Genomic DNA, 460,298 nt, shown 5'->3' with positions numbered 1-460,298 from the left:
CGCCGACCAGCAGCACGGCCGCGAGCCGGTCCGGGGCCTGGCCGCAGCGTTCGAGCAGTTCCCGGCAGCGGGTGACGGTCCGGGCGACCAGCGGCGCGGCGAGTTCGGCCAGCCGGTCCCGGCCGAGGGCGGTGGGCAGCCCGGCGGAGCGCAGGTAGTCGTCGACCTCGGCCTCGACGCTCAGCCGGTGCTTGAACCGGTGGGCGAGGTCGGCGAGTTCGACCTCGCGGCGGAGCCGGTCGGTGGCGCCGTCGGACTCCTTCGGCGCGCCGCCCGGGCGCAGCCACGCCGTGAGCCGGTCGCCGCCGAGCCGGACCAGTTCCTCGGCGACCAGCACGTCGATGTCGTGGCCGCCGCAGTCGTCCAGCGCCGTGTGTCCCAGGACCTCCACCGCCTCGGCCGAGGCGTCCGGCGGCGGCATCCGGACCAGTGCGGCGTCGAAGGTGCCGCCGCCGAAGTCGTGGACCAGGACCAGGTCGCCGGGTTGCAGGGCGGGCCCGGCGATCGGGGCGAGCGCGGCGGCCACCGGTTCGGCGAGCAGGTCGACGACGGTGAGACCGGCCGCCTCGCCCGCCCCGACCAGCAGCCGCCGGCGCGGGTCGCCGGGCCCGTAGGAGGCGGGGTAGGTCAGCACGGCCCGGGTGACGGCCTGGCCGTGCAGCCGTTCTGCCTCGCCGCGCACGGCCGCCAGCAGTGCGGCCACCAGCTCCTCGGCCCGGTAGGAGGCGTCGCCGAGCAGCAGCGGGGCGCGCTCGCCGAGGTCGCGTTTGAACTCGCCGCGGAAGGAGGCGGGGTGGACGGCCCGGCGGTGCTCGGCGGGGGTGCCGACGAGCAGCCGGGCGCCGTCCCAGGAGACGGTGGAGGGCCAGGCCCAGGAGTCGCCGGACGGTTCCTTGATCAGGCGCACCCGGCCGTCGGCGACCAGTGCGGCGGCGGAGGTGGAGGTGCCGAAGTCGACGGCGAGGACGGGTTCACGGGTCACCGGTGGTCCTTCGGTTCGGGACGGCGGGGCGGGTCGCGCGGGTCGGGCGGGTCGGGCGGGTCGGGCGGGCCGGGCGGGCCGGTCCGGTCGGGCGGCTCGGTCCGGCTGTCGGTGCCGAGCCGGCCGAGGGCGGTGGCGACCAGCCGTCGCCACGTCCCGTCGTCGACCTCCGGCAGCGGTACGGCGGTGAGCAGGGCATGCAGTCGGGCCACTGTCCCGGGCGCGAGCACCGGGTCCGGCGCCGACCGTTCCCTGCCGGGGAGCTCCCGGCGCGGGTGCTCGTGGCGGGGGTGCTCGTGGCGGGGGTGCTCGTGGTTCAACGGGCCCTCCTGGCTGAACGGGGACGCCTCCACCGGGGACTCCTCCCACTGGGGCCTGTTGTCCGGGTCCCCCTCAGTCCGGTCCGAGCACGCGCACCAGCTCCTGACGGGCCCGCGCCAGACGGCTCTTGACGGTGCCGACGGGGATCGCCAGCACCTCCGCCATCTCCTCGTAGCTGCACCCGCACAGGTGCCGCAGCACCACCACCGCCCGGAAGTCCACCTCCAGTGCGGCCAGGGCCTGTTGGACCCGCACCACGTCGGTGACACTGCCGTCCACCGGCCGTACCGCCTCGACCGGCAGCGCCTCGTCCAGCACCGGGTACGGCCGTCGCTTGCGCTGGGCCAGTTCGGCCCTGGCGGCGTTGACCGCGATCGTCCGCAGCCAGGTGGTGAACCGGGCCTCGGCCCGGAACGAGCCGATCGCGCCGGCCACCCGGATCAGCGCGTTCTGGCAGGCGTCCAGCGCGTCCTCGCGGTTGCCGGTGATGCCCGCGCAGACGGTCAGCACCGTGGTCCGGTGCCGGCGCAGGAGTTCTTCGAGTGCGCACCGGTCGCCGGCGACCGCGCGCGGGACGAGTTCCTCGTCGCCCAGACCCGTCAGGTCCGGCGACCTCGTGTACCGCAACACCGACCCCCCACAGGCGCGCCCCCGACGGCCGGGTGCGACGGGTGGCGGGCGCCTGACGGTTCATAGACCCCGGTGCGGAGCGGAAAGTTCCCGCCGCCACACCGTGACTTTTCCGTCACCCGCGAGTGCCAGTGCGGAGCTGTCGGGGGACCAGGCCAGGGTATGCAAACCACCGCTGGAGTGCGGGAGTTCGGCGATGACGGTGAGGCTTTCGCTGTCCGCCACGAGCACCCAGCCGCTGTCGAGGCCGAGCGCCAGGTGCTTGCCGTCGGGGGCGAACTCCAGGACGCTCACGGGTTTCGTTCCGAGTGTCCTGTCGCCCAGCCGCACCGTGCAGAGATCGGCGGACACCTCCGCCGGAGGGTGCCCGGTGTGCATGGCGTTCCGCTGCGGCCGCTTTGACGTGGACCAGGCGACGGACCGGACGGGAGGCTTGTTGCCCTGCCAGGGGAATATCCGGGTGTTCGTCCGGTCGACGCTCCATGCCAGCGAGTCGGATCCCGTGCAGAGGCCGAGGTCGGGCCCGGTCGGCTGGATACCCTGGTCGGTGAGGAGCTGCGGGGTGAGGCCGTCGCCGACGCTCCAGATCTCGTACGACGAATACCTCCCCGAGCTCCTGGCGACGGCCACCAGCAGGCGGTCCGGCCCGACCGGGAGCGCGCGCCACAGGCTGTCGGTCCGAGCGGGATTGCCCGGCAGGAGTTGGACCACAGCGGGGTTCCCGTCGACCGGCCCGTCGCCGTCCAAGGGGTGCAGTGCGGCGGTCCTCCGGTCGTCCTGGAGCTGGAACAGCGTCTCGGCACGGGGAGAGAAGTACAGCTCCGCCTGGGAGGGCGGGAACGTGGCGAGCCGGCGGACCTCGGTGCCGCCGGTCCACTCGTGGGCGGACGTCGCGGTGGCGATCCGCAGCGCTCCCTTGGGTGTCCACCCGATGGTTCTGAGGTCGGCGAACGGGTGCCGCCACACGGGGAGGAAGGCGTCCGGTCCGGCCCCGACGGTGGTGGCCAGCCAGTCGCCCGAGCGGAACCGTCCGCCCGGATCGGTGTGCCAGCGCACCAGTTCGCCGGGGTACCGGGCCCGTAGCCGGTGCACGGTGCCCGTCGACGACCGCACGTCGGCCAGCACCGCGCCCGCCGAGTACCGGGTGCCCTCGGCGACGTGCGGTCCGAGGAAGACGGCCGAGCCGCCCGGCACGTCCCAGGCCAGCGGTTCGGTGCCCGGCTCGCGGACCACCGGGCGCAGGTCGCGGGCGGCGGTGAGCGCGGCCCAGGCGGCGGCGCCGCGCACCACGGCCAGTTGCGGGTCCTCGGGCTGGCGGACCGGGGCTCCGAACGCCTCCCCGATCAGCTCGCGGACCACGGGGCTGCGACTGGTCCCGCCGGTCACCAGGACGGCGTCCACCCGTGCGGTACCCCCACCCGGGTCGGTGTTCTCGGAGGCGGCCGCGACGCGCAGCAGGGCGCGGCAGCTCTCGACAGTGGGTTCCAGTAGCTCCGCCGCCACGGCGCGCAGGGTGTCCCGGTCGAGGGCGACGACGGTGCCGTCGGGAGCGAGGTCCTCGACCCGCTCGGCCATCGCCAGCCCGTGCTTCAGCTCGCGCACGAAGGTGTCCAGGTCGAGCGCCGCCCGCCGGGCGGCGGCCTCGTCGGTGTCCGGCGGAGCCGCACGCAGCTCGGGGCCGCTCCCTCTCAGGTGGGCCAGCAGCGCGACGTCGAGATCCCGCCCGCCGCAGTCGTCGAGGGAGCCGTGCCCGAGCAACTCCGGTCCGGCGTCGCCGATCCGCACCAGGGCCGCGTCGAAGGTGCCGCCGCCCAGGTCGTGCACCAGCACGGTCGAGCCCACGGGGAAGGGCGCGCCGACCGGTGGCGCCCAGGCCGCCGCCAGTGGTTCGGCGAGCAGGCCGACCCGGCTCAGCCCGGCCGCCTCGGCGGCCGCCAGCATCGCCTGCCGCCGGGCGTCGTGCGTCCCGGCCCCGGCCGGGACGGTGAGCACGGTCCGTTCGGGGGCGCGGCCCAGCACCCGGTGCGCCTCGGCGGCGACGGCGCGCAGCACGGCCGCCACCAGCTCGGTCGCGGAGTGGCTCGCGCCGTCGAGCAGCAGCGGCACCCGGCTGCCCAGGTCGCGCTTGATCTCCGCCCGGTAGCGCAGCGGGTGGAGCCGCTTGCCGCGCTCGGCCGGGGCGCCGACGAGGACGCCGCCGGAGCCGTCGGCGAGCACGGCCGAGGGCCAGGACGCGGCGCCGGTGGCCGGCTCGTGCAGCATCCGGACGGTGCCGCCCTCGACGACGGCGGCCTGGGTGGTGCTCGTGCCGAAGTCGACGACCAGTACCGGCCCGACCGGTGCGGGCTCCTCCGCCGGTTCCGCCGTTGCCGCCGTTGCCGCCGGTTCTGCGGGTGCTGCCGGTTCTGCGGGTGCTGCCGGTTCCACCGCCGCGGTCCGCTTGGACTTCTTGCTCACCTGGACGGCTCCGATCGCGAGAGGTCGTGGTGGATCGCCTCGTAGGCGTCCCGGACGGTCAGTTGGGCCTGCCGGGCCGGACCGCCGACGGTGGGAGCGGCGAGCAGCCGGTGCCAGTGGTCGAGCCGGGCGCGGGCGGCGGCCAGCAGCACCGCGCGGTCCGTGCCCGGCGGCAGGCCCAGCCGGTCCGCCGCGGTGCTGCCGTGCTCACCGGTGACCCGCAGCAACTCGGCCACCTGGTCGGCGGGCAGGTCGAGCCGGCCCTCGAAGTGGTCGCGCAGCGAGCGCAGTTCGGCGTACGCCTGGGCGTGCCGGAGTTCGACGGCGGTGAACGCGCCGGCCACGGCGGCCACGGCGCGGGCCGGCTCGCCGGTCAGCCCGGCCGCCGTCAGCCCGGCGAGCCGGGGCACGGTGCGGAACGCCCGGGCGGCCTTGATGAGGTCGGCGCGTCCGCCGAAATGGTCGCGGAGCAGGGCGCGCAGCGTGTCGATGCCGGAGATCCGGAGCAGTTCGGCGCGCAGCGGCCCGGCCTCGGTGGCGCCGTCGCGGACCAGCCGCTGCGCGGTCGCCACGCCCCAGCCGCCGAAGCGCCGGTAGAGGCGGGACCGGGCGGCGGCCGGCAGCGGCAGTACGCCGTCCGCCGCGGTGAACCGGTCGGCCTCCGCGGCGAGTTCGGCCAGCCGGTGCGGCTCGCAACCGGTGGCGAGCGCGGTCAGGTCGGCGAGGTCGGCGGCGTCCAGGTCGGCTGCGCCCGAGGCGAGCAGGCCCGCCACCGGCACCGCCGTGTACAGCAGCCGGGATGCCCCGGCGGCGCGCAGCAGTTGGTCCGCGACCCGCCGGGCGGGCAGGAACGGGTCCGGGGTGTCGACCGGGTCCCAGAACAGTTCGGTCTTGGTCAGCGCGCCGACGGTGTTGAGCGGACCGAGCCCGGGCACATGGGCCAGGAAGTCGGAGGTGAGGCGCAGTTCCTCCCGGTGGACCCCTCGGGCGGTGAAGGTCAGCACCAGCGCGTCGGCCCTCGCGCCCTCGGTCACCGTCGACCCGGTGACGCCGCTCGCGGTGCGGCCCAGCAGTCGCAGGGTGGCGGCCGACTCGGGGCCGGTGGCGGAGTCCAGCCCCGGGGTGTCGACGATCTCCGTGCCGGCCAGCGCGGGGTGCGGGAAGGCGGTCTCCAGATGGTCGATCCGGTGCGGCGGTCCGTGCCGCCGGGGGGCGTCGGCGGTGCGGACGGTGAGGGCCTCCAGGGCGGACAGGTCCGGGTGGTGGACCACGGTGCCGTCCTCGAAGTGCACCGCCAGCGCGGCCGGGGCGCCGTAGCGGAACCGGTTGACCGTCATGGTCAGCTCGGTCACCCCCGTCGGGGCGAGCCTGGTCCCGAGCAGGGCGTTGACCAGGGTGGACTTGCCGCTGCTGACCCGGCCGACCAGGGCGACGGCGAACGGCGCGGCGAGCCGTCCGGCCTGCTCGGCCAGCGTCCGCCGGAACTCCCCGGGCAGGTGCTCGGCCCCGGCCGCGTCGGTGAGGACGGCCAGCGCGGCCCGCCGGAGGTCGGCGGCGGTCACCGCCCCACCGCCCCGGGGCCGGGTGCGGCCCCGGGACCGTCCTCGGGCGCGGGGCGGGGCGCGGCCCCGGGACCTTCGTCGGGCGCGCCCGCGGGGCCGGACCGGGGCGCGCCCGCGGGGCCCGTCCCGGCCGGGGGCTCGTCGACGACCGCCGCGACCAGGGCCGCCAGCCGGGCCACCTCGCGTCCGGCCGCGATCAGTGCGCCGTGCTCCTCGGTCAGCACCTTGTGCCGGGCCCCGGCCTCGGCGCGGGTGGTCTCCGCCGCCGCCCGGAGCCGCGACACGGTCTCCTGCGCGCTCTCGTCCTGCTGGCGCAGCAGACTGTCCAGCTCCCGCTCGGCCTGCTCCGCCGCGGTGTCGAGCAGGCTCCGCAGGCCCTCGGTGATCACCCGCTGCTGGCGCGAGCGCACCAGGGCGAGCTGGTCGCGCAGATTGCGCCGGCGGGCCTGGACCTCCTGGTCGCGGACGGCTCCGAGCCCGCGCAGCAGGCCCGCGACCAGGCCGATCGCGCCGCCGACGGCAGCGCCCGCCGGTCCGAACAGCATCCCGCCGACGGCGGCGCCCATCGAGGCCCCGAACGAGCCGTCCCGGCTCACCGGCATCATCGGCCCGGGCGCTCGGCCGGAGCCCAGGTCCGGGTCCAGCCGCACCGCTCCGGGCGCGGCGATCCGTCCCGCCCCGACCGGCCCGATCCCGAGCCGGTGCTGCCGGGCGAAGGCGGCCACCACGGCACGGAGTTCGGTCTCGGCCCGGTGCGCGGTCGCGCCCGCCACCGCCGCGTAGGCGGAGGCCACCTCGGCGGCCAGCCGGTCCGCGTCGTCCTGGAGGGACTCGTCGTGCAGCAGGTCGTTGCAGATCCGTTCCCACACCGCGTCCAGGTCGTCGTGCAGGGAGCCGGTCAGCGCGTTGCGCAGCTTCCGCAGCTCGGCGCGGAGTTCGGTGCGCCACTCGGCGCCGGACCGGCGGGCTCCGGCGGCCTCGCGCTGCCCGGCCTCGGCCGAGGCCCGCAGCCGGGCCAGCGTCTCGTCGGTCTCCCGGGCGAGTGCCTCCCGTTCCGCCTCCAGCGGTCGCAGCAGGGCCGTGACGGCGGCGTCCGCCTCGGCCAGCGGCCGGGCCAGCAGCAGGCTCGCCCGGCGGCGGCGCAGCAGGCCCCGGAGTGCGGACTCGAATTCGGGGTAGCCGCTGTCGGGGTCGGCGGCCCCGTCCGCGGAGGCGGGCGCGTCCGGCCGGGCCCCGGCGGCGGCCAGGTGGCGCAGCCGGGCGCGGGTCGACACCGCCAGCACGGCGGGGCCGCCGTCCCTGTCGCCGGTCAGTGCGGCGAGCTTGGCGCGGGTGTTGTCGAGCATGGCCCGCCGGTCCTCGGCGTCCGCCTGGTCGGCGCGGGTGAGGACGACCAGCAGGCCGCCCGGATCTGCGGCCGGCTTGTCCGGACCGGTGCTGCCGGCGGCCGGCCGGTCCGGCCCCGCGCTGTCGGCGTCCGGTGCGTCCGGTCCCGTGCTGCCGGCGGCCGCGGCGGTCAGGGCGTGGCGGAGGAAGCGCAGTTCGGCGGCGGAGAGCGGCGAGGTCGTGTCGGCGACGAAGACCACCGCGTCGGCGGAGGCGAGGAAGCCGGCGGTCACCGCCGTGTGCTCGGGGAACACCCCGCCGATGCCCGGGGTGTCGACCAGGACGGTGCCCCCCGTCAGCGCCTCGGACGGCAGTCGCAGGTCGAGCAGTTCGGCCCGCAGCCGGTTGCCGGGGTTGGCGCTCTCCGCCACGTAGTCGGCCAGTTCGGTGAACGGGACCTCCCGCTGCCGCGTGCCGCCGTTCTGCTCGCGAAGGTGCACGGTCGCCGTGTCCCGGGTGCCCCAGGCCAGCGTGGTGACCACGCTGGTGGTCTGGAGCACGTCCACCGGCAGCAGCCCCGGTCGCCGCACCAGCGCGTTGACCAGGCTGGACTTGCCCCGGTTGAACTCGCCGCAGACCACGACCACGATCCGTCCGTCCGCGAGCCGCCGCACCGCCTCGTCCAGCCGTTCGGCGGTCCCGGCCAGCCCGCGCGCCCGCGCCGCCGCACCGAGCCGTTCCAGGGCGGCCGTGGTGTCGGCCGCGACCGTGCCCGTGTCGATCCCCGTCATGCCCGCCCGGCTCCCCTCGCCCCGGCGCCGGCGCCCGCGCGTCGGCCTCCCGGACTCTGATTCGCCGAACGGCCGGAATGTTCCGCGGGGGCCGTCCGGACCCGCAGCCGGGGCTGCGGGACCACGGGCTGCGGTGCGCGGAAGGCGGGGTGCGGAAGACGGGGTGCGCGAGGTGTGAAGACGGCGCAGAGAAGCAGGAGGGGCGCGCGGAAAATTTTGTGCGCCCATCGCCGGCCGGTCCGGGCCGTACCGCTTGACCTGCGCTTTCCGTAGTGGAAGGCGTCATTTCGTTCGAGGCAACAGGATGTTAACCGGATCGGCACACTCTGCGCCCAGAACTCGCTTTTGCTTGCCCCATACCCATGTTTTACTCCTTCTTGACGCAACGTCAGGTGACCAGAGGCGCACCTGACGTCACCGAAGGAGGCAGTCACCCTCATGGAACCGCTCATCGACCGGGCCCGGGCCTTCCCGCAGCGGGCCGGGGACACCGGCCGCGAACTCACCGGCCTCGCCGCCGGCCAGAGCCCGCAGGCGCTGTTCATCACCTGTTCCGACTCCCGCGTGGTCCCGGCCCTGATCACCAACGCCGACCCCGGCGACCTCTTCGAGCTCCGCACCGCGGGCAACATCGTCCCCGTCTACCGGGCCGACGACGCCTCCGGCGAGACCGCCACCGTCGAGTACGCCGTCGAGGTGCTGGGCGTGCGCGACATCGTGGTCTGCGGCCACTCGCACTGCGGCGCCGTCGGCGCCGTGGTCCGCGGCGAGGACCTCAGCGTGGTGCCCGCCGTCCGCTCCTGGCTTCGCCACGCGGACCGGGCAGTGCTCCGCGCGGACGAGGCCGAGGTCTTCGACCCGACGGTCGCCGGCCCCGTGCAGCGGCACGTCCTGGCCCAGCTCGACCGGCTGCGCGGCTACCCGGCCGTCGCCCGGCGGCTGGCCGACGGGCGGGTCCGGCTGCGCGGCTGGTTCTACGAGATCCACACCGGCCTGGTGCTCGAACACCGGGCCGACAGCGGTCTGTTCCTGCCGCTGTGAGCCCCGCGCCGCACGGGCCGCCGCACGACCAGCGGCCGCACGCCCCGCCGCCCTCCGGCCCGATATCCCCCGACCACCGTCCGAACCGCCACTCTCCCGAGGACCCGATGACTCGTCGTCCCGCCCTTCGGCTGAGCACTCTGCGCTCCGACCTCCCCGCCTCCCTCGTCGTCTTCCTGGTGGCGCTGCCGCTCTGCGTGGGCGTCGCCGTCGCCTCCGGCGTACCGGCCGAACTCGGCCTGGTCACCGGCATCGTCGGTGGCCTGGTGACCGGCCTGATGCCCGGCAGCAGCCTCCAGGTGTCCGGCCCCGCCGCCGGGCTGACCGTCCTCGTCCTCGCCGCCGTCCAGGAGCACGGCCTCGCCACCCTCGGCGTGATCACCGCCGCGGCCGGCCTGCTCCAGCTCGCCATGGGCGCCGCCCGCCTCGGCCGGCTCTTCCGGGCGATCTCCGTCTCGGTCGTCCAGGGCATGCTGGCGGGCATCGGCCTGATCCTGATCGCCGGTCAGCTCTACGCGCTGGCCGACATCAAGGGCCCCACCGGCGGCCCCGCCAAGCTCGCCGGACTCCCCGGCCTCGCCGCCGACATCGCCGGGGACGGGCGCGCGCTCGCCGCCGTCGCGATCGGCGCAGGGACGATCGCGGTCCTGCTGCTCTGGCCGCGCCTGCCCGCCAAGGTCCGGATCGTGCCCGCGCCGCTGGCCGCCGTGGCCGGTGCGACGGCCGTCACCGCGCTGTTCGACCTGCCCGTCGCCCGGGTCGACGTGGCCGGGCTCGTGGGCGTCGTCGATGTGCCCGGCCTGTCCGACTTCGCGGCGCTCGGCAGCCTCGGCGTGCTCGGCACGGCCTTCGCCTTCGCGCTGATCGCCTCCGCCGAGAGCCTGTTCAGCGCCGCCGCCGTCGACCGCCTGCACCACGGCCCGCGCACCGACTACGACCGCGAACTGCTCGCCCAGGGCGTCGGCAACACCGTCTGCGGCCTGCTGGGCGCCCTGCCCATGACCGCCGTGATCGTCCGCAGCGCGGCCAACGTCCAGGCCGGCGCCAGGACCAAGGCGTCCCGGGTGCTGCACGGGGTCTGGCTGCTGCTCTTCGCCGCGCTGCTCCCCGCCGCCCTCGGTGTCATCCCGCTCGCCGCCCTGGCCGGCGTCCTGGTCCACGCCGGGGCCAAGCTCGTTCCGCTGCGCGCCCTGCGGCCGCTCTGGCGGGCCGACCGGGGCGAGGCCGCGATCCTCGCCGTCACCGCGATCGCCATCGTGCTGACCAACCTGCTCGAAGGCGTCCTGCTCGGCCTCCTGCTCGCCGTGCTCAAGAGCGCCTGGGACACCTCCCACCTCCAGGTCGCCGTCACCGAACTGCCCGACGGCGCGGTCCGGGTGACCCTCCACGGCAGCGCCACCTTCCTCCGGCTGCCCCGCCTCCTGGAGACCCTCGAATCCCTGGAGGGCCTGCCGGCGGACCGCCCGGTCCGCCTCGACCTCGCCGGCGTGCGTCACCTCGACCACGCCTGCCGCAGCGCCCTGGACCAGTGGCAGGAGCGCCACAACCGCAGTGGGTCCGCCGAACTCGTGGGGCTGCCCGCCTGAAACCCGTTGCCGCGCTCCGGGGGCGGGCGGGTCGGGGTGCTGTTCCGACCTGCCGGCCCGCCGGTCCGGGAGCGGGCGTGCGGAGGGGCGACGGCCCGCACCACGTGGTGCGGGCCGTCGCCCCTCCGCCGGCGCTCGCGGGTGAACGCGATGTGCCGGATTCGCAGCCGTTGACGCTCCGGCCGATGCCGTGGAGGCACCCGGTCAGAGGCGGCGCAGAACGTTCTGGAGGCCCTGCGTCCGCCGTGCCACGGCGCCGCCCCGCCGTCCGCCGGGCACGATGGGCACGATGGGCAGGACGGGGTGCGGACGAGGCGGGCGGAGGCGGCATGGAGCGGGCGGCGGGGGAGTCCTGGGTGGTCGGGGTGGACGTCGGCGGCTCCGGCATCCGGGTCGGGGCGGCGCCCGCGGGCCGGCCGGTGGATCCGGCGGGGGTGCGGACGGTCGGGTCGGCCGCCGCCGCGCGGGTGTCCGCCTCGGCCGGAGGGCAGGACGCGCGGGCGCTGCTCGACCGGCTGCTGCCCGCACTCGGCGCCCTGGTCGCCGGCCTGCCCGACGGGGCCGGGATCGGCGCGGTCGCCGTGGGCGCCACCGGGATGGCCCTGCTCGGCCGCGACCTGGCGGCCCGGCTGCCCGGCCCGCTCGCCCGCGCCACCGGCGCCCGGCGGCTGGTGCTCGCGGGGGACGCGGTCACGGCCTACGTGGGCGCGCTGGGCACCGCCGCCGGGGTGGTGGTGGCCGGCGGGACGGGGCTGGTCGCGATCGGCCTCCGCCCGGGCGGGAACTGGTGCCGTGCCGACGGCTGGGGCCAGTTGCTCGGGGACTGCGGCGGCGGCGCCTGGCTCGGCCGGGCCGGGCTGGAAGCGGCGCTGCGGGCGCAGGACGGCCGCAACGGGGGTTCGCCCGCGCTGCTGGCGGCGGCCGAGCGGCACTACGGCCCGGTGGCCGGCCTCCCGGCCGCGCTCCAGCCGCGTCCGGACCGGGCGGCGCTGCTCGCGGAGTTCGCCCCGGCGGTGGTCGCGGCTGCCGGGGGCGGCTGTCCGGTCGCCGCGGACCTGCTCCGCCGTGCGGGCGAGGAGATCGCCGACAGCGCGAGCGCCGCCGCCGCGGCCGCCGGTCGGACCGAGCCCCGGCTCGCCCTGACCGGGGGTCTGTTCCGCTTCGACCCACTGCGCCGGGCGACCCTGGACGCGCTCGCGGTCCGCCTCCCCGCCGCCCGCCCCCGCCCTCCGGACGGCCCGCCGCTGCTCGGAGCCCTCCGGCTGGCCCGGGCCGCCGCGACCGCCGTCACCACCCCCGCTGCCCCGGCATCCGCGCTCGGCAGCGCCACTGTCAGCACCGCCACCGTCAGCAGCGCCACCGTCGGCACCGCCGCACCGGACTTCCCCTGGCCGCTGGACCCGCCCCTGCTCGCCGTCCTCGACCTCCCCGCCGTCCTCGACCTCCCCGCCGCCGACGGCCCGCGGCGGCCGTGAAAAGCGTTTGAGCGGTGCTCCCGGCTCTGGCAGCGTGGTCGGTATGGAGAAGACCCCTGCCCCCGACGACTGGCTGGCGACCAACCGCGCCAACTGGGACGGCCGTGTCCCGGTGCACAAGGCCAGCGATTTCTACGACCTCCCCGGCTTCGTGTCCGGCGACGAGGCACTGCGCGGTTTCGAGCTGGCCGAGGTCGGTGACGTCAGCGGCAAGTCCCTGCTCCACCTCCAGTGCCACATCGGCCTGGACACCCTGTCCTGGGCCCGCCACGGCGCCACCGTGACCGGCCTGGACTTCTCCGCGCCGGCGGTGGAGACCGCCACCGAACTGGCCGGGAAGATCGGCGCGGACACGGCCCGATTCGTCGTCTCCGACGTGTACGAGGCGGTGGCGGCGCTCGACGGGCAGACCTTCGACATCGTCTACACCGGCCTCGGCGCCCTGTGCTGGCTCCCGGACATCGCGCGCTGGGCCCGCACCGCGGCCTCCCTGGTCGCCCCGGGCGGCTTCCTCTACCTGGCGGAGTTCCACCCCTTCGGCGACACCCTGGGCGACGACGGCCGGACGGTGGAGTACGACTACTTCGACCGCGACGCCACGGTCTGGGACGACCCCAGCACCTACACCGACGGCGAGGTGACGTCCCTGGCCTCCAAGACGGTCGAGTGGCAGCACGGGATCGGCGACGTCCTCAGCGCCCTGGTGACCGAGGGCCTGCGGGTGGAGTTCCTGCACGAGCACGACTTCACGCTGTTCCCGCGCTTCCCGGTGCTGGAGCGCGACCGGGGCTTCCGTTTCCCGGCCGGGCAGCCCCGCGTCCCGCTGATGTACTCGCTCCGCGCGAGCAAGCCCGCCTGACGCCCGCTCCGAGGCGCCGGCCGTCCGGTGCGGCCCTCCGCCCCGCCGCGGCCTACGCCCGGGTGAGCAGGGCCGTGCCCAGGTCGGTGGCGGTGTAGTGGACCTCGCGGCGGTAGCGGTGGCCGGTGACCAGCCCGGCGTCGCGCAGGACGGCGAGGTGCTGGGAGACCGCGCCCAGGCTGAGGCCGGTCCGGGCGGCGAGCTGGGTGGTGGTGGACGGGGATCCGGTGCAGGCGAGCAGGCGGGCGCGGCTGCGCCCGAGCAGCCGGGCGAGCGCGTCGTCGGTGTTCTCCCGGCGCTCCCAGAGCAGGCCGAGGGCGCGGGCCGGGTAGACCAGGGCGGGCGGTGTTCCCCGGCGGCCGCCCAGCACCCGGCAGCGGTCGGCGAACGCGCTCGGGGTGAGGGTGAGTCCGGTGCCGCCGAGGCCGTCGCTGTCCGCCGGCAGGTCGGGTGAGCGCAGCCGGTCCCCGTCCCGGCGCAGGGTGGGGTGGAGCGAGGACAGCACCTCGTGGATGCCGTCCTCGGCGAGCAGGCGCGTCCGGTGGGCGATGTCCGCCTCCAGGGCGGCGCGGATCCGCGGCCAGTACGGCCGGACCGCCGCCTCCCACCAGGAGTGCAGGGCCTCGGCGAGCTCGGGCAGGACGCGTTCCGGGTCCTCGGCAGGCTGCCGTCCGGCGCCGGTCGGCGCCGGCCGCGGCACAGCGGCGAGAGCGTCCCGGACCTGTTCGGGCGGGGTGGCCAGCAGGGCGGACAACTCCTCCTCGATCTCGGCCAGCGGGCAGCGCGGAGCCGGCAGCAGTCGCCCCGCCAGCAGGCCGGACCGGGCGGTGAGCGCCGCGGGCGGCGAGGTCCGCCCACCGAGGCCGCCGCCCCGGCCCAGGGACGCGGCCCGGCGGATCCAGGGCAGGTGCACCACGTGCCGACCGGGATCGGTGACGGCGCGTGCGGCCGCCGCGGTCTCCCAGAGCGGGGAGATCGCGAACCTGAGATTGCCCAGGTCGCGCGCCCCGAACCGCAGCTCGCCCATCCCCACCCCCGGTCGACGTTTTCGCCCAGACTAAAACACTGGCCGCGCGGTGATCACGCTCAGGATGCTGGCCGGCATGACTCCTCCACTTCCGGGCCTGCTCCGGCATGCCGACTTCCGACGGTTCTGGGCCGCCGACACCGTCAGTCAGGCGGGTGCGGCCGTCACCCTGGTCGCGCTTCCGCTGGTGGCCGTCGGCACGCTGGGCGCCACACCGTTCGAGGCGGGCCTGCTGGTCGCCTTCGAGTACGCGGCCTTCCTGCTGATCGGACTGCCCGCGGGCGCCTGGGTGGACCAGGTGCGGCGGCGGCCGGTGATGGTCGCCGCGGACGTCGTCCGGGCCGTGCTGCTGTTCTCCGTCCCGGCCGCCTCCTGGCTGGGCGCGCTGACCCTGCCCCAGCTGTACGCGGTGGCGTTCGGGATGTCCGTCTGCACCGCGTTCTTCGACGTGGCGTACGGCAGCTACCTGCCGCACCTGGTGCCGGACGAGCAGCTGGTGGCGGCGAACATCCGGATCGAGGCGGGCCGGAGCACCGTCCAGGTCGGCGGCCCGGGCGTGGGCGGGGCGCTGGTGGGTGCGCTGACCGCGCCGGTCGCGTTGGTGGTGGACGTACTGAGCTTCGGCCTCTCCGCGCTGCTGCTGGGCCGGATCCGGCGGCCCGAGGCCCGGCCGGAGGGTTCCTCGGGCACCCGGTCGGGGGGAGCGCTGCGGACGGAGATCGCCGAGGGGCTGCGCTTCGTCCTCGGCGACCGGCTGCTGCGGGCGGTCACCCTCACCGCCGCCGCCTCCAACCTGTGCGGCACGATCGGCGCCTCGATGCTGATGGTGCTGCTGGTCGGCGAGCTGCGTCTGTCGCCGTTCCTGTGCGGACTCGTGTTCACCGCGGAGGCGGTCGGCGGCCTGATCGGCAGCCTGCTCACGGCGCGGTTCACCGCCCGGCTCGGTCAGGGACCGGCGATGTGCGCGGCGGTGGCGGGCAGCGCCGTGCTCTGGCTGCTGGCGGTGCCGTTCTTCCGGGCCGACGGCCGCTTCGTCCTGGCCGTCCTGCTGCAGGCCGCGGGCTGGGTCCTCTTCATGACCTTCAGGATCACCTCGGTCGCCTTCCGCCAGCGGCTCTGCCCGAAGCCGCTGCTGGGCCGGACGACGGCAACGGTCCGTTTCCTGGTCTGGGGCGTGATGCCGATCGGAGCGCTGGCCGGCGGTGTGCTGGGGCAGGGCCTAGGCGTCCGGCAGGCGCTCTGGGCGGGCGCCCTGGGCGAGCTGCTCGCCGTCCTGCCGGTGCTCTGCTCACCGCTGCGCCGGATGCGCGAACTGCCCTGCGCCCCGGCGGAACCCGCGTCCCGGCCGCTGACCGGCGCGGCCACCGGATGAGGCCACCGGATGAGGCCCGCGGCGGCGGCCGGACGGATCCGGGCCGCCACCGTCGCCGCGCCGTCAGGACTTGCGGGCGACCGCGCCGTACATGCTGACCCGGTCCGCGCCGGGGACGGGGTCGCCCTCCGGACGCCACAGCGGGACGGTGACCACCCCGGGGTCGAGCACGTCCAGGCCGTCCAGGAAGGCGCCCACCTGCTCCCGGCTGCGGCCGACCAGCGGTGCCGTGGCCTTGCTGTAGACGCCGGTGACCCGGTCGCGGACCTCGGCGGGGATGAAGTCGGCGGTGCCGTGGGACAGGATCAGGTGGCTGCCGGGCGCGAGGGTGTCCAGCAGTGTGCGGACGATCTCGTACGGTCCGTTCTCGTCCGGCACGAAGTGCAGCACGGCGGCCAGCACGAGGGCCATCGGCTTCTCGAAGTCGAGCAGCTTCTCGGCCTCGGCGGCGGCGAGCAGGTCGAGCGGCTCGCGCAGGTCGGCCTGGATGACGGTGGTCCGGCCGACGGCGGTGCCGCCCATCAGGGCGCGGGCGTGGGCGAGCACGATCGGGTCGTTGTCGACGTAGACGATCCGGGCGCCCGGATCGACGGCCTGGGCGATCTCGTGGGTGTTGCCCGCGGTCGGGATGCCGGTGCCGATGTCGAGGAACTGGCCGATGCCGAGCCCGGCCACATGGCGCACCGCCCGGGTCAGGAAGCCCCGGTTGGCGCGCGCGGTGGATCTGAACTCCGGGTTGGCCGCCAGCGCCCGCTCGGCCGCCTCGCGGTCGGACGGGAAGTTGTCCTTGCCGCCCAGGTAGTAGTCGTACATCCGCGCGGGGTGCGGGATCTCCGGCCGGAGGTCGGCGGGGACACCGGGCTCGCCCGGCTCCCACATCTCGTTGTAACCCACCACTGTCTGCACGCCTCCGCACCTGGCCGAACTGATGATCCGTCGGCGGACAGCGTAGGTGTTCGAGTACACCCGTGGTGCGGCGAGGTCGGTTCACACCCGCTTGTGCGCAATGGCCGCGTTGCGGCGGGATGGGCCGGAACGGCCCCGTCCCGGCGGGCGGGACGGCCCCGCCCCGCCCCGTCCCGGCGGGCGGGACGGGGCGGACAGGCGCAGGATGGGAGGGTCCGGGGCGCCGCCCGCAAGCGCGGCGTGCCGCCGTGGAGCGGGAGTGGGAGGCAACCATGGCCGTCGCCGAGATCGTTCCGGCCGACATCAGGGAGTGGCGGGGGCAGTCCGTCATGGACGAGAAGGACCACCGGATCGGCACCCTGGAGTCCGTCTACGTCGAGACCGCCAGCGACCAGCCGTACTTCGTGACGGTCACGATCGGACTGGCGATGAAGCGGCGGCTGGTGTTCGTACCGCTCGACGGCGCGGTGCTGGGGCCGGGGTACCTGCGGGTGGCGTTCCCGAAGGCGCTGGTGAAGCAGGCGCCCTCGATCGGGGTGGACGACGTGCTGCCGGCCGAGGACGAGCCCGAGGTGTTCGCGCACTACAAGCTGGAGTACGTCACCGGGGCGGGCGGGGAACGGCGGCTGGCGCGGCGCTGACGGCGGCCGTCGCGACGGCGGTCCCGCAACGGCCGGAGCCGTTGGCCGACGGCACGGGCCGAAGGTCGGCCACCCGGGTCCGGATACCCCACGGGGTACACTGGAGGGCCGGTGGTCGACAGTGGAGGGCGGTCCGGACATGCAGGTGGACGAGGAGGCCGTCGGAGCGGTCCTGAACCGGCTGCGGCGCGCCCAGGGGCAGCTGGCGGGCGTGATCGCGATGATCGAGGCCGGCCGGGACTGCAAGGACGTGGTGACCCAGCTGGCCGCCGTGTCGCGGGCGCTCGACCGGGCCGGGTTCAAGATCGTGGCGAGCGGTATGCGGCAGTGCATGGCGGGTGCCGAGGAGGGCGCGGCGCCGATGACGGAGGCCGAGTTGGAGAAGCTCTTCCTCACCCTCGCCTGACGGCCCGCACGTCCGGCGGTTCGTGTGCCGAATGTCCGCTGTTGCCCGTGCCCGCCGTTCCGGCGGTCCGCCGTTCCGAGGACCCGGCCCCAGGGCCGGGTCCTCCGCCGTTCCGGCGTTCCGGACACCCGCGTTCCGCCCTTCCGGACACCCGCGTTCCGGCACCCCGTCCGTCGGACGGCCCCACAGTTCCCGTTCCGCCCGACAATCCGTCACGTCTCGTTCATGTCCTGGTCGCCGGTCTTCGGATGAATGGGCGCGGCCCTGCAGTTGTACAGCCAACTGTTGACGGGCCGACCCTCCCAAGCCTCCGTCACCAGCCGCGGACGGCCCCGGCCCGGCACCCCCCGACGGCCCGGTGCCCGAGCGGCGGACAGGACATCCGTGGCCACCGGCAGCACCCTGACCAGCACGTCGTCGAGCAGCCCCGTCGAGGGCGACCGCCTCACCTTCCACTGGACCACCGACGCCCCCGACCCCAAGAACTGGGTCGGCATCTACGACGGGGACCGTCAGCCCGGCACGGGCAGCTCCCTGCTCTGGAAGTACACCCCGGCCGGCGAGGGCGACGTCCAGCTCGACACCTCCGCCCTCACCGGCGGCCCGTACACGGCCTACCTGCTCGCCAAGGACGGCTACGGCGTCCTCGCCAAGACCCAGCCGTTCACCTTCCGGCCCAAGCCGGCCGTGGTCCGCCCGCACGCCGTGGTGGACTCCCTCACCGCCACCCCCGTCGCCCCCGGCGCGGCCGTCACCGTCAAGCTCGGCGGCCTCTGGGCCCGCCCCGCCGGCAACCCGGCCGGCAGCGCGGCCTTCCGCAAGATCTCCGGACCGGCCTGGCTCGCGGTCGCCGCCGACGGCACCGTCACCGGCACCGCGCCGGGCGGCGCCGCGCCGCGCACCCCCGAGGTCCTGGTCGTCGGCGTCAAGGACAGCGCCGGAGCCACCGACACCGTCACCGTGCTGCTCCCGGTCGTGGACCCGGCCACCGCGCCCCGGCTCAAGGTCGCGAGCTGGAACCTCGCCAACGCCGGTGCCGCCTTCACCGACGCCCTCGAGAAGCAGCTGCGGGTCGTGCTGGCCCAGGGCCTGGACGTGCTCGCGCTCCAGGAGACGGCCGGCAAGGCCGCCCAGGCGCTGGCCGACGCCCTCGGCTGGTACGCCCACCAGAGCGCCGGCAGCGTCGGCCTGCTCAGCCGCTACCCGCTGACCGCCGTCACCCCGGCCACCGCCGAACTGCCCGCCGCCGGGGCGACCGTGCAGCTGCCCGGCGGCCGCGCCGTCCGGGTCTGGACCGCGCACCTCGATGAGTCCGACTACGGCCCGTACGCCGTCCAGGACGGCCGCACCGCCGCGCAGGTCCTCGACACCGAGAACGCCTCGGCCCGGCTCCGGCAGGCGCGGGCGCTGGCCGCCGCCGTCACCGCCGACGCCGCCGCGGGCGCCCCGGTGGTGCTCGCCGGCGCGCTGTCCTCGCCCTCGCACCTCGACTGGACGGCCGCCACCGCCGCCGCGCACGGCGGAGCCGGGGCGCTCGCCTGGCCGGTCACCACCACCCTCCAGGCGGCCGGACTCACCGACACCTTCCGTGAGGAGAACCGGGACCCGGTGAAGGCCCCCGGCACCACCTGGTCGCCGGTCCGCAAGCAGCGCGCCGCCGGCAAGGCCGAGCCGCAGGACCGGATCGACTACGTGCTGTACCGGGGCAGGCTGCGGCTCGTCGAGGCGCACACGCTGGTCGCCGACTGGCCGGCCACCGCCGCCGACCCGGCCGCCCTCGCCGCCAACCAGTGGCCGTCCGACACCGCCGCCGCGGTCGCCACCTTCCAGCTCTGAAAGGCCAGTTCGCGATGTCCGAGCTCTCCCGCCGCACCTTCGTCGGCGCCACCGCGGCCGCCGGCGCCGCCGCCCTGACCGGCCTCCAGGGCACCCCGGCCCAGGCCGCGCCCACCCAGCCCGCCGCCGCGCCGGCCCGCCTCACCGGCACCATCAAGGACGTCAAGCACGTCGTGGTGCTGATGCAGGAGAACCGCAGCTTCGACCACTACTTCGGCGCTCTCAACGGCGTGCGCGGCTTCGGTGACAAGCAGGGGCTGCAGTTCCCCGACGGCACCGACGTGTTCCGCCAGCCGGACCCGCGCCGCAGCGACGGCAATGTGATGCTGCCGTACCGGATGGACACCTCGAAGTACAACGCGCAGAACGCCGGCGGCCTGCCGCACGACTGGGCCACCGGTCACCAGGCCATCAACAACGGCGCGATGAACAAGTGGATCGCTGCCAAGGGCGAGCGCACCATGGGGTACTTCACCCGTGAGGACATCCCCTACCAGTACGCGCTGGCCGACGCCTTCACCCTGTGCGACGCCTACTTCACCTCGCTGGCCGGGCCGACCGATCCCAACCGGCTCTACCTGTGGACCGGCACCTCCGGCCCCGGCCGGGACGGCACCACCGGCCCGTGGATCGACAACACCCCGGTCACCGACAACCCGGTCGCCGACTGGACCACCTACGCCGAGCGCCTCCAGTCGGCGGGCGTCACCTGGCGGGTCTACCACAACCCCAGCAAGGACGACCGCACCGGCGACTACGACGACAACGCGCTCTCGTACTTCAAGCAGTTCCACAACTTCCCGAAGGACGACCCGCGTTACATCAACGCGATGACCAAGTTCGACCCGGCGGCCTTCGACGCGCACTGCAAGGACGGCACCCTACCGACCATCTCCTGGCTGGTCGCGCCGTACCTCTTCTCCGAGCACCCGGAGGCCGGACCGGCGTACGGCGCGCACTGGGTGAACCAGGCCCTGCAGTCGCTGATGTCCAACCCGGACGTGTGGCGGCACACCGTCTTCCTGGTCATGTACGACGAGAACGACGGCTACTTCGACCACATGGTTCCGCCCACCCCCGAGCCGGGCACCCCGGAGGAGTTCACCCAGGGCCGCGCCATCGGTCTCGGCAACCGCGTCCCGCTCTGGGTCGCCTCGCCCTGGTCGCGCGGCGGCTGGGTCAACTCCCAGGTCTTCGACCACACCTCCGTGCTGCGCTTCATGGAGCAGGTCACCGGTGTGGCCGAGCCCAACATCTCGGCCTGGCGCCGCGCCGTCTGCGGCGACCTCACCAGCTGCTTCGACTTCGCTGCCCCGGACCAGTCGATCCCGCAACTGCCGGACACCAACGCCCTGATGGCGAAGGCCGACGCGGGCACCAAGCTCCCCGGCGTGCAGCTGCCCGCCGTCGGCGCCCAGTCCATGCCGGTGCCCGAGCGGGGCGACCGCCCGCACCGCCACCTGCCCTACCAGCCCTGGGCCGAGGCGGAGGTGGACCGACTCACCGGCCGGGTCACCTGCACGATGAGCAACGACGGCTCGGTGGCCTTCCCGTACACGGTCTACCCGAACATCGTGCAGCCCTTCGCCGGGACGCCGTTCACCGTGGCCCCGGGCGCCTCGGCCACCTACGTCTGGGAGGCCGCGAAGACCAACGGCCGCTACGACTTCACCGTGCACGGCCCGGACGGCTTCGTCCGCCGCTTCGCCGGCACCGTGGTCCGCGACGGCCAGGGCACCGCCGAGCAGCCGTCCGGCCAGAACGACATCGCGGTGCCGATCGTCACCGCCGACCTGTCCGGCTCCAAGCGGCTGACGCTCCAGCTCGTCAACGACGGCATGACCGACGTCTGCTTCACCGCCGTGCCGAACGACTTCGCCGGCACCGCGCAGACCGTCTGGGTCCGGCCGGGCAAGCAGAGCAACCTGGTCTGGCCGCTGGACAAGCAGGGCCGCTACGACGTGGTGGTCACCGCCGCCACCGGCCAGCGCTTCACCCGGCGGTACGCGGGCTGGGTGCACTGAGTCCGGATCCTCGCGCGCCACGCCGCGGCCGGTCCCCCCGGCCGTGGCGTGGCGCGCCCGGGGACGGCCGGGCCCGCGGCTACCGTCGGCCCATGCAGCAGATCACACCCTGTCTCTGGTTCGACGACCAGGCCGAGGAAGCCGTCCGGTACTACACCTCGGTCGTCCCCGACTCCCGGATCACCGCCGTCACCCACTACACCGAGGCCGGTCCGGGCACCCCCGGCACCGTGCTGACGGTCGCCTTCGAACTCGGCGGCCGCCCGTACGTGGCCCTCAACGGCGGGCCGCTCTTCCCGTTCACCGAGGCGGTCTCGCTCCAGGTGCACTGCGACGACCAGGCGGAGGTGGACCGGCTCTGGGCGGCCCTGCTGGAGGGCGGCGGCCAGGAGGGGCCCTGCGGCTGGCTCAAGGACCGCTGGGGCCTGTCCTGGCAGATCACCCCGCAGGTGCTGATCGACCTGGTCTCCGACCCGGACCGGGCCAAGGCCGCCCGGGTCACCACGGCGATGCTGCAGATGCGCCGGATCGACATCCAGCAGCTGCTGGACGCCGCCGAGGGGTGAGGCACAGGTCCGGGCAGCCTGCGGGCTCAGCCCCGGGCACCCGCCGGGGGCTTCGCGCGCCGTCGGCGGACCCGGGCGAGGACGGGGCGCTCGCCGCGGAGCCAGCGGCGCAGCCGGCCCAGCCGGGAGAATCGCTCCCGGCCCGCCACCGAAGCCCGGTCCAGCTCCTCCATCAGCCGCCGCGAGCGGTGCTCCAGGTCCAGTTCGTCGAGGATCCGGTCGACCTCGGTCAGCAGCGATCCGAGCAGGTGCCAGGACTCCGGGTCCGCGCGGACCTGCTCCAGCAGCAGTCGGGCCACGTTCTCCCGGCTCGCCCAGGCGGCGGTCAGCTCAGCGGTGAGCCGTTCCTCGGCCTCCTCGGCGTTCCGGCTGACCTGGGTGGTGACCAGCACGGCGAAGCTCACCAGCGCGCCGCCGACATGGGCGAGCAGTTCCTCCATCGCCACCGCGAGGCCCGGCGCCACCAGTGGCTCGCCGGGCCCGCGCCGTTTGGCGAGGTCGGTGAGCGAGCGCGAGATGACACGGATCACCACCACGCAGATCTCCAGGGTGTCCAGACCGGTGCGCAGCACCAGCCGGGACAGCAGCCCCTCACTGATCCGGGGGTTGAACCGGAGGCTGTCCTCGGCCTGGCGCAGCGCGGCGTCGACGTCGGCGATCGCCTGGTCGAGCCGGCGGGCCTCGTGCAGCCGTTCGGCGGCGTCCGCGACGGCGGTGGGCCGGCCCAGCTGCTCGGCGAGGTCGAGCAGCAGGTGCCGGGCCCGGCGGGCCAGGTCCTCGATCGACTCACCGGCGGTGTCCACCCAGACCGGTGGGGCGAACACCAGGTTGAAGAGCAGGCCGACACTCGCGCCGATCAGGGTCTCCAGCACACGGTCCCAGGCCTGGGAGGCGAGTTTGGTGACCCCCAGGATCAGCATCGCGCTGATCGCGACCTCCTGGACGAACTCGTCCACCCGGACGAACCGGCCGATCACCAGCGAGGCCAGGATGATCAGCCCGAGGCTCCACCAGGAGAGGCCGACCACCGCGCTGAAGCCGATCGCGATCAGTACGCCGACGACCACCGAGTTCACCCGGCGGATGCTGGTGGTGAGGGTCGAGTAGACGGTGACCTGGACCACCAGCAGCGCGGTGAGCGGGGCCGTCAGGGGGGCCGGTTCGCTGCTGAGCCAGGTCGCCACCACGTAGGAGAGGGTGGCGGCGACGGTCGCCCGCGCGGTCTGGACGGCGAAGGGTTCACGGGCGGCGCGGCGCAGCAGGCCGACCACGGGTTCCGGTAGCAGGGCCATGCGCGCCTCCTTCCCCGTCCCCCGCTTCCCACCGGTCCACTTCCGTCCGGTCCGGCGCGGGGGCTACTGCCTGCCGCGCCCCTCGCGCAGCAGCTTCCACGGCGCGAGCGCCGACTCCACCTGCACCCCGAGGCTCATCTTGGACGCGCCCTCGACCCGCTCCTCGAAGCGGATCGGCACCTCCTTGATGGTGAGCCCCCGGCGCACCACCCGGTGGTTCAGCTCGACCTGGAACGAGTACCCGTTGCTGTGCACCGACGCCAGGTCGATGGCCCGCAGGGTCTGCGCCTTCCAGGCCTTGAAGCCGGCGGTGGCGTCGCGCACGCCCAGGCCGAGGATGGTGTTCACGTAGAGGTTGGCCCAGGCCGAGAGCGCCTTGCGGTGCCACGGCCACTCCTCGGCGGTCGATCCGCCGGGCACGTACCGGGAGCCGAGCACCACGGCCGTGTCGTCGGCCAGCAGGGTCTTCACCATGAGCGGCAGGACGGCGGCCGGGTGGGACAGGTCGGCGTCCATCTGGACGACCACGTCCGCGTCGTTCTCCAGGGCCTTGGCCATGCCGGCGACGTAGGCGCGGCCGAGGCCGTCCTTCTCGGTGCGGTGCAGCACCGAGACCCGGCCCCCGGACTCGGCGGCCAGCTTGTCGGCGACCTCGCCGGTCCCGTCGGGGGAGTTGTCGTCGACGACCAGCAGGTGCAGGTTCGGCAGGTCGAGCCCGGCCAACAGGCCGGCGAGGACCGGAAGGTTCTCCCGCTCGTTGTAGGTGGGCACGACCACAACGACCTTCGGGGCGGCCTCGACCATGTTGTGTTCCCTCGCGAGTTCGGCGGCACGGCCGTCGGGCTGCGACGGCCGTGCGAGTCTAGCCGCGCCGCTTCGAACAGGGTCGCGCCGGACCACCCTCCGGACCCGGAGGACCCTTCGCCCGCCGGGGCCGGGGCCGGGGGTTGGGTCCGGGGCCGGGCACGGTCGCGGGCGGTCACCTGGACCGGCGCGAACTCCAGGCGGGAGCGACGATGCCGATCAGGCCGACCGCGAAGGCGAGCTGGAGCAGATGGCGGATCCAGTCGATGCCGGACGTGTGCCGCACGCCGATCCACCCGGCGACCGCATTGCCCAGCCAGGCCCCGGCCGCGCCGAGCAGCATGGTCAGCCACCACGGGATGGCCTGCGGGCCGCGCAGGATCAGCTTGGCGATCACACCGAGCACGAAGCCGATGAGCAGAATCCACAGGAGCTGGAACATCGCATTCCACCTTTCGAGGCACGTTCCCTCATGATCGCCCGAACCGCGCGTCACGGCACGTCCGGAGCCGGCCGCCGAGGTGCGGGCCGTGCGCCCCCGCCTGCCCCGTCCGGGCGGGGGCATTCCCCGGGCCGTTCCGCGGGCCGTTTCCCGGGCCGTTCCCCGGGGGTCCGCCCGGCGGTTACGCTCCGCGACCGCGACCGCGACCGCGGCCGGCGGGTGCGGCCGGCGCCTGGCCGGGCAGTGCGGTCGCCGGGCGGAGGTGGCCCCGGACGGGGCGCCGGCCGGACCCCGAGGTCCGCGGGCGGACGACTCTGGCGGGGGACGGTACCCAGCCGCTACGGTCTGGACCAGCCACCCGTCCGGCCGATCGGCCGCGCCCCGTCCTGGCCACTTCCGGGAGTCGTCATCAGCACCCGATCCACCGTCAGCGCCGTTCCCGCCACCGCCGCTTCGGCACCGACGGCGCCCGACGCGCTCACCCTGACCGACCTGCTCGACGACCGGGCCGCCCGGCACCCCGACCGGCCCGCGCTGATCGTCCCCGGCCGCCCGGTGCTCGACTACCGGACGTGGCGGGAGCGGGCGGTGCGAGCCGCCCACGGGCTCGCCCGGGCAGGTGTGCGGCCGGGAGAGCGGGTGCTGCTGCTCTTCCCCAACCGCTCCTGGGACGCCTACGCGGTGGCCTTCCTGGCCGCGCACTACGCGGGTGCGGCGGCCGTCGTCGTCCGCGAGGACCTGAGCGCCGAGGACACCGCGCGGCTGGCGGGCGACAGCGGGGCGGTCCTCGCGGTCGCGGACTCCGCCGAGGACGGGCGGGCCGCCGCGGCCGCCGTCCGCTGCCTGCCGCTGGCCGGACTGGAGGCCGACGGCGAGCACCGGGGCGCACGCGACGGCGAGCGCCGGGGCGACCGCGACCGCGACGGCGCGCAGGAACCGCCGCACCGCCCCGCCCCCGGCGACCTCGCCCAGGTCATCGGCACCTCCGGCACCACCGGCGCCCCCAAGGGCGTGCACGCCGCCCACGCCAGCCTGACCGCCGGCCAGCGGCTCGACCCGCGCCCGCGCCCGTACGCCCACTCCGCGCACGCCGTGCACGCCTTCCCGATCGGCACCAACGCGGCCCAGGTGGTCCTGGTCAACGCGCTGGTCGCCGCGCCCGCCACGATCTGCCTGCCGCGCTTCGACGCCGAGGAGTTCGGGCGGACCGTCGCCGAACACCGTGCCGGCACCGTCTTCCTGGTGCCCTCGATGGCCGTCGAACTGCTCAACTCCGGTGCGGTCGGACGGCACGACCTGAGCAGCGTCCTGCTGATCAGCTGCTCCGCCGCCGCCCTGCCCGCCCCCGTCGCCGCCGCCCTGCGCGCCGCCCTGCCGACCGCGACCCTGGTCAACACCTACACCTCCGCCGAGGCGTCCCCCGCCCAGATATCCGCCGTCGTCGACGCCCGCCGGCCCGGCTCGGTCGGCCGCCCCGCCAACCCGGCCGACCTGCGACTGCTCGACGAGGACGGGCAGCCGGTCGCGACGGGCGCCGTCGGCGAGGTGTGGCTGCGCCAGCCGGGACCCCCGCGCGGCTACACGGCCGGCGCGCAGGCCACGGCCGCCGTCTTCCGCGACGGCTGGGTGCGGATGGGGGACCTCGGCCGGCTCGACGCCGAGGGCTACCTCCACCTGGTCGACCGCGAGAGCGACATCATCAAGTCCGGCGCCCTCAAGGTCTCCACCCTGCGCATCGAGGACGTCCTGCACGGCCACCCGCGGGTCGCCGACGCGGCCGCGCTCGGCCTCCCGCACCCCGTCATGGGTGCCGTGCCGGTGGCCGTCGTCGTGCCCGCCGCCGACGGTCTGGACCTCGACGAACTGCGGCTGTTCCTCGCCGCCCGGCTCGGCCGGGCCGAACTGCCGGTCCGGATCCTGCTCACCGACCGGCTGCCCCGCAACCCCAGCGGCAAGGTCGTCAAGCACGAACTGCGGGCCCGCTTCGACACCCCCGCCGAGGCGCCCGCCGGCACCCCGCCCACCGGTGACACCGAACTCGCCCTCGCCGCCGTCTGGCGCAAGGTGCTCGGCCGACCGGTCGCGGCCGTCGAGGACGAGTTCTTCGCGCTCGGCGGCGACTCCTTCCGCGCCGTCCAGCTCGCCGCCGCCGTCTCCGCCGAGTTCGGCGTCACCGCGAGCACCGCCCTGGTCTTCGAACGCCCCTCGCTGCGGGCCCAGGCCGCCTGGATCGCCACCGCGCCCAGGACCGCCGAGGCCCCGCCCCCGGCGGACGACGCAGAGCTCTCCCCGTTCCTGCGCGAACTGCGCGCCCAGCCCCACGACATCCCGCTCACCTCCCAACAGGAGAACTTCCTGCGCTGGATGGCCGAGGCCGAGGGCCGCAACGTCGGCTCGGTCGCCGTGATGTTCCGCGTCACCGAGGCACTGGACCCCGGTCTGCTGACCGAGGCCCTGCACGAGGCGGTGCGCCGCCACCCCGCGCTGCGCACCCGGTTCGTGCCCGTGCCCGGCGCCCTGCCCGGCGTCCGGCGCGCGGTCGTCGATCCCGACCCCGAGGTGGAGGCCATCCTGGTCGACGCCCCGGGCGAGAGCGACGACGAGGTGTCCGCCCGGCTGATCGCCGTCCGGGACCGGCTCACCGACGTCGGCGAAGGCCCGATGACCGGCCTCGCCGTGGTCAGCCGGGGTGCCGACGACCACGCGGTGCTGCTCGCCGTCCACCACATCGTCGGCGACGGCTGGTCGGTCGGCGTGCTGCTGCGCGACCTCGGCGTCGTCTACTCCGCGCTGCGCCGCGGCCGCCCGGCGCCCCCGCCCCGGCCGATGCCGACGCTCGGCGAGCTGGTCGCCCGCGCCAACGCCAACTGGCCCGTCTCCCGGGCCCACTTCGCCCGCACCCTGGCCGGAGCGCCGGAGGCGGTGCACCCCTTCCCGGGCCGCGCCGACACCGAGACGGTGCTCAGCGCCGCGCACCGGCTCACCGTCCCCGCCGACCGGGCCGCCGCACTCCGCGACCGGGCAGCCGAGGCCGGGGCGACCCCCTTCCAGGCGCTCGCCACCGTATGGCTCGGCCTGCTCGCCGAGCGCAGCGGCCAGGACGACCTGGTGCTGATGACCCCCGTCCCCGGCCGCACCACACCCGAGGCCGAACAGGCCGTCGGCTGTTTCGTGCAGTCCCTGCTGCTGCGGGTCGACGCCTCCGGGGCACCCGGCTTCGCCGAACTCCTCGCCCGGGTCCGCGACACCGCCACCGCGGCCCTGGACCACCAGCTCTACCCCTTCGCGGAGTTCAGCCCGCTGGCGCCGTTCGCCGCCTGGCTCCGCTACGAGAGCTGGAACGCCCCCGCCCAGCTCCCCGGCCTCGCCTGCACCGCCTGGGAGGTCCCGCGCGCCGCCACCGTCCCCTACCCCCTCCCCGGCGGCGACCGGCACGTCCCCGAACTCGCGGCCACCGAACAGCCCGACGGCTCGCTGGTCTGCTGGCTCCGCTACAACGAGCACGCCTTCACCCCGGCCGCCGTCGAGGCCCTCGGCACCGCCCTGGCGGCCCGCATCACGGAGGCCGCCGGGGGCTGAGCCCGCGTGATTGTCGGTGGCCGGTGCCATGATCCCCACGAACGATCCGAGAAGGAGAACACTGTGGGCACCTGGGACATCGGACACTTCGACAACGACACCGCGGCCGACTTCTGCGCAGGACTGGACGGGGCGGCGGCGGGCGAACGGGAGGGCCTGGTCCGCCGTGCGCTGGCGGCGGCCGCCGGGACGGGGGCCGAGGAGTACCTCGATTTCGACGAGGCGGCCGAAGCGGTGGCCGCCGCGGCCCTCGTCGCGGCCCAGTGCCCCGGCGGCGAGCCGGTCACCACCGCCTACGGTCCCGACGAGTCCCTCCCGGTCTTCCCGGCCGACCTGCGCCCCCTCGCGGCGCAGGCGCTGGAGCGGGTGCTCGCCGAGGAGTCCGAACTCGCCGAGCTCTGGGACGAGACCGAGGACGGACCCGCCTGGCGCCGTGCCGTGCGGGAGCTTCGCGAGGTTCTCGCGCCGGCGTCAGGACCGGCGTCCTGACCGGCGTCCTGACCGGCTCCGGGGGCGCGGGGCGCTGCTCGAGCTGCCCTGATGATCTGTCAGGCTGCCCGCGCGGCGGCCGCGGCGTCGACGGCGTCGGCGGCGTCGAACCGGGCCCGCAGCGCGGCGGCGCCGCCCTCGGCGAGCCAGTCGCCGAGGCTGCGCAGCCCGGGGTGGAGCGCCCGCAGTGCCTCGATGTCGACCCGCCAGCGGTGGCCCTCGGCCCACTGCCGGCGGACCTCGGCGAACCCGGGATGCAGGGCGGCGGCCTGGTCGTGGCCGATCCGCTCGTAGCGCAGCGTCCGCCCGGTCGCGGCGCCGATCACGGCGACGGCCTCGACCGGCGTCGGGGCGTCACCGGCCAGGTCCAGAGTGAGCCCGGCGAACCGCTCCGGCCGCTCGAAGGCCAGGGCGGCGAACTCGGCGATGTCCTCCAGGGCGATCATCTGGAGCGGCTGGTCCGGTGCGAAGAGGTGCCGGTGGACGCCGTCGGTGAACCCGTCGAAGCCGATCCCGGCCACGCCCAGATAGTTGGTCATGAACCGCACCGGCCGCAGCACCGTGACCCGTTCGATCCGCTCGCGCAGGTACTCCTCGGTCCGCCGCTTCCCCGGGGCCGCGAACGCCGTGCCCGTGGTCGGGGCGACGCCGGTGAACACCACCTGGCGGATCCCGGCGTGGGCGGCCGCGTCGGCCAGGGAGCGGCCGCGGCCGAACTCCAGCTCCTCGTCGAGGCCGGTCGACCCGTAGGCCACCGGCGGGACGACGAACAGCGCGCCGGCCCCGGCCAGGGCCGGGCCCAGGCTCGCCGGATGGTCGATGTCCGCGACGGCCAGCTCGGCCCCGGCCTCCGCGAGCGCCACGGCGGCGGGCGCGGCCGGGTCCCGGACCAGGGCGCGCACCGGCCGCCCGGCGGCCAGCAGCCGCCGGGCCGTCGCGCCGCCCTGCTTCCCGGTCGCGCCGGTCACGGCGACGACGCTCCAGGCGGTGTCCTTGCGTTCGGCGTGTTCGGTGGTCATCTCGTCCTCCCTCGCCCCGGCCTGTGCTTCACCCCGGGGATCTGGGATACTCCAACCCGTTTGACTCCGGGGGCACAAGGGGTTTCGTGACATGACGACGGTGATCGGCGCGGGCGACCGGAGCGACGCCCGCCGCAATCGGGCCCGGGTGCTGGCGGCGGCGGCCGAGGCGTTCGCCGAGCGGGGGCTGGACGTCCCGCTCGGGGACATCGCCCGCCGGGCGGGTGTCGGCGCCGGCACCGTGTACCGGCACTTCCCGAGCAAGAACGCCCTCGTCGAGGCGGTGATGACCCGACAGCTGGCCGAACTCGTCGCCTCCGGCGAGCGGCGGACGGCCCGGTCCGCTCCCACCGAAGCCTTCTTCGGCTTCCTGCTGGACGTCATCGGCACCTCCAACAGCAGGGTGACCGTCTGCGACGTCATGTCGGCCGACGCGAGCTGGCCGCGCCCGCTCCTGACCGCCACGGTGGCGCGACTGCACCAGCTGCTGGCGGCGCTGCTCGGCGCCGCGCAGCGGGCCGGTGGTGTCCGGCCGGACCTCGACCCGGACGACGTGGTGGCGATCACCATCGGGTGCGCCGCGATGCTGACGGCCCGGCACGACCGCGCGGCCGGCCTCGCCCTGGTCCGGCTGACCCTGGACGGCCTCCGCCCGTCCGGCACGGCTGTCACGGAAGGCCGCTCGTTCCGTGACAGCCGGGGCCTGCGCGCCGCGGTCCTCCCGGTCTGCGAGGACTGCGGAGCCGCCCTCACCGTCCGCCCCACCGGCCGTCCGGCGCGCTACTGCGGCGCCGCCTGCCGCCAGCGCGCCCGCCGTCGCCGCCTCGCCCCGTGACCTCCTCGGACCCGGTCAGGGGATGTACGTCCGCCAGCAGGTCGGCGAGGGCGAAGCGGGGCCGTCGGTGGCCGTCGGCGACGGGCCGCCCGGCTCGCCGCACGGGTGCGGTGGGTACCCGGGGCCGGAGAAGGACACCCGTCGCACGTCGTAGGCCGCCTGCTCGTACCAGCCGTGGAAGTACACCGTCAGCTCGGTGGTGTCCGGCCCGGTCCGCACCTGCACCGACAGGTTGTTCCAGCCGCTCCCGCTCGACCAGGTCGAGGCGTTCTCGCCGCCCGCCCCCGTGGCGCCGACGAAGGCGAACGGCCCGCGCACCGTGGCGTTCAGCAGATAGCCGGAGTTCGGCAGCACCCGCACCCGCTGCGAGCACCGCGCGTTGTTGTCGGCGCTCGGGGACCCCGTCACGTAGTGGTCGTGCGGGATGCTGCTGCCCCGGACGTCCCCGTCGCACTTCCAGATCCACGGGTAGGAGTCGAAACCCCCGTTGAGGACCAGATCGACATTGGGCAGCGGATCCGCCGCCCCGGCCGCGAAGCCGGCCCCGGAGGCCAGCCCGACCGTCGCGGCCGCCGCCGTAAGCGCACCCACGACGAGCCCGACGAAAAGCCCGCCCCGCCGCCGGAGTCTGTTCTGAACGAGTGCACGCATGCCGTCTCCGGGTGGGGGAGTACCGATGGGGGCAAGCGGTGCAAGGGAGTGGGCCACACCATGCGGGACCCGCCCGACTCCCGTCAAGGGTGCGGGCGCCTCGACCGGCGGGTAGCGTCACGTACGCCGTTCGAAGGGGGCCAGGAAAATGGCAGAACACGCCGTTCCGTCACGCGTGCTGACCGCGGAACTCATGGCTGCGGAGGTGGCGTTCGAGAAGAGCTGCATTCCTCAGGTGGGCCGGTTGCTCGGCCTGGCTGCGGCTTCGAAGCCCGAGGGGGTCATCGCGGAGAGCGGTACCGGGTCGGGAGTCGGAACCGCATGGCTGCACAGCGGCCTCGGCGCCGGTGCGCACCTGGTCACTGTGGAGCGTGACGAGGATCTGGCGCGTCGAGCAGCCGGCGTCTTCGCGGACGACGGGCGGGTGAGCGTCCTCACCGGGGACTGGCGGCTGCTCGAGCCGTACGCGCCCTTCGACGTCTTCTTCTGCGACGGCGGCGGCAAGCGCGACGACCCGCAGCGGGTGGTCGAACTGCTCGCCCCCGGCGGCCTGCTCGTCCTGGACGACTTCACCCCCTCGCCCGACTGGCCGCCCCGCTACGGCGGCGAGGTGGACGAACTCCGGCTCTTCTACCTCACCCATCCCGCTGTTCACGCCACCGAGATACTCACCACGCCCACCAGCTCGGCGATTGTCGCGACGCGCCGCCCCTGACCCGAACGGGCCTGCCAGGATTCGTGAATCAGCCGAGCACGGTCGCGAGTTCGGACTCGAAGAGCAGTACAGCGTCGACCTGCATGCCGGTGAAGTGGCCGGTCGGTTCGAGGAGAGGAGTGAACTCTGGTGGACCGACCCGGCCGACTCCCGTCACGAGCGAGGCGAACCACTGATGGCGGCACGTCAGATCTGAAACAGGGGAGCCACCACCGATTGCCCGGCGAACTCTGCGGCGAGGGCATCCATGACCACCTCGTCACAGACCTCTCCCTGCCAGTACCCCGCCTCTCGCAAGGCGCCGACGGTCCGGAATCCTGCCTTCTCATAAGCGCGGACAGCAGGCCGGTTGGGTGCGAGTACCTTGAGCCAGATCATCCGCAGATTGGTGATGTGGAACGCGTAGTCCAGCGCGAGACGCGTCGCCGCCGTCCCCAATCCTCGCCCTCGCGCCTCGGGCGCCAGCATCACCACGTACTCGGCCGTGCGAACGGCGGCATCCGGTAGCAGCGTGGCGACGCCGACCGGCACGGCGGCGTCGCCCACCAGGTCGTAAATGGTGAACCGGATATTGTCCCCCCGAAGTTGCGCCGCCATCCCCTCCGCGCGAGCTTCCAGTGACTCGGGTTGCTGCCGCCCGTACCCCACGAGCAGCGCCGGATCCTGCTCCCAGCGCCAGTACGTTTCGACAAGGTCGGCGCGGTAGGGACCGAGGCCGCAGGCGGAGTCACGGATCCAGATGATCGGGTCGGTTTCGGTGGTGATGACGGGCTCCGAGGGAGAGGACCGGCGTGTAGGCGAGAGCCGAGCGAGGTTCGCCGACAACTGCGCCGTCCTCAGTTTGCACCCAGGCGTGGGCTCGGGTCCGCTCCGCACGCCGGGATCGGGGCGGGCGAGGCCGAGTCCGTGATCGCCATGACCGGGCGGATCAGCGAGAGCGACGATCGGTCCGGCGGGCGGACCGCGTGGCCGATGACGGCGGTGTTCATGAGCCGATGGCACGGGCCAGGACCGTGGCGGCCGGGCGGGTGGGCTGAATCAGCCGAGCAGGGTGGTGAGTTCGGAGTCGAAGAGGATCTCGGGGTCGAACTGCATGCCGGTGAAGTGGCCGGCGAGTTCCAGTGACAGCACGCCGTGGAGGCGGGTCCAGAACCTCAGGAAGAGCGCGAGGGCCTCGGGCGGGGCGGGGTGGGCGGCGGCCCAGGTGCGGTGGTCGGCGAGGTGGGTGGCGAGGGGTGACCCCGGGGCGTCCCCGGGGAGGGTCGTGGCGCAGGCGTCCAGCAGGGTGACCGCGATCTCCTGGGAGATCGCCCTCGTGTCCTCGGGGGCCTGGTAGCCGGGCACGGGTGTGCCGTAGACCAGCAGGTAGCGCTGGGGGTCGGCGAGGGCCCAGGTGCGCAGGGTGCGGGCGAGGCCGGCCAGGTCGGCGCCGTCGTCGGCGGCCGTGCGGAGGGTGTCGGCGAGGCTGCGGTACGCCTCGCGGACGAGTTCGGTGATCAGCTCGTCCCGGTTGGCGAAGTAGCGGTAGAGGGCGGGGCCGCTCATGCCCATCTGCTTGGCGATCGCGTTCAGCGAGAGGGCGGAGGCGCCGGCGGTGGCGATCTGTTCCCAGGCGCGTTCCATGACCTCGGCGCGGACCTGGGTGCGGTAGCGCTCGCGGGGGGTGGTGGGGTCGCTCTTCGCCATCGTGGGGGTCGCCTCTCGGAATGTGTTGGTTAGAGGGTATCACGGAAGCTATTGACTCTTGGGGCGATGAGGAGTTAGAACTTCTAACAAGCAGAATGAGGGCTAGGGAAGGAAACATCATGTTCGGTATGCGCAAGGCCGGAATCCGGGCCGCCGCGATCACGGTCCCGCTGGTGGCCGCACTGCTCGGCGGTGCCGCGGCGCCCGCCGGCGCGCACAGCGCCAAGGGCCTCACCTGCCGGGGCGCCGGGGTCGACCCCGCCGCGCAGGTCCGCTACCGGACCGAGGCCGTGATCGACGCGCCGCTGGACGTGATCTGGAAGCTGCAGACGGACGTCGACCGCTGGCCGTCCTGGCAGCGGGCGGTCAGCAGTGCCGAGCGGCTGGACCACGGGCGCTTCCGCGCCGGGTCGGCGTTCCACTGGACGACGCCGATCCCGCCCGAGGTCGGGATCCCGGCCAGCGCGCTGGACATCACCTCGACCGTGCGACAGGTCAAGGACCGCTCCTGCATCCGCTGGACCGGCCCGGCCGACGGCGAGGGGCTGCACATCGACGGCGTGCACGTCTGGAACTTCACCAAGGTGCGCGGCGGGGTGCGGGTGAGCACCGAGGAGACCCACACCGGGCCGCAGGTCGACGCGAACGTGCCGCTGGCGATCGGGATCCTGCGGGCGGGGCTGGACGCGTGGCTGACCGACCTGAAGGCGGCCGCCGAGGCGCGGGCGCCCAGGTAGGCACCCGTACCCCGGCGGTGGTCAGCCGTCCGGTCGTCCGCTCCGACGGTCAGCCGTCGAGGCGGTCGGCCGCCTCGTCCTCGCTCAGGGCCTCGATCTCGGCGATGAGCAGCTCCTCGACCCGGGCCGCCAGCGCCGCCGCCGTGGACAGCTCGAAGGCGTCGCGGATCGGGACGTCCAGGCCGACGCCCGCGCGGATCCGGGCGACGACCCGGGTCACCAGCAGGGAGTCGCCGCCGAGTTCGAAGAAGTCGTCCAGCGCTCCCACCCGGGGCACCCCCAGGACCTCCTGCCACAGCTGGGCGACCAGCTGCTCGGCATCGGTCCGCGGCGCCACGTACGGGCGCCCGGTGGCTGCGGCCGGTTCCGGGAGGGCGTCGGTGTCGAGCTTGCCGTTGAGGGTCAGCGGCAGGGTGTCGAGGAGGACGACGGTGTCGGGCACCAGGTAGGCGGGCAGCAGCCCGGTCAGGTGCTCGCGCAGGGCGGCGGCGTCGGGCTCCGCACCCGGGGCCGGGACGGCGTACGCGACCAGGCGGCGGCCGCCGCGCACCACGGCGGCGGCCCGGGCCACCTCCGGGAGCGCGGTCAGGGCGGCCTCGATCTCGGCCGGTTCGATCCGGTAGCCGCGCAGTTTGACCTGCTCGTCGCCGCGGCCGAGGTAGTCGAGCGCGCCGTCGCTGCGCCAGCGCGCCCGGTCGCCGGTGCGGTACATCCGCCCGTCGCCGAACGGATCCCGCGGGAACGCCGGGGCCGTCAGGTCGGGGCGGCCCAGGTAGCCCCGGGCGAGGCCGGTGCCGCCGATGTGCAGCTCGCCCTCGGAGCCGCGCGGCAGCAGCGCGCCGCGCTCGTCCAGCACGTACAGCCGCACCCCGGGCAGCGGGCGGCCCAGGGACGGCCGGCGGGCGGCGTCCGGGGCACCGAGGTCGGTGGCGGTGACGATCACGGTGGCCTCGGTCGGGCCGTAGGTGTTGACCAGCCGGACGGTGTCGCCGTGCCGCTCCCGCCAGCGGGCGACGGCCTCGGCGCGGACCTCGGAGCCGCCGAGCACCACCAGTCGCAGGGCGGCCGGCCACGGGGTGCGGTCGTCGTGCGAGACCAGCTCCTCCCAGTAGGCGGTGGGCAGGTCGAGCACGGTGACGGACGGGCCGTCCGGGCCGCGCAGCAGCTCGGGCAGGGTGCGGCCGCCGCCGGGGAGCAGCACCACGCACGCGCCTGAGGCGAGCGCGGGCCACAGCTCCTCGGCGTGGGTGTCGAAGCCGATCGAGGCGAACTGGACGATCCGGTCCCCGGGCGTCAATCGGTAGCCGTCGGGCCCGGCCATCCAGTCCACCCGGGCGGCGAGGGCGGCGTGGTCGACGGCCACGGCCTTGGGGGTGCCGGTGGAGCCGGAGGTGTAGAGCACGTAGGCGATGCCGGAGAGGTCCTCGGCCGTACCCGGGCCGGCCGGGGTGGGCACCACGCGCAGCCCGGTACCGTCCTCGTCCGTCAGGAGCGCGACGGCGCCCGACTCGCGCAGCATCAGCCGCCGGCGCTCCTCCGGATGGGCCGGGTCGAGCGGCAGGTAGCCCGCACCGGCCTTCCAGATCGCCAGCAGCGCCGTCACCAGCTCGAAGGACGGGCTCAGCCGGACGGCGACCGGCCGCCCGGCCACGGCACCCAGACGACCGGCCAACTCGTCCGAAAGGCGGTCGAGTTCGGCGTAGGAGAGGGTGCGACCCGCGCATTCCAGGGCGGGTGCCTCCGGGGCCGCCGCGACCCGCGCGGCGAAGCGGTCGAGGACCGGGAGGACGCCGGGGCGCGGATCCGGACCGGTGCCGAGGGCGAGCAGTTCGGCCCGCTCGTCCGGCCCGATCAGCCAGTCCCCGTGCAGCGGCACCGTCACGTCGGCCACGGCGGCCGTGAGCAGGGCGTGGCAGCGGGTGCCGAGCGCGGCCACCGTCTCGCTGTGGAGCACCTCCCGGTCGAAGCAGAAGGAGAGCGTCAGCCCTCCGTCCGGTGTGCGCCAACTGTCCAGCAGCAGATCGGTCTTGGCACGTTCGAAGCCGGAGTCCATGGAAGCGGTGCGGACCCCGGCGGGCAGCGGGGTGCCGCCGTCCTCGCCGGCCAGGTCGTACTGGCTCTGGTGCACGAACACCGCCTGGTAGAGCGGCGCCGCGCCGGCCTCGGCGGGCAGGCCCAGATGGGTGGCGAGCCGCTCCAGCGGCACGTCCTGGTGGCTCAGCGCGCCCAGGGTGGCGGTGCGCACGCGGTGCAGGACGGTACGGAAGTCGGGCTCGCCGGTGAGGTCGGCGCGGAGCACCCCGGTGCGGGCGAAGTAGCCGACCAGTTCCTCCTGGGCGGCCTCGGTGCGGCCCGCGAGCGGGGTGCCGACCACGAAGTCGGTGCTGCCGGTCCAGCGGGCCAGCACGCACTGGTAGGCGGCGAGCAGCACCATGAACGGGGTGCAGCGCTCCCGGCGGGCCAGGGCGTCCAGGGCCGAGGTGAGTTCCGGGCCGAGGGCGGTGGTGGCGAAGCCGGCCGGGTGCCGGGCGTCCGCCGGGCGCGGGCGGTCCAGCGGAAGCCGCAGCCGGCCGGTGCCGGCCAGCTTCTCCGCCCAGTAGCGGAACGCGGCCTCGGTGCCGCCCGCCTCCGCGCGCTGCTGCTCGGCGCGGGCGACGTCGCCGTAGCGCAGGGCGAGCGGCGCCAGCCCGGCCGGCGCCTCGCCGAGGGCCTCCCGGTAGAGCGCGAGCAGTTCGCGCCAGAGGATCCGGAACGACCAGCCGTCCGAGACGATGTGGTGGACGACCAGCGCGAGCGCGTGCTCGTGCGGCCCGGCCGAGACCAGGACGGCGCGCAGCGGCGGGCGCCCGCCGAGGTCGAACGGCGCGTTGACGGTGGGGCGGCAGGCCTCGGTGAAGTCCGCCTCGCCGGCGCCCGCGGCCAGCGCGACGAGGTCGAGCGGGACGGGCGCGGCGGGCTCGACGAGTTGCACGGGCGCCTCGCCGTCCAGGGCGAAGCGGGTGCGCAGCGGCTCGTGCCGGGCGGTCAGCCGGTCGAGCGCGGTGCGCAGCGCGGTCACGTCGAGCGGGCCGCTCCAGCGGCGGCACAGGTACATGTTGAAGCCCGCGTCGGCGGGGTGGAGCTGCTGGAGGAACCAGAGCCGGCGCTGCTCCTCGGTGAGCGGGTGGACGGCCTCGACGGGCCGGGCGGGGCCGGCGGTCCGGTCGGTGGTGGTCATCGGGCGGCGGCCTCGGTTCCGGTGCGGGATGCGGGTGCGGAGGGGAGTTCGGTCGAGACGGGGGTGGCGGTCCCGGCGCGGGCCGCGAGGGTGGCCAGGCCGACCAGGTCGTCGGGCTCGGCGTCCGGGACGTCGCGGTCGAAGTGCCGCAGGGCGGGGACGGCGAGGCAGACCAGCACCAGCAGGGCCATGGCGAGCCCGAACAGCAGGTACAGCAGTCCGATGCCGCGGCCCTCGCCGGTGCCGATCAGCCGGCCGACGCTGCCGGCCAGCGGGCCGTCCGCGTCCACCCAGGGCTGGACCAGGCGCGGTCCGAGCGGGGCGACCAGGGCGAAACCGACCGGAAGGGTGGACCAGGCGACCATGGTGTTGACGGCGATCACCCGGCCGTGGAAGCGCAGCGGCACCTTGGTCTGCACGATCGTCGCGTAGACGCCGTTGACCAGGGCCAGCCCGTACGCCATGCCGAAGGCGCCGAGCGCGACCGGCAGGGTGCTCGGCCGCAGGCCGGTCACCAGGCAGGCGGCGGCCAGGCCGAGGGTGGCGAGCAGGACCCCGCGCAGCCGCAGCCGGCGCGGCCCGCCCCACACCAGCAGGGTCAGGCCGCCGAGGACGGCGCCGAGCCCGGCCGCGACCGAGACCCAGCCGGCGGCGGCCAGCGGGGCGAAGGACAGCACCAGCGGGGTGGTGAGCAGGAACAGCGGCGACAGGAAGATGTTGAGCACGGCGAAGAAGAGCAGCATCGCCCGGAAGTTGCGGCTGCCCAGCGCCCGCCGGAAGCCGGCCCGGATCTCCGCGCCGACGCTCTCGCGGCGCCGCGCGGCCATCACGTCGGGGAAGCGCACGGCCAGGGTCACACCGGTGGCGACGACGTAGCTGGCCACGTCCATCGCGAGGATGCCGCCGAGCCCGAGCGCCGACAGCAGGCCGACCGCGAACAGCGGGACCAGGAACTGGGCGAGGCCGAAGGCCATCTGGACGACGCCGTTGGCGCGGCCGAGGAAGCGCTTGGGCACGAGCTGCGGCACGGCCGAGTTCCAGGCCAGCCGTTGGAAGGTCAGCGCCGTCGACAGCACCGCGATCAGGACGTAGGCGTGCCACACCGCGAGCGAGTCGGTCAGGTACAGCAGCAGCATCACCGCCTGGGTGAGGCCCGCCGCGACATCGCCGTACAGCATGATCCGGCGCCGGTCGCCGCGGTCCACCAGTGCGCCGGCCAGCGGGGCGCTGAGGATGCCGGGGACGAGGCCGCAGGCGGCCAGCAGGCCGAACTGCGCGAGCGAGCCGGTGGTGAGGTAGATCCAGACCGGCAGGGCGAACTCGGTCAGCGCCGAGCCGATCATCGAGATCTGCTGCCCGGCGGCGACACCGAGGAAGCGGCGCATGGTGGGCCGTACCGCGGGGGTCGCGGCCGTCGGCGCGGGCTCGGCGGCGTCCCGGGACAGCCCGGCCAGCCACCAGGTCGCGCCCTCGGTGCGCCGGTGCCGCTCCTCCTCGCCGTCGACCACCGAGCGGTGCACGGTGGTGAGGATCTCGGCGAGCTCGGCGGCCCGGTACTTGAGGTAGAAGTGGCCCGCCTCGTCGAGCACCACGACGCCGGTGGTGTCGCTGAGCCGGTGCCACTCCCGGTACCGCTCCTCGTAGAACTCGGTGGCCGGGTCCCGGTCGCCGCAGACCGCGTACACCGGGGCGGCGATCCGGCCGTCCTCGCTCTCGAACAGCCGGGTGAAGTACTGCTCGGCCTCCCGGGTGCCGATCCGCCGGTTGGCGACCATCAGCCGCAGCTGCTCGACGCCGACCTCGTCGGTGTCCAGACCCGCCGCCGCCAGGGCGTTGATCATGCCCTGGTCGCTGCGCAGCCGGTCCGCGGTGCGGGACCACCACTCGCCGACGGCGGCGCCGCGCCCGCGCGGGCGGGCGAACGGGAAGATCCCGCCGAGGTGGACGGCCTCGACCTCGCGGCCGGCCGCCTCCACCCGCCGGGCGATCTCCACGGCCAGCCGGACGCCGACGCCGCAGTGGCCGTACAGCACGATCCGGCCCTCGACGGTGTCCAGGATCTCCTGGGCGCAGCCGGCCGCGACCTCGTCGATGTCCATGGCCTCCTCGCCCAGTTCGTGCCCGGGGACGGCGAGCGAGTGCAGGGCCCAGTCGGCGGGCAGGGCATCGGCGAGCGGCTTGTAGATGAGCGCGCTGCCGCCGCCGTACGGGGTGCAGACCAGGCTGGCGGTGGTCCGGCGGCCGGCCGGCGTGAGCAGGTGCAGCAGGCTGCGCGGGCCCCGGTCGGCGTGCGGGTCGCTGACCAGGGCGGCCAGCCGGCGCACCGTGGGGTACTTGAAGAGGTCCATCACCCCGACCGGGGTGGGGAGTTCGGGGAAGGCGCGGCGCAGCTTGGCGACCACCTGGGTGGCCAGCAGCGAGTGCCCGCCGAGCTCGAAGAAGTCGTCCAGGGCGCCGACCCGGGGCACCCCGAGCAGCTCCGCCCAGAGCGCGGCGAGGAACTCCTCGGCCTCGCCCTCCGGTTCGACGAACTCGCCGCTCGCCGCGGGCTCCTCGGGTTCGGGCAGGTTGCGCCGGTCGACCTTGCCGTGGGCGAGCAGGGGCAGCCGGTCCAGCACCACGAACCGGGCCGGGACCATGTAGTCGGGCAGCGACTCGCCCAGGGTGTCGCGCAGTTCGGCCGGGGTGGGCACGGGTCCGTCGCCGGGGTGCTCCAGGTAGGCGACCAGCGTCTGCCGCAGTCCCTCGCCGCGGGCCAGCACGACGGCCTGGCCGATCCCGGGCAGGGCGGTGAGGGCCGCCTCGATCTCGCCGGGTTCCACCCGGTAGCCGCGCACCTTGATCTGGTCGTCGGCCCGGCCGAGGTAGTCGAGCGTGCCGTCGGTGCGCCAGCGGGCCAGGTCGCCGGTGCGGTAGAGCCGGTCGCCGGGGGCGCCGAAGGGGTCGTCGACGAAGCGCTCGGCGGTCAGCTCCGGGCGGCCCAGGTAGCCGCGGGCGAGCCGGTCGCCGCCGAGGTACAGCTCGCCGGTGACGCCCGGCGGCACCGGCTGCCCGGCCTCGTCCAGGACGTGGCAGCGGGCCCCGGCGAGCGGGGTGCCGATCGGGGTGCTGCCCGGTCCGGCGGCGTCGGCGGTGACCTCGTGCACGGTCACGCCGACGGTGGCCTCGGTGGGGCCGTAGTGGTTGAACACCGCGCACCGGCCGAGGGCGGCCAGTCCGGCGGCCCACGGCCAGGCCGAGGCCTCGCCGCCGAGCACCAGCGACCGGCGTGGCAGCAGCCGTTCCATCGGGGCGTCGGCGCTCAGCGCGGCCAGGTGCGAGGGGGTCATCTTGAGGTGGTCGAGCTCCAACGCCTCGATCCGCTCGGCGAGTTCGGCTCCGGCGATCCGGCGCGGCAGCAGGTGGACCCGGCCGCCGGTGCTCAGCGCGAGGTAGAGCATCGTCATGCTGAAGTCGAAGGCCAGCGACTGCAGCAGCCCGTAGCTCGCCCCGGGCTCGATCCGCAGCCGTTCCCGCACCCCGGCCAGGTAGTTGAGGATCTGCCGGTGCTGGACGGCGACGCCCTTGGGGGTGCCGGTGGAGCCGGAGGTGTAGATGACGTAGGCCAGGTGGTCCGGCCCGGAGAGCTCCGGCAGCGGCTCGGCGTCCCGCGCCGGCGGCTCGGTGTCCAGCAGCAGCACCGCGGTGTCCTGGCCGGGGAGGTGACCGGGGAAGCGCTCGCGCAGGGCGGAATCGGTGAGCAGCGCCCGGGCCCCGGCGTCGGCGACCAGGTGGGCGAGCCGGGCGGGCGGCTGCTCCGGGTCCAGCGGCAGATAGGCGCCGCCGGCCTTCAGCACGCCGAGCAGGGCCACCGCCAGCTCGGGCGACTGCTCCAGGCAGACCGCGACCCGGTCGTCCGGGCCGACGCCGAGCGCGCGCAGCCGGCGGGCGAGGCCGGTGGCGCGCTCGTCCAGCTCGCGATAGGTGACGGTGCGGCCCTCGGACTCCAGGGCGGGCCGGTCGGGGTGGGCGCGGGCGGTGGCGGCCAGCAGGGCGGTCAGGGTGGCCGGGGCGCCGTCCGGGTCGGGCAGCGCGGGCCCGGCGGCCCAGCGCTCCAGGACGTCCCGGCGTTCGGCGGGGGTGGTGAGGGGGAGCCGGGAGAGCGGCCGGTCCGGGTCGGCGACCGCCGCCGTGAGGAGGAGTTCGAAGCGCTCGACCAGCCGGCGCACGGTCCCGGCGTCGAACAGGTCGGTGCGGTAGGTGAGCAGCCCGTAGAGGCCGCCGTCGGACTTCTCCCGCAGGTAGAACGCGAGGTCGGTGCGGGTGGTGGCGGCCTCGTGCCCGAAGCCCTCGGCGGTGGGCGCGCCGGGCGCCTGCGGGCCTGCTCCGGCGCCGCGCTCGCCGTAGTTCTGGTAGGCGAAGCTGACCTGGAACACGGCGGACCGGCTGGCATCGCGCTCGATGTCCAGATCGGCCACCATCTGCTCGAACGGCACCTCCTGGTGGGTGTACGCGTCGAGGGTGGTGCCGCGGACCCGGCCGAGCAGCTCGGCGAAGGTCGGATCGCCGTCCAGTCGGGCCCGGATCGGCAGCATGTTGACGAACAGGCCGACCACGCCCTCGAGTTCGCGGTGCAGCCGGCCGGCCACCGCGGAACCTATCGCGAAGTCCCGCCGCCCGGCGTGCCGGCCGAGCAGGGTCTGCAGCGCCGCCATCAGCACCATGTACCCGGAGGCGCCCGAGGAGCGGGCCAAGTCACTGACACCCCGGCCGAGTTCGCTGCTCCAGTGGAACTCGGTGGCGGCCCCCTCGAAGGTCAGTACCGGCGGCCTGGGCCGGTCGGTCGGCAGTTCCAGGGCCGGGACGTCGCGCAGTTCCTCGCGCCAGTACGCCCGCGAGCCGGCCAGGGCCTCGCCGGCCAGCCGCTCCCGCTGCCAGGCGGCGTAGTCGCCGAACTGCACCGGCAGTCCGGGCAGCCGGTCCTCGGTGCCGTGCGCGTGGCGGGCGTACAGCGCGTCGAGTTCGCGGTGCAGGATGTCGAGCGACCAGCCGTCGCTGACGATGTGGTGCATGACCAGCGCGAGCACGTGCTCGTCCGGCGCGGTGCGCACCAGCAGGGCGCGCAGCAGCGGGCCCTCGGCCAGGTCGAACGGTCGTGCCACCCGCTCGCCGAGCTCACGGGCGGCCCGCCCGGCCGGGTCCGGGTCGCCGCTCGCGTCGACGAACTCGGCGCTGAGCGGGGCGGGTTCGGCGATCCGGACCTCGGCGGTGCCCTCAAGGGCAGCGGGGAAGCTCATCCGCAGCGCCTCGTGCCGGGCGAGCAGCCCGGTGAGGGCGGCGTCGAGCGCGGTGCGGTCCAGCGGGCCGCGCAGCCGGCGGGCCGGGGCCAGCGTCCAGGCGGTGGAGCCGGGCGCGAACTGGTCCATGAACCAGAGGCGTTCCTGCCCGCTGGAGAGCGGGACCGCGCTGCCCGGGGGCCGGACGGGGACGGTGGTGGCGGGGGCCGCCCCGGGAGGAGTGCCGCCGCCGGAGGCGGGCGCGGTGGTGTCCGCCGCCGTGGTGGTGCCGGCGGCCGCACGCAGGCGCTGGGCGAGCAGGGCGCGTTTGGTCGCGGACAGCCCGGTCGCGGGGTCCTGGAGGTCGGTCATGGGTCGTTCCATTCGGCGCACGTCGGGCGGCGGCTGCGGTGCCGTCGGGCGGGATCGCCACGGGGCGGGCCGCCGCGGGGGAGGGGGCGCGGGGCAGGGGGCGCGGGGCAGGGAGGGCGCGGGGAGCGGGTGCGGGGAGGAATGCGGGGCGGCGCGGACCGGGCCGCCCCGCCCCGGGGGTCACCGCAGTTCGCGGACGGCGGCGGCGATGCCGAGCGGGGTCGGCGTGGCGAAGAACACGTCGAAGTCGAGTTCGACCCCCAGCAGGTCACGGATCCTGGCGGTGATCTGAATGATCGTCAGGGAGTGCCCGCCGAGGTCGAAGAGGTCGTCCTCGGGGCCGAGGCCGGGCAGTCGCAGCACCTCGGACCAGATCCCGAGCACGGCGGCGAGCACCTCGTCCTGCGCTTCCGCCTCCGCCTCCGGACCGGCGGCGGGGCCGGCCGGGGCCTCGACCGGCACCGGCGGCACGGGCAGCGCGCGGCGGTCCAGCTTGCCGTTGGGCGTGAGCGGCAGCCGGTCGAGCACCAGGAAGCGCTGCGGGACGGCCGCGCCGGGCAGCGACCGCTTCAGGAAGGCCCGGAGTTCGGCCTGCTCGGGAGCGGTCTGCCCGGCGGCCGGGACGAGGTAGCCCGCGACGAACGGCTCGTCGTCACCGCCGTTCGCCTCGTCCTCGGTGCCGGGCGCACCGGCCTCCTCCCGGTGCACGGCGGCGGCGGCCTCCGCGACCGCCGGATGGGTCAGCAGTGCCGCTTCGACCTCGCCCAGCTCGATCCGGTGGCCGCGGATCTTGACCTGGTCGTCGATCCGGCCGAGGAACTCCAGTTCGCCGTCCGGGCTCCAGGCCACCAGGTCGCCGGTGCGGTAGAGCCGGTCGCCGGGGGCGCCGAAGGGGTCGTCGACGAAGCGCTCGGCGGTGAGCTCCGGCCGGTCCAGGTAGCCCTTGGCGAGCCCGTCGCCGCCCAGGTGGAGTTCGCCGGGCACGCCGATCGGCAGCGGCCGGCGGCGCCGGTCGAGCACCAGGGCGCGGGTGTTGGCGATCGGCCGCCCGATCCGGACCGCCTCCGGGGCGTCCGGCAACTCGGCGCAGGTGGACCAGACGGTGGTCTCGGTGGGCCCGTAGACGTTGAACAGACGGTCGGTGCCGGCCCGCAGCTGCCGGGCCAGCGGCAGCGGCAGGGCCTCCCCGCCGACCAGGCCGGTCAGACCGGAGGGCAGCGGCCCGGCGCCGAGCAGGACCCGCCAGCCCGAGGGGGTCGCCTGGACGTGGGTGACACCCTCGCGTCGGACCAGCGCGCGCAGCCCGGGGCCGTCCACGGCCAGACCGTCCGGGGCCAGCACCAGCCGGCCGCCGGTGGTCAGCGGCAGCAGCAGTTCCAGGGCGGAGATGTCGAAGGAGAGCGAGGTGAGGCCGAGCCAGACGTCCCGGGGGCCGGAGCCGAGCTGCGCGGCGAAGGCCGTGAGCAGGTTGACCAGCGCCCGGTGGCCGATCTCGACGCCCTTGGGACGGCCGGTGGAGCCGGAGGTGTACAGCACGTACGCCAGCCGGCCGGGGTCGGCCCCGGTCCGGGACGCGGTGTCGGTGTCCGCCGGGGCCGAGGTGGCGCCCGGCCGGAGCACCGCCGGTGCGGCGGCCGCCACCTCGGGTGCCGGTTCGCGGTCGGCCAGCAGCAGCGCGGCGCCGGAGTCGGCGAGCACGAAGGCGAGCCGCTCGGCCGGGTAGCCGGGGTCGAGCGGGAGGTAGCCGGCGCCGACCGCGTGCACGGCGAGCAGCGCGGCCGGCAGGTCGGCGGTGCGGGCGAGGTGCAGGCCGACCAGGTCGTCCCGGCCGATCCCGGCCGCGGTGAGCGCCCCGGCCAGCCGGTCGGCGCGGCGCAGCAGCTCCCGGTAGGTCAGCCGTTCCTCCCCGGCCACCACGGCGAGCGCGTCGGGCGTGGCGGAGGCGTGCTCCCGGACCAGGTCGAGCACCGTCCGCCCGGCGGGGTAGGGGTGGGCGGTGTCGTTCCAGGCGGTGGTGACGAGGTGCCGCTCGGCCCCGTCGAGCAGGGGCAGGTCGCCGAGCGGGGTGGTCGGGTCGGCCACGGCGGCGGCGAGCAGGGTCGCGAGGTGCCCGGCGATCCGCCGCGCGGCGGCGGAGGCGAGCACGGCCGGGTCGTACTGGAGCGAGAGGTCGATCCCGTCGGCGCCGTCGACGGCCTGGAGGTGCAGGGTGTTGCGGGCCGCGTGCGGGAAGACGGTCCAGTCGACCAGCGCGGTGCTGCCCGGGAAGACGGGGTCCGCGGTGGTGCGGCGGCGGTAGCCGAAGGAGACCGGCGCCAGCCCGGCCCGGGGGGTGAGGCCGGGGACGGCGCTGCCGAACGGGACGGCGCGGTGCGCGGAGACCAGCCGGGCCTCGGCGCGCACGGCGGCGGCGTAGTGCGCGAACGGCGTGTCCCCGTCCTGGCCGGCCGGGGCGTACACGGGCAGCTCGTTGACGTACAGGCCGATCGCGCCGCGCTGTCGAGGGGCGCGGGTGGAGAAGGGGACGGCGACCGGGACGGCCTCGCCGCCGTAGCGGTGCAGCAGGCCGTGCAGGGCGGCGAGCAGGAACTCGAAGCGGGTGACCCCGGCGCTCCGTGCGGCCTCCGCGAGGGCCGCCGAGGCCGTGCCGTCGAGCCGCCAGGCGACGGACTCGCCGGGGCCGGCGTCGGTGACGGCGCGGGGGCGGCCCGGGAGCACCGGGGCGGTGGCGGCCGCCCAGCGGGGGCCGTGGAAGGCGGCGGCCCGGGCCAGGAGGCCGGCGTCCGGCAGCGGTACGGCACCCCCGTCGGTGTCCGTGTCCGCGCCTCCGTCCCCGTTCGTGTTCGCGCCGTCCGCCTCGGACCGTGCCTCGTCCGCCGCCGAGGACGCGAGCGCGGCGGCGTACCCGGCGGCGAGGTCCGCGACCAGGACGTCCTTGGAGTTCCCGTCGAACACCACGTGGTGCGCCACCACCAGCAGCTCGGCGCCGCCGTCCGCCCGCCGGTCCAGGGTGAACCGGGCGAGCGGCCCCCGGGCCAGGTCGAACGGCAGGGCGAGTTCCTCGGCGAGCCGCTTGGCGCGGGCGTCGGCACACTCGTCGAGCGGCTCGCCGGCCGGGTCCAGGACGGTGAGCGCGGGCGCCCGTCCGGCCGGAACGGGGTGGAGCACGCCGTTCCGTTCCACCAGGGCGGAGGAGAGCGCGGGGTGCCGGGCGACGGTCGCGTCCACGGCGCGGGCCAGTGCGTCGGTGTCGATCCGGTCGAAGCCGATCCGCAGCGCGAGGTGGAACACCTCGGGTACGTGGGTGAGCCTTCCGGTCAGCCAGATTCCGTGCTGGGCGGGGGAGGCGGGCCGTGCGGCGTCCGTCGCTCTCGCGAGGTCCCCGGCGGCGGAGGAGAGGCCGGACCGGTTGGGGGAGTCGGACATGCTGTGCTCGATTCGGGAGTCGGAGACGGAGCAGCGGGGCACCCGTCCGAGCGGTGGCCGTGGCGGCGCGCGGGCGCGGCACGGCGCGGTCGGACGGCGCGGCTGCCGAAGGGTGGCCGGCCCGCCCCGCGGACCGGTCGGCAGGCGCCGAGGCACGGCCGGACCCGACTCCCAGGTGTCCCCCCTGATGCGTCAGGCGAAGCGATCCCCTACCCCCGTACGAAGATCATTGGCCTGGACCTGCCGCGAGGTTTCCACACACCACATGCCTCGTCAAGGGTTGTCCACGACCTGGCCGGAGGCTGCCGACGGTTCGTCAACCACCTTCCGTCGTGGGGCGTCTGGCGTGACCGGCGGGACTGCTGGGACGGCGGCCGGCGGCGGTCGCGGCGGGCGGGCGGCCGCGGACCGCCATCGGCGGCAAGTTGTCTGTACAGCTATGGGTTCACTGTCCGTCATCGACGCGCCATCGAACTCCCCGTTCCCGTCCATCTGGGGCACGTAGACATAACGGGTCTGGACCACAGCGCCAGGCACCCCCGCTTTGTACAAGGAGTCACCCCCGATGAGTCCGCAGCCCGAACTGTCGCGCCGCACCCTGCTCGGCGGCGCGGCCGCCGCCGCCGTGCTGTCCGCCCTCCCCCTCAGCGTGCGCGAGGCGCTCGCCGCGCCGGCCCGCCCCGGCCGCCTGGCGGACATCCAGCACGTTGTGGTGTTCATGCAGGAGAATCGCGCCTTCGACCACTACTTCGGTACCCAGGCCGGTGTCCGCGGCTTCGGCGACCGGACGGCGGTGCGGGGCGTCAACGGCCGCTCGGTCTTCCACCAGCCCGACCCGAGCCGCAAGGAGGGTCACCTCCTGCCGTTCCCGATGAACGCGGCGCACACCAACGCGTACCAGCAGGGCGCCCCCGCGTTCGGCTTCGTCGACTCGATGAAGGCCTGGAACGACGGCCTCGCCGACGGCTCGGTCACCCGCCGCTCCAGCGGCTGGCTCGGCCAGGGCTACTACGAGAGCGCCGACATGCCGTTCTACCACGCGCTCGCCTCGGTGTTCACCACCTGCGACGCCTACTACGCGTCGGTGCAGTGCAACACCAACACCAACCGCGAGCACCTGATGACGGGCACCAGCGGCGGCACCGTCCGGGACACCCCGGTCACCGACAACACCGAGATCCCCGGTGGCTACGAGTGGACCACCTACGCCGAGCGCCTGGAGAAGGCGGGCGTCAGCTGGCGGACCTACCAGGCGCTGGACAACTTCGACGACAACGCGCTCGCCTGGTTCGCCCCGTTCGTCAAGGCCAAGCCCGGCGAGCCGCTGTACGAGCGCGGCATGCGCGCGGTCGGCGACCCGGCCAAGAAGGGCGACCCGTTCGCGATGGGCGACGCCCTGGTCGAGGCGTTCGCCGCCGACGTCCAGGCCGACACCCTCCCGCAGGTGTCCTGGATCGTCGCCCCCGCCGCGCTCTCCGAGCACGCCAACTACGCGCCGCCGAACGGCGAGCACCTCACCGCCCGGCTGCTGGCCGCCCTCGCGGCCAAGCCCGAGGTGTGGGAGAAGACCGTCTTCATCCTCAACTACGACGAGCACGGCGGCTTCTTCGACCACCAGCTGCCGCCCGTCCCGCCGCTGGCCGCCGGACGCGGCAAGTCCACCGTCCCCGTGGACGGCGAGGTCGTCGTCCGGGTGAGCAAGGGCGGCTCCACCTACCACCGCGTGGTGAGCCAGGACGGCAAGTACCGGGTCCGGGCCGCCGACGGCTCCCTCGGCTGGTCCGACACCCTGCCCGCCGGCGAGAGCGTCGTCTCCGGCCCCTACCCCATGGGCCTCGGCGTGCGGGTGCCGATGATCGTCGTCTCCCCCTGGACCCGCGGCGGCGTCGTCGACTCCAGCGTCTACGACCACACCTCGGTGCTGCGCTTCCTGGAGCAGCGCTTCGGCGTCCAGGAGCCCAACATCAGCCCCTGGCGGCGCGCGGTCTGCGGCGACCTCACCAACGTCTTCGACTTCTCCGGCCGCGACCCGCGCTGGCCCGAGCTGCCCGACACCAGTGGCAACCGGCAGAAGGTCGTCGACACCGGCAAGCTGCCCGCGCCCACCGTGCCCAACCCGCAGTCCTTCCCGCGGCAGGAGCGCGGCACCCGGGCCGCCCGCCCGGCGCCCTACGACCTCACCGTCAAGCCGCGCCTCAAGGGCGACCAGCTGACGATCGACTTCATCAACCAGGGCAAGCAGGGCGCGGTCTTCGCGGTCTACCCGGCCCCCGGCGCCCTGCCCCGCCACTACACGGTGGGCGCCAAGTCCCGGACCTCCGACGTCTGGGCGGTCGGCCAGGACGGCTACGACCTGCGGGTGCACGGCCCCAACGGCGCGCTCTGGCACCTGCGCGGCACCGTCGACGCCGCGTACGAGATCTCGCTCTCCGAGGAGCGCAACGGCAAGGTGCTGGAGGTGGACGTGATCAACCGCTCGCGCACCGCCCAGACCTTCCTGGTCGGCGACCTCGCCTACGGCGACGGACTGCGCGAGGTCCGGGTCGCCGCGGGCGACGACAAGACCGTCAACCTCAATGTCGGCCCCGAGGGCTGGTACGACGTCGCGGTGGGCGTGCGCGGCGAACTCGGCTTCCGCCGCCGGATCGCCGGCCGCTTCCCCTGGGACGGCGAGCACCTGCTCACCGACCCGGCGATGGGCCAGGCCGACCCGCTGACCGTGGACGTCGCGCTCAAGGCGGCCTCCACCACCATCGACGAGGCGATCCTGCTGCCCGGCCGCCCGGCCCGGGTCACCGCCCGCTTCAGCACCACCGACGCGCTGACCGTGATCGAGGCCCAGCCGGTCGTGCCGGCCGGCTGGACGGTCGCCGCCGTGACCGCGCCGCCCGCCACGCTGGCCGCCGGGGCGAGCGCCGTCGCCGAGTGGGACGTCACCCCGCCGGCCCAGCTGCCGGACGGCGCCACCCACCGTCTGCTGGTCACCGCCCGCGCGCTGGCCGGCAACCGCTTCGCCGTCGCCGACGGCGAACTCGCCGCCCGCACGGCGCCGGTGATGGCCGGCCACCTGCTCGGCGAGGACTTCGAGTCGCTGGCCGGGGTGCTCCAGCCGGTCGCCGGGGTGGTCGGCTGGACGCCGCAGGCCCCGCAGGGCTGGTCCGTGGTCAACGCGCCGGCCATGCCGCAGGGCACCGTCCGGCTCCAGGGCTGGACCTTCCACACCAAGCGCGAGTGGTCCAGCCCGGCCGGCCAGGACCGGGGCAACTTCACCCGGGGCCTGGGCATCCTGGCGGTCGCCGACCCGGACGACTGGGACGACACCGGCGCGCCGTCCAAGAAGGGCGTGTTCGACTCGACCCTGGTCTCGCCCGTCGTGCCCGTCCCGGCCGGGGCCACCACCCTGTACCTCGGCTTCGACTCGCACTACCGCCAGGAGGCGCCGCAGAAGGCCTCGGTCACCGCGGTCTTCGACAACGGCACCGAGACCCGGCTGGTGTACTACAGCTCGGACGCCACCGGCAACGACAACCGCGGCGCCGACGTCCAGAACGCCTTCGTCACCAAGCAGTTCGCCGTTCCGGCGGGTGCGCGGAGCGTGACGCTGAAGTTCCGGATGTTCGACGCCGGGAACAACTGGTTCTGGGCCGTCGACCACATCCGGCTGGACGTGAAGCCGATCACCGGCTGACGTCCGCGCGGCCCCGCCGCTGCCTTGCCGGCGGCCCGCCCGGCGCGTCGCAGCCCGGCCCGTCGCAGCCCGGCGCAACCTGGCCCGTCGCAGCCCGGCGCAACCTGGCCCGTCGCAGCCCGTCGCAGCCCGTCCCGGCCCCGAACCACGGGGTCGGGACGGGCCGTTCGCGCTGCCGGGAAGTGCGCCGACGGACTGTCAACAGGCGCGAACGCGACGCGCACCCCGGCGCACCGGACCGGAAAGCGCCTGTTCGCGCGCCCCGGCGCGCCGGTAGGAATGGGGCCCGGCGCGGAACGTCCGTGCCGTGAGAGGAGCCGCTCCGTGTCCCGTCTCCGCACCGCCGCCATGGCCGTCGGCTGTACCGCCGCCGCCCTGACCCTGGCCGCGACCACCGCCGGCACCGCCGTCGCCGCCCCGGGCGACATCGTGTCCATCTGCGCCAACCAGTACACCCCCAGCGGCTGGGTCGACATCGCCTGGGCCAACGACTACAGCTGCGGCGGCGGCACCTTCACCCCGAACCGCAAGACGATGGAGCAGGTCGCCGGTCTGCCCATCGGCACCAGCCTCAACGTCTGCGCCTCGGCGTGGCCGCCGGCCGGTTGGACGCAGGTCTCCGAGTTCTACAGCCAGAGCTGCCGCTACTCGGCGGTGCCGAGTCTGAACCACAACTCCTGGCGGATCACCCGCGTCTCCTGACGTACCGTCAAGACCTCTCCGGCCCACCCGTCCTACCGCTTCGGCGGGATGCGGGTGGGCTCCGCGCGCCCGGCCGGACCGGCCGGAAAGGCGCTGTCCGCAACGTCGTTCCGCCGGTACGAATGGGTGTCCGACGCGGAACGCCCGCGCCGTGGAGAGGAGTCACCCGTGTCCCGCTTCCGTGCCGCCGCCCTGGGTCTCGGCTGTGCCGCCGCCGCGCTCACCCTGACCGCCACCACCGCGCACGCCGCCCCCGGCGACACCCAGAACGTCTGCGGCAGCCAGCTCACCCCGAGCGGCTGGGTCGACATCCAGTGGTGGAACGAGTACGCCTGCGGATCCGGCTTCAACCCGAACGCGAAGAAGATCCAGCAGGCGGACGGCCTTCCGATCGGCACCACCCTGACGGTCTGCGCCTCGACGCTCCCGCCGTCCGGCTGGGTGCAGCTCTCGGAGTTCTACAACAGCAGTTGCCGCTACTCGGTCTCGCCGAGCTTCAACAACAACTCCTGGCAGATCAAGCGCGTCGCCTGACGCCCGCGCGGGCGCATATGCCGCGAACACGTGCGTCGGCGCACTGTCAACCGTCGCGAACCCGTCGCGGGCCCCGGCCTCCCGGACCGGAAAGTCACTGTCCGTGCCAATGGTCCCACCGATAGGAATGATTCCTCGGCGCGGAGTGCCCGCGCCGTGGAGAGGAGCCGCACCGTGTCCCGATTTCGCGCCTTCGCCGTGGCCGCCGGCTGTGCCGCCGCCGCGCTCGCCATGACCACCACCAGTGCGCACGCCGCCCCCGGCGACACCCTGAACGTCTGCAGCAGCCAGCTCACCCCGACCGGCTGGGTCGACGTCCAGTGGTGGAACGACCTGAGCTGCAGCTCGACCTTCAACCCCAACAAGAAGCAGATCAAGCAGCTCACCGGCCTGCCGATCGGCACCACGCTCACGGTCTGCGCCTCCACCTACCAGCCGACCGGCTGGGTGCAGCTCTCCGCGTTCTACAACAGCAACTGCCGCTACTCCGCCGTGCCGAGCCTCAACAACAACGCCTGGCAGATCAAGCGCGTTTCCTGACCCGCCCCTGCCGGCTCCCTGCGGGCGTCCCGTCGACGGCCCACCGGTCGCGTACTGGTGGGCCGTCGGCGCGCCCGGGGCCGGGCGGGCCGGTTCTGCCGGTCGGGTTCGTCCAGGTCGGGCCCGTTCGTCCAGGTCGGGCCCGACCGTCCAGGCGGGGCCCGTTGGTCCAGGCCGGCCGGCGCGCCCTCCAGGTGGCCCGACTGCTGGCGCGACCGAGAAACCTCTCCGCCCGTCAAGTCTCTTGAGCATCGAGAGATAGGATCCGGGCTGTCCGCCACCTGCCCCTGCCCGGAGGGCGCCCCGCCATGCCCGCTGACCGTCCGAACGCCGCCGCACCGCCCGCCCCGGTCCCGCCCGTCCCGGTACCCCCGCCCGGCGCGTCCGCCCGTCGTCGCCGCGCCCGGCTGCTCGTCCCGCTGGCCCTGCTGATCGTCTGGCTCGGCCTCGGCGGGGCCTTCGGCTCCTACGCCGGCCGGCTCGGCGAGGTCGCGACCAACGACCGGGCCGCCTTCCTGCCCCGCAGTGCCGAGTCCACCGAGGCCGCCCGGCTCGGCGCCGACTTCCGGACCGACAACGCCGTGCCCGTGATCGTCGTCTGGGAGAGCCGCGGCGGCCCCGTCGACGGGACCGGGCGTGCCGCCGCCGAACAGGCCCTGCGGGCCGCCGCCGCCCTGCCCGGCGCCACCGGACGGGTCTCGCCCGTACTGCCGGCGGCCGACGGCCAGGCACTCCAGGGCGTCGTCCAGCTGCGCGCCGACCTCGGCCGGGAGACCGGCGATACCGTGCGCGCCGTCCGCGAACTCGCCGAGCGGGTCCCCGGCACCACCGTCGGCCTGGCCGGACCCGCCGCGATCGCCGCCGACCTCGGCGGCGCGTTCGCCGGCATCGACGGCCTGCTGCTCGGCGTCGCCCTAGGCGTCGTCCTGCTCATCCTGCTCGCCGTCTACCGCGCCGTCCTGCTGCCACTGCTGGTGATCCTCGGCGCGGTCTTCGCCCTCGGCGTCGCCTGCGCCCTGGTCTACCTGCTCGCCGACCACGGCCTGGTCACCGTGGACGGCCAGGTCCAGGGACTGCTGTCGATTCTCGTCATCGGCGCCGCCACCGACTACGGCCTGCTGCTCTCCGCCCGCTTCCGCGAAGAGCTCCACCTGCACGGCGACCGGTTCGCCGCGATGCGCACCGCCTGGCGGCAGTCCCTCGAACCGATCGCCGCCTCCGGAGCCACCGTCGCCCTCGGTCTGCTCGTCCTGCTGCTCTCCGACCTCACCAACAACCGCGCCCTCGGCCCGGTCGGCGCGATCGGGATCGGCTGCGCCGTGCTCTCCGCGCTCACCTTCCTGCCCGCCGCACTGGTGCTGGCCGGCCGGGCCGCCTACTGGCCGGCCCGGCCCCCGGCCGACGGGCGGGCCCCGGTGCACGCCGTCTGGGCCCGGGTGGCGGAGCTCGTCGCCCGCCGCCCGCGTGCCCTGTGGGCGGGCAGCCTGGTGGTCCTGGCGGCGCTCGCCGCCCTCGCCCCGACCCTGGACGCCGGCGGTGTCCCGCAGAGCGAACTCTTCGTGAAGGCCCAGCCGTCGGCGGCCGGGCAGCGACTGCTCTCCGCGCACTTCCCCGGCGGCAGCGGCAACCCGGCCGTGATCATCGCCGCCGCGGACCGCGCCGCGCCCGTCACCGAGGCGGCCGCCGCCGTGCCGGGGGTCGCCGCCGTCCGGGCCACCACCGCCGGAGCGCCGGGTGCCGCGTCGGCCGCCGCGCCGGGTGCCGCACCGCTGGTCGTGGACGGCCGGGTCCGGCTGGAGGCCACGCTCACCGACCCGGCCGACAGCGATGCGGCCATCGCCACCGTCCACCGGCTGCGGGACGCGGTGCACGCCGTGCCCGACGCGCGGGCACTGGTCGGCGGCTACACCGCCCAGCAGGAGGACACCCGGACCACGGCCGCCCACGACCGGCGCCTGATCACCCCGGTGGTGCTGCTCTGCGTGCTGGCCGTGCTCGTCCTGCTGCTGCGCTCCCTGGTGGCACCGGTACTGCTGGCCGCCACCGTCGCGCTCTCCTACCTCGCGACGCTCGGGGTCAGCGCGGTGGTGTTCCCGCACGTGTTCGGGTTCTCCGCGGTGGACCCCTCGGTGCCGCTGTACGGGTACGTGTTCCTGGTGGCGCTCGGGGTGGACTACAACATCTTCCTGATGACCAGGGTCCGGGAGGAGTCGTTGCGCGTCGGGACCCGTGAGGGGGTGCTGCGCGGGCTCACCGCCACCGGCGGGGTGATCACTTCGGCGGGTGTGGTGCTGGCCGCGACCTTCGCCGCGCTCGGGGTGATCCCGCTCGCGTTCCTCGCCCAGATCGCCTTCATCGTGGCGTTCGGGGTGCTGCTGGACACCCTGCTGGTCCGTTCGCTGCTGGTGCCCGCGCTGGTGCGGGACCTCGGTGACCGGGTCTGGTGGCCCGCGCGGGCCGGCCGCGATGCCCGGCGGGCGGTGCCGGCGTCCGCCTCGGCACCGGCGGAGGCCGGGCCGGGCTCCGGGGGGTGATCCGCGGGGCGGCGGCGCGGCGGCGTGGCGCCGTTAGGCTGAACGGGTTGGATCGACGCCGTACGCGACCGGAGAACACGCCTTGTCCGAGCAGGGGGAGCAGCAGGAGCAGCAGGAGCACGGCCCGGCGCAGGTCCCGCCCGACGGGCCCGCGCTCGGCCGGCTGCTCCAGGACCTCGCCTCCGAGATGCACCTGCTCGGCCACGGCTTCGCCGGCGCCAGCGGCCTGCACACGACGGACGTCCAGGCGCTGCTCGCGATCATGCGCACCGGCCCGGAGCCGGGCCGGTCCGACGGCGGCGGGATCACTCCCGGGCGGCTGGGCGAGGAACTGGGACTCTCCTCGGGAGCCGTCACCGCGGTGCTGGACCGGCTGGAGCGGGCCGGGCACATCCGTCGTGGCCGGGACGCCGCCGACCGGCGCCTGGTCCTGGTGCAGTACCTGCCGGGCGCCGGCCGGATGGCGGCGGAGTGGTTCGCGCCGGTGGCCCGGCGGACCGAGACGGTGCGTGCCGAGTTCACCCCGGCGGAACTCGCCGCGGTGGCGCGCTTCCTCGGCCGGATCACCGGGGAACTGGCCGATCTGCGCCGGGACCGCTGACGGTCGGCCGCCGGTCGCTCAGGGGGCGCCGCGCCCGGGACCTGCTCCGGCACCCGCCCCGTCGTCGCGCGCGGCCTCCTCGGTGATCCGGCGGGCCATCCCGCCGAACACCGCGGCGTGGAAGGGCGCCACCGACCACCAGTAGGCGTGCCCGGCCAGCCCGCGCGGGTGGAACAGCGCCCGCTGCCGGTACCGGGCGCCACCGGCGCCGTCCGGTGCGACGGTCAGCTCCAGCCAGGCCGGCCCGGGCAACCGCATCTCGGCGCGCAGCCGCAGCAGCCGACCGGGTACGAGTTCCTCCACCCGCCAGAAGTCGAGCGAGTCGCCGACCCGCAGCCGCGCCGGGTCCCGCCGCCCGCGCCGCAGGCCGACCCCGCCGAGCAGCCGGTCCACCCACCCGCGCACCGCCCAGCCGAGCGGGAAGGAGTACCAGCCGTTGTCGCCGCCGATCGCCTCCACCACCCGCCACAGCGCGGCCGGGTCGACGTCCACCCGGAGCTCCCTGACGTCCTGGTAGAGGCTGCCGCCGGCCCAGTCCGGGTCGGTGGGCAGCGGGTCGCTGGGGGTGCCGGGCAGCGAGGCGGAGGACCACCGGGTGGCGACCTCCGCGTCCCTGATCCGCCGCAGCGCCAGCCGGACGGCCTCGTCGAAGCCGACGGCGCCGCCCGGCGGCTCGGGCAGCAGGCGGTCGAGGTCGTGCTCGGTGCGGACCACCTCGTACCGCAACGACTCCACCAGCGGCCGGGCGATCGACCCGGGCACCGGCGTGACCAGGCCGACCCAGAGGCTGGAGAGCCGGGGGGTGAGGACCGGTACGGCGAGGATCACCCGGCGCGGCAGTCCGGCCACCGCCGCGTACCGCTCCATCATCCGGCGGTAGGTCAGCACCTCGGGGCCGCCGATGTCGAAGGCGCGGTCGAGCTCCGGCGGCAGCGTCGCGGCCCCGACCAGCAGCCGCAGGACGTCGCGGACGGCGATCGGCTGGATCCGGGTGTCCACCCAGCGCGGGGTCACCATCACCGGGAGCCGTTCGGTGAGGTGGCGCAGCATCTCGAAGGAGGCCGAGCCGGAGCCGATGATCACTGCGGCCCGCAGCTCCGCGGTCGGCACGCCGCTCGCCCGCAGCACCCGGCCGACCTCGACCCGCGAGCGCAGGTGCGGCGAGAGCCGCCCGGCCGGGACTCCGGCGGGGACGAGGCCACCGAGGTAGACGATCCGGCGCACCCCGGCCGAGGCCGCCGCCCGCCCGAAGGCCTCGGCGGCGGCCCGGTCGGTGGCCTCGAAGCCGGGGCCGGTGCCGAGCGAGTGCACCAGGTAGTAGGCGACGTCGACGTCGGTGAAGGCGTCGGGGAGGCTCTCGGGGCGGGTGACGTCCCCGGTGACCACCTCGACCCGGCTCCGCCAGGGGTGGTCCCGCAGCCGGTCGGGCGCGCGGACCAGGCAGCGCACGCTGTGGCCGGCGTCGAGCAGGACCGGTACCAGTCGTCCGCCGATGTAGCCGGTGGCGCCGGTGACCAGGCAGCGCAGCGGTCCGCCGGGGGGACGGTCTCCGTTCCGGGCGTCGTGCCGGTGGTCGTGCCGGTCGTCGTGGGCGTCGGCGTGGGGGTCGGTGTGCTGCGGATCGGCGTGCTGGTGGGCGTCGTGCCGGGCGTCGTTCCCGGCGTCGTGCCGGTCGTCGGAGCTGGAGGGTTCGGTCACGGTGCCTCCCCGGGGGCGGTGGTGGGCGGTCGCCCGTCGGCGGTCCGGCCGGAAGGCGTACCCGCGCCGCCGGGGTCCCGAGCACCCCCGTTCGGCCGGTCCGGCCCGTTCGGCCCACCGGGACGGTCGCGGGCGCCGGGCCGGGCACCGGGCAGTGCGGTGCCGGGGCCGGTAAACGCGGTGTTCGGGGCCAGAGGCCGTTGGTCCCCGCGATTCAGCCCCTTGGCCCCTGGCGGATCGGCCGGTCGGGGGAGATGCTCCTCGTACAGCCGACCGGACGACAGAAGGTCCGGCCGGACGGTGCTCGCGGACGAGGTGAACCGGCGTGCGGCATGCCAGCGTCGAATCAGTGATGACCAGCCCCGTGGTCCGGGTGATGCCCGAGACCGGATTCCGGGAGATCGTCGCGCTACTGGCCGAGTACGACATCACCGGTGTGCCGGTGGTGGACGACGACGGCCGGCCGCTCGGGATCGTCTCGGAGGCGGACCTGCTGCTCACCCTGGCGGCCCAGGAGGACCAGGGCAGTCTGATGCCACCGCCCGGCGCCGCCAGGCCCGGTCCGGACGGCAGTGTCACCGCCGCCGATCTGATGAGCGGACCGGTGGTCTGCATCACCCCGTCGACCAGCGTTGTCGCGGCGGCCCGGTTGATGGGCCGGCACGGTGTGAAGCGGCTGCCGGTGCTGGACGAGGACGGCCGGGTCTTCGCCATGGTCAGCCGGGGCGACCTGCTCCGGGTGTTCCTCCGCGAGGACCGGGTGATCCGCCGGGAGATCGTCGAGGAGGTGCTCGGCCGGGTCGAGGGCGTGAGCCCGGCCCTGGTCGGGGTGGAGGTCGAGCAGGGCCGGGTGGTGCTCAGTGGCACGGTGCCGGAGCCGCACCTGGTGCCGATCGTGCTGAACCTCTGCCGCTCGGTGGACGGCGTGGTGTCGGTGACCGACCGGCTGAGCGCCGACAGCTTCGGCGGCCTGGGCCCGGAGGACGACTCCCCGGGCGGTGCGGACGGGGGCTCGGGCTCGGGCGGGGCAGACGGAGGCTCCGGGGCGGGCGGCGAGGGCCCGGGGGCGGGCACCGGAGGACGCGGGGCGGACGGCCGGGCCGGGGGCGCGCGTGGCGGCAGTGCGCGCGGGAGCGACGCGCCTGCGCCGGTCCGCTGACCCAGTACGCCCGCGCCCGCCGCCCATCGCCACCCCGTTCGATCGGCGGTCGGCTGGATCCGGAGCGTCCGCTTCGAATATTGCGCTGCGTACTGGGCATATCACCCTGCGTGTGCGGCGGTAGCGGGCCGCCGCGCCGCCGGTGACCTGGGGAGGCAGCCGTGGCCGTCGTGTTCGACGCGGACTTCACATCGACCAGCCAGTGGATCGCGGGGCGCAGCAGCGCCTATCCCCGGATGGGGCCGACCAACCGGGGTGACCACAAACTCGACTTCCTCAGCCGTGCCTACTGCCCCGGCGGGGTTTTCACCGCCGTCCGGCGCCACGGCGGCGACCTCTGGACGTGCAATCTGCTGACCACCGAGGGCAGTCCCGAGGGCTTCCAGGTCCGCACCGGGGACGTGCTGAGCGCGCGCGTCACCCTGCCCAGCCAGCTCGGCGCCTGGCCGGCCATCTGGACCTGGCGGGACGGTGGCAACGAGATCGACGTCTTCGAGTACCACCCCGACAACCCGGACCTGCTGGAGATCTCCAACCACGTCGGGGGCGGCTACCGCTACTGGCACGGGGCCGAGGCCGGCATAGCCCCCGGCGCGACCTTCGACCTGCGGACGGTCTTCGGGGCCCACTCGGTGGACTGGTTCGTCGACGGCACCCTGATCCACGCCGACCGGCGCGGTGTGGGCGCCGACTGGCACGCCTACCTGATCGTCAACCTGTCCGTCGCGGACGGTGCCTACCACGACCGGCCGCCGATCTTCGGGACCGACCTGCTCAGCTGGATCTGCCACAGTCTGCGGATCGAACGGGGCGGGCCGGTCGCGAAGGGCGGTGGGTGACCGGTCGGGCGGCCGGAGCGGGTCGGGGCCGCCCCGTGGGCGGCGCGTCGCGGGTCGTGCGCGGGCATCGGGCCCCGGAGCGGCGTTGAGGCGACGGTGACCGCGGCCAGGCCAGGCCGGGCCGGGCCGGGCCGGGCCAGGCCGGGGCGCGGGTCCCGGCCGGTTACGGCGGGAACATCGCCGTCACCAGGCCGCGCGGTCCGGAGCGCTGGAACCAGACCGTGCGGCGGTGCGGGCCGATGTACGCGGGGTGGGTCACGTAGAGGTCGTCGCGCGGCGCGGTCTCGTTCCCGGGTGCGAGGGCCGCGTCCACCGCGTCGGTGGCGATGGCGCGGAGCAGGGCCTGCGCCGTGGCCGCCGCGGCGTCGGGGGAGATGGCCAGTGCGGTGAGCTCGTACCAGAGCGCCGTCGAGACGTAGCCGATGGTGGAGTGGCCCAGTGCCGGGTGCGGGCGGTGGTCCGCGTAGCGGAGCAGCACCCCGGCCGCGACGAGGCGCTCGCGGTCGTCGGCCGGCGGGTGGTGGTTCATGGGGCGAACGCTACCCGGCCGGGTGGGCGGCGGTCCGGGGCCGAGGGCATTCCCGGTCCGGTGGCCTCCCGGAGGCGTATGCTCGGCGGCCCTCCGGCGCTCTCCGGCTTGCGGCCCGCCCGGCGAGGGCCCTCTCCACGCTCTCTTCACGCCGCTCCGACGGACGGGAGCGCACGATGGTGGTGAGGCGCCGAGCGCCCCGGGGCGGGTCGTCGGTCGTGGCGGCCGCTCATGGACCGGGGTGGTGAGGAGGTCGTGATGAGGCACTGGAACGGCCACGACTACGGCCATGGTGTCGGGCCCTGGGGTCTGGGCCTGTTCGCGCTGGGACTGCTGCTGGTCGTGGTGGCGTTGGTGGTCGTCGCGGTGCTGCTGGCCCGGAGGTCGAGGGTCGCCGGTCCACCACCGCCGAAGGGAGTGTGGGGCGGGGCTCCGAATGGCCCGGGTGGCCCGGCGGGCGGAGTTCCGCCGGCCTGGCCGGCGGCCGAGCAGGTTCTGGCGGAGCGATTCGCGCGCGGCGAGATCGACGCGGAGGAGTACCGGCACCGCCTGGACGTCCTGCGGGGTGCGGCTGGGCCGCCGGAGGCCGGTCCAGCGGTCCCGCCGCCGTCCGGTCCACCGCCCCCGGCCCCGCCCCCGTTCCCGCCGTCGTCCGGCCGGTCGACCGGTCCGGCGGTGCCGCCGTCCGGTCCGCCGGATCCGCCCCCGCCGCCGCCCGCCGGATCCGGCTGACGCGACGGAGCCCCGCCGCGCGACGGGGCTCCGTCGGTGGTCGGGGCCGGTGCCGGCTCCGCCGGTGACTACTCGACGACGAGCTCGACCGGGATGTTGCCGCGGGTGGCGCGGGAGTACGGGCACACCTCGTGGGCCTTCTTCACCAGCAGCTGGCCGGTCTCGCCCGCGAGCGCCTCGGGCAGCTCGACCCGCAGCACCACCGCGAGGCCGAAGCCCTCGGCGTCCTTGCCGATGGACACCTCGGCGGTCACCGAGATCTCGCCGGTGTCCACCTTCGCCTGTCGGCCGACGAGGCCCAGGGCGCTGGCGAAGCAGGCGGCGTAGCCGGCGGCGAACAGCTGCTCGGGGTTCGTGCCCTGACCGCTGCCGCCGAGGCCGGGCGGCATCGCCAGCGCGAGGTCCAGCTGACCGTCGGAGCTGACGGTGCGGCCCTCCCGGCCGTTGGCGGTGGCGACTGCGGTGTAGAGCGCGTCCATGGTCCGTTCCCTTCCGTCCTGCGTACGAAGTGGTGGTCCGGCGGCCCGTTCGGACCGCCTCCCGAGAGCAAGTAGAGCACACCATTCAATTGCGCACAACTAAATGGTGTGCATGTCGTCGCTACGATGGACCCATGACCGTGCTGCCCGACCTTCCCGACGATGCCGACCTGCTCCTCCTGGACCGACAGATCTGCTTCTCGCTGAACGCGGCCTCCCGCGCCTTCGGCGGTGTCTACCGGGTGTTGCTCAAGGATCTTGGCCTGACTTATCCGCAGTACCTGGTGATGCTCGTGCTCTGGGAACACGGCGAACTGCCGGTGAAACGGATCGGCGAACACCTCCGACTCGACTCGGGGACCTTGTCCCCGTTGCTCAAGCGGCTGGAGGCGGCCGGACTGGTGCATCGGAAGCGCAGCCCGGAGGACGAGCGCTCGGTCACCGTCAGCCTCACCGGAGAGGGCTCCGCGATGCGCGAGCGGGCCGGACAGGTGCCGCGCCGACTGCTGGTCGCGACCGGGCTCCCGGTCGAACAGCTGGCCACCCTGCGGGTGCTGCTGGACCAGGTGACGGAGGCCCTCGACACCGCCGTTCCGGGCCTCGCCGCCGAGGGCTGACGCCCGCCGCGGCACTCCCTTCCCCGCTCCCCGGCCGGGCACCGCGCAGCGCGGTGCCCGGCCGGAGGCATGTGCTCACCGGGGCCGGACCGGTTCGGACCGGTTCGGGCCGGTTCGGTCGTGTCGGGTCGTGTCGGGTCGGGCCCGGCTCGGTCAGGTGCGGGCGGGCCCTTCGAACCGGGTCAGCCGGCGGTGCGCTGGTGCAGGCAGAGGATGTTTCCCTCGCAGTCCTTGAACCAGGCGGCACGCATGCCCTCGTCCTCGACGACACCGTCGACCGTCTTCAGGCCGGGCATGTCGTAGTCCTCGAACACGACGCCCTTGCCGCGCAGCCCGGCCATCTCCGCGTTCAGGTCGGACACCTCGAAACTGGCCAGGGTGTGGGCGGCCTGGCCGCCGCTGGGTGTCTCGTAGATGCCGAACTCGGTGCCGCCGCACACGAAAGTCAGCTCGCCGTGCGGACCGGCGTCCTTGAGCTCGAGGCCGAGGGTGTCGGTGTAGTAAGCCTTCGCCCGGGCCACGTCGGCGGCGGGAATCATCGCCACCAAGGGTGCGTCTCCAAGCATGCTGATCGCCTCCTCCTCCCTCCAGCGTAGGTACGTGCACCGGGCCCCGGCCAGGCCGGGGCGCGGTCGGGGAGGAGGTACCCCGCAGCGTGCCGGCGGCGTCACCGGGAGTGGGGGATCCGCTCCAGCACACCGCCCGCGAAGACGTCGTACAGCGGCAGCGTCTCCAGGTGCACATAGCCGATGTGGCAGTCGCAGACCGGCAGCGGGCAGGCCCGCGGGCCGAGCCGGGCCCGGTACGAGCCGTCGTAGAGGTTGCCCAGCTCCTCGGGCACGAAGTGACAGCGGCGGACGGTGCCGTCGCCGTCCACCGAGACCACGGACTCACCGGTGCGGCAGGCCCGGCCGGCGCTGGGGTGGGCGTGCCGGCTGTACCCGAAGTGCGGATCGAGGGCGGTCCAGTCGGCCGCCTCGGCGTCGGTGTAGCTCCGGCCCTCGGCGGCGTTGATCCACAGGTAGACCGCCGGGGACAGCTCGGCGCGCAGCCTCCGGGCCGCCGCGAGGTGCTCCGGCTGCCCCACCACGCCGACGCTGTACCGCACGCCGAGGGCGTCCAGCTCGCGGCACTTGGCGAGGAAGCGCCCGTGCTCGACCTGCCCGGGATGGTAGGTGACCCAGAGCGCGAGGGTGTCGAGGTCCGCCTCGGCCAGCCACGCGGTGCGGCAGCTGAGGTTGCTCTGGATCGCGACCCGCCGCACGTGCGGCAGTCGGCTCAGCTCGACCATGGCCCGCCGGTACCAGGAGCGCACCAGCCCCTCGCCCCAGGGGGTGAACAGCACCGAGAGGGTGTCCCCGGACCCGCCGCGTCCGGCCACCCAGCCGGTGAACCGCTCCAACGCGGCCCGGTCGGAGCGGAGTTGTTCGGGTGTGTCGCGGCGCTTGGCGAACGGGCAGTAGGGGCAGTCGTAGTCGCAGGAGGCCAGCGGACCCCGGTAGAGCAGACTGAGGTCGAGCGGGCCGGACGGCGTGGACGGGGTGGGCGCCGGTCCCGCCGGGGCGGGCCCGGGCGTGGGTCCGGGGGCGGGCATGCCGAGGAAGGTCATTTCGCCTCGTACTCCGCCATCAGCGCGCGGACCTCGGGGGAGAACAGCATCGGGCCGACCGCGTCCGAGTGCGCCAGACCTTCCGGGGAGAGCCGGAGCCGCGCGGCGGGACCGGCTGTGCCGCCAGCGGTGGGGGTGTCCTCAGCCAGCCAGCCGCGCGCGGCGAAGGCCGCGAACTCGGCCGGGAAGTCCTCGGCCGGGGTACTGCCGAAGCGGTCCCGGTAGTCGGCGAGCACCAGGCCCTCCGCCTGGAGCAGCGACTGCACGAGATGCCGGCGCCGCGCTTCCTGCGGCGTCATCGCCCGGCCGACCACCGCGCGGTCGAACGCCGGGGTCGCCACGTAGTCGTCGATGATGCGGCGCACCTCCGTCGCGTCCACCGCGTAGTCGAAGGAGTAGTGCAGACGGGACGTGTAGGAGCGGGCGCCGCACCCCAGGCCGACCATGCCGTCCGTCTGGCAGGCGTACTCGCTCACCCCGGCCTGCGGCGCGGCCGCCCGGCGGAACATCCGCATCGACACCTGCTCGTAGCCGTGGGCGAGCAGGTGGTCGCGGCCGGCCCGGTACAGCGCGAGCCGCCGGGTGTCCCACTGGGCGGGGGACTCCGCCTCCCCGCGCCGGGCCAGCCCGGTCAACGGCCGGACGTACAGCGGGTACAGGTACAGCTCCTCGGGCCGCCAGGCGAGCGTGGCGTCCAGCGACCGGAGCCAGCTCGCCTCCGTCTGGCCGTCGATGCCGTAGATGAGGTCGATGTTGAGCACCGGGAACCCGGCGTCGCGGATCCGGCCCAGCGCGGCCTCGACCTCGGCGCGCTTCTGCGGCCGGACGGCCGAGCGGGCCTCGGCGTCGACGAAGGACTGCACCCCCAGGCTCAGCCGTGTGGTGCCGCGCCCGGCCAGGACGGCGAGGCGGTCGGCGGTGGCCGTGGCGGGCGAGGCCTCGACCGAGAGCGGGATCGCTCGCAGGTCGGCCCCCATCCGGTGCTCGGCGATGTCGCAGAGCCGCTCCAGCTCGGCGGCGCTCAGATACGTCGGGGTGCCGCCGCCGAACGCGGCCAGCGCGAACCCGGCCCCCTCGTCCAGTGCCGCGCGGACGGCGCCCGCCTGCCGCTCGAGCGCGTCCAGGTAGGCGGTGGTGAGTCCGTCCGGGCCGCCGATCCGGGTGAACAGGTTGCAGAAGCCGCAGCGCACCTCGCAGAACGGGATGTGCAGGTAGAGCGAGAGCGCGTGCTGCGGCTCGCCCGTCCACAGCTCGCGCAGCGGCGGCCGGTCGGGCAGCTCGCGGTACGCCGTCTTGTGCGGGTAGGCGTACACGTACGACTGGTACGGGGAGGAGCCCGCGGACCCGTCGGGGAGGACGGCCGGCGCGGCGGGGGCGGTGGTCATGCGGGCTCCTCGGCGGTCGGGGCGGGTACGGCCGGTACGGCCGGTGCGATCGGGGTGGCCGTGGACGGGGTGGCCGGCGCGGTCGAGGCGGGCAGGGTGAAGTGCGCGTACGGCACCGTCCAGACCACCTCGTGGCCGATCCGGTGGCCGGTGTAGCCGTCCTCCCCGTAGGCCGTGCCGTGGTCCGAGCAGACGATCGCGAAGCACGGCCGCCGTGCGCTCATCGCCGCGAACAGCCGGCCGATGTGGGCGTCCACGTACTCCAGCGCCGCGGCGTGGCTCTCCCTGCTGTCGCCGTGCTCGCGGGTCGCGCCGGGCAGGTGGAACCAGTTCGGCTGGTGCAGGGCCGGGACATTGACGAACAGGAACAGCGGCTGCCCGTCGGGCTGCTCGGCCACCACCTGCTCGGCCCGGTCCACCTGTGCCTCGAAGGACGTCGGCGAGGGGACGCCCATCTCCGGCGCCCAGTGGCTCTCCTGGAACAGGCCCGGCAGTACCGAGCCCAGCGGGCCCTGCTTGTTGAAGAAGCCGACACCGCCGATGCAGACCGTGCGGTAACCGGTGGCCGCGAGCGCGCCCGGCAGGTCGGGGGCGTCGAACACCCAGGTGCGGGGCGCGGTGCTCTCCGATCCGGCGAACCGGGCGGCGAACAGCCGCGGGTGCGGCCCGCCGGGCGCGGCCGGGGTCGGCAGGAAGCCGGCCAGGATCGCCTGGTGGGCGGCGTAGGTGAAGCTGCCGGGGGAGTGCCGCCGCTCCCAGCGCCCGCCGGGGAGGCGGGCGGCCAGGTTGGGGATCCGCCCGGCGGCGGCCAGCTCCTCGGCGACGTCGAAGCGCAGGGTGTCCAGGGTGACCAGCAACAGGTCGTGGCTGCCGACCACGGCGTTCATGTCGGGATCGGCGGACACCGGGGAGGCGTCCGTGAGCGTGGTCGGGTCGGCGGTGGTGCGGTGGTTCATCAGGGCTGTTCCGTACGTGGGTGGGTCGGGTGCGTCGGGTGCGTCGGGTGTTCCGGGTGGGTCGGGAGCGTCGAGCGCCGGGCCGGGCCCGGCGCACCGGCCGGGGCGGACGCCGCCGCCGGTGCTGCCGTCGCGGTCGGGGCGGCGCCGAGCGCGGCGAGCTGCGCGGCGTAGGTGTCGAGACCCTCGGCCGGCCCGCCCGGCAGGCCGGTGAGCCGGGGCAGCAGGTCCCCGAAGGCGTTGACCTCGCCGACGACGGTGCGTCGCCAGGCGGCGGTCGGCAGGACGTCGACGCCGACCGTCAGCGAGCCCGGGAAGCAGGCGGCCGCCCGCTCGGCCGTCTCCAGGAGGTCCGGCCAGGCCGGTCCGGCGGCCTCCCGGGCCAGCTCCAGACTGCCCCGGGAACCACCGAGATGGAGGTTGGTCATCGGCCGGTCGCTGGTGCGGACCACCGCATGGGTCGCCCGTCCGGCGACGACCACGACCCGGAGGTCCGCCGAGCGGCCCGACTGGGAGGCCTTCGGCACCCACTGCTCGACGTGCAGGCCGTCCGGGGCGAGCCGGTCGACCAGCTCCGCCACCTGCCGTTCCTCCTGGTAGCGGCGGACCCGAAGAGAGTTGTGCATCCGGCCGTCCGCCAGCTCCACCGAGGTGGTGGCCCGCAGCTGGCCGCGCGGCCCGAACTCCAGCGCCACCACGCCCGAGGCCGAGGAGCCGTGCGACGGTTTGACGAAGACCCGGCGCAGCCCGGCCGCGTCCAACCGCGCCTTGAGGTCCTCCCAGCCGGCGACGGCGCCGCCCGCCAGGGCGCGCGGCACCGGGACGCTGGCCGCGGACAGCAGGGCGTGCGTCCGCCGCTTGTCGAACATCACGGCGATCTCCTCCGGATCACCGAGCAGCGTGACCCCCGGGGCCGCGGCCAGCGTGCGCAGTGCGGCCGTCACCCCGGCGTACCAGGCGGCGCCGCCCTCGACCCGGGTCGCCGCGTAGTCCGCGCCCAGCACCGGGCCGCGCAGCAGCGCGTCCACCGCTTCGTCCTCGCCCGGGGACTCGATCCGCAGCACGGCGCCCGGGGGCAGCCGATGGGTGCCGCGGAGCAGATCGATCCAGGGCAGGACGGCGGGCTCGGGCAGCCCGGCGGCCCGGGCGGCCGCGGCGAACAGCGTCACCCGGCGGTGACCGGGGTTGCCGAGCACCGTCAGTCGCCCGTCCGGCGGGAGCCGGTGGTCCGCCCGGGCCGGAGTCGGGCCGGTGGCCCGCGGGGTCGTCAGCATCGGCCCGCGCCTACTCGGAGACCTCGACGTAGCGCCACTCGTCCTCGTCCTCCTCCTCGGCGTCGGAGAGGTCGACGTCCACGCCCGGCAGGGCCGCCCGGACCCGCTCCTGCATGGCCTCGGTGAGGTAGTGGTGGTGCAGGTCGAGGCTCTTGAGGTGGGTGAGCGGCTGGCCGTCCAGCAGCGCGGCGGCGCCCTCGTCGCTCAGCACGCCCATCGACAGGCTCAGCGTGCTGAGCTGCGCCACCACGGGGGCGTGCGCGACGGCGGCGGCGATCTCGTCCTGGAACTCGCTGTTCTGCAGGCCGAGGTGGCGCAGCGCCGGCAGCCGGGTGCCGGTCAGCAGCGGTGCGACGTCGTCGGCCGTCGCGTCCCCGCCGTACTCGTCGACGCCGAGCCACAGCTCCAGGCTCTCCAGGGCCGGCAGCTCGCTCGAGGCGACCGCCCGGACCACCCGGGCCGGCAGGCCGCCGCTCTCCAGCCGCAGATGGGTCAGCCGCTCGTGCCGGAAGGGTTCGAGCCGCAGGCCGTTGCCGCCGCGCACCACGAGGTCGGTCAGCCGGGGGAAGGCCCGCAGGACCGGGGTGACGTCGGACATCTCCAGCCAGGAGATCTCGCAGTCCTCGGACGAGACGTCGCCGACGAACAGGCCCTCCAGGGCGGGGAACCGGCCGGCGTCCGCGACGATCCTGCCGAGCGCCTCGGACACCGGGGTGTAGTCCTGGATCCACCACGGGCCGAGCAGCAGTCCGCGGACGGTGGCCGGGTCCACCGTCTCCAGGAAGGCGGACCACAGGGCGTCGAAACCGCCCTCCGAGCCGTACGCCACCGCGAGCCGCCAGGCGACGGTGCCCGGCTCCGGGAGCTCGATCCGGTCACCCCGGCCGGGTCGGCGGGGCCTGTCGACCGAGAAGTCGACGACCGGCAGGTGGAGGAAGCGGTCGGTGGTGCTGGTGATGATCACAGGTGCCCCCTGGGCGGCGGTGTCGGCGAGTGCGGCGAGTGCGGCGAGTGCGGGAACGGTCGGACGGCGGGCGGACGGTGGGCGGGGCCGCCGCCGGACGGCGTGCCCCGGGCGGGCGGACTACTCGGCCACCGCCACGTACTGCCACCGGTCGTCGGGCTTGCCGGCCTCGGAGAGGTCGAGCTCGACCCCGGCCAGGGCCTCGCGCAGCCGCTGCTGCATGCCCTGGCTGAGGTAGTGGTGGTGCAGGTCGAGGCGCTTGAGGTGGGTGAGCGGCTGGCCGTCCAGCAGCGCCGCCGCACCCTCGTCGGTGAACGCGCCCATCGACAGGTTCAGCGACTCCAACCGGGCCACCACGGGGGCGTGGGCGACGGCGGCGGCGATCTCGTCCTGGAACACGCTGTTCTGCAGGCCGAGGTGGCGCAGCGCGGGGAACCGGCCGCCGTCCAGGAACGGCTCCAGGTCGGCCGTTCGGGTGGTGCCGCCGTAGGCGTCCACACCGAGCCAGAACTCCAGCCGCTCCAGCGCGGGCAGCTCGCTCGCCGCGACCGCCCGCGGCACCCCCCCGGTGAGGCCCCCGGACTCGAAGCGCAACGCCCGCAGGTGCTCGTGCCGCAGCGGCCGGAGCGCCATTCCCTCGCCCTCCGCGTACTCGCCGGAGGCGCCGCGCACCACCAGCTCGGTGAGCAGCGGGAAGGTCGTCAGCACCGGTGTCACGTCGACCATCTGGATCCAGGAGATCTCGTTCTCCTCGTACGTGATGTCGCCGATGAACAGGCCGCGCAGCGCGGGCAGCCGGTCGGCCGCCTCCAGGAGGGCGGCCATCGGTCCGGCGAAGCTCAGCGGTCCGTCGTGCGACCACTCGCCGACCACCACGGCCGTGACCGAGGCGGTGTCCACCCGGTCGAGGAACTGTCCCCACCGGGTGGGCCAGTCCTGCTCGGAGTCGAAGTCGATGCCGATCTTCCAGGCGACCGCTCCCGGCTCCGGCAGCTCGCTGCCCGCGTCGACGGCCGGGACGAAGTCGAAGACCGGCAGGCCGTGGAAGTCCTCGATGTGGTTGTTGACCGTCATGCGCTGCTCCTGGTGCGTCGGTGCGGGCCGAACAACTGTCTACCAGCCGGGACCGACAGTCCCCCGCCCGGGGCGTCTCCGGGCGGACGTCCGACCGCCGTCGGGTCCTTCCCGGACCTCCGTCGGACCGGGGGCGGCCGGTGGGCGGTGCGCGATCGACTGTCACCGCATCTCTCCAGAAGCCTCACAGGCAGGCATGGCACCCCCGTGGTCGGGCTGCCTAGGCTCCGCATGTGCACGACGAACGTGCGCGGCCGGCGGCGAAGGACGGCGCCCGGTGTGAGCCTGCCGTCCGGCGGCACGGGGAAGATCCTATGAACTACTGCGCGCCCTGCCGCCGTCATCTGAACGGCGCTCTGGCCTGCCCCGGCTGCGGGGCGCCCGCGACCGGCCCGGACCACCCGTCACCGCCCGGCCCCCGGGCCGGGGCGGCCGCGGGCCCGCTGCCGGAGCCGGCGGGCGCGGCGGGCCCGGCGGTGCCCGCCGACGGCCCGGCCGCCGCCCGGCCGGGCGAGCGGCGGACGTCGCGGCGGACGCGGCGGGTACGACGGCGACCGGGGCGGATCGTGGTGTCCGTGCTCGGTGCGGCGGTGCTGGGGCTCGGGGCGGCGACGCTGGTGGCGAACGGCTCCGAAGGCGTACCGGCCGAGGCGGCGGCCCCGGTCGGCACCGGGACGCCGGGCGGCGGTTCGGCCCCGGCGCCGACGCTGTCCACGGCGCCGCCGGTGCCGGCTCCGGCCGCGGACCCGTCGGCCACCCGGCCCGCCGCGAGCAGGACGGCGTCCGCGCCCGCCTCCGGCTCGCCGTCGGCGTCCGGCTCCGCCGCCGCGTCGCCCTCGGTGGGCAAGGGCGGTGGGGCCGGCACGTCCGCCGCCGGGGCCGCGCCGGACCAGGGAGCGCCCGATCCTGCACCGCCCGTTCCGGCCGCGCCGAGCAGCGCTCCGCCGACGGCACCGCCCCCGGCTTCGGGCCCGCCCCCGTCGGCCGGCGGCTCGCCCTCGGGCGCGGGTACGGCTACCGCGACCGGCACCGGTACCCCCGCACCGTCCGGCACGCCCTCCCCGCGGCCGACGGCCACCTGCACACCGTTCCTCTTCTGGTGCACCTGAGGCCGCCGGAGCGCTGCCGCGCCGGGCGGGGACGGCGGCATGACGTTGATCCAGTGAGGTGACCACTCGGTGGGAGGGCCGGCCGAGGCCGGGGAAGGCCGAGGTCCACGACCGGCCGGCAGGGTGACGGACACCCCGTGTCGGTGCCTGTGCCGGCCGGCCCGGCGGGCCTTGTGGAACACCCGTCCCCGCAGCCCGGTGTTCACCGGGGTCGCCCGGGCGTCGGCGCCGTTGTCGTACCCCTGTCCTATGGTCCGTGGTGTGGGAATCCGATGCGTCGTCGATTCGGCGAGGGAGAGCTGATGTTCCGTCAGGGTGACGTGCTGCTGGTGCCGGTGGAGAAGGAGGCCGTCCCGGCCCGGGTGGCCTCGCTGGCCGGGCAGCCCAGGGACGCGCGGGGCCGGCTGGTGCTGGCCCTGGGCGAGGTGACCGGGCACGCGCACGCCGTGGTGGGGCCGGGGGAGCTGCGTCGCGAGGCCGGTCCGTTCGGGGCGGCCTGGCTGCACCTGCCGGAGGGCGGCCGGGTGGTGCACGAGGAGCACGCGGCGATACCGCTGCCCAAGGGCTGGTTCCGGGTGGTGCGTCAGCGCGAGTACGCGCCGGGTGCGGTGCGGATCGTCGCCGACTGACGGCGGCCGTGCGCCGGGCGGCGCACGAGGTGGGGAAGCACGACGAGGCGGGGCGGGCGCACGGCGTCCGCGCTACGGCCGGGCGGGGTGTCCGGACGGGAACGGAGAGGGTGATGGGGATGGGGACCGGACAGGCGGCACCGGATGCGACGGCGACCGTGGTGACAGTCGAGGTGACGGCCGAGGTGACGGCCCGTTGGCGGGCGGTCGCCGCAGCCACCGGCCCGGCCGACCGGGCCGGCGTCGAGCGGGCGGTGCGGGCCGCGTACCGGGCCGCGGGCCTGGCCGAACCGGCCGACATCAGGTGGTTCGGCTCGCCGCTGGCGGCGGCGGAGGCGGCCCTGGAGCTGCGCGCTGCCGGAGCCTCGACCGTCCGGGAGGCGGTCCGGACCCTGCCGTGGGACGCGGTACGCCGACAGGCGGTCGAGCGGACCGGCGCGGTCGGCTGGCCCCCGCTCTGGGCGCTGACCGGCGGCGAGCTCGGCCCGGTGACCAACGCGCTCGCGGACCGGATCCGCGCCGCCCTGCTCGACCGGCTCGCGCCCGACCCGGCGGTCGGGGACGTTCCGCCGGGCGATGCCGGGGTGGCCCGCGAGCGCCGCACCGTCGCCAGGCTCGCGCTGCTCGACGCCGTCCGGGGGCAGCACGACGCGCCCTGGTTCGCCGCCTTCGAGGCGGCCGGGGTGCTGGGTGCGGTGCCGGACGGCGCGCCGGGCGCGGTGGGTGCCGCCGGCGAGGGGATCGCCGCGCTGGCCGAGGTGGCGCGGACCACCGGCTGGTGGTGGCCCTACGCGGACACGGTGCTGATCAGCGAGCGCCCGACCGCCCTGCACCGCGACGAGGCCGGCCGGCTGGACCGCGCCGACGGACCGGCCCTCGAGTACTCCGACGGCTTCGCCCTGCACGCCTGGCGGGGCATGCCCGTGCCCGCCGAGTTCCTGGCCGGGCTCGGCACCGTCACCGCCGAGCGGATCCGCACCGAGGAGAACGCCGAGCTGCGCCGAGTGCTGCTGGAGCACTACGGCTACGAGCGCTATCTCGCGGACTCCGGCGCCGAGCCGGTGCACCGGGACGCGACCGGTGTGCTCTGGCGAATCCAACTGCCGGACGACGAGCCGGTGGTGATGGTCGAGGTGGTCAACTCGACCGCCGAGCCGGACGGCACCTTCCGCACCTACTGGCTGCGGGTGCCGCCGGACACCCGTACCGCCCGGGCCGGCGTGGCCTGGACGTTCGGCACGACCGAGGCGGAGTACCACCCGCAGCGGGAGACCTGAGTACGGGAGCCGGGCGCCGTCACCGGCGGGGAGAGGCGTCACCGCAGCGGGGGGACACGGCACCGCCCGCGCCGGGGACTGGCGCGGGCGGTGCGGTTCCGTTGTGGAACCGGGGGACAGAAGAGTCGGGGTCAGTGGACGTCGATGCCGTCGAAGGAGCCGATGACGGCGTCACCGCCGACGTTGGTGATCTCGCCGCCGGCGAGCTGGTTGCCGGTGCCGATCACCGTGATGGTGGTGGTGTGCACGGTCACCTCGTCGTCGGCGAAGGCCTGGGTGGGGACGGAAATGGCGCCGATGGCGGCGATGAGGACGGCGAAGGTACGGACGGTCCGGTACATGATGAAAATCCCTTCGTGGGCTAACAGTGCTTCGAACCCTAGGGAGCGGTCCGGTGCGAAAGGGGGGAATGTCACCTGAACGGGGGGACTTTCGTGTCGCCGGGGCGGTTTCGTCGTGGGGCGCGGCGGCCTTCGCCGGTTCGTGCCTGGGTAGGCTTCGCGCCCTGATCTCTGATCACGAACCGCCGAGACGATCACGGGGAGAGACCGGCGCATGAACACACCACCGGACCCGCACGGGCCGCACGACCCGCGCCGGCCGTACGGGGCGTCGCCCGCCGACGGACCGCCGGTCCTGATCGGCGCCCTCGTGCCGCTGACCCGCCCCGGCTGGGTCGCGGCGGGCCGGCACCTGCTCGCCGGTCTCGATCTGGCCGCGCGCGAGGTCAACGAGGCCGGGGGGATCGCCGGACGGCCCGTCGAGCTCGTGGTCCGCGACACCGCCGCCGATCCCGCCCGGGCCGTCGCGGCCGTCGACGAACTGGCCGGTCTGGGGGTGGTCGCGCTGGCCGGCGAGTACCACAGCGTGGTCGCCCGCGCCGCAGCCGCCCGGGCCGAGGCCCTCGGTCTGCCCTTCCTGTGCTCCTCGGCGGTGCTCGACGCGCTCACCGAGGGGCCGTCGGAACTGGTCGCCCGCATTGCCCCGGCCCAGTCGCACGGGTGGCGCGTCTACGCCGACTTCCTCCTCGGCGCGGGCCACCGCCGGATCGCCGTGGCGGCCGACCCGAGCATCTACTGGGCCTCGGGGACCGGCATCCTCCGGGAGCGGGTCACGGCGCGCGGCGGCACCCTGGTCGAGTTCGACCTGCCCGCCTTCACCCCCGAGGGCCTCTGCGAGGAGCTCGCCGCCGATGGCGCGACCGTGCTCCTGCTCCTGGCCGGCCACCCCGATCCGGTGGTCCCGGTCGTCCGGGCGGTCCGCCGGGACGACCGCCTCGCCGGGGTCCTGATCGGCGCTCCGGCCGGGCAGCCGGAACTCGCCGACTGGGCGACGATGCTGGGCGAGGACGGTGCCGGCGTCCCGTTCCTGCGCTACCTGCCCGACCACCTCGGCCCGCTCGGCGCCCGCGTCGGGGCGGCGTTGCGGGAGCGGCTCGGAGAGGAGCCCTCCTTCGTCGCCTTCGAGGGCTTCGACACCGTCACCGTCCTCGCCGAGGCGCTGCGCCCGCACGGCGCCGAGCCGGCCGGGAGCACCGGGGCATGGCCGTCGGTCGAGGTCGAGGGCACCCGGGGGCCGGTCCGGTTCTCCAGGACGCCGGGCATCGGTGTGTGGCAGTGGGCCTGGGCCCCGGTCCAGGTGGCCGACCGCGACCCGGCGCAACCCGGCCGATTCCGGGTCCTGCACACCGCCTGAGTACACCGGCCGGGCAGGCCGATCGCGCAGGCCGACCGCTCGACCGGCCTGCGCGATCGGCCTGTCCGCCGGCGCTCAGCCCGCGGCGGGCCGGTAGACCGTCAGCGCCCGCGCGGACTTGGCCAGCCGGAGCGGGCCCTCCGCGGGTACCGACTCGCCGTCGACGGCCATCCGGTGGGCGTCGCCCAGCCTCTCCAGGTCGAGCGCCCGGAGCCGGGCCGCGTGGTACACCCGGGAGCGGGCGAGCGTGCCGGAGAGGAAGGCGGCGGCGAGCCTGGTCCTGGCGAACGGTCGCCCGCCGTCGACCACCCGGACGTCCAGCAGGCCGTCGGCGAGTCCGGTCCGGTGGGTCGGGGCGAAGCCCGGCGGGTCGTAGGCGCCGTTCCCCGCGAACAGCAGCCACAGCTGCCGGTCCCGCCCGCCGGCCCGGACGGTGACCGGTTCACCGTTCACCAGCACCTTCGCGGTGGCCACCGCGAGGGCCGGCCACTTGCCCATCCGGCCCTCCAACGACTCACGCAGCTTGACCAGTTCGGGGTAGACGCCGAGGCTGAAGGTGTTGAGGAAGTAGCGCTGCCCGGTACCGTCGGTGGCCAGCCCGAGGTCCACCCCGCACGCACTGCCGGTGGTCACGGCCGTCGCCGCCGCCTCGAAGTCCTCGATGCCGAGATCCACGGCGAAGTGGTTGAGCGTGCCACCGGGGAACACCGCCAGCGGCAGGTTCCGCTCCACTGCGAGCCCGGCGGCCAGATTGACGCTGCCGTCGCCGCCGCAGACCCCGAGCGCCCCGCCCGCGGCCGAGGCCCGGTCGGCGGCCTCGGCGAGGAGGGCGGGCAGATCGTCCTCCGGCCCGCAGAGGCGGACGTCCGCCCGGGGCAGCAGGTCGCGCAGCACGGTGACCGTCTCCTCGGGGCCGTAGGACGCCAACGCGCCGCTGCCGGAACCCGAGTTGACCACCACCGACAGGCCCTCTCCCTCGGGCAGCGCCGGGGCCGGGCGGCGCGCGGGCCCGGCGGCCGGCCGCAGGTCGGACGAACGGGGCCACCAGCGCAGCGTCAGCGCGGCGACGGCCGAGCCCAGCGCGAAGCCGGCCAGCACATCGCTCGGGTGGTGCGCGCCCGTGTACACCCGGGAGGCGCCCACGGCCAGGGCCACCGGTGCCACGAGGGCTGCCGCCGCCGGAGCCTCGATCGCCACCGCCGTCGCGAAGGCCGCCGCCGAGGCCGAATGCCCCGACGGGAAGGAGGTGGTGATCGGCTGCCGCAGCAGCAGCCGGGCGGCCGGAATGTGGTCGAGCGCGGGCCGCGGGCGCCGGGTGAGCTGCTTGGCGGCCACATTGGCCGTGAACGAGGCGAGCGCCAGCGCGCTGACCCCGCGCAGTGCCGCCCGCCTTCCGCTCCGCCCGCCGACGGCCCCGAGCACGGCCGCCGTGCCGAACCACAGTTTCCCGTGGTCGGCGGCATGGCTTGCCCGGCGCAGCAGTTCGCCGACCCGTGATCCGGCCCCGAAGGGGTGCTCGGACACGGCGATCCGATGGAACAGTGCCTGGTCGATGTCGTCCAGTCGCCTCATCCGACCGAGCCTAGACGCTGGCGGCGCCCGGCGCGCGGCGAGCGGTCGGCGCGGCATCGGCGCCGGGCCGGTGCGGCGTTGACGCAGGTTCGGCCCCCGGCTCCGCCCAGCCCTCCCGGTCCTGCTTGAGTACGGGTACTCAGGCGCCGGCCGGCGCACCCGAGCAGACTGGCGCGGACAGCACCCCGCTCCACCGTCACCGAGGACGCACCCCACGCCATGCTGAGCCGTACCGCCGCCCTCCTGCTGCCCGCTCTCGGCCACCTCCGCATCACCGCCGACCCGCTCTCCTCCGCCGCCGACACCGTGCCCGAGGCCCCCGACACCCTCGACGCACCCGACGCGCCCGACGCGCCCGACACCGTCCCCACCGTCGCACCGGGCAGCATCGTCGCGGCCAACCACACCTCGCTCGCCGACCCCGTCGTGGTGCTCGCCGCCCTGCACCGGCTCGGCGCCCGGCCGGTCGTGCTGGCCACCGCCGGCCTGTGGCGGATCCCCCTGCTCGGGACACTGCTGCGCCGCGAGGGGCACATCGCCGTCCACCGGGGCACCGCGCGGGCCGCGGAGTCGCTCGACGCGGCCGCCGAGGCGCTGGCCGCCGGGCGGGTCGTGCTGATCTACGGCGAGGGCGGGCTGCCGCGCCGTCGGGACTCCGGCGAACTGCCGCCCGGCCCCTTCCGCAGCGGTCTGGCCCGCCTCGCGCACGCCACCGGCGCACCCGTGGTCCCGCTCGGCCAGGCGGGCTCCCGCCGGCTCACCTCGGGCGGGACGGCCAAGCAGCTCGCCGGTCTCGCCACGGCCCCGCTCCGCCGCCCCGGCCTGCACGTCCACCTCGGCGCCCCGCTCCACCTGCCCGCCGACACGGCGGAGGCGACCGCCCGCGCCCACCACGCCGTCACCGCCGCCTGGACGGCCGCCAGCCGGCACGCGGCGGCCCGCGCCGCCGGGGGCCGCCGCGCCGCCGCCGGGCACGGTCCGGAAGCGACCCGTCCGTAAACATGTCGACAGCGGTCGCGCGATTGGGAATGCTGTCCCGCGATGACCAGGATCGACGACACGCCTCCCGCCTGGGACGAGCGCACACAGCTGACCACCTTCCTCGACTACGCCCGTGACACGGCCCGCGCCAAGTGCGAGGGCGTCTCGCCGGAGAACGCGCGCAGGGCGCTCCTGCCGGGTTCGCCGCTGATGACCCTGAGCGGGCTGGTGAACCACCTCCGCTGGGTCGAGTACTACTGGTTCCAGGTGGTCTTCCTCGGCGAGGAGGACCAGGGCCCCTGGACGGTGGAGGACCCCGACCGCGAGATGCGGATCGCCGTCGACTTCCCGCTCGAGCAGCTGCTCGACGAGTACGCCGGACAGAGCGCGCGCTACCGCGACCTGGTCGCCGCGAGCGACCTGGCCGACCGGGCGAAGCGGCCGGTCCGCGGCGGCCTGCACGTGGACCTGCGCTGGATCCTCCTCCACCTCACCGAGGAGACCGCCCGCCACAACGGCCACCTCGACATCCTGCGCGAACTGCTCGACGGCACGACCGGCGACTGACCCGCCCGCCCTCGGAGCTTCAGGCGGTTGATGCACCGCTCGACGGTGTTGCGCTCCCCGGACGCCTCACGGTCGAGTCCGGGTGGCCGCCCGCCTCCCCGGCGACGAGATCGAAGCGCGCGGCCCCGCCGGCGAGGCGGCGGGCTGCTTCGGTCCCGATGACCACCTGGTTGCCCAGCACCTTTTCGGGGGCGGGCCTGCTGCGACGGCGTACCGGTGAGCGGTGGGAGAGGATGAGCGGCATGGAGCGAACGTTCGAGGAACTGGTGGCCGAGGCGGCCGGTGCGTCGGTGGACGGCTGGGACTTCTCCTGGCTGGACGGCCGGGCGAGCGAGGAGCGCCCGTCCTGGGGGTACCAGCGGCTGCTCGGCGAGCGGCTGGCGCACGCGTCGGCGGCGCTGGACGTGCAGACCGGCGGCGGCGAGGTACTGGCGGGTGTGGCCGGGAGCTTCCCGCGGACCGTGGTGGCCACCGAGGCGTGGCCGCCGAACATCGCCAGGGCGTCGGCCCTGCTGCACCCGCTCGGCGCGGTCGTGGTGGCCGACCCCGACGAGCCGCCGCTGCCCTTCGCCGACGGGTCCTTCGACCTGGTGAGCAGCCGTCATCCGGTGACCGTGTGGTGGTCCGAGATCGCCCGGGTGCTGCGCCCCGGCGGCCGTTACCTGGCGCAGCACGTCGGGCCGGCCTCGGTGTTCGAACTGGTCGAGTACTTTCTCGGTCCGCAGCCGGAGGCGCGCCGGGCCAGGCGGCCGGAGGACGACGCGGACGCCGCCCGGGCCGCCGGTCTCGAGGTGGTCGACCTGCGCTCGGAGCGGCTGCGGATCGAGTTCCGGGACATCGGCGCGGTGGTGTGGTTCCTGCGCAAGGTGATCTGGATGGTGCCGGGGTTCACCGTCGACGCCCACCGGGAGCGGCTGCGCGAACTGGACGCCCGGATCCGGGCGGAGGGGCCGTTCGTCGCCCACTCCGCCCGGTTCCTGGTCGAGGCCCGCAAGCCCTGAGGCCCGCAGACCTTGCGGGCCCCCGCAGGCCGCGGGCCCTGGGACCCTCAGGCACTCAGGCCCTCAGGCCCGCGAGTCCCGCCCGCGGTGCTCAGCGCCCGCGGGCGGCCCGGCGGTCCGGCCTCACCTCAGGTGCCGGGCGAAGAACTGCGCCGCGGCGTCCCCTGCGAACCGCGGGACACCGGTGTGCCCGCCGAGATTGGCGTTCAGCGTCTTCTCGGCGGAGCCGAACGCGTCGAAGAGGTCCAGGGACGCCTGCCGGTCGTTCCCCTCGTCGTCCCACTGCAGCAGGACGTGCAGCGGGACGGTGACCCGGCGGGCCTCCTCGAACGTGGCGGCGGGCACGAAACTGCCCGCGAACAGGACGGCGGCCGCGATCCGCGGCTCGACGAGCGCCAGCCGGGTGCCGATGGCGATCACGCCGCCCGAGTACCCGACCGGGCCGCCGATCCCGGGCAGTGCGAGCAGGGCGTCCAGAGCGGCCTGCCACTCCGGGACGGCCTGCTCGACCAGGGGCAGGACCAGCCGGTCCACGATCTCGGGGCCGACGGGTTCGCCGGCCGCCATGGCCCGGCGCAGATCGGCGCGGGCCTGCTCGGTGACGGCGGAACGCGGCCGTTCGCCGCTGCCGGGGAGTTCGAGGGTGGCCGCGGCGAAGCCGTCCGCGACGGACTGCCGTGCCCGGTCCAGCAACCGGGGGTACATCCGCTCCAGGCCGCCGGGGTGGCCGATCAGGATCAGCGGCACCGGCGCGGAGGGGGAGACGGACGCGGGCGTCCACAGGATGCCGGGGATGCCGTCGAGGGTGAATTCGCGCTCGAGGACGCCGTCGTCGAGGCGCTGCTCGGAGGTGAATCGCATGGTCGTGCCTTTCGGGAGTGCTACGTGAAGGCGCTCCCGGACGACCTATCGCCCGACCATGACTCCGGAGGGGAGCACCCATGTCGATACAGCGTTCACGGGTACCACCTCCTTGTTCTCTCGCACGGCCAACGGGAATGTAGCAGTGGCCGCCGCTGCCCGCCAACCGGTTTTCCCGGGGTGGCGTGGCGGTGGATCCGCCGGCCCGGCGGACGCGGGGCGCCGCGACATGGCGGCGCGGTGAACGCGTGGCACCGTTCGGGTACACGCGAATTTGCCCGGGGCACCTTCCCCGGGCGGGTGCCTGGATCCGCTTGCCTGGGCATGTTCGCGACATGTTCTATGGGGTCATGGGGCGCAGTGAGCTCGTTCTGATGACCGATCACGGCTCGACCGAGGGCAGCCGGGAGGCGCTGGCCGCCGCGGTGCGGAGGCTGACCGGGCAGGCGCCGTTCCTGCTCGACGCGCGGTACTTCATGACCGGCGGTGCGACGGGCCCCGCCGGTGGCGGACGGGTGCGGGGCACCGGTGACGGGGTCGCCCTCGAAGTCCCCGCCGAGGGCCTCGCGGTGACCGCCGGGACGGTGCTCCTGTACGAGATACCGCCGCACCGCCGTCACGAACTCGTCGACTGCCAGCGGCTGCTGCGCGAGAACCGGGTCCGCTCCCTCGGCACCGCCGCCGACGGCTGGCGGGCGGCCACCGACAAGCGCCTCACCGTCGAGTGCTTCACCCGGGACGGCGTCCGCCAGATGCCGACGGTCGCGCTCTCCCGGCCCACCCGGGCCGAGGCCGCCGAGGTGTTCGAACGGCTCGGCGGCGACGTCTGGGCCCGCCCGGCCCTCGGCATGAGCGGGGAGGACGTCTTCCACGTCACCACCCGCGCCCAGCTCGCCGAGGCGGCCGAGCGCTACGCCGAGGCCGGTGCCGCCTGGCTGCTCGCCGCCGACGCCCGCAACTTCACCGCGGACGGCCGGCGCCACCAGTACCGGGTGACCGTGCTCGCCGGCCGGGCGCTCCGTGCGGTCGAACACGTGCAGGACGACCCGGACCAGCCGTGCAACCTCGCCCGGGGCGCCGTCTCCACCCCGCTGCCGGTCGAAGCGCTGCCCGCCGGGCTGGCGGAGCTGGCGGTCGCGGCGACCCGCTCGGTGGGCCTGCCGTTCGCGGCGGTCGACCTCGCGGGGGAGAGCGGCGGGGCGGTCTTCGAGGTCAACGTCCACCCGGCGTTCGGCTCGCCCGGGGCGCTGGAAGCGGTGGCGGTGCCGTACGTGGCCGCCCACCTCGGACCGGCGGCCTGACCTGCGGCCCGGGGTCGGCGGCCTGACCGGCGGCCCGAGGCAGGCGACCCGAGGCCGGCGACCCGACCGGCGCACGCCGGGTGGCCGGGGCGTGCACCGCCCGTGCGAGCCCTCGACGGGCCCCGCGCACCGACCGTCGCACGCTCCGCGCCGACTCCTGGCCGGACCCCTGGTCGAAGTACGCCTTTCCCGGGTACTAGACTCGGGGAGGTTGTGAAGGCACCTCGTTCGGTGAGGCGTCGCCATGGACACAGGCCACTGACCCCACGACGTCGAGAGACGCCCAGGGTCAGGACAGGTCTCCCCGGCCTAAGGGGTGACCCCAAGTGGCTGCACCCCTCGGGACCATCCCGGGTGCTACGCCGTGGCGTGCCAAAGCTCTGACGAGATCAGGGGTGCCCACCCGACGCTGCGGTGCCCGTGCGCGCCCGCTCGGCGGTGTGGAGCCTCCTGGTGGCCCGGTTACGGCGACCCCGCGCGGGCGCCCCGACGGCGAGGAGGTGAGAGCGATGGAGTGCGGTAGTAGTCCGGGTCGAAGTAGGCCCCTCCCCAGGACGTCCCCCATGTCTCCTGGCACCCGGCGACCCTCCTCCCGTACCGCTCCCGACCCCCGCCGTCGCACCGTCCGCCGCTGATCCGGCGCGGCCGCGCGGCCCGGGCGCCGTGCGCGGTGGAGGACGGCCGGGCGCCTCCCGCCCGCCCCGCACCCCCGACCCGCTGTGTCCGGTGCGGTGGCCCCCGAACCGCGGAGGTACCCCGTCATGTCCGACTGGCGTGTACGCGCAGTGCGTGCGAGCAAGCTCCCCTTCAGCCGTCCCACCAACCCGGCCGGCGGCACCACGCCCGCCCAGCCCGCCCCCGAGCACTCGATGGACCCGCGCCCGGACCAGCCGGTCGAGCACGTGAGCCTGGAGCGCTCCGTCGTCGACGCCGGCGTCTACCGCGACGGCCACCGGCTGGCCTCCGCCACCGACCTCGCCGGCGTCTACCGCGAACTGCCCGGCAAGCCCGGCACGATGGCCTGGATCGGGCTCTACCGCCCGGCCGAGGCCCAGCTGCTGGAGGCCGCCGAGCGGTTCAACCTGCACGAACTGGCCGTCGAGGACGCCATCGTGGCCCACCAGCGCCCCAAGCTGGAGCGCTACGGCGACACCCTCTTCGTGGTGCTGCGCGCCGCCCGCTACCTGGACGACGTGGAGGAGGTCGACTTCGGCGAGATCCACCTCTTCGTCGGCCCCGACTTCGTCCTCACCGTCCGCCACTCCCAGGCCCCCGACCTCTCCACGGTCCGCCGCCGCCTGGAGGCGGACCCGGAGCTCCTGGCCCTCGGCCCCGAAGCGGTGCTCTACGCCGTCCTGGACGCCGTGGTGGACGGCTACGCCCCGGTGATCGCCGGCCTCCAGCACGACATCGACGAGATCGAGACCGAGGTCTTCGGCGGCGACCCGCAGGTCTCCCGGCGCATCTACGAACTCTCCCGCGAGGTCATCGAGTTCCAGCGGGCCACCCGGCCACTGCTGGAGATCATGCAGAGCCTGGAGGCCGGTTTCGAGAAGTACGGCACCGACGAGGAACTCCGCCGCTACCTGCGCGACGTCGCCGACCACGCCACCTACGCGGCCGAACGCGTCGACGGCTTCCGCCAGATGCTCCAGAACATCCTCACCCTCAACGCCACCCTGGTCTCCCAGCGCCAGAACGAGGAGATGAAGCAGCTCGCCGAGGCCAGCCACGTCCAGAACGACGAGATCAAGAAGATCTCCTCCTGGGCGGCCATCCTCTTCGCCCCCACCCTGGTCGGAACCATCTACGGCATGAACTTCACCGACATGCCCGAACTCAAGTGGGCCTTCGGCTACCCCTTCGCGATCGCCCTGATGGCCGTCGTCTGCACGAGCCTCTACCTCGTCTTCAAGCGCCGCAACTGGCTGTAGCGGCCGGGGAGTCGCGACCGTCGAGCGGCGGGAGGACCGGACATCGGGTTCCCCCGCCGCGCCGGCCGACCCGGACCGGGCGTCGGGGTCGGGGACCGACCGGAGGATGAGGAGAAGGGGGCCGGGGACCGTCCGGAGGGGGAGGGCGGATCCGCCCGGCGGGGCATGGGTGGGCGCTCGGTGTGCGTGTTAGCTTCCGGCGCATGGGATCACGCGGGGCACGTGGGGCGGCGGCGCGGCAGGCGATCGAGGAGCTGCGGGAGCTGGCCGGGGCGGGGCTGGGGGCCGAGGGGGTGTTCCGCAGGGCGGACGAGCTGTTGCGGGGTGTCCTGGAGTACGACGCGGTCTGCTGGCACTCGGCGGATCCGGCGACCGGGCTGGTGAACTCGGTGCTGAGCGACGACCTCAGTCTGGAGGGGTTCGAGCACGCGGTGCGCCTGGAGGTGTGGGCGGACGACGTGGCGACGTTCTCGGGGATCCGGCGCAGCGGGGTGCGGGCGGAGACGCTGAGCCGGGCGACCCGGGGGCGGCCGGCGGAGAGCGTGCGGTTCCGGGAGCAGATCCGGCCGGCGGGGTTCGGCGACGAGCTGCGGGCCGTGTTCGACGCGAACGGCGGGATGTGGGGGTGCGCGGTCTTCCTCCGGGTGCCCGGCCGGGGGCCGTACCTGGCGCGGCACCGGGACTTCGCGGACCTCGCCGCGCGGCACCTCGGCCATGCGCTGAGGGCCTGTCATGTGCCCTCGGCGGCCGTGGCGCCGGGCCGGGCGGCGGACGCCGGGCCGGCGGTGGTGGTGCTCGGCCGGGGGAACCGGCCGATCGCCGTCTCCGGTCCGGCGGAGGAACTGCTCGGCCGGCTCTCCGACCCGAGCCGGACCTCGCTGCGGGTGCCCACGGCCGTCGCGATCGCCGCCGAGCAGGCCCGCCGGGTGGCGCACGGCCTGCCCGTGCCGCAGTCGAAGATCCGGGTGCAGGACGGCGAGGGCCGCTGGTACGTGCTGCACGGTTCGGCGATGCAGGGCGCCGCCGAGGACCTGGTGACGGTGGTGGCGGCGCCGGCGGGGCCCGCCGACGCGGTGCCGCTGTACCTCTCGGCGTACGGACTGACGGCGCGGGAGCAGGAGGTGGCGCTGCTGCTGGTGCGGGGGTGCGACACCCGGGACGTGTCGCGGCTGCTCGCGATGAAGCCGTACACGGTGCAGGACCATCTGAAGTCGGTGTTCGCCAAGGCCGGAGTGGCCAGCCGGAGGGAGCTGGTCGCGCGGATCATGCTGGGCGGTGGGGTGTCGTAGCGCCGGGGCCCTGGGTGTACGTTCTGACGGGGCGACGGCGGCGGGAACGGTCGGGGTGCGGCCCCGCCCGGTTGCGGGAACCGTCGATCGTTAGCTGACAACGGGGGGTCCCGCACGGGGGCCCGCCGGGCCGTCCGGAGGGGGCCAGGGATGAGCGTGGAGGAGACCGTCGGTGCGGCGGGCAGCGGTCAGGGCGACGGGGAGACCCCCGAGGTGGCGGCCACGGCCACGGCCACCGGGGGCCGCGCCGCCGACGCAGGCGCGGAGGGGAGGACCGGAGAAGGGGCCGACGGCGGCGCGGACGCGAACGGCAGGGGCGGGCGCGGGAAGGCGAAGAAGAAACGGCCGTTCTGGCAGGAGCTGCCGATCCTGATCGTCATCGCCCTGCTGCTCTCACTGGGCATCAAGACCTTCTTCGTCCAGGCCTTCTCCATCCCCTCGGGCTCGATGCAGCACACGCTGGAGAAGGACGACCGGGTCCTGGTGGACAAGTTCACCCCGTGGTTCGGCGCCGAGCCGGAGCGCGGTGAGGTGGTGGTCTTCAAGGACCCGGGCGGCTGGCTGGACTCGGTGCCGCGGGTCAAGGGCAACGCGTTCGTCGAGGGGATCCGGACCGCGCTCGGCACGGTCGGTCTGCTGCCCTCCGACAACGAGAAGGACCTCATCAAGCGGGTGATCGCGGTCGGCGGCGACACCGTCGAGTGCCGGGAGGGCAGCCCGGTCAAGGTCAACGGGGTGGCGCTGGACGAGCCCTACCTGTACCCGGGGGCGACGCCGTGCGGTGACGCGCCGGTGGGCACGGTGACGGTGCCCAAGGACCAGCTGTGGGTGATGGGGGACCACCGCAACGACTCGCGCGACTCGCGCTTCCACGTCAACGAGCCCGGTGGTGGGTTCGTCCCGGTGAAGAACGTCATCGGCCGGGCCTTCGTGATCGCCTGGCCGCTGTCGCGCTGGGACACCCTGTCGGTGCCGGACACCTTCGACCAGAAGGGTCTCGCGGCAGGGGCCCCGGACGGCCTCGGCGGGCGTGGCGGGGAGGGTCCGGCCGAGCCTTCGGCGCCGGAGGCCGCCCTGGTGGCCGCGGCCGTCCCGTTCGTGCTGCTGCGGCGACGCCGGGTGGAGCGGGCGGAGACGGGGAAGCGGACCCGGCGGGCGGAGCGGACCGAGCGGGCGGGGGACGCCGACCGCTGAGGAGCGAGGCGGGAGCCCGGGTGCCCGTCGGGCCCGCCGTACCTGTCCGCCGCCGTACCTGTCCGCCGCCGTGCTCGCCCCGGTCCTCCGGGGCCGGGCCCGGCGGCGGACCGCTTCGCGAGAGCGGTCGGGACGGTCAGGGCGGTCGGGACGGTCGGGGCGACGGCCGAGGGGAAGGTCGGGGGCCGGTCAGGCGGCCGGGCCGTGCCAGCCGGGGGGACGGCCGTAGCGGGCGAGGAAGAGGTCGACACCGGACCCGATGGTGCGGGCGAGTTCGTCGTCGTCCACCGGAGTGGTGGGGGCGAAGGTGTGCACCAGCTGCGGGATGCCGACGGTACAGGCCACCAGCTGCTGGACGGCGAGCTTCGGGTCCGGCACGTGCAGTTCGCCCTTGGCGGTGAGGTCGGTGAGCATCTCGACCAGCGGGCCGTTGTTCATGTCGTAGGTGACCAGGTACCAGAGCTGGCCGAGCTGCGGGAAGCGGTCGATCTCGCCGATCACCAGACGGCGCAGCAGCATGATCTCGGGGCGCAGCAGGATGCGGGTGAGCTCGGTGGCGTGCCGGACCAGGGCGGTGCGCAGGTCCGGGGCGTCGGCGAGGGCCCGGGCGGGCGGCGTCAGGTCGGCGTAGGTCTTCGGCAGCACACCGCTGACGACGGCCAGGAACAGGCGCTCCTTGCTGCCGAAGTGCTTGTAGATGGTGGCCTTGGAGACGCCGGACCGGGTGGTGATGACGTCCATGGAAGCGGCCGAGTAGCCCTCGGCGAGGAACTCCGCGAGGGCGGCGTCGATGATCGCCTGACGCTTGCGGGCCGCGGTGTCGCCCGGTGCCGGGATGATCGGCATCCCGTACTCGTCGGTGGCGTCCTGGCGCTCGGCTCCCATGCGTCCGTCCTTCGTCCTTCGTCGGGGTGGGAAGGGGGCTTCCCAGGCGTGGCGGGCTTCTGCGACGGGATGGTACCGACCGTTTGGGACGGTAGTGACCGGTCCGGGTGATTGGACCGTTCAGTATAGGAACTGAACCGTTTGGTCCGCAAAGCCCGCGAGCACCGGACCCGCTGCGACGCCGGCCGGGAAGGCCAGATTGAAGAGGCCGAGCGCGCCGCCCTGCCGCTCCGGTGCGAGCCCGCCGACCGCCGAACCCGTGAGCACCCCCTGCCCGCCGGCGGTGACCAGTGAACCGAGCCCCGAGCCGAGCAGGACGACCGGGGGCCACGGCGCGAAGGCCGCCGCGGTCGCGGCCGCCGCCGAACCCGCCGCCAGCAGGACCCGGACCCGTCCCGTCCCCAGGGCCGGGGCGAGCCGGACCAGCTGCCAGGAGAGCAGCGCGCCGGCGAGCGACACGGACGCGACCGCGGCGCCGGTGGGCAGCGGGCCCCAGCCGGTGAGGGCGGCCACCCGGCGCGGGGCGCCGTACACCAGGGCGAAGTTGACGGTGGCGAGCGCGAGCATGAGCAGCGCCGGGCGGCGGAAGCCGGGCCGCCGCAGCAGGCCCAGCGGCAGGGCGTCGCGGAACCGCCCGTCCGGTGCCCCCGGCCGGGCGCGCCGGGCCCGCGCCGCTCGTGCTCCGTGGCCTCCGTGCCCCTGCGGCCGTTGCCGCCTTTCCCGTGCCGCCTGCCCCTCCCGCTCGCCGCGTCCCGCCCGCCCGGCCGGGCGCAGTAGGGCGGGGAGCACCGCGAGGGCGAGCAGCGGCATGACCAGCGCGGCCCGCCAGCCGAGCAGTTGCGCGGCGCCCGCGCCGACGAACAGGCCGAGCGTGCCACCGGCGGCGTTGCCGATCGCGACCAGGCCGGTGGAGCGGCCGGAGCGGTCGCGGCCGGCGATCCGGAAGGCCGCGACGGTCAGTCCCGCGGCCCCGGCGGCCTCCACCGCCCGCCCTGCCACGAGCGGCGGCAGGGCGGAGGGTGCGGTCAGCACGATCGCGGCGCCGAGGGCGACCAGCGCCGCGCCGGCCCGGACCAGGGCGGCGGGGCCGCGCCGCCCGGCGGTGCCCGCCAGCAGCGGAGTGCCGGCCAGCAGGCCGAGGCCGTACGCGGTCATCAGCCAGGCCGCCGAGGCGGTCGGGACGTGCAGGGCGTGGGCGGCGGTGGGCAGGGCCAGGCTCGGCCCGGAGATCCCGCTCGCGGCGGCGGCGATCAGCAGCGCCGCGGCCGTCGTCCCCGGTGCCCGCCCGCCCGGGGCGGTGGTGGCGGGGCGGTGGCCGGCGGCGGGGGCCCGCGAGGCGGCGCGGGTGCGCGGGACGGCGGGGGCCCCGGAGGCGGCGGGCGGGTGCGGGACGGCCGGGACGGGGAACGGGACGGCGCTCATGCCGGCATCCGGCCCATCAGGCCGCGCGAGTGGTCCTGCTGGGCCCGGTGCAGCTCGGCCACCGTGTTCATCACGAACGGCCCGCTGCGGGCGACCGGTTCGCCGATCGGCTCGCCGGCCAGGACGAGCACCTCGGCCGGCCCGTCCACGGCCCGCACGGTGAAGCTCTCGCCGTCGTGGTCGAGGACGGCGAGGTGGCCGTCGGGCAGCGGGACGCCGGCGGTCACGGCGCGGCCGGTCAGGGTGTGGAACGCGGCGGTGTGGTGGGCCGGCGCGGTGAACTTCGCCGAGCCGCCGGCCGCGAGCCGGGCGTGCACCACCAGCAGCGGGGTGCGGGTCTCGAAGGGCGCGGTCGCGCCGTGGGTGGTTCCGGCGAGGACGATCAGTTCGGCGCCCTCGGCGGTGCGGACCACGGGCAGGTCGGCGGCCTCGGCGTTCTGGCTGTGCGGCGGCACTCCCTTGAGCCGCGCGGGCAGGTTCACCCAGATCTGCAGCATGTGCTGGCGGCCGCCGGCGGCGAGGAACTCCGGGGTGGGCAGGGCCTCGTGGACGATGCCCGAGCCGGCGGTGAGCCACTGGACGCCGCCGCCGCGGACCACGGCGCGGTGGCCCCGGGAGTCGGCGTTCGCGATGTCGCCGTCGATGACGTACTGGATCGTCTCGAAGCCCCGGTGCGGGTGCGGGGGAGCACCCTTGGCCTCGCCGGGGGCGAGGTCCACCGGCCCGACCTGGTCGACCATCAGGAAGGGGTCCAGGAGGGGCAGTTCGGCGGTGGGGAAGGGGCGGCGGACGGGGAAGCCCGCGCCCTCGAAGGTGTGGAACGGGGGGACGACGCGGGCGACGGAGCGGCCGGTCGCCGGTGTGGTGCGCACGGGTGTCGTGGTCATGGCTCGACTGAACTACACCACTCAGTTCAGTGTCAAGACTGAACAGTTCAGTTGACAAGGTGAACTGATCCGTCTAGTTTTCTCGGTGTCGACCTCGACAGTCACCACAACACCAGCAGTCACCCCACCACCGAGGAGCACCTCATGACCGCGTCCAGGATCTTCGCCATCTCCGGTTCGCTGCGCGCCGACTCGCACAACACCCGGCTGCTGAAGGCCGCCCAGAAGTTCAACCCGGGCGGCCAGGAGATCGAGATCTACGAGGGCCTGCGCGAGATCCCGCCGTACGACCTGGACCTCGACACCCCCGAGCTGCGCCCGGCCGTCGTCGAGGACCTGCGCCGCCGGGTCGCCGAGGCCGACGGCCTGCTGATCGCCACCCCCGAGTTCAACTACTCCATACCCGGCGTGCTCAAGAACGCCATCGACTGGCTGAGCACCGACTGGACCCGCACCGAGGGACTGCCGCTGCACCGCAAGCCCGCCGCCATCCTCGGCGCCGCGCCGACCAACTTCGGCACCGTCCGCGCCCAGCTGGCGCTCCGCCAGGTCTTCGTCTGGACCGAGACCGACGTGGTGGTGAAGCCCGAGGTCATCGTCTTCCGGGCGCACGAGCGCTTCGACGAGGAGGGCAACCTCACCGACGAGACCACCATCGGTCTGCTCCAGGGACTGCTGTCCGCGCTCCAGGAGAAGATCGACGCCAAGGCGGAGCGCGCCGCCCGCGGCTGACGCCCCGCCCGCGCACCGCACACCGTACGACGGGGGGAACAGAGAGATGTCCGACCACCGCACACCAGCACCGACAGCAGCACGGAACACGCCCACCACCACGCCGACGCCCACCACCCCGGTCACCGTCACCGCCGCCCACCTGGGCACCGCCACCGTCCTGCTGCGGATCGGCGACCTGACCGTCCTCACCGACCCGGCCCTCGACCCCGGCCCGGCCGACTACCCGGCGGCCCGCCCGCTGCGCCGTACCGCCGGCCCGGTGCTCACCGCCGACCGCCTGCCGCCGATCGACCTCGTCCTGCTCTCCCACGACCAGCATGCCGACAACCTCGACCCGACCGGCCGGACCGTGCTGGCCGGCGCCACCACCGTGCTCACCACGCCCGAGGCCGCCGAACGGCTCGGCGGAGCGGCCGAGGGGCTGGCGACCTGGGAGAGCCGCCGGATCACGGCCGGCGCCACGACCGTCACCGTGACGGCCACCCCCGCCCGGCACGGACCGCCCGGCACCGAGGAGGTCACCGGCCCGGTCACCGGCTTCGTCGTCGAGTACGACGGCGGCACCCTCTACCTCTCCGGGGACACCGTCCGCCACGACGAACTGGCGGGCATCGCCGAACGCTTCACCGTGGACACCGCCTTCCTGCACCTGGGTGACGCCCACTTCCCGTCCACCGGCGACCGGGCGTTCTCGATGAGCGCCCGCGAGGGGGCCGAACTCGCCCGGCTCCTGGGCGCCCGCACGGTGGTCCCGGTCCACTACGAGTCCTGGGAGCACCTCGGCGAGGACCCGGACGCCATCACCGGGGCCTTCTCGGCCCCCGACCTGACCGGCCGGCTGCGGCTGCTGACCCCCGGCGTTCCCGAGTCGCTGTGAGCGGCCCCGAACGCCCGGGGGCTGCGACCGCCGACTCCCGCCCGACCGAACGCCAGCACCGGACCCAGCCGAGGAGCACTCCCGTGTCCGCCGCCGCCCGTACCGAAGCCGCAGGCCGCACCACCGTCCGCGCAGGCCGCACCACCACCGGCGCGATCCACACCGCCACCGGCGCAGGCCGCACGACCACCGACGCAGACCACGCCACCACCGACCAGGACTCCACCGCGGGCGGTTCCGCCCCGCACACCGAGGTGCGCCACCGCACGGTCGAGATCGACGGCCTGCCGGTCTTCTACCGCGAGGCGGGGGACCCGGCCCGGCCGACCCTGGTCCTGCTGCACGGCTTCCCCACCAGCTCGGCGATGTTCCGCGGCCTGCTGCGGGACCTCGCCGACTCCTACCACCTCGTCGCCCCCGACCACGTGGGCTTCGGGCAGTCCGCCACCCCGCCCGTCGGTGAGTTCGAGTACAGCTTCGAGAAGCTCACCGAGTACACCCTCGCCCTGCTGGACACGCTCGGCCTCGACCGGTTCGCCCTCTACATCCAGGACTACGGCGCCCCGATCGGACTGCGGATCGCCTCCCGGCACCCGGAACGGGTCACCGCCCTGATCAGCCAGAGCGGCAACGCCTACCCGGAGGGGTTCACCCCGTTCTGGGACGTGCTGTTCGCCCACGCCGTGGACCGCCCCGCCCACGAGCCCGCCGTGCGCGAGCTGCTCACCGCGTCCGCCACCCGCTGGCAGTACACCCACGGGGTGCCCGCCGACCGGCTGGACCGGCTCTCCCCGGACAGCTGGACGCTCGACCAGGCCGGACTGGACCGCCCGGGCAACCGGGAGATCCAGCTCCAGCTGTTCTGGGACTACCAGTTCAACCTGGAGGGCTACCCGGACTTCCAGGAGTACTTCCGGACGCACCGGCCGCCGACCCTGGTCGCCTGGGGCCGCAACGACGAGATCTTCGGCCCCGCGGGGGCCAGGGCCTTCGCCCGCGACCTCCCGGACGCCGAGATCCACCTGCTCGACGCCGGGCACTTCGCCCTGGAGACGCACGGCCCGGAGATCGCCGCACTGGTCCGGGACTTCCTCGGCCGTCACCTCTGACCCCGGGGGCCGGGCGGCGGCCCGGCCCCCGGACACCCCGGGACCTCTCACCCCGGCCCCGGACACCCCGGGACCCGTCCGTCCTTCCGCGACAGGGGTGCGGAAGGACGGACGGCCGACGGGCACCCGACGGGCACGCAGCGGGCACCCGACGGGCACCCGGCGACCGGGAATCCGGGGCCACCGGGACGGGATTGGCCCTGGTCCGGTCGCGGTGGACGCGGACAGGATGGGGGGATGAGCGACTTCCACGACGGGCTGCGGCCCGAGAGCCGGATCGTCCACCCGCCCGTGCAGGAGGTGGTCGGAAGCCGGCCGCTGGGCGTGCCGATCCACCAGGGCCACGTCTTCGCGTTCCCCGACGGCGACGCGCTGGCGGAGGCCTTCGGAGGGCCGGGCCGCGCCTTCCTCTACAACCGGATGGGCAATCCGACGGTCCGTTCGCTGGAGCAGGCGGTGGCCGGGCTGGAGGGCGGCAGCGGTGCGCTGGCCGCCTCCTCCGGGATGGGCGCGATCAACACGGTGCTGCTCGCCCTGCTCCGCTCCGGGGACCACGTGATCGCCCAGGAGAGCCTCTACGGCGGCACCTTCGCGGCCCTGGCCGACCTCGCCGCGCGCTGGGGTGTGACGGTCACCCACGTCCGGGGCGACGATCCGGAGGAGGTCCGCGCCGCGCTGCGGCCCGCCACCCGGCTGCTGTACCTGGAGACGGTCTCCAACCCGACCGCACGGGTCACCGACCTGCCCGCCCTGATCGGCGTCGCCCGCGAGGCCGGAGTGCTGAGCGTGGTGGACAACACCTTCACCACCCCGCTGCTCTGCCGCCCGATCGAGCACGGGGCGGACATCGTGGTCCACTCGGCCACCAAGTACCTGGGCGGTCACTCCGACGTGCTGGCCGGGGTCGCCGTCTTCGCCGACGCCGCGCTGCACCACCGGGTCTGGGAGCACGGCGTCGAACTCGGCGCCTCCCTGGACCCGTTCGCCGCCTGGCTGACCCTGCGGGGGATGCAGACCCTCGGGCTGCGGATGCGCCGGCACAGCGAGTCCGCGCTCGACCTCGCCGGACGGCTGGCCGCCCACCCGGCGGTCACCACCGTGCACCACCCGGGGCTGCCGGGCCACCCGGACCACGAGCTGGCCCGCCGGCTGCTGCCGGAGGGCCAGGGCGGGGTGTTCGCCGTCGACCTGGCCGGCGGGCGGGAGGCCGCGGCCGCGTTCGTCGGCGCGCTCCGCCTCGCCTCGCTCGCGCCCTCGCTCGGCGGGGTGCACACCCTGGTGATGCACCCGGCCAGCACTTCGCACCGCCAGCTCTCGGACGAGGAGCTGGTCGCCGCCGGGATCGGCCCCGGCACCGTGCGGCTCGCCGTCGGCATCGAGCACCCCGAGGACCTCTGGGCCGACCTGGAGCAGGCCCTGGGCAAGCTCTGAGCGGACGCCGCCCCCTCCCCGCCGCCTCCCCGCCGACTCGTCCCCGCGGCCCCGGGCCCGCTATGCCCGGGGCGGCGGCCGGAGCCGGGGCCGGGCAGCCAGCACGGCGACGTCGTCCTCCGCCGGGTGCCCGGGGGCCGGGCCGAGGGCGTGCAGGGCGGCGTCGAGCAGGTCGTCCAGCGGACCGGTGACGGGCAGGCGCAGGGCGGCCAGCCGGGCCAGCGAGACGTCGATGTCCTCGCCGCGCCGTTCGACCAGACCGTCCGTGTACAGCAACAGGGTCTCGCCGGGCAGGAGGGGCCGGGTGGAGAGTTCGTAGCCGCCGACCCCGGTGCCGAGCGGCGGGCCGGTCGGGATCCGCAGCAGTTCGGTGGGCCGCCCGGGCGCGATCAGCGCGGGCGGGAGGTGTCCGGCGCCGGAGAAGGTCCACCGGCCCCGGCCGGGGTCGGCGAGCGCGAGCAGGCAGGTCGCGGGGCGGGCGGACTCGTTGGCGGCGATGACGGTGTCCAGCTGCCGCAGGATCCGGTGCGGAGGAAGGTCCATGCCCGCGACGTCGCGCAGGGTGGAGCGGTAGTTGCTCATGTCGACGGCCGCCTCGACGCCGTGGCCCATCACGTCGCCCATGACCAGCAGGGTCCGCCCGAACGGCAGCCGGACGGTCTCGTACCAGTCGCCGCCGACCACCGAGCTGCTGCCGGACGGCAGGTAGCGGGAGGCGAGTTCGAGGTTCTGGTGCGGGTTGCCCGGTTCGCTGAGCAGGGCGCGCTGGAGGTCGAGGGCGATGCCCTGGGAACGGCTGTAGCGGCGGGCGTTGTCGATGCCGGTCGCCGCCCGGGCGGCGAGGTCGCCGACCAGCACCGCGTCGTCCGGGCCGAAGCCGGGGGAGGCGTCGGTGCGGGCCAGGGTCAGCAGGCCGACCAGCTGACCGCGTGCGGTGAGCGGCAGCACCAGCAGCGAGGTCACCCCGAGGGTGCGGAAGACGGCCTCGGCGTGCGGATCGGGCGCGGCCGCGGCGAGCTCCTCGGCGCCGCGCGGGGCGAGCAGCACGGCGACGCCGGAGGCCAGGGCGCGGGCCGCCACCGACCCCTCCCGGTGGCGCAGCGACTCGCCCGGGCGGGCCAGGGGGCCGAGGTCCGCGCGCAGCGCGGGCGCGGCGGCCAGCCCGGCCCGGTGGAACCGCAGGCCCGGTGTCCCGCCGGGCCTGGCGGCGGTGGCCGGCGGCAGGACGTCGACGGTGGCGAGCTCGGCCAGCCGGGGCACGGCGAACGCGGCGAGTTCGGCGCCGGTGGTGTCGATGTCGAGGGTGGTGCCGATCAGCTCGGCGGCGGCCTCCAGGAGGGCGAGCCTGGTCCGGGCCCGGGTGAGCTCGCGGCGCAGTTCCTGGACCGGGTCGGGATCGTCCAGGACGGCCACGATCACGCCGATGACGCGGCCTCCGGCGGTGAGCGGCCGGTAGCGGATCCGCAGGCCCGCCGGGACGGGGAGGCCCGGGCCGTCCGGGCCGCCGGCGACGCGCTCGCGGTCGCGGCCGTCGTCCAGGACCCGGCGCACGGTGCCGACGGCGTCGGCGAAGGCGGTGTCCGGGGCCGGCCGGCCCAGCAGGTCGGCCCGGGGCAGACCGGTGACGGTGGTGAAGGCGGCGTTCAGGTACGACCAGCGCAGTTCGGGGTCGAGCAGGGCGACCCCGGTCGGCAGGACGTCGAGCAGCTGACGCAGGAGGTCGGGGTCGTCGCTGTCGGTAGTGTCCGGCGCACTCCCGGAGAGCGCCGCGGCCGCCGCCGCGAGCGCGGGGGTGTCCGCGTTCGTGGGGGTGCCGCCGTCTCCTCCGTCGTCGTGCCGGAACCGCATAGGTCCATGATCACGCTCCGCGGCGCGGCTCGCCCAGGGAGTCGCGCATTCTTGACCGCCCGGTGGGATTCCGGTATCGGGGCGGCGGGCCGCGGGGGCGGTTGGCCCGCCGGCGCGCGCGGGTCGGCGGGTCAGGCCCCGGCGGGGCGCTTGAGCTTGGCCCAGACGGCCTCCAGAGCGGCGATGTCGCCGTCGTCGAGGCGGTCGTCGAAGACCTCGGCGAGTGCCGCCCGGCGGGTGGCGTCGGCCTCGGTGAACAGCCGTCGTCCCTCCTCGGTGAGTGCGATCCGCACGGAGCGGGCGTCGGTGGGGGAGGGTGCGCGCTCGACCAGGCCGCGGGCCTGCAGCGCGTCGGTGACCCGGGAGACCTGGCTGCGGCTGAGCAGGGTCTTGGCGCCCAGGTCGGAGGCGGCGACCGGTTCCGCCTGGCCCCGCAGCCAGAGCATCACCTCGAACCAGGAGAGCGGCAGGTCGTGGGCCCGGGCGAGGGCCTGGTCGACCCGGGCGCTCAGGGTCGTGCCCGCCCAGACCAGGCCGTAGAAGGCGTGGTCGCGGGCGGTGAGGTCGCCCAGGGTGAGGTCGGTGCGCTGCGACATACCGGAAGCCTACCTGTTTGCGTGTGCGTGCACACATCCTCTAGGGTGTGTGTGCACGCACACAAGTTGCCGGGTGCGAACCACGGCACGCGAATCACCGCGTGCGGACCACCGCACGCCAGTCCCCGCTCCGGGGCACGGCCGCCCGACGGCCGCGGCTCCGGCAAGGCAAGGAGTCCCCGTGACCACCACCGACCGGATCGTTCTCATCACCGGCACCTCCAGCGGCATCGGCCTGGCCGCCGCGATCGCCGCGGCCGGCGCCGGCTTCCGGGTCGTCGCCACCATGCGCGACACCGGCCGCTCCGGCCCGCTGACCGAGGCCGCGGAGGCGGCCGGCGTCGCGGACCGGATCGAGATCGCCAGGCTCGACGTCACCGACGCCGCTTCCGTGACCGCGTGCCTGGCGGACGTCGCCGCCCGGCACGGCCGGCTGGACGCCGTGGTCAACAACGCGGGGTCCGGCCGGGTCGGCACCGTCGAGCAGGACGGTCTCGCCCCCGTCCGCGAGGTGATGGAGGTCAACTTCTTCGGTGTGGTCGAGGTGACCCGCGCCGCGCTGCCGCACCTGCGCGCGAGCGGCGGCCGGGTCGTCACCGTCACCAGCGTCGGCGGCGTGGTCGGCCAGCCCTTCAACGAGGCCTACTGCGCGGCCAAGTTCGCGGTCGAGGGCTTCATGGAGTCGCTCGCCCCGGTCGCCGCGACCGTCGGCGTCACCGTCACGGTCGTCGAACCGGGCGCCGTGGCGAGCGAGTTCGTCGCCAGTCAGGGCATCGACCTGCCCGCCCTGCTCGCCGCCGCCGGACCCTACGCGCCCGCCCTGGACGCCTACGTGGCCCGTACCAGGACCGCCTTCGACCAGGCGCAGAGCGCGGAGGCGGCCGCGGCGAGCATCGTCGCCGCGCTCACCGCCGAGCGGCCGCCGTTCCGCGTCCAGACCTCGGACCGGGCCCGGGCCTTCGTCGGGGCCAAGCTCGCGGACCTGGACGGGTCCGCCGTCCAGGGGATCACGGCCGGCTGGGTGGCCTGAGCGCGGCCGCGGCGGCCCCGGACGTCCGGCGGCGACGCGGCGGCCCCGGACACCCCGGCGGCGGTGGCACGACGGACGGCCGTCGCCCCGCCGCCGGGGCGCGCCCCGGTCAGGCTCCCGTGAGCACGACCAGCTGCCGGGTCGCCCGGGTCATCGCGACATAGCGGTCCACGGCGCCGCCGACGCCCTCGCCGAAGCCCGCCGGGTCGACCAGGACGACCAGGTCGAACTCCAGCCCCTTGGCCAGCCGCGGCGTGAGCGCCCGGATCCGGCCGCTCGCCCGGAACTCCTCGCGGCAGGTGGCACCGAACTCCGCGGCGAAGGCCGCGTCGCCGATGACGCAGGCGGTGCCCTCGGCGTGCGCCGCCAGCCAGTCGGCCAGCACACCGTCGAGACCGGAGACCGGGCCGTGGGTGACCGGCACCCCGCTGCGGCGCACCGAGGTGGGGACGTTGGCGTCCGGCAGAGCGGCCCGGATCACCGGCTCGGCCTCCGCCATGACCTCCTCCGGCGTGCGGTAGTTGACGCTCAGCGAGGCCACCCGGGCGCGGTCGAGACCGATCCGGGCCAGCCGCTCCGGCCAGGACTCGGTGAAGCCCTCCCGGGCCTGCGCCCGGTCGCCGACGATGGTGAAGCTCCGGGACGGGCAGCGCAGCAGCAGCATCTGCCACTCGGCGTCGGTCAGTTCCTGCGCCTCGTCCACCACGATGTGCGCGAACGGTCCGGCCAGCCGGTCCGGGTCGGCGGCGGGCAGGGAGCTGCCGTCGACCAGGGTGTCCTTGAGGTCCTGGCCGCGCAGCATGGCGACGGCACCCTCGCCGTCGTGGTCGGCCTCGAGGATGTCGCTGATGACCTCGGCCATCCGGTCGCGTTCGGCGGCCAGGGCGACCTGCTCCCGGCGCCTGCGGCGGGCGTCCGCCGGGTCGCCGAGCCGCTGCCGGGCCGCGTCCAGGATCGGCAGGTCCGACAGCGTCCAGGCCTGCGGCTCGGCGCGCTGCAGCCGGCGGACCTCCTCGGGGGCGAGCCAGGGAGCGCACAGCCGCAGGTAGGCGGGCACCGTCCACAGGTCGCCGACCACGTCGGCGGCCTCCAGCAGCGGCCAGGCCCGGTGCAGTGCCTCGACCAGCTCGCCGTCCCGCCGCAGCGAGCGCAGGAACAGCTCGACCGGGACGTCCTCGCCGCCGTCCAGCTTGGCCAGCAGGATCTCCGCCAGCTCCGCCCACACCTGCTCGCGCGCCTCGTTGTGCGGGGTGCCCGGGTCGGGGGCCGCGAAGGCCTCGGCCCAGTCCTCGGGGTCCAGCCGGAGGTCCTCCCAGTCGGTCGAGACGATCATGCCCTCGGTCGGCGGCTCCTCGTAGATCCGCACGGCCTGCTCCACCGCCCGCACCAGGTCCGCCGAGCCCTTCAGCCGGGCCACCTCCGGGTCCGGCTCGGCCGTCGCGCCCGCGCCCTCGGCGACCAGGTCCCGCACGGTGCAGGTGCGCACCCCCTCCTCGCCGAGGCTGGGCAGCACGTCGGCGACGTAGTCCAGGTAGGGCTGGTGCGGGCCGACGAACAGCAGGCCGCCGCGCCGGTGTCCGAGCCGCGGGTCGGAGTAGAGCAGGTAGGCGGAGCGGTGCAGGGCGACGACGGTCTTGCCCGTGCCGGGGCCGCCGTCGACGACCAGCGCGCCGCGCGAGCCGGCCCGGACGACGGCGTCCTGGTCGGCCTGGATGGTGGCCAGCACGTCCCGCATCCGCGCCGAACGGCTGCCGCCCAGGGTGGCGATGAACGCCGACTGGTCGTCCAGGGCGGCGTGCCCGTCGAGGCTCTCGGCGGCGAACACCTCGTCCCAGTAGTCGGTGATCCGCCCGCCGGTCCAGCGGTAGCGGCGGCGGCTGGCCAGGCCGGCCGGGTCGGCGTGGGTCGCGGCGAAGAACGGTTCGGCGGCGGGCGAGCGCCAGTCGACCAGCAGCCGGCGGCCCTCGGCGTCGGTCAGACCGAGGCGCCCGATGTACACCGGCTCGGCGCCGTCCGCCGGGACGATCCGCCCCAGGCACAGGTCCAGCCCGAACCGGCGCAGGGCGCGCAGGCGGCCGGTCAGGCGGTGGACCTCGAGGTCCCGGTCCATCGCGGCCCGGCCGGCGCCGCCGGGTGCGCGGCGAGCGGCGTCGAGGCTGTCGGAGGCCTCGGCGATCGTCCGTTCCAGGCTCTCCGCGACGGCCGCGAAGTGCCGCTCGTCCGGGCCGACCAGGGCCGGGTCCGCCTTGGCGGCGAGACGGTCGGGAAGGTCGAACACGCTGGTGGCGGGGGTGGTCATGGCAGCGGTTCCGATCCGTTGGTCCGACTGGGGCTGGTGCACTGAGCAGGACTCCAAGGGGCTCGTTCGGGTGCGGGACGGGTTCAGGTCGTTGATTGTGCGGCAGGACGGGGGCCTTGCGGCAAGGCCCCCCTTGCGCTATATCTTGAGAGTGGCAAGAGGAGTGTGACGGCCTACCGCTCCCGCCGCGCTTCCCCTCTCGTTCCGCTCTCCTCGGTGCGTCCTCCTCGACGAGGGCCGTTCCCCTTCCCGACGAGGCCGGTTCTCCGCGCCGGCGCGTCCCGCCCCGGCGGCCGGGACCGGAACCCCCCGGTGGGCGCCGTGACAACGAGTCATACTGGCTGGTGCCCAGGGCGTGTCGTGCCCGGGAGAAGACCCCAGACCGGAGGACCTGATGAGCCGCGACCTGCCGACCACCGTTCCGCCGGGCCCCACGCCGGCGCAGCCGTGGAACCGGCAGCGGCTGCGCAGCAACAACGAGTGGCTGCTGCTCGAACGGCTGCGCCTCGGCGGCCCGTCCTCGCGGGCCCAACTCGCCCGTGACACCGGCCTGTCCAAGCCCACCGTGTCCGCCGCGCTGGCTGCCCTCGAACAGGCCGGGCTGGCCCGGGAGGCCGGGCGCTTCGTCCCCGAGCGCGGTCGCACGGCCGTCCTGTACGAGCCCGACCCGCTCGCCGGGCACGTGCTCGGTGTCGACATCGGCCGGGCCCGGCTGAGGGTCGCCGTCGCCGACCTCGCCGGGGACATCGTGGCCCGCCGTGACATCCCGAACAAGGGGCGGACGGCGAACGCGGTGGCCGACGCCGTGGTGGCCGCCGCCCGGGAGACCACCGCCGAGGCCGGGGTCGCCGCGGCCGACATCGTGCACGCCGTGATCGCCACCCCGGGCGTCTGGGACGAGGAGCGGCGGGGCGTGCGGTACGCCACCAACCTGCCGGGCTGGGGCAGACCCGGGCTGTTCGACCGGATCGCGGCCGGGCTGGAGACCACGATCACCGTCGGCAACGACGCCAACCTGGCCGCGCTCGGCGAGTACACCCTGGGCGCCGGGCGGGGGAGCGGCAGCCGGATGTTCGCCTACCTGGTGGCCGGGACGGGCCTCGGTGTCGGCGTGGTCAAGGACGGCGAGCCGCTCCTCGGTGCCCACGGCGCCCTCGGCGAGGTGGGCATGGTGCCGCTCCCGCCGCACCCCGACGGCACCCCGGGCGGGACCGTGGAGCAGGTCGCCGCGGCGGAGGCGGTCGTCCGGACGGCGCTGGAACTCGGCATGACGGGCCCGTTGACGGCCAAGCAGGTCTTCGACCGGGCCCGCGCCGGTGATCCGCTCGCCGCCGCCGCCGTGCACCGTGCGGTCGGCCAGCTCGCCTACGCCCTCGCCGTGGTGTCCGCCGTCCTCGATCCGGACCTGATCGTGCTCGGCGGCGGTATAGGAGGCAGCGCGGACCTGCTGCTCGAACCCCTCGGCCAGGCACTGCACCGCCTCACGCCGATGCGGCCCACGCTGGCCGCCAGCCGCCTCGGCGAGGAGGCGGTCCTGCTCGGCGCGCTCGCCACGGCGCTCGACCTCGCCCGCCCGGAGGTCTTCGAGCGCCGCTCGTCACCGACGGACTGAGCGCGGGCGCGGGGTCCGGCGCTGCGTGATCGGGGCCGGCCGGTTGATCGACGCTGAGTGATGGCCAGGTCTCGATCTGCTTACAAGTGTTTGAAGTATGTACAGACCGTGTGACAGGACTGATTGACTCGCGATCCTCTTTCAAGTGGAACGGAGCGTTCACGTCCATGCCTTCACGGATGCGCGGCGGTCGTCGCGGCCTGGCCGCCGTCGCCGGACTCGTCTTCACGGTCGGTCTCGCCCTGACGGGCTGTGACCCGACGGCGGCCGACACCGCCACCGTCGCGGTCACCACCCCCGCCACCACCCCCGCCGCCCCGGCCGCGGTCACCACCCCGCCCGCGGCCGCCCCGGCCGTCACCGCCCCGGCGGCCGCGCCGGTCCAGACGCCGCCCCCGGCGCCCGCGCCGACCGCCGTCGTACCTGAACCGACCAAGCCGGCCGCCGACCCGGCGCCGGTCGTCCCGGTCGTCCCGACCACCGCCCCGCCCAAGGCCCAGCCGACGCCCAGCAAGGCCGCGCCCCAGCCCAAGGCGACCACCGCCCAGCCGCCCACCGACCCGGTGCCGGCCGAGCCCAAGCCCGTCGAGACCAAGCCGGCGGCCGCCGCCGGTGACTGCGAGATCAAGTCCAACGCGGGCAACTGCTACAAGGCCGGCCAGTTCTGCCGCGACGCCGACCTCGGCCGCACCACCCACGAGGCCGGCGGCCGGGTGATCACCTGCCGGATGGTCAGCGGCAAGCCGCACTGGCAGGCCTGACCCGGCTCAGGGGTGCCGGGTCGGCGTGCGTCAGAACCTCAGGGGTGCTGGGCCAGCGTGCGCCAGAACATCGCCTCGTAGCTCTGCAGCAGTCGGCCGTACTCGCGGGCGGCGGCCGGGTCAGGGCCGGTGAGACCCACCGGACCGAGCGCCTCGGCCGCCGCCCGCTCCAGCGCGGTGGGGGGTTGGGCGAAGAAGTCGAAGAAGGCGCAGGCTTCCTCGCCGAAGCCGTGGAAGCGGCGCAGCGCCCCGGCCAGCGAAGCGCAGTAGCCGCCCCAGGCGGTGAAGTTGGCGACCAGGGCGGCTGCGACGGCGGGCGGGCGGCCGTTCAGGGCGAGCCAGGCGAGGTAGGAGGGGTAGGCCTGGCAGCCGGGCAGGGGTTCCGCCGCGGCTCCGGGCGGTCCGCAGGCGGCCGCGAGGGCGGGCACGGTGCGCAGGGCCGCGCTCTCCCCGTCCGCGAGGCCGGCGAACCAGGCACCCAGGGGTGCGTCCGCGCAACGGGTGGCGAGCAGGAGGAGGCTGCGGCGGTCGGAGGCGATGATCCGTTGCTGCTGTGCGGCGAGGGCGGCGAGGGTGCCGAGCCGCCCGCGTCCGGTCGCGAACTCGGTCACCAGGGCGGGCGGTTCTTCGGCCGGCGGTGCCAACTCATTTCGTAGGCGCTTGAGTTGCTGTTCGATCGACTGGATGTCGGGCATGCGCGTGCTCCGTTTCGCTCCGGGAGCCCATGAGTACCGCGTCCGCCCGCGGTCGGTCCCGGGGGCGCGCCGGGGCGGCCTCAGCTGTCGGTGCGGCGCTCCCCGGCGGGTTCCCCGGCCTCGAACCAGCCGCTCGGCGGCACGCCCAGGGCACGGTGGAACATTGCCGTGAACGCGCTCGGGGTGGCGTAGCCGAGGGCGGAGGCGACGGCCGTGACCGGCGTGTTTCCCGCCAGCAGGGTGACGGCGTGGATCAGCCGGGCCTGCTGGACCCAGTGGGAGAAGGTCGTGCCGGTCGCGGCGGGGAACCTCCGTTGGAGGCTGCGCGGGCTGAGATGGGCGTGGGCGGCGGCGGTGGTGGTCGTCCAGCGGGCGCCCGGGGCGGCGCGGACCGCCGCGCAGAGTGCGTCCAGGGCGGGGTCGGTCGGCACCGGGAGGTGCAGGGCGGGGACGGGTCGCGGTGCGAGTTCGAGCAGCAGCAGGTCGACGAGGCGGCCGTCGCGGCCGTCGACCCGGTAGTCGAGCGGGATGCGGGTGGCGGCGTCGACGAGTTCGCGCAGCAGCGGCGGCACCGCGACGACCGTCGGCGTGTCGGGCAGGCCGGCCGCGGCGCCGGGTTCGAGGTACAGCGTGCGCATCCGCACCGGCCCGGTGCAGGTCATCGCGTGCACGACGCCGGCCGGGACCCAGACGCCCCTGGTGGCCGGAACCACCCACGTCCCCCGGTCGGTGACGACGGTGATCGCTCCGCTGGTTCCGTAGATCAGCTGGGCCCGGCGGTGGTGGTGCGGGGGGATGTGGTGGCCGTCGGGCAGGTCGCGCGCCATCGCCGCCAGCGGGCGCGGCACGTGCTGGTAGTCGTCGCGGTTCTCGCTCTTGCCATGCATTGGCGCACTCTCGACAGGGGACGGCAGATCGGCGAAAGCTTGCCACAGGTGGCTCTCCGTAGCGTTTCGTCCCGTGATCGACAACGACCGTGAGGTCCGTGTGCCGCGACGGACCACCGCGCTGCTCGCGACGACCAGCGCCCTGACCGCCGCCAACATCTACCTCGGACAGCCGCTGCTGGGCAGCGCCGCCGCCGCACTGCACGTCCCGCCGGCGACGTTGGGTGCCGTGCCGACCGCCACCCAGATCGGCTACGCCACGGGTATCGCGCTCATCGTTCCCCTCGGCGACAGCCGGGACCGGCGGCGGCTGATCCTGGGCCTGTGCGCGGCCTCGGCCGTTGCCCTCGCGGCCTCCGCGCTCGCCCCGACGGCGGGTCTGCTGGTCGTCGCGGCCCTCGCACTCGGCCTGCTCTCCCCGGTCCCGCAACTGGTGGCGCCGCTGGCCGTCGCCCTGGCCGGTGGCCGGGACCCCGGCCGGACCGTCGGCACCGTCCAGGCCGGCCTGCTGATCGGGGTGCTGGCCTCCCGGACGTACTCCGGGGCCCTCGCCGAAGCGGCGGGCTGGCGCGCCGTGTACGGGTGCTCCTGCGTGCTCACCGTGCTGCTGACCCTGGTGCTGCGTCGGGCACTGCCGACCGGGCCGCTCACCGCCCCGCCCGCCTGGGCGTTGCCGTACCGCGAGCTGCTGGCCTCGGTGCCCCGGCTCTTCGCCACCAGTCCGCAGGTCCGCCGCATCACCCTCTCCGGCGGCCTGGTCGGCGTCTCCTTCGGCACCTTCTGGACCGCGCTGACCTTCCTGCTCGAGCAGGACTACCACTACGGCTCCACCGTCGTCGGTCTGTTCGGCCTGGTCGCCGTGGCCGGAGCCCTCGCCTCCACGGCCGCCGGGCGCGTGGCGGACCGCTTCGGACGCCGCCGCGTCGTGCTCGCCTCGGTCGCCGTCACCGCCGCCGCCTGGGCGCTGCTGCTGCCCGGCGGGAGCGGGATCGTCTGGCTGACGGCCGGGGTCGTCGTGCTCGATGTCGGCACCTGGGGCAACCAGGTCGTCTGCCAGGGTGTCCTGTTCACCCTCGACCCGGCGCTCCACAGCCGCCTGAACACCTGCTGGTTCACCCTCCGCTTCCTTGGCATCGCCGTGGGCTCGCTCGTGGGTTCGGTCGCCTGGGCGCACGGCGGCTGGCCGGCCGTGGTCGGTGTCGGAGCCGCGGCGAGCGTGGCGGCGCTGCTCGTCGCCGGACTGCCGGAGCGTCGGTCGTAGCGCCGGCCCGCACCGCCCGGTGCGGGCCGACGCCGTGTGCGTGCGGCCGGTCTCAGCGGCGTGCGGTGAAGTCGCCGACGCGGAGGCCGGCGACGAAGGCGAGCCAGGAATCGGCCGGGAACGAGAGCGCGGGCCCGTGGGGGTCCTTGCTGTCGCGGACCGCCACAGACGTATTGAAGCGCCCGAACTCGACGCAGTTCTCGTTCGGGTTGCTTGCGGACGCCTTCCTCCACTCGACAGGCAGGGCGGATGCGACGGAATAGTGGGTCACTTGAGCTGATCTCTCTTCTCTCGGATGATGTTGAGTGACTCGCCGAGGCTGAGGGCGGTCGCCATGATCTCGTCGAAGGCCGCGCGATAGAGATCGACGTGCTCAGGCTTCTCCACCCAGTTGCTGGCGAGCATGTCGCTGAGCAGCACGAGGTCCAGATCCCGCTGCCGGAACTCCAGGAGCGTGAACGGTCCGCTCATACCGGGGTGTGGAGGGGCAAGCGCCGGCATGATCTGAATGCTGACGTTCGGAAGGTCGCTCCACTGGATGAGTTTGTCGAGCTGATCGGCCATGAGGCCGTCTGCGGCTCTCATCGTCAGTGCCGACTCGTGGATGATCGCCCACAGTTTGAGTGGCGCATCGGCGCGCGTGAGAACCGACTGCCGATTGATCCGCACATCGACACGGGCCTCGACGCTGGGAGTTGTGAACACGCCACTGGAGATGATGGCGTGTGCGTACCGTCGCGTCTGGAGAAGTCCAGGGATGTAGGAAGGCTCGTAGGACTTGTTGCCGATGGCGGTCTCTTCGAGTCTGATCAGATCGTGATACAGCGAGTTGAGCTGATCGAATCCAGCAGCCCAGCCCGGCCGGTGCTTGTCTCGCAGGATCTCGACGAGGACTTCCTTGAGGTCCGGCTCGCACTCGTAGAAGTCCAGGAGCGCGCGCACCACGTCGGGCTTCAGCTGGACCCGGGCGTTCTCGTATCTGCTCAGCTTCACCAGGTTGACGCCGTCGACCTGGGCGACGACTTCCTCCGCCGAGAGGTTCCTGAGCTCGCGAAGCCTCCGCAGCTCTGCCGCGATGCGCCGGTAGCGCACGGCCGGTACTGCAACTGCCATCTGTGTAGCCCCTCCTGAGTGGTGCGTAGTCCAGTGTGCACGGCGGTGGCGGTGCTTCGCCACCGCCAACTCGACTCTAGACGTGCCACCTTGTGGGCATCAGTGAAAGTTTTCATATTTGCTCGACATGACTTGCTTGCAGCTCGACCAGTACTCCATGCTGTGCGTAGCGAGCCGATGACGAGCTGTGACTCTCCTGTCGGCCGCCGGACTCTTCTTGCGTTGTGCGGCTGACCGGTGCGCATGCCCATGCCTGCGGCCGCGCCGCCGCCCCGGTTCAACCCCCGTGTTCGGAAGGTGGCTCCCCCATGTCCGGATTCTCCGAAGCGGCCCGCGAGGCCAAGTGCTGGCTGCCGCGCAGCAGGCGATCGCCGGCCGAGGCCCGCCGCCGACTCGAACGTCTTCTCGATGGCGCCGTCGATGGCGAACGTTTCATCGACACCGGCCTGTTGCTCGTCACCGAACTGGTGACCAATGCGGTGCTGCACGCGACCCCGCGCGACAACCGGGTACTGCTCGCACTCTCCGTCGACCCGGTCCGGCTGCGGATCGAGGTGCACGACGCACGGGCCGACGGTGTGCCGGAGGTCCGGGCCGCCGGTCGGGACGACGAGTCGGGGCGGGGCCTGATGCTCGTCAAGTCCCTGTCAGAGAAGTGGGGTTGCTGCCCCAGAGCCGGGGTTGGGAAGATCGTCTGGTGCGAGATCGCCCCGTCGCCCGCCGCTGCGGAGGGTGTCGCGTGAAGGGCGACCGACTCGTCACGGCCGAGATCACCGGTCTCATGGCGCCGACGACGTACCTGCTGCTCCCGAAGGCGCTGGACTCGCTCTGGGCGGCGCTGCGGTTCCGGCCGATGAGCCGGCCGCAGTGGGAGTGGTTCGAGCGCTTCCTCACCGGCCCCTGCGCCGAGCGGACCGTGCGCGAATACCTGGACCGGACGGGCCCGTTGTCGCTTCCGGTGATCCTTCCCGACCGTGTGCACCACCTGTGCGTCCGGTGGACGGCCGGTGGCCGGGCCGGCTGACCGGTGTCGCTGGATCTGAACGCGTCGAACCCGGTCCTGACACTGCCGCGCGCGGCTCACGCCTCGTCGGCCGGGGGCTCCAGCACGTCGTAGCGCAGCCCGCTGGAGCCCGAGCCGGTGCCGCTGACCTTGCGCCGGGCCGACCAGGCGTGGGCGGAGCCGTCGTGCCAGCGGGTGTACTGGCGGCTGCGCTCCACCCGGACGCCGGAGCGCGGGACCTCCTCCTCGAACAGCCACTGCTGCTCCCCGAGCAGGCGGCCGAGCGGGCGCGCCGGGGTGTTCTCGTCGCGGACCAGACCGGCGAGCAGCAGCCGGATCTGCTCCGGGGCGGCCGGGTCGACCGGCTGGGGAGCCAGCGGGTACCAGTGGCCCGGGACCTCGGTGGCGAGCAGGTACCGGTCGGCGGGCGGGTCGCCGGGTTCGGGGGTCGGGCGGGGCGGGAGGGCCGCCACCCAGCGGGCGTAGCGGTCCAGCGGCTCGCCGGCCAGGTCGCCGACGGTCTCCTCGACCGCCCAGGCGAGGTTCGCCGCCTCGTCGCGCAGCAGCAGCACGGACTCGTCGGGCGGGCTCTCCAGGCCGGCGGGCAGCGCGGCGGCCCGGTAGAACCACGGGGAGGGCGGTGGTTCGGTGCCGTCCCCGGCGCCGCCGCCCATGGCCCCGCCGCCGCGGTCCTCGCCGAGGCCGAAGAGGTTCCACTCGGGGTCCTCCCGGGCGGCGTGGGAGAGCACCGTCGCGCCGCCGAAGACATCCGTGACCGAGCAGTGCACGACCCGGCTGAGCGAGCCCACCGGGCTCGGCAGCGGGCAGCAGAACCAGTCGTTCCCGTACACCGTGGTGAAGGCGATCAGCAGCAGGCGTCCGAGGTCGGCGGGGCTGGTGTCCACGGCGCCGAAGTTGATCCTGGCGTCCTCCATCTCCCAGTAGCGGGAGGCGGGCATGCCGCCGAAGATCGCCGGGGTGGGGACGACGGCGCGCTGTTCGCGCGTCACGGCGGCCTCGGTGACCGGGATGTCGGCGGGCAGGGCGTCGACGGCCCACCAGTCCAGGTGGCCGCCCGGGTACTCCTGGGCCCGCAGTTCGAGCTCGGGGACGGTGGAGGAGCGCACCGCGAAGGCGTATTCGAGGCGGTTGGGGTTCCAGGCGGCGGGGGGCGCGGGCGGTGCGGGGGCGGCGCCGTCGGGCGCCCCGTCCGGCGCACGCGGCGCCCACCAGTCCAGCCAGCGCGCCGCCGCGCCGGCCAGGGCCTCCTGGTCGGGGGCGGCCGCGCCGAACTCCTTCGCCGCGGTCTCGTCCCGGTCCACGAGCCTGGCCAGCCACGGCGCCAGCGCGACGGGGTCGGGCAGCCGGCTCCGGACGGCGGCGGCGAGCGGGGCGGGCGCCAGCGGCCCGTCGACGGGGCAGGGGCAGGTGGTGGCGAACGCGGGGAGCAGCGCGGCGAGGCCGGCCGAGGCGAGTTCGCGGCGCCAGCGCAGGCCGGCGGCCAGCGTCAGCCTGGCGTCGGGTCCGGTCGTGGGCTCCTGCTCGACGAGTTCCTCCAGCACCATCCGGCCCGGCCGGTACGGCTGCCAGCCGCCCTCGCCCTCGCCCTCGCCGTCGCCTTCTCCTTCTCCTTCGCCCTCGCCTTCTCCTTCGGTCCCGGAGCTGCCGGGCCGCCAGCCGTCCAGCAGATGGATCTCCTGCGCGAGTGCGACGTCGACCGGCGAGGCGGCGTCGTCGCCGGCGAACTCGCCGAACGCGTACTGGCGGGCGAGCAGATGGGCGGCGTCGCCGATCCGGGCCGCCAGCGCCTCCTCGACGCCGACGTCACGGGGTACCGGCTCGTACCGGAACATCGTCGGCATGGCTCCTCCTGACGGGCTTCCGGGCCGCGGGCCCTCGCGGGCCGGGCGGATCAGACCAGCTGGTGCGGCGGGGTCTTGGTCTGGACGGGCAGCAGCCCGCGCAACTCGGTGAGGTCGTTGAGGTCCAGCCCGCGGATCCGGGCGACGGCGTAGGTCTCCTCGACGACCGCGTGCACGTCCTCCATCCGCCAGCCGCGCAGCGGGTCGGGCGGCACCGCGACCAGCAGGGCCTGCGGGGCGCGGGCGTCGGGCTGGTTGTAGTGGAAGGCCAGCCCGCCCAGTTCCTCGACGGCGGGTTCGGCGTCGCCCTCGGCCGGTGGGGCGTCGGCGGGAGGAGCGGGGGGCGGCTCGGGCACGGACTCGGTCCAGGAGTCGATCAGGAGTCCGGCGACCCGGTCCGGATCGGGCGCGCCGTCGGTGCGCAGCAGCGCGCTGTGGCGGGCCGCGGGCCTGGTCCTGGACGGCACGGGGGTCGGGCCGCGGGCGATCCAGGGCTGTCCGGCGGGGAGTTGGACGACGGTCGTTCCGCTGGGCGGGGTGTCGGCCAGGACCTCTGCGGCGGCGAGCGCGTCGTCGAGGGCGCGGACGGCCGGCCGGACGCGTTCCATCTGCACCAGCCAGGTGCCGGTGCCGTCCTCGTCCGCGCCCTCCGGCGGCCCGGCGGTGAGCGCGTCGCCCGCCGGGGTGCCGCCGAGGCGCAGCTCGGTGAGGACGGGCAGGGTGCCGGCGAGTGCCGAGGAGACGGCGGCGGTGACGGCGGTGACCCAGCCGAGTGCCGCGGTCGGTTCCGCGGGCGGGGGGCCGGGCAGCGGGGCGAGCGGGTCGGCGGCGAAGCGGTTGAGGACGGTGGCGGCCTGGTTCCGCAGCTCCGCGATCCCGGCCTCGTCGGTCGGCGGGCCGAGGCTGTAGGCGGAGGTGATCCCGAGATCGGCGAGGCTGTCCAGGGTGCGGGAGACCGTGTCGGCCAGGCCCGGCAGCACCTTCACCTGTTCGACCAGGTTGGCCAGGGCGCTGGTGGTGGCGCTGTGCCAGGTCTCCACCCGGGCGGCGAGGCCGGTCAGGTCGGCGCCGGCCCGGTCGTCGCCGCTCCCCTGGTCGAGGTGGGAGGTGAGCAGCGGTTCGGCCCCGGCGAGCACGCCCGCCAGCGCGTTGCAGAGCAGCCGCAGTTCGGCGAACCGGGCGGCGCCGGCCGGCGTGACGGGCGGGGTGGTGGCTGCGCCGGCCAGGGCGCTTGCCCGGCGCAGCAGGCGGCGGGCGAGGGCGGTGTCCTGTTGGGCGGGGTCGGTGTCACGGTCGCCCGCCGGCCCGGCGCCCAGGACCGCGTCGAGTGCGCAGATGCCGAGGTCGGCGAGGGTGAGGGTGAGCGGTGCGGCCGGGTCGCCGAAGTCGAACCGCCAGCCGCCGGGGTCGCCGAGCCGGGCCTCGCACCAGCGTTCGACGGCGGGCTCCAGCTGGGCGAGCGGCCGGGTCGCGTCCCAGCCGGGAACGGGGGCCCGGGGCGCGAGCACCGCGACCCGGTGGGTCAGGGCGACGGCGGCGCGCGGGGTGCGGATCACCTCGAAGTCCTGGGGGAGGCGGTCGCCGCGGGTGATGCCGTCGGCCGAGGAAGCGGCCCGCAGCGGGCTGCCGGCTACCAGCTGGTGCACGCTCTCGGCGAGCAGCAGGTCGCCTACCGCGTCGAGGGTGTCGTCGAGTTCCAGCACCAGGGCGGTGGCCGCGTCGAGCAGGGGCAGGTCCTCGGGGGGAAGGTTGCCGAGGACGTCCTGCAGCTGCTGGCCGTGGGCGCGCCAGTCGGCCAGCAGTGCGAGTCCGTCGACGACGTCGCGGGCCGCGATCGCGGTCCTGGCCTCGTCGCTGCCGGGGACGCTCGGGTCGACGAGCCGGGGCGTCGGGAAGGCCTCCCGGACCGGTGCGACGAGGGCGTCGAGCCCGTTGTCGTGCAGGCCGCGTTCGAACCGGTAGCCGAGCAGGGCACCGAGGCTCTGGCCGGAGCGGACGCCGTCGACGACGGCCAGCGCGCGGCGGACCCGGGCGGCCCGGAGGTCGACGGCGAAGGCCTGGCGGTCGGTGTGGCTGAGCCAGCCCGAGCGCAGCACGGCGGCGGTGACGGCGTGGTGCAGGGACGGGGCGAGCAGGTAGCCGTCGTTGGTCTGCGGCTCACCGGAGCCACCGGGTTCACCGGCCTCACCTGCCTCGCCGTCCTCGGGCACCGGCCCCGGTTCGTCACCGGGCAGCGGTTCCTCCGGGGGCAGCGACGCCGCGCTCGGGTGGAGGTCGGCCACCCAGCCGTACGCCCCCAGATGGGTGCCGTCGGGTCGGGTGGCCCTGGTCCTGGCGAGGCGGGCGTGGGCGACCGAGGACATCCACGCGTCGAGCCGGTGGGTCTGGGTGTCCAGCGCCTCGCAGAGCAGCAGTTCCAGGCGCGGAGTGTCGGCGTACGGCAGGTCCGCTCCCTCGGGCGGGGGCGGCTCCGACGGGCCGGGCGGGGGCGGGGTGACGAGCGACAGGTCCTCCGCGGCGGCGAGCTGTTCGAACGCGAGGGAGAGCCAGTCGAGGAACTGCGGCGCGAAGCCGGCGGCGGCGACGAGCTCGCCGTCCTTCAGCCCGACCCCGGGCGCCGGCACCGGCGCACCGGCCCGGAGGAATTCGCCCACGTGGAAGGCGTAGGTGAACATCACGCTGGTGGCGTAGTGGTAGAAGAGCCCCAGCCGGCCGGTGCTGATCGCCTCCGTGGAGGCGGACAGCGCCTGCATCCGGGCGACGAGCTCCGGCGAGGCCCCCTGCCCCGAGGCGAGCCCGGGGAGCACCTGCTGCCAGAAGCCCCACATGAAGCGGAGCGGTCGGGCCCGGGCGAGCTCCACCATCTCGGGGGTCGGCCGCTGGTCGCACAGGAACTCCACCGGGAAGGGGACGAAGTCCGGCGAGGGCGGCAGCGCCCAGGTGAACCGGCTGTCGTGCGGGACGGTCCCGATCGGGGTGTCCGGCGGCGGCTCGAACGGCGCGTCGAGGATGTCCTGCTGCATGTACCGCAGGCGCCGGGAGGCGGGCAGCCGGTGCAGCAGGTCGTTGATCACCTGGTCCGGGTCGCCGCCCGCGCCGACTCCGGGGGAGCGGAAGGCCTGCGACTCGACCAGGGTCCGGAAGCCGGAGATGTGGTTGAGGATCCGCAGGTCCACCTCGCTGCCGTGCCACAGGTCGAGCGAGGTGACGGGCAGCAGGCCGTACGGCTGGTTGCCCACCCGCAGGGTCGGCAGCAGGCCCCGGCCGCGGACGTGGTGGATGTAGTGCGAGACCAGGAAGGTGAGGTCGGGCAGGGTGGTGCCCTCGAGGGTGCGCCAGTTGCTGGAGGCGGCGGAGAAGGCGCCGGCCGCGGTCTGGAGCAGGGTCAGCAGCTCGTGCTCGTCGTCGGCGAGTCCGTCGGTGACCTCGGCGAGGACGCCGGCGGCGCTCCGGCCGAGGGCGGTCGCGGCCCGCGCCGCCGCCTGGGTGCTGTCGGGGGTGAGGGCGGCCTGCTGCTCGTCGACGCGGTCCGGCGGCGCGGGTGGGGTGCGCGGGTGCCAGGCCGAGCGGGTGGCGTCGGTGTTGTTGGTGGGGGTGCCGGTGGGCAGCACGGCCAGGCCGTCGGTGCAGCGGTGGGCCTCCAGCAGGGTGCTGAGCAGCTGTGCGGTGTCGGCGGAGGCGCCGCCGCGCACGCCGGTCACGGTGACCAGGCTGAAGTCGGTGCGCAGCCCGGCCAGCGGCACCCGGACGCCCATGCCGACCCGTACGGCCTCGTCGAAGTCGCCGAGCCAGCGCGGTGGCACCGGTCGGCCCGGGGCCGGGCCGACGTCGAGCTCCGCGTCGATCGCTTCGCCCTCCTGGCGCCAGAGCAGGCCGATCTGGCCGTCACCGGTGGTCTCGTAACCGGAGAACACCAGCCGGTCGGGCAGCACGTAGCTGTGCGCGGCGCGGGTGAACGTGCTGTCGGCGACGGTCGGTTCGGCGGCCCAGGGCTCCGGGGAGGGCGCGATCGCGTCCGGTGGGGTCCGCGTCCCGGGGCGGGGGCCCTGCGGGTGCAGGACGCGGACGGCCCAGCAGGCCCGGCCGGGGCCGACGGTGGCGACGAGGGTGTTCCAGGCGTCCGCGCGGCCCTCCTCGTCCGGCCCGGCGGCCCAGACCTCCTGCCAGTAGGCCTCGGTGGCGGTGCGCTCCTCGGCGGTGAGGCCGGTCTCGTGGGAGTCGACGTGGATGTCGTCGGGGTAGGCCCGGAGCCACAGCTGCGGTTCGGGGCCGCCGAGGCCCCGGTACACGGTCTCCAGCCGTAACGGGAGGAGCACCAGCGGGTCGGAGCCGTCCTGGGCCCAGAGCGGCGGCTCGGCGGTCGCCAGGTCGCGGTAGGCCTCGCGGGCCTGCTGGTGGCGGATCTGGGCGGCGTCGGCCTCCTGGGCGGCGGCCAGGTGCTCGGCCTCGAGACCGGTCTCCTGGGCGAGTACCCGCTTCTCGTAGCCGGCGAGTCCGGTCCTCGACCAGTCCAGGGCGATCCGGGCGTCACTGACGGCGCGGTGCGCGGCGGCGATCTCGCTGGTCACGGGGCTTCTCCCATCAGGCTGCGGGCGGTGCGGAGCAGACGGAACGGCCGTTGCAGGGTGACCCGGGCGACGTCGGCGGAGTTCCAGCTCCGCCCGGCGGTGCGGGGGTTCTCCCGCTCCGACACCGGAGGGTCGTCCGGCAGCCGGCCGAGCGAGGCGAAGCCGCCGACGAGGACCCGGTCCCAGTTGAGGTCGTCCCAGGTCTTCATGCCGGGGCCGGTGCCGGGTGCGGTGTCGTAGCCGAACCGGAGCCGTCGGCCGTTCTCGGCGAGCACGATCCACCAGTCGTGGATGTCCTGGCCGGACGGCAGCTGGAAGGCGTAGGCGCAGGTCCGCTCGTCGACGGGCAGCACCATGACGGGCGCCACCCAGCTGTCCGGGGCGAGCAGGGGGTCCTGGACGGCGGCGGGCGGGACGGCGGCCACGACCATGCCGGGGTAGCGGTGCACCAGCCGGCCGCGGATCAGCAGCACGTCCAGGTCGTTGGCGTCCAGGGCGAGGTGGCTGCCGAGGGCGCCGTCGGGGGCCCAGCCGTGCACCGGCGGGATGTCGGCGAGGCCGTCGGGGCGCGGCCAGAAGTGGGTGAACGGGCTGCCGCGCAGGTCGGTGGGGTACTCGCGCCAGCGCATCTCCCGGTTGAGCTCGTCGTTGGCGCCGACCATGAAGGCGGCGATGAACGGCCCGTTGGCCTTCAGCAGGACGGCCCGGTCGTCCGGGACGGCGGCGATGCCGGGCAGGAACCAGTCGGGTTCGCTCTCCTTGATCGCGAGTGCCATCGCGGCGGGGAAGTCCGGGCAGACCATCACCGGGTCGGTGACCTGTTCCGGCAGGGCGACCAGCGATTCGCCGGTCACGGTGATCCGGTCCGCCAGCCGGGCGGTCAGCAGCGGCGTCGGGTCGAGCGCGCCGACCAGTCGCTGCCGGTAGGCGTCCGGGTCGATCGGCACCCCGTACTGGAGCAGTTGGCTGCCGGGGTCGTCGGTCATCGACTCCTGGCCGGACAGCACGGTGAACGGGGCGGGGAGCGTCATGCCGAAGCCGTCCGGGAGCGCTTCCGTCGTGCCGGTGAGGTCGCCGACGAGCGGCGCGACCGTCCCGGAGTCGAACAGCTGCTCCGACGTCAGCAGGTCGTCGGCGGTCATCGAGTCCGCGGCGAATCCCTCCTGGCCGCCCGCCATCCGCCCGATCGAGGGGGCGAGCAGTGCGGTGATCGCCCCGGCCTGGTCCGTGAAGCCGTTGGCCAGCGCGGCCGGGGCCACCGCGGCCATCGTGCGCAGCATCCCGGTGGTGTGCCGGGTGGCGGCGGAGTGCAGGGCACCGTCGACGCGTTCCGCGAACGCGTCGCCGGCCGCGGCCTCGAAGGCGGGCGAGGTGCCGGGCCGGGTCACCAGCGGCACGGGCAGCGGGGGCAGCAGCGCGCCGGTCATCGTGCGCCGGGCCAGGCTGTCGCCGTCGAGGGAGGCGCGGCGGGCGAGCGGCCCGCGCCGGCGCAGCAGCCGGTGGTAGGCGGCGTCGGCCATCGCGGTCGGGGCCGGGCTGACCGCGACCTCGGTCCGCAGCGGCAGTCCGCTGTCGGTGCGGACCCGGTCGCCGACGGGCGCGGCCACCGCCATCAGCTCGCCGGGGGAGAGGGTCTGCAGGTGGCGCCGGTACAGCGAGTCGGAGACGGCGGTGCAGAAGGCGGTCTCCTGGAGCTTGCGGTTGGCCTCCCGGACGGCGCCCAGCTGGTCCCAGGCCCGGGCCATCAGGAACTCCTGGTTCTCCCGCACCCAGTCGCCGCCGAGGGCGGCCGCGATCCGGCGCTCCGGGTCGAGGTTGAGCTCGGCCAGCCAGCCCGTCGCACCCGGTTCGACGGTCCGGGCGGCGACCGGGTGGCCGCCGTACAGCGGCGGTGCGAGCTCGGTCTCGGTGCCGCGGTCGATGTGTGCCGCGACCCTGGTCCTGAAGTCGTCCAGCGCGGCCCGGGTGACGGTGCCCGGCGGCGGGTCGAACAGGGTGAGGACACCCTGGACGGTGACGGTCTGCCGGCCGGCCGCCGGGTCGCCGGGGGCGAGCGGATCGCCGTGCAGCCAGGGCCGGGTGACGTCGACGGTCCGCCCGCCCAGCAGTCCGGCCTCCTCCGGCCGCAGCGGCACCACGGCGGTCGCCAGCTGCTCGAAGTCGCCCTCCTCGCCGGTGCGGAAGCCCCAGGAGTGGTACACAGGCAGCCGGAAGACGTCCTGGCCGGGGAACGGCCAGGCGTCGCCCGGCTGGTCGATCTCGATGATGCCGCCGGTGAGCCCGGCGGTCACTCCGCCCTGGAAGGACGGCACCAGGCAGGCCAGGTAGTCGGTGTTGCCCTGGAGCCGGCGCGGGCAGAGCAGCCGGGAGATCATCGGCCCCGGCTGTCCGGCCGGCCGTTGGATGTGCGCCCACTGCCAGGCGTCGGCGAGCGGCGGCAGCAGGCCGATCCCGACGTCGACGACGGGCAGCGGGTTGCCCGGTCGGACGGCGTGCCCGGCGGCCTCCACCACGATCAGCTGCAGCCAGGGCCGCAGACGTTCGTGCTCGGCGGCGGCCGGGGTGAACAGCCAGGGCAGCTCGGGCAGGTCGAACTCCACGAAGGGCAGGTAGTTGGGCTCCACGTCGGTGCTGCCGGGCACCGGTTCGACGCGCAGGATGTGCCGGGTGTCCAGGCCCACCACGCCCTCGGGGCCGAGCATCCGCAGCTTCGGGCCCTGGACGGGCAGTTTCCGGGGCCCGGACAGGGTGAAGGTGGGCCGCAGGTCGGGTTCGACGGCGGTGTGGTCGATCGACGCGGCCAGCGGGCTCTGCAGGTACGGCGCGAACTCCAGGTCGTCGCCGCTCATCGGAGTCTCGCCTCCCAGGCCTCCACCACCCGGACCCCGGCGCGGTCGCGCAGCAGGCCGCGCAGTTCGGCGTTCGGTATCCCGGTGCCGCCGCCGGGCGGTGCGGCCGCGACCGTGAGCTGCGTCATCGACCAGCTGGACACCGCCGCGAGCGGCTGTTCCGCCGCCACCCGGAGCGCCGGCCCGGCGGTCCGCCACCAGTGGGCGTCGCGGATCGAGGCGGCGGCGGCCACGTGCTCGGCGGAGACGTGGGCGTGGGAGCGGACCATGCGCAGGAAGTGGGTGCGCATCGGCACCGGGTCCTGGACGATCCTGGTCTCCCAGCCGAGCTCCGCCCCGACGAAGGCCGCGTCGGCGGGTCCCGAGAGGTCGGGGGCGAGCCGGACGCCCGAACGGTACTGGGCGTAGGCGTCGGTGCTCAGCTGCTGGTCCTCGGTCAGGTCCAGGAACTGCCCGGGCGCGAACGAGTCGGAGACCGGGCCCTCGGCGTCCTGTTTGCCGAGCCGAGGGACGGTGATGTCCCACCGCTCCGGCGGGTCGACCGCCGCGTTCCCGAAGCGCGCGATGTCGACCCCGAGCGGCAGCACGTGCTGGCGGGCCGCCAGCCGGCCGTGCGGGTGCACCCGGCTCCCCTCGGCCAGCAGCCGGTTCGCGGACGGGGAGAGCAGTACCGGGCTGCGTTCGGCGGCGGACGGCGGCAGCACGCTCCACGCCGACGGCTGCGCGAACGCCTTGACCAGCTCGCCGCCGAGGTCGACGCGGGCAGTGGGCAGCGGGGGCGGCCCGTCGCCCCAGCTCAGGTCGAAGTTGAACGACACCTTGAACAGGAACAGCTTGATCCGGCCCCGGCCGACCGCGTGCCAGGGGGTGGGGCCCTCCAGGACCAGCTCGAAGGCGATGCCGAGCAGGGTCTCGCCGAACGCCTCGACCGACAGCGCGCCGCGCATCGACGCGGTGAACGCCATCTGGGGCTTGAAGTGGATCAGGACGTCCAGGGCGAACTGCCCGCGCAGGCCGCAGTCCGCGATCTCGGCGACCAGGGACAGCTTCGCCCCGAACTGGACGGTGTTGCTGGTCACCGCGAAGTACGCCTCGCAGCGCAGCTGGAGCCACGGCGCGGGGGAGAGGTCCATCGCCAGCCGGTGCAGCTTCGGCACCCCGCGCGGGACCGGGAACGCCGGGTGGAAGCCGCCCGCGCTGAGCACGAAGAGCGGGTCGGCCCCGCCCCGGCTGAGCACCAGGACGTCACCGTCGAGCGGGATGCCCGCCATCCGCGAACCCGTCAGCGAGGCCATCAGGAAGGCGCTCGGCTCGGCGGTGTCGTACTGGCCCGCGAAGGTCGCCTTCAGCTCGATGACCGGCGCCGCCGGATCGGGCACCATCACCCGCAGGATGCCGAGGACCGACAGCCGCACCGGATCGGGCAGCTCCGCCACCACGGCCGCCGACAGGTCGACCATCCGGCCGCCCCAGGAGATCCGGAACATCGGTCCGACCACGAGCCGCCCCGGAACGGTCGGGAACAGCGACGCCAGGCGCGGGACCACCCGCAGCGCGGCCTCCACCGGGTCGGGCGGGAACAGCAGTTCGCCGGCGGTGCCGTCGGCGATGCAGGCCAGCAGCGTGTCCCGGTCGACCGCCTTGTTGACGCCCACCACCCCGCCGATGCCGCTGACCGCGAAGCCCAGCCCGATCTGCAGCCCGGGCTCGGGGAAGGTCGCGCCCATCAGCACGATGAACGCCGGCGGCCGGCCGAGCGAGATCTGACCGAACGCCGTCACCGTGGTGACCGGCATCGCCGCGCTCAGCACGCCGGACAGCTCCTTGGTGCCCTTGCGGTCCAGCTGCCCGCGCAACCGCACCGGAGGCAGGGGCAGGTCGATCTTCAGCGTGTCCGGGAGAACACCGTCCGCCAGTTTCTCCAGGTCGAGCCCCGGAAGGACGCCCATGGCACACCTCGCTCCTCGTCAGCCGCGCGTCGGCGGCATCCGGCCTCCGGCCGGCAGGACGTCCCAGAAGTCGTGCTCCCCGGCGGGCCGGTAGCGGACCAGGCCGAGGAAGGCCGGCGCCCGGGTGGCCGGTGCGTCGGGCCCGTCCGGCCCCTCGGCCGCGGCGTCGGCGAGCGAGTCGGTCGCGGTGCCGTGCCAGTACCCCTGATCGGCGAGCGGGTCGCCGGTCGGCTCGGCCGGGGGATCGCGGGGCACCAGCCGGACCGGCAGGTACAGTCCGAGCACGCCCTTGTCGGCGCAGGCCCGGTCCAGGCGCAGGCCGGGGAACTCCCGGTCGGAGCCCGGGGCGAACTGCTCCAGCAGCACCCGCAGCGCCGCCGCGCCCACGCAGTGCCAGGCCAGCGGGTAGTCCGCCCGCGCCGGTCCGCCCTCCCCGGCGTTCACCGGCTCGGCGGGGCTCTGCGCCGGCTGCGGTCCCTGCCCGGTGTCGTCGCCGGTCCGCGCGTCCTCGCCGAAGTACCGCCAGCGCCAGCCCTCGGCCAGGCCGTCCGCCCGGCCCGCCGCCGCGCCCAGTTCGAACGCGTCCATGAATTCGGTGCTGCGCACCAGCGGGGTCCGGGGCGGTGCGGACGGCGAACTCACCGCGGCGACGTACCCCTGGTGCCAGCCCTTGGCCGAGGCGGACGGACCGAGTCCGCCCTCGCCGTCGTGGGGGAAGGGATTGAGCTGGGGCATGGCGGACTCCTCGCGGCGAATCCGGGAGAATGGCCGGGAAATATCACGGGCAGTGACAATTCACGGCCCGTGCCACGGATGGTGATCGATGCGGGAACGCCGCGCCGGTGGCACTGCGCCACCGATCGGACCGTGGAATGCCGCACCGCCCCCGAGGGGAATCGGTCGCGCCGATGGGACGAAGCGCTGCCGATCTGATGAAGCGCCGGTTCCGGGCCCGACGGCAATGGTCCGGGACATTCCGGACCCAGCTCCTCAACAGCGGGTCGACCTGCGGGAAAGAACTCCCGGCAGGGAAAGTTGTCGGGTATGTGACCCACTCTATTCCCGAGCCCGCGGGTGCTCCAACACTTTCCGTGAGATTCTTTGCGCCCCTCGGACTTGTCACCGTGAGGAGTGGACCGTGTTCCCGGATCGGAGCGACAATGGTCGCATTCCGTCATTCGTCTCCTTTCGATCCTTTCGACGCTCGATGAGAGCCGACCCGATCAAGTCGACCCAGGAGGCCGTCATGACCGCGACCGCGACAATCCGGGACGTGTGGTGCCTGCACGCCGCGACCGGTACCGATGTGGGGGTCAACGAAGCCATCGCCAACCTCGCCGAGTCCATTCCGCTGGACGAGCTCGGCCTGGGGTCCTTGGAGTCCATCGTGCGCGGCATCCCCTCGGCCGTGCAGATGATCGACACCGCCCGCTCCGACCCCGACGACCTGTACCTCACCACCGACACCGCCGGCGGCCTGGACCGCAGCATCTGGCCCGGCGGCGAGCAGACCACCAGCATCCAGGCCGGCCAGTCCGCCCAGCCGGGCATCGACGTTCCGGTCTCCTTCGCCCAGAACCTCTCGCTCTGGGACTACGACTCCGTGTCCAGCGACGACCTGCTCGGCTCCGTCCAGATCCGCGAGGACGAGCAGGGGAGGGGAAATATCGCCAAACTCGCCAAGTCCGACGTCGAGGGCTCCGTCTACTACGTGACCTACGCCGTGAACTGAGCCCCCGTGGCTCCCGCGCCGGGGGGCCGACCCGCTGTCACCGCCGGTCCGTCGACGGACCGGCGGCCGGCGGGACCGGGCCGGACTCGTGGGCGAGGAGAACGAGGTGGACCCGGTCGCGGACACGGGCGCGGGTGCGGCGACCGGGACCGGGACGTGTGAGTGGGACGCCCGGTCGGGAGCGGGTCCGTGGCGGTCGGTCTTGACGGTCCGTCGGGATGATCGGTGGGGGGTGATCGGTGGGGGGTGATCGGTGGGGGTGATCGGTCGGGGGGTCAGTCGTCCCGGACGGGGAGAGCCCGGTCGCGACCGGGACCGGGAGCCGTACCGGCCCCGGCGGAGGGGCGCCGCCGGCCGCGCCGCAGGGTGCGCAGCGCGCCGAACGCGACCAGCAGCCACACCGTCGCCGCGACCCAGAGCAGTGCCCGGCCCAGCGGGTCCAGCCACTCCACCCGGGCGGCGGCGGAGGTCGACAGCGAGGCCACCGAGGTCATGCCCAACGGGAAGACGGTCGACCAGCGGCGCAGGTCGTAGCGGAAGCGGGGGTGCGTCAGCTCGGCGACGGCCAGCACGGCGTACCAGAGCAGCGCGATCCCCAGCAGGACCAGCGTGACCACCCGCAGCGCCGTGTGCGCGCCGCCGCTCCAGACGCCGGAGGCGAGCAGCTTGGAGCCGGCCAGGGCCGAGATCGCCAGGGCGCCGCCGGCCACCCAGTGGTCACCGGCGCCCTCGGTCACCTGGCGGAGGTCGAAGCGCAGCAGCGCGTCCAGGTAGAGCAGCAGCCCCAGCAGGAACAGCGCCAGGGCCGCCCGGGCGAGCCAGTCGGCGGTGTGCGGGGCGAGGGTGGCGGCCAGGACGGCCAGGCCCTGGGTGGCGACACAGATCAGGAAGGCGCCGCCGGGCAACCGGCGTCCAAGGTGGCGCAGTACGGAGGTCAGCAGCACCGGCCAGGCCGCGGCGGCCAGGGCGAGCAGGGCCTCCGCCGCCGTCGTCCGGCCGAGCTGGTCGAGCCGGACGCCCAGCACGGTGGTCGCGGCCACGGCGGTGAGCGCGGGCGGGGTGTGCGCCCGGGCGGTCCAGTCGCTCCGGTCGCCGACGAGCAGGGCGACGAAGGCGGCGGCGAGCAGCAGCCAGAGCAGTGCGGCGATCCAGAGCGCGGCGGCCGACAGCGCGTCGAAGCCGCTGAGGTGGAAGCCGATCGAGATGATGCCGGTCGCCATCACCGCCGCCCCGGTCGCCGGGGGGAGGGCGGCCCACCGCGGTCCCCCGCGCCGCCCGCCGGGTCCACCGCGGTCCGCGCCGTGCCCGTCCGCTGTTCCCACGGCTCTGTCGTCCATGACCCCATCGCACCGCCCGCGCGGGCGTCCTGCCAGCCGGGCCCGCCGGACCGGGCCGCGGCCGGGCGACAGGTCACCCGACGGGACGTCCCCGGGTGCGGTGCCGCGGCCGCGCGGTTTCGATGGGCACACAGTCCGGCCCGGATCGGGAGGGTGTTCACGTGCGGGAGCCGACCAGCGGCACCGGCGGTATCGGCAGTGATGGTGGCAACGCCGGCACCGGCGCCCCGGCTCCGGGCGAGCCGGGGGCCGCGTTCCTGCGGGCGGGCCGGTTCTTCCGCCCCGGAACCCCGGCGCCCGACCTGCACAGCGTCCGGCTCACCGGCGGGCGGGACTCCGACTCCTTCTACCGGGACCGCTGGAGCCACGACAAGGTCGTGTACTCCACCCACGGCGTCAACTGCACCGGCTCCTGCCGCTGGAAGGTCTTCGTCAAGGACGGCATCATCACCTGGGAGACCCAGGCCACCGACTACCCGTCCGTCGGCCCCGACCGCCCCGAGTACGAGCCGCGCGGCTGCCCGCGCGGCGCCGCCTTCTCCTGGTACACCTACTCGCCCACCCGGGTCCGCCACCCGTACGTGCGCGGGGTGCTGCTGGAGCTGTACCGGGAGGCGCTCGCCCGGCTGGGGGACCCGGTGCTCGCCTGGGCGGACGTCCAGGACGATCCGGAGCGCCGCCGCTCCTACCAGCGGGCCCGGGGCAAGGGCGGCCTGGTGCGGACGAGCTGGGACGAGGCGGTGGAGATCGTCGCCGCCGCGCACGTGCACACCGTGAAGCGGTACGGGCCGGACCGGATCGCCGGGTTCTCGCCGATCCCGGCGATGTCGATGGTCTCGCACGCGGCCGGCGCCCGCTTCCACGCGCTGATCGGCGCGCCGATGCTCTCCTTCTACGACTGGTACGCGGACCTGCCGGTCGCCTCCCCGCAGGTGTTCGGCGACCAGACCGACGTGCCCGAGTCGGGGGACTGGTGGGACGCCGCCTATCTGATGATGTGGGGCTCCAACGTGCCGGTCACCCGGACGCCGGACGCGCACTGGATGGCCGAGGCCCGCTACCGGGGGCAGAAGGTGGTGGCGGTCTCCCCGGACTACGCGGACAACACCAAGTTCGCCGACGAGTGGATGCACCCCCACCCCGGCACCGACGCTGCGTTGGCCCTCGCGATGGGCCATGTGATCCTGCGCGAGTTCTTCGTCGACCGCACGACGCCCTTCTTCGACGACTACGTCCGCCGCTTCACCGACCTGCCGTTCCTGGTCACCCTCACCGAACGGGACGGCGGGTACGTGCCCGCCAAGTTCCTGCGCGCGAGCGACCTCGGGGGCGGTGGCTCGGGCGAGGACGGGGGCGGGGACGGGGGCGACGGCGTCGAGGGCGCCGACTGGAAACTCGTCGTCCTCGACGGGGCGACCGGCCGCCCCGCCGTGCCCAACGGCTCGCTCGGCTTCCGCTGGACCGCCTCCGGCGAGGGCCGCTGGAACCTCGACCTCCAGGACGTGCACCCGCGCCTCACCCTGTACGGCGACGAGGCGGCCACCCCGGTCGAGGTGCTGCTGCCGCGTTTCGACACCGACGGCGGCGAGCACGGCCAGGGCCTGGGCGGGATCGTCCGCCGCGGCGTCCCGGCCCTGCGCCTCGACGGCGGCGCGCTGGTCACCACCGTCCACGACCTGCTGCTCGCCCAGTACGGCGTGGGCCGCCCGGGCCTGCCCGGCCGCTGGCCGGACTCCTACCAGGACGCCGACACCCCCGGCACCCCCGCCTGGCAGGAACGCCACACCTCGGTCCCGGCCGCCCAGGTGGTCCGGGTGGCCCGGGAGTTCGCCCGCACCGCCGAGGAGTCCGGCGGCCGCTGCATGATCCTGATGGGCGCCGGCACCAACCACTGGTTCCACTCCGAGACCATCTACCGGTCCTTCCTCGCCCTGCTCACCCTGACCGGCTGCCAGGGCCGCAACGGCGGCGGCTGGGCGCACTACGTGGGCCAGGAGAAGTGCCGCCCGTTCACCGGCTGGGCCACCCTCGCCGGAGCCACCGACTGGTCCCGCCCGCCCCGGCAGATGATCGGCACCGGCTGGTTCTTCCTGCACACCGACCAGTGGCGCTACGACACCTACCCCGCCGACGTGCTCGCCTCCCCGCTCGGCACCGGCCGGTTCCGCGGCCTGGCCACCGTCGACCTGCTGGCCCGCTCGGCCCGGGTCGGCTGGATGCCCTCCTACCCGACCTTCGACCGCAACCCGCTCGACCTGGCCGACGAGGCCCGCGACCTCGGCCGCGACCCGAAGGAGCACGTGGTCGCGGAACTGCGCGCCGGACGCCTGGGGTTCGCCTGCGAGGACCCGGACGAACCCGCCAACTGGCCCCGGGTGATGACGCTCTGGCGGGCCAACCTGCTCGGCTCCTCCGCCAAGGGCGCCGAGTACTTCAGCAAGCACCTGCTCGGCACCCACTCCTCGCTGCGGGCCCGCGAGGCCGGGCCGGAGCAGCGCCCGCGCGACGTCCGCTGGCACCCGGAGGCACCCGAGGGCAAGCTCGACCTGCTGCTCTCGCTGGACTTCCGGATGACCTCCTCCACCCTGCTGTCCGACGTCGTCCTGCCCGCCGCCACCTGGTACGAGAAGCACGACCTCTCCTCCACCGACATGCACCCCTTCGTGCACTCCTTCGCTCCGGCCGTCGACCCGCCCTGGCAGGCCCGCACCGACTTCGACGCCTTCCACGCGATCGCCGGGCGGTTCTCCGAACTCGCCGCCGAGCACCTCGGGGTGCGGCACGACGTCGTCGCCACGCCGTTCCAGCACGACACCCCCGGCGAGACGGCGCAGCCCGGCGGCACCGACGCCGACTGGCGCGACGGGGACTGCGAGCCCGTCCCCGGCGTCACCCTGCCGAACCTGGCCGTGGTCGAACGCGACTACCCCGCCGTGGCGGCGAAGATGGCCGCGCTGGGTCCGCTGGTCGAGCAACTCGGCCTGCCCGTCAAGGGCGTGGTGCTGCGGCCGGACCAGGAGGTCGAGCAGCTCAAGGCACGCAACGGGACCGCCCGCGGCGGCCCGGCCGACGGCCGCCCGCTGCTGGACACCGCCGTCAAGGCCGCGGACACCGTGCTCGCGCTCTCCGGCACCACCAACGGGCGGCTCGCCACCCAGGGCTTCCGGTACCTGGAGCGCCGCACCGGACGGGAGCTGGCGCACCTCGCGGCGGAGAACGAGGGCCGCCGGGTCACCTACGCCGACACCCAGGCCGCCCCCGCCCCGGTGGTCACCTCGCCCGAGTGGTCCGGCAGCGAGTCCGGCGGGCGCCGCTACAGCCCGTTCACCGTCAACACCGAGCACCTCAAGCCCTGGCACACGCTCAGCGGGCGCCAGCACTTCTTCGTCGACCACGACTGGATGCACGAACTCGGCGAGGCGCTGCCGGTCTACCGGCCGCCGCTCGACCTGCGCCGGCTCTTCGGCGAACCGGCCCTCGGCGCGGACGGGCGCGCCGAAGTGACGGTCCGTTACCTCACCCCGCACAACAAGTGGTCCATCCACTCCGAGTACCAGGACAACCTGTTCATGCTCGCGCTCTCCCGCGGCGGGCAGGTGGTCTGGATGTCGGTCGAGGACGCCGCCGCCATCGGAGTCGCCGACAACGACTGGATCGAGGCCGTCAACCGCAACGGAGTCGTCGTCGCCCGGGCCGTCGTCTCGCACCGGATGCCGCCCGGCACGGTCTACATGCACCACGCGCAGGAACGCACCGTCAACGTGCCCCGGGCCGAGACCGGCGGCAAGCGCGGCGGCATCCACAACTCGCTGACCAGGGTGCTGCTCAAGCCCACCCACCTGATCGGCGGCTACGCCCAGCTCTCCTGGGCGTTCAACTACCTCGGACCGACCGGGAACCAGCGCGACGAGGTGACGGTGATCCGCCGACGGAGCCAGGAGGTGCGGTACTGATGCGCGTGATGGCCCAGCTCGCCATGGTGATGAACCTCGACAAGTGCATCGGCTGCCACACCTGTTCGGTGACCTGCAAACAGACCTGGACCAACCGCGCCGGCACCGAGTACGTCTGGTTCAACAACGTCGAGACCCGCCCCGGGCTCGGCTACCCGCGCCGCTACGAGGACCAGGAGAAGTGGCGCGGCGGCTGGCGGCTGGACCGCCACGGGCGGCTGAAACTCCGCCAGGGCGGGCGGCTGTACAAGCTCGCCACCATCTTCGCCAACCCGGTGCTGCCCACCCTCCAGGACTACTACGAGCCCTGGACGTACGACTACCGCGCCCTCACCGACGCCCCGCTCGGCGAGGACTACCCCGTCGGCCGGCCGCACTCGATGATCACCGGCCGGCCGATGGCCGTCGAATGGTCCCCCAACTGGGACGACGACCTCGGCGGCGCCCCCGAGCACGGACCCGCCGACCCCAATGTCGAGCGGATGCGCGAGGAGGTCGGGCGGCGGATCCGGTTCGAGTACGAGCAGAGCTTCATGTTCTACCTGCCCCGGATCTGCGAGCACTGCCTCAACCCCGCCTGCGTGGCCGCCTGCCCGTCCGGCGCGATCTACAAGCGGGCCGAGGACGGCATCGTCCTGGTCGACCAGGACGGCTGCCGGGGCTGGCGCCAGTGCGTCACCGGCTGCCCCTACAAGAAGATCTACTTCAACCACCGCACCGGCAAGGCCGAGAAGTGCACCTTCTGCTACCCGCGCACCGAGGTCGGCCTGCCCACCGTCTGCTCCGAGACCTGCGTCGGGCGGCTGCGCTACCTCGGCATCGTCCTCTACGACGCCGACCGGGTCACCGAAGCCGCCTCCGTGGCGGACGAGCACCAGCTCTACCGGGCCCAGTTGGGCGTCTTCCTGGACCCGGAGGACCCCGAGGTGCGGCGGGCCGCCGAACGCGACGGCGTGCCCCACGACTGGATCGAGGCCGCCCGCCGCTCGCCCGTGCACGCGCTCATCAGCACCTACCGGGTCGCGCTGCCGCTCCACCCCGAGTACCGCACCCTGCCGATGGTCTGGTACATCCCGCCGCTCTCCCCGGTCGTCGAGGAGGTCGCCGCCAGCGGCCACGACGGCGAGGACGCCGGCAACCTCTTCGGCGCGATCGACGCCCTGCGGATCCCGGTCGACTACCTCGCCCAGCTCTTCACCGCCGGGGACCCGGTGCCGGTGCGCGCCGCCCTCGACCGGCTGGCCGCGATGCGCGCCCACATGCGCGCCGTCAACCTCGGCCGGACCCCCGACCCCGCCGCCGCCGAGGCGGTCGGGCTCGACGCCCGGCAGGTCGAGGACCTCTTCCGGCTGCTCGCGATCGCCAAGTACGAGGACCGCTACGTCATCCCGACCGCCGCCCGCGCCGACGCCGAACGCCTGGAGGAGTCCGCCGTGCCCACCGGCTGCGGCCTCGACCACACGGACGGCGACCCCGGCGGCGCGGACGGGCCGTTCGGCGAGGGATCGGGGCGCCGCTCGTTGCCGCTGATCACGGTCGAGAGCTTCCACGCGCTGCGCCGGCGCCAGACCGGCGACCGGCAGGACCCGCCGGAGGCCGGCCGGTGAGCGGCGACGGGGCGGCGGCGGTGGTGCGCCGGGTCGCCGCCGAATGCCTCTGCTACCCCGACCGGACCACGCCGCCGACGGAGCTGACCGCGCTGCTGGCCCCGGTCCGGCACGCCGCCGCCGCGCCGCTGCGGGCCTTCCTCGGCCGCGCCGCCGGCCTCCCGCCCGGCGAACTCGCCCGCCAGTACGTCGAGGTGTTCGACTTCCGGCAGCGGCACAGCCTCCACCTGAGCTGGTGGACCGACGGCGACACCCGCCGGCGGGGCGCGGCGCTGCTGCGCTTCAAGGCCGCCTACCGGGCGCACGCCCTGGAGTTCACCGGCGAGGACCTGCCCGACTTCCTGCCCGCCGTACTGGAGTTCACCGCCGCCACCGGCGACGACACCCTGCTGCGCGAGCACCGGCCCGCGCTGGAACTGCTGCGGCTCGCCCTCACCGAGCACGGCACGCCGTACGCGGACGTGCTCGCCGCCGTCTGCGCCACCCTGCCCGGCCCCTCGCCGAAGGACCGCGCCGCCGCCCTGGCCCTGGCCCGCAGCGGGCCGCCCCGGGAGGACGTCGGGCTGGACCCGCTCACGCCGTACGGGCACCTCGGGCTGCTGCCGGTGCTGACCGAGCCGTCCTGACGGAGCTGTCCCGACCGAACCCTTCCGAACCCCGACCGGAGACCCGCCGATGGACACCTTCCTCTGGGGCGCGCTGCCGTACATCGCGCTCGCGCTCCTCGTCTCCGGCCTCGTCTGGCGCTACCGCTACGACAGGTTCGGCTGGACCACCCGCTCCTCCGAGATCTACGAGTCCCGGCTGCTGAACCTCGCCTCGCCGGTGTTCCACTACGGCATCCTGTTCGTCCTGGTCGGCCATCTGATGGGCCTGTTCGTGCCCGCCTCCTGGACCGACGCGGTCGGCCTGGACGAGCACGCCTACAACCTGCTCTCGCTGTTCGCCGGCTGCGCGGCCGGACTGCTCGCCGTCACCGGGATCCTGGTGCTGCTCTACCGCCGGCGCACCAACCCGGCCGTGCTGCGCGCCACCACCCGCAACGACAAGCTGATGTACGCGGTGCTGCTCGCGGCGATCGTGCTCGGCCTGGTCGCCAAGCTGACGCACGCCTCGCTCGACGCCGGATACGACTACCGCACCACCATCGCCCCGTGGGTCCGCAGCCTGTTCACCCTGAGCCCGGACGTGTACCGGATGGCGGACGTGCCGGTCGCGTTCAAGGTGCACGCGGTGGTCGGCCTGCTGCTGTTCGCGCTGCTGCCCTTCACACGCCTGGTGCACATGTTCAGCGCACCCGTGCAGTACCTCTTCCGCCCGTACATCGTCTACCGCTCCCGCGACCCGAAGCAGCCCGCCGGCGCGCCGCCCCGGCGCGGCTGGGAGGGGGTCGAGGACTGACCGCCGTCCGGTTGTCGGTGGTCCGTGCCAGGATCGGTGCCGACCCACCCGAATCCGGAACGGAACGGTACGACCGTGAGCACCATCGACGAGGCACCGGCGGCAGAGCTGTCCTGGCAGCGGTTCTGGCAGCTGATCGACCTGATCGGCGGCGAGTCCGCGGTCGCCGTCTGCGCGACCCTCGACGAGGGCTGCGAGCGGCTGGGCGAGGTGCTCGCCGCCGGTCCGGTCGAGGAGATCCTCGGCTACGGCGAACGCCTCGTCGAAGCGCTGTACCGCCTCGACCGGGAGGAGTACGGCACCCAACGGGCCGTGGACCCGGACCTCCCCGGGGTGCCGGTGCCGCTGAGCGACGACGGCTTCCTCTACGCCCGCGCCGCCGTGGTCGCCGCCGGCCGGGCCGCGTACGACCGGGTGCTCGCCGATCCGGAGCTGTTCGCCGCCCACTCCTTCCGCAGCGGCGAAGCCCTGCTGTACGTCCACGAGGAGGCCTTCGAGGCGGCGACGGGCGAGGAGTGGGAGCACGTCACCCGCTACGACTACGAGTCGTGCTCCAACCGCGAGGGATGGCCGAACCTCTGACGGCCGTGGTCCGGCCGTCCCTCACGGGGGAGGTCAGCGAGTGCCGAAGTCGGCGTTCCAGGAGGCCGCGCCGACCTGGGAGAGGCCGACCTCGGTGTAGTTGCCGTCGATCATGATGTTGAAGTGCAGCGAGGACCTCACCCAGCCGTCGAAGGCGGCGTCGATGCCGGTGGGGCCGTAGAAGGCGATCTCGCCCCAGGCCCGCCAGTTGTAGCCGAGGCCCTTGGCGATGGCGCCCGAGTCGCAGAAGTGGCCGGACACGTGACGCTGGTCCATCTGGCCGGCGTTGCACCGGGCGGCCTGGCCGAGGGTCGCGTCGAGCCGCACCGGTGCCTTGCCGTACTGGGCGCGCAGCTCGTTGAGGCGCTGGAGGAAGCGCTGCTCGTTCGAGGACGTCGGGGGCTGGGTGGTGCCGGACCCGGGCACCAGGTCGAACCGCTGGGACATGCTGCCGTCGCAGGACTCGACGGTCACCTCGCGGTCCTGGCCGTGGTAGGTCAGACAGCGGTTGTCCCGGGCGTTGTGCAGGTAGGTGCCGCCCTCCGCGGCGTTCTCCAGGGTCCACTGCTGGTTGTCCCCCGCCCACCAGTGGACGAACTGGGTGGTCCGGCCGTCCCTGGTGTCCATCTCGACGACACGCTCGGTGCCGTTGACGTTGCGGACGAAGTCGACCCGGCCGTTCGGCTTGTTGGATATCCAGAACTGGGTGGAGCTGTCGCGGTAGTTGCGCGCGACGATCCGAGAGCCCTCCCCGTCCGCGCCGGCCAGCGCGTGGTGGTTCTGGTGGTCCTGGATCGTGATCGTCTGCTCGACCACGTCCGTGGCGGCGGCGTTCGCCGGCGCGGCGGACAGCGCGAGGCCGGTGACCGACAGCGCGCACGCGGCGAGCACCGCCCCCGCCGACCGGGCGCGGACACGGGTGGTGCGGGTGGAGGTGTCGTTCACGGGGTTCTCCTACTGCTCGACGGTCCCGCCCCGGTTGCGGGGCGGGCATGAGCAGGACACCAGCGGCGTGTGCACAGGACGTCAGCGATCCGTGGACGCCGTGGCGGCGACGGTCCACCGGTCGTGTACGGCGTGTGTACGCGGGCGGGCCAGAGTCGTTCCCGTTCCGCTCGACCCGGCCGGCCGGATGCCGCCCGGGCAGCGACTCACGGAGAGACGGACATCATGTTTCGCAAGTTCCTCGGAACGGCGCTCGCCGCCGTCACCGCGACCGCCGGCATCGCTCTCGTGGCGCCGACCCAGGCGTCCGCCGACATCAGCATGGGCGTCGAGTGCCGGCAGATCGTCGGCGGGATCAGCACCCCGGTGGTCCGGACCTCGCCCATCACGCCCAGGAGCTCGGCCGGGGGCATCGACCCGGGTGCGCTGATCGGCGGTGTCTTCGCGGGAGCCGACTTCGTGAAGTCGCTGATCGACGAGGCCCGGAAGAGCGCCGAACTGCGGGAGAACCAGGCCGGGTTCCTGGAGAGCCTGTCCAAGAAGCTGCAGTACCTCACCCGGGGCGAGTACAACATCAGCATCTTCCGGTCCGGCAAGGGCTTCCGGGAGAACATCCTGCAGAAGTCGAACTGCTTCGGCACCGTCCAGTACGAGGGCTCCGACGACAAGGCGCTCTACGACGTGTACGTCTTCGACTCCGACGGCCAGGTCTGGAGCAACGACGGCAACTACGGCTACCAGAACTGGCGTCACTACGGGCACACCCATTCCACCGGCACGGCGGGCAGCACCAGCGACAAGTACACCTACTGGTTCCCGACCACCTCGCAGAAGTCCGCGCACGAGGCGGCCGACGCCCGGGCCAGGGGCGAGGGCGGCCGGCCCGCGCACGGGAAGGTGACCACGTTGATCGCCGACAACGGCCTCGCGGTGGACCTCCAGGACGCCAACACCAACGCGGGGGCGTGGATCCAGGGCCAGTACCCGAACGGCAACCAGGCCCAGAAGTGGGCGCTGTGGGACGTGGGCAACGGCAACTGGCAGATCGAGACGGACTACCGCGGCGCCATGCTGGTGGACGTCATCCCCAACGACTGGCGGACGCACCTGGTGAAGGCGCACGGTGGCAGCAACCAGCTGTGGCGGTTCGAGGAGTACGGCAACGGCTGGTACCGGATCCGGGGCGTCTACAACATGCAGAACGGCTACCCGAACGGCGGCTGCCTGACCGCCGGTTCGGCCGGCAGCCCGCTGGCCGCGCTGGACTGCACCAAGGGCCTGGGCGGTGGCCAGCTCTGGAAGCTGGCGGGCTGACGGCCTCCGGGGCTACCGGGCACGAGCCGCTGCGGCTCGTGCCCGGTAGCCCCGGCGGCGGGGAGCCGCGGAAACCCGCTGGAGGCCGGTGGTCCGGCCTCCGTAGAATCCCGTGTCTGTGACCGACACCAGCACCCCTTCCGACGCCTCTCCCGCCGCGCTCCGCCAGGACGCCGAGCTGATCGCGGGCGTCGTGGCCGCCGCCGGGCGCGACATGGTCGACCGGGAGGCGGTCGCCGAGGTGGTGGCGCTCTGCGCCGTCGCCGGGGAGCACCTGCTCGTCGTCGGACCGCCGGGCACCGCCAAGTCGGAGGCCGTGCGCCGGGTGGCCGGGCAGCTCGGCGGCCGCTACTTCGAGTACCTGCTCGGCCGGTTCACCGAGCCCAACGAGCTGTTCGGCCCGGTCGACCTGCGCAGCCTGCGCGAGGGCCGGGTCGAGTTCGAGACCTCCGGCATGCTGCCCGAGGCGGACGTGGCCTTCCTCGACGAGGTGTTCCTCGGCTCCACGGCCGTCCTCAACACCCTGCTGGGCCTGCTCAACGAGGGGGTGTTCCGGCGCGGCGGCACCGTCCTGGCCAGCCCGCTGCGGGTCTGCGTCGGCGCCGCCAACCACCTGCCGGAGGACCCGGCGCTCGCCGCCTTCGCCGACCGCTTCCTCGCCCGGGTGTTCGTCGATCCGGTGGCCGACGCCCGGCTGGAGGAACTCCTGGAGGCCGGGCGCCGGCCGGCCCCGGCCCCGGTCGTGCAGCTCCCCGACGGCCCACGCGGTGGGGCCGGCCCGGACGGCCGGCTCGGCGCGCTGGACCGGCTCGCCGACGCTGCCCGGGGCTGCGGACTCGACGGCGTCACCCCGCTGCTCGCCTCCGCGCTGCGCCGGCTGCGCGCCGCCGGGGTGCCCGTGAGCGACCGGCGGGCCGTCCGCTCCCAGCGCCTGGTCGCGGCCGCCGCCGTCCTCGACGGCCGGACCGTCGCCACCGCGCGCGACCTGTGGGTGCTGCCACTGGTCGCGCCCACCGCGGACACCCAGGCGCTGGCCCGCGACACCCTCGGCGACCTGATCGAGAAGGCCGCCAACCAGAGCCTCGCCCACGCCGCCGAGGAGCTGTCGCGCAGCTCGGCGGCCCGCGCCGAACGACTCGCCCGCACCGGCGCCGCCCTGCTCGCCGGCCACCGCGGCCTGCCCGAGGGCCGGGACTCCCGGCTGCGCCTGGAGGCCGCGCTGCGCGAGATCGACGCCGGCTTCGCCCCGGCCGACCTGCCCGCCGCCCTGGCCGGCATACGCGCCGAGCTCGTCGCGGCGGTCGCGCCCTCGTGACCGCCACCGACGGACCGACCCCGCCACCCGCCGTGGCGCTCACCTGGGAGCGCCGCGAGCCCCCGCTGACCGCCGCCGCCGTGCTCGCGGTCGGCGACGCCGTCCCGGCCCTGGCCGCCGCGACCCGGGACCGCCTCGCCGACGGCGCCCGGCTCGGCGTGCTCGCCGACGACACCACCCTGCTCGTGCTCGGTGCCGAGGACGGGCTCCCGTGGGCGGACGGCGCCCACTACCTCGGCCACGACGAGGAGTTGCTCGTCCCGACCACCGCCCGCCCCCGGCCTGCCGCGACCCTCTGGCGGTCCGCCCTCGGCGCCCGGCCCGGGGACCTCTGCGTGCTCGTCCCCGGCCACGCCCTGGTGGCCGCACCGCCGGCCGCCGCCACCGACCCGGACGCCCTCACGCCCTTGACCCGGCGGGCCGGACGATGAGCGCCACCCGACTGCCCGCCGCACTCGCCCCGTGGGCCGGGACGCTGTCCGCGCTGACCCCCGAACTCGCGGTCGCCCTCGGGCCGTTGCTGCGACGGCTGGACCGACTCGTCGGTGCCCGCGAGCCGGTGGCCGACGGACCGGGGGAGCCGGACGGCACGGGCGGGATCGGCCGCCACGGCCGGCCGGACCAGCTGCTGCCCGCCGAGTGGCTGCTCGCCCAGGAGCACCCCGAGGAGTTCCTGCGCCGCTTCGTCGACCGCGAACTCCTGTACCTGGCACCCGAGTTCCGCAGCACCGCCACGCGCGGCCGGACGGTCGTGCTGGTCGATGCCGGCCCGTCCCAGGCCGGCGCCGGCCGACTGGTCCAACTGGCCGCGCTGCTGGTGCTGCACCGCCGGGCCACCGCCCGCGGCAGCGAACTGCGGGTGGGCGTGCTCGGCGACCCGCCCGGCTGGTGGCTCGCCGGTGAACCGGCCGACCTGCTGCCCTCCTGGCTCGCGGCCCGCCGCCCCACCGAGCCGACCGCCGAGCACGTGCGGCAGGCCGTCGCCGGACTCGACGCCGCGGACCGGGTCTGGCTGCTCACCTCGTCCCGGCTCGCCGACGGGCTCCCGGGGCTGCTCGGTCCGCCGGACGGCTCGCCGTCCGGCCCGCCCCGCGTCCTCTCCACCGACGTGGCCCGCTGGGGCCCGGAGGGCGCCACCCACGTCACCGTCCGCCTCGACCGCACCGAGGCCGAACTGCCGCTGCCCGCGGCCGACATCGCCGTCCGCGCGCTGCGCGGCGCGGAGTTCCGGCGCAACGGTGCGGTGCTCGTCCCGACCCCCGCCGACGCGGCCGGTCCGGCCGGCCTGGCCCTGCCCGTCTTCACCACCGACACGACCGTGCTGCTCACCCGGGGCCAGTACGAGGGGGTCCTGCTCGCCACGGACGTTCGGCAGCCCGAGCACAAGCACGCCGCCGCCACCCGCTCCAAGTCGCACCACCTGAACGGCCGGGTGATCGCCGCCGGCCGGACCGGCCGCCGCCTGTTCGCCCTCCACCTGCACCGGGACCGGGTACTCCGGTACGTCAGCGGGCGACAGGTCGGCGGGAGCGCGGAGTTCGCCGTCGACCCGGCCTTCCTCGGCCTCGACGGGACGGTCCTGGGGGCCCTGGCGAGCCGCCCGGTGCTGCCGCTGCTGCGCTCCGGGGACGACCTGCTCGTCCCGGTCGCCGGCCGCTGGCGCCGGATCGGGCCCGACGGCGCGGTCACCGACGACGGCCCGGTCGGCCGGCGGGCGGAGGGCCCGTTCGGCTTCGAACGATGCCGCGAGCCAAGGCTGTTCGAGCAGACGCTGCCTACCGACGCGCTGCGGGCCAGGCACCTGGTGCACGCGGGCGGCACCGCGGCCTGGTCCGAGGACGGCAGGACCTGGACGGTGCGGACCCGGCTCGGTGACGAACGCCGGCTTTCGTTCCGAGAGAAAGCCCAGGTGGCGGGCCTGGTGCACGACGGGCGCGAGCCGGTGCTGATCACCTGGGCACCCGGGAGCCGGACGGTGCGGGCGATCCGGCACGACGGTGTCCGGACCCTGAACGGATTCTCCGGCGGCACCGCCCCGCCGGCCGTGCACCCCGCCCGACCGCTGATCGCGGCCGAGCGCCCGCCCGGCCGGGTCGTGGTGGGCGACGCCACCACCGGCCGGATCCACCACGTGATCGGGAGCAGCGCGTGAACGCCCCCCTCCGGCGTGCCGCCGGGACCGTCCTCGCCACCGGCTTCGTGCTCGACGTGCCGCTGATCGGTGCGCCGGAGGCCGCCGGGCGCGTCCTCGAACTCTGGCGTGCGGACGCGCGGCTGTGCGAACTGCCCGACGGCCGCTGGCTCCTGCTGCTGCCCGAGCCGGTCCGCACCCGGGTGGACCGGGCGCCCGGGCTCCCGCTGGAGCGCGCCGGGCACGGCGGGCCGTCGGTTGCGGACACTCCTGCCTCCGGCTCCGCCGCGGTCACCGCCGACGGCCGCCTCGTGCTGACGGCGGGCGGATCGACGGTCACCCACCTCGTCGCCGAGCTGCCCGGGTTGGACCCCGCCGACTGGCTCGACCCGACCGGCCTCGCCCTGCACCGGCCGCGCCCGGTCGGTGCGGCCCCGGCACCGGAGGCGCCGCCCGTCGAGGACTCGGTCCCGGACGTCCCCCGGCCGGACCTCAGGGCGGCGGCCGGCATCCGGCCGCCGTCCGGGCGGGCCCGGCGGCTGACCGCCGGGACGCCGCGCGCCCGCGCCCGCCGGGCCCGGCGGCAGTCCGAGCGGCCGACCGACCCGCCGTCCGCCGGGCGCACCGGCGCCGGGGGCGGTGCCGGCCGAGGCGCCGGCCGAGGGCCCGCCTGGTGGCAGACCACCCGGCCGATTACCCTCGCCCCCCACCACGCGGCGGTCGTCGTCGTCCTGCTGATGGTGGTGCCCCTGCTGTTCGTGGTGCTCTTCGGCCTCGGCCTGCTCGAGGACGCCGGCTTCGACCCGGGCGGCGTCGTCTTCGCCTCGATCGTCGGGGGTCTCGCCCACGGGGCCCTCTTCGGCCGACGCGCCGCCCGGGGCGGGGGCGGAGCCACGGCGGGGCCTTCCGGCCCCGCCGCCCCCGGGCCTTCCGGCAGCGCCGCCCCCGCCCCGCGCCGGGGCCGCCGACCCTGGCTCGGCGACCTGCTGGCCCGGTTCACCCTGCGCACCCCCGCCGCCCGCCTCCTCCACCAGCGCCACGCCCGCTACCTGCGCGACCTCACCCGCGCCTTCGAGCAGCAGCGCTGGGAGGACGCCCTGCGCGACGCCCCGCCGCTCGCGGGCCGGGAGCGCGGCGCCGCGACCGAACGCCCCCTGGTCTCCCTCGCCCTGCCCACGCGTTTCACCGGGCAACTGCGCCCCACCCTGCTCCGGATCGGCCCGGCCGCGGCGAACGCGTTCTCCGGCCCGACCGTGCACCAGCACCTCACCGAGCTCTACCGGGCCGCCGCCGAGCGGCTGGAGCAGCAGGGCCGGTACGACGAGGCGGCCTTCGTCCTGGCCGACCTGCTGGAGGCACCCGCCGAGGCCGTCGCCCTGTTCGAACGGCACGACCGCCTCACCCGGGCCGCCGAACTCGCCGAGGGCCGCGAGCTCGCCGCCGACCTGGTGGTCCGCCTGTGGTGGCGGGCCGGCGAACGCGCGCGGGCCGTGCGGACCGCGCACCGCCGGGGCGCCTTCGCCACCGCGGTCGAACGGCTGGCCGCCACCGATCCGCAGGCCGCCCGCGAACTGCGCGCGGCCTGGGCCGGACACTGCCGCGCGGCCGGCGACCGGCTGGGCGCCGTCGAGGCGGTCTGGCCGGACGAGGCGCTGCGGCCGTCGGTCGCCGCCGACCTGCGGGACGCGGTCGCCCTCGGCGGCCCCACCCGGGGCCGGGCCCTGCCCTACCTGCTCGCCCTGCCGGACCTGACGGCCCAGGGCTTCGGCACCGCCACCCGGGCGCTCGCCCGCGCAATCCTCGACGGCGACGGCGACCCGAACGCCACCGGCCGCTCGGCGCTGGCCGCGGCCCTCGCCCGCCTGCCCGCCGCCGACCCGGCCACCGACCGCGAACTCGCCACCGCCGCCGCCCGGGCGGCCGTCCGCGACGGCGGCCTCGGCGGCGGCGTCGCCGAGCACCCCCTGTTCGACCGACTGCTCGGCCGCGCCGACCCGTTGACCGCCGCCGACCTGCCCCGCCCCCGCCCGCGACCGGTGCGCCGGCCCGGCGGATCCGCTCCCGCCCACACGGCGGTCGACCGGCCGGGCACCCTGCCGGTCCTGGACGCGGTACTGCTCGCCTCGGGCTCCCTGCTGGTGGCCTGCGGCCAGGCCGGCGTCCGGCTGCTCGCCCCCGACGGTCGCACCCGGGCCCACTGGGACACCCCCACCGACCGCCTGGTCCTCGCCGACCACGGCGGCGGTGCGCTGCTGGTGACCGAGCACGGTCCCGACCTGCTCGGACTCGCCCGTCTCGATCTCGCCACCCGCACCGTCCGGCCCTGGACCACCCTGCGGGCCCGGCGGCCGGCCCCCACCTACGACGGCCACCGGCTGATCGCCGCGGCGGACGGCGGCATCGTCGTCCTCGACACCACGGCCCCGCGCCCGGTCGCCGTCCGGCGCGAACTCGGCGGCGAGGAAACGCTGCTGGGTGGCATCACCCGAACCGCGAACGGCTGCGCGGCGCTCGTCCGCAGCCCGTCGACCGCCCACTCGCCGCTCACCGAGGTCTGGCGCTGGGACCTGCCCGGCTGGGAACTGCGGGCCCGGCTGCGGGTGGACGACGCCCTGTCGGACCTGCTCTCCCGCACGGACCCGGCGGACGCCCTCGAACCGGTCGCGCTCGCCGCCGGCGGCCTGCTCACCGCCGAGGCGCTGCCCGCCGGGAGCGGTACGGCCTCGGCCGACCGCACCGTGCTGCGCTGGACCTCCGGCCTCCCCGCGGCCGAACTGACCGTCGACGGCTGCGCCCCGCTCGGCCCGGCCGCCGACGGCGACCACTGGGCGCTCACCGTGCCGACCCCGGACGGCACCGGCCTGCGCGCGTACGCCGGTTCCGGCCCGTGCTCCGCGCCCGGCGTCACCGTCCTGGTGCCGAACGCGTCCGGCGACCGGATCGGCGTGCGCCACCACGCCGGCACCGTCACCTACTGGCACCGCTCGGGCCGCGTCCTCGCCACCTCCGCCGACGGCACCGCCCTGCTCGCCAACCTCAGGGTCACCGTCCGCTGACCGGACACCGGGCGGCCCCGGATTCCGCTTTTCCTCGACGCGCCACCCTGCGAACATGCGACGCTACTCACTGCGTCCGTCCGAGGAGGAATCCTGTGTCATCGCCCTGTGACCCCGCCAACGCGCCCGTCGGTGACGTGAGCACCGCGCTCATGGTGATCGACTCGCGGCTCAAGGCCATCTACGACGGCCGGACCGGCACCGACCCCGAACAGCAGCGGATGGTCGACCAGTTCGCCGCCTCCCTGGGCCCCGCGGAGGCGGACGCGCTGCTGGAAGGCGTGTGCACGCTCATCTACATGTACATGGACTGGCTGCGGGTCGTCTGCGAGCGGCACGACAAGGAGGTGGTCGAGCACGTGGTGCCCACCCTGGTGGCCACGATGCGGATGATGCCCAACACCTTCCGCCCCGAGGTCATCCCCACCATGGCGGGCTTGCTCATCGCCGCCGGTACCGGCCTGAGCCCCAACCTGTGGCGGGCGCAGTACGGCGACTGGACCGGCGCCGAGATGAACCCCCTGGAGGCGACCTCCGTCCTGCTCGCCGAGCACATCAACCGGATCGTCGGCGACGACCAGGACTTCGCCACCCGCCTGATCGCCGACGCCCTGGCGGTCACCGACGACCACTGACCGCCCGTCGGGCCGGTTGCCGGTTGCCGGTTGCCGGTTCCGCCCGCCTCGGCCTCCGGCCGGTGGGCCCCGGAGGCGCGGATCTTTAATCGGTGGCGCCGGGTGGCGGGGTGCCGCTAGGTTGATCGAACGCGGGCGGCTCCGCGGCGTGCTTCCTTCTCCTTCACTCCGAAACCTGTAGCGCGCCCCCTCTCCGCCCGCTTCTTCAACCTCTCTGCCACGTTCGTGGGGGTCCTTCCGCATGCCCCGAGCCATCACGGCTCCCTTCGACAGCGATGTCGACCTCGATCTCGGTTCCTTCCTCCTCCGCCGGCGCGGCGCCGTCGCCGTCGCCCCCGGTGACCTCCTCCCCGCAGCCGACCCGTGGAGCACCCGCGGCCTGGTGGCGCTGGACGCCGATCTGGCGCGGCGCGGATACCTGCTCACCAGTGAACTGCGCTCGGCACTGGCCAGGTTGTCGCCCTCCGCACTCGCCGGGACCGGGGACGGGCTGCTCGCCCGGATCGACCACCTGCTCGGCGCGGACCGGGAACACGTACCGCTGTTCCGCCGCTTCCCCGACGCCGTGCCCGACCACGCGCAGCTGTTCTTCACCCGGCAGATCCGGGCGTTCCTGCTCAACCAGCCCCGGCAGCCCTGCGCCCACTGCGGCCGCCGGGGAGCCGAGGCCGGGATCGGCGCGCTCGCGCCGTGCGCGCACCTGCTCTGCGCCGGCTGCCTCGACGGGCTGACGGCCGAGGGCCGGGGCGAGCGCTGCCCGACCTGCGGGACGCCCCTGCACACCGGCACCTACCTGCCCGAGGACCACCGGATCGGCCGGAAGGCCGCCGAGGAGTTCGGCGGCGAGCAGGCGATGCGTCCGCTGCGGCTGATCACGGCCGACCAGGTCACGGCCGCGATGGGCGAGTTGGACCGGCTGCTGGCCCGCCGCACCCCGCTGTCCCCGCAGGACCGCGACGACCTGACCGCGCTGCTCGGCCACGCGCCGGAGGACCTGCCGGAGCGGCTGCCCGCGCAGATCCCGGTCCGGGAGACCAAGGCCACCGTGCTCGCCGCGCTGCTGCGGCGCGGCGGCACGGACGCCCTGCCAGTACTCGCCGAGCGGATCGACACCGCGACCGACGTGCTGCGGCTGCTCTGGGCGTGGTCCGGCGCCGAGCCCGACCTGCTGCCCGCGACCGCCCGGCGGCTGCGGCTCAAGGGCCTGTCCCGGCCGCTGCGCCGGGGCCTGCTCGACCTCCTGGAGGGGCTGCACCCGACCGCCCTGGTCGAGGACCTGCGCCGCCACCGCTCGGCCTGGCTGCGGGCGGGCGAACTGCTGCACCCGTACGAGTTCCGGCGGCGCCTCCCCAACGTCACCGCGGCGTTCGTGGTGCTGCGGCAGACGGACCTGCGCACCCACGAGGTGGGGCGGGAGCACGCCGAACCGCCGGCCGGGCCGCTGCACGTGGTGAGCGCGGGCGAGCGGACCCGGCTGGGGTTCACCGGGTTCGCGGCGCGGGTCGAGGGCCTGCTCGCCGCCGGGGACACGGACGGTGCGCTGCGGGCGCTGGCCGCGCGGCCGGGGGAGCTGGTGCGCAGGCTGCACCACGTCCTGCGGGTGCACGCCACCGTTTCGCCCGGGACGCCGCTGTCCGCGTCCGGGCTGGACACCGTCGCCACCGCGCTGACCCGGGTCGCCCCCGGGCCGTTGCTCGGCGCGTACGGCGCGCTGCGCGGCACCCGGACGGCGGGGGAGCGGCGCCTGTACTTCCCGCGCGGCACGGTGTCGCTGGCCCACGCCCGGGAGGACCACGGCACGGTGGTACCCACCGAAGTTGCCTCTCCGGTAGTGGAGCTGATCGAGGCCGAGCTGCTGCGCCGCAGCGGCGCCGACGGCGAGCGCTACGAGGTGGCGCTGCTCGACGAGGGGCTGACCGAGTTGGTCGCGCCGTTCGCCGAGCGCGCCGCCGCGAAAACGCTGGTGTGCGTGCCGCGCGGCAGCCGCCAGCGGCTGCCGGCGGGGGAGCGGCTGCGGCTGTTCCTGCACTGGATGCAGCCGGAGGAGCTGCGGGTCGACCTGGACCTGTCGGTGGCGCTGTACGACGAGCGGTGGAACTTCACCGGCCTGTGCGACTACACCAACCTGGTGCACGGCGACCGGGCCGCCGTGCACTCCGGCGACTACGTGTCCGCACCGCCGCCGGACGGGGCAACGGAGTTCGTGGACCTGGATCTCGCGCGGCTGGTCGCCGGCGGATCGCGGCACGCGGTGATGATCGTGTTCAGCTACAACGACGTCTCCTTCGAGCAACTGACCGACGCTTTCACCGGGTTCATGGACCTGGGCGGCGCCGCGTCGGCGGGGAGTCCGCACTTCCACCCCCGGGCCGTCCGGCAGCGCCTGGACCTGGTCGGGGACGCCAAGGTGTGCGTGCCGATGATCGTCGACCTGGCCGACCGCCGCTACACCTGGACCGACCTCAACACCGGTGCGGACGGCGGCTTCCACAGCGTCTACCGGCACCAGGCCGAGGTGGGCGCCCTCAGCCGCGACGTCCTCGCCCACTTCTCCCCGGAGAACCGGGCCACCCTCTGGGAGCTCGCCGCCGCCCGCGCGGCGGCGAGCACGGACGAGGTGGTGGTGCGCGGGCTCGACGGCGGGCTGCGGCGCTGGCGGCGCGGGGCGGGGGAGGACGACGGCGGCTTCGCGGAGCGTCTGCGTGCGCTCCGGGACGAGGACGGGGGAGTTGTGCCGGCCCTGCCACAACTCCTCGCCGGGCGACGGTCGTTCGTCGCGCTCGTGGACGGGGACGTCCCGGCGCCGGAGCAGGTGTCCGGCACCCTGTACCGCCTCTACCCGGGGCCGATCGACGCCGCGCCGGAGGCCCTGGAGCGCCTGACGGCAGGGGACCTGGTCGCGGGTCTGGCACCGGGGCCGGTCGGGGTCGCCGCGCGGTGACCCCGACCGGGCGGATTTCATCGTTCTCGAGTCCCGGAACCGTGAACGGCCCCTGATCAAGCGGCTTCGGCCCGGTGCAGTGCGGCGCCGCCGGGTCGCGCGAGCCGGACGAGTCCGGCGGAGAGCCTCTGGGGCCGGGGCTGCGGAAACCGATTGCCCGGACGGTCGCGCCCGCACAGAATCGCCCCCGTGAACGATCCTGCGGCGGACCTCCGGCAGCCTGACCTCTCCGACGAACCCGTGCTCACCGGAGAGCGGGTGCTGCTGCGCCCCTTCGACCTCGCGCAGGACTCGCCGGCGCTTCGCGACCTGCTCACCGACGTCGAGGTGGGGCGGTTCACCGACGGGGATCCGGGGTTGGAGCCGGCCCCGCCGTGGGACGCGGACGCCGAGCGCCGGATGCGGGACTGGTACGGGAGCCGCGCCGCGCAGGCGGACCGCTTGGACCTGGCCGTCGTCGACCGGGCGAGCGGCCGGTGTGTCGGCGAGGTCGTGCTCAACGGGTGGAGCCCGGCCAACCGCAGTTGCGGCTTCCGGATCGCGCTCACCGCCGCCGGCCGCGACCGCGGGCTGGGCACCGAGGCGACCAGGCTGATCGTCGGCCACGGCTTCGAACGGCTCGGGCTGCACCGGATCTCGCTCACCGTCTTCGGCCACAACCCGCGTGCCCGCCAGGCCTACGCCAAGGTCGGCTTCGTCCTGGAGGGCACCCGGCGCGACGCGCTCCGCTACGGCGGAGTCTGGGTGGACGACCACGACATGGCGATCCTCGCCCCCGAGTGGCAGCGCCACCGCGGCCACCCGTAGGACCGGCCGCAGCCCCTCGGGCTGTCACTCGCGGTACGAGGCCGAGAGGTCCGAGGAGTCCGGGGAGCTCGGCGAGGCGGCAGCGCAGCGGCAGGAGATGCGATACGCCCTGGCAGAATCGGCGCCATGACCACCCCCCTGCCCGAGCCGAGCACGCAGCTCTCCGACCCCGGCGCCCTGTTGCTGGACTACCTCGACCACTACCGCTCCGCGATCCGAGCCAAGATCGAGGGACTGTCCGACGAGGAGCTGCGCACCAGCTGCCTCCCCTCCGGCTGGACGATGCTCGAACTCCTCAAGCACCTCGTCCACATGGAGCAGCGCTGGCTGCGATGGGGATTCCGTGCCGAGCCGGTCCCGGACCCCTGGGGCGACCGCGGTCCGGAGGGCCGCTGGCACGTCACCCCGCAGGAGAGTGCTGCCGACCTTCTCGCCGCGCTGCACGCGGGTGGCGAGCACACCCGGGCCGTCGCCTCGGGAGCGCCCCTGTCCGCCGTGGCCGCAGCCGGCGGCCGCTTCCCCGACGACGGCACCGAGCGCCCCACCCTGGGCTGGATCCTGTTCCACGTCCTCCAGGAGTACGCCCGCCACGCGGGCCACCTCGACATCGTCCGCGAACTCACCGACGGCGCCACCGGCTAGTGACACCCGCGCACAGGACGTCGGCCCCGCCGACTTCCTGTGCGATTGCCCTGCCCGGAGCTCTAACCGGGAAGGTGCGCCGGGTTGGTGGGCGCTTGCTCCGTGGGCGGGGAAAGAAGGACGGCTCAGGGGGCGGACGGCTCGATCTCCCCCGCGAAGACGATGATCTGGTCGATGAGGTTCCGTCGCAGATGGACGACGTCTGTACCCGCCAGGCGCGGACCTCCGTCGGGCGTGGTGAAGACCCACCGGTACCGGGCCCATTCGTCGGGCATGTCCACCGCCGAGCAGCGCACCATCGTGCCGGCCCCCGCCGGGTGGCGCCGGATGTCCAGCACGAACCGCTCGACCGCCGCGATTCCTTCGCTGCGACCCAACGGTCCCCAGAAGACCACGTCCGAGGTCAGGGCTTGGGGGAGCAGGGCAGTCACATAGGTGTCGTCCGAGGCGTTGAACGCGGAGATGAAAGTGTCGATCGCGGAGCGTGCCGTCTCTTCCTGCATGCCCCAGTAATACCAGCCGTTGCGGGTGGGCATTCGTCGGCAACGTGGTCGGCTCGAGGGAGGACTTCCGGATACCGAACGTCAAGGCGGGGTTCGTGATGCTGTGGGGGGATCCGCTGTGCCCCGCCGCCCGGTCGGCGGGGCACAGCCTCGTTCCGGCTCAAGCGGCATCGGCCCGGTCCAGTGCGGCGGTACCCGGTCGCGCGAGCCAGACCAGTCTGGCGGAGAGGCCCGGTCGCCCCGCGAACAGGCGGAGGGCCCGCTCGGGCGAGGTGAGTGTCATCCGCGTCCGCCCGTCGACGACGAGGAGCTGTGTCAGACCGTCGCTGTCGGCGAACCCCCAGGCCGCGACCCACCCGTCGGCGCCCTGGCCGCCGACGTCGTACACCTGGACCACCGCGAATTGCCTGGGTGCGGTGTCAAGTACGAGTCCGCACAGCTCCTCGTCGAAGGAGGGGAGGGAGTTTTGCGAGGGTACAGCGGGCATGGAAGTCTCCTGCCTGTGAGGGAGTTGAATGCCGAGCTGCCACCACCAGCGGCAGTCCACAGCCCTGATGCATCATCAAAAGTAGCCAGTCGGTAGTATGTAGTCCACCGTCTTGAGGGAATCCATGGCGCTGTCACTCCAAAGGGTGACCAGGGTTTGGCCGTGGTGCGCGAAGGAAGGGAGCAGCGAATGCCGCCCAGCAAGGTCCCGCCGAGCATTCGGCAGCGGCGACTCGGCGCGGAGCTGCGCCGGTTGCGCGAGCAGGCGGGTCTGTCGGTGACACGCGCCGGGGAACTGCACGGCACCCAGCAGTCCCGCATCAGCAACATCGAATCCGGGGGATACCCGGTGAGCGCGGACCGGGTCCGGGCGCTGGCCCGGCTCTACGGTTGTGCGGACGATGCTCTGGTCGAGGCGCTCACCGGCATGACCGGTGGTCGCACGCGTGGATGGTGGGACGAGTACCGCGAGATCCTTCCGGCCGGGGCGCTCGACCTGGCGGAACTCGAGCACCATGCGGTGTCGATGCGGATCACCTCGGTGGTTCACATGCCAGGGCTTCTTCAAACCGCTGAGCACGCTCGCGCGCTCTTTCGCGACGTGGTCCCACCTCTGTCTCCGCCCGAGGTGGAGCACCTGGTCTCGCATCGCATCAAACGGCAGGCCGTCCTGTTCGGCACGAGTCCGATTCCGTTGTCGGCTGTCGTCCATGAGACAGCCCTGCGCATGGAATTCGGCGGACCGGAGGTTGCGCGGGCTCAGCTGGAATACCTGCTGACCGCGAGCGAGCACCCCCACATCGACCTTCGGGTCATCCCGTTCGGCACTGGGAGCTTCCCGAGCTCCGGTGCGGCGATTGTGTACTTCGGCGCCGAGGTGGCGCGCCTGGACAGCGTTCAGGTCGATGGGGACAGATTCGAGTTCATTGACACCGAACCGCAGCTCATCAAGTATCGAGCTGTGCTGGATCGTTTGGAAGCGAGTGCGCTCGAACCTGGCGCTTCTCGCGACCTCATCCGCCGTGTCGCCCAGAGCATTTGAGACGGGAAGAATCATGACCGCTTACATCTGGCAGAAGTCCTCCTTCAGTGGCGACACCGCCAACTGCCTCTACCTCGCGGCTGCGCCCGAAGGTGCCGTCAAGCTTCGGGAGAGCGACGAGCCCGACACCGTTCTCACCACCACGCCGGGGCGGCTGCGGGCGCTTCTGCTGGGTGTCAAGGCAGGGGAGTTCGACCACCTCGCGGAGTAGCTGCCGCGGCGTCAGGCGCGCGCGATCAGGGCGTAGCGTTCGTCGTTCACCGGCCCGCCCCACAGGTCCGGGTCGGTGGCCAACTGCTCGATCCGCAGCTCGGCGACCAGCGGACGTACGGCGGTGGCCAGGTCATGGGCGCCGACACCACCGGTCCACGGGTGGCGTGCCGCTTCCGGCACGTACGGTCCGGCGGAGCCCCAGCGGCCCTCGACCAGGACCAGCCGGCCGCCGGGGCGCAGTCGGGCCACCCATTCCCGCAGGGCGGCCCGGGGCTCGGGCAGCGTCCAGAGCAGGTGGCGGGCGAGTACGACGTCGAAGGCGGCCCCGCCGGTGGGCGGGGCCGCCGCGTCACCGACCAGGAACCGGCCCGCGAGCCCTGCGTCGAACAGTTTCCGGCGGGCCCGGGCGACCATTTCCGGCGACAGGTCCACCCCGGTGACCCGGTGACCGGCCTCGGCCAGCAGCAGGGACAGCGAGCCGGTGCCGCAGCCGACATCGAGCACGTCGGCCGGGCCCGACGGCATCCAGGCCGTCAACCGTGCGGTCCACGCCGAGCGGACGTGCTCGGCCCGCAGCCCGTGATCGGGTCCGTCGTCGAAGCCCGCCGCCGCCGCGTCCCAGTACGCGGCGACGGCTGCGGAGTCCTCGTTCATGGCGCGCATCCTCGCAGCGGCCGCAGGCCGGTGGCAGGAGAACACGGCGACGCTGTCACATTCCTCTCTCGGCGCGCGTCAGTGCAGTGAACGAGAAACCGGACGGACGGAAAGAGGACAGATCATGACCGACGCGCGGATGGCGAACCCGGCCGTGGTGATTCCCGAGGCGATGCCGGCGATCCTCGGGGTCGTGAAGGCGGCGAAGAAGGGCGGCGTGCCGGAGAGCGTGCTGGAACTGGTGCACCTGCGGGCGAGCCAGATCAACGGCTGCAGCTACTGCGTGGTGGGCGGCGTCGCGAGTGCGAAGAAGAACGGGGAGACCGACGAGCGGCTGCACGCGGTGGCCGCGTGGCGGGAGGCGCCGTTCTTCACCGAGGCCGAGCGGGCCGCGCTGGAGCTGTCGGAGCACGTGACGCGGCTCGCGGACCGGGCCGTGGTGCCGGACGAGGTGTGGAACGCGGCCGCCGAGCACTTCGACGAGAAGCAGCTGGCCTCGCTGGTGCTGTGGATCAGCCTGACCAACTTCTTCAACCGGATCAACGCCACCACCCGCCAGCCCGCCGGGGACACCTGGTAGGCCGGGGGAGCGGCCCGGGTCGGACGGCGGGGACCGTCGGCCCGGGCTGGGCGGCCCGGGGAGAGTCAGACGGCCGGGGAGTCGGCCGGGGTGCCGTGGCGCTCGTCGTCGTGGGCGCCGGAGAGGACGGCGTCGAGCAGGCCGGGGTAACGGGCGTCGAGGTCCTCGCGGCGCAGCCGGAGGAGGTTCTCCCGGCCGGAGGGCAGCTGGTGGATGACGCCGCTGTCGCGCAGCACCCGCCAGTGGTGGGTCATCGTCGACTTGGCGGTGATGCCGATCGCGGTGAGCACGCTCCCGCAGTTGTGCGCGCCGCCGCCGTTCAGGACCCGGACGGCGGAGAGGCGGACGGGGTTGCCGAGGGCCGTCAGGACGTGTTCGATCCGGATCTGCTCGCGGTCGGGGTGGCGGTAGCTCATGGCCCCACCGTAACGCGGGGTGTGCACCGGCCGCCCCGCACCGTCGTCCCAAGTGGACGCGGGGAAAGCCGGGTTGCGAGGATGCGGGGTTACCGTGCCGCGACCCCGGCCGGTGCGCCGGTCCGGCCGGACCGCGAAGGCGGGCCGGCGGCCGCCCCCGGGGACGCGAGGAGTGCGGCCAGGGCGCGCCGGAGCGGGGTGGGGCCGAGCTTGCTGAGGAGGTGGTGGCGAGGGCTCATACCCGTGAACGACCCGCCGGGGCGCCCGCGTGGTTGCACCGTCCCCGCCTCCTTGCCCGATGGGGAACCCGCGGAGCGGGACCGGGACGGCCGGCAGGTATGCTGTAATATATGAATACCGTTAATGACCCTTACGAGGTGCGGGTCGGTGTACCCGACGTGGCGACCTTCCGGCGGCTGCGGACGGCGTCCGGGATGAGCGACCGCCCCGCGGCGGCGGTGGCCGCCGGCCTGCCGAACACCTGGTTCGGGGTGACCGTCGAGCACGGGGGCGCGCCGGTCGGGATGGGGCGGATCGTCGGGGACGGCGGTGTGATCTACCAGATCGTCGATGTGTGCGTGCTGCCCGAGCACCAGGGGCGTGGGCTGGGCAAGCGGATCATGGCGCGGCTCACCGCCGAGCTGGAGCGGCGCGCGGAGAAGGGCGCGTACGTGTCGCTGATCGCCGACGGCGAGGCGCACCGGCTGTACGCCCAGTACGGGTTCGTGGGCACGGCTCCGGCCTCGGTGGGGATGCACCGGCTGGTGTGAGCCGAGGTGTTGCGACCTCGGAGGAGTGCGGTCCGGCCCGGTGGGCCCGCGCGCCCGCCGGACGGGCGGGTCGCGCGGGTCGTGGTGTCAGGAGTGGATGCCCTGGCCCGGGGTGAGGATCCCGGCCGGGTCGAAGCGGTGCTTGGCCGCCACCACGCGCCCCCACCGGTTGCCGTAGTGGCGGCGCCAGTCGGCGTGCGTGACGTCCGGGATCGCGCCGATCAGGTACCGCTTGCCGCCCAGCTGCACCGCCCGGTCGTACAGCCGGCGGTTGCGCCGCAGCGCGGCGGCGTGGTCGGCGCCCGGGAACGGGAAGGACAGCAGGTCGAAGTGGAAGCCGACCGGCTCGTCCGGCATCACCGTCATCGGACGGGTGAACACATCGGTGCGGAACGGGTAGAAGAGCAGCAGGCCGGCGCCCAGGTCCTCCGGCGTCAGCAGGGCGAGGGCCTCGCGGGTGAAGGTCCCGGCGGTCGAGGCGGGCAGGAAGAGGCTCATCCAGGGCTTGGGCTGCGACCAGAGCCCGGCCCCCTTCAGGAACCCGGCGAAGGCGTCGACCCGGTACGCATACTCGCGCGCCGTCTGGTCGGTGAAGGTCGTCTCGGCGGCGACGCAGCGCAGGCCGCGCACCAGCTTCGCCCGGTCCGGCGCGGCGGCGCCGTCGTAGAGGACGACGCCCTCCACCTTGTAGCGCCAGCCGGTCCCGGCCGCGTCGCGCGACACGTCGCCGACCTGGAGGTCGAACCGCCGCTCCAGCATCACCTTCTTCTGGTCCGCGAGGTAGGCGCCCAGGTCGTCGTAGAACAGGTTCAGGACGAGCGCCCGCTCCCGGGCCCGTACCAGGCGCAGGGTGGCGCGGACGATCAGCCCGGCCTGCCCGCCGCCGCCGAGCACGGCCTCGAACAGCTCGCGGTTGGTGCTCGCCGAGGCGGTCACCAGCTCGCCGGTGCCGGTGACGACGTCCACCGACTCGACCGTGTCCACCTGGAATCCGTGGCGCTGCACACCGCCGCCGATGCCGCCGACGCTCAGCGTGCCGCCCACCGACAGGTGCAGGTAGTCCGTCAGGCAGGGCGGCATCCAGCCCTGGGCGAGCGCGGCGTCCGTCAGCTGCGCCCAGGTGACGCCGGCCTCCACGACGGCGCGACCGGGGGTGATCCGGATGATCCGGTCCAGTCCGCGGGAGTCGATCGCCACGCCGCCGCGCACGCCGGCCTGGCCGTAGCTGGAGTGCGACTCCAGCTCCGCCGTCTCGCCGGTGCCGCTCTGGCCGTTCATCGCGACCGGGATGCGGTGACGGCGGGCGAAGCCGACCAGGGTGGCGACGTCGCGCACGGAGCCCGGCCGCAGCACGGCGCGCGGGGCGGCGGTCACCAGGTGTCCGAAGTCCCCGTCGAACCGGGCCAGGGTGGCGGCGTCGGCGACCAGGGTGCCGTCCAGCCGCGGCAGCGCCGCGAGGGTGTCGGTGCCGGAGGCGGCGTCGGCGCCGGCCGCGGTGGCCTCGGCACCGGGGGAGGCGTCCGGGGAGGCGTCCGGGGAGGCGTCCGGGGTGGGAGCCACGGCCCAGGAGCGGCTCACCGTGTTCCAGCCGACGACGGTGGCCGCCGCACCGACGATCACGCTGCGGCGGGGCAGAGCTGACTTGCTCATTCCAGATTTCTCCGATCAATCGTCATATGAGCAGTGTTGTATCGCAGTCGGTACGCCCACGTGCAACAGTCGCGGGCGGAACGGTTCGGTGACGGCCGGTCGGACGGTGCGAGTCGTCCGGAGTGCGGAGAGTGGTCTACACCACATAGGGGGTCAGGGGTAGGGATCCGGACACCCGTCGGACCCGCCCGACGTGCCCGCGACCAGGGCGGACGGCCGTCAGGAGCGGTTCGGGAGCGGGTGTCCGGTGGCCGGAAACCCGGTTGTCCGGCACCGGTGCCCCGGGGGAGAGTGGAGGTGTCGGGATCAAGGAACGGCAGGAACGGCAAGGAACGGATCCCGACGACCGAGGGCGAGCTGGGCCTGGGAGAGCCCAAGGGCCTGTAAAGCCCCCGCTTCGGCTGTGATGGTTCGAATCCATCCTCGCCCACCCTCGGACCGCGGCGGCACCCCTGCCGCAGCCTGTTCGCCCGGGTCCGTCCCACCCGGGCGAACAGGTGCCCGGATAGGCTCGGGCCCATGTTCGTCCTGGAACTCCCGTACACCGTGCCGCTCGACCGGATCGACGCCCGCCTGCCCGACCACGTGGACTGGCTGAACCGCCACTACGCGGACGGGACCTTCCTGGCCTCCGGGCGCAAGGTTCCGCGCGACGGCGGCGTCATCCTCGCCGTGGGCGAGGACCGGGCGGCGATCGAGGCGCTCGTCCGCACCGACCCGTTCGCCGTCGAGGGTCTGGCGACCTACACCGTCACGGAGTTCCTCGCCACCGTCGTCGCCCCCGTCCTGGAACCCCACCGGCAGCAGCTGCCCGGCTGAGGCAGCAGCCCCGGCTCCGCCCGTACGGCGTCGGTCGTCCGTCCGCGCGGCATCGTCCGGGTGTCGGTGCGGCGCCCGCGCGGTGTCGGCGGGGAAACGGCGGGGTGCCTCGCCGCCCCGGTTCGGAGACCGGTCGTGCACTGGCTACGATCGGTGAGCACGGGGCACAGAAGCGCCGGGCCGCGGGCCGGGCGCACGGCGAGACATTCCAGTGGGAGAAGACGATGGCACACGCACGGGCCGGTCAGCCGGCGCAGGCGGGCGACCTGGTGGACGTCGCGAGGCTGGTGACGGCCTACTACACGCTTCACCCGGACCCGGAGGAGCCGGGCCAGCGGGTCGCGTTCGGCACCTCGGGCCACCGCGGCTCCTCCCTGGACGCGGCCTTCAACGAGGACCACATCGCCGCCACCACCCAGGCGATCTGCGAGTACCGGGCGATCGAGGGCATCACCGGTCCGCTGTACCTCGGCGCCGACACCCACGCGCTGTCCGAGCCGGCCGCCGCCACCGCCGTCGAGGTGCTGGCCGCCAACGGCGTGACCGTCCTGCTGGACAGCGCCGACGGCTACACCCCGACCCCCGCCGTCTCGCACGCGATCCTCGCCCACAACCGCCGCAGCCCGCAGTCGCTCGCGGACGGCATCGTCGTCACCCCGTCCCACAACCCGCCCCGCGACGGCGGCTTCAAGTACAACCCGCCCAGCGGCGGCCCGGCCGGCTCCTTGGCCACCGGCTGGATCCAGGACCGCGCCAACGCCCTGATCCGCGAGGGCCTGCGCGGCGTCAAGCGGGTGCCGTACGCGCGCGCCCTGGCCGCGGCGACCACCGGCCGCCACGACTACCTCACCTCCTACACCGAGGACCTCGCCTCCGTCCTCGACCTGGACGCGATCCGCGCGGCCGGCCTGCGGATCGGCGCCGACCCGCTCGGCGGTGCCTCCGTCGCCTACTGGGGCCGGATCGCCGAGACCCACCGCCTCGACCTGACCGTGGTCAACCCGGTCACCGACCCGACCTGGCGCTTCATGACGCTGGACTGGGACGGCAAGATCCGGATGGACTGCTCCTCGCCCGCCGCGATGGCCTCGCTGATCGCCCGCCGCGACGAGTACGACATCGCCACCGGCAACGACGCCGACGCCGACCGGCACGGCATCGTCACCCCGGACGGCGGCCTGATGAACCCGAACCACTACCTCGCGGTCGCCGTCGACTACCTCTACCGCCACCGTGCCGACTGGCCGGCCGACGCCGCCGTGGGCAAGACACTGGTGTCCTCCTCGATGCTCGACCGGGTCGCCGCCGACCTGAAGCGCCAGCTGGTCGAGGTCCCGGTGGGCTTCAAGTGGTTCGTCGAGGGCCTGCTGGAGGGCTCGATCGCCTTCGGCGGCGAGGAGTCGGCCGGCGCGTCCTTCCTGCGGCGCGACGGCGGGGTGTGGACGACGGACAAGGACGGCATCCTGCTCGCCCTGCTGGCCGCCGAGATCACCGCCGTCACCGGCCGCACCCCCAGCCAGTACTACCGCGACCTGACGGACCGCTTCGGCGCCCCCGCCTACGCCCGGGTGGACGCCCCGGCCGACCGCGACCAGAAGGCGCTGCTCTCCCGCCTGTCGGCCGAGCAGGTCAAGGCCGGCGACCTCGCGGGCGAGCCGGTCACCGCCGTGCTCACCGAGGCCCCGGGCAACGGCGCGGCCATCGGCGGCATCAAGGTGTGCACCGAGAACGCGTGGTTCGCCGCCCGCCCGTCCGGGACCGAGGACGTGTACAAGATCTACGCGGAGTCCTTCCAGGGGCCCGAGCACCTCGCCCGGGTCCAGGAGGAGGCGCGCGAGCTGGTCAACGAGGTGCTGGCGGGGTCGGCGTCCGCCTGACGGCCTGAAGGTCTGCCGCCCGGCGCGGGGTCGTGCCGAGTGCCGAGTGCCGAGTCGTGCCGAGGCCCGGTGGGTGCACCCACCGGGCCTCGGCACGCGGTTCAGCCGGCCGGGACGAGCGCGGTCCCGACCGGCTGCCGGACGACGCGCCCGGCGTCCAGCTCCAGGTGCCCGCCGGAGAACCGCTCGCGCAGTCGGCGGTCGTGGCTGACGACCACCACCGTGCCCCGGAACCCCGCCAGTGCCGCCTCCAACTCCTCCACCAGGCCGGGCCGGTGGTGTGCAATCGGCTTTCCGGCCGGGGTGCTTGCCCCGCTTCAGCGGATGTCCGGGGCGGCCACGAACCACAGGGTGATCGGGGAGTCCAGCGGGACCACCGTGCCCGCGGCCGGATCGGTGCGGAGCGCCTGGCCCACGGGGTGGTCGCGGTCGGGGGTGGCGGAGGAGGTGACCTTGGTGAAATCGAGGTCCCGCAGCACCTGTTCGGCGTCGCCGCGGGTGCGGCCGGCGACGGCGGGAACCGGTGCCCGGCCGTCGGAGACCCGCAGGACGACGGTGCCACCCACCGGTACCTCGGTGCCGGCGGACGGTTCGCTGCCGAGGACCTGGCGTGCGGGCACCCGGCCGATGGCGACGACGGTGGTGGTGGAGCGCAGGCCGAGGCCGTTGAGCTCGGCCTCGGCGGTGGTCCGGTCGAGTCCGGCCAGGGCCGGGACCGCGACCGTCCGGGGCGGGGTGGTGACGGACGTGGTGGGGGGAGGGGACGGCCGGGTGGAGGTGGAGGAGGGCTTGGCGGAGGTGCCGGTGGAGGGCTTCACCTTCCCGCCGCCGCCACTGTTGCCGCCGGCGCTACCGCCACCGTTGCCGCCGGTGCCGGGGCGCCCGCCCGCCGGGCTCGTCGGGGCGATCGGTGGCGGGCTGAGCAGCGCGGGTCCGGCACCCGTACCGGGCCCCGCTGTGGCGGTGTCACCGCTCCGGCCGAGACCGAGGACCACGACGACCGCCACCAGTACCGCCACGAGCGCCACCAGTACGGCGATCAGCAGCGGTCCGCAGCCGCCTCCGGTCCGGCCGTCCGGCCGCCCGGGCCGCTGCGGCCGCCCCGGCTGCGGCGGGCGACCTGGTGAGGGCTGCCCGCCGCCGTTCCCCCCGCCCCCACGGCCCCGTCCGTTGCCGCGATCGAGGTCGACGTCGAGCTGCCCGGGCACGTCCACCGCGAACGCCGCGCAGGCCGCGCCCTGGTGAGCCGAGGTCGCGGCGACCCGGAGGGCGACACCGAACCGCGAGGGCAGCGCGCCCTGCACCTGGCCCACCGTGTCGGCCCCCAGCACGCCGAATCGGGAGGCGATGTCGAGGCCCGGTCCGGCCAGGTCCAGGGGCACGGTGTACCGCAGCTCGACCCGGCGGGTCGCCCCGGAGGCGAGCGGCGCCTCGGCCGACCGCCGGTCGAAGTCCAGCCGCCCGCGCACGGGTTCGACCGGTTCCAGGTGGAAGCCGGTGGCCCGGGGCCCGGCGTTGCACACGAGCAGGTCCACCAGCACCGTGCCACCGGCGATGCCGAACCGGCGCTCCGGCTCGCACCAGGCCCGCACCCCGGCGTCCGCGCCGGCCCGCAGATCGGTGCCGCAGTACTCGCCCGGGCAGTAGACGCCGAGCCGTTCGGCCCCGTCCGTCCGAGTACCGCACAGTTCGCAGTACAGCGCCATGGTCCCCCCTCGGTCCCGGCCCGCCCCGGAGGTACCCGGCCCGCCGCGAGGGGAACCTCCGCCGCGCGGACCGGGACCGGCCCGTGACCGGTCGACCGCGCACCCGTCATCGTCCGTTCGAGGGTTCTCGGTGGCCCGGCGCGATGCCCGGTGGCAATAATTGGGAAAGTTTCCTAACCAAATCTCTTGACCGTGCATCCTCACGCCGGGATTCTGTACGTCACCCTCCCCGAGGGTCCGTCCGTCCCAGGAGCCCCACCTCCGCCGCCTTCCCCCTCCGCTGCTCTCCGGCGATCTCCCCCGACCGCGAGGAGTCATGTGAACAGGCCCACCCGTCGCACCGTCCTCGGCGCCGCGCTCTCCGCCGTCACCGCCGCCGGAATCCCCCGAACCGCCGCCGCAGCCGCCGCCCCGGCCGCTGCCCTGAGCGTCTCCAGTTGGCAGCAGCGCTGGGCGCCGTCCGCCGCCGCCGACGGGCTCGCCGCCTTCGAGACGGTCGAGGACGACCGCGCCGGCTCCCACCCCGCCGGCCACCCGCACATCCGGGCGGAGAACGACACCTACCGCTGGACCATGCACACGGTCGACCGGGACTCCGCCACCGACCGGCAGCGGCACGAGGTCACCGGCATGCGAAGCCCGGCCGGCGGGGCCTTCCTGGAGTGGAAGGCCGGCCAGACCTGGCGCACCACCTACTCCCTGTACATCCCGTCCACGCTGAAGGCCACCACCACCTTCACCCACATCATGCAGATGAAGCAGCCCGGCAACGGCACCTCGCCGATCGTGGTCCAGTCGTTGCGCCGGGTCGCCGACGAGCAGACCATCGAACTCCAACTCCCCATCAGCAACGTCCTGGTGGGGCGGACCAGCCTGGATCCGCTGCACGACCGCTGGGTGGACGTGGACTTCCGGATCACGGTCGGCGACGGCTCCTCCGGGGCGGTCCGCTGGATCCTCCGCTCCGCCGGCGCCACCGTCGTCGACGTCGAGCGGACCGGCGTCGACACCTTCCTCGCCGACCGGGTGCGGCCCAAGTGGGGCATCTACCGTTCCCTCGGCGACACCTCCGGCTCGCTCCAGGACTGCTACCTGCTGACCAGGGCGATGCGCGGCTACCAGCTGGTGTCCGGCTCCTCCGGGGTCTACCGGGCCGACGAGGCCCGGGTCCCGCAGGGCACCCTCGACACCGACCACGCCGGTCACAGCGGCGCCGGGTTCGTCAACCTCTCCAACACCCCTGGGAGTTACGCCGAGTGGACGGTCCGGGCGGCGGCCGCCTCGACGGCCTCGCTGGAGCTGCGCTACGCCAACGGCACCACCGCCGACCGCCCGATGGACATCTCCGTCAACGGCACCAGGATCGCCGCCGCGCGGCCGTTCCCCCCGACCGCCGACTGGGACACCTGGACCACCAGCACCCTGCCCGTGTCGCTGAAGTCGGGGGCCAACACCGTCCGGTTCACCTCGACCACCGCCGACGGCGGCCCCAACCTCGACCGGATCACCGTCCGCTGACCCCCAGGAGGAGCACATGCGTCCGACAACCGCCGGCGGCGTGGGTCTCGCCGTCGCCGCACTGATCATCGGGACCCTGGCCGTCCCCCCGGCCCAGGCCCTCACCGCATCCGCCGCCACCGGAACGGGCCCGGCCGCTCCCGCCGCGAGCACCGACTACCAGGCCGAGTCCGCCGTCGTCGTCCAGGGCACCGTGGCCACCAACCACACGGGGTACACCGGCACCGGCTTCGTCGACTACACCAACGTCGCCGGCTCCTACGTCGAGTTCGCCGTCGCGGCCGGCTCGGCCGGCACCGCCTCGCTGGCCTTCCGCTACGCCAACGGCACCGCCACCGACCGGCCGATGGACATCGCCGTCAACGGCACCGTGGTCGCCGCAGGCGTCTCCTTCCCGGCCACCGCGGACTGGAACACCTGGGCCGACCGGACGCTGAACGCGCAGCTCCGGGCCGGGACCAACACCGTGCGCGCCACCGCGACCACCGCCAACGGCGGACCCAACCTGGACCGGCTCACCGTCGCCGCCACCGCCGACACCACCGCACCGAGCCGCCCGGGCCAGCCGTCCTGCACCGCCATCGGTCCCAACGGCCTGACCCTCGGCTGGCCGGCCGCCACCGACAACGTCGGCGTCACCGCGTACGACGTCTACGAGCACGGCAACAAGCTCGCCGAGACGCCCGGCGACACCACCACCAAGGTGCTCACCGGCCTCACTCCCGCCACCACGTACAACCTCAGCGTGATCGCCCGGGACGCGGCCGGCAATGCCTCCCCGGCCAGCGTCGCCGTGGACTGCACCACCACCGCCGGCACCGACCCGGCGCCGAGCGCGCCCGGCGCCCCCACCGTCTCCGGCGTCACCGCCACCTCCGCCGAGCTCGCCTGGGGGGCCGCCACCGACGACAAGGGCGTGGTGGCGTACGAGGTCCGCAGCGGCGCCGCCGTGCTGGCCACCGTCACCGGCAACCCGCCGGCCACCGGCACCACCGTCACCGGCCTGGCCTGCGACGCGCCGTTCACCCTGACCGTGGTCGCCAAGGACGCCGCCGGCGGCGTCTCCCCGGCCTCCGCCCCGGTCTCCTTCACCACCGGTGCCTGTCCGGCCGACGGCGGCGTCCCCGGCTCGCCGACCACCCTCAGCAGCGGCTGGACCGTGCCCTGGGGCGTCTTCTGGATGCCGGACGGCGCCGGCGCGCTGGTCACCGAGCGGGACAGCTTCAAGGTGTTCAAGCAGGCCAAGAGCGGCACCAAGACGGAGATCGGCGCCGTCCCCAACACCGTCACCACCGACGGCGAGGGCGGCCTGCTCGGCGTGGCCGTCGACCCCAACTGGTCCACCAACCACTACGTGTACTTCATGCACACCGCCGCCGAGGGCAACCGGATCGCCCGCATGACGTACAACGGCAGCACCCTATCCGGCTACACCGTCCTGCTCCAGGGCATCAAGAAGAACCGCTACCACAACGGCGGCCGGCTGGCCTTCGGCCCGGACGGCTACCTCTACGCCAGCACCGGCGACGGGCAGACGCCGAACCTCGCCCAGGACAAGAACTCCCTCAACGGGAAGATCCTGCGGATGACCACCGCGGGCAAGCCCGCCCCCGGCAACCCGTTCAACAACTACGTCTACAGCCTCGGCCACCGCAATCCGCAGGGCCTCGCCTTCGACCGCAACGGACGGCTCTGGGAGGCCGAGTTCGGCGACTCCAAGTACGACGAGCTCAACCTGGTCAAGCCCGGTGCCAACTACGGCTGGCCGACCTGCGAGGGCACCTGCTCCACCTCCGGCATGACCAACCCCAAGGCCACCTGGCCGGTCAACGTCGCCTCCCCGAGCGGCATCGCCATCGTGCGCAACGTCGTCTACATGGCGGCCCTGCGCGGCACCCGGATGTACCGCATTCCGATCAACGGCGACAGCGAGTCGGTCGGCACCGCGACCTCCTACTACGTCGGCACCTACGGCCGGCTGCGCACCGTCACCAAGGTCCCCGGCGCCGACCAGCTCTGGCTGACCACCACCAACGCGGACAACAACGGCAACCAGCCGGACGGCTCCGACAAGATCCTCAAGATCACCATCGGCTGACCCGCCCCGACCCGCCCCGACCCGGGCCCGCACCGCTCGGCCGGTGCGGGTCCGGCGGCGCGGTCCACTCCTGGTCCCGTGACCCCTGTGACCGTTCCCGACCACCTTCGGGGCACAAGGACGCTCGCGTACGGTTCTGGGGCGATTAGCCGTCATCGGCTGTTGCCTGGACCGCAATTGTTCATCCACCGGACGGCCGTCGGCCGGTCGGACGCCGAGATCCTCTACGGCATGCGAGTGCTGAGAAGATCGACGATCGCCGTTCTGGTGGCCCTGGCACTGGTCTGCGGACTGGTCCAGGCCGCCGGAGCGGCCGCCGCCGGCGGACGCCGGGCGGCCGTACTACCGGGGCCGGTGGCCACCGACCCCTTGCCACCGGGGCAGGTGTCCGGGCAGGCGAAGGCGGGGCCGGAGAGCGGCCGGACCCAGGAGATGGAACCGGAGTCCGGGCCGCTCCACGAGCAGGCCGAACGGATCCGGGTCGCGCTGGCCGAACGGCAGGCGCCACCGCCCGAGGTACCCGGACCGCCTTCGCCCGACGACACGGCGGGCGCCGCCGGGGTCGTCGGACAGCCGCAGAAGGCCGAGCCGGCGTCGCCGCGGAGCGCCCCGCAGGACGCCACCGCCGCCACGGCGGTCACCGCCGCTTCGGCGCCCGGGTCGGCGCGCACCACCGTCGGTGACGCCGTCCACCGCGGGCCGAGTGCCGAGGGGGCAGCGGCCGAGGGGGATTCGGCCGACGCGTCCGGCGGCGTGGTCCGGGCGGCGGCCACCTACGGCGCCACCTACGACCCGGCACCCTCGTTCGTCGAGAACCCGCGCTACGACAACCCGGGCCGCCAGATGGTGCGGGTCACCAACACCGGGAACACCGCCTGGGCGGCCGGAACGGTGAGCCTCGGCTACCACCTGCGCCGGAGCGACGGCGCGATCTACAACGACAACGGCACCGGCACCGTCATCAACGCGACGGTGCCACCCGGCTACTACGTGGACGTCAACGCGATCTTCCAGACGCTGCCGGCCGGTTCGTTCGTCCTCAACTGGGACCTGCGGACGCTGAACGGCGGCGGCAGCGGCTTCTACTCCGCGCAGGGCGTACCCGCCTCGCGCGCCGTGGGCATCAACGTCCCGCACTACGCGCCCACCGGGTACGTGTACGGCCCGGAGTACAACGCGACGGTCGACAGCCTCGCCCCCAACCTGATCTTCAACGTGGGAGCGGACCGCACCCAGAACAACTACACCGAGTTCCAGGTCTGCCCCGACACCTCACTGTCCGGCTGCTGGAGTTCCGGACAGAACCCCCTTCCCATGAACGGCTTCTCCGCGGCCGCCGTGCTCCAGCCGCCGGCCGGGGTACTGTCCTGGAACCGGACGTACTACTGGCGGGCCCGGGTCACCGACGCGAGCTACCCGAACACGCCGTGGTCGAACCTCTCGCCGTTCACCACCGTGGTCACCGCCGCCCCGGACACCCACCTCGGCCCGGGCCAGGCCGACCCGGCCGGGGTCGACCTCTACCAGGGCAACTTCAGCCACACGGACACCGACTTCACCCTGCCCGTGGACGGTGCCGTGGTCACCGTGGCCAGGACCTACAACAGTGCCAGTACGACGCCCGGTGTCTTCGGCCCCGGCTGGTCCTCGTTGCTGGACGTGCGCCAGGACGTGTCCGCGGACGGCTTCCTGACGGTCACCTACTCCAGCGGCCGCCGGATCCGTTACGGCCGCAACCCCGACGGCACCTACGTACCGGCCTACGGGCAGTCCGACGAGGCCCGCTACGCCAAGCCCGGTGCGGTGGGACTGGCCGACGGCACGGTCTACCTGTTCAACCCGGACGGCACACTGCACAGCATCACCGGTCCCGGCGGCCAGGTGAGCAACCTCAACTACACCGCGGGCCGCCTGAGCCGGATCGACCTGGGCGTCTCCCGTGCCCTCTACGCCACCTGGGACGGCAACGGCCGGCTCGCCGCGCTCTCCACCAACGGCGGAACGCCGCAGCGGCTGCCCGGCGTGCAGACCTGGACGTACGGCTACAACGGCCAGGGTGCGCTGACCTCCGCCTGCAACCCGCGCTGGGACGTGTCCGCGTGCAGCACCTACGCGTACGGCGGGCCGGGGCAGCGGCTGAGCACCATCACCCCGCCGAACGGGGCGGCCGAGACCGTCACGCTCGGCTACGACCCGGTCGACGGCCGGGTGACCACCGTCGCGCTCCCCAACGCCTCCGGCCCCGGCGGCGACACCTGGTCCTACACCAAGCGCGATCCGGTGCAGAGCAACGCGGCGTTCACGGTCCACGTGTCCGCGCCGACCGGGCTCACCACCGACTACCAGTTCGGCCCGCGCGGCGAGCTGTGGAACCGCTGGACCGGCACGCCCACGCCCCAGACCAACAACACCCGCACCTGGACGTACGACCGGGCCGGCCGGGTCGAGTCCCTGACGGACGAGAACGGCAACATCACCGAGTACTACCACGACGGCTGGGGCAATCTGCACACCGTCAACCAGGCGCGCGACGGGCAGAACCTGGTCAGCACCAGCTACCACTACTTCACCGGCGCCGGCACCACGTACGACCTCGACGACCCCCGGACGGGCAGGATCGTCGAGATCGTGGACCCGAACTTCCACCGGACCACGATGGCCTACAACGGTCACGGCGACCTGACCGCCGTCACCGCGCCCCCCACCGCCGCCGCCCCGGGCGGGGCCCGGACGACCTACGAGTACACCTGCGACACCGGCGGGGGCTGGAACCCCAACGCCGCCCCGGTCACCGTCAACGACCCGGCGGGCGGCGGCGGCAGGCAGCCCTGCGGCATGCTCGCCGCGACCACCGACCCCGACGGACGCACCACCCGCTACGGGTACGACTCCTTCGGCGAGCAGACCAGGATCACCACACCCGCCGGCGAGATCACCGATCTGTTCCACGACGGCCTCGGCCACCTCACCCGCAAGACCGTGACGCAGCCCGACGGCTCGCCCGCGGCGGAGACGACCTACGTCTACGACGGCGCCGGCCACCTCGTCACCCAGACCGACCCGGCGGTGAAGAACGAGATCACCGGGGTGGTCCACCAGCGCAGGACCGTCAACACCTACGACGCCAACGGCAACCTCAAGAGCGCCACGGTCTCCGACACCACGCCCTCGGCGAACGGCGGCGACGCCCCCCGCACCACGGCGTACGACTACGACACCCGCGGCCGGCAGACCGCCGTCCGGGTGAACGGCACGGGCACCGGGACCAAGACCTACGACGGCCTCGGCAACGTCGTCCGCAGCACCGACGGCAACGGCAACGTCTACACCTACACCTACCACCAGCGGACCGGCTGGCTGCTGGGCATCGCCATGCCCACCTTCGCCGACGACCCGGCGTCCCCCGGGACCACACGCCAGGTCCAGCTGGTCGCCTACACCTACGACAACGCCGGGCGCGTCGCCACCAGCCAGGACGCGATGGCCGCCCGCGTCGCGTACACCTACTCCCCGGACAACCTCAAGCTCACCGAGACCTTCACGGACTACCGGGACACCCCCGCCTCACCCGCCCGGGACCTCGTCCTGCACAGCTACACCTACGACCTGGCCGGGAACGTCCTGACCGACCTGGCCGGGGGCTCACGCACCACCACCCACACCTACGACGCCGACAACGCGCTGCTCAGCAGCACCCTCGACCCGGCCGGGCTCAAGCGGACCACCACCCACACCTACGACCCGGCCGGACTGCGGCTCACCAGCACGCTGTCCGACGGAGTCCGCACCGAGACCAGCGTCGACCAGTACGACCCGGTCGGCCGCCAGGTCCGTCGCACCGTCCGCAACGACGCCACCGCCGACCTGGTGACCGCCTACACCCGGGACGCCCGCGGCCAGCCGCTCACCGTCACCGACCCGCGCGGCATGCCGACGGCCGGCTCCACCCCGGACCCGGCGTTCACCACCACCCAGCGCTACGACTCCCTCGGCCGCCTGGCCGCGACCACCGGCCCGCAGGTGAAGGCGGAGGACGGCACCGGCGCCGCGCCCACCACCGTCGCACCGACCGACGCGCGCGGCTACAACACCTTCGGGGAACTCACCGACGTCCGCGACGCGCGCGGCCAGGTGACCCGGACCGTGTTCGACAACCGCGGCCGCCGGGTCGAGCTCGTCCACCCCACCTCCACCGAACCCAACGGCAATGTCGTCACCCCCAGAGAGAAATGGGCGTACGACAACAACGACAACGTCGTCGCCCGGACCGACCTGCTCGGGCAGACCACCGACATCACCTACGACGGGCGCAACCGCCCGGTCAAGGTGACCGCGCCGGCGGCCACCGCCGGCGGCACCCGGGGGGTCACCCGCTACGCCTGGAACGACGAGGGCAAACTGCTCTCCGAGATCGGCCCCACCGGCGCGCAGACCCTGCGCACCTACGACGGCATGGGCCGGGTCAGCACCCTCGTCACCGTCGAGCGCTACGTCCAGGGCCCGGGCGGCGCCCAGCAGTTCACCACCACCTACCGCTACAACCCGTTCGGCGACCTGCTGACGGAGTCCTCGAACGGCACCGGCGTCATCCGCAACTACAACGCGGCCGGGGAGATGGTCAACCGGACCGTCATCGGGCGCGCCACCACGGCCTACCACTACGACGTGGCCGGCCGGGTCGACCGGGTCACCGACGAGCTCGGGCGCCGGACCGACGTGACCTACGACCTCGCGGGCCGGGAGATCCGCCGCACGGTCGCCGACGACAACGGCGTCACCCTCTCCACCACCGCCTGGACCAACGACCGGGCCGGTCTGCGGACGGGCGTCACCGACCCGAACGGCAACACCTGGCAGGCCGCCTACGACGCCCTGGGCCGGGCCGAGAAGCTCACCGACCCGGTGCCCACCGACGCCGACGGGAACACCCTGGCCGCGCCGGTCACCACCTTCGGCTACGACGCCGCGGGCAACCGCACCCGGCTGACCGACGGCAACGGCAACGCGACCTACACCACCTACAACGCCTGGAACCTGCCCTCGGTCCGGACCGCGCCCGCCACCACCGCCCACCCGGCGGCGGCCGACCGGACCTGGCGGACCAGCTACAACGCGACCGGCGCGCCGGTGGCCACCACCGCCCCGGGCGGCGTCGCCACGGCCTCCGGCTACGACCTGCTCGGCCGGCTCACCGCCACCACCGGCAGCGGCGCCGAGGCGACCACCCAGGGCCGGCACTTCGGCTACGACCAGGCCGGCCGGCTGACCTCGATCGACGCGATCTACGGCACCGAGAACTTCGTCTACAACGACCGCGGCCTGCTCCTCGCCTACAGCCACCCGAGCTTCGCCGGGGACGGCGACGCCGTCTACGTCAACCAGTACGACGCGCTCGGCCGGACGACCGTCCGGTCCGGCGTCGCCGGCACCACCACCTTCGGCTACGACAACGCGGGCGCGGTGACCACCGCGACCGACTCGCTGACCGGCACCACCCGCAGCTACGGCTACGACCAGGCCGGTCGGATGACCGGCCAGACCGACACCACGGCCACCGGCACCGTCGCCACCCGCTACAGCTTCGGCTACGACGGGCTGGACCGCCCGCTCACCGAGTCGGCCTTCGACGCGGCCGGCAACCAGACCGGCCGGATCACCTACGGCTGGGACGCCAACGGCAACCTGACCAGTACCAGCGGCAGCGGAAAGCTGGTCGGACAGTCGAACCGGAGCTACCGCTACGACGCCGCCAACCGGCTGATCAGCACGACCGAACAGGACACCCGGACCGACTACGGCTGGGACGCCGCGGGCAACCGCACCTCGGCGACCGTCTCCACCCTGGTCGGCGGGGTCCGGACCGACCCCGTCACCACGACCGCCCAGTACGACCAGCGCAACCGCCTGATCCGCACCGACAGCCCGCAGACCGCCGCCTCCTACCAGTGGCAGCCGCGCGGCACCCTCGCCGCGGTGACCACCGAGTCCCTGCCCGAGGGCGACCCGGTCACCGTCCGCACCAAGTCCGACGCCTTCGACCAGCTGGTCGACGACGGCGGCACGGCCAACACCTACGACGCGCTCGGCCGGATGGTCCTCAGCAACGGCAGGAACGTCGAGTACGACGGACTGGGCGCCGAGCCCGTCTCCGACGGGCAGTGGCTCTACGCCCGTGACCTGGCGGAACGCCCGACCGGCGCCAAGTCCCTGGCCGGGCAGACGTCCTCGCTGCTCACCAATGTGCACGGTGACGTGATCGGCGCCGCCGACCCCGGCAACGGCGCCACCCGGGGGACCCGCAGTTACGGGGCGTTCGGCGAGCCGGGCGCCGGCACCGCCGGGCTCAGCCCGCTCGGCTTCCAGGGCGGCTGGACCGCGCCCTCCGGCAAGGTCGGCGCCCGGTCGCGCTGGTACGACCCCACCACCGGCGGCTTCACCGCCCAGGACAGCGCACCGGGCCCGGTCTCCGACGCCGCCTCCGCCAACCTCTACGGCTACGGCGCGGCCAACCCCACCAGCCGGGTCGACCCGGACGGGCACTTCTCGATCGGCGTCATCGGGAGCACCTTCAGCGAGATCGTCGCCGGGCTGGGCGACGTCGCGGCGGCCGGCGCCGAGATCATCGCCGGGGCGGCCCCCGAGGTCGCCGAGGCGATCGGCGCGGGCCTGCTGGAGGCCGGGGTCGACGTCGCGGCCGGGGTGGCCTGTGTGATCGGCTGCCTGGAACTGCTGATCGTCGGCGTGGTCGTGGTGGTCGTCGTCGCCGGCGTCTACTACACGATGCAGGTCAGCGCCGACGGCTCGCTCGACCCGACCTCGACCGGGAGCCCCGAGACGGCCCCGATCGCGGTCGACCCGATCACCTCCGAACCCGTCGGCATCGACGCGCCCGTCGGCGACCCGGTCCGGGCACCCACACCGGAGGCCGGCCCACCGCTCCCGCCGCACGGCCCGCCCACCCCGCCGGAGGTCCGCCGGCCGGTGGCCACGTCGACGACCAGCACCAACAGCTGGTCCGAGACCAGTAGCTGGTACGACGAGACGTACCTCTACAACCGCACCGACAACTACGTCCGGACCACCACCACGTACTACCTCGACGGTGTCCAGACCGGCCAGCCGTCGGTCCGCACCGACCACAGCTGGGTGCTCACCTGGCAACTGCTGATCGACACGTCCAACCCGGTCGTGATCGAGACCCCGGTCCCGGGCGAGGCCCAGAAGCCCGTCGACGGCCAGGGCACCGCCCGCCCCGACGGCACCTGCGGCAGCGGAGGTGCCCCGACGGCCTGCGCCGGCGAGGAATCGGCGCCCAGACCGACCCCGGACGGCAGGGGCGGTGGAAAGGGCCGGAACCCGCGCGGCGACACCTGCACGCCCGAACCCGACGACGCCGGCGACTGGATCGACCCCAATCTGATCAACTTCTCGCAGCGCACGGTGACCAAGAGCGACTACCTGGCGCTGATGCTCCAGGGCCTGTGGAACTGGAACCGGCCCGGAACCGCGTTGCGCGTCATCGACCGGGGCGGACAGCTGGTCTCGTACGACAACCGGCGGCTCAAGGCCGCCCGTCAGATGCGGGCCTTGGACCCGGACTACCGGGTGAAGGTCGAACGGGTCGACCCCAACGCGCCGAACCCCGAGAAGTCCAGCGGCATGTCCTGGGACAAGAGCTTCAAGAAGCGCCAGGGCAGCAAGCGCAACTGGGACGAGAACGGCTGTGGCGTACCGTGGAAGGGTCTCTTCGACCTCCCGGACGACGAGTAGGAGTGAACGTGGCCACTACTGGCCCTCTGATCACCGAGCTGTGGCGGGCGGGCACCGCGCCCACGCTCAACGGCCTCTATCGGGCCGACGGTTCGGCCCGGGGCGCCGAGGTGGGCGGTCCGGACCTGCCAAGGTTCGAGCTGGGCGCTCCGATCGATCTGGAGGTCTTTCTCGCCGACGATCCGGAGAACGACGTCGTCGATGTGGACATCGCGGCGGAGGCCGAACTGCCGGACGGCTCGGGTTCCGTCTGCTGCGGCTACGGTGACCTCGGGGCCGACGGGTTCTTCGCCCGACTGGACGGGGAGCGCAACCTGCGCTGGATCGTCATGCTGCTCAATTCCAATCCGTTCGTCCGGGTGAGCGTCGAAGGGACGGTGGTCACGTTCGTCAACAATCTGGACAACACCGTCACCGTCGACCTCACCGATCCGGACTTCGCCTGACCCGATCCGGACGGTCGCGTCACACCATCGGCCCCCGACACCCGGCAACGACCGGCTGTCGGGGGCTCGGTGCTTCCGGGAGCCAGTACTGTCGGAGCCCGGTGACGCGGAGGAGGGCCGGTATGCGCAAGGTGACGTACTCGATGGGCATCTCGCTCGACGGTTACATCGTCGGGCCCGACGGCGGTTTCGACTGGTCCGGTCCCGACGAGGAGGTGTTCCGGCTCGCGCTCGACGAGATCCGGGGCGTGGACGTGCATCTGATGGGGCGGCGGCTGTACGAGACGATGCTGTACTGGGAGACCGCCGAGCAGGACCAGTCGCTCGACGAGACCGAGCGGGAGTGGACCGCGCTCTGGAACCCGCTGCCGAAGGTGGTGTTCTCCACCACGCTGTCGGAGGTGCGGGGCAACGCCCGGCTGGCCACCGGCACGGTCGCGGAGGAGATCGCCCGGCTGCGGGCCGAGCCGGGGGAGGGGGAGATCGCCATCGGCGGTGCGACCCTCGCGGCGGCGGTGGCCGCGGCGGGCCTGATCGACGAGTACCGGCCCCGGGTGCACCCGGTGCTGCTCGGCGGCGGCATTCCGTACTTCCCCCGGCACGAGCGCCGGGAGGACCTCGAACTCCTGGAGACCCGCACCTTCACCTCCAAGGTCGTCCACCTCCGCTACCGGGTGGTGCGCTAGCCGCGTCGTTCGAGCCGTTCCCCGGCCGTGCGGTGGCCGGTTCGGGCCACTGCCCGCGCGGGGGTGGGCGGCGCACTACGTTCCGGAGCAGGGAGGCCCGCCCGTCCGGGGGCGGGCGGCGGAGCGAGCGGGGAGCACGGCTGATGGCCGATCAGACGGTGGACGACCGGAACCTGTGGCGGTCGGTGTACCGCGAGGACGGTGGCTGGGGGCCGGACTCGCGGTTCCCGGGTCACACGAGCGCGGCCGCACCGGTCCTGGTGGCGCTCGAGGACGAACTGCTCTGCCTGCACCTCGGCGAGCCGTACGGCAAGGGCGAGCACGACGTCCTCGACCTGCGGTGGACCGGGATCGTCCCGGACGGGGCGCGGCGGCGGGCGGCGGAACTGGACGCGCTGAAGGAGCGGACGGCCGGCCAGGCCGGGCGGGCCGAGCCGGACGCCGGGATCGCGGCCGCCGAGGCGGCGGTGGCGGAGGCGGTGACCTGGGCCCCGGACGCCGTCGTCGACACTGCGGTGCACTACGAGGGCGCCACCCGCGTCCGGTACGAGAACGCGGTGAGCACCGGGACCCCGGCGGCGGCCGTGCACAACGGCGCCGCCCACGTCCTGCTGACGGTGCGGGACGCCGAGGAACCGGACTCGCCGGTGCGGCTGGTGGAGCTCACCTACGGCCGGCCGCCGGGGGCCGGAGCGGACGCCGCCCGGGTGTGGCGGGAGGGCCGCGCACTCCCCGTCCCGGGTGCCGAGGGGGCGGCCCTGGTCCCGTTCCGGGGCACGCTGCACGCCTTCGTCCCGGACGTCGAGGGCGGCGTCCACTGCGTCCGTGACGAGGCGTCGGGGCAGTGGCGGCGCCTGGAGGAGCCCGTCGAGGCGCTGGCGGGAGCGTCGTCCCTGGCCGCCGTCGTGCACCGGGACGGCGTCCACGTCCTCGCCGGGGACGGTACCGGCCGCCTGGCGCACGTGGTGTTCGACGGTACGGCCTGGACCGCACCCGTCGAGGTCGCGGTCGCGGTCGCGGTCGGTGCGCACGTCGCGCTGGCCTCGTCGGACGGCGCCCTGCACGCCGTGTTCCCCGGTCGGGGCGGGCCGCGGCTGTTCCACACCGTGTTCGACGGCGGGGGCTGGACGCCGCCGGTCGCGGTCGAGGGGCACGACTCCCGGCACACCCCGGCCCTGCTCGCCCTCACCGACGGGCCCGAGGGGGACCGGCGGAGCGCGCTGCTGATGGTCCACCGGGGTGTGGACGACTTCGTGCCGCCCCCGCGCCCGGCCCCGCCCGCCGCGCCGTCGGTGACCGGTACCGGAGGCTGGGTCGTCGGCGCCACGGTGGAGGGTTACGGCAGCGGCCGCTGGTCGCGGGCCCGCGCCCACGTCGAGGCGGGTCCGGCGGAGTTCGACGACGACGGCCGGGCCACCAGGGGTGTCCTGGCCGAGGCGCTCGTCCGGGCCGAGTACTACTGGGGCTTCTGCTACCAGGCCGACACGGCCGGGATCGCCGGCCGCGCCGCCCTCTACGAGGTCGTCGCCGCACCGGACGGCGGCGAGCGCCTGGAGCACCGGAGCGACCAGGACCGGCACTTCACCGCCACCGCCGGCGCGGTCTCCCGTTCCACCCTGACCTGGACCGACCTGGACCCCGGAACGTACGAGATCCGCTTCACCGGACGGCGCAGCGGCGGCTACTGGTCCGCCACCGGAACCGCGGGCACCGTCGGTGCGGACCTCGGCGACGCGGACCTCGCCGTCTCCACCGTTCGCGTCACCCTCTGACCCGCCGCCGGGGTCCGGGCGGCGCCCGCCCGGACCCCGGCTCTCAGGCCCGCCCCCGCAGGCCGTCCAGGACGGTGTCCGCGAGGCGTTCCGGCAGGTCCGGCTCGATCGGGCGGTGGCCGAGCAGGGCGCGGGTCTGGAGGGGGGAGCAGAGCAGTTCGAGGGCGAGGCCGGTGTCGGTGCCGGTGGGGAGTTCGCCGCGTGCGACGGCCCGGTCGACGATCGCGCCCGCCAGTTCCAGGCGGGACTGCCAGAAGCTCTCCCAGGTTTCGGCGAGGCCGGGGTCGTCGGAGCTCAGCGCGGCCGCCCGGGCGACCGCGCGGCCCGCCGGGGTGGCGAGGTAGCCGGCCAGTGCGCGGGCGAAAGCGGCCAGGTCCGTGCGCACGTCACCGGTGTCGGGGACGGGGATGCCCTCGCTGCTCCCGGCCAGCACGGCGTCCAGCACCAGCTTCTCCCGGGTGCCCCAACGCCGGTACACCGTGGTCTCGTTGACGCCGGCTCGGGCCGCCACCGCCGCGATGCCGAACCGGGCGACACCCTCTTCGGCCAGTACCTCCAGGGCGGCGGCCAGAACGGCCTGCCGGACCCGCGCGGCGCGGCCGCCCGGGCGGCGGCGGATCGGGTCCGCGTCTTCCTCGGTCATGTGTCGATCACCTCGGTCACCACCCTAACGCAAGACCACTTGCGTTAGGTGCTGTCCAGGCGCATAGTCGTTAACGCAAGCGTTCCGGCTTTAAGCGCAATGGGAGGAACCATGTCCTTCACCTGGCCCGTGGACCCGCAGGACCTGTTCGTCGAGCGCCACCCCCAGATGACCCTCGGTCTGCCCGCCGTGGAGGTGGACGCGGTCCGCGCCGCCGTCACCGAGATGTGGCCGGACCGGCCGGGCGGCTGGGTGTACGAATGGTCCGCCCTCGCCGCCCGCCACGCCGCGGCGGGCCGCCACCGCCTGGCCGCGCAGGCCTACGGCTGGGCCAAGTTCCCCGCCCTGGCCGACGGTCCGAAGCGCACCGCGCTCGCGCGCCAGGTCGAGCAGTACGTCCTCGCCGCCCCGGACTTCCCGGTGGAGTTCGAACGCCGCACGGTCGACGTCCCGTACCTCGGCGGTGAGGCCCGTCTGCCGGTCCACCTGATGGCGGCCCCCGGACTGCCCGCCGACGCGCCGGTGGTCCTGGCCAGCGGCGGCGTGGACTCCTGGAAGACCGACCTGCACGGCATGTGGGAGGGGCTCGCGCTCACCCTGCCCGCCCGGCTGCTGCTGTTCGACCTCCCCGGCACCGGGGAGACCGCCCACCTGCCGATGACCCCGGACGGCGGGGCCGAGGTGATCGCCGGGCTGGTCGCCCTCGCCCGCACGATCGGCAACGGCAGGGTGGGCCACTTCGGCATCTCGATGGGCGGTCACTACTCCGCCCGGACGGGACTGACCGGCGCCGTCGACGCCGCCGTGGTGCTCGGCGGCCCGGTCGAGCGGTCCTTCGCCCCCGGGCGAGGCTTCGCCTTCGGCATGGACGGCATCGTCGGCAACGCCCTGGGCTTCGACGCGCTGCCGGGCACGGCCGAGCGGGAGGCGGCCTTCGCCGCCTTCGACCTGCGCGCACTGCTGGACCGGGACACCAACGGGCCGATGCTGGTGGTCAACGGTGCCGAGGACGTCCATGTGCCGGTCGAGGACACCCTGGTGTTCGAGGGGCGCCGGGACACCGGGGTCGTGCTGATCCCGGACACCGGCCACTGCGCCATCTCGCGCTTCGGCGAGGCGATGGCCGTGATCACCCCCTGGCTGGCGGACGCGCTGTCCCGCTGACGCGCGCCGCCTGCTCGCCGCCTGCTCGCGCCTGCGTGCCGCCGGCTCGCCGCCGGGCCGGTGCTCCCGGGAGCGGTTGCGCGCAGGGCGCGGCGACCTGCGGAGGCCGCCACGGCACCGTGGCGGCCTCCTGTGCTCGTTGGCCGGTCCGTCCGACCGGGGTCGGCGCGCCCCGGTCAGCCGATCCGGATCAGCCCGGCGCTCGCGGTGGCGGGCTGGAGGGCCGGGCCGCCGGCGTAGGCGGCGGTGTAGCCCAGGTTGAGCAGGACGGTGAGGACCGGGCAGGGGCCGCTGCAGGCGGCGGTGCCGTTGGCACCGGTGACGGCGGTGCAGACGGTGGTGGAGCCGACGGTGAAGGTGATCGTGGCGCCGGCCACCGGGAGGCCCGTGACGGTGTCGGTGAGGGTGGCCGACAGGTTGAGGTTGACGCTCAACTGGCCGGGGGCGATGGAGAGCAGCAGCGGCGCCGCCGTGAGCCGGGTGGTGTCCCGGGTGTAGGTGTAGCGGTCGGAGGCGGTGGCGGTGCTGGTGCCGGCCGGGGTGGTGACGGTGACGTCGACGGGTCCGGCGGCGCTCGCGGCGGGGGCGGTCGCGGTGATCCGGGTGTCGCTCTCGACGGAGAACGACGTGGCGGCGGTGGCGCCGAACGCGACGGCGGTGGCGCCGGTCAGGTGGGTGCCGGTGATGACGACGGCGGTACCGCCGGCGGCCGGGCCCTGGGCGGGTGCGATGCCGGTGACGGTGGGCGCCGGGTCCTGGTAGGTGTACCGCCCGGCGGGGACGGTGCGGCCGGAGGCGGTGAGCGTCACGTCCACGGCGCCGGCCGGGTGCGGCGGGACGGTGGCGGTGACGGTCGTGCTGTTGACCACCGTGACGCCGGTCGCCGGGGTGCCGCCGAAGTCGACGGCCCGGGTGCCGGCCAGGTGGGACCCGGTGATGGTGACGGTGGTGCCGCCCGCGCTCGGTCCGTGGTCGGGGGCGAGGGCGGTGACGGCCGGTGCGGCCGGGGCCGTCGCCAGCGCGAACGGGGTGTTCCCGACGGGGACGGTCGCGGTCACGGTGTTGGTGGCGGTGTCGATCACCGAGAGGGTGTTGCCGCCGCCGTTGGTGACGTACACGGCGCCGCCGTCCGGGTCGGCCAGCACGGCGGTCGGGATCGAACCGACCGGCACGGTGGCGACGACGGTGACGCTCGCGGTGTCCAGGACCGACACCGTGTTGGCGTTCTCGTTGGCGATGTACGCGAGGTGTCCGTCCGGCGAGACGGTGACGCCCGCCGGGCCGCCGCCGACCGGGACGACCGCGCTGATGGTGTCGGTGGCGGTGTCGATCACGGAGAGGTTGTTGCTGTTGAAGTTGGAGACGTAGACGTGCGCCCCGTCGGGGGCGACCGCCAGCCCGCTCGGGGTCCTGGCATCGGGCCTGGCGACGGTCGCGGTGACGGTGTTGGTGGCGGTGTCGATCACCGACACCGAGCTGCCGACGAAGTTGGCGACGTAGGCGCGCCGGCCGTCCGGGGTGAGGCCGATCGCGAAGGGCTGGTTGCCCACCTGCACGGTGGCGGTGACGGTCCGGGTGGCGGTGTCGATCACGTCCACGCCGCCGATGCCGGGGCTGAGGAACCGGCCGACGTAGGCGTGCGCGCCGTCCGGGGCGAAGCTCACCGGTCCGGGGAGCCGGCCGACCGCGATGGTGCCGGAGACGGTGTTGGTGGCGGTGTCGATGACCGAGACGGAGTCCGAGCCGTTGTTGGCGACGTACGCCTGCGTGCCGTCGGGGGAGACCGTCACGCCCTCGGGGAAGCTGCCGACCGGGACGGTGGTGATGACCGTGCCGCTCGCCGGGTCGTAGGCGGTGACGGAGTTGCCGCGCAGGTTGGCGATGTAGACGGGCCGGACGGCGGATTCCGCGTGCGCCGTCACGGCCGGGAGGACGGCGCCGAGCGTGCCGAGCATCGCGGTGGCGACGGCCGCCGCCGTAGCTCGCCGCAGTCTTCGCCGTCGTCGCGGCCGACCCGTCCTGCTGTCGGGGACCAGTGCCATGTGCTCCACCTCTCCGCGGGATGCGAGCAGCCCGGCCGCGCGACCGGGCACAGACTCATCACGTTATCCGCAGAATTCCTGACCTTTTGTCGGATGAGAGATGGTGGACGGTTCTGCCCGTTCGTCGGTGGAATGCGATCGTTCGGGATCGCCGGTGCTGTGTGTGATCGCCGGTGCTGTACGGGATCTGCTGCACGGGGGCGCCCCCGGCGCTGCGCTCGGGCGTGGGTCCGTGGGTCCGACAGCACGCCCTACGGCCGGACGGCGCCCATGTAGGGCATGACGCCGATCGGGAGGACCTCGATGTTCTTGCCGGTCCGGGGGGCGTGGATCATCTTGCCGTCGCCGATGTAGACGCCCACGTGGTGCAGGTCGTTGTAGAAGAAGACCAGGTCGCCGGGCTGGAGGTCGCCCCGGGCGATCCGGGCGCCGACCTTCCACTGCTCCTGGGAGGTGCGGGGAAGGCTGACGTCGGCCGCGCGGTAGGCGGCGCCGGTGAGGCCGGAGCAGTCGAAGCTGCTGGGACCGGTCTTGCTCCAGCCGTAGGGCTTGCCGAGCTGGGCGTAGGCGAACTGCACGATGGCGGCGGCGCGCCCGCCGGCGGCCGGCGGGGCCGGGGTGTTCGCGGCCGGTGCCGGGGTGTTCGCGGCGGGGGTCTGCGGGGCCGGTGCCGGGGTGTTCGGGGCCGGTGTCTGCGGGGCGGCGGTGGCGCCCTTGCCCGAAGCCTCCTTCGCGGCGGCCTTGGCCCTGTCGGCGGCCTCCTTCTCGGCGGCCTTGGCGCGCTCGGCGGCAGCGGCCTGCTGGGCGGCGGCCCTGGCCCTGTCGGCCGCTTCCTGGGCGTTGATCCTGGCGCGGTCCTCGGCACTGAGCCTGTTGAGCAGCGCCTCGGACTGGGCGAGCTTGCTCTGGATCTGGGTCTTCTGGGCGTTGAGCGAGGCACCGACGGCGTCGAGGTCGGCGAGGGTGGCGGCGGCCTCGGCGCGCTCCTGGTCGAGCTTGCGCTGTTCGTCCTGGGCCCGCCTGAGCAGGTTCGTCCAGGAGTCGGCGACCTGGCCCTGCACCGAGGCGCGTCCCAGGTAGCCGGCCGGGTCGGAGTCGAGCATCAGCTGGATGCCCGGGTCGATGCCGTTGGTGCGGTACTGCTCGGCGCCCACCACACCGAGCTGGGTGCGCAGTTCGTTCATCGCGTCCTGGCCGCGGGCGAGCTTCTCCTGGATCCGGTTGGCCTCGCCCTGGAGCTTCTGCTGCTTCTCCTGGAAGCCGTTGTAGCGCTCGATCGCCTGCTCGGCCTCCTCGTTGAGCCGGTCCACCTGCTCCTTGACGGAGGCGAGGGTGGGAGCGGGCTCGGCACGGGCCGCGCCGGAGGCGAGCACCGTCCCGCCGACCACGGCCGTGGTGAGGACCGCGAGGCGGGCCCGGCTCGGCGGGCTGGGCTTTCGACGCTTTCCCATGGCGGAGGGTGCTCCTTCGGGCGGGCTGAACGGACACTGAAGAAACGTTCCGGGGATCTTCGCGGGTTCAGCCCGGGGCCCGGCGCGGCCCGAAAGGGCAGGTCGAGGGCGTGCCGGAGCCCCTCCCCGCAGCGGTGCGGGGAGGGGCTGGGAGGGGCGGGAGGGGCCGGGGAAGGCTCAGCCGGCGACGAAGTAGCCGGTCAGGTCGGCGATCACGTGGGTGAATCCGTCGGAGTGGTGGTAGATGTCCACGGAGCCCGGGGCACCGCCCAACTGGGCGGTGACGCCGTTGGCCACCGTCTGGCCGGCCGCGAAGTTGAGGTTCGACGTCCCGGGGCGGCCGGCCCCGTCGGCGGCGAAGACCTCCAGGTGTCCGTCGGCCCGAGGTTCGGTGACGGTCACGTTCAGGGTGGCGGCGGTGGCGTCGGCCGGGACCCCGGCGACCCCGGCGACCGGGAACTCCAGCGTGCTGAAGGCCCAGGCGCCGTATCCGGGACGGGTGTCGAGCAGCCGGGTCTGGTCGGTCACCGCGCTGTAGAGGTTGTGGCCGGACGGGCCGTAGAAGCCGACGAGGTCGACCACGAGGTCGGTGGAGCCGGTGTTGAAGAGCTTGACCTTCCCGTCCGCGCCGACCGGGACCACGACCTGGTTGGCGACGGTCCGGCCCGGTCCGTAGCTGACGTTGGAGCCCTGGTTCGGCAGGGTCTCGCCGGAGGCGTACGCGACGACGAAGCCCTCCTTCGACGGGTCGACGGCGGTGACGTTCAGGACCACGGCCTTGGCGCCGGCCGTGCCGAGCTCCTCCCGGGCGACGTCGGCGGTGACGATGCTTCCCCAGCCGAGCCGCCCGCCCTCGACCCGGGTGTCGGCGAGCCTGGTCGGGCGGACCGGGTCGTACTTCTGGGCCGGCCGCTCCGGGGTGCTGGGCACGTAGTAGCCGAGGACGTCGGCCACGACGTCGGTGGTGCCCGCGTTGTTGTAGACGCTGATCTCCGGGGTGTCGTACCGCCCGTTCGGGGCGAGCGCGACGGTGACCGTGTTGGAGACCGTCTCGCCGGCCTTGAAGTTCAGCGTCGACGTGGCGGGAACACCCGGCAGGCCGGCGTCGCGGCGGACGGTGAGGTAGCCGTCCGCGGTGGTGTTGGTGGCGGTCACGTTGACCACCACGGCGGTGGCGTCCGCGGGGACGGCGGCGTAGTACTGCGGGGCGTGGTTCCTCCAGCTCACGATGGGAACGTGGAAGTTCTCGCCGGCGGCCAGCGGGTGCCAGGTCCGCGTCCAGTTCTGGTTGTTGCGGGTGTCGAGCACCCGGGTGATGCGGAGCGGCACGAAGGCGGCCGGGGCGGTGGCCCCGTCGGTGCCCGCGGACACCGCGGCCGGCGCGGTGCCGGGTGCCGGGGCCGGGGCGGCCGAGGCGGTGGTGACGGGCAGGGTGAGGACCAGGGCCGTGAGCGCGGCGACGGCCATGGCGGAACGGGTACGCATGAGTGGATTCCCCCAGGGAGCGGTGTGCGCGGGCTGTTTCCGACAGCCTGCGTATCTGCGGACGACTGAGCCGTCGTTCCGACGACGAATGACTTCGGGAAAGTTCGACGGCGATCCAGGGTGCGCCGAACGACCGTAAGGTGGGTGTGTTTCTTGCGGCAAGGACTTTTTCGGCCCCCCCGCGGCGCGATCGGCGGCGATCCGTCGGGCGTCGCCGGGGAGCAGCGGGGCGGGGCGGCGGGGAGCGGCGGGGCGGGGCGGCGGCCGGGGGAGCGGGCGTCCCGTTGCCCTCCCCGCGCCGCCGTGCGGGGAGGGCAACGGGATGCCGGGTCAGCCCTGGACGAAGTAGCCGGTCAGGTCGGCGATCAACTGGCTCCGGCCGGCGGCGTGGTGGTAGATGTCCACCGAGCCGGGGTCGCCACGGAGACCGGTGGTGACGCCGTTGGCCACCGTCCGGCCGGCGTCGAAGTTGAGGTTCGACGTCCCGGGCCGCTGGAACAGGTCGTCGGACTCGAAGACCTCGAGGTGTCCGTCGGCCTGCGGCTCGGTGACCGTCATGTTCAGGGTGACGGCGGTGGCGTCGGCCGGGACTCCCGAGATCCCGGCCACCGGGAGCCGCCGGGTGCTGAAGGCGAGCTCGCCGGAGCCGTAGCGGGTGTCCACCAGGCGGCTCTGCTCGGTCATCGCGCTGTAGAGGTTGGTGCCCGAGGGGCCGTAGGCACCGACGATGTCGACCACGAGGTCGGTGGAGCCGGTGCTGAAGAACTCGATCGTTCCGTCCGGGCCGACCGGGACCACCACCTGGTTGGCGACGGTCCGCCCCGGTCCGTAGTTCACGTGGGAGCCTTCGAAGGGCAGCGGGCTGCTGGCCTGGTGGGCGACGACGTAGCCCTCCGTCGACGGGTCGACGGCGGTGACGTTCAGGACCACCGCCCTGGCGTCGGTGGTGCCGAGGTCCCGCCGGGCGACGACGGCGCTCACCACGCCGCCCCGGTCCAGGCGCCCGCCCTCGACCCTGGTGTCGGTGAGGCGGGTCGGGCGGATCGGTGCGTACTTCTGGCCCGGCAGCTGCGGGGTGCTGGGTATGTAGTAGCCGAGGATGTCGACCACGACGTCGGTGGTGCCCGCGTTGTTGTAGACGTTGATCTGCGGGCTGGTGCCCGCCCCGCGCGGGTCGACCGCGACGGTGACCGTGTTGGAGACGGTCTCGCCGGCCTCGAAGTTGAGCGTGGACGTGGCCGGCGCCCCCGGCATGTTGCCGTCGCGGCGGACGGTGAGGTAGCCGTCCGCGGTGGGGTTGGTGGCGGTCACGTTGACCACCACGGCGGTGGCGTCCGCCGGGACGACCGGAATCTCGCGCGGGGTGTGGTTCTTCCAGTTGGAGAGCGGGACGTCGAAGCTCTCCCCGGGCTGCAGCTTCCGGGCCTGCGCGGCCGGGGTCTCCTGGTAGCTGCGGGTGTCGAGCGCCCGGGTGATGCCGAGCGGTACGAAGGCGGCCGGGGCGGTGGCCCGGCCGGGGCCGACGGGCGGGCCACCGGGGGTGGCCGGTGCGGCCGAGGCGGTGGTGACGGGCAGGGTGAGGACCAGGGCCGCGAGTGCGGCGACGGCCACGGCGGAACGGGCGCGCATGAGTGAATTCCCCCCAAGGATTGGTGTGTTGCAGGCCATCCCCCTGGCCTGCATTCCTATGGACGGCCGGTCCGGCGCATCGGTTGCGAGGAATTCCGGGGAATTTTCGGCCGCGGATCCGGGGCTCCGCAAACCCGGCAAACCGGGTGGGAATATCCCCTTCGCGGGCGCGGATGCGCTTTTGCTGTCCGAATTATGACGACCTGTCGGAGAAGAGCGGCCGGTGGTCCTGTCCGCAGCGCCGCCGCCCTCCCCGTGCCAGGCGGGAAGGGCGGCGCCGAGTACCCGTCAGCCCTCGACGAAGTAGCCCGTCAGGTCGGCGATCAGCTGGCTCGGGCCGGCGGAGTGGTGGTAGACGTCCACGGCGTGCTGGACGCCGCCCTGGTCGGTGGTGACGCCGTTGGCCACCGTCCGGCCGGCGTTGAAGTTGAGGTTCGACGTGCCGGGCCGGCCGCCCTGGTCGGCCGGGTAGACCTCCAGGTGCCCGTCGGCCTGTGGCTCGGTGACGGTCATGTTCATCGTCACGGAGGTGGCGTTCTCCGGGACCCCGGCGGTACCCGTCACCGGCAGCCGGCGGGTGCTGAAGGCGGGCTGGCCGCCGTCGTAGCGGGTGTCCAGCAGCCGGGTCTGCTCGGTCACCGCGCTGTAGAGGTCGTGCGCCCAGGGGCCGTAGTAGCCGATGACGTCGATGACGAGGTCGGTGGAGCCGGTGTTGAAGAGGTTGATGTTCCCGTCCGGGCCGACCGGGACCACGACCTGGTTGGCGACGGTCCGGCCGGGCCCGTAGTTCAGGTGGGAGCCCTCGATCGGCAGGTCGCTGCCGGAGGGGTAGGCGACCAGGAAGCCCTCGGTCGACGGGTCGACGGCTGTGACGTTCAGGAGCACCGACGTGGCCTCGTAGGTGCCGAGGGAGTCCCGGGCGACGCCCGCGGTCACGACGCTGCCCCAGCGGAGCCGTCCCCCCTCGGTCCGGGTGTCGGTGATCCGGACCGGCCGGACGGTGTCGTACCGGTCGGCCGTCCGGGTCGACGTGCTCGGCGCGTAGTAGCCGAGGACGTCGACCACGACGTCGGTGGTGCCCGCGTTGTTGTAGACGCTGATCTGCGGGCTGGTGCCCGCCCCGCGCGGGTCGACCGCGACGGTGACCGTGTTGGAGACGGTCTCGCCGGCCTTGAAGTTCAGCGTGGAGGTGGCCGGTGCACCCGGCCGGTCGACGTTCCGGCGGACGGTGAGGTAGCCGTCCTCGGTGGGGTTGGTGGCCGTCACGTTGACCACCACGGCGGTGGCGTCCGCCGGGACGGTCGGGATCTCGCGCGGGGGGTGGGACTTCCAGGCGGAGAGCGGGACGGCGAAGTTCTCCCCGGGCTGGAGCTTGCGCGCCGCCCCGGCCGGGTTCTCCCGGTAGCTGCGGGTGTCGAGCAGCCGCCGGATGCCGAGCGACACGAAGCCGGCCGGGGCGGTGGCCCCACCGGTGCCGGTGGACGCGGTGCCGGGTGTCGCTCCGGGGGCCGGGGCCGGGGCCGGGGCCGGGGCGGCCGAGGCAGTGGTGACGGGCAGGGTCAGGACCAGCGCCGTGAGTGCGGCGGTGGTCATGGCGGAGCGGGCTCGCATGGTTGTTCTCCCCAGGAGGGTGGTGTGCCGCAGGCCGTTCCGGTGGCCTGTACTCCTAAGGACGGGCGGGTCCCGCGCAGGTTGCGACCGAGTCCCGGGAATCTTTTCGACGGCGGGCCGAGCGGGCCGGCAGGGCGCGGCGACACCGGACGGCCCGCCCGTCGTCAGCCCGCCGGGCCGGCGGTGGCGGGCTGTTCGGCGTCGCCGAAGCGGGCCAGGGTGAGGGCGCCGAGGACAGCGGCGGCGAAGCCCAGCACGGCGAGCGGGGTGAGGTCGTGGCGGGTGTGGTCACCGAGGAGGAGGACACCGACGACCGCCGGCCCCAGGGTCTCGCCGAGGACCATGGCGGCGGTCGCGGCCGTGACCGACCCGGTCTGCATGGCCGAGGTGAGGGCGGCGAAACCGCCGAGCCCGGCCAGGGCGACCGCGTAGGCGGAGGGTTCGGTGAGCAGGTCCGGCAGCCGGGGGTCGGGCAGGACCCGGACGGCGACGCCGACCACGCCGAACTGGAGACCCGCCACCAGACCCAGCAGCGGCGCCCGGCGGTGGTCGGTGAAGCGGACCACGGCCCAACCCGCACCGATCAGCAGCAGCGAGACGAGCAGCGCACCGAGCCGCAGCCCCGTGCCGCCGTGGCCGGGCCCGTCCCGCCCGGCGCTCACGGCGAGCACGCACAGCCCCGCGCAGACCGCCGCCACCCCGGCCCACTCGCTGCGCCGCAGCCGCACGTGCAGCACCCGGGCGGCGCCGACGGCGGTCACGGCGAGGGCGGAGGCCAGCACCGCCTCGACCTCGTACAGCGGGAGCCGCTCCAGGGCGAGGAGTTCGGCGCCGAAGCCGAGCATGTCCATCCCGACGCCCACCAGGAACGGCCACTGCCGGAACGCCCCGGCGAGCGCCGCCGCCCCGCCGGGCGGCAGCCCGGCCGAGGCACGGCGGGCCCCGACCGCCTGGAGCACGGTGGCGGAGCCGGTGAGCAGGGCGGCGGCCAGGGCCGCGAGCAGGCCGAAGGACATGCGCCGACGGTACGGTCCGCCGCCGCCCCTGCTCCGCTCCGGCGCGCCGGGCGGAGGGCCTACGATTCCGGTGGCCGGTACGTCTCCGTGCGGAGCCGCACGGTGTCGGTCCGTCGTCACCGTCGCCACCGTCGTCGACGGGGCGACGTGGGCGACGTCAGTACCGTCAATACCCTCAAGACCGTCATGCTGTCGTGCTGAAAGGGGCCCCAGAGTGGCCAGTAGTGTCGAGACGCTGGAATTCCAGGCCGAGACCAGGCAGTTGCTCCGGCTGGTGATCCACTCGATCTACTCGAACAAGGACATCTTCCTGCGGGAGCTGATCTCCAACGCCTCCGACGCGTTGGACAAGCTGCGACTGGAGTCGCTGGCCGGCTCCACCGTCGGGGCCGACACCTCGGACCTGCACGTCGCGCTGGAGGTCGACCGCGAGGCCCGCACGCTGACCGTCCGTGACAACGGCATCGGTATGAGCCGGGACGACCTGGTCGACCTGATCGGCACCATCGCCAAGTCCGGCACCGCCGGCCTGCTGGAGAAGATCAAGGAGTCCCAGGACGCCGCCGCCGCGCAGAGCCTGATCGGACAGTTCGGCGTCGGCTTCTACTCGGCGTTCATGGTGGCCGACAAGGTCACCCTGCGCACCCGGCGGGCCGGTACCGACGCCGGTACCCAGTGGGAGTCCGACGGCGAGGGCACCTACGAGCTCCAGGCCGTCGACGGCCTGCCGGTGGGGACCTCGGTCACGCTGCACCTCAAGCCGGTGGACGGCGAGGACGGTCTGGCCGACTACCTGGCCGGGTGGAAGATCCGCCAGATCGTCAAGCAGTACTCGGACTTCATCCGCTGGCCGATCCGGATGGCCGCCGAGGGCACCGCGGCCGCCCAGGCCGGCCAGGCCGCGGAGGACGCCGAGGAGGGCGGGACCGGCGGGGACGCCGCCGCGGAGCCCGTCGTCGAGACCCTCAACTCGATGAAGGCGCTCTGGGCCCGGCCCCGCAGCGAGGTCACCGAGGCCGAGTACACCGAGTTCTACCAGCAGATCAGCCACGACTGGCTCGCCCCCGCCGAGACCATCCACATGCGCGCCGAGGGCACCTTCGAGTACGAGGCGCTGCTCTTCGTCCCCGCGCAGGCACCGTTCGACCTGTTCTCGCGCGAGACCAAGCGCGGCGTGCAGCTGTACGTCAAGCGGGTGTTCATCATGGACGACTGCGAAGCGCTGATGCCGAACTACCTGCGCTTCGTCAAGGGAGTGGTGGACGCCCACGACCTGTCGCTGAACATCTCGCGGGAGATCCTTCAGCACGACCGCCAGATCCAGGCCGTGCGTCGGCGGCTGGTCAAGAAGGTCCTCGGCGCGCTCAAGACCGTGCAGGCGAACGACGCCGAGCGCTACGCCAAGCTCTGGGACCAGTTCGGCCGGGCGCTGAAGGAGGGGCTGGTCGAGGACCCCGACAACTCCCAGGCCCTGCTGGAGCTGCTGTCGCTCCCCTCCACCCACGACGCCGAGCGGCCCACCACCCTGCGTGCCTACGTGGAGCGGATGAAGGAGGGGCAGGAGGCGATCTACTACCTGACCGGCGAGACCCGGACCGCGGTGGAGAACTCCCCGCACATGGAGGCGTTCACCGCCAAGGGTTACGAGGTGCTCGTCCTCAGCGACCCGATCGACGAGATCTGGGCCGACCGGATCCCCGCCTTCGACGGCCACCGCTTCCAGTCCATCGCCAAGGGCCAGGTCGACCTGGACGACGCGGCCGGCGCGGACCAGGAGGCCGAGGCCGAGCGGACGCGGCGCGAGCAGGACTTCGCCGAGCTGCTGCCCTGGCTGACCTCGGCGCTGTCCGAGCAGGTGAAGCAGGTCCGGCTGTCCTCGCGGCTGACCACCTCGGCGGCCTGCATCGTCGGTGACGCCGACGACATCTCCCCGACCCTGGAGAAGATGTTCCGGGCGACCGGGCAGGAGATGCCCCCGGTCCGGCGCACCCTGGAGCTCAACCCCGGCCACCCGCTGATCACCGCCCTGCGCACCTCGCACGCGGCGGACCCGGCGAACCCGGCGCTGACCGAGATCGCCGAGCTGGTGTACGGCGGCGCGCTGCTCGCCGAGGGCGGTGACCTGCCCGACCCGGCCCGCTTCACCCGGCTGCTCACCACCCACCTGACGCGGGGTCTGTAGGGCACCCGGGTGCGGTCCGCCGCCCCCCGGCGGCGGCCCGCACCCGGCCTCCCGGCTCCCGCGGCCGGCCGCCGTCGCCGTCGCCGTCGCCGTCGCCGTCCGTGACCTCCCGTGACCTCCCGCCCGCGCGGCGGCGGGCCGTGGTGGATCATGGGTGGACGGCGACGGAGGTCGTCGTCCGAGGTCGGGGGGCCGGGCGATCGGCGACCCGACACGGCGCAGCGGTGGGGGGTCTCATGGGGTGGTCCAGCGTGTCGGCGGCCGTCGTACCGGCGGCGGACCGGTTCGAGTGGTTCCGGGAGGCCGTCGCCACCGAGGTGATGCCGTTGTCCGTCAGCTCGGACCACGTCGGCGACTTCCACGCCGACATCGCGGGCGTGGAGCTGGGGCCGGTCCGGATGGCGTCGTTCGCCTACTCGCCGATCGTGGCGCGGCGCTCGGCGGCACACGTCCGGCAGGGCGATCCCGAGGACTACCAGCTGACCCTGGTGTCGCGCGGCTGCTTCCGGCTCTCCCACCTGGGCCGGGAGGAGCCGATCGCCGGGGACATGGTGCTGGCGGACACCTCACGGCCGATGGTGACCGAGTGCGTGCGGGCCGACGGACCGGTCCGGGCCCTGGTGCTCCAGGTCCCCCGGTCCGCGGTGCCGCTGCGCCCCGACCGGGTGGACCGGCTGCTCGCCCGGCGCATCCCCGCCCGGCGGGGCAGCGGGGCGATCCTTTCCGGCTTCCTGAACACCCTGGCCGAGCAGGCGCCGTACTGCGCCGAGGACGAGCTGGCCGGTCTCGGACCGGTGCTGGTCGATCTGGTCGGTGCCTGTCTGGCCCACCAGCTGGGAGTCCTGGACGAGGTGCCGGCCGACGCCCGCGCCAGGCTGACCCTGGAACGCGTCCTCGCCTTCATCGAGCACAACCTCGGTGATCCTGACCTCACACCCCGGCTGATAGCCGAGCGTCACCACTTGTCCCTGCGTGCCCTCTACGCGTTGTTCGAGGACCGGCCCGAGAGCGTCTCGGCCACCGTGCGCCGCCGTCGGCTGGAGCGGTCCCACGCCGACCTCGCCCGCCGCGACCTCGGCGAGCGGTCGGTGCGGGCGGTCGCCGCCCGCTGGGGCTTCTCCAGCCACACGGCCTTCAGCCGCGCCTTCCGCGAGCGGTACGGCATCACCCCGCGCGAACACCGGGCCGTGGCCGTGGCGGACGTCGGGGCGGGGGCGGGGGCCGACCGCCCGGCCGGTGCGGACGACAGGCCCGGGGCGGGGGCCGACCGCCCGGCCGGTGCGGACGGTCAGGCGGTGGGAACGGGCCAGGGGACGTCGGTGGCGACCGGAGCGGCGTAGTCGACGCCCGGCACGGCGAACCCGTAGAGGTGCTGGACCTCGGCGCGGAACCAGTCCAGGTCGGCGAGCCCGGCGACGGTGTCCGTGCTGGCGGCCCGCCAGCGTTCGGCCACGGCCGCCTGGACGGCGTCGGCGAGTTCCCAGCCGTCCAGGCGGACCCGGCCCTCCGGGTCGAGGGCGAGCGGGGCGGCGCCGGTGAGCCCGTCCCACAGGGCGGCGAGCTGGTGGACCGGCGGGACCATGCGCTCGCCGAGGACGCCGCGCAGCAGACCGGTGTAGAGGGCGATGCCGGGGACGGCGGTGGAGGACTGGGTGACGGCGGCGCCGTTGACGGAGGTCACGGCGCGGCCGCCGACCGCGGCGCCGAGCCGCTCGTCCAGGGTCCGGGCGGTGGCCTCCAGGTGCATCTTGGCCGCGCCGATGGTGCCCCGACGGTAGATCGCGGACGTCAGTGGCGAGCCGATGTACGACAGTGCGGCGGTGCTGAAGCCCTCGGCGAGCAGGCCCCGGCCGGCCAGGTGGTCGATCCAGCGCTCCCAGTCCGCGCCGCCCATGACGGCCACGGTCTGCTCGACGTCGTCGCCCCCGGCCGGCGCGGTCTCGACCTCGCGGACCTCCGCGGCGCCCTCGTCGTCGAAGACCAGGGTGCTGGTGCGGCTCGCCGCGCCGATCGGCCTGAGCACGGAGGCGTAGGTCGTCCCCGTGTCGGGGTCGGTGCGGCGGGGCGCCGCGACGGAGTACACCAGGTGGTCCAGCCGGCCGCCGAATCGCTCCTGGAGGAGATCGGCGACCTGGTCCTTCACCGGGTCGGAGAAGGCGTCGCCGTTCAGGAACACCAGGTCCCGGCCGGCCGCGCGGGCGAGCTCGGCGGTGGCGGCGGTGCGGTACCAGCCCGCCGTGGCGGTGCGCCGCTCGGTCGGGGCCTTCTCGAAGGAGACCGCGATCCCGCGGACACCGGCCCGCTTGAGCCCGGCGACGGTGGCGGCGAGGCCGTAGCCGGCCGAGGAACCGATGACCAGGGCGACCGGTCCGTCACCGTCGGGCAGCCGGTCCGGCGCGGGGCAGGTTTCCCACATGTCGGTCACCAGCTGCCGGCAGCCCGCCGGGTGGGCGTCGAGGAAGAGGAAGCCCCGGTTGCGGGGAGTGAGAACACGCGGGGTCATGGTGGTCCGTCCTGGGGGCGGCCGGGGTGGGCCGGGAACGAGGTGCGACGTCCGGCGGGGCCGCCGGTGTCCTGCCAGTCTGCGGTGGCGGGGACAGGGAAGCGGGAGGTGTCCGGGGACAACGATCATGAGCGGATCTTGGAGAGCTTGCACCACGGGCCGGCTGCGGCGGTCGGCCGCCGCAGGCCACCGACGGCGGTCTGACGTGCGGTGATGTCCCCGACGGACGGCGGGGGTCGGGTGGCGGGGGCCGAACGGCGGGTGGGATTCCGGCCGCTGGCTCATTGTCATGTGCAAATTGGACCGGAAGTTACTTCTGGGTAATCTTGCAGCGTCCGACGGGTGAACCACGAACCGCCCGCCATGCTCTGAAGGAACATCACGTGTCCCGACCCGGCTCCCGCCGCCCCGGTCGCGCGCTGCGCACCGCCCTCGCCGCCGCCGCGGCCACCACCCTGCTCGCCGTCGTCCCCACCGCGCCCGCCCACGCGGCCTCCGGAGCACCGGCGGCCCCGGGCGGTGCCACCCACCTCGACGCCGTCGAACGCGTCCTGCGGGAGGTGTCCCCCGGACTCGAGGGCACCGTGTGGCAGCGCACCGAGGGCAACAGCCTGCCCGGCGCCGGGAACGCCGCCGACCCGGCCGACTGGCTGCTCCAGACGCCCGGCTGCTGGGGCGACCCCGCCTGCGCCGACCGGCCCGGCACCCGCGCCCTGCTCGCGAGGACGACCGCCGACATCGCCGCCGCGACCCGCACGGTCGACATCTCCACCCTCGCGCCGTTCCCCGAGGGCGGCTTCGAGGACGCGATCGTGGCCGGTCTGAAGGCCGCCGTCGCGGCCGGGAACCGTCCCGTCGTACGGATCCTGGTCGGCGCCGCGCCGGTCTACCACGCCAATGTGCTGCCCTCCCGCTACCGGGACGAACTGGTCGCCAAGCTGGGCCCGGCCGCCTCCTCGGTCAGCCTCAACATCGCCTCGATGACCGCCTCGCGCACCGCCTTCTCCTGGAACCACTCCAAGATCCTGGTGGTCGACGGACGCACCGTCATCTCCGGCGGCATCAACGGCTGGAAGAACGACTACCTCGACACCGCCCACCCCGTGTCGGACGTCGACCTCGCGCTGAACGGCCCGGCCGCGACCTCCGCCGGCCGCTACCTGGACACCCTCTGGGAGTGGACCTGCGGGCGCACCGGTGTGTTCGACAACGCGTGGTTCGCCTCCTCGGACGGCGGCGCGTGCCGCCCGTCGGTCGAGCGCGAGCTCAACCCGCCGGCCGCCGCCACCGGTGGCGTCCCGGTGATCGCCGTCGGCGGCCTCGGCGTCGGCATCAAGGACGTCGACGCCCGGTCCGCGTACCGGCCCGGGCCCGTGGCGGGCGCGGCGGACGCCAGGTGCGGCGTGCTCACCCTGCACGACAACACCAACGCCGACCGCGACTACGAGACGGTCAACCCCGAGGAGAACGCCCTGCGCGCCCTCGTGGGCAGCGCGCGCGAGCACATCGAGATCTCCCAGCAGGACCTCAACGCCACCTGCCCGCCGCTGGCCCGCTACGACGCCCGCCTCTACGACACCCTCGCGGCCAAGCTCGCCGACGGGGTCAAGGTGCGGATCGTGGTCAGCGACCCGGCCAACCGGGGTGCGGTCGGCAGCGGCGGCTACTCGCAGATCAAGTCCCTCGCCGAGATCAGCGACCTGCTCAAGGCCCGGCTGACCGCGCTCACCGGCGACAAGGGGAAGGCCGCCGCCGCGCTGTGCGGCAACCTGCAGCTCGCCACCTTCCGCGCCGCGCCCACCGCCACCTGGGCCGACGGCCACCCGTACGCGCTGCACCACAAGCTGGTCGCGGTGGACGGCTCGGCCTTCTACATCGGGTCGAAGAACCTCTACCCGGCCTGGCTGCAGGACTTCGGCTACATCGTCGAGGACGGCAACGCCGCCGCCCAGCTCGACCGCGAGCTTCTGGCGCCGGAGTGGAAGTACTCGCAGGCCGCGGCCACCGTCGACTGGGCCACCGGGACCTGCCGCGCCTGACGCCGCCCCCGCCCCGGCCGGCCCGGCCCCGTCCGGCCCGGCCGGGGCGGACCGTCCGCCGGGACGACCGCCGGGGCCGCCCGCGCGTCAGTCGTCGAGCGCGGAACCGTTCCGGCGCCGGGTGCGAGCGTGTTCGTCGTCGCGCGCGTGCGGGTGCTTGCGGTCGCGGTCGCGGGCACGGCAGGGGAGGTGGCGGGCGAGCGCGTCGCCGCAGTTGGCCGCGGCCATCCGTCTCACCAGGGCGGCCAGCCGGGTGACGAGCGGGCGCAGCCGCGCCCGCAGGGCCGCGTCGGCGCGGGTGTCGAGGTGCTCGACGGTGCTGCAGAGCCGGGTGACGAGGTGTGCGGTACCGCGAAGTGCGCGGCGGAGGTGGTTCACGCGAGTGCAACCGGCGAGTCACCCGGCCGGTTCCGGTCCGGGGCCGGGTGGCCGATGCCAGTCACCCGTCCGCGCGCCCCGTGCGCCCCGCCTGCGCCCCGTCCGCGCCTGCGCCCCGCCCCCGTCCGCGCCCGGCGCGAACCTCCGGCCGGGTCGTGGTGGGCCGGTGACAATCCGGTGTACGACGGGCGGCGGCCCCGGGAGACTGGCCGCCATGGACGAGGTCGAGATCGTGGTCGCCCATTCCGAGCGCGCGACCCTGCGGGTCGGTGACGTCTTCCTGAAGGTGGACGGAGACCGGGCGCGCGTCGACACCGAGGTCGAGGCGATGGCCCTGGCACCGGTCCCGACCCCGGAGGTGCTCTGGCGGAGGCCGCCCGTACTGGCGCTCGCCGCCCTCCCGGGGACGGCGCTCGGTCGCCTGGGCGCACCGTCGACCGGCTCGCCGGCCGCGTGGGCCGCGGCGGGCGCCGCCGTCCGGAAGCTGCACGACGCGCCCCCGCCGCCCTGGTCCGGCCGGGGCGGCAGCACCTCGGCCGCGGATCTCGACGCCGAGTGCGCGCTGCTCGTGCGCGACGGCGTGCTGCCCGCGGACCTGGTCGGCCGCAACCGCCGGGTCGCCGAGGCCGCGTTCCGGTCGTGGACCCCGGTGTTCACGCACGGGGACCTGCAGATCACCCATGTGTTCGTCGACGGTGACGAGGTCACCGGGATCATCGACTGGTCCGAAGCGGGCCGGGGCGACGCCGTGTTCGACCTCGCCACCCTGACGCTCGGACACGAGGAGCACCTCGGCGACCTCCTCGACGGCTACGGCGCCGACGTCGACCTCGACGTCGTCCGTGCGTGGTGGTCCCTGCGCGGCCTGATGGTGGTCCGCTGGCTGGTCGAGCACGGCTTCGACCCGTTCGCGCCGGGTTGCGAGGTCGACGTGCTGAGGTCCCGGATGTGACACCGCGTCGGCGGGCTCCCGGCCGGACCCGGCGTCGGACCGGCGGGCTCAGCCGGTCGGCGCCGACCACCCCGGGTGCGGGGCCCTCACCGCCGTCCGACCGCGACGGCCCGCACACTCACAGGTGGAAGCCGCCGCCCCCGGTCTGGCGGTAGTTGTCGCCCTCCGGCGAGTACGGCTGGCCCGTGCGCTTCCGGTCGCCCAGGCCCAGGTACCACAGCACGGACGACAGTGCCGAGACGATGCGCTTCATCGGTGTTCCCCCTTGTCCCCGACGCGCCGACGGAACCGGCGTGCCCTGCCCCGGATCGTACGGCAGGTCGGCCGTCGACGAACCGGGTCTGAGCGTTTCTTGAGCCTGGTGCCCTCGCGGGGCCGGCGGGCCCTACCCCCGGCGGTGGCGCAGCAGCGCGGTGGCGATGGCCGCCTGGGTCGGCTCCAGCGCGGTGCGGCCGTCCTCGATGTCCCAGAGGGCGTTCTGCAGCACCCGGGCGAGGGTCCAGCCGGCGGCGCGGGAGCGGTCCAGGCCTAGCGTCTCGGTGAGCAGGTCGAAGCGGCGCAGCACGGTGCGGCCCGCGTCGGCCCCGGCCAGCACGGTGTCCCAGCGCTGGTCGATGGCGGGGAGCAGTTCGAACCCCGGGTCGCCGGACAGTGGTTCGGGGTCGATCACGAGCCAGGGCTCGCGCTCGCCGGCCAGCACGTTGCCGTCGTGCAGGTCCCAGTGCAGCAGCCGGTCGCCGGGCTCGTCGAGCAGTGGGGCGACCGCCGCCGCGCAGTCCCGCAGCAGCCGGCGTTCGTCCGGGTCGCGCAGGGCCGGGGTGGCGCGGGGTGCTTCGTCCAGCATCGCGGTGGCGATCCGGCGGAGCCCGCGCAGGCCCGGTGGGGCGGGGACGGCGGTGAGCCGGGCCATCAGTGCGGCGAGCAGGCGCAGCGCGGTGTCGTCGTCGGCCACCGTGGCGAGCGGGCGGGCCGCGTCCAGGCGTTCGAGCAACTGGGTGCCGCTGTCGGGGTCGTGGTCGAGCAGCAGGACGGTGCCCTGGCCACGCCAGGCCCGGAGTCCGGCCGCCACCCCGGCGGTCTCGGGGCGGACCTGTTGCAGTCGCAGGACGGCGGGCGTGCCGTCGGGCCGTCGGACCGGGAGGACCAGGGAGGCCATGCCGTGGGCGGCGGGACCGTCCGGGAGCAGACTCCAGCGGTCGAGGAACTCGGCCGCAAGGGAAGGGAGTTCGCGGATCCACCGGCGTTCGGCGGCGCCGTGTGCGCGGTAGGGGGCGGCGAAGGCCTCGGGGATGTGGACCGGGCCGGGTGTGTTCATCGGGACCTCCCTCGGCGGGGCCGCGGTGTACCCCGGCTCGTTCGTTCCGACTCTCGCACGGACCGGCCGCGCGGTCGAATCGGCGGAACGGGCGGAACGGGCGGAACGGGCGGAACGGGCGGCTTCGACGGAACCGGTGAAGTCCGTGAAGTCGGCGGAGTCGGGGCCGGATTCGGTCAGCTGACGGTGTCTCGGTCGAACGGTGTGCCGAGACTGGTCGCGGCACCCCGGTCCGGGGGAGCGGGGTGCCACCCGAGCCGGCTTCCGGGTCGGGTGCCACCGGCTGCCGGCGCCCCGGTCCAACCGGCAATGACCATGCCATTGTTACAAGATGTACCGAATTTCTCCACAACTGCCTCCGGGGCCCTAGCATCCTGCGCGGGATCGCCGGAGGATCGCCCTCCGGCCCCCGCCCGTACGCCCTCGTGCGCCGCAACTCCCTTGCGAGGAAACGTGTCTGACTGGTCATTGGCCATCGACTTCGGTACCTGCTTCACCACCGCGGCCGTCCGTGTCGAGCAGCCGGGCAGCGAATCCGGCGCGCGGCCCGGCGTGGAGTCCGGTGCGGGGTCCGGTGGTGCGGGGAGCGGGGCGGCGGCGGTCGAGATCGAGAACAGCCGCTACCTGCCGTCACTGGTCTGCCTGGGTGACGACGGCCGGCTGCTCACCGGCCGGGCCGCCGTGCAACTCGCCTCCCAGCGGCCGGAACGCGCCGAGCACCACCCCAAGCGGGCGCTGCTGCGGCAGTCGGCCGTCCTGCTGGACGACCGGGAGGTGGACACCGTCGACCTGGTCGCCGTCGTGCTGGCCCGGGTGGCCGCCGAGGCGCGGGTGCGGTGCGGCGGGACGGCCCCGGCCCGCACCGTGCTCACACACCCGGCCGACTGGTCGCAGGCCGACCTGGACCGGCTGGTCGAGGCCGCCGGGCGGGCCGGGCTGGACGCGCCGGAGCTGTTGCCCGAGCCGGTCGCGGCGGCCCGCTTCCACGCGGCGACCGCCCAGGCCGGCGAGGCCGGGCCGATCGCCGTCTACGACCTCGGCGGCGGCACCGTGGACACCGCCGTCCTCCGCCGGGAGGGGGACGGCTACCGCGCCGTCGCGGTGGCCGGGAATCCGGACTTCGGCGGCCGCGACCTGGACCAGGCCCTGTTCGAACTGCTCCGGGACCGGGCCCTGGACCTCGACCCGGAGCCCTGGCAACGGCTCCGGAGCGACCGGACCTCCGCCGGCGCCCATCAGCGGTCCCAGCTCGCACGTGAACTGACCCTGGCCAAGGAGTCGTTGTCGAGCACCGGCACGGTGTACCTGGCGGTGCCCGGCTACCCGGACCCGTTCGTCGTGCAGGGCGGTGAGTACCGGGCCGCCGTCACCCCTGCGCTCACCGCCTCGGTGGTACTGCTGGAACGGACCGTCGCCCGCGCCGGTCTGACCCCGGCCGAGCTCGGGGCCGTCGTGCTCTGCGGGGCGGCCAGCCGGACACCGCCGGTGGCCGACCTGATCGCCGCCCGGCTCGGCCGGATCCCCGAGCCGGCGGCCGACCCGAAGGCCGCCGTGGCCCTCGGCGCGCTCACCGATCCGCCCGCCGCACCGCCCCCCGACGGCGCCACGGCCGGGGAGGCCGGATCCGACCCGGCCGGCCAGGACCGCTGGACGGTCGCCCACTACCCGGACGAGGTCGACCCCTGGTTCGACTACGACTGAGCCCTGCCGGGCGGCCGGCGGGGTGGGCGCGGACGCACCGCCGCTCCGCGCTCCGCCCTGCCCGGAAACGGCCCCGACCGGGCTCCGCGCACCTGCGGGCGCACCGCTGCGCCGTACCCCGCGCCGATCCGTCCGGTCTCGCCCCCGCCTCGCCCCGCTCCGATCAGCCCCGCTCCGATCAGTCCCGACCCGCCCCGCCCCGACCCGATCCGAGGAACCGCATGGACATCGTGATGCTCGGCCACAGCGCGGCCGGGAAGACCAGTTACCTCTCCCTGATGTACGCCGCCATGTGCGACGGCGTCGAGGGCATGACCCTGCGCACGGCGGACCGCGACGCCCACCGCTCGCTGCTCGCCGACGCCCGCGCCATCCTGAACGGCCGCTACCCGCGAGCCAGCGACCGGCCCCACTGCTACGAGTTCGTGCTCTGCCACGACGGCGACGAGATCTTCCCGTTCCGCTGGACGGACCACCGCGGCGGAGCGCTGACCGAGCACCGCCGCTCCAGCCCGCAGGCCGCCCGGCTGCACGACGACCTGGTCCGGGCCGACGGGATCGTGCTGTTCGTCGACGCCCTGCGGCTGGACACCGACCCGGAGGCGGCGGAGGACGTCCGCCGGCTCGTCGTCCGCGTCCACCAGGCGGTCGCCGACCGGGAGGAGAACCTCACCCCGCTGGTGATCGCCCTCACCAAGACCGACCTGGTCGACCTCGGCGCCGACGACGCGGAGGAGCGCTTCCTCGTCCCGTTCCTGCCGCTGATCGAGGCGGTGCAGGAGACCCGGCACATCCAGGGCGCGTTCATCCCGCTGGTCTGCGGGCCGGAGCCGGAGGGCGTGGCGCTCCCGGTGCTGTGGACGCTCCGGTTCGGCATCGTCGGCCGGGCCATGGAGCTGTCCGCGTCGATCGAGAGCCTGATGGCCTCGGCCCGCCAGGCCGACCAGCGGGACACCCTGTGGGACCGGATCAGCAGTTGGTGGGAGGACGAGCCCTCCTGGGCCTCGATCCGGGACCGCGACCAGGCCCGCGCGGCCGCCGAACTCTCGCGCCTGGAGCCACTGGTGGCCCCGGCCGACCGGCTGGGCGAACTGCTGGAGGACGTCCTCTCGTTCTGAACCGACCCTCCCGGCTCCGTACCGCCCGACCCGCCCGCACCGCCCGACCCGAACCGACCGACCGACCTGCCCCGCTCAGCGAGAGGACCCCGCACCATGGACGTTCCCGAGCTCACCCTGACCATGCTCGGTGCCAGCGGCTCCGGCAAGACCGCCTACCTGCACGGCATGTACAACCGTCTCTCGATGGGCGTGCAGGGTTACTACCTCTACGCCACCGATCCCGACCTCGACCTCGACCTCGCCGAGCACTGGGCCCAGCTCCGCCGCAACGGCACGATGCCCAGGGCGACTTCGGAGGAGCCGATCGGCTACGAGTTCGTGTTCCGGCGTGGCATGCGCGACCTCATGACCATCGACTGCGTCGACTTCCGCGGCAACGCCGCCCTGGACCGCCGCGGCACCGCCAAGGACGTGGTCATGCTGCAGGAGCGGATCGCGGAGTCCGACAGCATCATCGTGGCGCTCGACTCCGCCCACGTCGCCGAGTGGATCCGGCACGGCACCCCCGGCAACCTGGAGCGTTTCGGCGAGCCGATGGAGATCTCCCGCTTCGGCCGGGCGATCTCCGAGGTCTTCAGCGCCCGGCTGGCCGACGGCGATCCGGTGCCCGGCGTGACCGTCCTGCTCACCAAGGCCGACCTGCTGGCCGAGCGCACCGGCATGCGGGCCTCGGAGGCGCTGCAGACGGTGGTGCGCAACCTCCGCAACCTCCTGCCCTGGCTGGCCGGTGACGAGGCCGAGGGCGTGACGATGGCGCTCTGCGCCGTGCAGCTCGGCAACTTCGGCGCGGCGGCCCAGAGCACCGTGGACGCCAGCCGGATCGCCCCGAAGAACCTGCACCTGCCGATCATCTTCAGCCTCCGCCACTACCTCAGCGAGGGCATCGTGCGGAACCGGCAGCAGATGTCCCAACTCTCCGCCAGCCTGGACGCCTCGCGCGGTGAACTGGCCGCGCTCAGCCAGGGTTTCTTCGGCGGGCTGTTCAAGGGCACCGAGAAGAACAGCGCCCGTGAGCAGATCGACCGACTGGTCGCGAGCAGCTCCGCGACCGCGGCCGACCTCCAGAAGGCGCAGGACCGCTGCCGCGAACTGGACGACGAGCTGCGGGGGATCCCGATCTTCCGTGACGGCCGACTGCTGACGGGTTGAGGGCCGTGGAGCGATGGACCGACGGAGCGACTCATGGACGGGATGACGCGATGACGAACACAGAGCACGGGCCGGAACCCGATCCGGTCGGCGGGCCCTTCCCGCCACCCGGCCCCGCCGCACCGGAGGGCGCCGTCCCGGAGCCCGCCGCACCGGAGCCCGCCGTCCCGGAGGCGTCCGCAGCGGGCCCGTCCCCAGCGGGCCCGGCCGCGCCGGGCGGCTGGTCGGCACTCGTGTACGGCCGCACCCTCCAGGTCGACCAGTGGTGGCGGGCGCTCCCCGCCGGGGTCGACCGGCAGGGCGCGGTGGCGGACGCCGTGCGCGCCGCCGTCGCGGGCGGCAACCGGTTGGAGGCCGGACCGCGCTTCCTGCTCCACCGGGACGCCCGCGGCGTTCTGGTCGGCGCCGCCTGCGAGTTGGGCCTGATCAGCCGGACCATGGTGCACGACCGGTTCGGTCGCCCGCTGTACGGCTTCGTGGGCTGGTACCGGGCGGCGGAGCCGGGCGCGGCCGTCGGGCGGATCCCCGAACTCGCCGAACTGGCGAAGCACTTGGCCGAGTGGGCGGGGCCGGTCTACGCCGAGTGGATCACACCGACCTGGGAGGCGGTCGGCCGGGAGGAGGCCGAGCCCACGACCACCCGGCCGGTCGCCGCCCCGTGGCGCGGGCTGCCGGCGTCGGCGCCCGCGGCGGCGGTCTGGCTGCCCGCGCACTCGGCCGGGACCCACCTGCTGCCCGAGTCGGACGCGGCGGGTCTGTGGGCGGCCGCCGCGGTGAGCCGGGACCGGTGCCTGCTGGCCACCGGCTGGCGGCGGCGCTCCGACGCGGACGCCCACCGGTTCACCCATCTGACCAGTGCGGACTGCCGGGGGTACGAGCTGCTGCGGCCCCCGCCGCCACCCCCGCCGCCCCCGCCGCCGCGACCCGTGCCCGGGCCGGGGCACGGCCCCGCGGGGGGTCCGGCCGGGCACGACGGGGGGTCCGGGGGGTCCGCCGACCCGGAGTCGTTGATCGGGGAGGCGTACCGGGCCGGCCGCCGGGCGCTGAGAAGGGTCGCGCGCGGCCTCCTCCCGGCCGAGCCGGACTCCGCCGGGCCGGCGGGCGCAGCCGGGGCGGCCGGGAGGGCCAGGACACCCGAGCCGCCGGGATCGCCGGCGTCCTCGGAGCCGCCCGCGAGGTCCGGGCCGCCCGGAGGGAAGTCTTCCGGGGCCCGCGGCCGGCGCTACGGCGACGATCCGGTCACCGGCCGCCGCTACTACGGCGACCTGGACGGACCCTCGGCCGGCCCGCCCCAGCCACCCGCACGTCCGGCGCCGCCCGGCGGCGTCCACCCGCCGTCCGCCCGCCCGACGTCCACCGGCCCGGAATCCTCGGGCCCGGGGTCCGCCGATCGGGGGCCCTTCGATCCGGGGCCCTTCGACCGGGACGCCACCGACCGGGGGCCCGGCGGCCGCGCCGCCCCCGGCCACCGGGCACAGCCCCCGTCGTACCGGCAGGCCCGTGCCGTCGATCCCCAGCAGGCCGACCTCTCCGGCATGTTCGGCGAGTTCGACGAACCCGAGACCCCGCCGCCCGCTCCTCCCTCGGAACCGCGGCAGGCCCGCTCCGAGGCCCCCGACCCCCGGCCGACCGACGACTCCGCCACGGGAGAACCCTCATGACCCCGCCCCGCCCCGAAGCCCCCTCCCGGGCCCGCGTGCTGGACTTCGCGGCCCGCACCGCCGACCTCCTCGAACGCGCCGCCCGCACCGCCGTCGCCGAGGCCCCGTCCGACGGCGGGGGAAGCAACGGCAGCAGCAACGGCAACGGCTCCGACCCCGACAACGGCTCCGCCTCCCACCCCGGCGACGGCGTCCGGCGCCTCCGCGACGAGGCCGCCCGGGCCGCCGACGGCGCCGCCACCCTGGTCGTGGTCGGCGAGAAGAAGCGCGGCAAGAGCTCCACCATCAACAGCCTGGTCGGCGTCCCGGACCTGCTCCCGGTCGACGCCGACGTCGCCACCGGAGTCCACATCGCCGTCCGGTACGGCGAGCACCCGCGTGCCGTCGCCCACCTGCGCTCGGACGGCGACGCCCCGGAGGCCCCGCCGCGCGCCGAGCCGGTCCCGCTGGAGCGGATCGCCGAGTACGCCGCCGTCGACCCCCGCACCGGCCGTCCGCGCCGACTCGACGTCCACCACGTCGAGGTCGAGCTGCCCGTCCCGCTGCTGGCCGCGGGACTGGAACTCGTCGACACCCCCGGCGTCGGCGGTCTCGTCGGCGGGCACGCCGAACTCGCCCTGGCCGCACTGGAGAACGCCGACGCGCTGGTGTTCGTGGTCGACGGATCCAGCGAACTCACCCGCTCCGAACTGGAGTTCCTCGGCCGGGCGACCGAGCGCACCGCCGAGACGGTGTTCGTGCTCACCAAGACCGACAGCTACGACGCCTGGCCCGCGGTCGTCGAGCGCAACCGCGAACTGCTCGCCCGGCACGCGCCGCGGCACGCCGAGGCACCCTGGTTCCCGGTCAGCAACCGGGCCCGCCGGGACGCCGTCGCGGCCGCCGACTCGGGCGAACTCCAGGAGGCGGCCGAGCTCCTGGAGGAGAGCGGCTTCGAACCGCTGAAGGCGCTGCTGCGCCGCCGGATCGCCGCCCGCGCCGCCGAGCTGCGGCTCGCCAACGTGGTGCACGTCGCGCTCGCGGCGCTCGCGGTGCCGCTGGCCGAGCAGGAACTCCGGCTCCGGTCGCTCCAGCAGGAACCGGGCCTGGCCGCCGAGGTCGAGCGGGCCGAGGAGGCGCTGCGGCTGCTCCAGCCGGACAGCGCGCAGTGGCGGCGGGCCCTGACGACCGGCTCCCGCGACCTCAAGAACACCCTCCAGCTGGGTTTCCGGCGCAGCCTCAACGACATCCGCAGGGTCGCCGAGGCGAAGATCGCCACCTCCGAACCCGCCGCACTGGCCGAGGAGTTCCCGGCCGAGCTGGAGGCACAGGTGGAGGCGGTCTGGCTGCAGCTGGACAACGCGGCCCGCCGCGGTCTGGCCGTCCTGGAGGAGCGCGTCCGCCGCGAGTGCTCCACCGTGCTCGACACCGGGAACCCCGACGGGCGCGCCGACGGAGGTGCCGGCGGTCCCGGGCCCGGCGCCGAGCTGGCACTCGTCGAGGAGGGCGCCGTCATCCGCGCCGAACGCGGCACCCTGCTCCCGGAGATGGTGCACTCCACCCACCGCGACGGCGGCCCGCTCGGGATGATCGAGAACGTGATCCCGAGCGTCGGCACCGCCGCCACCTTCGGTACCGTGATCGGCCTGCTCACCAGCAGCGTGCTGCTGCCCGCGGTGGCCAGCTACGCGATGCTCGCCGTCCTCACCCGCCGCCGGCGCCAGCGCGCCGAACTCGGCCGGGTCCGCGGCGACGCCACCCGCCACCTCAACCGGGTGCTGACCGAGCTGAGCACCGAGATTCCCGCGCAGATCACCGACCACGTCGACGAACTGGCCGACCGGCTCGGCCTCGCGCTGGACCGGGCGATCGCCGACGAGCGGCTCCGGCTGGAACGCCGACTCGCCGAGCACCGGCGCAACCTGGCCGCCTCCGCCGCCGAACTCGCCGCCGCCCGGGACCGCACCAAGCGCCGGATCGGCGCCCTCACCACCCTGCGCGACGAGGGCCTCGCCCTCGCGCACGGCCTGGCCGCCACCGGCCGCCCCGACCCGGACCGGAGCTGACCGCCATGGACCTCACCCAACTGCGGCTGGTCGCCCTCGGCCACAGCAGCGCGGGCAAGAGCAGTTACCTCGCCGCGATGTACACCCGTCTCGCGGCCGGCCGCAAGGGCTTCCGGCTGGTCACCGCCGACGCCACCCTCGCCCGTCAACTCACCACCACCGGCAAGCTGCTGGGGCGCGGTGTCTATCCGCCGCCGTCCTCCCGGCGGACGGAGCTGTCGGCCGGTCTCGAGTTCGGCCGCCGCGAGGTCCTCGGCTTCGACTGGACGGACTACCGGGGAGGGGCGCTCACCGGTTCGGCCGCCGACGACCCGGAGACCGCCGAACTGCTGGATCGGCTCCGCCACGCGGACGCGGTGGTCGTCTTCGCCGACACCCAGCGCCTGGTCACCGACCCCGAGTCCCAGGACGAGGTGCGCCGCACCGTGGTACTGCTGCACCGGGCCGTCGACGAGCAGCCGGCACCGCTGCCCGTCGTGCTCGTCTACACCAAGGCCGACCTGGTCACCGACCCCGCCGACTGGGCCCGCGCCCGGGCCGCGGCGGCCCCCCTGGAGGAACTGCTCGTCAGTGGCGGCCGGGTGCGCGGGACGGCGGTCGCCGTCTCCTGCGGCACGACGACGCGCGGCGTCGCCGTGCCCGTCCTGTGGTGCCTGTCCACCCTGCTCACCCACCGGGCGGAGGAGGTGGCCGAGAGCCTCGGGTCGACCAAGGCGCTGATCAAGGACCTGCGCAAGGAGGCCAACGGGATCGACAGCATGGTCTCCTGGTTCAAGGGGGTGGAGAGCGCGGCCAAGCGGCTCAAGTACTGGGAGGGCGTCGGTCGGGAGGAGAAGGCCGAGCTGGCCCGGCTCGGCCGCCCGGCGCGCCGCCTGGCCCGGCTGCTGGACAGCGAGCAGCGCGGCACCGTGCCCCCGGCGGACGCACCGGTCTCGGCCGCCGCCCGATGACGGCCGCCCCGCCGCAGAGCGGCCGACTCGCGCCGCTGGTGGCCGATTTCACCGCCGGGCTGGAGGAGCAGCTGCCCCCGGGACCGCCCGCCGCGGCGGTGCGGGCGGCCCGCGAGCGGCTGGCCGGCGGCGCCCTGCGGATCGCCGTCGGCGGCCGGATGAACGCGGGCAAGTCCACCCTGGTGAACGCCCTGCTCGGGCGCCGGCTCGCCGCGTCCGCCGCCACCGAGTGCACCACCGTGGTGGCCTGGTTCCGGCCCGGACCGCTCAACCGGATCCAGGTCCGCCACCGCGACGGGACCGCGCGCTGGCGGGCGGGCGGCCTGCCGCGCGACCCCCGGGACCTCGGCCTGCCCGTCGAGCAGATCGCCGAGGTGGTGGTCGAGGCCGCCGGACTGCGCCCCGTCGGTGACTGCGAACTCGTCGACACCCCCGGCCTGGACTCGCTCAGCGGCCTCGACGGGCCCGCGCTGGACGCCCTCGCCCGCGCGGACGCGATGATCTACGTCATGCCGCACCCCGGCGCCGGCGACGCCGAGGCCCTCGGCGCCCTGCGCGCCCAGGCCGACGGCCGGATGACCGCGCTCAACGCCGTCGGCGTGCTCAGCCGGATCGACCTGCTCGGCGAGGGCCACGGCGACCCCTGGCCGCGCGCCCGGCAGGTCGCCGCGACCAACGCCGGCCGGCTCGCCGGCCTCGTCGACGAGGTCCTGCCGGTGGTCGGGCTGCTCGCCCAGACCGCCCTCGGGGACGACTTCACCGAACCGGACGCCGCGCTCGTCCGCCGGCTCGCCGACGCACCCGCCGGTGAACTGCGCCGGGCCCTCTACTCCGGCCGGCGCTTCCTCGACCAGGACACCGGCACACTCACCCGGGCCGAACGCGAGCGGCTGTTCGGCCTGTTGGGCGTCTACGGCATCGACACCGCCCTCGCGGCCGCCCGCCGGCACCGCGCCGAGGGGCGGCCGATCGGGGCCGCCGCGCTGCTGGCGGAGTTCCGCGCCGCGTCCGGCATCGCGGCCGTGGTCGAGCAGTTGGGCCGCCGCTTCGTCGACACCGCCGACGTGCTGCGCTCGGCCGCGGCCCTCGGCGCCGTCGAGGCGGCCCTGGGCACCGGCGAGGACCTCCCCGCCGACCTGATCCGGCAGGCCCGCGCCCGGATCGGCGAGCTGCGCCGGCACCCGGAGCTCCGCCGCCACGAACTCGCCCGCGCCCTGGCCGCCGTGGCCGGCCGGCGGATCGAACTCGACCAGGACGCGAGCGGGGCCCTGATCGCCCTCGCCACCGGCCGCACCCCGGCCGCCCGGCTCCGGCTGCCCGAGGACACCACCCCCGCCGAACTGCGCCGGGCGGCGGCGCGGGCCGCCCGCGACTGGCGCCGCCTGGAGGACGGCCCGCTGCGCGACGTCGGCCGGTACGCGCGGATCGCCCGAGAACTGTGCGAGGCCATCTACTTCGCCACTCCACCGGAAGGAACCCCATGACGGACCCCGACCGGACCTGGGACGACGGCCGCCTCCACCTCGAGGACGTCATCGAGGCCGCCGACCACACCGCCTACGAGTCCCCGTCCGACTACTACCACGGCGACGACGGCCACGAGCCCGACCCGGCTCCGGACCACGACCGGTCGGCCGAGGACGGCTGGTGAGCCGGGGCCGGGCGTTCTGACCGGCGCTCAGTGGTGCGGGCCGTGCCACCAGTGGCCGGCGCCGGGGTCGTGGTCGGGGTGGTCCGGGGAGGCGAAGGGGTCGTGGTGGTCGCCGTGCTGCCCGTCGTGGCCGCCGTGGTCCTCGCCGTACGGGGTGCCGGTGTCCTCGTGGTGGGGGCCGTGGTGGTGCGGGTCGGTGGACCAGGCGTCGGTGCCCCAGCCGTCGTGGTGCCAGGTGTCCTCGTGGAGCGGCGTCCCGTCCTGGTGGGGGGAGTGCTGCCCGCCGTGCCGCCCGTGCGGCTCGTCCCCGTAGCCGTCGTGGTCACCGCCGTCGTGGTCACCGCCGTCGTGGTCACCGCCGTGCGCGTCGTGGCCGTGCTCCCCGTCGTGGTCGCCGTGCCCGTGCCCGTCCCCGCCGTGCCGGCCGTGGTCCTGGTGCCCGTGGTCGTGGTGCCCGTGGTGCCCGTCGGGGTCCCCGTCGTGGTGCGGCGGCGGGTCGTCGTGGTGGCGGGCCGGCGGGGTCGCGCCGAGGGCGATCCCGGCGGCGGCGTCGCCGAGGCCGCGCAGCAGCGCCGAGCGCCGGTCCCGGCGCGGGGTGCCGGGCGCGGACGGCGGGGGGAGCACCACCAGCGCGCCGTGCCGGGGTGTGCCGAGCCAGGCCTTCGTCTTGAAGCGCTTCGCCGGGACGGCCACCGTGACGCTCGTGAAGTCGTCCACGGGGAGGCCGCCGGCGCCCGCAGCGAAGGCGTCCGCGAACAGGTCGTCGGTGACCACGAGCGCCAGATCGGTGTCCGGCGTGTCCTTGAGCGCGGACCGGGCGTGCTCGCAGTCGAGCAGTCGGCAGGCCGTCTCCACGGCGCGGGCCACGTACCCCAGGGCGGCGCGCTGCACCCCGCCCTGGGCGAGGGCAGCCCGGACCCGGAGCCGTCCCGCCGTCCCGGGTGCCCGGTTGAGGGTGTGCAGGGCGTCGCGCAGGCCGAGGACGAGACCGGGCAGCGCCTTGGCCTCGTCGACGTCGGGCGGCAGCAGGAGCAGCTGCCCGTCGCCCCGGTCCTGGGCCTCGCAGCGCGCCCGGTCGACGCCGGCCCGCCCGCAGGCGTGGTCCAGGGCGCGGTCCAGCCGCTCCTGGACGGCCTGCTGCACCCAGTAGGGCCGGCCGCCGTACGCCTCGATGTCGACGACCAGGACGACCCGGCGCAGCCTGGGGGAGAGGGCGCCGCTCATGCCCGGCCGCCCCGGTCGGCGGGGAGCGCGAGTCCGGCCGCCGCGGCGAGCGGGGCGCGGTCCCGGACGACGAGCCCGCGGTAGCCGGTGCGGACGGCGCCCTGGTCCCGGAGGGTGCGCAGGGAGCGTTCGACGCTGGCGGCGGACAGCCGGGCGAGCGCCGCCAGGTCGGCGTGACTGAGCGGGATGTCGATCCGCGAACCCTGTTCGGTGGGCACGCCGCAGGAGTCGAGCAGGATGAGCAGGGTGCGGGCGAGCCGGGCGAGGCCGGTGCCGTGGCCGACGTCGATCCGGTAGCGGGTGGCCAGGCGGAGTTTGCGGGTGACGGAGCGCTGCAGCGCGAGCGCGGCGGCGGGGCGGTCGGCGAGGAAGTCGAGGAAGGCGGCGGCGCCGATCTCCCTGGTGGTGCTGGTGCGGACGGCGAGCACGCTGGCGGAGCGCGGTTCGCCGTCCAGGACGGCCAGTTCACCGACGAGTTCGCCGGGCTGGCGGATGGCGAGCAGGGCCTCGCCGCCGTCCTCGGTGGCGGCCACGACCTTCACCCAGCCGCTCAGCAGGACGACGACCCGGTCGCCGGGCTCGCCCTCGATCATCAGGGCCTCGTTGTGCGAGTAGACCCGTCTGGTGCCCAGGCCGTGCAGGGTCCGCAGGTCGTCGGTGCCGAGCCCGGTGAACGGGCCGCGTTCGAAGGGAACGACCGGGGCGGTGCCGGGTCTTGCCCGCCCCGCCGCCCCGGTCCGGTCGCGCGAGCTGTCCATGCTGCCTGCCCCCACCCGGTCGGCAACCCGCCCCGACCGGGGCGATTCCGTACGGAACATAGCGCACCGCCCGCCGCGGTGTCAGTCCCGGAGCGCCGTGCGCATCCGGTCCGCCCGGGTCCGGGTTCGGTCGCCGACGAAGCACAACCTCTTTACGTTGTCGGTTGGTTGACGATGCGTCAGGATTTGGGGGAGCGAGGCGCCGGGTTCCGGGCCTCGGACCGGAGGGGGTAGGACGGTGTTCTCAGGAATACGCCCGCGCAGGATCTGCGCGGTGCTCGGCGCGGCCGTCGCGCTGTCGATCGGCGCCGGTGGGGCGCTCCCCGCCTCGGCGGCGGCGCCCGAGGGGATCGTGCAGGGAGAGGGCTCCTCGGAGGCCGTCCCCGGCACCTATCTGGTGGTGCTCGAGCCGGCCGCCGCGCAGCGCAGTCAGCTCGCGGACAGGGCGGCGGCGCTGGCCCGCTCGTACGGCGGCACGGTGCGCCGTAGCTTCGACGCGGCACTGCCCGGCTTCTCGGCCGCGCTGACGCCCCGGCAGGCGCGCCGGCTGGCCGCCGACCCGTCGGTGGCGGTCGTCTCGCAGAACCGCCGGGTGCGGGCGGACGGCGTGCAGACCTCGCCGGGCTCCTGGGGGCTGGACCGGATCGACCAGCGGCGCTTCCCCTACGACGACCGCTACAGCTACCCGGACACCGCAGGCGCAGGGGTGACGGCGTACATCATCGACACCGGGGTGCGGATCACCTCGGAGGAGTTCGAGGGGCGGGCCTCGTACGGCTACGACGCGATCGACGGCGACGACGTCGCGGACGACGGCTACGGCCACGGCACGCACGTCGCGGGCACGGTGGCGAGCAGTTCGTTCGGTGTCGCCAAGGCCGCGAAGATCGTCTCGGTCCGGGTGCTGAACGACGACGGCGAGGGCACCACCGAGCAGGTGGTGGCCGGGATCGACTGGGTGACCAGGCACGCCGTCCGTCCGGCGGTGGTCAACATGAGCCTCGGCAGCGAGCCCGACCCGGCACTGGACGCGGCGGTGGCGGGCTCGATCGCCACGGGCCTGACCTACACCGTCGCGGCCGGCAACCAGAGCGTCGACGCGAACGAGCACTCCCCGGCCCGGGTGCCCAGCGCCATCACCGTCGGCGCGACCGACCGCGACGACACCCAGGCGTACTTCTCCAACTACGGCCCGCTGGTGGACTTCTACGCGCCCGGTGTGGCCATCACCTCGGCCTGGTACGTGAGCGACCTCGGTGGTTTCGGGGTCGAGATGTCGGGCACCTCGATGGCGGCCCCGCACGCGGCGGGGGCCGCCGCGCTGTACCTGTCGTCCCACCCGGCCGCCACGCCCGCCCAGGTGTCCGCGGCCCTGACCTCGGCGGCGACCGTCGGTTCGCTGCGCGAGCTCGGCCAGGGTTCCCCGGACCGGCTGCTGTACACCGGCACGGTGCCGAACCGACCGCGCGGCCCGCTGTTCGCCCAGCCGGCGCCGGTGACCTTCGACGGGAAGGGCACCTTCGTCTCCCCGGTCACCGTCACCGGCGTCGCGGGGAAGGCCCCGCGCGACCTGGACGTGGCCGTGGACATCGACTACTGGTGGCGCGGCGACCTCAAGGTGGAACTGGTCGCCCCGGACGGCGCGGCGTTCCTGCTGCACGACACCGACATCGGCGAGGCCTACTCGAACTTCGTCGGCCTGTTCGGTGTGGACGCCTCCGCGCACACGGCGGCCGGGGTCTGGCGGCTGCGGGTGACCGACGTCGGCGGCTACTTCCCGGGCACGATCAACAGCTGGTCGCTCCGGTTCTGACCGGCGCCCGGCCGGGCGGCCGGCGGTTCCGGCCACCGCCCGGCCGGGCGCTCAGCAGGTCTCCAGGGCGGCCGCCTCCTCCCGGACCAGCTCGCGCAGCGCGGCGAGCCCGGGACGGCGGTCGTCCAGGCGCCACTGGAGCTCCAGCGGGAGCGTGGCCCGGCCCGCCAGCCGCACCGTGACCACGTCCCCGGTGAGGTGGCCGGTCATCGAGGCGGGCACGAGGGAGAAGGCCCGGCTCTGCGACAGCAGGTAGAGCCGGGAGCCGACGATCCGGGCCGGGCCGACCAGGACCGGCGGCTCCACCCCGCGTTCGGCGCACAGCCCCAGGACGTGGTCGTAGTAGCGCGGGCTCTGTTCGCGCGGCCACAGCAGCAGCGGCAGGTCGCCGAGCTCGTCCAGCCGGACGGCGTCCCGCCCCGCCAGCGGATGGTCCCGGCTGAGGGCGACGTGCACCGGCTCGTCGGCGATCCGCTCCCGCCGGTAGCCGGGGACGTCGTCGAGGAAGCGGCCGAGGCCGAGGTCGGCGAGTTCGCCCGCCAGGGTGGCGGACACCCGGCCGGTGTCCACCGAGAGTTCGGCCAGGACGAGTTCGGGCAGCTCGCGCTCGGCCCGGCTCACCACGGCCGGCAGCAGCCGGTTGACCACGGTCGGGGAGGCGACGATCCGCGCCGTGCCGAGCCTGGTCTCCTCGTGCAGCCGCACCCGGGCGAGCAGCGTGCCGGCCTGCTCCAGCAGCCGGGCCGATTCGGCGGCCATCACCTCCCCGGCCGAGGTCAGCCGCACGGACCGGCGGCTGCGGTCGAACAGCTCCACCCCGACCGTCCGCTCCAGCCGGGCGACCTCCTGGCTGACCGTCGGCTGGGAGATGTGCAGGCGTTCGGCCGCCCGGCCGAAGTGCAGGGTGTCGGCCACCGCGAGGAAGACCTCCAGCTGGCGCAGGGTGAGACTCGTAGCCCGACTCATAGTCCGGAGTCTATGAGAAGGGCCGGTATTCATTCTGGATCCCGATGTGATCGCTCCCTAGGCTGAGCCCACCGCTGCCACACCGTGGTGGCAGCCTCACAGGGAGCGAACGCCATGACCGGACTGCCCATCCGCATCTCCCAGGAAGTCGCCGAGGCCGTCGCCGCCGGCGCCCCCGTGGTCGCCCTGGAGTCGACGATCTTCACCCACGGGCTGCCCCGGCCGCGCAATCTGGAGGTCGCGCTGGAGGCGGAGCAGCGGCTGCGCGCCACCGGCGTCGTCCCGGCCACCATCGGCGTCCACGCGGGCGTGCCGACGGTCGGCCTGTCCACGGCGCAGATCGAGGAGCTGTCGGCGGCCGAGGGCCTCGACAAGGCGAGCCTGCGCGACCTCCCGGTGGTGGCGGCGCTCGGCCGGCACGGCGGTACCACCGTCGCCGCGACGGCCTTCCTCGCCCACCGGGCCGGCGTGCGGGTCTTCTCCACCGGCGGCCTCGGCGGCGTCCACTTCGGCGCCTCCGAGAGCTTCGACGAGTCCGCCGACCTGACCACCCTGGCCGCCACCCCGGTGACCGTGATCAGCGCCGGTGTGAAGTCGATCCTCGACATCCGGGCCACCCTGGAGCGCTTCGAGACCCTCAACATCCCCGTCATCGGCTACCGCACCCGCCGCTACCCCGGCTTCTACGTCACCGACTCCGGCCACGAGATCGCCTACCGGGTCGACACCCCGGAGGAGGCGGCGCGGGTGATCGAGGCCCGGGACGGCCTCGACCTGCCGCAGGCCGTGCTGATCGCCAACCCGGTCGACCCGGACAAGCAGCTCCCGCCGCGCGAGCTCGACGCCCTGCTGGCCCGCGCCTGGGCCGAGGCCGACACCCGGGGCATCAAGGGCAACGCCGCCACGCCGTTCCTGCTCGACTTCATCCAGCGCGACACCGAGGGCCGCAGCCTGGACGTGAACATCGAGGTCTACCGGGGCAACGTCCGCCTCGGCGGGGAGATCGCCACCGCGCTGGCCGCCGCCCGGAACGAGGGCTGACCGGTGCTGGGAGTGCTCGGCGACCTCGTGGAGGACGTCGTCGTCTGGGTGGCCGGACCGCTGCGGCACGGCACGGACTCGGCCGCCCGGGTCTTCCGGCAGCGCGGCGGCAGCGCCGCGAACGTCGCGGCCTTCGCCGCCGGGCAGTGCCCGGTCCGCTTCCTCGGCTGCGTCGGCGACGACCCGGCCGGCGGCGGCCTGGCCGCCGAACTGGCCGGCCACGGTGTGGACGTGCGGGTCGCGCACCGGGGCCGCACCGGCAGCATCGTGGTGCTGATCGACGACGCGGGCGAGCGCACCATGCTGCCCGACCGGGGCGCGGCCACCCTGCTGGAGACCGTCCCGGACGCCTGGCTGGACGGCCTGACCCATCTGCACGTGCCCGCCTACTCCTTCGACGGCGAACCGGTCGGCACGACCGCCGTCGACGCGCTGCGCCGGGTCCGCTCGGCCGGTGGGACGACCTCCCTGGACGCCTCCTCCACCGGGATGCTGGAGGGCTTCGGCCGCGAGCGCTTCCTGGCCCTCGCCGAGCAGCTGGCGCCGACCCTGCTGTTCGCCAACCGCTCCGAGTCCGCCTACCTGGGGCTGCTCGTCGACGGGCGGCCCGGTCCGGAGCGGGCCCGGCTGGGGGCCACCACGGTGGTCACCAAGTCGGGGGCGGAGGCGACCACGATCGACGTGCCGGGCTCGGCCCCGGTCACCGTGCCGGTCCCGCCGGTGGGCGAGGTCCGCGACCTCACCGGTGCGGGCGACGCCTTCGCGGCCGGGTTCCTCGCGGCGTTCCTGGACGCGCGGCTGACGGGGGCCGAGCCGGGTGCGCAGGGAGCGCCGGGCCTGCGCGAGGCGGCGGCGCGCGGCCACCGCTGCGCGGCGCGGGTGCTGGCCTCGCCCGGGGCCTCCTGCACGGAGGACTGAACCGGGGCGCCGTCCCCGGCCCGCCAGGTCCGTTCCCGTCGCACCCGCGACCAGGGCGGACCGGGCGGGCGGTCGGGGTGCGGCCGGGGAAGGCAGCGATGCCGGGGCGCCGCGATCTAGGTCATGACCTGACCTACACGGCTCCTATCGTGGTCCACGTCGGACGGAACGGCCCGACGCACCACGGCAACCACGAAGGCGGAGCACCATGAACGGCACCACGACCACCACCACCGTCGCGGCCACCGGCGAGCGCGCCGACCTGCTGGAGCAGTTCACCAAGCAGCGCGAGTTCCTGCGCTTCACCACCCGGGACCTGACGGACGAGCAGGCCGCGCGCCGGACCACCGCCGGCGAACTGTGTCTGGGCGGTCTCGTCAAGCACGTGACGAACTGCGAGCGCACCTGGGTGGACTTCATCCTCGAGGGCCCCTCCGCGATGCCCGACTTCGCGAACATGACCCAGGAGGACCTCGAGCGCCGCACGGACGAGTTCAAGCTGCTGCCCGGCGAGACGCTCGCGGGCGTGCTCGCCGACTACGCCGAGACGGCCCGCCGCACGGACGAGCTGATCGCCGTGCTGCCCGATCTCGACGCCTCGCACCCGCTGCCGAAGGCCCCGTGGTTCGAGGCGGACGCCCGCTGGTCCGCCCGCCGGGTCCTGCTCCACGTGATCGCCGAGACCGCGCAGCACGCGGGTCACGCCGACATCCTGCGGGAGTCGCTGGACGGCGCCAAGACCATGGGCTGAGGCCGCCCCGCCCGCGGTGGGCGTGCCCCGTTGTCCGGGACACGCTCACCAACGGCGCAGGGTCCGACGGCGGGGGCGACGGGTCGGGTACTCAATGGCTCGTCCCATCGCCACCCGAAAGGGGTTCGTCATGACCTTCGCCAAGTCCGCCGCCCGGGCCGTCGGCTCCGTTCTGCTGCTCGCCGCCCCCCTGCTCGCGCTGCCGCTCGCCACCGCGCAGCCGGCCGCCGCCGAGGGCCCGCACAACGCGAAGGAGGCCGCCGTCTGCCGCCAGATGCTGGGGAGTCTGCTCGGTTTCGCGGGTGCGACCACGAGTGCCGTCTGCGCCGTCCAGCCGGAGGACGGTGCGCCCACGACCCGCTGAGGCAGGGCCTGTTGCGGGCCCGTGCGGGGGCGTCGCCCGGGTGGGCCGGATGCAGTCGAAGGTCAAGATCATGTAATGATGTTACTGACGGGTTATCGCGTGATGTCCCGTCAGTGAACCTCGCACGACCGTAAGGAAGCACCATGCGTCGACGCATTCCCGCCCTCGTCCTGACCGCCGTCCTGGCCGGCGGCGGCCTGGCCACCGTGGCCCAGGTCGCCACCGCCCAGCCCGCCGCGGCCGGTTCGATCAAGGTGAACATCAACCAGCTGCGTCAGCAGGTCTCCGACCTGCGCCAGAAGGCCGCCACCCTGGACCACTACGGCGCCCACGCCGAGGCCGCCAAGGCCCGGGCCGAGGCCAACGCCATCCAGCGCCGGATCGACCAGCTGGAGAAGTCCGAGCGCGAGTCGGGTCGCCGTTTCTGACGGTCGCCCACCGACAACCGCACAGCGACGGCGCCGCCCGTCCCGCCCGCACGGGCCGGGGCGGGCGGCGCCGCCGCGTGCGGTCGGTGAACCACCTGCGGCGCGCGCCCCGTTCGCGCGCCCGTGATGCTCCGGGCACGAACCGGCCATTCTCGTGCGAGGTCCGGGACCCTTCGGCGGCCGGGCCCGCGGGCGTGTGTGGCGGGTGTCGGGGGCCTCCGCGTGCGCGTGTCGCCCGTCGCCGGGTGGCCGGATACCCGCTCGACCCCGCGGGGTGCCGATGGTTAGTGTCGGACCGAAACTTACGGTGACCGACCGGACACGCTGGGCATCCGCATCCGTGTGCGTCCGGGCGTCGGCCGTCCCTCCGCTCGAAGGGGAGCACCCCATGCGATCCATCACGACGACGAGGCCGCTCGTCGCCCTCGGCCTGGCCCTCGGCATCGCTGTCGGTGGCCTGGCCGTCGGTGGCGCGGCCACCACCGCCGCCGCCACCACCACCTCCGTCGCGGCCGCGCCGGCCGTGCGCGCCGTCCAGAACTTCGGGCTCAGCTCCGCGCAGGCCGGGAACGTGCAGAACTGGCTGAAGCAGAACTGGGGTTACAACGGCGCCATCGACGGGCAGCTCGGCACCGAGAGCTGGAAGGCGTTCCAGCGCAACCTCAAGCAGTTCTGGGGCTACCCCGGAGCCATCGACGGCATCCCCGGCACCGAGACGGTCAAGGCGCTGCAGCGGCTGCTGAAGGACGGCGGCTGGGGCTACAGCGGTGCGATCGACGGCATCGCCGGTGCCGGTACCCGGGCGGCGTTCAAGAGCTTCGCCGACGGCATCTGACCGCCGGGCCGCCCGGCCGCCGGGCAGTTGGGCAGTTGGGCCCCGAACCCCCGGGACCCCGAACCCCCGGGACCCCGGGACCCCGGGACCCCGGGACCCCGGGACCCCGGGACCCCGGGACCCCGGGCCTCCGGGACCCCGGGACCCCGGGACCCCGGGCCTCCGGGACCCCGGGACCCCGGGCCTCCGGAGCCGGGCGTACCGTCCGCCGCCACCCGTCGGCGGACCGTACGCCCGGCCCGCGCCGGTTGCGGTAGGGTGACGGACGCCGTAGCGGAACACGAAGAACGGGGAGGTGAGAACCCATGACCGCTGTGCCGGATCGGGTGCTCCCCGGCCGTGACCACGGCGCCCCCGCACAGGTGCACGCCCGGCCCTGAAGCCGGCCGTACCGCGTGGGAGCGTCCGCCGTCCGGCGAGATGTGCGCGGAGAGCCCCGGGTCGGACGACGTCCTCCCACCTGTGCTCCTAGGGGTTCCCTTGCCTGTCCACCCGTCCGCCTCCCTCCGCTCCTCCGTGACCGCCAGGCTGCGTGCCGCCGGCTGCGTCTTCGCCGAGGACGAGACACGCATCCTGCTCTCCGCCGCCGACACCCCCGCCCGGCTCGCCGCCATGGTCCGCGACCGCGCCGCCGGCCGTCCGCTCGAACACGTCGTCGGCTGGGCCGAGTTCGCCGGTCTGCGGATCGCCGTCGACCCCGGGGTGTTCGTGCCCCGGCGGCGCAGCGAGTTCCTGGTCCGCACCGCCGCCGCGCTCGCGCGCGAGCACGCGCAGGTCGTCGATCTGTGCTGCGGCAGCGGAGCCCTCGGCGCGGCGCTCGCCGCGACGGCCGGCCACCCCGTCCGGCTGTGCGCGGCCGACGTCGACCCGGCCGCCGTGCGCTGCGCCCGCCGCAACCTGGCCGGGTCCGCGGCCCCCGGTGCCGAGGTGTTCGAGGGCGACCTCTTCGACGCCCTGCCGACCCGCCTGCGCGGCCGGGTGGACGTCCTGCTCGCCAACGTCCCCTACGTGCCCACCGCCGACATCGAGTTCCTTCCGGCCGAGGCCCGGGTGCACGAGGCCCGGCCGGCCCTGGACGGCGGCGCCGACGGCCTCGACGTACTGCGCCGGGTCGCCGCCGAGGCCCCGCACTGGCTGGCCCCGGGCGGTGCGCTGCTGTTCGAGACCAGCGACCAGCAGGCCGGAGCGGCCCTCGGGGTGGTCACGGCGGCCGGGCTCACCGCAGCCCTGGGCCACGACGAGGACCTCGACGCCACGGTGGTGACGGCCGTGCGGCCGCCGCTCGGGACGCCGTAGCCACCCGGGCCGGACCGCGGCGGCCGGCCGCGGTCCGGCCCCACGGCGGAGGTCCGGCCCGGACGCCCCCGCGGTGCCGTAGACGCGCACACATGCGGCTGAGCGCGAGGACCATGTCGGCGCGGTGGCGCGCGGAGTTGACTGATGCCCATGAACGAGAACACGAACAGCAACCAGCAGCCCGCCGCCACCACCACTCCCACCGCCGCCCGGACCGTCCTGGTCACCGGCGGGACCGGCAAGACCGGCCGACGGGTCGCCGAGCGCCTCACCGCCCTCGGCCACACCGCCCGGATCGGCTCGCGCACCGCACCGATCCCGTTCGACTGGGAGGACGACACCACCTGGGACGCCGCTCTGGAGGGCGTCGGCGCCGCCTACCTCGCCTACTACCCCGACCTCGCCTTCCCCGGCGCGGTGGAGACCGTCGGCGCCTTCGCCCGGCGGGCCGCCAAGGCGGGCGTCGGCCGCCTGGTCCTGCTCTCGGGACGCGGCGAGGAGGCGGCGCAGGCGGCCGAGGCGGCGGTCGCCGAGGCCGGTACCGGCTGGACCGTGGTCCGCTGCGCCTGGTTCGACCAGAACTTCTCCGAGAGCTTCTTCCTGGAGCCGGTGCTCGCCGGTGAACTGGCGCTGCCGACCGGGGTCGCCGTCGAGCCGTTCGTCGACGTCGACGACATCGCGGAGGTCGCCGCGGCGGCGCTCACCGAGGACGGCCACGACGGCGAGGTGTACGAGCTGACCGGGCCGCGCCTGCTCTCCTTCGCGGACGTGGCCGCCGAACTGTCGGCGGCCACCGGGCGCGAGATCCGGTTCACGGCCGTCTCCCTGGAGGAGTACCGCGCGTTGCTGGCCACCGTCGGCCTGCCCGGCGAGTTCGCCGACCTCTTCTCGATGGTCCTGGACGGACGCAACGCCCATCTGGCGGACGGCGTCCGGCGCGCGCTCGGCCGCCCGGCGAGGGACTTCGCGGACTACGCGCGGGCCGCCGCGGCGACCGGTGTCTGGAACGTCTGAACCCTCCGGCCCCGCCCGGCCCTGCCCCCCGCCCAGTCCTGCCGCCTCTCCCGGTCCGGGGATCCGTTCACCGCGATCCCCGGACCGCCCGCCGCCACTCCGTGCCCTCGACCGCCCTCCACATCCTCCGGAGCCCGCCATGTCCGCCGCCCTCGGTGCCGCCCCCGTCCGTGACCTCGCCGCCGCGACCACCACCGCCTCCCGCGCCGTCGGACCGGTGCTGGCCGCCGCCACCGCCGCGACCGGCCTGATGGCCGGCCTCTTCTTCGCCTTCGACGTCGCCGTCATGCCCGGCCTCGCCGCCGGCGACGACCGCACCTTCGTGACCGCGATGCAGCACATCAACGCGTCCATCCTCAATCCGGTCTTCGGGGCGGTCTTCGCCGGCGCCCTGGCCCTGCCGGCCGTCGGCACCTGGCTGCTGCACCGCTCCGGGCAGCGCGCCGCCACCCTGTGGACGGCGGTGGCCTCCCTGCTCTACCTCGCCGCGCTCGTCCTCACCTCCGCCGTCAACGTCCCGCTCAACGACCGCCTCGCCGCGGCCGGCGACCCGGCCGCCGTCACCGACCTCGCCGCCGTGCGCGCCGCCTTCGAGCCGACCTGGACCACGGCCAACATCGCCCGCACGGTGCTCTGCACGGCCGCCGCCGTCGCCCTCACCCGCGCGCTGCTGCTGCACCGCCGCCCGGGGTCCCGTTGACGGGGGGCCGTCGGCGGTCGGCCTCCCCACCGTGGGCCCGGCGGCCGTGGGCCTTCCCGCCGCGGGCCTTCCCGCCGCGGGCCCGGCCGCCGAGGGTTGGTCGGCCCCGGGCCGGTGGACCGTCCGCGAGCCGCTGACCGCCCGTCACCTGTGCCCGGTCCGACCGACGTCACCGGCACCCGGACCACCGCCGCGTCTAGGCTGTCCCCTCATGGACACCCTGACCGGGCTGCTCGACGGCCCCAAGGCGCGCGGCGCGTTCCTGCTGCGCTCCGTCCTCAGCGCGCCCTGGGCCCTGCGGATCGAGGACCGCGCACCGCTGTCGCTGATCACCATGCTGGACGGTGAGGCCTGGATCCTCCCGGACGGGGCGGATCCGGTCCTGGTGCGGCCGGGGGACCTCGCCCTGCTGCGCGGGCCGGAGGCCTACACGGTCGCCGACCACCCGCGGAGCGAGCCGGACATCCTGATCGGCCCCGGGCAGATCTGCTCCCGGGACGGCGCCAGTGTGGCCACCTCGATGGCGCTCGGCGTGCGGACCTGGGGAGAGACCCGGCCGGACGACGACCGCCCCTCGGTGATGCTGTCCGGCACCTACCTGGCCGAGCACGAGATCGGCCGCCGGCTGCTGGGCCACCTGCCGACACTGCTGGTGCGGCCCGCCGGGGCGGACACCACCGAGGACACCCTGGTCCGGTTGCTCGCCACCGAGGTCACCCGTGCCGAGCCGGGGCAGGAGGTGGTGCTGGACCGGCTGCTGGACCTGCTGGTGGTCGGGGTGCTGCGGAGCTGGCTCGCCGCCCCGGACGGTTCGGCGCCCGGCTGGCTGCGCGCCCAGGCGGACGAGGTGGTGGGCCCGGCGCTGCGGCTGCTGCACGACGATCCGGCCCGGCCGTGGACGGTGGCTGCGCTCGCCACCGAGGTCGGGGTCTCCCGGGCGGGCCTGGCCCGGCGGTTCACCGCGCTGGTCGGCGAGCCGCCGATGGCGTACCTGGCGAACTGGCGGCTGGCGGTGGCGGCGGACCTGCTGCGCGACCCTGGGCTCACCGTCGCGGCGGTGGCCCGCCGGGTCGGGTACGGCGACGCGTTCGCGCTCAGCACCGCGTTCAAGCGGGTGCGCGGGCTGACCCCGCAGGAGCACCGCCGGCTGGCTGCCTCCGCCGAGGCGGGCGAGGAAGCCGAGGCGGGCGGTGCGGCCGTCGGCCTGCCGGGCGGAGCGGAGGGCGAGGCCGCGGGCGACGCCCCGGCCGGGCCGTCGCCCGCGGCGCGGTCGGCCGCGGTCCCGACCACGGTGGTGCTGGCCGCCGGCTGACCGGTCGGTGGTCGGTGTTGCGGGTGCGGGTGCGGGTGCGGGGCCGTGCCGCGACGCCGTCGGCCCGGTTCTCAGCTCGGCCGCAGGTGGCAGTGCAGGACCAGCGCCCAGCAGAGGAAGCCGAGGGCCGCCGTGGACAGCAGCGCCCGGGCCGCGTTCCACCGCACCCACCTGGCCCGGAACGGCCCGTACATCCGCGCCGCCTGCCCGGTGCGGTCCGGTCGGGCGGTCGGGCCCGACTCCCGGGCCGGACCCAACTCTCCGGCCTGCTCCGCCAGCGCCTGGTTCAGCGGGAGGTTCACCATCCTGGTCACCACCAGGGAGGCGGTGTAGCAGACCAGCGCGCCGACCGCCGCCGGAAGCACCCGACGGCCGTCGCTCGGCAGGTGCAGCACGACGGCCACGCTCGTGAAGACCAGCGCGCCGACGAATCCCACCAGGAACCACCCGTTGAGGATCGCCACGTTGAGCCGCTGCATCACCTGGGCGACCATGAAGTCCCCGGTGCTGCCGAGCCCGGGCGTCACCGAACAGGCGTAGGTGTAGAACAGTCCGGCGGTCAGTCCGGTGGTGACCGTCGCCGCCACCAGTGCGAAGACCCGCATCGCCTCCATGTCGTCCCTGCCCCCGTTCGTTCGCCCGGAACCGCCCGGTCGGAGCGGCCCGCGTGCCGATCATCCGTCATCGAACTGCCGTTTGCCCACCGAATTGGCGGATACACACCCGATGATGACGGATGGTCATGTCAATCGCGGCCGGAACCCGTCGCGGAGGCGGATCCTCCGGTGTGCGGGGCGAGCGCGGCGTACAGGGACTCGACGGTCCAGTGGCCGGCCGCGCCCGGCCGGGTGGTGAGGTAGACGCTCGCCCGGCGTGCGGACCAGCCGTGCGCGTCGGTCAGTCCGGCGGCGATGGCCCGCAGGTAGCGGGCCCGCGGGGCGTTCAGTTCGGCCTCGGCGAGCCTCCACGGGGCGGTGACGGTCAGCACCGGGAGGCCGTCCAGGGTGCCGAGGCAGACCAGGGTCCGGTAGCGGCCGGGCCCCTGCTGGTCGCGGCCGGTCCGCAGTACGGTGCCCAGGTCGAGGTCCGTGCCCGGCCCGCCGCCGGTCTCCTGGGCGGCGATGTCGCTGAACTGCCCCGCCGTCAGCAGATGGGCGCGGGCGGGCGCGGTGCCCGGTCCGTACGGGTCGTAGAACGCCATGCCGCCGCCCCAGACCCGCGACTCCAGGGCGAAGTAGAGACTTCCGGGCAGTCGAACGGGCACCGACCGCCGCGGCGGCCGGCCGTCCCGGCAGCCGGGGTACTCCCGGGCGCCGTCGGCCGGTCGCCCGCCGCCCAGGTAGCAGGCGAGCCGCTCGGTGTGCATGTTCGAACCGTAGGCGGCGTACCAGACCGGACCGTCCTGGCCCGGGGCGTCCGCGGCGTCCGCCGGGTCGACGGGCCATCGGATCGGCAGGATCGGTCGGATCGGTCGGATCGGCAGGGAGTCCTCCACGGCCGGTGACGCTACCCGCCCTCGGGCGCGTTACTCGTGGAGCACACTTTCGAGTGGACCGGGTATGACGGCCCTGGACCGGGGGGTAGGGCGCCGGCATGACGACCCGCGGACCTCAGGACGCGCCCTGGCGCGCGGACGGCCCGCCGTGCCCGGGCGGGAGCTGCTGCCCGGGCGTCCTTCCCGGCGTCGTGGTCGGCGTTGTGGCCGGCTCCGCCTCCGGCGCCGCGCCCGCGTCCGGCGTGTCCGGCGTGTCCGCCGCGATCGCCCCGGCCGGCGCGCCGGGTGCGCGCCGACCGGGGCGTCCGGGCGGGGGTGGGGCGGATCGGGCCGGGTCGGGTGAGGCCGGGGAAGTGCCCCGCGGTCAGCGGCCGCTGGAGACCGAGGCCGCCGGGCGAGCGGCGGTCGCGGTGGCGGCCGGGGCGGGCCCGCCCTCGGTGCCGGGGGTGACGGTGACGAAGGCCGCGCGGCCCTTGCACTGGGCGTTCTTCTCGGCAGTGGTCATCTTGCGGGCGTTCCAGGTGACCACGCCGGCCTCCTGCGGGACCGGTCCGGTGCCGGAGAAGTTCTTGACGTACCAGACGTAGTGGCCCCAGTGCTTCGACTTGTAGTGCAGCTCGTAGGTGCCGCTGGCGGACTGCAGGTGGGTGTTGCGGTCGACCCAGCCGACCTGCCCGGCCGGCACCTGGAGCGTGGTCTCCTCGGCGAAGGTGTCCGCCCAGGCCCACTTGTGGCCGTAGGTGGCCTTGAACGTGACCTCGAACTTCTCCAGGAAGTCGAATCCGGCCGTCACCGAGATCTCGGTCGAGACGGTGTTCTCCCCGCTGGTCTGCTCGGTCCAGGTCATCTTCCTGGTCTGCGGGGTGGAGGAGCAGTTGTAGCCGCGGGCCACCTCGTGCGCGCCGCCGTACGTGTAGCTCGCGTTCCCGGTCGGCCGGAAGTCGCAGCTCTCGGTGGCCTTGCCGCAGTCCTTCAGCAACTGGGCGACGGTGGGCGACTCGCCGTAGGTGAAGTCGATCGAGCTGGCCCGGTCGTTGAGGTCGCCGATCCAGTCCTGGTCGCCGACCTGGTAGCCGGTGTTGGCGCCGGAGAAGTCGGTGTGCTCCCAGTGCCGCACCTGGCAGTTGTTGAAGGTCTTGTAGGAGCTGATCCGGTCGTTCCAGTCGGCGCCCAGGGCCAGCTGCCAGCGGGCGCTGCCGCAGGCGGAGGGGCCGGTGACGCTCAGGCTGGCGCCACCGAAGTTGCCGTGCTCGTACTCGGTGGACAGCACGACGGCGGCAGCGGCCGCCGCCGCTCCGGGCCGTGCGTCCCGCGCCCGGTTGCCGACCGCCTCGCCCGCCCGGTCGATCCGGTCGGCGAACGACGGGTCGGCCATCGCGGTCTCGACGTCCAGCGGAGCGTCGGCGACCAGACCGCCCGTGGCGGCGGCGATGGCCTGCCGGTAGGTGTCGAAGCAGCGCAGGTCGCCGCCCTCGACACTGACCGTGCAGTGCTGGGGAGCTCGGGTGGCGGCGGTCGCGGTGGCGGGGGCGAAGGCGAGCAGGGAGCCGGCGGCGGCGAAGACGCCGACGGACTTGAGGTGGCCGGTGCGCATGGGACGGTGGTCCTCTCCGGAACGGGGAAGCGGGCGGACGGAGCACGGGCGCGCCGGGGAACGCCGGCACGGACGGGTGCCGGGGAGCGTGCCGTCGGCGTTCCGGTGAGTGCGCGGCCGCCTCCGTCGACGGAGACCATAGGGGCGCCCGGTGGCCGCCCGGCGACCCCTTGAGCGAAATCTGAGGATGCGGCGGAGGATGCGTCCCGACGGGCACCGGCCCCGCCGTCGGGCGGCATCGGGACCGCACAGGTGGCGACCCCGAAGTGCTTGTTCCGGAGCGGAGTCGGCGACTGTCCGGACGTGTACGACAGGCCGGTGCCGGGTTGCCCCGGCGTCTGCCCACTCGGGCACACGGCCGTCACCCGTGCCGTTGCCACGGGACCGTCGTGGCCGAGGGGCGGCCGGTTCAGCCGGCCGTCGGCTGCGGGTCGGTGGCCCGAGGGCCGGTGGGCCGCGGCTCGGTCGGTTCCGCGACGGCGGGCCCGGGCCCGGTGCCGGTGACGGTGCGGCCGGAGGTGCGGGCGGCCAGCGCCTGCCGGGCCCGGTCCGCGCGATCGGTACCGGCGGCGGCGTCCAACTCCCCGCCGTCCGGGTGGAACCACGCCCAGTCGGTGATCTCCCCGTCCCGGCAGCCGAGCCGGACGGTCTCGGGGTCGGCCGTGCCGAAGTCGTGGAAGAACTGGACGATCGGGTGGTCCGCGCCCGGCTCGGGGTGCCGCCAGAACACCGCCAGCAGCGGCCCGGCAGGCCGGTCGAGACCGGTCTCCTCGCGCAGCTCGCGGGCCGCCCCGGTCGGCGAGTCCTCGTGGGTGTCGAGCACGCCGCCGGGGAAGTTCCAGGCCGCGGTCCGCGGCCGCCGGTCCGGTTCCCGGACCCGGGGCTTGACCATCAGCAGCCGCCCGTCCGGGGCGGTCACCACGGCAGCCGTGCACAGCCACGAGCGCGGGGTGGTGGCCAGCCACTGGGCGCGCGGCAGATGCGGTCGCGCCGGGCCGTGGGCACGCAGGAACCGCACCGTCGCGGGGGTGACGCCCGGGAGGTTGTCCGTGAAGAACCAGGCATGCGTGCTGTGCCGGGGGAGGGCGAGCCGGTCCAGCGCGCCGGGCGCGTGCGCCGACAGCGCGTACACGTGCCGCAGCGCCGGTTCCGCGGTGTCCTCGAACACCCCGACCGGGCGCTCCGCCACCCCGGCCGTCCCACAGCTCTCGGCCAGCGCCCGGACGGCGCCCCGCGCCGGGTCCTCGCCCGGGCGCACCGCAGCGGACGGCAGCTCCCAGCGGCCGTCCGGGCGGCGCAGCAGCAGGACCCGGCCGAGGGTGTCGGTCACCAGCGCGGCGGCGACGGGGACGGACCCGTCGGGCACTCCGGTGACGGAGGCGCCGACGACGGACGGCTCCGCGCCGGGAGCCCCGGTCGGCGGCAGGGGACTGGGGGAACCGTGCACCTGGAGGTCTCCTTGGGCGAGGGGGATCAACGGGCGGGGAAAGGGGGACCGGGCCGGGTCTCAGGGGGCGCCCGCCTGGCCGCGTCGGGTGTCCCCGGCGGCCCCTACCCGCCCGGATCCGGGGCGGAACGCCCACCGCCGCTCCGCCCCGGAGGCCCGCACGGTGGTGGCGCGGCGCGTCCGGGTCCGTCCGCCTTCCGCGCCCCGTGCGCCGGACCCGGTCCTCGTGCCCGTGCCCGTCCCCGGCCCCAGTCACATTCCCGGCCCCGGCCCCGGTCCCGGCCCCGGTCCCGGCCCCGGACCCGGACCCCGGGGGCCGCTGTCCTCCCGCCGCTCACCGCTCCCCGCCCGGCGGGGGACTCGGGCACACCGCGGCGGGGTGCCCCGGCGGGGCGGGGTGGCCCAGCAGCGACCAGAGCACCCACCCCGTCAGCCCGTTGCGCACCACGACGACCCGGCTCCAGCGCGTCCCGAGCGGCGAGATCCAGGTGTCGACGATCTCCACCCGCTCCCCGCAGTGGGCCAGGCCCAGCACCGCGCCGTCGACCGAGGGCTCGCGCCGGACATTGGCGGCGTTCACCGTGACCACCCAGCCGCGCGGAGCGCTCTGCGGCGGAGGTCCGGCGTGCCGCTCCGGCTGCGGTGGAGGGTGGTCGGTCCCGGCGGCCGTCGCCGGGAGGACGAGGATCAGCAGGGAGAGCGCGGTCCAGCCGACCCTTCCGGGGTGTGCAGGCATACCGGGCACAACGAGCCGATCCGGCGCCGGCCGACCGCGCGCGCCCACGGCCACCCGGAAGGCTGCCCCGGCTCGCTCGGGCGGGTGCAATCACCGCGCCGCCCGTGCCCTCCGGAATCCGCCCGGCCACGGCTCCCACCCCTGTCCCGCCCCTGTCCCGTCACCTGTTCCGTCACCTGTTCCGTGACCCGCCCCGCCACCTGCCCCGCCACCGGAGCCGTCGGACGTCCCGCCGCGCCGGCCTCGGCGGTTGCGGCTCGGGCCGGACCGGACAAGGACCGGGCGTCCACGGAGCGTTCGGCCGCCCCGGCCGGTCGGCCCGTTGACGGCCCGGGCCCCTACGATGGCGGCCATGAACACTGGGGGGCCGGAGACACGGCTCATCGACAACCGCTTCGAACTGCTGGAACGCCTCGGTGGCGGCGGCATGGGCCTGGTCTGGCGCGCCCGGGACACCATGCTGCACCGCGAGGTCGCGCTCAAGGAGGTCCGCCCGCCGGACCCGGCCATGGCCGCGGCCAACCCCGAGGCCGCCCACGAGCTGCGCGAGCGGGTCCTGCGCGAGGCCCGCGCGCTCGCCCGTCTCCAGCACCCGCACGTCGCGGTGATCCACCACATCGTCGACACCCCCGACCACCCCCACCCCTGGCTGGTCATGGAGCTGGTCAGCGGCGGCAGCCTCGCCGACCGGATCGCCCGCGGCCCGCTCACCGTCCCGGAGGCCGCCAGGATCGGCCGCGGCGTGCTGTCCGCGCTGTGCGCTGCCCACGCGGCCGGCATCCAGCACCGCGACGTCAAGCCCGGCAACGTGCTGCTGCGCGCCGACGGCACGCCCGTCCTCACGGACTTCGGCATCGCCGCGATGCAGGACGCCAACACCGCGCTCACCGCCACCGGCGCGCTGATCGGCTCGCCCGAGTACATCGCCCCGGAACGGATACGCGGCGAGGAGGGCAACCCGTCCTCCGACCTCTGGTCGCTCGGCATGCTGCTGTACGTCGCCGTCGAGGGCCACCACCCGCTGCGCCGCGGCACCACCCTGGCCACCCTCGCCGCCGTCCTGGACGAGCCGCTGCCGCCGCCGACCCGCTCGGGTTCACTGGGGCCGGTGCTGGCCGCGGTGCTGGCCCGCAATCCGGCGGTGCGGCCCGACGCCGCGCAACTCGACCGGGCCCTCGCCGCCGCCGAGGCGAGCGCCGGTCCCGGTCCGGCGCAGCCGCAGGGCTCCTGGCAGCCGACCTTCCTGGACACCCCGCGCCCGCCGGCCGGTCCGGACCCGACCGCGGCCTTCGGGGCGCCGAGCCCCGGCTTCGGGACGCCGAACCCGGCCTTCGGCACCCCGAACCCGGCCTTCGGCACCCCGAACCCCGCTTTCGGGACGCCGAACCCGGCGTTCGGCACCGCGCAGACCGAGTACCCCCTCCCGAATCCCGCCCACGGCGGTGAAGCCGCCACCGACGGAGGGCACGTCGGCACCACCGGCGCCCAGTACCTGGGAGCCACCGGACCCACCGTGCCCCCGCCGCCCGCCCGCCGCCGCACCGGCGCCACGGTGACGCTCGCCGTCGCCGGGGTGGCGCTGGCGAGCGTGCTGGCCTGGAACCTCCGGCCGGACAACGACGGTCCGGGCGGTACCACGGGCAGCACCGGCGCGGGCTCCGCCCCCAAGGGGACGAACGCGCCCGCCGACCCCGGCGGCCCCCCGGCATCGACCGGAACCGCCGCGCCCACCGGCCCGGACACCACCGCCTCCGCCGCCCCCACGGCGAAGCCCTCGCCCAGCGCGCCGAAGAGCACCGCACCGGCCAAGGACCTGCTCACCCCGGACGGCATCCGCACCGTCGTCGCCGCGATCACCGCGCAGAGCGGCACCACCAAGGTCAAGCAGCTCTCCGTCTACCCGGAGTACGCGAGCGCCCAGGTCCCCACGGCCGACGGTCGCGGCTACGACTGGTACGACTACCGCAACGGCAACATCGCCAAGCGACCCGGTGGGTCGATGGCCAAGGAGAAGACGGTCGATCTGGCGCAGTACGACTGGGACACCGTCCCGGCGCTGCTGAAGAAGGCCAACGAGACCCTCAACGTGCCGAACCCGACCAGCCGTTACCTGTTGATCGACATGTGGTCCGACGGCTACGCCTGCATCCGGGTCTACCTGTCCAACGAGTACCACAACAGCGGCTACCTGCTGGCTGACTACAAGGGGACCGTGCGGCGCACCCTCCCCGCCGACTGAGTCGGCCGCCGTCCGCCCGGCCTCCTCCTGCGCGGCCGGGTCCGGCCCCGCCGGGCCCGGTAGGCCCACGGACGGTGGCGGGCAGCCCCGGCCCGGACGATGCTGGACTCGTTCCGGGGCGCCCCCGGCGTGGGCCTCCGGCCGCTCCGGTGCCGCCCCGCCCCCGAACGAGGAGCCGTCGCGACCATGAGCGAGAACCACCACGTCCTGCTGCTCGACTTCACCGACGCCGCCGCCTGCCGCGCCGCCTTCGACGAGGCCGAGCACCTGCCCGGCCTGCGGCAGTCCGCGATCGTCGAGCGCGGGGCGGACGGCACCCTGGACTTCCCGGCCAGCCAGGTCCGCGGCGCGGGTGTGACGACGGTCGGCGCGGGGGTGGCCGGCGGCATCGCCGGGCTGCTCGGCGGCCCGATCGGCGTCCTGCTGGGCTTCGTGGCCGGGACCGCGCTCGGCAACGCCGCCGAGACCTGGCGCGACCACGAGGGCGGCGCCGGCCTGATCGTTCTCGGCGAGGAGGTGGAGGACGGGCACTCGATGCTGGTGCTGGACACGGTCGAGTCCTCCCCGGAGCCCGCCGACGAGCTGGCCGCCCGGCACGGCACCACCCTCCGCCGCCTCCCCGCCGACCAGCTGGCCGCCCGGGTGAAGGCGGCCCGCCGCGCCGCGGAGTCGTAGCGGCGGCGGACCGCCCCGGGCCGCCGGCACGCTCGGCCGAGGGCCGTGGCCACACGCTCAGGCGAGGGCCGTGGCCAGCAGGGCGAAGGCGGCGACGATGACGGCGACCCGGGCGTAGTGGTAGCGGTCCCAGCGGTCCTGCTGCTCCTTCCAGTCGGCGGGCCGGTTCTCGGGCGTCCACGTCCTGCTCCGGTTGTTGATCGGGACGAGCAGCAGCACCGACATGAGGACACTCAGGACCAGCAGGGCCGCGGCGACGACGACCAGCCCGGCACCGGGCCGCTGCCACCCGGCCGCGGCCCAGACCGCGCTGAGGACGACCGAGGTGATGTACCAGACCGGCATCAGGGCGCCGAGCATCCGGCCGCCGTGGGCGCGGCCGAGCTGACCGGCGTCCTCGGGCAGGGCGCCGAGGATCGGGTTGACGACGAAGGCGACGCAGAACTCCACCCCCACCATCACGCCGACGACCACGGTGGTGACGACCTCGAGTGCGTTGAGCATGACGGCCCCTCCTGGGATCTAGCGCTGCTAGCTGTCGATGCAACGCTAGACCTGCTGCCGCTCGATTGTCTAGCAGTGCTAGAATTCGCTCATGTCGCTACAGGAACGCAAGCAGCGCGAACGGGCGGACCGCGCGCGGCTCATCGTGGCCACGGCCCGCGAGCTCGCCGAGCAGCAGGGCTGGGACGCGGTCACCACCCGCCGCCTCGCCGAGCGCATCGAGTACAGCCAGCCCGTCCTCTACAGCCACTTCCGCGGCAAGCGCGAGATCATCGGCGCCGTCGCGCTGGAGGGCGCCGGCGAGATGGCCGCGGCGCTGCGGACCGCCACCGCGGCCGCGGACGGCCCCCGGGCCCGGGTCGTCGCCCTGGCCCGGGCCTACCTCGAGTACGCCGAACGCAACCCGGCGGTCTACGACGCCATGTTCCAGCTCGACGGCGGCCTGGCGTTCGCGCGCGAGGACACCCCCGCGCCGCTGAAGGACGCCTTCGCCGCCCTGCTGGAGAGCCTCGGGGAGGTCGCCGGGGAGGGGGTCCACCCGGCGCTGTTCACCGAGACGGTCTGGGCGGCCCTGCACGGGCTCGCCACCCTGACCCGGGCCGGACGACTGCCGCCGGAGCACACCGGGCACCGGGTCGAGCTGCTGGTGGACCGGCTCGCCGTACTCTGACCCGCCGCCCGCCCGGCAGCGGTCCCCGTCGAGCGCGAACCGTTACGCTCCCGCGGCGTGCGGGCGCGCCGGGCGGGGGAGACTGCGGGGCATGCGAAGGGCGGGGGAGTGGGGAGCCGTGCGGGCGGTCGTCCGCTGGGCGGGGCATCCGGGGACGCTGGCCGCGGTGGCGGTGCTGCTGTTCAACGACCACCTGGGCAAACGGCTTTGGCCGGGCGCGGTGACCGGGAAGGTCAGCGACCTGGCGTGGATGCTGGTGTCACCGGTGGTCCTGGCGTTGCTGCTGACCGGGGTGCTGTCGCTGGTACCGGTGCTGCGGCTGCGGCCGGGCGGCGACCGGCCCGCGGTGGCGGGGATCGCGGCGACGGGTGCGATGTTCGCCTTCGCGAAGTCCGGACCGTGGGGCGGCGAGGTCGCCTCGGCGGTCTGGTCGTGGAGCGGGGTGCCGAGCCGGATCCAGGGGGACCGGAGCGACCTGGTGGCGCTGCCGGCGCTGGGGGTCTCCTGGTGGCTGTGGAAACGTTCGCGGGCCGGACGGCGGTCCTGGCGCTGGACGGCGGCCGTCGCCGTGCCGCTGGCCGTGGTGGCGATGGTGGCCACCGCGTCGTCGCCGCGGACGGGCCCGGAGCGGCCTGTGCTGTGGAGCAGGGGCGGGCAGACACTGCTCGACCTCCCGGGGAAGCGATGGATCACCGAGGACGGCGGCACAACCTGGAGACAGGCGAAGCAGAGCCGCTCGGACCCGCCCCGTCCCGACCGCAGCCAGCCGCAGAGCGGGCAGTGCACGGAGTCCCGGCCTCGGTTGTGCTACCGGCTCCGCGACGCGACCTCACCGGTGGAGGTCAGCGCGGACGGCGGCTTCAGCTGGCACATGGTCTACGACCCCGGGACGTTGTGGAAACGGCCTTCGCGTCCGGCCCCCGGCTCGGAGCCGTCCTCGTCCTCCCCGTCCGGCTCCCCCTCCCCGTCCGGGACCGTCTCCCCGTCCGGCACTCCTTCCCCGTCCGTGTCACCGACCGACCTCCTGGAGCCCCACGGCGCCGAGCTGCTCGTCCTCAAGGCGCCCGAGGGCTGGGTGGTGCTGGTCAATTACCCGGGTTCCGGACTGCTGCGCGGGACGCCCGACGGTGCGTGGGCGCAGCAGGAGTATCCCGTTCTCAGCACCTTCGTCGCCCCCGAGCCGCCCCGACACTGGTTCCTGGGACTGCCGGTCGCGGCGGCCGCGGGGTTCGCGGGGGTGCTGGCGGTCGCGTCGGTCTGGCTGCTGCGCACCACCGCCCCGGCCGGGCGCCGCCGGGAACTGTGGTTCCTGCTGCTCCGTCAGGGTCTCTGCTTGTTCTGGGTGTGGCTCGCGGCCTGGCTCTGCGGCGGAGAACTCGTCTGGAGGGTGCCCGGGTTCCTGGTGGCGGGTGTGCTGACGGTGGGACTGCTCCCGATTCTCTGGGCCCTGCGGCACGGCCCGGACCGGGCGAGCAGCCGGTTGCAGCCCCTGGCGACGGGCGGGGCGGCCGTCGTGGCGGTGGCGCTGCTGCCCTACCTGTGGTGGGCGGGGCACCGGTTGTCGGCCTGGTCGCAGGCTTCCGGTCTGGCGCTCGTCTGCGCCCTGACGGCCACGGTGGCGGGTGCGGCGGTCGGTTTCCTCACCCCGCCCCCGGCCCCGCTCCCGGCCCCTCCGATGCAGGTCGAGGCGGAGGAGCGACCGGACGGTGCTCAGGCACCTGTCGACCCATGAACCCGTGCTCCGGGGTCCTGAGCCCCGGACCCGGCCGCGGTCACCAGGACCTGGCCCGCCGCCGTCCGGTGGTAGAGCACCGAGCGGCCCGCCCGACGGCGCAGGGCGAGCCCGGCCTCGCGCAGGATCCGCAGGTGGCGGCCGACCGATCCGAGCGGGAGACCGGTCAGGGCGACCAACTGGCTGGTGGTCTTCGGGGGATCCAGGAGGGTGAGCAGTTCGGCCCGGCCCGCTCCCAGCAGCGCGGTGAGTGCCTTCGGCACCGGACGGCGGCCCTCGTCCACCAGGACGCCCGAGCACGGGTAGACCACCGCGTACCGGCGGCCGGGCCGCGCGCGCCGTCCGTCGACCGGCGGCACGTCCCAGCAGAGCCAGCTCCGACCCGGCGTCACCGGAACGAACAGCAGCTCGGCGGCAATGAGTTCACGCGCCTCGGCGGCGGGTGCGGCCCCGGTCCGCAGGCCGTCGCCGCCGAGCCAGCGCATTCCCGGCCGCAGGTCGTCCAGCGCCGCCGCCCAGCCGCCGGAGCCGAGGGCGGCGGTGCGGGCCAGGACGTCCGCCTCGAGGATCCGCCGACGGCGCGCCCAGTCCGGTTCGACGGTCTCCGTCCACACCCAGGACAGCAGCCCGGCCGCCTGACCGGCCAGGTCCTCGTGCCCCAACAGCGCTGACGGCAGGGCCGATTCGTCGGCCGCGCCCAGGGTCTCGGCCAGGTCGGCCCGGACGACGGCCGGCGGCGTCGCCCGGACCTCCGCCAGCTCGCGGGCGAACAGCGCCGCCGCGTCCGCCGTCGGCCCCGCGGCCCCCGGTGTCGGCGTCAGGAAGGTCGCGTTCCAGCGCGGACCCAGCGCCGTCCGGACCAGCGCGGCGGTGACCGGGTCGGCGGCCAGCCGCTCCCGGTACCGGGGGAGCGCGGTGGCCAACCACCGCTGCTCACCGGGGTGGGAGCCCGCGCCTCCGTGCAGGGTCTTGAGCGCGGCCACCGTCTCCGCCAGCGGAGACACCACGAACCGGCTCCCCGCGAGCGTCTCCGCGTCCACTCGCCATCGGCTCATGCCCGGTCCCCTCCCGCTCGTTCCCTGCGTCCCGGTGTTCGTTCACCCGAAGCCTCAGTCGTCACCGAAAGCGAGCAGGACCACGAAGAGCTCGCCGTTCGTCGCCGCGACGACGACATCGATGCCGTGGTGGGTCACGGGATTCCACTGGCCGCCGGCTCCCCAGAAGCCCTCCCGGTTGGTGAACCAGTCGGCGTCCTCGCCGAGGATCGCGGCAATCCGACCGGCGGCCCGGCGTGCGCTGTCCCGGTTCTGGAGCGGGACGCCGTGCACGAGCTCGGCGGACGCGATGTCGGCCGCCATCTCCGTCGCCTCCCAACGGTTCACCGGGTCCAGCGCCGCGGCGACCTCCGGCACGGAGGCCGGTCCCGCGCCGCGTACGGCTGGCCGGTCGGCCCGGACCCGCTCGGCCAGGTCGAGCACACGCTCGGCGATCGGTATGCCCGCCACTGGACCGCAGGCGGCACGGACGCGCGGACCGACCGCGAGTGAACGGAGCAGGGCCGCGAGTTCGTCCGAGGTCTCCATCCCCGCATTCTCGCACCACCCGCACGGCCGACTCCGGGACAGTCTTCGTACGCCAGCCTCCGTACGCCAGCCTCCGTGCGACAGCCTCCGGGCGTCGGCCTCGCGCGCCGGCTTTCGCACGTCGGCGAAAAGCTGACGCCCCGCCGCCCGGGCCGGAGAGACTCCGCCGCATGCGCACCTACCGGGAGCTGTTCAGCGAGCGCGAGTTCACCGCGCTGTTCCTGTTCTCCGCCGCCCAGACGGCGGCCCAGACCGTCGCCGGACTCGCACTCGGCGTGCTGGTGTTCCGCCGGACGGACTCCCCGCTGCTGGCGGCGCTCGCCATGTTCGGCCCCGCGTTCGCCCAACTGCTCGGCGCGGCCACGGTCCTGTCGGCCGCCGACCGGCTCCCGCCGCGTGCCGCGCTGACCGGTCTCGGCGTGCTGCTCGCCCTCGGTACGGCCGTCCAGGCGGTGCCCGGTCTGCCGGTCCGGGCGCTGGTCCCGGTGCTGCTCGGCCTCGGGGTGGCGGGCGCGGCGGGCGGCGGGGTGCGCTACGGGCTGCTGCACGAACTGCTGAGCCGGGACGGCTACTTGCTGGGCCGCTCCGCGCTGGGCCTGGCGTCCGGTCCGGTCCAGATCGGCGGCTTCGCGATCGGCGGTGCGCTGGTGGCCGCCCTCACGCCGTCGGGAGCGCTGCTCACGGCCGCCGCCCTGCACCTGCTGTCCGCCGGTGCGGCGCGCGCCGGACTGCGTCGGCGCCCGCCCCGGGCCGCCGGGCGGCCGTCCGTCGCCGCGACCCGGCGGGTCAACGCACGACTCTGGTCCTCCGCTCCGCGCCGGCGCGTGTACCTCGCGCTGTGGGTGCCGAACGGGCTGGTCGTGGGTGTCGAGGCGCTCTACGTGCCGTACCGCCCGGATGCGGCGGGCCTGCTGTTCGCGGTCGGGGCGCTGGGCATGCTGGTCGGGGACGTGCTCGTCGGCCGGGTGCTGCCCGCGCACCGGCGGGCGCGGACGGCCGTCCCGCTGTGCGTCCTGCTGGCCGCGCCGTACCTGGGCTTCGCGCTGGAGCCGGGCCTGCCGGTCGCGGTCGCGCTGGTCGCGGTGGCCACCGTCGGGTACGGGGCGGGGCTGCTGCTCCAGGAACGGCTGGTGGCCCTGACACCGCCCGAGCTGAGCGGGCAGGCGCTGGGCCTGCACGGTTCCGGCATGCTGGCGACGCAGGGGGTCGGCGCGGCTGCGGCGGGCGCCTTCGCCGAACTGATGTCGGCCGGTGCCGCCATGGCGGTGACCGCCGCCGCCTCGCTGGCGGCTACCGCGCTGCTCACGCCGGGCCTGCGGCGGGACGGTACCTTCCGTCGCGCCGAGGAGGGGCGAGCCGGCGTCAGCGCTGCCCCGTGCCCGCAGGACTGACGCGCGCTCGCCGAGGCGCACGTACGGCGGACACCTGCGCACCGCCGCATACGCACTGCTAGCATCCGCGCATTCCGAACAACGATCGAACAGGGTGGGCGGGCGCGGTGCAGGACGAGTTGCGTGAGCACGACCGGGCGGGCGGGGACGGCGCTGTGCGGCGGCGACGGATCGCCATCGGTGTGGCGGCGGGTCTGTGTGCCGCCACGCTGGTCGGCGCGGGTGGCTGGGCGATGAGCGGGTCCGACTCCGGCGATCCGGCCCCGACCGGTTCGCCGACCCGGGCCGCCTCCCCGACGGTCGAAGCGACGGCCGAAACAACGGCCGATCCCACCGCGGGTCCGACCCCGTCGGCACCCGTGCCGGGGACCCCGACCGCCGCGGTCGCCCCGGAGCCGACGGCCACCCCGATCGCGCCGTCCACCGCGCCGTCCACCGCGCCCTCCGCCGCCCCGTCCACCGCGCCCTCCACCGCCCCGCCGACCGAGCGACCGGCCACGCGGCCTGCGGCACCGGCCTCGCCACGCCCGGCCGCACCGACGAAGTCCGCGCCCGCCGCCCCGGCCGTTCCCGCGCCCCCGGCGGCACCTGAGCCGCCCGCCGCGCCCGCGCCGGCACCCCCCAAGGCGCCTCCCGCACCTCCCGCACCCCCCAAGCCGCCCGCCGACCCCGGTGACGGCACCGACCCGGGCCAGTGGACGGTGCCGCCCCGCCCGGTCCCGACCCTGCCGCCGCGCCCGGCCTCCTGCCCGCCCGGCCAGGTGGCGTCCTGGGACGGCTGCCACCCGCTGCCCCCGCCGGTCACCCTCTCCTGAGCCGCGCTCGAGCCGCATCCGAGCCGCGCTCGAGCCCTGCCGCGCGTCCGCCCGGGGCGCCGACCGCCGGATTCCCTCCGGCGGTCCTTGATCCACCATTAGTTGAATGATAAATTAACTCCGACGCCAGGGCCCGACCCCCGAGGAGCAAGCCATGACGACGACCGCCGTCGCCGACAACCCCGAGAAGTCCCGTTACGAGATCACCGCCGACGGCGAGCTCGCCGGATTCGCCGAGTACTTCCGCCACGGCGACGACGAGATCGCGTTCATCCACACCGAGATCGACCCGCGCTTCGGCGGCCAGGGCCTCGGCGGCATCCTCGCCCGCGCGGTGCTCGACGACGCCCGCGCCCGTGAGCTCGCCGTCCTGCCGTACTGCCCCTTCATCCGCGGCTGGCTGACCAAGCACCCGGACTACCTCGACCTCGTCCCGGCCGCCCAGCACGAGCGGTTCGGCCTGTGAGCGCCGAGCCCGCCGGCGCGGGTCCGGCCGCCGGACCGGCGGACAGCGAACCCGTCTTCGTCCGCTCCGCCGCCGCCGTCGCGACCAGCACCGACGACGACTACCGCGTCGACATCCGCTCCGGCCGCCACCGGCTCTCCGCCGACGAGCCCGAATCGGCCGGCGGCGCCGACACCGCCACCACCCCGGTCGGCCTGCTGCTCTCCGCCCTCGGCTCCTGCACCGCGATCACCCTGCGGATGTACGCCCAGCGCAAGCAGTGGCCGCTGACCACCGTGCGGGTCCACCTCGGCTACGAGAAGGGCCCCGAGAAGGCCGTCCGCATCACCCGCCGGATCGAGCTGATCGGCGACCTCGACGAGGCCCAGCGCGCCCGTCTGCTCGACATCGCCGACCGGACCCCCGTCACCCGGGCCGTCTCCGCCGGCACCCCCATCGTCCCGGCCGCCCCGCGCACCGCGAACGGAGCCCACCATGCCTGACGCCGACGTCCCCAGCCCCTCCGCCCGCGGCGGCCGCACAGAGACCCCGGGCAGCCCCGTCCACGAACTCCTCGCCCCGCGCGAGGCCGCGCTCGGCGGCAGCACCGTCGTGCGCCGCCTCCTCCCGAACCTCGGCCGCCGCATGGTCGGCGCCTGGGCGTTCGTGGACCACTACGGTCCGGACGACATCGCGGACGAGCCCGGTATGCAGGTGCCCCCGCACCCCCACATGGGCCTCCAGACCGTGAGCTGGCTGCACGCGGGCGAGGTGCTGCACCGCGACAGCCTCGGCAGCCTGCAGACCGTCCGCCCCCGCGAACTGGGCCTGATGACCTCCGGCCGGGCGATCTCCCACTCCGAGGAGTCCCCCCGCCCGCACGCCCCGCTGCTGCACGGCGCCCAGCTGTGGGTCGCCCTCCCCGACGCCCACCGCCACCGCGAACCCGCCTTCGAGCACCACGCCGACCTGCCCACCGTCACCGCCCCCGGCCTGCACGCCACCGTGATCCTCGGCACCCTCGACGGCGCCACCTCCCCCGGCACCACCCACACCCCGATCGTCGGCGCCGACCTCACCCTCGCCCACGGCACCGACCTCCGGCTCCCCCTGGACCCCGACTTCGAGTACGCCGTCCTCACCATGTCCGGCCGCACCACCGTCGACGGTGTCCCCCTCGACCCCGGCGCCATGCTCTACCTCGGCACCGGCCGCCGCACCCTCCCCCTCCACGCGGACACCGACGCCACCCTCCTGCTCCTCGGCGGCGAACCCTTCGAGGAGAAGCTGGTCATGTGGTGGAACTTCATCGGCCGGTCCGGTGCCGAGATCCTCGAGGCCCGCAACGACTGGGAGGCCGGCACCCGCTTCGGCGAGGTCCACGGCTACGACGGCGCCCGCCTGCACGCCCCGGCCCTCCCCGACATCCCCCTGAAGGCGCGCGGCCGAGTGCGCTGACCTGCGGATATATGCTCGCCCGGGCCTGCGGGGGGCTGGTCGTCCCTGGTGCTGCGACGACTTGTCGAGGGGTGCCGTGCGTCAGTGGTCGAGTGGCGTGGAGTGTGGTCTCGGCGCCCCGGGCGGAGGCCTCCGAATTCTCAGGTGTGAGCGTCTGTGAGAGCGTTGGTCGGATCAATGCTGACCAATTGCTGACTTTCCTGACGCCTCGCCACTTCACCGGTCTCAACCATTCCATCGCTGGCCGATCCCTCGGAGGTGGCGCAATCGGAGGCGGGCAGCTCCGAGGGTGCGACCTGAGGGGTAGGCCCCTCTTGTCGAGGCCGGCTGGTGCACGACGGGTCTGCTCGGCGCCGCCGTTCCCGGCCGCCATGACCTCCAGCGGCTGTTTGTGCGGGCGGCGTCGACACGACCCGTGCCTCAAGGCGCGTCACCCCGCCCGTGGGTCCAACGCATCGAGCCGCTGCCATGATCCGGACGGGAGACGCCCTCGTTTCCTCGAACGGGATGTGTGTGAACAGTCGGCCGCCACCCCTGCCACCCGGCCACCGTGATGGACTCGGCCCACGACGTGATGCGCCCGGCCCATCGGCTCCACGACCTGCCCGTCGTCCAGGACGTCGCCGGTCGTCAGGCGGACGACGCGGGTGAGGGGCTGGGCGAACAGCAGGACGAGACTGGCGGCGACCCGGGCCCTCAGCGGCGCGGTTTCGTTGCCGAGGACGCAACGGAGGGCGGTCAACCGCTGGTGCGGCCAGCGGTAGTGGGTTGGCCGTCGCCCGGTAGGGGATGGCCAGGCGCGGCATGCGCTGCGTGTCCATGCACCAGCACAGGAAGGGTTGCGCCGCACGGCGGGTGGCGTAGTTCTCGGTGTGCCAGGCGTCGGGATCGGCTTGGGTTGCCGTTGCCGGCGTGCTGCCTCGGTGGGTGAGCCAGGTGAGGAAGGCGCCGGCCTGGGTGGTCGGCTGGCGGTGCCGACGCTCAGCGGGCCGGTGTCGGCCTTGACGCGCAGCTTGCGGAGCTGGTGCCAGTGGGCGAAGTGTCGCAGCCCTTGGGCCGGTCCATCCCGACGAGCAGGTCGTGCGACGGGAGCAGGCGCGGGCCGGGCATCCCGGAGGACTGAACCCCCGGACGGCCGGACTCGCCGGCTCGCCTCCCGGGAGAGGGCCGGCCCGCGTTCCGTGACGACGGGCGGCCGGTCGGAGCCCGAGCCCGCTTCCGCTCCGCCCGTGCGGGACGCCGGGCACCGCCCCACTCCGGGCGGCAGCGGCGCGAGGTCCTGGGACACCCTTCCGTCCCGGCTGTGATTCACGTCACTGCCGGCGGCCCGGTGCAGCACCCGTCCCCGTTCCGCCGTCATAGGGGCAGTGATCGGGACGGGACGAGGAGAGGAGGTCGGCGGGTGAGGTTTCGCAGGAGCGGTCCGGGCAACGGATTCACGGAGTTCGTCGCACAGCGGTCGGGAGCGTTGTTCCGCACCGCGTATGCGCTGACCGGTGACGTGCACGTGGCCGAGGATCTGGTGCAGGAGGCGCTGGAGCGGGCGTGCCGACAGTGGCGGAAGGTCGCGGTGGCGGACTCGCCGGAGGCGTACGTGCGCAAGGTGCTGGTCAACCTGGCCAACGACCGCTGGCGGCGGCTGTCGCGCCTGGGCGAGCGCCCCGGGCTGTCGGGGGTGCCCGAGACGGCCGACCCCCGGGACCGGTTCGGGCAGGTGGATCTGCGCGCGGAACTGATCGAGGCACTGCTCGGGCTGCCGATGGGCATGCGCAGCGTGGTGGTCCTGTACTACCTGCACGATCTGGACGCCCGGCAGGTCGCCGATGTCCTGGACATCTCTTCGAGTGCGGTGAGGTCCCAGCTCGCCCGCGGCCTGGCCAAGCTGCGCGATTCCGTATCGGGCGCCCGGGCGCCGCACACCCCGTCGGCCGCTTTCGGAGGTACGAAGTGAGGAACACGTCGTCCGGACCCGCCCCGTTCGATCCGGGCCTCGAAGCCGAGCTGCGTGCCGCGGTGGCCTCCTTCGCCGACGGGCCGACGGCGCCGGTCGTCGACGCGGCCGCGATCGAGCGAGTCGTCGGCCGCAGCCGCACCCGCCGGGCGCTCCTCGGCACCGCTGCGGCGTGCTGCGTGCTGGCGTGCGCCACGGTGGGGTTCTTCGCGCTGAAGCCTGTACCGCCCGCGCCCGGCGCCTCCCTGTCCCTGCCCCCATCGGCGAACGGGGCGTGCACCCTGCTCGCCACCGGCACCCCCAAGGGCGGAAGCGCCGATGCGACTCCGACACAGGAGCAGGAGCAGGAGCAGACCGCGGGAGCGGGCGTCGCGCTGCCGGACCTGGCCGGCATGCCGGTCGAACAGGCCGGAAGCCTGCTGCGCGGACTCGGACTGAGCTGCACGATCATGCGGCACACGGACTGGAACGCTCCTGCCGGGCAGGTGATCAGCAGTGCCCCCCGGGGCGGCGCAGGACCGGTGGCACCGGGCTCGTCCGTCCTCCTGCTGGTCTCGACGGGCAAACCCGGCGGAACCTGAGCGACCGGGCCCTTCGGCCCGCGCACCGGCGGACGGCGCCCCGTCCTGCCGGGCAGGGGAGCCACCCGGAGCGGGGGAACGGCGGCTCCGGGTTGTCGGCCCATGTACCGGACGGGCCGGACCGCCCGGGTTCCTCGGCTGCGAGCAGCAGCGCGCCGCCCTTCGTCCGGTGCGGGCTGGGATCACCGGGAGACCTCCTCGCGGTCGGCGGCGGTGAGTTCGGCGCGCTGGGCGACCAGGCGCTCGCGCAGCTGAAGGTCCTCGGCGGTGAGCGGGTCGCCGGGCCGGTGGAGCCGGACGGGTGTGGGCCGCAGGGGCGGGTCGTCGTCGGCCTGGGCCGCGGCGGCTTCCTCGGCCTCGGCCAGTGCCCGGTGGACGGAGGCCACCGAGGGATTCTTCCCGGCGTTCTTGCCGGTCTTGACGACCGGCTTCCCGGCGATGTCCGGCACCGGGACGCCCTTGGCCTTGAGGGCGAGGGCGAAGGTCGGCATGTCGTCGTCGATGGCCTTGGGCCGGCCGCCGTGGTTGCCCTTGGCCGCGGCGGTCTGCTGGCCCTCCAGCGTCTTCTCCCGGATGTAGTTGCGCTCGATCCGGGCGGCGGCGGCCAGCACGGCGAAGAACATCGCGCCCGTCCCGTCCGAGAGATGTTCTGCGAACGGAGATTCGGGCAAACCGGACACGGTCCGGGGGCCTTGCAGAACTCTCGCAACTGACCGTTTTTGAGACCGCGCAGACTCGGTAGGGCTTGGGATCGCAGGCCCGCGAGCGGCCGGTCGATCAGCGGGGCAGGATGCGCATTACTGCCTCGCGTTCGCCGCTGAGCCGCAGGCCTTGCTGTACTGCGGCGCTCAGATCGAGGTCGCCGAGCAGAGTCGCAGCCAGCAGGTGCGGCGGTCCGGTCAGGGACGCGGTGGGGTGGTCGACCCGGCCGGCGTGTGTGTGCACCGAGCCGTCCTTGACCTCGATGACCAGGTCCTCGCTGCCGTCGGCGTGCAGTTGCAGGGCGATTGCCGGCTGGTCGGGGCGGTGGTCGGTCAGTGCCCGGGCGGGCACGTCCAGCCAGTGGGTGCGGAAGGTGTCGTTGCCGCCCGGCTCACGCAACAGCGGCACGCCCCACCGGCTCAGCTCCTGCAGCACCGGCTCCAGCGCGCGGCCACGCTCGGTGAGGGAGAACAGGGTGGTGGCCACCGGCGGCGGCGCGGGCTCGCGGTGGATCAGGCCGGCTTCCTCGAGTTCGCGGAGCCGGTCGACCAGCAGGTTGCTGGCGATCCCGGGCAGCCCGTTGCGCAGGTCGGTGTGCCGGCAAGGACCCAGGGCGAGCAGTTCACGGACGATCAGCAGGGTCCATCGGTCGCCGATGGTGTCCAGTGCTTTCGCGATGCCGCAGTACTGCCCGTAGGTGCGCATGCCACCACCCTACCTCGTGGTGTTGAGATTCAAAACTCTCTTGTTGACTTTCTCAACAACGCCGGTCTAGCGTCACTGCCCATGACCTCCACCCTTTCCGTGCGTCGGCTGTCCTGGGCCGGCGTCGAGATCCGTCTCGGCGACACCCGCCTGCTGATCGACCCGCTCGAGAACGTCGCTCCGCTGGCGCCGGTGATGGGGCCGCCGCACCGGCCGGTCGACCCGGTCGATGCCCCGCCCGGCACCCACGCCCTCATCACCCACCTGCACCCCGACCACTACGACCACGACCTGATCGCCCGGATCGCGGCCACCGGCACGATCGGCTGCCACACCCCGAGCGCGGCGGCGCTGCACGAGGCGGGCATCACCCCCGTCGCCCAGGACCTGGGCCGGTCACGCCGCATCGGAGAGCTGACCGTCACCCCGGTGACCTCGCTGGACTGGCGCGGCAACGACTGTGACCAGGTCGCCTGGGTCGTCGAAGGCGCCGGCCGGCGGGTCATCCACTGCGGCGACACCCAGTGGCACGGCAGCTGGTGGCAGATCGCCCGCGACCACGGCCCGTTCGACGTCGCGTTCGTCCCGGTCAACGGCGTCATCGCCCACTTCGAGGGCTACGCGGCCAACGTCCCGGCGACCATGACCCCCGAGCAGGGCGTCGAGGCCGCCGTCGCACTCGGCGCCGGCACCGTCTGCGCCATGCACTACGGCCTGTTCCACAACCCGCCCTTCTACACCGAACAACCCGACATCGAGCAGCGCTTCCAGCACGCCGCCGACGAGCGCGGCATCACCGCGGCCATCGTCGCCGACGGCCAGTCCGTCCTCTGACCATCAGAAACAAGGAGCAGCACATGAAGATCGTCCTGTTCGGTGCCAGTGGCAACATCGGCCGGCCCACCACCGAGGAACTACTGCGTCGCGGCCACACCGTCACCGCGGTCACCCGAGCCGGCCACATCGACGGACTCGAGCACAAGGCCCTGACCGTGACCACCGGTGACGTCACGGACGCCGCCGCGGTCGCCGGCCTCGCCGCCTCCCAGGACGCCGTACTGTCGGCCGTCGGCCCCCGGATCGGCCAGGAGAACGACCGCGCCACGATCCTCGGTGCCGCCCGTGCGCTGATCGACGGACTCCGCCGAGCCGGCGTCACCCGCCTGGTCACCGTCGGCGGTGCGGGTAGCCTCCGCACGCCGACCGGCGCCCGGGTCATGGACGACCCGGACTTCCCCGCGCTGTGGAAGGCCAACGCCGAGGCCCAGTCCGAAGCGCTCGACCTCTACCGCGCCGTGCACGACCTCGACTGGACGTACGTGTCGCCCGCCGCAGTCATCGGAGCGGGCGAGCGGACCGGGGCCTACCGCAGCGCCGGGGACACCCTGCTCACCGACGACGACGGCAACAGCCGCATCTCGTACGCCGACTACGCGATCGCCTTGGCCGACACGATCGAGAGCGGCACCGCGATCCGCCGCCGCATCACCGTGGCGTACTGAGCCATGAGCAACGACGCCGCCGGCCGGCAGACCCGATTCATCGTCCTGCTCGCAGCGCTCGTGGCCCTGGGACCACTGTCCATCGACGGCTACCTGCCCGGACTGCCGGACCTCGCCGGCGACCTGCGCGCCGGCGCCGCGGCCACCCAGCTCACCATCACCGCCTGCCTGGCCGGGCTGGCCGTCGGGCAGCTGATCGCCGGGCCGCTGAGCGACACCTACGGCCGGCGGCGTCCGTTGCTGGCGGGCCTCGCCCTCTACACGATCGCCAGCGCGCTCTGCGCGGTGGCGCCCGACGTCCGGACCTTCGTCGGCCTGCGCCTGGTCCAGGGCATCGGCGGGGCGTTCGGCATCGTCATCGCCAACGCCATGGTCCGCGACCGCACCTCCGGAACCCGCACCGCACGTGTCTTCTCCGCACTGACCTTGATCACCGGCCTGGCGCCGGTGTTCGCGCCGGTCCTCGGCGGCCAGCTACTGCGCGTCACGGCCTGGCCTGGAATCTTCGTGGCCCTGGCCGTACTCGGCGCCGTGATGCTGGCGGCCTCCGCTGCAGGACTGCCGGAGACCCGGTCCTCCGCGGCACGCCAGCCGCTGCCGGCTGTCGTCGGGCAGCTGCTCGGCGACCGGGTCTTCACCGGGTACGTCCTGGCCAACGGCCTGGTCTTCGCGGCGATGTTCGCCTACATCTCCGGCTCGCCGTTCGTCCTGCAGGAAATCCACGGCCTGTCACCGCAGCAGTACAGCGCCGTGTTCGCCGTCAACGCCGCCGGACTCATTGCGGCCGCCCGGATCAGCGGCCAGCTGGTGGCCCGGGCCGGCGCCCGCGTGCTGCTGCTCGCCGGTCTGCTGGGCGCGACAGCCGGTGGCACCACGGTCCTGGGCGCCGTGCTGACACGGGCACCCCTGCCCGCACTCCTGATCGGCCTGTTCGTCCTGGTCTCCAGCGTGGGCCTCGTCATGCCGAACGCCGCGGCCCAGGCCCTGGCCGACCACGGCGGACACGCCGGGTCGGCCGCCGCTCTGCTCGGCTTCGGCCAGTTCATGATCGGCGGGGCACTTGCTCCGCTGGCCGGCGCGGGTGGCGCCACCGACGCCCTGCCGATGGGAATCATCGTCGCCGTGCTGCCGGCACTCGCTCTGCTCACACTCGGCGTCCTCACCCGGTCGGTGCCCGGTGAGCGGGGTGGCCAGCATCTACTGGTACACCGGATTCCCGAGGTGCAACCCGACCACCGCCGACCCGGCGAAGCAGCTGTTCCAGATCTACGGGGACGTCCAGATGCAGGCGATCCACGAGGACAACAGCCGCGGTCCGCTGACCAAGATCAACGGCTGTCAGGCGGACCGCTGACCCGACGCGCGCCGGCCTCCGGGGCCGCCGGAGCCCCGGGGGCCGATCGCGCACCGGGTGACTGACGGGTGACCCGGCTCCCGGTGCGCCGAACGGCCCCTACGATCGTCGCCATGACCTCCGCACTGATCCTCGTCGACCTGATGCCGCGCATCGTCGCTCTTCCCCTCGCCCCGCACACCGGTGACGAAGTGCTCGCGCGCTGCCGCGGGTTGGCCGAGTCGTTCCGGGCGAGTGGCCGGCCGGTGGTGCTGGTGCGGGTGGAGCGTCCGAACGTCGCCGAGCAGCCGCCGGGCAGCGGCTTCGCCGACGGCCTGGTGCACGCCGGCGACGTCGTGGTGGTCAAGCGCACCATCGGCGCGTTCTACGGGACCGATCTGGACGAGCGGTTGCGCCAACTGGGTGCGGACACCCTGGTGATCGCCGGCCTGGTCACCACGATGGGCGTCGAGTCCACCGCACGGGCCGCGGCGGACCACGGCTACCGACTGGAGTTCGTGGCCGACGCGATGTCCGGACTGGCGGCGGACGAGCACGAGTTCACCGTGGAGCGGGTCTTCCCGCGCTTCGGCGAGGTGCGGAAGACCGCAGACTACGGCTGACGCCGGCCCCGTGGGCCGGTCCCGACAGGGTCCGACCCACCGGGATGCCACGGTGTCCCCTGCACGACCGCCGGCCCCGTGGGGAATCCCGGTCAGCCGTGGGAGGGGGCCGCCCGCTCCTTCCGGTGGCGGGGGAGTCGGTGGGACTCGACCGGTCGTCCGCCGGCGAGGTGCTCGGTGACGACGCGGTCGGCGGCAGCCGGGTCGATCCTCCCGTACCAGACGTCGTCCGGCTGCACGCTGACGACGGGAGCCTGGTTGCAGGGGAACTGGCACCCCGTCAGGGTGAGCAGCACGTCGTCGTCGCCGAGGCCCAGCTCGGCCAGCTTCCGCACCAGCTCCCGCTGGACCGCCTCGGCGCCGACGGCCGTGCAGCGCGGGCCGCGGCACACCATGACCTGGTGCCGGTGCCCGGGGACCTCCTCCCAGGCCGCGGACGTGAGGCCGGGCTCGGTGCCGGTGATGGCCTTCGTCACCGAGGACACCGCGGTGACCGCGTCCGGCGAATCGGCGAGGCGGGTCGCGACGAGGAGTTCGGGACGGTGGCCCGCCCGCTCGCGCCACCAGTGCGCGGCGATCCGCCGCAGCCAGGAATGGGCCGGGCCGGAGGCCGCCAGGCGGACACCGATCACGACCACGGTCCCGGTGCCCGCGTCGGCCAGCCTGGTCAGCTCGGCCGACAGGGACGGGTCCCCCTGTTGCAGAAAGGCGATCGAGGCCCGCTGCGAGGCCGCCGTCCGGAGGAGTTCGTCACGGCGGACGACTTCCCCGATCGACATGCCGACCAGGAGCACGGCACTGCCGTGGGCGGCGCCGTCCTGGGCAGGAGAAGTCATGGGGTCGTCCTTTCGGGGAGCAGTCCGTTCCACCGGATGTGCGGTCTGTCGTGCCGGGGGTGCCGCTCCACGGTGACGTCGACGTCGTAGACCCGGGCGATCGTGGGGGAGGTGAGCACCTCGGCGACGGGCCCGTGGGCGAAGAGTCGGCCGTCGAGCAGGACGACGACCTCGTCGCAGTAGGCGGCGGCGAGTTCGAGGTCGTGCAGCGCGGCGACCGTGGTGATGCCCAGTCCGCGGACGGTTTCCAGGAAGCCGAGCTGGTGGCGCAGGTCGAGGTGGTTGGTGGGCTCGTCGAGCAGGAGCACGCCGGGCTCCTGCACCAGCGCCCGCGCGAGCTGGACACGCTGTCGCTCGCCGCCCGACAGCGTCGGCCAGGGCCGGTCGAGCAGGTGGCCGACGTCGGCGGCGGCGACGGCGCCGGCGAGAACGGACTTCTCGTGGGCGTCGGCGGCGGCGTTCGCCGGTACGGGCCAGCGGCCGCGGTGCGGTGTGCGTCCGAGCTCGACGACCTGGCGGGCCGTCAGCGGGAGTCGGGTGTCCGCCTGCTGCTCCATGAAGGCCACCTGCCGGGCGCGTCGGCGGGCCGTGAGCGTGTGGAGGTCGGTTCCGTCCAGGAGGACCCGCCCCGCGGTCGGCCGGATCAGCCCGGCGACCGTGCGGAGCAGGGTGGTCTTCCCGGCGCCGTTGGGCCCGAGCAGGCCCGTGATCCGGCCGGGGCCGAACACGAGCGAGATCCCGTCCAGCAGCGTGGCCGCGCCGACGCGCACACGAAGTCCCTCCACGCGCAGCTCGACGGGGGGCGTCGCGGTCACAGGGCGCTCCCGTCGGCCCGCCCCTGGCGCCACAGCAGCCAGGCGAAGAAGGGCGCTCCGAGCCCGGCCGTGACGACGCCGACGGGGATCTCCCGATCGGGGAGGATCGAGCGCGCCACGATGTCGCTGCCCACCAGGAGGGACGCGCCCACCAGCGCCGACACGGGCAGCAGCAGCGCGTGGCGCGGTCCGCAGGCGAGACGGACCACGTGCGGTACGACCAGGCCGAGGAAGCCGATGACGCCGGTGTTGGCGACCAGGCACGCGGTCACCAGGGCGGCGGTGGCGACGAGGAGCCAGCGGGTGCGTTCCACGTGGACGCCGAGGGAGCGGGCGGAGGTCTCGCCGAAGGCGAAGGCGTCCAGGTCGCGGGCCGAGGAGGTCAGGACCGTCACGCCGATCAGCGCGACCGCGGTCAGGAAGACGGCGGTGGGCCACCGCACGCCGGCGACGGAGCCCAGTGTCCACTCCATGACGCCGCGCGCCGCGTTGCGGTCCCCGAGGACCATCACGACGAACGAGGTGAAGGCCCCGCACATCTGTCCCACCGCGATGCCGGCGAGCACGGTCCGGGTGGTCGGCAGCGACCGGTTGCGGGCGCCGGCCAGTGCCAGGACGGCGGTGGCGGCGAGCAGGGCGCCGGCGAAGGCCGCCGTCGCCACCGCGCCGGTGCCCACGGCACCGGTCACGCCGACGCCGAGGACGATCACGGTGACCGCGCCGGCGGCGGCTCCGTCCGAGATCCCGAGCAGGAAGGGATCGGCCAGGTCGTTCCCGGTCAGCGTCTGCAGCACCGCGCCGCAGACCGCCAGCCCGGCGCCGGTGGCAGCCGCTCCCAGCACCCGGGGGAGTCGCAGTTGCCAGACGATCCGGTCGTCCAGCAGCGTCACGTCCGGGCTGCCGAGCCCGAGCCGGCGCATCACGACGTCGATCACGGTCGGGACCGGCTCGTGCTGCGAGCCCACGGCCAGGCCGAGCAGCACGGTGGCCAGCAGCAGGGCCGCGCCGACGGTCAGGGCCGCCGTCGCGCGGCCCCGGCCGGCGGGCCGCGCGACGGGGTGGGGCGCGGTGCTCATGAACCCTGGTGCAGCCGGCTCAGTCCCGCGGACACCCGGGCGGCGCCGTCGGCGAGCAGCACACCGGGGGTCGACTCGGAGAACGGCACCACCACGAAGGCCTTGCGCTGCACGGCGGTGAGCTTGCTCAGCACCGGGTCGCCCTGCAAGTAGTCGATCTTGGACTGGGCGGTGTCCCAGTCGGCGTCCGCGATCACGACGGCGTCCGGGTCCGCGGCGACGACCTTCTCCCAGCTCACGTTCTGCCAGCCGCCGGGCAGGTCCCCGAAGACGTTGGCGGCGCCCACGGCGTCGAGCACCAGCTGGGGCCCGCCGTGACCGGCGCCGACGAACGGCGTCTTGGTGTCCGAGTCGAACCACAGGACCTTCAGGCCCTTGCCGGCGGCCGTCGCCCCGAGCTGTGCCAGCTGCTGCTCCTGCCCCCGCTGGATCGCGGTGGCCCGCTCCGTGACGCCGAAGACCTTGGCGACGTCGTTCAGTTCGCCCCACATCGCCTGCCAGGTCGTCGGCGCGACCTTGCTCTTGTCCGAGCAGCCGAACGGGGACACGTACGACGGGATGCCCTGGCCGCGCAGTTCCTCCCGGGAGCCCACGGCCTTGTCGGTGAAGGCGCTGGCGTAGGAGGCGTACAGGAAGTCGGGGCGGGACGCGAGGAGCTTCTCCTTCGTCGGGTACTCCTTGGAGAGCACCGGGACGGAGTCGTAGGCCGCCTTCCACTTCTCCGGGACGGCGTCGTCGAGGTAGGCGGTACCGGCCATCCGGGACTCCAGGCCGAGGGCCAGGGCCACCTGGGTGGCACCCTGGTTGAGCGTCACCAGCCGTTCGGGCGGCGTACCGACCGACACGGTGGTCCCGCAGTTGTCCAGGTCGACCGGCGCGCCACTCACGGTCGAGCCGCCGGACGCGGCGGGAGCGGGGGCGCCGGCGCACCCTCCGAGCACGCCGACGAGCAGGACGGCGGCGGCCGCTCGCCCGGCACGTGGCGGGCGTGCGATGCGTGCGGGAAGAGTAGGACGAACGGAACATATGGAACGGAACGGATGCAGCAGACCGCTGGGCACGTGTTCTCCAAGACCCTCGTGGAACATGTCGTGCCGTGGCCGGTCTCCTGGCTTCCGCATCGACGTGCCGCGGCCGACCTTCCCGGGTGGCTCGTCCGGCCGCCCAGTGGTCCTGACCGCGGGGGAAGCCGGTCAGCGAGGGCCGCGGTACTCCGCGGCAACAGTGGCGAGGGCCGCACCGGACTTCGACCGGTTTCCCGAACACCACGGCGATCGAAAGGTATCAGGCTTGGTCAGGGCGCTGTCGACCCGCGTCCGACCTTGCGTCCGACCCGCGTCCGACCTCGCGGCGGGTCCGAGGCCGGTCTGCCGTCGGTCCGCGGCCGGTGGGGGCGGGTGCGCCGGCGGGCGGGAGCTACAGCCAGCCGGAGCGCTGCGCCTGGAGGGCCATCTGGAAGCGGTTCTCGGCGCCCAGACGGGCCATCAGGGTCTGGAGCCGGCGGAAGAAGGTGCGGCGGCTGATGCCCAGTTCGCGGGCGATGACCTCGTCGCTCGCACCGCCGGCGAGGAGGCGGAGCAGGCGGCGGTCGGCCGGCAGCAGGCCGGCCGGGCGGGTGGCGCGGCCGTGGAAGGGGAGCGCCTGCTGCCAGGTCTGCTCGAAGAGTGCGAGGAGTGCGGAGAGCAGGCCGCACGGCTGCACCACCAGCATGGTGTTGTGCACGTCCGTCTCCCTGATCGACAGGGACACCAGTGCGTACGCCTCATCGATGATCACCAGCTTGACCGGTACCGTCGGCGCCACCCGGGCCAGCTCGCCGGCCTCGACGCACGGTTCGATGGCCGACTCCAGCCGCCCGGGCATCTCCAGTGACGCCTTCGAGTAGACGACCCGCTGCGTCACACCGCGGGCGAGGGTCGCCAGCGCGTCCTCGACGGCTTCGCCCTGGGGGAAGTAGGGCGGGGATTCGAGCTGACGGATCTGCTCGCGGGCGCTGGCCCACGCCTGGCGCAGTCGCGGGCCGACGGCGTCGCCGGTCACCACTTCGACGAGGTTGTCGTTGTGCACCGTGAGCCGCCGGCGGCGGAACGACTCGAACGCCCCGCCCACGGCGATGCGCGACCCTTCGAGTTCGGCCGCCCGGTGCCGCGCGAGGATCTCGAGCCCCGCGGCGGGAGGCACCGGCGCCACCACGTCCGTGCCCTCGGTGGCGGCGTCGGCCAGCCCGGCGTCGACCAGCTCCCCGTACGCCGCGGCGAACTCGGCACCGGCGAGCCCGGTCGCTTCGCCGATCTCGGTGAGCGGGGCGGGGGCCAGCTCGAGGAGCGACAGGTACACGCGGCCGGCTGCGGAGCCGATCCCCAGCATCCGCAGGGCCTCGCCCAGTTTCGCATTCGCCATGCACCGCATTATCGAGGACCACCGGGCCGGGTGGCCGATCAGTGCCACTGGCACCGGTGGCACTCCCGGAAGCGCCGCCCCGCAGTACGGTCCGGGGGCTGCCGGGGCTCCTCGGCGGGTGAACGCGGTCCGGTAGTGAAGGCAGAGGAGAACGACGTGGCGAAGGCGCGCAAGAACGGTCTCTACCCGGGAGTCTCCGCCGAGCTGTCGGCCCTGATGCGGACGGGCTGGGCCGACACCGAACAGCACGACCTCGCGCAGGACGAGCAGGCCCCGTACACGGCCCACCGTCGCGCCGCTCTGTCCGCGCTGTTCCCGGGCGAGCGGCTGGTCGTCCCCTCCGGCGGCCTCAGGACCCGCTCGAACGACGACACCTACCCGTTCCGCCCGTACTCCGGCTACGTCCACATGACCGGCGACCAGGCCCGCGACTGCGCCCTCGTGCTCGAACCCCGCCGGGACGGCGGCCACGACGCGTACTGCTACCAACTGCCGCGGGACGGCCGGGACACCGACGAGTTCTGGCTCGGTTACACCGCCGAGCTGTGGATGGGTCGCCGCCGCTCGCTCGCGGAGTCGGAGCGCGTGCTCGGGCTGGCTTGCCGCGACGTCCGTACGGCGGCGAGCGACCTGGCAGCCGCTCCCGACGTCCCCACCCGCATCGTGCGCGGCATCGACCCGGCCCTCGAGGCGGCGGTCACCACCGACCCGGAACGCGACGCCGGACTGGAGGAAGCGCTGAGCGGACTCCGTCTCGTCAAGGACGCCTGGGAGATCGACGAACTGCGCAAGGCGGTGGACTCCACCGTGCGCGGCTTCACCGACTGCGTGGGCGAGCTCTCCCGGGCCGTCGCCTCCTCGGAGCGGTGGATCGAGGGCACCTTCTTCCGCCGTGCCCGCCTGGAGGGCAACGCCGTCGGCTACGGCTCGATCTGCGCCGCCGGCGAGCACGCCACGATCATGCACTGGACCGACAACGACGGCCCGGTGCGCGTCGGCGACCTGCTGCTCCTCGACGCGGGTGTGGAGACGCGCACGCTCTACACCGCCGATGTCACCCGGACGCTGCCGATCAGCGGCTCGTTCACCCCGGTGCAGCGCAAGGTGTACGACGCGGTGTACGAGGCCCAGGAGGCGGGCATCGCCGCCGTGAAGCCGGGCGCCGCCTACCGCGACTTCCACGTGGCGGCGCAGCGCCACCTGGCGGAGAAGCTGGTCGAGTGGGGCTTCCTGGAGGGCCCGGCGGAGCGTGCGTACGAGCTCGGCCTCCAGCGCCGCTTCACCATGGCCGGCACCGGCCACATGCTCGGCCTGGACGTCCACGACTGCGCCGAGGCCCGCAACGAGGAGTACGTCGACGGCGTGCTGGAGCCGGGCATGGTCCTCACGGTGGAGCCGGGCCTGTACTTCCAGCCGGACGACCTCACCGTCCCCGAGGAGTGGCGCGGCATCGGGGTCCGGATCGAGGACGACCTGCTGGTGACCGCCGACGGGGCCGAGAACCTGTCGGCGGGCCTGCCGCGCTCGTCGGACGAGGTCGAGGCGTGGATGGCCCGCGTCGCGGGTTGACGGGGCCCGCCCGCCGGGTCGCGGGCCGTGCGTGCCCGGACGCCGCCCCGGACGCCGCCCTGGACGCCCGCCGGGCGCAGGTCGGCGACGGGCGGGTCCAGGAACGGTGGGCCGCACCTGTGGACGGGCCGCGGCCGAGGTCCCGTCGCGTCAGGCCGTCGGGCGGGACCCGGGGGTGTGGCCGAAGGCGCGGCGGAACACGTCGATGAAGGTGCTTGCCGACGACCAGCCGCAGCGGATCGCGACGGTGGTGACGGGGGTCCGGTCGGCGAGGAGGACCAGTGCGTGGTGGAGTCGGACCTGGGTGCGCCATTGCGGGTAGGTGAGGCCGAGATCGTCGTGGAGACGGCGGGAGAGGGTGCGGGCGCCGGCGCCGATCTGTCGGCCGAGCTCGTCGAGGGAGCGGTTGTCCGCCGGGTCGGCGCTCAGGATGTCGTGCAGTTCCCGGAGCAGCGGGTCGGTGGGGGTCGGCAGGTGCAGTGGCTGTTCGGGGGAGACCCTGAGCTGATCGAGCATGACGGCGCGCAGGCGCAGCTGGGGCGGGCTGTGGTCGTCGGGGGAGCGCGTGCAGGCGACGATCAGTTCGCGGAGGAGAGGGCTGACGGTCAGGACCGCCGGAGTGTCGAGGCCGAGCGGGTTCTCGGTCACGGGCAGGCCGACGAGGTGGAGGTCGAGCTGACCGTGGGCCCGGTGCCGGTGGGCGGTGCCCGCCGGGATCCAGAGCGCCCGGGTGGCGGGGGCGACCCATGAGCCGGCGTCGGTGGTGACGGCGACGGCGCCCCGGCCGGCGTAGACGATCTGGTGGTCGTCGTGGCGGTGCGCGTCGATCTCGCCGCCGGACGCGAGACGCTGGGTCCGGGTCGGCGCGACGGACTCGTGGCGGATTTCCTTCATCATCTGGCAATCTATCGAAAGCGGGACAGCTGCCGCCTCTCGCAGCATGGGCGGGTGCGAAGGAACACAACGATCTCTCTGCTGTCCGTGGGGCACGCCTGCGTCGACGTCTACCAGGGCGCCGTCGCGGCGCTGATCCCCTACTTCGTGGCCGACCGCCACTACGGCTACGCCGTCGCCTCCGGCATCGTGCTGGCCGCGTCCCTGTTGTCGTCGGTGGCCCAGCCGCTGTTCGGCGCGCTCACCGACCGGTGGGCGATGCCGTGGCTGCTGCCGGTCAGCACCCTGCTCAGCGGGGCGGGCATCGGCCTGAGCGGTCTGAGCGGCTCGTACGCGCTCACGCTGCTCTTCGTCGCGATCTCCGGCATCGGGGTCGCCGCCTACCATCCCGAGTCCGCCCGCACGGCCCGGCTGGTCGGCCGGGGCAGTCACAGCGCGATGAGCTGGTTCTCGCTGGGCGGCAACATCGGCTTCGCGCTCGCCCCGCTCATGGTGTCGGCCGCGGTCGGACACGGCTCACTGCGCTGGACGCCGGTCCTGGTCCTGCCCGCCCTGGTCGGCACCGCGCTGTGCGTCCCGGTGCTCCGGACCCTGGGCCGGCGCCGGGCCGGTGTGTCCGCCGGGACGCCGGCCGTCGGGCCCGACGACGTGGCCTCCTTCGTGAGGCTGTCCCTGGCCGTGGTCTTCCGTTCGATCGTTTTCACCGGCCTGAGCACCTTCGTCTCCCTCTACGCCCGGGAGCGCACCCACGGAAGTGCGACCGCGGGGACCGCGGCCCTGTTCCTGCTGTTCCTCGGCGGTGCCGTCGGCTCGGTCCTGGGCGGCTCCCTGGCCAACCGCTACGACCGGGTCCGGGTCTCCCGCTGGTCCTACCTCGTCTCGGTCGTCGCCGTCGCCGGAGTGGTCTGCGCGCCCGGGCCGGCCCTGTTCCTGTTCGTGGCCCTCACCTCCGCCGGCCTGTACGTCCCCTTCTCGCTGCAGGTCACCCTCGGCCAGGACTACCTGCCCTCCCGCATCGGCACCGCCAGCGGCGTCACCCTCGGACTCACCGTCAGTGTCGGCGGCCTGATCAGCCCCCTCCTGGGACGCCTGGCCGACTCCACGTCCCTGCAGACCGCCCTGACACCCTTGATCGCCATGCCCGCGCTGAGCTGGCTGCTCTTCCGCACCCTGCCCGAGCCCACGGCCCCCGAACGCCGACCCGCCGAAGCGGAACCGGCACCGCAGGACGCGTAGCACGCGTTGTCCGGTGTTCGTCAACCCACTTCAGGGTAGTAAAAGGTGATGATCAGTCAAAGAATCTGCCCGCCGGCTGCCGGTGGGACGGACCATGTCGGTCGGTGGCGACCGGCGACGTCCCGGGATCGCTGCGGGGTCCGCGCCGGCCTCCTTGCCCTGGTGAGGAGATGACCTCCTTCCGCGCCAGGGAACGCCGCATGATGGGAGAGATCGACGATCTGGCGGCAGCGAAGCTCCCGCTGGAGCAGTTCTTCCGGCAGCTCCTCACCGTCCTCGGGCCCGCTCTCGGCTCCGAAGCGGGCTGCCTGCACGGGGCCGATCCGGTCACCGGCTTCCTGACCTCCACGGTTGCCGAGGGCCTGCAGCCGACCGCCTTCGAGCACGCCATAAGGCTGGAGATGTGGTCCGACGACACGACCCGGTTCGTCGACATCCGGGCCGCCGGCCGGGTCGTCGAGACCGTCCACCGCGCCACCGGTGGCCGCCCCGAACGCAGCGTGCGCTACCGGGAGTTGCTCTCCGAGTACGGACTGGGCGACGAGCTGCGGATGAACTTCGACGTCGGCGGCGGGCGGTGGGGAGCCGCCGCGCTGATGCGCGCGGCCGGATCGGCGCCTTTCGGGGCGAGCGAGCAGCGACTGGCCGAACGGGCCGCCCGGGCCGTGGCCGTCGCCCTGCGCGACTACGCGCTGCCCGCCGCGGGCACCCCTGACGGGCAGGACGGCCGAGCGGATCCGCAGGACGGACCGTACTGGCTCGCGGTCGCCGTCATCGGTCCCACCGGGCAGCTCACCTCCGCGGACGCCGGGGCGCGACAGCTGTTCGAGGAGCTCGCCGAGGGGCAGTACCGTCCCGCCGGAGTGCCGACCGCGCTGGTCTACCTCTCCGAGCGGGCCCGCACCCACGCGGCCTCCGCCGCCCACGCCTGGACCCGGCTGCGCCGCCCCAACGGCCAGTGGGTCGCCGTCCACGCCTCCCTGCTCGACCAGGGCCCGCGGGGCAGCGTCGCCCTGGTCGCGCAGCCCGCGAGCCCGGTCGACGTCATTCCGCTGTCCCTGCTGGCACACCGCTTCTCCCCCCGGGAGCAGGAGGTGGTCCTGCAGGCGGTACGGGGCCTGAGCACCAGGGACATAGCCCGCCGGCTCTTCCTGAGCCCGGCCACCGTCCAGGACCACCTGAAGTCGGCCTTCACCAAGACCGGCGTACGGAGCCGCCGCGAACTCGTCGCGCTCCTCGCCGCCCCGTACACCGCCGGACTCGGTCGCCCCCCGGTCTGACGCCCCGGCCCGGCCGGCCCCGCCCGATCGTGCGCGCCGCGCCCCCGACCTCCCGCCCCAGGGGACGCGTCCCGCCCCCGACCTCCCGCCCAGGGGTGCGGCGCGGCCCCGGGGCGGCAGGCGGAGTCCCAGGTCACCGACCTGGGACTCCGCTGCGGACCCGGCCGCTAGGCCGTCTCCCTATCACACGGGGGAGGACGTCGAGCCCCCCGCAAACCTGGGATGCCCCCGGTCGCCGCCGGATGGGAAGGTCTCTCCCGGTGCGGCCCCCGCGACGGGGGCCGCACCGCGGTCATGACACCTTCCCGGCAGAGGAGTCCCTGTCCCGTGCCAAGCGGACCTCACCCCGGAGTCACCGCCGACCGGCGGGACTCCCGCCCCGCCTCGCGTCCTGCCTCGCGTCCTGCCGAGCAGCCCCGGACGCCGGAGCGCCCGGCCGTCCGGCGTCGACCGGCGGCCACCGGTCGACATCAGTTCCAGGGGTTGGCCTGCTGGTCGTTGATGGCGGTCCAGAACCGGGCGTTGGGGGCGATGTTGCCGTACGCCCAGAAGCTCCAGCCGCCGACGTACTCCAGGTTCGGGCCGTAGCGGCCGTCGTGGAACTCGGCCTGGCGCCAGCCGATGCCGAAGGACGCCTGGCAGACGCTGTTCGCGGCGGCCTGGCTGTTCAGGCGCGAGCCCTTCACCGGCTGGCTGAGCGCGACGGTGCCGCCGGCCCAGCCGTTGTAGAAGCCGATGCTGATGCCGTCCGGTGCCGGGCTGCCGTCCACGTTGATGCAGAGGACCGGCAGTGACACGGACGGAAGGGTGTCGCCGTTGTACGGGTCGCTCGGCGTCGAGTGCGCCGGACCGCCGACCTGGACGGTCCCCTCGGGGCCGCTCGCGAGCACCTGCCAGGTCATGCCCTTGTGGGTGGCCGGCCCGGCGGCGGCCTGCGCGGTGCTCGCCGAGAGGGGCACGAGGGCCAGGCCGACCGCGACGGCCAGGGCGGCGGCCTGCTTGATGCGCTTCATCCGACTGCTCCTTGGAAGTGGGGGAGTGGGCCCCGGTGCGGGGCCGGTGGGAGAAGACTTCCAACCGGACGCACAGAGCCGGCACGGCCCCGTCATGGAACGGTCACGAGCTTCGAAGCCGGCCGGTCGGTCCGACCCCGGCCAGTCACTGGAGGGGAACGTGGAGTTCAGGATTCTCGGGCCGCTGGAAGTCTGGACCGACGACGGCAGGCGGGCCAGGACGGAAGGGGCCAAGCAGGAGCGGATGCTCGGCACCCTGCTGCTCAACGCCGGGGCCGTGGTTCCGGTGACCCGCCTGGTCGACGCGGTCTGGGGCGACGAACCGCCCGCCACGGCCCGCCGCCAGGTGCGGAACCTCGCCGGGCTGCTGCGGCGCAAGCTCGCCGCCGCCCAGGACGGGCCGCCGGTGCTGCTGACCGACGGCCCGGGCTACCGGATCGCACCGAACGGCCACCGGGTGGACGCCCTGACCTTCGCCCACCGGGTGTCGGTGGCGCGCCGACTGGCCGAGTGCGACGAACCCGCGGCGGCCGTGGCGGAGTTCCGGGCGGCGCTGGGCCTGTGGCGCGGCCCGGTGCTGGACGGGCTGTCCGGCGGTCTGCCGGCCGCCGGTTCGGTGGCGCTGAACGAACTGCGGCTCACCGCCTGGGAGAACTGCCTGGACCTGGAGGCCGAGCTCGGCCGGCACCGGCAGATCGTCCCGGAGCTGACCGCGCTGGTCGCCGAACACCCGCTCCGGGACCGCTTCGTGACGCAGCTCGTGCGGGCCCTGCACCGGGCGGGACGACAGGCCGACGGACTCGCCGCCTACCGCCGCTTCGCGCGACAGCTGGCCGATGAACTCGGACTCGACCCCGGACCGGAACTCCGGCTCCTGCACCAGGAGTTGCTGAAGGACGGACCCGCCCCGGCTGCCCACCCGCCCCGCACCCGGCAGTCGCCGCGGCATTCGCACCCCGTACCCAGGCCCGCCCAACTGCCGCCCGCGCTGGCCACCTTCGTCGGCCGGAGGGCCGAACTCGGTGCCCTGGACGGCCTCGTCGGGCCTGCCGGGCCGACCGGATCATCCGGCCCGGCAGGCCCGGCCCGCCCGGCTGCCGCCGTCGGCATCGGTGTGCTGACCGGCGGCGCCGGGACGGGCAAGACCGCGCTCGCCGTGCACTGGGCCCACCGCGTCCGCGAGCGCTTCCCCGACGGCCAGCTCCACATCGACCTGCGCGGATACGCGCTCGGCCCGCCGCTGGCCCCGTACGAGGCGCTGTCCCGCTTCCTGCGGGCCCTCGGCACCGACCGCGACCGGATACCCGGCACCATCGACGAGAGTGCCGCCCTGTACCGGTCGCTGCTCGCCGACCGCCGGGTACTGGTGCTGCTCGACAACGCCCGCAACGCCGAGCAGGTCCGCCCGCTGCTGCCCGGCTCGGTGGGCTCGCTGACCCTGGTGACCGGTCGGGACGGGCTGGCCGGGCTCACCGCCCGCGACGGCGCCCGGCGGCTGGTGCTCGACGTCCTGCCCCCGCCCGAGGCCGTCGAACTGCTCGCCCGGATCACGGGCGCCGACCGCACCCGCGCCGAACCCCACGCCGCCGCCGAACTCGCCGCCGCCTGCGGTCACCTGCCGCTCGCCCTCGGCATCGCCGCGGGCCGCCTCGCGGAACGGCCCCACCGCACCCTGGTGGAGCACGCCGCCGAACTGCGCAATGCGGAGGACCGCCTCACCGCGCTCCAGATCGACGGCGACACCACCTCCGCCGTCCGGCTCGCCTTCGACCTCTCCTACCGCGCCCTGCGACCCACCGCCCAACGGCTCTTCCGACTGCTCGGCCTGGCCCCCGGCGCCACCATCAGCGCGGCCGCGGCCGCCGCGCTCTCCGGTTCGGCCCCCGCCGCGACCAGACCGGTGCTCGAAGAGCTCGTCGCCGCCCATCTGCTCAACCCCGCCGGGCCGGACCACTACCGCCTGCCCGACCTGGTGCGCTGCTACGCCGCCGAACGCGCCGGCGCCGAAACCGGTCCCGCCCACCGCGCGGCCGCCCGGGCACGCCTCTGTTCGTGGTACCTGCACCGCACGGAGGCGGCGGCCCGACTGCTCGCCCCGCGGCGCCCATGCCTCCCGCTCAGTGCCCCTGGCCCGTGGTACGAGCCACCGGGCTTCACCACGCCCGCCCAGGCGCGGCAGTGGTGCGAGAGGGAGTACGCGCATCTTTCGGAGACCGTCCGGCGCGCCGCCGAGCACGGCTTCGACGGCCGCGCCTGGCGGCTGCCCGTGGCGCTCTGGCGCCACTTCCGGGCCGGCCCGGACCTGGCGGACTGGACGGAGGCGGCCCGGTCGGCGGTCGCCGCGGCCCGCCGGACCGGCGACCCCGCCGGCGAGGCCCACGCCCGGGACGACCCGGCCGCCGCCCCGAGCGCGCGGGGCCGACAGGTCGGTCCGGCACTGGATCCTGCAAGGCCCGGCGTCCGATAGCGTGTTCCCCTCGTGCTCTTCGGTGGCCTGACGCCGGTGGCTGTCCGCCGAGGGCCGGACGGAAGATCTGGCCGGCCCTCACCCGATGAGTGGAAGAAGGAAGTGTTGCGCCACGACCCTTCCAGTGCCGTCCCGTTCGACCGCCTGGTGGCCGCCGTCGGGGAGTCCCGAACGGCCAGGACCGGCGATCGGCCGTCCGGGATCCGGTGGGTGACCGGGGAGTCGAACGGGCAGCGCCACGACCGGCCCGTCATCGAGGACTGACAAACCGCCGGACCACCTGACCCGCATTCCGTGGGAGCGGGAGTGTTCCGTTCGGACCGTGACCTGGCCGGAGTTCGACGAACCTCGGCCATCGTCACCCCGGAACAGTCCGTGCCGACCTCGCCACCGTGACCGACCGGGGACCCGGGACCGGGTCGGGCGCCGTCGAAGCGCACCGCGAGAGGGACGGCTCCATGACGACGACGGTGGCGCAGGCTCGGTCGCCCGCCGACGCCCGCCCCGGTACTGACCGGTCGGCACGGGCCCACCCCGCCCGAACCGGCGGCCGCGTCGCGTCGCGCCGCGCCGTCGCCCCGGGCCGCGTACCGCACCGGTTGTCGCGAAGCCTTGACAGTCCGTCACTGGAGGGAAACGCTGGGTGCTGCACTCCAGGGACGTGAGGGGCACGGCATGCCATGGGTTGACGAGAGCGGGCGCCACCAGGGTTTCCCGGCGGCGGTCCTGGCGGACGGTGGCGAGCCGGCGCCGTTGCCGGACGGGCGCACCACCTGGTGGCTCTACAACGGTGCGGACGGTCCTCGGGCCACCGCGGTACGTGGTGCTTGCAGCTGCGGCTGGCGGGGTGAGCGGGTGCACCGGTTGGACTTCGGGGACGACGCGGCGACCGAGGCGGTGGGCGAGGAGACCGGGCCGTTCGCGGACTGGGAGTGGCACGTCGACCTGGCCGAGGGGGTGGTGCCGCACGAGGTCGAGCAGCTGGTCGCGGCGTTGGTGGACCGGATCTGCGACCTGACGGAGAGCAGGCCGTACGCCGCCGCCCGCGCCGCCGCCCGGTTCGAGCGGGCCGCGGGATCCACCGCGCTGCTTGCCGGTCGCAGGGCCCGCGGCAACCTGATGACCTGGGAGTACATCGGCCGCGCCTTCGGCTGCGGGCCGGAGGAGGCGCGGGAGCGGTTCGGCGAGACACTGCCCGGCCTCGAACAGGGCGACGAGGGCCGGTAGCCCCACGAGTGGCCGGGGGTGTCGGCCCTGCTTCGGCTTGCGGGGAGTCCGGCCGATCCGGGAATGCCGTTGCGCGAGGCGGCCGGCGCCGGGTTCGGTCGGCGCCGGCCGCTGTCGTGGCTGTTGAGGCGAGGTGTCCCGTGCCTTCGGCCGGGCGGACGGACAGCGGGACGGAGGAGCAGTGGGACGGGGGTACGGCGGGTCGGCGGTCGTGCGGCGGGATGCGCCGGTTCCCGGCCCCCGGGCCGCCCTCGGGGTCAGGAGGCGTCGACGAGGAGGCGGCCGTCCGTCGGCGTGAGGGTGGCGGTGCGGCCGGCGTAGGCGGAGTCGACCCGGGCCCGTTCGGTGGCGTCGGGCACGGCGTTCCTGCAGCTGGTGCCGGCGCTGGAGCCCGACATCAGCTGGGAGCAGGGGCCGGGCTTGGTGTCCGGGAGCCCGAGGGTGTGGCCGATCTCGTGGGCCGCGATGCGGGTCTTGTCGTGGCCCTCGGTGACGGCCTGACTGCCGAGTTCCACCCTGGCCTGGCCGCCCGGGCGGACCGGGCCCAAGGTGGCCTGCGGCCAGCCGCTGGTGGCGACGATCTGGATCTCGGCCCGGGTGCCGGGCTGGGCCGGGACCAGCTTGACGTTGCGGGCGTTGGAGTTCCAGGAGGCGACCCCGGCCGTGACGGCGGCCTCCCAGCCGGGGGCCCGGGTGGCGTCGTAGCGCAGTGTGGTCACGGCGGCAGCGGCTGTCGGCGCGAGGGTGGGCACGGCCTGCGCGGTGGGGGCCAGGAGCAGGGTGACGGCCGCGGCGGTCCCGGCTGCGGCGAACCACTTCGAGTGGAGCATGGTCGTCCTTTCGTGGGGGCGGTCTCCGGGGGCGGGGAGACGGTGGTGCGGACGCTGGGCGCCACCGTCCGGAGCGAGGAGGGGCTCGCAAATGACGGTGAACCGTCAAGTCAATCGACGGAGGACGGGCGGGTGTTACGTCCGTTTCCGTCAATGGCGGCGAAGTGCGATGACCGCGGATGAACCCCGTGCTCCGACCAGCTCCGGACGGTCCGGCCCGCGCTGAGCGGCACCGGGTGCGGGCCGAGGCCCGCACCCGGCCGTTACGGGTGCCGGTCAGGCTCCGGCGGTGGCCAGTCGGAGGTGGCGGCGGGCGGCCGCCTCGACCGGGTCCAGGACCGGTACGGCGGCCAGCAGGCCCTTGGTGTAAGGGTGTTGGGGGGAGTCGTAGACCGTGTCGGCGTCGCCCTGCTCCACGATCCGTCCGGACTGCATCACGGCGACCCGGTCGCTCACCTGTCGGACCACGGCGAGGTCGTGGGCGACGAAGATCAGTGCGAGGCCGAGGTCGCGCTGCAACGTGCCGAGCAACTCGACCACTTGGGCCTGGGTGGTGACATCCAGGGCGGAGACCGGTTCGTCGCAGACGATCAGCCGGGGCTCCGGAGCCAGGGCCCGGGCGATGCCGACCCGTTGCCGCTGTCCGCCGGAGAACTCGTGCGGGTACCGGTGGTACCAGTCGGGGTCCAGGCCCACGCGTTCGAGGAGCTCGCCGACCCGGGTGCGGATCCGGCGCTCGTCGGTTCCGCCGGCGATGCGCAGCGGGTCGGCGACGGACTCCCCGATGCTGCGGCGCGGGTTGAGCGAGGAGACCGGGTCCTGGAAGACCATCTGCAACTCCTGCCGGATCGGGCGGAGTTCCTTCTCCTCGAGTGCCCCGATGTCCCGGCCGCGGTAGTGGAGCCGGCCGCCGGTCGGTTCCAGCAGGCGGACCAGCATTCGTCCGAGTGTGGTCTTGCCCGAGCCGGACTCGCCGACGACGCCCAGCGTCTCGCCGGCCCGCACGGTGAGCGAGACGCCGTCCACGGCGGTGACGGGGGCGGCGCGCCGGCCGAGGCTGCCGCGGCCGGCGAACTCCTTGCGCAGGTCGGTGGCTTCGAGCAGCAGGTCGCCGGTCCCGGTCGGCCCGATCGGCTTGGAGAGCCCGGTCGGCCCGGTCGGTTCGACCAGTGGTTGCGGGGTGCGCGGCGCACGCGCCGCGTCGACCCGCGGCACCGCCGCCAGCAGCGTCCGGGTGTACGGCTCGCGCGGGGTGCCCAGCACCTCGGCGACCGGGCCGTGCTCGACCGCCCGGCCGTCCTTCATCACCAGCACCCGGTCGACGCTCCCGGCGACCACGCCCAGGTCGTGGGTCACCAGGACCAGTCCGGCCCCGGTCTCGGCCCGCAACTCGTGCAGCAGGTCCAGCACCTGGGCCTGCACGGTGACGTCCAGCGCGGTGGTCGGCTCGTCGGCGACCAGCAGTCGCGGCTCGCAGGCCAGGGCCATCGCGATCAGCACCCGCTGGCGCATGCCGCCGCTGAACTCGTGCGGCCGTGCGCGCGAGCGCCGCGCCGCGTCGGGGATGCCGACCCGGTCGAGCACCTCGACGGCCCGCGTCCGCGCGGCCCGGCGGGAGACCTCCCGGTGGACCCGCACGACCTCGGCGATCTGGTCGCCCACCGCGTAGTACGGGTCGAGCGCGGAGAGCGGGTCCTGGAACACCATGGCGGCCAGTCCGCCGCGCAGGCGCCGGAGTTCGGTACTCCCGGCGGTGACGGCGTCGACGCCGGCGACACGGACGGAACCGCCGATCCGGGCGCCGGTGCCGCGGTGGAGGCCGAGCAGACCGTAGGCGACGGTGCTCTTTCCGGAGCCGGACTCGCCGACGATGCCGAGGGCCTGCCCGGCCTCCAGCGTGAAGCCGACGCCGTCGACGGCCCGTACGTGGCCGTCGCCGACCGGGAAGTCGACGACCAGGTCCCGGACGTCCACCAGGGGTTCGGGGCTCATGTCAGGACCACCCTTCGGTCGGTCACCGCGTAGAGCACGTCCGCGACGACGTTGGCGAGGACCACGCAGAACCCGGTGACGAGGGTCAGGCCGACGACGGTCGGCAGGTCGATCAGGCCGACCGAGGTGACCAGCAGTTTGCCGAGCCCCGCGAGACCGAAGAGCGACTCGGTCAGCACGGCGGACCCGAACATGGTCCCCAGGTCGATGGCGGTGAGCGTGATCACCGGAGCGAGCGCGCCGCGCAGCGCGTGCCGGGTCACCAGGCGCCGCTCACTGACGCCGTACGCCCGGAAGGTCCGGATGTGGTCGTCGGCGAGCGCCTCCAGCATGGAGGAGCGGGTGAGCCGGGCGTACTTGGCGCACTCGATGAGTGCGAGCGAGACCCAGGGCAGCAGCAGGCCCCAGAACCACTGCTGGGGATCCTCGGTGAGCGGGACGTAGCTCGGGAACGGCAGCCACTGGAGCTGGGCGCAGAGGACGATGAGCAGCACCAGGCCGATGACGAAGACCGGCACGGAGCTGCCGGCCAGCGTCAGCCCGGTCAGCAGGCGCTCGCTGAGCCGGCCGCGGCGCAGGGCCGAGACCAGGCCGGTGCCGACGCCGAGGACCAGCCAGAGCACCATCGCGCCGAGTGCGAGCGAGGCCGTCACCGGGAGCCGGGCAGTGATCATGTCGGTGACCTGCTCACCGCTCCGGTAGGAGACGCCCAGGCAGGGAGCGGGGCAGTGCAGCAGGCCGGTGCCGGCGCTGAAGTCCCGCCCGGCGACGATGCCCTGGAGGAAACGGGCGTACTGGAGGTGGAGCGGTGCGTCGAGGCCCAGCCGTTCGCGCACCTGGGCGACCTGGGCGGGGCTGCACTTCTCGCCGCAGGCGAGCTGGGCGGGGTCGCCGGGGGCGATGTAGAAGACCGCGTAGACGAGCAGGGAGAGGGCCAGCAGGACACCGAGCATGCCGATGGCCTTGCGGAGCAGGAAGCGGGTCATGCGGTGGCCTCCTCGGGGGCGGACGGCGGGCCGGGGCGGGCCGCGTTCGGCGGACCCGGGCGGGACGCGTCCGACGGCCCCGGGCGGTCGGACGACGACGGGCCGGGCTCCGGTGCGGGCCCGTCCGTCGTCGGACCGGCGCTGCCGCGTGCCGTGCCGACCCGCAGCCGGGAGGCCGCGCGGGGGTCGAGCTCGGTCCGGACGGCGTCGCCGAGCACGGTGAAGGAGAGCACCGTGACGAACAGCAGCGCGGACGGCAGCAGCACGTACATCGGGTCGGCGCGGAACCAGGTGGTCGCGCCGGAGAGCATCTGCCCCCAGGACGAGGTCGGCGGCTTGACGCCCACACCGAGGAACGACAGCCCGGCCTCGGCGATCACGTTGGACGGCAGCAGTACCGCCGCGTAGGTGATGACCGGCGCGGCGAGCGAGGGCAGCAGCTCCCGGCGGGCGATCCGCCAGCGGCTCGCGCCGGCCAGTCGGGCCGCGGCCACGTAGTCGAGCTGCCGGAGGCTGAGCGTCTGCGCCCGGACCAGCCGGGAGGTGCCGGCCCAGCCGAGCAGCCCGATGACGAGGGTCAGCAGGAGCGGTCGCGGGAAGCCGGAGGGCACCACCGCCATCAGCGAGATGGCGAAGACGAGCGAGGGCAGCGCGAGCATCACCTCGGTGGTGTTGCCGATCAGTTGGTCGAGCACCCGGCTGCCGAGACCGGCGGCGAGGCCGAGCAGGACGCCGAGCGTGACCTGGACGAAGGTGGCGCCGACGGCGACGAGCAGCGAGATCCGGGCACCGTGGACGAGCCGGGCGAAGACGTCCCGCCCCGTACCGGGCTCGACGCCCAGCCAGTGCTCGGCGCCGACTCCGCCGAAGGAACCGGTGGGCACCCCGCCGGCCGCCGAGTCGAGCAGGTCGTTGTGGTAGCCGGTGGGGTCCTGGCCCTCGAGTGCGCTGAGCAGCGGCGCCGCCACCGCGACCAGGGCGAGCAGGAGGATGACGAGGCCGGCGGCGACGGCGGCGCGCCGCGCGAGCAGCCGCCGCCACACCTGCCGTCCCCCGGGGGCCGGGGAGGCCGTGAGGACCTCCCCGGCGCCGGGCTTCTGTGGAGTCATGGTTGTCAGACCGATCCGTCCGAGCCGTCCGCTACTTGACCGCGACCTGGGAGATGTCCAGCACGCCGGTCCAGTCGCTGATCACGATGTTGCGGACGTCCTTGCCGGCGAGCCGCTTGTAGACGGGGTGGTACAGCGGGACGGTGAGGGCCTGCTCGCCGATCCGCTTGTCCAGGGCGCCCCACCGCTTGGCGGCCTCGGCGTGGTCGGTGATCGCGTTGATCCGGTCGATCTCGTCGTTCACCGAAGGGTCGTCCAGCTGCGCGGAGTTGAAGTTGTAGCCGTCGGTGACGATCTGCCGGCCGTCGAAGATCGGTGCGAGGAACGGGCCGCCGGACGGCCAGTCGGCGCCCCAGGTGGCGAGGAAGAGGCCGGGTTCGGTGCTGACGGTGTGGACGGTCTTGGAGTACCGGGTGGAGTCCAGGGACTCCAGCTGGACGGTGATCCCGGCCGCCTTCAGACCGTCCTGGACGGCGGTGGCGAGGTCCGGGCCGTTGCCCTTGCCCGTGACGCTGGAGTGGGTGAGCGTGATGGTCAGGCCGTCCGGGTAACCGGCTTCCCTCAGCGCCTCCTTGGCCTTCTCCGGGTTGCCGGTGGCACCGGCCGGGAACGGGTCGTACGGCGTGTGGCCGAAGGTTTCCTGGGTCGGCAGGTAGGTGGTGGCGGCCTCGGCGAGCGAGGAGCCGCCGGCCGCGTTGACGACCGAGGTGCGGTTGATCGCGTAGGCCACGGCCTGGCGCACCTTGGGGTTGTCGAAGGGCTTCACCTTGGGGTTGAACGCCAGGTAGTTGACGAAGCCGAAGTGGCCGGTGCCGACCCGCGCGGCGAGGGCCTTGTCGTCCTTCACCTGGGCGAGTTCGGAGGGGCCGAGGTTGGTGTCGGTGGTGACGGCGGCCGCGTCGGCCCCGGTGCCGGCGGTCAGCCGCTGGTTGATCACCGCGGCGTCGAGACCGGACTGCACGTCGACGGTCTCCGGGTACGCCTTGCGCTGGTCGTCGGTCGCCGAGGACCAGTTGGGGTTGCGCTCGAGGACGAGGTGCGCGCCGTCGTTCTCGTTCTTGACCACCCGGTAGGGGCCGGAGGAGACGGGGTGCTCCTGGTACTTCGCCCCGGTGTCCTTGGCCTTGGGGACGGGCGCGAACTGCGTCTGGGTCGCCAGGTAGGGGAAGTCGCCCTCGGGCTTGTTGAGGCGGAAGACGATCGTCCTCTCGTCCGGTGTCTCGATGGCGTCCAGGGTGCGGCCGTCCTTGTACGGGCCCTGGTAGTCGGCGGCACCGATCAGCCAGTCCCTCAGGAACGGTGCCCCACCGGAGAGTTCGGGGGCGAATGACCTTTCGATGCCGTACTTGATATCGGCGGTGGTGATCGGCGAACCGTCCTCGAACTTCAGGCCGTCCTTGAGGCGGTACGTCCACACGGTGGCACCTTCGGAGGGGGTGCCGGTGTCGGTGGCGAGGTCGGGGACGACCTTGGCGCCGGCCGGACCGTCGGCCCGGTTGCGGGTGGTGAGGGTGCGGAAGACCAGGGACGGGACGTTGCCGCCGCCGGAGGTGTAGAGCCGCGCGGGGTCGAACTGCTCCTGCGGGTTCTGGTTGAGGACGGTGAGGGTGCCGCCCCGCTGGGGAGCGGCGTCCTTGCCGGTGCCACCGTCGCCGTCGGCCTTCGGGCCGCACGCCGCCAGTCCGACGACGAGTGCGACGGTGACGGTCGCCGCGGCGAGGTGGCGGAGGGGAAGGGTGGTTCGAGACATCGGAAAGGGGGCCTTTCGCTACCGGTGGTGAACGGAGGAAGGCGGGCGACAGTGAGGCTTTGACGGGAGAGAGCGGCACCGCGCCCGCAGGAAGGGGCGACGCCCCGAGGCGGCGATCATCGCAACGCGTCGGGACAGGCGGATTCAGCGACAGAGATTGTCGGAAACGCAGTGCGCGGCCACGCCGATCAGCGCCAGCTCGATGGCGGCGCGCTCGGTGGGGTGGCGGTCGGACATGCCGAGAACACTGTAGGACGATAAGAGAAATGTCAAAGTCCCCCGACGCTTCCCACCTGCGGCGGAGGATTTCCGCGCCCGGCGCGGGAAGGCCCCGAGGAGCAGGGGGAAAGCACGGGGGACGAACGGGTGAACCCGGGTGGACCGCCCTTGCGGGAAGGTCCGCGGGACGGTTCGGGGGTCAGCGTTCCTCACGGAAGTCGACATGCCGGCGGGCGACGGGGTCGTACTTGCGCAGGACCAGCCGGTCGGGGTCGTTGCGGCGGTTCTTGCGGGTCACGTACGTGCAGCCGGTACCGGCGGTGGAGCGGAGCTTGATGATCGGGCGCAGTTCGTTGCGGGCCACGGGGCCCTCCTCCTCGGTCGAGTGGGAGCGACTGTAGCAAATGAAATCCATTTTCATCTAGGCTAGTGTGAGCGAGCACCCGGGGCCGACGTGCCCGATGGGGCCGCCGTTCTGTCCTCGCACCCGCCCAATGGAGCAGCCCATGTCCGCACACTGCCAACTGACCGGCCGGAAGCCGGGGTTCGGCAACACGATCTCGCACTCGCACCGCCGCACCGCGCGCCGTTTCGGCCCCAACATCCAGCGCAGGCGCTACTGGCTGCCCAGTGAGGGCCGGTACGTCCGGCTCGCGCTCAGTGCCAAGGGGATCAAGACCGTCGACGTGATCGGCGTCGAGGCCGCCGTCGCCCGGATCCGGGCCCGGGGGGAGAAGGTCTGATGGCCGAGCTGGGCAAGATCGTCAGGATCAATCTGCGCGCCATGGCCCACGCCGGACGGCTGCCCGGCGCACGGAGGTCCGGCCGGTGAGCGCGATGCCCGAACACCTCAGGCTCCCCGTCGTGGTGGTGGCCGGCCTGCATCGCGCCGAACGGCGGCGCGCCGTCAGGGAGTTGATGGAACACGCCGTCGACGGCGTGGTCCTCCACCACGACCTGCGCGACGCCTCGCGCCGAACGGTCCACCGCGAACTCCGCGACGCCGACGGGACCGTAGCGGTGGCTGACGTGCCACTGAGCAACGGCTGCTCCTGCTGCGCCCTGCGCGAGGACCTGCTGCCGGAGCTGCTGCGCCTGGCCGAGAGTGGCCGGCACGGGCTGGCGGTGGTGGAGTTGTGGGGCGGCAGCGACCCGCAGCCGGCGGTCGAGGTGATCGCGAACGGCGAGGTGAACGGTCGCCCGACGGCGGACGTCGTCGAACTCGCCGGTGTGGTCGTCGCGGTGGACCCGGACCGGCTGCTGGGCGAGCTCTCCGTCCCGGACGAGCTGGCCGAGCACGGCGAGCACACGTCGCCGGACGACACCCGCACCCGCGCCGGGGCCCTGGCCCACCAGATCGAGTACGCCACGACCCTCGCGGTCGCCCGTGGCAGCGGGACCGGCCTCGCGATGCTGCGCCAACTGCACCCCACCGCGCGGCGGGTCCTGCTCGGGACCGGTGAGCTGGTGCGCGCGGCTCTGGGCGGCTTCGACGTGGCCGCTGCCCGCGACCGGGTGGATCCCGCCCTCGCGCTGCTGCCGCAGCAGGCCGACGAGGCGGGCGTGACCACCCTGGTGTGGGAACGGCGGCGTCCGTTGCACCCGGGTCGGCTGTACGAGGCACTGGAACTGCTCGTCCCGGCCGCCCAGCGCAGCCGCGGCCGTTTCTGGCTGGCCAGCCGGCCCGAGCTGATGCTCGGCTGGGACTGCGCCGGTGCGAACCTCGCCGTCGAGGACTGCGGCCCGTGGCTGGCCGGACTTCCGGACGCCGCCTGGGAGCGCTGCCCGCCCGCCCGGCGGGCCGCCGCGGCCCTCGACTGGCATCCGGCACACGGTGACCGGATCCAGCAACTCGTCTTCACGGCCGAGGGGCTGGACGTCGACGGGATCACCGGACTGCTCGAATCCTGCCTGCTCACCGATGCCGAACTGGCGGCGGGGGAGGCCGGCTGGAAGAACCTGCCCGACGCTTTCGAGGACCTGCTCGAACCCGCCCCCTGACCGGAAAGAAGCGGTTCCGGCCGCGAGATCTCCCTTCCGCCCACACCTCGCCCACCCGACAGGAGCCCGACATGGCCGTACCCAAGCGCAGGACGTCCCGCAGCAACACCCGCCACCGCCGGTCGCGGTGGAAGGCCGCGGCCCCGCAGCTCGTCCCGATCACCGTCGACGGGCGCGCGCAACTGGTGCCGCGCAACCTCGTCAACGCCTGTCGGCGAGGGTTGCTGGAGCCGTGAGACCACGAGGAGCCGCAGTCCGGGAACTGCGGCTCCTCGCCACGGATTCCGGGCCGGTCGCGGAAGGCCGGTCCGGCCCCGTCGCGGCGGTCATCGGTGGTCACCGGTGTCAGCCGGGGTCGTGACCTGCCCGGCTGCTCAGGGCGCCGCCGAGGAGCAGGGCCGCGGTGACCGCCGCGAGCGGGACGGTCCAGGAGCCGGTCGCGCCGTGGAGGCCGGCGGCGAGGGCCGGGCCGGTGGCGGCGATGAGGTAGCCGCACGTCTGGGCCATGGTCGACAGGGCGGCGACGTGGTCGTGGTCGGTGCCCCGGCGGGCGTAGAGCACACCCGGGAGGGCCTGTCCGGCGCCCAGACCGATGCCGAGGACGGCCGCCCACAGGGCCGGGAGCCCCGTCGGCGCGAGCATCAGTCCGGTGAACCCGGTGGCACAGACCAGGACGGTGCCCAGGATGTGGGGGCGCTGGTCGGCGCGGGGGGCGGCCAGCACGGGGGCGAGGAATCCGCCCACGGCCACGCCGAGGATGAGGACGGCCTGGCAGGTTCCGGCGGCCGTCCGGCCGGTGCCGGAGGCGATGAGGACGGAGGGCAGCCAGGCGAGCGCCGTGTAGAAGGCGAGGGTCTGGATGCCGAAGAAGGCCGTCAGGCTCCACGCCAGCCCGGTGCGCGCCACATGCGGGCGTGCTGCGGTCGTTGCGTCCGCCGGGCTCGCGGGCCGGGGTCCGGGCCGGTGGACGCGGACCTGCGGGGCGATTCCCACCACCGCGAGCACGGCCGGTACGACGGCGATGCCGACCGCGAGCTGCCAGGAGCCTCCGGAGGCCTGGGCGACGGGCGCGACCAGGGCCGCGACGATCGCCGAGCCGACGCCCATGGACAGCGCGTAGACGCCCATCATGGTGCCGACGTGCCGGTGGGAGAAGCGGGTCCGGACGAAGACCGGCACGAGGACGTTGACGATCGCCGTGGCGAGGCTGACGACGACGGTTCCGGCGTACAGGCCCGGCATCCCGAGCATGCGCAGGACCGCACCGGCGACCAGGACGACGCCGGCCCACAGCAGGCCGCGCTCCTCGCCGAGCCGGCGCCGCACCAGCGGGGCGAGCGGTGCGAACAGGCCCATGCACAGAGGGGGAAGCAGGCCCAGCACGGTCACCGTGGCGGAGCCGAAGTGGGCGACCGGGGCCAGTGGTCCGATCTGCCCGAACGCGACCCGGGTGTTCAGGCTCAACAGCACGAAGCCGACGACGAGCAGCACGCCCGCCGCGGGCGCGGGGTGGCCGGTGCCGGTGGGGGCGGGAGGTGCGGGCTTTGCGGTGGTGGTTCCGGCGGCGGGCCCGGTGGCTGGTCCGGCGGGTGGTCCGACGGCTGGTCCGGCGGGTGTTCCGGCGGAGGAGGAGACCGGCACGGGACTGTCCTGCCCTTCGACGTGGAGTTAGGATGCCCTTACCTTTCACGCTCAAGTGCGCTTGAGCGCAAGCCCCGAAGCCGCCCCGGAGGCACGATGGAGCAGCAACTGTTCTCGATCACCGCGGTGGCCGAGGCGTTCGGCCTGTCCGTGCCCGCGCTGCGCTACTACGAGGAGCGTGGTCTGGTCGGCCCCGCCGCCCGGCGCGGGCGGGTGCGCTACTACGACCACGCCGGTCTGCAGCGGCTCGCGTACGCCCAGCTGTGGCACGACGACGGCCTGATGCCGATCGCCGACACCGCCGCCGTACTGGAGAGCGAGCGCGTCGAGGACCGGCGCGCCCTGATCACCGAGCAGCGGGACGAGATGCTGGCACGGATCCGCCGGCTCACCCGGGCCGCCGCCGTCCTGGAACACATGCTGGACTGCCGTACCGACCGCCCGCTGGACTGCCCGATGACCGGCGCCTACATCCGCGCCCGGGTCGACGCAGCCCTCAGCGGCACGGAGTTCACGGACGACTTCCTGCCCCAGCACCCCGACGAGCAGCGGCCGCGCCCTGCGAAGTCCCGCCGTCGACCGCCGGCGGAATGACCGGCGGAATGACCGGAGGAACGAGCGGACCGGGTGGGGGCGGCAATTCCGCACGCCCCGAAAGGTCCGGTCGCAGGTCGTACATCGTGCGAATTCTTCGGACTTTCTCCTTTTCCTGCCCATGATTTGATGGCTCGTCACCATTGGCCGAGCGACCGTGGACACCAGGCGGAGGAATGCGAGGAACGATGAGAGTGCCGGCGACATCGCCTGCCGAGGGCGACCGGCTCCGGCCGGGGCCGACGGCGGGAACCACGGAGCCGACCCGGGAACTGCCCGGGGCGGGAGGGCCGGTATGTCGATGAACCGACGGGCCGACGTCCCGCCCGGCGCCCTGGCCGCGGCCTGGCAGGAGCCTGCGGCGCGGGCCGCGTACGCCGAGGAGGTCCTGGCCGGGCTGCCGCCCGCGCGCGAGCGCTCGTCCGAGCAGCGGGCCCGGCTCGACGCGGCCGTGGAGGAGGCGCGGCTGGCCCGCAGCGGCTTCCTCGCCGAGCACGCCGGGGCCGTCTACGACGCGCTGACCGACGGCTCGAAGGTGCGCTTGTGGCTGGACGAGCTGGTGCGGGCCGCGGCCGGGATGTTCCCCGGACTGGTGCCCACCGACGCCCAGATGAGCAGCGAGCGGGCACTCGCGCAGGAGGAGAAGGAGGGACGGGAGATCGACCAGGCGATCTTCTTCTCCGCGGTGCTGCGGCAGCCGCGGGCCGGTGCCCACCTACTGGAGTCCCAGCTGCGCCCCAGGCCGCAGGCGCTCGACCTGCTGGCGGAGTTCACCGCCCAGGGCGCGGTGGACCTGGGGTCGCTCACGGTCGAGCGGGTCGGCGAGGCCGCGTTCGTGACGGTCACCAACCCCGGTAGCCTCAACGCCGAGGACGACGAACTGATCGCGGCCATGGACGTGGCCGTGGACCTGGTGCTGCTCGACGACGGGGTGAAGGTCGGCGTCCTGCGGGGCGGCGAGATGACGCACCCGAAGTACCGGGGACGCCGGGTCTTCAGCGCGGGCATCAACCTCGTCCACCTGAGTCAGGGGCGGATCTCCTACGTGGACTTCCTGCTCCGGCGCGAACTGGGCTGCATCAGCAAGATCCAGCGCGGTCTGCTGCTGCCGGGGGAGCCCGGCCGGCCCGCCCGGACGGTGCAGAAGCCGTGGATCGCGGCGGTCGACACCTTCGCCATCGGCGGCGGCATGCAACTGCTGCTCGTCTTCGACCGGGTCATCGCCGCCTCGGACTCCTTCTTCAGTCTGCCGGCCGCGCAGGAGGGCATCATCCCCGGGGCAGGCAATCTGCGCCTGCCGCGCATCGCCGGGAACCGGGTGGCCCGGCAGGTCATCCTCTCCGGCCGGCGGATCAGGGCCACCGATCCGGACGCGCGGCTGATCTGCGACGAGGTCGTCGACCCCGCGGACATGGACGCGGCCGTCGGCGCTGCCGTCGCGGAACTCGCGGCACCCGCGGTGGTCGCCAACCGCGCCATGCTCAACCTCGCCGAGGAGCCGCCGGAGGTCTTCCGCGCCTACATGGCGGAGTTCGCCCTCCAGCAGGGCCTGCGGCTCTACGCGAAGGACGTCATGGAGAAGACCACGAAGTTCGGCGCCAGGACATGACCGGGTCGTTCGCCGGGCACCTGACGCGGCCGCTCTCCCCGGACCCGCACGACGAGCTGCGCGGCGGCGTCCTCGCCGGGCCGGGGACCGCACGGCCCGGCGGCCACCCGTCCGAGCACACCGTGCGGCGACCGCTGTTCCTTCCACGATCGCCCTTCCGGAGGAAAGACATGGCCGATCGCACGGACCCTGTGGCGGAACAGCGGACCGATCCGCGTCCGAAGCGCCTGCAAGCGCGAATCGGCTGAGCCGGTGGCGGTCGAAGGGCCCCGGCCGGACGGTCCGACCGGGGTCGACTACGTGAAGGACGGCCGGGTGGCCCGGATCACGCTGAACCGGCCCGAGCGGCTGAACGCCCTGGATCTGCGCACGCACGAAGAACTGGCGCTGGTCTGGGACGACTTCGAGCAGGACGACGATCTCTGGGTCGCCGTGCTCACCGGTGCGGGCGACCGGGCGTTCTCGGCCGGGCAGGACCTCAAGGAACTCGCCGAGCGGGTCCGTGGCGGGACGGCGGAACCGAGTACCTTCGGCAGCCGCGGCAAGCCGGGCTGGCCACGGCTGACCGAGCGGTTCGACCTGGCCAAGCCCGTGGTCGCGCGCGTCAACGGCTACGCGTTCGGCGGCGGCTTCGAGCTGGCCCTGGCCTGCGACATCGTCGTCGCCGCGGAACACGCCACCTTCGCGCTGCCCGAGGCCAGGCTCGGCCTGATGGCCGGCGCGGGCGGGGTCTTCCGGCTGACCGCCCAGGCCCCCTACCGGGCGGCGCTCGGTCACCTGCTGACCGGCCGCCCCATGACCGCCGCCCGGGCCTACGAGCTCGGCCTGGTCAACGAGGTGGTACCGGCGGAGGACCTGGACAGCTGTGTCGACGGCTGGGTCGAGGACGTGCTGCGCTGCGCGCCGCTGTCCGTCAGGGCGATCAAGGAGGCCGCCGCGGCGGCCCGGACGATGCCGCTTCAGGAGGCGTTCCGCACCCGCTTCGTGTGGGAGGAGAGGCGGATGCACAGCGCGGACGCGCAGGAGGGGCCGCTCGCCTTCGTGGAGAAGCGGCCGCCCCGCTGGACCGGCCGGTAGGCGCGGCCCGGTCGGGCGGGTGGCGGTCAGCCACCCGCCCGACCGGGGCAGGGCGAGGGCGGCTGTTCGACGCTCGCGGTGCGGCCGTCCCCGTCACCGGCGAACACCTCCGTGCCGGTCCGAGCAGGAGCCGGGGCCGGAGCGGGGTCCGGTGCGGAGGTGGCGGGACCGGGTCCGGCGGCTCCCGGAGTCAGGGTTCCGATGCATCGTCAGGAGGAGTTCGGCGGAGATGTGTTCATCCCTGTCGGTGACGGCTGCCGGGGTGTCGATGTGATGTCCTGGGCGGGCCGGGACACCGGCCCGCCGTGTACGTCCCGCTGTTGGAGGCGCCCTGTGAACTCCTCTTCCCCGTACCGTTCCCGTGCCCTGCGCCGCGGTGCGGTGGGTGCTGCCGTGGTCGTGACGGCCGGGGCCCTCGGTCTTGGCTCGCTCGCTTCGCCCGCCGTCGCCGTGGTCGGGGCCGGGGGCGCTGCTCCGGCCGCCGTCGCGAAGGCCGACCCGTTCCAGCGGCGGCTCGACGGCCTCGTCGCCGACGGCGGCGGGCCCGGGGCCCTGGCGGCCGTCCGCGGTGCCGACGGCCGTACCCGCACCTACACCTCCGGGGTCGCGGACCTGAGGACGGGTGCCGAGGTGCCGGTCGACGGACAGGTCAGGATCGGCAGCAACACCAAGAGCTTCGTCGCCGTCGTCGTCCTGCAGCTGGTGGCGGAGCGAAAGGTGGAGCTCGACGCCTCCCTCGACACCTATCTGCCCGGTCTGGTCCGGGGCGAGGGCATCGACGGACGGCGGATCACCGTCCGGCAGGTCCTCCAGCACACCAGCGGGCTTCCGGACTACACGGACTTCCTGGAACTCTCCAGCGCCTCCCAGTACTTCGAGCCGCGTGAACTGCTCGACGCGGCACTCGCGCACAAGGCCGACTTCGCGCCGGGAACGGGGTGGAAGTACAGCAACACGGGCTACGTGCTGGCCGGGCTGATCGTCCAGAGGATCACCGGACGGCCGCTGGGGGAGGTGGTCACCACGCGCGTCATCGACCGGATCGGGCTGAGGCACACGTACTTCCCCGCACCGGGGGAGACCGGGGTCCGCGAGCGCCACCCGCACGGCTACTTCGTGGCGACCCCCGGTGGTCCGCCGGTGGACGTCACGGAGATGGACCCGTCCTGGGCCTGGGCGGCGGGGGCGATCGTCTCCACCAACACGGATCTGAACCGGTTCTTCTCGGCGCTGCTGGCCGGCGAGTTGATGCCGGCGGCCCAGCTGGCCCAGATGCGGACCACCGTGCCGGCCGAGTACCTGGGCCCGGGTGCCCGGTACGGGCTCGGCCTCGCGAGCACTCCGCTGTCGTGCGGCGGGGTGTCCTGGGGGCACGGCGGGAGCATCCCCGGGTACATCACCCGGGGCGGTGTCACGGAGGGCGGCCGCGCCGTGAGCATCGCCATGACCACGGTGGTGTCGCCCGACGTCAAACCGCGCGTGGCGGCCGCGGTGGACGAGGCCCTCTGCCGCTGAACGGGTCGGCCGGGGGCGGGGCGCGGCCGGGCCACGGGGGCGTGACCCGGCCCCCCGCGGTCGGAGGCCCCGCCGACGGCAGACGGTCGGCAGGCGTCAGTGCGCCGCATCGGCCGGTTCGTGGTCGGCGGCCGGTCAGTGGTCGGCAGCCGACGGGCCGCGGCCGAGGGCCGGGTAGTCGGTGTAGCCGGTCTCGCCGCCGACGTACATCAGGTGGGAGTCCCGGATCGGGTTGAGCGGCGCGCCGGTCCTCAGACGGGCGACCAGGTCGGGGTTGGCCAGGAAGGCCCGGCCGAGGGAGACCAGGTCGGCACCCGCCTCGAGCAGACGCTCGGCGGCGGCGCGGCCGCCGTCGGCCGGCAGGGGGCCGGGCCAGGGGAGGGCCGGGTTCGCGATCAGCGAGCCGGACCAGGCGTTGCGCAGGGTGCGGAAGAGCGGCTGGTCCGGGTCGGCGAAGACGACGTGCAGGTAGGCCGGGCGGAGGCCGTCGAGGGCGTGGAGGAGCGCCGGGTAGACCTCGTCGACGTCGTCCTCCGCCATGGCGTTGGCGGTGACGCCGGGGGCGATCCGCACCCCCACCCGGTCGGCGCCGATCGCCTCGACGACCGCGCGCACCACCTCGACGGTGAGCCGGATCCGGTTGGCGACCGACCCGCCGTAGCCGTCGGTGCGGTGGTTGGTGCCCCGGGAGAGGAACTGGTGCAGCAGGTACCCGTTCGCGGCGTGGACCTCGACACCGGCGAAGCCGGCCGTCACCGCCCGGCGCGCCGCGGCGGCGAAGTCGGCCACGGTGTCCCGGATCTCCTGCTCGGTCATCTCGCGCGGCACGACGTTCTCGCGGTGGCCGGACGGGGTGACGATGGTGCCGGGCATCGGCACCGGCGACGGGGCGACCGGGTGGTGGCCGCTGGTCTCGGGGTGGCCGACCCGGCCGCCGTGCTGCAGTTGGAGAAACATCTGTCCGCCCGCCGACCGGACGGCGTCGGTCACGCGGCGCCACCCGGCCACCTGCGCCTCGTCGTGGATCGCCGGGATGTTGGGGTAGGTGGCGCCCACGGCGTTCGGGGTGGTGGCCTCCGCGACGATCAGTCCGGCCGAGGCGCGCTGGGCGTAGTACGTGGCCATGATCGGATCCGGTACGCCGTCGGCGCCCGCGCGGTTGCGGGTCATCGGCGCCATCACCAGGCGGTTGGCCAGCCGCAGGGTGCCGAGGCGGGCGGGCCGGAACAGCGGGGAGTCCGCGCCGGCGGAAGCGGTGGCCCCGGTGGCCCCGGTGGCCTTCGTGGACCGGGACGGGCGGGCTGCGGTGTCCGTGCTCATGAGGGTGCTCCTTCGTGCTCCGTGGTGCTGCCGACCGGTTCCTCCCGCCGACTGGTCGAACGATCCCCCGGGCCGCTTCGGGTCCACTGACGGTTCGCTGAGGGTCCGCCGACGGTCGGGCGGCGACCCGGTGCCGGTCCCGCAGCGACCGGCGGCCGACCGGGCCGACCGGGCCGACCGGGCCGACCGGCTGATGATCAACTCTGTGTAGGGTGCTGTCATGAGGTTCGGGGTGCTCGGTCCGTTGGCCGTGTGGGACGACGACGGTGCGCCCGTCCGGGTGCCCGAGACCAAGGTGCGCGCCCTGCTCGCCGACCTGTTGCTGCACGAGGGACGGCCGGTGTCGGCGGACCTCCTGGTCGACGACATCTGGGGCGAGGCCGTCCCCGCCAAGCCGGCCAACGCGCTCCAGGCCAAGGTCTCCCAGCTGCGCCGGGCGATCGGCCGCGACCGGGTGACCCACCAGCCGGCCGGGTACCGGCTCCGGCTCGACGGCGGTGCCGCCGAGCTCGACGCCGCCGACTTCCGGTGGCTGGCCGGGCGGGCCCGCGAGGAGACCGACGCACACGCCCGGGCGGCGGTGCTCACCCGGGCGCTCGCCCTGTGGCGCGGAGACCCGTACGCCGACTTCGCCGACGAGGACTTCGTCCGCCCGGCCGCTCAGCGCCTGGCCGAGGAGCGGCTCGCCGTCGTCGAGGAGCTGGCGGAGGCCCGGTTGGACTCCGACGATCCGCGGCTGCTCGGCGAGGTGGCCGAGCTGGTGGACCGTCATCCCTTGCGCGAGCGGCTGCGAGCCGTGCAGATGCGGGCCCTCTACCGGGCCGGCCGCCAGAGCGAGGCGGTCGCCGCCTACGGCGCGCTGCGGACCCTGCTGGCCGACGAGCTGGGGCTCGACCCGAGCCCCGAGGTGTCGGCGCTGTACGAGGCGATCCTGCGGCAGGACGCCTTCCTGCGGCCCGCGGGGGCCGCGGCGCGGCTCCGGCCCGCCCCGGCCGGCCCACCTGTCGAGTCCCCCGGCCCCGGCCCCGGCCCCGGCCCCGGCCCCGGCCCTGGCCTCGGCCTCGGCCTCGGTGCCGGTGCCGGAGTCGGCCCCGGTGCTGGAACCGGACCCGGAGCCGACGGTTCTGCCCGCAGCGCCGCTGGCCGGGAGGCGGAGCCGGACGCCGTCCACCGTGCGGACCTGCCTGCCCCGCGGACCGCACTGGTCGGGCGCGGCCCCGCGCTGGAGGCCCTCGCCCGTCTCGTCCGCACCGAGCGGCTGGTCACGCTGACCGGCCCCGGGGGAGTGGGCAAGACGCGGCTCGCGCTGGCCCTCGCCCGCCGGCTCGCGGACGGTACGGAGGCCGACGCACCCGACGGGGTCCGGTTCGTCGAACTCGCGGCCCTTCCCGCCGATGCCGCCGACCTCGCCCAGGCGGTGGCCACGGCGCTCGGTCTCCGTCAGGTCGCCGGGCCGGCCGCGCACCGGGCCGGCCCCGTCCCGGCCTTGGCCGCCGTCCTGCGCGGGCGCCGGCTCCTGCTCGTCCTGGACAACTGCGAGCACGTGATCGAGCCGGCCGCGGACCTCGTCGCGAACCTGCTGGACGACGCGCCGGGGCTGACCGTCCTGGCCACCAGCCGGGAGTCGCTGCGGCTTCCCGGCGAGGCGGTGTTCCCGGTGCCCCCGCTCGACCCGGTCGCCGCCGCCCGGCTGTTCGTCGAACGGGCCAGCGCGGCCGCACCCGGGTTCGTCCCGCCCGCCGGAACCACCGGGAGCGCCGGGATCGCCGGGCGTACGGAGGGGGCCGTTACCGCGCCGCAGGACGGAGAGCAGGACGGCGACGGGACCCGGGCCGCCGTGGCCGAGATCTGCCACCGTCTGGACGGCATCCCGCTCGCCCTGGAACTCGCGGCCACCCGGGTCCGGGCCATGGGTGTGCGGGAGCTGGCGGCCCGGATCGGCGACCGGTTCCGGATTCTCGGTTCCGGGCAGCGCGGGCTCCCGGCCCGGCAGCAGACCCTGCGCGCGGTGATCGACTGGAGCTGGGACCTCCTCACCCCGCCCGAGCGGACCGTGCTGCAACGGCTGGCCCTTCCCGTGGGCGGGTGCTCCCTGCCGGCGGCCGAGGCGGTGTGCGCGGCGTCCGGCATCGACCGCGACGACGTCCTCGACCTGGTCGGCCGACTGGTCGACCGCTCGCTCGTCGAGGCGGTGCACACCGGCGGCGGCCCGCGCTACGACCTGCTCGAATCCGTCGCCGCCTACGCCCGCGACCGGCTCCACGAGGCGGGCGAGTTCGCGGACACCGCCGCTCGCCACGCCGGGTACTTCCAGGAGCTGGCCGTTCAGGCCGGGGCGGGGTTGCGCGGACCGGGACAGCGGCTCCAACTCGTGCGGCTGGACGCGGAGTCCGCCAACACCCGGGCCGCTCTCGACCACCTGCTGCGGGTCGGCGACCGGGACGGCGCCGCCCGCACCGCCGTCGCACTGTGCCCGTGGTGGCTGCTGCGCGGCCGCCTCCACGAGGCCCGGCGTGCGCTCGCCGCCGTCCTGGAGGCCTCGGCCGCTCCCGCCGCCGTCCTGGAGGCCCCGGCCGCTCCCGCCGCCCCGGCGACGCCCGCCGCTCCCGCTCCGCCTGCTGTCCCCGCCGCGACCCTCGCCGAACTCCGGCTCCTGCACAGCGCGTTCGCCATGCTCACCGGCGACCGTCCGCCCGATCGGGACTGCCCCGAGGCGGACATCGGCGACCCGGTGCGACGCGGCCGGGCGCTCTGGCTGTTCGCCTACGGCCTGCACCACGCGGGTGACCCGGTCGCGGCGGAAGCGACCGGCACCCGCGCCCTGGAGCACTGCGCCGCCGGCGGCGACCGCTGGGGCACCGCCGCCGTGCGCGCCCTGCTGGCTCGCACCGCACTGGCCGTCGGGGACCTCGGGGCGGCCCGTCGTCACGGCCGTTCCGCCGCCGGAGAGTTCCGTGAACTCGGCGACGCCTGGGGAGAGTTGCAGACCGTTCCACCGCTCGCCGCACTCGCGGAGATCGAGGGCGACTACGCCGGCGCCGAGGCCCGCCACACCGTCGGGCTGCGGCTCGCGGAGGAACTCGGCCTGGCCGTGGAAGCCTCCGACTGTCTCGCCGGCCTGGGCCGCCTCGCACTCCTCGCGGGTGACTGGGAACGGGCCCGGCTGCTCCACGAGCGGGCCCGCCGTGCGGCGGCCGAGCAGGGGCACGTCTTCGGCGAGGTCTTCGCGATCATGGGACTCGCACTCGGCGCGCGCCGCGCCGGCGACCTCGACGACGCGGAGCGCCACCTCGGGGCGATGCGGGACGACTACCCGTCGTCGACCGCGGGACGGCACCTGATCGAGGTGGAGCTCGGTTTCGTCGCCGAACTGCGCGGCCTGCCCGCCGAGGCCGCGGCCCACCAGGCGCGCGGTCTGGCGCACGCCCGGCAGTCGGCCGAGCCGCGCGCTCTCGCCCTCTCCCTGGAGGGCACCGCCGGCGCGGCCGCGGCCGCCGGCGGCACCGAGGGGTTCGCCCGGGCGGCGCTGCTCCTCGGTGCCGCCGACGCCGCCCGCCGCAGCGCCGGCGGCCCGCTTCCGTCCGGTGAGCGCGCGGACGTGGACCGGATCACTTCGGCGGTCCGCGCAGCCCTCGGCGCGGAAGGCTTCGCCGCCGCATTCGAGGAGGGCGCGGCGCTCTCCCTCGAGGCTGCCGTCCGCACCGCCGCCGGGGCCTGAGCGGCCGAACCCGCCCGCGCCGGACCGGGGGCCGCTCGGGCCCCGGTTCCGGCCGCCCGGTTCCGGCCACCGGGCCGCGTCCGGTTCCGATGGGGCGTCAGACGTGTCCGGTGGCCGGTCGTTCGGGTGGGAGACCGCTCCTCCCGTGCGTCGTCGTGCTCGCGGCATGTTCCTGACGATCACAACCCTGGACCCCGCCGGAGGCGGGCCAGTACGGTGGGCGCGCCGCTGGGAGCCCGCCCCCGAACGGCTCCGGGCCGAGCCTCCGTGGGCTGCTCGACCGTGTGCGCACAGCTGCGTCGAGAGCCGACCGGCGCTCGACGTTCGATCGCACCGGGACGCTCGGCGGGGCCCGTTGTGGTGTCATGGCAGGTTCACGAGGGGGGATCGACAATGGCGTCGGCCGGCACGTTCGGGACGGGCCTGGTTCATCGGGCGTTCGAGGAGACGGCGGTACGGGTTCCGGACGAGATCGCCGTACTGGTGGGGACGGTCGGGATCACGTACGCGGAACTCGACCGGCGGGCCGGGGCGGTGGCCCGCGAGCTGCGTCGGCTGGGGGTCGGGCGGGGTGCTTCGGTGGGCGTGTGCCTGGAGCGCGACACATGGCTGGTCCCCGCGCTGCTGGGGATCTGGAAGGCCGGTGCGGCCTACGTGCCGCTGGATCCCGCGTACCCGGCGGACCGGACGGCGTTCGTCGTCGCCGACTCCGGGATGTCGCACCTGGTCTCGTCGGCGGCCGTCCTCCGGCGCTGCGGCGAGGCCCTCCGGGCGACCGGCGTCGACCTGCTGGACGTCGGGACGGTGGTCACGGGCGCCGACGACCCGGCCGGCCCCGGTGCCGCCGACGACGGCGGGCCGACGGACGCCGCCTACGTGATGTACACCTCGGGATCGACCGGACGGCCCAAGGGGGTGGTGGTCGAGCACCGCAACGTGGCGGCCCTGCTGGAGTGGGAGTCGTCCGTGTACTCGGCCGCCGAACTCCGCGGAATGCTGGCCGCGACCTCCGTCTGCTTCGACCCCTCCGTGACACAGCTGTTCCTCCCGCTGCTCCGCGGCGGCACGGTGATCCTGGCCGAGAACCTGCTCGCGCTGTCCGCCCTCCCCGCGCGGGACCGGGTCACGACGGTCTACGGCACGCCGTCCGCGCTGGCCGCGCTGGTACGCGAGCCGCTGCCGCCGGGCGTGCGCACCGTCCGGGCGGGCGGCGAACCGCTCACCCGGGCCCTGGCGGACCGGATCCACGCCAACCCCGGCGTACGGCGGGTCGTCCAGAGCTACGGTCCGACCGAGTGCACCGTGAGCTGTCTGACGTACGAGGTGCCCGCGGTCGGACGCGAGGAGCCGCCGATCGGGTCGGCCTACGCGGGGAGCGGGCTCTCGGTGCGCGACGGCGCCGGGAACCCGCTGGACGACGGCGGGACCGGCGAGCTCTGGGTGTCCGGTCCGCTGGTCGGCCGGGGCTACCTGGGCAGGCCCGGGCTGACGGCCGAACGGTTCGTCACGGACGCCGCCGGGGTGCGGCACTACCGGACCGGCGACCTGGTCCGGCGGATCGACGGGCTGCACCACTTCGCCGGGCGGATCGACGACCAGGTGAAGGTCCGCGGCTTCCGGATCGAGCTGGGCGAGGTCGAGGCGGTGCTCGCGGGGCACCCGGCCGTCCAGCACGCCGTGGCACTGGCACCGGCCGACGAGGACGGCACCCGGATCCTGCTGGCATGCGCGGAGTCGGCCGACCGGACCCTCACCGGGGTGCGGCTCCGCTCCTGGCTGCGGGACCGGCTGCCGGAGCACCTGGTCCCCTCCCGGATCGCCGTCCTCGACCGGCTGCCGGTCGGACCGACCGGCAAGACCGATCGCGCCGCGCTGGCCGCGGTGGAGTTCGGCCGGGCGGTCGACACCGAGTACGCCGCCCCGCGCACCGGCACCGAACGGCGGATCGCGGGGACCGTCGCCGATGTCCTCGGGCTCGCCCCGACGGAGGTCGGTGTGCACGACGACTTCGGGGCGCTCGGCGGGCACTCGCTGGCGGCCGCCCGCCTCTGCGCCGTCCTGGGCCGGGACTTCGGCACGGCCGTGTCGCTGACCGAGTTCCTCGCCGCACCCACGGTCGCCGGACTCGCCGCACTGCTGCGGACCGGGCCGGCCGACCGCCCGGGCAGCGCGCCCGGACCCGCGTTGGTCCGTCACACCGGGCGGGACAGTTACCCGCTGACGGCCGCGCAGCAGGGGATGTGGCTGCTGCGGCAGATCGGTTCCGGCGAGGGCGCCACCACCATCGCCTTCCGGCTGCGCCTGCGCGGACTGCCGGGCACGGCGCGGCTGCGGGCCGCGTTGGACGGGGTGGTCGAGCGGCACGAGGTGCTGCGCAGCGTGGTACTGGCCGACGGTGGACTCGTCGGCGGCCCGACGGCCGGTACTGTGCCCACCGGTGCGGTGTCGGCCGGTGCTGTGTCGGCCGGTGCCGCGGGGGATGCCACCGGCCGGGCGGTCGACGGGGAACCGGTCGCCTCGGTCCGCGCGCCGAGCCCGGTGCCGTTCGAGGAGCACGACCTCAGGGGCCTGCCCGGGCCGGAGCGGGGGAAGCAGGCGGCCGAGCTGACGCGCGCGGCCGCGAGCCACGTGTTCGACCTCGCCGCCGAGACCCCGCTGCTGCGGGCCACGCTGCTGCGGCTCGACGAGGTGGACGCCGAACTGGTCGTCGTGACCGACCACGTGGCGTTCGACGGCTGGTCCATCGGGGTGCTGATGTCGGAGCTGGCCGCCGGCCTGGCGGGCCGGGCCGGCGGTTCGGACCTCGTGCCGCCGTCCGTCCAGGTCGGTGACCTCGCGCTGTACGAGCGCGCGTCGCTCGCCGGGCCGGATCGGGTCGAGGAGCTGCGGGCCTTCTGGGCCCGGGAGCTCGCGGACGCCGTCCCGCCGCACGACCTGCTGCCCGACCCGTCCGCGGGCCCCGGTGGACCGGGCGGCGAACGGCTGGCCCGTCCCCTCGACGCCGGGACGGCGGCCGCGCTGCGCGAACTCGCGGCGGACTGCGGATCCACCCCGTTCGCGACCTTCCTGACCGCGCTCGGTGTGCTGGTCGCCGGCCTCACCGGCCGTTCCGACGTCGTCCTCGGCGCGGCCGTGGCGCACCGGGCGCACCCCGAGCTGGAGGCGGTCGTCGGGCCGCTGGTCGGGATCAGCCCGATCAGGCTGGGGCTGGCGGAGGGAGAGTCCTTCCGGAGTGCCGTCGGCCGTGCCGCCGCCACCACGGCCCGCGTCATGGACCATCCGGGGTTCACGGTGCAGCAGGCCTTCGAAGCGGCCGGCGTCGAGCACCCCCGGGGAACGATGGGCACCCCGGTCGTGCTCTCGTTCCAGCCGGCCGGCCTTCCGGTGGCGGTGGAGCACGACGGAGTCCGGCTGGAACTGCTCGGTGAGGCGACCGGTGGCGGCACGCAGGCACCGCTGACCGTGTTCGTCAACGAGACGGTGCTGGGGCTCGAGCTGCGGATCGCGTACGACGCGGAGCGGTTCGGCCAGGCCGACGCGGAGGCGTTCGCCGACCGGCTGCTCCGGATCCTGTGCGCCGCGGCGGCCGATCCGGACCTTCCGCTGGCGGCCCTGGAGCTGGTGAGCGCGGCCGAGCGGGCCGAACTGCTCGCCGCCGGCACCGGAGCCCCGCTGCCGGCCGACCGGCCGGCGACCGTGGTGGCGGCCGTGCTCGAACAGGCCGCCCGGCGGCCTGCCGCGGTGGCCGTCTCCGACGCGGCCGGCGAACTCGGTTACGCGGAACTGGCCGAACGGTCCCGGCGGGTGGCCGAGGCCCTGCTCGCGGGGTCGGCGGCGACGGCAACGGCGAGCACAACGGCGGCGGCGAGCGCGACGGCGGCAACGGTGACCGAAACAACGGCAACGGCGTTCGAGCCCGGGGCGGAACCGGCGGAGTCGTTCACCGTCGGGGTCTGCCTTCCCCGCGACCGCTACCTCCCCGCGGCCCTGCTCGGCGTCCTGCGGGCCGGTGCGGCCTACCTCCCCCTGGAGCCGGACCAGCCCGTCGAACGGCTGCGCGCCCAACTCGCGGACTCCGGGGCGACCGTCGTCGTCGCCGCCGGGGACACCCTTGCGCTCGCCGGTGAACTGGCCGAGGCGGTCGGCGCAGGTCTCCTCGATCTGGGCGTCCCGGGCAGCCCCGGGCCCGTGTGGGTGCACTTTGCAAAGTGCGCTGCGCACTTTGCAAAGTGTTCGGGGACTTTGCAAAGTCCACCCGCGGGGCCGGTGGCACTGCCCGAGGCACGGCCCGGGGCGTTGCCCGAGCCGCCCCCCGAGGGGCTGGCCTATGTGCTGTACACCTCCGGTTCGACCGGCCTGCCCAAGGGGGTGGAGGTCACCCACGCGAACCTGGCGGCCTTCGTGGCCGCGATGCGGATCACGCCGGGGGTCCGGTCCGACGACGTGATGCTGGGGCTCACGTCCCCGGCCTTCGACGTGTTCGGGTTCGAGCTCTGGGTCGCGCTGGCCTGCGGGCTCCGGCTGGCGGTACTGGACCGCGAGGCCGCGGTGGACGGCTACGCCGTCGCACGGTTCGTCGAGCGGTCCGGGGTGACCCTGATGACCGCCACACCGACGACGCTCCGGATGCTGGTCGCCGCCGGATGGTCGGCGCCGGGGGTGCGCGTGGTCAGCATCGGCGAGCCGATGGACCCCGACCTGGCCGACGAACTCATATCCCGGACAGGGGAGTTGTGGAACGCGTACGGGCCCACCGAGAGTACGGTCTACTCGACCGCGGCTCGGGTGGTGACGCCGGTGGGGGAGGCGGTGCCGATCGGCCGCCCGCTGCCCGGGGAGACGGCCTATGTGCTGGACGCCATGGGCCGGTTGGTGCCGCCGGGCGTGACCGGGGAGCTGTGGATCGGTGGTGCGGGCGTTGCCAGGGGCTACCGCAACCGGCCCGACGCGACCGCGGCGGCGTTCGTCACGGATCGGTTCGGCACGGATCGGTTCGTCGCGGGTCGGTTCGTCGCGGAACCGTCCGCCACGGATCCGGTCGCACCCGCCGGGCGGCGCTACCGGACCGGTGACCTGGCCCGCTGGCGACCACGGGGGTCCGCGGGGGAACGCACCCTCGACTTCCGGGGCCGCCGGGACCAGCAGGTGAAGCTGCGCGGCCACCGGATCGAACTCGGCGAGATCGAGACCGCCCTGCGCACCGAACCGGCGGTGGCTGACGCTGTCGTCGTGCTCCGCGGCGCCGGAGCGGACGCCCACCTGGTCGGCTACCTCGCGGTGGGACCGGCCACGAGCGCCGTCAGCACGTCCGAGGTCGAGGAGCGCCTGCACACCCGCCTGCCGGACCACATGGTGCCCCGGCGGTGGGTCGTGCTGGACGCCCTGCCCCTGACGGCCTCGGGCAAGGTGAACCGGGGCGCCCTCCCCGCGCCCGCCCGCGGATCCGGCCACGACTCGGCCGGTGACTCCGCCGACGACTCCGCGCGCGACCGGATCGCCCCGCGGACCGATGCCGAACTGCTGGCGGCCGAGGTGTGGGAGACGGTGCTCGGTGTCGCCGGAGTCGGTGCCCATGACGACTTCTTCGCGCTCGGCGGGCACTCGCTGGCGGCCACCCGGGTCGCGGGCCGGCTGATGGCGGCGCTGGACCTCGCGGTGCCGGTGCGGCTGCTGTTCGAGCACCCGGTCCTGGCCGACTTCGCGGCCGGGCTGGAGGCGCTGCTGCTGGCCGACCTCGTCGCGGCGCCCGGCCCCGCCGATTCGCGAGGCCCCGCCGGTTCGCCCGACCTCGCCGCCCCCGTCACTCCCGTCACCCCCGCTTCCCGCCCCGCCGGCGGTGCCGCATGACCGAGCTGTCCGCCGACCGGCGGGACCCCCGGCTCGCCGACGCCCTGCGTGCCCGGCTGGCCGCGGCCCGCCGCACCGCCGCCGCCGGCACCCCGGCGATACCCGCCCGGCCGGACGGGGACGCCCCGGCCCCGCTGTCGGCCGCACAGGCACGGCTGTGGTTCCTCACCCAGCTGGATCCGGAGAGCACCGCCTACCAGATCCCGGTCGCGCTGCACCTGCGCGGACCGCTGGACCGCACCGCGCTCCTGGGCGCGGTGCGGGACCTCGCCGAACGGCACCTGGTCCTGCGGAGCCTGATCGTCGAGGCCGACGGCGAACCGGCGACCGTGGCCGTCCCGGCGGACACGGTGCCACTGACCGAGACCGATCTCACCGGGCCGGGCGGGCGGGAGTCGCTCGACCGCCTCCTGCGCGAGGACCTGCGCAGACCGTTCGACCTGGCCGTGGAACCGCCCCTGCGGGCGACCTTGCTCCGACTCGGCACCGAGGAGCACGTGCTGGCGCTGATGGTCCATCACATCGCCTTCGACGCCTGGTCGAGAACGGTGGCGGTGACGGAACTGGCGGCGCTCTACGCGGCCCGGACCGGGTCGGCCGGGCCTCCCGCGCCGCCGTCGGTCCAGTACGCGGACTACGCGCACTGGCTCTCCCGGCGGCCGGAGGAAGGCGACCGCGCCGAGGCCGACCTGAGCTGGTGGGTCCGCGCGCTGTCCGGCCTCGAGCCGGTCCTCGACCTGCCCACCGACCGGCCCCGCCCACCCGTCGCGGACCGGGCGGGCGCGGAGCTGCCGGTGGTCCTGCCTCCCGCCCTGACCGCCAAGGTGCGCGGGCGGGCCGCCGAGGCAGGCTGCACGCCGTTCATGGTGCTGCTCGCGGTCTGGCAGGAGCTGCTGGCCCGGCTGTCGGGCGTCGACGACGTACCGGTCGGTGTGCCCGAGGCGGGGCGACGGCATCCCGACACCGAGCGCACGATCGGCCTCTTCGTCAACACGCTCACCGTGCGGACCGATCTGTCGGGCGGGCCGAGCGGCCGGGAGCTGCTGAAGCGCGTGCGTGACGTGGCGCTGGAGGCCTTCGCCCGCACCGAGGTCCCGTTCGAGCGGATCGTCGACCGGCTGCGCCCGGCCCGCGACCTCTCCACCACGCCGGTCTTCCAGGTCCTTCTCAACGTCATCGACACCCCCTCGGCGGCGCCGCGCTTCCCGGGCCTGGCCGCGAGGGTGTTCGCGCCGCCGGCGACATCGGCCAAGTTCGACCTGAACCTGGCGTTCACGGCCACCACGCCGAGCGGCCGGGGCGACGCCCTGGCCGCACATGACGCCCGCACCGCACATGACGCCCGCACCGCAGGCGAGGCCCGCACCGCAGGAGGGGCCCATGACACGGGCGAGGCCCATGACGCAGGAGAGGCCCACGACACGGGCGACACCTACGAGGGGTCGCTGATCTACCGGACCGACCTCTTCGAGCGGCACACCGCGCGGCGGATCACCGAGTGGTACGCGGCGCTGCTGGACGGCGTGCTGTCCGATCTCGACCGCCCCGTGCGCGAAGTGCCGCTGGAACCGGTGGACGGACCGCTGCTGTCCGGGCCTCGCCGGGAGTTCGACCTCACCCGGCCGCTGCACAGCCTGGTCGAGCGCTGGGCGGCCGAACGGCCCGACGCGACGGCGGTCGTGGGCCCCGACGGTGAACTGACCTACGGGCAGCTGGACCGGCGGGCGAACCGGCTCGCGCGCCGGCTGCTCGCGCACCAGCTGCTCGCGGACCGACTGCCCACGGCCGGGGACGGATCGCCGGAGCCGGCCCCGGTCGCCGTGCTGGCCGACCGACGGACACCACTCGTGGTCGCCCTGCTCGCCGTCCTCAAGGCCGGCGCGATCTACCTGCCGCTCGACCCGGCGTACCCGGACGACCGCCTGGCCGACATCCTGACCACGGCCGGCGCGCGAGTCGTCCTCGCGGAACGGGAGTTCGCCGAGCGCCTCCCGGGGCGCGGCGGCCCGGACCCGGCCGGCACCGCCCCGGAACTGCTCGTGATCGACGATCCGTCCGTACCGGAGGGGGCGGCGGAACCGTCCGACGGAGCACCCGGCGTGCCCGTCGACCCGGCCGCGCCGGCCTATCTGATCTTCACCTCGGGCTCGACCGGCCGCCCCAAGGGCGTCACGGTCGAGCACCGGCAGATCACCCACTATCTGCACGCGGTGTCGGAGCGACTGGCCGACCACGACGTCGCGGGAGGCTCGTTCGCCCTGGTGTCGACCCACGCGGCGGACCTCGGCCTGACCAACCTGTTCGGGGCACTGGCCACCGGTGGCACGGTGCACCTGGTGGACCGTGAGGTGGCGACCGACCCGGAGGCCTACGGGGAGTACCTGGAGACGCACCCCGTCGACGCGGTCAAAATGGTGCCGAGCCACCTGGAACTGCTCGCCGCCCACGGGGACCTCGGCCGGGTGCTGCCGCGCAAGCTGCTCGTCCTCGCGGGCGAGGCCTGCTCGTGGGACCTGGTGGCCAGGGTCCGGACCGCGCGGCCCGAGCTGGCCGTGCAGGTGCACTACGGCCCCACCGAGACCACCGTGTCGGTGCTCGGCTGCGCCGTGGAGGAGACGCCGCCGGAGCGGCGTTCGGGGACGGTGCCGATCGGCCGGCCGCTGGCCGGCGTGGACTGCTGGGTGGTCGACCCCGACGGCAGGCCGCTCCCGGCCGGGGTGCCCGGCGAGCTGTGGATCGGCGGGCCGAGCGTGGCGCGCGGCTACTTCGGCCGCCCCGATCTGACCGACGAGCGTTTCGTCCCCGACCCGGTGACCGGCGGAGCACGGTGCTACCGCTCCGGGGACCGGGTCCGGCTCACCGGGGCCGGACTGTTCGAGTTCCTCGGGCGGGTCGACGACCAGGTCAAGATCCGCGGCTTCCGGGTGGAGCCGGGCGAGGTGGCCACGGCACTGCGGGAGCTGCCGGAGCTCGCCGAGGCGGTGGTGCTGCCGGTGGGCGAGGCCCACGCCGGACGGCTCGCCGCCTGGGTCACTCCCGCGGTTCCCGGGGCCGCCGTGGACGTGGCCCGAGTGCGGACGGCCCTGCGCGGGCGGCTGCCCGACTACATGGTGCCCTCGGCGGTCGTCGTGCTCCCCGCGCTGCCGCTCAACCCCAACGGGAAGGTGGACCGGTCGGCCCTGCCCGCACCGGAGCAGACGCCGGGCACCGCGCGCATCGCCCCGAGCACGCCCACCGAGCTGCGCGTCGCCCGGGCCTGGGCACTGGTCCTCGGACCGGGCCCGGCCGACGGCACCGGCACCGCCACGGGCACCGGCACCGGCACCGGCACCGATGCCGGCACCGGTCCCGATGTGGGCATCGGGATCGACGACGACTTCTTCGCCCTCGGCGGCGACTCCTTCCGGGCGGTGCGCGCGGTCCGGGCCATCGATCCGACGCTCCGGGTGATCGACCTGTTCACCCGGCCGACCGTCCGTGAGCTGGCTGCGTTCCTCGACGCGACCGAGGCGGGCGGGGCCGACGGCGAGCGCCGCCTGCTGCACCGCCTGGCGGGTCCGCCGCCCGGCCGGACGCCGACCGTCACCGTGGTCTGCCTCCCCTACGGCGGAGGTTCGGCGGCCGCCTACGGCCCGCTCGCCGCGGAACTGGCGACGGCGATGCCCGGTGCGGCCGTGCTGGCGGTGGAACTGCCGGGACACGATCCGGCCCGCCCGGACGAGCCGCTGCTCCCGCTGGCCGAGCTGGTCGACCGGGTCGTCGCCGAACTGGCCGAGCGGGCCGGGCCGGCCGGACCGGCTCCTGGAACCGGCCCCGGCCCGGTGGTGGTGTACGGCCACTGCGTCGGCTCGGCCGCGGCCACCGAACTCGCGCTGCGCCTGGAGGCCGGGGGCGTCCCGGTGACCGGCCTGCTGGTCGGCGGCAGCTTCCCCGGCGCGCGGCTGCCGGGCCGGCTCTCGACCTGGCTGCGTGCCAGGTTCCCGGCCACCCGCTGGACGTCGGACCGGGCCTACCGGGACTTCCTGCGCACCCTCGGCGGCATCGACGACGACGGCGCGGGGACCGGCGACGGCGACGGGACCGGCAGCGGCGCGGGGACCGGCAACGGCACCGGCGAGGCGGCCGACGCGGCACAGCGGACCATGCTCCGGGCGCTGCGCCACGACGTGGACCAGGCACAGGGCTGGTTCACCGGCGAACTGACCCGGCCGGACGCCCGTCGGCTGCGGGCCCCGGTGCTCTGCCTGATCGGTGAACGCGACCGGTCCACGGAGCTCTACCAGGAGCGGTTCGCGGAGTGGGGAGCGTTCGCCGACCGGGTGGAGCTGGTGACCCTCCCCCGAGCGGGCCACTACTTCCTCAAGCACCAGGCCGCTCAGCTCGCCGCGCTGGTCGGCGACCGGCTCGGTGCCTGGGCCGACGGCCTGCTGCCGGAGCCGGTCGCGGACGTCACGGTCGTCGGCGGGAGGGCACGGCGCGACCTCAGGGACTTCTACCTCGTCGCCGCGGGACAGACGGTCTCCCTGATCGGCAGCGCGCTGACCTCGTTCGCCCTCGGCGTCTGGGCCTACCAGCGCAGCGGGCGGGTCCTCGACTACGCGTTGATCAGCATGCTCGCCATGCTGCCGGCGATCGTCGCGGGGCCGCTGGGCGGCGCGGTGGCGGACCGGATCGACCGGCGCCGGGTGATGCTCGCCTGCGACGCCGTCTCCGCGGCCGCCACGGTGTCCCTGGTGGTCGCACTGTGGAGCGGCAGCCTGGGGCTCTCCCAGGTCGGTCTGATCGTGGGCGTCATGTCGCTGGTGACCGCGTTCCGGCGGCCGGCCTATCTGGCGGCCGTCGCCCAGCTGGTGCCCAAGCCGTACCTGGTGCAGGCCAACGGGCTGGCCAACCTCGGTGCCGGTCTGGGGACGCTGATCGCCCCGCTGGCCGGTGGCGCGCTGATCGGACTGGTCGGCCTGCCCTGGGTGGTGGCCGTCGACGTGGCGTCGTTCCTGGTCGGCCTGGCCGCGCTGCTGCGGGTGCGCTTCCCGGACCGGCTGTTCCGTCGGCAGGAGGAGTCCTTCGCCCGGACCGTCGTGGGCGGCTGGCGGTTCCTGGCCCGGCGCCGTCCGCTGCTGGTCATGATCGGGTTCTTCATGGTGGAGAACTACCTGGGCACGCTCGCGGTGACGCTGACGGTCCCGAGCGTGCTCTCCTTCAGCGGCACCACCGCGGTGGGCGTGGTCACCGCGGTCGGCGGCGCGGGTGCCGTGGCGGGCAGCCTGGTGGTGGCGCTCTGGGGCGGCACCGCGCGGCGGGCGACCGGCATGGTGGGGTTCGTGGGCGGCGTCGGGCTGGGCGTCGTCCTGGTCGGCCTGCGGCCGTCGGTGACCCTGGCGGCCGTGGGCGCACTCGTCTGGTGGGCGTCGATGAGCGTTCTCAACGCGCACTGGCTGGCGATCATCCAGCTCAAGGTCGGCCCGGACCTCCAGGGCCGGGTGCTCGCCACCAACCAGATGCTCGCCGTCGCCATGACCCCGCTGGCCTTCCTGTCCGCTCCGCCCCTCGCGGAGAGCTTCTCCGGGCTGCTGGACCGGGGAGGGGCACTGGCGGGCAGCGTGGGCCGGGTCCTCGGGACCGGGCCCGGCCGCGGCACCGGCCTGCTCCTCGTCACCTGCGGGGCGCTGCTGATCGTCTGGGCCCTCCTGGGACTGTCCTACCGCCCCCTGCGGTACATGGAGGACGAGCTGCCGGACGCCGTGGCCGGCGCGGAGATCGCCGAGGACCTCGACAGCCTCCAGGCCGCGGCCGACCGTGCCCTGGCCAAGGCGCCGGCTGTGAAATGACTGTCCGTCACCACCCATCGGCGGAGGGTCTGTCGACCAGTTCGGACCGGCTGTCACATTTCTCCGGTCTTGCCCCGCTTGAGTGCTGACCGACGATCAAGCACGCTCGGGTTGAGGGACCTTGGCCTGGTTGTGCGGCTCGTATACGTCTAGAGTGCCGATCGCGCGCCGAACGGAAGCCCGGGTTCCGGCCCGGCCCTTCGGCACGCCCACTTCCGGAAAGCAAGGAGCATGGCATGAAAGCGCACGTCAGCTCGATCCTCCTCGGCGTCCAGGACCTGGACCGCGCCAAGCGGTTCTACACCGAGGGCCTCGGCTGGAAGATCAAGAACGACTTCGGTGTCTCGGTGTTCTTCGAGTCGGACGGCGCCTCGCCGGTCGGCTTCTACGACCGCAAGGGTCTGGCCGACCAGGTGGGCACGGACGCCGGGGGCAGTGGCTTCAGCGGTGTGGTCCTGACCTACGTCGTCCGCAGCGAGGCGCGGGTGGACGAGATCATCGCGGAGGCGGCGGAGGCCGGCGCGACGATACTCAAGCCCGCCGGCGCCCTGCCGTGGGGCGGGTACGGCGGCAGCTTCGCCGACCTGGACGGCTACATCTGGAGCCTCGGCTACAGCGCCCCGGGCGCCGACCAGCCGTACGCGGAGTAGTCGCGATCGTCCGCTCGGACGGTTGCTGCCCGGGGCGGCGAGGCCCGCGCCGCGCCGCCCCGCGCCCGGCAGCCGCCCCGCGCCCCGTGGCCGCCCCGCAGCCCGGGGTGCGGCGGCCGCGGTGGCGCGGTGGCCGCGCCCGCCGCACGCCGGCCCGGCCGGGGCCCGGCCACCTGCGCGTACCAAGCCGGCTGGCGGTCGCGGGCCGCCCGGCCGAGGCTGATGGGGTGCAGGATCGGGCCGGTGGCGGTCCGACCGTGAGGCTGAGGCGGATCTCCCATGCAGCGTTTCCTCCAGGTGCGGGAGCGGGCGTCCGGCGGCGGGCCGAACCGCCGGGCCGGCCTCGCCGCGATCGCGCTCGCCGGTTCGGTGCTGGTCGCCGCCGGGTGCTCCTCGTCGTCGTCCACCGCCCCCTCGACCGCGTCCTCGCGCCCGTTCTCCCCGGACGCCGGCTCCTTCTCCGGAGAACTGCCCTCCTCGGTGGCCTCCGCCAAGTCCTCGCTGCTGGAATCGGCCTCGGCGGCCGCGTCCGCGGCGTCCGCCGCGGCCTCCCAGGCCGAGGCCTCGCGGTCGGCGGCGGCCGCCTCGTTCGAAGCGTCCGTCTCGGCACAGCTGGCCGCCGGCCGGGCCGAGGCGCAGTCGGTGCTGTCCGGGACGGCGGGTGCCGGCAACGCCCTGTCGGACATCACGCTGACCGGTCTGCCCAAGGCGCAGACCGCGGGCCTCAACGCCGCGCTGGTGACGGTGGTGAACAGTACGTCCTCGAAGGCCTCCTACGCGATCAAGGTGGAGTTCCTGGACGGCGACCAGGTGGTGGACACCACGATCCTGGGGATCAAGGACGTCGCCCCGGGCGCGACGGCCACGGCCACGGCCTTCAGCTCGCTCGACCGTGACAAGGCACTGGTGCCCAGGGTCGCCCAGGCCCAGCGGTACTGAGCGCGCGGCGACGACCCGGCCCGCGGCGGTCGCGGTCAGGCGGCGCCGGTCACGCCCGGGGCGATGTAGCGCCGGTGGAGCGGACGGAAGTCCATCTCCGGTTCGCCGGTGATGCCCGCCTCGGCGACCGCGGCCGCGAGCCGTTCGGCGAAGAACCGCTCGAAGGCGGCGCGTGACGTCCACACGTCGACCACGCGCAGCGCGTCCGGCTCGAACCAGGCCACGTGCATCAGGGCGCCCTCCGGGGCGCGCTCCTCCCAGCCCACCGCCACCCGGGTGGCGTCGTACTGCTCGGGTGTGACCCCGGTCCACCGCATCGACAGGACCTCGGCCATGGCGAACACCCGCTCTCGTCGCGCGCGCCCCCGGCGACCCGGAGGCGCCTCGTCTCCAGGAGACCGCAGAACACCGCCGACCGCACCCTGCCGCCCGGACTCGCGAGTCCGGCCCGGTGATTCCGGCCCCGTCACCCGTTCGGATGAACGCCGGGGCGGGGGGCAAGCCGGGCCGTCGACGAGGCCGAAGGCCCCACGTACGAGCCCGCGAGCGGCGGGCTCCCGGCCGGGACAGGAGCACGATGTCTCCAGAGCACATCGACACCCGGCTGCTGGTGGAACTCACCGAGCAGTCGCAGGACCTCAACAGCGACGCCTCGCGGATCACGCGGAGCGCGCTGGCCGACTTCGGGCAGGCGGTCGAGCCGGTCCGGCGCAGGTGGTGGGAGCGCGGCGGGACGCTCGCCGCCGCGGTCGGGACGGTCGCGCTCCTCGGCGGGCGCAGGGCTTTCGCCGCCGGCCCCTCGCCGTCGGGGTCCATGGCCGACGACATCATGGCGCTGCAGACCGCCGCCTCGATCGAGAACCTGGCGGTGAGCGTCTACCGGACCGCCGCCGGACTGCCGTTCGTCAAGGACGGCAACAGGACGGTGGCCGCGTTCATCGCGAAGACCACCCAGCAGCACGAGGCGCACGCCCAGGCGTTCAACGCCGCCGCCACCCAGGCGGGCGGCCAGGCCCAGAACGGCCCGGACCCCAAGTACAAGGCCGTGGTGGACCAGGCTCTGCCGGGCATCAAGGGCCCGGCGGACGTGGTGAAGCTGGCCATCACTCTGGAGGACGTGGCGGCGCAGACCTACACCAAGAACGTGTCCCAGGTGAGCAACGCCGACCTGCGCAAGCTCTTCGCCTCGGTGGCCCCGGTGGAGGCCCAGCACCGGGCCACCCTGCTGGCTGTGCAGGCGCTGCTGGCGGGCAACGCCGCCGACCTGGTCACCATCCCGGTGGACCCGTCCAAGCTGCCCGCGGCGGCCGGCAGCGTCGGCTTCCCCGACGCCTTTTACCACACCGACAACGCTTCCCCGATCAGCGAAGGGGCCGTGAAGTGACGACCACCGAGGGCGGCTGGGCACTCCCCATCAGCGAGGGCGAACTCGCGGGCCTGACCCGCGAGATGCACGAGGCGCACCAGGAGACGCTGCCGGCCATGCGGGCCGGGGCCCTGGACCTGGCGGAGGAGGTCCGGGCGCGCGCGGCCGGCGGCCCGCGCGACCCGGGCCGGCGCCGGTTCCTGCTCGGCGCCGGTGGCGCGGCCGCCGCGCTGACCCTGGCCGCCTGCTCCAGCAGCGGGTCCGGCAGCTCGCCGGCGGCGGCCCCGAGCTCGCCGTCCGGCTCGGCACCCGGCTCGCCGTCCGGCCCGCCCTCCGGGCAGTACACCGGTGACCTCAAGGTCGTCGCGCTGGCCACCGCGCTGGAGAACCAGGCCGTGGGGGCCTACCAGGCCGCCCTGGACGCCGCGAAGGCGGGTCGGCTCGGTACCGTCCCCCCGGCGGTCGCGAGCTTCATCACCACCGCGATGGGCCAGCACGCCGACCACGCCAAGGTCTGGAACTCCGTCCTGACCGGTGCCGGGAAGCCCGCCATCACCGATGTGCCGCTGTCCAACCAGCCGGCCACCCTCCAGGCCCTGGGCGCGGCCACCGACGTCGCCACCGTCGCGAAGCTCGCCCTGTCGCTGGAGGACCAGGCCGCCCAGACCTACCTGTTCGCGACCTACAACGTCACCAGCCCCGGCGGGATCGCCACCGCCGCCACCATCGCTCCCGTCGAGGCGATGCACGCCGCGATCCTGAACTACGTGCTGGGGCAGTACCCCGTCCCCGACGACTTCCTGCCCGTCGACCGGGCCGCCGGTCCCGGCCTGCTCACCGTCTGAGCGGAGCGGCCCGAAGACCGGTGCGGGCCCGGGCGCGGGATGTCGAGTCCCTCGCGCCCGGGCCCGCACCTCCGCCCGCCCCCGCCCCCGCCCCCGGCCGTGGCGGGGCGCGGCGGGCAGCGACGGGTCTCGCGGGACCGCGACGCCCCGCGAGGGACCGCCACGACCCGCCAGGGACCGGGCGGGCGACGGGTCTCAGCCGAGGTCGCCGGCCGCCACGTCGACGCCCGCCGCGTCGCGGCCCGCGACCAGGTGGGCGGTGCCGTCGGCCAGGCGGTAGGACAGCCCGACCACGGCGGTGGTGCCCGCGGCGACCGCCTCGGAGAGGGAGCGGGAACGCTCCAGCAGCAGGTCGACGGTGTGCCGGACGTGCTCCGCGATGAAGTCCGCGTCCTCGGTGTGCCCGGCGGCGTTGGCGGCCAGCACGCTCGGGGTCACCCGTTCGACGACGTCCCGCACGTAGCCGGGCGCCGTGGTGCCGGCCGCCACGGCGGCCCGGGTGGCGGCGACGGCCCCGCAGGAGTCGTGGCCCAGCACCACCACCAGGGGGGCGCCGAGCACGCTGACGCCGTACTCGATGCTGCCGAGCACCTCCGGCCCCGTGACGTGGCCCGCGGTGCGCACCACGAACATGTCACCGAGCCCCTGGTCGAAGATGATCTCGGCGGCGAGGCGGGAGTCGGAGCAGCCGAACAGCACCGCGAACGGTGCCTGGGCGGGCGCGGTCTCGGTCCGCCGGGCGGCGTCCTGGTTCGGGTGCTCGGGTATCCCGGTGACGAACCGGTGGTTCCCGGCCAGCAGCGTCTCGAGGGCTTCCCGGGGCGTCAGGGACTGTGTGTCGGTCATGGCCGCAGACTATGACGTCCCCGTCCGCGCGTCGTGGGCGGTACCGCCCACCGGGTCGTGGACGGCGGTGGAGGGACGGGCCGACGGCGAACGAGGACCGGCCGCCGGCGGACCTCGCCGCCGCGCCCCGCCGGCGTAAACCGGCCGGTCAGGCCAGCGGCAGCAGCATCAGGGGCGCGCCGGTGGGACGGGCCGAGCCGCCGTAGGGCTCCTCGGTCACCCCGACCCCGACGGCGCCGCCGACGCGGCCGGTGAGCAGCAGCTGCCCGTCGCCCGCGGGCAGCAGGCCGGCCGGACGCATCGTGCCGCCGTCGCTGAACCAGAGCTGGTAGGTCCGCCCCGGCGGCAGCACGGGCAGGCCGGTGACGAGGAACGCCGCCTGCTCCCGACCGGCCGACCACACCACCGTGCCGACGGCCGGGCCGGAGACCGCGGTGGAGGTGCGCGCGTCCGGGGCGGTCAGGAGGCCGTTGACGGCCGCCTGCTGCTCCCCCCGGACGCGCGCCCGCGCCTCGGCCCGGTCGGCCCGGCCGTGCTGCTGCACGGCGAGGGCGCCGAGCGCCGCCGCCAGGGCCAGGCACGCGGCCACCGCGGTGCGGGAGAGGCGTGGCCCCGGTCGCGACGCGCGCCGGAGCCGGGCGGCGGGCGCGGTCCGCGGCGGGAGCTGGCGGATCTCCCCGAGGCCGGCCAGCACCCGTGCCTTGAGCGCGGGAGGCGGCTCCACCGACTCGGCGGCCCCGAGCCGGGCCGCCGTCACCTCGAACTCGGCGACCTCCAGCGCACAGGCCGGGCACCGGGCGAGGTGCCGCTCGAACGCGGCCCGCTCCTCCTCGGGCAGGGCGTGCACGGCGTACGCGCCGGTGAGGGCGTGCAGGTCGGGTGCCGCGTTCATGAACCGACCCCCAGGCAGTCGCGCAGGCGGATCAGACCGTCCCGCATCCGGGTCTTGACGGTGCCGAGCGGGGCGCCCAGCATCTCGGCGACCTCGGGGTAGGTGTACCCCCGGTAGTACGCCAGGGTGACCGATTCGCGCTGGAGCCGGGTCAGCGAATCCAGGCACCCGCGGACCTGCTCGCGCTCCAGCCGGCCCTCGACCTGCTCGGCGACCTCGTCGAACGCGGGTGTGTGCGAGCGGGCGGCCACCTTCTGCTCCCGGTCGGCGGCCGCCTGCGCCGTCCGCACCCGGTCCACCGCCCGCCGGTGGGCCATCGTCAGCACCCACGCCATCACCTCGCCGCGTTGCGGTTCGTACCTGGCGGCGGTGCGCCACAGCTCGAACATCACCTCCTGGGCGACCTCCTCCGACTGCGCCGGATCCCTCAGCACCCGCCGGACCAGACCCAGCATCGGTGCGGCCACCGCGTCGTACAGCCGGGAGAAGGCCTCCTGGTCGCCGAGCGCCGTCCTGGCGACCAGTTCCTTCAGGTCCGGGCCCCGGTACCGAGGGCCCGAGAGGTACACGACGGCGTTCACCGGCCCGTCCCCCCGCGACCGGCGGCACCCCTGGCCGCGATCGACTGCCGGGGCCTGCCGCCGGGTCGGCAGCTGCGCATGAAGACCTCCTGGGTCCAGTGGGAAAGCACTCCGTCGTCATTCGCGGCTGCCGGGCGGGCGGATTGCTCCGGAAACCGGAAGCCGAACCCGAACCTGCAGTCCGGAACGCGGGGAGCCGTCTCGCACAGTGGCCGGGTACTCGTCCCCGGTCGCGGCCTCGGTTAGAGTCCCTGGCATGACCCTGCTCGTGAGCCGTCGCCATGTCGACCATGGTCGTGCCACCACCACGAGCTGTCGCCACGTCGCCTGACGCGGCCCGTACTTCGCCGACGCCTCGGCCGCCGCACGAGACCGGCCGCCCCGGAACCCGAGCCGATCGGCCCCGTTCCTGTCCGCACGCACGCACAAACCTGCACCCCCGCGCACGTACCTGAGTACGCGTGCGGTGCGTCCGCGTGCCGCGCACGAGCGGGACGGCACGGCCACGGTTCCCCCTTTCCCCCTCGACCCCAGGAACGGGATTCCTCCATGTGCCCGCGCACCCGACGCGCCGTCCGTACCGCACTGACCCTCGCCGCCGCGGCTGTGCTCTGCACGCCCACCACCGCCGCCCAGGGAGCCGGCGGCACCTTCGGGCCGCTGCCGCCGTCGAACCCCGCCACCGCCGCGAACGGCACCGCGACGATGCACGGCGACAGCGCTTCCAGCGACACCACGCCCTACCCAGGGCCCGGCAGCGGCGCCGTCGACTGGAGCCGCACGGCGCTCGCCTCGGCCTGCCCGACTGTGGTGATCGGCAGCGACCGACGCCCGGTGGTCCTCTGCACCACGATCTTCGGGCAGACCCCGACCGTGCACCTGCTCGACCCCGGGAGCGGCGCCGACCTCGCCTCCCTGGCACTGCCCAAGGGCAGCCTGTTCGGCGGGGTCTACGCCTACCTCGACCACGCGGACGCCCTGGTCCTCGTGGACGGCGGCAACGACCTGCTGCGGATAGGCCATCACCCCACCGCCGACGGATGGGAGCTGACGGTGGACGAGCGGACCCCGCTCGGGGCGGCCGTCCCGGCCGGGGACAACATCGTCGGTCTCAGCCCCGGCTGGGACGGCCGGGTGTGGTTCGCCACCGGCGGCGGAACCGTCGGCACGGTCGACACCACCACCGGCGCGGTCCGGACCCTCAGCACCGGTGAGGGCGTGCAGAACAGCATCTCCACCGTCCCCGGCCACACCGCCGTCGCCACCGACCACGCGCTCTACCTGCTGACCGAGTCCGCCGACGGCACCCCGACCGTCGAGTGGCGCGCCCCCTACGACCGGGGCCCCGGCCGCAAGCCCGGCCAGCTGAGCTGGGGGACGGGCGCGACGCCCAGCTTCTTCGGCCCCGGGACCGGCACCGAGTACGTCACCGTCACCGACAATGCCGCGCCGCACGAGAACCTGCTCGTCTACCGGGTCGCCGGCGGCCCGACTCCGGTCTGCAGCACGCCCGTGCTCACCCAGTTCCCCGCGAGCGGGACCGAGGACGCCGTCATCGCCTCCGGCCGCAGCGTCTTCGTCACCAACACCTACGGCTACCCGTACCCCGCCCTCCCGGCCGGGGCGCCCGCCAGTTTTCCGGCCTCGGCCGGGTTCGACGGCGGAATGACCCGCGTCGACCTCGATGCCGACGGCAACGGCTGCCACCCGGTGTGGAACAGCAAGGTCAAGTCGGCCGCGCTGCCGCGGCTCTCACTGGGCGACGGGAAGATCTACACCTTCACGGTCAGCGGCCCGACCGGCACGGTGGGGGCGCAGACCTTCGCCTCCTACTCCTACGCCACCGTCGATCCCGGGACCGGCGCCCAGCTCTCCAGCTCCTGGATCGGTCTCGGGCTGCTCTACAACCCGCTGCAGATGACCGGCACCACCGGACCGGACGGAACGCTCTACCAGGGTACCGAGACCGGCGTGATCAGGGTGACCCGCCGCTGACGCGACCGGGACGACCGACGCGACCGGGACGACCGACGCCACTGACGTGACGCGACTCGACGCGACTCGACTCGACTCGACGCGACGGCTGCGGCACGGCGGAGGCCGGCGGGCCCGTCCCTCCTCCGGGACGGGTCCGTCGGCCTCGGTCCGTGAGGGCTACGCCTGCTTCGGAACCCTCACCCCGGCCGCCCGTGTCGTCCGGCTCCGTACCGGAACGACCGGTCGGCCGACCGCCGTCGCCCGGCGCGGGTCCCCCGGGCCCGGCGCCGGCGCCGGCCCGCTCGGGGTCGGGCCGGTCGGGGTCGGTCCGGTGCGTCCGGCGTCGGGCGTGCCGGGGGACTTCGCATGCTTGGCCGCATCGACGGAACCCGGTCCGTGGATGGTGAGTTCGAAGTCCTGGTGCGCCTTGGCGTCCGGCGCGAACGGCAGGCGGATCCGCCCGTCCGCGACCAGCCGGCGCACCTCGGCCCGGCTCAGGCCGAGGCCGAGCTGGAGCAGCCGCTCCACCCGGACCGGTGCGGGCAGTTGGAAGCGCACCCGCACCGGGAGCGGGTTCGGGTCGTCCAGCGCGTACAGCGGCATGCGGGTCTCCAGCCGCCACGTCCCGGTCCAGTCGAGCCGGTACCGGTTCTTCGCCGCGAGCGACGCGCTGGTCATCAACTCCCGCACCACCGAAGGGTCGTTGATCTCGTACGCCACCAGCCGGTCCGGCTCCAGCGACGAGACGTGGGCACGCTCGTGGACGGGCACCTTCGAGGTCCGGTCGCACGTGGCGCAGCTCAGCAGCAGCCACACGTCGAGCATCTTGCCGCTCGCGTTGACGCGGATCTTCCCCGAGGCGCGGTGCCGCGTGCCGGGGCAGTCCGGACAGGGCCGGACGACTGCGGGCAGGGCGGACTGACGCACGGCCCACAGGGCCTTGCGGTCGGTATTCATGAGTGTTGGGTGCTTTCAGGACTCAGCAGGAGGGCGTGCCGAACTCACTCGGCGGCTCCCGCTCTGCGACGGATGCTCACGAGGGGCGCGACCCATCGCCCCGGGGCCGGACCGTCAGGCTCCGAGGTCGATCGCGCGACAGGTACGTACTACGTGGCGGTCAGCAAAAGTCCATGCGGGAGATGATGATCGGGACGGCGGCCGGGGGCAACCGAATTTCCCGTGCCCACCCCACCCCTTAGCACAGTGGGGCCGTCCCGGGGCGGTTGTGCCGGGAATCCCCGGCTCTTCCGCCGAAGCCCGACGGGGCCGTGCGCCGCGCGTCTACAGTCGCCAGCCTGTCGCCACAGGTGGTGGCGCGACGGCTCGGCACAGGGAGGCCCGTCCATGGCCGACGAGTTCCAGCGGCGCAAGCTCCGCAATGTCTTCGCCGCGTTCGACACCGACGGGGACGGCTGCCTCCGGCAGCACGACTTCGTGGCCCTGGCGGAGCGCTGGGGGCGGCTGCCGGCCGTCCGGCGGGACCCGGCGCTGGGTGCGCGGGTCGACGCGCTCATGCTGGGCTGGTGGGACCACCTGCTCACGGTCGCGGACGCCGACCACGACGGCAAGGTCGACATGGAGGAGTTCCTGACCCTCGTCGACCGGCTCCCCGCCCTGCGGGACGTGGTCACCGCGACCGCCGACACCGTCTTCGACGCGGTGGACGAGAACGGCGACGGCCGGATCTCCCGCGCCGAACACGGCCGGCTCGTCGACATCTGGCACGGCCGGACGGTGCCGACCGACGACGTCTTCGACCTGCTGGACCTGGACGGCGACGGCTACCTCAGCCGACCGGAGTTCGCCCTCCTGTGGGAGCAGTTCTGGATCAGCGCCGACCCGTCCGACCCCGGCAACGCGATGTGCGGCCGGATCCCGGAGCAGTGACCGCGGTCGCCGGGCCGAGGTCGCCCGGTCCGGGCCGGGCAGACCGGGGCCCGTGCCGCCCGCGCGGTGCGGGGGCGGCACGGGCCTCAGGGGCGGAGCGTCAGCGCGCTCCGGCGGCCGGGGCCGGACCGACCAGTTCCTTGAGGACGTCCTCCATGGTGACCAGGCCGAGCGGGGTCCCGTCGGCCGTGACCGCCGCCGCGAGGTGGGTGCCGGAGCGGCGCATCGCGGTCAGGACGTCGTCGAGGGGCATCGCCGCCGGGACGCGGGCGATCGGACGGAGCGTGCCGGGCGGGAACGGCCGGTCGCGGGTGCCGTCGTGCTCGAGGGCGTCCTTGATGTGCAGGTAGCCGTCCACCCGCTGGTCCGGGCCGAGCACCGGGAAGCGCGAGAAGCCGGTGCGAGCGGCGAGCTGCTCCAGTTGCGCCGGGGTGGTGCCGGGGCCGGCGAAGACGATCCGCTCGCGCGGCGTGACGACCTCGGAGACGGGCCGGGAGCCCAGCTCCAGGGCGTCGCGCAGCAGCTCGGTGTCCCGGGCGCTGAGCAGTTCCGCGTCCGAGGAGTCCTTGACCATCCGGGCGAGCTCGTCCTCGGTGAACACCGAGGCCACCTCGTCCTTGGGCTCGACCCTGAGCAGGCGCAGGATCCGGTTGGCGAAGCCGTTGATCGAGAAGACGACCGGTCGCACCGCCCGGCAGGTGGCCACCAGCGGCGGCACCAGCAGCAGGGCGGCCCGCTCGGGCGCGGCGAGCGCGAGGTTCTTCGGGATCATCTCGCCGAGCAGCATGTGCAGATAGGTCGCCGTTCCCAGCGCGATGACGAAGGCGACCGGGTGGATCAGGCCCTCCGGCACGCCCAGGCTGTGGAACGGCGGCTCCAGCAGGTGGGCGATCGCCGGTTCGGCGACCATGCCGAGCACCAGCGAGGAGACGGTGATGCCGAGCTGGGCGGTGGCCAGCATGGCAGAGACGTGCTCCAGGCCCCAGATGACGGTGCGGGCCCGGCGGTCACCGGCCTCGGCGAGAGGTTCGACCTGGCTGCGCCGCACCGAGATGAGGGCGAACTCGCCGCCGACGAAGAAGGCATTGGCCACGATGGTGAGCAGGCCGACGATCAGCTGGACCGCGGTCATCGGTTCCCCTCCTCGCGCTCGGAGCGCTTCTCGGAGCGGTGCTCGGGCCGGTGCTCGGGACGGCGCTCGGGACGGCGCTCGGTGCGGTCCTCGTCCGGGGAGTCGGCGGGCTCGGGGGCGGTGATCCGCACCCGCTCGGCGACGTGGTGGGCGACGGCGCCGACCTCCAGGGTCCAGCCGTCGACCTCGACGGTGTCGCCGACCTCCGGGATCCGGCCCAGCCGCTCGGCGATCAGGCCGGCCAGCGTCTCGTACGGGCCCTCGGGCACCGGCATGCCGATCGCCTCGAGCTCGTCGGCGCGGGTGATGCCGTCGGAGTCCCACCGGTGCCGGCCGTCGTCGGCGGTGCCGAGGTCGACCAGGTCGGGGGTTCCGGTGGGGTCGTGCTCGTCGCGGACCTCGCCGACGACCTCCTCGACGATGTCCTCCAGGGTGACGATGCCGGCGGTGCCGCCGTACTCGTCGATGACCACGGCGAGGGTCTCCTCGCCGCGCATCCGGTCCAGGAGGCGGTCGACGGTGAGGCTCTCGGGGACCAGCATCGGTTCGGTCATCAGCGCCGAGACCCCCTGGGTCGCCCGCCGCTCCACGGGCACGCCGAGCGCGTCCTTGATGTGGACGGTGCCGACGACGTGGTCGAGGCTGTCCCGGTAGACCGGGAAGCGGGACAGGCCGGTGGCCCGGGTGAGGTCGGCGACATCGGCCGCGGTGGCGTGCTCCGCCAGGGCCTGGACGTCCACCCGGGGCTTCATGACGTTCTCCGCCGTCAGCTCGCGCAGGTTGAGCGAGCGGATGAACAGCTCGGCGGTGTCGGGCTCCATGACGCCCTCGCGGGCGGAGTGCCGGGCGAGCGCGACCAGTTCCTGCGGGGTGCGGGCGGAGGCGAGGTGCTCCGCCGGCTCCAGGCCGAATCGCCGGACGACGCGGTTGGCGCTGTTGTTCAGGTGGCCGATGAACGGCGCGAAGGCGGCCGAGAACCAGTACTGCGGGGCGGCCACCACCTTGGCGACCGCCAGGGGCCGGGAGATCGCCCAGTTCTTGGGCACGAGTTCGCCGGCGACCATCAGCACGACGGTCGACAGCAGCACGCCGAGGACGAGCGAGCCGGTCTCGGCGGCGGCCTCGGGCAGGCCGACGGCCTCCAGCGGGCCGCGGAGCAGCGCGGCCACCGAGGGCTGCGCGATCATGCCGATCACCAGGCTGGTGATGGTGATGCCCAGTTGGGCACCGGAGAGCTGGAAGGTGAGGCGCCGGACGGCCTTGAGTGCGGTCGCGGCGCCCCGCTCACCGGCTTCGGCAGCCCGCTCGACGGCGGCGCGCTCCACGGTGGTGAGGGAGAACTCCGCGGCGACGAACAGGGCGCAGGCCGCGGTCAGGAGCAGGGCCAGGACCAGCAGGAGCACCTCGGTCACCGGGTCACCCCCGCCCGGGTCGGCGCGTGCGGGGGGCGGGGAACTGCTGGGTGCTGACTGGGAGGTTCGTCCATCGCGGGGACCGCGACTCCTTCGTGCGGGGGATGATCGGTTCTACAGAAGTGTAAAGGAATGGCAAATCAGTGCGGCGTAAGGCCCGGGTCGCCACGCGTTCCCGCGCGCGTGCCGACCCGGGCCGGGCGGTGTCACGCCGCCCGGCGGCGCCGGAAGATCGCCCGCAGGGCGAGCACGATCGCGACGATCAGCCCGATCACGAAGAGCACGATCAGCAGGACGACGACGATCACGGCGATGCCGAGCTTCTTGAAGAAGCCGCCCTTCTTCTTCTCGTCCTTCTTGTCGCCCGCCGCGAGGGCGGTGCCGTGGAAGGCGGCGGGGGCGGCGGGCGCGACGACGGCGACGCCGGCGGCCGGCCCGGCCGGGGCGACCGCCGCCCCGGCCCGGGCGACGGCGGGGGAGACCGGGGCGGCCAGGGCCGCGGCGGGCGCGCCCAGCACCAGCCCGGCGGCGACGAGGGCGGGGGCGACCTTCGCGAATATGCGCGACTTCACTGCTTCTCCTGTCGTTCGGTGCTCGGCGTGACGTGACCGGACCGGGTCCTCCGTCAGCCGACTTCTACAGCACTGTAGATGATCTCCCTGAACGAGTACCGCGACGGGTCGGCAGGCCGGCGGGCCGATGGCGGCGGGTCGGCCGTCGGCTGCCCGGTTCTCCGCGAAACGCCCCGTTCACCGTACGTTGACGCACCGTTGGTGATATCGATTGTCGGAGGACGGACAAGAAAAGTGCCGAAGCGGCACGAACGACCAGAAGGGAGCGACCTCGTGACGACGACCCAGCACCCGCGCGGCATCCGCCCGCGCCTGCTGAACACCCTGGTGGCGGCGCTGTGCGGGATCCTCGGGGCCACCGCGCTCGCGTCCCCCGCACAGGCCGCCGACACGCGCCGGCCGGTCTACGCCGTCGCGCACCGGGTGGACACCCTGGACGGGGTGGACGCCGCGATCGGCCACGGCGCCAACGCCATCGAGATCGACGTCTGCGCCTGGTGGAACCCGAACGAGTGGCGCGCCTGGCACGACTGCTCCTCGGCCGGCGAGAACCGCCTCGGGCCCAGCTTCGACAGCATGCTGGACCGCATCCTCTCCCATGCCGCCGCGGGCCGCCGGCTGTCACTGGTCTGGCTGGACATCAAGGACCCGAACTACTGCGGCGAGGCGCCGAACCGCACCTGCAGCGTCGCCGGTCTGCGCGACAAGGCCCAGCGGCTGACGGCCGCCGGGATCCAGGTGCTCTACGGCTTCTTCGAGTACCACGGCGGCAGCACCCCGGACGTCGGCGGCCGGGGCTGGCAGAGCCTCGCGGGCCGGCTCGGTCCCCTGGAGGGCATCACCACGACCGGCACCCGCGACCAGGTGGTCGGCGCCTTCGACCGCTCCGGCTCCGGCTTCCCGGCCGGCCGGCGGGTGATGGACTACGGGGACAGCGACATCACCAAGGGCTTCGGCAACTGCACCGAGGCCACCTGGAACACCTGCGCCGAACTGAAGAAGGGCGCCGCCGACCGGGCCGCCGGCCGACTGGCGGCCACCTTCTCCTGGACGACCACCTACAACGACCCCTGGTACGTCGACAAGCTCCTCGGCGACGCCCGGGTGGACGGCATCATCGCGGGCTACGGCGCCTTCACCGGCGTGCGCGAGTACGACAACAGCTGGCAGTGCGCCAACGCCGTCAATCTCGTCCGCGACTGGGTCGGCCGCCACAGCGGCACCCACCGGATGGCGAACAGCGGCGACCGGCTGTTCCGGTAGGGCACGCCCCCGTCTCATGTGGTGCCACTGTGGCGCCACATGGACTGGACATGGCGCCATCGCTTGCGCCATGCTGATGCCAAGGGGAAATGCGCGCTCCCGGCCCGGTGGTCGGGGCGCGCGTTCCGGGGGAGCGGGAACCGGAGGGGGCGGATCGTGGCGGCAGTACGGCGCCGGGGGCGGGCGGAGGTCGGGGGCCTGGTGGCCTTCGCCCGCTTCGTGGTCTGCGGCGGCGGGGTGGGAGTCACCGCGAGCTTCGCCGTGGCGGCCCTGGCCTCGTGGCTCCCGCAGGTCCCCTGGGTCCTGGTCAACGCGCTGGTCACCGTGGTCTCCACGCTGCTCGCGACCGAGCTGCACGCCCGCTTCACCTTCGGCGCGGGCGGCCGCGCGACCTGGCGGCAGCACGTCCAGTCGGCCGGATCGGCGGCGGCCGCGTACGCGGTGACCTGCTCGGCAGTGCTCGTCCTGCACCAGGTGGTGGCACGGCCCGGCGCTCTCGCCGAGCAGGCCGTCTACCTCTCGGCCTCCGCGCTCGCGGGCGTGGCCAGGTTCGCGGTGCTGCGCCTGGTCGTGTTCGCACGCACCCGGTCGGCGGTCGCGACCGCGGCCCGCCCCCTGAGCGTCGCCGTCGCCCGGGCCCCGATCGCGGCCGCCGACCCGACGGGACTCTGCCGCGCGGCCTGAGCGCCGGCCCGGGGTGCGCGGCGCGGCCCGAGCACCGGGCCGCGCCGCGCACCGCCATCGGCGGTCAGCGCAGGGCGACCGCCGCGCCCGAACGCTCGGTGGCGATCCGGACGGCGAAGCCGGCCAGGGCGGTGCCCACCACGTAGCGGTGCACGCGCTGCCAGAGCGGGTGCCGGGAGAAGAACCCGGCGACGGAGCCGGCCGTGACGATGAAGAAGGCGTTGCCCGCGACCCCGACCACGATCAGGGTCAGCCCCAGCACCACGCCCTGGAGGCCGACGTGGCCGCGGGACGGGTCGACGAACTGCGGCAGCAGCGAGATGTAGAGGATCGCCACCTTGGGGTTGAGCAGGCAGGTGAGCAGGCCCATCAGGAAGAGCTTGCGGGGGCTGTCGTGCTCCAGTTCCTGCGGTGCGAAGGCCGATCCGCCACCGGGCCGGACGGCCTTCCAGGCGAGCCAGAGCAGGTAGCCGGCCCCGGCCAGCTTGACCGCCAGGTAGATCTCCGGCACCAGCGCGAAGACGGTGGCGATCCCGGCGGACACCGCGAACAGGTAGACCAGGAAGCCGAGGGCCACCCCGGCCAGCGAGGTCAGCCCGGCCCGGCGGCCCTGGGCGATCGAGCGGGAGACGAGGTAGATCATGTTCGGCCCCGGCGTCATCACCATGCCGAGTTCCACCAGTGCGATTCCCGCGATTGCTCCCAGCCCGACCACAGTGCTGCCCCCTCGTACGTACGTTCGCCGGGAGGGAACCTAGCAGGTCACGGCAGGGCTGGATCCGGCGGGGCTGGATCCGGCGGGGCGGGCCGGTGATGAGCACCGGCCCGCCCCGCCTCCCGCCGCAGGGCTCCGTCAGCGGACGCTCGTACCCATCCAGGAGCGGTTGCCGAGCAGGGTCTTCACGTCGGAGGCGAAGCCGTTGTCGGGGTTCACCTGGAAGCCGAGCTCGTAGAGGGTGTCCTTGTCCCAGCCGGTGGTGAGCAGGCGGACGGGGACGTCACCGGGGTGGGCCTGGAGGGCGAGCTTGAGTTCGGCGACGACCCCGGGGGTGACCCGGGCGGCCGGGACGGTGATCTGGACCGGGGGCTTGGTGCCGAGTTCGGCGGAGGAGACGTCGAGGGTGGTGAGCTCCTGCCCGAAGATGCTCAGCGAGCCGTCGCGCTCGTTGAGGCGCCCCCGGACCGAGACGACGTTGTCCTCGACCATCTGCTCGGCCATCAGGTTGTAGGTGGCGGGGAAGAAGAGCACCTCGACCGAGCCGTCGCGGTCGGCGACGGTGATGATCGCCCAGGCGTTGCCGGCCTTGTTGATCCGGCGGTCCACGGCGGTGATGAGGCCGGACAGGCGGACCTCGCCCTCGGTGCGGCCCGAGCCGAGCAGGTCGACGATCGAGGTGTCGCGGTTCTGGGAGAGGATGTGCTCGGCGCCGTCCAGCGGGTGGCTGGAGACGTAGAGACCGAGCATCTCCCGCTCCAGGGAGAGCAGTTGGCGGCGCGGCCATTCGCGGTCGGTGAGCTGGAAGTCCAGCCCGATGCCACCGCCCTCCGCCGCGTCGAGGGCGCCGAAGAGGTCGTCCTGGCCGATCGCCTGCTGCTTCTTCAGCCCGGTGACGGCGTCGATCGCGCTCTCGTGCACCGTGCTCAGCGAGAGCCGGGTGTGTCCGAGCGAGTCGAAGGCGCCGGCCTTGACAAGGGAATCGACGGTGCGCTTGTTGCACACCACCAGCTCGACCTTGTCCAGGAAGTCCGGGAACGAGGTGTACTTGCCCTTCTCGGCCCGGGTGGCCACCAGCGACTCGATGACCGGGACGCCGACGTTGCGCACCGCCTTCAGGCCGAAGCGGACGTCGCTGCCGACGGCGGTGAAGTCGACCACCGACTCGTTGACGTCGGGGGAGAGGATCTTGATGCCCATCTGCCGGCACTCGGCCAGGTAGATCGCCATCTTGTCCTTGTCGTCGGCGACCGAGGTGAGCAGGGCGGCCATGTACTCGGCGGGGTAGTTCGCCTTGAGGTAGGCGGTCTGGTACGAGACCAGGCCGTAGGCGGCGGAGTGCGATTTGTTGAAGGCGTAGCCGGCGAACGGGACCAGGACGTCCCAGACGGCCTGGATCGCCTCGTCGGAGTAGCCGCGCTCCTTGCAGCCGGCGTGGAAGGGGACGAACTCCTTCTCCAGCACCTCCTTCTTCTTCTTGCCCATCGCCCGGCGGAGCAGGTCGGCCTGTCCGAGCGAGTACCCGGCGAGCACCTGGGCCGCTCGCTGCACCTGCTCCTGGTAGACGATGAGGCCGTAGGTGGGGCCGAGGACGTCGGCGAGCGGCGCCTCCAGCTCCGGGTGGATCGGGATGATCTCCTGCTGGGCGTTCTTGCGCAGCGCGTAGTTGGTGTGCGAGTTCATGCCCATCGGGCCGGGCCGGTAGAGCGCGGAGACGGCGGAGATGTCGGCGAACTCGGTGGGCTTCATCAGCTTGAGCAGGGCGCGCATGGGGCCGCCGTCGAGCTGGAACACACCGAGGGTGTCGCCCCGGGCCAGCAGCTGGTAGGTGGTGGGGTCGTCGATCGGGATCTTCTCGATGTCGACGTCCACGCCGCGGTTGGCCTTGACGATCTTGATGCAGTGATCGATGATGCCCAGGTTCCGCAGCCCCAGGAAGTCCATCTTGATCAGGCCCATGGCTTCGCACGACGGGTAGTCGAAGCCGGTGATGATCACGCCGTCCTTGTCCCGCATGTGCAGCGGGATGAGGTCGAGCAGCGGCGTCGAGGAGAGGATGACGGCCGCGGCGTGCACGCCGGTGCCGCGGATCAGGCCCTCGATGCCCAGGCCGGTGTCGATGATCTTCTTGACGTCGGACTCGTTCTCGTACAGCGAGCGGATCTCGGTGCCCTCGTTGTACCGCGGGTGCTTGTCGTTGAAGAGGTCCGCCAGCGGGACACCCTTGCCCATGACGTCCGGCGGCATCGCCTTGGTGATCCGGTCGCCCATGGCGAACGGGTAGCCGAGGATGCGGTTGGCGTCCTTGACGGCGGCCTTGGCCTTGATCGTGCCGAAGGTGTTGACCTGGGCCGTGTAGGCGGAGCCGTACTTGTCGGTGACGTAGCGCACCATCTGGTCGCGCTGGCGGTCGTCGAAGTCGATGTCGACGTCCGGGGGGTTGATGCGCTCGGGGTTCAGGAACCGCTCGAACAGCAGGTCGTGCTCCAGCGGGTCCAGCTCGGTGATCCGGGTCAGGTAGGAGACCATCGAGCCGGCCGCCGATCCTCGGCCCGGGCCGACCGGGATGCCGTTGTCCCGGGCGTACTGGCAGATGTCGGCGACCACGAGGAAGTAGGCGTCGAAGCCCATCGGGGAGATGACGCCCATCTCCAGCTCGACCCGGTCCAGCACCTCCTGGCTCGGGTTGTCGCCGTAACGGTGCTTGAGGCCGGCGGCGATCTTCTGGCGCAGGAACGAGGCCTGGGTCTCGCCCTCCGGCACGTCGAACTGCGGCATCCGGTCGACGTAGGTGAACACCTCGTCGTACGACTCGACCCGCTCCGCGATCGCCAGCGTGTTGTCGCAGGCCTCCGGCAGCTCGCGGAAGAGCTCGCGCATCTCCTCGGCGGTCTTGACGTAGTAGCCGGTGCCCTGGAACTTGAACCGGTTCGGGTCGTCCTTGTTCTTGCCCACGCCGACGCAGAGCAGGCTGTCGTGGGCGTCCGCCTGGTCGGCGGTGACGTAGTGCGAGTCGTTGGTGGCCAGCAGCGGGATGTTCAGCTGCTTGGCGAGGCGCAGCAGGTCCTCGCGCACGTCCTGCTCGATGGACAGGCCGTGGTCCATCAGCTCCAGGAAGTAGTTCTCCTTGCCGAAGATGTCCTGGTAGGCGCCGGCGGCCTTGACGGCCTCCTCGTACTGGCCGAGCCGCAGCCGGGTCTGCACCTCGCCGGAGGGGCAGCCGGTGGTGGCGATGATGCCGGTGGCGTTGGCGGCGATCAGCTCCCGGTCCATCCGGGGCTTCATGTAGTAGCCCTCCATCGACGCGAGCGAGGAGAGCTTGAAGAGGTTCCGCAGGCCGGTGGCGTTCTGCGCCCACATGGTCATGTGGGTGTAGCGGCCGCCGCCGGAGACGTCCTTGCCGCCCTCGCCGTCCGCGCTGGCCGGCCGCTGGCCGCCGGGCGACCAGAACACCTGCTTCTTGTGGAAGCGCGAGGACGGGGCGACGTACGCCTCGATGCCGATGATCGGCTTGACGCCGGTCTTGGCGGCGGCGTGGAAGAACTCGTAGGCGCCGAACATGTTGCCGTGGTCACTCATCGCGATGGCGGGCATGCCCTGTCTCTCCGCCTCCGCGAAGAGCTTGCCGTTCTTCGCGGCCCCGTCCAGCATCGAGTACTCCGTGTGGACGTGCAGGTGCGCGAAGCTGTCGGACACGGCGCTGTGCTCCTCGGGAGGGACGACGGTACGGGCAAGCGGTCCAGGTTAGTCGGTCGGCGCGCGCGACACGCCAGGGGTGTCCGGCAGTCCGGTCGTGCGGGCCGGTGGGCCCGGACGGTCGGGCCGGTCAGGCCGGGTGGTGGTCCGGCACGGCGTTGAGCTCGATCCCGTGCTCCAGCAGGGCCTTCATGGCGCACAGTGCGGTGGTGAAGCCGCCGACGGTGTCGTTCACCCACTGGACGGTCTCGTCCCCCGACCCCCGGAAACCGGTCTCGGCGACCTCGACGAAGGTGACGTCCGTCGCACGCGGGGTGAAGGTCAGCTCGACGGTCGTCGGCCGGTCGTAGTTGCCCCACTCGAACCGGATCAGACGCCCTTCCTCCACCTCCAGGACCTTGACCTCGGCCGAGGCCCCGTACGTCTCCCACTCCCAGCGCAGCTCGGCGCCCGCCACCATCGGCCCGCTGCTCCGGCTGTACCAGAACCGGGTCGTGACGGCCGGGTCGGCGAAGGCCCGGAACGCCTCCTCGGCGGGTCTGCGGACGGCCATGCAGGCGTACGCGCGGGGGGCCAGGGTCAGTTCGAGTCTCTCCATGCCGAGGATCATCCGCCGCCGCCGGTCGGGATCCAAGCACCCGGCCGCCCCCGCCCGCACGTGGTGCCGGGGCCGGTGCGGGGAGTCCCGCACCGGCCCCGGCGGCCGTCGGTCAGCGGAGCTGGAGCGACCACTCCTGCTTCCAGCCGCCCTCGCACGTCCACACGCCGAGCTGCTTGTGGTCGGAGTCGTGGGTCAGGCAGTCGTCGTCGGAGATCTTGATCCGGTACTTGCCGTTGCCGACGCCCTCGATCTGCCACTTCTGGTTGGAGGTGTCGCCCCAGGCCTGCTGCTCGGCCACGTAGGTGTCGGGGTTCTCGGTGAGGTTGTAGCCGAGGTCGTTGACGATCCGGTACCGGCCGCCGTCGAGCGGCTTGATCGTCCAGGTGGAGCCCTTGTGACCGAGGATGCCGCCCAGGACCGGCGCGCCCCAGCTCGCGGTCTCGGTGGGGGCGGTGGCGCCCAGGCCGTTGTCGAGCTTCAGGAACAGCGGGCGCTCGGTCGGGACGGCGGTGCCGCCGCCCGTCGGGGGCTTCGGGTCCTTCGGGTCGCTCGGCGTGCCTCCGCCGCCGCCCGGGGTGACCACGCCGCCGGTGGTGGATTCGAGCACCCACTCCTGCTGCCAGCCGCGCTTGCACGTCCACACGCCGAGCTGCTTGAAGTCGGAGTCGTGGGCGAGGCAGTCGTCGTCGGAGATCCGGATCTGGTACCGGCCGTTGCCGACGCCGAGGAGCTCCCACTTCTGCTCGGAGGAGTTGCTCCACGGCTGGAGCTCGGCCATGTAGCCGCCGCCCTCGGTGAGGTCGAGGCCGTAGGAGCTGGTGATCCGGTAGCGGCCGCCACCCACGGAGGTGAGCTTCCACTTGGACTCGTTGCCGCCCCGGAGCCCGGGGACGACGGCGGCGCCGGCGGAGCCGTTGAGGGGGACGGCGCCCAGGCCGTTGTCGAGCTTGAGGGTGACGTCGGCGCCGTTGGACGGCGTGCCCGGGTCGGTGGTCGGCGGGGTGCCGCCCCAGGCCCAGTTCTGGTTCGGCGCGTCGCGGTTCGTTTCGGAGCCGCAGGCCCAGGCCGTGACCGTGCTGCCGTTGGCGGTGCGGCCGTCGTAGTCGTCGATGCAGACGTCCTTGGACCGGTCGTCCGGGTCCGTCATGTGGCGCAGGCCGCCGCTCGCGGACATGTGCCAGCGCTGGCCGGGGATCTCCAGGCAGTCCCAGACCTGGAGCTTGTTGCCGTTGGCCGCCCTGTTGTCGGCCAGGTCCAGGCACTTGCCGTTGGCGGCCCGGAGCTTGTAGCCGTTGTACGTCCATTTCTGGGCGTCACCGCCGTTGCACTGCCACATCTGCACGGGGGTGCCGTTCGCGGTGCCGTTCCCGCTGACGTCCAGGCAGGCGTGGTAGCCGGGGGCGCTGGAGTCGGGGGTCAGGCTGCCCGTCCTGCTGCCGTAGCCGGCGCGGGCGGGGAAGTGCAGGGTGCGGACGTCGCCGTCGCACTTGTAGGGCCGCGCGGTGCCCGACCGGCAGGTCCACGACTCCTTCTTGACGCTGTCGCCGTCGTTCCCGACGAACGCCCAGTTCATGTAGCCGCCGTCGCCCCGGTTCCGGAACGTCGACTCGCCCTGGAACACCCAGATCCGGAACTTGTCGTAACCCGAGGGATCCTTCTGCTCCTCCTTGTTCATGAAATGGTTGAGCTTGTAGGTGGTGTCGATCAGCACCCCCTTCATATCGGCCTTGTGCTCGTTCGTGAACCATTCGGTGTCGTACAGGTCGGTGCCCACGGTCTTGAACACCAGGACATTGAACCCGGGAAACTTCTGGCTCAGCTGCGCCGCGGTTTCCCGGGTGAACTCCGCGTTGTCCAGCTTGTTGGCGTTGGCGGCACCGCGCATGCCGCGGATCATGTCGAACCCGGCGCCGATCAGCGAGGTCATGCAGTTGCCGCCGCCCGGCACCGCAGGGGTCCCGCAGGTCTTGTCCACCGGATAACCGGGCGACGGCGCGGCCTCGGCCTGCGTGGTGAGGCCGCCGACCAGGGCGACGGCGGTGACCCCGCAGGCGAACGCGCGTTTCAGGCGGGACAGGGTTTTCATGGCGAATCGTCTTTCTGCTCGCGCCGGGGACCTTTTTCCTCCCGGCCGAGAAGGACGATAGGCCCGGAAATCCGGCGCCCGGCCGCTCCTGACGGCTTCCATATGGCGGGGCCGGGAGCTCCGCCCTTTCGTGCAGGATCCGCTCCGGCCTACCCGCCCCCGCCCCGGGCGTCGGCCCGGACGGGGGCGCCGTGCAGCCAGGCGACCCGGTGGTGGAGCGCGTCCTCGTCGAGCGGGCGCAGCAGTGCGTCGCGTGCCCGAGCGTCCTGGCCGGCCGGGTGGTAGAGCCGGGCGCCCATTTCGCGGGATAGCCGCTGGACACGCCCGGCGCGCTCACGGCGGGCGGCGTTGCAGCGCTCCAGCCGGTGCTCGACGTCGGCGGTCGGGGCGTCGGCGAGCTGGTCGCCGAGGGCGACGGCGTCCTCGAGCGCCTGGCAGGCACCCTGGGCGGCGTACTGGAGCATCGGGTGGGCGGCGTCGCCGGTCAGGGTCACCCGGCCGCGGGTCCAGACGTCGACCGGGTCGCGGTCGCACAGCACCCACTCGCGCCAGTCCTCGCCCAGCCGCAGCAGGGTGCCCGGGACGGGGCCGGGTTCGGGGAAGCGCCGCAGGACGGCGGCCCGCTCGGCCCGGCGGCCCGAGACCGCCTCGGTGGCGCCGTCGTCGAGCACCGCGGCGAGGTTGAGGCAGGATCCGCCGGCGACGGGGTAGTGGACCACGTGCCAGCCGGGGCCGGCCCACAGCGTCACGGCGTTGCGGCGCAGCCGGCGCGGCACCCGCTCCATCGGGACGAGGGTGCGGTAGATGGTGTGCCCGCAGGGGCGGGGCGGGCCGTCGCCCAGCAGCTGTGCCCGGACGGTGGAGCGGATGCCGTCGGCGCCCACCAGGACGTCGCCGGAGAAGCTCCGGCCGTCCGTGGTGGTGACGGTCACTTCCTGTCCGTCCTGGTGGTAGCGCCGCACCCCGGCCCCCGCTACCAGGTCGACGGCGTCGAGCGCCCGGCACGCCGTGAGCAACGGCGTGTGCAGGTCGCGCCGGTGCACGACCGCGTAGGGCTCGCCGAAGCGCTGCCGGTAGCGCCCGCCGACGGGCAGGACGACCAGCTCGCGCCCGGTGCTCGCGTCCATCAGCCGCAGTTCGTCGACGAGCACGGCGCGGTCGCGGACGGCCCGGCCCACGCCCAGCTGGTTCAGGGCGTGGAAGCCGTTGGGCGCGATCTGGATGCCGGCGCCGATGTCGGTGAAGGCGTCCTGGCGTTCCAGGACGGTGACGCGGTGGCCGGTGCGGGCCAGGGCCAGGGCTGTGGCCAGACCGCCGATGCCGCCTCCGGCGACGAGTGCGTGGATCATGTCGTTCCCCCGTGTGTCGGTGCACCCCGTGTGTCCGTGCGTGTCCCGGGTCCGGGCGCGCCGGGCGCCGGTCCCGCCCGGTGGGGTGCGTCGTCCACCGGGCGGGACCGGTGCTACGCCCGGACGGACCCGTTCCCGCGGGGCCGGTTCCGGACAGCCGCGACGGCCGGGACGAGTGCCGCCCGCAGCAGCCGGGCGAGCCGCGGCGGGACGTCGCCGATCGGGTCGACGCGCACCGCCGGCAGCTCGGGCCGCAGCCTGCGGCGGACCGACTCGGCCGCCACCAGGCCCGAGCGGACCGCCGCCTCCATCCCGGCCACGCCCGCCGGCGCGGCGCAGAAGTCGCCGGCCAGGTGGAGGTCGGCGAAGGCGGTGAAGGCCCGCGGCCGGTGGCGGGCCGAGCCGGGCCCGGGCGCGTGGAAGGGCGCCGAGGAGTGCGGCTGGTAGCAGATGTGCTCGATGTCCTCCCAGTCCAGGCCGGGGAGGTAGCTCATCAGCTCCTCCACCAGGATCTTGACGGCCTCGTCGTCGGCGAGGTGCCGGAGTGCGGCCACCCGGCCGACGACGCAGTTGAGCAGGCTGTTCCGGTGCCCGGGCCAGGTCTGCCCGACGTCGATCAGCGTGATCGCGTGCGGCGAGCCGACCAGGCGGATGTGCTCGTCGGGCAGCCCCGGCAGGCGGCGGCGCAGGTACAGGTGGAGGGCGCCCAGCGGACGGGAGGTCAGCTCCAGGATCCCGTGCGCCGGGCGCAGGGCCCCGGTGATCGCGGGGCCCAGGGCGGCCAGCCGGCCGTGCGGGATCGCGAGGACCAGTTGCCCGGTCACCGCCTCCTCGGTCTCGGCGCCGGCCGGGTCGCGCAGGGTGAGGGTGCGCACCCGGTGGTCGTCGGTCGTCACCGCGGTGAGCTCGCGTCCGGTCAGCACCTCGGCGCCCGCGGCCTCCAGCCGTTGCCGGAAGGGCCCGACGAACCAGTGCTGGAGGTCGCCGCGCGGCATCCGGACCCGGCCGGGGTGGCGGACGAAGGCGGCGATGCTGCCGCGGAAGCCGGCCGCCGAGACGGCGGTGCTCTCGGCGGCGCTGGAGGCGACGAAGAGGTGCTCGATGTCGGCGACCGCCGCGGGGGAGAGGTAGCGGCGACCGCGCAGGAAGTCGTGCAGGGACTCGTCGCGGGCGCGGTAGTCCTGGGCGAGCAGGTCGAGCACGCCGTAGAGGAACAGCAGCCGGTCGGCGGCCGGGGTGTCCGCGGTGCGGAACTCCGGTCCCGGGAGCAGCTGGTGGAACTTGCGGGTGGTGCGCAGGTTGTCGGTGAGGCCGAGGTCCCCGGCCAGGCGCAGTGTGTTGCGGTACCAGGCGGGGAAGATGTGGACCCCGTGGTCCTCGGTCCGGCCGTCGATCTCCCGGGAGCCGGCCATGCCGCCGAGTTCGGCCGAGGCTTCGAGCAGCCGCACGGGGAGGCCGAGCCGTCGCAGGGTCCAGGCCGCGGTCATGCCGGCGAGGCCGCCGCCCACCACGGTGACACCGTCGCTGCTCCCGGCGTTGGCGGCGTTCGCGTTCGCGTTCGCGTTCGTGGTCGTGGTCGTGGTCGTGGTCGTGTCGTCGCCGTTCGCGGCGTTCGTGGTCGTGCCGTCGCTGTTCCCGGCGTTCGCGGTCATGCCGTCCCTCCTTCGAGCGCGGCCCGGTGCGCCGCCATGGCGAGGACCGGATAGATCAGCCGCAGCAGGCTGTCGCGCCAGTACAGGCCGTCGTGGTGCACCACCCAGGTGTGCCAGGGCTCGGCCCAGTCGCCGTCGGCCTGCTGGGTGCGGACCAGGAAGTCCAGGCCGGCCCGCACCTGCGCGCTGTCGGCCCGTCCGGCGGCGACGAGCGCCAGCAGGGCCCAGGCCGTCTGGGACGGGGTGCTCTCGCCCCGTCCGATCCACTCGGGGTCGTGCAGCGCGCGGACGGACTCGCCCCAGCCGCCGTCGGGCCGCTGGTGGGCGAGGATCCAGGCGCAGGCCCGTCGCAGGGCCGGGTCGTCGGACGGCACCCCGCAGGCGGCCATGCCGGTGACGGCGGCGCTGGTGCCGTGCAGGTGGTAGCAGGCCCACCAGCCGGGCCAGGAGCCGTCCGGGTGCTGCCGGCGGCGCAGCCATTCGACGCCGCGGCGGGCCGCGGGGGACTCCGCGTGGCCGTCGGCGGCGAGCGCCTCCAGGACGTGACCGGTGACGTCGGCGGACGGCGCCTCCAGGAAGCCGATCGCGGCAAGCCGGTCGCGGCCGGGCAGCCGCCAGCGCAGCGGTTCGAAGGCGGCCCAGCCGCCGTCCTCGCACTGCTGGGACAGCAGCCAGCGGTGGGCGCGCCGGCAGGCCTCGTCGACGGCCGGGTCGGTGCCGCGCGGCCGCACCCGGCGCAGGGCCACGACGGCGAAGGCGGTGTCGTCGGCGTCGGGATTGGCGTTGTTGGTGAACTCGTAGGGCCAGCCGCCGGGGACGGGGTCCTTCGTCAGCACCGCCCAGTCGCCGAGTTCGGTGACCTGGTTGTCGAGGAGCCAGCGCACGGCCGGTCCGTCCGCCGCCCCGGCCCCGGGGCCGCCGGCCGCGGCGCTCGCGGACAGGGCGAGGGCGGTGTCCATGACGACGGAGGTCCACATCTCGATCCGGCGCTGCCCGTCTCGCTCGACCACGTACCGGTCGAGCGCGGACAGGGCGGCGACGACGCTCGGGTGGTCGCGGCGCAGGCCGGCCGCGTCCAGGCCCATCAGGACGTTCGCGGTCTGCGGCCAGTTGCCGCCCCAGCTGCCGTCCGTCTCCTGGGTGTCGACGAGCCAGCGGGTGGCCTTGTCGATCGCCCGGCGCCGCAGGGCGCGGACCGGCCGGCGTGCGTACCAGTGGCTGACGGCGGTCGCGCAGCGGACGGCCAGGGGCCTCGGCAGGCGCCGGGCGTCGGGCCGGCGGAAGAGCTCGCGGAGGTCGAATCCGGCGGGCACGACGGGGCGGCTCGCCATGAAGAGGCTGTTGGCGACCACGATGCCGCGGGCGGCGGCCCCGAACTGGTAGATGTTCCCGGGGAACCAGCTGGGCAGCAGCACGATCTCCGGCGGGACGAGCGGGATGTCGCTCCACGGCCAGAGGCCGATCACGGCCAGCCAGGCGAGCATGAGGAGGTTGTCGACGGCCTCGATGCCGCCGCCGGCGCGGATCGAGGCGGCCGCCGCGCGCATCGGCGGCTCGTCGGGGTGGTGGCCGGCCAGGCGCAGGGCGACGTAGCAGAAGACCGACAGCAGGAGTTCGTCCGGGCCCTGGTGGTAGGCGGCCCAGCCGCCGGTGGGGCTCTGCTCGGCGAGCACGGTCCGGGCGTCGGCGGCCGTCGTGCCGTCGTCGGGCAGCCGCAGGTAGTGGCGCAGCACGACCTCGCCCGCCTCGCCGATGAGGCTGGTCTCGAAGTCGCCCTTCCAGAAGCCGTCGGTGTCCTGGCGTCGGCGGAGCGCGTCCGCGGCCAGGGCCAGGGCGTGTTCGACGGTGCCGGGGATGCCCGGGGCGTCGGTGGTCGTCATCGCTGCGGGCCTTTCGAGGCGGGGGCGGGGTGGGTGGGCGTGGGGGCGGGGCCCGGGGAGGCGGGGCCGCGCGCTGCGGCGATCCGGGACTGGCGGACGTACATGAAGACGGAGAAGCTGACGACCAGCGCGAGCGCCGGCGCGCCCACGATGTAGGCCCAGACGTGGCGGATCCGCCACCGCCGGGCCTCGACCACCATGAAGGCCCCGAGCGCGGCCCAGGTCAGTGCCAGGTCGGCGTAGACGAAGTCGGACGCGAGGTTCCCGGTGGCGTCGCGCAGGAAGTTCCGCATCACGCCCCACGGGCCGGCGTCGGCGTTGCGCACGACGAAGGTGACGGCCATCGTCGCCATGACCAGGAAGCCGGCACCGCCGCACAGCGCGTACATCAGGCGCAGTGCGCGGTCCCGCCCGGCGGGCGTGCCCGGGACGGCGTGCTCAGGCGGTCGCATGCGGTGCTCCTTCCGGGGGCGCGGCGGCGGTGGTGGCGGCGGGTGCGGGTACGGGTGCCGTCGGGCGTTCCTCGGCGGTGCCCGGTGCCGTCGTGCCGGAGGCGTCGCGGACCCGCTCGTACCGGTAGTCGTCGAGGTCGAAGGTGCGGGCCCGCCACGCCGCCTCGTAGGTGGAGGCGGGCCGCACGGCCGGCGCGTCGCCGTGGCGGTCGAAGTAGTAGCTGTTCGTCCCGCGGCAGCCGGCGTCCGCGAAGACGGTGTCGCGCTGCCGGCGCAGCACCTTCGCGAACGAGGCGTCGTGCCGTTCGGGCCGCACCGCGGCCTGGGTCGCGCCCCGGCGGCGGGCCTCGCCGATCACCCGCAGCAGATGGGTGACCTGGTAGTCGATCATGCCGAACCAGGAGCCGCCGGTGAACGAGTACGGGCCGACGATGAACCAGAGGTTCGGAAAGCCCTTCACCGAGCTGCCCTCGTAGGTCTGGAACCGCTCACTCGCCCAGAACTCCCCGAGTTCCCGGCCGCCCTGGCCGGACAGCGGGAACGGCGGCAGGTTGTCCAGGACGTGGAAGCCGGTCGCGAGGACGAGGACGTCCGCCGCCCGCTCGGTGCCGTCCGCCGTCGTCACCCCGCTCTCGGTGATCCGCTCGATCGGGTCGGTGACCAGCCGGACGTTGTCGCGGGTGAACGCCCGCCAGTAGCCCTTGGCGAAGGAGGGCCGCTTGCAGCCGAGCCGGTACGTCGGCGCCAGGGCGTCCATCAACTCGCGGTCTCCGCGCACCTGCCGGCGCAGATAGAGCCGGGAGAGCGCCTCCCCGCCGTGGACCAGGAAGGGGAACCGCCGGTAGTGGATCATGGCGATGACGAAGGAGAGCTCGGTGGCGGTGTCGGTCGCGAACCGGACCGCCCGCTGGGTCCACGGAGCCCGGGCGAACACGCCGCGCACGGCCGCCGGGACGGGCAGGTCGGGTTTGGGGAAGACCCAGGTGGGTGTGCGCTGGTAGACGTCGAGCCGTTGCACCGAGGGGGCGATCTCGGGGACGAGCTGGACGGCGGATGCGCCGGTGCCGATCACGGCCACACGGCGGCCGCGAAGGTCCAGCGAGGGGTCCCAGCGCGCGGTGTGCACCACCGGGCCGGCGAAGCGGTCGAGGCCGGCCAGCTCGGGGGTCTTCGGCCGGGTGAGCCACCCGGTGGCGCAGACCACGAACCGGGCCGTCAGCGCCGTGCCGTCGGCCAGCAGCACCTCCCACAGGTGCGCGGACTCGTGGTAACCGGCCCGCACCACCCGGGAGTTCAGCCGCAGCCGGGAGCGCAGGCCGTACCGGTCCACGCAGTGGTCGGCGTAGGCCTTGAGCTCCTCCCCCGGTGGGAAGGCCCGTGACCAGGCCGGGTGCGGCTCGAAGGCGAAGGAGTAGGAGAAGGCGCTGATGTCGACGGCGACCCCGGGATAGCGGTTGGCGTGCCAGGAACCCCCGACGTCGTCCTGCTCGTCGAGCACCAGGAAGTCCTCGATGCCGGCCCGCAGCAGCCCGACGGCGGTGCCGATCCCGGAGAAGCCGGCCCCGATCACCAGCACCTCGTGGTCGGGCGTCCCGGGGTGCCGCGCCGCCTCGGCGGCGCTCACAGGGCCAGACCCGTCGTCAGCAGCGCCCCGAAGGCCAGCAGCAGCCAGCAGGTGTGCTCCAGCGCGGGGATCAGGTCGCGGCCCCGGGCCCCGCCCAGCACCCGGCGCAGCGGTCGGACCGCGACCGGGGCCGCGCCGAGCACCAGCAGCGCCCAGGGCCGGGCCGCCGCCAGCGCCGCCGCGGCGGCGAAGGCCGAGGCGACCAGCACCGCGTAGTAGATCCGGGTGTTCCGCTCGCCGAGGCGGACGGCGACGGTGATCTTGCCGGCCCGGGTGTCGGTGGGGATGTCGCGCAGGTTGTTGGTCGTCAGCAGCGCGCAGGCCAGCAGGCCCATCGGCACCCCGGCCGGGAGCGCCAGCAGCGGGAGCCGGCCGAGCTGGACGAAAGCGGTGGCGCAGACCGCGATGACGCCGTGGTAGACGAAGATGCTCACGTCGCCCAGGGAGCGGTAGCCGTACGGCCGGGAGCCGCCGGTGTAGAACCAGCCGCCGAGCCCGCACACGGCGGCGAGGCCGAGCAGCCACCAGCTGACCGTCACCGCCATGGTGACAGCGGCCGCGACGGCGACGCCGTACAGGGTCAGCCCGTGCCGCAGGACCCGCCGGGGCGAGGCCCGGCCGGAGCCGACCAGCCGGGCCGGGCCGAGCCGGTGGTCGTCGGTGCCCCGGATGCCGTCGCTGTAGTCGTTCAGGAAGTTGGTGCCGAGCACGAAGCCCAGGGCGAACACCAGGGTCAGCGCGGTGCGCCGGCCGTCGGGCAGGCCGTCCGGGACGGCGACGGCGGTGCCGACCGCGATCGGCGCCAGGGTGACCGGGAGGGTCTTCAGCCTGGCGCCGACCACCCAGGCGCGCACGGCGCCGCCGGCCGGCCGGGGCCGGCCGGGCGGCGCGGGGGCGGTGGGAACGGGCGCGGCGGAGCCGGAGGAGGGCGCGGTCACCGTTTCCTCCCCACCGCGAGGAAGAGCACACCGGTGGACCGGGTGCGGACCATCCGGACGTCCTCGCGGCGCCCGGCCAGGTAGCGCAGGCCGTCCCGCAGGTGCGGGCGCAGACCGAGGAGCCGTAGCTCCACGCCGTGCTCCCGGGCGGTGGCGAGCAGCCGTTCGCGGTTGACGAAGAGCCGGTGGTCGTGGGTGCCGGGGGTCGGCCGGCCCGGCAGCGGGAGGTTCTCGGCGAGGGTGACGGCCGCGAATCTGGCCGCCCCGGTGTCGGCGATGGTGTCCGCGATCAGGGTGCCGCCGGGGCGCAGCACCCGGCAGGCCTCCGCGACCACGGAGTACGGGTCCGGCACGTGTTCCAGGCACTGCCCGGCCGTGACCACGTCGAAGGACTCGTCCGCGAACGGGAGCCGGGACATGTCGGCCCGGGCGGTGGCGTCGTACCCGTGGGCGCGGGCCTGCCGGAGGGACTGGAACGACAGGTCGACGCCGACCACCCGGTAGCCCCGGCCGGCCAGGTGCGGGGCGAACAGCCCGCCCCCGCAGGCGATGTCCAGCAGTCGGGCCGAACCGTGCCGGGCTGCCGGCACGGCCGGGACGAAGCCGGCCCGGGCGCGGGCGATCCAGCCCAGCGGCGCGAGCGGGCCCCTGGGGTCCCACCACGCGTCGGCGAGCGGGTCGTAGTCGGTGATGAAGTCGCTGCGTACTGCTGGCACGACGCTCCTTCTGGACGGGCAGCGGTCCGGGCCGGGGCCGCGCGCACGGCGCGGCCCCGGCTCCGCCGCGCGGGTCGGTGGGTGGCGGGCGGACGGCCCGGGAGGGGCTCCGGCACGTGGGCCGGTCGGGTGGCGGGCGGACAGCCTGCGAGGGGCTGCGCCGCGCGGGCCGGTCAGGTGGCGGGCGGACGGCCCGGGACGGTTCCGGTGCGCGGACGGCCCGCGACGGTTCCGGTGTGCGGCCGGATCACGCGGCCGGCGAACGGCCCTCGGTCTCGGCGGTCGCCCCGGCCCCGGCGGCGGTGGCGTCGCGCAGCGCCCGGAGGGCGGGATGGCGGGACGCGAAGGTGTCGACCAGGTCCCGCAGGCAGCGCCGGACGATCGGGGCGTGCGCGGCCGTGGCCGGGTGCGACTCGACCGCGAGGAGGGCGTTGGCCGTGTAACGCTGCGCCACCTCCGCCGCCCGGGTGATCGCCCCCGAGGCGCGGACGGCCTCGACCACGGCCCGGCACCCCTCGGCGGACAGCGGCTGCGCGCTCAGTAGCGGCACCAGCACGTCCGGGGAGTCCTGGACGGCATAGATCACCGGCAGCGTGTAGACACCGTTCAGGATGTCCTTCGCCGGTTCCTTTCCGGTTTCCGTGCTGCAGATGTCGAGAATGTCGTCCCAGATCTGGAAAGCCATTCCCAGATCGTGCCCGAAGCTTTCCAGGGCCGATTGCGCGCCCTTGTCGGACTTTCCGCCCAGAACTCCCATGGAGGCGGCCGTCCGCAACAGGCGGGCGGTTTTCCCGGACGCGGCGGCGTAGTACTCCGGCTCGGTCCGCCGCGGGTCGTGCAGCCGACTGGACTCCAGCATCTGGCCGACGCACATGTCGGCCAGGGTCTGGGCCATCGCCAGCAGGTGGGGGCGCCCCAGTGCCGCGGCGCCCTGCATGCAGCGGGCGAGCAGATAGTCCCCGGTCAGCAGGGCGGTCGCGGTGCCGTACTTGGCGTTGACGCTCGGCCTTCCTCGCCTGACCTGCGCGTTGTCTATCACGTCGTCGTGATGGAGGGTCGCGATGTGCAGGGTCTCGACGACCGCGGCGCCTTCGATGACCCGCCGGTGCGTGCGCCGGCCGGGTTCTTCGGCGAGCAGGTACGAGGACAGCAGGACGAGTGTGGGCCGCAGCAGGCGCCCGGAGTGCTCCACCGCGTAGGCGATGGGCTCCTCGATCCGGGAATGCGGCTGGGCCACCAAGGACTGGAGTGCCTCCCGGACCCGTACGAGGTCCTTCCGGAGCCATTCCTGAACGAGTGCGGATTCTTCGCCGGGTGCGGACGCGCGCCCAGCCGGAATCGATGTCGTCATCGTGAATTCCTTCCCCCGTGACCTCGCTCCGGAGGTCTCGAACAGGCTAAGCAGCCTTTCGCCGGTCGCACCAGGGGGCGTGGATTAATCCGCGGCGGAGGGGGGCGGGGATGCGGAAATTCCGGCTCCGCTCTCACGCAGCGCGTTCCGCGGGCGGGATGTTCGGGCAGGTAGCACCCGCCCGGCGGTCACTCTCCGTGGTGGTTCCGCGGGATTTCGAGTGACGTGGATCACATTGACAGTCCCCCGAGTCGGTCCCGTCGGGGCCAAGGATCTTCAACCCGGGCATGGACGTTCCGGAACTCGTTGCCTAGAGTGAGGGCCGTCGGCTCCGGCGGCCGCCCAGGCGTGCCGCCCTCCCGGAGCCCGTGCCGGCCTCCGCCCGTCGGTGCGACCGTTCGCCCGGCACTCCGCCGCTCGCGCGAACACCGCCCCCGCACCGCGTCGTTCGCACCGCGTCGTCCGTACTACGTCGTCCGTACTACGTCGTCCGTACCGCGTCGTCCGCACCGCGCTCCTCGCACCGTCTCCTCCGCACGTCCGGCTCCGTGCTGCCGCTGCCGCGCGGCATCCGCCGCGACGCCGCGAGCCGCTCGGCCGTGTCCTCCAACAGTCCCGCCCAGTAAGGGAGTCCGTCCCATGACCGGCACCGCTGTCGTCCCGCCGGCCCCCGGCGCCATGCCCGTCGTCGGCCACCTGGCGGCGTTCCTGCGCGCGCCGCTGGCGTTCCTGCGCGGGCTGCCCCCGCACGGCCCGCTGGTGGAGATCCGCTTCCTCGGCAAGCCCCTGGTCGTCGTCTGCGACCCCGAGCTGACCCGTGCCGTACTGGTGCGCGACCGGGTCTTCGACAAGGGCGGGCCCATGTTCGAGCGGCTGCGCGAGGCGGGCGGTCAGGGACTCGCCTCCTGCCCGGCCGCCGAGCACCGACGCCAACGCCGCCTGATGCAACCGGCGTTCCACCAGTCCCGGTTCCCCGGCTACGCACGCATCATGACGGAGCGCCTGGACCTCGCGCTCCGCCGCTGGCGGCACGGCCAGACCCTCGACCTGGCCGTCGAGTCCCGCACCATCACCGCCGACGTGGTGCTCTCCGCGGTGTTCGGGACCAGCCTGGACCCGGGCCTGCACGGCCGCCTGGCCGCCGACTTCGACACCCTGCTGGCCGGCTTCACCCGGCACACCCTCCTGCCCAAGAGGCTGCGCACCGTCCCCACACCGGGCAACGTCCGCTACGACCGGGCCACCCGGCGGGTGCGCAGCTCCATGGCCGACCTCACCGCCGACCTCCGCCGACGGGTCGCCGCGGCGGCGGACGGGGACGGGGCGGCGGCGGACGGCGGAGCGGCCGAGGACAACCTGCTCTCGATGCTCATCGCCTCCCGCGACCCCGGCAGCGACCTGCCCGCGCTGAGCGACGAGGAACTGGTCGACCAGGCCGTGACCATGTACTCCGCCGGCACCGAGACCACCGCCGGCGCCGTGAACTGGGCGTTGTTCCTGGCCACCACCCACCCGGCCGTCCTGACCAGGCTCACCGCCGAGGTCGACGCGGTGCTGGGCGGGCGCACCGCCGGCTGGGACGACCTGCCCCGCCTCACCTACACCCGGCAGGTGCTCACCGAGGCGCTGCGGATGTACCCGCCGGGGTGGTTCCTCACCCGGCAGACCGAGGAGGACACCGAACTCGGCCCGTACGCGATCGCGCGCGGCACGGTGATCGCCTACAGCCCCTACCTGATCAGCCACCTGCCCGACCTCTATCCCGACCCCGAGCGCTTCGACCCCGACCGGTGGGACGCGCACGGCGGCCGGCCGCAGGTACCCGTCACCGTGTTCGGCGGCGGTGCCCGCAAGTGCATCGGTGACGAGTTCTCCCTGGTCGAGGGCGTCCTGATGCTGTCCTCGCTGCTCAGCCACTGGCGGATCGACCTGCACCGCCACACCCTGACCGCGCCGCGGCTGCCCCAGCTCACCCTCAACCCGGGTCCGATGCCCGCCACCCTCACGGCCCGGCGGTACGCGCGGGTCCCGGCCCGGGGGTGAGGGGGTGGGCGTCCGCGCGAACGCCGACCGCCGGGGCCGCGTCCGGTGGGAGCGGCCCCGGCGGTCGCCGGTGGTGGGGGAGCCGTTACGGGCAGAGCTGGTGGGTGGTGGGCGTGCACTCGGGGTCGGGGTCGACCGGGCCGGTGCCGCCCGGCCGGTAGTTGGACCACCAGACCGGCGTGCTGCCGTAGTAGACGACGATGTTCCCGCCGTTCTGGACGGCGAGGTAGGCGCCGGGGTAGTTCATGGTGCGGCTGTTCCAGACCGCGCGCCAGGCGGCGTCGTAGGCGACGAGATTGCCGTCGTACTGCATCTGGAAGTAGGTGCCGATGCCGTGGGTGCCGACCGCGGTCCAGACGGCGACGTTGTTCTTGTACAGCACCACGTGGCCGTCGTACTGCTGGTACAGCACCGTGCTGCCGTCGGGGGAGGACCAGTTCTGGCCCCGGTTGAGGACGCTGCCGCCCTGGACGACGGTCTGGTTCGCGTCCGAGGCCGGTGCGGCGGCGGTGGCCGGTGCCGCGGCGGCGGGTGCGCCGGCCGCGGGGGCACCGTCGGCGGCCTGGGCGGCGGTTCCGCCCAGCAGTCCGGCCGCCATCAGGACGGCCCCCAGTGCGACACCGGTGCGGGGAACGAGGGAAGGCGCGATCCTCATGTCGGTCACTCTCCTCAAGTCACTTCTGCAGGTGGCTTGTTGCCGCGACGAGTCTCACCGTGCCCGTACCGTCCGGGCAAAGCCCTTCGAGGGAGCTCGAAACCGGGCACGCCCGCCCGGGGCGCCCCGCCCGGGCACGCCTCACCCCCGGAGCCCGCGGAGCTGCTTCCGGAACAGCAGGACTCCCAGGGCCAGCCAGGCGGCGGCCAGCAGCCAGCCCGCCAGCACGTCCAGCGGCCAGTGCACGCCGAGGTAGACCCGGGTGCAGCCGATCAGCACGGCGAAGACGGTGGCGGCCGTCACGGCGGGACGGGCCGCGCCCGGGCGGGTCAGGGCCACCGCCAGGGCGACCAGGCCCGCCGAGAGGGCGCCCGTGAAGGCGTGCCCGGACGGGAAGGCGAAGTCGTGCGCCGTGAAGGCCCAGTCGGCGGCCGGCGGGCGGGGCCGGCCGAAGCCGTGCATCAGACCCCGGCGCAGCAGCTGCCCGGCCGCCAGCCAGGCCACCGGGGCGAGCAGCACGGCGACGGCGGCCGGCCGGGACCGGTGCGGGAGGGCCGCCCGCGCGAGGAGGAGCCCGGCCGCGAGGGCGAACAGGTAGGAGAAGACCCCGGTGCCCAGCTCGGTGAGGAGTTCGGCGGTGCGCTCGGCCGGGTCCGGCCGGTGGGCCACCACCCAGTCCAGCACGGCGCGCTCGAACCCGAACGGCGCCCAGCCGTGGGCGCCGACCAGCGCGGCGACGGCGGCGAACGCCGCGACACAGACGGCGAGGACGGCGGCGGCCGCCGCCGAGGGGCGGACGGTCATGCGGTCAGCCACCTCCGCAGTCCGCCCGCACGGGCCCGGTCGACCAGGGGCGCGGCCCGGCCGGACAGCAGGCCGAGCAGATGGCCGGCGGCCGCGCCCACCAGCGCCCCGAGGAGGACGTCGTGCGGGTAGTGGACACCGACCAGCACCCGGGTCAGGCCCATCGCGACGGCCAGCAGCAGTCCGAGCGAGCCGAGCCGGCGGTCGACCTGCCACAGGGCGGCGGCGCCGGCGAAGACGATCACGGTGTGGTTGCTGGGCAGCGACCAGTCGCCGGCACCGGGGCAGGCCTCCAGGGTCGGCCCGGCGTCCAGCACCCGGCAGGGCCGGGGTTCGCGCAGCACCGACTTGAGCAGGGTGTCCGCGGCGAACGCGAGCGTGACCACCAGAGGCACGGCCAGCGCGCGGGCCATCAGGGCGCCGTCGGCGGTGCGCGCCCGCCACCAGCCGAGCAGCATCAGGACGGCGAGCAGCAGCAGCCCGACGGTGGACCAGAGGGCCACGAGGTCCCGGAGCGGTGCCGGGAGGTGCTCGGCCCATCGGTCGATCCGCAGGTACAGGCCGTCGTCGACCGGCCGGCCGTCGAAGGCGAGCGGGACCGTGGGGCGGTTCACCCGTTCCTCCCCCGGCGGCGGGACCGCAGCACCTCCAGCACCAGCGGCAGCAGTGAGACCGCCACCACGACCGCGACGATCGGCAGCAGGTAGTGGTCGACGTTCGGGATCGACGATCCCAGCGCGTAGCCCGCCATGACCAGGCCGACCGTCCACACCAGGCCGCCCACGACCTGCCACACGGTGAACGTGCGGACGTCCACGCCGAGCGCGCCGGCCAGCGGGTTGAGCACGGTGCGCACCACGGGCACGAAGCGGGCGAGCACGACCGCCTTGCGGTGGCCGTAGCGGGTGAGGATCTCCTCGGCCCGCACCGCGCCCTCGTGCAGGTGCTTGTTGCGGGAGCGCGTGAGCAGTGCGCGCCCGCCGCGGCGGCCCAGCAGATAGCCGACCTGCGCGCCGGCGAGGGCGCCGACCACCGCGGCCGCCAGCACCTGGCCGAGGTCGAGGTGCGGGCCGCTGCGCTCGCCGGTGGTGCACAGCAGGCCGGCGGTGAACAGCAGTGAGTCACCGGGCAGGAAGAAGCCGACCAGCAGGCCGGTCTCCGCGAACATGATCACGGCGATGCCCAGCGCGCCGAACGCGGCCAGCAGCGAGCCCGCGTCCAGCGGATTGACGGCCAGTGCGGCCGTCGGGGGTAGCACCATGGAAGCGCCCTTTCCGAGAAGGGGACCCGGCCGAGCCCGCAGGCGGGGCCCGGTGCCCACTGACACGGTCAGCATGACCGAACGGCGCTGAAGGTCGGCTGAAGACCTGAAGACGTCTTCAGCTGCCCGGCGCGGCGACCTGCGACCCTGGGGGCATGCGCGTACTGGTGGTGGAGGACGAACAGCGGCTCGCCCTGGCGGTCAAGCACGGTCTGGAGGCCGAGGGGTTCGCCGTCGACATCGTCCACGACGGCCTGTCCGGGCTGGCGCGCGCCACCGAGCACGCCTACGACGTGATCGTTCTCGACATCATGCTGCCCGGTCTCAACGGTTACCGGGTTTGCTCCCGCCTGCGGGCCGCCGGCAGTGACGTGGGCATCCTGATGCTCACCGCCAAGGACGGCGAGTGGGACGAGGCCGAGGCCCTGGACACCGGGGCCGACGACTACCTCTCCAAGCCGTTCTCCTTCCTCGTCCTGGTCGCCCGCCTCAAGGCGCTGGCCCGCCGCATCGGTTCCCGAGCCCCCCAGCGCACCGTGCTGGGCGACCTGGTGGTGGACTCCGCCGCCCGCACCTGCCTCCGGGCCGGGACCCCGGTCGCTCTCACCCCGCGCGAGTTCGCCGTCCTGGACCACCTCGCGCGCCGGGCGGGCGAGGTGGTCTCCAAGCGGGAGATCCTCGACGAGGTCTGGGACAGCGGTCCCGACAGCGGGGCCAACACCGTCGAGGTCCACATCAGCGCCCTCCGGCGCAAGATCGACACCCCGTTCGGCCGGACCGCGGTGCAGACCGTGCGCGGCGCCGGCTACCGACTGGCGGCCGACGGTGGCTGACCCCGCCCGCCGAGGGGTGCTCGCGGCCCTCCGCCGCCGGGCCGACCGGCTGCTGCGCTCGCCCCGGGTCACCGCCGCGACGGAACGGCTGGCACCCCGGTCGGTCCGCACCCGCACCACGATCGCCGCGTGCGCGGCCGTCGCCGTCGTCCTGCTGGCCGCCTCCGCCGCGGTGGTGCTGCTGATGCGGGTCAACCTGCACCGCACCGTCGAGACCGCCGCCCGCGAGCAGGCCCGGACGGTGGCCGCCTCCGCCGCCCAGGGACCCCTGCCGCACGTGCTCCCGCTCGGCCCCGGCACCGACTTCGTCCAGGTCACCGACGCGTCCGGAGCCGTGGTCGCCGCCAGCCAGAACCTCGCCGGCCACCCCGCCCTCACCGGCACCGAGGACGGCCACGACAGCTTCGACCTCGGCATGCTCGGCGACGAGCACCACCAGCGGGTCACCACTCTCACCACCGGCACCCCGAACGGCCCGGTCACCGTCCGGGTCGGCGCCTCCCTGCACACCGCCGACACCGCCGAGGACCTCACCACCGCCGCACTCGGCGGACTCAGCGCCGTCCTGGTGGCCACCGTCGGCGTGGTGACCTGGCGGGCGACCGGCCGCGCGCTGCGCCCCGTCGAGGCCATCCGCGCCGAGGTCGCCACGATCGGCGACCGCGACCTCGCCCGCCGGGTGCCCGAACCCGGCAGCGAGGACGAGATCGCCCGCCTCGCCCGCACCATGAACGCCATGCTCGACCGGCTGGAGGCGGCCGGCGTCCGCCAGCGGCGCTTCATCGCCGACGCCTCCCACGAACTGCGCAGCCCGCTCGCCGTGCTGCGCACCCAACTGGAGGTCGCGCACACCCACCCCGACCCCGGTGTCCGCGCGGACATGGTGGCCGGCGCGCTCCAGGACACCGACCGGCTCCAGTCGCTCGCCGCCGACCTGCTGCTGCTCGCCCGCCTCGACTCCACCGGGCACAACGGCCCGGCCGAGGAACTCGACCTCGCCGAACTGGTGCGCACCTGTCTGGACGGCCGGGCCCCCGGGCGGACGGAGGTCGTGGCGGAACTGGCCGACGGCATCACGGTGACCGGGAACCCGATGTGGCTGGGGCGGCTGCTGACCAACCTCCTCGACAACGCGGAGCGCCACGCCCGCCGCCGGGTGACGGTACGGCTCGCCCTCGACCCGGAGACCGGCCGGGCGGTCCTCGACGTCGCCGACGACGGCCCCGGCGTCCCGCCCGCGGAGCGCGCGAAGGTGTTCGAACGCTTCACCAGGCTCGACGACGCCCGCAGCCGCGACGACGGCGGGACCGGCCTCGGCCTGTCGATCGCCCGCGACATCGCCGCCCTGCACGGCGGCACCCTCGGCATCGAGGACACCCCGGCCGGCTGCGCCTTCCGGACCCGCCTCCCGGCCCTGCCCCGTACCGAGGCGCGGGGACGCTGAGGCGCGGGGACGCTGAGGCGCTGAGGCGCTGAAGTACCGGGCGGCGCCGAGCCGCTGACGCACGGCGGTACCGGCGCGCGGGGCACGCCCCGGGAGCGCCCTCCGCGCTCCCCGACGCCACCGGGCACGCCGCCGGGGGAGCGGAATTATTACAGGAAGGGACACGATCGGCTGCCGCCGGGTTACAGTGAAACGGTCGCCCCGGCGTGTTCAAGGCAATCCGTCAGGAACAGTTCTCTTCACGGGGGCGAGTCGCCGCCGCCGGATCGAGCCGGCGCATTTCGATCGGTCGAGCACCCCCTGCCACTCCGTTCCGCCGCATTGTCGGCCACCTGTCGGCAGGCGCGGGGAGCGTGCGGGCGGGGCAGAGGAAGCGAGCGTACCGGCGTCGGAGCACCAGGGGAGGGTGGCGCATGCCTTCGGCGTCCTCGTTCTTCACGCAGGCGGCCGATTCCGGGAGTTCGGAGTCGGCAGGGGTGGATTCCGGCACCGGTCCGCACAAGGAGTTCGACCGGCAGCCGACCCGGTTCCGGCTTCCGGCACGGCGTTCGGTCACCTGCCCCGATCCGGGGCGGAACGCCCGCGGCGACATCACGACCACGGATTACGACGAGCAGGGAAATGCCCGCAGCCGGACCGGCGCGGACCGGCGCGGACCGCTGCGGACCCGAGCGGCCCGGGCGGCCGGCGCGGACCGGAGCCGGACGTCCCGGCGGCACACCCCGTCACACGGAGCAGCGGAGGAGACCGCAGATGACCCAATGGGCAGGAGTGTCCAAGCTCTCGCTGATGCTGGAGACCGGAGGTCCGGGCGCCGAGATCTACGCGAACGGCCGGAACCAGGTCGCGGTGACCATCAGCGTCAAGCCGACCGACGAGAACGGAGCCACCTACTACGGGGACATCTCCTGGCCGGACCGGGTGAACCTGGTCGACTACGTCAGCGGCGAGAAGCTCAACTGGCAGGGCCGCGACGGCTGGTGCTTCACCGACCGGGAGGACCGGTACTTCCACCACGTCCCCGGCGGGAGCAGCCGGGACGCCGCGGAGGCCGAACCGGCGGAGGCCGGGCCCACGGGGGCCGAGCCTGCGGAGCCCGAACTCGCGGAGCCCGAACTCGCGGAGGACGGAACGCAGAGGTTCACCTTCTACGTCAGCTGCTGGCCGGGCGCGGACCGCAAGTCCGTCTCGGCCTGGGTCGAGACGGACACCGGGAAGGTGTACACGACCACGGCCGGATCGGGCTCCTTCGAGGGCAAGGTCACGCTCGACCCGCTGGTGGCCCTGACCCACCGGCGGTCGGACGTCGACTGGGTGTACTCCAGGACGGCGACCAGGTACGAGAACGACACCAAGTACGTCACCACCGAGGCCTGGAACTACTACCTGTCGCTGGCCGCCACGGACAACTACTTCGTCACCTTCTCGGTGTCGGGCTACTGGAGCGACCCCGGCTACGAGGGCTTCTTCGCCTGCGACATCAAGCCCGACAGCCACCACAAGAACCTCTACGGCTCCTACGTCTGGTACCAGGAGCCGCACGCCGGCTCCTACGCGGGGGACGGCGGCTACGGCGGACTGATCGTCAACTTCCCCGACGGCAACAAGTGGTGGGACTACGCGCGGATCTACGACCGGGAGTACCCCGAGCAGTACCTGTGCTTCACCTGGGTGCACGCCACCACCGGAGGGGACGGCTGGCACATTCCCAACGGGCCGGTCCACACCTGGCGGGTGTACTTCAGCCCGGTGATCACCGCGTGGGACCGGTACGGGAACACCGGGAAGTTCAGCATCGACGGATCGGGGGTGGACAGCGGGATCGACCTCGCCGACTACTCGTAGCTCCGGGCGGGTCGCCGGGAGCGGCCGGGCAACGGCCGGGCAGGGGAAGGGTGCTGCCCGGGCCGTGGCCGGGTGGCGGCACGGGGCGGTGGCCGGCCCGCCGGAGGTCCGGCGGGCCGGCCACCGGGTCAGAGCGGGTCCACCCGCGCCGGGCCGCGGGCGGCGAGGCCGAACGGGCGCAGCCGCTCCCAGCCCCGCGACTCGTACCAGGACCGGTCGAAGCCGTTGACCGGGGGGACGTGCAGGTCGCCGCTCTGGAGGCCCTGCGCGAGGGTGCGCCACAGCTCGTCGACCAGGGAGCAGTGGCGCACCGCCTCGGCCAGCTCGGTGGTGGTGAACGGCGGTCCCTCCATCCGGACCAGCCGGATGTCGTAGCAGCCGCGGTAGCCGTGGCCGAAGACGGTGAACGGCGGGTGCCAGACCTGGGCGCCGGGCGCGCGGATCGTGTACCGCACGCGGGAGGCGACATGGCCGCCGTGGTGGTGTTCGGCGTGCTCGGCGATGTCGGGCACCTGCGGCGGGAAGAAGTAGTGCCGTTTCTCCGGGATCTCCGCCCGGTCGTACTCGCCCGGGGCGAAGTGCCAGCGGTTGTACATCATCCGCTGGGCGGACCGCCACAGGATCGCCGCGGTCTCGTCGCCGACCTCGGCCATCCTGGTCGGGTGCGGAAGGCAGCAGCAGAAGAAGTCTCCCTTCTTCAGCGCCAGGACGCCGTCCGGGCTGCCGGCCCGGACGCCGCGCAGTCCGGACAGGTCGCGCACCGAACTGCTCATGCCGTAGTCGGCGTCGGTGGCCACGATCGAGGACAGCACGACGGCGGCCAGCAGCTCGCCGACCGCGCCCTGGCCGGGGGGTGCCGGACCGGGATCGGCCTCGGCGGTCGCGTCGAGTGCGACGGCGGCCAGGGTCATCGCCCGCAGGTCCGCCCGGACGTCGCCGGTGGTCTCCACCCCGAGGTTCAGCCGGCCGTGCCGGGCGACCAGCTCCGGCATCGTCTCCGGGTCGCGGGGCAGCGGGAAGTCGAGCAGCCGCTCGTTCTTCACGAAGGTCAGCCCGTTGATCCGGCGGTAGCGCATCAGCTCCGAGCGGTCGACGTCGTGCATCAGGTCGCGCACCAGCTGGGCCAGTTCGGGCAGCGGGAGGCCGGCCGCCCCGCCCGGCCCGCGGTCCAGCGCGGCGCAGTACTGGGCGTGCCGGTCGAGCAGGAACTCCCGCAGACCGGTGGCGGAGAGCTGGAGGCCGTTGAACTCCTCGAAGCGCACCGAACGGCCGCTGACGAACAGGCAGTGGGCGAGGACCACGAACAGCCGGTCGGCCGGCCGCCAGTCGTCGACCGGTGACGTCCGGAGGCCGGTCAGCAGGCCCTGCCGGGTAAGGGTGTTGGTGCCCGCGTCGGACTTCGAGAAGACGTCCCGGCCGATCAGGATGTAGACGCTCTCGACCCGTTCGACCCAGTCGGCCAGTCTGGCGAGCCGGTCGTCCAGCTCGCCGTTCTTCTCCCAGGTGCGCAGGATGGTGTCCGCCTCGTGCCGGTCGGCGGCCTCCCGAGCCTCGATCACCCGGGTCTCCTCGGCCACCGCGTCGAGCACCTCGGCCGGGACCCGCAGGCGGCCGACGGGCTCGGCCTCGGGGCCGGGCGGTTCGCCGGGTGCCCAGAGCGACAGACCGGCCAGCGGCGAGCGGGTGAGCGTGACCGGGGCCGGGCCTGCCGGTCCGTTCGGGTCCGGGTCCGGGGTCGAGCTCGGTTCCGCGGCGAGGAACTCCACGTCGCCGCGGCCGAGGACGTGCTGCACCAGCAGCGATTCCCAGGTGGTCAGCCGGGAGCAGGCGAGCCGCAGGGATATCCGCCCGTTTCTGGTGAGTTCCGCGAGCAGCAGTGCGGTGGCATCGTGCCCGGCACCGTAGCCGGTGGCCGTGGCCGTGGCGGTGGCGGTCGCCCCGTCGGCGGTGCGGGGGATCACGACCGGGCTCCCGGTGCGCGCCGGACGGCGGGGGCGCCGGTGGACGGGGCCTCGGTGGATGCGCCGGCCCCGCCGGCCTCGGCAGGGCCGCCGAGGCCGCGCGGGCGGACGAGGATCGTGCAGATGACTCCAATTGTCGCCATGGTCCTGACTTTCCATCGGAAGTGACAGGTCGAAGGGTGCGAGAGGTCGAAGGGTGCGAGAGCTCGGGAGGGGCGGGGGAAGGGGGCGTGGTGTACCCCTCCGGCCGGCCTCACCGGCCGGCCGGAGGGGGTGGTGCGGACCGCTACTGGGCGGCCGAGGACTCGGCGGCCCGGACGGACGCCCCGGCCGCAGCGTCGGCCGCCGCGTCGGTGGCCGGCCCGGGCCCGGCCGGGAGCACCGGCAGCCGGGCGCAGAGGGCCAGCGAGAGCAGGGCGCACCCGAGGGCCACCCCGGTCTGCGTGCCCAGGCCGAGACCGGCCACCAGCCCGCCGACCATGGCCCCGGCCGGATAGCCGGCCATGTTGAGACTGGCGGAGACGGCGAGGGTCGCGGTGGCCCCGGTCCCGGGCAGCAGCCGCTGCCGGAGGCTGAGCAGCCCGACGTCCATGGGCCCCACGGCCACCCCGAGCAGCACGAACATCGCGGCCAGCCAGAACACGGCGGAGTGCAGGAACAGTCCCGCCAGGCCGAGCGCCGTCAGGGCGGCACCGGCGATCAGGAACCGCCGCTCCGCGCCGTCGGCGATCCGGTGCCCGGCGGCCAACGAGGACGCGATCCCCAGCGCCCCCGCGATCGACCAACTGGTGCCGGTCCAGGAGGGGGCGGCCCCGAACCCGGCCGAGACCAGCTGGGGCAGTGAGACGACGAGGACGCCGACCGCGACCTGGTAGAGGAAGTACACGCCGGTCAGCCCGCGCAGCACCGGGTGGACCAGGATCCCGCGCACCGCCTCCACGGCGCTGCGCAGGCCGACCTCGCCGCCGGCCTCCGGGGTGGTGCGTCCCGAGGCGGCCGCGACCAGCGCCGCCGCCAGGTAGGCCGCGCCGACCACCGCCACGCTGTGCCGGCCGCCGAGGACCGTGACCGCGATCCCGGCCAGGGCGGGCCCGGCCATCGCGGCCAGGCCCGAGACCATCGAATCGAGACCGTTGGCCGCCCCGCGCAGCTGCGCGGGCAGCGAGAGCGCGACGTAGCTGCGGAACGCGACGTTGCCGAAGGCGCTGGTCAGCGAGGACAGCAGGGCCAGCCCCCACAGGGTCCAGATGCCGCCGGCGCCGGCCGACGCGCCGAAGGCGATCCCGAGCGTGGCGGCCGCCTTGATCAGGTAGTCGGCCGCCATCCACGCGGTGACGTTGCGGCCCTGGAGGAAGCCGCCGCTCAGCGGGCTGAGCAGCAGGCCGGGCAGGGTCGCCAGCAGCACGGCCAGGCCGGCCGCCGCGGGGCGGTGCAGGTCCTGCACCACGAAGATCACCACGGTGACGTCGAACATCACCTGGGCGAACCGGCCGACCGCCGTCGACAGGGCCAGCTGGGCACAGATCCGGTCCGCCAGGACCTTGCGGTAGCTCACGCCGGTGCCGCCTCCTCCACCGTCCGGGCCAGCAGCCGGGCCACCGCCTCCGGATCGTCCAGCCAGGGCACGTGCCCCGCCCCGGGGACCGTCCGGGCCCTGCCGTCCGGCAGCGCCGCGGCCAGCTCCCGTGCCGACGGGGCGCCGGCCCACGGGTCCTGCTCGCCGTTGACGACCAGTACCGGGGCGCCGACCCGTGCGGCCGTCGCCGTGAGATCGTCCTCGGGAACGCGTCCGGAGAGCACGGCGCGCACGGCGTGGAGGTCCCAGCTGCGGGCGCAGGCGGCCAGGAAGCCGCGCTGGGCCGGTCCGAGGGCGGGGAAGGTGAGGGCCAGGTCGGCGAGCAGGAGTTCGCGCAGCTCGTCGTCGTCGGCCGGTGCCCGGTCGGGCGCGGTCGCCCGGGCCAGCCGGGCGGTCTCCCGCAGCGGGCCGTCGAGCGCGTCGAGGCGCTCGTCCAGCAGCTCGGGATGGTCGGTGCGGTCGTGCAGCTGGGCGGCGACCAGCACGACCGCGCGGAACCGACCGGGGCTCCGGGCCGCGGCACGCAGGGCCGGGCGGGCACCGGCGGAGTGGGCGAGGAGCAGAACCGGCCCCTCGGTACCGGCCGTGTCGAGCAGCCGGACCAGCCGGTCGGTCTGGACGGCGAACGGGTCGCCGCCCGGCCCGCAGTCGCCCGCCCCGACCAGGCGCCGGCAGCCCGGCGGCAGCGGGAGCCCGGCGAGGGTCTCGCCGCCGAGGCCGGGCCCGCCGGGCGCGAGCACGACGGTGGGCGGGCTCATGCGCTCCTCCCGGTCCGGTCGTCGTCCGCGGGGACGGCGGTGACGGCGGGCCCGGTCGCACCGCTCGCACCTATGGGTCCGCTCGCACCTGTGGGTCCGGTTGCGCCTGTGGGTCCGGTGAAGTCGGTGAGGTCGCCGAGTTCCGCGACCAGCCGTTCCGCCGCCGGGTCCAGGCCCCGGATCCACAGTGCCTGCCGATGGGCGACGCAGCCGCGCAGGTTCTTCGCCTCGTCCGCCGCCGGTCCGTACTCCACCGCGTGGTAGCCGTGGGCGGCGGCGTGCTCGACCAGGTGGTAGTAGGCGAGTTCGAAGTAGACGGGCAGCCCGGAGATCTGCTCGTAGTCGAAGCCCGGGAACAGCGCGTACACCCGCCCGGCGTAGGTGCTGGACACCACGCAGCCGAGGATCCGCCCGTCCCGCTCGGCCAGGTGGGCCTCGGCCCGGCCGTCCTCGATCCCGGTCAGCGCCGCGACCCAGTCGGCGTAGCGGTCGAGGTCGACCCGGCCGCCGTGCCGGGTCACGTTCTCCTCGGCCAGCTCCACCAGCGGCCGGGCCAGTTCCCGGGTGAGCGGCACCGTCCGGCAGGTGATGCCCGCCTCCCGGACCCGGCGCCGCTCGCTGCGCACCGAGACCCGGCGCTTGCTGGTCATCCGGTCCAGGTAGTCGTCGAAGCCGGTCCACGGCCCCTCCAGTGCCCACCGCGGCGTCAGCGGGAAGCGCCGGTAGCCGCGCTCGCGGAGGAGGCCGACCAGCACCCTCTCCCGCTCGTCCACGCTCGGCCAGCAGACCGAGGCGGCGCCCTCCGAACGCCCCCACTCCTCCAAGGAGTCGACCACGGCGGCGAGTTCGGCCGGACCGGCGCCGCCGGGCCGGTGCGCGACCCGGCTGTCGTACCAGCCGCCGGCCAGCAGGGTCGGGAACAGCGGCTCCCCGCGCGGCTCGGGGATCTCCAGCAGGACGTCGGGGCGGCACAGGTCCTCGGTGCAGTCGCGGCCGAAGAGCCAGCCGGCCGTTCCCGCCACCGCCGTGCCGTCGCGGTCGACCAGGGCGGCCCGGGCGTCGCGCAGGCCGCCGCCGTAGGTGCCGGGACCGACCTCCATCCAGCCGGGCAGCAGGAAGAGGTCCCGCTCGCCCAGCAGTGTCACCCAGGACCGGGAGGGAACCTCCTCGATCCTCAACAGACTTGCCCGCACAGTGTGTTCGGGTTGCAGTGCGGTCATGTCGCCTCCTCCGGGCCGCGATGGCCGGCCGGGGCGCCGTCCACCTGGCCGGCCCGCAGCGGGAGTTCCTGCGGTACGCCGGCGGCGGCGGCCAGCGCCGGTGCCATCCGCCGCTCCCACTCCCCGGCCAGCTCGGCCGGCGGAGCTCCGGAGGAGGACCGCACCGACCCCGGGCAACTCGCGGCACCACAGCGGCAGTCGAACTCCCACGGCTCGTCGTAGCGGAAGGTTCGGTAGTCCCCGGTCACCTCCTCGCCGGCCCGGATGTCCCGGACGGCGAGGCCCGCCGCGAGGCCGTGGTCCAGGACCGTGGCCTCGCAGGAGTGGTTGAGCAGGTGCGCGCCCCGGCAGGGCAGCAGCAGGCTCCGGTCGGCCAGCCGGTAGCCGAACTCGTCCAGCCAGTCGACGACCCGGGGTGAGAGGGTGAGCTGTTCGCCGGCGTCCCAGGTCCGGCACTGCGGGCACGGTCCCCACAGCACCGTGCCCAGCGGGATGTCGCGCAGCGCGACGAGACCGGTCCCCGCGACCGCGCTGAAGCCGGGGTGGAGAGCGGAGTGCAGCATCAGCCGATCCCCAGGATCTGCTCCAGCTGCCGCTCGACCTCGGCGACCGACCCGTCCTCCCGGCCCACCACCAGATAGCGCCACTTGCCGTCCACGGCACGGGTGTCCGCCGTCAGCACGGCCCGGGCGTCCGCCGCGGGGTCGGCGAGTCCGGCCGCCGCGAGCTTGGCGGCGGCGCTCGCGAAGTCCAGCCCGTCCGGGCCGATCCTGACGTCCGCCCGCCAGTGCACCGGGGAGTCCCCGGGCCGCAGCCGGCGCGCCAGCTCCTCCAGGTAAGTGCCGCCGGTGCGGCGGACGTTGGCCTCGGTGACGACGTAACCCCCGTCGTACACACCGCAGTCGACGTCGTAGATGCCCCGGTAGCCCTGCCCGTGCAGCCAGCCGCCGATGGCCTCGGCCGCACCGCGCAGCTGCTCGTGGTACGGGCCCTCGGCGGCCGGGGTCACCATGCCGGTCCAGGCGTTGTTCACCGTGCGCTGGTCGCAGCTGTAGAAGTCGGTGGGGCCCCGGTCGTCGATCTCCAGTTCCATGCTCGGCGTCGCCGTGAACGGCAGGAACTCCTCGTACACCCAGCCGCAGTCGCGCGCGGGCTGCCCGGCCACGGCGTCCAGGACCTGCCGCTCGACCGACGCCGGCCCGTTCGCCCGGATCACGGTGTTGCCGAAGCCGTTGGAGCCACGGTTGGTCTTGATGATCGCGCCCGGCCGGTCGGCCAGGAACTCCACCAGGGCGGCGGCCAGTTCGGCCGGGGTCTCGGCGAATCCGCCGTCCGCGACCGGCAGCCCCAGACCGGCGGCGGTCCGGCGGAAGCCGTCCTTGGTGTTGATCAGCCGCAGCGCCTCGAGGGTGCTGTCCTCCGGTAGCCGGGTGTACGGCAGCACCCGCACCCCGGTGCGGCGGCCGAACTCCAGCACCGGACCGTCCAGCACGAACGGCTTCAACTCCGGCCGCTCGGCGATCCGTCCGGTGGCGCCCAGGTCGGCGGCGACCTCCAGCGCGTGCACCCCGCGGACCTCCGGCGGGGCGACGATGTCGACCCGGTCCACGTCCAGGCCGACCATCTCGGCCACGTAGTCGCGGAAGGCCGGGGTGCACGGCGCCAGCATCACCACGCAGTCGCCCGGCCGGGCCTGCCAGAGCTTGCGCGGGGTCGCGGCGGCCATCGCCCGCCGGTAGGCGTCCGTCGGCTGCTCGGCCATGATCTCGCTGACGATGTTGGCCAGAATCGTACGACTCGGTTGCTCGCTCACTCAGTTCGCCTTCCGCTTCGCTGTGAACAGGGCGTGTCCCGCGTACATCCAGACCACGTCGACCTCGACGAAACCGGCCTCGCGCAGCCAGTCCAGGTGCTCGGCCACCGAGGACGGCTTGTCGACCGGGTCCGGGCCGGGCAGCCGGTAGTGGTTCCACTCGGTCCGCTCGAACGCGACGGCCGCCTCGTCGCCGCCGAACTGCTCCTCGGACGCGCGGCGCACCGCCTCCTCCCAGTGGTCGCCCGCGAGCGTGCGGGCGGTGGCACCGGCGGGCTCCACCAGGTCGGCCATGACGAAGACGCCGCCCGGCGCGAGCATCGCGTGGATGTCCCGGTAGAGCAGCCGCTTGCCCTCGCCGTCGAGGTGGTGGACCGCCAGCGAGGTCATCACACCGCCGTAGCCGACGCCGGTGCGCCACAGCCGGTCCTCGATGTCCGCCTCGACGCTGTCGTGCCGGTCGGCGAACGGCTCCAGCCGCTTCGCGGTCAGGGCCAGCATCTCGGGGGAGCGGTCCAGCACGGTGACCCTGGCCTCCGGGTCGCGGCGCAGGTACTCCTCGGACAGCCGCCCCTCGCCGCAGCACAGGTCGAGGACGTGCGGGACGGGGATGCCGGCCAGCAGGTCGCACACGGCGGCGGTCTGCTCCGCCCGGCGCGGGACGAAGGCGTCCCCGTACTTGCTGAACACCTCGGTGTCCGAGAGCTGCCAGGTGTCCGCGGGGGACGTGTCGGTCATGATGCCTCCATCGGTTCGAGAATCCGCTGTGCGCACAGCCATTGGGCGAGCCGCCCGCACTCCCGCGGCACATCGTGCGGCGTGGGACGGTTCGTGAGCGCCGCTTCCAGCCAGTCGCGGGGGACCGGGCCGTCGGCGAAGTCCGCGGCGTGGCCCAGCGCGGCGACGGTCAGCCGCCCGGGACCGGCCGGTGACCACAGCACCGGTGCCGTCGACTCGCGGCGGACGGAGCGCGGCTCGGTGCCGGTCCGGTCCGGCGGGGCCGGCCGCATGCCGAGCGCGGTCAGCCGCGCGAGCAGGGCGGCGTCGTCCCCGGTGGACCGGACGTGCTCCCGGTAGTCGGCCAGCCAGTCGGCCGGGACCTCGCCGTGCAACCGGTCGCCCCACAGCGGGAGGAGCTTCGCCTCGACGTCCAGGGTCCGGGTGTACGAGGCGATGTTCAGCGCGACGGACGGCTCGTGGGTCTCGCCCACGTGCCAGATGCCGCTGCGCCAGAAGAAGCCGCCGCCGGTGGTGGCGGTGAGGACGTGGCCGTGCTCCACCACCGAGCGGCGGTCGAGGTCCGGCAGGTACTCCTCCGGGAGTTCGGACTCGGGTTCGACGTCCTCGCGCACCGTCGTCCCGGCCGGCACCCAGTCCGTGCCCCGCCAGAAGTGCATGCTCTTGCGGCCCGCCAGGACGAGGTGGAGGTTGGTGCAGCCCTCCCGGTGGATGCCGCCCGGGGTGTTGCGGTAGGCGCCGTGGAACACCTCGACCTCGACGTGGCCGGGCGGCAGTCCGAGCCGCCAGAGGTGGGGTGCCAGCAGCTCGACGACGGCGCGGAACAGCGTCCGGTCCTGCTCCTGCACGGCGCGGGCGTAGACGAAGCGGTCGTCGTCGGGGTCGAAGGTGTGCCGTCGGCCCAGCCAGGCGGCCGGTCCGGCGGCGTCCGCGCCGGTGGTCGGCCAGGCGTCGTGGTCCACCACCGGTTCGCCGTTGACGTGCAGCTTCACCTGGTCGGCGCGCAGGCCGGCCGCCTCGGCGGCGAAGGTGCGGGTGAGCGCGGACCAGGCCAGGCCGGCGGTCAGCTCGGGCGCGGACCAGGAGAGTGCTGAGGTGACGCCCCCGGGGTCGGCGAAGGAGACGGAGCCGGGGCCGCGTGCGGGTGTGGACCGGGACGCGAGGTCCTCAGTCATCGGTCGGGTCCTCCTCCGTGGCTGTGGTCGTGGCTGTGCTTGTCGCTGTCGCTGTCGTTGCCGCAGCCGCTGTCGGTGCCGTGGTGGTCGGCGCTTCCGCGACGCGCGGCGGGTAGGGGTGGCGCTCGCCCCACGGGTCGGTGACGACGTGCGTGCCGTCGGTCCCGTCCTCGCCGGGCTCCAGGTACGAGGGGCCGATCGGCACCTTCCCGTGGCCGCCGGGGATGTCCAGGACGTAGGTGGGCTGGCAGGTGCCGGAGACCCGTCCGCGCAGCCGCCGGACCAGCTCCTGGCCCTCGGCGATGCTGGTGCGGAAGTGGCTGGTGCCCTGGGCGAGGTCGCCGTGGTGCAGGTAGTAGGGCTTCACCCGGTTGGCCACCAGGGTCCGGAACAGTCCCTCCAGCGCCTCCGGGGTGTCGTTCACCCCGCGCAGCAGCACGGTCTGGCTGAGCAGCGGGACACCGCCCCGGTTCAGCCGCCGCAGCGCGCCGCGCGCCGCCGTGCCGATCTCCTGGCTGTGATTGGTGTGGACCACCACCCAGACCGGGGTCTCGGTCGAAAGGGCGTCCACCAGCTCGTCGGTGACCCGGTCGGGGTCGACCACCGGCACCCGGGTGTGGAAGCGGATCACCTTCACGTGCTCGATCGCGTCCAGGGCCGCCATGATCGGGCGGAGCTTGGTGGGCGCGATGATCAGCGGGTCGCCGCCGGTGAAGATGACCTCCCACACCTCCTCGTGGGCCCGGATGTAGTCGAGGGCGGCCTCCAGTTCGGCCTGGCCGAGCATCCCCTCGCCGGGGCCGACCACCTCGCGGCGGAAGCAGAAGCGGCAGTAGACCGGGCACAGGTGCATCGGCTTGAGCAGCAGCCGGTCCGGGTAGCGGTGGGTGATCCCCTTGACCGGGGTGAAGGGGTCGTCGCCGATCGGGTCGGCGCGCTCCTCCGCGGTGATCAGCAGTTCGGCCCCGGTGGGGACGAACTGTCTGGCGACCGGATCGTCGACGTGCGTGATCCGCTCCTGGATCACCCCGGTGATGCTCACGGCGTACCGCTTCGCGACATCGCGGAGCTCCGGCAGGCTCTCCTCGTCGACGAGGCCGTTCTCCAACAGGGACTCGGTGGTCCTGATTGTGCGGGGACGATTACGCATGGCTCCGCCTGTCCTGTGCGGTTTCATGGATTCAATGCCAGCGCCCGTAACAATGACCGGCTGTTCTCAATGACGTGTTCTTCTGGACGCACATTTCCCGTTCGTGCGGGTGCGCTTCTACTGTCCGGTATTTCAGCGCGCGGTCCGGACGAGCAACCGCCCGGGGTGGAGTCGTTCGTCCGGGTCCTCGGGCTGTCTCGTCACCGTGGTGGCGAGCGCGAGATCGCGGTCGGGCTCGTACGCCATGACCACGCCCCAGCTGCCGCAGTGGCCCCACCACCGCCCCGGCCCCAGCGGGATCCGGTAGATCCCCATGCCGCGCCCCTCCGCGCCGCGCGCCGCGACGGGCGCCAGCATGGTCGCGAGCGTGGTGGGCCGCTCGAAGACCCGGCCGCGGAACAGCGCCCGGACGAACGCGGTGAGGTCGGACATCGTCGAGACCAGTCCGCCGCCGCCCCAGAGGTCGCAGGACGGATCGACGGCGAGCAGGTCGGTGCCGGACACGTACTGGTGCGCGCGGTCCGCACCGGCCCCGGGGGTGGGCTCCAGCGACTCCAGGTGGACGGAGTCCAGGCCCAGTTCCCGGAGCGGCAGCAGCTCGCGGTAGGCGGCGGCGAGCGGCCGCCCGGTGACACGTTCGAGCACCTCGCCGAGGATCACGTAGCCGGTGTCGGAGTAGTGGAACTCCTCGCCCGGGTGGGAGAGTCGGCGCCCGTGCTCGACCGCCCAGCGCACCTGCTCCAGACGGCTCCACCGGTGGCCGGGGTCGGCGAAGGCCTCCGCGTCGTAGGCGGGATCGCCTCCCCAGTCGTACAGGCCGGCCGTGTGCTGGAGCAACTGGCGCACGGTCATCAGGGCCGGTCGGTAGCCGCCCTCGGCGAGTGCTCCGAGGACCGCCTCGGAGGCCAGCGCCGAGACCGGTTCCTCGAGCCGCAGTTCGCCCCGCTCCGTCAGCCGCAGCACCGCGGCCGCGGTGAAGGTCTTGGTGACCGAGGCCACCCTGACCGCCGCCGTCGGCCGCAGTTCGCGACCGGTGGCGGCGTCCGCGACGCCGCTCGCCCCGGCCCAGTGCCAGTCCTCGCCGCGCAGGGCGGCCAGGACGCCGGGCTGGCGGGGGGTCGCGGCGTGGCCGGCGCGGAGTGCCTCCGCGAGGCCGCGGGGCGCCGCCGGCCGGGTCGGCCCGCGGGCCGCACGGTCGGAACGACTACTTCCGTTTGATCGCACACTCCTCACCCCCATGCCCGATGTGAAAGACCCACCCCCGTGGACGTGCTCGCCGGTACGGCAATAACGATCAAGGGCATCCGGAGTTCGACGCTCTGTGTCCGGATCACCCAGCGGCAATACTCGCATCCCGACTCTGCCATGACAACAGTGCCTGGGGGCCCCATTTCACGACCGATCCCGAGCTGTGCATTTTGCCGATGAATGGTGGATGAAGGGTGATTCCTTTATCGTCGCGGACGGTGGCGACGTCCTCCGGACGGACCACGCCGGTCGTGCGACCGGACGAAGGTCGTGAGGGTGGGAAGGGACGTCCGGCGGCGGGCCCGTCGACGCCGCCGACGTACCGCAGCGGAACCGCAGAGGGAGAGCGACATGACCCGGAACACCGGACCCGCGCCCGCCGAACCGTCGGTCCGGCAGGCCAACGCCGACCTCCTCGGCCGCCTCCCGTTCGACGACACGCAGGACCACGAGGACGCCCGCCGCGGCTTCCTCGGCACCGCCGCGGACCCGCTGATCCGCAGCGGCGACCGGGTGGTGTGGGACCTCGCCGCGTACGGCTTCCTGGAGCGGGACTGCCCCGACACCGTGAACCCCAGCCTGTGGCGCCAGAGCCGCCTGGCGGCCGACCACGGGCTGTTCGAGGTCGTCGAGGGCGTGTACCAGGTACGGGGCTTCGACCTGTCGAACATGACCGTCGTCGAGGGGGAGCGGGGCGTCCTGGTCGTCGACCCCCTGATCTGCGCCGAGACCGCCGCCGCCGCGCTCGCCCTCTACCGCGCCCACCGCGGCGACCGGCCGGTCAGCGCGGTGCTCTACACCCACAGCCACGTCGACCACTTCGGCGGTGTGCGCGGCATCGTGAGCGAGGAACAGGTCGCCGACGGCCTGCCCGTGATCGCCCCCGAGGGGTTCCTGGAACACGCGGTCAGCGAGAACGTCTACGCCGGCACCGCGATGGCCCGGCGCGCCGCCTACATGTACGGCGCGGCGCTGCCCAAGGGCGAACGGGGACAGGTCGGCGCCGGGCTGGGGCAGACCACCTCCACCGGGACCGTCGGCCTGATCCCGCCGACCCTGTCCGTCACCCGCACCGGGCAGACCGAGGTGATCGACGGCATCCGGGCGGTCTTCCAGCTCACCCCGGGCACCGAGGCGCCGGCCGAACTCAACATCCACTTCCCCGACCACCGGGCGCTCTGCCTGGCCGAGAACGCCACCCACAACCTGCACAACCTGCTGACCCTGCGCGGCGCGCAGGTGCGCGACCCCCGGGTGTGGGCGCACTACCTCACCGAGGCCGTCACGCTCTTCGCCGACAGCACCGACGTCGCCTTCGCCTCCCACCACTGGCCGACCTGGGGACGCGACCGCGTGGTGGCCTTCCTGACCGAGCAGCGCGACCTGTACGGCTACCTCCACGACCAGAGCCTGCGCCTGATCAACCAGGGCCTCACCCCGCTGGAGATCGCCGAGCGCATCCAGCTGCCGCCCGCCCTGGAACGGGCCTGGCACGCCCGCGGCTACTACGGCTCGGTCAGCCACAACACCAAAGCCGTCTACCAGCGTTACCTGGGCTGGTTCGACGGCAACCCGGCCCGGCTGTGGGAGCACCCGCCGACCGGGGCCGCCCGGCGCTACGTCGAGTTCATGGGCGGTGCCGAGGAAGTGCTGCGCCGGGCGCGGCGGTCCTTCGCCGAAGGGGACTTCCGCTGGGTCGCCCAGGTCGTCAACCACGTGGTGTTCGCGGACCCCGACAACTCCGAGGCCCGCGCGCTCCAGGCCGACGCGCTCGAACAGCTCGGCTACGGCAGCGAGAACGGCACCTGGCGCAACTTCTACCTGACCGGCGCCCTCGAACTGCGCCACGGCCCGGTCGGCACCCCCACCGAGACCGACACCGCCGACTTCATGGCCGCCCTAACCCTCGGCCAGCTCTTCGACGCCGCCGCGATCCGGGTGGACGGCCCGCGCAGCTGGTCCGCCGACATCACCGTGCGGTGGAACCTCACCGACAGCGGCCCGGTCACCCTGCGGCTGCGCAACGGCGTCCTCACCCACACGGCCGGCGACGGCCCGGCCGTCGGCACCCCGGACGTGACCGTCACCCTCGCCGAGGCCGACCTGCGCGCCCTCCTGACCGGCGCCGCCACGGCGGAGGAGCTCCTCGCCGACGGGCGGGCCGAGGCCACCGGCGACCTGGGCCGGATCGCGGAACTCCTCGGCCACCTCGACGACCCGGACCCGGGCTTCGCGATCGTCACCCCCTGAGCGTGCCGCCGGCACCGGACCGGCGGGAGGCCGGTCCGGTGCCGGCGGCACGCGGGGTCGTACGGTGCGGTGGGTGCGGGGTCACGCGGTGCGGTGGGCGTCCTCGGCGAGGACGGGGTGGGCGAACGGCTGCCCGGCCGCGTAGCGGGCCAGTTCGTCGGCGGCCGCGGCGGCCATCCGGTGCAGTTCGCGGCCCAGGGAGCCGGCGATGTGGGGAGTGAGCACCACGTTGGGCAGGTCGTAGAGCGGGGAGTCGGCGGGCAGCACCTCGGGCACGGTGACGTCGAGCACGGCGTCGAGGCGCCCGGAGACCAGCTCTCGGACCAGGGCGTCCTGGTCGAGGAGGGAGCCGCGGGAGGTGTTGATCAGGGTGGCACCGTCGCGCATCAGGGCGAGCCGGCGGCCGTCGATCAGGTGACGGGTCTCCGGGAGTTCGGGGGCGTGCACGCTGACCGTGTCGGAGGCGGCGCAGAGTTCGTCCAGCCCGACCAGGCGCGCGCCGAGTCCGGCGGCCTCCGCCTCGTCCACGTACGGGTCGTGGAGCAGCAGGTCGAGGTCGTGCGTGCGCAGCAGTTCGAGCACCCGGCGGCCGATCCGGGAGGCGCCGACGATGCCGACGGTGCGCCGGTAGTTGCCCGCGTCGGGGTAGCCGCGCTGCCAGTCGTGCGGGGTGCCGCGGCGGTCGCGGTAGTCCTCGCGGATCCGCAGGAACCGCTTGTTGGCGAGCAGGACGGCGGCGACGGTGTACTCGGCGACCGGCAGGGCGTTGGCCCAGGCGGCGGAGGTGACCCGCAGGCCGCGTTCCCAGCAGGCGTCGGTGATGTGGTGCTTGACGGACCCCGCCGCGTGGATGACGGCGCGCAGCCGCGGGGCGGCGGCGAGGACGCCGCCGTCGATCGCCGGGCAGCCCCAGCTGGAGACGATGACCTCGGCCCCGGCGAGGGCGGCCCTGGCCTCCTCGGTACCGAAGTCGTCGAGCACCAGCGCGGGGTCGAGCTCGGCGAGCTCGGTGAGGCGGGCCAGGGTGTCGGTGTCGAACAGCCGGCCGGTGAGGTCGCGGTGCATGGCGAGCACGGCGCGGGGGCGGCGGGCCGGGGGTGCCGGGTCGGCCGGTCGGGGATCGGTCATGGGCTTCTCCGGGGCGGCGGCGGGGTGGGGGACGGTCACTTGACGGCCCCCGCGGTGAGACCGGCCTTCCAGTGCCGCTGGAGCAGGACGAAGGCGAGGACGAGCGGGACGACGGCCAGCAGCGCGCCGGTGACGACCAGCGGGTAGTACTCGGGGAAGGCCCTGGTCTGGGCGTTCCAGGTGAACAGGCCGAGGCTGACCGGGAAGAGGCGGTTGTCGGAGAGCATCACCAGCGGCAGGAAGAAGTTGTTCCAGATCGCGGTGAACTGGAACAGCAGCACGGTGACGAAGCCGGGCATCACCATCCGCAGGCCGATCGACCAGAAGGTGCGCAGTTCGCCGGCGCCGTCGGTGCGGGCGGCCTCCAGGACCTCGCCGGGGATGTAGCCGGCGCAGAAGACCCGGGCGAGGTAGACGCCGAAGGGGTTGACCAGGGAGGGCAGGAAGACGGCCCAGAAGGTGTTGACGATCTCGAGTTCGGAGGCGAGCAGGTACATCGGCAGGGCGAGCGCGGTGGTGGGCACCAGCACACCGAGCAGGACCAGGCCGAACAGCGTCTCCTTGCCGGGGAAGGAGAAGACGTGGAACGCGTAGCCGGCGCCCACGCACACCAGGGCGCAGAGCACCGAGCCGATCCCGGCGTAGAGCAGGGAGTTGAGGTACCAGCGGAAGTAGATGCCGTCCCCGGCGCTCGCGAGGTCGCTCAGGTTCTGCCCGAGGTTGAGGTTGGCGGTGGTCAGGGAGCGGCCGCCGAGCAGGTCGGCCGTGGTCTTGGCGGCGGCGGTGAGCAGCCAGCCGAGCGGCAGCAGGGTGTAGGCGGTGGCCAGGACGAGCACGCCGTTGACGGCGCCCTTCGACAGCGTCCACGGACGTCGGGTGCTCATGCGCGGGCCTCCCGTACGCGCTCGGACCGGGACCGGGTGGCCCGGGTGACGGCGAAGGAGAGCCCGGCGGCGACGACGGCGAGCAGCACCGAGGAGGCGGCTGCCAGGCCGTAGTCGCCGCGCTCGAAGGCGGCGGTGTAGGCATACATGTTGGGGGTCCAGGTGGAGGTCACACCGGGTGCGGTGTTGTGCAGGATCATCGGCTCGGTGAAGAGCTGGAGGGAGCCGATGACGGTGAACAGCCCGACCATGGCGAGGGAGGGCCGGATCAGCGGGATCTTGATGGCGAGCGCCGTCCGCAGCGGGCCGGCGCCGTCGATGACGGCGGCCTCCAGCACCTCGCGGGGGATGGCCTGGAGCGCGGCGTAGAAGATGACCATGTTGTAGCCGCTCCACTGCCACAGGGCCATGTTGACGACGGCCGGCAGCGGGTGGCCGAGCGGGTCGGGCTGGGTGCCGAGCGCCTCGAAGGCGTCCAGCACGGGGCTGATCCCGGGGGTGTACAGGTACATCCAGATCAGCGCGGCGATGATGCCGGGCACGGCGTGCGGGATGAACAGGGCCAGCTGGAAGAACTGCTTGGCGCGGACCAGCGCGGAGTCCAGCAGCAGGGCGAGGACGAGCGCCAGGGCGGTCATCAGCGGGATGTAGAGCAGGCAGTACTGGGCGATGGTGAGGAAGCCGTCGCGGAAGGCCTCGTCGCCCAGGGCCCGGGTGTAGTTGCCGAGGCCGGTGAAGACGGTCTCGGTGCCGCCGAAGCCGAGGCCGGAGCGGTGCTCGGTGAACAGGCTGAGCTTGACCGCGTAGCCGATCGGGACGAGCGTGCAGGCGGTGAACAGGAGGAGGAACGGGGCGAGCAGGACGGCCGGCGCCCCGTACCGCCCGCGCCGCCGGGGGGCGGCGGCGCGGGGGGTGGCGGCGCGGGGGGTGCCTCCGGTGCGGGCGGCGCTCGTGGTGCTGGTGGCGCGGGTCGTCACTGGGCGACCTTCAGCCCGCGGTTCTTGAGCTCGGCGAGGGTGGACTGCTGGGCGGCGGCGAGCGCGTCGTCGATGGTGCCGGTCCTGCCCGCGACCTTGCCGAAGGCGTCCTTGACGGTGCCGTTGGTGAGCCCCATCACGGGGCCCCAGGTCCAGCCGGACTTGATCGAGTCGGCGGCGTGCGCGTAGAGGCCGTAGAGGTCCTGGCCGCCGTAGAAGTCGCTGTTGAAGGCCTTCGCGGCGGTGGGGACGAGTTCGGTGGCGGCGGGGTAGGTGGAGGAGGTGCCGGAGGCGATCCGGGCCTTGATGCCCTCGGGGGTGGTGGTCGCCCAGGCGGCGAACTCCACGGCGGCCTTTGCCTTCTTGCTGTCCTTGGAGACGGCGAAGGTGGTGCCGCCGAGCATGCCGCTGGCGGGGGTGCCGTCCCAGCTGGGCATGGCGGCGACCGCCCACTTGCCGGCGGCGTCGGGGGTGGTGGCGAGGTTGGACTTCAGCACACCGCCGCCCCAGGAGGCGCCGAGGTATCCGGCGGTCTCGCCCTTCTGCAGGGAGGCGGTCCACTGCTGGCTGAACGAGGGCTGGACGCGGACCAGGTCCTCGTCGACGAGCTGCTGCCAGTAGGCGGAGACCTTCTTGGTCTCGGGCCCGGTCAGGTCGGTCTTCCAGGCCTCGCCGGAGGTGCTGAACCAGCGGGCCCCGTTCTGCCAGGCCATCGCCTCGAAGGTGGTGGGGTCGTCGGGGAAGAAGGTGGCGATCCGGGTGTCCGGCTGGGCGGCCTTGAGCTTCTGGGCGGCGGTGCGGAACTCGTCCCAGGTCTTGGGGACGGTGATGCCGGCCTTCTCGAAGAGGTCCTTGCGGTAGTAGAAGGCCTGCGGTGCGGCGTCCAGCGGCAGCGCCCAGGTGCGGCCGCCGAGCGAGGTCAGCTCGGCGGCCTGCGGCAGGTACTTGGCCTTGAGGTCCTGGCCGACGAGCTTGGAGATGTCCTGGACGGCGCCCTGGCTGACGAAGTCCGGCAGCTGCGGGTACTCGACGTTGAACACGTCGGGGGCGTTGCCGGCCTTGACGGCGTTGGAGAGCTTCGCGTAGCCGCCGGCGTTGCCGGCCGGGATCTCCTCGAAGGTGATCCGGATGTTCGGGTGGCTCGCGTTGAAGGCCTCGACGACCTCCTTGGTGCCCTTGGCCCAGCCCCAGAAGAGGAGGTCGACGGGCTTGCCGTCCTCGGCGGAGGCGCTGGAGGTCGACCCGCCGCCACTGCTGCCGCAGGCGGCCAGGAGGGTTACGGAGAGCGCGACGGCGGTGGCGGCGGCGGTGGCACGAAGGGCTCTGCGGCGGGGGAACGCGGACGAGCGCATGGCACGGCTCCTCGGAGGGGGAAGTCACGGTCCGGTGGGTCGGCCAGTCACGGACTCGTGGAGGGTGGGGGCGGCTGGCAGCCATCCTGAGCAGCTTGCCGATCGGAGTCAAGAGATGTAGATCGAATGATCTGATCCGATCGAATGGACGAATCGGTCGGATCGGCCCATCCGGCGTCTCCGACCTGCGCCGATGATGATCGCGAGGGGTCCGCGGCAGCAAGGTCACAATCCGATCAACCAGTTCATTTGATCCGTGAGTCTTGACGAATGATCGGTCGATTCCTAGATTCCGGCCAGGGATCCCACCCGCTCCCGGCCGCCCGACGAAGGACACCAGCTGATGCCACTGCCCCCGGAGGACCGACACCTCAGCCCCCGCACCGGCTGGACCAGGGCGCACTGGGAGGCCGTGGCCGACGGACTGCTCACCGCCGTCCGCCCCTACGCCAGCCCCGGCCGGGCCCTGATCGACCTCCCCGGGACCGGCCCCAGCTGGTCCGGGCGCCGCTCCGACGGCCTCGAGGGCTACGCCCGCACCTTCCTGCCCGCTGCCCTGCGGATCGCCGGCGCCGACGGCGAAGACCCGCACGGCCTGCTGGACGCCTACGCGCGCGGACTCGACACCGGCACCCGCACCCCCACCGCCGAACGCGGACTCACCGACGGCGACCCGGAGTCCTGGCCCCTGATCACCGACCGGGGCCAGGCCATGGTCGAGGCCGCCTCGATCGCCTTCGCCCTCCGGCTCACCCGGCCCTGGCTCTGGGACCGCCTCGACGCCCCGGTCCGCGACCGCGTCGGCCGCTGGCTGGCCGACGCCCTGCACCGCACCCCCAACGACAACAACTGGTGGCTGTTCCCGCTCTCGGTCGGCGGCTTCCTCGCCGAGGCCGGCATCGAGGAGCGCGCCGCCGACACCGCCGTACGGCGCGGCCTGGAGCGGATCGAACGATTCCACCTCGGCGACGGCTGGTACACCGACGGCCGTCCCCGCGCCTTCGACCACTACAACGGCTGGGCCCTGCACCTCTACCCCGTCCTGCACGCCCACCTCGCCGCCGACCGCGCCCTGCTGGACGAGTACGGCTCCCGGCTCGCGGCCCACCTCGCCGACCAGGCCCACCTGTTCGGCGGCGACGGTGCTCCCGTCCACCAGGGCCGCTCCCTCACCTACCGCTTCGCCGCCACCGCGCCGCTCTGGGCCGGCGCCCTCACCGGACACACCCCGCTCGCGCCCGGCACCACCCGCCGGATCGCCTCCGGCGCGCTGCGCCACTTCGTCGACCGCGGTGCGATCGACGACCGCGGCCTGCTCACCCTCGGCTGGTACGGACCGGAACCACGACTCGTCCAGCCGTACTCCGGCCCGGCCTCGCCGTACTGGGCCGGCAGCGGCTTCCTCGGCCTGCTGCTCCCGCCCGACCACCCGGTCTGGACCTGCCCCGAGCAGCCCGCCCCGGCGGAGGAGCGCGACACCGTACGGACCCTGGCCGGGCCGAACTGGCTGGTCCAGTCGACGGCGGCCGACGGCCTGGTCCGGCTGCACAACCACGGCAGCGACGACCAGCCGGCCGACCACGTCCGGCCCGACGACCCGCACTACGCCCGCCTCGCCCACTCCACCGCGACCGGTCCCACCCACGACGGCCCCGCGGACAACCACTTCGCCCTGCTGACCGACGGTGCGGCGAGCGAGCGCGGCCGGATCGAGCCCGTCGGCTGCGGCCCGGACTGGGCGGCCTCCCTCAGCCGCCCCCGGGTCCGCGGCGCGGAACTCGCCGGAGTGACGGTCACCACCGTCACCCTGGTGCACGGCGCCGACGAGGCACGGGTCCACCTGGTCGCCGGCGCGGCCCCCGGCACCGGCGTCCGCCAGACCGGTTGGGCCGTCGCCGGCCGGACCGCCGGGCCGGGCCCCGGGACCGCACCGCAGCCGGGCGCCCGCGCCTCGGCCGACGGCGGACGCCTCGTCAGCGAACTCACCGGGCTGCACGGCTTCACCGGGGCCGCGCTCCTCACCGTCCCGGGCGGCACCGCCTTCGGCCCCGAGGCGGCCGTGCCGGTGCTCGACGGAGTCCTCGACGGAGTCGGGAACGGAGTCGGCGATGTCGGCGAAGGACTTGTCGGCGGAGGACTTCTCGGCGACGACGCCCCCGACGCCGGCGGCGCCCTGTTCGCCTGCGCGGCGCGCCTCACCGGCACCGCCGTCCTGCCCCCGCTCCGAGTACGGCTGGAGGCGACCGGGGCCGGGGCGGGGGGCAGGGCCGACGGCACCCGGCAGCTGAGCCTGACCTGGCCGGACGGCACCACCCACCGGATCGGCATCGGACCAGGCATCGTCTCGGTCTCGGCCCCCGTCTCCGTCAGCCACCGCGGTTAGGACCGCCATGCCCCTCGCCCTCTCCACCCTCGGCCTGCCCGGCACCCCCCTCGACCGGGTCGTCGGGCTGGCCGCCGACCACGGCTGGCACGGCCTCGAACTGCGCTGCGCCTCCGACCAGCCGGTCCGGCTCAAGCTGAGCGCGCCGCAGCGCAGGGCCGCGGCCCGTACCCTCGGCCGGGCCGGGCTGGTCCCGGTCGCCCTCGCCTCCTACATCGGCGTGGCCGCGCCGGGACCGGACGAACCGGTGGTCGCGGATCTGCTCGCGCACCTGCGGCTCGCCGCCGACCTGGGCTGCCACCGGCTGCGGGTGTTCCCGCACGGCGGTCCCGGCGCCGGCGCCGCCGCCGACGCCAGGGCGGTCCGCCGACTGCTGGAGGTGGCCGACCACGCCCGGTCGCTGGGCGTGCGGATCCTGGTCGAGACGCACGACTCGCACCGGTCGGCCGGCGCGCTCGCGGCCCTGCTCGACCAGGTCGGCCACCCCGCCGTCGGCGCGCTGTGGGACCTCCTGCACACCTGGCTCGCGGGGGAGAACCCGGCCGAGACCCATCGGCTCCTCGGCCGCCACCTCGGCTACGCGCAGGTCAAGGACGTCGCCTCGGCGGACGACCTCACGCCGGTCGCCCTCGGCGGGGGCGTGCTGCCGATCGCGGACTGCCTGCGGCTGCTGCCCCGGGACGGCTGGATCGCCTGGGAGTACGAGACACCCTGGCACCCCCGCGCCGCGCCGCTCGCGCCCCAGCTCGGCGCGGGCCGCAGGTATCTGGCGGCGCTGATCGGCCGTTGAGCGGTGGGCCAGGGCCACGGGGTGTCGGCGCCGGTGGGTTCGACCCCGTCGGAACGGTGTCGTTCGCACAGCCTCCTGCTCCTGCTCCTGCTCCTGGGCCGCACGCGCACCCGTCGGCCGAGGCCGTCGGTCGTCCTACGGCTCGGGCGGCACCGCCGACGCGGGCAGGTCGAGAAGGCGGGCAAGGGCGGCGGCGACCGGATCAGCGTGTTCGGGCATCCGCTGACGGGCCCAGGCGGTCGCCAAGGCGAGGAAGCCGGTCAGGTCGCGCTCGACGCCGGCGAGCAGGTGGCGGAGTTCGGTGACGGGCAGCTCGATCACCGGGCTGCCGCTCTGCTCGGCGTTGACGGTGAGCCGGACGGTGTCGCCGAGACGTTCTGCGATCGGGGACACGGGCTCGTGGCCGAACCCGAGCAGGTTGCCGCCGTCGACGAAAGCCTGCCAGTCGCGCCAGTCCTCCAGTCCGTCGCAGCAACTGGGCAGGAAGACGACCCCCGTGCGGTGGTCGGTGACTCGCAGGCCGCCGGCCGCGTAGAGGTCGTCGAAGGTCAGCAGTCCGTGCAGCAAGGATGCGAGCGGGTCGGTCGGCCGCGGCGGCCGGTCACCGTCGGGGTCGATGTCGTTGCAGCCGATGATGTGCGTCATCGCCGTCCCGACCTCGGCGGGTGAGAGCTCGCCGTTCAGGGGCAGGAAGGCGAACGGCTCGACTCCGGCGACAGGCCACAGGTCGAAGCCCTCGGGGGTGTTGATCTCCAGGACAGGCTGCATCGCGATCACCTGGGGGAGTGTTCCGCAGTCCTGCCCGGATCGCCTCTCGATTACGCCGCCGGGCGTCCCGCTCCTACGGAGTCGCGGCCAGGGCTCCGCAGGAGGTGCGGGTACGGAGGGTGGGGAGGAGGGCCACGCGGTGGACCGGGAGGTCGGAGCCGCCCGTGAGCCGGCGCAGCAGCAGGTCGAACGCCGCCCCGCCCACCGCCCGCTTGGGCGGGGCGACGGCGGTCAGCGGGGGAGCGGCGAGGGCCGCGAACACGTCGTCGTAGGCGATCAGTGCCACGTCCTCGGGCACCCGCAGCCCGCGGGCGCGCAGCAGCGGCGGCAGTCGGATCGCGTCCTGGTCGTTGTGGACGAGGACCGCCCGGGTGCCGGTCGCGACGGCTTCGGCGATCCGGTCGGCGAGCGGGGCGGCGTCGGTCTGCGTCCCCTCGGCGGTGGAGGTGTCCAGTACCGGGAGCTGCGGCAGGCCGAGCAGCCGGGTGCCCTCGTGGTAGCCGGTCCGCACCTCCTCCGCCGTCCAGGAGTCGCCGCGGGCGGCCAGCAGAACGCTGTCGTGGCCCAGGTCGGCGAAGTGGCGCAGCGCGCGCAGGACGCCGTGGCGGTGGTCCGAGCCGACGGTGTCCAGCCGGGAGCCGGGACCGTCCGGGGTGGGGGAGCGCCGTTCCAGCAGGACCGCCGGGACCGGCAGGCCGTCGAGCCAGTCGCAGGCGGGGGAGTGCCGGCCGGGGAGCAGGTTCGGGGCGAGCAGCAGGCCCTGGGCCCCGGACTCCAGCAGCCGTTCGACCTGGACCGGGTCGTTGCCGGCCCGGTAGGGCGCGATGCCGAGGACCAGCCGGGCGCCTGCCTCGGCGGCGGCGGCGCGGGCACCGGCGATCACCTCGTCGAAGTACGAGCCGACCGAGGGGACCAGCAGGCCGACGGTGCGTCCGGCGCCCGGGCCGCCGTCGTGGTCCGGCGCCCGCTCGGGGCCGGGGTGGTCGAGCGAGACGAACCCGTGCGAGCGGACCAGTCGGCCGGCCTCCGCCAGTGCGGCGATGTCGCGCCGTACGGTGACGGCGGGAATGCCCAGGCGGTCGGCGAGGTCCTTGAGCCGTACCTGGCCGCCGAGATCACCGACCGCCGTGACGATCAGCCGGCGCCGCTCCTCCCTGGACATGGCCATCCACTCCCTCTGTGCGCGCTTGTTCGCCCTGTGCTGTGCCGTGTGCCGCGCTGCTGTCGTGCAGTGCCGCCGGGCTGCTCGCTCCGTCTGCGAAGCGGATCAAAGGTTATCGTTCGATCGAAATTCGATCAATAGACGAGGTTCATATCGATCGATTGACCGCCCGATCATTCTGCTCATAAGGTACGGACCGGCGATCGATCGTCGATCTCGCCCATGCCCGCATCGACGGAGGCACCCATGGCCGACCGGGCCACCCACCCCGCGCTCACCCTCGACGGAGACACCTTCCTGCGGGCCGGACGCCCCCACCGGATCGTCTCCGCCGCGGTCCACTACTTCCGGATCCGCCCGGAACTCTGGTCCGACCGCCTGCTGCGCCTGCGCGCCATGGGCGTCAACACCGTCGAGACCTATGTCGCCTGGAACTTCCACCAGCCCGCACCGGGCACCGGCGACTTCACCGGCGACCGCGACCTCGCCGCCTTCGTCCGGACCGCCGGCGACCTCGGGCTCGACGTGATCGTCCGGCCCGGCCCGTACATCTGCGCCGAGTGGGAGTTCGGCGGCCTCCCGGCCTGGCTGCTGGCCGACCCCGCGCTCCGGCTCCGCCGCGTCGACGGCCCCTACCTCGCCGCCGTCGACGCCTGGTTCGACGTACTCGTGCCGGTCCTGCTCCCGCTGCTCGCCTCCGCCGGCGGACCGGTCGTCGCGGTGGCGGTGGAGAACGAGTACGGGAGCTACGGCAACGACACCGCCTACCTGGAACACCTCCGGGACGGCCTGGTCCGGCGCGGTGTCGACTGCCTGCTCTTCACCGCCGACGGCGCCGAGGACGGCTTCCAGCTCGGCGGGCGCCTGCCCGGTCTGCTGACCACCGGCACCTTCGGCTCCCGCCCCGAGGAGTCGCTGGACTGCCTGCGCCGCCACCAGCCGGTCGGCCCCCTCGTCTGCATGGAGTACTGGACCGGTTGGTTCGACCACTGGGGGACCCCGCACCACCTCCGCGACCCCGAGGAGTCCGCCGACGTCCTCGACCGGATGCTCGCCGCCGGCGCCTCCGTCAACATCTACATGGGCCACGGCGGCACCAACTTCGGCTGGTGGAACGGTGCCAACCACGACGGGACCGCCTACCAGCCGGACACCACCAGCTACGACTACGACGCCCCGGTGGGCGAGGCGGGCGAACTCACGCGCAAGTTCCACCTGTTCCGCGAGGTGATCGGGCGCCACCTCGGCCTCAATCCGCACCAGCCGCCGCCGCTGCCCGCCCGGCTCGCCCCGCAGAGCGCCCCGGTCACCGCGAGCGCCGACCTCGTGGACTCCCTGGACGCCCTCGCCACCGTCCACCACAGTCCCGAGCCCGGGCCGATGGAGAGCTTCGGCCAGAACCTCGGCCTGATCCACTACCGCACCCGGCTGCGCGGCCCCCTCGGCCACGGGGAACTCCGGATCGACGGACTCGCCGACCGCGCCCAGGCGTTCCTCGACGGCGTCCCGATCGGCGTGCTCGAACGCGACCGCCCGGACGAGGCGCTGCCGGTCACGGTGCCGGCCGGCGGGGCGGTGCTCGACCTGCTGGTGGAGAACATGGGGCGGATCAACTACGGGCCGCTGCTCCACGACCGCAAGGGCATCACCGGCGGGGTCCGGGTCGACCGGCAGTTCCAGTTCGGATGGGAGGTCCGCCCGCTCCCGCTCGACGACCTGACCGTCCTGCGCTTCGGCCCGGCGAGCACCGAGGAGGGGCCGGGCTTCCACCGCGCCCTGTTCACCGTCGACGCCCCGGCCGACGGGTTCCTCGAGCTCCCGGGCTTCACCAAGGGCATGGTCTGGCTCAACGGCTTCGCCCTCGGACGCCACTGGGAGCGCGGCCCGCAGCGCACCCTCTACGCCCCCGCGCCGCTCTGGCGGGCGGGCGTCAACGAGGTGGTCGTGCTCGAACTCCACCGGCCGGGGACCCGGATCGAGCTCCGGAACCGCCCCGACCTCGGGCCGACGGCCCCGCCGGAGGCGCCCACCGGCTGACGGCGCGCCCGCCGTCCGGCGGGCCCCGGCGGGCCTGCGGGCGGCGGCCGGTCGGTCCACGGATCGGATCCCGATCGAATGGTAGATTCCTGTCCGCGTTGGGCAGATCACCTGGCACCGACCGGAGCGAACCGCAGGGCGAACCGCAGGGAGTGACATGTCGATCTCGGCCGACGACCGCCGCACACGCATCCTCGACGCGGTGCGGAGCCTCGGATCGGTCCGGATCACCGAACTCGCCGAGCGGCTGGACATCCCCGCGGTCACCGTCCGCCGCGACGTCGCGGCGCTCGCCGAGGCCGGTCTGCTCCGCCGCTCGCACGGCTCGGTGTCCTCCGCGGCCGCCGCCACCGGCGGCGACGCCCCCGCGCGCGGCGACGGGCCCTCGATCGGACTGCTCGTCCCGGCGGTGGGCCAGTACTTCGACGAGGTCATCGCCGGGGCCCGGGCCGCCGCCGCCCGGGCCGGCGCGAGCCTGGTGCTCGGGATCTCCTCCTACGAGGCGAGCGCCGACCGCGTCCAGGTCGAGCAGTTGCTCGGCTCGGGCGCCCAGGGGCTGCTGCTCGCGCCCAACTGGACCCCCGCCGACGGCCCCGACGGCCGGGAGTGGGTCGAGGACCTCCCCGTCCCGGCCGTCCTGGTGGAACGCCGGCCGGCCCCGGGGAGCGCGGCCGAGGCGCTCGACTCGGTCGCCTCCGACCACCGCCACGGCGTGCTCCTCGCGGTGCGGCACCTCGCCGCCCTCGGCCACGGCTCGGTCGCGCTGGTCGCCCGCCGGGACACCTGGACGGCGCACGAGATCCGGGCCGGCTACGCCGAGAGCTGCGCGCTGCTCGGCCTGCCGGCGGAGCCCGTCATCGACATCGTGCGCCCGGTGGCGGACGCGGAGGACGTGGCGGACGCCCTGGCCGAGGCCCACGCGCGCGGCGTCCGGGCGGTCCTGGTCCACAACGACCAGGACGCGATCCAGCTGCTGCCGCTGCTGCGCGCCCGCGGCCTCCAGGTGCCCGGCGACCTGGCGGTGGTCAGCTACGACGACGTGCTCGCGGAGCTCGGCGCCCCGCCGCTGACGGCGGTCGCGCCGCCGAAGCGGGCGGTCGGGGCGGAGGCCGTGGCGCTGCTCCTGCGCCGGCTCGGCGGGGACGACGCGCTGCCCGTCCACCGGCTGCTGCTGCTGCCGAGGCTGACGGTCCGCGAGTCCTGCGGCGCCGCCCGGGCGAACTGACGGGGTCTCCGACCGGGCCGGCAGGAGCTGCCGGGGCACGCAGGGGCGGGCGGGGCGGTCAGGGCGGGCAGGGGCGGGCTGGAGTCAGCGGGGGCCTCACCCATACAGATCAAATGGTCAATTGACAGGTTTTTCGACCGATCATCGATCGAATGGACCTTAATGCCTTGACCCGGTCAGGTGGTCGTCCTATGGTGCGGGCGGGCGCCCACCCTCCCTCCTCCCTCCCCCACCTCGGGAGTCCCCCATGCACCTGACCGCCACACCGAGACGTGCGGCCGTCCTCGCCGCGGCCGCCTCGCTGTTCCTGCTCCCGGTGTCCGGGCCCGCACCGGCGGCCGCCGCCGAGGGCGGCACCACCCGGTACCTCGACTGCTCGGCCCCGTCGAACGGCGACGGCAGCCAGGCCGCTCCGTGGAACAGCCTGGCCACGGCCAACACCCACGTCTTCGGCCCGGGTGACCGGCTGCTGCTCAAGCGCGGCACGACCTGCACCGGCACCCTGAAGCCACAGGGATCCGGCAGCGCCGCGGCGCCCGTCACCCTGGCCGCCTACGGGACCGGGACGTCCCGCCCGGTCGTCGCCGGCAGCGCCTCCTCCACCGAGAAGGCCGCCCTCCACCTCTACAACGTCGAGCAGTGGGAGATCCGCGACCTGGAGCTCACCTTCAAGGACACCGCCGCCACCAAGCGCGAGCGCAACGGGCTGCTGGTCGAGATCGCCGACCTGCCCGACGGCGTCGGCACCCACTACGTGGTCGACGACGTCTACGTCCACGACGTCAACGGCGACGCCACCAAGTGGTCCAACGGCATCCAGTTCCGGGTCTCCGGCACCACCACCCCCACCAACTTCGACGACGTCCTGGTCCAGGGCTCCCGCATCGACAACGTCGACCGGGAGGGTCTGACCAACCGCTCCACCTGGATGTGCCGCCCCCAGTACGGCACCGGTGACGACTGCGGGACCAAGAAGAACTGGCGCGCCAGCACCCGTCTGGTCTTCCGCGGCAACACCATCAGCAACACCGGCGGCGACGGCATCGTGCTGCGCGCCGCCGACCACGGCCTGGTGGAGCACAACACCGCCTACGACCTCGCGATGCGGCCGATGGGTTCCAACGCGGGCATCTGGACCATCAACTCCGACGACAGCCTGATCCAGTACAACGAGGTCCACCACGTGCGCCGGCTCCCGGACAACGGCGACGGCATGGCCTTCGACTCGGACTACGGGAACAACCGGGCGGTCTTCCAGTTCAACCACAGCCACGACAACGAGGGCGGCTTCATGCTGTTCTGCGGGGCCTGCGGCGCGGGCTCCAGCAGCACCGGCACCGTCGTCCGGTACAACCTCAGCCACCACGACAAGGACCGCTGGCTGGCCAGCTCCGGCGAGGACAGCGCCGACCTCTACCAGAACACCGTCCACCTGCCGGCCGGCTCCACCGCGGACATCGTCCAGGACGGCTTCGGCACCACCCACGCCCGCTTCACCAACAACGTCTTCCACAACCTCGGCAGCGGCGGCTTCGACGGTCTGGACAACCAGGGCACCTACCACCAGGCCGAGTTCACCTGGGAGGCCAACACCTTCTACGGCAACCACCCGGCCAACGAGCCCGCCGACCCGGAGAAGACGACCTACGACCCGCAGTTCGTCAACGCGGGCGGCGGCGCCCCGGCGGACTACAGGCTGAGCGAGGGCTCGCCGGTCCGCGCCACCGGCACCACCGTCCCGAGCCCGGGCGGGGTGGACTACTTCGGCAACCCGCTCCCACGGGTGTGCCGTCCCGACCGCGGCTTCCACCAGGCGTCCGCGTTCGACGACAGCACCTGCGCCCCGCTCGACGCGGTCCGCAACCCCGGCTTCGAGAGCGCCGACCTCAACCCCTGGACCAGCTACGGCGGCGTCACCCTCGACACCGCCACCAAGCACAGTGGCAGCCGCGCGGTGAGGGTCGGCCCGGCCCAGGCCGCCGCCGAACAGGTCGTCCGGGTGAAGCCCGGCACCACCTACACCCTCGGCGGCTGGGGCAAGGTCTCCGCGAGCGGCACCGAACTCTCGCTCGGCGCCAAGCAGTACGACGCGGCCGGTTCCTCCGCCCGCACGCTCTTCACCGGCACCGCGTTCGCCCGGGGCACCACGACCTTCACCACCGGCCCGACCACCACGACCGCCAGGATCTACTGCTACGCCCGCGCCGGCACCGGCTACGGCTGGTGCGACGACCTCACCCTCGTCGAGAACTGACGCACCCCGCCCGACCCTCCCGGCGCCGGCCCACTCCCCGGGTCCGGCGCCGGGCCCGCCCTCACTCGTTCGGCCGGGGCCTCGCGGACCCCGGCCGCGGTCGACGTGCGGCTACCGGGGGTCGCGGCCAGAGTGAGGTGGTGAGCATCCTCGTCCTGCTCGAACCGGAACTCGTCCGTACCACGGCGGTCGGTGCGAGTACCGAGTACGTCGAGAAGGTCCGTACGGTGCACGCGGCCCGGCCCGCCCCGGGGCCGGACGGGGAGCCCGGAGACACGACCCTGTGCGGCATGGCGACCGGCCGGATGCGCCGGGACCCCTACCGGGCACCCGGCGCCGACGCACCGTGGTACCCGCCGGAGTGGAGCACCAGGGTGTGCCCGTACTGCGACCGCTCGCTCCGCAGCTGAGGTCCGCCGGCACAGCCGCACATCCGGACTCCGGGCGGCCACGACAACCCCGCTGTCAGCAGGTCGTGCCGGGCCGCACCGGGGTCAGGGCGGTCAGGTAGTTGTCCACGGCACTGTCGACGCAGGCGTTGCCGCGCCCGTACGCGGTGTGGCCGGGGCCCCTGAGAGTGAGCAGCATCCCGCCCGGCAGCTGGGCGGCCAGGCTCTGTGCGTCCTCGTACGGCGTAGCCGGATCGCCGGTGGTGCCGACGACCAGGACGGGGGGCAGGCCCGCCGCCGTGACCCGGTGCGGAACGGTCCCGCCCTTCGGCCAGGTGCGGCAGTCGAGTTCGGCGAGGGCGGTGGCGGCGCCGAAGACTCCGGACTCCTGCCGGGCGCGGTCGAGGAGGTTCCAGTAGGCCTGCGGGTCGGCGGGGTGCGGGACGTCCAGGCAGTTCACGGCCGACAGCACGGCGTCGGAGTTGTCCGGGACCGGCGCGCCGGTGCCCTCGTCACCGCTGCCGCCCGCCTCCCCACCGGCCAGCTCGGCGAGGGCCGTGCCGTTCCCGCGGTGCGCGCGGCGCAGCGCCTCGGAGAGCGGCTTCCACTGGCTCTCGGGTGTGTACATCGCCTTGGTGAGGGCGTTGTGCAACAGGTTCTGGTCCACGCGCGCGGTGCTGCCGTCGACCTTCAGCGGCTTGCGGGCGGTCGACTCGTACAGGTCGGCGACCAGTCTGCGGATGCCCTCCGGGGAGTCGGCGGGGCAGGCCCGGCCGACCACGGCGGCGCAGCCCTCGGCGTAGTCGTCGACGGCCCGGCGGAAGGCGGCGCCCGAGCGGAGGACCCGCTCCGTCCAGTCCTGGGCCGGGTCGACGGCGCCGTCCAGCACCAGCGCCCGGGCCCGCTGCGGGAAGAGTTCGCCGTACACGGTGCCCAGGTACGTCCCGTAGGACCAGCCGAGGTAGCTCAGCTTCGGGTCGCCCAGCGCGGCCCGCAGTACGTCCAGGTCGCGGGCGGCGTCCGGTGTGCCGACATGGGGGAGGATCCCGGCGCTGCGGGCCGCGCAGGCGGCGGCGGACCGGTCGGCCCCGGTGAGCAGTTCCTGACGTTCGGCCTCGGTGGTGGGCACCACAGCGTTGCGGGCCGGTCCGGCGGGGGAGGGCTCGGCGCTCTGTTCGGGACTCCCGCAGTCCACGGCGGGTTTGCTGCCCGCGACCCCGCGCGGGTCGAAGCCGACGAGGTCGAACCGGGCGCGGACGCGGTCGCCGAACGAGGCGGCCCCGCCCTCCTTGAGGTGGGCGACGCCGGATCCGCCGGGGCCACCGGGGTTGAACACCAGGGAGCCGATCCGTCCGGCCGGGTCGGTGGCGGCCGACCGGACCAGCGGAAGCGTGAAGGTTCTGCCGTCCCCCGGCTGCCGGTAGTCCATCGGCACCGTCAGGGTGGCGCACTGGAGTTCTCCGCACGCTTTCCAGGCCGGTTGCTGCCGGTAGAAGGCGGCGAGTTCCGGGCGGTCGGCCGGTTCTGCCGGTGCGACCGGGGTGACCGACGCGGAGGGGGAAGCGGTCGCGGGCGCGGAGGTGGCGGGTGGTGCCGCCTTCGTGGTCGTCCGGTCCGGGCCGCAGGCGGCCAGGGGGGCGACGACCGCGGCGGACAGGACCAGCGCGAGGGCGGCGCGGCGTGACGCGGAGTGGTTCAAGGGAGGGTGCTCCGAACGCACGAGGGCAGGCCGCGCGGGCCCGCCCGGTGAAGATCGCCGCCCGACGTGAGGGGCGGCTGTCGTCACGCTACGGCGGGCCTCTTCGGGGAGCGTCCCCCCGAGGTCGCCGCCCGGCCCCCCGATCGGCTGAACTCCGCTGCTCCCTGCGGCGTAGCAGCGATGATCACGGGGAGTGACGACGTCGAGATTCCCGGTGGGGCGTGGATTGGGCTGCCGGAGCGGTGTCGTGCACCCGTAGTGGTGGTGCTCGGAGCACGGGGCCGGGGGAGCGGGGAGGCATCGGTCATGCCATCCGATCGTCAGATTGTCTCGCGAAGAATGCTCATGCTCGGGGCCGGGTTGTCGCTGCTCGGGGTGGGCGGGTGCCACGGGAACTTCCGGGGGCCGCTGCGCGGCGAGGAAGCGGCCGCCGCCGCGGAGGGCGCGCCCTCCGCGGCGGCGGCCGTACCCGCACCCGGCGCCTCCCTGTCCCCGGTCCCGTCCTCGGTCCCGTCCGCCACGGTGAACCCCGCCCCGACCGCGTCCGCCTCCGCGTCCGTGACCCCCGGCCCGACCGCGTCCGCGCCCACGTCCGCGCCGGCGTCCACGTCCACGTCCGCGTCCGTGCCCGCGCCGAGCGGCGCCGCCTCCGCCGCGGGCACGGCCGCGCCCTCGCCGCGGGTGGTGACCGCGGCCGAGAGCCGGCCGGTCTACGAGCTCGACGCCGCGCGGAAGGTGGTCGCGATCACCGTCGACGACGGCCCCGACCCCCGGTACACCCCGGCCGTCCTGGCGCTGCTCGACCAGTACGGGATCCGGGCCTCCTTCTTCCTGATCGGCGAGAACGCCGCCGCGCACCCCGACCTGGTCCGGGAGGTCGCCGCACGCGGCCACCACATCGCGAACCACTCCTGGAGCCACCCCGATCTCAGCGGCCTCTCCGCCGCGAAGGTGCGCGACGAACTCGGCCGCACCTCCGAGCTGCTCGGGCGGCTCACCGGCAGGGCGCCGACCTGGTTCCGTGCCCCGGGCGGCGGCTGGTCGCCGACGGTGCTGAAGGTGGGCGCCGAGCTGGGGATGCGGCCGATGGCCTGGTCCGTGGACCCGCAGGACTGGGCGACGCCGGGGACGGACGTGATCACCAAGCGGCTGGAGAAGGAACTGCGGCCGGGCGCGATCGTGCTCACCCACGACGGCGGCGGAGACCGCTCGCAGACGGTCGCGGCGCTCAGGACCTTCCTGCCGCTGCTGATCGACTCCGGCTACCGCTTCACCGCGCCGCCCGGCTGACCGGTACCGGGCGCGGCCGGTCGGCCCGGGCTCCCGGCCGGCCGGGCCACCGTCCGGAGCCAGGCCCGGGCGGCCCGTGCGGAGGTCAGGTGGACCACGGTCAGGCCGGGGTGGGCGGCCAGCCGTTCCAGGGTCCGCCGCCGGTGCGCGGCGTGGCGGGCCCAGGCCCAGCGGATCGGGTGCTCCGGGTCCAGCCAGTCGCGGAAGCCCTCGCGGTTGCCGTTCCACAGTTCGCGGCGGGTGAGCGCGCGGGCCGCCGAGCGGCGCAGGACGCGCTGCATGACGGTGCGTCGGGGCAGGTCGAGCCAGACGCAGGTGTCGGCGCGGGCCCGCAGCAGGTCCCCCAGCTTGCCGGTGTACTGGTCCTCGGTGACCCAGCGCCCGGTCGCCGCGAAGGCCTCGACCTCGGACCGGAACTCGGCGCGCGGGGTCCAGCCCGGGCCATGGTGCAGCGCGTCCAGCTCGTAGCGGGGCAGGTCGAGCAGCGCGGCCAGCCGGGCCGCCGTCGTCGTCTTCCCCGCCCCCGAGATCCCGGCGATCAGCACGCGTTCCACGGTCACCACCCTAGGGGACGCGGGGACGCCGCCGGGGGCCGGCCGGGACGCCGCCGGGTTCGGCCGGGGTCAGCCGGGCTCCGCCGAGCCGGTGAGACGGAGTTTGCGCTGGGCCCGCTGGTAGAAGGTGGTGCGGCCGAGCCGGACGACGCGGGCGGCGGCGGGCAGCATGGTCACCTCGACGACGTCGCCCGGCGTGACCCGGCCGACCAGGCGACCGTCCGCCTCGACGGCGAGGTCCCCGCTGTGCGGCAGGACCTCCAGGTCGAGCCGCTCACCGCTGGAGAGGAAGACCGAGCGGTTGAACGCGGCGTGCGGCGCCACCGGGGTGATCAGCAGCCCCTCCGCGTTGGGGGAGACGATCGGGCCGCCCGCGGAGAAGCTGTACGCGGTGGAGCCGGTCGGTGTGGCGGTGACGATCGCGTCGGCGGTGTACGCCACGAAGGGCTGGCCCTGGACCCGCACGGCGACCGCCGCGGACCGGTGCCCCGGGCTGCGCAGCAGCACGACGTCGTTGAGCGCAGTCTCCTCGACCGTCCCGAAGCGCGCGTGCACCCCGGAGCGCACCTCGACGGTGAAGCGGTGGGCGTCGACGGCGTCCAGCGCGGCGGGGAGCTCCGGGATGTCGACCTCGGCCAGGAAGCCCAGCCGCCCGACGTTGACACCGAGGACCGGCGCGTGGCCCCCGGCCGCGAGCCGCATGGTGCGCAGCATGGTGCCGTCCCCGCCGAGGCTGATCAGCAGATCGGCGCTCGCCGCCATCTCCTCGGCCCCCACCGGGATGGCCTCGCAGCCGATCCGGGACACCTCCGCCGCCAGCCCGAGGACCTTGGTGCCCCGGGCCCGGCTCCAGCGGACCACGGTCTCCACGGTGGGGGCGCTGGTGCGCTCGGGATGGAGGACCAGGCCCACCGTGCCGACGAATCCCATCCGGGTCACCTCGATGTCGGCCGGGGGAACGCTGCTCCCTCCAGTCACGCACACCGGCGCGGGTGCTTCAAGCCCGGGCGCCGCCGGTCGCGGAAGCCGCGCCGGAGTCGGATGGTTGGTAGTCGGACGAGGACGTCCGACGGCTCCGGACCCGATCAGGAGGCAAGTCCGATGGACGACGACCAGCAGGACCGGGGGATCGACCCGTCCGTGCCGCCGAGCGGGGACGGCTGCGTGGAGTGCCTGGCGGGGGACGGGCCGGGGTGGTGGCTGCACCTGCGGCGGTGCGCGGCGTGCGGCCACATCGGCTGCTGCGACTCCTCGCCCTCGCAGCACGGCACCCGGCACGCGAGGGAGGCGGGTCACCCGTTCCTGGCCAGCTTCGAGCCGGGGGAGGCGTGGTTCTGGAACATCGAGACGGAGCAGTACTACGAGGGGCCGGAGCTCGCGGCCCCGGCGGCGCACCCGCTCGCCCAGCCGACCCCCGGTCCGCTGGGCAAGGTCCCGGCCGACTGGCAGTCGCACCTGCACTGACCCGGACCCGCCCCGATCCGCTACCCGCCCCGATCCGCTACCTGCCGTGATCCGCCCGGGCAGCTGTCGGCCCGGTTCAGGGCTGCGGAGCGGGCGGTCCGGGGTCCGTGATGCCGCCCGGGCAGGCCAGCCCCTCGACGTCCCAGCCGGCCCTGGCGGCACCGGCCCGGTACGCGGCCTCGTAGAAGCCGAGGACGGCCGCCCTGGGATCGGCCTCCGTCCGGGCCTCCGCGTAGCCGAGGACGGCCAGATGGCTGCCGCCGGCCGCGACCCACCGGGCGGCGGCGGGTGTCAGCGGATCCTCGGCCAGGTGCTCCGGCTCGGGGGCGGTGTAGCAGTAGAAGGCCGGTTCGCCCAGGTCGGCGTCCCCGAACCAGAAGCCGAAGCTGATCAGCTCCCGGGAGTACGCCTCACGGGTCACCGGGTCCGCCGCCCTCGGCCGGTCGAGGGCGCGGCCGGAGAAGCGGGTGTGGGCCAGGTCGAAGGAGTGCCAGAAGAAGTGGACGGGGCTGGCCTTGCCCGAGAAGCGCGCCGAGAACTCCTCCAGCACCACCGCGACCTGGCCGAGCACCTGCCAGGCCCGGTTCGCCAGGGCCGGATCGTACGTCGCGTGCTCGACGTCCTCGGCGAACGGCCGGTCCGCGTCGGGCAGCCGGTAGGGCCGGGGGAACGGCAGCTCCACCCGGATTCCCAGCGCGGCCAGCGTCTCCAGGGTCTGCCGGTGGAACGAGGCGACGGAGTGGCCGGGCAGCGGGAAGGACGCCGTCCTGCCGTCCGCCACGGTGACGACCAGCCGGTGGTCGACGAGGTCGAGGTCGACGGTGAAGACCGGGTTGCCGTCGACCAGTCCCGTCGGCCGGGTGGTGAGCCCGCGCCCGGTGAGATGGAGGGGCACGTTCCACCAGTGGTTGCGCCGTACGCTCGCCGCGAGCCGGATCTTGCCGACCACCTGGGTGAAGCGGTGCAGCGTCTCCTTCGTCTCCCGCCACTCGTCGAGCGGCAGCGCTGGAAAGAGCTCCATCGGGTTTCCTCCTGCCGGTCGGCCGCACTTCCATCATGACCACGCCGGCCCGGACACGCAGACGGGTGGACCGGGTGGACCGGGTGGACCGGGCGGACCGGGTGGACGGGCTGGGCCGCGCGGACGGGGCGGACCGGGTGGGCCTGTCGGGCGCCGGGCCGGGTTTGTCGTAGGACCTCCGTACAGTCGTGCTCACACGTGACGACATCCCGGACGGAGCGGAGCACGATGGCGGACAACCGGAGCAGGGCCGAGGTCGGGGCCGAGATCGAGGTCGCCGTCGACGGTGCGGAGCTGGCCGCCGAACTGCACGGCGATCCCGCCGATCCCGCGATCCTGCTGATCCACGGTGCGGGGCACTGTCGCCTCAACTGGCCGGACGAGTTCGTCCGCCGGCTGGTCGCGGGCGGCCGGTGCGTCGTGCGCTACGACGCCCGGGACGCGGGTGCCTCGACGACCTTCCCGGTCGGTGCGCCGCCGTACGCGCTGCCCGACCTGGCTGAGGACGCCGCGGCCGTGATCGACGCGCTCGGGCCGGGGCGCGCCCATGTGCTCGGCATGTCCCAGGGCGCCGCGGTCGCCCAGCTCCTGGCACTGGGTCACCCCGACCGGGTGGCCACCCTCGCCCTCGCCTCCGGCACACCCGGCATCCCGGGGGAGGAACAGCCGGACCTGCCGCCCGTGTCGGACCGGCTCGCCGCCTTCTTCGAGCAGGTCGAGCAGGACGCGCAGGCCGCCGGGGCCGCCGAAGTGGCCGAAGCGGCCGAAGCCGCCGTCGTCGAGTCCATCGTCGAGGGCGAGCGCCCGTTCGCCGCCGCTTCCCGCCCGTTCGACGAGGACGGCGTGCGGCGCCTGGCCGCCCGGGTCGTCGCCCACGCGCGCGACATCGCGGCCCAGTCCACCAACCCCTACCTGCTCGACGCCGGTACCCCGTGGCGTGCGCGGCTCGGCGGGATCACCGCACCGACCCTGGTGCTGCACGGCGAGGAGGACCCGCTGTTCCCGCCGGAGCACGGCCGCGCCCTGGCCGCCGAGATCCCCGGCGCCCGGTTCCTCGCCCTGCCCGGCACCGGCCACGAGGTCTTCCCCGAGCACACCTGGGACACCGTTGTCCCGGCCCTCCTCGCGCACACCGCGAACCGGGACGACCCGGCCTGCCCGACCCGCCCGGCCTGAGCAAGGCGGTCGTCCCGGCCGGTCCGGTGCCGGAGGCGGCAGGTTCTCCCGGGGGCGCGGGCCCGCCCCGGCGGGCGTCCTCGGGGCAGTCCCGCGGCGCAGCCGCCGAACGGCGCAGGGGCGGCGGGTGACGGTTCGCCCACGACGTGACCCTCGCCGAGGATGGGGGGACCGGGCGGGCCGGTGTGCGTCCCGGCGGCCCCCGTTCACGGATGACGTTTCACGGATGAGGAGAGTGCCCGTGGTTGCTTCCGCATGCCCGCCCGCATGTTCGCCCGCGCGGCGGCGCGTCCGCCGGTTCGCCGTCGTGGTCCCCGGGGCGGCCGCGATAGCGGTACTGGTGCCGCTCGGGGCGCCGGGGGTCGCCGCGGCGGCCGGCCCGCCGCCGTTCCCGGTGGCGCGGGCCCTGGACGGTGAGGTGCCGTTGCCCTCGGCGCAGGAGGTCGCGGGGCTGTGCGACCGGGGGGAGGGATGCAGCTTCCGGATGTACGACCGGGTGCCGCGCGAGTTCGTGAGCGGGGTGGTGTCGGTCGGGAACGCGGCGATCAACTGCACGGGCGACGTGATGGAGATCGACCGCACCGTCACCTTCGTCACCAGCAGCACGGACAACATCGGCGGTCAGATCTCCGGCAAGGCCGCGCTGGAGGGCGGCGTGGACACCACCGTCACCGTGTCGGGGTCGGGCAGCGTCACGCCGGGGTTCGTGACCGGCACCACCCAGAACGGCCCGAACAAGGACAAGGGCCCCACCACCAAGGACGACGTCAAGAACACCACCGAGGTGACCGGGACGGTGTCAGGCTCGAACGCGTTGCACCTCGGGGCGAAGGCGACCTTCGAGTCGGCGTTCCAGGCCACGTTCTCGCGGCAGTGGCAGGCGGTGGCGACCGAGTCGACCAGGGTGGTGTTCACCGTGAGCAACGGTGACGAGATCCAGTTCGGGGTGGTGAACGCGATGTCGCGGGCGTCGGGCGAGCTGAAGGTGAACAACACCGGGAAGCTCATCAAGGACATCACGGTGGACAGCCCGTCGAGCGTCAACGTCAGCTCGGTGGTCGCCCAGACCTTCTCGGTGCCGGACAAGTGCCTGTCGCTGCGGCCCCCCGGCCGGGCCGCGGCGCTGCCGGGACCGGTCGAACTGCCGCCGGAACGGGCGGAGAGCGCGCGAAGGGCACCGGACGCGGTGTACGAGCGTACCGCTACGGGCAGTTGGAGGAAGCGGTGACGCGGCGGCGGGGTGGAGGCGGGGCCCTGGTCCCGGCGGTGCTGCCGACCGTGCTGGCCGTCCTGGCGCTGGGTACCGGGCCCGCCGCCGCCGACGGTGCCGCGCCCGGTACGGAGGAGGACGCGCCGGCGCTGGCCCGCCGCTGCGGGCAGGACTACGACTGCTCGTTCCGGATCATTCCCGGGCTCACCCGCGAGCTGACCTCCGCCGTCGTCTCGGTCGGCAACTCCGCGATCAACTGCACCGACCGGCCGATCGACATCTACCGGACCGTCGTACTGGAGTCGAGCACCACCGACAACATCGCGGGCGAGATCTCCGGCCGGGCGGCACTGGAGGGCACGATCGACAACACGACCGACGTGTCCGGCAGTGTCAGCGGCAGCAACAAGACCGAGATCACCCACACGGACATCACCGCGCCCAGCGACAAGGGCCCGAACTCGGAGATCTCGAACGGTCCGACGGTGGCGGTCTCCGGTACCGCCACCGCGGCCGGGCAGCTGAAGCTCAGCGCGAAGGCCTCGTTCGAGCTCGCGTTCAAGGCGACCTACTCGCACGAGTGGAAGCGCACCAGCACGGAGACCACCCAGGTCAAGTTCACCGTGAAGGCCGGCGACGAGCTCCAGTTCGGCATGGCGAACGCGATGACGCGCACGGTGGGCGAGTTGACGGTCGGCGGCATCGGCAAGCTGATCAAGAACATCGTCGTCGACAGCCCGTCCTCGGTGAACGTGAGCACCGTCGTGGCGCAGACCTTCAGTGCCAGGGACATCTGCCTGACGCTGCGTCCGCCGGGACGTTCGCTCGGCGGTTCGTCGGACGACGGCCCGGTGGAGGCGGCGCCGCGCACGGACGGCGCGCGGCCCACCGGGCGGTACCGGCTGACGACCGGGGGAGCCTGGGCCCCGCTGGACTGAGCAACGCCACCACGTCGGCCGCCCTCCCCGGTTCCTGGGGAGGGCGGCCGACGTACGGGTCGAGGTCAGGGCGTCAGCAGCACCGACCGGGTGGGCACCCCGGCGGGCGGAGCGTCCAGGGTGAGCAGCCGCTTGTCCGTCCCGGCCCCGTTGTCCGGGGTGCCGGCGGTCGGCCGGGTGGCGCCGCAGCGCTGCAGCTCGGTCTCGGTGAGCGGGCCGGAACGCTGGTAGTAGCGGTCCGGCAGGGAGGCCGAGGGCACGTCGAAGACGGCGTCCAGCCGGTACTTGTTGCGGGCGTTGGTGAAGCTGCCCACCACGCGTTCGCGGGCCGGCTGCACCTCGATCCAGCTCATCTCGCCCGGCTGGATGGTCGGGTTGAGCTGCTTGGTGGTGGTCCGTGCCCAGGTCAGCGGGTTGTTGGTGTTCACGGCCGCGGAGTTGCCGCCCGCGGTACTGAACCCGGCGGCGGCCTGGGCGGCCAGGTTGGGGCGGCTCTGGGCGATGTCGGAGCGGCTGGGGACGAGCGGCGTGCCCTTGAGCGCGTAGTACTGGGTGAGGTTGTCGTACGAGGGCTCGGTGTTCTCCATCCGCCGGTCGTCCACCACGGCGTTGCGGGTGCAGTTGATGTAGACCTCGCCGACGATCCGGGTCTGCCCGTAGTACTGGTAGGAGTACCGGTTGTCGGCGGTGAACACGCAGTTGGTGGGCGAGCCCTCGCAGTCGTCCACCGCGACGCCCGGCTCCAGCGGGTCGTTGCCCCGATAGGCCTTGGGGCCGGGCAGCTGCTCCTTGCGGATCTTCTGGTCGACCGGTGCGGGGGTCTGCCTGGCGGCGACGTTGGTGATCAGCGGGCCGCAGGAGAGCGAGTTCCGCTGCTCGGCCGAGTCGAAGGACACCATCGGGTTGTCCTCGGTGGCGGTGAACTCGAAGACCCGGCCGCTGGTCCAGTTGGCGGTGCCGACGGTGTCGGTGCCCTTGGTGGTGACGACGGGATCGGGGGCGGGCCCGGTGGTGATCAGCGAGACGTTGTAGGTCTGGCCGTCCTTCAGCTGCTCGGGTGTGCAGCGGCGGTCGACACCCGGGCTGTCGTCCCAGGTCAGGGTGACGCCCGAACCGGCCTTGACCCCCCACAGCCGGGTGCGCATCGTCAGCGCGGCGCCGTTCCAGTTCAGCGCGGCGGCCTGGTAGCCGCGCGGGTGCTGGGCGAGGGACTTGCCGAAGACCACGCCGGTGGTGTCGGGGGACCAGTCGGTGTGTCCGGCGGCGGTGCCGTTGTCGGGGGCGACGGGCTGGGCGAAGGTGCCGTTGGGCACCTGGACGTCCACCGTGTCGGCGGCGCGGGCGGACGGTGCTGCGGCCGGGGCGGCGACGAGGGCCAGACCCGCCGCCGCGGCGGCCAGGATCCGGGGCCGGCGCGCCATCAGCAGAACCACCAGTCGCTCGGCGGCACGACGGCGTCGCCCGGCTTGACGCCGGCGGTCAGGGCGTTGGGAAGGGCGCAGAGGTCGGCGGCGGCGGTGTTCGGGTCCTGGTCGCGCGGGACCTTGCCGAAGTCCTCGACGGCCTGGGTCTCCTTGGCGATGCCGTCCTTCTCCGCCTTGCCGTCACCGGCCACGCCCGCCAGGCAGTTCCGGTCGGTGGCCGGGCACTTGTCGAGCTTCTCCTTGTCGGCGGCGAGGTCCTTGCACTGCGGGTTGTCCTTGGCGTCGCCCGAGCAGGGGTCGCTCGTCGCACCGCCCTTCGGCGGGGTGAGCGGCGGGGCGGTCTGCTTGGCGGAGACATTGGTGATCAGCGGGCCGCACCCGAGGTTGTCGGCGACGGTGGAGGCGAAGGTGATCAGTGGCGCGTCCTCGGCGGCGGTGAAGGAGTACGTCCGGCCGAGGAACCAGTTCGCCTTGCCCGTCGGGTCGTTGGTGGTGAAATCGCCCCGGGTGTTGTCCGCGCCGGCCACGGTCACGGTGTACGTCCGTTTGGCGGCGCTCTGTGTCACGCAGCTGTCGGGGTTGTCGTCCCAGCTGACGGTGACCGTGGCACCGGTGCGGACGCCGCGAAGCCGACCACTGAGCGGGGTCGACGTGGGCCGGGGGAGGTAGGCGGCCTGGAATCCCTGGGGGTGTGCGCTGCGGGGTGCCCCGGTGACACCTCCGCCGCTCGTCCAGTCGGTGGGGGTGCCGGCCCAGGTCTTGTCGGCGGGCACGGTGGGCGAGGAGAAGGTCCCGTTCGGCACCACGGCCGGCTCGGTGTCCTCCGCTCCCGCCGGCACCGGGGCCGCCAGCGCCATCGCGGCACTGAGGGTCACAACCAGGAGTCTGGCTCGTTGTCTCCGTGGCACGGTCTCTCCCACTGAAGTCGGCTGAATCATAGGGTACTTGCGATCGACGACCGTTATTGATCATCGGGCCCCGGCCGCCCATGCTTCGGCAGGCGATCACGGAACGCAACCGCTGACGATCCGTTAGGGGGATGACGAACGATCGGGCTGGGCCAACAAGGTGGAAAGCCGTTCGGGACCGCACGACCGTTCTGATCATGGGGCAGTCATTCCACTGATCCGATCATCGTTCTTCGGCCGTGCGGCCAGGCTGCCGCACGGCCCGGCCCGTGCTGTCCGCGCCCGCGGATCCGCCGCCGCCCCGTCCCCCGAACGTGAGGAAGAGATGCGCCCGCTGCACCGCAAGCTCCGCCGCCTGCCCGTGACCGCCGCGACCGCCGTTCCCGCGGTGGTCGCGAGCCTGACCCTGCTGGGTTCCGTCGCGCTGCCCACCTCGGCCGCCTCCGCGTACGACCTGCGGCTGCGGTCCTGGGGGCTGAACGCCAGCGGCCAGCTGGGTGACGGCACCAAGACCCAGCGGCTCACCCCGACCTCCGTCGTCGGCCTGTCCGGCGCCGAACTGACCTCCGTGGCTGCCGGCGGCACCGGTGGCTCCGCCGGTTCCGGCTTCGGCCTGGCGCTGCTCGCCAACGGCACCGTGGAGTCCTGGGGCAAGAACGACAAGGGCCAGCTCGGCAACGGCGCCACCAGCGCCACCGACGAATGGGCGGTCCCGAGCCTGGTCGCCGGACTGGGCGGGGTGCAGGCGGTCGCCGCGGGCGGCTCGCACGCGCTGGCCCTGCTGAAGGACGGCACCGTCAAGGCCTGGGGCCTCAACGACAAGAGCCAGCTGGGCGACGGCACCACGACCAACGCCAACCTCCCGGTGACGGTGGCCGGACTGGAGGACGTCAAGGCGATCGCGGCCGGCGACACCTTCAGCATGGCCCTGCTGAAGGACGGCACGGTGAAGACCTGGGGCAACAACGACAAGGGTCAGCTCGGCGTCACCGCCAGGCCGGCCAGCTCCACCGCCGCCGTTCCCGCTCCCACCCCGGCCACCCGCACCACCGCGGTCGCGGTGCCCGAGCTGACCACCGTGAAGGGCATCACCGCCGGTGCCTCGCACGCGCTCGCACTGCTGGCGGACGGCACCGTGATGGCCTGGGGCCTCAACGACAAGGGCCAGCTCGGTGACGACACCGTGGTGAACAAGCCTTACCCGGTCGGCGTCCTGGAGCTCAAGAACGTCACCGAGCTCGCCGGCGGCGCCTCGCACAGCCTCGCGCTGCTCCAGGACCGCACCCTGCGCGGCTGGGGCCTGAACGCCAACGGCCAGGTCGGCGACGGCACCACCACCCAGCGCAACACCAGCGTGCCGATCCCCGGTGTCACCGGCGTGACCGGCATCGCCGCCGGCGCCGCCCACAACCTCGCGGTGCTCTCCGACGGCACCGTCCAGGCCTGGGGCCTCAACGACAAGGGCCAGCTCGGCGACGGCACCACCACCCAGCGCAACAACCCGGTGCAGGTGCTGGCCAAGTCCGGCAGCGTCTCCATGGTCGCGGCGCCGTCCAACGGCAGCTTCAGCCTGGCGCGCTGACCCGCGAAGCCCGTCGGTCCCGGTGCCGCCCGCCCCGACGCCGACGCCCGTCCCGTCAACAGAAAGGCAGCACATGACGAACTCCCGTACCGCGCCGCGAGGCAGGCTGCGCCCGGCGGTCGCCGCGTCGGTGGCCGCGCTGACAGCGCTCGGCCTGGCCGCCGTGCCCGTCGGCAGCGCCCACGCCCAGGAGAAACGCCTCAAGTCCTGGGGCAACAACCGGTCCGGCCAGCTCGGCGACGGCACCTGGACCGACTTCCGCACCACCGCCACCACCGTGCTCGGGCTGACCAGCGCCGAGGTGGTCAAGATCGCCGCCGGTGGCGCGGGGCCCACCAACGGCCACGGGCTGGCGCTGCTGACGGACCGCACCGTGCAGTCCTGGGGCTCCAACAACTCCGGCCAGCTCGGTGACGGCTCGGTGTTCGGCCACAACGCCCCCGGCCAGGTGGTCAACCTCTCCAACGCCACCGACATCGCCGCCGGCGGCGCCCACAGCCTCGCCCTGCTCGCCGACCAGACCGTGGTGGCCTGGGGGAAGAACAACTACGGCCAGCTGGGCAACGGCACCAACGCGGACAGCAGCGTCCCGGTCCGGGTCGAGGGACTGAACAAGGTGATCGCGATCGCGGGCGGCCTCAACCACAGCATCGCGCTGCGCGAGGACGGCACCGTCTGGGCCTGGGGATACAACATCAACGGGCAGCTGGGCGACGGGACTTCCGCCAGTCGCAACGTGCCCTCCCCGGTGACCAACCTGACCGGCGTCACCCGGATCGCCGCCGGCTGCAACCACAACCTCGCCCTGGTCGGACCGCCGAGCGGTCCGGGCAAACCCACCAGCGGCAACGCCGTGAAGGCCTGGGGCTACAACGCCACCGGCCAGCTCGGCGACAACAGCACCATCAGCCGCTACACCCCGGTGGACACCCAGGGCATCTGGCTCGGCGGCGTCTCCCAGATCGCGGCCGGCTGCAACCACAGCCTCGCCGTGACCGACAGCGACAACCGCCTCAAGTCCTGGGGGCAGAACACCTCCGGCCAGATCGGCGACGGCACCACGGACTACCGGATCACGCCCGTGCCCGTCCCCGACATCAAGGGCGTGCAGCTGGTGGGCGGCGGCCGGGAGCACACGATCGCGCTGCTCGGGGACAACACCGTCCGCTCCTGGGGCGCCAACGGCTCCGGCCAGCTCGCCAACGGCACCACCACCGACAGCAGCACCCCGGTCACCTCGCTCACCGCGCTGACCGGCGTCGACAAGATCGCCGCGCCCGTCGGCGGGGACTTCAGCCTCGCCAACTGAGCTCCCTCAACGGCGACTTCGACATCCCCGCTCCAGGTCCGGCGGCGCCGAGTCCCCCGTCGGCCGACCACGGAGCGCGGGGCGGCGGACCCTCCGAGGTCCGCCGCCCCGCGCTCCGGCCGGTCAGGCCGCGGCCCTCGCGTAGGTGAGGAAGACGGTGCCGCCGGGCAGCACCGTGTGGTCGGTGAGGGTGAAGGTCCGCGGGCTCACCCCGTCCTTGCCGGCGAACACCGGTACGCCCGCCCCGACGGTGACCGGGTTGACCTTGAGCACCAGCTCGTCGATCTCCGGGTAGAGGGCGCCGGCCAGCTCCGCGCCGCCCACCAGCCAGATCCCGCCGCCCTCCTCGGCCTTGAGCTCCCGGACCCGGGCCACCGGGTCGGTGGACACCAGCTCGACGGCCGGGGCCGGCGCCTCGGTGAGGGTGCGGGAGAAGACCAGGTGCCGCAGGTGCGGATAGGCGTCGGCGACACCGGCGTCCAGGCCGATCTGGTAGGAGCGGCGTCCCTCCAGCACGGTGTCGAAGCGGGTGCCCGTCGCCGTGATGCCCAGGGCCTCGCGAGCCGGGCCCGGCAGCGTCTCCGGGTAATGGGCGATCAAGTGCTCCAGGTAGTCGGGGGTGACGGTGAAGAACCCGTCCGGCCCGGTCGGGTCGCCCCCGTCGGGACCGGCGATGACCCCGTCCAGGGTGGTGGCCACGAAGTAGGTCAGCTTGCGCAAGGTGATCATCCTTCAAGAGCGTAGTAGTGCAGGCTGTCGTCGGAGGAGGTCCTCCGCAGCCCGGCCTTCTCCAGCACCCGCTGCGAGGCGGTGTTGTCGTGGGTGGTGTCGGCCAGCGCCCGCCGGACGCCGCCCTCGGCGAACCCCCGCCGCAGCAGGGCCAGCAGCGCCTCGGTGGCGTAGCCCCGGCCCTCGACCTCGGGCGCTACGCCGTAGCCCAGCCCGACCGCCCCGTCCGCGTCCGGCGGGCCGAAGAAGCCGATCCCGCCGATCACCTGGTCGTTGCTCAGCAGCTCGATCAGCTGCGGCTCGAACAGCGGCTCGGTCCGCGGTGCCGCGAGGAACATCCGCGCCACCGCCCGGTCGTCCTCCCGGGGGAAACCGGGGCTCCAGCCGCTGACCGGCCGGTCGCCGGCCGCCACCCGCCCGGCTTCCTCGGTGGTGTACGGGCGCAGCCGCAGCCGCGCCGTCTCGATACTGAACGTCATCTTTGCTCCGTGTCGCGGCGATTGTCCCCGTGGGGCCGGGTCGAACAGGTACGACGGTAGGCGAGGCGTCCCTGCCGGTGAATCGGTCACCACGACCCAATGCGAGGTCCCGGGTCGTACACCCGTCCGGTTAGACTCCCCGGATGCTCTACGGTCGGGCCGCGGAAGAAGGCCAGCTCAGAAGTCTGCTCCGGCGGGCGGCGGAGGGTGCCAGCGGTGCCCTGGTCGTCCACGGCGAGGCCGGTATCGGCAAGACGGCGCTGCTGGAGCACCTCGCGGCCGAGGCCACCGGTGCCTCCTCGGACGGCGCTCGGGGCCGGGCGGCCGGTGCGGCGGGCGCGAACGGCCGGGCCCCGGCCCGGGTGCTGCGGACCACGGGCATCGAGGCCGAGACCGAACTCCCCTTCGCCGCCCTGCACCAGCTGCTGCGCCCCGCCCTGGACCGGCTCGGTCTGCTGCCGGCGCCCCAGGCCGAGGCGCTGCGGGCGGCGTTCGGACTGGCCGCGCCCACCGGCCAGGACCGGTTCCTGACCGGCCTCGGTGTGCTGACGCTGCTCTCCGAGTACGCGGGCGAGAGCCCGCTGCTCTGCCTCGTCGACGACGCCCAGTGGGTGGACCGGGCCTCCCTGGACGCCCTGGCCTTCGCCGCCCGGCGGCTGGACTCCGAGGGGGTCGTGATGGTCTTCGCGGTCCGCGAGCCGGTCCCGCTCGGTCTGCCGGAACTGCGCCTCGACGCCCTGGACCGGGAGGCGGTCGCCGCGCTGCTGGCCGAACACGCGGGCCCGGACCTGCCCCCGCACGTACGGGAACGGGTCGCGGCCGAGGCCCGCGGCAACCCGCTGGCCCTGATCGAACTGCCCCGGGCGCTCAGCGAGGAGCAGCGGACCGGGCTGCTCGGCCCGCTGCCCGCGGCCCCGGCGGACGCGACCCCGGCCAGCCGGGTGACGGCCGCGTTCGGCGCCCGCCTGGGGCTGCTGCCGGAACCCACCGGGGCGGCGCTGCTCGTCGCCGCCGCCGACGACATCGGCGACCTGGGCGTGGTGCTGACCGCCGCCGGGGTCTCGGCGGCCGCGCTCGAACCGGCCGAGACCGCCGGGCTGATCCGCCTCGACGGGACCGCGCTGACGTTCCGCCACCCGCTGGTGCGGGCCGCCGCCTACCGGGGCGCCACCCTGGCCCGCCGGATCGCCGCCCACCTCGCCCTGGCCGAGGCCCTGACCGGCGCCGAACACGCCGACCGCCGGGCCTGGCACCGGGCTGCCGCCAGCACCGGCCCGGACGAGGCGGTGGCCCGGGAGCTCGACGCCGCCGCCGAGCGGGCCGGCGGCCGCCAGGGGTCGGCGAGCGCCTCGGCCGCCCACGAGCGGGCGGCCCAGCTCAGCCCCGACCCGGCCGACCGCCGCCGCCGACTGGTCGCCGCCGCCCAGGCCGCCGCGGACGCCGGCCAGTTCCAGCGCGTCGCCGTGCTGCTGCGGCGCGGCGGGGAGGACGACGACGGCGCGGCGGGGAACGCCGAACTGGCCCGGGTGCGCGCCGCGCTGGAACTCAACGAGGGCTCGGCCGCGCGTGCGGTCGAGGTGCTGCTCGCGACCGGGGACGCCGGACCGACGATCCTCACCGAGGCCTTCCACGCCGCCCGGTCGGCGGGCGATCCGGGCCTGCTCGAGCGGGTCCGGGCCCGGGTGGCGGCCGCGCCCGCGGACCACCCCGCCACCCTGGGCGCCCTGGCGGCCGTGTACGGCGGCGAGCCGGTGGCGGCGGAGCGGTTCGGGGCGGTGGCGCGCGACGCCGGCACCCTCTTCAGCGAACGCTTCCTGGCCGCCGACGCCGTGCACACGCTGGCCGAGTACGGGACGGCCCGCGAACTCGCCGAACTGCTGCTCGCCCACTGCCGCTCCCACGGCCTGCTCGGCTGGCAGGCCACCTGTCTGCACCTGCTCGCCGAGACGCACCTCGCCCGGGGCGAGCTGCGGCCCGCCGCCCGCGCCGCCGAGGAGGGACTGACCATCGCCGGGTACGCCGGCCTGGACCACCGCGCCTGCTACCTCCGGGCCACGCTCGCCACCTGCGCGGCCGTCGAGGGCGACGAACCGCGCTGCCGGGAGCTGGCCGGCGCCGCCCTCGACCACGCCCGCGAGCACGACCTCGGCACCGCCGCCGTACAGGCCCGGCGTGCCCTCGCCCTCGCCGACCTCGGCGCCGGGGACGCGGCGGCGGCCCTCGCGCACCTGGACGCGGCCGACCGGTACCCGGACGGACCGCCGGTGCTGCACGCCCTCGTGCTGCCCGAACTGGTCGAGGCCGCGGCCCGCGCGGGCACGGCCAGGCCCGGGGCCGCCGAGCGGCTCGGGCGCTGGGCCGAACAGTGCGGCAGCCCGGCCGCCCTCGCCGTGGCCGCCCGCTGCCGGGCCCTCACCGCCGACGACGAGTCCGCCGAGGAGGAGTTCCTCGCCGCGGCCGCCCACGGCGAGCACGCCGGCGGAGGCCTGGAGCTGGCCCGGACCCAGCTGCTCCACGGCGAGTGGCTGCGCCGGCGGCGGCGCCGCTCCGACGCGCGGCGGGTCCTGCGGCAGGCCCTGGAGGCCTTCGAGAAGGCCGGGGCCCGGCCCTGGGCGGAGCGCGCCCGGGCCGAACTCCGGGGCACCGGTGAGGTGATCGACGCCACCAGTGCCACCGGTGTCCCGCTCGGGCGGCTCACCCCGCAGGAGCGCGAGGTGGTACGGCTGGCCGCGGCGGGCCGGAGCAACCGCGAGATCGCCGCGCAGCTGTTCCTCAGCCCGCGCACGGTCGGGCACCACCTCTACCGGGCCTTCCCCAAACTCGGCGTGGCCTCCCGCGACCAGCTGGCGGCGGCCCTGGCCGGCTGAGCCGGTCCGCGGCCGGTCCGCGGTCGGCCCGCGGTCGGGCTCCCGGGCCGACGTCGCCCCGCCGTTGCCCCGTTGTCGGGCTCCGGGCCCGCCGTCGCCCCGGTCGGCCGGTCGGCCGGTCGGCCGGGCTTCCGGGCCGACGCCGTCAGGGACGCCCGTGCTGGAAGCGGGCGTTCAGGGCCTCGGGGTCGAGGATCGGTGCCGGGTAGTCGGCGCCGAACAGCCAGGGCCGGTGGACGGAGGGGCCCGGCAGATGGGCGAGTTCGGGGACCCAGCGCCGCACGTAGGCGCCGTCGGGGTCGTAGCGGTCGGCCTGGCGCAGCGGGTTGAGTACCCGGTTGGGCCGGGTGTCGGTGCCGGTGCCGGCCACCCACTGCCAGTTGAGCTGGTTGTTGGCCACGTCGCCGTCGACCAGCAGGGAGAGGAAGTGGGCGGCGCCGACCCGCCAGTCCAGGTAGAGGTTCTTGGCCAGGAAGCTCGCGGTCAGCAGCCGGGCACGGTTGTGCATCCAGCCCTCGTGGGCGAGCTGGCGCATCCCGGCGTCGACGATCGGGTAGCCGGTGCGGCCCTGCCGCCACGCCTCGGCCTCGGCCTCGTCGTGGTGCCAGCGGTCGTCCCGGTCGCGGTAGTCGCGCCGCGCCGCGTCGGGGCGGGCGGCCAGCACCTGGTGGTGGAAGTCCCGCCAGACCAGCTGCCGGACGAACGCCTGCGTGCCGGGACCGTCGTGCCGCAGGGCGCGGGTGACGAGTTCGGTGGGGGAGAGGCAGCCGAAGTGCAGGTAGGGGGAGAGCCGGGAGGTGTCGTCCGCCGCCAGGTCGTCGTGGATGTCGGCGTAGGCGTCGATGTCCCACCGGCGCCAGCGGGCCCGGGCCGCGCTCTCGCCGCCGGGCGGCAGGCCCGGGGAGGTCGCGCCGTCCACGAGCAGCGTGTCGCTGCGGACGCCGTCCGGGGTGGCGAGCGCCCTGGGGGCGTTGAGGACGGTGCGGCGGGGGGCCGCCTGCCAGGCGCGGTGGTAGGGGGTGAAGACCGCGTAGTGGTCGCGTCCGGCCGGGGTGACCCGGCCCGGCGGGAGCACGGTGACGGAGGCGTCGTGGACGTGCAGCCGGTCGCCGAGGAGCTTGCGCAGGTGCTCCTCGCGTCGCTGGGCGAAGGCGGTCACCCCGGCGGCGACGTGCACCGTGGCGGCGCCGGTCTCGGCGGCGACCCGTGCCGTCTGCTCGGGGGCCTCGCCCCGGCGCACGGTCAGCCGGGACCCGATCGCGCGCAGCGAGACGTCCAGATCGGCGAGGCAGTCGGCCAGGAAGGCCTGCCGGTTGGGCGCGGCGAAGCCGGCGGCCTCGACGGCGGGGTCGGAGACGAACAACGGGACGACCTGGTCGGCCGAGGTGCGCGCGGCGTGCAGCACGGGGTTGTCGTGCAGGCGCAGGTCCTGGGTGAACAGGGCGATCGATACGGTCACGGGTGGTGCCTCGCAGGTGGTGCGGTCGGGGTTCCGGGCTTTCGGTGCGGGCTTTCGGTGCGGGCTCTCGGCGTCGGCCTTCGGTGCGGGGCTCCGGCGCGGCCCCCGGTACCGGGCTCTCGGTGCCGTGCCCTCGGCTGCCGCCGTCCTGAGCGGGCGTCAGGCCGTGATCGCCTCCTCCAGCAGGTCGACGGCGCCGGCGAGGGTGCGGGGCGTCGCGGCCTCGGCCGGGACCCCGGTCCGGCCCCAGCCCGGACCGGCCGCGACCACCGTCGCCCGGCCCCGGGAGCCGCGCGGGCCCCGCACCCCGGCGCTCACCTGGCGCACCAGCGCGAGGTCGGCGGTCTGCCGGTCCTGGGACCAGATCATCACGGCGCCCGGCCCCAGCCGGTGGACGGCGTCGAGCAGCGCGCGGGGCGGGACGGCCGCGCCCAGCATCCGGAACGGGAGGGCGCGTTCGGTCAGCGCCGCCGCCGTGGCCTCCAGCGGCAGGGTGTGCTGCTCGCCCGGCGTCGCCGCCAGCAGCACCGGCCGCACCGGCCGGACCCGGACGGCCTGTACCGCCACCCCGCGCAGCACGCTGGAGACGTGCCAGGACAGCAGGTGCTCGACCTCGACGTACTGCTCGCCGTCGACCGCCCACTTGCGCCCCACGGCCTGAAGGGCGGGCATCATCACCTCGGTCCAGGCGTCGACCACGCCGAGCCGTTCGACGGCCCCTCGCAGGATCCCGGTGACCTCCGGCGCGTCCATCCGCACCGCGGCGCGGGCCAGGCCGCGGCACTCGGGGCTCACCGTCCCGACCCGCAGCGTCCGGCTGCCGCCGGGGGCACGGCCGGCCCTGGTGTCCTCGGGGCCGGTGCCGTCGGGACCGGCGTCCCCGCTGCTGGTGTCGTCGGTGCTGGTGTCGTCGGCGGGACCGGTGTCCCCGGCCCCGCGCCGGGCCAGGGCGGCGCGGGCGGCCTCGCCCGGTGGCACGCCCCTGGCCGTCAGCCGGCACATCGCCTCCAGGACGGCGATGTCCTGCGGGCTCCAGCGGCGGTGGTGCCCGGCCCGGCGGTCGGCGGGGCCGATGCCGTAGCGCCGCTCCCAGGAACGGACGGTCGTCGGTGACACCCCCAGGCGCCGGGCGACCCCGCCGGTGGGCAGACCGGGCTCGTCGTCGGCCGCGGTGTCCTCGTGCGGGGCTCGCGGCGTCACCATGCCCAGGACCTCCGCCCGGTGCGGTCCGCGCGGCGCGCCGGGACGGCGGTCGCCGGTGGCTCCCTCCCGGGGCGGCCGGGGCGCGGCGCGGGCGCGGCCGGGGGTGGGTCGCCCGGGGCGAGCGGTCGGTGGGGCGCCATGCTGTCCTCCCGCGGAGCGGACGGTCCGGGCGCCGGTGCACTCGGCGCCGATCTTGCGGCCGGTCGGCGATTCTACGATCGCGGCGGCCCGGCCCGGTGTTGCCGCCGCCGTGCTCGTGGCGTCGCGACGGGCGGAGGGACGGGCGCCGGGGCGGGCCGAGGGAAGGACGGCGGGGCGGCGGTCGGCGACGCGGCCCGCGACGGCGCCGGGGTCCTGGCCGGGCCCGGCGCCCGGGCCGAAGGCGTCCCGCAGGTGCCGCAGGCCGTCGCGGACCCGGGTCTTGACCGTGCCGAGCGGCACCTCCAACCGGTGCGCGATCTCCCGCTGCGAGTACCCGCCGTAGTAGGCCAGGACCACGGCCTCGCGCTGCGCCGCGCTCAGCCCCGCGAGCGCGGCGCGCACCCGCACCCGGTCCAGCGCGCGCACCGCCTGCTCCTCCGGCGGTTCGCACCCCGCGGCCGGTTCCGGGAGGGCGAGGCGCCGCTCCCGGTCGGCCGCCGCGCGCGCCGAGCGGACGCGGTCCACGGCGCGGTGGTGGGCGATGGTCAGGACCCACGCGAGCACCGTGCCGCGCTCGGGCCGGTAGGCCGCCGCGGTGCGCCACACCTCCAGCAGCACCTCCTGGGCGACCTCCTCGGCGTGCGCCGGACAACGCAGGGTGCGCAGCGCCGTCCCGTACACGGGCCCGGCCACTGCGCGGAACAGCAGCTCGAAGGCGGCCTCGTCGCCCCGCGCCGAGAGCGCGAGAAGACGGCGCAGTTCCCCGGTTGCCGCCCCGCTCGGCCCGGGGCCGGGGGCGTCCTCGCACACCTGCGTTCGCGGACTCACCCGTCCACCGTGCAGCGATCGGCCCCGCCGGGCCCACTCGCATCGTTTGTGCATCGCTTTCGGAAGGGGCTCAAAGGCTCGGACGGGTCCGGACGGACTCGAACGGACTCGGGCAGGCTCGGACGGGCTCGGGCAGGCTCGGACGGGCTCAGACGGGCTCGGGCGTGGCCGCCCCGCGCGGTCGGCTCCGCCGGCCGCCCGCCAGGTCCGCCGCCACCTCGCGGGCCGCCCGGGCCCCCGAGGCCAGCGCCCCCTGCACCGAGGCCGTCGCCCGGTGGTCCCCGCACACGTAGCGGCCCGGCGCGAAGCGTGTCGTCCGGCTGAGCGGGAGCGGCGCCGGCCCGGCCGGCAGCGCCTCGGCGATCCGGTACGCGGCGAGCGGCTCCCAGCCGGACACGTCCGCGCCGTACAACGCGCCCGCCCGCCGCCGGACCGCGCCCTCGTCGGCCGCCGTGCCCGGCACCGACGTCGACACCAGCGCCCGCCCGTCGGGGGAGCAGCCCGGGACCACCTCGGACAGCACGACCGTGTTCAGCACCGGCCCGTCGGTGTCCACGACCAGCGTCGGTCCGTCCAGCGGACTCACCGGTGCCGCGTGGTAGAAGGTCGTGACCGCCCGCGCGGCGGGTACCTCCAGACCCGGCAGCAGCCGGGCGGCCGCGCCGGCCCCGGTCGCCACCACCACCGTCCGCGCCCGCACCCGCGCTCCGTCGGCGAGCACCACACCCTCCGCCGTCAGCCGCTCCACCGGCGCGCCGCAGACCAGCCGCCCCGGCGGCAGCCCGGCCGCGAGCTGCCGGGGCACGGCCCCGATGCCCTGCTGCGGCAGGCACAGGCTCCCGCGCAGCATGCTGCGCCACACCAGGTGGAACATCCGGCTCGACGTCTCCAGCCGGTCCTCCAGGAACACCCCGGCCAGGAACGGCCGCAGCACGCCCTCGACGGTGCGCCGCGAGACGCCGGCCCGCCGCAGTGCCAGCGCGGTGCTGGTCTCCGGGAACCGCTTCAGCAGGGCGGCGGGCAGGGCCGCGTCGCACAGCCCCAGCAGCCCGAGCGCCGCCAGGTCGCGCGGGGGCAGTACCCGGCCGCTCAGCAGGTCCAGGGCCCGGTCCGGGCGGCGGGTCGGGTCCAGCAGCAGGCGCGACCGTCGGCCGTCGGCGAGCAGCATGCCGGGCGTGAACGGGTGCAGCCGCAGCGCGGCGAGGTCGAGGCGGCGCCGGACCTGCGGGTACGCCGTGTTGAACACCTGGAAGCCCCGGTCGAGGCGGAACCCCCGCACCACGTCGGTGCGCATCCGCCCGCCCACGTCCTCGGCGGCCTCCAGGACCAGCGCCTCGTGCCCCGCCGCGGTCAGGTCCAGCGCGCAGGCCAGTCCGGCCGGGCCCGCTCCGACCACGATCACCTCGGCCGACTCCGGCAGCGCCGGTGCGGTCGGGTCCTGCTCCGTGCGGTGCGTCATCGTTCGTCCTCCTGTGCGGTCCGGTGGTCGGGGACGGTTCGGAGCGCGGCGACGGCCGGATGGGCCGGGGGCGGCTGCCGGGCATCAGTCGAGGTCGACGGTGAGGACGTCGTCCTCGCGGGAGAGGTGTTCGATCGTGACGGACCCGGTGGCGGCGTCGTAGGCGCCGGTTCCCCCGGTGACCGCGAACAGGTGGGACCAGCGGCGCGGAGCGACCAGGACCTCGGTCAGGGCGGGCAGCGGCCGTGCGAAGGCGGTCGAGGCGGTGAGCATGCCGTCGGCGAGGAGCAGGACCAGCGAGGCGAGCACGAACGCCCCGTCCGGCCCCACGGTCACCGGGGTGCACTGCGCGCTCTCGGTGCCGGCCGGCTCGCCGTCCGCGTCCCGAAGCTCGTAGTGGACGAAGTAGGGCGTGCCGGGTACGAGCACGTCCGGGATGTCGGCGGCCGTGCGTTTCCCCGTGAGGACGAGCTGCCGCGCCGTCGGCCGGCCGCTGCCGGCCCGGGGGCCCGCGGCGCGGGCGGCCGCGGCCGGCGCGGTGGCGATCCCCGCTCCGGCCACCGCCAGTGAGGTGAGGCGGAGCGCGTTCCTGCGATCGATGGTCATACCGGGCTCCCGGGGTGCTCGCCGTTCGGTGGGCACGGGGTGTGCGCCACCGGTTGACGGATCACCGGGCGGAGCGGTCGGTCACCGCTCCGGTGACCGCATTCGCCGGAACGGCCGATCGGGGCCGCCGTCAGTCGACGTGCAGGGTGAGCGCGGCGGTGTGCAACTGCCCCGACGTCTGGAACTGGAGGAAGACCCGCCAGTTGCCCGGCTCGGGGAACAGGGCCTGGAAGGTCAGCTCGGGCCCGCCGTGGTCGCCGTCCACGGTGCCCGCCGGGTGGAGGTGGGCCATCGCGAGATCGCCCTCGTGGAAGGCGCTGAGGTGGGCGTAGGCGTCCAGGTAGGGCTGGAGGTCGCGGACCGGGCGGCCGTCCCGGCTGACGACGGCGGTCAGCCGGTGCGCCCCGGCCGCCGGGCGCGCGGTCAGCGCAACGGTGTAGCCGTCGGCGGTGGCGGTGGCGCCCGGTGCGGGCAGCGGCACCGGGGCGGCCTCGCCCGGCACCGTCACGGTCCGGCTGAGCACCAGTTCGGCGGCGTGCGGGCCGGTGTTCGGGACGAAGTCTGCGTACAGCCGCCAGTTGCCCGGGGCGAGGGCGGCGAGGCCGGCGGTCCAGGTGCCGTCCTCGGCCAGGTCCGGGTGGAGGTGCTGGAAGCCGGTGAGGTCGCTGCGGATCGCGTAGAAGTGCAGCCTCTTGGTCTGGTGGACGGCGAAGTCGGTGACGGGGGAGCCGTCCGGACCGGCGACGGTGAACCGGAGGTCCGTCGGCCGCCCGGTCGTCGGCCCGGGGTCCGCGAGGTCCAGTCGGTAGCCGTTGCGCTCGGCGGCGAGGCCTGCGGCCGCGAGGTCCGGGGAGTCACCCGACAGCCCTGCCGTCCCCGCCGGCCCTGCCGTCCCCGCCATGTCCGGCATCCCCGCCATGTCGGCCGGGCCGGGTGTCCCCGTGCCGGCGGCCGAGGGCGCCGGCGGGACGGTCAGCGCCATCCCGAGCACGAGCAGCACGGGCACGCAGGACGCGAGCAGCCAGCGGCGGGCGAGCGGATGCGCGAGTGGTCCGGTGAGGGACGGGCGGGCGGTCGGGCGGTCGGGCTGAGCGGTCATCGGCGGATCTCTCCCGGGGCGGGCACGGTTCGGCGGCTGTCGGGTCCGGAGCCAGGGGGCCGGACCCGGCACCCGACCAGGAGACCGCCGCGGGCGCGCGCGATAACCGAAATCTCCGCGCCCGCGACCTCCGTCGCGGCGGAGGAGTGCGCCCTACTCGCCCCAGGGGCAGGACGCGGCGGCGCGCTCCAGGGAGGTCACGCCGTCGGTGCGTCGTTCGCGGAGCAGCTCGCCGCCGAGGGAGTAGCGGGGTGCGGCGGCCTCGGACCGGGCGGCGCGTTCCACGATCGCGTCGACGAGGGTGCGGACCATGTCCAGACGGGGGTGGGCGGCGTGGATCCGTGGCGCCCAGGCGGCGACGAGGTCCGCGTTGCGCCCGAAGTCCGCGCCGACGCCCTCGCGGGTGAGGTGGCAGAGCAGGCCGCGGCGCTCGGCGATGCCGGGGGAGGTGTGCAGGGCGATCGCCTCCCACACCCGGTCGACGTCCTTCTCGGGGACGTCGTGGCGGCGCAGCAGTTCGGCCGCCAGGTCGGCGCCCTCCACCTCGAACCGGGCTTCCCCCTTGGCGAGTTCGCCGGCACCCAGGTCGTGCAGGACGGTCGCGGCGAACAGCAGGTCGCGGTCGTGGGCGGCGTCGTCCAGACAGCCCAGACGGGCGGCGAGGAGCTCGGCGAACAGGAAGCTGCGCACGCTGTGGTTGACCAGCGCGGGGCTCTCGGAGGCCCGCGCGGTGGCGAGCACGGCCTCGGCCAGCGGGCCGGTCGGCAGGTCGAGCGAGAAGGAGTCCATGTCCGCAGGTTATGGAGCCGGACCGGGCCGCCACAGTGGCACGGGTGCCGATCAGCGCTAGGATCGTGCCATGATCGAACCGCCGCCGGAGCCGCACCGGATCGCGGTGCTGACCCTGCCCGGGGTGATGCTGCTCGATCTCGGCATTCCGGTGCAGGTCTTCGGTTCGGACCCGCGCTACCGCGTCACCGTCTGTACCGATCCGTCGGCCGGACCGGTCCTGGGCGACGGGGTCGGCCTCGTCACCTCGGCCGGACTGGAGGCGCTGCGGGACGCCGACACCGTCGTCGTCCCGGGCTACCAGGACGCGGAGGCGCCGCTTCCCGGCACGGCGCTGGCGGCGCTCCGCTCGGCGAGCGCGCGCGGGGCGCGGCTGGTGTCGATCTGCACCGGGGCGTTCACCCTGGCGGCGGCCGGGCTGCTGGACGGCCGCCCCGCGACCACCCACTGGCGGGACGCCGCCGCGCTGCAGCGCCGCTACCCGCGGATCGACGTCCGGCCGAACCTGCTCTTCGTCGACGACGGCGACGTCCTCACCTCCGCCGGAGTCACCGCCGGGGTCGACCTCTGTCTGCACATCGTCCGGCGCGACCACGGGGCCGCCGCCGCCAACGCCCGCGCCCGGGCACTCGTCGCCCCGCCCCAACGCCCGGGCGGCCAGGCCCAGTTCGTCGAACGCCTCCGGCCGGACGCGCGCGGGGACGAACTCGCCGGGATCCGTGCCTGGATGCTCGGCAACCTCGCGCTGCGGCAGAGCGTCGACGATCTCGCCCGGCGCGCGCACATGTCCCGCCGGACGTTCATCCGCCGCTTCCAGCAGGAGACGGACAGCTCCCCGATGGCCTGGCTGACCGCCGCCCGCCTCGACCTGGCCCGCGAACTCCTGGAGACGACCCCGACCCCGGTCGAACAGGTCGCCCGCCTCAGCGGCCTGGGCAGTCCCGCGGCCTTCCGCGCGACCTTCCACCGCCACCTCGGCACCTCCCCGGCGGACTACCGGGCCACCTTCCGGTCATAACGCCCGACGGTGGGCCGGAGGAAACGGCCGGGTCGTATTCCGGATTTCGGAGGCCGGAAATCGGCGCAAATCCGCCGACGGGTCCGGCCGTTTTCTCCCGGTCCCGCCGAAGGGCGGATTCTCCGGTTGGCGGTGCTGTGCCCGGAGTGTCCGCGTGCCGCTCTTTGCCGAGACTTTCCGTAGCCAGGTCTGGACCATGCGTAATGGCGGTGGAAGAGTGGGCCGCGCCAACGGGGGGCACGAGCCGCCCCGACGACTTTCCAGGGGGAAATCATGCGAATCGGTACCCGTGCGCGCGCGGCCTCGGCGGCGGCCGTGATGGTCGTGGCCGGGCTCTCGTCCGTCATGGTCGGAGCCGGTTCCGCCCAGGCCGCGGCGGCGAGTTGTCCCGCCGGCGGCCAGGTGCTGGGCCCGATCCAGAACATCTCGGTGGGCTCGCAGACGATCGGTAAGTTCTATCTCGGCTGGGACTGCCGCGGTGCCTACACCGAGGTCAATCTGTGGAACACCAACTACGTCAACAACTGGAGCAACGGCCAGGTCACCGTGAAGTCCAGCTCGAACTACTCGGTGAACAGCAACCGGCCGGTCGCGAACGCCGGCACGTACTGGTTCGACGCCGGTTTCATTGCGGTGACCGGGGTTTCCAACACCCGCCTCTACAAGGGCAACTGGAACTTCACGGCCTACGGGCACTCGTGCTCCGGCGAGACGCCGACATGGAACTTCTCCAACGGCAGTTACAGCACCGCGGACATGTTCTCGCACTGCAGCTGACACCGTCCGGGCCGGGGGCGGCCCCGTTCCTCCGGGACGGGGCCGCCCCGCACGTGCGACCTGGGCGATCGTCCAGTCCGGACGGCTCCGGCCGGTGTGCCGCTCCAGTCGTTCCCGCCGGGCGGCGTTGGTGCAATACGGGGGTCGATCCGTCGAGGACACCGGCGGCTTGCGGGACTCGTCCCTCCTGGCGCCGGCGGCCGCGCACGTCCGGAAGGAACCCGAACCCCGTGATCCACCGCTCCGCCCGCGCCACACGTCCCGCCCGTCCCGCCCGCCGAGTCCTGCTCGGCCCGGCTCTCGTCCTCGCCCTGTGCGCCACCGGCTGCGCGGCCTCGCCGGGCACGCCGACGGGCACCGGCGCGCCCGCCGGAACGGTCACGAGCACGGGCACCGGCACGAGTACCGGCAGCGTCACGAGTACCGGCACCGGCGCCGCGTCGTCCGCCCCGGCCGTGCCGCTGAAGCCGGGCGCGGTGCGGGTCTCGGGAGAGGTGGACAAGCCCTACACCCTCACCCTGGCCGACCTGCGCAGAATGCCGCTGGCCTCCGTCACCGTCACCTACACCAGCGCGAAGGGACAGCAGACGCACAGCTTCGACGGCGTGCCGCTGCACACCGTGCTCAGCGCGGCCGCGCCCCGTTTCGACACGAGCAAGAAGAACGGCGCCCTGCGCGGCGTGGTGGCGGCGACCGGGGGCGGCGACTACCGCGCGGTGTTCGGCTGGGCCGAGCTCGACCCGGGGTTCGCCAAGTCGCAGGTGCTGGTGGCCGTCTCGCAGGACGGCGTACCCCTCGACGACAACGCCGGGCCGAGCCTGGTGGTCCCGCAGGACACCAAGGGCGGGCGCTACGTCTCCGAACTCGACCGGCTCTGGGTGGGCACCGTGGACCAGGTGGTCGACGGTGGCCGCTGAGTCCGGCGCCCGGCCGGTGGACGGCACCGCCGCGCGGGCGGTGGGGCGGCGGGCGCTGCTGGGGGCAGGAGGACTCGCGGCGCTCGCGGGCGGCGGGGCGCTGGTCCTGGCTCCGGGCGGCGGCGCCCCCGGCCCGCCGGCACCGGCGGTCCGGCCGGGCGACGGGAGTGCGGTTCCCTTCCACGGTCCCCACCAGGCAGGAATCCTGACGCCACGTCAGTCCCATGTCCGACTGACCGCCCTCGACCTGCTCCCGGGCGCCGACCGCCCTCGGACGGCCGACCTGCTGCGCGCCTGGAGCGCCGCCGCCGGGCGCCTGAGCAGGGGGCGGCCCGACCCGGGCGACGCCGCACCGGCCGGCGATCCCGCCTCGCTCACGGTCACCTTCGGCTTCGGGAGCACTCTGTTCGACCGGCTCGGCCTGACCGCCGACCGCCCCCCGGCGCTCGCACCGCTGCCCGCCTTCCCCGGGGACGAGCTGGACCCGGCCCGCGGCGGCGGGGACCTCTTCGTCCAGATCGCCGCCGACGACCCGCTCGTCGTGGTCCAGGCCCTGCGGACCGTCCGGCGACTGGCCCGCGGCACCGCCGGCACCCGGTGGCTGATGGCGGGCTTCACCGGCGGACCGGGCTCCGCGACCCCGCGCAACCTGATGGGCCAGCCCGACGGGACCGGGAACCCGGACCCGGCCGACCCGGCGCAGCGGTCCCGGATCCTCCTCTCCGGACCGGGCACGCCGGCCTGGCTCGTGGGCGGCTCGTACGCGGTCGTCCGGCGCATCCGGATGCTGCTGGACCACTGGGAGGGGCTCCCGCCGGAGCACCGGGAACAGGCCGTCGGCCGCCGGGTCGCGGACGGGGCCCCGCTCACCGGCGGCACCGAGCACACCCCGGCCGACCTCGACGCCGCCCGCCCCGACGGCGTGCCGGTGATCGCGGCCAACGCCCACATCCGGCTCGCGGCGCCCGCCTCCAACGGCGGTGCGACCATGCTGCGCCGCAGCTGGTCGTACTTCGACGGTCTGCGCCCGGACGGTGCCCCCGACGCCGGGACGCTCTTCGTCGCCTGGCAGAACGACCCCCGGAGCGCCTTCGTGCCCGTGCAACGACACCTCGCCCGGACCGACGCGCTGTCGCGGTACGTGGTGCACGAGTCGTCGGCCGTGTTCGCGGTGCCCGGCGGAGCGGAACCGGGGGACTGGGTGGGGCGGGCGCTGTTCGCACCCTGACCGTCCGGCGGCCCGTTCGGGTGGGGCCCCGGCCGAGGGACCGTCATTCGGGGCGGGACCGAAAGGGTGAAGGACGTCTTCGCAGGTCGTACCGGGTGTCGCGGCGCGGCGTGATGGCGTGTCACCGACCTCTCGGGGCGTACGGAGTTGCGCGGTCGGGCGGTCCGGGGCTCGGTGGAGATGTCAGACCCCACGGTCCGTGACCCGGACCTCGTCTCCGATCGGAGCCTTTCCATGCGCAGTGCCCAGACCCGTGTCGCCCGTCTCGCCGCCCTCGCCGTGCCCGCCGCCCTCGGGCTGACCCTGCTGACGGGCGCTCCCGGCATGGCCCGGCCCGCCGCCGCGCCCGGCCTCGACGCCGCGGCCCAGCAGGCCGGGGTCCTCGGCGCGCTCGCCGGGGTGACGCAGCCGGCCACCGAACTGGTCGCGCTGGCCGCGAAGTCGCCGGACGGCACGGTGCCGGAGGCGGACGCGACCCGGCTGCGGACCGCGGTCGGCGCGGCGATCGACAAGCTGCAGGCCGCGCTGCCCGCGGCCGCCCCGGCGGCCCCGGTCGCGGCCCCCGGGCTGCCCGTCACTCCGCCGGTCGGCGCCCCGGCCGAACCGCCCGCCGGGGTTCCGGCGGTCCGGGCGCAGGCCGCCCCCACCGACCTGGTGGCGACGGCCGCCGCGAACCTGAGGAAGTCGGTGGACCAGTTGGCGGCCCCGGCCGCCCCCGCCACGACCCCGGCCGTGGGCACCATCGTCCTCCCGGCGCCCGCCCCGGCCGCGGTGCCCGCGGCCCCGGCCGAGCAGGTCGTCAAGGACACCGTCAACCTGGTCGCCGCGACCGTGCTCGGCGGCACCGCCCTGCCCAAGCCGGATCTGGCGGGTCTGCCCGCGCTGCCGGGCGCGACGGGCTGAGCCGCGGCGCGCCCGACGGCCGGGCCGGTGACTGACCAACCGTCACTGTCCTTGAGGCGGAGGTCCGTCGGGCCCGCAGGCCCGGTCCTGGCTCCGCCCCGGCGCGCCCGCCGGGGCGGAGGCCGTGCACCCGGGTTGTCAGTCTCCGGACCGGAGCGCGCCCGCGCCGACGCGGACGGCCGTGCTGCTCGCCGTCGCACCGGAGCCCGCGGTGGTGCTGAAGCCCGCGGTGGCACCGGAGTCGGCCGTGGTGCTGGAGTCCGCGGTGGTGCTGGAGTCGGCCGTGGCAATGAAGCCCGCCGTGGTGCTGGCGTCCGCTGTGCCCTCGGCACCGGTCCCGCCGCCGGCGGCACGGGCGAGCGCGGTCTCCAGCCGGCGCACGGCCTCCTCGGCGTCGGCGAGTTCGGCGGGGGAGGGGACGACGGTGCCGAAGGACGACAGCCGGTCGGCGGGCAGCGCGCGCCAGCGCAGGACGGGGGAGAGCGCGGTGGCGGCCTGGGCCAGGTACCAGGCGAGCGGGCCGTGGATGCGGGCAAGGCCGATGGCGAGCACGGCGAGGGCCTCGCGCAGCCGCTCCAGCCGGTCGATGACCGGCAGCCGCTCCTGCGTTCCCGCCGCGCCGACGGCTTCCGCGAGTCCGCTCGCGGTCTTGCGGGCCAGCGCCGCGTCCTCCTCGGCCGGGTCCCACAGGCCCTCGCTCAGCTGGCGATCGGCCTCCGCGGTGAGGTGCGCGATCTGCGCGCACATACCCGCCTCGGCCGGCGGGGGGCGGTAGGTGGTGTGCGGGAGCATGTCGTACCTCTCGTCGGGAACGCGGGGGAGGGGAGGGTGGACCGCGGGGAGCGGGCGGACGCGGAGCAGGGGAGCCGTGCCCTCCCAACGGTGCGGTGCCGGCGGCTCCGTGCACAGCCCCGGGAACGAAGCTCCCCGAGCGGGCACGGCCCGGGAACGAACCGGCTCCCCCTGCCCATCGGGCGCGCGGTGCCCGTACGGTGGCACCCGGGTAGGCTCGGGGAGAGCACGGGACGACCGGTGGTGGTGCGGGTGGAGTTGTTGTCGTTCGAGAGCGCGAACGTGGGCGAGACGGAGGAGTTCCTGTCGTCCGCGTACACGCCGATGAAGATCGGCGGGCCCGTCCAGGACGCCCGGGTGCGGATCAGCCGCCGCGCTGCCGGTCAGGTGGCGATGGACCGGCTCGACTTCGGTTACACCATGGCCTACGACGCGGCCGACCTGGGCCGGGTGTGCCTGATCAGCATGCACGGCGGCACCCTCGCCGACCTCACCGACGGCCGCGAGGAGGTGTTCGGGCCCGGCGAGACCTTCCTCCTCGCCCCACCGGACCGGCCCTACCGGGGCGAGGTCCGGGCCGCCCGCTACACCATCGCCCTGTTCGACACCGCGTTGCTGGAGGCCGTCGCCCCCACCGGTCCCGGAGCGCGCCCGCCGCGGCTGACCGCGGGCCGGCCGGTCGACGGGGCCGCGAACCGCCGACTCGCGGCCACCATCGCCTACGTCCGTGACCACGTCCTCGACGATCCGGCGGCGTGCGAGAGCGAACTGCTGGTCGGCACCGCGGCCAGGCACCTGGCGGCCGTCACCCTCGCCGCCCTGCCCAACAGCACCCGCGACACCGGCCGCCCGGCCGACGGCGCCGACGCCACCCCCGGCACCGTGCGCCGGGCGGTCGCCTTCATCGAGGCCAACGCCGACCGGGACATCGGCCTCGCGCAGATCGCCGCCGCCGCGTACGTCACCCCGAGGGCCCTCCAGTACGCCTTCCGCCGCCATCTGGACACCACCCCGCTGGCCTTCCTGCGGCGGGTCCGGCTGGACGCCGCGCACCGCGAGCTGCTCGCCGCGGATCCCCGGAGCACCACGGTGACCGAGATCGCGATGCGCTGGGGCTTCGCCCACCCCGGACGCTTCGCCGCGCACTACCGCGACGCCTACCGGACCGCTCCGGGCAACACCCTGCACCTGCCCGCGTGAGCGTCCGCGGACGGCGGTGCGCCGTCCGCGCCGTCGGTGCCGTCGGCTCAGCGGCGGGGCGGCAGGCGGTGCAGCCGCACCTCGGTGAGCCGCCCGTCGTCCAGCCGGGCCGTGAGGTAGGTGGCGAAGGGCTGGCTGCGCCGGTCGGTCGGCGAGCCCGGGTTGAGCAGCCGCAGGCCGCCCGGCGCGAGGCTGTCCCAGGGGATGTGGCTGTGCCCGAAGACGAGCACATCGGTGTCGGGGAACCTCTCCTCGCACCGCCGCTCCCGGTCCCGGGCGGGGCCGGTCTCGTGCACCACCGCGAAGCGGAGGCCCTGGAGCCGGACCCGGGCGATCCCGGGCAGTTGCTCCCGGAGCGCCGCCCCGTCGTTGTTCCCGTGCACGGCGACCAGCCGCTCGGACCGGGACCGGAACAGGTCGAGGGTGGCGGTGTCGACCCAGTCCCCGGCGTGGAAGACGACGTCGGCCTCGTCGAGGGCGTCGAGCAGCGGCGCCGGCAGCGCCCGGGCGCGGGTCGGGAGATGGGTGTCGGAGGTCAGCAGGAGTCGCATCACGGTGGGAACGACCGGAGCGCGCCCGGGGCTCCGGGGTCGCCCCGGGAACCACCCGGTCGGCGTCCCGTGCCCGGTGGGCCCACCCGGCCCCCGAACCGGGTCCCTTGCCCCCGGCGGCGATCGGGGTGATCCTTCGCCCATGGAGATGCCGCCGCGAGTGATCGAGCTGGACGACCTGACCCTGCGCCGTTTCGACCCCGAGGGGGACCGTGCGGAGCTGTTCGAGGTCATCGACGCGGCGCGGGCGCACCTCAGACCGTGGATGACATGGGTCGACGAGCACGACCCGGACCGGACCGCCGAGTTCCTGGCGCGGCGCGAGGAGGCCTGGGAGGCGGGCCGGGACTTCACCTTCGCGGTGGTGCTGGGGGGAGCGATAGTCGGCGCCTGCCAGTTGTTCCGGCGGGAGGGCGGCCCGGGCGGGGTGATGGAGATCGGCTACTGGCTCCACCCGGCGGCCACCGGGCGCGGTGTGGCGACCCGGGCGGCGGGCGCCCTGGTCGCCGAGGCCTTCCGGTTCCCGGGGGTGGAGCAGGTCGAGATCTCCCACGACCCGGCCAATCGCGCGAGCGGCGCGGTCGCGGCGAGGCTGGGTTTCACCGAGGACCGCCGCCGCTCGGCCGGCACCGGGGAGGAGCTGGTCTGGCGGCTGGGCCGCAGGGAGCGTGCGGTCCAGGAGGGCGCGGTCCGGGCGGCCGTGGTCGGGTCAGGTGCGGTCGGGGCGGGCGCGGTTCAGTCGGGCATGGTGGAGGAGGGCATGGTTGAGGAGGGTGTGATCGAAGAGGTTGTGACCGAGGACAGGAAATCTTTCGGTTCTCACCCGCCGAAGTGACGGCGTCTCACCGGCGGGTGCAGAAGATCTTCCGGTGGGGTGGGGTGTCAGACGGCGGAACTGCTGGCCGGGTGGCGCTCGGCCCCGGCGCCCTCCTCATTGGTCCGGCACACACCGCAGGTGTGCCAGTCGGACCGGTCCAGGCCGGACCGGTGCGGGGCGAGGGTCATCTCGGAGGTGTCCAGCCCGCACAGGGTGCGGGGACCGCAGACGCCGGAGGCCTCCGCGGGCGCGGCGTGCGCGCGGCGCACCGGGCCCTCGGAGCCGGTCGGAGTGAGGCCGGGCCCCGGGACCCGGGCATCGGTCGGTGCGTCAGATTCCAGTACGACAACGGTGTCCATCCCCCCACCGTTCCCGTCGGGCCCCCGGGCCGCACCCGCACGTGGCATCCGGACCAACCGGCCGGACGACGGCCGCCGGACCCCCGGGGCCGGGGGTGCGGGCGCCGGTCCCGGCACCGGTACTACGCTGGCGGTGCCGTCCAGTAGGGAGTCCCCGGGAACATGTTCGTGAAGATCTGCGGTCTGAGCACCGCTGTGGATGTGGCCGCCGCCCTCGCGGCCGGTGCCGACGCGCTGGGCTTCGTGCTGACCGAGAGCCCGCGCCGGGTGGAGCCCAGGCTGGTGCGGGAGTTGGTGGCGGCGGTGCCCGAAGAGGTGCTGACGGTGGCGGTGTTCCGGGAGGAGCCGGCGGAGTACGTGCGCGCGGCGGTGCGCGCGGCCGGCGTCCGCGCGGTGCAGTTGCACGGAAACCACCCGGCGGGTGCTTTCGCGGAGCTGTCGGACCTGGGACTGCCGTTGGTCCGGGCCACCTCGGCGGCGAGCGCGGCCGGGGCGGACTGCGGGGACTTCGGTGAGGACCTGCTGCTGCTCGACGCGCCGGTGCCGGGTGCCGGGGAGCCGTGGGACTGGGCCGAGCTCGGCGCCCGGCCGCCGGCCGGGAAGTGGCTGCTGGCGGGCGGTCTCGGCCCGGCGAACGTCCGTGCCGCCATCGCGGCCGCGAACCCGTGGGGCGTGGACGTCTCCAGCGGGGTCGAGGTCCGGCGGGGGGTCAAGGACCCGGACCTGATCGCCGAGTTCCTCCGCGCCGCCAAGTCCCGCTGAACCCCGCGGGCCGGCCCCGCCACCGGGCGGGCCCGCCGGCGTGCGCGAGCGCCCGGGCCGGGGCGGCGGGTTCCGCCGCCCCGGCCCGGCCACGCCGTCATCCGGACTGCCCGGGCTCCTCGCTTACCCCGGGCTCCTCGCTCGCCCCGGCCTGCTGCGACTCCCCGGACGCCCTGGACTGCCCGGCCTTCCCGGACTGCCCGGCCTCCCCGGGTGCCCGGGTCCGCTGGGCCGGCAGGCCGGTGCGTTCGTTCTGCAGGTCCCACAACTCCCTGAACCGCCCGGCACCGTCGGCGACCAGCTCGGCGAAGGTGCCCTCCTGCAGCACCCGGCCGTTCTCCAGCACCACGATCCGGTCGGCGACGGCCACGTTGGTGAGGCGGTGGGTGACCAGGACGACCGCGCGCTCCCTGGCGACGGCCCGCAGGTTCTGGAAGATCCGGTGCTCGGCGCGCGGGTCGAGCGCGGCGGTCGGCTCGTCCAGGACGAGCAGCCCCGCCTCGCGGTGGAAGGCCCGCGCGATGGCCAGCCGCTGCCACTGCCCGCCGGACAGCTCCTCGCCGCCCATCCACTCCACCGCCAGCAGGGTGGACAGGCCCCGGCGGAGCTTGGCGACGACGTCGGAGGCCCCGGAGGCGTCGGCGGCCCGCAGCACCGCCGCGTCGCCCTCGGCCGTGGGCTGGCCCAGCGTGATGTTCTCGCGGCAGGTCATCGGCCAGCGCGCGTAGCCCTGCGGGACCACGGCGACCTGGCGCCACAGGGCGTGCGGGTCCAGTTCGCGGGTGTCGCGCCCGTCCCACCGCACCGCTCCGGCATCGGGCAGGTAGAGACCGGCCAGGAGCTTGGAGAGAGTGGTCTTGCCGGAGCCGTTCTCGCCGACCAGGGCGAGGATCTCCCCGCGCTCGACGTGCAGGCTCACCCCGTCCAGTGCCTTGCGGTCGGCGGCGGGGTAGCCGTAGCTGAGGTCCTCCACCGCGATCCGCCCCGGTGCCCCGGGTGTTCCGGTGCCGCGCTCGGGCCGGTGGCCGCCGGCGGTGTCGAGGAAGTTCGACCAGTCGTCCAGGTACATGCCGGTGCGGAACAGATCGGCGCCGTAGCCGACGATGCCGCGCAGGCTGGTGCCGACGGCGGCCAGCGCGAACACCGCGGCGCCGCCGCGCGGCAGGCTCATCCGGCCGGTGCTGACCAGCCACAGCATCGCCGCCCAGACCAGGGCCGTTCCGAGCCCGGTGGCCGCGGCGCCGACCACCGACACCCGGGCGCTGCGCCGCGCCGCCTGTCGCGAGCCGGCGTCGAGCCGCCGTCCGACCTCGTCGTACTTGCTGAGCAGGAACTCGCCCATGGTGTCGGAGCGGACCTGGTCGGCGTTGCCCTTGAGATGGATGTACCAGCGCAGGTTGGCCATGATCCGGCGGTCGGCGATCGCGGCCCGGTTGGCCAGGAACTGCACCCGGGCGGCGTGCACCGACGCGATCCCCTGGGGCAGCGCCGCCAGGACCAGCAGGGGGAGCAGCGCGGGGTGGAGCACCGTCAGCACGCCGGCCGCGCCGAGCAGGGAGGCGAGCGCGGCGAGCAGGTTCTGCGCCTCGCCGACGATGTCCACGCAGACCTCGGCGCCCCGGTCGGCGGCCTCCAGCTCGTCGTTGTAGCCGGCGTGGTCGTAGGCGGTCAGCTCGGCCGCGACGGTGGCGCGCAGCACCGAGGCCTCCGCCTCCCGGGAGATGCGCGGCGACAGGTGGATGGTGATGGACTGGACGGTGATGCCCAGCAGGGACCGGGCACCGGCGGCGGCCGCGATCACGAGGATCGACGGTGCGGCGTGGGCGAGTTTGGTGCCGACCTGGCCGGGGCCGAACAGGGCGGAGATCGTCCCGGTGGTCGCGAACAGGCCGGCCGCGCCGAGGACGGCGGACACCGCCTGGCAGGTGAGGAGCAGGGCGACGGAGGCGCGGTCGATGCGCCAGCCGAGGCGGAAGGCGCGGACGACGAGCGCGGGCAGCCGGCGGGCCATCGCGCTGACGCTGATCGCCTCGATCGCCTCGACGCGGCGCCCGTCGGCGAGCCACTGCAGTTCTTCGTCGGAGGTCCCGGCCGGGGCCGTCGTGGCGCTCAAGCGTTCGCCCCCGTCCGCGGTGCGCGGGCGGCGGACGGCGCGGTGACGGCCGGCGGGACGGGCTGGACGGGCTGGACGGGCGGAGGAGTCGGGGGCAGGGCCGGCGGGACGGTCGGGGGAGCGGGGACGAGCGGGAGGTGGATCGCCGGGGTGGGGTGACAGGCCACGGGGCCTCCAGTCGCGGAGCGGTGCGCGGACGGGCGGGAGTACCTGGTCCGGCCATGGCGGAGCAGCACAACTCGTCTGCCAGAAAGACGAGTTGGTGAGTCCGGTGCGGTCGGGGTGGGGTCCGATGATGGTGCTGTTCGAGTGCGGCGTTCAAGCGGATCGCCCTCCGGGCGAGCCCGGGTCGAACAGGGACTTTTCGAGCACTGCCGCTGTGCTCGGGGCCGCCCCGCGCCGGGGGCGGACGGCGTGTCGGGCGGCCGTCCGCGAGCCGGGGCGGCCGTCGCCGGATTCACTCGTTCGGATGGTCGGACGCCGGGGCGGTTTGCCGCCCCGGCGGGCCCGGCAGGCCTGACGGGGCGTCGGTCCTCGTGCTCGTGGCGGCCGCCGGTCCGGCCAACTCCCGGTCGTCCCACCGGGAGTCCGGAACCGGGGGCGGCCCCGGCGGAGCACCCGGCTCCGGGGGCGTCCCGACCGCCTTCCTAATTGGTCCAGACCCTCGCAATTGGTCCAGACCTATTGACGTGTCCGGCCGCCCCTCCTACGATCCGGACCGGCACAGCCCCACATGTCCCCCCACCTCACCCAGAGCCGGGCGTCACGCCCCCACGCGTCGGTTTCGTCCCTGGCGCTCGGCGGGAAGGGAGCACAGCATGTTCCGTCGAAGGTCGCGCACTCCGGATCCGCAGCCCCGGGTCACCCTGGAACGCGCAGCCCGGACGTACCGGACCGGCGGTGCCCGGACCGGATCGGGCGCGGTGAACCGCTCCCTCGCGCTGATCAGCGCCGCCGCCGTGATCGGTGCCGGCCTCGTCGTGGCCGGCAATGTCACCGCCGGGGCGGCGGTCCCCAACCTGCTGGCCAACCCCGGCTTCGAGAACGGCCTCTCCGACTGGACGTGTTCCGGCGGCTCGGGCGCGGCCGTCGGCAGTCCGGTGCACTCCGGCTCCTCCGCGCTCAAGGCCACGCCGGCCGGCTCGGACAGCGCCCAGTGCACCCAGACCGTCAGCGTGCAGCCCAACTCGCAGTACACGCTGAGCGCCTACGTCCAGGGCAGCTACATCTACCTGGGCGCCACGGGTACGGGCCTGAGCGGTGCCCAGTCCACCTGGACGCCGAGCAGCGCCTCCTACAGCCAGCTCAGCGTCGGTTTCAGCACCGGTCCGAGCACCACCTCGGTGACGGTCTTCCTGCACGGCTGGTACGGACAGCCCGCGTACCTCGCGGACGACGTGGTGCTCAGCGGCCCCGGCGGCACCACCACGCCTCCCACCACGCCGCCCACCACTCCGCCGACGACGCCTCCCACGACGCCGCCGACCACTCCGCCCACCACTCCGCCCACCACCCCGCCGACGACGCCTCCCACGACGCCGCCGACCACGCCGCCGACCGGTGACACCTGCCCCACCAAGCCCCGCCCCGCGGGCAAGGTCCTCCAGGGCTACTGGGAGAACTGGGACGGCGCCTCCAACGGCGTGCACCCGGGCATGGGCTGGGTCCCGATCACCGACAGCCGGATCGCCGCGCACGGCTACAACGTCATCAACGCCGCCTTCCCGGTGATCCTCTCCGACGGCACCGTCCTGTGGCAGGACGGCATGGACGCCGGCGTCAAGGTGTCCACCCCCGCCGAGATGTGCCAGGCCAAGGCGGCCGGCGCGACGCTGCTGATGTCGATCGGCGGCGCCGCCGCGGGCATCGACCTCGGCTCCAGCACCGTCGCGGACAAGTTCGTCGCGACCGTCGTCCCGATCCTGAAGAAGTACAACTTCGACGGCATCGACATCGACATCGAGACCGGCCTCTCCGGCAGCGGCAGCATCGGCACGCTGTCCGCCTCCCAGTCCAACCTGATCCGCATCATCGACGGCGTGCTCGCCCAGATGCCCGCGGGCTTCGGTCTGACGATGGCCCCCGAGACCGCGTACGTCACCGGCGGCAGCGTCACCTACGGCTCGATCTGGGGCGCCTACCTGCCGATCATCAAGAAGTACGTGGACAACGGCCGCCTGTGGTGGCTGAACATGCAGTACTACAACGGCAGCATGTACGGCTGCTCCGGCGACTCCTACCAGGCCGGCACCGTCCAGGGCTTCACCAAGCAGACCGAGTGCCTGAACAACGGCCTGACCATCCAGGGCACCACGATCAAGGTGCCCTACGACAAGCAGGTGCCCGGTCTGCCGGCCCAGCCCGGTGCGGGCGGCGGCTACATGGCGCCCGGCCTGGTGAGCCAGTCGTGGGGAGCCTTCGGCGGCGCGCTGAAGGGGCTGATGACCTGGTCGATCAACTGGGACGGCTCGAAGGGCTGGAGCTTCGGCGACAACGCGAAGTCTCTCCAGGGCCGTTGACGCACCGCTGACACGCCGTCGGCGTATCGACACGCCGCCGGCGCACCGGCAACGGCAAGGGCCCCGGGAGCACCTGGGCGGTTTCTAGGGGTCGTTGCAACACGTGGTCGGTTTGATCAGGCCGTGAGCAGTTTATGCAGGCGCTCGGCTGGGGTTTCCCAGCCGAGCGTTTTGCGTGGGCGGCCGTTGAGTTCGGCGGCGACGGCGGCCAGGTGCTCGGGGGCGTGAACGGTCAGGTCGGTGCCCTTGGGGAAGTACTGCCGCAGCAGACCGTTGGTGTTCTCGTTCGAGCCGCGCTGCCAGGGACTGGCCGGGTCGCAGAAGTAGACCGGGATGCCGGTGGCGACGGTGAATGAGCCGTGGGCTGCCATCTCGCTGCCCTGGTCCCAGGTCAGCGAGCGCACCAGGTGGCCGGGCAGCGTCCGGACGGTCTCCACCAAGGCGTCACGGACGTGTTCGGCGGTGCGGCCACGGGGCAGTTGGAGGAGCATCACGTAGCGGGTGGCGCGTTCGACCAGGGTGCCGATCGCGGAGGCGCCGTCCTTGCCGATGATCAGGTCACCCTCCCAGTGGCCGGGAACCGCACGGTCCTCGGCCTCGGCCGGGCGTTCGCTGATCATGACCATCGGGGCGGCGAACCGCGGTTGGCGGCAGGCCGCTCGGCGGTGGGGCTTGCGGCGAACACGCCCGGTGCGCAAGGCGGCGGCCAGCTCGCGGCGGAGTTCACCGCGGCCTTGGACGTAGAGGGCCTGGTAGACCGTCTCGTGGACCACGTGCATCTCCGGCCGCTCGGGAAAGGTGTCCCGCAGAGCCTGGCAGATCTGCTCCGGGCTCCACTTCTTGTCCAGGCGGTCCTGGACGAAGTCCCGCAGCTCGGAGTTCCGGCCGATCTTCCCGGGCTTGGGTCGGGGCCGGCGGGCATCCGCGCGGGCCTGCGCGGCGTGAGGGCGGTACTGGCCGTTGCCCGGGTGCCGGTTGCGTTGGATCTCCCGGCTGACCGTCGAAGGGCTGCGGCCCAGCTCGGCGGCGATGGCTCGGACGGTGGCCTTCTCACGCAGCCGGTCGGCGATGTGGATCCGATCAGCCTCGCGCAGGTAGCGGGACGGGCCGTCCTGCGGCAAAGGGACACGGATCGGCGGATACGCCTTCTTGCCGCCCGACGCGTTACGGCCGTTGCGCCACCGCTTGCCCGTGCGCAGATTGATCCCGACACGCTCGCACGCTTCCCGACTGCTCAGACCCCGGTCCATGAGGCGGAAGTATTCCTCCCGCTCACGGACCAGGGTCCTCGCCCTCCGAGCTACCGTCCGGTTCTTCCGGATCTCGAACATCGCACCCCTTGAGCTGGGGTGTTGCAACGATCCTTAGAACCCAAGCCTGATGCTCCCGGGGCCCCGCCGTCGTCCGGATCAGACGGTGGCGAGGGACAGCTCGGTGGCCTTGATGAGCGCGACCACGGCGGAGCCGGTGGCCAGGCCCAGATCGTTCACGGCGTCCCGGGTGACGGCCGCGGTGAGGACGCTTCCGCCCTCGACGGTGACGTTCACGGTGGCCATGGCGGCGCCGGCGGTGATCCCGGTGACCGTGCCGGGGATCCGGTTGCGGATGCTCAGCCCGGTGACCGGCCCGGTCGCCAGCGAGACGTCGGTCGACTTCACCATCGCGTGGACCGCGCTGCCCTCGGCGAGTCCGAGGTCCTTGACGGCGTCGACGGTGACGGCCGCGGTGACCTCCTGACCGCCGTCCAGCCGGGCCTTCACGGTGGCCATCGCCTCGCCCGTGGTGACGGAGGTGACGGTACCGGGGATCTGGTTGCGGATGCTCAGGCTCATGGCGGCAGACCTCGTACTATCGCTGGGAGCAGGGCTTTCACCTGCGGGTATGCCCGAGCCTAGAGCGAATTCGCCGCCGCTGTGCGAGCCCGGTCGCAGCTGCCAGGCCGGCCTTGGTGATCACCTGGCAGAAGCGCCCGGGGCCGGTCACCGCCCGGCGGCGCCGACCCAGATCTCGGTGACGGCGCTGATGTAGCGCGCCCCGCAGTGGTCGGCGGGAACCACCAGCTGCGGGCCGGTGGAGTCCAGCGGGGCGCCGTCGACGCTGGTGGCGAGAAGGATCTGCTGGCCGCCGAAGTCCGGGTCGATCTCGGCCCAGGACAGGACCGCGAAGTGACCGTCCGCCCCGGTGACGGTCAGCAGGTGGCGCAGGCGCTGCTTGCGGCCGCGGAGGTCGACCTGCGGTTGGGCCTCACGGACCACGTCCCACAGTTTCGGCCCTTCGAAGGAGTGGTTCTGCTCGCCCTCGCGCAGGCAGTCGTAGCTCACCTCGACCCGGTGGGTCCGCCGGGCCCGCAGCTGGGCGACCGTCAGTTCGAGCGGCTGGTCCAGTCGGCCGTGGAACCGCACGACGGCCGGTGCGGCGGGCACGGTCGGTGCGGCGGGTGCGAGAGGTCTGCTCACAGGGCTCCCTTCGGTTCCGCTCGGCGCGGCTCGGGCGAAGAGATACCCGTATCGCTCGGCAAATACCCGGGCAATCATGCGTTTGGGTCGGCAGATGCGAGCCAAGGTGCTGCTTCCCCCTGGTGGATGCCGCCAGTGTGAAAGCCCGGGCGGGTCAGTCGAGCAGCGCCCGAAGGGCCAGGCCGATGTAGAGGAAGAGCAACGGGATCGCGAAGCCGCCGTAGACGGCGGGCAGGATCGACTCGGGCCCGCCGATGCCGACGCCGGTGAGCAGCGGGCGGATCCACAGGAAGAGGAAGGTGGCGAGGACCGGGACGGCGGTCTGGGCGAGCGGGCGCCAGGCCAGGTCGTGCAACTGGTCCGCCTCCGCCGCGACGGACAGCGGCAGCACGAAGCAGACGAAGAACAGGCCGAAGAACAGCAGCAGGAAGAGGCGCATGCCGCCGATCGTGGTGCCGGTGTCGACGTGCGGCGAGAGGTCCGTGGTGCGCACCAGGGGGCCCAGCTCGGGCGCCGACGGGGCCCACAGGACCTGCACCCGGTCGTCGGTCCGGGGCTCCTCGGCGGTGTCGGCGCCCCGGGCCGTGATCCGGCTGCCGTCGGGGAGGGCGAGCTCCAGATCGGAGTCGTAGTGCGTCACCACGCCGTCGGAGTCCTCGACCGCCTCGGCGTCCGTCACCCCGACCACCGTCGCGGTGGACAGCACCGCGCCCGCATTCTTTATCGCGCGCACGTCCTCGCCGCCGTCCATCGCGCTCAGGGCGGCCGGGAGCGCGGCCGCGAACGGCAGCAGCAGGAGGACAGCGGCCACGCGGACCCAGACCCAGGGCGCAGCGTCGAAGGTCAGCGGCACCCGGGACCGCAGCGGGCGGGCGTCCTTGGACAGGGAGACCCGGCGGTGCTTGCGCCGGGTCCACATCCGGACGGCCTTGGCCGCCCACAGCGCAGCCATCCGCAGCCAGAGCAGGGCTATGCCGATCCGGGCGAGGGTGTCGAGCGTGGTGAGCGGCTGGCGGGTCCCGCCGCCGAGGCCGAAACCCCACCCGATCGCGACGGCCAGGACCGCCCACGCTCCCACCGCGCTCACCCGCGCCACCCAGACCAGCACGTGTCCCCACCGCCCCCGATGTCGATCATCCGGGCGGGATCCTCCCACACGCAGGTTTCGGGCGCGCGGTACGGGTGGGACCGCAGGGGCGGGAGCCGGTCAGCGGGTCTCGACGACGACCTTCTCGATCACGACGTCCTGCACCGGCCGGTCCGTGCGGGGGTCGGTCTCCGAGGTGGCGATCGCGTCGGCGACCCTGCGGCCGGCGTCGGTGGTCACCTCGCAGAAGACGGTGTGCTTGCCGGTGAGCCGGGCGGTCGCTCCGACGGTGACGAAGGACCGGGAGCCGTTGGTGCCCGGGCCGGCGTTGGCCGTCGCGAGCAGGTAGGGCTCATGAAGCGCTCGACGACCCGGTGGAGGACCGTGCCGTCGGACAGCGGCTCGGTGCTCCGCTGTCCGGTCCCGGGGTCGGTCCAGTCCCGTTCGCCGGTGGCGAGTTCCACGAAGTTCTCGACGGTCTTGGGGGTATGTTCCGGGAACAGCCGGATTTCGATGTCACCCTGGTTGGTCCTCGGCGTCGCGTACAGCTGTTCTGCCGTCACAAGTCCCTTGCCGAGTCCTACTGGTGCCGCCCGGTCCCAAGGACGGACGGACGTCAGGCCGGGTGCCCGGCGGCGTCGGTGTCCAGGCTCTGGGTGTTGAACCTGATCTGCCAGACGACCACCCGCCCGTCCGCGAACTCGCAGACCACGGCGCCGTCCTGCCACACGCCGTCGGTGTCGTACCACTGACTGCCCAGCGGGTCGCCCTGGTTGAGGTGCACGTCGTGGACGCCGCGGCCGGTGGTGAAGCGCTGGCCGAAGACGTAGATCCGGTCGGCGGAGCGGAGCAGCGGCTCCAGCACGTCGAGCGCGTTGTCGCCGTCGCTGGCCACCCAGGGGTGCACGGCGACGGGACGCCTCGGCAGTCGGTGGAGCAGCGCCACCAGCCGGTCGACCACGGTCGGGCCGAACGCGGGCGCGCCGACGGGCTGCTTCTGCAGCAGGGCGACCACCCGCAGCACCAGTCCCCGGAGGGTGCGCAGCCAGTCGGGGTCGCGGAGCAGTGGGCTGCGGGCGTAGTCGAGCGCACCGGAGGCGGGCGACGGGTCGAGCGGGTGGAAGTTGGGGGCCAACTGCCGGAGCGCTCCCAGGTCGGAGCGGTACAGACCGTCGACCAGCCGGTAGGAGACGCCGACGCTGCCGGGCGCGTCGACGTCGAGGGCGGCCTCGAAGGCGCCGGCGGGCGTCGACAGGGTCAGATGGCCGTGGTACCACTGGCCGAAGTCGTGCGAGGGGTCGCGGGAGAAGTCCTGGAAGGTGCCGACGGCCACGCCGTACAGGGGAAGGGGCATGGCCCAGGTTCGCACGGCCGGGGCGCGCGCACGGCGAGGCGCGGCCGGGCGGTGCCGGGCGGTGCCGGGCGCGGGAACGGCCCGGCCCGGGCGCACCGGAGTGCGGGGCGCCCGGGTCGGGCCACGGGGTCGGGCCGGGCTCGTCAGGTGAGGCGTCGGTCTCTGCGGGTGGGGCTCAGTAGGTGAGCAGGCCCGGGTCGGAGAGGCCGGGGGCGCCGGTCTCGACGTGGCCGGCGAGGCGGCGGACGAAGTCGGCCGTCACGGAGGAGGTGACGGTGACGTCGTACCAGTTGCGGCAGCCGCGCAGGTCGACGGTGTACCCGACGGTCGCGCCGCGGCGGACGGTGACGGTCTGCGGGGCGCCGCCGTAGGCGTTGGCGACGGTGAGGACGGCGTCGGCGCCGGCGGGGTTGGTGAAGGTGAGGTCGAGGTTGCCGGTGGTCGGGTTGTGGCGCGCGGTGACCTCGGGCCCGGCGGTCTTGCCGGGGTTGCGGAAGCGGCGCAGGAAGCCGTTCGGGCCGTGCACGGTGAGGTCCGTGACGCCCTTGGAGTAGGTGGTGTTCCAGGCGTCGGAGATGTTCTTGCCCGCCTCCGCCGTGTAGGTCCACGGGCCGTCGGTGCGGTTGGGCGAGGTGACCAGGAACTGCGCGCCCGCGGCCGCCCCGCCGCTGAAGGTCAGGCGGTACTTGCCGGTCGAGATGTCGGCCGAACCGTCCACGTAGGGTGCGTACTTGAGCGGACGGGTGGGCTTGGCGCCAGCCTCCTGCTTCGGCATGGTGCCGACGGCGGGCGGGGCGGGCACGTAGTCCGGGTGCCGGTTGCCGTCCTGCGGGCGGTAGCCGGTGGTGGACGGCAGGACCGCGGGCGCCGGGTCGGCGGCGGTGAAGTCGAAGGCGGTGGTCAGGTCGCCGCAGATCGCGCGCCGCCAGGGCGAGATGTTGGGCTCCAGCACCCCGAAGCGGCGCTCCATGAAGCGGATGATCGAGGTGTGGTCGAAGGTCTCCGAGCAGGTGTAGCCGCCGGTGCTCCAGGGTGAGACGACCAGCATCGGCACCCGCTGGCCGAGGCCGTAGGCGCCGGCGCCGTAGCCGATGCCGCCGCCGTAGTAGTCGGCGCCGGTGGCGACGGTCGACAGCCCCTGGGAGGCGGAGGAGGGCGGGAACGGCGGCACCACGTGGTCGAAGAAGCCGTCGTTCTCGTCGTAGGTGATGAACAGCGCCGTCCGGGCCCACACGTCGGGGTTGGAGGTCAGCGCGTCCAGGACCTGGGAGATGTACCAGGCGCCGTAGTTGGCGGGCCAGTTGGGGTGCTCGGTGAACGCCTCGGGGGCGGCGATCCAGGAGATCTTCGGGAGCGTGCCGCCCTGCACGTCGCGGCGCAGCTGGTCGAACAGGCCGTCGCCCGCCTTGGCGTTGGTGCCGGTGCGGGCCTTGTCGTACAGCGGGAGGCCGGGCTTGGCGTTGCGGTAGTTGTTGAAGTACAGCAGCGAGTTGTCGCCGTAGTTGCCGCGGTAGGGGTCGCTGATCCAGCCCCAGGACCCGGCGGCGTCCAGGCCGTCGCCGATGTCCTGGTAGATCTTCCAGGAGACGCCGGCCTTCTCCAGCCGCTCGGGGTAGGTGGTCCAGCCGTACCCGGCCTCCTGGTTGCCGAGCACCGGGCCGCCGCCGGTGCCGTCGTTGCCGGTGTGGCCCGTCCACATGTAGTAGCGGTTCGGGTCGGTGGAGCCGATGAACGAGCAGTGGTAGGCGTCGCAGAGGGTGAACGCGTCGGCGAGCGCGTAGTGGAACGGGATGTCCTGGCGGGTCAGATAGGCCATCGTGGTGGCCGTCTTGGCGGGCACCCACTGGTCGTACTTGCCGTTGTTGAAGGCCTTGTGGCCGCCGGCCCAGTCGTGGTTGAGGTCCTGGACGAACTGCATGCCCAGGTTGTTGACCTGGGGGCGGAACGGCAGGATCTCCTTGCTTCCGCTGTCCTTCTGGTACCAGACCGGCTTGCCGCTCGGCAGGGTGACCGGCCGCGGGTCGCCGAAGCCGCGCACGCCCTTCATCGCGCCGAAGTAGTGGTCGAACGAACGGTTCTCCTGCATCAGCACGACGATGTGCTCGACGTCCTGGAGAGTGCCGGTGGCGCCGGCCGGGGCGATCGCGGCGGCCCGCGCGATGCTCTGCGACAGCGACGAGAACGCGGCGGTGGCGCCCGCAAGTTGGAGGAAACGGCGCCGAGTCGGCTCAGCCATGGGTGGGAGACCTCTGCCTGTGATGGGGGGTGGAGGAACGGTGCCTGAAGAGGACAGCGGGTACGGGGTACGTCCGGGCCGACCGCCGGTGTCCGGTTGCTGTACGTCAGAAGAACGCCTCGACTTGTATGGACATCCTGGGGCGCCGCCGGGTCGGCCGGGCCGCGCCGCACCCGATGGTGGGTGCACGGCGGACCGGTGGGGGCTGTGAGAGGGTCGGTACATGGAACAGCGCGTTTTGGGCCGCACCGGCCGGCCCGTCTCGGTGGTAGGACTCGGTACCTGGCAGCTCGGTGCCGACTGGGGCGACGTCCGGGAGGAGGACGCCCTGGCGGTGCTGGACGCCTCGGTCGAGGCCGGCGTCACCCTCTTCGACACCGCCGACGTCTACGGTGACGGCCGCAGCGAGCAGCTGATCGGCCGCTACCTGAAGGACCGTCCGGACGCGGAGGTGTTCGTCGCCACCAAGTTCGGCCGCCGGGCGGAGCAGCGCCCGGAGCACTACATGCTCGACAACTTCCGCTCCTGGGCCGACCGTTCGCGATCGAACCTGGGTGTGGACCGGCTCGACCTGGTGCAGCTGCACTGCCCGCCCACGCCGGTCTACTCCGCCGACGAGGTGTACGACGCGCTCGACACCCTGGTCGCGGAGCAGCGGATCGCCGCCTACGGCGTGAGCGTGGAGACCTGTGCGGAGGCACTGACCGCGATCGCCCGCCCCGGGGTCGCCAGTGTCCAGATCATCCTCAACGCCTTCCGGCTGAAGCCGCTGGAGCAGGTGCTCCCGGCGGCGGCCGCCGCCGGGGTGGGCATCCTGGCCCGGGTGCCGCTGGCCTCCGGCCTGCTCTCCGGCCGGTACACCGCGCAGACCCGGTTCGCCGCCGACGACCACCGCACCTACAACCGGCACGGCGAGGCCTTCGACCAGGGTGAGACCTTCTCCGGGGTCGACTACGCGACCGGTGTCGAGGCGGCGGCCGCGTTCTCCGAGCTCGCCCCGGCCGGCGCGACGCCGGCGCAGACGGCGCTGCGCTGGATCCTCCAGCAGCCGGGCGTCACCACCGTCATCCCGGGTGCCCGGAACCCGGAGCAGGCCCGCGCCAACGCGGCCGCCGCCGGCCTGGCGCCGCTCCCGCCCGCCACCCTCGCCGCCGTCCGCGAGCTCTACGACACCCGTCTCCGCCCCCAGGTCCACGCCCGCTGGTGACTACCTGCTGGTGAACGCCCTCCGCCCGGCCGCCCGGTCCATCACCCGGGTCGCCGGGCGCTTCCCTCCCCGCCGGATCGGCCGGGGCGCCCCGGCCGCCGCCTCCGGGCGGGGTCGCGGGGTCGTGGGGGGCGAGGTCAAGTAAGGGATCTTTCCTAACTCGTCCCGCCATGCTCCCGAAGCGGCGCCGACGCTGTCAAGGGGCCCGTCGACGGCTTCCCCGGGCCGGTCGGCCGGGGCCGGGGTGGCTCGCGACTTCGATAGGAAACTTTACTAACAAGGTTATTGACTCGATCATCCGCGGCCCCACATAGTCCCGCCATGTCCTTTACCAAAAAGAGAAGTTGGGCCGTCCTCGCGGCGGCCGCCCTCACCGGGGGCCTGATCACCGGCCTGACCGGACTCTCGTCCGCGACCGCCGCCAGCCCCAACCTCGCCCTCGGCAAGGCCGTGACCGTCTCCTCCACCGAGGCCTCCGGCCTGGAGGGCGGCAAGGCCGTCGACGGCTCCGGCACCACCCGCTGGGCGAGCGCCGAGGGCGTCGACAACCAGTGGATCCGGATCGACCTCGGCGCCGGCACGTCCGTCGGCCAGGTCGTCCTGAAGTGGGAGGGTGCCTATGCCAAGGCCTACCGCGTCGAGCTGTCCGACGACGGGTCGACCTGGCGCCAGCTCTACAGCACCACCGCCGGCGACGGCGGGACCGACACCCTCACCGTCTCCGGCACCGGCCGCTACCTGCGGGTCTACGGCACCAAGCGCGCCACCTCCTACGGCTACTCGCTGTACGAGGTGGAGGTCTACGGCGGCGCCGGGACCCCGACCCCGACGCCCACGCCGACCACCCCCACCCCCACCACCACGACGACCCCGCCCGGCGGCGGTGCGGCCGTCCCCTTCGGCACCCACTCCTTCCCGTACGCGGCGGGCACCATCACGGTCTCCGGCGACCGCGCCGCCAACGACGCCAAGGTGGTGGACTACTACAAGAAGTGGAAGTCCGCCTTCGTCACCTCCAAGTGCGGCAACGGCTGGTCGGCCATCGCCTCGGTCGACGCGGACCACCCGTACGTCGCGGAGGGCCAGGGCTACGGCCTCACCATCCTGGCGACCATGGCCGGGGCCGACCCGGACGCCCGCGCCACCTTCGACCGGTTGCTGAAGTTCGTCCTCGACCACCCGTCCGTCAACAACCCCGACCTGCACGCGGCCGAGCAGGACGCCGGCTGCAAGAGCGTCAACGGCAGCGACTCCGCGACCGACGGGGACCTGGAGATCGCCTACGCGCTGCTGCTCGCCGACAAGCAGTGGGGCAGCACCACCGGCGGCTACAACTACAAGCAGCTCGCGGTGAAGCGGATCAACGCCATCAAGGCGAGCGAGGTCGTCCCCGGCACCAGGCTGATGAACCTCGGCGACTGGTCGGACGGCAACTACAACACCATGAGCCGCAGCTCGGACTGGCTCAGCGGGCACTTCAAGGCCTTCCGGAAGGCCACCGGTGACAGCGCCTGGGACGGCATCCTGACCGCCCACCAGAACCTCGTCACCCACCTGCAGACCAACTACGCCCCCACCACCGGCCTGCTCCCCGACTTCGCGGTGTCGACCAACACCGGCAACCCGAAGCCCGCGGCCGGTCAGGTCCTGGAGAGCCCGCTGGACGGCGCCTACTCCTGGAACGCCTGCCGCGACCCCTGGCGGCTGGGTGTGGACGGCCTGACCACCGGCGACCCGAAGTCCCTCGCCGCGGTCCGGAAGATGAACTCCTGGATCAAGCAGGCGACCGGCGGCGACCCGGACCGGATCGCCCAGGGCTACAAGCTGAACGGCACGGTCGCCGAGTCCGGCTCCTCGGTGGCGTTCATCGCACCGTTCGCGGTGGCCGCGGCCACCGACACCGGGAGCCAGGCCTGGCTGGACGCGCTCTGGACCAAGATGAACTCGGTCCCGCTGGACCAGGGCAGCTACTACGGCTCCAGCATCCAGCTCCAGGTGATGATCGCCGTCACCGGCAACCAGTGGCTGCCGTAGCGGCCGACGGTGCTCGCTGAGCCGTCCCGCAGGCCGGGCCGGGTCCCCTGGAACCCGGCCCGGCCGTGGCGCTCGCGAGGTCGGCCGGCACCCCGCCCCGGCCTCGCGCGGGCGGCCCGCGCGGGCCCGGCCGACTCGGCCGCGGCGGTGGGGTCGACGGTGATCTCCCCCGCCCGGCCGATCGCCCGGTCACCCTTGAGGCCGAACTCAGGCCTTTACGGGAAGTTCACCTCACGTTTGTTATTTAGACTGGTTTGCATGCTGTCTGATCATCGCAACCTTCTCGGTTCCGTCACCGCCACGCTGCGCGCGGCGGGGCTGCCGCTTGCCGACAAGGTGCGCGGGACCGGCGGCGCCACGGTCTCCGACGTCGCCCACGGCGTGGTCGTCTCCTGGCAGGCGGCCTGGCCCTCCGGTGCCGCCGACGCCTCCGGTGGTGTCGGCGGTGGCGCGACGCCTCCGCGCGGCGGCGCCGCCGTCCGCTCGCGGAACTTCCAGGAGACGCTCCGGGTCGCCGCGCTGCTGGCCGATGTCGGCTACCACACCGAGCACCTCGGTGACCGCGTGCTGGTCAACGGCCGCAACGGCGGCTGACCGGCTCCTCCGGGCCGCCCGGCCCCGTGCCGCCGTTCCGCCTGTTCCGCCTGTGTTCCATCTGCTCCGCCTGTTCCACCCGCTCCACCTGCTCCCGGCCCGGCCGGTGAAGGCGGCTGCCCTCCGGCAGCCGCCTTTTCGCGTTCCCGGGGCCGCGCCGGGTGCCCCGCCCGGTCCCGGTTTGCGATCCGGACCGGCGGTCCGTATCGTCCCCGGTGAAGCGGACCGCTGGTCCGCATTCAATCGGAGGGAGACACCCGTGACAGCCGTGCCCGAAACCGCCGGGACGACGCCGGAGGAGCTGTACCGCCACAGCCTGCGCCTGCTGCTCGACAAGGACATCGCCGGCTGGGTCGGCCTGTGGGCCGAGGACGGCGTCATGGAGTTCCCCTTCGCCCCGCCCGGACGGCCGACCCGGCTCGACGGCCGGCCCGCCGTCGCCGCCTACATGGCGGGCTACACCGACCACATCGACCTGCGCGACTTCCCCGAGCTGAGGATCCACCGGACGGACGACCCGCAGACCGTGGTCGTGGAGATGCGCGGCGTCGGCCTCCTGGTCGGGACGGGCGCGCCCTTCGACATGCGCTACATCGCCGTGGTGACCGTCCGGGACGGCCGGTTCGCCTCCTACCGCGACTACTGGAACCCGCTCGCCGTGCTGGAGGCCGGCGTCGACTTCGCTCCGGGGAGCACCCGATGACCGTCACCCCGTCCACCCTGGTCGTCGGCGCCACCGGGACCACCGGGAGCCGGACCGTCGCCGCGCTGGTCGCCGCCGGACACCGTGTCGGCGCCGCGAGCCGCCGCGCCGCCCCGCTGCCCGGCGCCACGGCGGTGCGCTTCGACTGGTACGACCCCACCACCTTCGACGCCGCCCTCGGCGACCACGACCGGCTCTACCTCGTCCCCCCGGTCGGCGAGCCCGAGCCGCTGCCCGTCATGCTGCCCTTCCTCCGGCTGGCCGTCGCCGCGGGCGTGCGCCGCGCCGTCCTGCTCAGCTCCTCGGCGGTGCCGGAGGGCGGCCCGGCGGTGGGTGCCGTGCACGCCGAGCTGCCCGGACTGTTCGAGGAGTGGGCCGTGCTGCGCCCCTCCTGGTTCCTGCAGAATTTCACCGGCGCGCACCCGCACGCCCGCAGCATCCGCGAGGAGGGCGTCGTCCGCACGGCGACCGGGAGCGGCCGGGTCGGCTTCGTGGACGCCGCGGACATCGCCGCCGTCGCCGCGCACGCCCTCACCGCCGACCGGGCACCCGACACCGACCTGGTCCTGACCGGCCCGGAGGCTCTCGGCTACGACGACATCGCCCGGATCGCCGCCGAGTTCCTCGGCCGCCCCGTCGTCCACCGGCGGCTCGGCCGCGCGGAACTGGCCGCCGAGCTGACCAGGGGGATGCCCGCCCGCTTCGCCGCGATGCTGGCCGATCTCGACGGTGCCATCGCCGCCGGGGCGGAGGACCGCACCACCGACACCGTCCTGCGCCTCACCGGCCGACCTCCGCACGGCTTCCGGGAGGTGGCCGCGAGGGAGCTGCGGCCCCGGGGCGCCGCTCCGCAGGGCAGCCACCGGGGCTGACGGTTCGTCACGGTGCTTACGACCGAGGGTCAACCGGTCCTCCGTGACGGACGTCCCGCCGAGAACGGGGCCGGCGGGGCCGGGCGGGTCCCGCCGGTCGCCGGGGTGGCGACGGCTCTGCTGGTCCCCTGTGCGGTGCTGGAGGGCGGCCGCACAGCACGGTGAGGGTCTCCGGCCCGCCGGCGGGTGCCGAGGCCGGACGGGACGGGGCACCGGCGGGCGGAGGTGGCCGGATCGTGACATCGACGGGTGGAGCAGGCCCTTGACGCTGAAAGTAATGTTCCTTAACTTAATGCCCGCGTCGCCTCCTCCTCCGCTCCGTCCCCCACCTCATGGAGCCATCCGTGTCCGCAGGCTTCACCCGAAGAATCGGCCTCTTCCAGGCCACCACGATCAACATGAGCCAGATGTGCGGGATCGGCCCGTTCGTCACCATCCCGCTGATGGTCGGCGCCTTCGGCGGTCCGCAGGCCGTCGTCGGCTGGATCGCCGGCGCGCTGCTCGCCCTCGCCGACGGTCTGGTCTGGGCCGAGCTCGGCGCCTCGCTGCCCGGGGCCGGCGGCACCTACGTCTACCTGCGCGAGGCCTTCCAGTACCGGACCGGGCGGCTGATGCCGTTCCTGTTCGTCTGGACGGCGATGCTCTTCATCCCGCTGATCATGTCCACCGGCGTCCAGGGTCTGGTGCAGTACCTCGCCTACCTGTGGCCGGGCATGACCACCGCGCAGGGCGACATCGTCGGCGTGGCCGTCCTCGCCCTGGTCGTGCTCCTGCTGTGGCGCAAGGTCGAGAACATCGGCAAGCTCACCGTCGCGCTCTGGGGCGTGATGATCGTCTCGGTCGGCGCGGTGATCCTCGCTTCCTTCACCGACTTCCACCCCTCGATGGCCTTCACCTGGCCCGCCCACGCGATCGAGCTGACCCACGGCCAGTTCTGGATCGGCTTCGCCGCCGGTCTGACCATCGGGATCTACGACTACCTCGGCTACAACACCGCCTCGTACCTCGGTGCCGAGATCAAGAACCCCGGCCGGGTCATGCCGCGCGCCATCATCGTCTCGATCATCGCCATCATGGGTGTCTACCTGCTGATGCAGATCGGCGTCCTCGGCGTGATCCACTGGCAGGACATGCTCGACCCGGAGAACGTCGCCTCCAGATCGGTCGCCTCCGCGGTGCTGGAACAGACCTGGGGCAAGGGCGCCGCCGACACCGTGACGGTCCTCATCCTGATCACCGCCTTCGCCTCCGTCTGCGCCGGTCTGCTCGGCGGCTCGCGCGTGCCCTACGACGCGGCCCGCGACGGGATGTTCTTCCGCGCCTTCGGCAAGCTCCATCCCAAGCACGAGTTCCCGGTCGTCGGGCTGCTGTCGATGGGCGCGATCACCGCCGGCGGCTTCCTGTTCGCCCGGCACATCGGGAACGTCGCCGAGCACCCGCCGCTCACCGTGCTGATCACCCTGCTCACCAGTGTCATGGTGATCGTCCAGGCGCTCGCCCAGATCGCCGCCGTGGTCGTGCTCCGCAAGCGGCAGCCCGACCTCGCCCGCCCCTACAGGATGCTGCTCTACCCGTTGCCGGCCGTCGTCGCCGCCATCGGCTGGACGGTCATCTACGGCTACGCGGACAAGGCCAACCCGGGTGTCCACCCGATCGAGTGGTCGCTGGCCTGGGTCGGCCTCGGCTGCGTCGCCTACCTGATCTGGTCCAAGGTCGAGGGCGCCTGGCCGTTCGGCCCCAAGGAGATCCGCGAGGAGTTCCTGGACGCCCAGAACGCCGGGGCCGAGGCCGCTCCGGTCGGCTGACCACCGACCCGTTCCACCCCCGACCGCCGGCCGGCGGGTGGGTGGCGCCGCACCGCCGCCCGCCCGCCGCCCGGCCACCATCCGAGGACCACTCCTTGACCGCCGACACCGCCGACACCGCCGACACCCGCCCGCACCCCCGTCCGCACCCCCGTCCGCACCCTCGCCCTGTCGGTGCCGGCGCCGTCATCGGCATCGACTTCGGCGGCACCAAGACCGAGGTCGCCCTCGCCGACTCCGACGGCACCCCGCTGCGGCGGATCAGGTTCGCCACCCGTCCCGAGCAGGGGCCCGACCAGGTCCTGGCCCGCACCGGTGCGGCGGTCCGCGAACTCGCCGGGTACGCCCGGACCGCGCTCGGTCTGCCGGTGGTCGCCCACGCCGCGGTCAGCCCGGGCGTCATCCGGCCGGACCGGATCCTGCTCACGCCGAACCTGCCCGGCTGGGAGAGCCTCGCCCTCGCCGAGCGCCTGGCGCTCGAACTCGGCGTGGACAGCGTCGCGGTGGCCAACGACGTCCGCGCCGGAGCCCTCGCCGAACTGCGCCGGGGCGCCCTGCGCGGCGCCGACCCCGGCGTCTACCTCAGCCTCGGCACCGGCGTCGCCGCCGCGCTCACCGTCGGCGGCCGGGTGCTCGACGGCGCGCACCAGGCGGCCGGCGAGATCGCCTACCTGGACCCCGGCCGGTCGGGCGGGGTGCCCGTCGCCGCCGTCGCGGACGGGCGCGCGCCACTGGAGGAACTGGTCGGTGGCAAGGCCCTCGGCGAACGCAGCGCCGCCGAACTGGGCGAGGAGCTCACCGCCGACCGCCTGTTCACCAGCGCCGACCCGGTGGCCGGGCGGATCGCCCGGGAGGCGCTCGACACGCTCGCGACAGCCGTCGCCAACATCGCGGTGCTGCTGGACCCGGAACGGGTCGTGGTCGGCGGCGGCATGATGGCCGCCGGAGCGGTGATCCTGCCCGCCCTCACCGAGCACCTGGACCGCGCCGTGCCGTTCCCGCCGGCCGTCCTCCCGGCGCGGTTCACCGCCGACGCCTCCCTGCACGGGGCGATCACCCTGGCCCTCGACCACCGGCGCGTCCCCGCCGGCTGCTGAAGCCGGTCCGGGCGGGGCGGTTGGGCCGACGGCGGCCGGACCCCGTGCGGCCGGTCAGCTGCCGCCGGCTCCGACCCGCTCCGGTGGGCAGAGGAAGAAGAGCTCGGGATCACCGTCGTCCAACCCGTGCAGCAACCCGACCGCGCGCCACCGCTCGCGCCCGAGCAGCCGCTGCATCGGCAGGTTCGAGACGTTCGTCGAGGTGAACAGCTTGGGCGCGGTGCAGGCCGCCCCCGCGGCGCGGAGCAGGAGCGAACCGACGCCGCGTCGGCGGGCGCCGTCCGCGACCATCAGCATGGTCACGAATCCCTGCTCGAAGAAGGTGTGCTCCAGCACGCCGTACCCCAGCGGCCCCGACGGGTCCTCGGCCACCAGGACGAGCCCCTCCTCGCACCATCGCCGGACGGCCGCGCGCCGGCCCTGGTCGCCCGCCGCCGCGATCGTGTCGATGCCCGCGATCGCGGACCAGTCCGAAGGCGCGGCGGTGCGCACCAGGATCCCGCCGGGTGTGTGGATGTCCATGGGAGCATCCTGGCAGTACCCCCTCGGGCACCGGTCAGGACGGCACCGGGGAGGACGGCCCGGGGAGGACGGCCCCGGTTCAGGACGGCCCGGGGGTGGGAGCCGAGGCGGGTTCGGTCGCGTAGCGGCGCATCAGCCCGAGCTGCGCCTCGGGTGTCACGGCCTCGGCGCCGGCGTGGAGGTCCCGCAGCTCGCGGAAGTACCGGACGTACGGGTCGGGGGTGAAGGTGCTGAGCATGACGGCCGGTTCGTCGCCGACGTTGGCGAAGGTGTGCGGTGCGCCCGGCGGGACGACGACCAGGGTTCCCGCGACCGCGTCGTGCTCCTCGCTCCCGACGGTGAACCGCACCGAGCCGGAGACGACGTAGAAGCCCTCGTCGTGCCCGGCGTGGCGGTGCTGGGGCGGGCCGGGTGTGTGCGGGGCGATCACGGACTCGGCGATGCCCAGGCGATGTCCGGTGGTGGTGCCGTCCTCCAGGATCCGCATCCGGGTGGTGCCGAGCAGGACGGTCTCGCCCTCGCCCGGGCCGACCACGGACACGGTGGGCGCGGCGGGGAGTACGGGGGCGGCGGGGTCGTCAGGGGCCGTGGCGGGTGCGCCGGCGTTCGGTTCTTCGGTCATGGATCGATTGCACCGTCCGGGCGCTGCGCCCGTCCAAGACCCGTTCCGTGGCGGCCGATACCGCACGGGTATCGTTGCCGGTATGGAGCTGCGGACCCTGCGGTACTTCGTCGCCGTCGCCGAGGAACTCCACTTCGGCCGGGCCGCCGCCCGTCTGCACATGAGCCAGCCCCCGCTGAGCCGGGCGATCCGGCAGCTGGAGGCCGAGCTCGGCGCCGTTCTGCTGAACCGCTCGGCCACCGGTACGACACTCACCCCGGCCGGGGAGACGCTGCTGGCCGAGGCGCGCGAGCTGCTGGACCGCACCGAGCTGGCCCGGGCGCGGGTCGCAGCGGCGGCCGGACCGGCCACCCTGACCGTCGGCCTCCTGGGTGACAGCGCCGACCTCGGGATCGCGCGGCTGGCCGCCGCCTACCGCGACCGGCGCCCCGACGTGGAGATCCGCGTCCGGGAGACCGATCTGACCGACCCGACCTGCGGGCTGCGGGCCGGCCTGGTCGACGTCGCGCTGACCCGCGGCCCGTTCGACGAGACCGGGCTGTGTGTCCGGGAGCTGCGGGCGGACCCGGTGGGCGCGGTGCTGCGCGCCGACGATCCGCTCGCCGGCCGTACCAGGCTGCGGCTGGCCGACCTGGCCGGGCGGCGGTGGTTCCAGTTCCCGGAGGGGACGGACCCGCGCTGGCAGGCGTACTGGAACGGCGGCGCCCGACGGCAGGGTCCGGTCGTGCGCGCCGTCCAGGAGTGCCGGCAGGCGGTGCTCTGGAACGGCACGGTCGGGATGGCGCCGCTCGGGCACGAGCCGCCCGCCGGACTGGCCGTCGTGGCGGTGACCGACATGCCGCCGAGCCGGGTGGTGACGGCCTGGAACGCGGGGGACCCGAATCCGCTGGTCCGCGGCTTCGTGCGCACGGCGGTGGCCGTGTACGGGGCCTGACTGTCCATCATCGGGCCGTTCGGGCCATTGGGGTCGATCAGCCCGATCAGCCCGATCAGCCCGATCAGCCCGATCAGCCCGATCGGGCTGATCGGGCTGATCGGTCGTCGAGCTGTCGGGCCGACGGACGATCGACCGGACCGGACTTTCGGAGCGTTGAATTCCGTTGTGTCGGAACGTCAGTGACGGATCGTCATGTCGCCGATGCGGAACGTTCCTGGTCGAACAGGCGGGCGGTAAAGGGCTTTCAAAGGTGATGTGACATGTGCCATGGTACTAATCACCGCTCCCCACCGGTATCGACGGAGTCCCATCGACCACCGTCGTCCTTTGGTCCTCACCCCCACCGGTCGCGTCCCCAACGCGACCGACCCAAGGCCCGGAGGCCCCCACGTGAGAACCGCACGTCTGTCGCACCTGCGGCAGTTGGCAAGACTCCTGACGCTAGTGCTCTCCATGGTCCTGACAGTCGGTCTGTTCGCCCCGCTCGGGCAGGCCGCACCCGTCGCCGCGTCCCCCGTCGCGGTACCGCCGACCGGCGGCGGCGCCGCTGGGGCACGCACGGCCCCCTCCGACGAGCTCCCGCCGCCCGGCGTCGAGCGGACCGTGCGGTCCGGCGACCCCGCCGCGGTGCCCGCCGCGCACAGCGGGGACCTCGGGTCGGCCGATCTCGAGCCCCGCAACGACTTCGCCCCCTGGCGCGTCCAGCAGTCGGCGGCGGCCGAGCGGTCCGGCCGGGGCGCGGCCGCCGGTGAGGCGCCCGGCGAGGCGTCCGGCGAGGCCGTGGCCTGCAACCCGACCGACTTCGGGCGGACGGGCGTGGAGCTGATCAGGCTCATCAAGTCCGTGGACATGGCCTGCGTCGACAGTCTGTTCAGGATCGAGCCCCGCTACGCGGCCGCCGCGTTCCGCGAGTCCCAGATGCTCACGGTGGCCGCCGCCGTCAACGAGGCCGCCGTCGCCTACCGGGGCGACAACAGCGGCTCGATCCAGCAACTGATGTACTACCTGCAGGCCGGTTACGCCGTGCAGTGGGACAACCGTCTCGTGGTCGGCGAGTACAGCAGCGAGGTCCCGAAGGCGATCCTCCCCGGCGTGCGGGCCTTCTTCGACAACTCCCACGCGCTGGACACCACCGCCGAGAACGCCGGCCCGCTGGCGAACGCGGGCGTGCTGGCCGACGTCACCCGCGAGCCCGTCACCTACCTGCCGATCGCCAAGCGCCTGCTCACCGCCTACACCAGCAGCGCGTGGGACAAGGACAACCTGATGTGGGCACTCAACCCGGCCTTCCTGGTGCTGTACCGGGGCATCCGGAGCGAGGACCCGAAGTTCCGCGAGGAGATCCAGAAGGACCCGGCGCTGATCGACCTGGTGGCGGCCTTCGCCGATCGGGCCCTCGTCCACGCCGGCGGCGCCTACGACGGCGTGCTCTCCAACGCCGTCAACGAGCTGAGCCGGTTCATGTTCTACCCCGAGTTCCGCCCGCGGGTGCGTCCGCTCCTTCAGGCGCTCACCGCGAAGTTCTCGGTCACCGGCCCCACCCGGAACCAGCGCGCGACGGCCGCGGTCGGCGTGCGCAACTACGACCAGGCGAACTGCGCCTCCTACGGCACCTGCCAGGACGCCGAGCGGTTCCAGGCCGAGTACCTGACCCACATCGAGCAGTGCAGCCCGAGCATCCGCATCCTCGCCGAGTCCATGGCCCCGGAGCAGCTGGACGGCACCTGCACCAGCCTCAACGGCCAGGACGCCTTCTTCCACGCCGTGGTGCGGGACGACGGCCCGGTCGCGGACGACCTCAACAGCACCATCGACGTCGTCGTGTTCGACAGCTCCGCCGAGTACAAGCTGCTCTCCACGGTCATGTTCGGAAACTCCACCGACAACGGCGGCATGTACCTGGAGGGCAGCCCGGCCAAGGCCGGCAACAAGGCCCGGTTCGTCGCCTACGAGAAGACCTGGGGCGAGCCGGGCTTCTCGATCTGGAACCTCAACCACGAGTACACCCACTACCTCGACGCCCGGTTCGACATGTACGGCAGCTTCGAGGCGGCCGACCCCACCCCCGTCGCCTGGTGGACCGAGGGCCTCGCCGAGGTCGTCGCCGACTCCTACCTCGAGGTCGTGAACACCCTGGCGATCGAGGCGGCCGCCAAGCACACCTACCGGCTGAGCACGCTCTTCGACAGCCACTACGAGAACGAGGACCGCACCTACCGCTGGGGCTACCTCGCCGTCCGCTACATGCTGGAGCGCCACCGGCCCGACGTGGACAGCCTCCTCGCCCTGTACCGCAAGGGCGACTGGGCCGGCTCCCGCACCCTCCTCAAGACGACCATCGGCACCCGGTACGACGCCGACTTCGACGCCTGGCTGAACTCCTGCGCGGCCGGCGAGTGCAGGAACACCCCGAGCTTCCCGAGGCTGACCGAGTGCGCGGGCGGTGACATCCGCAAGCTCGACAGCAACTGCGCCCGGAGCAACCTGTCGGCGACCACCGGCAACTACGCGCACTTCTACCTCTGGGTGCCGGCGGGCACCCGCCAGGTCCGGGTCACGAGCAGTGGCGGCACCGGCAACGGCGAGCTCTACTACAACCCGTACGGCTGGGCCTACACCGACTCGTACGTCACCCGGTCGGCGGGCCCGGACAACGCCGAGACCCTCACCGTCACCAGCCCGCAGGCCGGTTACGTCTTCTTCAGCCTCTACGCCCAGCAGGGCTTCAGTGGGGTGAGCGTCACCAGTGAGTTCTGATCCCTGCTCCTGATCCCTGCTCCTGACCGCTGTTCCTGACCGCTGTTCCTGGTCCCGCTCCTGGTCCCCGGGCCGGGCGCCGTGCGCGCCCGGCCCGGGGCCTCAGCCGTCGATCCGGTGCTCCTGCCAGAACGGGGCGAGGTCCACCGGGGCGACCGCCTGGGCGGCGGCCTTGAACGCCGCGGTGGTCGAGACGTCGTACCAGTGGGCCCGGGCGTAGTCGCGCAGCAGGACGGCCATGGTGTCCGCGCCGAGCAGTCGGCCCAGTTCGTGGAGGGCGCAGGAGCCGTGGTCGTAGACGACCGCCTCGTACCGGTCGGGGTGCGCGTCCCAGTGGCTCATGGGCGAGGTCAGCCGCTCGTCCTCGGACTCCCAGTGGGCGGGCGCCGAGCAGTCCTCGTCGCCCCCGCCCAGGACGAGGTCGGCGGCGTACTCGCTGAAGGACTCGTCCAGCCAGGGCGCGCGGTACTGGTCGTCGCCGACGATGCCGTACCACCACTGGTGCGCCAGCTCGTGGACCAGCGCGAAGGGCTTGACCCGGTCGAGGACGAAGCCCGGGTACTCCATGCCGCTGAACCAGAAGGCGTTGTCGAGGACGACGGTCAGCTCGCCGTACGGGTAGGCGCCGAAGCGGGCGGAGTGCGCGTCGACCGCGCCGCGCGCGAGCTCCAGCATCCGGCCGGCCTCCTCGGCGGTGACGTCGGGGGTCGCGAACACCCCGATCCGCACGCCGTCCGCCGACCGGCCCGCGAGCCGGGTGAACGGACCGGCGGCCCAGGCGAAGTCGCGGACCCGACGGGCGGTGACGGTGGTGACGGTCCGGCCCGGTCCGCCGGGCGCGTCCGTGGCGCTGCCGGTGGCGGGGACCAGCAGGCCGGAGGGGTGGTCCAGGGTGACGGAGTAGTCGGCCGCGAGGGAGTAGAAGGACTCACCGTTGCGGGTGTACGGGTCGAGGTGCCAGCCGTCGCCGTCCAGCACGGCGAGCGTGGGCAGGGCGTTGCCGAGGACGGTGTACGCGCCGTCGCGCCCGAAGCGGTCGAGGCCCTCGGGGACGTCGACGGACAGCTCGAAGTCGAGGGTGCCGGACTCGCCCTGGCGCAGCGGCCGGGGGAGCGGGACCCTGAGCGTGGTGCAGTCCGCGCTGGAGGTGCCGGTGATGCCCGTCAGCCGGACGGCGGGCGCCGCGCACCCGCCGCGGGCGTTGCCCCAGAGCCGCAGGTACACGGCGGACAGCGGTTCGGGCGCGACCTGGGTGAAGCCCACCCGCTGACGGCCTCGCCAGGCCGCACCGGTTGCGTCGCTGTGCAGCGTCACGGTGTGGGTGACGGCGGCGGGGGTTCGTGGCCCGTCGCCGTGCCGGTGGGACCCGGAGAGGTGGCGGCCCGGCGGGGCCGCGGCCACCACCGACAGGAGCACGGCGAGCACGGCGGCGACCGCGAGGACGGCGTTCGGGGCGGGCGAGCCGTGGCGGCGTCGCATCGGACGTGGTGGCTCCTGTCGGTGGCGGCGGTCCCGGCGCCGGTGGCAGCCGGGGCGGGCAGGTGGGTCGGGTGGTGTCGGGTGGGGTGGAGCGGATGGAGCAGGCAGGTCAGGCAGGTCAGGCAGGCCGGGACGTGCCGCGGTGGCGCGCCAGGACCCGCTGGACGGCGCGGTCGACGGCGGGCAGCGAGGCGGCGAGGTCGGTGTAGACCACTTCCTCCACCTCCGCCACCGTGTGCAGCCCCTGGACCAGGAAGGTGTACTCCCGGCCGCGTTCCAGCAGCAGCACGATCGGCTTGCCGAAGGCGCTGGCCCAGCCGATCTCGATGTGGGTGCCGGGGGAGGCCGGGGAACCGGGCAGGGCGAGGAAGAGCTCCGCCTTGCGGATCTCCTCCTGGTCGAGTGCGGTGCACTGCTCGGGACGCATCAGTTCGGCGCCCCAGGCCTCCCGGCGGTGGGCGTTGTGGACGGCGACGCCCTGCGACTCGAAGTGCTTGATCAGCAGATCGAAGGGCTCCCGGGCGCCCGGCGGCATCTCCCCGGTCTCCGGGTCGAGCAACTGGATGAACGGCCCGGCCAGGAACAAGGTCCGGGGCAGGTCGGCGAGGTGGGCGGTGAGGTCGGTGGTCATGGCGCTCAGTCCTTGAGGAAGCACTGGATGTAGGCGTCACCGCTGGTGCCGTGGGTGTACTCGGTGGTGTCGTACGCGGTGTAGGGGTGGCGCTCGACCCGGATCGAGCGGAAGTGCGGGGTGTACTGCCAGCGCAGCTCGGGCTTGGTGCTGAAGAAGGGGATGAAGACCCCGCCCGGGCGCAGCACCCGGACCACCTCGGGCATGGTGCGGGCCCACAGCTCGGCGTCGGTCCACACCTCCATGTCCAGGGCCGGGTCGAAGAACATCCCGTCGATGCTCTCCGAGGGCAGCTCGAAGATCCGCCGGAAGAAGTCCCCGCGTTCGACGGTGAGGTTCTCGGGCACCTGGGGGTGCTTCGCGCGGAAGAGGTCCTCGACCTCGTCGAAGATCTCCAGCACGGTGTGCCGGCGGGTGGCCGGGTTCCGGGCGATCCGCAGGGCGGACAGCCCGAGGCCGAGCCCGACCTCGTAGAAGTCCTGGCCGTACTCGCAGAGCAGGTCGGCGCTCGCCCACATCAGGTCGCGCTCCCAGGCCTGCATGGCCTGCTCTCCGCCGATGCTGAGGGTCACCTCGCCGTTCTGCTCGATGAGCTGGATGTCGGGCTTCGCGCCGGGCTCGGTGCTGGTGGGGGTACTGGTCATGGCAGTGGTGTCCTCGGGGTGTGCGGGCGGGGTGGCGGGTCAGCCGGGCAGGACGCCGAAGTGGCGCCGGGCGGTGGAGACGGCGAGGTCCTGGACGGCGAACACGGTGAAGTAGTAGGCCTGCGGGGCGGTGGCGGGGTCGAAGCGGACCCGGAACGCGACGTCCGTCGGCCGGCCGCCGACGGCGCGGACCTTGGCGTGCTCGGGTTCGACCGTGGCGTCCGCGCGCAGGTAGCTGGGGACGAACAGGCCGAGTCGGACGGGGCCGGTGCGGGCGGCGGTGAGTTCTGCGCGCACCTCCAGGACGCCGCCCTGCGGGACCTCGTCGGCGCTGTGGGCGAGCAGTGAGGGCGCCTCCGGCAGCCGGAAGGTGACGTCCCCGCAGCGCATGCAGACCGCGCAGACGGTGTCGAGGATCTGCGGGAGCAGGCCGCGCCGGGTGAACTCCTGGGCCGGGCGCCCGCAGTGGCAGGTCACCTCGCGCACCTCGGGGTCCAGCGAACTGCGGTCGCCGAAATGCGCCGGGTAGTTCATCAGCTCGTCCTCGGGGTCCGCTGCGACCTGCCCGGCCAGCACGTGGTCGAGCGACTGCAGGTCGGCGGTGAGCGAGGCGCCGATCTCGGCGGCGGACTGGTCGGCGAGGTGGGTGGGCCGGGCCACCCAGAGGTCCACCTTCCGGGCGAGCTTGGTCAGCCGGGGGCGCAGGGCGTGGTTGTGCGGCAGGAGTTCGGAACCGAGCAGGGCGTTCAGCCGGCGGCCGACGGTGAGCAGCAGGGGGTCGGGCCGGTGGTCGGCCGGTTCGGGCGCGGGCGCGGTGGCGTCCGGCAGGCCGAACCGCAGGAAGGCCGGGTACGGGTGCGAACCGGCCAGGCTGGCGTTGAGGGTGTCCACGGTGTCGCCACCGGTGAGGGCCGCGCGCATCCAGGCGACGTTCTCGGGCCGGTCGGAGTCGTGCACCGAGACGGCGGCGACCACGGTGCGCGCCGGGCCGTCCAACGCGTTGAGCAGCAGCTGGTACTTCGGGTCGTACAGGGCGAGGTCGGCCAGCGGGCCGCTGTTGCAGGCACTGAGGACCACCTCGACGGCCGGTACCCGGTGCAGCGGGACGAGCTTGTCCTCGGGCTTGTAGCAGGGCAGCCCGTAGGAGCAGCGCGGGCCGAGCAGCCCCGGCCGGGGCTCGGCGGCCGGGCTGAGGCCGCAGATGGTGAACTCGCCCAGGTTGACGCTGTCGTCCTTGCCGTGGCCCTGGAACGCGACCTTGCGCCAGTGGGTGCCGAGGATCGCGGCCTGGATGTCGACCCGCTCGAAGTCGCGGTCGTCGTGGACCTGGACGCCGGGCAGGTGCGGCGGCCGGTCGGTGTCGGTGAAAAGCCCGACCGCCCCGATCGCGGCGGTCGGCCGGGCGTACTGCTTGGCGACGTTCCAGGCGAGCGAGGCGGCGTCGCGCCCGCTCAGCAGGGTCAGGGCGTGGGTGCGGCTGCGGTAGGTGGCGAACAGCAGGGAGCGCACCGGGTCGAGGGTGAGCTGTTCGTAGCAGCCGATCAGCAGCAGGCTGCCGGGGCGGTCGCGGAGGAAGGCGGCGGTGTCGGCCAGCCGCTCCTCGGGCAGCCACTCGGTGGCGAGCGGACCGGCCAGCTCGGCGAGGCCGTCCGGCAGCCGGTCGGCGCCGAGGACGATGCCGAGGTCGAGCGGCCGGGGGCGGTGGAGGGTGTCGTACAGCTGCTCGGCGAGGTCGAGGCTCTGCGTCAGGTCCGTGCGGCCGTCGACCGGGACCGGCACCCCGACGGTGCCCGCGGCGGGTCCGCGGGAGGTGCCCGGGGAGGTTCCCGGGGTGGTGCCCGGGGTGGTGCCCGGGGTGGTGCCCTCGGAGGATTCCGGGGAGGCGTCCTCGGGAGCGGCTGTGGGGACGTCCGTCGAAGCCAGGAACTCTTTGACGGCCGAGGGGAACTGGGCGAGCTTGACGGGCCGGAACAGCGGGCCTTCGGGCTTCATCGTCGGTGACCTCGTGGGCGGGAGGGGAGTGGTGGGTGGCACGGGGCAGCGGGTGGCACCGGGGCCCGCGCCGCCCCTGGAGCGGAGGCGAGTACGGGTGCGGTTGTGGGTGCGGGTGCGGCGGTGGGTGTGCGGTGGCCGGTCATACGGCGCACTCCGCGGCCGTCGCGGACGCGGTGCCCCGGTCGAGCAGCGGGCGGACGGCGAAGGCCAGGACGGCGGCGCCCAGCGCGACGGCGAAGGCGACGGCGAACACCCCGCGTGCGCCGAGCGGTTCCACCAGCAGTCCGCCGGCCTGCTGGCCGACCGCGTCGCCGAGCACGGTGGCCAGCGAGGCCCAGGTGAAGGCCTCCGCCAGCGAGCCGTTCGGTGCCACCGCGCCGACCAGGGTCATCTCGACGGCCGACACCAGCGCGATCGGAGCGCCGCCGACGGCCAGGGCGAGGGCGAGCAACGGCTGCGAGGTGGCCGCCAGCGCCAGGCCCGTCCCCAGCGCGTAGGCCAGGACCAGCCGCGGGAAGCGCACCGCCGCCGGGACGTCGGACTGCGAGCGCCCGAGCCAGACCGCGCCCAGTGCGCTGCCGACGCCCCAGCAGGCGTAGACGAGGCCGGTGCCGCCGGGGGAGCCGTGCGCCGCCACGAAGGCGGGGATGCCGAGGGTGAGCAGTCCGATCGGCACGGCGCTGGCCGCCATGACGGCGGTGAGCGCCAGCATCGGCGGGTTGCGCAGCGGGCCGAGCAGGTCGCGCCGCTCGGTGCCTTGGTCCGGGTCCGTCCCCGGCGGGAGCCGGACCAGGGCCAGCCCCAGCGCACCGGCGCCGCCGAGCGCGGCCACGGCGGTGACGGCCAGTGCGGCCGAGCCGGCCAGCATCAGGGCGGCCAGCATCAGCGGCGCCCCGATCACCAGGACTTCGGTGAGGATCGCCTCCCAGAGATAGGCGGTGTCCCGTTCGGTGTCGGCCAGCGGCAGTCGGGCCCAGAGCGAGCGCATGCAGGCGTTGGCCGGCGGCAGGGCGATCCCGGCGGCGGTGGCGGCGGCCAGCTGTCCCCAGGAGCCGGGCCGGGTGGTCCAGGCCAGCGCGGCGAGCGCCGCCGGGTAGCACAGCCCGGTGGCGAGCAGCACGGGCCGCCGGCCGTCGCGGTCCAGTCGCCTGGCCACCAGAGGCCCGCCGACCGCCATCCCGGTGGTGTAGAGCGCGCTGGTCAGGCCCGCCTGGGCGAAGCTGCCGCCCTGCTCGCGGACCACCAGGACGGTGGCCAGCGACATCAGGTAGACCGGGAGCCGGCAGACCAGGCTCCAGCCCGCCACCGCGGGCACGTGCGGGCGGCGCAGCAGCGTGCCGAAGCGGTGGACCAGGGTGTCCCGGGCCGGGGCGGAGGTGCTCACCTGGTTCAACGGGCTCCTTCCCGGCCGGGGGCCGGACCGGTCACGGGGACCGGATCGGCCGACGGGGCCAGGACGATCACGAAGGCGCCGAGCACCTCGCGCATCCGCCGCTCCACCTCCTCGATCGAGGCCCCGACCACGTGGACGTACCCGGAGGCGTTGTGCGAGGCGCGTCGGGCGGAGACGGTGTCGCCGACCCCGACCTTGAGAACGGCCTCGACCACCCCGGGGACACGCAGCAGGTCCTCCGCCGGGGTGATCCGGTGGACCGTCCCGGAGCCGGGCAGCGGCAGCAACAGGTCGCCCGCGCAGCGTCTCTGACGATAGCTCAGATCCGGTGCGAGCCCCCGGTAGACGTCCAGGGTGGCCCCGAAGACGTCGAAGCCGTACGCGTGCCCGTGGTTGGCCGGGATCTCGCAGCCGGCCAGCCGCAGCCCGATCTCGCCGGCGTACAGCTCGCCGTCGACGAGGAAGAACTCCATGTGCGCGTAGCCGTGGTCGATGTCCATGCCGGTGACGACGGTCTGCAGCAGCGCCCGCAGGTCCACCGGCGGCGCCTCGTCGGTGCCCACGCTGATGTTGGCGTTCATCGCCCCGTCGACGATGTCCAGCGGACGGCAGGGCATCGCGCTCGGCCAGGCGTCCAGCACCTCGCCCCGGTGCACGACCGCGCACACCTCCCACTCGGTGCCGCCGAGGAACTCCTCCACCATCCAGTCCCGGGCGCCGAGGTCGAGGCCGGACAGCGCCTCGGGGCCGTCCAGCCGGTGGGTGTCCACGCAGGCGAAGGAGTCCACCGGCTTCAGCACCAGCGGCCAGCCGTGCTCGGCGGCGAAGGCCGTGATCGCGGCCGCCTCCCGGACCCGGGTGAACGCGGCGGTGCGCAGGCCGAGTTCGCGGAAGCGTTGCTTCATCGCGGCCTTGTCCCGCACCCAGGCCACCTGCTGCTCGGTCAGGTGCGGCAGCCCGGCGAGTGCGGCGAAGCGCTGGGCGAGCGCCTGCCGAGGCTCGGACGGATTGCAGAACCGCTCCGGCGCGACGGGGAGTTCGGCCTCGGCCCAGGACCGGTAGCGCTCCGCCTCCCGCTCCAGCGGCTCCCCGGCCCGCACCCAGAAGGCGGGCAGGTGGGCGGTCCGGCGCAGATGGTCCTCGGAGAGGTCGGCGCGCAGCTCCTCGAAGCGCAGCAGCACGAGGTGCTCGGGGAGCGTGCGGGCCGCGTACCGGGTGAAGGTGGACGGCCGGTCGTCCACCATGAGCAGTACCGGGCCGGCGCCGCTCACACCGTCTCCAGGACGCGGCGGACCGCCTTGACCGCGGCCGCCTGCTCGGCCTCCGGGAGCTCGGGGGAGAGCGGCAGGCACAGGGTGCGGTCCAGCAGGTCGCGGGTGCGGGCGAAGCCGTCCCGGCTGAGCCGGAGCGGCCCCTCGGGGGCGTGGTTCCAGGGGAAACCGTCGGCGTACAGGGAGCGGCGTCCGGTGAGGACCGGGTGCTCGGGCAGCAGGTACTTGCCGAGCGTCCAGTGCGCGATGCCCTCGGCGGTGAGGGCGGCCACGGCGGCGTCCCGCAGCTCCCGGGACTCGCAGCGCAGGCGCATGCTCACCTTGACGTCGCCGCGGGCGCGCGGCAGCGGCCGGATGTCCGTGCGGCCGGGTAGCTCGGACAGGGCGAGCGCGTACATCCGCTCCAGCCCGGCCAGCACCTCGTCCAGGTGCCGGAACTGCTGGCACTGGACGGCCGCGACCTCCTCGCTGGTGACGAAGTTCTCGCCGTAGTGGGCGTCCTGGTCCCAGGTCGGGTAGTGGCCGGGCACCCGCGCCGAACCGTGGTCGTGGTAGCAGCGCATGGTGGCCCCGGCCCGCTCGTCGCCCGTGACCACGAGGCCGCCCTCCCCGGAGGTGAGCACCTTGTTGTGGTGGAAGCTGAACACCCCGGCGTAGCCCGCCGTGCCGACCTCCCGGCCGTCCGGGAACCGGCCGCCGAGGGTCTGCGCGCAGTCCTCGATCAGGTAGGGCACACCCTCCGGCAGGGTGGCCACCGAGCCCTCCATGTGGGCCACGATCACCCGCTGGGCGTCCGGCGGCAGCAGGGTCCGGTCCAGCGCGAGCGACTCGTCGGCGTCGACCAGTACCGGGATCAGCCCGCAGGACAGCACCGCACCGGCCACCGCGACGAAGGTGACGGCCGGGATGTACACCGGGTCGCCGATCGAGGGGCGGGTGGAGATCAGGGCGAGCCGCAGTGCCTCCGTGCAGTTGTGCACGGCCAGCGTGTGGGCGACGCCGAGCCGCTCGCCCACCCGGCGCTCCAGCCGGGAGGCCATGCTCTCCTGCTCGGTCTGGTAGCGGAACAGCACCTGGTGGTCGATCACCTCCTTGAGCTCCGCCATGTCGGACCAGTCGAGGTAGTTGGCGCCGTAGGGGAGGAAACGCTGGCCTTGCCGCTGGTGGAGGGTCATCGGGCGTCCGTCTCCGTGATCGGGTGCGTCGTGGCGTCGACGAGCAGCTGCTGACCGCGGAAGTTGTGCAGCAGCAGGCCGCCGTCGGGCGTCTCGGTGAAGGAGGGGCGGGAGACCGGGATCTTGCCGATCTTCGTGGTGAGGACGTACTGCGGGACGCCGAACCCGGTGATGTGGCCCTGGAGGCCCTCCATGATCTCCCAGCCCTTCTCGACGGAGGTCATGAAGTGCGCGACACCGGTGACGTTGTCGCAGTGGTACAGGTAGTACGGGCGGACCCTGATGCGCAGCAGTTCGGTCATCAGCCGGCGCATGGTCGCGACGTCGTCGTTGATCCCGCGCAGCAGCACGGTCTGGTTGCCGACCGGGATCCCGTGGCGCAGCAGCCGGTCCACGGCGGCGGCCGACTCCGGGGTGATCTCCTTGGGGTGGTTGAAGTGGGTGTTCAGCCAGACCGGGTGGTAGCGGGAGAGCATCGTGCAGAGCTCCTCGGTGATCCGCTGCGGCAGCAGCACCGGGAAGCGCGAGCCGATCCGGATGATCTCCACGCTCGGGATGGCGCGCAGCCCGGCGACGATCTCCTCCAGCCGGCCGTCCTGGTAGGAGAGCGGGTCGCCGCCGGTGAGCAGCACGTCCCGGATCTCCGGGTGCTCGGCGATGTAGCGGAGGTCCTCGTCGTAGGCGCCGCCCTCGTCGTCGCGGAAGTAGCTGCCCTGGAGATCGGTGGTGTGGAACTTGCGGGTGCAGTGCCGGCAGTAGACCGGGCAGGCCTCGGTGACGAGCAGGATCACCCGGTCCGGGTACTTGTGCACCACCCGGTTGGTTCGCCGGTAGAGGGTGTCCCCGACCGGGTCCACCTCGGCGCCGGGGAACTCCAGCAGCTCCTCGGCGGCGGGCACGGCCTGCTGGCGGACCGGGCAGAGCGGGTCGTCGGGGTCCATCAGCGAGGCGTAGTAGGGGGTGATGCTCCAGCGGTAGCGGCCGGCCACGCCGGCGATGGCCCGCTCCTCGCCCTCGGTGAGGTTGATCCAGTCCCGGGCCTTCTGGACGGTGTTGACGCGCTTGCGCATGTGCCAGCGCCAGTCGTCCCACTCGGCCGGCTCCGGGGCGGGCCTGGCCGGGGGAGGTCCGGTGGTGTCTTCGCGGTCGGTGGGGGCGGCGTGGGACATGGCGTGCTCCGTACGAGGGGGGACGTCGGCCGACGGCGGTGGGCGCGGCGACCGCGGCTGGGTGGTCGGCTACGGCGGCGCGAGCAGGAGTTGGCGGACGGTGCGGGCCACGCCCTGCGCGCCGCGGAGATCGTCGAGCCCGGGGCCGACGGCGCCCCACTGCTCCTCGGCCGAGGGCGGCTGCCAGAGCGCGGGATCGGCGGGGTCGGCGGCCCCGGGAACCGGTACGAGCCGGGTGACCCGCTCGGCGAGGTCCCGCTGGGCGCTGCCGAGCGCGGGCAGGAAGGCGAGCGGAGCGCGCCGGGCCTGCGCCAGTGCGACGGCCGCCCAGGTCGGCGAGGCGAGCAGGAGTTCGGCGCGGGCGTGCAGTTCGTCGGCGTCGGCCCCGGCCGCCGCGTCGACCGTCACCCCGGGCAGGCCGGCGGTGGCCGCGCGGACCGGGTCGAGCCCGGTGTCCCCGACCACGGCGCAGGAGCCGGTGCGGCGGACGGCCTCCCGAACGAGCGCGGGCAGCGGTCCGGTGGCGAAGGCCTCGGCCTCGGCCGGTGGGACGTCCCAGAACGAGAGCAGCAGCAGGGTGCCCTGCCGCTCCCGCCGGCGGCTCAGCCGGGCCGGTGCCAGCAGTCCGGTCGACCGCTCCCCGGCCGGCTGCTCCAGCCAGCCGGGCCACTGGGCGCGGGTGAGCATCCGGTCCGCGGGGAGCGGGGCGAGGGGGGCACCGGGGGCGGAGCGCAGGTGCAGCACCGGCACCCCGAGCCGGGCGAGGCGCGCGGTCGTCGCCTCCTCGTCGCAGACCAGCGCGGCGCCGGGCAGGGCCTGGTCCGGCAGCGCGTGCCCGTTGTCGGTCGACCGGGGCAGGTCGCCGAGATGGGCGGCCACCCGGCGCAGCGCGAGCACGGAGTCCAATTGCTGCTCCCGGCAGGCGAGCAGCACCGTCGGGCCGGCGGTCGGCACCGCCGGAGCGGTCGTCAGTACCGCCACGGTGCCACCTCTCCGAGCCGGGCCACGTCGTCGCTGTAGCCGGCCGCGGTGGTCGAGCAGCCGCTGCACACCCGGGGTCCGTGCTCGCGGAAGTGGTCCACGTGCTCCCGGAAGGCCGGGGTGTCCAGCAGCAGTACGCCGTTCTCCCGGATCGGCGCGCCCCCGGGGCCGTCGGCGTCCTCCCGGTGCGGGATGCAGCTGCAGGCGTGCATCCGGCCGCGCCGGCCGTCGATGTAGATCACGTCGTCCGTGACGTGGCAGAGCGGCAGCGAGGCCCGGGGCGGGGTGGACTCCTCGAAGTAGCGCCACTGCTCCTCCGGGGTGTCGCCGTAGAAGCGCTTGCCCATCGGGACGAGCCCGCTCTGCGGACCGGCGGTGTAGAGCGGGTCGCAGACCTCCCGCACGTGGTCCGGGTCGGGGTAGCGGATCGAGCGGTCCAGCTTGAGCGCGGACAGCTCCCACTGCCGCACCCCGGCCTCCGTCAGCACCCGCCGGAGCTCCGGCATCTCGGTGTAGTTGTGCGGACCGACGACGGTGTTGACCCGCGGCAGCACCCCCAGCTCTCCGGCCAGCCGCAGGCCCCGCAGCCCGGCGTCGAACATCCCGGGGGAGCGGCGGTAGGTGTCGTGGGTGGCCGCCGAGGCGCCGTCCAGGCTGACGATCACCTGGGCCAGCCCGGCCGCCGCGAGGTCCTTCACCAGCTTCGGCAGCATCGAGCCGTTGGTGATCAGCGACATCCGCATGCCCGCCCCGGCACCGGCGCGCACCAGTTCCACCACGTCCGGGTGCATCAGCGGCTCGCCGCCGGTGAAGCGGACGTACCCGACCCCGGCGGCCCTGGCCCGGGGCAGCAGCTCGGCGAAGTCGGAGCGGGAGAAGCGGAAGGTGTCGCGGGAGAGCGCGAAGTCGCACATGAAGCAGTCGGCGTTGCAGGCTTCGAGGATGCGGATGAACAGATAGCGAGCGCGCGTTGGCGTGGTGGCGGACACCCGGACCCTTTCGTCGAAGGTGCTGGTCGGACAGGTCTGGCAGGTCGGAGAGGTCGGACAGGTCGGAGAGGTCGGAGAGGTCGGACGGATCAGTGGGCGGGGCCGGTGGCCCCCAGGACTTCGACCAGCGCGTCGGCGACCTGGGCCGCACCCCCGGTGCCGACCTCGGCCGTGAGCGCGCCCCAGTCGGTACCGGGCTCCCGCTCCACCCGGCGCAGCGCCTCGACGACCTGGCCCCGCAGCGCGGCGGAGGTGGCGCGCCGATGCTGCTGGGCGGCCCGGGCGATGCCGCCGTAGATGAGGTCGAGCGCGCTGCCCTCGCCGCCGGCCCGCAGGGCCAGCGCCTCGTCCTCGGCGAACACGTCCTTCGGCCAGACCACGCGTGACCCGCCGCCCACCGCCCGCTCGTGGAACCGGCCGTTGAAGATCTGGCTGAGGTTCTGCGGCGGCAGGCAGACCGTGGGCACCGCGAGCCGGCCGGCCTCCAGCAGCGTGGTCAGTCCGGGGGAGGCGAGCAGCACGTCGCACTCGGCGAGGCGGTGGAGGAAGTCCTCGTGGGCGAGCGCGCCGACCGTGGTGGCCGCCGGCACCGGACAGGAGTCCACCAACTGCCCGGCCAGCCAGGCCGGGAGGTTGCCGGCGATGTGCACCTCCTCGACCCCGGACGCGGCCAGCGCCTCCAGCGCGGCGGGCAGCACCAGCTGCGGATAGCTCGCCCAGTCCTCGAGCTGGGGCGCGCGCAGCCCGCCCAGGCTGACCAGCGCCCGGCGCGGACGCGGCCCGGGGGCGGCGCGCCGGCCGGCCCCGCCACCGGCGATCACCGCGTCCACCCAGCGCAGCCGCCGCACGTCGGCCAGTACCCCGGTGCACTCCGGCGGCAGGTCGACGCACCGCTGCGCGCAGTAGACCTCGGCGTCCAGGGGGAGTTCGGCGCGGTCCCCCTCGGTCCAGAGGAACGGCAGGCTGTCCACGAAGACCACCGGCACCCCGCAGTCGCCGAGGGCCCGGGCGAGCCCGCCGTCCAGTACCACCAGCGCCGCTCCGACCCGCTGCTCCCGGACGATCCGCGCGAGCTCCCGCTCCCGCTCCGGCTCCGCGTCCGGCAGGTCGAACCAGCGCTCGACGGGCGATCCCGCCAGCACCGGCCGACCCAGCCCCGAGGCCAGTCCGACGAATCTGGACCGTTCGCCGCCGCGGGCCCGCAGGGCGGCCAGTACGGCACTCAGCTTCCCCGAGCTGCCCCAGCCGAAATCCACCCCGGCCACGGCAACCGTCCGGCTCGCTCCGTTCACCCGCATCCGCCCCGCCTCCTCCCGTGCCGGCCCGTCCCGGTCGACCGCCGCGCCCTGTCGCGCATGCTTCGTAGTCTTAGCACCCCGACAGGACAGGATGGTTGGCTTACTGACGGATTCGCCCGTTACTCCACCCCGGCAGGTGAAGTTCGTCATCACCGTGTTGACGTAAGGCCGTTGGCGTCCCTCCGGTCCCGCCTCGGACGCGTGTCCCGCGGGCTCGCCCGGAGGGAGTCGCGGGCCGCGGGTTCGCCGTCCCCGGGCGGGCGCGTCCACGTCCGCGGGTGGTCGCACGAGGGGTGCGGGAGTCCTGTGCCGCGCTCCCGCGCGCCCCCGGCGGGCCGCTTGTCGCCCTCGGGGCGCGCGAGTTCAGTAAAGGGGCGCGCTGTATGGACTTCGCGCCGTCGGGTGGCCGGGGCGGCCGGCCGGCCATGACGGCTCGCCGCCCCCGGCCTCCCGGGGTGGCGAGTACGGGGCAAAGCTTCAGAGGCGGGGACATGACATCTTGATGATCGCGACCCGTGAAACGTCACATAGCACCAGGAGACGCCCTCCGCCGACTGCTAGCTTCCCGGCTGCCGGAGCCACCGGCGACCCGGCCGATCACAAGTCGGCACCATCACCGCACCGTTGACACGAAGGGACCCTCCACGTGACCGTGCGCAAGCTGACCCTGTCAGCCGCCGCGACAACGACCGTGCTCCTCCTCTGCGGCAGCATCCTGGGCGCGACCTCGGCCACTGCGGCCGGCCCGGCGCCCGCCACGACCACCGCGACCACCACCGCGACCGCGCCCGCCACCACCGCGACCGTCGCCACGACCACCGCGACCGCGGCCACCACCACCGGGGCCCCCGAAGCCTCCGCCGCCCCAGGAGTGCCCACGACACTGGCACCCCCGGCCGACGGCAGCACCTCCGAGGCCACCGTGGTACGGCCGGCGCAGGGCAGCGCGCCCGCCACCACCACCGGGGCCCCGGCGCTCGCGCTCTCCTCCTACGACCCGAAGGCCGGCACCGCCGTGCTCGCCCCGGCCGGAACGGAAGCCGCCGAGGCCACCTCCGCCGGGACGCAGTCCGCGGCCGTCGCGGCCGTCGCGGCCGCCGTCCAGCCGGGCCGGCTGATCGACAGTCCGCCCACCCCGGCCGCCCCGCACGGCGTGCTGGTCGCCGTCACCGGCGTCCAGCCGGCCGCCGACGGCACGGTGGCCGTCACCACCCGCCCGGCGACCCTCCCCGAACTGCTCGGCGCGACCAGCGCCGACCTGCACAGCGCGATAAGCCCCGCCGCCTTCGAGGTCAAGCCGTGGATCAGCGGCCTCCAGGTCACCGGCGACCTCGGCCCGACCTCCGGCAGCGGCACGGTGTCCGGCGGCCTCGGCCTGAGCGCCGACGCCACCGTCCCGCTGCCGGGCGGCTCCTCGGCCAGGCTCTCCGGCTCGGTCGAACTCCACCCGGCCGTCGACTTCTCCTACCGGGGCGGCCTCGGCGCGATCGACCCGCAGCAGGCCCGGATCGGCTTCACCCTGGGCGCCCACGCCGACTGGCACGTCAGCGCCGCCCTCGCCGGCAGCACCGGCCCGGTCCGGATCGCCCTGGCCTCGTACAGCGCCAGCCCGGTGGTCATGGTCGGCGTCCTGCCCGTGGTGATCAACCTGGCCTTCACCCTCTACGCGGACATCAGCGCCGACGGCACCGTCACCCTCGACGCGGAGCAGGCGTACGACGGCACCTGGGGCGTCCACTCCGACTACGTCAAGGGTCCGGGTTGGACCACCACCACCGACCCCGGCACCTCCACCGTCTCCCCGCTGCGCCTCGACCTCCGGGGCTCCGCCACGGCCAAGGCCGGGCTGCTCGCCGAGGCCTCCGTCGCCCTCTACGACACGGTCGGCGTGAAGGCGTCGATCGAGCCGTACCTGCGGGTGGCGGTGAACGGTTCGGTGCTCCTGGACGCCACCCACCCCGAGCCGGTGGTCAACGGAACGATCGGGCTCTACGGCGGACTCGACATCAACGGGGCGCTGATGGCCCGGCTGGTGATCCTCGGCACTCCGGTGCTCGAGCAGGACCTGCCGTTCCTGGCCTTCCACCGGGAGTGGCCGATCACGTCCTGGAGCGCCGGGCAGTCCCCGGCGCCGCTGGTGAACTGGACCACGCTCAGCGCGGGTCTGATCGACGACAACCAGTCCGCCTTCCTGCGCACCCGGCCGGACTGGGACCCGTCGGCCCTCAAGGCCTCCTGCCCCGACGGCACCCGGCTGCTGGGCCTCGCCCACGGCAGTGACAACGGCCTGTGCGCCGACGTCACCCGCGCGAACCTCTGGAGCGCGGACCACGGCTACCTCGTCGACCACGGCGGCACGTACGTGACCACCGACTGGGCGCCGGGCTACGCCAAGGCGCAGTGCCCGGCCGGCTCCTTCGTCAACGGCTACAGCCGCAACGGGCGGACGCTCGGCGTGCTCTGCGCCCGGTCCGCGGCCCCGCTCGGTACGGCGAGCCGCACCCTGTGGTTCGACGCCGGCGACAACCGCCCGGCGGTCGCGGGCGGCGGTGACTTCGCGTACGGCTTCACCAAGGGCCAGTGCGCGGACGACGAGTTCGTCGCCGGTGTGGCCTACGGCCAGCCCTGGTGGCAGCTCTGGGCGGCGCGGCCGTACGCGCTGCTCTGCCAGAAGCTCGCCTGACTCGTCGGTCACCCGGCGGCGGTCGGCCGACCGGTCGCCGCCGGGTGACCGGGGGAAGAATTCCCGGCGTGCCCGCGGCGTGCCCGCGGCGTGCCCGCGGCGGCCCGCTCGGGCGGGGCGGGCAGGTCAACGGTGCTCAACTCCGCTGCGGCCAGAACGAGTTTTCGTTACCAGGGTGTTGTTCGCGGCCGGGCCCGCGAGCGAGGACGGGCCGTCGCGCCCGGCCTGCCGCGCCTCTACAGCTGGGACGCGACCGGCACCAACCCGATCACCCCCAAGGCCGGTGCCGTGCCGATCAACCGGCCCGACGGCTCCGGGCCGGGCTTCACCGCGCTGATCAGCACCACGGTCAGCACGCTGGACTTCGCCCGCTCCTCGCGCACCGTGGCGCCCGGCGACCCCAAGCCGTACTCCTTCGTACCGTTCGCCAAGGACGCCGTCACCTGGTCGGCCGAGGCGGGCGGCCACGCACCGGCCAACCTCACCACTGCCCAGCTCAAGGCCGTCTACGAATGCACCGTCACCAACTGGCTGCAGATCGACCCCTCTCTCGCCAACGCCACCGTCAAGCCGTACCTGCCGCAGTCCACCTCGGACACCCGGGTCGCCTCCCTGAAGGCCCTCGGCGGCGGTACGGCGATCGTCCCCGGCGCCTGCGTGACCTCCGGGCCGCGCAACGACCGGGGCACCGACCCGGTGCTCGACGACATCGACGCGGTGTTCCCGTACTCGGTCGGCGTCTGCATCGACCAGGTCCACCGGGGGCACGGTACGGCGGTGGAGTCGCCCGGCCCGCTGACCCTGCGCAGCATCAACACGATCGCGCCCGTCGACGCCGCGCAGAACATCAACGCGCCGTTCCTCGCCACGCCGTACGGCCGGCTGCTGTGGCACATCTTCCGCTCCGCCGAGTACACCGGCGCCGACGCCCACGGCGTCGCGCTGCGGAGTGTCTTCGGACCGCAGGGCTGGATCTGCGCCCACCCCGCCGTGATCGTCGCCTACGGCTTCGTCCCGATCGCCAACTGCGGCAGCATCACCAACACCTGACCCCGCGGTGACCGGAGGGTCGACGGCGCGCTGCCCCTCCGGTCACGCGGTCCGGCCGGAACACCGGCGGAACCGGTCCCGCAGACCGGTCCGCGGGACCGCCCGGCTCGGTCCGCGGTGCCGTCCGGCTCGGTCCGCGGGACCGCCCGGCTCAGTCCGCGGTGCCGTCCGGCAAGCCGTCGGGCCCGGCGAACCGGACCACGAGGTCGGGGTGCCTGGCCAGCAGGGCGTCCAGGTCCGGCCGGAACTTCGGCGAGCGCGCCGTGTGTTCGGGAACCACCAGGTACCCGCCCTGCTCCGGCGGGACGAGGCCGGCCACCAGCGCGCCCCGCACGACCCACTCGTGCCGGGTGTCCGCTCCGGTGCCGCGCAGCGGGTCGCGGGACGGGGCGACCACCCCGCCGCGCGCCGACAACTGGTCCAGCTCGGGGACCAGCCGCCAGATCTGCTGCGCCTGGTGGCTCTGCACCGAGCCGGCCAGATTGGCCTCCAGGCCGCGGGCGTGGCACAGGTCGACGAAGAAGCGGATCTCGTCGAGGGTGAGGATGCCGGTCCGGGGCAGGCCGTGGGCGTCGGTGTCGTGGGCGTCGAGGTCGACGACCTCCTCGCTGCCGGCCGTGGAGATCAGGCCGATCCGGGCGACCTTGAGCAGAATGCTGGTGTCGATCATGATCGCGTCCGCACCGGCCGTCGCGGTCGCCTCGACCATGGCGCGGATCGCCTCGCGGTCGGTGCGGCGCTGCCGGGTCAGGCCGTGCCGGGAGTGCGCGACGGGCTCGTTGACCGTGACGTAGGTGCCGTGCGCGGCGGTCGGGAGGGCTCCGGCGGCCTTGAGCACGGCCTCGGTGGGGCGGCGGCCGGGGGCGTCCGGGAAGAGCGGGAGCCCGTCGTCGCCGAGCAGGGCGTCGGCGAGGCCGGCCAGGTCGAAGGCGTCGGGGGTGTCCGGCGCGGCCGGGTCGTACTCGCGCAGGCCGACCAGGGCGCGGCGGACCTGCGGCAGGGTCTTGCGCGTGTCCCACAGGTCGAGGTCCTGGGCGAAGAGCACGGACATCACCCTGGCCCGCCGCAGCCCGTCGGTCCGGCGCAGGGTCGCGGTGATCTCGCCCAGCACCTCGCCGAGCCGGTCGACGTCCATGCCGTCGAGGCCGACCTTCACGATCGGGGAGGGGTGGACCAGCGTGCCCATCGACACGGCGACGCCGAGGGCCGCCTGGGCTGCCTTGCCGACCGTCTCGTAGCGGGACTTGGCGACGGCGAGGCCGTTGGCCGCCCGCCGGTGGAGCAACTGGTCCTCGCCGATGTTGGTGCTCAACTGCACCGGCAGGTCGCGGCGGGCCGCGAGCACGGCGTCGGCGATGTCCATGATCCGGCGCGGCTTGATGGTGCCGAGGGCGCTGCGCGGGTCCTCGCTGTCGATGATCCGGGCTCCCCCGAGCACGGCCTCCCGGGCCTCCTGCGGTCCGAACACGCTGACCAGCAGCCGCCGGTCCGCCTTCACTGTGCTGTGCACGTCGGTCCACCCCTCCGAGTCGATCACGGTCGGCGGCGACGCTACCGCCCTGGCGTGCCCACGCCATCGTGCTGCGGTGAAGTCCGTCCGTCGGACCGGTCAACCTCGTATGATGCGGCCTCACTCCAACGGGTGAGTCTTGCCGGGCCCCACGGCCTTCCCGTGCCGGTGCGGCCACCGGGGGCGAAGGTCGGCGGATACATTGCGGCCACTGCGAGTGACGCTTGGAGGTCTCCGTCGTGACTGTGACGAGTCGGTACCTGGGTGCCTGGGAGGGGTTCTGGCGGGATGCGCCGGCCGAGCCCGGGGCGGTGATCTGGGACGCGGAGGCGGCCCTGGTGGCTGAGTGCCACCTCGCGCTGTTCCGGCCGGAGCTGGTCGACCCGGACCTGCCGCTGGTCGACCTGGGCTGCGGCAGCGGGACGCAGACGCGCTTCCTGGCCGGACGGTTCGGCAGGGTCCTCGGGGTCGACCTGTCGCAGGCCGCCGTGGAGCTGGCCCGGCGGAACGACCCCGCCGGCGCGGCCGAGTACGCCCGGCTGGACGCGACCGACGCGGAGGCGGTCCGGGCGCTCCACGAGCGCCTCGGCGACGTCAACCTCTATCTGCGCGGGGTGATCCACCAGAGCGATCCGGCCGACCGGGGGCCGGTCGCCGAGGCCGTCGCGGTGCTGGCCGGGCGGCGCGGCCGGGCGTTCGTGGTCGAGCTGGCCGAAGCGGCCAAGCGGGTCCTGGCGGACCTGGCCGCTGGGCCGGCGGGGCCGCCGCCGAAACTGCGCCCGGTGTTCGACCACGGGCTGGCCCCCGCCGAGGTGGCCGACGGGGCCTTCGTGGACCTGTTCGGTGCGGCCGGGCTGACGGTCCTGGGCTCCGGCGACCTGCCGCTGGCCACCACGGAGTTCACGGCGGCCGGTGCCCGGATCGAGCTGCCGGCGCGGTGGCTGCTGGTGGGTGCGGACGAGGGGGCGGCTGGCGGCGCCTGAGCTGTGCCGAGTCTGGTGCCATCCGGCGCCAGACTGGCGCCAGCGCTGCGGTGCTGTTCGGAGGGTGGTGCCGTGACGTCCGCTCCCGCTCGTGTCGGAGTGCCCCCGGCTCCGAGGTCGCCGTACGCGCCCGGGTCGGGGGTCGCTGTCACCGGGGCTGTGCCATGTGGGTGTCATGCGGGCGCATCAAGGGCTTGCGATTGGCGTCATTGTGGTGCCATCATGGCGTCATGGAGCTCGGTGCGCATGCCGGGCGCCCGGGCCGCGAGGTCGGGCCGGTCGACCGGTAGCACCGTCGACCGGTGGCCCCGGCTGCCGTACCTCCACCAGACCCTTCCGAGGACGGGATCACCATGCCTTCGTTCGACACTCCCGACCCGATCGCCGTCACCGCGCACATCGAGGCCGGATCCATCCACTTCATCGCCGTCGACCGCCCGGACACCGTCGTCGAGGTGCGCCCGCGCGATCCGGGGAAGGACCTGGACGTGCGGTCCGCCGGGCAGACCGAGGTCGGCTACGCCGCCGGGGTGCTCACCGTCCGGACGCCCAGGCCGCGTTACCTCGTCGGCCGCGTCGGCACCGTGGACGTCACGGTCGAGCTGCCCGCGGACTCGCGGATCGAGGTGGGCGGTGCCTGGGCCCAGGTGCTGGGGGAGGGGCGGCTGGGGGAGACCGAGGTGAAGACCTCCTCCGGGGACGTCCGCTTCGACACCACCGGCCCGCTGCGGCTGGCCGCCGCGCACGGCTCGGTCACCGTCGACCGGATCGAGGGCGGGGCGGAGGTCACCACCAGCTCCGGCAGTGTGCGGATCGGCCGGATCGACGGCCCCGCCGTACTGAAGAACACGCACGGCAGCACGACCGTCGACCTCGCCAACGGCGATCTGCGGGTGAGCGGGGCCAACGGCGACATCGAGGTCCGGCGGGCCGGCGGCTCGGTCGCCGCCACCACCGCCCACGGCACCCTGCGCATCGGTGAGGTGGCCCGGGGCAGTGTGCAGCTGGAGACCTCCTACGGCGCCATCGAGGTCGGCATCCGGGAGGGCACGGCGGCCTGGCTGGACCTCGGATCGACCTCGGGTCAGGTCCGCAACATGCTCTCCGCCGCCGACGCCCCGGGGAAGTCCGAGGACACCGTCGAGGTCCGCGCCCGCACCCGGTACGGCAACATCGACGTCCTGCGCGCCAAGCCCTGATCCCGTCTGCCGCCTGCCCGCGGCCTGCGCGCCGCCCGTCCGCCGCCTGCCCGGCGTCGGCCCGGTGGCGGACGCCGGTGGCAAGCACGACGGCGCACGCCCGGACGCGCACCCTGGCGAACACCGAGGCGAATGGAAGAGATCATGCTCACGATAAGGTGAACCGTGAACGGGTTTCTGATCGTCTCTCTCGGTATGACCGATTTGTTGATTGCCCGCCGACCGGCACACCGCCGTTCGGCCGCGCCGACGGCCGCACGCACGGCCCCGGCCCCGGCCCTCCGGGGCTCCATACGCGGGGCCGTCACCCGGGAGCGCGGGTGACGGCCCGGCTGCCCGCAGGGCGGGCGAAGTACGGGGCGATCGCCCTGGTGGTCGTCGCCGCCGTGGCGGCCGGCACCTGGTGGTGGCGTCCGTGGGCGGAGGCCGCGCCGAAACCGCTGGCCTTCACCACGGCGCCCGGCGGCACCGAGCGGGTCGGCACCGGGGAGCACCTGTACCGGTACAAGGTGCGGGCCGAGAACGGACTGAAGGTCACCCCCGCCCAGTTCGCCGCCGAGGTGGACGCCGTGCTCGGGGACACCCGGCGCGGCTGGGTCGCCGGCGGCGAGCGCTCCTTCCAGCGGGTGGACGCCGACCCGGTGGACTTCACCGTGTACCTGGCGACCCCCAAGTCGACCGACCGGATCTGCGGACAGTACGGACTGGACACGGGCGGCTGGGTGAACTGCGCCGCGGGCAAGCAGGTCGTCATCAACCTCAAGCGCTGGCAGGAGCTGTCGGAGTTCTACACCGGCAAGCCCGAGCTGTACCACGCCCTCGCCGTCAACCACGAGGTCGGCCACATCCTCGGCCAGGGCCATGTCGACTGCCCGGGCCAGGGCGCGCCGGCGCCGGTGATGATGCAGCAGATCAAGGGACTGCACGGCTGTGTGCCGAACGGCACGCCGTACGCCGAGGACGGCACCCTGATCACCGGCCCGCCGGTGGTGGCCTCCACCGCGACGCCCGTTCCCTGAGGACGGGGAAGGCCACCGGCCACCGCCCCGGCCCGGTCAGCCCAGGGCCGCCGCCTTGCGCAGCAGCACCGACCGCTCGCGGGTGTTGCGGCACATCCGGGCGGCGAGCTCCAGCTCCGACCGGGCCTCGGCGGTGCGGCCGAGCCGGGTGAGCAGCTCGCCGCGCACGCCCGGCAGCAGGTGGGAGCCGGACAGCCGCCCGGACGCGGCCAGTCCGTCGACGATCTCCAGGGCTTCCGCCGGTCCGGCCGCCATGGCGACGGCGACCGCCCGGTTGAGGTCGACCACGGGGGAGGGCGCGATCCGGCCGAGCGCCTCGTAGAGGAGCACGATCCGCGGCCAGTCCGTCTCCGCGACCGACGGGGCCCCGGCGTGGCAGGAGGCGATCGCCGCCTGGAGGCCGTAGGGGCCCAGGCCGTGGCCGGTGGCGGTTGCCCGGTCGAGCGCGGCCAGTCCGCGGCGGACGGCGGAGCGGTCCCACCGGCGGCGGTCCTGGTCCTCCAGGAGGACCGGCTCGCCGTCGGGCCCGGTGCGCGCCGGGAAGCGGGCGGCGGTCAGCTCGAACAGGGCGAGCAGACCGGACACCTCCGGTTCCCCGGGCAGCAGCGCGGCCAGGGTGCGGGCCAGCCGGATCGCCTCGTAGGCGAGGTCGGTGCGCAGCAGCCGGTCGCCGCTGGTCGCCGTCGAGCCCTCGGTGAAGAGCACGTAGAGCACGCTCAGCACCCCGCCGAGGCGCTCGCGCCGCTGCTCCGGCGGGGGTACCGCGAAGGGGACGCCGGCGGCGGCGACGGTCTTCTTGGCCCGGGTGATCCGGGCCTGCACGGTGGGCACCGGCACCAGCAGGGCGCGGGCGATCTCCTCGCTGGAGAGCCCGGCGACCACCCGCAGGGTCAGCGCCGCGCGGGCCTCGGGCGACAGCACGGGGTGGCAGGCGACGAACATCAGCGCGAGGACGTCGTCCTCGATCAGGTCCGGGTCCCACAGCAGGTCGTCCGGGTTGCCGGGGACGGGCTCGGCGCCGGAGCTCGCTCCGCCCTCGGTGAGCCGGCCGCCGAGGGCGGCGTAGCGCTCGTCGAGGGCGGAGCGGCGGCGGAACCGGTCGATGGCGCGGCGCCGGCCGGTGGCGAGCAGCCAGCCGACCGGGTTGGCCGGCTCGCCGTCGCGCGCCCAGGCCACGAGCGCCTCGGCGACGGCCTCCTGGGCGACGTCCTCGGCGAGGTCGAAATCGCCGGTGAAGCGGGTGAGGGCGCCGACGATCCGCGCCGACTCGATCCGCCACACGGCCTCGACGGACCGCCGGGCGGCCTCGGCGCCCGGCGGGCCGTCGAGGTGCCCGGCGGACCCGCCGCCGTCGGTCGGTCCGGTGCTCAGAGCTGGCCGGTCCGCTCGCGCCATTCCCGCTCCTGGATGATCCACTTGTTGTCCTGCGGGAACTCGTCGATGCCCGGCACCCGCCGGATCTCGATCTTCATCCCCGGGAGGGACGGCAGCCGCTTCGCCCAGGCGACCGCCTCGTCCTGCGAAGCCACGTCGAGGATGTAGAAGCCGCCGAACAGTTCCTTGGTCTCACCGTAGGGCCCGTCGGTGACAATCGGTGCCTCCCCGGTGAAGTCGACCACCACGCCCGTCGACGCGTCGTCGAGCCCCTCGGCGGCGACCAGCACCCCGGCCCGGATCAGCTCGTCGTTGTAGCGGCCCATGATGTCGAGGATCTCCTCGAAGGGCGTGTCCATCATCTTCTCGCGCGTCTCGTCGCTGCCACGCATGATCAACATGTACTTCGCCATTGCTCTTCTCCTCGGTACGGGGGAGTCGCTGTCCGACCCTCTCTACCCCAGGTCGAACGGGAGGGCGCGGGATCGACACGACGGGGGCGTCCGGAGCGAAATTCTCTCCGGACGCCCCCCGGCGTGCCTCCCGGGGCCCGCGTGCGTCGCGATGCCCCCGCTACACGCCCGCCCGGTCCACCGGCGGCACCGGCCGGACGGCCGGGGCCGCACCCCCGGAGTCCTCGGCGTCCAGCGCCCGGAGGATGTCCTCCACGCTCTGCTTGGCGTCGCCGAACAGCATCGCGCTGTTCTCGCGGAAGAACAGCGGGTTCTGCACCCCGGCGTAGCCGGACGCCATCGACCGCTTGAACACGATCACCTGCTCCGCCTCCCACACCCGCAGCACCGGCATGCCCGCGATCGGACTGGCCGGATCGTCCATGGCCGCCGGGTTGACGGTGTCGTTGGCGCCGATGACCAGGACGACGGTGGTCGCGGCGAGGTCGTCGTTGATCTCGTCCATCTCCAGCACGATGTCGTACGGCACCTTCGCCTCCGCCAGCAGCACGTTCATGTGCCCGGGCAGCCGTCCGGCGACCGGATGGACGCCGAAGCGGACCTCGACCCCCCGCTCGCGCAGCCGCCGGGTGAGCTCCGCCACCGGGTGCTGCGCCTGCGCCACCGCCATGCCGTAGCCGGGCGTGATGACCACCGACTTGGCCTGCGCGAGCTGCCGCGCGGCCTCCTCGGCCCTGACCTCCCGGTGCTCGCCCTGCTCCTCGGCCCCGCCCGCGGCGGCCTCGATGCCGAAGCCGCCCGCGATCACCGAGAGGAAGGAACGGTTCATCGCCCGGCACATGATGTAGGAGAGGTAGGCGCCGGAGGAGCCCACCAGCGCGCCGGTGACGATCAGCAGGTTGTTGTCGAGCAGGAAGCCGGCCGCCGCCGCGGCCCAGCCGGAGTAGCTGTTGAGCATGGAGACGACGACGGGCATGTCGCCGCCGCCGATCGAGGCGACCAGGTGCCAGCCCAGCGCGAGCGCGAGCACGGTGACCGCGATCACCGCGCCCAGGCCCGGGCTGACGGTGAACCAGACCGTCAGGCCGACGAAGGCCCCGAGCGCGCCGATGTTGAGCGCGTTCTTGCCGGGCAGCACCAGCGGCCGGGAGGCGATCCGGGCGGACAGCTTGAGGAACGCCACGATCGACCCGGTGAAGGTGACCGCCCCGATGAAGATGCCGATGAACACCTCGGCGTGGTGGATGCCCAGCAGGTCCCCGGAGACGGCGGTCTGCGCCGCGCCGTGCGCTTCCACCTCGAGGTAGCTGTTCCAGCCGACCAGCACCGCGGCGAGGCCGACGAAGCTGTGCAGCACGGCGATGAGCTCCGGCATCTGTGTCATCTCGACCTGCCGGGCCCGCCACAGCCCGGCGGCTCCGCCCAGCACCATCGCCAGGACGATCAGGGCGACCGCCCCGGCACCGATGCTCCTGGACGCCACCACCACGGTGGCCACCAGGGCGAGCGCCATCCCGGCGATGCCGTAGACGACCCCGGCGCGGGAGGTTCGGTGCTGGGACAGCCCGGCCAGGCTGAGGATGAACAACAGGGCGGCGACGAGATCCGCGGCGTGGGCCGCCGTCGTGGACGTCATCGGGCTCAGCGCCTTTCCGGGGACGAGGAGAACATGCTCAGCATGCGGCGGGTGACGGCGAAGCCGCCGAAGATGTTCACGCTCGTCAGCAGGATCGCCACGAAGGAGAGCACGGTGACCGTCGTGCTCCCGTGCCCGATCTGGAGCAGGGCGCCGATCACCACGATCCCGGAGATCGCGTTGGTGACCGACATCAACGGGGTGTGCAGGGCGTGGTGGACCTTGCCGATCACGTAGTAACCGATGACCACGGCGAGTGCGAACACCGTGAAGTTCTGGGCCAGTTGGGTCGGGGCGAAAGCGATCAGCAGGAACAGCGCGAGCATCCCGGCGCCGATCAGTCCGAACCGGGCCGCCGGGGCGAGCCGCGGCCGCGCCGGTTCCACGACCGCGGGTGCCGCGGGCGCCGAGGCCGGCGCGGGGGCGGCCGACACCGCGACCGGCGGTGGCGGCCAGGTGACCTCGCCCGCCCGGACCACGGTCACCGCCCGCTGGACCACGTCCTCGAAGTCCAGCGCCAACTGCCCGTCCTTGCCCGGGGTCAGCAGCTTCAACAGGTTGACCAGGTTGGTGCCGAACAGCTGCGAGGCCTGGGCGGGCAGCCTGGCCGCGAGGTCGGTGTAGCCGATCAGCGTGACGCCGTTGTCGGTGACCACCGTCCGGCCCGCGACCGTGCCCTCGACGTTGCCGCCCTGCGCGGCGGCCATGTCGACGACGACGCTGCCCGGCCGCATCGCCGCCACGTCCTCGGCGGTGAGCAGCCGGGGGGCCGCCCGGCCGGGGATCAGCGCCGTGGTGATGACGATGTCCACGTCCCGGGCCTGCTCGTGGTACAGCGCGGCCGCCGCCCGGTCGTAGTCGGCCGAGGTGGCCTTCGCGTAGCCGTCGGTGCTCGCCTCCTGCGCGGCCTGCACCGGCAGGTACTCCCCGCCGAGGGACTTCACCTGGTCGGCGACCTCCGGCCGGGGGTCGGTCGCCCGGACGATCGCGCCCAGGCTGGAGGCGGCGCCGATCGCGGCGAGCCCGGCCACACCGGCCCCGGCCACCAGGACCTTCGCCGGCGGGACCTTGCCCGCGGCCGTCACCTGGCCGGTGAAGAAGCGGCCGAACACGTGCGCCGCCTCGATCACCGCCCGGTAGCCGGCGATGTTGGCCATCGAGCTGAGCACGTCCATCGACTGCGCCCGGGAGATCCGGGGCACCGCGTCCAGGGCGAGCGCGGTGACCGGGCGCGCGGACAGCGTCTCCAGCAGATCGGGCCGCTGCGCCGGGGCGAGCAGGCCGATCAGGGTCGCGCCGTCGCGCAGCCGGGCGACCTCGGCGGTCGACGGCGCGTTGACCTTCAGTACGACGTCGGCCGCCCAGGCGTCCCCGACGCCCGCGCCGGCGGCGGTGTAGGCCTCGTCGGTGAACCCGGAGGCGGTACCGGCCCCGGACTCGACCACGACCTCGTAGCCGAGGGCGAGGATCCCCCGCACCGTGGACGGTGTCGCGGCGACCCGGGTCTCCCCGGCGGCCGACTCGGCGACCACACCGATGCGCCGCGGGGGGTGGTGCGTGGCGTCCTGTGCAGACATCATTCGTGCCTCTCTCCTGGGAGGAGCCAATGACGGCGGGATCCGCGTCCGGGGAGCGTCGCTCCCCTTGGAGGCAGGAACCTACCCGCCCGGACCCGCCGGGGCACCGGGGCGAGGCCGTGACGTGCTTCACCGATTCACCGGGCGGCGGGTGCGCTGCGCCGCACGGGACTCCAGGGAGTGGCGGGCCGGGGTCAGAACCCCTGGGCGCGGGCGCCGTCGCGCAGCAGGGCGAAGGCGGCGGCGGTCTCGGCGGCGGCCTGCGGGGCCGCCTCGGTGATGTCCTGCCCGTCGGCCAGCCGGGCCCAGGCGGTGCGGGCGAGCACCTGGCGGACGGCCACGTACTGGGCGGCGAACAGCCGGGCGGTGATGCCGCCCGCCGGGTCCAGCGCCTCGGCGAGCGCGTCCGCGTCGGCGTCGACGTAGTCCAGGAGCTGGGCGGAGAGCTCCGGGGTCTCGTGGACGAGCCGGAGGAAGGCGAGCACCTCGGGATCGTCGGTCAGTCCGGTCTGGGGGTCGTGCGCGGCCAGCCCGGCGAGGTGGTGGCGTTCCAGGGCGTCCAGCGGGGTGAGGTCGGCGGCGCGGTCGCGCACCACCCGGCCGGCTTCGCCGAGGTGGTCGGCGAAGCGGTGCAGGACCAGTTCCTCCTTGGTGGCGAAGTACCGGAACAGGGTGGGCTTGGAGACCTCGGCGGCTGCGGCGATCTCGGCGACCGAGACCTGGGCGAAGCCCCGCTCGAGGAAGAGGGCGATGGCGACATCGGCGAGGGTCTGCCGGGTGCGCTGCTTCTTGAGGGTCCGCAGACCCGGTTCTGGTTCGCTCGGGTTCATGGCAAGGATCATAACCCGGATAAATTCGTTACCCGGTTGTATTTGTTACCGAGTTGCTGTTCCATGGAGCTGTCAACGAGTCACCGACGACCGGAAGGGACGGACACACACATGACGAACGTGGTGATCGTGGGAGCGGGGCCGACCGGACTGACGCTGGCCTGCGGGCTGGCCCGGCAGGGCGTGGCGGTACGGGTCCTGGAGCGGGCCGCCGCCCACGCCACCGGCTCCCGCGGCAAGACGCTCAACCCCCGCAGCCTGGAGATCCTCGCGGACCTGGGCCTCGCCGGGGAACTGGCCGCGGTGGGCCGCACCCACCTGCCGTTCCGCAAGTACTTCGAGGGCGACTTCGTCAACGAGACCGAGCCGTTCGCCGGCGCCCGGCCCAGCGCCACCACCCCCTACCCGGCCGGCCGCTGGCTGCGGCAGCCGCAGCTGGAGGCGCTGCTGCGCGAGCGGCTCGCCGCGCTCGGGGCGGAGGTCGAACTCGGCGCCGAACTGGTGGACGTCCGGCAGGACGCCGACGGGGCGGAGGCCGTGCTCGCGGACGGCCGCCGGATCGCCGCCGACTACCTGGTCGCCTGCGACGGCGGCCGCTCGACGGTGCGCAAACTGCTGGGCATCCCCTTCGTGGGCGACGGCGACCCGGAGCCGTTGATGGTCTGCGGCGACGTCGAGGTCGAGGGCCTGGAGCCGGATGCCTGGCACCAGTGGTTCGGGCCGAAGGGCGTCTTCATGCTCTGCCCCTTCGAGGGCAGCTCCCGCTGGCAGCTCCAGGCCAGCCCGGAGACCGCCGCCGACGGCACGACGGTGCCGCCGTCACTGGAGAGCTTCCGGCGGCTCGCGGCCGAGCACACCGGCCGCGACGACCTCCGGCTCGGCAACGCCACCTGGCTGTCCACCTGGCGGGTCAACGTCCGGATGGCCGAGCGCTACCGCGAGGGCCGGGTCCTGCTGGCCGGCGACTGTGCCCACGTCCACCCCACGGCGGGCGGACTCGGCATGAACACCGGCATCCAGGACGCCTGGAACCTCGCCTGGAAGCTCGGGTACGTGGTGCGCGGAATCGCCGGGCCCGCCCTGCTGGACACCTACCAGGAGGAGCGGCTGCCGATCGCGGCGTGGACCCTCGACGTCACCAGTGCCGGGATGGCGGCCGTGGTGGAGGGGATCGGCACGCCCGGCATCGGGGTCGAGGCCGGCGGGGTCGGCGACCTCACCGGACTGTCCCTCGGCTACCGGTGGAGCGGCCTCGCCGCAGGCGCCCCGGCCGACGGCGGTCCGGAAGCGCTGCTCCGGGCCGGTGACCGGGCGCCCGACGGCCCCTGCGCGGGCCCGGACGGCGCTCCGGGCCGGCTCTTCGAGCGGTTCGCCGGCGACGACTTCACCCTGCTCGGTCTCGGTGCGGGAGCCCGTCCCGAGCTCGCCGGACTGCCCGGCCACGTCCGGCCGGTGCGGGTCGAGGACCGGGACGGCGAGGTCCGCCGGGCCTACGGGGTGACCGGCGAGGCCCTCGTCCTGGTCCGGCCGGACAACCACGTCGCGCTGGTCACCCCGGCCGCCGACGCCGGCCCGGTGCACGCCTTCCTGGCGGGGCTCGGCGCCGCCGGGTGATCATGGCCGCCGCGCCGCCGCGCCGCCGCGCCGCCGCGCCGCCGCGCCGTCGGCGCCGACGGCGCGGTCAGGCGCGGGGGCGGACGGTGAGGCCCGGGCGGCGGCGGTGCACCGTCAGGTAGGCGACGCCCTCCGCCGCCGCCGCCACCGCCCGCTCGGCGCCGCGCGGCAGCAGCCGCAGCGCGCCCGGCTCCAGCGTGTGCTCGACGCCCGCGCAGCGCAGAGTGCCCCGCCCGGCGAGGCCGAGCACCAGCACGTCCAGGTCGGGTTCGACGTGGGCGGCGACGGCGGCCCCGGGGCGCAACCGCACCACGTTGGCGTCCAGTTGGCGCTCGGTGCCGGTGAGCCGCCAGAGCGCCCCGGCGGCGTCGGGGCCGGCCTCCCGCAGCAGTGCCTCCACCGTCGCGCCGTCGCCGGACGCGTCCGGTCCGGGCGTGCCGTCCTGGCCGGGCGAGCTGTTGGCCGGGTCCGAAGCACCGGACGCGTTCGCTGTGCCAGATGCGTCCGACGCGTCCGACGCGGTCGGCGCATCCGGAGCGGCCGATGTGTTCGATGTGTCCGGTGCGTCCGGTGTGTCCGAGTCCGTCATGCCGGACATCCTTGCACCGCACGGCCGCCCCGACCCGTCCCGCCCTCCGGGCCCGTCAGTCGACGGTCCCGCCCGCGTTGCGGATCAGCTGCCGGAGCACCTTCAGCGCCGTGACGTAGTCCGCGTCGTCGATGCCCGCGTGGAGGGCGGCGCGGATCGCCGGGGCGTTGCGGGCGAGGTCGACCCGGGCCCGCTCGCCCGCCTCGGTGAGCCACAGCCGGTGGTCGGCGTCCCGGGTCAGCCAACCGCGCTCCACCAGTACCGCGGCCTCCGCCGTCAGGTCGTCCTCGGGCCGGAGGTAGGAGGCCATGGCGGCCCGGAGCTCGGGCACGGTCATGCCCGCCCCGTCGGGCGAGATGTCGTTCCTCGACAGGTTGCGCAGCAGCCAGAACTGCGGCTGGGTGTGGCCCTTCTCGGCCTGCCGGGCCCGGGTGAACGCGATCAGTGCCTCGTAGGCGACACCGGTCCAGTAGGCGGCGGGCTGGCCGGCGAGTTCGGCGTCGGAGATCTGCTGGGTCGACACGGGGGTCCCCTCCTGATGTCTCGGGCGTGCGGCCCGCACACGGTGCGGGTCGTACGGGAACCGTAGGACTTCAAGTGCGGTTGAAGGCAAGGAGGGGAGGCCCCCGGCGGGTCGGCCGTCAGCCCCTGGTGGTCTGCTCGGCCAGGGTCACCGGCAGACCGGCCTCGATGCGCTCCAGCAGCCGGCCGCCGTGGACACCCGGGGTGTCGAAGCCCCGCCACTCGTCCGGGTCGGTGTCGGCCCCGGTCAGCAGCAGTTCGGGGACCAGCACCGTCTCCGGGGCGACGGGCACGGCCTCGGGGAAGGGCGCGAGGTAGGACGGGCGGAGCACCGGGCCGAACAGTTCACCGCCGACGAGGTCCGGCTCGAACTCGGAGGACAGTACGGTGACCCGGGTCCTGAGGTCCCCGTGGATCATCACGAGCTTGTCGGTCATGTGGCCGACGAAGGCCCCGACGTGGACGTCCCCGCGGACGATCAGCTTGGCGTCGCCCTCCAGGTAGACGGCGGCGGCCCGAAGGTCGCCGAGGACGACCAGCGCCGGGCAGCCGTCGTCGGTGTTGATCACCGCGCCGTCGACCGTCAGGTCGCCGTCGACGATGTAGCCGGTGCCGTCCGGCTCGGTGGCGTCGAGGTCGAGGTTGCCCTCGACCGCGAGGTCGCCGGCGTGGACGTCGTACTCCTCCTCGTAGAGGTTCTCGTAGGAGCCGACGGGCAGGCCGCGCCGCTCGAAGAGCGCCACGGCCTCGTCCCAACTGTGGGAGGTGGTGGTGATGTTCATGGGCGGAACTGTGCCACGGGGCACTGACGGCGGCCCTCACGGGGTGGGCTGCCGCCGGGGCGCGGGCGGCTCAGGAACGCGGCTGGTTGATGTTGACCAGCCAGGTGATGCCGAAGCGGTCCGTGCACATCCCGAAGACGTCGCCCCACATCTGCTTCTCCATGGGGACGGTCACCGTGCCGCCGTCCGACAGCTTCTGCCAGTAGCCGCGCAGCTCCGCGTCGTCCTCGCCGCTGAGGCTCACCGAGATGTCGCCGCCCGGTGTGTGGTCCGTGCCGGGCGGGTTGTCGGCGGCCATCAGGACGAGGCCGCCGCCGGTCCTCAGCATGCCGTGCATGATCCGGTCGGCGGCGTCGCCCTCCCCGGCGCCGAAGTCGCCGTAGGTGTTGAGGTCCAGCTCGCCGCCGAAGACCTGCTGGTAGAACTCCAGGGCCTGCCGGGCGTCGCCGTTGTAGGTGATGTAGGGGTTGAGGATGGTCGGCATGGCTGATCCCTTCCTGCTGACATCGGAGTGGAAGACCGTTTCTCAGCCTAGGGAACGCCGGGCCGCGCCGCCGCCCGGCGGAACGCGCCCCCGTCGTCCGTCGCCCGGGCCGCCGCTCTGCCCGAACGGACCTTCCCTTCCGCGGACGGGTCTGGCAGCATCGTCCGCTATTCGGTGATCAAGGGCCGGTGACCGGTGGGCCGGGCGCTCCGGGGTGCCCGCCGGGGGAGGGGCAGCATGCTGACGCACCGCGAGCGCGGTCGCCGCCGGAACGAGCACCGGCCCGCGCCCTGGGTGCGCACCCGGCTGCGCTCGGCGCGTACGGCAGCCCTGCTCACCGCCGTCCTCGCCTTCGTCACCGTCCTCACCCTGGCCGCGCTGCCCCGGGCCGCCGACCGGGGCGCGAACAGCGCGCTGGCCACCTTCGTCCAGGACCGCGGCGTCCGGGCCACCAGCCTCCACCTCACCGCCCGATCGCGCCCCGACACCCCCGCCGCAGAGCTCGACGCGGCCCGCGACCGGCTGGTCGGGCAGATCGCCCGGGACCTCCCGCTCACCCGCGACGGCGAGCACCACGGCACCCGCGCCCTCACCGACCGGCCCATGCTCAACGACGGCTACGACCGCCCCGGCGGCACGGCCCCGCAACTCCACCTGCTCCACCTCCAAGGCCTCGCCGCGCACGCGACCCTGACCGACGGCGCCTGGCCCGGACCCGCCGCCCCCGGCGAACCGCTGCCGATCGCCGTCAGCCGGCGGGCCGCCGACACCATCGGCCTCCGGGTCGGCGACACCGTCGACAGCGGACCCGCCGCCCGGGCCAGGATCGTCGGCCTCTACCGCGCCGACGAGCCCCACGACCGCTACTGGCAGGAGCTGCCCTGCCCCGAACGCGCCTGCCTGAAGACCCTCGACGGCGGCGGTGTCCGCTGGGAGACGGCCGGATTCGCCGCCGCCGACAGCCGCCCGGCCCTGCTCGCCTGGGGCGGGGGCGGCGAGGACTTCTGGCGGCTGCCGGTCGACCCGCGCGCCCTGCGTGCCGACCGGCTCGCCGCCCTGCGCTCCGGCGTCGGCTCCTACCTGGCCGGTCCCGGTGCCGTCCTGGCCGCCGAGGTGACCGGACGGCCCGACCTCACCGCGACCACCCTGCTGCCCGAGGTCCTCGCCGAGGCCACCGCCCGCCACCGGGCCACCGCCCCGCTCGCCGCGATCGGCCCCGCCGGAGTCGCGGGCGTCGCCTGCGTGGTGCTCTCCCTGGCCGCGGCCCTCGCCGCCGACCGGCGGGCCGCCGAACTCCGGCTGCTCCGGGACCGCGGCGGCTCGCGCGCGGCGATCCTGCTGCGCCTGCTGGGCGAGAGCGCGGTGACCGTCCTGCCGGCCGGCGGGGCCGCCACCGCCCTCGCCCTCGTCCTGCTGCCCACTCCCCGTTGGACCGCCGCCGTCCTCGCCGCGGTGGCCGGGACGCTGCTCGCCGTCCTCGCTCTCCCGGTCCGTGCCGCCGTCCTGCTCGCCCGCCCCCGTGGCACCGGCGGCCCGACCGACGGTGCCCGGGGGCCCGGGCGCCGCCGGGCGGTCGGCGAACTCCTCGTCCTCGCCGTCACCGGTGCGGCCGTCGCCGAGGTCCGCCGCCGGGGCGCGGCCCCGCCGGCCGACGGGCCGGACCCCCTGCTGGTCACCGCACCGCTGCTGGTCGCGCTCAGCGGTGGTCTGCTGCTCGCGAGGATCCAGCCGCCCGTCGTCGGCCGGCTCGCCGCCCTCGCCCGGCGCGGCCGAGGCCCGATCGCCTTCCTCGGCCTCGCCCGCAGCGCCCGCGACCCGGACGGTCGCCACCGCCCGGCCGTGCTGCCGGCGCTCGCTCTGCTGCTCGCCGTCACCACCGCGGGCTTCGGCGCCACCCTCCTCGACACCGTCGACGGTGCCCGGCTGCGCGCGGCCCGTACGGCGGTCGGCGGCGATGCCGCGGTGCTGGTCCCGCAGGACGCGCCGCTTCCCGAGGCGTTCGTCGCGGCCGCCGACACGCTCCCCGGGGTCCGCGCCTCGACCGGTGTCCGGATCGAGCGGCAGACCTACCTGCTCGGGGTCGGCCGGCTCGCCGTACAGGTCACCCTCGTCGCCGCCGAGCCCCGGGCCTACGCGGAGATCTCCCGCACCGTCGGGGCCGGCCCGTTCGACCCGGCCGTCCTGTCCGATGCCGCGGTCCTGTCCGGCGCCGCGGTCCCGGCCGACCCCGCCGCCCTGTCCGGCGCCGCGTCGTCCACCGTCGCTCGGCCGGACCCGCCGGTGCCCGCCCTGGTCAGCGCCGGCCTCGCCGCACAACTCGGTCCCGGCCCGCAGCGGCTGCGGACACCCGGTGGCGAACTGCTCGCCACCGTCGTCGGCACCGTGAACGCCACCCCGGCCCTGCCCGAGGCCGTCCGGGAGTTCGTCGTCGTGCCGGTCGGCGCCGCCGCCGCCCGCCTGCCCGAACTCGCCCGGCCCGACAACTGGTTCGCCGTCGGCGACATCGACGGCGCCCGGCTGCGCCCGCTCTTCGCGACCCGGGGCCTGGCCGACACGTCGGGCCTGGCCGGGCTCCTGCGCGAGGAGGCCCGGGAGGTGAGCAGGGAACCCGGCGGCATCCCCGACGGTTACCTCGTGCGCACCGCCCGCGAGACGGCCGCCGACCTGGCCGCGGACCCGCTCCAGCACTCCACCGCCCGGCTCTTCCGGTCCGCGGCCGTCGCCGCCGTCGCCTTCGCCCTGCTCGCAGTCCTGCTGACCGTCCTGCGGGCTTCGCCCGACCGCGCGGCGGTCCTCGCCCGGCTGCGCACCATGGGGCTCCGCCCCCGGGAAGGGCTGGCGCTGATCGTCGCGGAGACCGTGCCGCAGACACTGGCCGCGGTGGCCGGCGGTGCGGTGGTCGCGGCGGGGGCCGTCGCCCTGCTCGGACCGGCTTTCGACCTGTCGCTGCTGGTGGGCGCACCGGTGGCGGAACGGCCGGTGCCCCGCGTCCTGCCGGTGCTGCTGCCGACGGCCGCCGTGGCGCTGCTCGTCTGCACCGCGGTGGTGCTGGAGGCGGCCGTCTCCGGCCGACGGCAGATCGCCGCCGAACTCCGGGCGGGCGACCGGCGGTGACCCCGGCAGCTCCGGGGCCACCGCCGGTGACCCGGCCTACGCCAGCGGCTGCGGCGTGATCATCGCGAACGGGGCCCCCTGCGGGTCGGCCACCACCGTCATCCGCCCGGCCATCATGTCGAACGGCGGGGCCAGCACCGTACCGCCGCTCCTGACCAGGGCGTCCACCGTGGAGTCCACGTCGTCCACCGCGAAGTAGGTCAGCCAGTGCGCCGGGGTGCCGGGCGGGTCGTTGGCGAGCAGGGTCACGCCGCCGACGGCGCGGCCGCCGACCCGCAGCTCCCAGTAGGAGTCGGCCCCGTCCAGCGGTTCGATCTCGATCCCGAACGCCGCGCCGTAGAATGTGGTGGCGGCCGGCACGTCGCTGGTGTGCAGCTCGTTCCAGGTAAGCGCGCCGGCCTCGTTGACGACCTTGGCGCCGAAGAACTCGCCCGGCTGCCAGACGCCGAACACCGCGCCCTGCGGGTCCGCCGCCACCAGCATCCGGCCGAGGTTGCCGACGTCCATCACCGGGGCGAGCAGGGTGCCGCCGGCCGCGACGATCGCGTCCTGGGTGGCCTGGGCGTCGGTGCTGGCCAGGTAGCTGGTCCAGACGGTCGGCGGCTCCGGCATGCCCTCGGGGCTCATCGTCGGGCCGATGCCGGCCACCGCCCTGCCGTTGAGCTCGCAGACCGCGTAGCCGCCGAACTCCGCCGGGCCGGGCTTGCCCTGCCAGCCGAGCAGGTCACGGTAGAAGTCCAGGGCGGCCTGCTGGTCCTTGGCCATCAGGTCGACCCAGCACGGGGTGCCGGTCGCGTACGGCGTGGTGACTTCGGGCATTCTCGCTCCTCCTCGTGGGATCCCCCGCCGGTCACCCTCTCGCCGGGAGCGGCGATCGGGCGTTCGACACGCCGCCCCGATCGGTCGCCCCGGCCGGTGGCCCCGATCAGTCGCTCCGGTCCGCCGCGGCGCGGGCCGCCCGGGGGCCCGGGCCTCCGGCCTTGCCCGGAGCCTGCGCACCGGCATAGCCTCCTGGAATGGTGCGAAGTACCGCGAAGGACGTCGAAAGCTACCTGGCCGAGGTGCCCGAGGACCGTCGCGAGGTGCTGACCGAGCTCCGCGGGCTGTGCCGCCGCGAGCTGGCGGACTTCACCGAGGTGATGGCCTACGGCATGCCCGCGTACGAGCGGGACGGGGTCGCCGAGGTCGCCTTCGCCAGCCAGAAGCAGTACATCTCCTTCTACCTGATGCGCCCCGACGTGCGGGACGCCTTCGCCGGACGTCTGGCCGCCCAGGACATGGGCAAGGGCTGCCTGCGCTTCCGGAAGCCGCAGGCGGTGGACCTCGTCCTGCTGGGGGACCTGCTGCGTGCCACGGCGGCACGTCCGGGCACGGTTGCCTGACGCCCGGTGCCTGACGCCTGACGCCCGGTGCCTGACGCCCGGTGCCCGGGCCGCTGACGGACGGCGGGCCGGGCACCGGGCGTCGGACGCCCCGCGAACGGTCAGTGGATGACGGTCCCGCACACGGAACCCGGCAGCGGCTGGAAGCCCTGGTCACGGACGGTGGTCGTGGTGTGCGCGCAGATCCAGCCGGCCGGGCCGAAGACGTTCCGCAGCGCGGCGCCCCGGGCGTTCTGCGCGGTCCACTCGCTCTGCCGGACGACATTGGAGACGATCCGGCCGAACGGGAGCACCGCGAACGCCGCGTTGATGGAATGCGCCGTGGTGTTGACGGAGGCGACGCCGTTGATCGCGCGCGGCGTGAGCGGCCCCGGCTCGTCGCCGGGGGAGGTGTGGCCGCCGTACGCCTGGCCGACGTAGCGGCCGACCGAGTACGGCACGAGGGCGTTCGGGTCCTGGAGGACGGTGTCGGTGCCCTGGTTCTCCCGGGCGACGACGCCGACGCAGGAGTGGTCGGTCACCTGGTCCTGGCCGATCGCCCGGGCGTAGTCGATCTTCTCCAGGAAGTACGAGGTGGAGTCCAGCCCGGACCCGTGCACGCCGTAGCGGTCCACCGTGACGTTGCCGCTCACATAGGGGCGGATGACGGCGTCCGGCAGGGCGGGGCTGATCTGGCGCCAGTTGGTGATCTGGCAGGCGTAGATGCCGACGAGCTGGGCGGGCGTCAGGGTGGCCGGGGCGTTCCCGCCGGCGGGGGAGGCCCAGCTGACGGCGTCCTTGGCCATCGCGACGAAGTTCAGGTAGGCCGGGTCGGTGGGCCGGGGCGGCCGGGCCGCGCGGGCGTAGTCGATGCTGGACGAGGTGTACATGTCGATGGCCATCAGGCCGGCGTCCGTGCTGAACGGGCGCCAGATCGTCACCGACCCGTACTTGGGGACGATCGGGGCCGCCGGGGTGGAGTCCCAGCCGGACAGCCGGGGCGAGGTGGTGTCGCCGCCGGCGGTCAGGGCGGCGTTGTAGTCGGTGGCGAACCGGCTCAGCAGGCTCTCGGTCGCCTGCGCGCCGACGCCGACGAGGTCCTGGGCGTTGGGCAGGCTCGCCGGGTCGGCGAGGGCGGGGCCGCCGGCGGAGAGGACGAGCGCGGAGGCGAGGGCGAGGGCCGGGGCGAGCCGGGCACCGAGGCGGGGGACGTGGCGAAGCATGGCGTGAACTGCCCTTCAGGCGTGGTCCGTCGGGATCCCGCCGTATCCTCGGACGCCCGCCCGGCCGTCGGAAGCCTCCGCGCCGCCGGCCCGCGGGCCGGCCGCCCCACCGCGCCGCAGGTCAGCCGGGGCGGGCCCGCCCGCGGTGACGGCGAATGTTCTTCCACCGGCCTTCCAGCGGCCACCTCGCCCCGGACCCGGCGCGCTGCTCACGCTCACGCCTCACGCTCACGCCTCACGCCTCGCGCTCACGCCTCACGCGGTGCCCGCAGCCGGGCCTCGGCGGCCTCCAGCAGCAGGTCGAGCGCCTGCGGGTACGCGCTGCGGTTCATGTCGGCCGCCAGCAGGTGCGCGGTGGCCGCGATGTGGGGGTGGGTGGTGGCGTCGAGGCGCGCGTAGGAGCTCTGCCAGACCTGGTAGTCGGCGCTCAGAGCGCTCGAGGGCAGGGCGAGGGCGGCGGCGTCGAGGGCGGCGAAGCCGAGGCTCTGGTCGACGAAGGCGTGGTAGACGCGGACGGCCTCCGGGTCCGGGAAACCGGCGTCGCGCAGTATGCCGAGGATGTTCTCGACGGCGGTGATCTCGTTGGCCCGGCCGGTGGTGCGGTGGGCGGCGAGCAGGGCGGCCTGGGGGTGGGCCTGGTAGGCGGCGTGGATGCGCAGGCCGATGGCGCGCAGGTCGGCCCGCCAGTCGCCGGTGGGCCGCCAGCCGTTCTGGGCGCGGCCGATGAGTTCGTCCGCGATGGCGATCAGCAGGTCGTCGGTGCTGTGGAAGTAGCGGTACACCGCGCTGGGGTCGGCGCCGAGCGCGGCCCCGAGCCGCCGGACGGTGAGTGCCTCGGCGCCGTGCAGACCGATCAGCCGCAGCGCGGTGTCGACGATCAGCTCGGCGGACAGGACGACGCCCTGTTTGGTGGGCCGGCGGCGCTTCCGCTCGGGCTCGGGAACCACGCGTTCGGTCATGGCGGCAGGATATGACAACTTCATTGACATAGGGAGGGATCCGGGCAGCCTCGCGGCCGGCGGGCCCCGTGGTCGGCGGCCCCCGGGACTCCTCCGCGGGTCAGTCCGTGCGGTGCAGGTCGCACTGCTGGCGGACCGGCCCGGGGGCGTCGCTGCTGAGGACGGCGACCTGGGGCGGAGGCCCGGCGGTGGGCGCGTCCTCGGCCGTGCAGACCAACTGCTGGACGGCGGTGGTGGTCAGAGCGGCGGTCGACCAGGACAGCCGCAGGGTGACGGTGCCGGGGCTGCCGACGGCCTCGACCCGGCCGCCGGCGGGGAGGGCGGTGTAGAGGCCGGCGCGCTGCTCCGCCGGGTCCGGCCCGGCGAGCAGGGTGTCGAGGGTCTGTTGCAGGTCCTCGCGCGGGCTGTCGGCGCGGACGACCGGCCGCAGCCCCTCCGGTCCCGGGAAGTACAGGCGGGTGCCGGGCTGGACACCGGTCGCCGGCAGCCCGCTGCGGACGGCCCCGGTGCCGGTGACGGAGCAGCCCGCGACCGCCAGCAGCAGGGCGGCCGCCGCGGCGGTGCGAAGGGGGACGTTCACCGCTGCTGTTCCTCCGTGACGCTCGTCGTTGCTCTTCCATGACGCTCACCGCTGCTTTTCCCGGTCCCTCCCCGCCGTTCCTCGGCGACGCTCACCGCTGCTCCTCCCGGTCGTTGCCGAGCGGCAGGACGAGGGTGAACACCGCGCCCCCGCCGGGCGCGTCGGCGGCCTCGATCAGTCCGCCGTGCAGCCGGGCGTTCTCCTGCGCGATGGCCAGGCCGAGCCCGCTCCCCTCCGAGCGCCGGCGGGCCCGGTCGGCCTTGTAGAAGCGGTCGAACAGGTGCGGCAGTTCGGCGGCCGGGACGCCGGGCCCGTGGTCGGTCACGGTCAGCACGAGGTCGCCGTCGGCCTCCCGCAGGGCCAGCCGGACCGGCGGCCGGCCGTGCCGCAGGGCGTTGCCGACCAGGTTGGCGACGACGACGTCGAAGCGGCGCGGGTCGAGGCGCACCGGCAGGGCGGGCGGCAGGTCCAGCACGATCCCCTCGCCCCAGCCGCGCAGGTCCAGGGTCTCGCGGACGGCGGTGACGGCGTCGACGTCCTCGGTGTGCAGGGGCGCGGCGCCGGCGTCCAGCCGGGAGATCTCGATCAGGTCGTTGACCAGCCGGGTGAGCCGTCCGGTCTCGTTGCTGATCATGCGCAGGGCGGTCGCGGTGTCGGCGGGCAGCTGTTCGGCGTCCTCGTCGAGGATGTCGGTGACGGCGACCATGGCGGCCAGCGGGGTGCGCAGTTCGTGCGAGACGTCGGCGGCGAACCGGCGGCCCTGGGACTCCACGGCCCGCAGCTCCTCGATGGTGCCCTGGAGGGTCCGGGCGGTGTGGTTGAAGGTCTTGGAGAGCTGGGCGAGTTCGTCGTGGCCGGTGACGGTCAGCCGGGTGTCGAGCCGGCCCTGGGCGAGGGCGTGGGCGGCGTCGCCCAGCGCACGGACCGGCCGCAGGACCTGGCGGGCCGCCAGCAGGGCGAGGCCCGCGGCGAGCACGGCGGCGAACGCGCCGGCCCCGGCGGCCGCGGCGAGCAGGCCGTTCGCCGCGCTCTGCTCGCGGTCGAGCGGCAGGACGGCGTAGACGGCGAGGCCGGAGGCGGTCCGGGGCTCGGCGGCGTAGGTGACCGGGATGCCGACGGCGAGCCAGGGGCGGTCGTCGGTCGTGAACCGCTGGAACGCGGCGTGGCCGGCGCCCACGGTCCGTTCCAGGGCCGCCGGCACGGCGAACGGCTGGGTCCACTCCGAGTGGTCGGTGCCCCGGGCGGCCAGTACCCGCCAGTCCCGGAATCCTCGGGTGCCGGACAACTGTCCCGCCAGCCGGTCGAGTTCGCCCTGGGTGGGCGGGAACGGCAGGGCCGGGGCGAGCACGTCGACCCGGCGGCGCAGCTCGTCCAGGGCGGTGTCCTGGGTGAGTTCCAGGGTGGAGTTGGTGGCGGCGCGGTAGGTGAGGGCCGCGGTGGCCAGCGCGCTCAGCGCGGCGACGGCCACGAACGCGGCCAGCAGCCGGGGCCGCAGCCCGGCGATCGCCCGGCGCAGCCGGACCCGGCGCGGAACGGTCCTCCCGGCGGGCGGCCCCGGCGGGGAGGACGGAGCGCTCGTCACAGCGGACCGAAGCGGTAGCCGAAGCCGCGCACGGTCTGGATGTAACGGGGTGCGGCGGGGCTGTCCTCGATCTTGGCCCGGAGCCGGTTGACACCCGCGTCCACCAGACGGATGTCGTCCTGGCGGCCCAGCCCCCACACGGATTCGAGCAACTGCTCGCGGCTGAGCACCCGCCCGGGCGAGGCGGCCAGCTCCAGCAGCAGCCGCAGGTCGCCGGGCGCGAGCGGCAGCGGGGTGCCGCGCTTGGTGACGGTCAGCGCGGCCCGGTCCAGCACCAGGTCGCCGTGCGCCTCCCGGTCGGCCTCGGCCCCGGCGGTGCCCGCCCGCCGCAGTACCGCCCGGATCCGGGCGTCCAGGACCCGGGACTGCGCGGGCTTGACCACGTAGTCGTCGGCCCCGGCCTCCAGGCCGAGCACGGTGTCCACGTCGTCGCCGCGCGCGGTCAGCATGATCACCGGGGTGGGCCCGGCCCCGCGCAGCCGCCGGCACACCTCGAAGCCGTCGATCCCGGGCAGCATGAGGTCCAGCACGACGATCTCCGGCGGCTCCCGGTGCGCCCGCTCCAGCCCTTCCTCGCCCGAGGCGGCGGTGCGCACCTCGTGGCCCTGGCGGCGCAGGCCCAGGGCCAGCGCCTCCCGCACCGAGTCGTCGTCCTCGATCAGCAGTACCCGTGACATGACCGCCAGTATCAGGCCTCCACCTGCGGAAACGCGGCTGTGGCACGGGTCCGGGGCGCCTTGTTGCGAAACGCTCACACACGGCTCACAGGCCCCGCAAGCGCGCGGCCGAGGGTGGTGGACACGCCGTCCGGCAGTCCGCCGGGACCACCGGCCCGTCCCCCTCCGAGGAGCAGCGTGCGCCCGCAGCAGGAGCCGAAGCCGTCCGACGCCACCCCGTCCAGCTGGTACCCCCGCCTCGGCGGGCCGTCGCGCGCCTCCCGGCGCCGCACCGCCCTGTTGCGGACCGCCGTCCTGGGCGCCGCCACCGTGACCCTTCTGGGCGCGGCCGGGGTGCTGATGAAGGGCCCCGAGCACCTGCCGGGCCTCACCGGCTCCCCGTCCGCGGCCGGTACGGGTACGGGTACCGGTACCGGGGCCGGGCCGGTGCCGGGGCTGCCCGCGCCGGTGGTCGACATGAGCATCTCCCGCCGTTCCGAGGACGCCGGGAACACCGTCAACCTGACCGTCGACGACGGGCCGGACCCGCAGTGGACGCCGCGGATACTGGACGTCCTGGCCCGCAACGGGGTCAAGGCCGTCTTCTGCATGCTGGGTCCCGACGCCCGGGCCCGTCCCGAGCTCGCCCGCCAGGTGGTCGCGGCCGGCCACCGGCTGTGCAACCACTCGGTGAGCCACGACACGGCCATGGACCACAAGGACGTCGGGTACCAGGAACGGGAGATCCTGGACGGGCTGCGGATGATCCAGGACGCCACCGGCGGGGCGCCCGTCCCCTACTACCGGGCCCCCGGTGGTGCCTTCACGCCGGAGAGCCGTCAGATCGCCGCCGCGCACGGCATGCGCCCGTTGGGCTGGAACGTCGACACCCGGGACTTCGAACGGCCCGGCGCGGACCGGATCGTCGAGACCGTCGAGGAGCAGCTCCGCCGGGGCCCGACGGTGCTGCTGCACGACGGCGGGGGCAACCGCGCCCAGACCGTCGAGGCGCTGGAGCGGCTGCTGCCCCGGCTCAGGGCGGAGGGCCGGACCTTCTCCTTCCCCGAGCGCTGACCGACCGGGGGCCGGTTCCGGGCGCGGGCGGCACCGGGAGGCCGGTGGCGGGGCGCGGGCGCCGGGGTGCCGGTGCCGGGGTGCCGGCGCCGGGAGGCCGGTGGGGTTGCCGTTCCCCCGGGGTCAGCCCTTCCGGCGGACCGGGAGGCTGCGGGGGCCGCGCACCAGGAGGCCCGGCCGGTACGGCAGAGCGGCGGGGTCGGCGGCGAGGGACAGCGCGGGCAGGGCGTCGAACAGCCGGGGCAGGGCGATCGTCGCCTCCAGCCGGGCCAGCCGGGCGCCGAGGCAGATGTGCGGGCCGTGCCCGAAGGCGACGTGCGGCAGGGCCCGGCCGTCACCGGGGGCGAACCGGCCGGGCCGGAAGGCGTCCGGGTCGGGGAAGACCTCCGGGTCGCGGTTGGCGGCCGCCAGGACGACCAGGACGGAGGAGTCGGCCGGGACGACCGTGCCGGAGCCGAGGTCGACCTCCTCGCGGGTGCGCCGCCAGGTGGTGCCCTCCAACGGGCTGGCGTGGCGCAGCGTCTCCTCGACCACCGCGGCCCACCGGGTCTCGCCCTCCCGGCGGGCCGCGGCCAGCTCGCCGGGGTGGCCGAGCAGCAGCAGCGAGGCGGAGGCGAGCAGGTTCATGGTCGTCTCGTAGCCCGCGAAGAGCAGCAGGAACGCCATCGCCAGCAGTTCGGTGTCGTCCAGCGCCTCGGCGTCCCGGTCGGCGGCGAGCAGGCTGAACAGGTCCTCGCCGGGCTGCTGCCGCTTGGCCGCGATGAGCCCGGTGAAGTACCGGTGCAGGCTCTGCCACGCGTCGTCGATCTCGCCGGGGGCGAGGGCGCCGGCCGGGGAGCCGACCCGGTAGGTCCAGCTGCGCAGGTCCGCCCGGTCCTCCTCGGGCACGCCGAGGATCTCGCCGATCACCAGGACGGGCAGCGGGAAGGCGAAGTCGTCGACGAGGTCGGCGCTCCCTTCGCGGTCGAGGCGTTCCGCGAGCCCGCCGATCACCTCCTCGGTGAGCCGGGCGATCCGCTCGCCGAGGGCGTCCACCCGGCGGGGGGTGAAGGCCACCGAGGCCAGCCGGCGCAGGCGGCGGTGCTCGGCGCCGTCGGTGTTGAGCATGTGGCGCTCCAGCACGGACCGGGCTCCGGCCGCCGGTCCCACCCGGGCGGACCCGTCGGCCCGCGGCGCCGGGACGTTGGAGAACCGGGCGTCGGCCAGCACCGCCCGGGCCTGGCGGTAGCCGGTCACCAGCCAGGCCGAGGTCCCGTTGGACAGGTCCACCCGGGCTGCCGGGCCCCGCGCGCGCAGCCCCGCGTAGTACGGGTAGGGGTCGCGGGCGAACGCGGCGTCGGCGGGGTTCAGAACTGTGGTCACCGGGTCATTCTCGCCGGGCGCCCCGGAGGGCCCGACACGGCCCCCGGCCCGGGCCGGATCCGGGGCCGGGGCCGGGCCGGATCCTGGTCCCGAACGGATCCGGGACCGGGACCGGGCCCTCCGGGGGGGGCGGTCCCGGTCCCGGGTGAGTGGGGCGCCGCCCGGGGGTGTCACCGTCGCGGGGTCACGTCCGGAGCGGGCGGAAGACCGGCTCCGGCCAGTCGCCGTCCGGGACCGTGCGGTCGAGCGCCGCGCCGATCACCCGCTCCTCGTACCGGAAGTGCGACTCCATGATCGCCGCCAGCCCGTCGAGTTCGCGCCGGATCGCCTCGTCCGGGCCCTCACCGCCGTCGGTGGCGGCCGCTCGGGCGAGTTCGGCCACCCGGGTCAGGATCGAGGAGATCAGGCCGTGGTCCTCGACCAGCTTCGTGACCGTCCCCGCGAGATCCGGCCGCTCGCGCACCAACTGCGCGAACAGTCCGTCGTCCTCGCCCCGGTGGTGGGTCTCCAGGGCGCCGCAGAAGGCCAGACAGTGGGCGGCGAGCGTCCCGCCGCCGGTACGCCGGTGCCCAGCACCGGACTTGAGGTCGTTGATCAGACGAAGCAGTTCGTCGTGGGCCAGCGAGAGCTGCCGGCCGAGGGCGACCGCACGGCCGCCGTCCTGGGAAGCCACGTCGGGCCGTCCCTTCGGTTGTCGCACCTCCATGCCTGACGCAGTCCGTCACCGGCACGCGATGCCGCCGTGATCCGATCACACGACCCGCTGCGTCGGCAAGTGCCGCCCGCACCCGTGGTCCTGGGGGTGGCTGCTGGAAGAACACTCGGCGGCGGGGCCGGGGCCCCGCCGGTCGGGCCCCGACGGCGCCCGCCCCGAGAGCGCGTTCATCGCAAGCCATTGCAACGGTCGAGGGAATCTGTCGTTGCATTGAGTTTCCATCCATTGCAACTGTGGAGTCAGATGACCTTTGAACAGCAAGCTTTGGGTCCCTCCGTGCATCGTTGACCAAACACTGAACGCAATGTAGCTTCGTAATTGTTCAGAGATGCGCGAACGACTGCGAAGGCCGTTCGGGCAGCCCGGCACCCCGAAGAGAGGCACCACCATGTCCGTCGACACCACCGCCCAGGGCCCGTCCATCCCGTCGCCGGACGCCGCCGGGTCCGAGCGCCCCGAACTGCTGGCGGCCGCCCGGGCGTTCGTCGACGCCGGGTTCGCCGGGATCCAGCTGCGGGTGCACGACGAGCGGGGCGCCTGGGTCGGCGCCGCCGGGGTACGGGAGCTGGGCGGGACCGAACTGCCGCCGGTGGAGGGGAGGTTCTGGATCGGCAGCAGCACCAAGACCTTCGTCGCGGCGTTGGTCCTGCGGCTCGCCGCGGACGGCGCGATCGGGCTGGACGCCCCGGTGGCCGGACATCTGCCGGACCTCGGCCTGGACGGGCGGATCACCGTGCGGATGCTGCTCCAGCACACCAGCGGGCTCTACAACTACACCGGCGAGCTCGACGCCGACGGGACCTTCGTGCCGGGGCTCCCCTCGGTCGGCGGGCCCTGGGTGGAGAACCGGTTCCACGGCTACCGGCCGGAGGAACTGGTGCGGTTCGCGCTCGCCGAGCCGGCCCGCTTCGAGCCGGGCACGGGTCAGAGCTACTCCAACACCAACTACACGGTGGCCGCGCTGCTGGTCGAGGCGGTCACCGGCCGACCGTACGCGGAGGCGATGCGCCAGTACGTCCTGGAGCCGCTCGGGCTGCGGGACACCGTCGTGCCGGGCGACTCCCCGGAGCTGCCCGAGCCGCACGCGCACGGCTACGCCCGCTACCGCGACGGCGAGGAGTGGAAGGTCGTCGACGTGACCCGGCAGAACAGCTCGCTGCTGACCGGCGCGGGCGACATGATCTCCACCACCCGGGACCTGCACACCTTCTTCTCCGCACTGCTGGGCGGCCGACTGGTGCCGGCCCCGCTGCTGGAGGAGATGCGCACACCGCACGGGATGCTCGGCTACGGCCTCGGACTGTTCGTGCAGGACCTCGGCCCGGAGCGCGGCACCGTCGTCCACCACAACGGAGGTGCCCCGGGCGGCTACGGGGCGCTGATGATCGCCGCCCCGGACGGCAGCCGGACCCTCACCGCGGGTCTGACCACGGGCGACGCCGGGACGGACCCGGCGCAGGTCTTTCCGGCGGCGCTGGACGCGCTGATCACGGCCGTGTTCCGGGACGGCCGCGAGCGGTGACCCGGAAGCGCCCGCTGCCGGAGCGGTGTTCGCCGGACGGTGCCCGTCCGGCGAACACCGCCTGACGAACCGTCAGGCGAGGGAGCGGCAGAGCACCGCGTCCGGGACGCCGTAGTGCAGCCACTTCCAGGTGTAGGCGACGCCGGCCAAGTACTCGTTGTCGCCGCACTGCCCCTTGTAGTGGCCCGGTGCCCAGTCGCTGCCGGACGAGCCGCCGGTGGTGGGACGGTTGTCGCCGTGGTCGAACCACAGGGTGCGGCTGCCGCCGGACGCCGGGGCGGCGGCGAGCGGAGCGCAGAGCAGCGCGGACATCGCGTCGGAGCGCACGCTGTGGCCGACGGCGAACGTGCCGTCCGGGCACTGGAGCTTGTTGTAGCCGGAGGCCCAGTCGCCGTGGGTCACGTAGCGCTCGTCGGTGACGGTGGTCCAGTCGCCGGTGCCGGTCGCGGGCTGCCCGACGTCGGTGCACAGACCGCGGCCGTCACCGCGGGCGAGGCCGACCAGCCGCTGGCCGTCGGGGCAGTTGCCCTTGCGGTTGCCGGGGCTCCAGTCCGGCCGGGCGAGCATCCGCCGGGAGAGGTCGAGGTCGGCGTGGTCGAGGTCGAGCAGGCCCCAGTGCGGGGAGGGGGCGACCTGGCCGGTGTACGAGGGGGCTCCGACCAGCCGGTTCCAGTACGGGGCGCGCCAGTCGCCCTGGTCCTCCAGGCTGAGCGGGCGGCCGGCGGTGTCGAAGTCGAGCAGCGCCCAACTGTCGTTCGGCACGCCGTTGCTGTGCCAGCCGACCAGCGGCCAGACGGCGAAGTCGGTGTCGTTCGCCGCCAGGATCCGGGTGAAGTTGTCGAACCAGGCCTGTTCCTTGGCGTCGGTCGAACCCCGGCCGCCGGCGCCGAACTCGCTGATCCACACCGGCGCGGTGAAGTGCTGGCCGGACCGGGTGACGAACAGGGCCTCGTCGTCGACGACCTGCGCCAGCTGTGCCGGGGTGAAGTCCTGGTAGCGCGGGTCGCCCGTGGAGCCGGCGGAGCCGCTCGCCGCACCCGTGTTGGCCGGGCCGGTGTAGCCGTAGAAGTGTGCCGAGTAGACCAGTTTGCCCGAGTCGATCAGGGCGTTGGAGAGGGTGCGGACCGGGGTCAGCTGCGGCCGGCCGTGGCTGAACCCGGCGGCCGGTATTCCGTACCAGTTGATGCCCTCCATGACGACCAGCAGGTCGGGGGCGGTCCGCAGGATCCGGTTCCCGGCTTCCTCGAAGGCGGCGTACTGGTCGTGGCTGTCGCCCAGGCCCCAGTTGGGGTCGTCCCAGGTGTCGCGGCGGACCTCGTTGCGCAGGTCGGCGCCGACCACGCGCTTGTTGTCCTTGTACCGGCCGGCCAGCGTGACCCAGTCGTCGATCCACTGCTGGGTCGACTGGCCGCTGTTCCAGCGCTCGTTGCCGTCCAGGCCGCAGCAGAAGCGGTAGCTGGTGGTGTGGTTGTTGAGGATCACCGCGAAGCCGTCGGCGGTCAGCGCCGAGACGACCGCGTCGAACACCTGGAGCGGGGTCTTCCCGCGCAGCTGAGGGTTGGCGGTGACGGCGACGTCCGGCACGGTGCTCGGGTCGTGCAGCAGGGCGTTGGCGAACGGCAGCCGGACACTGTTGATGCCGAGGCGGTGGAAGCCGCTCAGGATGTCGGCGATCGGGGCCCGGTCAAGGCCGAGCGGCAGGTTGTAGGACACCTGCCCGGCCTGGTTGTCGGCCGGGTCGGTGGTGGACCCGCTGCCCTGCCAGGTGCCCTGGGCGCCGGCCCAGTTGCCGGACTTCAGCTTGAAGCGGGCGCCGGTGGCGTCGACGACGTACCGGCCCCGGGTGCTGAGCGGACCGGTCCAGGAGGCGGACAGGGCGGGTCCGTCGAGGACCGCCGGTGCCGCCCCGGACGGCCCGGAGGCGGTCGTGGTGGCTCCGGCGGCGGTGCCGGTGCCCGCCGTCATGGCGACGCAGGCGAGCAGGGCGGCCCCCGCCGCCAGCGCGCGGCGCGCGAATGTGTTCATGGTCGTCCCGGTGGGTGAGGGTGGTCTGGCATGGATGTGACAACCTCTGGTGTGACAGTCATTCATTCCCCGTTCCGCGCACCGGGACTCCGCAGTGGTCCGGTACGAGGAACGGCGGACAGGGGTGCCGGGAGGCGTCCGGTCCCCGGCCGGTCCGTGCCGACGGTCGCGCCGGAGGCTAGCAGTGGTGCGGAGGTTGTACGGACAACTCCCGGTGGCGCAGTCCGAGCGGTTCGGCGAACGGGGAAGGGTGGGCGGTGCGTGCACGGCCGACTTCCGGTGGCGACTTCCGGTGGCGAGTGGCGAGTGGCGAGTGGCGGGCGACGGGCGACGGGCGACGGGCGACGGGCGGCAAGTGGCGGGTGCCGGTGGTCGGCGCTCACGGGGCCGGGCGGGTGTCGGTGCCGGTACGGATCTTCTCAGCGCCGGTCGCGCGCACTACGGTGAGGCCGTGGCGGACGCCCGGGGCGGAGTGCGGGGGCCGCGTCGCCGGCGTCACCCGCCCCGACCGGACCTCGCAGAACGGAAACCACCACCATGCCCGATCAGGAGCAGCAGCCCTTCGTCTGGGCCCCAGGCACCCATGAGCTGGGGGAGGGCGCCCGCTGGGTCGACGGCCAGCTCGTCTTCACCGACATCCTCACCGGCCGGCTCCTCGAGGTCTCCGGCACCGAGCCGGGCACGCCGCGCGAACTCCTGCGCCTGGACGTGCCCCTGGGCGCGGTCGCCCCGGTCGAGGGCCGCCCCGGGCACTGGATCGCCGCGGCGGGCACCGGAATCGCCCTCCTCGGCCCGGACGGCTCCACCGAGTGGTTGGCCCGCCCGGAGGAGCACACCGCCACCCCGATGCGGATGAACGACGGCGTCTGCGACCCGCAGGGCCGCTTCTGGGCCGGCAGCATGGCGTACGACGAGACCCCGGGCGCCGGTTCGCTCTACCGCACCGACCACGACGGCACCGTCCACCGCGTCCTCACCGGACTGACCATCGTCAACGGCCCCGCCTTCAGCGCCGACGGCCGGTTGCTCCACGTCGCCGACAGCACGGCGGGCGTCATCCACCGTTGCACCCTCGACGCGGACGGGAACCCGCTGGACATGACGGAGTTCGTCCGGATCACCGACGGCGGATCCCCCGACGGCATGACCGTCGACACCCGCGGCCGGCTCTGGGTCGCGGTCTGGGGGAGCGCGGCCGTCCACCGCTACGAGCCCGACGGCACCCTGTCGGCCGTCGTCCCGCTGCCGGCACCCCAGCCCACTTCCGTCTGCCTCCCGCCGGCCGGCGGGCGCCTCCTCGTCACCACCGCCCGGCTGGGCCTGCCCGGCGCACCGCCCCCGTCCGGCGCGGTGCTCGCCGTCCCCGTCGACGCCGCCGCCCCGCCCGCCGCCGGCTACCGCCCGCGCTGACACCCGGCCGGGCCAGGTCCGGGGCCGGCCCGTCCCGGACCGGCCCGACCGGCTCGCGCTGTCGGTGCCCCGGCCTAGGCTGCGGCCATGAGCATGATCGGGAGGTATCTCCGCCTGAGCGCCGGAGAGTTGGAGCGGGCGGGACAGGACCCGGAGTGGGTCCGGGAGTTCGCGGAGGAACTGGACGAGGGAGCGCGGGGCGGCAGGTCCGGCGGAGCGTGGGCGCGTCTGCACGGCACCGGCAGGGCATGGCAGGCGCTCGACTTCCTGCTCCGCCGCCGCGAGTTCCCGGTCGACGTCGTGTACGGCGAGGCGGAGCTGCCCGGGGCCGAGGACTGGGGCTACGGCCCGCCGTGCCTGATCACCCCCGAGCGGGTCCGCCTCGCCGCCGGGACGTTCGCGCAGCTGGACCCGGGCCGGCTGACGGAGGGGATCTCGGCCGCCGACCTCGCCGAGGCCCGGATCTACCCGCACGGACTGTGGGACTCCGAGGACGCGCTGCACCTGGTGACGGCCGAGTACCGCGCCCTGGCCGACTTCCTCGGCGCGGTCGCGACCCGTCGGCACGGCGTCCTGGTCTGGATCGAGTGAGGACGCCCGGGGCGACCGTGCCGCAGAGGTGCACCGGATCCCCACGAGTCGCGGTTCACCGAATCTCCACGCGGGGCGGCCGCATCCTTCCGCCGATCGGGGGTACCGGGCCAGGACCGTGCCGACACGACGGAAGGACTCCCATGGTGGCCCCCACCGGTGAACTGCTCGTTTCCGCCGCTGCCCCGACGGCGGACCCCTCCGGACCCGCGACGCCCGCGACCGCCCCCGGCGCCGACGGTCCCGGCCGTACTCCCGGT

379 protein-coding genes, 1 tRNA gene, 3 pseudogenes and 2 riboswitches (2 of these 385 only partly in view) are annotated in these 460,298 nt (G+C 74.5%); of the genes and pseudogenes, 188 read left to right on the top strand and 195 right to left on the bottom strand.

Annotated features, from left to right (window positions below):
• The 6 genes from BLU95_RS04980 to BLU95_RS04955 form a co-directional block, all read right to left on the bottom strand.
• On the bottom strand, positions 1-982 hold the 5' end (the start) of the coding sequence (locus tag BLU95_RS04980) for an Hsp70 family protein (protein ID WP_093858880.1). Its footprint begins 1,388 nt before the window's first position; only the first 982 of its 2,370 coding nucleotides appear in the window; it begins with the start codon at positions 980-982; its stop codon lies beyond the left edge, outside the window.
• Positions 979-1,335, bottom strand: coding sequence for a hypothetical protein (locus BLU95_RS42120; protein ID WP_093858879.1), 357 nt, complete (start codon positions 1,333-1,335; stop codon positions 979-981). The genes BLU95_RS04980 and BLU95_RS42120 overlap by 4 nt, the downstream gene beginning before the upstream one ends.
• 40 nt (positions 1,336-1,375) lie before the next feature.
• Entirely contained in the window at positions 1,376-1,930 is a 555-nt protein-coding gene (locus BLU95_RS04970) for an RNA polymerase sigma factor (RefSeq protein ID WP_159424776.1), read from the bottom strand.
• Between the two features lie 63 nt (positions 1,931-1,993).
• On the bottom strand, positions 1,994-4,390 hold the full coding sequence (locus BLU95_RS04965; RefSeq protein ID WP_093858877.1) for an Hsp70 family protein: 2,397 nt from the start codon (positions 4,388-4,390) through the stop codon (positions 1,994-1,996).
• Positions 4,387-5,952: a dynamin family protein gene (locus BLU95_RS41295; protein WP_107452473.1), complete on the bottom strand. Its 1,566-nt coding sequence runs from the start codon at positions 5,950-5,952 to the stop codon at positions 4,387-4,389. Before BLU95_RS41295 ends, BLU95_RS04965 begins: the two co-directional genes overlap by 4 nt.
• Positions 5,949-8,069 carry a dynamin family protein gene (locus BLU95_RS04955; protein WP_159424775.1) on the bottom strand — a complete coding sequence of 707 codons (2,121 nt, stop codon included), beginning with the start codon at positions 8,067-8,069 and terminating at the stop codon, positions 5,949-5,951. The genes BLU95_RS41295 and BLU95_RS04955 overlap by 4 nt, the downstream gene beginning before the upstream one ends.
• Positions 8,070-8,507: 438 nt before the next feature.
• Here BLU95_RS04955 and BLU95_RS04950 point away from each other — a divergent pair, with 438 nt between their 5' ends.
• From BLU95_RS04950 to BLU95_RS04935, 4 genes are all read left to right on the top strand, one after another.
• Entirely contained in the window at positions 8,508-9,110 is a 603-nt protein-coding gene (locus BLU95_RS04950) for a carbonic anhydrase (RefSeq protein ID WP_093858875.1), read from the top strand.
• 107 nt (positions 9,111-9,217) lie between these two features.
• Positions 9,218-10,696 carry a SulP family inorganic anion transporter gene (locus BLU95_RS04945; RefSeq protein WP_093858874.1) on the top strand — a complete coding sequence of 493 codons (1,479 nt, stop codon included), beginning with the start codon at positions 9,218-9,220 and terminating at the stop codon, positions 10,694-10,696.
• Between the two features lie 329 nt (positions 10,697-11,025).
• Positions 11,026-12,171, top strand: a complete 1,146-nt coding sequence (locus BLU95_RS44965) for a BadF/BadG/BcrA/BcrD ATPase family protein (protein ID WP_093858873.1) — start codon at positions 11,026-11,028, stop codon at positions 12,169-12,171.
• A gap of 43 nt (positions 12,172-12,214) precedes the next feature.
• On the top strand, positions 12,215-13,030 hold the full coding sequence (locus BLU95_RS04935) for a class I SAM-dependent methyltransferase (RefSeq protein ID WP_093858872.1): 816 nt from the start codon (positions 12,215-12,217) through the stop codon (positions 13,028-13,030).
• 52 nt (positions 13,031-13,082) lie between these two features.
• Here BLU95_RS04935 and BLU95_RS04930 read toward each other — a convergent pair whose 3' ends face one another.
• A complete protein-coding gene (locus BLU95_RS04930) occupies positions 13,083-14,057 on the bottom strand; it encodes an ArsR/SmtB family transcription factor (protein WP_093858871.1) in 975 nt (324 codons plus the stop codon).
• A gap of 76 nt (positions 14,058-14,133) precedes the next feature.
• On the opposite strand from BLU95_RS04930, the gene BLU95_RS04925 reads away from it, so the two are divergent.
• Entirely contained in the window at positions 14,134-15,429 is a 1,296-nt protein-coding gene (locus BLU95_RS04925) for an MFS transporter (RefSeq protein WP_093864648.1), read from the top strand.
• A gap of 63 nt (positions 15,430-15,492) precedes the next feature.
• Here BLU95_RS04925 and BLU95_RS04920 read toward each other — a convergent pair whose 3' ends face one another.
• Positions 15,493-16,335, bottom strand: a complete 843-nt coding sequence (locus tag BLU95_RS04920; protein WP_353653540.1) for an SAM-dependent methyltransferase — start codon at positions 16,333-16,335, stop codon at positions 15,493-15,495.
• Positions 16,336-16,607: 272 nt separating this feature from the next.
• Between BLU95_RS04920 and BLU95_RS04915 the strand changes: the two genes are divergently transcribed.
• The 5 genes from BLU95_RS04915 to BLU95_RS04895 all read left to right on the top strand — a co-directional run bounded on the left by BLU95_RS04915 (position 16,608) and on the right by BLU95_RS04895 (position 21,808).
• On the top strand, positions 16,608-16,976 hold the full coding sequence (locus BLU95_RS04915) for a PRC-barrel domain-containing protein (protein ID WP_093858870.1): 369 nt from the start codon (positions 16,608-16,610) through the stop codon (positions 16,974-16,976).
• A 139-nt stretch (positions 16,977-17,115) separates the two neighbouring features.
• On the top strand, positions 17,116-17,382 hold the full coding sequence (locus tag BLU95_RS04910; RefSeq protein ID WP_093864646.1) for a metal-sensitive transcriptional regulator: 267 nt from the start codon (positions 17,116-17,118) through the stop codon (positions 17,380-17,382).
• Between the two features lie 384 nt (positions 17,383-17,766).
• The gene (locus BLU95_RS04905; RefSeq protein WP_231978293.1) at positions 17,767-19,218 is read left to right on the top strand and encodes an endonuclease/exonuclease/phosphatase family protein; all 1,452 of its coding nucleotides are present in this window, start codon (positions 17,767-17,769) and stop codon (positions 19,216-19,218) included.
• Between the two features lie 14 nt (positions 19,219-19,232).
• Positions 19,233-21,242, top strand: coding sequence for a phosphocholine-specific phospholipase C (locus tag BLU95_RS04900; RefSeq protein ID WP_093858868.1), 2,010 nt, complete (start codon positions 19,233-19,235; stop codon positions 21,240-21,242).
• Positions 21,243-21,334: 92 nt separating this feature from the next.
• Entirely contained in the window at positions 21,335-21,808 is a 474-nt protein-coding gene (locus BLU95_RS04895) for a VOC family protein (protein ID WP_093858867.1), read from the top strand.
• A 26-nt stretch (positions 21,809-21,834) separates the two neighbouring features.
• On the opposite strand, the gene BLU95_RS04890 is transcribed toward BLU95_RS04895, so the two are convergent.
• From BLU95_RS04890 to BLU95_RS04880, 3 genes are all read right to left on the bottom strand, one after another.
• Positions 21,835-23,100 (bottom strand): FUSC family protein, encoded by a 1,266-nt coding sequence (locus BLU95_RS04890; protein WP_093858866.1) that lies wholly within the window; start codon positions 23,098-23,100, stop codon positions 21,835-21,837.
• Between the two features lie 63 nt (positions 23,101-23,163).
• Entirely contained in the window at positions 23,164-23,904 is a 741-nt protein-coding gene (locus tag BLU95_RS04885) for a polyprenol monophosphomannose synthase (protein WP_093858865.1), read from the bottom strand.
• A 175-nt stretch (positions 23,905-24,079) separates the two neighbouring features.
• Positions 24,080-24,346, bottom strand: coding sequence for a GlsB/YeaQ/YmgE family stress response membrane protein (locus tag BLU95_RS04880; RefSeq protein ID WP_030393150.1), 267 nt, complete (start codon positions 24,344-24,346; stop codon positions 24,080-24,082).
• Between the two features lie 243 nt (positions 24,347-24,589).
• Here BLU95_RS04880 and BLU95_RS04875 point away from each other — a divergent pair, with 243 nt between their 5' ends.
• Together BLU95_RS04875 and BLU95_RS04870 are read left to right on the top strand one after the other, a co-directional pair.
• Positions 24,590-27,925: a class I adenylate-forming enzyme family protein gene (locus BLU95_RS04875; protein ID WP_231978291.1), complete on the top strand. Its 3,336-nt coding sequence runs from the start codon at positions 24,590-24,592 to the stop codon at positions 27,923-27,925.
• A 63-nt stretch (positions 27,926-27,988) separates the two neighbouring features.
• Positions 27,989-28,414 carry a DUF4259 domain-containing protein gene (locus tag BLU95_RS04870; RefSeq protein ID WP_093858864.1) on the top strand — a complete coding sequence of 142 codons (426 nt, stop codon included), beginning with the start codon at positions 27,989-27,991 and terminating at the stop codon, positions 28,412-28,414.
• Between the two features lie 59 nt (positions 28,415-28,473).
• Here the strand turns inward: BLU95_RS04870 and BLU95_RS04865 are convergent, their stop codons facing one another.
• Positions 28,474-29,433: an NmrA family NAD(P)-binding protein gene (locus BLU95_RS04865; RefSeq protein ID WP_093858863.1), complete on the bottom strand. Its 960-nt coding sequence runs from the start codon at positions 29,431-29,433 to the stop codon at positions 28,474-28,476.
• Between the two features lie 91 nt (positions 29,434-29,524).
• Between BLU95_RS04865 and BLU95_RS04860 the strand changes: the two genes are divergently transcribed.
• Positions 29,525-30,268: a TetR/AcrR family transcriptional regulator gene (locus BLU95_RS04860; protein ID WP_231978290.1), complete on the top strand. Its 744-nt coding sequence runs from the start codon at positions 29,525-29,527 to the stop codon at positions 30,266-30,268.
• Positions 30,269-30,283: 15 nt separating this feature from the next.
• Here the strand turns inward: BLU95_RS04860 and BLU95_RS04855 are convergent, their stop codons facing one another.
• Positions 30,284-30,859, bottom strand: coding sequence for a carbohydrate binding domain-containing protein (locus BLU95_RS04855; RefSeq protein WP_159424774.1), 576 nt, complete (start codon positions 30,857-30,859; stop codon positions 30,284-30,286).
• A 208-nt stretch (positions 30,860-31,067) separates the two neighbouring features.
• Here BLU95_RS04855 and BLU95_RS04850 point away from each other — a divergent pair, with 208 nt between their 5' ends.
• Positions 31,068-31,634, top strand: coding sequence for an O-methyltransferase (locus tag BLU95_RS04850; protein WP_093858861.1), 567 nt, complete (start codon positions 31,068-31,070; stop codon positions 31,632-31,634).
• 28 nt (positions 31,635-31,662) lie between these two features.
• Here the strand turns inward: BLU95_RS04850 and BLU95_RS44960 are convergent, their stop codons facing one another.
• From BLU95_RS44960 to BLU95_RS04840, 3 genes are all read right to left on the bottom strand, one after another.
• On the bottom strand, positions 31,663-31,791 hold the full coding sequence (locus BLU95_RS44960; protein WP_286158618.1) for a hypothetical protein: 129 nt from the start codon (positions 31,789-31,791) through the stop codon (positions 31,663-31,665).
• Positions 31,792-31,820: 29 nt separating this feature from the next.
• Entirely contained in the window at positions 31,821-32,459 is a 639-nt protein-coding gene (locus BLU95_RS04845; protein ID WP_231978288.1) for a GNAT family N-acetyltransferase, read from the bottom strand.
• Between the two features lie 213 nt (positions 32,460-32,672).
• Positions 32,673-33,320 (bottom strand): TetR/AcrR family transcriptional regulator, encoded by a 648-nt coding sequence (locus BLU95_RS04840; protein WP_093858860.1) that lies wholly within the window; start codon positions 33,318-33,320, stop codon positions 32,673-32,675.
• A 119-nt stretch (positions 33,321-33,439) separates the two neighbouring features.
• Here BLU95_RS04840 and BLU95_RS04835 point away from each other — a divergent pair, with 119 nt between their 5' ends.
• The gene (locus BLU95_RS04835; RefSeq protein WP_093858859.1) at positions 33,440-34,057 is read left to right on the top strand and encodes an SRPBCC family protein; all 618 of its coding nucleotides are present in this window, start codon (positions 33,440-33,442) and stop codon (positions 34,055-34,057) included.
• Between the two features lie 49 nt (positions 34,058-34,106).
• On the opposite strand, the gene BLU95_RS04830 is transcribed toward BLU95_RS04835, so the two are convergent.
• The 3 genes from BLU95_RS04830 to BLU95_RS04820 form a co-directional block, all read right to left on the bottom strand.
• Positions 34,107-37,274 (bottom strand): non-ribosomal peptide synthetase, encoded by a 3,168-nt coding sequence (locus BLU95_RS04830; RefSeq protein WP_093858858.1) that lies wholly within the window; start codon positions 37,272-37,274, stop codon positions 34,107-34,109.
• Positions 37,271-42,901, bottom strand: a complete 5,631-nt coding sequence (locus tag BLU95_RS04825) for a non-ribosomal peptide synthetase/MFS transporter (protein ID WP_093858857.1) — start codon at positions 42,899-42,901, stop codon at positions 37,271-37,273. Before BLU95_RS04825 ends, BLU95_RS04830 begins: the two co-directional genes overlap by 4 nt.
• Positions 42,902-43,081: 180 nt before the next feature.
• Positions 43,082-46,327, bottom strand: coding sequence for a non-ribosomal peptide synthetase (locus BLU95_RS04820; protein ID WP_093858856.1), 3,246 nt, complete (start codon positions 46,325-46,327; stop codon positions 43,082-43,084).
• A gap of 565 nt (positions 46,328-46,892) precedes the next feature.
• On the opposite strand from BLU95_RS04820, the gene BLU95_RS04815 reads away from it, so the two are divergent.
• The 6 genes from BLU95_RS04815 to BLU95_RS04790 all read left to right on the top strand — a co-directional run bounded on the left by BLU95_RS04815 (position 46,893) and on the right by BLU95_RS04790 (position 54,926).
• Complete coding sequence (locus BLU95_RS04815) at positions 46,893-50,015, top strand: phosphocholine-specific phospholipase C (protein WP_093858855.1); 3,123 nt, start codon at positions 46,893-46,895, stop codon at positions 50,013-50,015.
• 324 nt (positions 50,016-50,339) lie between these two features.
• On the top strand, positions 50,340-50,717 hold the full coding sequence (locus BLU95_RS42115) for a hypothetical protein (protein ID WP_093858854.1): 378 nt from the start codon (positions 50,340-50,342) through the stop codon (positions 50,715-50,717).
• A 168-nt stretch (positions 50,718-50,885) separates the two neighbouring features.
• The gene (locus BLU95_RS04805) at positions 50,886-51,251 is read left to right on the top strand and encodes a hypothetical protein (RefSeq protein WP_093858853.1); all 366 of its coding nucleotides are present in this window, start codon (positions 50,886-50,888) and stop codon (positions 51,249-51,251) included.
• Positions 51,252-51,425: 174 nt separating this feature from the next.
• Positions 51,426-51,791: a hypothetical protein gene (locus BLU95_RS04800; RefSeq protein WP_159424773.1), complete on the top strand. Its 366-nt coding sequence runs from the start codon at positions 51,426-51,428 to the stop codon at positions 51,789-51,791.
• A gap of 308 nt (positions 51,792-52,099) precedes the next feature.
• Positions 52,100-54,325: an MMPL family transporter gene (locus tag BLU95_RS04795; protein WP_093858851.1), complete on the top strand. Its 2,226-nt coding sequence runs from the start codon at positions 52,100-52,102 to the stop codon at positions 54,323-54,325.
• 82 nt (positions 54,326-54,407) lie between these two features.
• Entirely contained in the window at positions 54,408-54,926 is a 519-nt protein-coding gene (locus BLU95_RS04790; RefSeq protein ID WP_231978286.1) for a MarR family winged helix-turn-helix transcriptional regulator, read from the top strand.
• An 18-nt stretch (positions 54,927-54,944) separates the two neighbouring features.
• Here the strand turns inward: BLU95_RS04790 and BLU95_RS04785 are convergent, their stop codons facing one another.
• Positions 54,945-56,453 (bottom strand): SDR family oxidoreductase, encoded by a 1,509-nt coding sequence (locus BLU95_RS04785; RefSeq protein ID WP_093864641.1) that lies wholly within the window; start codon positions 56,451-56,453, stop codon positions 54,945-54,947.
• 523 nt (positions 56,454-56,976) lie between these two features.
• Between BLU95_RS04785 and BLU95_RS04780 the strand changes: the two genes are divergently transcribed.
• Together BLU95_RS04780 and BLU95_RS04775 are read left to right on the top strand one after the other, a co-directional pair.
• A complete protein-coding gene (locus tag BLU95_RS04780; protein WP_353653539.1) occupies positions 56,977-57,783 on the top strand; it encodes a CBS domain-containing protein in 807 nt (268 codons plus the stop codon).
• Between the two features lie 161 nt (positions 57,784-57,944).
• Positions 57,945-58,622: a LamG domain-containing protein gene (locus tag BLU95_RS04775; protein WP_093858849.1), complete on the top strand. Its 678-nt coding sequence runs from the start codon at positions 57,945-57,947 to the stop codon at positions 58,620-58,622.
• Positions 58,623-58,785: 163 nt separating this feature from the next.
• On the opposite strand, the gene BLU95_RS04770 is transcribed toward BLU95_RS04775, so the two are convergent.
• Entirely contained in the window at positions 58,786-59,151 is a 366-nt protein-coding gene (locus BLU95_RS04770) for a hypothetical protein (RefSeq protein ID WP_093858848.1), read from the bottom strand.
• Positions 59,152-59,409: 258 nt separating this feature from the next.
• On the opposite strand from BLU95_RS04770, the gene BLU95_RS04765 reads away from it, so the two are divergent.
• Positions 59,410-59,883: an SHOCT domain-containing protein gene (locus BLU95_RS04765; protein WP_107452471.1), complete on the top strand. Its 474-nt coding sequence runs from the start codon at positions 59,410-59,412 to the stop codon at positions 59,881-59,883.
• A gap of 68 nt (positions 59,884-59,951) precedes the next feature.
• On the opposite strand, the gene BLU95_RS04760 is transcribed toward BLU95_RS04765, so the two are convergent.
• Positions 59,952-60,362, bottom strand: a complete 411-nt coding sequence (locus tag BLU95_RS04760) for an organic hydroperoxide resistance protein (protein WP_030393124.1) — start codon at positions 60,360-60,362, stop codon at positions 59,952-59,954.
• Positions 60,363-60,496: 134 nt separating this feature from the next.
• On the opposite strand from BLU95_RS04760, the gene BLU95_RS04755 reads away from it, so the two are divergent.
• The gene (locus BLU95_RS04755) at positions 60,497-60,979 is read left to right on the top strand and encodes a MarR family winged helix-turn-helix transcriptional regulator (protein WP_043475867.1); all 483 of its coding nucleotides are present in this window, start codon (positions 60,497-60,499) and stop codon (positions 60,977-60,979) included.
• Positions 60,980-61,161: 182 nt separating this feature from the next.
• On the opposite strand, the gene BLU95_RS04750 is transcribed toward BLU95_RS04755, so the two are convergent.
• From BLU95_RS04750 to BLU95_RS04720, 7 genes are all read right to left on the bottom strand, one after another.
• Positions 61,162-61,545 (bottom strand): VOC family protein, encoded by a 384-nt coding sequence (locus tag BLU95_RS04750; protein WP_093858847.1) that lies wholly within the window; start codon positions 61,543-61,545, stop codon positions 61,162-61,164.
• 101 nt (positions 61,546-61,646) lie between these two features.
• Complete coding sequence (locus tag BLU95_RS04745; protein ID WP_231978285.1) at positions 61,647-62,588, bottom strand: STM4011 family radical SAM protein; 942 nt, start codon at positions 62,586-62,588, stop codon at positions 61,647-61,649.
• Entirely contained in the window at positions 62,585-63,973 is a 1,389-nt protein-coding gene (locus BLU95_RS04740) for an STM4012 family radical SAM protein (protein WP_093858846.1), read from the bottom strand. The genes BLU95_RS04745 and BLU95_RS04740 overlap by 4 nt, the downstream gene beginning before the upstream one ends.
• Positions 63,970-64,860 carry an STM4013/SEN3800 family hydrolase gene (locus BLU95_RS04735; protein WP_093864639.1) on the bottom strand — a complete coding sequence of 297 codons (891 nt, stop codon included), beginning with the start codon at positions 64,858-64,860 and terminating at the stop codon, positions 63,970-63,972. The genes BLU95_RS04740 and BLU95_RS04735 overlap by 4 nt, the downstream gene beginning before the upstream one ends.
• 68 nt (positions 64,861-64,928) lie before the next feature.
• Positions 64,929-66,203, bottom strand: coding sequence for an STM4014 family protein (locus BLU95_RS04730; protein WP_173862004.1), 1,275 nt, complete (start codon positions 66,201-66,203; stop codon positions 64,929-64,931).
• Positions 66,204-66,213: 10 nt separating this feature from the next.
• Positions 66,214-67,167, bottom strand: coding sequence for an STM4015 family protein (locus BLU95_RS04725; RefSeq protein ID WP_093858845.1), 954 nt, complete (start codon positions 67,165-67,167; stop codon positions 66,214-66,216).
• Between the two features lie 120 nt (positions 67,168-67,287).
• Positions 67,288-68,241, bottom strand: a complete 954-nt coding sequence (locus BLU95_RS04720; RefSeq protein WP_093858844.1) for an STM4015 family protein — start codon at positions 68,239-68,241, stop codon at positions 67,288-67,290.
• Between the two features lie 314 nt (positions 68,242-68,555).
• Between BLU95_RS04720 and BLU95_RS45795 the strand changes: the two genes are divergently transcribed.
• From BLU95_RS45795 to BLU95_RS04705, 3 genes are all read left to right on the top strand, one after another.
• A complete protein-coding gene (locus tag BLU95_RS45795; protein WP_502689801.1) occupies positions 68,556-69,350 on the top strand; it encodes an SCO2400 family protein in 795 nt (264 codons plus the stop codon).
• 302 nt (positions 69,351-69,652) lie between these two features.
• A complete protein-coding gene (locus BLU95_RS04710) occupies positions 69,653-69,979 on the top strand; it encodes a DUF8820 family protein (RefSeq protein WP_093858842.1) in 327 nt (108 codons plus the stop codon).
• A gap of 119 nt (positions 69,980-70,098) precedes the next feature.
• Positions 70,099-71,256 carry a DUF6745 domain-containing protein gene (locus tag BLU95_RS04705; RefSeq protein WP_231978284.1) on the top strand — a complete coding sequence of 386 codons (1,158 nt, stop codon included), beginning with the start codon at positions 70,099-70,101 and terminating at the stop codon, positions 71,254-71,256.
• A 131-nt stretch (positions 71,257-71,387) separates the two neighbouring features.
• Here the strand turns inward: BLU95_RS04705 and BLU95_RS04700 are convergent, their stop codons facing one another.
• Entirely contained in the window at positions 71,388-71,597 is a 210-nt protein-coding gene (locus BLU95_RS04700) for a hypothetical protein (RefSeq protein WP_093858841.1), read from the bottom strand.
• 214 nt (positions 71,598-71,811) lie between these two features.
• Between BLU95_RS04700 and BLU95_RS04695 the strand changes: the two genes are divergently transcribed.
• A complete protein-coding gene (locus tag BLU95_RS04695) occupies positions 71,812-72,951 on the top strand; it encodes an ABC transporter substrate-binding protein (RefSeq protein WP_093858840.1) in 1,140 nt (379 codons plus the stop codon).
• A gap of 75 nt (positions 72,952-73,026) precedes the next feature.
• On the opposite strand, the gene BLU95_RS04690 is transcribed toward BLU95_RS04695, so the two are convergent.
• Positions 73,027-74,523, bottom strand: a complete 1,497-nt coding sequence (locus BLU95_RS04690; RefSeq protein ID WP_093858839.1) for a bifunctional phosphatase PAP2/diacylglycerol kinase family protein — start codon at positions 74,521-74,523, stop codon at positions 73,027-73,029.
• Between the two features lie 219 nt (positions 74,524-74,742).
• Between BLU95_RS04690 and BLU95_RS04685 the strand changes: the two genes are divergently transcribed.
• Together BLU95_RS04685 and BLU95_RS04680 are read left to right on the top strand one after the other, a co-directional pair.
• Entirely contained in the window at positions 74,743-75,522 is a 780-nt protein-coding gene (locus BLU95_RS04685; RefSeq protein ID WP_093858838.1) for a lysophospholipid acyltransferase family protein, read from the top strand.
• Positions 75,523-75,564: 42 nt separating this feature from the next.
• Positions 75,565-76,071 (top strand): DinB family protein, encoded by a 507-nt coding sequence (locus tag BLU95_RS04680; RefSeq protein WP_093858837.1) that lies wholly within the window; start codon positions 75,565-75,567, stop codon positions 76,069-76,071.
• Positions 76,072-76,090: 19 nt separating this feature from the next.
• Here BLU95_RS04680 and BLU95_RS45790 read toward each other — a convergent pair whose 3' ends face one another.
• Positions 76,091-76,315, bottom strand: coding sequence for a hypothetical protein (locus BLU95_RS45790; protein ID WP_159424771.1), 225 nt, complete (start codon positions 76,313-76,315; stop codon positions 76,091-76,093).
• Between BLU95_RS45790 and BLU95_RS04675 the strand changes: the two genes are divergently transcribed.
• The gene (locus BLU95_RS04675; protein ID WP_093858836.1) at positions 76,314-77,072 is read left to right on the top strand and encodes a class I SAM-dependent methyltransferase; all 759 of its coding nucleotides are present in this window, start codon (positions 76,314-76,316) and stop codon (positions 77,070-77,072) included. The genes BLU95_RS45790 and BLU95_RS04675 overlap by 2 nt on opposite strands.
• A 123-nt stretch (positions 77,073-77,195) precedes the next feature.
• On the opposite strand, the gene BLU95_RS04670 is transcribed toward BLU95_RS04675, so the two are convergent.
• Positions 77,196-77,933, bottom strand: coding sequence for a dienelactone hydrolase family protein (locus tag BLU95_RS04670; RefSeq protein WP_093858835.1), 738 nt, complete (start codon positions 77,931-77,933; stop codon positions 77,196-77,198).
• Between the two features lie 350 nt (positions 77,934-78,283).
• Here BLU95_RS04670 and BLU95_RS04660 point away from each other — a divergent pair, with 350 nt between their 5' ends.
• From BLU95_RS04660 to lepB, 4 genes are all read left to right on the top strand, one after another.
• Positions 78,284-79,234 carry an ATP-grasp domain-containing protein gene (locus tag BLU95_RS04660; RefSeq protein WP_093858833.1) on the top strand — a complete coding sequence of 317 codons (951 nt, stop codon included), beginning with the start codon at positions 78,284-78,286 and terminating at the stop codon, positions 79,232-79,234.
• A gap of 216 nt (positions 79,235-79,450) precedes the next feature.
• Positions 79,451-79,636, top strand: a riboswitch (M-box (ykoK) riboswitch).
• Between the two features lie 359 nt (positions 79,637-79,995).
• Positions 79,996-81,168 (top strand): magnesium and cobalt transport protein CorA, encoded by a 1,173-nt coding sequence (locus BLU95_RS04655; protein WP_093858832.1) that lies wholly within the window; start codon positions 79,996-79,998, stop codon positions 81,166-81,168.
• Between the two features lie 203 nt (positions 81,169-81,371).
• Entirely contained in the window at positions 81,372-82,457 is a 1,086-nt protein-coding gene (locus tag BLU95_RS04650) for a helix-turn-helix transcriptional regulator (protein ID WP_093858831.1), read from the top strand.
• 150 nt (positions 82,458-82,607) lie between these two features.
• Entirely contained in the window at positions 82,608-83,651 is a 1,044-nt protein-coding gene (lepB, locus tag BLU95_RS04645; RefSeq protein ID WP_093858830.1) for a signal peptidase I, read from the top strand.
• A gap of 189 nt (positions 83,652-83,840) precedes the next feature.
• Here lepB and BLU95_RS04640 read toward each other — a convergent pair whose 3' ends face one another.
• The 3 genes from BLU95_RS04640 to BLU95_RS04630 all read right to left on the bottom strand — a co-directional run bounded on the left by BLU95_RS04640 (position 83,841) and on the right by BLU95_RS04630 (position 86,845).
• Positions 83,841-84,536 (bottom strand): TetR/AcrR family transcriptional regulator, encoded by a 696-nt coding sequence (locus BLU95_RS04640; RefSeq protein WP_093858829.1) that lies wholly within the window; start codon positions 84,534-84,536, stop codon positions 83,841-83,843.
• Between the two features lie 120 nt (positions 84,537-84,656).
• Complete coding sequence (locus BLU95_RS04635) at positions 84,657-85,958, bottom strand: MFS transporter (RefSeq protein WP_093858828.1); 1,302 nt, start codon at positions 85,956-85,958, stop codon at positions 84,657-84,659.
• Entirely contained in the window at positions 85,955-86,845 is an 891-nt protein-coding gene (locus BLU95_RS04630) for a pirin family protein (protein ID WP_093858827.1), read from the bottom strand. The genes BLU95_RS04635 and BLU95_RS04630 overlap by 4 nt, the downstream gene beginning before the upstream one ends.
• Before the next feature lie 144 nt (positions 86,846-86,989).
• On the opposite strand from BLU95_RS04630, the gene BLU95_RS04625 reads away from it, so the two are divergent.
• The 4 genes from BLU95_RS04625 (at position 86,990) to BLU95_RS04610 (ending at position 90,997) form a co-directional block, all read left to right on the top strand.
• Positions 86,990-87,577, top strand: coding sequence for an NADPH-dependent FMN reductase (locus BLU95_RS04625; protein WP_093858826.1), 588 nt, complete (start codon positions 86,990-86,992; stop codon positions 87,575-87,577).
• A 46-nt stretch (positions 87,578-87,623) separates the two neighbouring features.
• Positions 87,624-88,457, top strand: a complete 834-nt coding sequence (locus BLU95_RS04620) for an MBL fold metallo-hydrolase (RefSeq protein ID WP_093858825.1) — start codon at positions 87,624-87,626, stop codon at positions 88,455-88,457.
• A gap of 254 nt (positions 88,458-88,711) precedes the next feature.
• A complete protein-coding gene (locus tag BLU95_RS04615; protein WP_093864637.1) occupies positions 88,712-89,566 on the top strand; it encodes an alpha/beta fold hydrolase in 855 nt (284 codons plus the stop codon).
• Between the two features lie 237 nt (positions 89,567-89,803).
• A complete protein-coding gene (locus BLU95_RS04610; protein WP_093858824.1) occupies positions 89,804-90,997 on the top strand; it encodes a trans-sulfuration enzyme family protein in 1,194 nt (397 codons plus the stop codon).
• Between the two features lie 60 nt (positions 90,998-91,057).
• Here the strand turns inward: BLU95_RS04610 and BLU95_RS04605 are convergent, their stop codons facing one another.
• Positions 91,058-92,845: a SpoIIE family protein phosphatase gene (locus tag BLU95_RS04605; protein ID WP_093858823.1), complete on the bottom strand. Its 1,788-nt coding sequence runs from the start codon at positions 92,843-92,845 to the stop codon at positions 91,058-91,060.
• Positions 92,846-92,976: 131 nt separating this feature from the next.
• Positions 92,977-93,441: a MarR family winged helix-turn-helix transcriptional regulator gene (locus tag BLU95_RS04600; protein ID WP_093858822.1), complete on the bottom strand. Its 465-nt coding sequence runs from the start codon at positions 93,439-93,441 to the stop codon at positions 92,977-92,979.
• Positions 93,442-93,622: 181 nt separating this feature from the next.
• Here BLU95_RS04600 and BLU95_RS04595 point away from each other — a divergent pair, with 181 nt between their 5' ends.
• The gene (locus BLU95_RS04595; protein ID WP_093858821.1) at positions 93,623-94,471 is read left to right on the top strand and encodes an SDR family NAD(P)-dependent oxidoreductase; all 849 of its coding nucleotides are present in this window, start codon (positions 93,623-93,625) and stop codon (positions 94,469-94,471) included.
• A gap of 109 nt (positions 94,472-94,580) precedes the next feature.
• On the opposite strand, the gene helR is transcribed toward BLU95_RS04595, so the two are convergent.
• Entirely contained in the window at positions 94,581-96,770 is a 2,190-nt protein-coding gene (gene helR / locus BLU95_RS04590; RefSeq protein WP_093858820.1) for an RNA polymerase recycling motor ATPase HelR, read from the bottom strand.
• Between the two features lie 394 nt (positions 96,771-97,164).
• Here helR and BLU95_RS04585 point away from each other — a divergent pair, with 394 nt between their 5' ends.
• Complete coding sequence (locus tag BLU95_RS04585; protein WP_093858819.1) at positions 97,165-98,382, top strand: ROK family transcriptional regulator; 1,218 nt, start codon at positions 97,165-97,167, stop codon at positions 98,380-98,382.
• 167 nt (positions 98,383-98,549) lie between these two features.
• Entirely contained in the window at positions 98,550-99,143 is a 594-nt protein-coding gene (locus BLU95_RS44955) for a hypothetical protein (protein ID WP_286158617.1), read from the top strand.
• Between the two features lie 38 nt (positions 99,144-99,181).
• On the opposite strand, the gene BLU95_RS04575 is transcribed toward BLU95_RS44955, so the two are convergent.
• Both BLU95_RS04575 and BLU95_RS04570 read right to left on the bottom strand, forming a co-directional pair.
• The gene (locus BLU95_RS04575) at positions 99,182-99,838 is read right to left on the bottom strand and encodes a transcriptional regulator (protein ID WP_159424770.1); all 657 of its coding nucleotides are present in this window, start codon (positions 99,836-99,838) and stop codon (positions 99,182-99,184) included.
• Positions 99,839-99,918: 80 nt separating this feature from the next.
• Positions 99,919-100,725, bottom strand: coding sequence for an AraC family transcriptional regulator (locus tag BLU95_RS04570; protein WP_093858817.1), 807 nt, complete (start codon positions 100,723-100,725; stop codon positions 99,919-99,921).
• 73 nt (positions 100,726-100,798) lie between these two features.
• Here BLU95_RS04570 and BLU95_RS04565 point away from each other — a divergent pair, with 73 nt between their 5' ends.
• Positions 100,799-101,986: an MFS transporter gene (locus BLU95_RS04565; protein WP_173862003.1), complete on the top strand. Its 1,188-nt coding sequence runs from the start codon at positions 100,799-100,801 to the stop codon at positions 101,984-101,986.
• 52 nt (positions 101,987-102,038) lie between these two features.
• Here the strand turns inward: BLU95_RS04565 and BLU95_RS04560 are convergent, their stop codons facing one another.
• Both BLU95_RS04560 and BLU95_RS04555 read right to left on the bottom strand, forming a co-directional pair.
• Complete coding sequence (locus BLU95_RS04560; RefSeq protein ID WP_093858816.1) at positions 102,039-102,257, bottom strand: DUF397 domain-containing protein; 219 nt, start codon at positions 102,255-102,257, stop codon at positions 102,039-102,041.
• Positions 102,254-103,099 (bottom strand): DUF5753 domain-containing protein, encoded by an 846-nt coding sequence (locus tag BLU95_RS04555; RefSeq protein WP_093858815.1) that lies wholly within the window; start codon positions 103,097-103,099, stop codon positions 102,254-102,256. Before BLU95_RS04555 ends, BLU95_RS04560 begins: the two co-directional genes overlap by 4 nt.
• A gap of 308 nt (positions 103,100-103,407) precedes the next feature.
• On the opposite strand from BLU95_RS04555, the gene BLU95_RS04550 reads away from it, so the two are divergent.
• Complete coding sequence (locus BLU95_RS04550) at positions 103,408-103,842, top strand: ATP-binding protein (protein ID WP_093858814.1); 435 nt, start codon at positions 103,408-103,410, stop codon at positions 103,840-103,842.
• Positions 103,839-104,123 (top strand): hypothetical protein, encoded by a 285-nt coding sequence (locus tag BLU95_RS04545; RefSeq protein WP_093858813.1) that lies wholly within the window; start codon positions 103,839-103,841, stop codon positions 104,121-104,123. The genes BLU95_RS04550 and BLU95_RS04545 overlap by 4 nt, the downstream gene beginning before the upstream one ends.
• 56 nt (positions 104,124-104,179) lie before the next feature.
• On the opposite strand, the gene BLU95_RS04540 is transcribed toward BLU95_RS04545, so the two are convergent.
• The 5 genes from BLU95_RS04540 to BLU95_RS04520 are packed head-to-tail and all read right to left on the bottom strand — an operon-like array spanning position 104,180 to position 116,065.
• Positions 104,180-105,964 carry a hypothetical protein gene (locus tag BLU95_RS04540; protein WP_093858812.1) on the bottom strand — a complete coding sequence of 595 codons (1,785 nt, stop codon included), beginning with the start codon at positions 105,962-105,964 and terminating at the stop codon, positions 104,180-104,182.
• Between the two features lie 50 nt (positions 105,965-106,014).
• A complete protein-coding gene (locus tag BLU95_RS44950; protein ID WP_093858811.1) occupies positions 106,015-110,532 on the bottom strand; it encodes a hypothetical protein in 4,518 nt (1,505 codons plus the stop codon).
• Positions 110,529-113,381 (bottom strand): hypothetical protein, encoded by a 2,853-nt coding sequence (locus tag BLU95_RS04530; RefSeq protein WP_093858810.1) that lies wholly within the window; start codon positions 113,379-113,381, stop codon positions 110,529-110,531. The genes BLU95_RS44950 and BLU95_RS04530 overlap by 4 nt, the downstream gene beginning before the upstream one ends.
• The gene (locus BLU95_RS04525; protein ID WP_093858809.1) at positions 113,378-115,330 is read right to left on the bottom strand and encodes a DUF6603 domain-containing protein; all 1,953 of its coding nucleotides are present in this window, start codon (positions 115,328-115,330) and stop codon (positions 113,378-113,380) included. The genes BLU95_RS04530 and BLU95_RS04525 overlap by 4 nt, the downstream gene beginning before the upstream one ends.
• A gap of 18 nt (positions 115,331-115,348) precedes the next feature.
• A complete protein-coding gene (locus tag BLU95_RS04520; RefSeq protein ID WP_093858808.1) occupies positions 115,349-116,065 on the bottom strand; it encodes a hypothetical protein in 717 nt (238 codons plus the stop codon).
• Between the two features lie 472 nt (positions 116,066-116,537).
• Between BLU95_RS04520 and BLU95_RS04515 the strand changes: the two genes are divergently transcribed.
• Positions 116,538-117,062, top strand: coding sequence for a hypothetical protein (locus BLU95_RS04515; protein ID WP_159424769.1), 525 nt, complete (start codon positions 116,538-116,540; stop codon positions 117,060-117,062).
• A gap of 275 nt (positions 117,063-117,337) precedes the next feature.
• Here the strand turns inward: BLU95_RS04515 and BLU95_RS04510 are convergent, their stop codons facing one another.
• A complete protein-coding gene (locus tag BLU95_RS04510) occupies positions 117,338-118,282 on the bottom strand; it encodes a tellurite resistance/C4-dicarboxylate transporter family protein (RefSeq protein WP_231978283.1) in 945 nt (314 codons plus the stop codon).
• Positions 118,283-118,590: 308 nt separating this feature from the next.
• Here BLU95_RS04510 and BLU95_RS04505 point away from each other — a divergent pair, with 308 nt between their 5' ends.
• The 5 genes from BLU95_RS04505 (at position 118,591) to BLU95_RS04485 (ending at position 125,942) form a co-directional block, all read left to right on the top strand.
• Positions 118,591-122,352, top strand: a complete 3,762-nt coding sequence (locus BLU95_RS04505; RefSeq protein ID WP_502689856.1) for a nitrate reductase subunit alpha — start codon at positions 118,591-118,593, stop codon at positions 122,350-122,352.
• Entirely contained in the window at positions 122,352-123,959 is a 1,608-nt protein-coding gene (narH, locus tag BLU95_RS04500) for a nitrate reductase subunit beta (protein ID WP_093858804.1), read from the top strand. Before BLU95_RS04505 ends, narH begins: the two co-directional genes overlap by 1 nt.
• Positions 123,956-124,585, top strand: a complete 630-nt coding sequence (gene narJ, locus BLU95_RS04495; protein WP_093858803.1) for a nitrate reductase molybdenum cofactor assembly chaperone — start codon at positions 123,956-123,958, stop codon at positions 124,583-124,585. Before narH ends, narJ begins: the two co-directional genes overlap by 4 nt.
• Positions 124,586-124,634: 49 nt before the next feature.
• Entirely contained in the window at positions 124,635-125,360 is a 726-nt protein-coding gene (gene narI / locus BLU95_RS04490) for a respiratory nitrate reductase subunit gamma (RefSeq protein WP_093858802.1), read from the top strand.
• 75 nt (positions 125,361-125,435) lie between these two features.
• Positions 125,436-125,942: a DUF4240 domain-containing protein gene (locus tag BLU95_RS04485; protein WP_231978281.1), complete on the top strand. Its 507-nt coding sequence runs from the start codon at positions 125,436-125,438 to the stop codon at positions 125,940-125,942.
• A 33-nt stretch (positions 125,943-125,975) separates the two neighbouring features.
• Here BLU95_RS04485 and BLU95_RS04480 read toward each other — a convergent pair whose 3' ends face one another.
• Positions 125,976-126,887, bottom strand: a complete 912-nt coding sequence (locus BLU95_RS04480) for a CAP domain-containing protein (RefSeq protein WP_093858801.1) — start codon at positions 126,885-126,887, stop codon at positions 125,976-125,978.
• A gap of 225 nt (positions 126,888-127,112) precedes the next feature.
• Between BLU95_RS04480 and BLU95_RS04475 the strand changes: the two genes are divergently transcribed.
• From BLU95_RS04475 to BLU95_RS04435, 9 genes are all read left to right on the top strand, one after another.
• Positions 127,113-128,201 carry an RICIN domain-containing protein gene (locus BLU95_RS04475; protein ID WP_093858800.1) on the top strand — a complete coding sequence of 363 codons (1,089 nt, stop codon included), beginning with the start codon at positions 127,113-127,115 and terminating at the stop codon, positions 128,199-128,201.
• A 118-nt stretch (positions 128,202-128,319) separates the two neighbouring features.
• Positions 128,320-129,516 (top strand): AAA family ATPase, encoded by a 1,197-nt coding sequence (locus BLU95_RS04470; RefSeq protein ID WP_231978280.1) that lies wholly within the window; start codon positions 128,320-128,322, stop codon positions 129,514-129,516.
• Positions 129,513-129,947, top strand: a complete 435-nt coding sequence (locus BLU95_RS04465) for a bpX5 domain-containing protein (protein WP_093858799.1) — start codon at positions 129,513-129,515, stop codon at positions 129,945-129,947. The genes BLU95_RS04470 and BLU95_RS04465 overlap by 4 nt, the downstream gene beginning before the upstream one ends.
• Positions 129,944-131,668, top strand: coding sequence for a hypothetical protein (locus BLU95_RS04460; RefSeq protein WP_093858798.1), 1,725 nt, complete (start codon positions 129,944-129,946; stop codon positions 131,666-131,668). Before BLU95_RS04465 ends, BLU95_RS04460 begins: the two co-directional genes overlap by 4 nt.
• A complete protein-coding gene (locus tag BLU95_RS44945; RefSeq protein WP_093858797.1) occupies positions 131,665-134,703 on the top strand; it encodes a bpX6 domain-containing protein in 3,039 nt (1,012 codons plus the stop codon). The genes BLU95_RS04460 and BLU95_RS44945 overlap by 4 nt, the downstream gene beginning before the upstream one ends.
• A gap of 95 nt (positions 134,704-134,798) precedes the next feature.
• Positions 134,799-135,338, top strand: a complete 540-nt coding sequence (locus BLU95_RS04450; protein ID WP_093858796.1) for a hypothetical protein — start codon at positions 134,799-134,801, stop codon at positions 135,336-135,338.
• A gap of 241 nt (positions 135,339-135,579) precedes the next feature.
• On the top strand, positions 135,580-138,279 hold the full coding sequence (locus BLU95_RS04445; protein ID WP_231978279.1) for an MXAN_6230/SCO0854 family RING domain-containing protein: 2,700 nt from the start codon (positions 135,580-135,582) through the stop codon (positions 138,277-138,279).
• 189 nt (positions 138,280-138,468) lie between these two features.
• Positions 138,469-139,086, top strand: coding sequence for a GNAT family N-acetyltransferase (locus BLU95_RS04440; protein ID WP_093858795.1), 618 nt, complete (start codon positions 138,469-138,471; stop codon positions 139,084-139,086).
• Positions 139,087-139,212: 126 nt separating this feature from the next.
• Entirely contained in the window at positions 139,213-139,728 is a 516-nt protein-coding gene (locus tag BLU95_RS04435) for a DinB family protein (RefSeq protein WP_093858794.1), read from the top strand.
• 125 nt (positions 139,729-139,853) lie between these two features.
• On the opposite strand, the gene BLU95_RS04430 is transcribed toward BLU95_RS04435, so the two are convergent.
• Positions 139,854-140,231 carry a nuclear transport factor 2 family protein gene (locus tag BLU95_RS04430; protein ID WP_093864631.1) on the bottom strand — a complete coding sequence of 126 codons (378 nt, stop codon included), beginning with the start codon at positions 140,229-140,231 and terminating at the stop codon, positions 139,854-139,856.
• Between the two features lie 160 nt (positions 140,232-140,391).
• Positions 140,392-140,718, bottom strand: coding sequence for a hypothetical protein (locus tag BLU95_RS04425; protein WP_093858793.1), 327 nt, complete (start codon positions 140,716-140,718; stop codon positions 140,392-140,394).
• A 189-nt stretch (positions 140,719-140,907) separates the two neighbouring features.
• Between BLU95_RS04425 and BLU95_RS04420 the strand changes: the two genes are divergently transcribed.
• Complete coding sequence (locus BLU95_RS04420; protein WP_093858792.1) at positions 140,908-141,759, top strand: helix-turn-helix domain-containing protein; 852 nt, start codon at positions 140,908-140,910, stop codon at positions 141,757-141,759.
• Between the two features lie 13 nt (positions 141,760-141,772).
• The gene (locus tag BLU95_RS04415) at positions 141,773-141,970 is read left to right on the top strand and encodes a DUF397 domain-containing protein (RefSeq protein ID WP_093858791.1); all 198 of its coding nucleotides are present in this window, start codon (positions 141,773-141,775) and stop codon (positions 141,968-141,970) included.
• 11 nt (positions 141,971-141,981) lie between these two features.
• Here the strand turns inward: BLU95_RS04415 and BLU95_RS04410 are convergent, their stop codons facing one another.
• The gene (locus BLU95_RS04410) at positions 141,982-142,626 is read right to left on the bottom strand and encodes a class I SAM-dependent methyltransferase (RefSeq protein ID WP_093858790.1); all 645 of its coding nucleotides are present in this window, start codon (positions 142,624-142,626) and stop codon (positions 141,982-141,984) included.
• A gap of 124 nt (positions 142,627-142,750) precedes the next feature.
• On the opposite strand from BLU95_RS04410, the gene BLU95_RS04405 reads away from it, so the two are divergent.
• Positions 142,751-143,206, top strand: a complete 456-nt coding sequence (locus BLU95_RS04405; RefSeq protein WP_045943066.1) for a carboxymuconolactone decarboxylase family protein — start codon at positions 142,751-142,753, stop codon at positions 143,204-143,206.
• Positions 143,207-143,271: 65 nt separating this feature from the next.
• Here the strand turns inward: BLU95_RS04405 and BLU95_RS04400 are convergent, their stop codons facing one another.
• Positions 143,272-143,622: an ArsR/SmtB family transcription factor gene (locus tag BLU95_RS04400; protein WP_093858789.1), complete on the bottom strand. Its 351-nt coding sequence runs from the start codon at positions 143,620-143,622 to the stop codon at positions 143,272-143,274.
• A gap of 350 nt (positions 143,623-143,972) precedes the next feature.
• Between BLU95_RS04400 and BLU95_RS04395 the strand changes: the two genes are divergently transcribed.
• The gene (locus tag BLU95_RS04395; RefSeq protein ID WP_093858788.1) at positions 143,973-144,392 is read left to right on the top strand and encodes a GNAT family N-acetyltransferase; all 420 of its coding nucleotides are present in this window, start codon (positions 143,973-143,975) and stop codon (positions 144,390-144,392) included.
• Positions 144,393-144,479: 87 nt separating this feature from the next.
• On the opposite strand, the gene BLU95_RS04390 is transcribed toward BLU95_RS04395, so the two are convergent.
• Complete coding sequence (locus BLU95_RS04390) at positions 144,480-146,042, bottom strand: FAD-binding protein (protein WP_093858787.1); 1,563 nt, start codon at positions 146,040-146,042, stop codon at positions 144,480-144,482.
• A 350-nt stretch (positions 146,043-146,392) separates the two neighbouring features.
• Here BLU95_RS04390 and BLU95_RS04385 point away from each other — a divergent pair.
• The 3 genes from BLU95_RS04385 (at position 146,393) to pgm (ending at position 148,738) form a co-directional block, all read left to right on the top strand.
• Positions 146,393-146,472, top strand: a tRNA-Tyr gene (locus BLU95_RS04385).
• 89 nt (positions 146,473-146,561) lie between these two features.
• Positions 146,562-146,861: a YciI family protein gene (locus tag BLU95_RS04380; RefSeq protein ID WP_093858786.1), complete on the top strand. Its 300-nt coding sequence runs from the start codon at positions 146,562-146,564 to the stop codon at positions 146,859-146,861.
• Between the two features lie 224 nt (positions 146,862-147,085).
• On the top strand, positions 147,086-148,738 hold the full coding sequence (gene pgm / locus BLU95_RS04375; RefSeq protein WP_093858785.1) for a phosphoglucomutase (alpha-D-glucose-1,6-bisphosphate-dependent): 1,653 nt from the start codon (positions 147,086-147,088) through the stop codon (positions 148,736-148,738).
• A 101-nt stretch (positions 148,739-148,839) separates the two neighbouring features.
• Here pgm and BLU95_RS41280 read toward each other — a convergent pair whose 3' ends face one another.
• Together BLU95_RS41280 and BLU95_RS04370 are read right to left on the bottom strand one after the other, a co-directional pair.
• Positions 148,840-148,992, bottom strand: coding sequence for a hypothetical protein (locus BLU95_RS41280; protein ID WP_197698716.1), 153 nt, complete (start codon positions 148,990-148,992; stop codon positions 148,840-148,842).
• 63 nt (positions 148,993-149,055) lie between these two features.
• Positions 149,056-150,444 carry a PASTA domain-containing protein gene (locus BLU95_RS04370; RefSeq protein WP_107452469.1) on the bottom strand — a complete coding sequence of 463 codons (1,389 nt, stop codon included), beginning with the start codon at positions 150,442-150,444 and terminating at the stop codon, positions 149,056-149,058.
• Between the two features lie 318 nt (positions 150,445-150,762).
• Between BLU95_RS04370 and BLU95_RS43725 the strand changes: the two are divergent.
• The 7 genes and pseudogenes from BLU95_RS43725 to BLU95_RS04340 form a co-directional block, all read left to right on the top strand.
• Positions 150,763-151,572: pseudogene (locus tag BLU95_RS43725) on the top strand (Tat pathway signal sequence domain protein); the annotation flags it as partial.
• On the top strand, positions 151,552-151,962 hold the full coding sequence (locus BLU95_RS43720; protein WP_231978672.1) for a carbohydrate-binding protein: 411 nt from the start codon (positions 151,552-151,554) through the stop codon (positions 151,960-151,962). The pseudogene BLU95_RS43725 and the gene BLU95_RS43720, both read left to right, overlap by 21 nt.
• 16 nt (positions 151,963-151,978) lie before the next feature.
• Complete coding sequence (locus BLU95_RS04360; RefSeq protein WP_093858782.1) at positions 151,979-154,060, top strand: PQQ-dependent sugar dehydrogenase; 2,082 nt, start codon at positions 151,979-151,981, stop codon at positions 154,058-154,060.
• Positions 154,061-154,237: 177 nt separating this feature from the next.
• Complete coding sequence (locus BLU95_RS44940; protein WP_093858781.1) at positions 154,238-161,830, top strand: RHS repeat-associated core domain-containing protein; 7,593 nt, start codon at positions 154,238-154,240, stop codon at positions 161,828-161,830.
• A gap of 8 nt (positions 161,831-161,838) precedes the next feature.
• Positions 161,839-162,276 (top strand): hypothetical protein, encoded by a 438-nt coding sequence (locus BLU95_RS04350; RefSeq protein WP_159424768.1) that lies wholly within the window; start codon positions 161,839-161,841, stop codon positions 162,274-162,276.
• A 122-nt stretch (positions 162,277-162,398) separates the two neighbouring features.
• Positions 162,399-162,962 (top strand): dihydrofolate reductase family protein, encoded by a 564-nt coding sequence (locus tag BLU95_RS04345; protein ID WP_093858779.1) that lies wholly within the window; start codon positions 162,399-162,401, stop codon positions 162,960-162,962.
• A 143-nt stretch (positions 162,963-163,105) separates the two neighbouring features.
• Positions 163,106-164,734 carry a hypothetical protein gene (locus tag BLU95_RS04340; protein WP_093858778.1) on the top strand — a complete coding sequence of 543 codons (1,629 nt, stop codon included), beginning with the start codon at positions 163,106-163,108 and terminating at the stop codon, positions 164,732-164,734.
• A 43-nt stretch (positions 164,735-164,777) separates the two neighbouring features.
• Here BLU95_RS04340 and BLU95_RS04335 read toward each other — a convergent pair whose 3' ends face one another.
• A complete protein-coding gene (locus tag BLU95_RS04335) occupies positions 164,778-165,377 on the bottom strand; it encodes a TetR/AcrR family transcriptional regulator (RefSeq protein WP_093858777.1) in 600 nt (199 codons plus the stop codon).
• Between the two features lie 111 nt (positions 165,378-165,488).
• Here BLU95_RS04335 and BLU95_RS04330 point away from each other — a divergent pair, with 111 nt between their 5' ends.
• Positions 165,489-166,541 (top strand): alpha/beta fold hydrolase, encoded by a 1,053-nt coding sequence (locus tag BLU95_RS04330; RefSeq protein ID WP_093858776.1) that lies wholly within the window; start codon positions 165,489-165,491, stop codon positions 166,539-166,541.
• Between the two features lie 176 nt (positions 166,542-166,717).
• Here BLU95_RS04330 and BLU95_RS04325 read toward each other — a convergent pair whose 3' ends face one another.
• The 6 genes from BLU95_RS04325 to BLU95_RS04300 form a co-directional block, all read right to left on the bottom strand.
• The gene (locus BLU95_RS04325) at positions 166,718-168,583 is read right to left on the bottom strand and encodes an IPT/TIG domain-containing protein (RefSeq protein WP_093858775.1); all 1,866 of its coding nucleotides are present in this window, start codon (positions 168,581-168,583) and stop codon (positions 166,718-166,720) included.
• A 251-nt stretch (positions 168,584-168,834) separates the two neighbouring features.
• Entirely contained in the window at positions 168,835-170,034 is a 1,200-nt protein-coding gene (locus tag BLU95_RS04320; RefSeq protein ID WP_093858774.1) for a C40 family peptidase, read from the bottom strand.
• Between the two features lie 177 nt (positions 170,035-170,211).
• Positions 170,212-171,519 (bottom strand): hypothetical protein, encoded by a 1,308-nt coding sequence (locus BLU95_RS04315; RefSeq protein WP_093858773.1) that lies wholly within the window; start codon positions 171,517-171,519, stop codon positions 170,212-170,214.
• 330 nt (positions 171,520-171,849) lie between these two features.
• Complete coding sequence (locus BLU95_RS04310; RefSeq protein WP_093858772.1) at positions 171,850-173,148, bottom strand: hypothetical protein; 1,299 nt, start codon at positions 173,146-173,148, stop codon at positions 171,850-171,852.
• Between the two features lie 288 nt (positions 173,149-173,436).
• Positions 173,437-174,759 carry a hypothetical protein gene (locus BLU95_RS04305; RefSeq protein WP_159424767.1) on the bottom strand — a complete coding sequence of 441 codons (1,323 nt, stop codon included), beginning with the start codon at positions 174,757-174,759 and terminating at the stop codon, positions 173,437-173,439.
• 164 nt (positions 174,760-174,923) lie between these two features.
• Complete coding sequence (locus BLU95_RS04300) at positions 174,924-175,775, bottom strand: DMT family protein (protein ID WP_093858770.1); 852 nt, start codon at positions 175,773-175,775, stop codon at positions 174,924-174,926.
• 214 nt (positions 175,776-175,989) lie between these two features.
• On the opposite strand from BLU95_RS04300, the gene htpG reads away from it, so the two are divergent.
• A complete protein-coding gene (htpG, locus tag BLU95_RS04295; protein WP_093858769.1) occupies positions 175,990-177,957 on the top strand; it encodes a molecular chaperone HtpG in 1,968 nt (655 codons plus the stop codon).
• Positions 177,958-178,193: 236 nt separating this feature from the next.
• Positions 178,194-179,297 (top strand): AraC-like ligand-binding domain-containing protein, encoded by a 1,104-nt coding sequence (locus BLU95_RS04290; protein WP_093858768.1) that lies wholly within the window; start codon positions 178,194-178,196, stop codon positions 179,295-179,297.
• Here BLU95_RS04290 and fabV read toward each other — a convergent pair.
• Entirely contained in the window at positions 179,246-180,460 is a 1,215-nt protein-coding gene (gene fabV / locus BLU95_RS04285) for an enoyl-[acyl-carrier-protein] reductase FabV (protein ID WP_093858767.1), read from the bottom strand. The two genes, BLU95_RS04290 and fabV, sit on opposite strands and share 52 nt — an antisense overlap.
• Before the next feature lie 383 nt (positions 180,461-180,843).
• On the opposite strand from fabV, the gene BLU95_RS04280 reads away from it, so the two are divergent.
• A complete protein-coding gene (locus BLU95_RS04280) occupies positions 180,844-182,499 on the top strand; it encodes a phospholipase D-like domain-containing protein (RefSeq protein WP_231978277.1) in 1,656 nt (551 codons plus the stop codon).
• A gap of 87 nt (positions 182,500-182,586) precedes the next feature.
• Here BLU95_RS04280 and BLU95_RS04275 read toward each other — a convergent pair whose 3' ends face one another.
• Entirely contained in the window at positions 182,587-182,877 is a 291-nt protein-coding gene (locus tag BLU95_RS04275; protein ID WP_093858766.1) for a hypothetical protein, read from the bottom strand.
• Between the two features lie 214 nt (positions 182,878-183,091).
• Here BLU95_RS04275 and BLU95_RS04270 point away from each other — a divergent pair, with 214 nt between their 5' ends.
• Positions 183,092-183,829, top strand: coding sequence for a phosphotransferase family protein (locus tag BLU95_RS04270; RefSeq protein WP_093858765.1), 738 nt, complete (start codon positions 183,092-183,094; stop codon positions 183,827-183,829).
• Positions 183,830-183,947: 118 nt separating this feature from the next.
• Here BLU95_RS04270 and BLU95_RS44935 read toward each other — a convergent pair whose 3' ends face one another.
• Positions 183,948-184,082: a hypothetical protein gene (locus BLU95_RS44935; RefSeq protein WP_286158616.1), complete on the bottom strand. Its 135-nt coding sequence runs from the start codon at positions 184,080-184,082 to the stop codon at positions 183,948-183,950.
• Between the two features lie 132 nt (positions 184,083-184,214).
• Positions 184,215-185,144: an aminoglycoside phosphotransferase family protein gene (locus tag BLU95_RS04265; protein WP_093858764.1), complete on the bottom strand. Its 930-nt coding sequence runs from the start codon at positions 185,142-185,144 to the stop codon at positions 184,215-184,217.
• Positions 185,145-185,597: 453 nt separating this feature from the next.
• Here BLU95_RS04265 and BLU95_RS04255 point away from each other — a divergent pair, with 453 nt between their 5' ends.
• The 8 genes from BLU95_RS04255 (at position 185,598) to BLU95_RS42105 (ending at position 195,422) form a co-directional block, all read left to right on the top strand.
• Entirely contained in the window at positions 185,598-186,845 is a 1,248-nt protein-coding gene (locus BLU95_RS04255; RefSeq protein WP_159424766.1) for an Hsp70 family protein, read from the top strand.
• Positions 186,846-187,066: 221 nt separating this feature from the next.
• Positions 187,067-187,963 carry a TRAFAC clade GTPase domain-containing protein gene (locus BLU95_RS04250; protein ID WP_093858761.1) on the top strand — a complete coding sequence of 299 codons (897 nt, stop codon included), beginning with the start codon at positions 187,067-187,069 and terminating at the stop codon, positions 187,961-187,963.
• A gap of 96 nt (positions 187,964-188,059) precedes the next feature.
• Entirely contained in the window at positions 188,060-189,115 is a 1,056-nt protein-coding gene (locus BLU95_RS04245; protein WP_093858760.1) for a hypothetical protein, read from the top strand.
• Between the two features lie 50 nt (positions 189,116-189,165).
• Positions 189,166-190,776 carry a hypothetical protein gene (locus tag BLU95_RS04240; RefSeq protein ID WP_093858759.1) on the top strand — a complete coding sequence of 537 codons (1,611 nt, stop codon included), beginning with the start codon at positions 189,166-189,168 and terminating at the stop codon, positions 190,774-190,776.
• Entirely contained in the window at positions 190,773-192,821 is a 2,049-nt protein-coding gene (locus BLU95_RS04235) for a dynamin family protein (RefSeq protein WP_093858758.1), read from the top strand. Before BLU95_RS04240 ends, BLU95_RS04235 begins: the two co-directional genes overlap by 4 nt.
• Before the next feature lie 5 nt (positions 192,822-192,826).
• Complete coding sequence (locus BLU95_RS04230) at positions 192,827-193,771, top strand: TRAFAC clade GTPase domain-containing protein (RefSeq protein ID WP_093858757.1); 945 nt, start codon at positions 192,827-192,829, stop codon at positions 193,769-193,771.
• Positions 193,768-195,255 carry a dynamin family protein gene (locus BLU95_RS04225; RefSeq protein ID WP_093858756.1) on the top strand — a complete coding sequence of 496 codons (1,488 nt, stop codon included), beginning with the start codon at positions 193,768-193,770 and terminating at the stop codon, positions 195,253-195,255. The genes BLU95_RS04230 and BLU95_RS04225 overlap by 4 nt, the downstream gene beginning before the upstream one ends.
• Positions 195,252-195,422 (top strand): hypothetical protein, encoded by a 171-nt coding sequence (locus tag BLU95_RS42105; RefSeq protein ID WP_159424765.1) that lies wholly within the window; start codon positions 195,252-195,254, stop codon positions 195,420-195,422. The genes BLU95_RS04225 and BLU95_RS42105 overlap by 4 nt, the downstream gene beginning before the upstream one ends.
• A gap of 27 nt (positions 195,423-195,449) precedes the next feature.
• Here the strand turns inward: BLU95_RS42105 and BLU95_RS42100 are convergent, their stop codons facing one another.
• Both BLU95_RS42100 and BLU95_RS04215 read right to left on the bottom strand, forming a co-directional pair.
• A complete protein-coding gene (locus BLU95_RS42100; protein ID WP_159424764.1) occupies positions 195,450-196,646 on the bottom strand; it encodes a hypothetical protein in 1,197 nt (398 codons plus the stop codon).
• Positions 196,643-197,404: a Crp/Fnr family transcriptional regulator gene (locus tag BLU95_RS04215; protein WP_159424763.1), complete on the bottom strand. Its 762-nt coding sequence runs from the start codon at positions 197,402-197,404 to the stop codon at positions 196,643-196,645. Before BLU95_RS04215 ends, BLU95_RS42100 begins: the two co-directional genes overlap by 4 nt.
• A 238-nt stretch (positions 197,405-197,642) precedes the next feature.
• Here BLU95_RS04215 and BLU95_RS04210 point away from each other — a divergent pair, with 238 nt between their 5' ends.
• Positions 197,643-199,217 (top strand): S8 family peptidase, encoded by a 1,575-nt coding sequence (locus BLU95_RS04210; protein WP_231978275.1) that lies wholly within the window; start codon positions 197,643-197,645, stop codon positions 199,215-199,217.
• A 51-nt stretch (positions 199,218-199,268) separates the two neighbouring features.
• On the opposite strand, the gene BLU95_RS04205 is transcribed toward BLU95_RS04210, so the two are convergent.
• On the bottom strand, positions 199,269-200,183 hold the full coding sequence (locus BLU95_RS04205) for a LysR family transcriptional regulator (RefSeq protein WP_159424762.1): 915 nt from the start codon (positions 200,181-200,183) through the stop codon (positions 199,269-199,271).
• Between the two features lie 114 nt (positions 200,184-200,297).
• On the opposite strand from BLU95_RS04205, the gene BLU95_RS04200 reads away from it, so the two are divergent.
• The 10 genes and pseudogenes from BLU95_RS04200 to BLU95_RS04150 all read left to right on the top strand — a co-directional run.
• Entirely contained in the window at positions 200,298-201,224 is a 927-nt protein-coding gene (locus BLU95_RS04200) for a pseudouridine-5'-phosphate glycosidase (protein WP_093858753.1), read from the top strand.
• 3 nt (positions 201,225-201,227) lie between these two features.
• Entirely contained in the window at positions 201,228-202,142 is a 915-nt protein-coding gene (locus BLU95_RS04195) for a carbohydrate kinase family protein (protein WP_093858752.1), read from the top strand.
• Between the two features lie 208 nt (positions 202,143-202,350).
• A complete protein-coding gene (locus BLU95_RS04190; protein WP_093858751.1) occupies positions 202,351-202,893 on the top strand; it encodes a DinB family protein in 543 nt (180 codons plus the stop codon).
• A gap of 130 nt (positions 202,894-203,023) precedes the next feature.
• Positions 203,024-203,257 (top strand): hypothetical protein, encoded by a 234-nt coding sequence (locus BLU95_RS04185; protein ID WP_093858750.1) that lies wholly within the window; start codon positions 203,024-203,026, stop codon positions 203,255-203,257.
• A gap of 143 nt (positions 203,258-203,400) precedes the next feature.
• A complete protein-coding gene (locus tag BLU95_RS04180; protein ID WP_093858749.1) occupies positions 203,401-203,685 on the top strand; it encodes a hypothetical protein in 285 nt (94 codons plus the stop codon).
• Positions 203,686-204,073: 388 nt separating this feature from the next.
• Complete coding sequence (locus tag BLU95_RS04175) at positions 204,074-204,520, top strand: peptidoglycan-binding domain-containing protein (protein ID WP_093858748.1); 447 nt, start codon at positions 204,074-204,076, stop codon at positions 204,518-204,520.
• A 480-nt stretch (positions 204,521-205,000) separates the two neighbouring features.
• Entirely contained in the window at positions 205,001-205,816 is an 816-nt protein-coding gene (locus tag BLU95_RS04165; protein ID WP_231978274.1) for a putative protein N(5)-glutamine methyltransferase, read from the top strand.
• Between the two features lie 150 nt (positions 205,817-205,966).
• Positions 205,967-206,830 (top strand): Rossmann-fold NAD(P)-binding domain-containing protein, encoded by an 864-nt coding sequence (locus BLU95_RS04160; RefSeq protein WP_231978273.1) that lies wholly within the window; start codon positions 205,967-205,969, stop codon positions 206,828-206,830.
• A 139-nt stretch (positions 206,831-206,969) separates the two neighbouring features.
• On the top strand, positions 206,970-207,530 hold the full coding sequence (locus tag BLU95_RS04155) for an anthrone oxygenase family protein (RefSeq protein WP_093858745.1): 561 nt from the start codon (positions 206,970-206,972) through the stop codon (positions 207,528-207,530).
• Positions 207,531-207,741: 211 nt separating this feature from the next.
• A pseudogene (locus BLU95_RS04150) lies at positions 207,742-208,698 on the top strand (AraC family transcriptional regulator); the annotation flags it as partial.
• A gap of 215 nt (positions 208,699-208,913) precedes the next feature.
• Here BLU95_RS04150 and BLU95_RS04145 read toward each other — a convergent pair.
• The 5 genes from BLU95_RS04145 to BLU95_RS04125 all read right to left on the bottom strand — a co-directional run bounded on the left by BLU95_RS04145 (position 208,914) and on the right by BLU95_RS04125 (position 214,114).
• Complete coding sequence (locus BLU95_RS04145; RefSeq protein WP_231978267.1) at positions 208,914-209,447, bottom strand: anthrone oxygenase family protein; 534 nt, start codon at positions 209,445-209,447, stop codon at positions 208,914-208,916.
• A gap of 140 nt (positions 209,448-209,587) precedes the next feature.
• A complete protein-coding gene (locus BLU95_RS04140) occupies positions 209,588-210,337 on the bottom strand; it encodes a histone deacetylase (RefSeq protein WP_502689796.1) in 750 nt (249 codons plus the stop codon).
• A 364-nt stretch (positions 210,338-210,701) separates the two neighbouring features.
• Positions 210,702-211,931, bottom strand: coding sequence for a beta/gamma crystallin family protein (locus BLU95_RS04135; RefSeq protein WP_093858742.1), 1,230 nt, complete (start codon positions 211,929-211,931; stop codon positions 210,702-210,704).
• 409 nt (positions 211,932-212,340) lie between these two features.
• Positions 212,341-213,378, bottom strand: a complete 1,038-nt coding sequence (locus tag BLU95_RS04130) for an NUDIX hydrolase (protein WP_093858741.1) — start codon at positions 213,376-213,378, stop codon at positions 212,341-212,343.
• Positions 213,379-213,712: 334 nt separating this feature from the next.
• Positions 213,713-214,114, bottom strand: coding sequence for an SH3 domain-containing protein (locus BLU95_RS04125; protein ID WP_093858740.1), 402 nt, complete (start codon positions 214,112-214,114; stop codon positions 213,713-213,715).
• A gap of 352 nt (positions 214,115-214,466) precedes the next feature.
• Here BLU95_RS04125 and BLU95_RS04120 point away from each other — a divergent pair, with 352 nt between their 5' ends.
• Both BLU95_RS04120 and BLU95_RS04115 read left to right on the top strand, forming a co-directional pair.
• Positions 214,467-216,353 carry a serine/threonine-protein kinase gene (locus tag BLU95_RS04120; protein ID WP_093858739.1) on the top strand — a complete coding sequence of 629 codons (1,887 nt, stop codon included), beginning with the start codon at positions 214,467-214,469 and terminating at the stop codon, positions 216,351-216,353.
• Positions 216,354-216,539: 186 nt separating this feature from the next.
• Positions 216,540-217,028: a hypothetical protein gene (locus tag BLU95_RS04115; RefSeq protein WP_093858738.1), complete on the top strand. Its 489-nt coding sequence runs from the start codon at positions 216,540-216,542 to the stop codon at positions 217,026-217,028.
• Between the two features lie 57 nt (positions 217,029-217,085).
• Here the strand turns inward: BLU95_RS04115 and BLU95_RS04110 are convergent, their stop codons facing one another.
• The gene (locus BLU95_RS04110) at positions 217,086-217,532 is read right to left on the bottom strand and encodes an anthrone oxygenase family protein (RefSeq protein WP_093858737.1); all 447 of its coding nucleotides are present in this window, start codon (positions 217,530-217,532) and stop codon (positions 217,086-217,088) included.
• 91 nt (positions 217,533-217,623) lie between these two features.
• Here BLU95_RS04110 and BLU95_RS04105 point away from each other — a divergent pair, with 91 nt between their 5' ends.
• Together BLU95_RS04105 and BLU95_RS43210 are read left to right on the top strand one after the other, a co-directional pair.
• Positions 217,624-218,202 (top strand): TetR/AcrR family transcriptional regulator, encoded by a 579-nt coding sequence (locus BLU95_RS04105; protein ID WP_093858736.1) that lies wholly within the window; start codon positions 217,624-217,626, stop codon positions 218,200-218,202.
• Between the two features lie 91 nt (positions 218,203-218,293).
• Positions 218,294-219,934 (top strand): hypothetical protein, encoded by a 1,641-nt coding sequence (locus BLU95_RS43210; RefSeq protein ID WP_197698715.1) that lies wholly within the window; start codon positions 218,294-218,296, stop codon positions 219,932-219,934.
• On the opposite strand, the gene BLU95_RS04095 is transcribed toward BLU95_RS43210, so the two are convergent.
• Together BLU95_RS04095 and BLU95_RS04090 are read right to left on the bottom strand one after the other, a co-directional pair.
• Positions 219,913-220,989 carry a winged helix-turn-helix domain-containing protein gene (locus BLU95_RS04095; protein WP_093858734.1) on the bottom strand — a complete coding sequence of 359 codons (1,077 nt, stop codon included), beginning with the start codon at positions 220,987-220,989 and terminating at the stop codon, positions 219,913-219,915. The two genes, BLU95_RS43210 and BLU95_RS04095, sit on opposite strands and share 22 nt — an antisense overlap.
• Before the next feature lie 54 nt (positions 220,990-221,043).
• Positions 221,044-221,517, bottom strand: coding sequence for a hypothetical protein (locus tag BLU95_RS04090; protein WP_093858733.1), 474 nt, complete (start codon positions 221,515-221,517; stop codon positions 221,044-221,046).
• Between the two features lie 170 nt (positions 221,518-221,687).
• Here BLU95_RS04090 and BLU95_RS04085 point away from each other — a divergent pair, with 170 nt between their 5' ends.
• The 7 genes from BLU95_RS04085 (at position 221,688) to BLU95_RS04050 (ending at position 228,158) form a co-directional block, all read left to right on the top strand.
• The gene (locus tag BLU95_RS04085) at positions 221,688-222,908 is read left to right on the top strand and encodes an MFS transporter (protein ID WP_197698714.1); all 1,221 of its coding nucleotides are present in this window, start codon (positions 221,688-221,690) and stop codon (positions 222,906-222,908) included.
• 107 nt (positions 222,909-223,015) lie between these two features.
• Positions 223,016-223,723 carry a hypothetical protein gene (locus tag BLU95_RS44930; protein WP_107452466.1) on the top strand — a complete coding sequence of 236 codons (708 nt, stop codon included), beginning with the start codon at positions 223,016-223,018 and terminating at the stop codon, positions 223,721-223,723.
• A gap of 154 nt (positions 223,724-223,877) precedes the next feature.
• The gene (locus BLU95_RS04075) at positions 223,878-224,189 is read left to right on the top strand and encodes a GNAT family N-acetyltransferase (RefSeq protein WP_093858732.1); all 312 of its coding nucleotides are present in this window, start codon (positions 223,878-223,880) and stop codon (positions 224,187-224,189) included.
• Positions 224,186-224,671, top strand: a complete 486-nt coding sequence (locus BLU95_RS04070) for an OsmC family protein (RefSeq protein WP_197698713.1) — start codon at positions 224,186-224,188, stop codon at positions 224,669-224,671. Before BLU95_RS04075 ends, BLU95_RS04070 begins: the two co-directional genes overlap by 4 nt.
• On the top strand, positions 224,664-225,626 hold the full coding sequence (locus tag BLU95_RS04065) for a pirin family protein (RefSeq protein WP_093858731.1): 963 nt from the start codon (positions 224,664-224,666) through the stop codon (positions 225,624-225,626). The genes BLU95_RS04070 and BLU95_RS04065 overlap by 8 nt, the downstream gene beginning before the upstream one ends.
• Before the next feature lie 1,402 nt (positions 225,627-227,028).
• Positions 227,029-227,577 (top strand): SigE family RNA polymerase sigma factor, encoded by a 549-nt coding sequence (locus BLU95_RS04055; protein ID WP_093858729.1) that lies wholly within the window; start codon positions 227,029-227,031, stop codon positions 227,575-227,577.
• Positions 227,574-228,158, top strand: a complete 585-nt coding sequence (locus BLU95_RS04050; protein ID WP_093858728.1) for a PASTA domain-containing protein — start codon at positions 227,574-227,576, stop codon at positions 228,156-228,158. The genes BLU95_RS04055 and BLU95_RS04050 overlap by 4 nt, the downstream gene beginning before the upstream one ends.
• Before the next feature lie 182 nt (positions 228,159-228,340).
• Here the strand turns inward: BLU95_RS04050 and BLU95_RS04045 are convergent, their stop codons facing one another.
• A complete protein-coding gene (locus tag BLU95_RS04045; protein WP_197698712.1) occupies positions 228,341-228,829 on the bottom strand; it encodes a recombinase family protein in 489 nt (162 codons plus the stop codon).
• Between the two features lie 106 nt (positions 228,830-228,935).
• Complete coding sequence (locus tag BLU95_RS04040; protein WP_093858726.1) at positions 228,936-229,565, bottom strand: winged helix-turn-helix transcriptional regulator; 630 nt, start codon at positions 229,563-229,565, stop codon at positions 228,936-228,938.
• Positions 229,566-229,646: 81 nt separating this feature from the next.
• Here BLU95_RS04040 and BLU95_RS04035 point away from each other — a divergent pair, with 81 nt between their 5' ends.
• From BLU95_RS04035 to BLU95_RS04020, 4 genes are read left to right on the top strand one after another with little or no spacing between them, the layout of a single operon-like run.
• The gene (locus BLU95_RS04035; RefSeq protein WP_093858725.1) at positions 229,647-230,399 is read left to right on the top strand and encodes an MBL fold metallo-hydrolase; all 753 of its coding nucleotides are present in this window, start codon (positions 229,647-229,649) and stop codon (positions 230,397-230,399) included.
• Between the two features lie 23 nt (positions 230,400-230,422).
• Positions 230,423-231,067, top strand: a complete 645-nt coding sequence (locus BLU95_RS04030; protein ID WP_093858724.1) for an NAD(P)-dependent oxidoreductase — start codon at positions 230,423-230,425, stop codon at positions 231,065-231,067.
• A gap of 3 nt (positions 231,068-231,070) precedes the next feature.
• The gene (locus BLU95_RS04025; RefSeq protein WP_093858723.1) at positions 231,071-232,486 is read left to right on the top strand and encodes a multidrug effflux MFS transporter; all 1,416 of its coding nucleotides are present in this window, start codon (positions 231,071-231,073) and stop codon (positions 232,484-232,486) included.
• Between the two features lie 48 nt (positions 232,487-232,534).
• Positions 232,535-233,023: an isochorismatase family protein gene (locus tag BLU95_RS04020; RefSeq protein WP_093858722.1), complete on the top strand. Its 489-nt coding sequence runs from the start codon at positions 232,535-232,537 to the stop codon at positions 233,021-233,023.
• Positions 233,024-233,115: 92 nt separating this feature from the next.
• Here the strand turns inward: BLU95_RS04020 and BLU95_RS04015 are convergent, their stop codons facing one another.
• From BLU95_RS04015 to BLU95_RS03995, 5 genes are all read right to left on the bottom strand, one after another.
• Positions 233,116-233,859 (bottom strand): (2Fe-2S) ferredoxin domain-containing protein, encoded by a 744-nt coding sequence (locus BLU95_RS04015; RefSeq protein WP_197698711.1) that lies wholly within the window; start codon positions 233,857-233,859, stop codon positions 233,116-233,118.
• Positions 233,856-234,674, bottom strand: a complete 819-nt coding sequence (locus tag BLU95_RS04010; RefSeq protein WP_197698710.1) for an ABC transporter ATP-binding protein — start codon at positions 234,672-234,674, stop codon at positions 233,856-233,858. The genes BLU95_RS04015 and BLU95_RS04010 overlap by 4 nt, the downstream gene beginning before the upstream one ends.
• Entirely contained in the window at positions 234,671-235,750 is a 1,080-nt protein-coding gene (locus tag BLU95_RS04005; protein WP_093858721.1) for a FecCD family ABC transporter permease, read from the bottom strand. Before BLU95_RS04005 ends, BLU95_RS04010 begins: the two co-directional genes overlap by 4 nt.
• Positions 235,747-236,637, bottom strand: a complete 891-nt coding sequence (locus BLU95_RS04000) for an ABC transporter substrate-binding protein (RefSeq protein ID WP_197698709.1) — start codon at positions 236,635-236,637, stop codon at positions 235,747-235,749. Before BLU95_RS04000 ends, BLU95_RS04005 begins: the two co-directional genes overlap by 4 nt.
• A gap of 194 nt (positions 236,638-236,831) precedes the next feature.
• Positions 236,832-237,035: riboswitch (cobalamin riboswitch) on the bottom strand.
• Positions 237,036-237,166: 131 nt separating this feature from the next.
• Positions 237,167-238,150 carry a helix-turn-helix domain-containing protein gene (locus tag BLU95_RS03995; protein WP_173862002.1) on the bottom strand — a complete coding sequence of 328 codons (984 nt, stop codon included), beginning with the start codon at positions 238,148-238,150 and terminating at the stop codon, positions 237,167-237,169.
• 156 nt (positions 238,151-238,306) lie between these two features.
• On the opposite strand from BLU95_RS03995, the gene BLU95_RS03990 reads away from it, so the two are divergent.
• Positions 238,307-239,719 carry an aminopeptidase P family protein gene (locus tag BLU95_RS03990; protein ID WP_093858718.1) on the top strand — a complete coding sequence of 471 codons (1,413 nt, stop codon included), beginning with the start codon at positions 238,307-238,309 and terminating at the stop codon, positions 239,717-239,719.
• Positions 239,720-239,869: 150 nt separating this feature from the next.
• On the opposite strand, the gene BLU95_RS03985 is transcribed toward BLU95_RS03990, so the two are convergent.
• Positions 239,870-240,616 carry an AraC family transcriptional regulator gene (locus tag BLU95_RS03985; RefSeq protein WP_093858717.1) on the bottom strand — a complete coding sequence of 249 codons (747 nt, stop codon included), beginning with the start codon at positions 240,614-240,616 and terminating at the stop codon, positions 239,870-239,872.
• A gap of 51 nt (positions 240,617-240,667) precedes the next feature.
• Here BLU95_RS03985 and BLU95_RS03980 point away from each other — a divergent pair, with 51 nt between their 5' ends.
• Positions 240,668-241,849, top strand: a complete 1,182-nt coding sequence (locus BLU95_RS03980; protein WP_093858716.1) for an MFS transporter — start codon at positions 240,668-240,670, stop codon at positions 241,847-241,849.
• 170 nt (positions 241,850-242,019) lie between these two features.
• Complete coding sequence (locus BLU95_RS03975) at positions 242,020-243,129, top strand: helix-turn-helix transcriptional regulator (protein WP_231978266.1); 1,110 nt, start codon at positions 242,020-242,022, stop codon at positions 243,127-243,129.
• A 470-nt stretch (positions 243,130-243,599) separates the two neighbouring features.
• Here BLU95_RS03975 and BLU95_RS42095 read toward each other — a convergent pair whose 3' ends face one another.
• Positions 243,600-244,142, bottom strand: a complete 543-nt coding sequence (locus BLU95_RS42095; protein ID WP_159424761.1) for a flagellar hook-length control protein — start codon at positions 244,140-244,142, stop codon at positions 243,600-243,602.
• Positions 244,143-244,302: 160 nt separating this feature from the next.
• Between BLU95_RS42095 and BLU95_RS03965 the strand changes: the two genes are divergently transcribed.
• From BLU95_RS03965 to BLU95_RS03960, 3 genes are all read left to right on the top strand, one after another.
• Entirely contained in the window at positions 244,303-246,609 is a 2,307-nt protein-coding gene (locus BLU95_RS03965) for an AfsR/SARP family transcriptional regulator (RefSeq protein ID WP_159424760.1), read from the top strand.
• Positions 246,610-246,714: 105 nt separating this feature from the next.
• Complete coding sequence (locus tag BLU95_RS42090) at positions 246,715-246,873, top strand: hypothetical protein (RefSeq protein WP_159424759.1); 159 nt, start codon at positions 246,715-246,717, stop codon at positions 246,871-246,873.
• A 411-nt stretch (positions 246,874-247,284) separates the two neighbouring features.
• Complete coding sequence (locus tag BLU95_RS03960; protein WP_159424758.1) at positions 247,285-247,836, top strand: hypothetical protein; 552 nt, start codon at positions 247,285-247,287, stop codon at positions 247,834-247,836.
• 257 nt (positions 247,837-248,093) lie between these two features.
• Here BLU95_RS03960 and BLU95_RS03955 read toward each other — a convergent pair whose 3' ends face one another.
• From BLU95_RS03955 to rpmG, 7 genes are all read right to left on the bottom strand, one after another.
• Positions 248,094-248,666: a snapalysin family zinc-dependent metalloprotease gene (locus tag BLU95_RS03955; RefSeq protein ID WP_093858712.1), complete on the bottom strand. Its 573-nt coding sequence runs from the start codon at positions 248,664-248,666 to the stop codon at positions 248,094-248,096.
• A 276-nt stretch (positions 248,667-248,942) separates the two neighbouring features.
• Positions 248,943-250,658: an ABC transporter ATP-binding protein gene (locus tag BLU95_RS03950; RefSeq protein ID WP_093858711.1), complete on the bottom strand. Its 1,716-nt coding sequence runs from the start codon at positions 250,656-250,658 to the stop codon at positions 248,943-248,945.
• Positions 250,655-251,644, bottom strand: a complete 990-nt coding sequence (locus BLU95_RS03945; protein WP_093858710.1) for an ABC transporter permease — start codon at positions 251,642-251,644, stop codon at positions 250,655-250,657. The genes BLU95_RS03950 and BLU95_RS03945 overlap by 4 nt, the downstream gene beginning before the upstream one ends.
• A complete protein-coding gene (locus BLU95_RS03940; protein ID WP_093858709.1) occupies positions 251,641-252,753 on the bottom strand; it encodes an ABC transporter permease in 1,113 nt (370 codons plus the stop codon). The genes BLU95_RS03945 and BLU95_RS03940 overlap by 4 nt, the downstream gene beginning before the upstream one ends.
• A gap of 31 nt (positions 252,754-252,784) precedes the next feature.
• On the bottom strand, positions 252,785-254,503 hold the full coding sequence (locus BLU95_RS03935; RefSeq protein ID WP_093858708.1) for an ABC transporter substrate-binding protein: 1,719 nt from the start codon (positions 254,501-254,503) through the stop codon (positions 252,785-252,787).
• 144 nt (positions 254,504-254,647) lie between these two features.
• Positions 254,648-254,740 (bottom strand): Ms4533A family Cys-rich leader peptide, encoded by a 93-nt coding sequence (locus BLU95_RS45480; protein WP_353653537.1) that lies wholly within the window; start codon positions 254,738-254,740, stop codon positions 254,648-254,650.
• Positions 254,741-254,921: 181 nt separating this feature from the next.
• Positions 254,922-255,086, bottom strand: coding sequence for a 50S ribosomal protein L33 (gene rpmG / locus BLU95_RS03930; protein WP_093858707.1), 165 nt, complete (start codon positions 255,084-255,086; stop codon positions 254,922-254,924).
• A gap of 142 nt (positions 255,087-255,228) precedes the next feature.
• Here rpmG and rpmB point away from each other — a divergent pair, with 142 nt between their 5' ends.
• The 3 genes from rpmB to rpmF all read left to right on the top strand — a co-directional run bounded on the left by rpmB (position 255,229) and on the right by rpmF (position 256,959).
• Complete coding sequence (gene rpmB / locus BLU95_RS03925) at positions 255,229-255,465, top strand: 50S ribosomal protein L28 (RefSeq protein WP_093858706.1); 237 nt, start codon at positions 255,229-255,231, stop codon at positions 255,463-255,465.
• Positions 255,466-255,559: 94 nt separating this feature from the next.
• Positions 255,560-256,723, top strand: a complete 1,164-nt coding sequence (locus tag BLU95_RS03920; RefSeq protein WP_093864623.1) for a CobW family GTP-binding protein — start codon at positions 255,560-255,562, stop codon at positions 256,721-256,723.
• 71 nt (positions 256,724-256,794) lie between these two features.
• Entirely contained in the window at positions 256,795-256,959 is a 165-nt protein-coding gene (rpmF, locus tag BLU95_RS03915; RefSeq protein WP_093858705.1) for a 50S ribosomal protein L32, read from the top strand.
• A 109-nt stretch (positions 256,960-257,068) separates the two neighbouring features.
• Here the strand turns inward: rpmF and BLU95_RS03910 are convergent, their stop codons facing one another.
• Positions 257,069-258,364: an MFS transporter gene (locus BLU95_RS03910; RefSeq protein WP_093858704.1), complete on the bottom strand. Its 1,296-nt coding sequence runs from the start codon at positions 258,362-258,364 to the stop codon at positions 257,069-257,071.
• 96 nt (positions 258,365-258,460) lie between these two features.
• On the opposite strand from BLU95_RS03910, the gene BLU95_RS03905 reads away from it, so the two are divergent.
• The 4 genes from BLU95_RS03905 to BLU95_RS03890 all read left to right on the top strand — a co-directional run bounded on the left by BLU95_RS03905 (position 258,461) and on the right by BLU95_RS03890 (position 263,159).
• The gene (locus BLU95_RS03905; RefSeq protein WP_093858703.1) at positions 258,461-258,958 is read left to right on the top strand and encodes a MerR family transcriptional regulator; all 498 of its coding nucleotides are present in this window, start codon (positions 258,461-258,463) and stop codon (positions 258,956-258,958) included.
• Between the two features lie 295 nt (positions 258,959-259,253).
• Entirely contained in the window at positions 259,254-260,567 is a 1,314-nt protein-coding gene (gene dpgC, locus BLU95_RS03900) for a (3,5-dihydroxyphenyl)acetyl-CoA 1,2-dioxygenase DpgC (RefSeq protein ID WP_093858702.1), read from the top strand.
• A 252-nt stretch (positions 260,568-260,819) separates the two neighbouring features.
• Positions 260,820-261,644, top strand: a complete 825-nt coding sequence (dpgD, locus tag BLU95_RS03895; RefSeq protein ID WP_093858701.1) for an enoyl-CoA-hydratase DpgD — start codon at positions 260,820-260,822, stop codon at positions 261,642-261,644.
• Positions 261,645-261,977: 333 nt separating this feature from the next.
• A complete protein-coding gene (locus tag BLU95_RS03890; protein WP_502689795.1) occupies positions 261,978-263,159 on the top strand; it encodes a serine hydrolase domain-containing protein in 1,182 nt (393 codons plus the stop codon).
• Between the two features lie 135 nt (positions 263,160-263,294).
• Here the strand turns inward: BLU95_RS03890 and BLU95_RS03885 are convergent, their stop codons facing one another.
• Positions 263,295-264,479, bottom strand: a complete 1,185-nt coding sequence (locus BLU95_RS03885) for an alkene reductase (protein WP_093858700.1) — start codon at positions 264,477-264,479, stop codon at positions 263,295-263,297.
• A 220-nt stretch (positions 264,480-264,699) separates the two neighbouring features.
• Between BLU95_RS03885 and BLU95_RS03880 the strand changes: the two genes are divergently transcribed.
• From BLU95_RS03880 to BLU95_RS03860, 5 genes are all read left to right on the top strand, one after another.
• Positions 264,700-268,197, top strand: coding sequence for an AfsR/SARP family transcriptional regulator (locus tag BLU95_RS03880; protein WP_173862001.1), 3,498 nt, complete (start codon positions 264,700-264,702; stop codon positions 268,195-268,197).
• 393 nt (positions 268,198-268,590) lie between these two features.
• On the top strand, positions 268,591-274,044 hold the full coding sequence (locus tag BLU95_RS03875) for a non-ribosomal peptide synthetase (RefSeq protein ID WP_093858699.1): 5,454 nt from the start codon (positions 268,591-268,593) through the stop codon (positions 274,042-274,044).
• Positions 274,041-279,872: a non-ribosomal peptide synthetase/MFS transporter gene (locus BLU95_RS03870; protein WP_197698708.1), complete on the top strand. Its 5,832-nt coding sequence runs from the start codon at positions 274,041-274,043 to the stop codon at positions 279,870-279,872. Before BLU95_RS03875 ends, BLU95_RS03870 begins: the two co-directional genes overlap by 4 nt.
• Positions 279,873-280,108: 236 nt before the next feature.
• The gene (locus tag BLU95_RS03865; RefSeq protein WP_093858698.1) at positions 280,109-280,522 is read left to right on the top strand and encodes a VOC family protein; all 414 of its coding nucleotides are present in this window, start codon (positions 280,109-280,111) and stop codon (positions 280,520-280,522) included.
• A gap of 279 nt (positions 280,523-280,801) precedes the next feature.
• Positions 280,802-281,461 (top strand): hypothetical protein, encoded by a 660-nt coding sequence (locus BLU95_RS03860; RefSeq protein ID WP_093858697.1) that lies wholly within the window; start codon positions 280,802-280,804, stop codon positions 281,459-281,461.
• A 35-nt stretch (positions 281,462-281,496) separates the two neighbouring features.
• Here the strand turns inward: BLU95_RS03860 and BLU95_RS03855 are convergent, their stop codons facing one another.
• Positions 281,497-281,796 (bottom strand): hypothetical protein, encoded by a 300-nt coding sequence (locus BLU95_RS03855; RefSeq protein WP_093864619.1) that lies wholly within the window; start codon positions 281,794-281,796, stop codon positions 281,497-281,499.
• 242 nt (positions 281,797-282,038) lie between these two features.
• On the opposite strand from BLU95_RS03855, the gene BLU95_RS03850 reads away from it, so the two are divergent.
• Entirely contained in the window at positions 282,039-282,845 is an 807-nt protein-coding gene (locus BLU95_RS03850; protein ID WP_093858696.1) for a ferritin-like domain-containing protein, read from the top strand.
• A complete protein-coding gene (locus BLU95_RS03845; RefSeq protein WP_231978264.1) occupies positions 282,842-283,672 on the top strand; it encodes a ferritin-like domain-containing protein in 831 nt (276 codons plus the stop codon). The genes BLU95_RS03850 and BLU95_RS03845 overlap by 4 nt, the downstream gene beginning before the upstream one ends.
• 195 nt (positions 283,673-283,867) lie before the next feature.
• On the opposite strand, the gene BLU95_RS03840 is transcribed toward BLU95_RS03845, so the two are convergent.
• From BLU95_RS03840 to BLU95_RS03830, 3 genes are all read right to left on the bottom strand, one after another.
• Complete coding sequence (locus BLU95_RS03840; protein WP_093858695.1) at positions 283,868-284,518, bottom strand: carbonic anhydrase; 651 nt, start codon at positions 284,516-284,518, stop codon at positions 283,868-283,870.
• A 148-nt stretch (positions 284,519-284,666) separates the two neighbouring features.
• Positions 284,667-285,410, bottom strand: coding sequence for an anti-sigma factor (locus BLU95_RS03835; RefSeq protein ID WP_093858694.1), 744 nt, complete (start codon positions 285,408-285,410; stop codon positions 284,667-284,669).
• Complete coding sequence (locus tag BLU95_RS03830) at positions 285,407-285,991, bottom strand: sigma-70 family RNA polymerase sigma factor (RefSeq protein ID WP_093858693.1); 585 nt, start codon at positions 285,989-285,991, stop codon at positions 285,407-285,409. Before BLU95_RS03830 ends, BLU95_RS03835 begins: the two co-directional genes overlap by 4 nt.
• A gap of 549 nt (positions 285,992-286,540) precedes the next feature.
• Between BLU95_RS03830 and BLU95_RS03825 the strand changes: the two genes are divergently transcribed.
• Positions 286,541-287,986: a hypothetical protein gene (locus BLU95_RS03825; RefSeq protein ID WP_093858692.1), complete on the top strand. Its 1,446-nt coding sequence runs from the start codon at positions 286,541-286,543 to the stop codon at positions 287,984-287,986.
• A 159-nt stretch (positions 287,987-288,145) separates the two neighbouring features.
• On the opposite strand, the gene BLU95_RS03820 is transcribed toward BLU95_RS03825, so the two are convergent.
• On the bottom strand, positions 288,146-288,925 hold the full coding sequence (locus BLU95_RS03820; protein ID WP_231978263.1) for a DUF1062 domain-containing protein: 780 nt from the start codon (positions 288,923-288,925) through the stop codon (positions 288,146-288,148).
• Between the two features lie 387 nt (positions 288,926-289,312).
• On the opposite strand from BLU95_RS03820, the gene BLU95_RS03815 reads away from it, so the two are divergent.
• On the top strand, positions 289,313-289,855 hold the full coding sequence (locus tag BLU95_RS03815; RefSeq protein WP_093858691.1) for an EF-hand domain-containing protein: 543 nt from the start codon (positions 289,313-289,315) through the stop codon (positions 289,853-289,855).
• A gap of 100 nt (positions 289,856-289,955) precedes the next feature.
• Here BLU95_RS03815 and BLU95_RS03810 read toward each other — a convergent pair whose 3' ends face one another.
• From BLU95_RS03810 to BLU95_RS43205, 3 genes are all read right to left on the bottom strand, one after another.
• Positions 289,956-290,987 carry a hemolysin family protein gene (locus tag BLU95_RS03810; RefSeq protein ID WP_093858690.1) on the bottom strand — a complete coding sequence of 344 codons (1,032 nt, stop codon included), beginning with the start codon at positions 290,985-290,987 and terminating at the stop codon, positions 289,956-289,958.
• Positions 290,984-292,399, bottom strand: coding sequence for a hemolysin family protein (locus tag BLU95_RS03805; RefSeq protein WP_093858689.1), 1,416 nt, complete (start codon positions 292,397-292,399; stop codon positions 290,984-290,986). The genes BLU95_RS03810 and BLU95_RS03805 overlap by 4 nt, the downstream gene beginning before the upstream one ends.
• 206 nt (positions 292,400-292,605) lie before the next feature.
• Complete coding sequence (locus BLU95_RS43205; protein WP_093858688.1) at positions 292,606-292,971, bottom strand: hypothetical protein; 366 nt, start codon at positions 292,969-292,971, stop codon at positions 292,606-292,608.
• 273 nt (positions 292,972-293,244) lie between these two features.
• On the opposite strand from BLU95_RS43205, the gene BLU95_RS03795 reads away from it, so the two are divergent.
• Together BLU95_RS03795 and BLU95_RS03790 are read left to right on the top strand one after the other, a co-directional pair.
• Entirely contained in the window at positions 293,245-294,234 is a 990-nt protein-coding gene (locus tag BLU95_RS03795) for a PI-PLC domain-containing protein (RefSeq protein ID WP_231978261.1), read from the top strand.
• A 156-nt stretch (positions 294,235-294,390) separates the two neighbouring features.
• Positions 294,391-294,918 (top strand): GtrA family protein, encoded by a 528-nt coding sequence (locus tag BLU95_RS03790; RefSeq protein WP_173862000.1) that lies wholly within the window; start codon positions 294,391-294,393, stop codon positions 294,916-294,918.
• Positions 294,919-294,982: 64 nt separating this feature from the next.
• Here the strand turns inward: BLU95_RS03790 and BLU95_RS03785 are convergent, their stop codons facing one another.
• The 12 genes from BLU95_RS03785 to BLU95_RS03730 all read right to left on the bottom strand — a co-directional run bounded on the left by BLU95_RS03785 (position 294,983) and on the right by BLU95_RS03730 (position 311,864).
• Positions 294,983-295,633: a LysE family translocator gene (locus BLU95_RS03785; protein WP_093858686.1), complete on the bottom strand. Its 651-nt coding sequence runs from the start codon at positions 295,631-295,633 to the stop codon at positions 294,983-294,985.
• A 138-nt stretch (positions 295,634-295,771) separates the two neighbouring features.
• A complete protein-coding gene (gene dnaE / locus BLU95_RS03780) occupies positions 295,772-299,329 on the bottom strand; it encodes a DNA polymerase III subunit alpha (protein ID WP_093858685.1) in 3,558 nt (1,185 codons plus the stop codon).
• A 130-nt stretch (positions 299,330-299,459) separates the two neighbouring features.
• Entirely contained in the window at positions 299,460-299,927 is a 468-nt protein-coding gene (locus tag BLU95_RS03775; RefSeq protein WP_093864616.1) for an SRPBCC family protein, read from the bottom strand.
• Positions 299,928-300,039: 112 nt separating this feature from the next.
• Entirely contained in the window at positions 300,040-302,016 is a 1,977-nt protein-coding gene (locus BLU95_RS03770; RefSeq protein WP_159424757.1) for an RICIN domain-containing protein, read from the bottom strand.
• 149 nt (positions 302,017-302,165) lie between these two features.
• The gene (locus tag BLU95_RS03765; RefSeq protein WP_093858683.1) at positions 302,166-303,365 is read right to left on the bottom strand and encodes an FAD-dependent oxidoreductase; all 1,200 of its coding nucleotides are present in this window, start codon (positions 303,363-303,365) and stop codon (positions 302,166-302,168) included.
• Positions 303,366-303,478: 113 nt separating this feature from the next.
• A complete protein-coding gene (locus BLU95_RS03760; RefSeq protein ID WP_093858682.1) occupies positions 303,479-305,017 on the bottom strand; it encodes an FAD-dependent oxidoreductase in 1,539 nt (512 codons plus the stop codon).
• Positions 305,014-306,897 carry a squalene--hopene cyclase gene (gene shc, locus BLU95_RS03755; protein WP_093858681.1) on the bottom strand — a complete coding sequence of 628 codons (1,884 nt, stop codon included), beginning with the start codon at positions 306,895-306,897 and terminating at the stop codon, positions 305,014-305,016. The genes BLU95_RS03760 and shc overlap by 4 nt, the downstream gene beginning before the upstream one ends.
• Positions 306,894-307,349, bottom strand: coding sequence for a DUF2834 domain-containing protein (locus BLU95_RS03750; protein WP_093858680.1), 456 nt, complete (start codon positions 307,347-307,349; stop codon positions 306,894-306,896). Before BLU95_RS03750 ends, shc begins: the two co-directional genes overlap by 4 nt.
• A complete protein-coding gene (locus BLU95_RS03745) occupies positions 307,336-308,973 on the bottom strand; it encodes a flavin-containing monooxygenase (RefSeq protein WP_093858679.1) in 1,638 nt (545 codons plus the stop codon). The genes BLU95_RS03750 and BLU95_RS03745 overlap by 14 nt, the downstream gene beginning before the upstream one ends.
• Positions 308,970-309,911: a 1,4-dihydroxy-2-naphthoate polyprenyltransferase gene (locus BLU95_RS03740; protein ID WP_197698707.1), complete on the bottom strand. Its 942-nt coding sequence runs from the start codon at positions 309,909-309,911 to the stop codon at positions 308,970-308,972. Before BLU95_RS03740 ends, BLU95_RS03745 begins: the two co-directional genes overlap by 4 nt.
• Complete coding sequence (locus tag BLU95_RS03735; RefSeq protein ID WP_093858678.1) at positions 309,908-310,627, bottom strand: methyltransferase domain-containing protein; 720 nt, start codon at positions 310,625-310,627, stop codon at positions 309,908-309,910. The genes BLU95_RS03740 and BLU95_RS03735 overlap by 4 nt, the downstream gene beginning before the upstream one ends.
• Before the next feature lie 247 nt (positions 310,628-310,874).
• Entirely contained in the window at positions 310,875-311,864 is a 990-nt protein-coding gene (locus BLU95_RS03730) for a polyprenyl synthetase family protein (RefSeq protein WP_159424756.1), read from the bottom strand.
• A 753-nt stretch (positions 311,865-312,617) separates the two neighbouring features.
• On the opposite strand from BLU95_RS03730, the gene BLU95_RS03725 reads away from it, so the two are divergent.
• The gene (locus tag BLU95_RS03725; protein WP_093858676.1) at positions 312,618-314,021 is read left to right on the top strand and encodes a cytochrome P450; all 1,404 of its coding nucleotides are present in this window, start codon (positions 312,618-312,620) and stop codon (positions 314,019-314,021) included.
• Between the two features lie 85 nt (positions 314,022-314,106).
• Here BLU95_RS03725 and BLU95_RS03720 read toward each other — a convergent pair whose 3' ends face one another.
• From BLU95_RS03720 to BLU95_RS03705, 4 genes are all read right to left on the bottom strand, one after another.
• Positions 314,107-314,676 carry a hypothetical protein gene (locus BLU95_RS03720; protein ID WP_093858675.1) on the bottom strand — a complete coding sequence of 190 codons (570 nt, stop codon included), beginning with the start codon at positions 314,674-314,676 and terminating at the stop codon, positions 314,107-314,109.
• A 141-nt stretch (positions 314,677-314,817) separates the two neighbouring features.
• Positions 314,818-315,480, bottom strand: coding sequence for a phosphatase PAP2 family protein (locus tag BLU95_RS03715; RefSeq protein ID WP_093858674.1), 663 nt, complete (start codon positions 315,478-315,480; stop codon positions 314,818-314,820).
• Positions 315,477-316,094, bottom strand: coding sequence for a phosphatase PAP2 family protein (locus tag BLU95_RS03710; protein WP_093858673.1), 618 nt, complete (start codon positions 316,092-316,094; stop codon positions 315,477-315,479). Before BLU95_RS03710 ends, BLU95_RS03715 begins: the two co-directional genes overlap by 4 nt.
• The gene (locus BLU95_RS03705) at positions 316,091-316,741 is read right to left on the bottom strand and encodes a DedA family protein (protein WP_093858672.1); all 651 of its coding nucleotides are present in this window, start codon (positions 316,739-316,741) and stop codon (positions 316,091-316,093) included. The genes BLU95_RS03710 and BLU95_RS03705 overlap by 4 nt, the downstream gene beginning before the upstream one ends.
• 155 nt (positions 316,742-316,896) lie before the next feature.
• Here BLU95_RS03705 and BLU95_RS03700 point away from each other — a divergent pair, with 155 nt between their 5' ends.
• From BLU95_RS03700 to BLU95_RS03690, 3 genes are all read left to right on the top strand, one after another.
• Positions 316,897-317,574, top strand: a complete 678-nt coding sequence (locus tag BLU95_RS03700; RefSeq protein WP_093858671.1) for a response regulator transcription factor — start codon at positions 316,897-316,899, stop codon at positions 317,572-317,574.
• The gene (locus BLU95_RS03695) at positions 317,567-319,018 is read left to right on the top strand and encodes a sensor histidine kinase (RefSeq protein ID WP_231978259.1); all 1,452 of its coding nucleotides are present in this window, start codon (positions 317,567-317,569) and stop codon (positions 319,016-319,018) included. Before BLU95_RS03700 ends, BLU95_RS03695 begins: the two co-directional genes overlap by 8 nt.
• Positions 319,019-319,771: 753 nt before the next feature.
• Positions 319,772-320,863: a hypothetical protein gene (locus tag BLU95_RS03690; RefSeq protein WP_159424755.1), complete on the top strand. Its 1,092-nt coding sequence runs from the start codon at positions 319,772-319,774 to the stop codon at positions 320,861-320,863.
• A 128-nt stretch (positions 320,864-320,991) separates the two neighbouring features.
• On the opposite strand, the gene BLU95_RS03685 is transcribed toward BLU95_RS03690, so the two are convergent.
• The 11 genes from BLU95_RS03685 to BLU95_RS03640 all read right to left on the bottom strand — a co-directional run bounded on the left by BLU95_RS03685 (position 320,992) and on the right by BLU95_RS03640 (position 332,478).
• Positions 320,992-322,824 (bottom strand): hypothetical protein, encoded by a 1,833-nt coding sequence (locus BLU95_RS03685; protein ID WP_093858669.1) that lies wholly within the window; start codon positions 322,822-322,824, stop codon positions 320,992-320,994.
• Positions 322,821-322,967, bottom strand: a complete 147-nt coding sequence (locus tag BLU95_RS42085) for a hypothetical protein (RefSeq protein WP_159424754.1) — start codon at positions 322,965-322,967, stop codon at positions 322,821-322,823. Before BLU95_RS42085 ends, BLU95_RS03685 begins: the two co-directional genes overlap by 4 nt.
• 143 nt (positions 322,968-323,110) lie before the next feature.
• Positions 323,111-324,379: an MFS transporter gene (locus BLU95_RS03680; protein WP_093858668.1), complete on the bottom strand. Its 1,269-nt coding sequence runs from the start codon at positions 324,377-324,379 to the stop codon at positions 323,111-323,113.
• Positions 324,376-325,158: an alpha/beta fold hydrolase gene (locus BLU95_RS03675; protein WP_093858667.1), complete on the bottom strand. Its 783-nt coding sequence runs from the start codon at positions 325,156-325,158 to the stop codon at positions 324,376-324,378. Before BLU95_RS03675 ends, BLU95_RS03680 begins: the two co-directional genes overlap by 4 nt.
• Entirely contained in the window at positions 325,155-326,378 is a 1,224-nt protein-coding gene (locus tag BLU95_RS03670) for a GNAT family N-acetyltransferase (RefSeq protein ID WP_093858666.1), read from the bottom strand. The genes BLU95_RS03675 and BLU95_RS03670 overlap by 4 nt, the downstream gene beginning before the upstream one ends.
• Positions 326,375-326,941, bottom strand: a complete 567-nt coding sequence (locus BLU95_RS03665) for an SET domain-containing protein-lysine N-methyltransferase (protein WP_093858665.1) — start codon at positions 326,939-326,941, stop codon at positions 326,375-326,377. The genes BLU95_RS03670 and BLU95_RS03665 overlap by 4 nt, the downstream gene beginning before the upstream one ends.
• Positions 326,941-328,191, bottom strand: coding sequence for a preATP grasp domain-containing protein (locus tag BLU95_RS03660; RefSeq protein ID WP_093858664.1), 1,251 nt, complete (start codon positions 328,189-328,191; stop codon positions 326,941-326,943). The genes BLU95_RS03665 and BLU95_RS03660 overlap by 1 nt, the downstream gene beginning before the upstream one ends.
• Positions 328,192-328,929 carry a class I SAM-dependent methyltransferase gene (locus BLU95_RS03655; protein ID WP_093858663.1) on the bottom strand — a complete coding sequence of 246 codons (738 nt, stop codon included), beginning with the start codon at positions 328,927-328,929 and terminating at the stop codon, positions 328,192-328,194.
• Positions 328,926-330,104, bottom strand: coding sequence for a hypothetical protein (locus tag BLU95_RS03650; RefSeq protein ID WP_093858662.1), 1,179 nt, complete (start codon positions 330,102-330,104; stop codon positions 328,926-328,928). The genes BLU95_RS03655 and BLU95_RS03650 overlap by 4 nt, the downstream gene beginning before the upstream one ends.
• Entirely contained in the window at positions 330,097-331,254 is a 1,158-nt protein-coding gene (locus BLU95_RS03645) for a lysine-2,3-aminomutase-like protein (RefSeq protein ID WP_093858661.1), read from the bottom strand. Before BLU95_RS03645 ends, BLU95_RS03650 begins: the two co-directional genes overlap by 8 nt.
• A 132-nt stretch (positions 331,255-331,386) precedes the next feature.
• Positions 331,387-332,478 carry a serine hydrolase domain-containing protein gene (locus BLU95_RS03640; protein WP_159424753.1) on the bottom strand — a complete coding sequence of 364 codons (1,092 nt, stop codon included), beginning with the start codon at positions 332,476-332,478 and terminating at the stop codon, positions 331,387-331,389.
• A gap of 375 nt (positions 332,479-332,853) precedes the next feature.
• Here BLU95_RS03640 and BLU95_RS03635 point away from each other — a divergent pair, with 375 nt between their 5' ends.
• Positions 332,854-334,752, top strand: coding sequence for an alkyl/aryl-sulfatase (locus BLU95_RS03635; protein WP_093858659.1), 1,899 nt, complete (start codon positions 332,854-332,856; stop codon positions 334,750-334,752).
• Positions 334,753-334,833: 81 nt separating this feature from the next.
• Here BLU95_RS03635 and BLU95_RS03630 read toward each other — a convergent pair whose 3' ends face one another.
• From BLU95_RS03630 to BLU95_RS03615, 4 genes are all read right to left on the bottom strand, one after another.
• Entirely contained in the window at positions 334,834-335,880 is a 1,047-nt protein-coding gene (locus BLU95_RS03630) for a hydroxyacid dehydrogenase (protein WP_173861999.1), read from the bottom strand.
• A 35-nt stretch (positions 335,881-335,915) separates the two neighbouring features.
• Complete coding sequence (locus BLU95_RS03625; protein WP_093858658.1) at positions 335,916-336,764, bottom strand: carbohydrate ABC transporter permease; 849 nt, start codon at positions 336,762-336,764, stop codon at positions 335,916-335,918.
• Entirely contained in the window at positions 336,761-337,624 is an 864-nt protein-coding gene (locus BLU95_RS03620; protein ID WP_231978668.1) for a carbohydrate ABC transporter permease, read from the bottom strand. The genes BLU95_RS03625 and BLU95_RS03620 overlap by 4 nt, the downstream gene beginning before the upstream one ends.
• A gap of 113 nt (positions 337,625-337,737) precedes the next feature.
• Positions 337,738-339,093, bottom strand: coding sequence for an ABC transporter substrate-binding protein (locus tag BLU95_RS03615; RefSeq protein ID WP_093858656.1), 1,356 nt, complete (start codon positions 339,091-339,093; stop codon positions 337,738-337,740).
• Positions 339,094-339,436: 343 nt separating this feature from the next.
• On the opposite strand from BLU95_RS03615, the gene BLU95_RS03610 reads away from it, so the two are divergent.
• Entirely contained in the window at positions 339,437-341,476 is a 2,040-nt protein-coding gene (locus BLU95_RS03610; RefSeq protein WP_093858655.1) for a DUF2264 domain-containing protein, read from the top strand.
• A gap of 7 nt (positions 341,477-341,483) precedes the next feature.
• The gene (locus BLU95_RS03605) at positions 341,484-342,266 is read left to right on the top strand and encodes a sugar phosphate isomerase/epimerase family protein (RefSeq protein ID WP_093858654.1); all 783 of its coding nucleotides are present in this window, start codon (positions 341,484-341,486) and stop codon (positions 342,264-342,266) included.
• Positions 342,267-342,401: 135 nt separating this feature from the next.
• On the opposite strand, the gene BLU95_RS03600 is transcribed toward BLU95_RS03605, so the two are convergent.
• Both BLU95_RS03600 and BLU95_RS03595 read right to left on the bottom strand, forming a co-directional pair.
• Positions 342,402-343,034 (bottom strand): hypothetical protein, encoded by a 633-nt coding sequence (locus BLU95_RS03600; RefSeq protein ID WP_197698782.1) that lies wholly within the window; start codon positions 343,032-343,034, stop codon positions 342,402-342,404.
• 73 nt (positions 343,035-343,107) lie between these two features.
• Positions 343,108-344,202, bottom strand: coding sequence for a substrate-binding domain-containing protein (locus BLU95_RS03595; RefSeq protein WP_093858652.1), 1,095 nt, complete (start codon positions 344,200-344,202; stop codon positions 343,108-343,110).
• A 240-nt stretch (positions 344,203-344,442) separates the two neighbouring features.
• Between BLU95_RS03595 and BLU95_RS03590 the strand changes: the two genes are divergently transcribed.
• The 4 genes from BLU95_RS03590 to BLU95_RS03575 all read left to right on the top strand — a co-directional run bounded on the left by BLU95_RS03590 (position 344,443) and on the right by BLU95_RS03575 (position 350,122).
• Complete coding sequence (locus BLU95_RS03590; protein ID WP_093858651.1) at positions 344,443-346,233, top strand: glycoside hydrolase family 35 protein; 1,791 nt, start codon at positions 344,443-344,445, stop codon at positions 346,231-346,233.
• A gap of 157 nt (positions 346,234-346,390) precedes the next feature.
• Positions 346,391-347,458 carry a substrate-binding domain-containing protein gene (locus BLU95_RS03585; protein WP_093858650.1) on the top strand — a complete coding sequence of 356 codons (1,068 nt, stop codon included), beginning with the start codon at positions 346,391-346,393 and terminating at the stop codon, positions 347,456-347,458.
• Positions 347,459-347,705: 247 nt separating this feature from the next.
• Positions 347,706-349,712 carry a carbohydrate binding domain-containing protein gene (locus BLU95_RS03580; RefSeq protein ID WP_093858649.1) on the top strand — a complete coding sequence of 669 codons (2,007 nt, stop codon included), beginning with the start codon at positions 347,706-347,708 and terminating at the stop codon, positions 349,710-349,712.
• A 140-nt stretch (positions 349,713-349,852) separates the two neighbouring features.
• Positions 349,853-350,122 (top strand): hypothetical protein, encoded by a 270-nt coding sequence (locus BLU95_RS03575; protein WP_093858648.1) that lies wholly within the window; start codon positions 349,853-349,855, stop codon positions 350,120-350,122.
• 55 nt (positions 350,123-350,177) lie between these two features.
• Here the strand turns inward: BLU95_RS03575 and BLU95_RS03570 are convergent, their stop codons facing one another.
• Entirely contained in the window at positions 350,178-351,800 is a 1,623-nt protein-coding gene (locus BLU95_RS03570; RefSeq protein ID WP_093858647.1) for an alpha/beta hydrolase, read from the bottom strand.
• Between the two features lie 339 nt (positions 351,801-352,139).
• On the opposite strand from BLU95_RS03570, the gene BLU95_RS03560 reads away from it, so the two are divergent.
• Entirely contained in the window at positions 352,140-353,090 is a 951-nt protein-coding gene (locus BLU95_RS03560) for a polysaccharide deacetylase family protein (protein WP_159424752.1), read from the top strand.
• On the opposite strand, the gene BLU95_RS03555 is transcribed toward BLU95_RS03560, so the two are convergent.
• Both BLU95_RS03555 and BLU95_RS03550 read right to left on the bottom strand, forming a co-directional pair.
• Positions 353,063-353,644: a P-loop NTPase family protein gene (locus BLU95_RS03555; protein ID WP_197698705.1), complete on the bottom strand. Its 582-nt coding sequence runs from the start codon at positions 353,642-353,644 to the stop codon at positions 353,063-353,065. The genes BLU95_RS03560 and BLU95_RS03555 overlap by 28 nt on opposite strands.
• 69 nt (positions 353,645-353,713) lie before the next feature.
• Positions 353,714-354,574 (bottom strand): NAD(+)/NADH kinase, encoded by an 861-nt coding sequence (locus BLU95_RS03550; RefSeq protein ID WP_093858644.1) that lies wholly within the window; start codon positions 354,572-354,574, stop codon positions 353,714-353,716.
• 171 nt (positions 354,575-354,745) lie between these two features.
• Between BLU95_RS03550 and BLU95_RS03545 the strand changes: the two genes are divergently transcribed.
• Complete coding sequence (locus BLU95_RS03545) at positions 354,746-355,108, top strand: UBP-type zinc finger domain-containing protein (RefSeq protein WP_093858643.1); 363 nt, start codon at positions 354,746-354,748, stop codon at positions 355,106-355,108.
• A 76-nt stretch (positions 355,109-355,184) separates the two neighbouring features.
• Here BLU95_RS03545 and BLU95_RS03540 read toward each other — a convergent pair whose 3' ends face one another.
• Entirely contained in the window at positions 355,185-356,129 is a 945-nt protein-coding gene (locus BLU95_RS03540; protein WP_093858642.1) for a DUF5996 family protein, read from the bottom strand.
• 228 nt (positions 356,130-356,357) lie between these two features.
• Between BLU95_RS03540 and BLU95_RS03535 the strand changes: the two genes are divergently transcribed.
• The 3 genes from BLU95_RS03535 to BLU95_RS03525 all read left to right on the top strand — a co-directional run bounded on the left by BLU95_RS03535 (position 356,358) and on the right by BLU95_RS03525 (position 359,453).
• Positions 356,358-357,305, top strand: coding sequence for an alpha/beta fold hydrolase (locus BLU95_RS03535; protein WP_093858641.1), 948 nt, complete (start codon positions 356,358-356,360; stop codon positions 357,303-357,305).
• Between the two features lie 307 nt (positions 357,306-357,612).
• Positions 357,613-358,533 (top strand): hypothetical protein, encoded by a 921-nt coding sequence (locus BLU95_RS03530; RefSeq protein WP_093858640.1) that lies wholly within the window; start codon positions 357,613-357,615, stop codon positions 358,531-358,533.
• Positions 358,530-359,453, top strand: coding sequence for a hypothetical protein (locus BLU95_RS03525; RefSeq protein WP_093858639.1), 924 nt, complete (start codon positions 358,530-358,532; stop codon positions 359,451-359,453). The genes BLU95_RS03530 and BLU95_RS03525 overlap by 4 nt, the downstream gene beginning before the upstream one ends.
• A gap of 65 nt (positions 359,454-359,518) precedes the next feature.
• On the opposite strand, the gene BLU95_RS03520 is transcribed toward BLU95_RS03525, so the two are convergent.
• Positions 359,519-360,874, bottom strand: coding sequence for a hypothetical protein (locus BLU95_RS03520; protein WP_159424751.1), 1,356 nt, complete (start codon positions 360,872-360,874; stop codon positions 359,519-359,521).
• Positions 360,874-361,752 (bottom strand): hypothetical protein, encoded by an 879-nt coding sequence (locus BLU95_RS03515; protein ID WP_093858637.1) that lies wholly within the window; start codon positions 361,750-361,752, stop codon positions 360,874-360,876. Before BLU95_RS03515 ends, BLU95_RS03520 begins: the two co-directional genes overlap by 1 nt.
• 358 nt (positions 361,753-362,110) lie before the next feature.
• Between BLU95_RS03515 and BLU95_RS03510 the strand changes: the two genes are divergently transcribed.
• Positions 362,111-363,367, top strand: a complete 1,257-nt coding sequence (locus BLU95_RS03510) for an RCC1 domain-containing protein (RefSeq protein ID WP_093858636.1) — start codon at positions 362,111-362,113, stop codon at positions 363,365-363,367.
• Between the two features lie 73 nt (positions 363,368-363,440).
• On the top strand, positions 363,441-364,676 hold the full coding sequence (locus BLU95_RS03505; RefSeq protein ID WP_093858635.1) for an RCC1 domain-containing protein: 1,236 nt from the start codon (positions 363,441-363,443) through the stop codon (positions 364,674-364,676).
• A gap of 123 nt (positions 364,677-364,799) precedes the next feature.
• Here the strand turns inward: BLU95_RS03505 and BLU95_RS03500 are convergent, their stop codons facing one another.
• Both BLU95_RS03500 and BLU95_RS03495 read right to left on the bottom strand, forming a co-directional pair.
• Positions 364,800-365,396, bottom strand: a complete 597-nt coding sequence (locus tag BLU95_RS03500) for a dihydrofolate reductase family protein (RefSeq protein ID WP_093864612.1) — start codon at positions 365,394-365,396, stop codon at positions 364,800-364,802.
• Positions 365,397-365,401: 5 nt separating this feature from the next.
• The gene (locus BLU95_RS03495; RefSeq protein ID WP_093858634.1) at positions 365,402-365,884 is read right to left on the bottom strand and encodes a GNAT family N-acetyltransferase; all 483 of its coding nucleotides are present in this window, start codon (positions 365,882-365,884) and stop codon (positions 365,402-365,404) included.
• Positions 365,885-366,027: 143 nt separating this feature from the next.
• Between BLU95_RS03495 and BLU95_RS03490 the strand changes: the two genes are divergently transcribed.
• Complete coding sequence (locus BLU95_RS03490; protein WP_093858633.1) at positions 366,028-368,751, top strand: helix-turn-helix transcriptional regulator; 2,724 nt, start codon at positions 366,028-366,030, stop codon at positions 368,749-368,751.
• A 145-nt stretch (positions 368,752-368,896) separates the two neighbouring features.
• On the opposite strand, the gene BLU95_RS03485 is transcribed toward BLU95_RS03490, so the two are convergent.
• The 6 genes from BLU95_RS03485 to BLU95_RS03460 all read right to left on the bottom strand — a co-directional run bounded on the left by BLU95_RS03485 (position 368,897) and on the right by BLU95_RS03460 (position 376,335).
• Positions 368,897-370,210, bottom strand: a complete 1,314-nt coding sequence (locus BLU95_RS03485; protein ID WP_093858632.1) for a cryptochrome/photolyase family protein — start codon at positions 370,208-370,210, stop codon at positions 368,897-368,899.
• A 159-nt stretch (positions 370,211-370,369) separates the two neighbouring features.
• Positions 370,370-372,382 (bottom strand): sigma-70 family RNA polymerase sigma factor, encoded by a 2,013-nt coding sequence (locus tag BLU95_RS45475; protein ID WP_159424750.1) that lies wholly within the window; start codon positions 372,380-372,382, stop codon positions 370,370-370,372.
• A gap of 148 nt (positions 372,383-372,530) precedes the next feature.
• Positions 372,531-373,841, bottom strand: a complete 1,311-nt coding sequence (locus BLU95_RS03475) for an NAD(P)/FAD-dependent oxidoreductase (RefSeq protein ID WP_093858630.1) — start codon at positions 373,839-373,841, stop codon at positions 372,531-372,533.
• An 84-nt stretch (positions 373,842-373,925) separates the two neighbouring features.
• Entirely contained in the window at positions 373,926-374,447 is a 522-nt protein-coding gene (locus BLU95_RS03470) for a hypothetical protein (protein WP_173861998.1), read from the bottom strand.
• 130 nt (positions 374,448-374,577) lie between these two features.
• Positions 374,578-375,546, bottom strand: coding sequence for a DUF8832 domain-containing protein (locus tag BLU95_RS03465; RefSeq protein ID WP_093858629.1), 969 nt, complete (start codon positions 375,544-375,546; stop codon positions 374,578-374,580).
• Between the two features lie 153 nt (positions 375,547-375,699).
• Positions 375,700-376,335, bottom strand: a complete 636-nt coding sequence (locus BLU95_RS03460; RefSeq protein ID WP_093858628.1) for an HD domain-containing protein — start codon at positions 376,333-376,335, stop codon at positions 375,700-375,702.
• A gap of 70 nt (positions 376,336-376,405) precedes the next feature.
• Between BLU95_RS03460 and BLU95_RS03455 the strand changes: the two genes are divergently transcribed.
• From BLU95_RS03455 to BLU95_RS03435, 5 genes are all read left to right on the top strand, one after another.
• Positions 376,406-377,353 carry a GlxA family transcriptional regulator gene (locus tag BLU95_RS03455; RefSeq protein ID WP_093858627.1) on the top strand — a complete coding sequence of 316 codons (948 nt, stop codon included), beginning with the start codon at positions 376,406-376,408 and terminating at the stop codon, positions 377,351-377,353.
• A gap of 273 nt (positions 377,354-377,626) precedes the next feature.
• Entirely contained in the window at positions 377,627-378,130 is a 504-nt protein-coding gene (locus BLU95_RS03450; RefSeq protein WP_093858626.1) for a hypothetical protein, read from the top strand.
• Between the two features lie 230 nt (positions 378,131-378,360).
• Positions 378,361-379,047 (top strand): molybdopterin-dependent oxidoreductase, encoded by a 687-nt coding sequence (locus tag BLU95_RS03445; RefSeq protein ID WP_107452464.1) that lies wholly within the window; start codon positions 378,361-378,363, stop codon positions 379,045-379,047.
• A complete protein-coding gene (locus BLU95_RS03440; protein WP_231978257.1) occupies positions 379,037-380,275 on the top strand; it encodes a Dyp-type peroxidase in 1,239 nt (412 codons plus the stop codon). The genes BLU95_RS03445 and BLU95_RS03440 overlap by 11 nt, the downstream gene beginning before the upstream one ends.
• Positions 380,276-380,509: 234 nt before the next feature.
• On the top strand, positions 380,510-381,178 hold the full coding sequence (locus BLU95_RS03435) for a hypothetical protein (protein ID WP_093858624.1): 669 nt from the start codon (positions 380,510-380,512) through the stop codon (positions 381,176-381,178).
• Positions 381,179-381,316: 138 nt separating this feature from the next.
• Here BLU95_RS03435 and BLU95_RS43200 read toward each other — a convergent pair whose 3' ends face one another.
• A complete protein-coding gene (locus BLU95_RS43200) occupies positions 381,317-381,970 on the bottom strand; it encodes a hypothetical protein (protein ID WP_093858623.1) in 654 nt (217 codons plus the stop codon).
• A 252-nt stretch (positions 381,971-382,222) separates the two neighbouring features.
• Here BLU95_RS43200 and BLU95_RS03425 point away from each other — a divergent pair, with 252 nt between their 5' ends.
• Positions 382,223-383,170, top strand: coding sequence for a helix-turn-helix transcriptional regulator (locus BLU95_RS03425; RefSeq protein ID WP_093864609.1), 948 nt, complete (start codon positions 382,223-382,225; stop codon positions 383,168-383,170).
• Positions 383,171-383,217: 47 nt separating this feature from the next.
• Here BLU95_RS03425 and BLU95_RS03420 read toward each other — a convergent pair whose 3' ends face one another.
• Positions 383,218-383,721 (bottom strand): metallophosphoesterase family protein, encoded by a 504-nt coding sequence (locus BLU95_RS03420; protein WP_093858622.1) that lies wholly within the window; start codon positions 383,719-383,721, stop codon positions 383,218-383,220.
• A gap of 142 nt (positions 383,722-383,863) precedes the next feature.
• Here BLU95_RS03420 and BLU95_RS03415 point away from each other — a divergent pair, with 142 nt between their 5' ends.
• Entirely contained in the window at positions 383,864-384,556 is a 693-nt protein-coding gene (locus tag BLU95_RS03415; RefSeq protein WP_231978255.1) for a GNAT family N-acetyltransferase, read from the top strand.
• 47 nt (positions 384,557-384,603) lie between these two features.
• Here the strand turns inward: BLU95_RS03415 and BLU95_RS03410 are convergent, their stop codons facing one another.
• Entirely contained in the window at positions 384,604-384,897 is a 294-nt protein-coding gene (locus tag BLU95_RS03410) for a hypothetical protein (RefSeq protein ID WP_093858620.1), read from the bottom strand.
• A gap of 162 nt (positions 384,898-385,059) precedes the next feature.
• Between BLU95_RS03410 and BLU95_RS03405 the strand changes: the two genes are divergently transcribed.
• Positions 385,060-385,659, top strand: coding sequence for a phosphoribosylanthranilate isomerase (locus tag BLU95_RS03405; RefSeq protein WP_093858619.1), 600 nt, complete (start codon positions 385,060-385,062; stop codon positions 385,657-385,659).
• 97 nt (positions 385,660-385,756) lie between these two features.
• Here BLU95_RS03405 and BLU95_RS03400 read toward each other — a convergent pair whose 3' ends face one another.
• Positions 385,757-387,772, bottom strand: a complete 2,016-nt coding sequence (locus BLU95_RS03400; RefSeq protein ID WP_093858618.1) for an ABC transporter ATP-binding protein — start codon at positions 387,770-387,772, stop codon at positions 385,757-385,759.
• Between the two features lie 818 nt (positions 387,773-388,590).
• Between BLU95_RS03400 and BLU95_RS03395 the strand changes: the two genes are divergently transcribed.
• The gene (locus tag BLU95_RS03395; protein ID WP_093858617.1) at positions 388,591-390,291 is read left to right on the top strand and encodes a carbohydrate binding domain-containing protein; all 1,701 of its coding nucleotides are present in this window, start codon (positions 388,591-388,593) and stop codon (positions 390,289-390,291) included.
• A gap of 116 nt (positions 390,292-390,407) precedes the next feature.
• Here BLU95_RS03395 and BLU95_RS03390 read toward each other — a convergent pair whose 3' ends face one another.
• From BLU95_RS03390 to BLU95_RS03360, 7 genes and pseudogenes are all read right to left on the bottom strand, one after another.
• Positions 390,408-391,622, bottom strand: coding sequence for an IS30 family transposase (locus BLU95_RS03390; RefSeq protein WP_093858616.1), 1,215 nt, complete (start codon positions 391,620-391,622; stop codon positions 390,408-390,410).
• Between the two features lie 78 nt (positions 391,623-391,700).
• A complete protein-coding gene (locus tag BLU95_RS03385; RefSeq protein WP_093858615.1) occupies positions 391,701-392,123 on the bottom strand; it encodes a TOBE domain-containing protein in 423 nt (140 codons plus the stop codon).
• Positions 392,124-392,270: 147 nt separating this feature from the next.
• Entirely contained in the window at positions 392,271-392,747 is a 477-nt protein-coding gene (locus BLU95_RS03380) for a molybdopterin-dependent oxidoreductase (protein WP_093858614.1), read from the bottom strand.
• A gap of 154 nt (positions 392,748-392,901) precedes the next feature.
• Positions 392,902-393,855, bottom strand: coding sequence for a hypothetical protein (locus BLU95_RS03375; protein ID WP_093858613.1), 954 nt, complete (start codon positions 393,853-393,855; stop codon positions 392,902-392,904).
• A gap of 99 nt (positions 393,856-393,954) precedes the next feature.
• A pseudogene (locus tag BLU95_RS03370) lies at positions 393,955-394,397 on the bottom strand (peptidylprolyl isomerase).
• A 53-nt stretch (positions 394,398-394,450) separates the two neighbouring features.
• On the bottom strand, positions 394,451-395,188 hold the full coding sequence (locus BLU95_RS03365) for a DUF2278 family protein (protein WP_093858612.1): 738 nt from the start codon (positions 395,186-395,188) through the stop codon (positions 394,451-394,453).
• 175 nt (positions 395,189-395,363) lie between these two features.
• Positions 395,364-397,424 carry a phosphocholine-specific phospholipase C gene (locus BLU95_RS03360; RefSeq protein ID WP_093858611.1) on the bottom strand — a complete coding sequence of 687 codons (2,061 nt, stop codon included), beginning with the start codon at positions 397,422-397,424 and terminating at the stop codon, positions 395,364-395,366.
• Positions 397,425-397,647: 223 nt separating this feature from the next.
• Between BLU95_RS03360 and BLU95_RS03355 the strand changes: the two genes are divergently transcribed.
• The 7 genes from BLU95_RS03355 to BLU95_RS03325 all read left to right on the top strand — a co-directional run bounded on the left by BLU95_RS03355 (position 397,648) and on the right by BLU95_RS03325 (position 405,736).
• Positions 397,648-398,631: an aldo/keto reductase gene (locus BLU95_RS03355; RefSeq protein ID WP_093858610.1), complete on the top strand. Its 984-nt coding sequence runs from the start codon at positions 397,648-397,650 to the stop codon at positions 398,629-398,631.
• A gap of 321 nt (positions 398,632-398,952) precedes the next feature.
• Positions 398,953-400,665 (top strand): glycosyl hydrolase family 8, encoded by a 1,713-nt coding sequence (locus tag BLU95_RS03350; protein WP_093858609.1) that lies wholly within the window; start codon positions 398,953-398,955, stop codon positions 400,663-400,665.
• A 258-nt stretch (positions 400,666-400,923) separates the two neighbouring features.
• Positions 400,924-401,259 (top strand): hypothetical protein, encoded by a 336-nt coding sequence (locus tag BLU95_RS03345; RefSeq protein ID WP_093858608.1) that lies wholly within the window; start codon positions 400,924-400,926, stop codon positions 401,257-401,259.
• 259 nt (positions 401,260-401,518) lie between these two features.
• Complete coding sequence (locus tag BLU95_RS43195) at positions 401,519-401,962, top strand: nuclear transport factor 2 family protein (RefSeq protein WP_502689793.1); 444 nt, start codon at positions 401,519-401,521, stop codon at positions 401,960-401,962.
• Entirely contained in the window at positions 401,959-402,834 is an 876-nt protein-coding gene (locus tag BLU95_RS03335; protein ID WP_093858606.1) for an NAD(P)H-binding protein, read from the top strand. The genes BLU95_RS43195 and BLU95_RS03335 overlap by 4 nt, the downstream gene beginning before the upstream one ends.
• A gap of 332 nt (positions 402,835-403,166) precedes the next feature.
• Entirely contained in the window at positions 403,167-404,639 is a 1,473-nt protein-coding gene (locus tag BLU95_RS03330; protein ID WP_093858605.1) for an APC family permease, read from the top strand.
• 95 nt (positions 404,640-404,734) lie between these two features.
• Entirely contained in the window at positions 404,735-405,736 is a 1,002-nt protein-coding gene (locus BLU95_RS03325; RefSeq protein WP_093858604.1) for an ROK family protein, read from the top strand.
• A gap of 54 nt (positions 405,737-405,790) precedes the next feature.
• Here BLU95_RS03325 and BLU95_RS03320 read toward each other — a convergent pair whose 3' ends face one another.
• Positions 405,791-406,258, bottom strand: coding sequence for a GNAT family N-acetyltransferase (locus BLU95_RS03320; protein WP_093858603.1), 468 nt, complete (start codon positions 406,256-406,258; stop codon positions 405,791-405,793).
• A 79-nt stretch (positions 406,259-406,337) separates the two neighbouring features.
• Positions 406,338-406,880 carry a cupin domain-containing protein gene (locus BLU95_RS03315; RefSeq protein ID WP_093858602.1) on the bottom strand — a complete coding sequence of 181 codons (543 nt, stop codon included), beginning with the start codon at positions 406,878-406,880 and terminating at the stop codon, positions 406,338-406,340.
• An 82-nt stretch (positions 406,881-406,962) separates the two neighbouring features.
• Here BLU95_RS03315 and BLU95_RS03310 point away from each other — a divergent pair, with 82 nt between their 5' ends.
• Both BLU95_RS03310 and BLU95_RS03305 read left to right on the top strand, forming a co-directional pair.
• Positions 406,963-407,814: a LysR family transcriptional regulator gene (locus BLU95_RS03310; RefSeq protein ID WP_093858601.1), complete on the top strand. Its 852-nt coding sequence runs from the start codon at positions 406,963-406,965 to the stop codon at positions 407,812-407,814.
• Between the two features lie 456 nt (positions 407,815-408,270).
• Positions 408,271-410,574, top strand: coding sequence for a M9 family metallopeptidase (locus tag BLU95_RS03305; RefSeq protein ID WP_093858600.1), 2,304 nt, complete (start codon positions 408,271-408,273; stop codon positions 410,572-410,574).
• A gap of 102 nt (positions 410,575-410,676) precedes the next feature.
• Here BLU95_RS03305 and BLU95_RS03300 read toward each other — a convergent pair whose 3' ends face one another.
• The 11 genes from BLU95_RS03300 to BLU95_RS03250 form a co-directional block, all read right to left on the bottom strand.
• Positions 410,677-412,053 (bottom strand): M1 family metallopeptidase, encoded by a 1,377-nt coding sequence (locus BLU95_RS03300; RefSeq protein ID WP_093858599.1) that lies wholly within the window; start codon positions 412,051-412,053, stop codon positions 410,677-410,679.
• A 118-nt stretch (positions 412,054-412,171) separates the two neighbouring features.
• On the bottom strand, positions 412,172-412,684 hold the full coding sequence (locus BLU95_RS03295; protein WP_093858598.1) for a TIR domain-containing protein: 513 nt from the start codon (positions 412,682-412,684) through the stop codon (positions 412,172-412,174).
• Positions 412,685-412,689: 5 nt separating this feature from the next.
• The gene (locus BLU95_RS03290) at positions 412,690-413,328 is read right to left on the bottom strand and encodes a class I SAM-dependent methyltransferase (protein ID WP_093858597.1); all 639 of its coding nucleotides are present in this window, start codon (positions 413,326-413,328) and stop codon (positions 412,690-412,692) included.
• A gap of 39 nt (positions 413,329-413,367) precedes the next feature.
• Positions 413,368-415,320 (bottom strand): hypothetical protein, encoded by a 1,953-nt coding sequence (locus tag BLU95_RS03285; RefSeq protein ID WP_231978254.1) that lies wholly within the window; start codon positions 415,318-415,320, stop codon positions 413,368-413,370.
• Positions 415,321-415,462: 142 nt separating this feature from the next.
• Positions 415,463-416,707 carry an MFS transporter gene (locus BLU95_RS03280; RefSeq protein ID WP_231978252.1) on the bottom strand — a complete coding sequence of 415 codons (1,245 nt, stop codon included), beginning with the start codon at positions 416,705-416,707 and terminating at the stop codon, positions 415,463-415,465.
• A 5-nt stretch (positions 416,708-416,712) separates the two neighbouring features.
• Entirely contained in the window at positions 416,713-417,987 is a 1,275-nt protein-coding gene (locus BLU95_RS03275) for an ATP-grasp domain-containing protein (protein ID WP_231978251.1), read from the bottom strand.
• Complete coding sequence (locus BLU95_RS03270; protein WP_093858596.1) at positions 417,984-419,162, bottom strand: DegT/DnrJ/EryC1/StrS family aminotransferase; 1,179 nt, start codon at positions 419,160-419,162, stop codon at positions 417,984-417,986. Before BLU95_RS03270 ends, BLU95_RS03275 begins: the two co-directional genes overlap by 4 nt.
• Positions 419,159-420,331: an arginine 2,3-aminomutase gene (blsG, locus tag BLU95_RS03265; protein ID WP_093858595.1), complete on the bottom strand. Its 1,173-nt coding sequence runs from the start codon at positions 420,329-420,331 to the stop codon at positions 419,159-419,161. The genes BLU95_RS03270 and blsG overlap by 4 nt, the downstream gene beginning before the upstream one ends.
• Before the next feature lie 69 nt (positions 420,332-420,400).
• Complete coding sequence (gene blsF / locus BLU95_RS03260) at positions 420,401-421,312, bottom strand: CGA synthase-related protein (RefSeq protein WP_231978250.1); 912 nt, start codon at positions 421,310-421,312, stop codon at positions 420,401-420,403.
• Entirely contained in the window at positions 421,300-422,301 is a 1,002-nt protein-coding gene (gene blsE, locus BLU95_RS03255; protein ID WP_093858594.1) for a cytosylglucuronate decarboxylase, read from the bottom strand. The genes blsF and blsE overlap by 13 nt, the downstream gene beginning before the upstream one ends.
• An 89-nt stretch (positions 422,302-422,390) precedes the next feature.
• Positions 422,391-423,599 (bottom strand): hydroxymethylcytosylglucuronate/cytosylglucuronate synthase, encoded by a 1,209-nt coding sequence (locus BLU95_RS03250; protein ID WP_093858593.1) that lies wholly within the window; start codon positions 423,597-423,599, stop codon positions 422,391-422,393.
• 646 nt (positions 423,600-424,245) lie between these two features.
• Between BLU95_RS03250 and BLU95_RS03245 the strand changes: the two genes are divergently transcribed.
• A complete protein-coding gene (locus tag BLU95_RS03245) occupies positions 424,246-426,282 on the top strand; it encodes a hypothetical protein (RefSeq protein ID WP_093858592.1) in 2,037 nt (678 codons plus the stop codon).
• Positions 426,283-426,414: 132 nt separating this feature from the next.
• Positions 426,415-427,332, top strand: coding sequence for a substrate-binding domain-containing protein (locus BLU95_RS03240; RefSeq protein ID WP_159424749.1), 918 nt, complete (start codon positions 426,415-426,417; stop codon positions 427,330-427,332).
• A gap of 151 nt (positions 427,333-427,483) precedes the next feature.
• On the opposite strand, the gene BLU95_RS03235 is transcribed toward BLU95_RS03240, so the two are convergent.
• Positions 427,484-428,842, bottom strand: a complete 1,359-nt coding sequence (locus BLU95_RS03235) for a (5-formylfuran-3-yl)methyl phosphate synthase (protein ID WP_159424748.1) — start codon at positions 428,840-428,842, stop codon at positions 427,484-427,486.
• Positions 428,843-429,081: 239 nt separating this feature from the next.
• On the opposite strand from BLU95_RS03235, the gene BLU95_RS03230 reads away from it, so the two are divergent.
• The 3 genes from BLU95_RS03230 (at position 429,082) to BLU95_RS03220 (ending at position 432,043) form a co-directional block, all read left to right on the top strand.
• Positions 429,082-429,825 carry a class I SAM-dependent methyltransferase gene (locus BLU95_RS03230; RefSeq protein WP_093864605.1) on the top strand — a complete coding sequence of 248 codons (744 nt, stop codon included), beginning with the start codon at positions 429,082-429,084 and terminating at the stop codon, positions 429,823-429,825.
• A gap of 353 nt (positions 429,826-430,178) precedes the next feature.
• Positions 430,179-431,024 carry a DUF4097 family beta strand repeat-containing protein gene (locus BLU95_RS03225; RefSeq protein WP_093858589.1) on the top strand — a complete coding sequence of 282 codons (846 nt, stop codon included), beginning with the start codon at positions 430,179-430,181 and terminating at the stop codon, positions 431,022-431,024.
• A gap of 320 nt (positions 431,025-431,344) precedes the next feature.
• Complete coding sequence (locus BLU95_RS03220; protein ID WP_159424747.1) at positions 431,345-432,043, top strand: DUF3152 domain-containing protein; 699 nt, start codon at positions 431,345-431,347, stop codon at positions 432,041-432,043.
• Between the two features lie 36 nt (positions 432,044-432,079).
• Here the strand turns inward: BLU95_RS03220 and BLU95_RS03215 are convergent, their stop codons facing one another.
• The 5 genes from BLU95_RS03215 to BLU95_RS03195 form a co-directional block, all read right to left on the bottom strand.
• Positions 432,080-433,438, bottom strand: a complete 1,359-nt coding sequence (locus tag BLU95_RS03215; RefSeq protein WP_093858587.1) for an RNA polymerase sigma factor — start codon at positions 433,436-433,438, stop codon at positions 432,080-432,082.
• Complete coding sequence (locus tag BLU95_RS03210; protein ID WP_093858586.1) at positions 433,411-433,830, bottom strand: YciI family protein; 420 nt, start codon at positions 433,828-433,830, stop codon at positions 433,411-433,413. Before BLU95_RS03210 ends, BLU95_RS03215 begins: the two co-directional genes overlap by 28 nt.
• A 160-nt stretch (positions 433,831-433,990) precedes the next feature.
• The gene (pntB, locus tag BLU95_RS03205; protein ID WP_093858585.1) at positions 433,991-435,466 is read right to left on the bottom strand and encodes a Re/Si-specific NAD(P)(+) transhydrogenase subunit beta; all 1,476 of its coding nucleotides are present in this window, start codon (positions 435,464-435,466) and stop codon (positions 433,991-433,993) included.
• A 5-nt stretch (positions 435,467-435,471) separates the two neighbouring features.
• Complete coding sequence (locus BLU95_RS03200) at positions 435,472-437,043, bottom strand: Re/Si-specific NAD(P)(+) transhydrogenase subunit alpha (protein WP_093864604.1); 1,572 nt, start codon at positions 437,041-437,043, stop codon at positions 435,472-435,474.
• Positions 437,044-437,237: 194 nt separating this feature from the next.
• Complete coding sequence (locus BLU95_RS03195; RefSeq protein ID WP_093858584.1) at positions 437,238-437,873, bottom strand: TetR family transcriptional regulator; 636 nt, start codon at positions 437,871-437,873, stop codon at positions 437,238-437,240.
• A 111-nt stretch (positions 437,874-437,984) separates the two neighbouring features.
• On the opposite strand from BLU95_RS03195, the gene BLU95_RS03190 reads away from it, so the two are divergent.
• Positions 437,985-439,487, top strand: a complete 1,503-nt coding sequence (locus BLU95_RS03190; RefSeq protein ID WP_093858583.1) for an FAD-dependent monooxygenase — start codon at positions 437,985-437,987, stop codon at positions 439,485-439,487.
• Between the two features lie 67 nt (positions 439,488-439,554).
• On the opposite strand, the gene BLU95_RS43700 is transcribed toward BLU95_RS03190, so the two are convergent.
• The 4 genes from BLU95_RS43700 to BLU95_RS03170 form a co-directional block, all read right to left on the bottom strand.
• On the bottom strand, positions 439,555-440,076 hold the full coding sequence (locus tag BLU95_RS43700) for a hypothetical protein (RefSeq protein ID WP_231978248.1): 522 nt from the start codon (positions 440,074-440,076) through the stop codon (positions 439,555-439,557).
• Positions 440,077-440,131: 55 nt separating this feature from the next.
• Positions 440,132-440,599 carry a winged helix DNA-binding protein gene (locus BLU95_RS03180; protein ID WP_093858582.1) on the bottom strand — a complete coding sequence of 156 codons (468 nt, stop codon included), beginning with the start codon at positions 440,597-440,599 and terminating at the stop codon, positions 440,132-440,134.
• Positions 440,600-440,717: 118 nt separating this feature from the next.
• Positions 440,718-441,380 carry a hypothetical protein gene (locus BLU95_RS03175; RefSeq protein WP_093858581.1) on the bottom strand — a complete coding sequence of 221 codons (663 nt, stop codon included), beginning with the start codon at positions 441,378-441,380 and terminating at the stop codon, positions 440,718-440,720.
• 70 nt (positions 441,381-441,450) lie between these two features.
• Positions 441,451-441,864 carry a VOC family protein gene (locus BLU95_RS03170; protein ID WP_093858580.1) on the bottom strand — a complete coding sequence of 138 codons (414 nt, stop codon included), beginning with the start codon at positions 441,862-441,864 and terminating at the stop codon, positions 441,451-441,453.
• 237 nt (positions 441,865-442,101) lie between these two features.
• Between BLU95_RS03170 and BLU95_RS03165 the strand changes: the two genes are divergently transcribed.
• Positions 442,102-444,978 (top strand): amino acid adenylation domain-containing protein, encoded by a 2,877-nt coding sequence (locus BLU95_RS03165; protein WP_093858579.1) that lies wholly within the window; start codon positions 442,102-442,104, stop codon positions 444,976-444,978.
• A 36-nt stretch (positions 444,979-445,014) separates the two neighbouring features.
• Here the strand turns inward: BLU95_RS03165 and BLU95_RS03160 are convergent, their stop codons facing one another.
• A complete protein-coding gene (locus BLU95_RS03160; protein ID WP_093858578.1) occupies positions 445,015-445,797 on the bottom strand; it encodes a VOC family protein in 783 nt (260 codons plus the stop codon).
• 197 nt (positions 445,798-445,994) lie between these two features.
• Here BLU95_RS03160 and BLU95_RS03155 point away from each other — a divergent pair, with 197 nt between their 5' ends.
• A complete protein-coding gene (locus BLU95_RS03155) occupies positions 445,995-446,360 on the top strand; it encodes an iron chaperone (RefSeq protein ID WP_093858577.1) in 366 nt (121 codons plus the stop codon).
• A 101-nt stretch (positions 446,361-446,461) separates the two neighbouring features.
• On the opposite strand, the gene BLU95_RS03150 is transcribed toward BLU95_RS03155, so the two are convergent.
• From BLU95_RS03150 to BLU95_RS03130, 5 genes are all read right to left on the bottom strand, one after another.
• A complete protein-coding gene (locus BLU95_RS03150) occupies positions 446,462-447,562 on the bottom strand; it encodes a hypothetical protein (RefSeq protein ID WP_093858576.1) in 1,101 nt (366 codons plus the stop codon).
• A gap of 248 nt (positions 447,563-447,810) precedes the next feature.
• Positions 447,811-448,521, bottom strand: a complete 711-nt coding sequence (locus tag BLU95_RS03145; RefSeq protein WP_093858575.1) for a TetR/AcrR family transcriptional regulator — start codon at positions 448,519-448,521, stop codon at positions 447,811-447,813.
• 100 nt (positions 448,522-448,621) lie between these two features.
• Positions 448,622-449,101 (bottom strand): GerMN domain-containing protein, encoded by a 480-nt coding sequence (locus tag BLU95_RS03140; RefSeq protein WP_093858574.1) that lies wholly within the window; start codon positions 449,099-449,101, stop codon positions 448,622-448,624.
• A gap of 91 nt (positions 449,102-449,192) precedes the next feature.
• Positions 449,193-450,683, bottom strand: a complete 1,491-nt coding sequence (locus BLU95_RS03135; RefSeq protein ID WP_093858573.1) for a sensor histidine kinase — start codon at positions 450,681-450,683, stop codon at positions 449,193-449,195.
• Positions 450,680-451,360, bottom strand: a complete 681-nt coding sequence (locus tag BLU95_RS03130) for a response regulator (protein WP_093858572.1) — start codon at positions 451,358-451,360, stop codon at positions 450,680-450,682. The genes BLU95_RS03135 and BLU95_RS03130 overlap by 4 nt, the downstream gene beginning before the upstream one ends.
• Before the next feature lie 177 nt (positions 451,361-451,537).
• Here BLU95_RS03130 and BLU95_RS03125 point away from each other — a divergent pair, with 177 nt between their 5' ends.
• On the top strand, positions 451,538-452,413 hold the full coding sequence (locus BLU95_RS03125; RefSeq protein WP_231978245.1) for a polysaccharide deacetylase family protein: 876 nt from the start codon (positions 451,538-451,540) through the stop codon (positions 452,411-452,413).
• A gap of 123 nt (positions 452,414-452,536) precedes the next feature.
• On the opposite strand, the gene BLU95_RS03120 is transcribed toward BLU95_RS03125, so the two are convergent.
• The gene (locus BLU95_RS03120) at positions 452,537-453,775 is read right to left on the bottom strand and encodes a cytochrome P450 family protein (RefSeq protein WP_093858571.1); all 1,239 of its coding nucleotides are present in this window, start codon (positions 453,773-453,775) and stop codon (positions 452,537-452,539) included.
• A 184-nt stretch (positions 453,776-453,959) separates the two neighbouring features.
• Entirely contained in the window at positions 453,960-454,448 is a 489-nt protein-coding gene (locus BLU95_RS03115) for a hemerythrin domain-containing protein (RefSeq protein WP_093864601.1), read from the bottom strand.
• Between the two features lie 370 nt (positions 454,449-454,818).
• On the opposite strand from BLU95_RS03115, the gene BLU95_RS03110 reads away from it, so the two are divergent.
• Complete coding sequence (locus BLU95_RS03110) at positions 454,819-456,012, top strand: serine hydrolase domain-containing protein (RefSeq protein ID WP_231978239.1); 1,194 nt, start codon at positions 454,819-454,821, stop codon at positions 456,010-456,012.
• Positions 456,013-456,084: 72 nt separating this feature from the next.
• Here BLU95_RS03110 and BLU95_RS03105 read toward each other — a convergent pair whose 3' ends face one another.
• Positions 456,085-458,037 (bottom strand): glycoside hydrolase family 5 protein, encoded by a 1,953-nt coding sequence (locus BLU95_RS03105; protein WP_093858569.1) that lies wholly within the window; start codon positions 458,035-458,037, stop codon positions 456,085-456,087.
• 537 nt (positions 458,038-458,574) lie between these two features.
• Between BLU95_RS03105 and BLU95_RS03100 the strand changes: the two genes are divergently transcribed.
• The 3 genes from BLU95_RS03100 to BLU95_RS03090 form a co-directional block, all read left to right on the top strand.
• Positions 458,575-459,447, top strand: a complete 873-nt coding sequence (locus tag BLU95_RS03100; protein WP_093858568.1) for an SMP-30/gluconolactonase/LRE family protein — start codon at positions 458,575-458,577, stop codon at positions 459,445-459,447.
• An 87-nt stretch (positions 459,448-459,534) separates the two neighbouring features.
• Positions 459,535-460,038 (top strand): YfbM family protein, encoded by a 504-nt coding sequence (locus BLU95_RS03095; RefSeq protein ID WP_093858567.1) that lies wholly within the window; start codon positions 459,535-459,537, stop codon positions 460,036-460,038.
• 143 nt (positions 460,039-460,181) lie between these two features.
• Positions 460,182-460,298 carry the 5' portion of an RNA polymerase sigma factor SigF gene (locus BLU95_RS03090; RefSeq protein ID WP_093858566.1) on the top strand. Its footprint extends 831 nt past the window's final position, so only the first 117 of its 948 coding nucleotides appear in the window; its start codon is at positions 460,182-460,184; its stop codon lies beyond the right edge, outside the window.

The sequence above is a fragment of the Streptomyces sp. TLI_053 genome (assembly GCF_900105395.1).
GTDB lineage: Bacteria > Actinomycetota > Actinomycetes > Streptomycetales > Streptomycetaceae > Kitasatospora.
This window is presented reverse-complemented; position numbering and strand designations above follow the sequence as displayed.

Excerpts from the sequence above, each read along its gene's own strand:
- BLU95_RS04740 (WP_093858846.1), bottom strand. The coding sequence starts at position 63,973 with ATGACCACCGCCCCCGCCGCGCCGGCCGTCCTCCCCGACGGGTCCGCG.
- BLU95_RS04815 (WP_093858855.1), top strand. The coding sequence starts at position 46,893 with ATGAGTCCGCAGCCCGAACTGTCGCGCCGCACCCTGCTCGGCGGCGCG.
- BLU95_RS03920 (WP_093864623.1), top strand. The coding sequence starts at position 255,560 with ATGCCCGAACACCTCAGGCTCCCCGTCGTGGTGGTGGCCGGCCTGCAT.
- BLU95_RS04145 (WP_231978267.1), bottom strand. The coding sequence starts at position 209,447 with ATGCGGGTCTTCGCACTGGTGGCGGCGACGGTCACCACCGGACTGACC.
- BLU95_RS04175 (WP_093858748.1), top strand. The coding sequence starts at position 204,074 with ATGCGATCCATCACGACGACGAGGCCGCTCGTCGCCCTCGGCCTGGCC.
- BLU95_RS03725 (WP_093858676.1), top strand. The coding sequence starts at position 312,618 with ATGACCGGCACCGCTGTCGTCCCGCCGGCCCCCGGCGCCATGCCCGTC.
- BLU95_RS04950 (WP_093858875.1), top strand. The coding sequence starts at position 8,508 with ATGGAACCGCTCATCGACCGGGCCCGGGCCTTCCCGCAGCGGGCCGGG.
- BLU95_RS04215 (WP_159424763.1), bottom strand. The coding sequence starts at position 197,404 with ATGGACAGCTCGCGCGACCGGACCGGGGCGGCGGGGCGGGCAAGACCC.
- BLU95_RS04575 (WP_159424770.1), bottom strand. The coding sequence starts at position 99,838 with ATGCCCGACATCCAGTCGATCGAACAGCAACTCAAGCGCCTACGAAAT.
- BLU95_RS03195 (WP_093858584.1), bottom strand. The coding sequence starts at position 437,873 with ATGAACCCGAGCGAACCAGAACCGGGTCTGCGGACCCTCAAGAAGCAG.
- BLU95_RS04190 (WP_093858751.1), top strand. The coding sequence starts at position 202,351 with ATGAACGGCACCACGACCACCACCACCGTCGCGGCCACCGGCGAGCGC.
- BLU95_RS04795 (WP_093858851.1), top strand. The coding sequence starts at position 52,100 with ATGCCCGCTGACCGTCCGAACGCCGCCGCACCGCCCGCCCCGGTCCCG.
- BLU95_RS03270 (WP_093858596.1), bottom strand. The coding sequence starts at position 419,162 with ATGACCCTCCACCAGCGGCAAGGCCAGCGTTTCCTCCCCTACGGCGCC.
- BLU95_RS04750 (WP_093858847.1), bottom strand. The coding sequence starts at position 61,545 with ATGCTTGGAGACGCACCCTTGGTGGCGATGATTCCCGCCGCCGACGTG.
- BLU95_RS44965 (WP_093858873.1), top strand. The coding sequence starts at position 11,026 with ATGGAGCGGGCGGCGGGGGAGTCCTGGGTGGTCGGGGTGGACGTCGGC.
- BLU95_RS04135 (WP_093858742.1), bottom strand. The coding sequence starts at position 211,931 with ATGCGCACCGGCCACCTCAAGTCCGTCGGCGTCTTCGCCGCCGCCGGC.
- BLU95_RS03320 (WP_093858603.1), bottom strand. The coding sequence starts at position 406,258 with ATGGACATCCACACACCCGGCGGGATCCTGGTGCGCACCGCCGCGCCT.
- BLU95_RS04025 (WP_093858723.1), top strand. The coding sequence starts at position 231,071 with ATGAGCAACGACGCCGCCGGCCGGCAGACCCGATTCATCGTCCTGCTC.
- BLU95_RS04335 (WP_093858777.1), bottom strand. The coding sequence starts at position 165,377 with ATGACCGAGGAAGACGCGGACCCGATCCGCCGCCGCCCGGGCGGCCGC.
- narI (WP_093858802.1), top strand. The coding sequence starts at position 124,635 with ATGGACACCTTCCTCTGGGGCGCGCTGCCGTACATCGCGCTCGCGCTC.
- helR (WP_093858820.1), bottom strand. The coding sequence starts at position 96,770 with ATGACCACCCCCGCCACCAGCGTGTTCGACCTTCCCGACCGTCTCGCC.
- BLU95_RS03605 (WP_093858654.1), top strand. The coding sequence starts at position 341,484 with ATGCCCCTCGCCCTCTCCACCCTCGGCCTGCCCGGCACCCCCCTCGAC.
- BLU95_RS04585 (WP_093858819.1), top strand. The coding sequence starts at position 97,165 with ATGAGCCGCGACCTGCCGACCACCGTTCCGCCGGGCCCCACGCCGGCG.
- BLU95_RS04520 (WP_093858808.1), bottom strand. The coding sequence starts at position 116,065 with ATGCCCCAGCTCAATCCCTTCCCCCACGACGGCGAGGGCGGACTCGGT.
- BLU95_RS03105 (WP_093858569.1), bottom strand. The coding sequence starts at position 458,037 with ATGAACACATTCGCGCGCCGCGCGCTGGCGGCGGGGGCCGCCCTGCTC.
- BLU95_RS03560 (WP_159424752.1), top strand. The coding sequence starts at position 352,140 with ATGCTCATGCTCGGGGCCGGGTTGTCGCTGCTCGGGGTGGGCGGGTGC.
- BLU95_RS03190 (WP_093858583.1), top strand. The coding sequence starts at position 437,985 with ATGACGAACGTGGTGATCGTGGGAGCGGGGCCGACCGGACTGACGCTG.
- BLU95_RS04945 (WP_093858874.1), top strand. The coding sequence starts at position 9,218 with ATGACTCGTCGTCCCGCCCTTCGGCTGAGCACTCTGCGCTCCGACCTC.
- BLU95_RS04700 (WP_093858841.1), bottom strand. The coding sequence starts at position 71,597 with ATGTACCGGACCGTCCGTACCTTCGCCGTCCTCATCGCCGCCATCGGC.
- BLU95_RS04625 (WP_093858826.1), top strand. The coding sequence starts at position 86,990 with ATGACCGCGTCCAGGATCTTCGCCATCTCCGGTTCGCTGCGCGCCGAC.
- BLU95_RS03585 (WP_093858650.1), top strand. The coding sequence starts at position 346,391 with ATGTCGATCTCGGCCGACGACCGCCGCACACGCATCCTCGACGCGGTG.
- BLU95_RS44935 (WP_286158616.1), bottom strand. The coding sequence starts at position 184,082 with ATGAAGCGCATCGTCTCGGCACTGTCGTCCGTGCTGTGGTACCTGGGC.
- BLU95_RS04925 (WP_093864648.1), top strand. The coding sequence starts at position 14,134 with ATGACTCCTCCACTTCCGGGCCTGCTCCGGCATGCCGACTTCCGACGG.
- BLU95_RS04345 (WP_093858779.1), top strand. The coding sequence starts at position 162,399 with ATGCGCAAGGTGACGTACTCGATGGGCATCTCGCTCGACGGTTACATC.
- BLU95_RS03945 (WP_093858710.1), bottom strand. The coding sequence starts at position 251,644 with ATGACCCGCTTCCTGCTCCGCAAGGCCATCGGCATGCTCGGTGTCCTG.
- BLU95_RS03675 (WP_093858667.1), bottom strand. The coding sequence starts at position 325,158 with ATGAGCCCGCCCACCGTCGTGCTCGCGCCCGGCGGGCCCGGCCTCGGC.
- BLU95_RS04200 (WP_093858753.1), top strand. The coding sequence starts at position 200,298 with ATGACCGGACTGCCCATCCGCATCTCCCAGGAAGTCGCCGAGGCCGTC.
- BLU95_RS04020 (WP_093858722.1), top strand. The coding sequence starts at position 232,535 with ATGACCTCCGCACTGATCCTCGTCGACCTGATGCCGCGCATCGTCGCT.
- BLU95_RS03935 (WP_093858708.1), bottom strand. The coding sequence starts at position 254,503 with ATGTCTCGAACCACCCTTCCCCTCCGCCACCTCGCCGCGGCGACCGTC.
- BLU95_RS04650 (WP_093858831.1), top strand. The coding sequence starts at position 81,372 with ATGGGATCACGCGGGGCACGTGGGGCGGCGGCGCGGCAGGCGATCGAG.
- BLU95_RS04890 (WP_093858866.1), bottom strand. The coding sequence starts at position 23,100 with ATGGCCCTGCTACCGGAACCCGTGGTCGGCCTGCTGCGCCGCGCCGCC.
- BLU95_RS03885 (WP_093858700.1), bottom strand. The coding sequence starts at position 264,479 with ATGAGCACGGACACCGCAGCCCGCCCGTCCCGGTCCACGAAGGCCACC.
- BLU95_RS04555 (WP_093858815.1), bottom strand. The coding sequence starts at position 103,099 with ATGGCAGTTGCAGTACCGGCCGTGCGCTACCGGCGCATCGCGGCAGAG.
- BLU95_RS04395 (WP_093858788.1), top strand. The coding sequence starts at position 143,973 with ATGAATACCGTTAATGACCCTTACGAGGTGCGGGTCGGTGTACCCGAC.
- BLU95_RS04110 (WP_093858737.1), bottom strand. The coding sequence starts at position 217,532 with ATGCTCAACGCACTCGAGGTCGTCACCACCGTGGTCGTCGGCGTGATG.
- BLU95_RS03360 (WP_093858611.1), bottom strand. The coding sequence starts at position 397,424 with ATGGCTGAGCCGACTCGGCGCCGTTTCCTCCAACTTGCGGGCGCCACC.
- BLU95_RS04155 (WP_093858745.1), top strand. The coding sequence starts at position 206,970 with ATGTCCGCCGCCCTCGGTGCCGCCCCCGTCCGTGACCTCGCCGCCGCG.
- BLU95_RS03855 (WP_093864619.1), bottom strand. The coding sequence starts at position 281,796 with ATGGCCGAGGTCCTGTCGATGCGGTGGACCGGGGTCACACCCGAGCAG.
- BLU95_RS03625 (WP_093858658.1), bottom strand. The coding sequence starts at position 336,764 with ATGAGCACCCGACGTCCGTGGACGCTGTCGAAGGGCGCCGTCAACGGC.
- BLU95_RS03335 (WP_093858606.1), top strand. The coding sequence starts at position 401,959 with ATGACCGTCACCCCGTCCACCCTGGTCGTCGGCGCCACCGGGACCACC.
- BLU95_RS42105 (WP_159424765.1), top strand. The coding sequence starts at position 195,252 with ATGACGGACCCCGACCGGACCTGGGACGACGGCCGCCTCCACCTCGAG.
- BLU95_RS04550 (WP_093858814.1), top strand. The coding sequence starts at position 103,408 with ATGTCCGGATTCTCCGAAGCGGCCCGCGAGGCCAAGTGCTGGCTGCCG.
- BLU95_RS04225 (WP_093858756.1), top strand. The coding sequence starts at position 193,768 with ATGACGGCCGCCCCGCCGCAGAGCGGCCGACTCGCGCCGCTGGTGGCC.
- BLU95_RS04540 (WP_093858812.1), bottom strand. The coding sequence starts at position 105,964 with ATGCCGACGATGTTCCGGTACGAGCCGGTACCCCGTGACGTCGGCGTC.
- BLU95_RS03860 (WP_093858697.1), top strand. The coding sequence starts at position 280,802 with ATGCAGCGTTTCCTCCAGGTGCGGGAGCGGGCGTCCGGCGGCGGGCCG.
- BLU95_RS04720 (WP_093858844.1), bottom strand. The coding sequence starts at position 68,241 with ATGACGGTCAACAACCACATCGAGGACTTCCACGGCCTGCCGGTCTTC.
- BLU95_RS03955 (WP_093858712.1), bottom strand. The coding sequence starts at position 248,666 with ATGCTCCACTCGAAGTGGTTCGCCGCAGCCGGGACCGCCGCGGCCGTC.
- BLU95_RS03550 (WP_093858644.1), bottom strand. The coding sequence starts at position 354,574 with ATGGGATTCGTCGGCACGGTGGGCCTGGTCCTCCATCCCGAGCGCACC.
- BLU95_RS04265 (WP_093858764.1), bottom strand. The coding sequence starts at position 185,144 with ATGAACACACCCGGCCCGGTCCACATCCCCGAGGCCTTCGCCGCCCCC.
- dpgC (WP_093858702.1), top strand. The coding sequence starts at position 259,254 with ATGTCGATGAACCGACGGGCCGACGTCCCGCCCGGCGCCCTGGCCGCG.
- BLU95_RS03975 (WP_231978266.1), top strand. The coding sequence starts at position 242,020 with ATGACCTCCTTCCGCGCCAGGGAACGCCGCATGATGGGAGAGATCGAC.
- BLU95_RS03580 (WP_093858649.1), top strand. The coding sequence starts at position 347,706 with ATGCACCTGACCGCCACACCGAGACGTGCGGCCGTCCTCGCCGCGGCC.
- BLU95_RS03615 (WP_093858656.1), bottom strand. The coding sequence starts at position 339,093 with ATGCGCTCGTCCGCGTTCCCCCGCCGCAGAGCCCTTCGTGCCACCGCC.
- BLU95_RS04660 (WP_093858833.1), top strand. The coding sequence starts at position 78,284 with ATGGGGCGCAGTGAGCTCGTTCTGATGACCGATCACGGCTCGACCGAG.
- BLU95_RS04830 (WP_093858858.1), bottom strand. The coding sequence starts at position 37,274 with ATGACCACCACCGACCGGACCGCCGGCCCCGCCCGGCCCGTCGAGGCC.
- BLU95_RS04705 (WP_231978284.1), top strand. The coding sequence starts at position 70,099 with ATGGGGACCGGACAGGCGGCACCGGATGCGACGGCGACCGTGGTGACA.
- BLU95_RS03110 (WP_231978239.1), top strand. The coding sequence starts at position 454,819 with ATGCGCGAACGACTGCGAAGGCCGTTCGGGCAGCCCGGCACCCCGAAG.
- BLU95_RS03750 (WP_093858680.1), bottom strand. The coding sequence starts at position 307,349 with ATGCGACCGCCTGAGCACGCCGTCCCGGGCACGCCCGCCGGGCGGGAC.
- BLU95_RS03150 (WP_093858576.1), bottom strand. The coding sequence starts at position 447,562 with ATGCTTCGCCACGTCCCCCGCCTCGGTGCCCGGCTCGCCCCGGCCCTC.
- BLU95_RS04390 (WP_093858787.1), bottom strand. The coding sequence starts at position 146,042 with ATGAGCAAGTCAGCTCTGCCCCGCCGCAGCGTGATCGTCGGTGCGGCG.
- BLU95_RS03490 (WP_093858633.1), top strand. The coding sequence starts at position 366,028 with ATGCTCTACGGTCGGGCCGCGGAAGAAGGCCAGCTCAGAAGTCTGCTC.
- BLU95_RS03175 (WP_093858581.1), bottom strand. The coding sequence starts at position 441,380 with ATGAACATCACCACCACCTCCCACAGTTGGGACGAGGCCGTGGCGCTC.
- BLU95_RS04525 (WP_093858809.1), bottom strand. The coding sequence starts at position 115,330 with ATGGGCGTCCTTCCGGGGCTCGACCTGGAGAAACTGGCGGACGGTGTT.
- BLU95_RS03435 (WP_093858624.1), top strand. The coding sequence starts at position 380,510 with ATGCGCAGTGCCCAGACCCGTGTCGCCCGTCTCGCCGCCCTCGCCGTG.
- BLU95_RS04620 (WP_093858825.1), top strand. The coding sequence starts at position 87,624 with ATGTCCGACCACCGCACACCAGCACCGACAGCAGCACGGAACACGCCC.
- BLU95_RS03940 (WP_093858709.1), bottom strand. The coding sequence starts at position 252,753 with ATGACTCCACAGAAGCCCGGCGCCGGGGAGGTCCTCACGGCCTCCCCG.
- BLU95_RS03455 (WP_093858627.1), top strand. The coding sequence starts at position 376,406 with ATGATCGAACCGCCGCCGGAGCCGCACCGGATCGCGGTGCTGACCCTG.
- BLU95_RS03645 (WP_093858661.1), bottom strand. The coding sequence starts at position 331,254 with ATGCGTAATCGTCCCCGCACAATCAGGACCACCGAGTCCCTGTTGGAG.
- BLU95_RS04270 (WP_093858765.1), top strand. The coding sequence starts at position 183,092 with ATGGACGAGGTCGAGATCGTGGTCGCCCATTCCGAGCGCGCGACCCTG.
- BLU95_RS04405 (WP_045943066.1), top strand. The coding sequence starts at position 142,751 with ATGACCGACGCGCGGATGGCGAACCCGGCCGTGGTGATTCCCGAGGCG.
- BLU95_RS03535 (WP_093858641.1), top strand. The coding sequence starts at position 356,358 with ATGGCGGACAACCGGAGCAGGGCCGAGGTCGGGGCCGAGATCGAGGTC.
- BLU95_RS04835 (WP_093858859.1), top strand. The coding sequence starts at position 33,440 with ATGTTCGGTATGCGCAAGGCCGGAATCCGGGCCGCCGCGATCACGGTC.
- BLU95_RS03295 (WP_093858598.1), bottom strand. The coding sequence starts at position 412,684 with ATGACCACCGACCTCACCGCCCACCTCGCCGACCTGCCCCGGACCTTG.
- BLU95_RS03155 (WP_093858577.1), top strand. The coding sequence starts at position 445,995 with ATGGTGCGAAGTACCGCGAAGGACGTCGAAAGCTACCTGGCCGAGGTG.
- BLU95_RS03460 (WP_093858628.1), bottom strand. The coding sequence starts at position 376,335 with ATGGACTCCTTCTCGCTCGACCTGCCGACCGGCCCGCTGGCCGAGGCC.
- BLU95_RS03470 (WP_173861998.1), bottom strand. The coding sequence starts at position 374,447 with ATGACCATCGATCGCAGGAACGCGCTCCGCCTCACCTCACTGGCGGTG.
- BLU95_RS03950 (WP_093858711.1), bottom strand. The coding sequence starts at position 250,658 with ATGAGCCCCGAACCCCTGGTGGACGTCCGGGACCTGGTCGTCGACTTC.
- BLU95_RS03715 (WP_093858674.1), bottom strand. The coding sequence starts at position 315,480 with ATGACCGTCCGCCCCTCGGCGGCGGCCGCCGCCGTCCTCGCCGTCTGT.
- BLU95_RS04770 (WP_093858848.1), bottom strand. The coding sequence starts at position 59,151 with ATGAACCACCACCCGCCGGCCGACGACCGCGAGCGCCTCGTCGCGGCC.
- BLU95_RS04015 (WP_197698711.1), bottom strand. The coding sequence starts at position 233,859 with ATGACTTCTCCTGCCCAGGACGGCGCCGCCCACGGCAGTGCCGTGCTC.
- BLU95_RS04090 (WP_093858733.1), bottom strand. The coding sequence starts at position 221,517 with ATGGAGACCTCGGACGAACTCGCGGCCCTGCTCCGTTCACTCGCGGTC.
- BLU95_RS04435 (WP_093858794.1), top strand. The coding sequence starts at position 139,213 with ATGACCACCCCCCTGCCCGAGCCGAGCACGCAGCTCTCCGACCCCGGC.
- BLU95_RS04370 (WP_107452469.1), bottom strand. The coding sequence starts at position 150,444 with ATGGCGCTGTACTGCGAACTGTGCGGTACTCGGACGGACGGGGCCGAA.
- BLU95_RS03465 (WP_093858629.1), bottom strand. The coding sequence starts at position 375,546 with ATGACCGCTCAGCCCGACCGCCCGACCGCCCGCCCGTCCCTCACCGGA.
- BLU95_RS03315 (WP_093858602.1), bottom strand. The coding sequence starts at position 406,880 with ATGACCGAAGAACCGAACGCCGGCGCACCCGCCACGGCCCCTGACGAC.
- BLU95_RS04600 (WP_093858822.1), bottom strand. The coding sequence starts at position 93,441 with ATGTCGCAGCGCACCGACCTCACCCTGGGCGACCTCACCGCCCGCGAC.
- BLU95_RS45790 (WP_159424771.1), bottom strand. The coding sequence starts at position 76,315 with ATGCCGCTCATCCTCTCCCACCGCTCACCGGTACGCCGTCGCAGCAGG.
- BLU95_RS03285 (WP_231978254.1), bottom strand. The coding sequence starts at position 415,320 with ATGAAGCCCGAAGGCCCGCTGTTCCGGCCCGTCAAGCTCGCCCAGTTC.
- BLU95_RS04035 (WP_093858725.1), top strand. The coding sequence starts at position 229,647 with ATGACCTCCACCCTTTCCGTGCGTCGGCTGTCCTGGGCCGGCGTCGAG.
- BLU95_RS03610 (WP_093858655.1), top strand. The coding sequence starts at position 339,437 with ATGCCACTGCCCCCGGAGGACCGACACCTCAGCCCCCGCACCGGCTGG.
- BLU95_RS04510 (WP_231978283.1), bottom strand. The coding sequence starts at position 118,282 with ATGGCGACCGGCATCATCTCGATCGGCTTCCACCTCAGCGGCTTCGAC.
- lepB (WP_093858830.1), top strand. The coding sequence starts at position 82,608 with ATGAGCGTGGAGGAGACCGTCGGTGCGGCGGGCAGCGGTCAGGGCGAC.
- BLU95_RS04515 (WP_159424769.1), top strand. The coding sequence starts at position 116,538 with ATGAGAGCCGACCCGATCAAGTCGACCCAGGAGGCCGTCATGACCGCG.
- BLU95_RS04185 (WP_093858750.1), top strand. The coding sequence starts at position 203,024 with ATGACCTTCGCCAAGTCCGCCGCCCGGGCCGTCGGCTCCGTTCTGCTG.
- BLU95_RS03505 (WP_093858635.1), top strand. The coding sequence starts at position 363,441 with ATGACGAACTCCCGTACCGCGCCGCGAGGCAGGCTGCGCCCGGCGGTC.
- BLU95_RS04105 (WP_093858736.1), top strand. The coding sequence starts at position 217,624 with ATGTCGCTACAGGAACGCAAGCAGCGCGAACGGGCGGACCGCGCGCGG.
- BLU95_RS04935 (WP_093858872.1), top strand. The coding sequence starts at position 12,215 with ATGGAGAAGACCCCTGCCCCCGACGACTGGCTGGCGACCAACCGCGCC.
- BLU95_RS03705 (WP_093858672.1), bottom strand. The coding sequence starts at position 316,741 with ATGGTGCTACCCCCGACGGCCGCACTGGCCGTCAATCCGCTGGACGCG.
- BLU95_RS04310 (WP_093858772.1), bottom strand. The coding sequence starts at position 173,148 with ATGCGCGCCCGTTCCGCCGTGGCCGTCGCCGCACTCGCGGCCCTGGTC.
- BLU95_RS04760 (WP_030393124.1), bottom strand. The coding sequence starts at position 60,362 with ATGGACGCGCTCTACACCGCAGTCGCCACCGCCAACGGCCGGGAGGGC.
- BLU95_RS04305 (WP_159424767.1), bottom strand. The coding sequence starts at position 174,759 with ATGCGAGCCCGCTCCGCCATGACCACCGCCGCACTCACGGCGCTGGTC.
- BLU95_RS04605 (WP_093858823.1), bottom strand. The coding sequence starts at position 92,845 with ATGCGGTTCCGGCACGACGACGGAGGAGACGGCGGCACCCCCACGAAC.
- BLU95_RS03865 (WP_093858698.1), top strand. The coding sequence starts at position 280,109 with ATGAAAGCGCACGTCAGCTCGATCCTCCTCGGCGTCCAGGACCTGGAC.
- BLU95_RS03825 (WP_093858692.1), top strand. The coding sequence starts at position 286,541 with ATGTGCCCGCGCACCCGACGCGCCGTCCGTACCGCACTGACCCTCGCC.
- BLU95_RS04065 (WP_093858731.1), top strand. The coding sequence starts at position 224,664 with ATGCCTGACGCCGACGTCCCCAGCCCCTCCGCCCGCGGCGGCCGCACA.
- BLU95_RS42085 (WP_159424754.1), bottom strand. The coding sequence starts at position 322,967 with ATGGCGACAATTGGAGTCATCTGCACGATCCTCGTCCGCCCGCGCGGC.
- BLU95_RS03600 (WP_197698782.1), bottom strand. The coding sequence starts at position 343,034 with ATGCAGCCTGTCCTGGAGATCAACACCCCCGAGGGCTTCGACCTGTGG.
- BLU95_RS04865 (WP_093858863.1), bottom strand. The coding sequence starts at position 29,433 with ATGACCACCGAACACGCCGAACGCAAGGACACCGCCTGGAGCGTCGTC.
- BLU95_RS04085 (WP_197698714.1), top strand. The coding sequence starts at position 221,688 with ATGCGCACCTACCGGGAGCTGTTCAGCGAGCGCGAGTTCACCGCGCTG.
- BLU95_RS03520 (WP_159424751.1), bottom strand. The coding sequence starts at position 360,874 with ATGGCGCGCCGGCCCCGGATCCTGGCCGCCGCGGCGGCGGGTCTGGCC.
- rpmF (WP_093858705.1), top strand. The coding sequence starts at position 256,795 with ATGGCCGTACCCAAGCGCAGGACGTCCCGCAGCAACACCCGCCACCGC.
- BLU95_RS04360 (WP_093858782.1), top strand. The coding sequence starts at position 151,979 with ATGCGTCCGACAACCGCCGGCGGCGTGGGTCTCGCCGTCGCCGCACTG.
- BLU95_RS03905 (WP_093858703.1), top strand. The coding sequence starts at position 258,461 with ATGGAGCAGCAACTGTTCTCGATCACCGCGGTGGCCGAGGCGTTCGGC.
- BLU95_RS04040 (WP_093858726.1), bottom strand. The coding sequence starts at position 229,565 with ATGCGCACCTACGGGCAGTACTGCGGCATCGCGAAAGCACTGGACACC.
- BLU95_RS03225 (WP_093858589.1), top strand. The coding sequence starts at position 430,179 with ATGCCTTCGTTCGACACTCCCGACCCGATCGCCGTCACCGCGCACATC.
- BLU95_RS03365 (WP_093858612.1), bottom strand. The coding sequence starts at position 395,188 with ATGCCCCTTCCCCTGTACGGCGTGGCCGTCGGCACCTTCCAGGACTTC.
- BLU95_RS03840 (WP_093858695.1), bottom strand. The coding sequence starts at position 284,518 with ATGACCGACACACAGTCCCTGACGCCCCGGGAAGCCCTCGAGACGCTG.
- BLU95_RS04900 (WP_093858868.1), top strand. The coding sequence starts at position 19,233 with ATGTCCGAGCTCTCCCGCCGCACCTTCGTCGGCGCCACCGCGGCCGCC.
- BLU95_RS03595 (WP_093858652.1), bottom strand. The coding sequence starts at position 344,202 with ATGGCCATGTCCAGGGAGGAGCGGCGCCGGCTGATCGTCACGGCGGTC.
- BLU95_RS04755 (WP_043475867.1), top strand. The coding sequence starts at position 60,497 with ATGACCGTGCTGCCCGACCTTCCCGACGATGCCGACCTGCTCCTCCTG.
- BLU95_RS04460 (WP_093858798.1), top strand. The coding sequence starts at position 129,944 with ATGAGCGCCACCCGACTGCCCGCCGCACTCGCCCCGTGGGCCGGGACG.
- blsG (WP_093858595.1), bottom strand. The coding sequence starts at position 420,331 with ATGTCCCACGCCGCCCCCACCGACCGCGAAGACACCACCGGACCTCCC.
- BLU95_RS03300 (WP_093858599.1), bottom strand. The coding sequence starts at position 412,053 with ATGCGACGCCGCCACGGCTCGCCCGCCCCGAACGCCGTCCTCGCGGTC.
- BLU95_RS04115 (WP_093858738.1), top strand. The coding sequence starts at position 216,540 with ATGAGCGAGAACCACCACGTCCTGCTGCTCGACTTCACCGACGCCGCC.
- BLU95_RS04300 (WP_093858770.1), bottom strand. The coding sequence starts at position 175,775 with ATGTCCTTCGGCCTGCTCGCGGCCCTGGCCGCCGCCCTGCTCACCGGC.
- BLU95_RS03215 (WP_093858587.1), bottom strand. The coding sequence starts at position 433,438 with ATGGCGCGAGCGGACCGGCCAGCTCTGAGCACCGGACCGACCGACGGC.
- BLU95_RS04730 (WP_173862004.1), bottom strand. The coding sequence starts at position 66,203 with ATGCTGACGACCCCGCGGGCCACCGGCCCGACTCCGGCCCGGGCGGAC.
- BLU95_RS03495 (WP_093858634.1), bottom strand. The coding sequence starts at position 365,884 with ATGACGTTCAGTATCGAGACGGCGCGGCTGCGGCTGCGCCCGTACACC.
- BLU95_RS04570 (WP_093858817.1), bottom strand. The coding sequence starts at position 100,725 with ATGCATGGCAAGAGCGAGAACCGCGACGACTACCAGCACGTGCCGCGC.
- BLU95_RS43210 (WP_197698715.1), top strand. The coding sequence starts at position 218,294 with ATGCGAAGGGCGGGGGAGTGGGGAGCCGTGCGGGCGGTCGTCCGCTGG.
- BLU95_RS03760 (WP_093858682.1), bottom strand. The coding sequence starts at position 305,017 with ATGACCGCGAACGCCGGGAACAGCGACGGCACGACCACGAACGCCGCG.
- BLU95_RS04675 (WP_093858836.1), top strand. The coding sequence starts at position 76,314 with ATGGAGCGAACGTTCGAGGAACTGGTGGCCGAGGCGGCCGGTGCGTCG.
- BLU95_RS03870 (WP_197698708.1), top strand. The coding sequence starts at position 274,041 with ATGACCGAGCTGTCCGCCGACCGGCGGGACCCCCGGCTCGCCGACGCC.
- BLU95_RS04655 (WP_093858832.1), top strand. The coding sequence starts at position 79,996 with ATGTCCGACTGGCGTGTACGCGCAGTGCGTGCGAGCAAGCTCCCCTTC.
- BLU95_RS04290 (WP_093858768.1), top strand. The coding sequence starts at position 178,194 with ATGGGGTGGTCCAGCGTGTCGGCGGCCGTCGTACCGGCGGCGGACCGG.
- BLU95_RS04710 (WP_093858842.1), top strand. The coding sequence starts at position 69,653 with ATGTTCCGTCAGGGTGACGTGCTGCTGGTGCCGGTGGAGAAGGAGGCC.
- BLU95_RS04475 (WP_093858800.1), top strand. The coding sequence starts at position 127,113 with ATGTTTCGCAAGTTCCTCGGAACGGCGCTCGCCGCCGTCACCGCGACC.
- BLU95_RS45795 (WP_502689801.1), top strand. The coding sequence starts at position 68,556 with ATGAACTACTGCGCGCCCTGCCGCCGTCATCTGAACGGCGCTCTGGCC.
- BLU95_RS42100 (WP_159424764.1), bottom strand. The coding sequence starts at position 196,646 with ATGAGCGGCGCCCTCTCCCCCAGGCTGCGCCGGGTCGTCCTGGTCGTC.
- BLU95_RS03540 (WP_093858642.1), bottom strand. The coding sequence starts at position 356,129 with ATGGAGCTCTTTCCAGCGCTGCCGCTCGACGAGTGGCGGGAGACGAAG.
- BLU95_RS03290 (WP_093858597.1), bottom strand. The coding sequence starts at position 413,328 with ATGACCAGTACCCCCACCAGCACCGAGCCCGGCGCGAAGCCCGACATC.
- BLU95_RS04380 (WP_093858786.1), top strand. The coding sequence starts at position 146,562 with ATGTTCGTCCTGGAACTCCCGTACACCGTGCCGCTCGACCGGATCGAC.
- BLU95_RS03200 (WP_093864604.1), bottom strand. The coding sequence starts at position 437,043 with ATGTCTGCACAGGACGCCACGCACCACCCCCCGCGGCGCATCGGTGTG.
- BLU95_RS03670 (WP_093858666.1), bottom strand. The coding sequence starts at position 326,378 with ATGACCGCACTGCAACCCGAACACACTGTGCGGGCAAGTCTGTTGAGG.
- BLU95_RS45480 (WP_353653537.1), bottom strand. The coding sequence starts at position 254,740 with ATGTCCGACCGCCACCCCACCGAGCGCGCCGCCATCGAGCTGGCGCTG.
- BLU95_RS03985 (WP_093858717.1), bottom strand. The coding sequence starts at position 240,616 with ATGATGAAGGAAATCCGCCACGAGTCCGTCGCGCCGACCCGGACCCAG.
- BLU95_RS04680 (WP_093858837.1), top strand. The coding sequence starts at position 75,565 with ATGACCAGGATCGACGACACGCCTCCCGCCTGGGACGAGCGCACACAG.
- BLU95_RS03590 (WP_093858651.1), top strand. The coding sequence starts at position 344,443 with ATGGCCGACCGGGCCACCCACCCCGCGCTCACCCTCGACGGAGACACC.
- BLU95_RS04075 (WP_093858732.1), top strand. The coding sequence starts at position 223,878 with ATGACGACGACCGCCGTCGCCGACAACCCCGAGAAGTCCCGTTACGAG.
- BLU95_RS04745 (WP_231978285.1), bottom strand. The coding sequence starts at position 62,588 with ATGACCTTCCTCGGCATGCCCGCCCCCGGACCCACGCCCGGGCCCGCC.
- BLU95_RS04245 (WP_093858760.1), top strand. The coding sequence starts at position 188,060 with ATGGACGTTCCCGAGCTCACCCTGACCATGCTCGGTGCCAGCGGCTCC.
- BLU95_RS03850 (WP_093858696.1), top strand. The coding sequence starts at position 282,039 with ATGTCTCCAGAGCACATCGACACCCGGCTGCTGGTGGAACTCACCGAG.
- BLU95_RS04430 (WP_093864631.1), bottom strand. The coding sequence starts at position 140,231 with ATGCAGGAAGAGACGGCACGCTCCGCGATCGACACTTTCATCTCCGCG.
- BLU95_RS43720 (WP_231978672.1), top strand. The coding sequence starts at position 151,552 with ATGCGCGGCTACCAGCTGGTGTCCGGCTCCTCCGGGGTCTACCGGGCC.
- BLU95_RS03305 (WP_093858600.1), top strand. The coding sequence starts at position 408,271 with ATGGTCCTGACAGTCGGTCTGTTCGCCCCGCTCGGGCAGGCCGCACCC.
- BLU95_RS04005 (WP_093858721.1), bottom strand. The coding sequence starts at position 235,750 with ATGAGCACCGCGCCCCACCCCGTCGCGCGGCCCGCCGGCCGGGGCCGC.
- BLU95_RS03650 (WP_093858662.1), bottom strand. The coding sequence starts at position 330,104 with ATGACTGAGGACCTCGCGTCCCGGTCCACACCCGCACGCGGCCCCGGC.
- BLU95_RS04895 (WP_093858867.1), top strand. The coding sequence starts at position 21,335 with ATGCAGCAGATCACACCCTGTCTCTGGTTCGACGACCAGGCCGAGGAA.
- BLU95_RS03630 (WP_173861999.1), bottom strand. The coding sequence starts at position 335,880 with ATGACCGATCCCCGACCGGCCGACCCGGCACCCCCGGCCCGCCGCCCC.
- BLU95_RS04160 (WP_231978273.1), top strand. The coding sequence starts at position 205,967 with ATGAACGAGAACACGAACAGCAACCAGCAGCCCGCCGCCACCACCACT.
- BLU95_RS03130 (WP_093858572.1), bottom strand. The coding sequence starts at position 451,360 with ATGTCACGGGTACTGCTGATCGAGGACGACGACTCGGTGCGGGAGGCG.
- BLU95_RS04340 (WP_093858778.1), top strand. The coding sequence starts at position 163,106 with ATGGCCGATCAGACGGTGGACGACCGGAACCTGTGGCGGTCGGTGTAC.
- BLU95_RS44955 (WP_286158617.1), top strand. The coding sequence starts at position 98,550 with ATGCCTTCACGGATGCGCGGCGGTCGTCGCGGCCTGGCCGCCGTCGCC.
- BLU95_RS03690 (WP_159424755.1), top strand. The coding sequence starts at position 319,772 with ATGACCCAATGGGCAGGAGTGTCCAAGCTCTCGCTGATGCTGGAGACC.
- BLU95_RS03820 (WP_231978263.1), bottom strand. The coding sequence starts at position 288,925 with ATGAATACCGACCGCAAGGCCCTGTGGGCCGTGCGTCAGTCCGCCCTG.
- BLU95_RS03875 (WP_093858699.1), top strand. The coding sequence starts at position 268,591 with ATGGCGTCGGCCGGCACGTTCGGGACGGGCCTGGTTCATCGGGCGTTC.
- BLU95_RS03100 (WP_093858568.1), top strand. The coding sequence starts at position 458,575 with ATGCCCGATCAGGAGCAGCAGCCCTTCGTCTGGGCCCCAGGCACCCAT.
- BLU95_RS04735 (WP_093864639.1), bottom strand. The coding sequence starts at position 64,860 with ATGAACGCCGTGGTCGGCAGCCACGACCTGTTGCTGGTCACCCTGGAC.
- BLU95_RS03395 (WP_093858617.1), top strand. The coding sequence starts at position 388,591 with ATGTTCCGTCGAAGGTCGCGCACTCCGGATCCGCAGCCCCGGGTCACC.
- BLU95_RS04030 (WP_093858724.1), top strand. The coding sequence starts at position 230,423 with ATGAAGATCGTCCTGTTCGGTGCCAGTGGCAACATCGGCCGGCCCACC.
- BLU95_RS03145 (WP_093858575.1), bottom strand. The coding sequence starts at position 448,521 with ATGACCGAACGCGTGGTTCCCGAGCCCGAGCGGAAGCGCCGCCGGCCC.
- rpmB (WP_093858706.1), top strand. The coding sequence starts at position 255,229 with ATGTCCGCACACTGCCAACTGACCGGCCGGAAGCCGGGGTTCGGCAAC.
- BLU95_RS03415 (WP_231978255.1), top strand. The coding sequence starts at position 383,864 with ATGGAGATGCCGCCGCGAGTGATCGAGCTGGACGACCTGACCCTGCGC.
- BLU95_RS04635 (WP_093858828.1), bottom strand. The coding sequence starts at position 85,958 with ATGAGCGCCGTCCCGTTCCCCGTCCCGGCCGTCCCGCACCCGCCCGCC.
- BLU95_RS04095 (WP_093858734.1), bottom strand. The coding sequence starts at position 220,989 with ATGAGCCGATGGCGAGTGGACGCGGAGACGCTCGCGGGGAGCCGGTTC.
- BLU95_RS04235 (WP_093858758.1), top strand. The coding sequence starts at position 190,773 with ATGACCCCGCCCCGCCCCGAAGCCCCCTCCCGGGCCCGCGTGCTGGAC.
- BLU95_RS04320 (WP_093858774.1), bottom strand. The coding sequence starts at position 170,034 with ATGGGAAAGCGTCGAAAGCCCAGCCCGCCGAGCCGGGCCCGCCTCGCG.
- BLU95_RS04765 (WP_107452471.1), top strand. The coding sequence starts at position 59,410 with ATGAGGCACTGGAACGGCCACGACTACGGCCATGGTGTCGGGCCCTGG.
- BLU95_RS04445 (WP_231978279.1), top strand. The coding sequence starts at position 135,580 with ATGCCCCGAGCCATCACGGCTCCCTTCGACAGCGATGTCGACCTCGAT.
- BLU95_RS04230 (WP_093858757.1), top strand. The coding sequence starts at position 192,827 with ATGGACCTCACCCAACTGCGGCTGGTCGCCCTCGGCCACAGCAGCGCG.
- BLU95_RS04400 (WP_093858789.1), bottom strand. The coding sequence starts at position 143,622 with ATGAGCTACCGCCACCCCGACCGCGAGCAGATCCGGATCGAACACGTC.
- BLU95_RS03250 (WP_093858593.1), bottom strand. The coding sequence starts at position 423,599 with ATGCGGGTGAACGGAGCGAGCCGGACGGTTGCCGTGGCCGGGGTGGAT.
- BLU95_RS03350 (WP_093858609.1), top strand. The coding sequence starts at position 398,953 with ATGTCCTTTACCAAAAAGAGAAGTTGGGCCGTCCTCGCGGCGGCCGCC.
- BLU95_RS04120 (WP_093858739.1), top strand. The coding sequence starts at position 214,467 with ATGAACACTGGGGGGCCGGAGACACGGCTCATCGACAACCGCTTCGAA.
- BLU95_RS03095 (WP_093858567.1), top strand. The coding sequence starts at position 459,535 with ATGAGCATGATCGGGAGGTATCTCCGCCTGAGCGCCGGAGAGTTGGAG.
- BLU95_RS04410 (WP_093858790.1), bottom strand. The coding sequence starts at position 142,626 with ATGAACGAGGACTCCGCAGCCGTCGCCGCGTACTGGGACGCGGCGGCG.
- BLU95_RS04690 (WP_093858839.1), bottom strand. The coding sequence starts at position 74,523 with ATGAGGCGACTGGACGACATCGACCAGGCACTGTTCCATCGGATCGCC.
- BLU95_RS03960 (WP_159424758.1), top strand. The coding sequence starts at position 247,285 with ATGCCATGGGTTGACGAGAGCGGGCGCCACCAGGGTTTCCCGGCGGCG.
- pntB (WP_093858585.1), bottom strand. The coding sequence starts at position 435,466 with ATGACGTCCACGACGGCGGCCCACGCCGCGGATCTCGTCGCCGCCCTG.
- BLU95_RS03390 (WP_093858616.1), bottom strand. The coding sequence starts at position 391,622 with ATGTTCGAGATCCGGAAGAACCGGACGGTAGCTCGGAGGGCGAGGACC.
- BLU95_RS04780 (WP_353653539.1), top strand. The coding sequence starts at position 56,977 with ATGACCAGCCCCGTGGTCCGGGTGATGCCCGAGACCGGATTCCGGGAG.
- BLU95_RS04820 (WP_093858856.1), bottom strand. The coding sequence starts at position 46,327 with ATGTCCGACTCCCCCAACCGGTCCGGCCTCTCCTCCGCCGCCGGGGAC.
- BLU95_RS03345 (WP_093858608.1), top strand. The coding sequence starts at position 400,924 with ATGCTGTCTGATCATCGCAACCTTCTCGGTTCCGTCACCGCCACGCTG.
- BLU95_RS03355 (WP_093858610.1), top strand. The coding sequence starts at position 397,648 with ATGGAACAGCGCGTTTTGGGCCGCACCGGCCGGCCCGTCTCGGTGGTA.
- BLU95_RS03310 (WP_093858601.1), top strand. The coding sequence starts at position 406,963 with ATGGAGCTGCGGACCCTGCGGTACTTCGTCGCCGTCGCCGAGGAACTC.
- BLU95_RS03420 (WP_093858622.1), bottom strand. The coding sequence starts at position 383,721 with ATGCGACTCCTGCTGACCTCCGACACCCATCTCCCGACCCGCGCCCGG.
- BLU95_RS04240 (WP_093858759.1), top strand. The coding sequence starts at position 189,166 with ATGACGAACACAGAGCACGGGCCGGAACCCGATCCGGTCGGCGGGCCC.
- BLU95_RS04670 (WP_093858835.1), bottom strand. The coding sequence starts at position 77,933 with ATGCGATTCACCTCCGAGCAGCGCCTCGACGACGGCGTCCTCGAGCGC.
- BLU95_RS04425 (WP_093858793.1), bottom strand. The coding sequence starts at position 140,718 with ATGCCCGCTGTACCCTCGCAAAACTCCCTCCCCTCCTTCGACGAGGAG.
- BLU95_RS04125 (WP_093858740.1), bottom strand. The coding sequence starts at position 214,114 with ATGCCTGCACACCCCGGAAGGGTCGGCTGGACCGCGCTCTCCCTGCTG.
- BLU95_RS04695 (WP_093858840.1), top strand. The coding sequence starts at position 71,812 with ATGAACACACCACCGGACCCGCACGGGCCGCACGACCCGCGCCGGCCG.
- BLU95_RS03880 (WP_173862001.1), top strand. The coding sequence starts at position 264,700 with ATGAGGTTCGGGGTGCTCGGTCCGTTGGCCGTGTGGGACGACGACGGT.
- BLU95_RS42095 (WP_159424761.1), bottom strand. The coding sequence starts at position 244,142 with ATGAAGCGCATCAAGCAGGCCGCCGCCCTGGCCGTCGCGGTCGGCCTG.
- BLU95_RS43200 (WP_093858623.1), bottom strand. The coding sequence starts at position 381,970 with ATGCTCCCGCACACCACCTACCGCCCCCCGCCGGCCGAGGCGGGTATG.
- BLU95_RS04330 (WP_093858776.1), top strand. The coding sequence starts at position 165,489 with ATGTCCTTCACCTGGCCCGTGGACCCGCAGGACCTGTTCGTCGAGCGC.
- BLU95_RS04205 (WP_159424762.1), bottom strand. The coding sequence starts at position 200,183 with ATGAGTCGGGCTACGAGTCTCACCCTGCGCCAGCTGGAGGTCTTCCTC.
- BLU95_RS03835 (WP_093858694.1), bottom strand. The coding sequence starts at position 285,410 with ATGAACGCGGCACCCGACCTGCACGCCCTCACCGGCGCGTACGCCGTG.
- BLU95_RS03655 (WP_093858663.1), bottom strand. The coding sequence starts at position 328,929 with ATGACCGACACGTCCCCCGCGGACACCTGGCAGCTCTCGGACACCGAG.
- BLU95_RS03810 (WP_093858690.1), bottom strand. The coding sequence starts at position 290,987 with ATGACCGCGGTCCAGCTGATCGTCGGCCTGCTCACCATCGTGGCCAAT.
- BLU95_RS04630 (WP_093858827.1), bottom strand. The coding sequence starts at position 86,845 with ATGACCACGACACCCGTGCGCACCACACCGGCGACCGGCCGCTCCGTC.
- BLU95_RS04860 (WP_231978290.1), top strand. The coding sequence starts at position 29,525 with ATGACGACGGTGATCGGCGCGGGCGACCGGAGCGACGCCCGCCGCAAT.
- BLU95_RS04885 (WP_093858865.1), bottom strand. The coding sequence starts at position 23,904 with ATGGTCGAGGCCGCCCCGAAGGTCGTTGTGGTCGTGCCCACCTACAAC.
- BLU95_RS04850 (WP_093858861.1), top strand. The coding sequence starts at position 31,068 with ATGGCAGAACACGCCGTTCCGTCACGCGTGCTGACCGCGGAACTCATG.
- BLU95_RS43700 (WP_231978248.1), bottom strand. The coding sequence starts at position 440,076 with ATGACGGACTCGGACACACCGGACGCACCGGACACATCGAACACATCG.
- BLU95_RS04915 (WP_093858870.1), top strand. The coding sequence starts at position 16,608 with ATGGCCGTCGCCGAGATCGTTCCGGCCGACATCAGGGAGTGGCGGGGG.
- BLU95_RS04180 (WP_093858749.1), top strand. The coding sequence starts at position 203,401 with ATGCGTCGACGCATTCCCGCCCTCGTCCTGACCGCCGTCCTGGCCGGC.
- BLU95_RS03665 (WP_093858665.1), bottom strand. The coding sequence starts at position 326,941 with ATGCTGCACTCCGCTCTCCACCCCGGCTTCAGCGCGGTCGCGGGGACC.
- BLU95_RS04955 (WP_159424775.1), bottom strand. The coding sequence starts at position 8,069 with ATGACGGGGATCGACACGGGCACGGTCGCGGCCGACACCACGGCCGCC.
- BLU95_RS03385 (WP_093858615.1), bottom strand. The coding sequence starts at position 392,123 with ATGAGCCTGAGCATCCGCAACCAGATCCCCGGTACCGTCACCTCCGTC.
- BLU95_RS03765 (WP_093858683.1), bottom strand. The coding sequence starts at position 303,365 with ATGATCCACGCACTCGTCGCCGGAGGCGGCATCGGCGGTCTGGCCACA.
- narH (WP_093858804.1), top strand. The coding sequence starts at position 122,352 with ATGCGCGTGATGGCCCAGCTCGCCATGGTGATGAACCTCGACAAGTGC.
- BLU95_RS03510 (WP_093858636.1), top strand. The coding sequence starts at position 362,111 with ATGCGCCCGCTGCACCGCAAGCTCCGCCGCCTGCCCGTGACCGCCGCG.
- BLU95_RS04685 (WP_093858838.1), top strand. The coding sequence starts at position 74,743 with ATGCTGAGCCGTACCGCCGCCCTCCTGCTGCCCGCTCTCGGCCACCTC.
- BLU95_RS03165 (WP_093858579.1), top strand. The coding sequence starts at position 442,102 with ATGCTGACGCACCGCGAGCGCGGTCGCCGCCGGAACGAGCACCGGCCC.
- BLU95_RS03815 (WP_093858691.1), top strand. The coding sequence starts at position 289,313 with ATGGCCGACGAGTTCCAGCGGCGCAAGCTCCGCAATGTCTTCGCCGCG.
- BLU95_RS03775 (WP_093864616.1), bottom strand. The coding sequence starts at position 299,927 with ATGGAGAGACTCGAACTGACCCTGGCCCCCCGCGCGTACGCCTGCATG.
- BLU95_RS04530 (WP_093858810.1), bottom strand. The coding sequence starts at position 113,381 with ATGAGCGGCGACGACCTGGAGTTCGCGCCGTACCTGCAGAGCCCGCTG.
- BLU95_RS04930 (WP_093858871.1), bottom strand. The coding sequence starts at position 14,057 with ATGGGCGAGCTGCGGTTCGGGGCGCGCGACCTGGGCAATCTCAGGTTC.
- BLU95_RS03995 (WP_173862002.1), bottom strand. The coding sequence starts at position 238,150 with ATGGCGAATGCGAAACTGGGCGAGGCCCTGCGGATGCTGGGGATCGGC.
- BLU95_RS03160 (WP_093858578.1), bottom strand. The coding sequence starts at position 445,797 with ATGCCCGAAGTCACCACGCCGTACGCGACCGGCACCCCGTGCTGGGTC.
- BLU95_RS04415 (WP_093858791.1), top strand. The coding sequence starts at position 141,773 with ATGACCGCTTACATCTGGCAGAAGTCCTCCTTCAGTGGCGACACCGCC.
- BLU95_RS03700 (WP_093858671.1), top strand. The coding sequence starts at position 316,897 with ATGCGCGTACTGGTGGTGGAGGACGAACAGCGGCTCGCCCTGGCGGTC.
- BLU95_RS03410 (WP_093858620.1), bottom strand. The coding sequence starts at position 384,897 with ATGGACACCGTTGTCGTACTGGAATCTGACGCACCGACCGATGCCCGG.
- BLU95_RS03405 (WP_093858619.1), top strand. The coding sequence starts at position 385,060 with ATGTTCGTGAAGATCTGCGGTCTGAGCACCGCTGTGGATGTGGCCGCC.
- BLU95_RS03170 (WP_093858580.1), bottom strand. The coding sequence starts at position 441,864 with ATGCCGACCATCCTCAACCCCTACATCACCTACAACGGCGACGCCCGG.
- BLU95_RS04250 (WP_093858761.1), top strand. The coding sequence starts at position 187,067 with ATGGACATCGTGATGCTCGGCCACAGCGCGGCCGGGAAGACCAGTTAC.
- fabV (WP_093858767.1), bottom strand. The coding sequence starts at position 180,460 with ATGACCCCGCGTGTTCTCACTCCCCGCAACCGGGGCTTCCTCTTCCTC.
- BLU95_RS04610 (WP_093858824.1), top strand. The coding sequence starts at position 89,804 with ATGAGCGACTTCCACGACGGGCTGCGGCCCGAGAGCCGGATCGTCCAC.
- BLU95_RS04315 (WP_093858773.1), bottom strand. The coding sequence starts at position 171,519 with ATGCGTACCCGTTCCGCCATGGCCGTCGCCGCGCTCACGGCCCTGGTC.
- BLU95_RS03450 (WP_093858626.1), top strand. The coding sequence starts at position 377,627 with ATGCGAATCGGTACCCGTGCGCGCGCGGCCTCGGCGGCGGCCGTGATG.
- BLU95_RS03635 (WP_093858659.1), top strand. The coding sequence starts at position 332,854 with ATGACCCGGAACACCGGACCCGCGCCCGCCGAACCGTCGGTCCGGCAG.
- BLU95_RS04825 (WP_093858857.1), bottom strand. The coding sequence starts at position 42,901 with ATGACCGACCTCCAGGACCCCGCGACCGGGCTGTCCGCGACCAAACGC.
- BLU95_RS04840 (WP_093858860.1), bottom strand. The coding sequence starts at position 33,320 with ATGGCGAAGAGCGACCCCACCACCCCCCGCGAGCGCTACCGCACCCAG.
- pgm (WP_093858785.1), top strand. The coding sequence starts at position 147,086 with ATGGCACACGCACGGGCCGGTCAGCCGGCGCAGGCGGGCGACCTGGTG.
- BLU95_RS04640 (WP_093858829.1), bottom strand. The coding sequence starts at position 84,536 with ATGGGAGCCGAGCGCCAGGACGCCACCGACGAGTACGGGATGCCGATC.
- BLU95_RS04420 (WP_093858792.1), top strand. The coding sequence starts at position 140,908 with ATGCCGCCCAGCAAGGTCCCGCCGAGCATTCGGCAGCGGCGACTCGGC.
- BLU95_RS03720 (WP_093858675.1), bottom strand. The coding sequence starts at position 314,676 with ATGAGGATCGCGCCTTCCCTCGTTCCCCGCACCGGTGTCGCACTGGGG.
- BLU95_RS03545 (WP_093858643.1), top strand. The coding sequence starts at position 354,746 with ATGGACGACGACCAGCAGGACCGGGGGATCGACCCGTCCGTGCCGCCG.
- BLU95_RS03330 (WP_093858605.1), top strand. The coding sequence starts at position 403,167 with ATGGAGCCATCCGTGTCCGCAGGCTTCACCCGAAGAATCGGCCTCTTC.
- BLU95_RS03770 (WP_159424757.1), bottom strand. The coding sequence starts at position 302,016 with ATGAAAACCCTGTCCCGCCTGAAACGCGCGTTCGCCTGCGGGGTCACC.
- BLU95_RS04880 (WP_030393150.1), bottom strand. The coding sequence starts at position 24,346 with ATGTTCCAGCTCCTGTGGATTCTGCTCATCGGCTTCGTGCTCGGTGTG.
- BLU95_RS04325 (WP_093858775.1), bottom strand. The coding sequence starts at position 168,583 with ATGGCACTGGTCCCCGACAGCAGGACGGGTCGGCCGCGACGACGGCGA.
- BLU95_RS04910 (WP_093864646.1), top strand. The coding sequence starts at position 17,116 with ATGCAGGTGGACGAGGAGGCCGTCGGAGCGGTCCTGAACCGGCTGCGG.
- BLU95_RS03210 (WP_093858586.1), bottom strand. The coding sequence starts at position 433,830 with ATGGCGAAGTACATGTTGATCATGCGTGGCAGCGACGAGACGCGCGAG.
- BLU95_RS03475 (WP_093858630.1), bottom strand. The coding sequence starts at position 373,841 with ATGACGCACCGCACGGAGCAGGACCCGACCGCACCGGCGCTGCCGGAG.
- shc (WP_093858681.1), bottom strand. The coding sequence starts at position 306,897 with ATGACGACCACCGACGCCCCGGGCATCCCCGGCACCGTCGAACACGCC.